At 60.0% G+C, this 461373-nt stretch carries 414 protein-coding genes, 3 tRNA genes, 8 pseudogenes and 1 riboswitch (2 of these 426 running past the window's edge); of the genes and pseudogenes, 275 read left to right on the plus strand and 150 right to left on the minus strand.

What is annotated here, in order from left to right:
- Positions 1-268: the 5' end (the start) of a type I glyceraldehyde-3-phosphate dehydrogenase gene (gene gap / locus PCOSP_RS06455; protein ID WP_041022917.1), read on the minus strand. The gene continues 734 nt to the left of window position 1, outside the view; 268 of the gene's 1002 nt are visible here — the first part of the coding sequence; its start codon is at positions 266-268; its stop codon lies beyond the left edge, outside the window.
- A 229-nt stretch (positions 269-497) separates the two neighbouring features.
- Between gap and edd the strand changes: the two genes are divergently transcribed.
- From edd to PCOSP_RS06510, 11 genes are all read left to right on the plus strand, one after another.
- A complete protein-coding gene (edd, locus tag PCOSP_RS06460) occupies positions 498-2324 on the plus strand; it encodes a phosphogluconate dehydratase (RefSeq protein ID WP_139647576.1) in 1827 nt (608 codons plus the stop codon).
- Positions 2321-3277, plus strand: a complete 957-nt coding sequence (locus tag PCOSP_RS06465; protein WP_464710588.1) for a glucokinase — start codon at positions 2321-2323, stop codon at positions 3275-3277. Before edd ends, PCOSP_RS06465 begins: the two co-directional genes overlap by 4 nt.
- Positions 3278-3455: 178 nt before the next feature.
- Entirely contained in the window at positions 3456-4187 is a 732-nt protein-coding gene (locus PCOSP_RS06470) for a response regulator (protein WP_139647580.1), read from the plus strand.
- Positions 4177-5646, plus strand: a complete 1470-nt coding sequence (locus PCOSP_RS06475; RefSeq protein WP_139647582.1) for an ATP-binding protein — start codon at positions 4177-4179, stop codon at positions 5644-5646. The genes PCOSP_RS06470 and PCOSP_RS06475 overlap by 11 nt, the downstream gene beginning before the upstream one ends.
- Before the next feature lie 233 nt (positions 5647-5879).
- Positions 5880-7139 (plus strand): D-mannose isomerase, encoded by a 1260-nt coding sequence (locus PCOSP_RS06480; RefSeq protein WP_464710589.1) that lies wholly within the window; start codon positions 5880-5882, stop codon positions 7137-7139.
- A 115-nt stretch (positions 7140-7254) separates the two neighbouring features.
- A complete protein-coding gene (locus PCOSP_RS06485; RefSeq protein ID WP_175386005.1) occupies positions 7255-8541 on the plus strand; it encodes an ABC transporter substrate-binding protein in 1287 nt (428 codons plus the stop codon).
- A 173-nt stretch (positions 8542-8714) separates the two neighbouring features.
- A complete protein-coding gene (locus PCOSP_RS06490; RefSeq protein ID WP_139647588.1) occupies positions 8715-9623 on the plus strand; it encodes a carbohydrate ABC transporter permease in 909 nt (302 codons plus the stop codon).
- Positions 9616-10461, plus strand: coding sequence for a carbohydrate ABC transporter permease (locus tag PCOSP_RS06495; RefSeq protein WP_041023872.1), 846 nt, complete (start codon positions 9616-9618; stop codon positions 10459-10461). Before PCOSP_RS06490 ends, PCOSP_RS06495 begins: the two co-directional genes overlap by 8 nt.
- A gap of 2 nt (positions 10462-10463) precedes the next feature.
- Positions 10464-11624 carry an ABC transporter ATP-binding protein gene (locus PCOSP_RS06500; protein ID WP_139647590.1) on the plus strand — a complete coding sequence of 387 codons (1161 nt, stop codon included), beginning with the start codon at positions 10464-10466 and terminating at the stop codon, positions 11622-11624.
- Between the two features lie 228 nt (positions 11625-11852).
- Positions 11853-13199: a carbohydrate porin gene (locus PCOSP_RS06505; protein WP_464710592.1), complete on the plus strand. Its 1347-nt coding sequence runs from the start codon at positions 11853-11855 to the stop codon at positions 13197-13199.
- A 252-nt stretch (positions 13200-13451) separates the two neighbouring features.
- The gene (locus PCOSP_RS06510; protein ID WP_175363764.1) at positions 13452-14306 is read left to right on the plus strand and encodes a D-hexose-6-phosphate mutarotase; all 855 of its coding nucleotides are present in this window, start codon (positions 13452-13454) and stop codon (positions 14304-14306) included.
- A 131-nt stretch (positions 14307-14437) separates the two neighbouring features.
- On the opposite strand, the gene PCOSP_RS06515 is transcribed toward PCOSP_RS06510, so the two are convergent.
- Positions 14438-15298 carry a MurR/RpiR family transcriptional regulator gene (locus tag PCOSP_RS06515; protein ID WP_171057240.1) on the minus strand — a complete coding sequence of 287 codons (861 nt, stop codon included), beginning with the start codon at positions 15296-15298 and terminating at the stop codon, positions 14438-14440.
- A 196-nt stretch (positions 15299-15494) separates the two neighbouring features.
- Between PCOSP_RS06515 and zwf the strand changes: the two genes are divergently transcribed.
- From zwf to PCOSP_RS06530, 3 genes are read left to right on the plus strand one after another with little or no spacing between them, the layout of a single operon-like run.
- Positions 15495-16964 (plus strand): glucose-6-phosphate dehydrogenase, encoded by a 1470-nt coding sequence (gene zwf, locus PCOSP_RS06520; protein WP_139647597.1) that lies wholly within the window; start codon positions 15495-15497, stop codon positions 16962-16964.
- Positions 16951-17664, plus strand: a complete 714-nt coding sequence (gene pgl / locus PCOSP_RS06525) for a 6-phosphogluconolactonase (RefSeq protein WP_139647599.1) — start codon at positions 16951-16953, stop codon at positions 17662-17664. Before zwf ends, pgl begins: the two co-directional genes overlap by 14 nt.
- Positions 17665-17681: 17 nt before the next feature.
- Positions 17682-18347, plus strand: coding sequence for a bifunctional 4-hydroxy-2-oxoglutarate aldolase/2-dehydro-3-deoxy-phosphogluconate aldolase (locus tag PCOSP_RS06530; protein ID WP_024781181.1), 666 nt, complete (start codon positions 17682-17684; stop codon positions 18345-18347).
- Positions 18348-18604: 257 nt separating this feature from the next.
- Here PCOSP_RS06530 and PCOSP_RS06535 read toward each other — a convergent pair whose 3' ends face one another.
- Entirely contained in the window at positions 18605-19792 is a 1188-nt protein-coding gene (locus PCOSP_RS06535; RefSeq protein ID WP_139647601.1) for an aminotransferase class V-fold PLP-dependent enzyme, read from the minus strand.
- A 12-nt stretch (positions 19793-19804) separates the two neighbouring features.
- The gene (locus PCOSP_RS06540; protein WP_024781183.1) at positions 19805-20041 is read right to left on the minus strand and encodes a DUF3820 family protein; all 237 of its coding nucleotides are present in this window, start codon (positions 20039-20041) and stop codon (positions 19805-19807) included.
- A 205-nt stretch (positions 20042-20246) separates the two neighbouring features.
- Here PCOSP_RS06540 and PCOSP_RS06545 point away from each other — a divergent pair, with 205 nt between their 5' ends.
- The 4 genes from PCOSP_RS06545 to PCOSP_RS06560 all read left to right on the plus strand — a co-directional run bounded on the left by PCOSP_RS06545 (position 20247) and on the right by PCOSP_RS06560 (position 24011).
- Complete coding sequence (locus tag PCOSP_RS06545; RefSeq protein WP_139647602.1) at positions 20247-20711, plus strand: ferritin-like domain-containing protein; 465 nt, start codon at positions 20247-20249, stop codon at positions 20709-20711.
- Between the two features lie 232 nt (positions 20712-20943).
- Positions 20944-22944, plus strand: coding sequence for an FUSC family protein (locus tag PCOSP_RS06550; RefSeq protein ID WP_175363761.1), 2001 nt, complete (start codon positions 20944-20946; stop codon positions 22942-22944).
- On the plus strand, positions 22931-23137 hold the full coding sequence (locus PCOSP_RS06555) for a DUF1656 domain-containing protein (protein ID WP_024781186.1): 207 nt from the start codon (positions 22931-22933) through the stop codon (positions 23135-23137). The genes PCOSP_RS06550 and PCOSP_RS06555 overlap by 14 nt, the downstream gene beginning before the upstream one ends.
- Before the next feature lie 10 nt (positions 23138-23147).
- The gene (locus PCOSP_RS06560) at positions 23148-24011 is read left to right on the plus strand and encodes an efflux RND transporter periplasmic adaptor subunit (protein ID WP_041023861.1); all 864 of its coding nucleotides are present in this window, start codon (positions 23148-23150) and stop codon (positions 24009-24011) included.
- A 127-nt stretch (positions 24012-24138) separates the two neighbouring features.
- On the opposite strand, the gene PCOSP_RS06565 is transcribed toward PCOSP_RS06560, so the two are convergent.
- Both PCOSP_RS06565 and PCOSP_RS06570 read right to left on the minus strand, forming a co-directional pair.
- Complete coding sequence (locus tag PCOSP_RS06565) at positions 24139-24609, minus strand: MaoC family dehydratase (RefSeq protein ID WP_041023860.1); 471 nt, start codon at positions 24607-24609, stop codon at positions 24139-24141.
- Positions 24610-24653: 44 nt separating this feature from the next.
- Positions 24654-25598, minus strand: coding sequence for an alpha/beta hydrolase (locus PCOSP_RS06570; protein ID WP_464710594.1), 945 nt, complete (start codon positions 25596-25598; stop codon positions 24654-24656).
- A 224-nt stretch (positions 25599-25822) separates the two neighbouring features.
- Here PCOSP_RS06570 and fadD2 point away from each other — a divergent pair, with 224 nt between their 5' ends.
- A complete protein-coding gene (gene fadD2, locus PCOSP_RS06575; protein WP_175363759.1) occupies positions 25823-27511 on the plus strand; it encodes a long-chain-fatty-acid--CoA ligase FadD2 in 1689 nt (562 codons plus the stop codon).
- Positions 27512-27897: 386 nt separating this feature from the next.
- The gene (gene fadD1, locus PCOSP_RS06580; protein WP_139647612.1) at positions 27898-29589 is read left to right on the plus strand and encodes a long-chain-fatty-acid--CoA ligase FadD1; all 1692 of its coding nucleotides are present in this window, start codon (positions 27898-27900) and stop codon (positions 29587-29589) included.
- A 201-nt stretch (positions 29590-29790) separates the two neighbouring features.
- Here the strand turns inward: fadD1 and PCOSP_RS06585 are convergent, their stop codons facing one another.
- Positions 29791-30168, minus strand: a complete 378-nt coding sequence (locus tag PCOSP_RS06585; protein ID WP_139647614.1) for a hypothetical protein — start codon at positions 30166-30168, stop codon at positions 29791-29793.
- Between the two features lie 236 nt (positions 30169-30404).
- Between PCOSP_RS06585 and PCOSP_RS06590 the strand changes: the two genes are divergently transcribed.
- Together PCOSP_RS06590 and def are read left to right on the plus strand one after the other, a co-directional pair.
- Entirely contained in the window at positions 30405-31364 is a 960-nt protein-coding gene (locus PCOSP_RS06590; protein WP_139647616.1) for a YihY/virulence factor BrkB family protein, read from the plus strand.
- Positions 31361-31900: a peptide deformylase gene (gene def / locus PCOSP_RS06595; protein ID WP_139647618.1), complete on the plus strand. Its 540-nt coding sequence runs from the start codon at positions 31361-31363 to the stop codon at positions 31898-31900. The genes PCOSP_RS06590 and def overlap by 4 nt, the downstream gene beginning before the upstream one ends.
- Positions 31901-32012: 112 nt before the next feature.
- On the opposite strand, the gene PCOSP_RS06600 is transcribed toward def, so the two are convergent.
- The 3 genes from PCOSP_RS06600 to gntR form a co-directional block, all read right to left on the minus strand.
- On the minus strand, positions 32013-32435 hold the full coding sequence (locus PCOSP_RS06600; protein WP_175386824.1) for a GNAT family N-acetyltransferase: 423 nt from the start codon (positions 32433-32435) through the stop codon (positions 32013-32015).
- Between the two features lie 123 nt (positions 32436-32558).
- The gene (locus tag PCOSP_RS06605; RefSeq protein ID WP_464710595.1) at positions 32559-33113 is read right to left on the minus strand and encodes a hypothetical protein; all 555 of its coding nucleotides are present in this window, start codon (positions 33111-33113) and stop codon (positions 32559-32561) included.
- A gap of 166 nt (positions 33114-33279) precedes the next feature.
- Positions 33280-34311, minus strand: coding sequence for an HTH-type transcriptional regulator GntR (gntR, locus tag PCOSP_RS06610; protein WP_175363756.1), 1032 nt, complete (start codon positions 34309-34311; stop codon positions 33280-33282).
- A gap of 215 nt (positions 34312-34526) precedes the next feature.
- Between gntR and PCOSP_RS06615 the strand changes: the two genes are divergently transcribed.
- Both PCOSP_RS06615 and PCOSP_RS06620 read left to right on the plus strand, forming a co-directional pair.
- The gene (locus PCOSP_RS06615) at positions 34527-35060 is read left to right on the plus strand and encodes a gluconokinase (RefSeq protein ID WP_175363755.1); all 534 of its coding nucleotides are present in this window, start codon (positions 34527-34529) and stop codon (positions 35058-35060) included.
- 92 nt (positions 35061-35152) lie between these two features.
- On the plus strand, positions 35153-36505 hold the full coding sequence (locus PCOSP_RS06620; RefSeq protein WP_041023850.1) for a GntP family permease: 1353 nt from the start codon (positions 35153-35155) through the stop codon (positions 36503-36505).
- Between the two features lie 117 nt (positions 36506-36622).
- Here the strand turns inward: PCOSP_RS06620 and alaC are convergent, their stop codons facing one another.
- The gene (gene alaC, locus PCOSP_RS06625) at positions 36623-37840 is read right to left on the minus strand and encodes an alanine transaminase (protein WP_024781200.1); all 1218 of its coding nucleotides are present in this window, start codon (positions 37838-37840) and stop codon (positions 36623-36625) included.
- 197 nt (positions 37841-38037) lie between these two features.
- On the opposite strand from alaC, the gene PCOSP_RS06630 reads away from it, so the two are divergent.
- Both PCOSP_RS06630 and PCOSP_RS06635 read left to right on the plus strand, forming a co-directional pair.
- Positions 38038-38700 carry a LysE family translocator gene (locus PCOSP_RS06630; RefSeq protein ID WP_139647629.1) on the plus strand — a complete coding sequence of 221 codons (663 nt, stop codon included), beginning with the start codon at positions 38038-38040 and terminating at the stop codon, positions 38698-38700.
- 79 nt (positions 38701-38779) lie between these two features.
- Positions 38780-39265, plus strand: coding sequence for a GyrI-like domain-containing protein (locus tag PCOSP_RS06635; RefSeq protein ID WP_139647631.1), 486 nt, complete (start codon positions 38780-38782; stop codon positions 39263-39265).
- A gap of 30 nt (positions 39266-39295) precedes the next feature.
- On the opposite strand, the gene PCOSP_RS06640 is transcribed toward PCOSP_RS06635, so the two are convergent.
- Positions 39296-39805: a GNAT family N-acetyltransferase gene (locus PCOSP_RS06640; protein WP_139647632.1), complete on the minus strand. Its 510-nt coding sequence runs from the start codon at positions 39803-39805 to the stop codon at positions 39296-39298.
- 140 nt (positions 39806-39945) lie between these two features.
- Between PCOSP_RS06640 and PCOSP_RS06645 the strand changes: the two genes are divergently transcribed.
- The 4 genes from PCOSP_RS06645 (at position 39946) to PCOSP_RS06660 (ending at position 42537) form a co-directional block, all read left to right on the plus strand.
- The gene (locus PCOSP_RS06645) at positions 39946-40380 is read left to right on the plus strand and encodes a YybH family protein (RefSeq protein WP_464710597.1); all 435 of its coding nucleotides are present in this window, start codon (positions 39946-39948) and stop codon (positions 40378-40380) included.
- Between the two features lie 67 nt (positions 40381-40447).
- Positions 40448-40792: a YciI family protein gene (locus PCOSP_RS06650; RefSeq protein ID WP_041023844.1), complete on the plus strand. Its 345-nt coding sequence runs from the start codon at positions 40448-40450 to the stop codon at positions 40790-40792.
- Positions 40793-40819: 27 nt separating this feature from the next.
- Entirely contained in the window at positions 40820-41296 is a 477-nt protein-coding gene (locus tag PCOSP_RS06655; RefSeq protein WP_041023843.1) for an SRPBCC family protein, read from the plus strand.
- Positions 41296-42537 carry an RNA polymerase sigma factor gene (locus PCOSP_RS06660; RefSeq protein ID WP_139647634.1) on the plus strand — a complete coding sequence of 414 codons (1242 nt, stop codon included), beginning with the start codon at positions 41296-41298 and terminating at the stop codon, positions 42535-42537. Before PCOSP_RS06655 ends, PCOSP_RS06660 begins: the two co-directional genes overlap by 1 nt.
- A 181-nt stretch (positions 42538-42718) precedes the next feature.
- Here the strand turns inward: PCOSP_RS06660 and PCOSP_RS06665 are convergent, their stop codons facing one another.
- The 5 genes and pseudogenes from PCOSP_RS06665 to PCOSP_RS06685 all read right to left on the minus strand — a co-directional run bounded on the left by PCOSP_RS06665 (position 42719) and on the right by PCOSP_RS06685 (position 48408).
- The gene (locus PCOSP_RS06665) at positions 42719-44062 is read right to left on the minus strand and encodes an imelysin family protein (protein WP_139647636.1); all 1344 of its coding nucleotides are present in this window, start codon (positions 44060-44062) and stop codon (positions 42719-42721) included.
- Between the two features lie 205 nt (positions 44063-44267).
- Positions 44268-46319 carry a putative bifunctional diguanylate cyclase/phosphodiesterase gene (locus PCOSP_RS06670; RefSeq protein WP_175363749.1) on the minus strand — a complete coding sequence of 684 codons (2052 nt, stop codon included), beginning with the start codon at positions 46317-46319 and terminating at the stop codon, positions 44268-44270.
- Positions 46320-46628: 309 nt separating this feature from the next.
- The gene (locus tag PCOSP_RS06675) at positions 46629-47225 is read right to left on the minus strand and encodes a superoxide dismutase (protein ID WP_024781210.1); all 597 of its coding nucleotides are present in this window, start codon (positions 47223-47225) and stop codon (positions 46629-46631) included.
- Positions 47226-47399: 174 nt separating this feature from the next.
- Positions 47400-48001: pseudogene (locus tag PCOSP_RS06680) on the minus strand (LysE/ArgO family amino acid transporter).
- Between the two features lie 5 nt (positions 48002-48006).
- Positions 48007-48408 (minus strand): ACT domain-containing protein, encoded by a 402-nt coding sequence (locus PCOSP_RS06685; RefSeq protein ID WP_139647640.1) that lies wholly within the window; start codon positions 48406-48408, stop codon positions 48007-48009.
- Between the two features lie 84 nt (positions 48409-48492).
- Between PCOSP_RS06685 and PCOSP_RS06690 the strand changes: the two genes are divergently transcribed.
- The 3 genes from PCOSP_RS06690 to PCOSP_RS06700 all read left to right on the plus strand — a co-directional run bounded on the left by PCOSP_RS06690 (position 48493) and on the right by PCOSP_RS06700 (position 51449).
- Complete coding sequence (locus PCOSP_RS06690; protein ID WP_175386826.1) at positions 48493-49398, plus strand: LysR family transcriptional regulator ArgP; 906 nt, start codon at positions 48493-48495, stop codon at positions 49396-49398.
- A 78-nt stretch (positions 49399-49476) separates the two neighbouring features.
- Entirely contained in the window at positions 49477-50460 is a 984-nt protein-coding gene (locus PCOSP_RS06695; protein WP_464710600.1) for an NAD-dependent epimerase/dehydratase family protein, read from the plus strand.
- 107 nt (positions 50461-50567) lie between these two features.
- Entirely contained in the window at positions 50568-51449 is an 882-nt protein-coding gene (locus PCOSP_RS06700; RefSeq protein ID WP_139647646.1) for an ATPase, read from the plus strand.
- A 248-nt stretch (positions 51450-51697) separates the two neighbouring features.
- Here the strand turns inward: PCOSP_RS06700 and rapA are convergent, their stop codons facing one another.
- Positions 51698-54544 (minus strand): RNA polymerase-associated protein RapA, encoded by a 2847-nt coding sequence (rapA, locus tag PCOSP_RS06705; protein ID WP_464710602.1) that lies wholly within the window; start codon positions 54542-54544, stop codon positions 51698-51700.
- A 247-nt stretch (positions 54545-54791) separates the two neighbouring features.
- Between rapA and PCOSP_RS06710 the strand changes: the two genes are divergently transcribed.
- From PCOSP_RS06710 to ccoM, 3 genes are all read left to right on the plus strand, one after another.
- A complete protein-coding gene (locus PCOSP_RS06710) occupies positions 54792-55133 on the plus strand; it encodes an aspartate-semialdehyde dehydrogenase (protein WP_464710603.1) in 342 nt (113 codons plus the stop codon).
- A 95-nt stretch (positions 55134-55228) separates the two neighbouring features.
- Positions 55229-55390, plus strand: coding sequence for a hypothetical protein (locus tag PCOSP_RS06715; RefSeq protein WP_175363744.1), 162 nt, complete (start codon positions 55229-55231; stop codon positions 55388-55390).
- 144 nt (positions 55391-55534) lie between these two features.
- On the plus strand, positions 55535-55651 hold the full coding sequence (gene ccoM, locus PCOSP_RS06720; RefSeq protein ID WP_047701837.1) for a cytochrome c oxidase subunit CcoM: 117 nt from the start codon (positions 55535-55537) through the stop codon (positions 55649-55651).
- A 272-nt stretch (positions 55652-55923) separates the two neighbouring features.
- Here ccoM and PCOSP_RS06725 read toward each other — a convergent pair whose 3' ends face one another.
- The gene (locus PCOSP_RS06725) at positions 55924-57399 is read right to left on the minus strand and encodes an inorganic phosphate transporter (RefSeq protein WP_139647652.1); all 1476 of its coding nucleotides are present in this window, start codon (positions 57397-57399) and stop codon (positions 55924-55926) included.
- A gap of 355 nt (positions 57400-57754) precedes the next feature.
- On the minus strand, positions 57755-57955 hold the full coding sequence (locus PCOSP_RS06730; RefSeq protein WP_080686273.1) for a hypothetical protein: 201 nt from the start codon (positions 57953-57955) through the stop codon (positions 57755-57757).
- 560 nt (positions 57956-58515) lie between these two features.
- Here PCOSP_RS06730 and pcaR point away from each other — a divergent pair.
- The 11 genes from pcaR (at position 58516) to pcaC (ending at position 69402) form a co-directional block, all read left to right on the plus strand.
- Positions 58516-59358, plus strand: a complete 843-nt coding sequence (gene pcaR, locus PCOSP_RS06735; RefSeq protein ID WP_024780244.1) for a pca regulon transcriptional regulator PcaR — start codon at positions 58516-58518, stop codon at positions 59356-59358.
- A gap of 136 nt (positions 59359-59494) precedes the next feature.
- Entirely contained in the window at positions 59495-60841 is a 1347-nt protein-coding gene (gene pcaK / locus PCOSP_RS06740; RefSeq protein ID WP_139647655.1) for a 4-hydroxybenzoate transporter PcaK, read from the plus strand.
- 289 nt (positions 60842-61130) lie between these two features.
- Entirely contained in the window at positions 61131-61991 is an 861-nt protein-coding gene (locus PCOSP_RS06745; RefSeq protein ID WP_139647657.1) for a CoA transferase subunit A, read from the plus strand.
- On the plus strand, positions 61988-62767 hold the full coding sequence (locus PCOSP_RS06750; RefSeq protein ID WP_175386820.1) for a CoA-transferase subunit beta: 780 nt from the start codon (positions 61988-61990) through the stop codon (positions 62765-62767). The genes PCOSP_RS06745 and PCOSP_RS06750 overlap by 4 nt, the downstream gene beginning before the upstream one ends.
- Positions 62764-63969 (plus strand): 3-oxoadipyl-CoA thiolase, encoded by a 1206-nt coding sequence (gene pcaF, locus PCOSP_RS06755; RefSeq protein ID WP_175363769.1) that lies wholly within the window; start codon positions 62764-62766, stop codon positions 63967-63969. Before PCOSP_RS06750 ends, pcaF begins: the two co-directional genes overlap by 4 nt.
- Positions 63970-64007: 38 nt before the next feature.
- Positions 64008-64712, plus strand: coding sequence for a protocatechuate 3,4-dioxygenase subunit beta (gene pcaH / locus PCOSP_RS06760; protein WP_175363742.1), 705 nt, complete (start codon positions 64008-64010; stop codon positions 64710-64712).
- Position 64713: 1 nt separating this feature from the next.
- The gene (gene pcaG, locus PCOSP_RS06765) at positions 64714-65280 is read left to right on the plus strand and encodes a protocatechuate 3,4-dioxygenase subunit alpha (protein WP_175363741.1); all 567 of its coding nucleotides are present in this window, start codon (positions 64714-64716) and stop codon (positions 65278-65280) included.
- Positions 65281-65467: 187 nt separating this feature from the next.
- Positions 65468-66763, plus strand: a complete 1296-nt coding sequence (locus PCOSP_RS06770) for an MFS family transporter (RefSeq protein WP_464710605.1) — start codon at positions 65468-65470, stop codon at positions 66761-66763.
- Between the two features lie 58 nt (positions 66764-66821).
- Complete coding sequence (locus PCOSP_RS06775; protein WP_139647666.1) at positions 66822-68186, plus strand: 3-carboxy-cis,cis-muconate cycloisomerase; 1365 nt, start codon at positions 66822-66824, stop codon at positions 68184-68186.
- A 12-nt stretch (positions 68187-68198) separates the two neighbouring features.
- The gene (pcaD, locus tag PCOSP_RS06780; RefSeq protein ID WP_139647668.1) at positions 68199-68999 is read left to right on the plus strand and encodes a 3-oxoadipate enol-lactonase; all 801 of its coding nucleotides are present in this window, start codon (positions 68199-68201) and stop codon (positions 68997-68999) included.
- A 10-nt stretch (positions 69000-69009) separates the two neighbouring features.
- Positions 69010-69402, plus strand: coding sequence for a 4-carboxymuconolactone decarboxylase (gene pcaC, locus PCOSP_RS06785; RefSeq protein ID WP_464710606.1), 393 nt, complete (start codon positions 69010-69012; stop codon positions 69400-69402).
- 330 nt (positions 69403-69732) lie between these two features.
- On the opposite strand, the gene PCOSP_RS06790 is transcribed toward pcaC, so the two are convergent.
- A complete protein-coding gene (locus tag PCOSP_RS06790; protein ID WP_464710608.1) occupies positions 69733-70986 on the minus strand; it encodes an OprD family porin in 1254 nt (417 codons plus the stop codon).
- Positions 70987-71651: 665 nt separating this feature from the next.
- On the opposite strand from PCOSP_RS06790, the gene PCOSP_RS06795 reads away from it, so the two are divergent.
- Positions 71652-72005 carry a DUF6124 family protein gene (locus PCOSP_RS06795; RefSeq protein WP_139650379.1) on the plus strand — a complete coding sequence of 118 codons (354 nt, stop codon included), beginning with the start codon at positions 71652-71654 and terminating at the stop codon, positions 72003-72005.
- Between the two features lie 541 nt (positions 72006-72546).
- Here PCOSP_RS06795 and adeC read toward each other — a convergent pair.
- The 3 genes from adeC to PCOSP_RS06810 are packed head-to-tail and all read right to left on the minus strand — an operon-like array spanning position 72547 to position 78329.
- Positions 72547-74004: an AdeC/AdeK/OprM family multidrug efflux complex outer membrane factor gene (gene adeC / locus PCOSP_RS06800; RefSeq protein WP_139650378.1), complete on the minus strand. Its 1458-nt coding sequence runs from the start codon at positions 74002-74004 to the stop codon at positions 72547-72549.
- Positions 74001-77156 (minus strand): efflux RND transporter permease subunit EmhB, encoded by a 3156-nt coding sequence (emhB, locus tag PCOSP_RS06805; protein ID WP_139650377.1) that lies wholly within the window; start codon positions 77154-77156, stop codon positions 74001-74003. The genes adeC and emhB overlap by 4 nt, the downstream gene beginning before the upstream one ends.
- A gap of 3 nt (positions 77157-77159) precedes the next feature.
- Positions 77160-78329: an efflux RND transporter periplasmic adaptor subunit gene (locus PCOSP_RS06810; protein WP_139650376.1), complete on the minus strand. Its 1170-nt coding sequence runs from the start codon at positions 78327-78329 to the stop codon at positions 77160-77162.
- 261 nt (positions 78330-78590) lie between these two features.
- On the opposite strand from PCOSP_RS06810, the gene PCOSP_RS06815 reads away from it, so the two are divergent.
- Entirely contained in the window at positions 78591-79223 is a 633-nt protein-coding gene (locus PCOSP_RS06815; protein WP_175364247.1) for a TetR family transcriptional regulator, read from the plus strand.
- A gap of 143 nt (positions 79224-79366) precedes the next feature.
- Here the strand turns inward: PCOSP_RS06815 and PCOSP_RS06820 are convergent, their stop codons facing one another.
- The 4 genes from PCOSP_RS06820 to PCOSP_RS06835 form a co-directional block, all read right to left on the minus strand.
- The gene (locus tag PCOSP_RS06820) at positions 79367-79873 is read right to left on the minus strand and encodes a hypothetical protein (protein WP_139650374.1); all 507 of its coding nucleotides are present in this window, start codon (positions 79871-79873) and stop codon (positions 79367-79369) included.
- 344 nt (positions 79874-80217) lie between these two features.
- Entirely contained in the window at positions 80218-81267 is a 1050-nt protein-coding gene (locus PCOSP_RS06825) for an alkene reductase (RefSeq protein WP_464710611.1), read from the minus strand.
- A gap of 32 nt (positions 81268-81299) precedes the next feature.
- Positions 81300-82466 carry an MFS transporter gene (locus PCOSP_RS06830; protein WP_464710612.1) on the minus strand — a complete coding sequence of 389 codons (1167 nt, stop codon included), beginning with the start codon at positions 82464-82466 and terminating at the stop codon, positions 81300-81302.
- 12 nt (positions 82467-82478) lie between these two features.
- The gene (locus tag PCOSP_RS06835; RefSeq protein WP_003198672.1) at positions 82479-82781 is read right to left on the minus strand and encodes an ArsR/SmtB family transcription factor; all 303 of its coding nucleotides are present in this window, start codon (positions 82779-82781) and stop codon (positions 82479-82481) included.
- Between the two features lie 165 nt (positions 82782-82946).
- Between PCOSP_RS06835 and PCOSP_RS06840 the strand changes: the two genes are divergently transcribed.
- Complete coding sequence (locus PCOSP_RS06840; RefSeq protein ID WP_139650371.1) at positions 82947-83531, plus strand: acyl carrier protein phosphodiesterase; 585 nt, start codon at positions 82947-82949, stop codon at positions 83529-83531.
- A gap of 115 nt (positions 83532-83646) precedes the next feature.
- Here the strand turns inward: PCOSP_RS06840 and PCOSP_RS06845 are convergent, their stop codons facing one another.
- Both PCOSP_RS06845 and olsB read right to left on the minus strand, forming a co-directional pair.
- Positions 83647-84438, minus strand: coding sequence for a lysophospholipid acyltransferase family protein (locus PCOSP_RS06845; RefSeq protein ID WP_139650370.1), 792 nt, complete (start codon positions 84436-84438; stop codon positions 83647-83649).
- Positions 84438-85193 carry an L-ornithine N(alpha)-acyltransferase gene (gene olsB / locus PCOSP_RS06850; protein ID WP_139650369.1) on the minus strand — a complete coding sequence of 252 codons (756 nt, stop codon included), beginning with the start codon at positions 85191-85193 and terminating at the stop codon, positions 84438-84440. The genes PCOSP_RS06845 and olsB overlap by 1 nt, the downstream gene beginning before the upstream one ends.
- 325 nt (positions 85194-85518) lie before the next feature.
- Here olsB and PCOSP_RS06855 point away from each other — a divergent pair, with 325 nt between their 5' ends.
- From PCOSP_RS06855 to PCOSP_RS06870, 4 genes are all read left to right on the plus strand, one after another.
- A complete protein-coding gene (locus tag PCOSP_RS06855) occupies positions 85519-86613 on the plus strand; it encodes a serine hydrolase domain-containing protein (protein WP_464710613.1) in 1095 nt (364 codons plus the stop codon).
- The gene (locus tag PCOSP_RS06860; protein ID WP_464710615.1) at positions 86610-86921 is read left to right on the plus strand and encodes an amidase; all 312 of its coding nucleotides are present in this window, start codon (positions 86610-86612) and stop codon (positions 86919-86921) included. Before PCOSP_RS06855 ends, PCOSP_RS06860 begins: the two co-directional genes overlap by 4 nt.
- A 246-nt stretch (positions 86922-87167) precedes the next feature.
- Complete coding sequence (locus PCOSP_RS06865) at positions 87168-87758, plus strand: YceI family protein (protein WP_464710616.1); 591 nt, start codon at positions 87168-87170, stop codon at positions 87756-87758.
- Between the two features lies 1 nt (position 87759).
- Positions 87760-88917, plus strand: coding sequence for a phospholipase D-like domain-containing protein (locus tag PCOSP_RS06870; RefSeq protein ID WP_139650365.1), 1158 nt, complete (start codon positions 87760-87762; stop codon positions 88915-88917).
- Positions 88918-89049: 132 nt separating this feature from the next.
- Here PCOSP_RS06870 and bglX read toward each other — a convergent pair whose 3' ends face one another.
- Complete coding sequence (bglX, locus tag PCOSP_RS06875) at positions 89050-91341, minus strand: beta-glucosidase BglX (protein ID WP_464710617.1); 2292 nt, start codon at positions 91339-91341, stop codon at positions 89050-89052.
- Between the two features lie 250 nt (positions 91342-91591).
- Between bglX and PCOSP_RS06880 the strand changes: the two genes are divergently transcribed.
- The 6 genes from PCOSP_RS06880 to PCOSP_RS06905 all read left to right on the plus strand — a co-directional run bounded on the left by PCOSP_RS06880 (position 91592) and on the right by PCOSP_RS06905 (position 96200).
- Positions 91592-92200: a LemA family protein gene (locus PCOSP_RS06880; protein ID WP_175364067.1), complete on the plus strand. Its 609-nt coding sequence runs from the start codon at positions 91592-91594 to the stop codon at positions 92198-92200.
- A 28-nt stretch (positions 92201-92228) separates the two neighbouring features.
- Positions 92229-92984: a TPM domain-containing protein gene (locus tag PCOSP_RS06885; protein WP_139650362.1), complete on the plus strand. Its 756-nt coding sequence runs from the start codon at positions 92229-92231 to the stop codon at positions 92982-92984.
- Between the two features lie 28 nt (positions 92985-93012).
- Positions 93013-93630, plus strand: coding sequence for a TPM domain-containing protein (locus tag PCOSP_RS06890; protein ID WP_139650361.1), 618 nt, complete (start codon positions 93013-93015; stop codon positions 93628-93630).
- Between the two features lie 132 nt (positions 93631-93762).
- Complete coding sequence (locus PCOSP_RS06895) at positions 93763-94980, plus strand: class I SAM-dependent methyltransferase (protein ID WP_139650360.1); 1218 nt, start codon at positions 93763-93765, stop codon at positions 94978-94980.
- Between the two features lie 222 nt (positions 94981-95202).
- Positions 95203-95784, plus strand: a complete 582-nt coding sequence (locus PCOSP_RS06900; RefSeq protein WP_139650359.1) for a DJ-1/PfpI family protein — start codon at positions 95203-95205, stop codon at positions 95782-95784.
- 71 nt (positions 95785-95855) lie between these two features.
- Entirely contained in the window at positions 95856-96200 is a 345-nt protein-coding gene (locus PCOSP_RS06905; protein WP_175364065.1) for a YegP family protein, read from the plus strand.
- Positions 96201-96381: 181 nt separating this feature from the next.
- On the opposite strand, the gene PCOSP_RS06910 is transcribed toward PCOSP_RS06905, so the two are convergent.
- Positions 96382-97401: a DUF4917 family protein gene (locus PCOSP_RS06910; protein WP_464710619.1), complete on the minus strand. Its 1020-nt coding sequence runs from the start codon at positions 97399-97401 to the stop codon at positions 96382-96384.
- Between the two features lie 139 nt (positions 97402-97540).
- On the opposite strand from PCOSP_RS06910, the gene yiaY reads away from it, so the two are divergent.
- Positions 97541-98689 carry an L-threonine dehydrogenase gene (yiaY, locus tag PCOSP_RS06915; protein ID WP_175364064.1) on the plus strand — a complete coding sequence of 383 codons (1149 nt, stop codon included), beginning with the start codon at positions 97541-97543 and terminating at the stop codon, positions 98687-98689.
- Here the strand turns inward: yiaY and PCOSP_RS06920 are convergent.
- Both PCOSP_RS06920 and PCOSP_RS06925 read right to left on the minus strand, forming a co-directional pair.
- Positions 98686-99849 (minus strand): MFS transporter, encoded by a 1164-nt coding sequence (locus PCOSP_RS06920; RefSeq protein ID WP_464710620.1) that lies wholly within the window; start codon positions 99847-99849, stop codon positions 98686-98688. The two genes, yiaY and PCOSP_RS06920, sit on opposite strands and share 4 nt — an antisense overlap.
- A 12-nt stretch (positions 99850-99861) precedes the next feature.
- Positions 99862-101097: an aminotransferase class I/II-fold pyridoxal phosphate-dependent enzyme gene (locus tag PCOSP_RS06925; protein ID WP_175364062.1), complete on the minus strand. Its 1236-nt coding sequence runs from the start codon at positions 101095-101097 to the stop codon at positions 99862-99864.
- Positions 101098-101554: 457 nt separating this feature from the next.
- On the opposite strand from PCOSP_RS06925, the gene PCOSP_RS06930 reads away from it, so the two are divergent.
- The 3 genes from PCOSP_RS06930 to PCOSP_RS06940 all read left to right on the plus strand — a co-directional run bounded on the left by PCOSP_RS06930 (position 101555) and on the right by PCOSP_RS06940 (position 104722).
- Complete coding sequence (locus PCOSP_RS06930) at positions 101555-102904, plus strand: sensor domain-containing protein (RefSeq protein WP_464710622.1); 1350 nt, start codon at positions 101555-101557, stop codon at positions 102902-102904.
- A gap of 331 nt (positions 102905-103235) precedes the next feature.
- Positions 103236-103739 (plus strand): DUF4142 domain-containing protein, encoded by a 504-nt coding sequence (locus PCOSP_RS06935; protein WP_139650351.1) that lies wholly within the window; start codon positions 103236-103238, stop codon positions 103737-103739.
- 74 nt (positions 103740-103813) lie between these two features.
- Positions 103814-104722 carry an SDR family oxidoreductase gene (locus PCOSP_RS06940; protein WP_139650350.1) on the plus strand — a complete coding sequence of 303 codons (909 nt, stop codon included), beginning with the start codon at positions 103814-103816 and terminating at the stop codon, positions 104720-104722.
- Positions 104723-104770: 48 nt separating this feature from the next.
- Here the strand turns inward: PCOSP_RS06940 and PCOSP_RS06945 are convergent, their stop codons facing one another.
- Positions 104771-105175 (minus strand): low affinity iron permease family protein, encoded by a 405-nt coding sequence (locus PCOSP_RS06945; protein WP_139650349.1) that lies wholly within the window; start codon positions 105173-105175, stop codon positions 104771-104773.
- 174 nt (positions 105176-105349) lie between these two features.
- Here PCOSP_RS06945 and PCOSP_RS06950 point away from each other — a divergent pair, with 174 nt between their 5' ends.
- The 3 genes from PCOSP_RS06950 to PCOSP_RS06960 all read left to right on the plus strand — a co-directional run bounded on the left by PCOSP_RS06950 (position 105350) and on the right by PCOSP_RS06960 (position 110186).
- Positions 105350-105496, plus strand: coding sequence for a hypothetical protein (locus PCOSP_RS06950; RefSeq protein WP_175364060.1), 147 nt, complete (start codon positions 105350-105352; stop codon positions 105494-105496).
- Positions 105497-105810: 314 nt separating this feature from the next.
- Positions 105811-106236, plus strand: a complete 426-nt coding sequence (locus PCOSP_RS06955) for a calcium-binding protein (RefSeq protein WP_464710624.1) — start codon at positions 105811-105813, stop codon at positions 106234-106236.
- Positions 106170-110186: a beta strand repeat-containing protein gene (locus PCOSP_RS06960; RefSeq protein WP_464710625.1), complete on the plus strand. Its 4017-nt coding sequence runs from the start codon at positions 106170-106172 to the stop codon at positions 110184-110186. The genes PCOSP_RS06955 and PCOSP_RS06960 overlap by 67 nt, the downstream gene beginning before the upstream one ends.
- Before the next feature lie 134 nt (positions 110187-110320).
- Here the strand turns inward: PCOSP_RS06960 and PCOSP_RS06965 are convergent, their stop codons facing one another.
- Positions 110321-110950 (minus strand): LysE family translocator, encoded by a 630-nt coding sequence (locus tag PCOSP_RS06965; RefSeq protein ID WP_464710626.1) that lies wholly within the window; start codon positions 110948-110950, stop codon positions 110321-110323.
- Positions 110951-111091: 141 nt separating this feature from the next.
- On the opposite strand from PCOSP_RS06965, the gene PCOSP_RS06970 reads away from it, so the two are divergent.
- Entirely contained in the window at positions 111092-111568 is a 477-nt protein-coding gene (locus PCOSP_RS06970; protein WP_464710628.1) for an Lrp/AsnC family transcriptional regulator, read from the plus strand.
- Between the two features lie 254 nt (positions 111569-111822).
- Positions 111823-112602, plus strand: a complete 780-nt coding sequence (locus PCOSP_RS06975; RefSeq protein WP_464710629.1) for an SDR family NAD(P)-dependent oxidoreductase — start codon at positions 111823-111825, stop codon at positions 112600-112602.
- Positions 112603-113620: 1018 nt separating this feature from the next.
- On the opposite strand, the gene PCOSP_RS06980 is transcribed toward PCOSP_RS06975, so the two are convergent.
- The 14 genes from PCOSP_RS06980 to PCOSP_RS07045 form a co-directional block, all read right to left on the minus strand.
- A complete protein-coding gene (locus tag PCOSP_RS06980; protein ID WP_464710630.1) occupies positions 113621-114466 on the minus strand; it encodes a hypothetical protein in 846 nt (281 codons plus the stop codon).
- 1 nt (position 114467) lies between these two features.
- Entirely contained in the window at positions 114468-114893 is a 426-nt protein-coding gene (locus tag PCOSP_RS06985) for a hypothetical protein (protein WP_464710631.1), read from the minus strand.
- Positions 114894-115040: 147 nt separating this feature from the next.
- The gene (locus tag PCOSP_RS06990; RefSeq protein ID WP_464710633.1) at positions 115041-115505 is read right to left on the minus strand and encodes a hypothetical protein; all 465 of its coding nucleotides are present in this window, start codon (positions 115503-115505) and stop codon (positions 115041-115043) included.
- A 21-nt stretch (positions 115506-115526) separates the two neighbouring features.
- Positions 115527-116624, minus strand: a complete 1098-nt coding sequence (locus PCOSP_RS06995; protein ID WP_464710634.1) for a helix-turn-helix domain-containing protein — start codon at positions 116622-116624, stop codon at positions 115527-115529.
- The gene (locus PCOSP_RS07000) at positions 116614-117234 is read right to left on the minus strand and encodes a hypothetical protein (RefSeq protein WP_019096084.1); all 621 of its coding nucleotides are present in this window, start codon (positions 117232-117234) and stop codon (positions 116614-116616) included. The genes PCOSP_RS06995 and PCOSP_RS07000 overlap by 11 nt, the downstream gene beginning before the upstream one ends.
- 685 nt (positions 117235-117919) lie before the next feature.
- On the minus strand, positions 117920-118984 hold the full coding sequence (locus PCOSP_RS07005) for a toll/interleukin-1 receptor domain-containing protein (RefSeq protein ID WP_464710635.1): 1065 nt from the start codon (positions 118982-118984) through the stop codon (positions 117920-117922).
- Positions 118985-119521: 537 nt separating this feature from the next.
- On the minus strand, positions 119522-119893 hold the full coding sequence (locus tag PCOSP_RS07010; protein WP_464710636.1) for a 4-fold beta flower protein: 372 nt from the start codon (positions 119891-119893) through the stop codon (positions 119522-119524).
- Positions 119894-119950: 57 nt separating this feature from the next.
- Positions 119951-121171: a UvrD-helicase domain-containing protein gene (locus PCOSP_RS07015; RefSeq protein WP_464711886.1), complete on the minus strand. Its 1221-nt coding sequence runs from the start codon at positions 121169-121171 to the stop codon at positions 119951-119953.
- Between the two features lie 154 nt (positions 121172-121325).
- Positions 121326-123044 (minus strand): ATP-dependent nuclease, encoded by a 1719-nt coding sequence (locus PCOSP_RS07020; RefSeq protein ID WP_464710637.1) that lies wholly within the window; start codon positions 123042-123044, stop codon positions 121326-121328.
- A 188-nt stretch (positions 123045-123232) separates the two neighbouring features.
- On the minus strand, positions 123233-125188 hold the full coding sequence (locus PCOSP_RS07025) for a hypothetical protein (protein ID WP_464710638.1): 1956 nt from the start codon (positions 125186-125188) through the stop codon (positions 123233-123235).
- 92 nt (positions 125189-125280) lie between these two features.
- A complete protein-coding gene (locus PCOSP_RS07030; RefSeq protein WP_464710639.1) occupies positions 125281-125652 on the minus strand; it encodes a hypothetical protein in 372 nt (123 codons plus the stop codon).
- A gap of 124 nt (positions 125653-125776) precedes the next feature.
- On the minus strand, positions 125777-126394 hold the full coding sequence (locus PCOSP_RS07035; protein ID WP_464710640.1) for a hypothetical protein: 618 nt from the start codon (positions 126392-126394) through the stop codon (positions 125777-125779).
- 75 nt (positions 126395-126469) lie between these two features.
- On the minus strand, positions 126470-129847 hold the full coding sequence (locus PCOSP_RS07040; RefSeq protein WP_464710641.1) for a site-specific integrase: 3378 nt from the start codon (positions 129845-129847) through the stop codon (positions 126470-126472).
- On the minus strand, positions 129844-131298 hold the full coding sequence (locus PCOSP_RS07045) for a tyrosine-type recombinase/integrase (protein WP_464710642.1): 1455 nt from the start codon (positions 131296-131298) through the stop codon (positions 129844-129846). Before PCOSP_RS07045 ends, PCOSP_RS07040 begins: the two co-directional genes overlap by 4 nt.
- Positions 131299-131787: 489 nt before the next feature.
- Here PCOSP_RS07045 and PCOSP_RS07050 point away from each other — a divergent pair, with 489 nt between their 5' ends.
- The 3 genes from PCOSP_RS07050 to PCOSP_RS07060 are packed head-to-tail and all read left to right on the plus strand — an operon-like array spanning position 131788 to position 134694.
- The gene (locus PCOSP_RS07050; RefSeq protein WP_464710643.1) at positions 131788-132831 is read left to right on the plus strand and encodes a hypothetical protein; all 1044 of its coding nucleotides are present in this window, start codon (positions 131788-131790) and stop codon (positions 132829-132831) included.
- Between the two features lie 7 nt (positions 132832-132838).
- Positions 132839-134011, plus strand: coding sequence for a hypothetical protein (locus tag PCOSP_RS07055; RefSeq protein WP_464710644.1), 1173 nt, complete (start codon positions 132839-132841; stop codon positions 134009-134011).
- Complete coding sequence (locus PCOSP_RS07060; RefSeq protein WP_464710645.1) at positions 134008-134694, plus strand: hypothetical protein; 687 nt, start codon at positions 134008-134010, stop codon at positions 134692-134694. The genes PCOSP_RS07055 and PCOSP_RS07060 overlap by 4 nt, the downstream gene beginning before the upstream one ends.
- A gap of 94 nt (positions 134695-134788) precedes the next feature.
- On the opposite strand, the gene PCOSP_RS07065 is transcribed toward PCOSP_RS07060, so the two are convergent.
- The 4 genes from PCOSP_RS07065 to PCOSP_RS07080 form a co-directional block, all read right to left on the minus strand.
- Positions 134789-134956, minus strand: a complete 168-nt coding sequence (locus tag PCOSP_RS07065; RefSeq protein ID WP_464710647.1) for a helix-turn-helix domain-containing protein — start codon at positions 134954-134956, stop codon at positions 134789-134791.
- A 425-nt stretch (positions 134957-135381) separates the two neighbouring features.
- Positions 135382-137178, minus strand: a complete 1797-nt coding sequence (locus PCOSP_RS07070) for a reverse transcriptase domain-containing protein (protein ID WP_464710649.1) — start codon at positions 137176-137178, stop codon at positions 135382-135384.
- A gap of 421 nt (positions 137179-137599) precedes the next feature.
- Positions 137600-138934 (minus strand): hypothetical protein, encoded by a 1335-nt coding sequence (locus PCOSP_RS07075; RefSeq protein ID WP_464710650.1) that lies wholly within the window; start codon positions 138932-138934, stop codon positions 137600-137602.
- A gap of 684 nt (positions 138935-139618) precedes the next feature.
- Positions 139619-140089, minus strand: coding sequence for a helix-turn-helix domain-containing protein (locus PCOSP_RS07080; protein WP_464710652.1), 471 nt, complete (start codon positions 140087-140089; stop codon positions 139619-139621).
- Positions 140090-140281: 192 nt separating this feature from the next.
- Between PCOSP_RS07080 and PCOSP_RS07085 the strand changes: the two genes are divergently transcribed.
- The 5 genes from PCOSP_RS07085 (at position 140282) to serS (ending at position 144028) form a co-directional block, all read left to right on the plus strand.
- Complete coding sequence (locus PCOSP_RS07085) at positions 140282-141010, plus strand: metallophosphoesterase family protein (protein WP_464710654.1); 729 nt, start codon at positions 140282-140284, stop codon at positions 141008-141010.
- A gap of 24 nt (positions 141011-141034) precedes the next feature.
- Positions 141035-141370, plus strand: coding sequence for a hypothetical protein (locus tag PCOSP_RS07090; protein ID WP_464710655.1), 336 nt, complete (start codon positions 141035-141037; stop codon positions 141368-141370).
- A gap of 447 nt (positions 141371-141817) precedes the next feature.
- Positions 141818-142228 carry a DUF6957 family protein gene (locus tag PCOSP_RS07095; protein ID WP_464710656.1) on the plus strand — a complete coding sequence of 137 codons (411 nt, stop codon included), beginning with the start codon at positions 141818-141820 and terminating at the stop codon, positions 142226-142228.
- Between the two features lie 77 nt (positions 142229-142305).
- Complete coding sequence (locus PCOSP_RS07100; RefSeq protein ID WP_464710657.1) at positions 142306-142662, plus strand: hypothetical protein; 357 nt, start codon at positions 142306-142308, stop codon at positions 142660-142662.
- Between the two features lie 82 nt (positions 142663-142744).
- Positions 142745-144028, plus strand: a complete 1284-nt coding sequence (gene serS, locus PCOSP_RS07105) for a serine--tRNA ligase (RefSeq protein ID WP_464710658.1) — start codon at positions 142745-142747, stop codon at positions 144026-144028.
- Between the two features lie 193 nt (positions 144029-144221).
- Here the strand turns inward: serS and PCOSP_RS07110 are convergent, their stop codons facing one another.
- The gene (locus tag PCOSP_RS07110) at positions 144222-145172 is read right to left on the minus strand and encodes a hypothetical protein (protein WP_464710660.1); all 951 of its coding nucleotides are present in this window, start codon (positions 145170-145172) and stop codon (positions 144222-144224) included.
- A 14-nt stretch (positions 145173-145186) separates the two neighbouring features.
- Positions 145187-146137, minus strand: a complete 951-nt coding sequence (locus PCOSP_RS07115) for a hypothetical protein (protein ID WP_464710662.1) — start codon at positions 146135-146137, stop codon at positions 145187-145189.
- A 263-nt stretch (positions 146138-146400) separates the two neighbouring features.
- Here PCOSP_RS07115 and PCOSP_RS07120 point away from each other — a divergent pair, with 263 nt between their 5' ends.
- The gene (locus tag PCOSP_RS07120) at positions 146401-146877 is read left to right on the plus strand and encodes a hypothetical protein (protein ID WP_464710664.1); all 477 of its coding nucleotides are present in this window, start codon (positions 146401-146403) and stop codon (positions 146875-146877) included.
- An 85-nt stretch (positions 146878-146962) separates the two neighbouring features.
- On the opposite strand, the gene PCOSP_RS07125 is transcribed toward PCOSP_RS07120, so the two are convergent.
- A complete protein-coding gene (locus PCOSP_RS07125; RefSeq protein WP_464710665.1) occupies positions 146963-147154 on the minus strand; it encodes an antitoxin Xre/MbcA/ParS toxin-binding domain-containing protein in 192 nt (63 codons plus the stop codon).
- Between the two features lie 38 nt (positions 147155-147192).
- Entirely contained in the window at positions 147193-147711 is a 519-nt protein-coding gene (locus PCOSP_RS07130) for a hypothetical protein (protein ID WP_464710666.1), read from the minus strand.
- A 142-nt stretch (positions 147712-147853) separates the two neighbouring features.
- Between PCOSP_RS07130 and PCOSP_RS07135 the strand changes: the two genes are divergently transcribed.
- Positions 147854-148141 (plus strand): helix-turn-helix domain-containing protein, encoded by a 288-nt coding sequence (locus PCOSP_RS07135; RefSeq protein ID WP_464710667.1) that lies wholly within the window; start codon positions 147854-147856, stop codon positions 148139-148141.
- A 70-nt stretch (positions 148142-148211) separates the two neighbouring features.
- Here PCOSP_RS07135 and PCOSP_RS07140 read toward each other — a convergent pair whose 3' ends face one another.
- Both PCOSP_RS07140 and PCOSP_RS07145 read right to left on the minus strand, forming a co-directional pair.
- Positions 148212-148403: an antitoxin Xre/MbcA/ParS toxin-binding domain-containing protein gene (locus PCOSP_RS07140; RefSeq protein WP_464710668.1), complete on the minus strand. Its 192-nt coding sequence runs from the start codon at positions 148401-148403 to the stop codon at positions 148212-148214.
- Between the two features lie 142 nt (positions 148404-148545).
- The gene (locus PCOSP_RS07145; RefSeq protein ID WP_464710670.1) at positions 148546-149691 is read right to left on the minus strand and encodes a hypothetical protein; all 1146 of its coding nucleotides are present in this window, start codon (positions 149689-149691) and stop codon (positions 148546-148548) included.
- Positions 149692-149962: 271 nt separating this feature from the next.
- On the opposite strand from PCOSP_RS07145, the gene PCOSP_RS07150 reads away from it, so the two are divergent.
- Positions 149963-150415, plus strand: coding sequence for a hypothetical protein (locus PCOSP_RS07150; protein ID WP_464710671.1), 453 nt, complete (start codon positions 149963-149965; stop codon positions 150413-150415).
- Between the two features lie 551 nt (positions 150416-150966).
- Positions 150967-152352 carry an AbiJ-related protein gene (locus PCOSP_RS07155; RefSeq protein ID WP_464710673.1) on the plus strand — a complete coding sequence of 462 codons (1386 nt, stop codon included), beginning with the start codon at positions 150967-150969 and terminating at the stop codon, positions 152350-152352.
- A gap of 184 nt (positions 152353-152536) precedes the next feature.
- Here the strand turns inward: PCOSP_RS07155 and PCOSP_RS07160 are convergent, their stop codons facing one another.
- Positions 152537-153601 carry a tyrosine-type recombinase/integrase gene (locus PCOSP_RS07160; RefSeq protein WP_464710675.1) on the minus strand — a complete coding sequence of 355 codons (1065 nt, stop codon included), beginning with the start codon at positions 153599-153601 and terminating at the stop codon, positions 152537-152539.
- Positions 153602-153970: 369 nt separating this feature from the next.
- Between PCOSP_RS07160 and PCOSP_RS07165 the strand changes: the two genes are divergently transcribed.
- Positions 153971-154759: a hypothetical protein gene (locus tag PCOSP_RS07165; protein ID WP_464710677.1), complete on the plus strand. Its 789-nt coding sequence runs from the start codon at positions 153971-153973 to the stop codon at positions 154757-154759.
- 274 nt (positions 154760-155033) lie between these two features.
- On the opposite strand, the gene PCOSP_RS07170 is transcribed toward PCOSP_RS07165, so the two are convergent.
- Both PCOSP_RS07170 and PCOSP_RS07175 read right to left on the minus strand, forming a co-directional pair.
- Positions 155034-155120, minus strand: coding sequence for a hypothetical protein (locus PCOSP_RS07170; RefSeq protein ID WP_464711888.1), 87 nt, complete (start codon positions 155118-155120; stop codon positions 155034-155036).
- Between the two features lie 133 nt (positions 155121-155253).
- Positions 155254-155901, minus strand: coding sequence for a TetR/AcrR family transcriptional regulator (locus PCOSP_RS07175; protein WP_464710679.1), 648 nt, complete (start codon positions 155899-155901; stop codon positions 155254-155256).
- A 598-nt stretch (positions 155902-156499) separates the two neighbouring features.
- Between PCOSP_RS07175 and PCOSP_RS07180 the strand changes: the two genes are divergently transcribed.
- The gene (locus PCOSP_RS07180; protein WP_464710681.1) at positions 156500-157039 is read left to right on the plus strand and encodes a hypothetical protein; all 540 of its coding nucleotides are present in this window, start codon (positions 156500-156502) and stop codon (positions 157037-157039) included.
- A gap of 344 nt (positions 157040-157383) precedes the next feature.
- On the opposite strand, the gene PCOSP_RS07185 is transcribed toward PCOSP_RS07180, so the two are convergent.
- Positions 157384-157457 (minus strand) — tRNA-Gly (locus PCOSP_RS07185).
- Between the two features lie 227 nt (positions 157458-157684).
- On the opposite strand from PCOSP_RS07185, the gene PCOSP_RS07190 reads away from it, so the two are divergent.
- Positions 157685-158893, plus strand: a complete 1209-nt coding sequence (locus PCOSP_RS07190) for a tyrosine-type recombinase/integrase (protein WP_464710683.1) — start codon at positions 157685-157687, stop codon at positions 158891-158893.
- Positions 158894-158905: 12 nt separating this feature from the next.
- Here the strand turns inward: PCOSP_RS07190 and PCOSP_RS07195 are convergent, their stop codons facing one another.
- The 11 genes from PCOSP_RS07195 to PCOSP_RS07245 all read right to left on the minus strand — a co-directional run bounded on the left by PCOSP_RS07195 (position 158906) and on the right by PCOSP_RS07245 (position 166060).
- The gene (locus tag PCOSP_RS07195; RefSeq protein WP_464710685.1) at positions 158906-159802 is read right to left on the minus strand and encodes a hypothetical protein; all 897 of its coding nucleotides are present in this window, start codon (positions 159800-159802) and stop codon (positions 158906-158908) included.
- Positions 159803-159845: 43 nt separating this feature from the next.
- Positions 159846-160049 (minus strand): helix-turn-helix transcriptional regulator, encoded by a 204-nt coding sequence (locus tag PCOSP_RS07200; RefSeq protein WP_464710687.1) that lies wholly within the window; start codon positions 160047-160049, stop codon positions 159846-159848.
- Positions 160046-161791: a DNA cytosine methyltransferase gene (locus PCOSP_RS07205; RefSeq protein ID WP_464710689.1), complete on the minus strand. Its 1746-nt coding sequence runs from the start codon at positions 161789-161791 to the stop codon at positions 160046-160048. The genes PCOSP_RS07200 and PCOSP_RS07205 overlap by 4 nt, the downstream gene beginning before the upstream one ends.
- Positions 161788-162090 carry a hypothetical protein gene (locus PCOSP_RS07210; RefSeq protein ID WP_464710690.1) on the minus strand — a complete coding sequence of 101 codons (303 nt, stop codon included), beginning with the start codon at positions 162088-162090 and terminating at the stop codon, positions 161788-161790. Before PCOSP_RS07210 ends, PCOSP_RS07205 begins: the two co-directional genes overlap by 4 nt.
- A 247-nt stretch (positions 162091-162337) precedes the next feature.
- Positions 162338-162880, minus strand: coding sequence for a phosphohydrolase (locus tag PCOSP_RS07215; RefSeq protein ID WP_464710692.1), 543 nt, complete (start codon positions 162878-162880; stop codon positions 162338-162340).
- The gene (locus tag PCOSP_RS07220) at positions 162877-163098 is read right to left on the minus strand and encodes a hypothetical protein (RefSeq protein WP_305468020.1); all 222 of its coding nucleotides are present in this window, start codon (positions 163096-163098) and stop codon (positions 162877-162879) included. The genes PCOSP_RS07215 and PCOSP_RS07220 overlap by 4 nt, the downstream gene beginning before the upstream one ends.
- Positions 163095-163688: a FliH/SctL family protein gene (locus tag PCOSP_RS07225; RefSeq protein ID WP_464710694.1), complete on the minus strand. Its 594-nt coding sequence runs from the start codon at positions 163686-163688 to the stop codon at positions 163095-163097. The genes PCOSP_RS07220 and PCOSP_RS07225 overlap by 4 nt, the downstream gene beginning before the upstream one ends.
- Positions 163689-163732: 44 nt before the next feature.
- Positions 163733-164062: a pyocin activator PrtN family protein gene (locus PCOSP_RS07230; protein ID WP_337349359.1), complete on the minus strand. Its 330-nt coding sequence runs from the start codon at positions 164060-164062 to the stop codon at positions 163733-163735.
- A 158-nt stretch (positions 164063-164220) separates the two neighbouring features.
- Positions 164221-164505: a phage antirepressor KilAC domain-containing protein gene (locus tag PCOSP_RS07235; RefSeq protein ID WP_072348346.1), complete on the minus strand. Its 285-nt coding sequence runs from the start codon at positions 164503-164505 to the stop codon at positions 164221-164223.
- 10 nt (positions 164506-164515) lie between these two features.
- Positions 164516-165100, minus strand: a complete 585-nt coding sequence (locus tag PCOSP_RS07240) for a hypothetical protein (protein WP_464710696.1) — start codon at positions 165098-165100, stop codon at positions 164516-164518.
- A gap of 249 nt (positions 165101-165349) precedes the next feature.
- Entirely contained in the window at positions 165350-166060 is a 711-nt protein-coding gene (locus PCOSP_RS07245) for an XRE family transcriptional regulator (RefSeq protein WP_305442994.1), read from the minus strand.
- 101 nt (positions 166061-166161) lie between these two features.
- Here PCOSP_RS07245 and PCOSP_RS07250 point away from each other — a divergent pair, with 101 nt between their 5' ends.
- From PCOSP_RS07250 to PCOSP_RS07415, 34 genes are all read left to right on the plus strand, one after another.
- Positions 166162-166386: a helix-turn-helix transcriptional regulator gene (locus PCOSP_RS07250; protein WP_135846614.1), complete on the plus strand. Its 225-nt coding sequence runs from the start codon at positions 166162-166164 to the stop codon at positions 166384-166386.
- Positions 166387-166713: 327 nt separating this feature from the next.
- Positions 166714-167232 carry a phage regulatory CII family protein gene (locus tag PCOSP_RS07255; RefSeq protein WP_043042002.1) on the plus strand — a complete coding sequence of 173 codons (519 nt, stop codon included), beginning with the start codon at positions 166714-166716 and terminating at the stop codon, positions 167230-167232.
- The gene (locus PCOSP_RS07260) at positions 167225-167452 is read left to right on the plus strand and encodes a TraR/DksA family transcriptional regulator (protein ID WP_014339657.1); all 228 of its coding nucleotides are present in this window, start codon (positions 167225-167227) and stop codon (positions 167450-167452) included. The genes PCOSP_RS07255 and PCOSP_RS07260 overlap by 8 nt, the downstream gene beginning before the upstream one ends.
- Positions 167442-169661 carry a VapE domain-containing protein gene (locus PCOSP_RS07265; RefSeq protein ID WP_464710699.1) on the plus strand — a complete coding sequence of 740 codons (2220 nt, stop codon included), beginning with the start codon at positions 167442-167444 and terminating at the stop codon, positions 169659-169661. Before PCOSP_RS07260 ends, PCOSP_RS07265 begins: the two co-directional genes overlap by 11 nt.
- A complete protein-coding gene (locus tag PCOSP_RS07270) occupies positions 169654-170013 on the plus strand; it encodes a PA0613 family protein (RefSeq protein WP_464710700.1) in 360 nt (119 codons plus the stop codon). Before PCOSP_RS07265 ends, PCOSP_RS07270 begins: the two co-directional genes overlap by 8 nt.
- A 512-nt stretch (positions 170014-170525) precedes the next feature.
- A complete protein-coding gene (locus PCOSP_RS07275; protein ID WP_134923547.1) occupies positions 170526-170870 on the plus strand; it encodes a phage holin family protein in 345 nt (114 codons plus the stop codon).
- Positions 170871-171017: 147 nt separating this feature from the next.
- The gene (locus PCOSP_RS07280; protein ID WP_460159748.1) at positions 171018-171620 is read left to right on the plus strand and encodes a terminase small subunit; all 603 of its coding nucleotides are present in this window, start codon (positions 171018-171020) and stop codon (positions 171618-171620) included.
- Positions 171621-171624: 4 nt separating this feature from the next.
- Positions 171625-173637, plus strand: a complete 2013-nt coding sequence (locus tag PCOSP_RS07285) for a phage terminase large subunit family protein (RefSeq protein ID WP_464710702.1) — start codon at positions 171625-171627, stop codon at positions 173635-173637.
- A 1-nt stretch (position 173638) separates the two neighbouring features.
- Entirely contained in the window at positions 173639-173845 is a 207-nt protein-coding gene (locus tag PCOSP_RS07290; RefSeq protein WP_014339651.1) for a phage head-tail joining protein, read from the plus strand.
- Positions 173845-175326, plus strand: coding sequence for a phage portal protein (locus PCOSP_RS07295; protein ID WP_464710704.1), 1482 nt, complete (start codon positions 173845-173847; stop codon positions 175324-175326). The genes PCOSP_RS07290 and PCOSP_RS07295 overlap by 1 nt, the downstream gene beginning before the upstream one ends.
- Complete coding sequence (locus PCOSP_RS07300; protein ID WP_464710706.1) at positions 175323-176459, plus strand: head maturation protease, ClpP-related; 1137 nt, start codon at positions 175323-175325, stop codon at positions 176457-176459. Before PCOSP_RS07295 ends, PCOSP_RS07300 begins: the two co-directional genes overlap by 4 nt.
- Before the next feature lie 2 nt (positions 176460-176461).
- Entirely contained in the window at positions 176462-176809 is a 348-nt protein-coding gene (locus PCOSP_RS07305) for a head decoration protein (protein ID WP_464710708.1), read from the plus strand.
- A gap of 63 nt (positions 176810-176872) precedes the next feature.
- Positions 176873-177868, plus strand: coding sequence for a major capsid protein (locus tag PCOSP_RS07310; protein ID WP_464710710.1), 996 nt, complete (start codon positions 176873-176875; stop codon positions 177866-177868).
- 2 nt (positions 177869-177870) lie between these two features.
- Positions 177871-178185: a head-tail joining protein gene (locus PCOSP_RS07315; protein ID WP_464710712.1), complete on the plus strand. Its 315-nt coding sequence runs from the start codon at positions 177871-177873 to the stop codon at positions 178183-178185.
- A complete protein-coding gene (locus PCOSP_RS07320; protein WP_464710713.1) occupies positions 178182-178844 on the plus strand; it encodes a hypothetical protein in 663 nt (220 codons plus the stop codon). Before PCOSP_RS07315 ends, PCOSP_RS07320 begins: the two co-directional genes overlap by 4 nt.
- On the plus strand, positions 178831-179361 hold the full coding sequence (locus PCOSP_RS07325; protein WP_464711890.1) for a hypothetical protein: 531 nt from the start codon (positions 178831-178833) through the stop codon (positions 179359-179361). Before PCOSP_RS07320 ends, PCOSP_RS07325 begins: the two co-directional genes overlap by 14 nt.
- Complete coding sequence (locus PCOSP_RS07330; protein WP_464710715.1) at positions 179358-179921, plus strand: phage baseplate assembly protein V; 564 nt, start codon at positions 179358-179360, stop codon at positions 179919-179921. The genes PCOSP_RS07325 and PCOSP_RS07330 overlap by 4 nt, the downstream gene beginning before the upstream one ends.
- Positions 179922-179980: 59 nt before the next feature.
- Positions 179981-180229 carry a hypothetical protein gene (locus tag PCOSP_RS07335; RefSeq protein WP_464710717.1) on the plus strand — a complete coding sequence of 83 codons (249 nt, stop codon included), beginning with the start codon at positions 179981-179983 and terminating at the stop codon, positions 180227-180229.
- Between the two features lie 4 nt (positions 180230-180233).
- Positions 180234-180560, plus strand: a complete 327-nt coding sequence (locus PCOSP_RS07340) for a GPW/gp25 family protein (RefSeq protein ID WP_069971005.1) — start codon at positions 180234-180236, stop codon at positions 180558-180560.
- The gene (locus tag PCOSP_RS07345) at positions 180557-181441 is read left to right on the plus strand and encodes a baseplate assembly protein (RefSeq protein ID WP_176688283.1); all 885 of its coding nucleotides are present in this window, start codon (positions 180557-180559) and stop codon (positions 181439-181441) included. The genes PCOSP_RS07340 and PCOSP_RS07345 overlap by 4 nt, the downstream gene beginning before the upstream one ends.
- A complete protein-coding gene (locus tag PCOSP_RS07350) occupies positions 181438-182040 on the plus strand; it encodes a phage tail protein I (RefSeq protein WP_123351335.1) in 603 nt (200 codons plus the stop codon). Before PCOSP_RS07345 ends, PCOSP_RS07350 begins: the two co-directional genes overlap by 4 nt.
- Positions 182040-183995, plus strand: coding sequence for a phage tail protein (locus tag PCOSP_RS07355; protein ID WP_464710719.1), 1956 nt, complete (start codon positions 182040-182042; stop codon positions 183993-183995). Before PCOSP_RS07350 ends, PCOSP_RS07355 begins: the two co-directional genes overlap by 1 nt.
- 9 nt (positions 183996-184004) lie before the next feature.
- Positions 184005-184424 (plus strand): tail fiber assembly protein, encoded by a 420-nt coding sequence (locus PCOSP_RS07360; protein WP_464710721.1) that lies wholly within the window; start codon positions 184005-184007, stop codon positions 184422-184424.
- 87 nt (positions 184425-184511) lie between these two features.
- Positions 184512-185675, plus strand: a complete 1164-nt coding sequence (locus PCOSP_RS07365; RefSeq protein WP_464710723.1) for a phage tail sheath subtilisin-like domain-containing protein — start codon at positions 184512-184514, stop codon at positions 185673-185675.
- 12 nt (positions 185676-185687) lie between these two features.
- Positions 185688-186197 carry a phage major tail tube protein gene (locus PCOSP_RS07370; protein ID WP_464710725.1) on the plus strand — a complete coding sequence of 170 codons (510 nt, stop codon included), beginning with the start codon at positions 185688-185690 and terminating at the stop codon, positions 186195-186197.
- A gap of 66 nt (positions 186198-186263) precedes the next feature.
- Positions 186264-186590, plus strand: coding sequence for a phage tail assembly protein (locus tag PCOSP_RS07375; protein ID WP_464710727.1), 327 nt, complete (start codon positions 186264-186266; stop codon positions 186588-186590).
- 99 nt (positions 186591-186689) lie between these two features.
- A complete protein-coding gene (locus PCOSP_RS07380; protein WP_464710729.1) occupies positions 186690-189269 on the plus strand; it encodes a phage tail tape measure protein in 2580 nt (859 codons plus the stop codon).
- A gap of 9 nt (positions 189270-189278) precedes the next feature.
- On the plus strand, positions 189279-190124 hold the full coding sequence (locus PCOSP_RS07385) for a phage tail protein (protein WP_464710731.1): 846 nt from the start codon (positions 189279-189281) through the stop codon (positions 190122-190124).
- Positions 190099-190305 carry a tail protein X gene (locus PCOSP_RS07390; protein ID WP_135846590.1) on the plus strand — a complete coding sequence of 69 codons (207 nt, stop codon included), beginning with the start codon at positions 190099-190101 and terminating at the stop codon, positions 190303-190305. The genes PCOSP_RS07385 and PCOSP_RS07390 overlap by 26 nt, the downstream gene beginning before the upstream one ends.
- Positions 190306-190368: 63 nt before the next feature.
- Positions 190369-191415: a phage late control D family protein gene (locus tag PCOSP_RS07395; RefSeq protein WP_464710733.1), complete on the plus strand. Its 1047-nt coding sequence runs from the start codon at positions 190369-190371 to the stop codon at positions 191413-191415.
- A 68-nt stretch (positions 191416-191483) separates the two neighbouring features.
- Entirely contained in the window at positions 191484-192047 is a 564-nt protein-coding gene (locus tag PCOSP_RS07400; protein ID WP_464710735.1) for a glycoside hydrolase family 19 protein, read from the plus strand.
- Positions 192029-192571 carry a lysis system i-spanin subunit Rz gene (locus PCOSP_RS07405; RefSeq protein ID WP_464710737.1) on the plus strand — a complete coding sequence of 181 codons (543 nt, stop codon included), beginning with the start codon at positions 192029-192031 and terminating at the stop codon, positions 192569-192571. Before PCOSP_RS07400 ends, PCOSP_RS07405 begins: the two co-directional genes overlap by 19 nt.
- Before the next feature lie 149 nt (positions 192572-192720).
- A complete protein-coding gene (locus tag PCOSP_RS07410) occupies positions 192721-193515 on the plus strand; it encodes a DNA adenine methylase (RefSeq protein ID WP_334597290.1) in 795 nt (264 codons plus the stop codon).
- An 83-nt stretch (positions 193516-193598) separates the two neighbouring features.
- On the plus strand, positions 193599-193790 hold the full coding sequence (locus tag PCOSP_RS07415) for a hypothetical protein (RefSeq protein ID WP_155772342.1): 192 nt from the start codon (positions 193599-193601) through the stop codon (positions 193788-193790).
- On the opposite strand, the gene PCOSP_RS07420 is transcribed toward PCOSP_RS07415, so the two are convergent.
- Positions 193787-194488 (minus strand): SOS response-associated peptidase family protein, encoded by a 702-nt coding sequence (locus PCOSP_RS07420; RefSeq protein ID WP_464710738.1) that lies wholly within the window; start codon positions 194486-194488, stop codon positions 193787-193789. The genes PCOSP_RS07415 and PCOSP_RS07420 overlap by 4 nt on opposite strands.
- 99 nt (positions 194489-194587) lie before the next feature.
- Between PCOSP_RS07420 and PCOSP_RS07425 the strand changes: the two genes are divergently transcribed.
- The 3 genes and pseudogenes from PCOSP_RS07425 to PCOSP_RS07435 all read left to right on the plus strand — a co-directional run bounded on the left by PCOSP_RS07425 (position 194588) and on the right by PCOSP_RS07435 (position 197106).
- The gene (locus tag PCOSP_RS07425; RefSeq protein ID WP_043041970.1) at positions 194588-195013 is read left to right on the plus strand and encodes a LexA family protein; all 426 of its coding nucleotides are present in this window, start codon (positions 194588-194590) and stop codon (positions 195011-195013) included.
- Positions 195006-196282, plus strand: a pseudogene (gene umuC / locus PCOSP_RS07430) (translesion error-prone DNA polymerase V subunit UmuC). The gene PCOSP_RS07425 and the pseudogene umuC overlap by 8 nt, the downstream one beginning before the upstream one ends.
- Before the next feature lie 182 nt (positions 196283-196464).
- Positions 196465-197106, plus strand: coding sequence for an NYN domain-containing protein (locus PCOSP_RS07435; RefSeq protein ID WP_464710740.1), 642 nt, complete (start codon positions 196465-196467; stop codon positions 197104-197106).
- Positions 197107-197128: 22 nt separating this feature from the next.
- Here the strand turns inward: PCOSP_RS07435 and PCOSP_RS07440 are convergent, their stop codons facing one another.
- The 14 genes and pseudogenes from PCOSP_RS07440 to PCOSP_RS07505 all read right to left on the minus strand — a co-directional run bounded on the left by PCOSP_RS07440 (position 197129) and on the right by PCOSP_RS07505 (position 212718).
- Positions 197129-198151, minus strand: coding sequence for a DUF4238 domain-containing protein (locus PCOSP_RS07440; RefSeq protein ID WP_464710741.1), 1023 nt, complete (start codon positions 198149-198151; stop codon positions 197129-197131).
- Between the two features lie 213 nt (positions 198152-198364).
- Positions 198365-199057 (minus strand): AbiU2 domain-containing protein, encoded by a 693-nt coding sequence (locus PCOSP_RS07445; protein WP_464710743.1) that lies wholly within the window; start codon positions 199055-199057, stop codon positions 198365-198367.
- Between the two features lie 612 nt (positions 199058-199669).
- Positions 199670-199743, minus strand: a tRNA-Gly gene (locus tag PCOSP_RS07450).
- A 152-nt stretch (positions 199744-199895) separates the two neighbouring features.
- Positions 199896-200780, minus strand: a complete 885-nt coding sequence (locus tag PCOSP_RS07455) for an alpha/beta fold hydrolase (protein ID WP_139649721.1) — start codon at positions 200778-200780, stop codon at positions 199896-199898.
- A gap of 310 nt (positions 200781-201090) precedes the next feature.
- Complete coding sequence (locus tag PCOSP_RS07460) at positions 201091-201783, minus strand: pseudouridine synthase (protein ID WP_464710744.1); 693 nt, start codon at positions 201781-201783, stop codon at positions 201091-201093.
- Positions 201784-201818: 35 nt separating this feature from the next.
- The gene (locus PCOSP_RS07465; RefSeq protein WP_139649717.1) at positions 201819-202037 is read right to left on the minus strand and encodes a cysteine-rich CWC family protein; all 219 of its coding nucleotides are present in this window, start codon (positions 202035-202037) and stop codon (positions 201819-201821) included.
- Positions 202030-202641: pseudogene (locus PCOSP_RS07470) on the minus strand (GGDEF domain-containing protein); the annotation flags it as partial. The pseudogene PCOSP_RS07470 and the gene PCOSP_RS07465, both read right to left, overlap by 8 nt.
- Before the next feature lie 257 nt (positions 202642-202898).
- Positions 202899-204676, minus strand: a pseudogene (gene atzF / locus PCOSP_RS07475) (allophanate hydrolase).
- Positions 204677-204698: 22 nt separating this feature from the next.
- Positions 204699-208340: an urea carboxylase gene (gene uca, locus PCOSP_RS07480; RefSeq protein WP_464710746.1), complete on the minus strand. Its 3642-nt coding sequence runs from the start codon at positions 208338-208340 to the stop codon at positions 204699-204701.
- A gap of 301 nt (positions 208341-208641) precedes the next feature.
- Positions 208642-209283, minus strand: coding sequence for an urea amidolyase associated protein UAAP2 (locus tag PCOSP_RS07485; RefSeq protein ID WP_175386944.1), 642 nt, complete (start codon positions 209281-209283; stop codon positions 208642-208644).
- Between the two features lie 11 nt (positions 209284-209294).
- A complete protein-coding gene (locus tag PCOSP_RS07490; RefSeq protein ID WP_139649705.1) occupies positions 209295-210020 on the minus strand; it encodes an urea amidolyase associated protein UAAP1 in 726 nt (241 codons plus the stop codon).
- Positions 210021-210034: 14 nt separating this feature from the next.
- The gene (locus PCOSP_RS07495; RefSeq protein WP_041021089.1) at positions 210035-210823 is read right to left on the minus strand and encodes an ABC transporter ATP-binding protein; all 789 of its coding nucleotides are present in this window, start codon (positions 210821-210823) and stop codon (positions 210035-210037) included.
- The gene (locus tag PCOSP_RS07500) at positions 210820-211635 is read right to left on the minus strand and encodes an ABC transporter permease (protein WP_041021088.1); all 816 of its coding nucleotides are present in this window, start codon (positions 211633-211635) and stop codon (positions 210820-210822) included. The genes PCOSP_RS07495 and PCOSP_RS07500 overlap by 4 nt, the downstream gene beginning before the upstream one ends.
- Positions 211636-211650: 15 nt before the next feature.
- Positions 211651-212718, minus strand: coding sequence for a putative urea ABC transporter substrate-binding protein (locus tag PCOSP_RS07505; RefSeq protein WP_175364049.1), 1068 nt, complete (start codon positions 212716-212718; stop codon positions 211651-211653).
- Positions 212719-212778: 60 nt separating this feature from the next.
- Positions 212779-212880: riboswitch (guanidine-I (ykkC/yxkD leader) on the minus strand.
- 303 nt (positions 212881-213183) lie between these two features.
- Between PCOSP_RS07505 and PCOSP_RS07510 the strand changes: the two genes are divergently transcribed.
- Positions 213184-213567, plus strand: coding sequence for a hypothetical protein (locus PCOSP_RS07510; RefSeq protein WP_139649699.1), 384 nt, complete (start codon positions 213184-213186; stop codon positions 213565-213567).
- Positions 213568-213733: 166 nt separating this feature from the next.
- Here the strand turns inward: PCOSP_RS07510 and PCOSP_RS07515 are convergent, their stop codons facing one another.
- Positions 213734-214846, minus strand: coding sequence for an enoyl-CoA hydratase/isomerase family protein (locus PCOSP_RS07515; protein ID WP_139649698.1), 1113 nt, complete (start codon positions 214844-214846; stop codon positions 213734-213736).
- A gap of 127 nt (positions 214847-214973) precedes the next feature.
- Here PCOSP_RS07515 and ung point away from each other — a divergent pair, with 127 nt between their 5' ends.
- A complete protein-coding gene (gene ung / locus PCOSP_RS07520; protein WP_175386948.1) occupies positions 214974-215669 on the plus strand; it encodes a uracil-DNA glycosylase in 696 nt (231 codons plus the stop codon).
- Positions 215670-215781: 112 nt separating this feature from the next.
- Here ung and PCOSP_RS07525 read toward each other — a convergent pair whose 3' ends face one another.
- The 4 genes from PCOSP_RS07525 to PCOSP_RS07540 are packed head-to-tail and all read right to left on the minus strand — an operon-like array spanning position 215782 to position 219822.
- Positions 215782-216819: an AbrB family transcriptional regulator gene (locus PCOSP_RS07525; RefSeq protein WP_175364047.1), complete on the minus strand. Its 1038-nt coding sequence runs from the start codon at positions 216817-216819 to the stop codon at positions 215782-215784.
- Complete coding sequence (locus tag PCOSP_RS07530; RefSeq protein ID WP_139649692.1) at positions 216812-218326, minus strand: tripartite tricarboxylate transporter permease; 1515 nt, start codon at positions 218324-218326, stop codon at positions 216812-216814. Before PCOSP_RS07530 ends, PCOSP_RS07525 begins: the two co-directional genes overlap by 8 nt.
- A 1-nt stretch (position 218327) precedes the next feature.
- Positions 218328-218789: a tripartite tricarboxylate transporter TctB family protein gene (locus PCOSP_RS07535; protein ID WP_024781296.1), complete on the minus strand. Its 462-nt coding sequence runs from the start codon at positions 218787-218789 to the stop codon at positions 218328-218330.
- A gap of 55 nt (positions 218790-218844) precedes the next feature.
- Positions 218845-219822: a Bug family tripartite tricarboxylate transporter substrate binding protein gene (locus tag PCOSP_RS07540; RefSeq protein ID WP_041020824.1), complete on the minus strand. Its 978-nt coding sequence runs from the start codon at positions 219820-219822 to the stop codon at positions 218845-218847.
- Between the two features lie 441 nt (positions 219823-220263).
- On the opposite strand from PCOSP_RS07540, the gene PCOSP_RS07545 reads away from it, so the two are divergent.
- Together PCOSP_RS07545 and PCOSP_RS07550 are read left to right on the plus strand one after the other, a co-directional pair.
- On the plus strand, positions 220264-220935 hold the full coding sequence (locus tag PCOSP_RS07545; RefSeq protein ID WP_175364266.1) for a response regulator: 672 nt from the start codon (positions 220264-220266) through the stop codon (positions 220933-220935).
- Positions 220928-222319: a sensor histidine kinase gene (locus PCOSP_RS07550; RefSeq protein ID WP_139649688.1), complete on the plus strand. Its 1392-nt coding sequence runs from the start codon at positions 220928-220930 to the stop codon at positions 222317-222319. Before PCOSP_RS07545 ends, PCOSP_RS07550 begins: the two co-directional genes overlap by 8 nt.
- A gap of 174 nt (positions 222320-222493) precedes the next feature.
- Here PCOSP_RS07550 and PCOSP_RS07555 read toward each other — a convergent pair whose 3' ends face one another.
- Together PCOSP_RS07555 and ygfZ are read right to left on the minus strand one after the other, a co-directional pair.
- Positions 222494-223315 carry an HDOD domain-containing protein gene (locus tag PCOSP_RS07555; RefSeq protein ID WP_139649686.1) on the minus strand — a complete coding sequence of 274 codons (822 nt, stop codon included), beginning with the start codon at positions 223313-223315 and terminating at the stop codon, positions 222494-222496.
- 34 nt (positions 223316-223349) lie between these two features.
- Positions 223350-224291: a CAF17-like 4Fe-4S cluster assembly/insertion protein YgfZ gene (gene ygfZ, locus PCOSP_RS07560; protein ID WP_139649684.1), complete on the minus strand. Its 942-nt coding sequence runs from the start codon at positions 224289-224291 to the stop codon at positions 223350-223352.
- A 149-nt stretch (positions 224292-224440) separates the two neighbouring features.
- On the opposite strand from ygfZ, the gene PCOSP_RS07565 reads away from it, so the two are divergent.
- Positions 224441-224695, plus strand: a complete 255-nt coding sequence (locus tag PCOSP_RS07565) for an FAD assembly factor SdhE (RefSeq protein ID WP_003184348.1) — start codon at positions 224441-224443, stop codon at positions 224693-224695.
- On the plus strand, positions 224679-225131 hold the full coding sequence (locus PCOSP_RS07570) for a protein YgfX (protein WP_175386900.1): 453 nt from the start codon (positions 224679-224681) through the stop codon (positions 225129-225131). The genes PCOSP_RS07565 and PCOSP_RS07570 overlap by 17 nt, the downstream gene beginning before the upstream one ends.
- Here PCOSP_RS07570 and nadB read toward each other — a convergent pair.
- Positions 225100-226716, minus strand: a complete 1617-nt coding sequence (gene nadB / locus PCOSP_RS07575) for an L-aspartate oxidase (RefSeq protein ID WP_139649680.1) — start codon at positions 226714-226716, stop codon at positions 225100-225102. The two genes, PCOSP_RS07570 and nadB, sit on opposite strands and share 32 nt — an antisense overlap.
- 560 nt (positions 226717-227276) lie before the next feature.
- On the opposite strand from nadB, the gene rpoE reads away from it, so the two are divergent.
- The 4 genes from rpoE (at position 227277) to PCOSP_RS07595 (ending at position 231070) form a co-directional block, all read left to right on the plus strand.
- Complete coding sequence (rpoE, locus tag PCOSP_RS07580) at positions 227277-227858, plus strand: RNA polymerase sigma factor RpoE/AlgU (protein ID WP_003172477.1); 582 nt, start codon at positions 227277-227279, stop codon at positions 227856-227858.
- Positions 227859-227889: 31 nt separating this feature from the next.
- Positions 227890-228477, plus strand: coding sequence for a sigma-E factor negative regulatory protein (locus PCOSP_RS07585; protein ID WP_139649678.1), 588 nt, complete (start codon positions 227890-227892; stop codon positions 228475-228477).
- Between the two features lie 9 nt (positions 228478-228486).
- On the plus strand, positions 228487-229431 hold the full coding sequence (locus tag PCOSP_RS07590) for a MucB/RseB C-terminal domain-containing protein (RefSeq protein ID WP_139649676.1): 945 nt from the start codon (positions 228487-228489) through the stop codon (positions 229429-229431).
- Positions 229432-229639: 208 nt separating this feature from the next.
- Positions 229640-231070: a DegQ family serine endoprotease gene (locus PCOSP_RS07595; RefSeq protein WP_139649674.1), complete on the plus strand. Its 1431-nt coding sequence runs from the start codon at positions 229640-229642 to the stop codon at positions 231068-231070.
- A 214-nt stretch (positions 231071-231284) separates the two neighbouring features.
- On the opposite strand, the gene PCOSP_RS07600 is transcribed toward PCOSP_RS07595, so the two are convergent.
- Positions 231285-232718, minus strand: coding sequence for a M48 family metalloprotease (locus tag PCOSP_RS07600; RefSeq protein WP_464710751.1), 1434 nt, complete (start codon positions 232716-232718; stop codon positions 231285-231287).
- A 98-nt stretch (positions 232719-232816) separates the two neighbouring features.
- Here PCOSP_RS07600 and PCOSP_RS07605 point away from each other — a divergent pair, with 98 nt between their 5' ends.
- Positions 232817-233056, plus strand: coding sequence for a sulfurtransferase TusA family protein (locus tag PCOSP_RS07605; protein ID WP_139649671.1), 240 nt, complete (start codon positions 232817-232819; stop codon positions 233054-233056).
- A 30-nt stretch (positions 233057-233086) separates the two neighbouring features.
- A complete protein-coding gene (locus PCOSP_RS07610) occupies positions 233087-234157 on the plus strand; it encodes an AI-2E family transporter (RefSeq protein ID WP_041020814.1) in 1071 nt (356 codons plus the stop codon).
- 119 nt (positions 234158-234276) lie between these two features.
- Here the strand turns inward: PCOSP_RS07610 and PCOSP_RS07615 are convergent, their stop codons facing one another.
- Together PCOSP_RS07615 and PCOSP_RS07620 are read right to left on the minus strand one after the other, a co-directional pair.
- Complete coding sequence (locus PCOSP_RS07615) at positions 234277-234750, minus strand: peroxiredoxin (protein WP_175386890.1); 474 nt, start codon at positions 234748-234750, stop codon at positions 234277-234279.
- Between the two features lie 10 nt (positions 234751-234760).
- Complete coding sequence (locus PCOSP_RS07620; RefSeq protein ID WP_041020812.1) at positions 234761-235321, minus strand: glycine cleavage system transcriptional repressor; 561 nt, start codon at positions 235319-235321, stop codon at positions 234761-234763.
- 315 nt (positions 235322-235636) lie between these two features.
- Between PCOSP_RS07620 and dapA the strand changes: the two genes are divergently transcribed.
- The 7 genes from dapA to PCOSP_RS07655 all read left to right on the plus strand — a co-directional run bounded on the left by dapA (position 235637) and on the right by PCOSP_RS07655 (position 240472).
- Positions 235637-236515, plus strand: coding sequence for a 4-hydroxy-tetrahydrodipicolinate synthase (dapA, locus tag PCOSP_RS07625; protein ID WP_464710753.1), 879 nt, complete (start codon positions 235637-235639; stop codon positions 236513-236515).
- Positions 236516-236532: 17 nt separating this feature from the next.
- A complete protein-coding gene (gene bamC, locus PCOSP_RS07630) occupies positions 236533-237648 on the plus strand; it encodes an outer membrane protein assembly factor BamC (RefSeq protein ID WP_139649663.1) in 1116 nt (371 codons plus the stop codon).
- Between the two features lie 4 nt (positions 237649-237652).
- On the plus strand, positions 237653-238411 hold the full coding sequence (locus PCOSP_RS07635) for an MBL fold metallo-hydrolase (protein ID WP_139649661.1): 759 nt from the start codon (positions 237653-237655) through the stop codon (positions 238409-238411).
- Between the two features lie 28 nt (positions 238412-238439).
- Positions 238440-239153 (plus strand): phosphoribosylaminoimidazolesuccinocarboxamide synthase, encoded by a 714-nt coding sequence (gene purC / locus PCOSP_RS07640; protein WP_016963914.1) that lies wholly within the window; start codon positions 238440-238442, stop codon positions 239151-239153.
- 83 nt (positions 239154-239236) lie between these two features.
- A tRNA-Ser gene (locus PCOSP_RS07645) sits at positions 239237-239326 on the plus strand.
- Between the two features lie 433 nt (positions 239327-239759).
- A complete protein-coding gene (locus PCOSP_RS07650; protein ID WP_139649659.1) occupies positions 239760-239960 on the plus strand; it encodes an AbrB/MazE/SpoVT family DNA-binding domain-containing protein in 201 nt (66 codons plus the stop codon).
- Between the two features lie 2 nt (positions 239961-239962).
- Entirely contained in the window at positions 239963-240472 is a 510-nt protein-coding gene (locus PCOSP_RS07655; RefSeq protein WP_175386888.1) for a type II toxin-antitoxin system YhaV family toxin, read from the plus strand.
- A 118-nt stretch (positions 240473-240590) separates the two neighbouring features.
- On the opposite strand, the gene PCOSP_RS07660 is transcribed toward PCOSP_RS07655, so the two are convergent.
- Positions 240591-243521: a DUF4132 domain-containing protein gene (locus PCOSP_RS07660; RefSeq protein WP_464710755.1), complete on the minus strand. Its 2931-nt coding sequence runs from the start codon at positions 243519-243521 to the stop codon at positions 240591-240593.
- A 30-nt stretch (positions 243522-243551) separates the two neighbouring features.
- The gene (locus PCOSP_RS07665; protein ID WP_464710757.1) at positions 243552-243992 is read right to left on the minus strand and encodes a hypothetical protein; all 441 of its coding nucleotides are present in this window, start codon (positions 243990-243992) and stop codon (positions 243552-243554) included.
- 294 nt (positions 243993-244286) lie between these two features.
- Here PCOSP_RS07665 and PCOSP_RS07670 point away from each other — a divergent pair, with 294 nt between their 5' ends.
- From PCOSP_RS07670 to PCOSP_RS07715, 10 genes and pseudogenes are all read left to right on the plus strand, one after another.
- Positions 244287-246446: an RCC1 domain-containing protein gene (locus PCOSP_RS07670; RefSeq protein WP_464710758.1), complete on the plus strand. Its 2160-nt coding sequence runs from the start codon at positions 244287-244289 to the stop codon at positions 246444-246446.
- Entirely contained in the window at positions 246404-246778 is a 375-nt protein-coding gene (locus tag PCOSP_RS07675) for a hypothetical protein (RefSeq protein WP_464710760.1), read from the plus strand. The genes PCOSP_RS07670 and PCOSP_RS07675 overlap by 43 nt, the downstream gene beginning before the upstream one ends.
- A gap of 71 nt (positions 246779-246849) precedes the next feature.
- Positions 246850-247770, plus strand: a complete 921-nt coding sequence (locus PCOSP_RS07680) for an Ig-like domain-containing protein (RefSeq protein WP_464710761.1) — start codon at positions 246850-246852, stop codon at positions 247768-247770.
- A gap of 27 nt (positions 247771-247797) precedes the next feature.
- A complete protein-coding gene (locus PCOSP_RS07685) occupies positions 247798-249891 on the plus strand; it encodes an RCC1 domain-containing protein (RefSeq protein WP_464710763.1) in 2094 nt (697 codons plus the stop codon).
- Positions 249892-249905: 14 nt separating this feature from the next.
- Complete coding sequence (locus tag PCOSP_RS07690) at positions 249906-251549, plus strand: hypothetical protein (RefSeq protein WP_464710764.1); 1644 nt, start codon at positions 249906-249908, stop codon at positions 251547-251549.
- A 17-nt stretch (positions 251550-251566) separates the two neighbouring features.
- Positions 251567-253192: a hypothetical protein gene (locus tag PCOSP_RS07695; protein WP_464710765.1), complete on the plus strand. Its 1626-nt coding sequence runs from the start codon at positions 251567-251569 to the stop codon at positions 253190-253192.
- Between the two features lie 85 nt (positions 253193-253277).
- Positions 253278-254900, plus strand: coding sequence for a hypothetical protein (locus PCOSP_RS07700; protein WP_464710767.1), 1623 nt, complete (start codon positions 253278-253280; stop codon positions 254898-254900).
- A gap of 119 nt (positions 254901-255019) precedes the next feature.
- Positions 255020-255796, plus strand: a pseudogene (locus PCOSP_RS07705) (HAMP domain-containing protein); the annotation flags it as partial.
- Positions 255797-255874: 78 nt separating this feature from the next.
- Complete coding sequence (locus PCOSP_RS07710) at positions 255875-256654, plus strand: methyl-accepting chemotaxis protein (RefSeq protein ID WP_464711893.1); 780 nt, start codon at positions 255875-255877, stop codon at positions 256652-256654.
- 13 nt (positions 256655-256667) lie between these two features.
- Complete coding sequence (locus PCOSP_RS07715; RefSeq protein ID WP_139649639.1) at positions 256668-257438, plus strand: phytanoyl-CoA dioxygenase family protein; 771 nt, start codon at positions 256668-256670, stop codon at positions 257436-257438.
- Here the strand turns inward: PCOSP_RS07715 and PCOSP_RS07720 are convergent.
- Positions 257417-258022, minus strand: coding sequence for a TetR/AcrR family transcriptional regulator (locus PCOSP_RS07720; protein WP_175362519.1), 606 nt, complete (start codon positions 258020-258022; stop codon positions 257417-257419). The genes PCOSP_RS07715 and PCOSP_RS07720 overlap by 22 nt on opposite strands.
- A 120-nt stretch (positions 258023-258142) precedes the next feature.
- On the opposite strand from PCOSP_RS07720, the gene PCOSP_RS07725 reads away from it, so the two are divergent.
- Positions 258143-259621, plus strand: coding sequence for an amidase (locus tag PCOSP_RS07725; RefSeq protein ID WP_464710771.1), 1479 nt, complete (start codon positions 258143-258145; stop codon positions 259619-259621).
- A 32-nt stretch (positions 259622-259653) separates the two neighbouring features.
- Here the strand turns inward: PCOSP_RS07725 and PCOSP_RS07730 are convergent, their stop codons facing one another.
- Both PCOSP_RS07730 and PCOSP_RS07735 read right to left on the minus strand, forming a co-directional pair.
- Entirely contained in the window at positions 259654-260022 is a 369-nt protein-coding gene (locus tag PCOSP_RS07730) for a cupin domain-containing protein (protein WP_041023897.1), read from the minus strand.
- Between the two features lie 99 nt (positions 260023-260121).
- A complete protein-coding gene (locus PCOSP_RS07735; RefSeq protein WP_041023896.1) occupies positions 260122-260313 on the minus strand; it encodes a YegP family protein in 192 nt (63 codons plus the stop codon).
- A gap of 166 nt (positions 260314-260479) precedes the next feature.
- Between PCOSP_RS07735 and PCOSP_RS07740 the strand changes: the two genes are divergently transcribed.
- Complete coding sequence (locus PCOSP_RS07740; protein WP_139649633.1) at positions 260480-261406, plus strand: LysR family transcriptional regulator; 927 nt, start codon at positions 260480-260482, stop codon at positions 261404-261406.
- 304 nt (positions 261407-261710) lie between these two features.
- Positions 261711-262073, plus strand: a complete 363-nt coding sequence (locus PCOSP_RS07745) for a 5-carboxymethyl-2-hydroxymuconate Delta-isomerase (protein WP_139649631.1) — start codon at positions 261711-261713, stop codon at positions 262071-262073.
- Between the two features lie 57 nt (positions 262074-262130).
- Here the strand turns inward: PCOSP_RS07745 and PCOSP_RS07750 are convergent.
- Positions 262131-262403 (minus strand): annotated as a pseudogene (locus tag PCOSP_RS07750) (LysR family transcriptional regulator); the annotation flags it as partial.
- Between the two features lie 518 nt (positions 262404-262921).
- Between PCOSP_RS07750 and PCOSP_RS07755 the strand changes: the two are divergent.
- The 8 genes from PCOSP_RS07755 to PCOSP_RS07790 all read left to right on the plus strand — a co-directional run bounded on the left by PCOSP_RS07755 (position 262922) and on the right by PCOSP_RS07790 (position 271357).
- Positions 262922-264304, plus strand: coding sequence for a glutamine synthetase family protein (locus PCOSP_RS07755; RefSeq protein ID WP_464710773.1), 1383 nt, complete (start codon positions 262922-262924; stop codon positions 264302-264304).
- 166 nt (positions 264305-264470) lie between these two features.
- On the plus strand, positions 264471-266120 hold the full coding sequence (locus PCOSP_RS07760) for a phosphoethanolamine transferase (protein ID WP_464710774.1): 1650 nt from the start codon (positions 264471-264473) through the stop codon (positions 266118-266120).
- 69 nt (positions 266121-266189) lie between these two features.
- Positions 266190-266831 (plus strand): class I SAM-dependent methyltransferase, encoded by a 642-nt coding sequence (locus tag PCOSP_RS07765; RefSeq protein ID WP_464710775.1) that lies wholly within the window; start codon positions 266190-266192, stop codon positions 266829-266831.
- A gap of 121 nt (positions 266832-266952) precedes the next feature.
- Positions 266953-268086, plus strand: a complete 1134-nt coding sequence (rnd, locus tag PCOSP_RS07770; protein ID WP_139649622.1) for a ribonuclease D — start codon at positions 266953-266955, stop codon at positions 268084-268086.
- Positions 268083-268376, plus strand: coding sequence for a YcgL domain-containing protein (locus PCOSP_RS07775; RefSeq protein ID WP_024780406.1), 294 nt, complete (start codon positions 268083-268085; stop codon positions 268374-268376). Before rnd ends, PCOSP_RS07775 begins: the two co-directional genes overlap by 4 nt.
- Positions 268377-268500: 124 nt before the next feature.
- A complete protein-coding gene (locus PCOSP_RS07780; RefSeq protein WP_139649620.1) occupies positions 268501-269433 on the plus strand; it encodes a D-2-hydroxyacid dehydrogenase in 933 nt (310 codons plus the stop codon).
- 209 nt (positions 269434-269642) lie between these two features.
- On the plus strand, positions 269643-270092 hold the full coding sequence (locus PCOSP_RS07785) for a YcgN family cysteine cluster protein (RefSeq protein WP_464710777.1): 450 nt from the start codon (positions 269643-269645) through the stop codon (positions 270090-270092).
- 32 nt (positions 270093-270124) lie between these two features.
- The gene (locus tag PCOSP_RS07790; RefSeq protein WP_175362505.1) at positions 270125-271357 is read left to right on the plus strand and encodes a hypothetical protein; all 1233 of its coding nucleotides are present in this window, start codon (positions 270125-270127) and stop codon (positions 271355-271357) included.
- 378 nt (positions 271358-271735) lie between these two features.
- On the opposite strand, the gene PCOSP_RS07795 is transcribed toward PCOSP_RS07790, so the two are convergent.
- From PCOSP_RS07795 to PCOSP_RS07810, 4 genes are all read right to left on the minus strand, one after another.
- The gene (locus tag PCOSP_RS07795; RefSeq protein ID WP_139649617.1) at positions 271736-272113 is read right to left on the minus strand and encodes a YgaP family membrane protein; all 378 of its coding nucleotides are present in this window, start codon (positions 272111-272113) and stop codon (positions 271736-271738) included.
- 77 nt (positions 272114-272190) lie between these two features.
- The gene (locus tag PCOSP_RS07800; RefSeq protein ID WP_003198862.1) at positions 272191-272661 is read right to left on the minus strand and encodes an RNA methyltransferase; all 471 of its coding nucleotides are present in this window, start codon (positions 272659-272661) and stop codon (positions 272191-272193) included.
- 185 nt (positions 272662-272846) lie between these two features.
- The gene (locus PCOSP_RS07805) at positions 272847-273221 is read right to left on the minus strand and encodes a YajD family HNH nuclease (protein ID WP_003184246.1); all 375 of its coding nucleotides are present in this window, start codon (positions 273219-273221) and stop codon (positions 272847-272849) included.
- Between the two features lie 48 nt (positions 273222-273269).
- A complete protein-coding gene (locus tag PCOSP_RS07810) occupies positions 273270-273956 on the minus strand; it encodes a spermidine synthase (protein ID WP_464710779.1) in 687 nt (228 codons plus the stop codon).
- Positions 273957-274031: 75 nt separating this feature from the next.
- On the opposite strand from PCOSP_RS07810, the gene PCOSP_RS07815 reads away from it, so the two are divergent.
- The gene (locus PCOSP_RS07815; RefSeq protein ID WP_464710780.1) at positions 274032-274319 is read left to right on the plus strand and encodes a hypothetical protein; all 288 of its coding nucleotides are present in this window, start codon (positions 274032-274034) and stop codon (positions 274317-274319) included.
- A 124-nt stretch (positions 274320-274443) separates the two neighbouring features.
- Here PCOSP_RS07815 and PCOSP_RS07820 read toward each other — a convergent pair whose 3' ends face one another.
- Together PCOSP_RS07820 and PCOSP_RS07825 are read right to left on the minus strand one after the other, a co-directional pair.
- Positions 274444-274917 (minus strand): cyclic nucleotide-binding domain-containing protein, encoded by a 474-nt coding sequence (locus PCOSP_RS07820; protein WP_041020195.1) that lies wholly within the window; start codon positions 274915-274917, stop codon positions 274444-274446.
- A 202-nt stretch (positions 274918-275119) separates the two neighbouring features.
- On the minus strand, positions 275120-277174 hold the full coding sequence (locus PCOSP_RS07825) for a S9 family peptidase (RefSeq protein WP_139649611.1): 2055 nt from the start codon (positions 277172-277174) through the stop codon (positions 275120-275122).
- A gap of 90 nt (positions 277175-277264) precedes the next feature.
- Here PCOSP_RS07825 and PCOSP_RS07830 point away from each other — a divergent pair, with 90 nt between their 5' ends.
- The 7 genes from PCOSP_RS07830 (at position 277265) to PCOSP_RS07860 (ending at position 283170) form a co-directional block, all read left to right on the plus strand.
- A complete protein-coding gene (locus tag PCOSP_RS07830) occupies positions 277265-277765 on the plus strand; it encodes a hypothetical protein (protein WP_041020193.1) in 501 nt (166 codons plus the stop codon).
- Between the two features lie 32 nt (positions 277766-277797).
- Positions 277798-278574 (plus strand): class II glutamine amidotransferase, encoded by a 777-nt coding sequence (locus tag PCOSP_RS07835; protein ID WP_139649608.1) that lies wholly within the window; start codon positions 277798-277800, stop codon positions 278572-278574.
- Positions 278575-278586: 12 nt separating this feature from the next.
- Positions 278587-279129, plus strand: a complete 543-nt coding sequence (locus PCOSP_RS07840) for a DUF2937 family protein (RefSeq protein WP_041020191.1) — start codon at positions 278587-278589, stop codon at positions 279127-279129.
- Positions 279130-279449: 320 nt separating this feature from the next.
- Positions 279450-280736: an MFS transporter gene (locus tag PCOSP_RS07845; protein WP_139649606.1), complete on the plus strand. Its 1287-nt coding sequence runs from the start codon at positions 279450-279452 to the stop codon at positions 280734-280736.
- Positions 280737-280799: 63 nt separating this feature from the next.
- Positions 280800-281552 (plus strand): 5-oxoprolinase subunit PxpA, encoded by a 753-nt coding sequence (locus PCOSP_RS07850; RefSeq protein ID WP_139649604.1) that lies wholly within the window; start codon positions 280800-280802, stop codon positions 281550-281552.
- Positions 281549-282253, plus strand: a complete 705-nt coding sequence (gene pxpB / locus PCOSP_RS07855) for a 5-oxoprolinase subunit PxpB (protein WP_464710781.1) — start codon at positions 281549-281551, stop codon at positions 282251-282253. Before PCOSP_RS07850 ends, pxpB begins: the two co-directional genes overlap by 4 nt.
- A complete protein-coding gene (locus PCOSP_RS07860) occupies positions 282250-283170 on the plus strand; it encodes a 5-oxoprolinase subunit C family protein (RefSeq protein WP_139649601.1) in 921 nt (306 codons plus the stop codon). Before pxpB ends, PCOSP_RS07860 begins: the two co-directional genes overlap by 4 nt.
- Before the next feature lie 105 nt (positions 283171-283275).
- Here PCOSP_RS07860 and PCOSP_RS07865 read toward each other — a convergent pair whose 3' ends face one another.
- The 3 genes from PCOSP_RS07865 to PCOSP_RS07875 form a co-directional block, all read right to left on the minus strand.
- Complete coding sequence (locus PCOSP_RS07865; protein ID WP_003198888.1) at positions 283276-284454, minus strand: vWA domain-containing protein; 1179 nt, start codon at positions 284452-284454, stop codon at positions 283276-283278.
- 34 nt (positions 284455-284488) lie between these two features.
- Entirely contained in the window at positions 284489-285334 is an 846-nt protein-coding gene (locus PCOSP_RS07870) for an AAA family ATPase (RefSeq protein WP_003184225.1), read from the minus strand.
- 275 nt (positions 285335-285609) lie between these two features.
- Positions 285610-286686, minus strand: coding sequence for a DUF748 domain-containing protein (locus tag PCOSP_RS07875; protein WP_464710782.1), 1077 nt, complete (start codon positions 286684-286686; stop codon positions 285610-285612).
- A 131-nt stretch (positions 286687-286817) separates the two neighbouring features.
- Here PCOSP_RS07875 and cysK point away from each other — a divergent pair, with 131 nt between their 5' ends.
- From cysK to PCOSP_RS07890, 3 genes are all read left to right on the plus strand, one after another.
- Positions 286818-287792: a cysteine synthase A gene (gene cysK / locus PCOSP_RS07880; RefSeq protein WP_139649597.1), complete on the plus strand. Its 975-nt coding sequence runs from the start codon at positions 286818-286820 to the stop codon at positions 287790-287792.
- Between the two features lie 249 nt (positions 287793-288041).
- Complete coding sequence (locus PCOSP_RS07885; protein ID WP_139649595.1) at positions 288042-288980, plus strand: aspartyl/asparaginyl beta-hydroxylase domain-containing protein; 939 nt, start codon at positions 288042-288044, stop codon at positions 288978-288980.
- 340 nt (positions 288981-289320) lie between these two features.
- Positions 289321-290184 carry a DMT family transporter gene (locus PCOSP_RS07890; protein ID WP_175362497.1) on the plus strand — a complete coding sequence of 288 codons (864 nt, stop codon included), beginning with the start codon at positions 289321-289323 and terminating at the stop codon, positions 290182-290184.
- A gap of 118 nt (positions 290185-290302) precedes the next feature.
- Here PCOSP_RS07890 and PCOSP_RS07895 read toward each other — a convergent pair whose 3' ends face one another.
- Positions 290303-291211 carry a DMT family transporter gene (locus tag PCOSP_RS07895; protein WP_139649591.1) on the minus strand — a complete coding sequence of 303 codons (909 nt, stop codon included), beginning with the start codon at positions 291209-291211 and terminating at the stop codon, positions 290303-290305.
- Between the two features lie 129 nt (positions 291212-291340).
- On the opposite strand from PCOSP_RS07895, the gene aceK reads away from it, so the two are divergent.
- The 5 genes from aceK (at position 291341) to PCOSP_RS07920 (ending at position 299590) form a co-directional block, all read left to right on the plus strand.
- Positions 291341-293062: a bifunctional isocitrate dehydrogenase kinase/phosphatase gene (gene aceK, locus PCOSP_RS07900; protein WP_175386731.1), complete on the plus strand. Its 1722-nt coding sequence runs from the start codon at positions 291341-291343 to the stop codon at positions 293060-293062.
- 211 nt (positions 293063-293273) lie between these two features.
- On the plus strand, positions 293274-297185 hold the full coding sequence (gene hrpA, locus PCOSP_RS07905) for an ATP-dependent RNA helicase HrpA (RefSeq protein ID WP_464710784.1): 3912 nt from the start codon (positions 293274-293276) through the stop codon (positions 297183-297185).
- A 364-nt stretch (positions 297186-297549) separates the two neighbouring features.
- Positions 297550-298671 (plus strand): beta-ketoacyl-ACP synthase III, encoded by a 1122-nt coding sequence (locus tag PCOSP_RS07910; protein WP_024780430.1) that lies wholly within the window; start codon positions 297550-297552, stop codon positions 298669-298671.
- A gap of 77 nt (positions 298672-298748) precedes the next feature.
- Positions 298749-299360, plus strand: a complete 612-nt coding sequence (locus tag PCOSP_RS07915; RefSeq protein ID WP_464710786.1) for an RNA polymerase sigma factor — start codon at positions 298749-298751, stop codon at positions 299358-299360.
- Entirely contained in the window at positions 299354-299590 is a 237-nt protein-coding gene (locus tag PCOSP_RS07920) for an anti-sigma factor family protein (protein ID WP_024780432.1), read from the plus strand. The genes PCOSP_RS07915 and PCOSP_RS07920 overlap by 7 nt, the downstream gene beginning before the upstream one ends.
- A gap of 234 nt (positions 299591-299824) precedes the next feature.
- Here the strand turns inward: PCOSP_RS07920 and PCOSP_RS07925 are convergent, their stop codons facing one another.
- On the minus strand, positions 299825-301141 hold the full coding sequence (locus tag PCOSP_RS07925) for a putative porin (RefSeq protein WP_464710787.1): 1317 nt from the start codon (positions 301139-301141) through the stop codon (positions 299825-299827).
- Positions 301142-301423: 282 nt separating this feature from the next.
- On the opposite strand from PCOSP_RS07925, the gene PCOSP_RS07930 reads away from it, so the two are divergent.
- Positions 301424-302548 carry a GNAT family N-acetyltransferase gene (locus tag PCOSP_RS07930; RefSeq protein WP_464710788.1) on the plus strand — a complete coding sequence of 375 codons (1125 nt, stop codon included), beginning with the start codon at positions 301424-301426 and terminating at the stop codon, positions 302546-302548.
- Positions 302549-302808: 260 nt separating this feature from the next.
- On the opposite strand, the gene PCOSP_RS07935 is transcribed toward PCOSP_RS07930, so the two are convergent.
- The 4 genes from PCOSP_RS07935 to PCOSP_RS07950 all read right to left on the minus strand — a co-directional run bounded on the left by PCOSP_RS07935 (position 302809) and on the right by PCOSP_RS07950 (position 307027).
- Positions 302809-304641 carry an ABC transporter ATP-binding protein gene (locus PCOSP_RS07935; protein WP_464710789.1) on the minus strand — a complete coding sequence of 611 codons (1833 nt, stop codon included), beginning with the start codon at positions 304639-304641 and terminating at the stop codon, positions 302809-302811.
- 86 nt (positions 304642-304727) lie between these two features.
- Positions 304728-305282: a peptidylprolyl isomerase gene (locus tag PCOSP_RS07940; RefSeq protein ID WP_041020173.1), complete on the minus strand. Its 555-nt coding sequence runs from the start codon at positions 305280-305282 to the stop codon at positions 304728-304730.
- Positions 305283-305286: 4 nt separating this feature from the next.
- A complete protein-coding gene (locus tag PCOSP_RS07945) occupies positions 305287-306090 on the minus strand; it encodes an alpha/beta fold hydrolase (protein WP_139649576.1) in 804 nt (267 codons plus the stop codon).
- Between the two features lie 13 nt (positions 306091-306103).
- Positions 306104-307027, minus strand: a complete 924-nt coding sequence (locus PCOSP_RS07950; RefSeq protein WP_464710791.1) for a LysR family transcriptional regulator — start codon at positions 307025-307027, stop codon at positions 306104-306106.
- Between the two features lie 50 nt (positions 307028-307077).
- On the opposite strand from PCOSP_RS07950, the gene PCOSP_RS07955 reads away from it, so the two are divergent.
- From PCOSP_RS07955 to PCOSP_RS07970, 4 genes are all read left to right on the plus strand, one after another.
- The gene (locus PCOSP_RS07955; protein WP_139649574.1) at positions 307078-307392 is read left to right on the plus strand and encodes a 3-phosphoglycerate kinase; all 315 of its coding nucleotides are present in this window, start codon (positions 307078-307080) and stop codon (positions 307390-307392) included.
- Positions 307393-307532: 140 nt separating this feature from the next.
- Positions 307533-308132, plus strand: coding sequence for an FMN-dependent NADH-azoreductase (locus PCOSP_RS07960; protein WP_139649572.1), 600 nt, complete (start codon positions 307533-307535; stop codon positions 308130-308132).
- 207 nt (positions 308133-308339) lie between these two features.
- Positions 308340-310208 carry an ATP-binding protein gene (locus PCOSP_RS07965; RefSeq protein WP_139649570.1) on the plus strand — a complete coding sequence of 623 codons (1869 nt, stop codon included), beginning with the start codon at positions 308340-308342 and terminating at the stop codon, positions 310206-310208.
- Between the two features lie 76 nt (positions 310209-310284).
- Positions 310285-311148, plus strand: a complete 864-nt coding sequence (locus PCOSP_RS07970; protein WP_139649568.1) for a carboxylate/amino acid/amine transporter — start codon at positions 310285-310287, stop codon at positions 311146-311148.
- On the opposite strand, the gene PCOSP_RS07975 is transcribed toward PCOSP_RS07970, so the two are convergent.
- Positions 311111-312028 carry a LysR family transcriptional regulator gene (locus PCOSP_RS07975; RefSeq protein WP_139649567.1) on the minus strand — a complete coding sequence of 306 codons (918 nt, stop codon included), beginning with the start codon at positions 312026-312028 and terminating at the stop codon, positions 311111-311113. The genes PCOSP_RS07970 and PCOSP_RS07975 overlap by 38 nt on opposite strands.
- Positions 312029-312185: 157 nt before the next feature.
- Between PCOSP_RS07975 and PCOSP_RS07980 the strand changes: the two genes are divergently transcribed.
- Entirely contained in the window at positions 312186-312830 is a 645-nt protein-coding gene (locus PCOSP_RS07980) for a hydrolase (RefSeq protein WP_464710792.1), read from the plus strand.
- Between the two features lie 393 nt (positions 312831-313223).
- On the opposite strand, the gene PCOSP_RS07985 is transcribed toward PCOSP_RS07980, so the two are convergent.
- A complete protein-coding gene (locus PCOSP_RS07985; RefSeq protein ID WP_139649563.1) occupies positions 313224-314522 on the minus strand; it encodes a mechanosensitive ion channel family protein in 1299 nt (432 codons plus the stop codon).
- A gap of 192 nt (positions 314523-314714) precedes the next feature.
- Between PCOSP_RS07985 and PCOSP_RS07990 the strand changes: the two genes are divergently transcribed.
- The gene (locus tag PCOSP_RS07990; RefSeq protein WP_139649561.1) at positions 314715-316061 is read left to right on the plus strand and encodes a DEAD/DEAH box helicase; all 1347 of its coding nucleotides are present in this window, start codon (positions 314715-314717) and stop codon (positions 316059-316061) included.
- 235 nt (positions 316062-316296) lie between these two features.
- Here the strand turns inward: PCOSP_RS07990 and PCOSP_RS07995 are convergent, their stop codons facing one another.
- Positions 316297-316572, minus strand: coding sequence for a hypothetical protein (locus tag PCOSP_RS07995; RefSeq protein ID WP_464710793.1), 276 nt, complete (start codon positions 316570-316572; stop codon positions 316297-316299).
- Positions 316573-316763: 191 nt separating this feature from the next.
- On the opposite strand from PCOSP_RS07995, the gene PCOSP_RS08000 reads away from it, so the two are divergent.
- The 5 genes from PCOSP_RS08000 (at position 316764) to PCOSP_RS08020 (ending at position 334210) form a co-directional block, all read left to right on the plus strand.
- Positions 316764-317660: a hypothetical protein gene (locus PCOSP_RS08000; protein ID WP_464710794.1), complete on the plus strand. Its 897-nt coding sequence runs from the start codon at positions 316764-316766 to the stop codon at positions 317658-317660.
- Positions 317657-319276 carry an exo-alpha-sialidase gene (locus PCOSP_RS08005; protein ID WP_464710795.1) on the plus strand — a complete coding sequence of 540 codons (1620 nt, stop codon included), beginning with the start codon at positions 317657-317659 and terminating at the stop codon, positions 319274-319276. The genes PCOSP_RS08000 and PCOSP_RS08005 overlap by 4 nt, the downstream gene beginning before the upstream one ends.
- A gap of 440 nt (positions 319277-319716) precedes the next feature.
- On the plus strand, positions 319717-321423 hold the full coding sequence (locus PCOSP_RS08010) for a ShlB/FhaC/HecB family hemolysin secretion/activation protein (protein WP_464710797.1): 1707 nt from the start codon (positions 319717-319719) through the stop codon (positions 321421-321423).
- A 23-nt stretch (positions 321424-321446) separates the two neighbouring features.
- Positions 321447-329027, plus strand: a complete 7581-nt coding sequence (locus PCOSP_RS08015) for a two-partner secretion domain-containing protein (protein ID WP_464710798.1) — start codon at positions 321447-321449, stop codon at positions 329025-329027.
- Positions 328979-334210: a hemagglutinin repeat-containing protein gene (locus PCOSP_RS08020; RefSeq protein ID WP_464710799.1), complete on the plus strand. Its 5232-nt coding sequence runs from the start codon at positions 328979-328981 to the stop codon at positions 334208-334210. Before PCOSP_RS08015 ends, PCOSP_RS08020 begins: the two co-directional genes overlap by 49 nt.
- 599 nt (positions 334211-334809) lie before the next feature.
- Here PCOSP_RS08020 and PCOSP_RS08025 read toward each other — a convergent pair.
- Together PCOSP_RS08025 and PCOSP_RS08030 are read right to left on the minus strand one after the other, a co-directional pair.
- A complete protein-coding gene (locus tag PCOSP_RS08025; protein WP_464710801.1) occupies positions 334810-335124 on the minus strand; it encodes a hypothetical protein in 315 nt (104 codons plus the stop codon).
- A gap of 314 nt (positions 335125-335438) precedes the next feature.
- A complete protein-coding gene (locus PCOSP_RS08030) occupies positions 335439-336170 on the minus strand; it encodes a DUF899 domain-containing protein (RefSeq protein WP_464710802.1) in 732 nt (243 codons plus the stop codon).
- Between the two features lie 174 nt (positions 336171-336344).
- Between PCOSP_RS08030 and PCOSP_RS08035 the strand changes: the two genes are divergently transcribed.
- Positions 336345-336737, plus strand: coding sequence for a hypothetical protein (locus tag PCOSP_RS08035; protein ID WP_047701703.1), 393 nt, complete (start codon positions 336345-336347; stop codon positions 336735-336737).
- Between the two features lie 139 nt (positions 336738-336876).
- Here the strand turns inward: PCOSP_RS08035 and PCOSP_RS08040 are convergent, their stop codons facing one another.
- The 3 genes from PCOSP_RS08040 to PCOSP_RS08050 all read right to left on the minus strand — a co-directional run bounded on the left by PCOSP_RS08040 (position 336877) and on the right by PCOSP_RS08050 (position 338933).
- Positions 336877-337743, minus strand: a complete 867-nt coding sequence (locus PCOSP_RS08040) for a DUF6279 family lipoprotein (RefSeq protein WP_464710804.1) — start codon at positions 337741-337743, stop codon at positions 336877-336879.
- An 81-nt stretch (positions 337744-337824) separates the two neighbouring features.
- The gene (locus tag PCOSP_RS08045; RefSeq protein WP_464710805.1) at positions 337825-338541 is read right to left on the minus strand and encodes a TorF family putative porin; all 717 of its coding nucleotides are present in this window, start codon (positions 338539-338541) and stop codon (positions 337825-337827) included.
- 203 nt (positions 338542-338744) lie between these two features.
- Positions 338745-338933, minus strand: a complete 189-nt coding sequence (locus PCOSP_RS08050; protein ID WP_016702300.1) for a hypothetical protein — start codon at positions 338931-338933, stop codon at positions 338745-338747.
- 338 nt (positions 338934-339271) lie between these two features.
- Here PCOSP_RS08050 and PCOSP_RS08055 point away from each other — a divergent pair, with 338 nt between their 5' ends.
- Both PCOSP_RS08055 and PCOSP_RS08060 read left to right on the plus strand, forming a co-directional pair.
- A complete protein-coding gene (locus PCOSP_RS08055) occupies positions 339272-340108 on the plus strand; it encodes a CvfB family protein (protein ID WP_139650393.1) in 837 nt (278 codons plus the stop codon).
- Between the two features lie 461 nt (positions 340109-340569).
- Positions 340570-342024 carry an NCS1 family nucleobase:cation symporter-1 gene (locus tag PCOSP_RS08060; protein WP_139650392.1) on the plus strand — a complete coding sequence of 485 codons (1455 nt, stop codon included), beginning with the start codon at positions 340570-340572 and terminating at the stop codon, positions 342022-342024.
- Here the strand turns inward: PCOSP_RS08060 and PCOSP_RS08065 are convergent, their stop codons facing one another.
- Positions 342025-343191, minus strand: coding sequence for an MFS transporter (locus PCOSP_RS08065; RefSeq protein WP_175362482.1), 1167 nt, complete (start codon positions 343189-343191; stop codon positions 342025-342027).
- Between the two features lie 102 nt (positions 343192-343293).
- Here PCOSP_RS08065 and ptrR point away from each other — a divergent pair, with 102 nt between their 5' ends.
- Together ptrR and PCOSP_RS08075 are read left to right on the plus strand one after the other, a co-directional pair.
- Entirely contained in the window at positions 343294-344187 is an 894-nt protein-coding gene (ptrR, locus tag PCOSP_RS08070) for a putrescine utilization regulator PtrR (RefSeq protein WP_175362481.1), read from the plus strand.
- A gap of 139 nt (positions 344188-344326) precedes the next feature.
- Entirely contained in the window at positions 344327-344455 is a 129-nt protein-coding gene (locus PCOSP_RS08075) for a PA1414 family protein (protein ID WP_256222727.1), read from the plus strand.
- A 124-nt stretch (positions 344456-344579) separates the two neighbouring features.
- Here the strand turns inward: PCOSP_RS08075 and PCOSP_RS08080 are convergent, their stop codons facing one another.
- The 4 genes from PCOSP_RS08080 to speB form a co-directional block, all read right to left on the minus strand.
- Positions 344580-345968, minus strand: coding sequence for a sodium:solute symporter family protein (locus tag PCOSP_RS08080; protein WP_175362480.1), 1389 nt, complete (start codon positions 345966-345968; stop codon positions 344580-344582).
- A gap of 139 nt (positions 345969-346107) precedes the next feature.
- On the minus strand, positions 346108-347658 hold the full coding sequence (locus PCOSP_RS08085) for a purine-cytosine permease family protein (protein WP_464711895.1): 1551 nt from the start codon (positions 347656-347658) through the stop codon (positions 346108-346110).
- Positions 347659-347707: 49 nt separating this feature from the next.
- The gene (locus PCOSP_RS08090; RefSeq protein ID WP_464710807.1) at positions 347708-348115 is read right to left on the minus strand and encodes a YybH family protein; all 408 of its coding nucleotides are present in this window, start codon (positions 348113-348115) and stop codon (positions 347708-347710) included.
- Between the two features lie 9 nt (positions 348116-348124).
- On the minus strand, positions 348125-349075 hold the full coding sequence (gene speB, locus PCOSP_RS08095) for an agmatinase (protein WP_024779101.1): 951 nt from the start codon (positions 349073-349075) through the stop codon (positions 348125-348127).
- A gap of 334 nt (positions 349076-349409) precedes the next feature.
- Here speB and PCOSP_RS08100 point away from each other — a divergent pair, with 334 nt between their 5' ends.
- A complete protein-coding gene (locus PCOSP_RS08100) occupies positions 349410-350303 on the plus strand; it encodes a LysR family transcriptional regulator (RefSeq protein ID WP_139650386.1) in 894 nt (297 codons plus the stop codon).
- 7 nt (positions 350304-350310) lie between these two features.
- Entirely contained in the window at positions 350311-350904 is a 594-nt protein-coding gene (locus PCOSP_RS08105) for a tRNA-uridine aminocarboxypropyltransferase (protein WP_175386975.1), read from the plus strand.
- 116 nt (positions 350905-351020) lie between these two features.
- On the opposite strand, the gene PCOSP_RS08110 is transcribed toward PCOSP_RS08105, so the two are convergent.
- From PCOSP_RS08110 to PCOSP_RS08120, 3 genes are all read right to left on the minus strand, one after another.
- Positions 351021-352385, minus strand: a complete 1365-nt coding sequence (locus PCOSP_RS08110) for an HlyD family type I secretion periplasmic adaptor subunit (protein WP_139650384.1) — start codon at positions 352383-352385, stop codon at positions 351021-351023.
- A gap of 208 nt (positions 352386-352593) precedes the next feature.
- Positions 352594-354753 (minus strand): type I secretion system permease/ATPase, encoded by a 2160-nt coding sequence (locus PCOSP_RS08115; protein ID WP_241802092.1) that lies wholly within the window; start codon positions 354751-354753, stop codon positions 352594-352596.
- Between the two features lie 19 nt (positions 354754-354772).
- A complete protein-coding gene (locus PCOSP_RS08120) occupies positions 354773-356131 on the minus strand; it encodes a TolC family outer membrane protein (RefSeq protein ID WP_139650382.1) in 1359 nt (452 codons plus the stop codon).
- Positions 356132-356584: 453 nt separating this feature from the next.
- Here PCOSP_RS08120 and PCOSP_RS08125 point away from each other — a divergent pair, with 453 nt between their 5' ends.
- Together PCOSP_RS08125 and PCOSP_RS08130 are read left to right on the plus strand one after the other, a co-directional pair.
- Positions 356585-361024 carry a retention module-containing protein gene (locus tag PCOSP_RS08125; RefSeq protein ID WP_464710809.1) on the plus strand — a complete coding sequence of 1480 codons (4440 nt, stop codon included), beginning with the start codon at positions 356585-356587 and terminating at the stop codon, positions 361022-361024.
- Positions 361021-364365 (plus strand): Ig-like domain-containing protein, encoded by a 3345-nt coding sequence (locus tag PCOSP_RS08130; RefSeq protein ID WP_464710810.1) that lies wholly within the window; start codon positions 361021-361023, stop codon positions 364363-364365. The genes PCOSP_RS08125 and PCOSP_RS08130 overlap by 4 nt, the downstream gene beginning before the upstream one ends.
- A 238-nt stretch (positions 364366-364603) precedes the next feature.
- On the opposite strand, the gene PCOSP_RS08135 is transcribed toward PCOSP_RS08130, so the two are convergent.
- The 3 genes from PCOSP_RS08135 to PCOSP_RS08145 form a co-directional block, all read right to left on the minus strand.
- Complete coding sequence (locus tag PCOSP_RS08135; protein WP_464710811.1) at positions 364604-364927, minus strand: DUF6124 family protein; 324 nt, start codon at positions 364925-364927, stop codon at positions 364604-364606.
- A 407-nt stretch (positions 364928-365334) separates the two neighbouring features.
- Positions 365335-365730 carry a YbaN family protein gene (locus tag PCOSP_RS08140; RefSeq protein ID WP_464710812.1) on the minus strand — a complete coding sequence of 132 codons (396 nt, stop codon included), beginning with the start codon at positions 365728-365730 and terminating at the stop codon, positions 365335-365337.
- A 10-nt stretch (positions 365731-365740) separates the two neighbouring features.
- Positions 365741-366328 carry a UPF0149 family protein gene (locus PCOSP_RS08145; protein WP_139647302.1) on the minus strand — a complete coding sequence of 196 codons (588 nt, stop codon included), beginning with the start codon at positions 366326-366328 and terminating at the stop codon, positions 365741-365743.
- A 431-nt stretch (positions 366329-366759) separates the two neighbouring features.
- Between PCOSP_RS08145 and recQ the strand changes: the two genes are divergently transcribed.
- From recQ to PCOSP_RS08165, 4 genes are all read left to right on the plus strand, one after another.
- Positions 366760-368886 (plus strand): DNA helicase RecQ, encoded by a 2127-nt coding sequence (recQ, locus tag PCOSP_RS08150; protein ID WP_139647300.1) that lies wholly within the window; start codon positions 366760-366762, stop codon positions 368884-368886.
- Between the two features lie 118 nt (positions 368887-369004).
- Positions 369005-369439 carry a MarR family transcriptional regulator gene (locus PCOSP_RS08155; protein ID WP_041023344.1) on the plus strand — a complete coding sequence of 145 codons (435 nt, stop codon included), beginning with the start codon at positions 369005-369007 and terminating at the stop codon, positions 369437-369439.
- Between the two features lie 101 nt (positions 369440-369540).
- Complete coding sequence (locus tag PCOSP_RS08160) at positions 369541-371547, plus strand: motility hub landmark protein FimV (protein ID WP_464710813.1); 2007 nt, start codon at positions 369541-369543, stop codon at positions 371545-371547.
- 189 nt (positions 371548-371736) lie between these two features.
- Positions 371737-372024 carry an Rdx family protein gene (locus PCOSP_RS08165; protein WP_024778616.1) on the plus strand — a complete coding sequence of 96 codons (288 nt, stop codon included), beginning with the start codon at positions 371737-371739 and terminating at the stop codon, positions 372022-372024.
- On the opposite strand, the gene PCOSP_RS08170 is transcribed toward PCOSP_RS08165, so the two are convergent.
- Positions 372018-372908 (minus strand): DMT family transporter, encoded by an 891-nt coding sequence (locus tag PCOSP_RS08170; protein WP_024778617.1) that lies wholly within the window; start codon positions 372906-372908, stop codon positions 372018-372020. The two genes, PCOSP_RS08165 and PCOSP_RS08170, sit on opposite strands and share 7 nt — an antisense overlap.
- A 189-nt stretch (positions 372909-373097) precedes the next feature.
- Positions 373098-373847, minus strand: a complete 750-nt coding sequence (locus PCOSP_RS08175) for a helix-turn-helix transcriptional regulator (RefSeq protein ID WP_464710814.1) — start codon at positions 373845-373847, stop codon at positions 373098-373100.
- 134 nt (positions 373848-373981) lie between these two features.
- Here PCOSP_RS08175 and PCOSP_RS08180 point away from each other — a divergent pair, with 134 nt between their 5' ends.
- Positions 373982-374797 carry a UDP-2,3-diacylglucosamine diphosphatase gene (locus PCOSP_RS08180; protein ID WP_139647295.1) on the plus strand — a complete coding sequence of 272 codons (816 nt, stop codon included), beginning with the start codon at positions 373982-373984 and terminating at the stop codon, positions 374795-374797.
- A 26-nt stretch (positions 374798-374823) separates the two neighbouring features.
- Here the strand turns inward: PCOSP_RS08180 and PCOSP_RS08185 are convergent, their stop codons facing one another.
- Positions 374824-375135 carry an Mpo1-like protein gene (locus PCOSP_RS08185; RefSeq protein ID WP_175362461.1) on the minus strand — a complete coding sequence of 104 codons (312 nt, stop codon included), beginning with the start codon at positions 375133-375135 and terminating at the stop codon, positions 374824-374826.
- A 137-nt stretch (positions 375136-375272) separates the two neighbouring features.
- On the opposite strand from PCOSP_RS08185, the gene PCOSP_RS08190 reads away from it, so the two are divergent.
- Positions 375273-376328 carry an AraC family transcriptional regulator gene (locus PCOSP_RS08190; protein WP_464710815.1) on the plus strand — a complete coding sequence of 352 codons (1056 nt, stop codon included), beginning with the start codon at positions 375273-375275 and terminating at the stop codon, positions 376326-376328.
- Here PCOSP_RS08190 and PCOSP_RS08195 read toward each other — a convergent pair.
- A complete protein-coding gene (locus tag PCOSP_RS08195; RefSeq protein ID WP_139647289.1) occupies positions 376285-377739 on the minus strand; it encodes a TrkH family potassium uptake protein in 1455 nt (484 codons plus the stop codon). The two genes, PCOSP_RS08190 and PCOSP_RS08195, sit on opposite strands and share 44 nt — an antisense overlap.
- Positions 377740-377904: 165 nt before the next feature.
- Here PCOSP_RS08195 and PCOSP_RS08200 point away from each other — a divergent pair, with 165 nt between their 5' ends.
- Positions 377905-378471 (plus strand): NAD(P)H nitroreductase, encoded by a 567-nt coding sequence (locus tag PCOSP_RS08200; protein ID WP_139647287.1) that lies wholly within the window; start codon positions 377905-377907, stop codon positions 378469-378471.
- A 189-nt stretch (positions 378472-378660) separates the two neighbouring features.
- On the opposite strand, the gene PCOSP_RS08205 is transcribed toward PCOSP_RS08200, so the two are convergent.
- The 3 genes from PCOSP_RS08205 to phhA all read right to left on the minus strand — a co-directional run bounded on the left by PCOSP_RS08205 (position 378661) and on the right by phhA (position 381094).
- Positions 378661-379854 (minus strand): amino acid aminotransferase, encoded by a 1194-nt coding sequence (locus PCOSP_RS08205; RefSeq protein WP_464710817.1) that lies wholly within the window; start codon positions 379852-379854, stop codon positions 378661-378663.
- A complete protein-coding gene (locus PCOSP_RS08210) occupies positions 379854-380210 on the minus strand; it encodes a 4a-hydroxytetrahydrobiopterin dehydratase (RefSeq protein ID WP_003184087.1) in 357 nt (118 codons plus the stop codon). The genes PCOSP_RS08205 and PCOSP_RS08210 overlap by 1 nt, the downstream gene beginning before the upstream one ends.
- Positions 380211-380308: 98 nt before the next feature.
- Complete coding sequence (gene phhA, locus PCOSP_RS08215; RefSeq protein ID WP_139647283.1) at positions 380309-381094, minus strand: phenylalanine 4-monooxygenase; 786 nt, start codon at positions 381092-381094, stop codon at positions 380309-380311.
- 280 nt (positions 381095-381374) lie between these two features.
- On the opposite strand from phhA, the gene PCOSP_RS08220 reads away from it, so the two are divergent.
- The 64 genes and pseudogenes from PCOSP_RS08220 (at position 381375) to PCOSP_RS08535 (ending at position 455693) form a co-directional block, all read left to right on the plus strand.
- A complete protein-coding gene (locus tag PCOSP_RS08220) occupies positions 381375-382937 on the plus strand; it encodes a sigma-54-dependent transcriptional regulator (RefSeq protein ID WP_139647281.1) in 1563 nt (520 codons plus the stop codon).
- 361 nt (positions 382938-383298) lie between these two features.
- A complete protein-coding gene (locus tag PCOSP_RS08225) occupies positions 383299-384036 on the plus strand; it encodes a flagellar basal body rod protein FlgF (RefSeq protein WP_041023356.1) in 738 nt (245 codons plus the stop codon).
- Positions 384037-384085: 49 nt separating this feature from the next.
- A complete protein-coding gene (flgG, locus tag PCOSP_RS08230) occupies positions 384086-384871 on the plus strand; it encodes a flagellar basal-body rod protein FlgG (protein ID WP_041023357.1) in 786 nt (261 codons plus the stop codon).
- Between the two features lie 52 nt (positions 384872-384923).
- The gene (gene flgH / locus PCOSP_RS08235) at positions 384924-385619 is read left to right on the plus strand and encodes a flagellar basal body L-ring protein FlgH (RefSeq protein WP_047701662.1); all 696 of its coding nucleotides are present in this window, start codon (positions 384924-384926) and stop codon (positions 385617-385619) included.
- Positions 385620-385664: 45 nt separating this feature from the next.
- On the plus strand, positions 385665-386750 hold the full coding sequence (locus PCOSP_RS08240) for a flagellar basal body P-ring protein FlgI (protein WP_175362517.1): 1086 nt from the start codon (positions 385665-385667) through the stop codon (positions 386748-386750).
- 10 nt (positions 386751-386760) lie between these two features.
- Positions 386761-388068 (plus strand): flagellar assembly peptidoglycan hydrolase FlgJ, encoded by a 1308-nt coding sequence (flgJ, locus tag PCOSP_RS08245; protein ID WP_464710819.1) that lies wholly within the window; start codon positions 386761-386763, stop codon positions 388066-388068.
- Positions 388069-388078: 10 nt separating this feature from the next.
- The gene (flgK, locus tag PCOSP_RS08250; protein WP_175362458.1) at positions 388079-390145 is read left to right on the plus strand and encodes a flagellar hook-associated protein FlgK; all 2067 of its coding nucleotides are present in this window, start codon (positions 388079-388081) and stop codon (positions 390143-390145) included.
- A 13-nt stretch (positions 390146-390158) separates the two neighbouring features.
- Entirely contained in the window at positions 390159-391724 is a 1566-nt protein-coding gene (locus tag PCOSP_RS08255; protein ID WP_139647273.1) for a flagellar hook-associated protein 3, read from the plus strand.
- Positions 391725-391906: 182 nt separating this feature from the next.
- Positions 391907-395484, plus strand: a pseudogene (locus PCOSP_RS08260) (glycosyltransferase).
- A 74-nt stretch (positions 395485-395558) separates the two neighbouring features.
- Complete coding sequence (locus tag PCOSP_RS08265; RefSeq protein ID WP_464710820.1) at positions 395559-398480, plus strand: glycosyltransferase family 2 protein; 2922 nt, start codon at positions 395559-395561, stop codon at positions 398478-398480.
- A 294-nt stretch (positions 398481-398774) separates the two neighbouring features.
- Positions 398775-399545 (plus strand): glucose-1-phosphate cytidylyltransferase, encoded by a 771-nt coding sequence (gene rfbF / locus PCOSP_RS08270; RefSeq protein ID WP_139647267.1) that lies wholly within the window; start codon positions 398775-398777, stop codon positions 399543-399545.
- The gene (gene rfbG, locus PCOSP_RS08275) at positions 399527-400600 is read left to right on the plus strand and encodes a CDP-glucose 4,6-dehydratase (protein ID WP_139647265.1); all 1074 of its coding nucleotides are present in this window, start codon (positions 399527-399529) and stop codon (positions 400598-400600) included. Before rfbF ends, rfbG begins: the two co-directional genes overlap by 19 nt.
- Positions 400593-401912, plus strand: a complete 1320-nt coding sequence (rfbH, locus tag PCOSP_RS08280) for a lipopolysaccharide biosynthesis protein RfbH (protein ID WP_464710821.1) — start codon at positions 400593-400595, stop codon at positions 401910-401912. Before rfbG ends, rfbH begins: the two co-directional genes overlap by 8 nt.
- Positions 401912-402607, plus strand: coding sequence for a sugar phosphate nucleotidyltransferase (locus PCOSP_RS08285; RefSeq protein WP_175362454.1), 696 nt, complete (start codon positions 401912-401914; stop codon positions 402605-402607). The genes rfbH and PCOSP_RS08285 overlap by 1 nt, the downstream gene beginning before the upstream one ends.
- A complete protein-coding gene (locus PCOSP_RS08290; RefSeq protein ID WP_139647261.1) occupies positions 402604-403971 on the plus strand; it encodes a GHMP family kinase ATP-binding protein in 1368 nt (455 codons plus the stop codon). Before PCOSP_RS08285 ends, PCOSP_RS08290 begins: the two co-directional genes overlap by 4 nt.
- Positions 403968-405869, plus strand: coding sequence for an N-acetylneuraminate synthase family protein (locus tag PCOSP_RS08295; protein ID WP_139647259.1), 1902 nt, complete (start codon positions 403968-403970; stop codon positions 405867-405869). Before PCOSP_RS08290 ends, PCOSP_RS08295 begins: the two co-directional genes overlap by 4 nt.
- 44 nt (positions 405870-405913) lie before the next feature.
- Positions 405914-407701, plus strand: a complete 1788-nt coding sequence (locus PCOSP_RS08300; protein WP_139647257.1) for a thiamine pyrophosphate-binding protein — start codon at positions 405914-405916, stop codon at positions 407699-407701.
- A gap of 1 nt (position 407702) precedes the next feature.
- Positions 407703-408464: a TylF/MycF/NovP-related O-methyltransferase gene (locus PCOSP_RS08305; RefSeq protein WP_139647255.1), complete on the plus strand. Its 762-nt coding sequence runs from the start codon at positions 407703-407705 to the stop codon at positions 408462-408464.
- Positions 408457-409521, plus strand: a complete 1065-nt coding sequence (locus PCOSP_RS08310; RefSeq protein WP_139647253.1) for an FkbM family methyltransferase — start codon at positions 408457-408459, stop codon at positions 409519-409521. Before PCOSP_RS08305 ends, PCOSP_RS08310 begins: the two co-directional genes overlap by 8 nt.
- Positions 409518-410150 (plus strand): class I SAM-dependent methyltransferase, encoded by a 633-nt coding sequence (locus PCOSP_RS08315; protein ID WP_139647251.1) that lies wholly within the window; start codon positions 409518-409520, stop codon positions 410148-410150. Before PCOSP_RS08310 ends, PCOSP_RS08315 begins: the two co-directional genes overlap by 4 nt.
- A gap of 38 nt (positions 410151-410188) precedes the next feature.
- Positions 410189-411106: a nucleoside-diphosphate sugar epimerase/dehydratase gene (locus tag PCOSP_RS08320; protein WP_175362452.1), complete on the plus strand. Its 918-nt coding sequence runs from the start codon at positions 410189-410191 to the stop codon at positions 411104-411106.
- Between the two features lie 114 nt (positions 411107-411220).
- Positions 411221-414730, plus strand: coding sequence for a glycosyltransferase (locus tag PCOSP_RS08325; RefSeq protein WP_464710824.1), 3510 nt, complete (start codon positions 411221-411223; stop codon positions 414728-414730).
- Between the two features lie 8 nt (positions 414731-414738).
- Entirely contained in the window at positions 414739-415779 is a 1041-nt protein-coding gene (locus PCOSP_RS08330; protein WP_241801615.1) for an NAD-dependent epimerase/dehydratase family protein, read from the plus strand.
- Positions 415780-416020: 241 nt separating this feature from the next.
- A complete protein-coding gene (locus tag PCOSP_RS08335; protein ID WP_464711897.1) occupies positions 416021-416947 on the plus strand; it encodes a ketoacyl-ACP synthase III in 927 nt (308 codons plus the stop codon).
- A 332-nt stretch (positions 416948-417279) separates the two neighbouring features.
- Positions 417280-418128 (plus strand): flagellin domain-containing protein, encoded by an 849-nt coding sequence (locus PCOSP_RS08340; RefSeq protein ID WP_139647239.1) that lies wholly within the window; start codon positions 417280-417282, stop codon positions 418126-418128.
- A 72-nt stretch (positions 418129-418200) separates the two neighbouring features.
- Positions 418201-418566 (plus strand): flagellar protein FlaG, encoded by a 366-nt coding sequence (locus PCOSP_RS08345; RefSeq protein WP_139647237.1) that lies wholly within the window; start codon positions 418201-418203, stop codon positions 418564-418566.
- 82 nt (positions 418567-418648) lie between these two features.
- Positions 418649-420079, plus strand: coding sequence for a flagellar filament capping protein FliD (gene fliD, locus PCOSP_RS08350; RefSeq protein ID WP_139647235.1), 1431 nt, complete (start codon positions 418649-418651; stop codon positions 420077-420079).
- Between the two features lie 132 nt (positions 420080-420211).
- Positions 420212-420607, plus strand: a complete 396-nt coding sequence (gene fliS, locus PCOSP_RS08355) for a flagellar export chaperone FliS (protein WP_041020338.1) — start codon at positions 420212-420214, stop codon at positions 420605-420607.
- A 12-nt stretch (positions 420608-420619) separates the two neighbouring features.
- On the plus strand, positions 420620-420916 hold the full coding sequence (gene fliT, locus PCOSP_RS08360; RefSeq protein ID WP_041020339.1) for a flagellar protein FliT: 297 nt from the start codon (positions 420620-420622) through the stop codon (positions 420914-420916).
- A gap of 169 nt (positions 420917-421085) precedes the next feature.
- Complete coding sequence (locus tag PCOSP_RS08365; protein WP_047701651.1) at positions 421086-422561, plus strand: sigma-54 dependent transcriptional regulator; 1476 nt, start codon at positions 421086-421088, stop codon at positions 422559-422561.
- A 245-nt stretch (positions 422562-422806) separates the two neighbouring features.
- Entirely contained in the window at positions 422807-423997 is a 1191-nt protein-coding gene (locus tag PCOSP_RS08370) for a sensor histidine kinase (RefSeq protein ID WP_175362516.1), read from the plus strand.
- Between the two features lie 5 nt (positions 423998-424002).
- Positions 424003-425382: a sigma-54-dependent transcriptional regulator gene (locus tag PCOSP_RS08375; RefSeq protein ID WP_464710826.1), complete on the plus strand. Its 1380-nt coding sequence runs from the start codon at positions 424003-424005 to the stop codon at positions 425380-425382.
- A 229-nt stretch (positions 425383-425611) separates the two neighbouring features.
- Complete coding sequence (fliE, locus tag PCOSP_RS08380; protein WP_041020343.1) at positions 425612-425938, plus strand: flagellar hook-basal body complex protein FliE; 327 nt, start codon at positions 425612-425614, stop codon at positions 425936-425938.
- A 15-nt stretch (positions 425939-425953) separates the two neighbouring features.
- On the plus strand, positions 425954-427738 hold the full coding sequence (gene fliF, locus PCOSP_RS08385) for a flagellar basal-body MS-ring/collar protein FliF (protein WP_175362445.1): 1785 nt from the start codon (positions 425954-425956) through the stop codon (positions 427736-427738).
- On the plus strand, positions 427731-428750 hold the full coding sequence (gene fliG, locus PCOSP_RS08390) for a flagellar motor switch protein FliG (RefSeq protein WP_139647228.1): 1020 nt from the start codon (positions 427731-427733) through the stop codon (positions 428748-428750). The genes fliF and fliG overlap by 8 nt, the downstream gene beginning before the upstream one ends.
- A 7-nt stretch (positions 428751-428757) precedes the next feature.
- Entirely contained in the window at positions 428758-429588 is an 831-nt protein-coding gene (fliH, locus tag PCOSP_RS08395) for a flagellar assembly protein FliH (RefSeq protein ID WP_139647226.1), read from the plus strand.
- A complete protein-coding gene (gene fliI, locus PCOSP_RS08400; protein WP_041020346.1) occupies positions 429578-430936 on the plus strand; it encodes a flagellar protein export ATPase FliI in 1359 nt (452 codons plus the stop codon). Before fliH ends, fliI begins: the two co-directional genes overlap by 11 nt.
- Positions 430937-430942: 6 nt before the next feature.
- The gene (gene fliJ / locus PCOSP_RS08405; protein WP_041020347.1) at positions 430943-431392 is read left to right on the plus strand and encodes a flagellar export protein FliJ; all 450 of its coding nucleotides are present in this window, start codon (positions 430943-430945) and stop codon (positions 431390-431392) included.
- Between the two features lie 102 nt (positions 431393-431494).
- Positions 431495-431794, plus strand: a pseudogene (locus PCOSP_RS08410) (STAS domain-containing protein); the annotation flags it as partial.
- A gap of 96 nt (positions 431795-431890) precedes the next feature.
- A complete protein-coding gene (locus PCOSP_RS08415) occupies positions 431891-433597 on the plus strand; it encodes an ATP-binding SpoIIE family protein phosphatase (protein ID WP_139647222.1) in 1707 nt (568 codons plus the stop codon).
- A 31-nt stretch (positions 433598-433628) separates the two neighbouring features.
- On the plus strand, positions 433629-433973 hold the full coding sequence (locus PCOSP_RS08420) for an Hpt domain-containing protein (protein ID WP_139647220.1): 345 nt from the start codon (positions 433629-433631) through the stop codon (positions 433971-433973).
- Positions 433974-434075: 102 nt separating this feature from the next.
- The gene (locus tag PCOSP_RS08425; RefSeq protein WP_464710828.1) at positions 434076-435446 is read left to right on the plus strand and encodes a flagellar hook-length control protein FliK; all 1371 of its coding nucleotides are present in this window, start codon (positions 434076-434078) and stop codon (positions 435444-435446) included.
- A 201-nt stretch (positions 435447-435647) separates the two neighbouring features.
- Complete coding sequence (fliL, locus tag PCOSP_RS08430; RefSeq protein ID WP_175362441.1) at positions 435648-436151, plus strand: flagellar basal body-associated protein FliL; 504 nt, start codon at positions 435648-435650, stop codon at positions 436149-436151.
- A gap of 9 nt (positions 436152-436160) precedes the next feature.
- Positions 436161-437129 carry a flagellar motor switch protein FliM gene (gene fliM, locus PCOSP_RS08435; protein WP_003184019.1) on the plus strand — a complete coding sequence of 323 codons (969 nt, stop codon included), beginning with the start codon at positions 436161-436163 and terminating at the stop codon, positions 437127-437129.
- Positions 437130-437200: 71 nt separating this feature from the next.
- Positions 437201-437659 (plus strand): flagellar motor switch protein FliN, encoded by a 459-nt coding sequence (gene fliN / locus PCOSP_RS08440; protein ID WP_041020352.1) that lies wholly within the window; start codon positions 437201-437203, stop codon positions 437657-437659.
- A gap of 27 nt (positions 437660-437686) precedes the next feature.
- Positions 437687-438097, plus strand: a complete 411-nt coding sequence (gene fliO, locus PCOSP_RS08445) for a flagellar biosynthetic protein FliO (protein ID WP_139647316.1) — start codon at positions 437687-437689, stop codon at positions 438095-438097.
- Entirely contained in the window at positions 438097-438846 is a 750-nt protein-coding gene (gene fliP, locus PCOSP_RS08450; protein ID WP_139647214.1) for a flagellar type III secretion system pore protein FliP, read from the plus strand. Before fliO ends, fliP begins: the two co-directional genes overlap by 1 nt.
- 21 nt (positions 438847-438867) lie before the next feature.
- Positions 438868-439137 (plus strand): flagellar biosynthesis protein FliQ, encoded by a 270-nt coding sequence (gene fliQ, locus PCOSP_RS08455; protein WP_139647212.1) that lies wholly within the window; start codon positions 438868-438870, stop codon positions 439135-439137.
- Positions 439138-439141: 4 nt separating this feature from the next.
- Positions 439142-439924: a flagellar biosynthetic protein FliR gene (gene fliR, locus PCOSP_RS08460; protein ID WP_139647210.1), complete on the plus strand. Its 783-nt coding sequence runs from the start codon at positions 439142-439144 to the stop codon at positions 439922-439924.
- 3 nt (positions 439925-439927) lie between these two features.
- Entirely contained in the window at positions 439928-441067 is a 1140-nt protein-coding gene (flhB, locus tag PCOSP_RS08465) for a flagellar biosynthesis protein FlhB (protein ID WP_139647208.1), read from the plus strand.
- Between the two features lie 247 nt (positions 441068-441314).
- Positions 441315-443444 (plus strand): flagellar biosynthesis protein FlhA, encoded by a 2130-nt coding sequence (gene flhA, locus PCOSP_RS08470; protein WP_139647206.1) that lies wholly within the window; start codon positions 441315-441317, stop codon positions 443442-443444.
- A gap of 11 nt (positions 443445-443455) precedes the next feature.
- Positions 443456-444805 (plus strand): flagellar biosynthesis protein FlhF, encoded by a 1350-nt coding sequence (gene flhF / locus PCOSP_RS08475; protein ID WP_139647204.1) that lies wholly within the window; start codon positions 443456-443458, stop codon positions 444803-444805.
- Positions 444806-444920: 115 nt separating this feature from the next.
- Complete coding sequence (fleN, locus tag PCOSP_RS08480) at positions 444921-445751, plus strand: flagellar synthesis regulator FleN (protein ID WP_003184001.1); 831 nt, start codon at positions 444921-444923, stop codon at positions 445749-445751.
- Positions 445748-446491, plus strand: coding sequence for an RNA polymerase sigma factor FliA (gene fliA, locus PCOSP_RS08485; protein WP_024778673.1), 744 nt, complete (start codon positions 445748-445750; stop codon positions 446489-446491). Before fleN ends, fliA begins: the two co-directional genes overlap by 4 nt.
- A gap of 166 nt (positions 446492-446657) precedes the next feature.
- Positions 446658-447029: a chemotaxis response regulator CheY gene (locus PCOSP_RS08490; protein ID WP_003183998.1), complete on the plus strand. Its 372-nt coding sequence runs from the start codon at positions 446658-446660 to the stop codon at positions 447027-447029.
- Positions 447030-447047: 18 nt separating this feature from the next.
- Entirely contained in the window at positions 447048-447836 is a 789-nt protein-coding gene (locus PCOSP_RS08495) for a protein phosphatase CheZ (RefSeq protein ID WP_139647203.1), read from the plus strand.
- A 24-nt stretch (positions 447837-447860) separates the two neighbouring features.
- Positions 447861-450134: a chemotaxis protein CheA gene (locus tag PCOSP_RS08500; RefSeq protein WP_175362439.1), complete on the plus strand. Its 2274-nt coding sequence runs from the start codon at positions 447861-447863 to the stop codon at positions 450132-450134.
- A gap of 48 nt (positions 450135-450182) precedes the next feature.
- A complete protein-coding gene (locus tag PCOSP_RS08505) occupies positions 450183-451307 on the plus strand; it encodes a protein-glutamate methylesterase/protein-glutamine glutaminase (RefSeq protein WP_139647199.1) in 1125 nt (374 codons plus the stop codon).
- On the plus strand, positions 451307-452047 hold the full coding sequence (locus tag PCOSP_RS08510) for a flagellar motor protein (protein WP_024778677.1): 741 nt from the start codon (positions 451307-451309) through the stop codon (positions 452045-452047). Before PCOSP_RS08505 ends, PCOSP_RS08510 begins: the two co-directional genes overlap by 1 nt.
- A gap of 15 nt (positions 452048-452062) precedes the next feature.
- A complete protein-coding gene (gene motD, locus PCOSP_RS08515) occupies positions 452063-452947 on the plus strand; it encodes a flagellar motor protein MotD (protein ID WP_139647197.1) in 885 nt (294 codons plus the stop codon).
- Positions 452948-452996: 49 nt separating this feature from the next.
- Entirely contained in the window at positions 452997-453788 is a 792-nt protein-coding gene (locus PCOSP_RS08520) for a ParA family protein (RefSeq protein ID WP_041022220.1), read from the plus strand.
- Between the two features lie 80 nt (positions 453789-453868).
- Positions 453869-454744, plus strand: coding sequence for a CheW domain-containing protein (locus PCOSP_RS08525; protein WP_464710834.1), 876 nt, complete (start codon positions 453869-453871; stop codon positions 454742-454744).
- A gap of 70 nt (positions 454745-454814) precedes the next feature.
- Positions 454815-455300 (plus strand): chemotaxis protein CheW, encoded by a 486-nt coding sequence (locus PCOSP_RS08530; protein WP_024778681.1) that lies wholly within the window; start codon positions 454815-454817, stop codon positions 455298-455300.
- Complete coding sequence (locus tag PCOSP_RS08535; RefSeq protein WP_464710835.1) at positions 455301-455693, plus strand: DUF2802 domain-containing protein; 393 nt, start codon at positions 455301-455303, stop codon at positions 455691-455693. It abuts the gene before it with no gap.
- Positions 455694-455854: 161 nt separating this feature from the next.
- Here the strand turns inward: PCOSP_RS08535 and PCOSP_RS08540 are convergent, their stop codons facing one another.
- Together PCOSP_RS08540 and fliK are read right to left on the minus strand one after the other, a co-directional pair.
- Positions 455855-456184 (minus strand): EscU/YscU/HrcU family type III secretion system export apparatus switch protein, encoded by a 330-nt coding sequence (locus PCOSP_RS08540; protein ID WP_139647179.1) that lies wholly within the window; start codon positions 456182-456184, stop codon positions 455855-455857.
- Positions 456181-457752, minus strand: coding sequence for a flagellar hook-length control protein FliK (fliK, locus tag PCOSP_RS08545; protein WP_464710837.1), 1572 nt, complete (start codon positions 457750-457752; stop codon positions 456181-456183). Before fliK ends, PCOSP_RS08540 begins: the two co-directional genes overlap by 4 nt.
- Before the next feature lie 199 nt (positions 457753-457951).
- Here fliK and ccmA point away from each other — a divergent pair, with 199 nt between their 5' ends.
- From ccmA to PCOSP_RS08575, 6 genes are all read left to right on the plus strand, one after another.
- Entirely contained in the window at positions 457952-458587 is a 636-nt protein-coding gene (gene ccmA, locus PCOSP_RS08550; protein ID WP_139647175.1) for a cytochrome c biogenesis heme-transporting ATPase CcmA, read from the plus strand.
- Entirely contained in the window at positions 458584-459252 is a 669-nt protein-coding gene (gene ccmB / locus PCOSP_RS08555; protein ID WP_003183957.1) for a heme exporter protein CcmB, read from the plus strand. The genes ccmA and ccmB overlap by 4 nt, the downstream gene beginning before the upstream one ends.
- 94 nt (positions 459253-459346) lie before the next feature.
- Positions 459347-460102 carry a heme ABC transporter permease gene (locus PCOSP_RS08560; protein ID WP_139647172.1) on the plus strand — a complete coding sequence of 252 codons (756 nt, stop codon included), beginning with the start codon at positions 459347-459349 and terminating at the stop codon, positions 460100-460102.
- Complete coding sequence (gene ccmD, locus PCOSP_RS08565) at positions 460099-460275, plus strand: heme exporter protein CcmD (RefSeq protein ID WP_041022228.1); 177 nt, start codon at positions 460099-460101, stop codon at positions 460273-460275. The genes PCOSP_RS08560 and ccmD overlap by 4 nt, the downstream gene beginning before the upstream one ends.
- Positions 460272-460727 (plus strand): cytochrome c maturation protein CcmE, encoded by a 456-nt coding sequence (ccmE, locus tag PCOSP_RS08570; RefSeq protein ID WP_139647168.1) that lies wholly within the window; start codon positions 460272-460274, stop codon positions 460725-460727. The genes ccmD and ccmE overlap by 4 nt, the downstream gene beginning before the upstream one ends.
- 3 nt (positions 460728-460730) lie before the next feature.
- Positions 460731-461373, plus strand: partial view of a heme lyase CcmF/NrfE family subunit gene (locus PCOSP_RS08575; RefSeq protein ID WP_175362435.1) — the 5' portion only. It continues 1346 nt past the right edge of the window; 643 of the gene's 1989 nt are visible here — the first part of the coding sequence; its start codon is at positions 460731-460733; its stop codon lies off the right edge, out of view.

Here is a 461373-nt window from a genome sequence, read left to right on the forward strand (position 1 = left end):
CGGCCCAGGGCAGTTCGGCCGGGTTGCGGATGGCGCTGACCGCGATGCGGTCGCCATTGACCGTCAGGCTTTCGTTATCGTGCTGCACCTCGGCATCGAACGTGCCATGGACGGTGTCGTACTTGAGCAGATGAGCATTGATCGCGCTGTCACCCAGGTCGTTGATGGCGACGATCTGCAAGTCGCGACGATAGCCTTGGGTATACAGTGCACGGAGGACGTTGCGGCCGATGCGGCCAAAACCATTGATTGCGATTCGAAGAGTCATTAACTGCGCCGCCGTCGTTTTGTTGTTGGAATTACAAGATTATTCGCATAAAAATAGAAAACAAGCCTTTTTGATGGCAATATTTTGTTTTATCTACAACGAGTGACCTGAATCAACTGGTCCGATTGGTCAAAAACCGTTTGTCGCCTTCTCTGTCACGGGGGGCGCAGCCGGTTCTGACCAGCATAGACAATCAGGTCGCCACACCCGTTAGCCTGGAGTTCTACACATGCATCCCCGCGTTCTTGAGGTCACCGAACGGCTTATCGCCCGCAGCCGCGCCACGCGTCAGGCTTACCTTGCATTGATCCGCGGTGCTGCCAGCGACGGTCCGATGCGCGGCAAGTTGCAATGCGCCAACTTCGCCCATGGCGTGGCCGGTTGCGGCAGCGAAGACAAGCATCACCTGCGGATGATGAACGCCGCCAACATCGCCATCGTGTCGTCCTATAACGACATGCTCTCGGCCCACCAGCCCTACGAAACCTTCCCGGAACAGATCAAGAAAGCCTTACGCGAGATCGGCTCGGTCGGCCAGTTCGCGGGCGGCACGCCGGCCATGTGCGACGGCGTCACCCAGGGCGAGGCGGGGATGGAACTGAGCCTGCCGAGTCGCGAAGTGATCGCGATGTCCACGGCGGTGGCGTTGTCCCACAACATGTTCGACGGCGCGTTGATGCTCGGCATCTGCGACAAGATCGTCCCGGGCCTGATGATGGGCGCGCTGCGCTTCGGTCACCTGCCGACGATTTTCGTGCCCGGCGGGCCGATGGTTTCCGGCATCTCCAACAAGGAAAAGGCTGATGTGCGCCAGCGTTACGCCGAGGGCAAGGCCACTCGCGAAGAGCTGTTGGAATCGGAGATGAAGTCCTACCACAGCCCTGGCACATGCACCTTCTACGGCACCGCGAACACCAACCAGCTGTTGATGGAAGTGATGGGCCTGCACTTGCCGGGCGCCTCGTTCGTCAACCCGAACACCCCGCTGCGCGATGCCCTGACTCGCGAAGCGGCGTTCCAGGTGACGCGCATGACCAAGCAGAGCGGCAACTTCATGCCCATCGGCGAAATCGTCGACGAACGCTCGCTGGTCAACTCCATCGTCGCGCTGCACGCCACCGGCGGCTCGACCAACCACACCTTGCACATGCCGGCCATCGCCATGGCGGCGGGCATCCAGCTGACCTGGCAGGACATGGCCGACCTCTCCGAGGTGGTGCCGACCCTGAGTCACGTCTACCCGAACGGCAAGGCCGACATCAACCACTTCCAGGCGGCGGGCGGCATGTCGTTCCTGATCCGCGAACTGCTGGAAGCCGGCCTGCTCCACGAAAACGTCAACACCGTGCTCGGTCACGGCCTGAGCCGCTATACCCAGGAACCGTTCCTGGAGAATGGCGAGCTGGTGTGGCGCGACGGCCCGATCGAAAGTCTCGACGAAAACATCCTGCGCCCGGTGGCCCGTGCATTTTCGCCGGAAGGCGGCTTGCGGGTGATGGAAGGCAACCTGGGCCGTGGCGTGATGAAAGTCTCCGCTGTTGCCCTGGAGAACCAGATCGTCGAAGCACCGGCCATGGTCTTCCAGGACCAGCAAGACCTGGCGGATGCGTTCAAGGCCGGGCTGCTGGAGAAGGATTTTGTCGCGGTGATGCGCTTCCAGGGCCCGCGCTCCAACGGCATGCCGGAGCTGCACAAGATGACCCCGTTCCTCGGTTCGCTACAGGATCGCGGTTTCAAAGTGGCGTTGGTGACCGACGGGCGCATGTCCGGCGCCTCGGGGAAAATCCCGGCGGCGATCCACGTCAGCCCCGAAGCTTATGTCGGCGGCGCGTTGGCCCGAGTGCAGGAGGGCGATATCATCCGCGTCGACGGCGTCAAAGGCACCTTGGAATTGAAGGTGGACGCCGAGGAATTCGCCGCACGCGAACCGGCCAAGGGCCTGTTGGGCAACAACATCGGTACCGGTCGCGAACTGTTCGGTTTCATGCGCATGGCCTTCAGCTCGGCAGAGCAGGGCGCCAGCGCCTTCACGGCTGCACTGGAGACGATTAATTGAAACTGGCCCTGGTCGGTGACATCGGTGGGACCAATGCGCGCTTCGCGTTGTGGAAGAACCACAACCTGGAGAACGTCCAGGTGCTGGCGACGGCGGATTACGCCTGCCCTGAAGATGCCATCAAGGTGTACCTGAGTGGCATGGGCCTGGAGCGCGGTGCCATCGGTTCGGTGTGCCTGTCGGTGGCCGGCCCGGTGTCGGGTGATCTGTTTCGTTTCACCAACAACCACTGGCGCCTGAGCAACCTGGCGTTCTGCAAGACCCTGCAGGTAGAGAAGCTGTTGCTGGTCAACGACTTCTCGGCCATGGCCCTGGGCATGACCCGTTTGCGTCCCGATGAGTACCGGGTCGTGTGCGAAGGCACCCCGGAGCCGATGCGTCCGGCGGTGGTGATCGGGCCGGGCACGGGGCTGGGCGTCGGTACATTGCTGGATCTGGGTGAAGGCCGCTTTGCGGCGTTGCCGGGGGAGGGTGGCCATGTCGACCTGCCGATGAGCAGCCCGCGGGAAACCCAGCTCTGGCAGCACATCTACAACGAGATCGGTCACGTCAGTGCCGAAACCGCCTTGAGCGGCAGCGGCTTGCCCCGGGTGTACCGGGCGATCTGCGCGGTGGACGGGCATGAACCCGTGCTCGATACCCCCGAATCCATTACCGCCGCAGGCCTGGCCGGTGACCCTATCGCCCTGGAAGTGCTGGAGCAATTCTGCCGCTGGTTGGGGCGCGTGGCCGGCAACAACGTACTGACGGTGGGCGGTCGAGGTGGTGTATACATCGTCGGCGGGGTGATTCCCCGGTTTGCCGATTTCTTCCTCGAAAGTGGCTTCGCCCGCTGCTTCGCTGACAAAGGTTGCATGAGCGATTACTTCAAGGGCATTCCGGTCTGGCTGGTCACCGCACCGTACTCTGGCCTGATGGGCGCGGGCGTGGCGTTGGAGCAATCGGCCAGCTGAAATGCAGTCCCCCCTGTGGGAGCGAGCCTGCTCGCGATAGCGGAGTCTCAGCCACCTGTTCGGCGCCTGACACTCCGCTATCGCGAGCAGGCTCGCTCCCACAAAGGACCTGTGGTGTTTATAGGCTTTCTCCATCAGGCATAATCCGCACTAATCCAAACAACAAGGACGCGGCCCCGTGAGTTCAGTAAACAAATCGATTTTGTTGGTCGACGACGACCAGGAGATTCGCGAGCTGCTGGACACTTACCTCAGTCGTGCGGGGTTCCAGGTGCGGACCACGCCCGACGGAGCCGGGTTTCGCCAGGCATTGAACGAGGCGCCGAGCGATCTGGTGATCCTCGACGTGATGCTACCCGACGAAGACGGCTTCAGCCTGTGCCGCTGGGTTCGCCAACACCCGCGCCAGGCCCATGTGCCGATCATTATGCTCACCGCCAGTTCCGACGAGGCCGACCGGGTCATCGGCCTGGAGCTGGGAGCCGATGACTACCTCGGCAAGCCGTTCAGCCCCCGTGAATTGCAGGCGCGCATCAAGGCCCTGTTGCGCCGGGCACAGTTCGGCCAGGAACGCTCCGGCGGCGAGGTGCTGGCCTTCGACGAGTGGCGGCTGGACATGGTCAGTCATCGGCTGTTCCACACCGACGGTGAGGAAGTGATCCTCTCCGGCGCCGATTTCGCCCTGCTCAAACTGTTTCTCGATCATCCCCAGGAAATCCTCGACCGCGACACCATCGGCAACGCCACCCGGGGTCGGGAACTGATGCCCCTGGACCGGATTGTCGACATGGCGGTCAGTCGCCTGCGCCAGCGCCTGCGTGACACCGACAAGCCACCACGGCTGATCCGTACGGTGCGCGGCAGTGGTTATCAATTGGCGGCCAATGTGGTTGCCAGCAATGGGCATTGACTGGGCCAGGAAAATCGCCCGACGGGTGCCGGTGCCGCGCTCGCTGCTCGGAAGGATGTTGTTGCTGACCTTGCTGGTGGTGTTGTTCGCCCAGACATTGTCCAGCGTCATTTGGGTGTCGCAACTGCGCGCCACGCAGCTCGAAGGTTTGGTCACCAGCGCCCGCAGCCTCGCCCATTCGATGACGGCCAGCGTCAGCTACCTGCGTTCGCTGCCGGTGGCGTACCGGCCGCTGGTGCTGGACCAACTGCGCAGCATGGGGGGGACGCGGTTTGTCGTCACGCTCAACGACAAGCCCCTGGGCATGGATGTGCTGCCGGTCACGCCGCGCAAGCTGGCAGTGCTCAAGGCAGTGGACGAAGTGCTGCGCAAGTCCCTGGGCAATAACACGGATATTTCCGTCACCTTCGTCAGCCCCGATGATCTGCGGATTTTCAACGGCGGGCTGAAGCTTGACGAGTTGCCACGCTCGTGGGCGCACTATGCCTTGACACTTGAACCTGTGAACCCGCCGGTGCTGGTCACGCAGATCCAGATGGCGCCAGGTGAATGGTTGTACATCGCCTCGCTATTGCCTGAACCCTACACCAGCCTCGAAGAACAGGACCTGCCGAAGCAACAGGTCGGCTTCATCGTGCTCACCAGCAGCCTGTTACTGCTGTTCATCGGTTTACTCGTGCACTGGCAGAGCCGGCCGCTCAAGCGCCTGGCCCGGGCGGCCCGGGACATGTCCCTGGGCGCCGAAGTGGAGCCGGTGGCCGAGGGAGGCGGCAGCGAAGTGGTGGAGGTGGGCCGGGCATTCAATGCCATGCGTGAGCGCATCAGCCGCTACCTGACCGAGCGTAGCCAGTTGTTCAGCGCGATTTCCCATGACCTGCGCACGCCGATCACCCGCCTGCGGCTGCGGGTCGAGCTGCTGGAGGATGAGAACCTGCAAGCCAAGTTCGGCCGCGATCTGGACGAGTTGGAGTTGCTGGTCAAAGGGGCGCTGCAATGCGTCAAGGACACCGACATCCACGAAAACATCGAGCCGGTGGACCTCAACCATGTGCTCGATTGCCTGGTGGAGCCTTACCTTGCCCCCAACGGCAATGGCCGTGTCACCCAGGATGGCCGGGCGCTGGCGCCGTATCCCGGCAAGCCGCTGGCCCTCAAGCGCTGCATCGGCAACCTGATCGACAATGCCTTGAAGTACGGGCAGAACGCCCACCTGCACATCGACGACGATGAAACCGCGTTTGTCCTGCATGTCGATGATGAGGGGCCGGGGGTGCCGGAGCAGCGTCTCGAGCAGGTTTTCGAGCCACACTTCCGTCTGGCCGGACAGCAGCAGGGATATGGCCTGGGGCTGGGTATCGCCCGCAACATCGCCCACAGTCATGGGGGGGAAGTGAGCTTGCAGAATCTGCGCGAGGGCGGGTTGCGGGTGACGTTGCAACTGCCTCGCAGTGTTGATTAGCGAGACCGCGTTATCGTTCATCGCGAGCAGGCTCGCTCCCACAAGAGCACTGCGGCGTTCACAATTTCTGTGTCCACCATCGAACCCTGTGGGAGCGAGCCTGCTCGCGATGGCGCCAGTCGTCTCACCTGTTTTGTAACAGGCTGGTGACATAACTCGTCCCTTTCGTTACCTGCCCGCCGTCATCCCTTGTTTAGACTCCCTGCGTCAAAACAACAAAAAAGGTACGCCTGATGGACTCCTTCCAACCGGCCTTCAGCAGTTGGCTGAACGCCCCTGCCCACCAGCAATGGCTCGCCGCCGAAGGCCTGCGGTTGCTGGCGTTCGCCAAGGCGTCGAAGGTGCCGGACGGTTTCGGCAACCTGGACGAGCGCGGTTGCCTGCCGACCGGGGCCCGGGCTGAAACCATGAACACCGCCCGCATGACCCACAGCTTCGCCATGGCTCACGCCCAGGGCCTGCCGGGTTTCGCCGAACTGGTGGACCACGGCATCCAGGCCCTCAGCGGCCCCTTGCGCGACGCCGAATACGGTGGCTGGTTTGCCACGACGCAACCCCATGAAGACGACACCGGCAAGGCCGCCTACCTGCATGCCTTCGTGGCCCTGGCCGCCAGTTCCGCCGTGGTGGCCCAGCGCCCCGGCGCCCAGGCGCTGCTGGACGAGGCGGTGCGGGTCATCGACGGGCATTTCTGGAGCGAGGAAGAAGGCGCCCTGCGCGAGTCCTTCAACCGTGACTGGAGCGTCGAGGAAGCCTATCGCGGCGCCAACAGCAACATGCACGCCACCGAGGCCTTCCTGGCCCTGGCCGATGTCACCGACGATCCGCGCTGGCTCGCTCGCGCGTTGCGCATCGTCGAACGTGTGATCCACGGCCACGCGGCGGCCAACGATTATCTGGTGGTGGAGCATTTCGACCGCCAATGGCAGCCGCTGCGCGAATACAACCACGACAATCCCGCCGATGGCTTTCGTCCGTATGGCACCACGCCGGGCCACGGTTTCGAGTGGGCCCGCCTGCTCTTGCACCTCGAAGCGGCGCGCGTGCGGATCGGCATGCTGACCCCGGGCTGGCTGGTCCAGGATGCGCAGAAACTGTTCGAACAGAACTGCCGTCACGGCTGGGACGTCGATGGCGCGCCTGGCATTGTCTATACGCTGGATTGGGACAATCGCGCGGTGGTCCGCCATCGCCTGCACTGGGTCCATGCCGAAGCGGCCGCCGCTGCCAGTGCCTTGCTCAAGCGCACCGACGAGGCGCAGTACGAAACCTGGTACCGGTGCTTCTGGGAGTTTTGCGAGAAGCACTTCATCGACCGGTGCAACGGCAGTTGGCACCACGAACTCGATCCGCAGAATCGCCCCAGTGCCGATATCTGGCCCGGCAAGCCGGACCTGTATCACGCCTGGCAGGCGGTGCTGATTCCACGCCTGCCCCTGGCGCCGAGCATGGCCTCGGCCCTGGCGCAATTTCCCGTTCCGGCGGCCATGTAACCAAGTTGTGACACTTACGCATCCCTTCGTTACCTGCGAAGGGAATACCCCTGATTAGAATCCATGCAGCGCAAGCCACAGACTTGCATGCATAACAACAAAAAAAGGTACTCAGATGAACGCGATTAATCGCCTCGCAGTTGCTGTTTCCATTGCCTCGTTGTTTCCCCTCAGTGCTTTTGCCGCCGACTCGAAAGGGACGGTCGAAGTGGTGCATTGGTGGACCTCGGGTGGTGAGAAGGCGGCTGTTGATGTCCTGAAGGCCCAAGTCGAGAAGGACGGTTTTACCTGGAAAGACGGTGCCGTTGCCGGCGGTGGTGGTGCCACGGCCATGACCGTGCTGAAAAGCCGCGCGGTTGCCGGCAACCCGCCAGGCGTTGCCCAGATCAAGGGCCCGGACATCCAGGAATGGGCTTCCACCGGACTGCTCGACAGCGACGTTCTCAAGGACGTTGCCAAAGAAGAGAAGTGGGACTCCCTTCTCGACAAGAAAGTCTCCGATACCGTGAAGTACGACGGCGATTACGTGGCCGTGCCGGTGAACATCCACCGCGTCAACTGGCTGTGGATCAACCCGGAAGTCTTCAAGAAAGCCGGCATCACGAAAAACCCGACCACCCTCGAAGAGTTCTATGCCGCTGGCGACAAGCTGAAGGCCGCGGGCTTCATTCCGCTCGCCCACGGTGGCCAGCCTTGGCAGGACAGCACCGTGTTCGAAGCCGTGGTGCTGTCGGTCATGGGGGCTGATGGCTACAAGAAAGCTCTGGTCGACCTGGACAACGCTGCGCTGACCGGTCCTGAAATGGTCAAGGCGCTGACCGAACTGAAGAAAGTCGCCACCTACATGGATGCGGACGGCAAGGGCCAGGACTGGAACCTCGAAGCGGCCAAGGTCATCAACGGCAAGGCCGGCATGCAGATCATGGGTGACTGGGCCAAGAGCGAGTGGACCGCGGCCAAGAAAGTCGCCGGCAAGGATTACGAATGCGTAGCCTTCCCGGGTACCGACAAGGCCTTCACCTACAACATCGACTCCCTGGCGGTGTTCAAGCAGAAAGACAAGGGCACTTCTGCTGGTCAGCAGGACATTGCCAAGGTCGTGCTGGGTGAGAACTTCCAGAAGGTCTTCAGCATCAACAAAGGTTCGATCCCGGTTCGTAATGACATGTTGAAGGACATGGGCAAGTACGGTTTCGACTCCTGTGCCCAGACCGCTGCCAAGGACTTCCTGGCCGATGCCACGACCGGCGGCTTGCAGCCGAGCATGGCGCACAACATGGCGACCACATTGGCGGTACAAGGCGCGTTCTTTGACGTGGTGACCAACTACATCAACGACCCGAGTGCCAACCCTGCCGACACTGCCAAGAAACTCGGCGCTGCGGTCAAGTCCGCCAAGTAACGGTTAATACCTGGATCCCTGGGAGCGAGCCTGTAGGAGCGAAGCTTGCTCGCGATGAACGATAACGCGGTCCGTCGAAAGACCGAGGCGTTTTCATCGCGAGCAAGCTCGGCTCCCACACAGGCGGCTCCCGCAAGGGATGTCACTGTAGTTTTCAAGTAGTGGATTTCCCCATGAGCTCTGTTGCTGTGTTCAGCAAAGCCTCGCCGTTCGATGCACTGCAGCGCTGGCTTCCCAAACTGGTGCTGGCGCCCAGCATGTTCATCGTCCTGGTGGGCTTTTATGGCTACATCCTGTGGACGTTTGTTCTCTCGTTCACCAACTCGACGTTTCTGCCCTCCTACAAATGGGCCGGCCTGGCGCAATACGCTCGGTTGTTCGACAACGACCGCTGGTGGGTCGCGAGCAAGAACCTCGCGGTGTTCGGTGGCATGTTCATTGGCATCACCCTGGTGATCGGCGTGCTGCTGGCGGTATTTCTCGACCAGCGTATCCGTCGTGAAGGCTTCATCCGCACCATTTATCTGTACCCGATGGCGCTCTCCATGATCGTGACCGGTACCGCCTGGAAATGGCTGCTCAACCCGGGCATGGGCCTGGACAAACTGCTGCGTGACTGGGGTTGGGAAGGCTTTCGCCTGGACTGGCTGATCGATCCGGATCGCGTGGTGTATTGCCTGGTGATTGCCGCCGTGTGGCAAGCCTCGGGCTTCATCATGGCGATGTTCCTGGCCGGCCTGCGGGGTGTCGATCAATCGATCATCCGCGCTGCGCAGATCGATGGCGCGAGCATGCCCAGAATCTACTGGAAAGTGGTCCTGCCGAGTCTGCGTCCGGTGTTCTTCAGCGCCGTCATGATCCTGGCGCACATCGCGATCAAGAGTTTCGACCTGGTGGCGGCCATGACGGCCGGTGGGCCTGGCTATTCGTCCGACCTGCCCGCCATGTTCATGTATTCCTTCACCTTCAGCCGCGGCCAGATGGGCATGGGCTCGGCCAGTGCGATCCTGATGCTCGGTGCGATCCTCGCGATCATCGTGCCTTACCTGTATTCCGAGCTGAGGACCAAGCGTCATGACTAGTCTCGCCACCAAACCTGGCATCAGCCTGAGTCGCATCGCGATCTACACGGTGCTGATCCTCGCCGTACTGCTTTACCTGGTTCCGCTTGTGGTCATGCTGTTGACCAGCTTCAAGACCCCGGAAGATATCAGCACCGGTAACCTGTTGAGCTGGCCGACCGTGGTCAGCGGCATCGGCTGGGTCAAGGCCTGGGCAACGGTCAACGGTTACTTCTGGAACTCGATCAAGATCACCGTTCCGGCAGTGCTGATTTCCACCGCTATCGGTGCACTGAACGGCTACGTCCTGTCGATGTGGCGCTTCCGCGGTTCGCAGCTGTTCTTCGGGCTGTTGCTGTTCGGCTGCTTCCTGCCGTTCCAGACCGTACTGCTGCCGGCCTCGTTCACCCTCGGCAAGATGGGCCTGGCCAGCACCACCACTGGCCTGGTGTTCGTGCACGTGGTGTACGGCCTGGCGTTTACCACGCTGTTCTTCCGCAACTACTACGTCAGCATCCCTGACGCGTTGGTGAAGGCGGCGCGCCTGGACGGTGCGGGTTTCTTCACCATCTTCCGCATGATCATCCTGCCGATGTCGACGCCGATCATCATGGTCTGCCTGATCTGGCAGTTCACGCAGATCTGGAACGACTTCCTGTTCGGCGTGGTGTTTTCCAGCGGCGATTCGCAGCCCATTACGGTGGCGCTGAACAACCTGGTCAACACCAGCACCGGGGCCAAGGAATATAACGTTGATATGGCGGCGGCGATGATCGCTGGGCTGCCGACCCTGCTGGTCTATGTGGTCGCAGGCAAGTATTTCGTGCGCGGGCTGACGGCCGGCGCAGTCAAGGGGTAATCATGGCAACGCTCGAACTTCGCAATGTAAACAAGACCTACGGCGCCGGCTTGCCCGACACCCTGAAGAACATCGAACTGTCGATCAAGGACGGTGAGTTCCTGATCCTGGTCGGGCCTTCGGGCTGCGGCAAGTCGACCCTCATGAATTGCATCGCCGGCCTGGAAAACATCACTGGCGGCGCGATCATGATCGGCGACCAGGACGTCAGCGGAATGAGCCCCAAGGATCGCGACATCGCCATGGTGTTCCAGTCCTATGCGCTCTACCCGACCATGAGCGTGCGCGAGAATATCGAATTCGGCCTGAAGATCCGCAAGATGCCGCAATCGGCCATCGACGAGGAAGTGGCCCGGGTCGCCAAGCTGTTGCAGATCGAACACCTGCTCAATCGCAAGCCCGGCCAGCTCTCCGGTGGCCAGCAGCAACGCGTGGCCATGGGCCGTGCCTTGGCGCGGCGGCCGAAGATCTACCTGTTTGACGAACCACTGTCCAACCTCGACGCCAAGCTGCGGGTCGAGATGCGCACCGAAATGAAACTGATGCACCAGCGCCTGAAGACCACCACGGTCTATGTGACCCACGACCAGATCGAGGCCATGACCCTGGGCGACAAAGTGGCGGTGATGAAGGACGGGATCATCCAGCAGTTCGGCACGCCGAAAGACATCTACACCAACCCGGCCAACCTGTTCGTGGCGAGCTTCATCGGTTCGCCGCCGATGAACTTCATTCCCCTGCGCCTGCAACGCAAGGAAGGTCGCCTGGTGGCGCTGCTCGACAGTGGCCAGGCCCGTTGCGAGTTGCCGTTGGGCATGCAGGACGCCGGTCTGGAAGATCGCGAAGTGATTCTTGGCATGCGTCCGGAACAGATCGTACTGGCCGGCAGCGAGCCGAACGGTTTGCCGACCATCCGTGCCGAAGTCCAGGTCACCGAGCCCACCGGCCCGGACACCCTGGTATTTGTCAGTCTAAATGACACCAAGGTTTGCTGCCGCCTGGCTCCGGACGCGGCTCCGCAGGCCGGTGAGACGATGACGCTTCAGTTTGATCCGCAAAAAGTATTACTATTTGATGCGCAGACGGGTGAGCGCCTGGGTGTGGCTGGTCAGACGCAAGCCGAAGGGCGCGCGCCGAACGTGGCGCAGTTCAAAGGCCGGTGAAGAGCAAATGTGAGAGTGAGCCTGTGGGAGCAAAGCTTGCTCGCGAAGAACGATAACGCGGTCATTCAAAAGACCGAGGCGTTTTCATCGCGAGCAAGCTCATCTCCCACCCAGGCTCGCTCCCACAAAAAGAAGTATGCGGTGGGTGGGGGACTGCCCACCGCAATCGTTGTAAGCGCGTTAGAAAAAATAAAAACAGTCAATAACAATAAGACGAGGAATGTAGGGATGAAGAAGAAAAACAATGCCCAGCTTATCTGCCAGTTATCAGCCGTTGCGGCGATGATGCTGGCCGGTAGCGCACATGCTGCCGACGCATTCAGCGCCGACTCGCAGTGGATGACGGGTGACTGGGGTGGTGAACGGACCAAGCTGATCGAGCAGGGTATCGACATCAAGGCCGACTATGTCGGTGAAGTGGGTGGCAACCTGCATGGTGGCTACAACAACGACAAGACCGCGCGTTACTCCGACCAGTTCGGTCTGGGCGTGGCACTGGACCTGCAAAAGCTGTGGGGCTGGGATAACACCCAGGCCAAGATCCAGTTGACCAACCGTAACGGCGAAAACATTTCCAACGACCGTGTCGGCGACCCGCGTGCCGGCACCTTGAGCTCCTCCCAGGAAGTCTACGGCCGTGGCCACATGGTCCGTCTGACCCAACTGTGGATCAAGCACCAGTTCCTCGACGGCAAGCTGGACGTCAAGGCTGGTTACTTCGGCGAAGGCGAAGACTTCAATACCTTCCCTTGCGAATTCCAGAACCTGGCGTTCTGCGGCTCCCAAGTGGGTAACTGGGCCACCGGTATCTGGTACAACTGGCCAGTCATGCAGGCTGCGCTGCGCGTGAAGTACAACATCACGCCTGAGTTCTACGCGCAGATCGGTGCCTACAACCAGAACCCTTCGCAGCTGGAACACGGCAACGGCTTCAAGCTCAGCGGCAGTGGTACCAAGGGCACCGTGATCCCGGTCGAGCTGGTCTGGTCGCCGAAGGTCAACAGCCTGCCGGGTGAATACCGTGTCGGTTACTACAAGAGCACGGCCGATGCCAACGACGTCCGTGAAGACGACAATGGCGATGACGCTGCAACCACCGGCAATGCCTACCGCAGTCACAACAGCAAGCACGGCTACTGGTTCGTGGCGCAGCAACAACTCACCACCCACAACGGTGACGCGTCCCGCGGCCTGAACATCGCAGCCAACGCGACTTTCCATGACAAGGACACCAACGTCGTCGACAACTACCAGTCGTTGATGTTCGTGTACAAGGGGCCGTTCGATGCCCGTCCTAAAGATGACATCGGCATCGGTTTCTCCCGTATCCATGTCAACGAGGACGTGAAGAAAAACGCCGAACTGACCAACGCTGCCAATGGTGTGACCGATTACAACGACCCACTGTTCGCGCCGCTGCGTAGCACCGAGTACAACTACGAGCTCAACTACGGTGTTCACGTCACCAACTGGCTGACCGTACGTCCCAACCTGCAATACATCACCCACCCAGGTGGTGTGGATGAAGTGGACAACGCGCTGGTGGCCGGCCTGAAAATTCAGTCGGTGTTCTAACGTTGTTGCGATAAGCTCCTCTCTATGTGCGCATATTTGCGGACGGCCAAGGCTGTCCGCTTTTTTTTGGGATGTTCCCGCGTTGAGAGGTCATTTGTGGGAGCAAGGCTTGCCCGCGATGAAGCTGAATGCGCTTTGCCCAAGAACCGAGGCGCCTGTGTCGCGAGCAAGCTTTGCTCCCACAGCAGGCTCCCTCGCCATAGAAACGCGCTGTACCCGTTGAGTATTGAATGATTTCCAGGACCGCGGCCCATGCATGAGCATCCGCTACAACGCTTTTTCAGATCCTTGCGCGAGCGCCCGGTGTTTGCGTGGGAGCGCTATCGGCAGCGCGATGTGCTGGTGATCGACCATCCGCTGTGCCAGGCGGTGTTCAGTCGCCAGGGCGCGCAGTTGCTGCACTTCCAACCCCGTGGGCAGAAGCCCTGGTTGTGGTGTGCGGCGAAATGGCCCCAGGTCGGGGCGATACGGGGTGGGGTGCCGGTGTGCTGGCCGTGGTATGGCCGTCATCCGAGCGAAAACGCCTGGCCGTCCCATGGTTGGGCGCGGCTGATCGACTGGAAGTTGCTGGACAGCCGCAGCGACGACGATGGCGTGCATTTGCATTGGCAATTGCAGTTGTGCGACTGGCAGGTGGACTTGCACGCGGACCTTGGCGAACGCATGGAGCTACGCTTGAGCACCGAGCATCAAGACAGCCTGCCGTGCCAGTTGAGCCAGGCTTTGCATGCCTATTGGCGTATTGGTGACGTCGGTGAGATAGCGCTGTCTGGGCTTGAAGGCGCGCAAGGTTACGACCATCTGAACCGTGCGGTGTGCCAGCAGGAAGGCGAGTTGCGGGTCGAAGGCGGCTGCCAGCGGGTGTTCCAGCACGAAGGCGAATTGCAGCTCAAGGACCACGCCTGGCAGCGAGCGCTGTGCATCGATACCGGCGACAGCGCCGACACAGTGGTGTGGCATCCCGGTACCCGGCCGTTGCTGGGGGTGAGCTGGGATGAAGTCAGTGAGTTTGTCTGCGTCGAAGCGGCCAGCGGCGGCACCGACAGCCTGTGCCTGGCGCCAGGGGAGCGGGCGCACCTGAGTCTGCAGGCGCGGGTGGGGGCATAGTCCAGGTACTCGGCGTTGCTGTTGGCCTCTTCGCGAGCAAGCCCGCTTCCACACGGTGAAATGCATTTCAAATGTGGGAGCGGGCTTGCTCGCGAAGACTGACTAACGGACGCCAAAGCTCCTGAGCCGAATCAGTTGAACTCATCCCCCACCGGATACCGGCTGGCATTCAGGCTTTCCTTGATCTTGCGCAAGTGCGGCTGGAAATCCACGCCCCGACGCAGGGTCATGCCGGTGGCGAGCACGTCCAGCACAGTGAGCTGGATGATCCGCGAGGTCATCGGCATGTAGATGTCGGTGTCTTCGGGGAGCGGAATATTCAGGCTCAGGGTACTGGCCTTGGCCAGGGGAGAGTTTTCAGCGGTGAGGCCCAATACCGAGGCGCCGTTTTCCCGGGCGATGCGGGCCACCTCCACCAATTCGCGGGTGCGGCCGGTGTAGGAAATGATCACGAACAGCTCACCGGTGTGGGCCACCGACGCGATCATGCGCTGCATCAGCACGTCGGCATGGGCGGTCACTGCCAGGTTGAAGCGGAAAAACTTGTGCTGGGCGTCCAGCGCCACCGGGGCCGAGGCACCGAGGCCGAAGAAGTGGATCTGTCGGGCCTGGATCAGCAGGTCCACGGCACGGCTGATCAAATTTGGATCAAGTGCCTGGCAGGCACTGTCCAACGAAGCAATGGCACTGCCAAAGATTTTCTGGGTGTAGGCTTCGGGGTTGTCGTCGGCCTCTACCGCACGGCTGACATAAGCGGCGCCGCTGGCCAGGCTCTGGGCCAGTTGCAGCTTGAGCTCCGGGTAGCCGCTGACGCCGAACGAACGGCAGAAACGGTTGACCGTAGGCTCGCTGACCGACGCAGCCTGGGCGAGGGCGGCGATGCTGAAACGGGTGGCCTGCTGTGGGTTGAGCAGGATCACCTCGGCCACCTTGCGTTCTGCCTTGTTCAGGTCTTCAAGGCGACTCTGGATCTGCTCCAGTAAATTTCGCACGCGGTCCATAGAGGATTCCTAGAAAGACGGGTCTTTGATACGACCCTTTGCGGTGGCCTATCCTACTGATGGCTCCGACGGACCACCACTCGGAATCGGTATTTTCGGAAAATGTTGTGGTTATTACTACATTTTTCCTTGAGTGATGCCTTGAAAAAAGGTATTTGTAGCCTAACTTGATAAAAGAACAAACATCATGCCTTCGATAACGGTTGAACCGTGCACCTTTGCCTTGTTCGGCGCGCTGGGCGATCTGGCCTTGCGCAAGCTGTTTCCCGCCCTGTATCAACTCGATGGTGCCGGCCTGTTGCACGAGGACACGCGAATCATTGCGCTGGCCCGTGAACCCGGCAGCGAGCAGCAGCACCTGGCGTTCATCGCCACGGAACTGCGCCGCTACGTGGGTGACAAGGACCTGAACGAAACCGTGTTCGAGCGCTTCATGGCGCGGCTGACTTACCTGCATGTGGATTTCCTCAAGGCCGACGATTATGTCGCCCTGGCCGAACAGATTGGTGCGGCCCAGCAGGTCATTGCCTATTTCGCCACACCAGCGGCGGTATACGGATCGATCTGCGAGAACCTGGCGAAGGTCGGCTTGAGCGAAAACACCCGCGTCGTGTTGGAGAAACCCATCGGCTCGGACCTGGAATCCTCGCGCAAGGTCAACGACGCCGTGGCCCAGTTCTTCCCGGAGAACCGCACCTATCGTATCGACCACTACCTGGGCAAAGAGACGGTTCAGAACCTGATCGCGCTGCGGTTCGCCAACAGCCTGTTCGAAACCCAGTGGAACCAGCATTACATTTCCCATGTGGAAATCACCGTGGCCGAAAAGGTCGGCATCGAAGGCCGCTGGGGCTATTTCGACAAGGCCGGACAGCTGCGGGACATGATCCAGAATCACCTGTTGCAGCTGCTCTGCCTGATTGCCATGGACCCGCCGGCCGAACTGTCCGCCGACAGCATCCGTGACGAGAAGGTCAAGGTGCTCAAGGCATTGGCGCCGATCAGCCCCGAAGGCCTGACCACCCAAGTGGTGCGCGGCCAGTACATCGCCGGCCACAGCGAGGGCAAGGCGGTACCGGGCTACCTGGAAGAGCCCAATTCCAACACCCAGAGCGATACCGAAACCTTCGTCGCCCTGCGCGCCGACATTCGCAACTGGCGCTGGGCCGGGGTTCCGTTCTACCTGCGCACCGGCAAGCGCATGCCGCAGAAGCTGTCGCAGATCGTCATTCACTTCAAGGAACCGTCCCACTACATCTTCGCTCCCGAGCAGCGCTTGCAGATCAGCAACAAACTGATCATCCGCCTGCAACCGGACGAGGGGATTTCCCTGCGGGTGATGACCAAGGAGCAAGGCCTGGACAAGGGCATGCAATTGCGCAGTGGTCCTTTGCAACTCAACTTTTCCGACACCTGGCGTAGCGCGCGGATTCCCGATGCCTACGAGCGGTTGTTGCTGGAAGTCATGAACGGCAATCAGAACCTGTTTGTCCGTAAAGATGAAATCGAAGCCGCGTGGACGTGGTGTGACCAGTTGATTGCCGGATGGAAGAAGTCCGGTGATGCGCCCAAGCCGTACGCGGCCGGGTCCTGGGGGCCGATGAGCTCCATCGCACTGATCACGCGGGATGGGAGGTCGTGGTATGGCGATATCTGAAGTGAAACTGCCCCAGGGCGTCAGCGCCCAGGCATTCAAGAGCCCGGTGCTGTTGGCTGAAGGCCTGGCATTGAAAGTGGCCGAGCAACTGCGCGCGGCGATCGACGCGCGCGGTACGGCGGTCCTGGTGGTGTCCGGCGGTCGCAGCCCGGTGGCGTTTTTCCAGAGCCTGGCCAAGCAGGCACTGGATTGGTCGAAGGTGGTGGTGAGCCTGGCGGACGAGCGCTGGGTACCGGTTGAACATGCCGACAGCAATGCCGGCCTGCTCAAGCGTTACCTGTTGCAAGGCGCGGCGGCCAAGGCCCAGTTCCTGAGCCTCTACAGCGCCAGTGCCAATCTGGAGGCCGCCGCCGAGCAGGCGGATCGCCTGCTGGCCGAGCTGCCGCCCATCGATGTGCTGGTATTGGGCATGGGTGATGACGGACACACCGCTTCGTTGTTCCCCGACAGCCCGAACCTGGCCGCAGCCTTGGACACCCAGGGCGCTCGTCGTTGCTGGCCAATGCTGGCGCCGACCGTGCCGCACCAGCGCCTGACCATGAGCCGCGCCTTGCTGGCCTCGGCGAAGCACAAAGTGCTGTCGATTTCCGGTCAATCGAAATTGACCACCCTGAACGCTGCGGTGGCCGGTGACAACGTCGCCGAAATGCCGATCCGTGCGTTTTTGCAACCTACGTTAGAGATTTACTGGTGCCCATGAACCAAGGATCAGCCGCTATGACAACTCTACCCCCGACCGTTTCCATGGCGGACAAAGTTACCCTGATCGATGACCTGTGCGCCAAGGCGCGGATCCTGCCGGTCATCACCATCGCTCGCGAACAGGACATCCTGCCGCTGGCTGATGCCCTGGCGGCCGGTGGCCTGACGGCGCTGGAAGTGACCTTGCGTTCCCAGTTCGGCCTCAAGGCCATTCAGGTGTTGCGCGAGCAACGTCCAGAGCTGGTGACCGGTGCCGGTACGGTGCTCGACCGCCAGATGCTGGCGGCTGCCGAGGCGGCCGGTTCGCAATTCATCGTGACCCCGGGCATCACTCGTGACCTGCTCGAAGCCAGTGTCGACAGCCCGATCCCGTTGCTACCGGGCATCAGCAACGCGTCCGGCATCATGGAAGGCTACGGCCTGGGCTATCGCCGCTTCAAATTGTTCCCGGCGGAAGTCAGTGGCGGTGTCGCCGCCATCAAGGCCCTGGGCGGCCCGTTCGGCGAAGTGAAATTCTGCCCGACCGGCGGCGTCGGGCCGGCCAATATCAAGAGCTACATGGCGTTGAAAAACGTGATGTGCGTGGGCGGTAGCTGGATGCTCGATCCGGAGTGGATCAAGAACGGCGACTGGGCCCGCATCCAGGAATGCACCGCCGAGGCACTGGCGCTGCTGGACTGATTGTTTTTCCGAACTTCGTTGGGTGTTCTACGGCTTTACGGTGCGCTTGGTCGGCGCGCCGTTTTTTTTGCCTGGTTTTTGGCCGAACACTGATTGGTGTTGAGAGCACCTATTCTGTGGCGAGGGGATTTATCCCCGCTGGGTCGCGCAGCGGCCCCATTTTTTGGGGGCTGTTGCACAGCCCAGCGGGGCGGTGCGACGTTTCGCTAAATCCCCTCGCCACAGATAATCCCCCTCGCCACAGGGGGCTGTGCAGGCTATGTGCGGCTCAGCTCGATCAAGGCCCGGGTAAGCCGCTCGATATCACTCGCCAGAGTGATCAGTCCCGGCGTGATACGGATACAAGGCCCGACGCTGGTCTGGCGTACCACGGTGAAGATCCCATAGTCGTGGAGCAATCGATCGGCCATCGCCTGCTGATCCGCCTGGGCGGTAAAGCGCATCGAGGTGATGCCGCAGTAGAGTCGCCGATCATCCGGGGTCATGACTTCGATACCCGGCAGATCGCGCACCGCGCTGACCCACAGGTCGCGCAAGTAGCAGAGACGCGCACCTTTGGCCAGGGCGCCGCCCAGGGCGCGGTGTTCTTCGAACACCAGGGGCAGGGTCAGTTGGGCCGGAATATTCGGGGTACTGTGGGGCGTGCGTGAGCGGATGTCGTTGGCCGGGTAATGACTGTCGTCCATGTCCGGATCGATGTCGGCCAGGCGTTTCGGGGCGATGTACAGGAAGCCCAGGGCCAGGGGCCCGCCGATCCATTTCTGCAGATTGAATCCGGCGAACGGGATACCCATTTTGGCCAGGTCAAAATCGATCTGGCCCAGGGCGTGGGCGCCGTCGAGGATGATGTCGACATCGAACTCCCGAGCCGCTTCGGCAATGGCCTTTACCGGCATCACCAGCCCGGTGAGGTGGTTGACGTAGGTCAGCGTCATCAGTTTCAAGCGCGGGTAGCGAATGAACGCTTCCCGGTAAGTCCCCACCAGGCTCTCGAAACTGGCCGGATGCTGGTGGACCAGTTCGATCAGCTCCACGCCACGCTGGCGGGCCAGCCAGCGCATCGCGTTCTTGACCGACTGATATTCCAGGTCACAGATCAGCACCTGGTCGCCAGGTTTCAGGCCGTTGTAGTTGCGAATCAACGATTGCAGGGCGTCCACGGCACTGCGGGTCAGCGCCACGGTTTGCGCAGGCGCCTTGATCAACTCCGCGACTTGGCGGCGAATGGCCTCGCCCTGGTCATGGTCGAAATGCTGGCGCACGTACACCGAGTTGCTGCGGTTGATGAAATCGATGTTGCGCTGGTACTCCTCGACCACCGTCCGCGACATGCGTCCGAAGTAGCCGTTCTCCAGGTTCAGCGGTTCATCGGGGGCGACGTCGTAGCGGTCGACAAAGGTCTGCCAGAAAGCTTCATCGTGGGCACGCAGGGTATTCTCGGGCATGTGAGGACTCAATCAGGGGCGGGGCTTGGGTTTGCCGTGCTTGACGCGCAGGGGATCGAGCAGGTCGGACAGACCGTTGTGGTCGATTTCCTGCATCAACGCCAGCAAACCGCCCAACTCACCGTGGGGAAAACCTTCGCGGGCGAACCAGTTCAGGTATTGACCGGGCAGGTCGGCCAGGATTCGGCCTTTGTATTTACCAAAAGGCATCTGGCGCGTGACCAGCAGTTCGAGGGTTTCCGGGTTCATGGCAAATGTCTTGAATCAAACAGGTTTGAAAATACAGGCATTCTGCATGCAGGCCAAATGACAGATCATGCAAATAACGCGGATACAGATTTTGTCTGTTTAATTAACTTATTGATTTCTAAGGTTTATTTTTGTAGGTCGGAGCTGGCATGCCCGATGCAATATTCCCTGCAGGTTTTGTATTCACCAGCAAAGGAATTGAAAAATGACTGATATGAACAAAGAAGCCATCGCCGTCCTGAACGACCTGATCCAGACCAGCAAGGATGGTCAGGAAGGGTTCAAGACCTGCGCTGAAGACATCAAGCATCCACAGCTCAAGGCTCTGTTCGTGCAACGGTCCGTCGATTGTGCCACGGCTGCATCCGAACTGCAGGCGGCCGTTCGCTCGTTGGGTGGTGATCCGGAAACCTCCACCAGTGTCTCCGGTGACCTGCACCGCCGCTGGGTGGATGTGAAGTCGATGTTCACCGGCAAGGATGAGGAAGCGGTGCTCAACGAAGCCGAGCGCGGCGAAGACCATGCGCTGAAGGCCTATAGGGAAGCCATGGAGAAGATCACCAAGCACAATCTGGTCGGCATCCGCGATCTGGTTGAACGCCAGTACCATGGCGTGCAACGCAACCATGATCAGGTCAAGGCGCTGCGTAACCAGGCACGCGCCAGCTGATACACGCGCTTGATCGAAAAAACGCCAGCCTTGTCTGGCGTTTTTTTTGTGCGACTTATCGGCAAGCTCATTTGTGGCAAGGGATTGATCGCCACAGATTCGGAAAAAGTGTCTTGTCAAATCCACAGGTAATCAACTCTGGACTCAAATAGGTAGCTAGCTAATAATTGCGCTTGCCCCATCACCCATCTTTGCAACTATCGTTACTGCAACCCCTGAAAGAGTTTCCTGAGTGCCCATTACCTTCCAGGCCTTGTTCGCCCCCGACCGCCTCGCTGTGCAGTTCGCCATCAAGACCGTACTCGGTGGTGGGCTGGCGTTGTGGCTGGCATTGCGGTGGGGGTTGGAGCAGCCGTCGTGGGCGTTGATGACCGCGTTCATCGTGGCGCAGCCGCTGTCGGGGATGGTGGTGCAAAAGGGATTGGCGCGGCTGCTCGGTACCCTGGTGGGGACCGTCATGTCGGTGGTCTTCATGGGGTTGTTCGCACAGACCCCCTGGTTGTTCCTGTTGGCGCTGGCCTTGTGGCTGGGGCTGTGCACGGCCTGTTCGACATTGCTGCGAAGTGCCTGGTCCTATTCGTTCGTGTTGGCCGGGTACACGGTGGCGATCATCGCCTTGCCGGCCATTTCCCACCCGCTGGGGGTGTTCGATCAGGCGGTGGCGCGCTGCACCGAAATCAGTCTGGGGATTGTCTGTGCCACGGCCGCCAGTGCCTTGCTCTGGCCGTTACGGGTCGAGCGACAGCTGGCGGGCCAGGCCCATGCCGCTTGGCAGAGCGGCATGCAGGCGGCCCGTGCCACCCTGGCCGGCGACGCCCAGGCACGCAAGGGCTTGCTGGAAATTCTCGGCAGGATCGTTGCGGTGGATGCCCAGCGCGAACATGCCTGGTTCGAAGGCAGCCTGGGTCGTCAGCGCGCCCGGGCCATCAGCGGCTTGAGCCAGAAATTGCTGATGCTGCTGCGCATTGCCCGTTCGGTGCGTCGGCAATGGAAGCAACTCGAACCCGCAGAAGCCGAGGCCCTCCAACCCTGGATGAACGAGGTTCAGCAAGCCCTCGATGCCGACACGGCGACGCTGCAAGCCTTGCGACCACGGGTGCTGGACGCCTCTCACGATCCCTCGATCAGCTCGGCGCAAAGTTACTGCCTGGCACGTTTCGCCTTGTTGCTCGACACCGCGCTGGCCGCTTGCGCGGCGCTGGCGGCGGTGCGAGAGGGCAGGGAGGCATCGGATCCGCCGCGCACCTTGACGCCCCATCGCGACGTGTCCCTGGCCATGGTATTCGGTGCCCGTAGCGCCTTGGCATTTCTGGCGGTTTCCTGCTTCTGGCTGGCAACGGCCTGGCCCGCCGCCAGCGGCGCGTTGGTGTTGACGTGTGTCGTGTGCAGCCTGTTTGCCAGCCGCGAAAACGGTGCGCAGATCGGCATGAGTTTCCTGCGGGGCATCCTCTTGGCCGTGCCGACGGCGTTCGTGGTCGGCGAGATCCTGCTGCCGCAGTGGAGCAGCTTCGCCATGCTTTGCATGGCCATGGGCGTGCCGTTGTTCTTCGGTGCGCTGGGCATGGCCAAGCCGCCGATCTTTGCCACGGCCACGTCGTTCTGCTTGCATTTTGTGGTGCTGATATCACCGCTCAACGCCATGAAGTACGACGTGGCGACATTCTTCAATAGCGCTCAGGCGATGATGATCGGCGTGGGGGCGGCGGTATTGGCATTCAATCTGCTGATTTTGCGCGATCCGGCCTGGCACGGCCGTCGCCTGCTGGCGGCGACCCTGGATGACCTGGTGCGCCTGACCCGGCGCAACTTGAGTGGCGCCGAGAGCTGGTTCGGCGGACGCATGGCCGATCGGCTGTTGCAGCTGGCGCGGCATTACCCCGAGCTGCCGGTCCCGTCGCGCAGCCGTTGGGATGATGGATTGCTCGGCCTGGATATCGGCGATGAGCTGTTGCACCTGCGTCTGAGCCTGGCCGTCGCCCAGGTGTCCGACAGCCGGGCGCAACGGCGCTATTTCGAAGCGCTGGAGCAGGTGCTCGAACGCGGCCCGTCCGGTGAGCAGGCCGATGCGTTGGCCCCGGCCAGCGCCGAGTTCCTGAAGGTGTTATCGACAGAGCCCCCCGGCGATGCGCTGAAGTTGGCGCAGGGCGCGGTGGTGCAATTGCAGAGCAGCTGGCGCGCCTGGTGTCGCCAGCACGAACCGGAACGACGGGAGCACAGCCATGGGCTTGCGTGAATGGTCGATTGGCGGGGTGTTGCTCAGCCCGTTCCTGATTTATGTGGTGCTGGCCTTGCTGGTGACCGGTGCATTGCGCCTGTTGCTCAGCCTGGTGCCGGCCGGGCGTTGGATCTGGCACGAAGCCTTGTTCGACTGCGCCCTGTATGTCTGTGTCCTGACAGTGATTACCCTGGTCCTCGGGCCGTTATAAGGAGTTGAACATGCGTACCTCCGTACGTGTCGCCATTACGCTGGGCGTGGTGGCATTGGCGATTTTCGCCGGGTTTCACCTGTGGCAGTACTACATGCTCACGCCCTGGACCCGGGATGCGCGGATTCGCGCCGACGTGGTGGTGATCGCCCCCGACGTGTCGGGCTGGGTGCGTGAACTCAAGGCGGTGGATAACCAGCAGGTCAAGGCCGGCGATCTGTTACTGAGCATCGACCGCGAACGCTTCGAAGCCGCCGTGGAGAAGGCCAGGGCAGTGGTTCAGACCCGCCAGCAGCAACTGAGCCTGCGCGAGCATGAAGCCAGTCGCCGTGCCGCCCTGGGGCCCCAGGCCATCAGTGCCGAGCTGCGGGAAAATGCCCAGATCAACGCCGGCATCGCCCGGGGCGAGCTGCGCGAAGCCCAGGCCGAGGCCAAGGTCGCCGAGCTCAACCTGGCTCGCAGCCAGGTCTTGGCGCCTCGTAGCGGTCACATCACCAACCTGCGGCTGGCCGAAGGCAATTACGTTAACGCCGGGCAGCCGGTCATGGCATTGATCGACGATTCGACGTTTTATGTGCAGGCCTATTTCGAAGAAACCAAACTGCCGAGGATCCGCGTGGGCGATCCGGTCAAGGTCTGGCTGATGAGCGCCGGTCATGCCCTGGAAGGTCACGTCGAAAGCGTCAGCCGTGGCATTACCGATCGCAATACCAACCCGGACGCGCAGTTGCTGGCGGAAGTTGAACCGACCTTCAACTGGGTGCGCCTGGCCCAGCGGATACCGGTGCGGATCAAGCTGGACAAGGTGCCGGAAGGGGTGAACCTGAGTGCGGGGATGACGGCGAGTGTGCAGGTGCAGGAGCACGATCAATAACTTGTCGCAGGACCTGTGGGAGCAAGGCTTGCCCGCGATGAAGTGAATGCGGTCTACCTTGAAATCGAGGTGCCCTGATCGCGGGCAAGCCTTGCTCCCACAGAAGGGATGAATTCCCTTGCGATAATCAGCCGATGCTGATCGCCGGCAGCGTCGGCAAGGTCACGGTCTGCTGTTTGCGCGGCGCGAGGATCTCGGCTTCGCCATCCACCACCAGCTCATCGCGCTGGTTGAACACGCGGGTGGCGATGCGTACGCGAAACTTCGGCAGCTTTTCCAGGATCTCCAGGCGTACGGTCAGGGTATCGCCGATCTTTACCGGTTTCTGGAAGCTCATCTGCTGGCCGATATAGATGGTGCCGGGCCCAGGCAGCTCGCACGCCACCGCGGCGCTGATCAGCGCACCGCTGAACATGCCATGGGCGATGCGCTCCTTGAACATGCTCGCCGCGGCGAATTCGGCGTCCAGGTGCACGGGGTTGTGATCGCCCGACATGGCGGCGAACAGCTGGATATCACGCTCTTCGACGGATTTGCTATAGCTGGCGGTCTGGCCGACTTCGAGGGCTTCGTAAGGGGTGTTGGTAACCTGGGTCATCTGTTTCTGATCCTGTGGCGGGTAAGGGAAAAAGCGCTGGCAAGCTACTCGCTTCGTGGCGGGCGCTTGTGGTTCAGGGCCTGGGCAATCCAGGCCAGCACATCGGCCGTCACTTCATCGCGGTTGGTTTCGTTGAACAATTCGTGCCGGGCCTGTGGGTAAATCGTCAATTGCAGGTGCTGGCTGCCGGCGGCGCGCAGGGCGTCGGCCAGATCCTTGAGACGCTTGCCGTCGCTTACCGGATCACATTCGCCGCCAATGACCAGCAACGGCAGGTCCGGATCGATCTGGGCGAGATTGGACGCTTTGCTGATTTGCTGCAAGCCACCGAGCAGGTCGACCCACAGCTGATTGCTGCAGCGAAAGCCGCACAGTGGGTCGTGGACGTACTTGTCCACTTCGGCCGGGTCGCGGCTGAGCCAGTCGAAGGGCGTGCGGGTTGGTTTGAATTTCTGATTGAAACTGCCGAACGACAGCCATTCGATCAAGGCGCTACGCCCGGTGGCACCCTGGCGCCAGCGTTCGAAGCGGGCAATCAGGCGGGCGGTGCGATACAGCGCCACCGGTTGGAAATTGGAACCGCTGAGAATCGCCCCATGCAGGCTTGCGCTGTGATGCAGCAGGTACGCCTGGGCGATGTAGCTGCCCATGCTGTGGCCCAGCAGCACGATTGGCGTGTCGGGATGTTGCTGGCCGATGTGATGGTTGAGGCTGGCCAGGTCGCCGACCACCTTCGCCCAGCCATCCTCGTCGGCATAATGGCCGAGGAGCGCCCCCTCGCCGGTCTTGCCATGGCCGCGCAGATCCGCAGCGTAAACACCGTAGCCTTCGTCGCACAGGGCCTGGGCCAGGCGCTCATAGCGGCCGCTGTGTTCGGCCATGCCGTGGGCCAGCATGATCACCGCCCGAGGCGTGGTTTGCGGCAACCACTGATTGACGAACAGGCGGCTGTGATCGGTTGCGGTCAGCCAGAACGTTTGATGAGTCATGACGATCCTTTACAGGGGAGCATGCGCAATGTTGCTCCATTGTATAGCGCATCCGTTGCGTCTCGCCTGATCAGGCCACACGTAGGCGGCAAGATTCACACAATCTATGACACAAATTGCCGTATTTGCCTGATTGGCCAGAGCTGCTAGTGTCCCAAGAGCTCCGCTTCTGCGAGTCGTAAAGAAGCGGCCCGGGATAGGTTCAGGTAAAGAGGATAAAAACAATGCAGCCTGATTTCTGGAATGACAAACGCCCGGCCGGCGTGCCCCTGGATGTCGACCTCGGGGCCTATAAGTCGGTCATCGAGGTGTTCGAGCGTTCCTGCAAGAAATTCGCCGACCGCCCGGCGTTCAGCAACATGGGCGTGACCCTCACGTATGCCGAGCTCGAGCGCCATAGCGCAGCCTTTGCCGGTTACCTGCAAAGCCATACCGATCTGGTTCCCGGTGACCGTATCGCGGTGCAGATGCCCAATGTCCTGCAATATCCGATTGCCGTCTTCGGTGCCTTGCGCGCCGGGTTGATCGTGGTCAACACCAACCCGCTGTACACACCGCGGGAAATGCGCCACCAGTTCAAGGATTCCGGTGCCCGGGCGCTGGTGTACATGAACCTGTTCGGAAGCAAGGTCCAGGAAGTGATGCCCGACACGGACCTGCAGTACCTGATCGAAGCGAAAATGGGTGACCTGATGCCCACCGCCAAGGGCTGGCTGGTCAACACCGTGGTGAACAAGGTCAAGAAGATGGTCCCGGCGTATTCGCTGCCCCAGGCCATTTCCTTCAAGAGCGCCTTGCGCCTGGGGCGTGGCCAGGCCATCAAGCCATTGAAGGTCAGCCTCGACGACATCGCGGTGCTGCAATACACCGGCGGCACCACCGGGTTGGCAAAGGGTGCGATGCTGACCCACGGCAACCTGGTGGCCAACATGCAGCAGGCCCGGGCCTGCCTGGGACAGCTCGGCGATGACGGCCAGCCGCTGCTGCGCGAAGGCCAGGAGGTCATGATCGCGCCGCTGCCGCTCTACCATATCTACGCCTTCACGGCGAACTGCATGTGCATGATGGTGACCGGCAACCACAACGTGCTGATCACCAATCCGCGGGATATCGCTGGCTTCATCAAGGAGCTGAAGAACTGGCGTTTCTCGTTATTGCTGGGGCTCAACACGCTGTTCGTGGCGTTGATGGACCATCCGGATTTCAAGACCCTGGACTTTTCCCACCTCAAGGTCACCAATTCCGGCGGCACCGCGTTGATCAAGGCCACCGCCGAGCGCTGGCAGCAGATCACCGGTTGCGGCATTACCGAAGGGTATGGGCTGACCGAAACCTCGCCGGTGGCGAGCGCCAATCCTTATGGCGGTAAATCCCGGCTGGGCACGGTGGGGATGCCAGTGCCGGGCACGCTGATGAAAGTGATCAACGATGATGGCGTCGAGCAGCCTCTGGGCGAGCGTGGCGAGCTGTGCATCAAGGGCCCACAGATCATGAAAGGCTACTGGAACAAGCCTGAAGCCACCGCCGAAGTGCTGGACAGCGAAGGCTGGTTCAAGTCCGGTGACATCGCGGTGATCGACCCGGACGGTTTCGTGCGGATCGTCGATCGCAAGAAGGACATGATCATCGTCTCGGGTTTCAACGTGTACCCCAACGAAATCGAAGACGTGGTGATGGCCCACCCGAAGGTCGCCAATTGCGCGGTGATCGGTGTGCCGGACGACCGCTCCGGGGAGGCGGTGAAACTGTTCGTGGTTGCGCGGGAGGCGGGCGTCAGCCTCGAAGAACTCAAGGCCTACTGCAAGGAGAACTTCACCGGCTACAAGATTCCCAAGCACATCGTGTTGCGAGAGTCGCTGCCGATGACGCCGGTGGGCAAGATCCTGCGCCGGGAGCTGCGCGATATCGCGTGATGTAGACCAAGCACATACCCTTGTGGGAGCGAGCCTGCTCGCGATAGCGGTGGATCAGTCATGGGAATATTGGCTGACACACCGCTATCGCGAGCAGGCTCGCTCCCACATGGGCTTCTGGGGTTTAAACAAAAAAGAAGGCCGGATTCAGAACGTTCCTACAGTTCGTAGAATTTTTACTCTAAAAATGACCATTGCATATTCTTGAGTCGGATTAGTGACCGTGCCGGCCACTTTTGGCTCTAGTCGACCCTTGGCAAAGCTGCTACTCTCGGCGCGCTTTTGTGACTTCTCGGCCTTCATCCAAGCCAGATTCACCAACAAACACACCAATAATAATCGCATCAAATGCGGTGAGAATTCGCGTTGCTGAGGAGTGGGCTTCCATGATCGAAGACTTTTGGAAGGATAAGTACCCAGCTGGGATTGCTGCCGACATCAATCCAGACGAGTATCCGAATATTCAGGCGGTGTTGAAGCAGTCCTGCCAACGCTTCGCCGACAAGCCGGCATTCAGCAACCTCGGCAAGACAATCACCTACGGTGAACTGTACGAATTGTCCGGTGCCTTTGCCGCGTATCTGCAACAGCATACCGATTTGCAGCCGGGCGATCGAATCGCCGTGCAATTGCCTAACGTTCTGCAATACCCGGTGGCAGTGTTCGGGGCCATTCGCGCCGGCCTCATCGTGGTCAATACCAACCCGCTGTACACCGCGCGGGAGATGGAGCACCAGTTCAACGATTCCGGCGCCAAGGCACTGGTGTGCCTGGCGAACATGGCGCACCTGGCCGAGACCGTGGTGCCGAAGACAGGCGTCAAGCACGTCATCGTCACCGAGGTGGCCGACCTGTTGCCGCCGCTCAAGCGGCTGCTGATCAACAGCGTGATCAAGTACGTCAAGAAGATGGTCCCGGCGTATCACCTGCCCAAGGCCGTCAAGTTCAACGACGTGCTGAGCAAGGGCCATGGCCGGCCAGTGACCGAAGCCAACCCGGGCAGCGATGATGTGGCCGTGTTGCAGTACACCGGTGGCACCACCGGCGTGGCCAAGGGGGCGATGCTGAGCCACCGCAACCTGGTGGCGAACATGCTGCAGTGCAAGGCGCTGATGGGTTCCAACCTCAATGAAGGTTGCGAAGTGCTGATCACGCCGCTGCCGCTGTACCACATCTATGCCTTCACCTTCCATTGCATGGCAATGATGCTGATCGGCAACCACAACATCCTGATCAGCAACCCGCGCGACCTTCCGGCGATGGTCAAGGAACTGTCGAAGTGGAAGTTCAGCGGTTTCGTCGGCCTCAATACCCTGTTCGTGGCACTGTGCAACAACGAAGGTTTCCGCAAGCTGGATTTCTCCGCGTTGAAAGTCACCTTGTCTGGCGGCATGGCCCTGCAACTGGCCGCTGCCGAGCGCTGGAAAGCGGTCACCGGTTGCCCGATCTGCGAAGGCTATGGCATGACTGAAACCAGTCCGGTGGCCACGGTCAACCCGATCCAGAACATCCAGGTCGGCACCATCGGCATTCCGGTGCCATCGACGCTGTGCAAGGTCATCAACGATGCAGGCGTCGAACTGCCTCTGGGCGAAGTCGGCGAGCTGTGTGTGAAAGGTCCGCAGGTGATGAAGGGCTATTGGCAGCGCCAGGAGGCCACCGACGAAATCCTCGACAGCGAAGGCTGGCTCAAGACCGGTGACATCGCGCTGATCCAGCCGGACGGCTACATGCGCATTGTCGACCGCAAGAAGGACATGATCCTGATCTCCGGCTTCAACGTGTACCCCAACGAGCTGGAAGACGTGCTGGCGACCCTGCCGGGCGTGCTGCAATGCGCCGCCATCGGTGTACCGGACGAGAAGTCCGGCGAGGCGATCAAGATCTTCATCGTCGTTCGACCCGGTGCCACGCTGACCAAGGAGCAAGTGATGGAGCACATGCGCGCCAACGTCACCGGCTACAAGGTTCCCAAGGCGGTCGAGTTCCGCGATGCGTTGCCGACCACCAATGTGGGCAAGATCCTGCGACGTGAGTTGCGGGATGAAGAGCTCAGGAAGTTGGGTGTGAAAAAGTGAATTGCGTGTAAACAAAAAGCCCCGCCGAAGCGGGGCTTTTTGTTGGGTGGCTACTTGAAGCGACGCCGTGTGGGAGTGAACTGTGGGAGCAAGGCTTGCCCGCGATGAAGTTGATTTGGTCTGCTTAGCGTCGTGGTGCCTTCATCGCGGGCAAGCCTTGCTCCCACATAATCCCCAAGCTACATACGTCGGCGGTCGGGGTTACAGCCTGAACTGCGCAAAATCCAGGTTGGTGCCTCCCGGTCGCAGGTCTTGCAAGTAAGAATCCCTGTCGGCGCTCAGCTCCAGGCTCAAGGCCGCCTTGCGCTTGCCTTGGTTGCGCACTTCCAGGCCTTCCATTTTTTCCCGCAGGAACACGGTCGGCACTTTCAGGTGCAGCAATTCGTCGGTGGCCGGAGTGTGCAGGAGCAGATGAATCCATTCGTACTGGCCGACAGCCAGGCGGGTCACCGGGATGTTGAACCAGAAGATGTTGCGGTTGCGGTTCAATTCGCTGAAATGGCAGTTGTTGACGCCCAGGACGGCGCCGCCCAGTTCCTGGTTTCTGCGGGCGATGGCCTGCTTCTTATCGAGTTTCATAACGTTCCTACGGGATTAAAGCTTCGGGCCGGGCCTGAATACATGCGGCATTCTCGACGGTTGCCGGGCAAACATAAAGCCCTGCCGGTGCGAAGAATGAAACTTGCGCTGTGGGGCATTGGTCAATTCTGCGTCGGGATGAGATTGTCCCAAAGTCGCCAAACAGGCTACTTTGAGGTAAAAAACGCCCCTTGAGTCGCCACGCGACCCCTTTTTTGCGGCGAAAGGAGACGCTCATGATATTTCCGGACATGAAAGGCTTGCCTTTGCATCGCGTGATGATGCGTACGGTGACCGAGTTTCTCGACGACGAGATGTCGACCTACGCCTCGGCACTGGCCTACCAGATGCTGTTTTCCCTGTTTCCTTTCATCCTCTTTCTGATCGCGCTGATCGGCTTCCTGCATCTGCCGGATTTCTTCTCGTGGCTGCGCCTGCAGTCGGAACTGGTGCTGCCGCCCCAGGCGCTGGAGCAGGTCAACCCGGTGATCGACCAACTCCAGCAATCCAAGGGCGGGCTGTTGTCGGTGGGTATCGTGGTTGCGTTGTGGACCGCCTCGGCCGGGGTGCGGCTGATGATGAGCGCCATGAACGCCGCCTACGATGTGGTCGAGGGACGTCCGGCCTGGAAGCGCTTTCCGCTGTCGATTTTCTATACGGTCGGCATCGCCGGCATGCTGCTCATCGCAGCGGCTCTGATGGTCCTCGGTCCGCAGGTGATGGAGTGGATTGCGGCCCAGGTCGGGTTGGAGGAATTCATCGTCACGCTCTGGACGATCGTGCGTTGGCCGGTGATCGTGATCCTGTTGATGGTGGCAGTGGCATTGATCTACTACGTGATGCCGGACGTGAAGCAAGAGTTTCGCTTCATCACGCCGGGCTCGGTGCTGGCCGTGGTGGTCTGGATCATCGCCTCCCTGGGCTTCGCTTTTTACGTCAAGACCTTTGCCAACTACAACGCCATGTATGGCAGTATCGGCGCGATCATCGTGTTGCTGCTGTACTTTTATATCTCGGCGGCGGTGCTGTTGCTGGGCGCGGAAATGAACGCGGTGATCGAACACATGTCCGCCGAAGGCAAGGAGCCTGGTGAGAAGGTGCCCGGCGAGCACTGGAAGCACCATGTCTCGGGACTGGCGCGCGACCACTCCATCAAACCGGACGCCGATCCGAACGCAGAAGAAGCCCGACCATGATTCGAGAAATCCTCAAGATGGGCGATGCGCGCCTGCTGCGAATCGCTCCACCGGTCCCGCCGCAGATGTTCGACACCCCAGAGCTGTGGCAATTGATCGACGACATGTTCCAGACCATGGAAAGCGTCGGCGGCGTCGGCCTGGCGGCGCCGCAGATCGGGGTGGACCTGCAACTGGTGATTTTCGGCTTCGACCACAGCGAGCGTTACCCCGATGCGGAGGCTGTGCCCCAGACCATCCTGATCAACCCGCTGATCACGCCGCTGAGCCCGTTGCTGGAAGAAGGTTTCGAAGGTTGCCTGTCGGTGCCCGGCCTGCGGGGGGCGGTCGATCGCTTTCAGCACATCCGTTACGAAGGCTTCGATCCCAAGGGCGAGCCGATCGTGCGGACAGCTTCGGGCTTCCATGCACGGGTGGTGCAGCATGAATGCGACCACCTGATCGGGCGCCTGTACCCGTCGCGGATCACTGACTTCAGCAAGTTCGGGTTTACCGAAGTGATGTTCCCGGATCTGGATCCGACGGCCGACGACTGAACCTTCACCTCAATCACCTGTGGGAGCGAGCCTGCTCGCGATAGCGGTGGGTCAGCTTGCATCGCTGTGAATGTCCCGCCGCCTTCGCGAGCAGGCTCGCTCCCACAGGGCATCAGGACCGGCTTCCCGGCTCCAACCCCATCGCAATCATCGGCTTGCTGCGGGCATACCGGCTCAGGCGCTCGGCCATCGCATAGGGCAGGGCGGGCTCGAACGTGAAGCCGTGCCGTTCATAGAACCCGCGCAATTCCGGGTGGCAGAACAGCCAAACCGGTGCGTCCACGGCTTTCACCGCTTCGCTGATCAAGCGTGCCGCGACACCTTGCCCGCGGTGTGCCGGGTCGACAAATAACCCCGTCAACCAGTGCCCGCCCGCCACTGATCGCAAGCAGAGGGCGGCGACGATGTCATCCTGCCTCGCCACCCACAGCTGCGCGTCACGCACGGCTTTCATCGAGGATTGATGGGCGCGGTAGAACTTGTTCATCAGCGGCCACAGCGGTTCATCGAGCAGCGCATAGCGGATTTCGGACATGGCAACGTCGTGGAGGGGGAGGAGGGCAGATTATAAGGGAACACGTTTCGATAAACCTGTGGGAGCAAGCTTTGCTCCCACAGGTTTGCACTCCGGCGGCTCATCTGCTGGCCGCCGGCGGGCTCAGAGGGACGTGAGGAGCATCGCCGCGGCCGGATCCTTATCGCCCGTGTCGCGCTGTTTCTGGGCCTTTTCCACCTGCGCCATTGCGGACTTGTCCTGCATGCGCTGGGCAATTTCCTGGCCGACCGCCAGTTGCTTCTCGGGTGGCATCGCCTCGTATTCTTCTTCGCTGATGCCCATCTCGGCGAGAATGGCGTCACGCAGACGCTCTTCAGGCGTCTTGCTCATGTAGTCCTTGAAGTCCTTCAGTGCCGAACTGTCGGTCTGGCTCGCCGGGGCATCCTGGGCAGCGGTGGTCTGCAACTGCACGCGGGTCTTGGCGAACGCCTCATCGACGTTGTCGCTGATGGCCGTGGCCGCGTTGACCTGTTGCGTAGCCTGTTGGGTGACGGACTCCCGCACCTGGGCATTGCCCTGGCTCGTCTGGGCCTGGACGTTATCGCGCAACGCCTGTAGCGCGGCGCTTTGCAGGCCGCTGGCGGCGTCGGCGGTCGGGTCCTCGCCCGGACGCTTGAGCGGCAGAATCATCGCTTGTTGTTTGGCACTGACCAACATGATGGGCACCTGTAGGTAATGGCGGAGCGATGGGCAGGAGCAATTCCCATGCCGACGCCGGGTGCCCCGTGTTTCGAGGGATGCAGGGCGGTGGGCGAGGCGAAGCGGCCAGCCCTTGCCGTTGACCGGCAGGGATCGACCGCCTCGGCGCGGCGAGGGGGAGTGGTCAGGTACTTTCGCGAATCTTGAGCTCGAACCCCATGTCCACCACGGGTTGGGCGATGCGGTTGCCTGCCATCAACGTCAGCATCTGTTCGGCGGCACGACGGCCGATGGCTTCCCGTGGCGTGCTGATGCTGCTCAGGCGCGGCACCATGTGCGCCGAGGCGGGCAGGTCGTTGAAGCCGAGGACCGAGATCTGTTCGGGAATCCTGATGCCACAGCGCAAGGCTTCGAACAGGGCGCCATGGGCAAGGTCGTCGTTGCCAAAGAAGATCCCATCGACATCCGGGTGGCTGGCCAGCAGTTGCAGAAACAACTCGCCGCCCAGGCCCACCGATGACGGGCGCGGTGTCAGCAGCTCCAAGTCCGGGTCGTACAGCCCGGCCTTCTGCAGGGCCCGGCGAAAACCTTCGCCGCGCAACAAGGTGCGCTGGTCCAGTTGTGCGCCGATGTAGGCCAGGCGTTTGCGACTGCGGGAGATCAGGTGTTCGGCCGCCGTCTCGCCGGCCTTGAGCTGGGAAAAGCCGACACAGTTGAGCCCCGCCCCGGGGTCCAGTTCCATCATGTAGACACACGGAATGTTGCTGGCCTCGATCATGCGGCGGGCGCTTTCGGTGCGGTCGAAACCTGTCAGCAGCAAGCCACGGGGCTGATAGGCCATGTAGTTGCGCAGCAGGTCTTCTTCTTCATCCCGGGAGTAGTGATAGTTGCCGATCACCACTTCGAAGCCCTTGGGCCTCAAGACACGGTGAATGGCTTCCAGGGTGTCGATGAACAGCAGGTTGGACAGCGACGGCACCAACACCACCACCGAATGGCTCTGGGCCGAAGCCAGGGCGCGGGCGGCGGGATTGACGACATAATTGAGTTCCTGAGCCGCCTGTCGGACCTTTTCCACCAGGTCGGTGGCCACGGTGCTGACGCCGCGCAAGGCACGGGAGGCGGTGATGGGGCTGACACCGGCCAGGCGTGCGACTTCGTTGAGCGTAGGGCGACCGGTGGTGCGGGTATTCTTATCGTTCTTGGGGACGGTCATCAGGTGGCTTGCCAAACAAAAATCAAGGCACTAAGGTAGCGCTGTCTCGACGCGGCTGCAAATGCGCGAGTGGGGTTTGCCTGAATCCCATCCGTTGGTGTCGTGAACGAAAAATGCTGCAACCACAAAAATGACAAGAAGGCGTCGGCAACTTCTGCTTTTGCTGCGGTGTCATAACTGGCAAAGGTAGCGCTGTCTGCGCGCTGAGGTGTTACATGAACAATCCCATCACCGCCCTGGTCATCATGGGCGTTGCCGGTTGCGGCAAGACTTGCGTCAGCCAGGCCCTGTGCCAACTGAGCGGCGCCACCGCCATCGAAGGCGACACATTCCACCCCGCGGCCAACATCCAGAAGATGAGCGCCGGTATTCCCCTGAACGACGACGACCGTGCCGGCTGGCTAGACAGCCTGTGCGATGAGTTGCGCCGCATCGACGCCAGGGGCGAGCGCCCGGTGTTGACCTGCTCGGCCCTCAAGCACAGTTATCGCGAGCGTCTGCGCAGCGCCTTGCCTGGCCTGGGTTTCGTGTTCCTGGAACTGACGCCCGAAGTGGCGGCCGACCGTGTGTCCCATCGCCCCGGCCATTTCATGCCGTCGACGTTGATCGACAGTCAGTTCGCCACCCTTGAATCCCCCGTTGGCGAACCTCTGGTCCTGGCCCTGGATGCGTCCAGCCACGGCGTCGATGAGCTGGCTCGCCAGGCTTACACCTGGTGGTTGGAACACGGTTTGAAGCTGGCCAGTTGAACTCGATCATTTTTGCGTCAGAAAGATAGCGCTGTCCCGACGGCTTACAAATAACTGCTTCAATAACAACAACAAATCAGGAGACACCCCTCATGTTTGGCATGTCCCACGAGACGTTCCTACTGCTCGATGCAGTGGTCACGGTGATCGGACTCATCCTCCTCATCACCCAGTTCAAATTCCACCCGTTCATTGCCCTGACCATCGCGGCCGCGTTTCTCGGCCTGACGTCGGGCATGCCGATCGGCACCATCATCAAGGCCTTCCAGGATGGTTTCGGCGGCGTGCTGGGCTTTGTCGGGATTATCCTGGCCCTGGGCACCATGCTCGGTAAGATGATGGCCGAGTCGGGCGGGGCGGATCAGATCGCCCAGACCTTGATCCGCGCCTTCGGCAAGGACAAAGTGCAGTGGGCCATGATGTTCGCCGCGTTCCTGGTGGGGATCCCGCTGTTCTTCGAAATCGGTTTCGTGCTGCTGATCCCGCTGGTGTTCATCGTGGCGCGCCGCACCGGCGTGTCGATCATCAAGATCGGTATCCCGCTGCTCGCCGGCCTGTCCGCGGTGCACGGCCTGGTGCCGCCACACCCGGGCCCGCTGCTGGCCATCGGCGTGTTCGGTGCCGACATCGGCAAGACCATTCTCTATGGCCTGATCGTAGCCTTGCCGACCGCCATCATTGCCGGTCCGATTTTCGGTACGTTCATCGCCAAGCACATCCCTGGCCACGCCAATCAGGAGCTGGTCGATCAATTGGCCCGTGAGCCCGAGGCCAAGGAACTGCCGAGCTTCGGCATCACCCTGGTCACCGTGCTGCTGCCAGTGTTCCTGATGCTGCTCAAGACCTTTGCCGACGTGGTGCTGCCGGACGGCAACATCTTCCGCACCTTCATGGACCTGATCGGTCACCCGATCTCGGCACTGCTGCTGGCCTTGCTGCTGTCGCTGTACACCTTCGGCCATCGCCAGGGCATCGGTTCCAACCAGATCCTGAAGTTGCTCGACGCGAGCCTGGCACCGACTGCCGCGATCATCCTGATCATCGGTGCCGGTGGTGGCTTCAAGCAGATGCTGGTGACCAGCGGCGTGGGTGACGTGATCGGCCATATGGCCGTGAGTGCGCAGATTTCGCCGATCCTGCTGGCCTGGCTGGTCGCAGCGGTGATTCGTATCGCCACCGGCTCGGCCACCGTCGCCACCATCACTGGCGCAGGCATCGTGGTTCCGGTGGTAGGGATGATTCCAGGTGTGAACCGTGAGCTACTGGTGCTAGCCACCGGCGCCGGTTCGTTGATTCTGTCTCACGTCAATGATGCGGGCTTCTGGCTGGTCAAGCAGTACTTCAACATGACCGTGGCCGAAACCTTCAAGACCTGGACGGCGATGGAAACCATCCTGTCGGTGGTGGGGTTGGGCTTCATCCTGTTGCTGTCGCTGGTGGTCTAAAGGCCCAGCACAAACAACTGTGGGAGCGAGCCTGCTCGCGATGGCGGTATGTCAGAAGCATCCATGCAACTGACCCACCGCTATCGCAAGCAGGCTCGCTCCCACATTGGGCTTGTATCAGGCGTTGGTCTTGCCGACCAACCCATCCGCCCGGAACATCGCCCGGATCCCACGCACAGCCTGGCGGATCCGGTCCTGGTTCTCGATCAGCGCAAAGCGCACATGATCATCCCCATATTCGCCGAAGCCCACGCCCGGTGAGACGCAGACCTTGGCTTCGGCCAGCAGCTTCTTGGCAAACTCCAGCGAGCCCAGGTGGGCATAGGCCTCGGGAATCTTGGCCCAGACGTACATCGACGCCTTGGGGTTCTCCACCATCCAACCCAGTTCATGCAGGCCCTTGACCAGCACATTGCGGCGCTGGCGGTACTGCTCGGCGATGTCGCGCACGCATTGTTGGTCGCCTTCCAGCGCGGCGATGGCGGCCACCTGCAAGGGCGTGAAGGTGCCGTAGTCGTGGTAGCTCTTGATCCGTGCCAGGGCGCTGACCAGTTCCGGGTTGCCGACCATGAAGCCAATGCGCCAGCCGGCCATGTTGTAACTCTTGGACAGAGTGAAGAACTCCACCGCAATGTCTTTTGCGCCGGGCACCTGCATGATCGATGGCGCTTTCCAGCCGTCGTAGACGATGTCGGCGTAGGCCAGGTCGTGGATCACCAGCACATCGTACTGCTTGGCCAGGGCGATGACCCGTTCGAAGAAATCCAGTTCCACGCACTGGGCGGTGGGGTTGGACGGGAAGCCCAGGATCATCATCTTCGGCTTGGGAATCGAACCGCGAATGGCCCGCTCCAGTTCGTCGAAGAAATCCACGCCCGGTATCAGCGGCACCGAGCGCACCTGGGCGCCGGCGATCACTGCGCCGTAAATATGGATCGGGTAGCTGGGGTTGGGCACCAGTACCGTGTCGCCCTGGTCCAGGGTCGCCAGCATCAGGTGGGCCAGGCCTTCCTTGGAGCCGATGGTGACGATGGCTTCGCTTTCAGGGTCGATGTCCACCTCGTAGCGGTCCTTGTACCAGCGCGAAATGGCGCGGCGCAGGCGCGGGATGCCTTTGGAGGTGGAGTATCCATGGGTGTCTTCACGCTGGGCGACGGTGACCAGTTTTTCCACGATGTGTGGGGGCGTGGCGCCGTCGGGGTTACCCATGCTCAAGTCGATGATGTCTTCGCCGCGCCGACGCGCAGCCATCTTCAGCTCGGCAGTGATATTGAATACGTAAGGGGGGAGTCGATCGATGCGCGCAAAGCGGCGCGGCGAACCTTGTTCGGCCATTGTTGCCTCGAGATACGTGAGCGCCCGGAACCGTCCGAGCGACGTTGGCCACTGCGGTGGCCTGCGGCGCAAGATAATGGCCGCCATGGCCGCTTGTCCAGTGGCGGCCCACAACTATTTTCGACGACACTGTCGACCCGTCCGTGGAATGCGTGCGGACTGCTCAATTCGCCATACCCAACCCGAACGGAATGATGATGGAATTTTCCAGCGGTTTTTTGCTGAGTCTCTCCCTGTGCCTGGACATTGGCGTCGCCAATATCGCGATGATCACGCTTGCCATGCAACGTGGTTATTTCCAGGGTTTTGCCCTGGGCCTGGGCACCTGCGTGGGCGACTTGGTCTATGCGGTGCTGGCCCTGGCCGGCATGACGGTGTTGCTGCAATACGAAGCGGTGCGCTGGGTGCTGTGGATCGGCGGTTCGGTGCTGTTGCTGTATTTCGCGGCGAAAATGGTCCATTCGGCGATTTATCACGGCGCAGTGCTGGAACAGGCGGGTGAGGCGCGGGGCAACTCCTCTGGCCAGGAATTTCTGCGCGGGATCTTCCTGGCCATGTCGTCGCCCAGTGCCATTCTCTGGTTCGCGGCCGTGGGCGGTACGCTCATCGCCCGCTCAGGAGGTGGCACTGTGCTCAGCTCGATACTTTTCCTCGGTGGTTTCCTCTGCGCCGGGCTGCTGTGGAGTGCCGGCCTGTGCCTGGCGGCGACCCAGGGCGGAAAATTATTGGGGGATAAATTGCTGCGTTATTCCTATTGGGCATCCGCTGCGATCTTCTGTTATTTCGCTGTTTACGTGATCGTTTCTGGCTACAACGAGTTTGTAGGGGCCTCTGTAGCGACGCTGGTTCCCGCGGCCTGATAAGCGAAACGGCCCTGGCATTCATGGTTTGGCTTCTATACTGCCAAACCCGACCTCATGTTTTGCGGAGTGTTGACGCATGGAAAAGCCCCAACGCGATTACACAGCCGAGCCACGCTTCGAACACGGAAACTTTCATCTTATCGCCGGTTTTGGCGGCCGTTTTACCCAGGAAACCGCCCAGGGTATCCCCCTGCTCTGGGAAAAGTTTCTGCCCTGGCTCGGTAACGTGCCAGGGCAGAAAAGCGAAGTTACCTACGGTGTGTGTTGCAACCCGGACGGGAACGGCGGATTCGAATACATCGCCGGGGTGGAGATCAGTCGACTCGACGATCTGCCGGAACAGTACCGCTGGATCGAAATCCAGCCCGCTCACTATGCGGTGTTCGAACACCATGGGCCATTGAAGAGCCTGCAGGACACCTTTCACTACATCTGGAATGTCTGGTTGCCCCAATCGGGTCACGAAGCGGCGGACGCTCCGGAGTTCGAGCGCTACAGCGAAGACTTCAACCCCAAGACCAACGAAGGAACTCTGGAGATCTGGATACCGCTCAAAAGCTAGTGGCCTGTACGGTTAATTCGGGTACTCAAATTAGCCACACAGGCCACTAGGGCCCTGGAACATCAAGCCCATCCGCCGCTCATAACCGATGCGGCCCTTGTAGGCTTCGCCACAGTCGATCCAGCCCATTTGGGTGTACAGGCCAATAGCCGATTCGTTATCGGCATCGACCGCGAGCTCCAACCCCCTGATTTCCGGCCAGGCCGCACGCGCCACTGCGGGCAGTGCTTGCAGGCAGGCCCTGCCGTGACCCTTGCCCTGGGCCCGACGATCGACCTGCAGGGCATGCAGGGTTGCGCTGTGCTCATCGGCCCAGGCGGGCAACATGGGCGGACGCTTGAGCAGCAGGAACGCCACCGGTGCGCCGTCGACCAGCAACGCGAAACCCTTGACCCCCGGGCAGGGCCGGGACAGCAACATGTGCAGTGCACCGTGGATATCGCCGGAGAACCGGATCTGTTCGGGAAGGAGCTCGATGGCTTCCACCTGTTGGCGCTGGGCAGCGCTCAGATTTTCATAGTCGACAAGTTGAGCAGTCACAGTCACGTCCGTTGTTCGCCTGCAGGATGGAGCGCAATTCTAGCGAATTTTCTTCCTTGAATTATTTTCATCCGAGATGTCGATTCGCCGTCTCCCCAAACGACAAAGGGTGTCTTCAACAAAAACTGTGGAGAATCACCATGAACACCCAACCCACCGAAACCGAAATCCAGGCCCTGATCGATACCTATCGCCAGGCCGTCATGGCCAAGGACGTTGAGAAAGTCATGGCGCTCTATGCCGACGACATCGTCTCGTTCGACGCCATCCAGGCCCTGCAATTCAAGGGCAAGGTCGCCTATCGCGCCCATTGGCAGGCCTGCATGGAAATGTGCCCCGGCCCGCACAAGTTCGACTTCCACCAGGTCAAGATCAACGTGGCGGACAGCATCGCTTTCGCCCATTGGCTGGCCTATTGCGGTGGCACCAACGACAAGGGCGAAGAACAGGCGTGCTGGATGCGAGTGACGGCCTGCTACCAACGTGTGGCGGGACAGTGGAAGATCGTCCATGAACATTGGTCGGCGCCGTTCGATCCGATGGCGGGCACGGCGATCTTCGATCTTCAGCCCTGATCGTCGGTTTTTTCGCCGCCGCGTCCTTCTACCGTCATAGTTGATCCGTTCGATCCCGGAGTTTTCCATGAAGTACTTATGCCTGGTGTATAGCAACGAACAAACGCTGCACAGCTCGCCCGACAGCCCGGAGGACGCCGAGTGCATGGCCTACGCCGAGTCGATCCAGGGCAGCGGGCGGATGATCGCCGCCGAGGCCCTGGAGTCGGTGCAGACCGCGACCACCGTGCGCATGCGCGGCGGCAAGCTGTCGATCACCGACGGACCGTTCGCCGAGACCAAGGAACAACTGGCGGGTTTCTACCTGATCGACGCCAAGGACTTGAACGAGGCCATCCAGGTCGCCGGCAACATCCCGGCGGCCCGGGTCGGTTGTGTCGAAGTCCGACCGGTGCGCCAATTGAACCCCTGAACAACAATCACAAACAGGATTCGATTCATGAACCTCACACCTGCTGCTTTCGAGTTGTCCATCAGTCGGCTGATCGATGCCCCGCGCCAGAAGATCTTCCGAGCCTGGACCGAGCCTGCCCTGCTGGTCCAGTGGTGGGGGCCCCACGGCATGACCACGCCGGAATGCGAAATGGACCTGTGGGTAGGCGGTCAGTTTCGCACCCTGATGCGTGCGCCTGACGGCAGCGAATACCCGACCATGGGGGTGTTCCTGGAAATCGTCGCCCCCCGGCGGCTGGTGTTCACCGATGCGTTCGTGCCTGGCTGGGTGCCCTCTGGCAAGGCCTTCATGACCGCCGAGGTGGTGCTTGAAGAGGAGGGCGGCAAAACCCGCTACACCGCCCGCGCCCTGCACTGGAGCGAAGAGGACCGGCAGGCCCACGAGGCCATGGGGTTCCATGACGGCTGGGGCCAGAGCCTGGACCGTCTCGAAGCGTTGGTCACCCAAGGCATGCCCGACTGATGTCGGCCGATGTGGTCAAGGCGCGGGTCGAGCAGGTCTATCGGCAAGACTCGCGGCGGATCCTGGCGACGCTGATTCGCTTGCTGGGGGATTTCGACCTGGCGGAGGAAGCCCTGCACGAAGCCTTCTTCATTGCGGTCGAGCGTTGGCAACGTGACGGTGTGCCGGACAACCCTAGGGCCTGGCTGGTGTCCGCCGGGCGCTTCAAGGCCATCGACAGTTTGCGCAGGCGAGCGCGCTTCGCGGCGTCCCAGCCAATGCTGATCGCCCAGCTCGAGGCGCTTGAACAGTCTGACTGGAGCGACGAAGACGTGGAAGACGATCGTCTGCGGCTGATTTTCACCTGTTGCCATCCGGCCCTGGCGGCGGATGCCCAGGTGCCGTTGACGCTGCGGGAAGTCTGCGACCTGACCACCGAGGAAATCGCCCGTGCCTTCCTCGCCGCACCGGCCGCCATCGCCCAACGTATCGTGCGGGCCAAGGCGAAGATTCGCGACGCGAAAATTCCCTACCAGGTCCCGTCCCGTCCGGAACTGCCCGAGCGCTTGGACAGTGTGCTGCGGGTGATCTACCTGGTGTTCAACGAAGGTTACTCGGCTTCGATGGGCGCCGAATTGACCCGAGAAGACCTGACCCGCGAGGCCATTCGCCTTGCACGGCTGCTGATGGAGTTGTTGCCTGAAGCCGAGGTCATGGGATTGTTGGCGCTGATGCTGTTGCACGAATCCCGGCGGACGGCGCGCACCTCGGACACTGGTGAGTTGGTGCTGCTGGATGAACAGGACCGCTCCTTGTGGAATGCACAACTGATTGCCGAAGGCTGCGGTTTGGTGGAAGCCGCGTTGAATACCCGCCGGTTTGGGCCTTATTGCCTGCAAGCGGCGATTGCCGCTGTTCACGCCGAAGCGCCTACCGCGCAGGAGACCGACTGGCCGCAAATCGTCGGGCTTTATGACGTGCTGCTGCGGGTCATGCCGTCACCGGTGATCGAACTCAATCGTGCCGTCGCTCTGGCCAAACGTGACGGGCCGGAGGCGGGATTGCGCCTGATCGAGGCGATCCTGGGGCGTGGCGACTTGCTTGACTATCATCTGGCTCACTCGGCACGGGCGGAATTCTGCCGGCAGTTGGGGCGAGTGGAAGAGGCGAGGGCGGCTTATCGGCGTGCGCTTGAATTGACACAGCAACTGCCGGAGCGACGGTTTCTTGAGGGGCGATTGGCGGAGTTGGCCAAGCAATAAACCTGTGGGAGCGAGCCTGCTCGCGAAGGCGTCATGACATCCAGCATCTGCGTCGACTGACCCACCGCTTCGCGAGCAGGCTCGCTCCCACAGGGGATCGCATTTCAAATGTGGGAGCGGGTTCTTCTGCCCATGAAAAAGGCGACCCGGAGGTCGCCTTTTTCAGTCAGCCCAGCGTTGATCAGAACTCGTGATCAGCGTTGTCCGGGTTCAGGTCGCTGATGCCCAGTTTGCCGGCAGCCTGTTCGATCGAACCGGTCTGCTTGACCAGGGCGGCGATGGCGTCGCGGACGATCTGGTTGCCGGCGGTGTTGCCGGCAGCGATCAACTGGTCGTAGTGCTCACCCTTGTTGGCGTGATCGACCATGACCTGGATCTTGGCTTCGGTATCGGCCAGGTCGGCCTTGAGCGCGGTATCCGCGGCCGGGTCGGCCTTGGCCACCAGGGACGACAGGCTGGCGCCGGTCATCTTGGTACCGTCGACGCGGGTGTATTCGCCCAGGTACACGTTACGCACGCCCTTGGCGTCGTAGAAGTGCGAGTTGTGGGTGTTGTCGCTGAAGCAGTCCTGCTCGTCTTCTGGCGAGTTGGCTTCCAGGGATACCTTCATGCGCTCGCCCGCCAGTTCACCGAGGGACAGGCTGCCCATGCCGAACAGCATCTTGCGCAGGCCGCTTTCGGCCGGTTCCGCTTCCAGGGTGGCGCGGTAGTTGTCGGCCACGTTCGGCTTCCAGTTACCGACCATTTCTTCCAGGTCGCTGACCAGCAACTGGGTCACGGACTTGAGGTAGGCACGACGACGGTCGTTGTGGCCGCCAGTGGCGCCGGCGCCTTCCAGGTAATCGGAAGCCGGGCGGTTGCCGGCGCCCGGGCCGGTGCCGTTGAGGTCCTGGCCCCACAGCAGGAATTCGATGGCGTGGTAGCCGGTGGCGACGTTGGCCTCGGAACCGCCCAGCTCATTCAGGCTGGCGAGTTTTTCCGGGGTGATGTCCTTCACGTCGACCTTGTCTTCACCCACCTGGACTTCGGTGTTGGCGATGATGTTGGCGGTGGCGCCTGGGTTTCCCAGCGCATGCTCGTAGGATTTGTCGACGTAGTCGATCAGGCCTTCGTCCAGGGGCCAGGCGTTCACCTGACCTTCCCAGTCGTCGATGATGGTGTTGCCGAAACGGAACACTTCGCTCTGCAGGTAAGGCACGCGTGCGGCGACCCAGGCAGCCCGGGCGGCTTTCAGGGTGTCGGCGTTCGGCTTGGCCAGGAACGCGTCGACGGCGGTTTGCAGGGTTTTTGCGGTAGATTCGGCATCGCTGTAGACGGCATAGACCATATCGGCATAGTGCGCGACGACAGCCTTGGCGGCGGCTTCGTCGAGCTTGCCGGCGGCAGCAGGGGCGGTCGGTGCCGCGGTGCTGGCGGCAGGCGTCGGCGCTTGCGGCGCGGCAGCCTTGTCCTTGCCTTCGCCGCAGCCGGCGAGGGAAATGGCGATGGCCAGCAGACTGGCGGTAGCCAGGGGCATACGAATCATGGCAAACATCCTGCTTCGAAAATGGATGGGACTGGCGCAAGGGCGCGCAAAGCTGCGACATAATGCGAAAGATTTGCATTATGTGTAAAGAGCTGCGGCTGTAAATATTTCTTATTTAATGTACGCGGATCGCAGGCTTGGCCAGTTCCTACAGAAAGATGCAATTTCTCTGTAGGAACTGGCCAAGCCCGCGATCTTTAGAGCGTCAGAGAATGGAGGCCTTGCTGCGCTGCGCCTGCTTCAGATAAACACCCAGCTCCCGTGCTGGCAGGGGTTTGCTGTAGTAGTAGCCCTGACCTTCATGGCAGCCCTCGGCGATGATGTAGGCTTCCTGTTCGACTGTCTCGACGCCTTCGGCGATCACCTGCATGCCGAGGCTTTTACCCAGTTGGATGATGGCGCGGACAATGGTCGCGTCGTCTTCGTCGTCGAGCAGGTCCTGGACGAAGCTCTTGTCGATCTTGATCTTGTCCAGCGGCAGGCTCTTGAGGTAACTCAGGGACGAATAGCCGGTCCCGAAGTCGTCGATGGCAATCAGCGCGCCGGAACGGCGCAGGCTCAGCAAGTGCTGGGCAGCGGTGGTGATGTCTTCCATCAGGCCGGTTTCGGTGACTTCGAGTTCCAGGCTGCGAGGCGGCAACCGGTACATCTGCAGGAGGTTGTTCACCACCCGGGGCAGTTCGGCATGGTGCAGTTGCACCGTGGACAGGTTGACCGCCATGCGCATTTCGACGAAACCCTGGTCGTGCCAGTCGCGCAATTGCTTGCAGGCCTGGTCCAGCACCCATTCGCCGATGGCAATGATGGTGCCGTTCTGCTCGGCCAGTGGAATGAACAGATCCGGCGGCACGAAGCCGTGTTCGGGATGGTGCCAGCGAATCAGCGCCTCGGTGCCCACCACCCGCAAGTCGCGATAGCTGATCTGGGGTTGGTAGACCAGGGTGAATTGGTTGCGGACCAAGGCCTCGCGTAAATCTTTCTCCAGCTCCCGACGGCGGCGCATTTCGCTGTCGACGCTGGCGATGTAGAACTGGTAGCGGTTGCGCGAGCGGGACTTGGCCAGGGTCATGGTCTGCTCGGCTTTCTGCAACAGCTTCTCGGTGCTGTCGCCGTCTTCGGGGAACAGCGTGATGCCAATGGTGGCGCGCAGGCGGATTTCCTGGTCGTCGAGGGCGAAGGGCGCCTCCAGGTCGTCGAGGATGCTTTGCGACAGCTCGGCGGCTTCGTAAGGCTGCTCGATGTCGGCCTGCACCAGGGCGAACTGGTCGCCTCCCAGCCGTGCCAGCGCACCCAGGCGTCCGCTGTGGGCCCGCAACCGATCGGCCAGGGCCAGCAACAGCTGGTCGCCGGTCTGGTAACTGAACTGTTCGTTGATGCTCTTGAAGTCATCCAGACCCACGCACAGCACCGCTACCCGGCGTTGCAGGCGGCCGGCATCCACCAGGATCTTGTCCAGTTGCTGCTGGAGCTGCTGGCGGTTGGGCAGGCCGGTGAGGAAGTCGTACTGGGCCATCCGTAGCAGACTGTTTTCCGCTTCGTGGCGCAGGTGTGTATTGCGTTCGATGGAGGCGAGCAATTGGTTGGCCGTGTTGATCCACAGGCCCAGTTCGTTCTGCTCGTGGCCGCGCAGCTGCGGAATCTTGTGGGCACTGGGGCGATCGGGATTGATTTCCGTCAGGTGCTCGATGATCCGCGACAGCGGCTTGGTCAGCAGCCAGTGGTAGACCAGGTACAACACCAGGCCCATGGCCAGGGCCCGCAACATGCCGGAGATGAAAATGATCACGGAACTGATGATGAACCCCTGGCCGTAGGTGGCGGTGTCCAGGGTGATGCTCAGGTCGCCGTAATATTCGCTGTAGGGGCCACGGCCGACCAATTGTGTGGTGAAGGTGCGTTCCTTGCCCAGGATCAGGTCGGTCAACCAGCGGCTTTCGGAATGCTGCAAGGGCCGGCTTTTTTCGGCGAGCATGGTTTCGTGAGGGTGACCAATGGAGGCCATGCGCACGGCCTCGTCCTGGAACAGCCCTTCGATCACTTGCATGCCCATTTCCCGGTCGAGGCTGTAGACGGCCTGGGTCGAGGGGTCGCGAAACATATCGAGAATGCGCTGGGCATCGCTGGCGACGGCCCGGTTGGTTTTGTAGGCATCGAACACGATCTGAGCGCAGCTCAAAATCATGCCAACGATCAATGCCGAAAGGAGCACGACCCGGAGCAACTTCACAGACAAGCTGTTCTTGAGTTCCAGCTTCAAAGAGGGATTCCTTGTACCGTGCGGGTAGCGTCAAGTTGCCATGAGTATTGGCAATCCTGTGATGTCAGTCAAAGGGACAATCAAACACAAGGGATTTTGCCTGGAACATGGCCGATATGCGGTTTTTCCAGAGTGATTGCTCTACGGTCATTGTGTCGGTTGCAGAGGCCCGTAACTTGAGGCCTTCAGGGATTTTTTGTTGGGATTCGGACGTGAGGTCATCCGCGCGAAAACGAGGGCGAGCATTTATACCGGGCAAAAAAAACCCGGCAAGGTGCCGGGTTCTTTTGTCGGGCGTCGGATCGAAGCTTAGGCGGTGAACGCCTTGCCTTCGAACTGCTCGGCCACGAATTTCCAGTTGACCAGGTTCCAGAACGCTTCGACGTATTTCGGACGAAGGTTGCGGTAGTCGATGTAGTAGGCGTGTTCCCAGACGTCGCAGGTCAGCAGCGGGGTGTCGCCACTGGTCAGCGGGTTGCCGGCGCCGATGGTGCTGGCCAGGGCCAGGGAGCCGTCAGCCTTTTTCACCAGCCAGCCCCAGCCGGAACCGAAGGTGCCGATGGAAGTCTTGCTGAATTCTTCCTTGAACTTGTCGAACGAACCGAAGGCCTTGTTGATGGCTTCAGCCAGTGCGCCGGTAGGTTGACCGCCGGCGTTAGGCGCCAGGCAGTTCCAGTAGAAAGTGTGGTTCCAGACCTGAGCGGCGTTGTTGAAGATGCCGCCCGAGGAAGTCTTGACGATTTCTTCCAGGGTCTTGCCTTCGAACTCGGTGCCAGGCACCAGGTTGTTCAGGTTCACGACGTAGGTGTTGTGGTGCTTGTCGTGGTGAAATTCCAGAGTCTCTTTGGAGATGTGCGGCTGCAGTGCATCGTGTGCGTAGGGCAGCGGCGGCAATTCGAAAGCCATGGTGATTCTCCTAATCAGGTCAGTTGCGGTGAGCGCAAGGCCGATCACGGGCGGCCGGACTAGCGCCGGGGAGTTTGTACTCTTTGCGGCGCAGGGTCGGATCATAGCACCGGGGGTGCGGCATAACCACGCAACAACTGTGTGGGATAGAGGTTCCAGAGCGGTTTCGAATAATCAGCCCATGACGATCAGCTGCACCGCCACGGTGAACATCATCACCGCCACCAGCAGGTCGAGGATCCGCCAGGTGCTCGGGCGAGCCAGCCAGGGGGCCAGCCATGCGGCGCCGATGGCCAGGGTGAAGAACCACAACAGCGAGGCGCTGGCGGCGCCCACGACATAGGCGCCGGGCACACTCTGCTGGGCACCGAGGGAGCCGATCAGCAGCACGGTGTCGAGGTAGACGTGGGGATTGAGCAGGGTCACGGCCAGCGCACTGAGCAACACCGCCCGCAGTGAGCGCACGGCCTGGCGTTCGCCTTGCTGCAGGCTTTGCGTCGAGCAGGCCCGACGCAAGGCGACGCTGGCGTACCAGAACAGGAACGCCGCGCCCCCCAGCGGGCAATCGCCAGCAACAACGGGCTCTGGGCCAGCAGTGTAGCCAGCCCGAATACGCCGGCCATGACCAGCAGCGCGTCGCAGGTGACGCACAGCGCAGCCACGGGCAAATGATGTTCGCGACGCAGGCTCTGGGCCAGCACAAACGCGTTCTGGGCGCCGATGGCCATGATCAGCCCGAGGGCCACCAACAGCCCGTTCACATAGCTTTGCCACATAAACATTACTCTCCGTTCGCGGCCAATTGCTGGAGTACCGTCATGGCCTGTCCGGCGTCGTCGTGACCAACGAACAGATGGTCGTGGTAGTAACCGGCGATCACGTTGCAACTGATGCCGGCATTGCCCAGCGCCGTGGCGAAGGCTGCGGTCAGGCCTACGGCCTGCAGGGCCGAGTGCACATTGAGGGTGATCCACGCGGCGACGTAATCGAAGCTCAGCCCGGCTTTCTGTGCCTGGGATTTTTCCAGGATCACCGTCAGTCCCTCTCGCTCGAGAAAGCTGCCAATGATCATGATGTCCGCCGGTACCCGGCCGTCGGGCAGGCTACAGAACACGTATTCGCCCTGATTGAGCTGCGGGCTCATGCTGCGCAGCAGGGTTTTCAATGATGTTTCGCCAGACATGGCTCGCTCCTTCCAGTGAATGCTGGTCATTTTCCGGTCGAAAGCTGTATAAGAAAAACCAATATTGCTGATTGCTCATTAGGAATACTGATGTTCGATTACAAGTTGCTGGCGGCCTTGGCTGCCGTGGTGGAGCAGGCCGGTTTCGAGCGTGCGGCCCAGGTGCTGGGTTTGTCGCAATCGGCTGTTTCCCAGCGGATCAAGCTGTTGGAGGCGCGAGTCGGCCAGCCCGTGTTGGTACGCGCCACGCCGCCGGCGCCTACCGAGATCGGTCGCCGTTTGCTCAACCATGTGCAGCAGGTGCGCTTGCTGGAGCGCGATCTGCAAAGCCTGGTGCCGGCACTGGATGAAGATGGGCTGCCCGAACGTCTGCGCATCGCGTTGAATGCCGACAGCCTGGCGACCTGGTGGGCGGCGGCCGTGGGCGATTTCTGCGCCGAACATCACCTGTTGATGGATCTGGTGGTCGAGGATCAGACCGTCGGTCTCAAACGTATGCGCGCCGGCGAAGTGGCGGCGTGTCTCTGCGCCAGCGAGCGCCCGGTGGCCGGGGCCCGCAGCGTATTGCTGGGCGCCATGCGCTATCGTGCGCTGGCGAGCCCTGCCTTCATTGCCCGGCACTTCCCCAATGGCGTGCGCGCCGATCAATTGGCTCGCACGCCGGCCCTGGTGTTCGGTCCGGATGACTTCCTGCAGCACCGCTACCTCGCTTCCCTCGGCGTCGACGGCGGCTTCGAGCACCATTTGTGTCCGTCTTCCGAAGGTTTCATCCGCCTCGCCGAAGCCGGGCTTGGCTGGGGCCTGGTGCCGGAACTGCAGATGCGTGAACAGCTGGCGCGTGGGGTGTTGGTGGAGTTGCTGGCAGATAAACCGATCGATGTGCCGTTGTACTGGCATCATTGGCGTAATGGTGGGCAGTTGCTCGGGTTGTTGACCGATCAATTGATTCACTGCTCGAAGCGCTGGCTGGTGCCTTGGGGACCGCAATGAGCGTCAAGCCGCAAGCGGCGTACAGATTAATTGGCCGTGGCGGCTCGATGCCCGCCACTGCACGGGTTGGGAGCATTCATGAAAATTCTGGTTACCGGCGCAAGCGGCTTCATCGGCGGGCGCTTTGCGCGTTTCGCCCTGGAGCAGGGCCTGGATGTACGGGTCAACGGACGCCGGGCCGAGAGCGTGGAGCACCTGGTGCGTCGCGGTGCGCAATTCGTCCCGGGGGATCTGAGTGATCCGCTGTTGGCCCGTGATCTGTGCCTGGACGTCGACGCCGTGGTGCACTGCGCCGGTTCCGTGGGGTTGTGGGGCCGCTATCAGGATTTTCATCAGGGTAACGTCCAGCTCACGGAAAACGTTGTCGAGGCCTGCCTCAAGCAAAAGGTCCGGCGCCTGGTGCACTTGTCGTCACCCTCGATCTATTTCGACGGTCGTGACCACTTCGGGCTGACCGAAGAGCAGGTGCCCAAGCGCTTCGGGCATCCCTATGCCGCCACCAAATACCTGGCCGAGCAGAAAGTCTTCGGCGCCCAGGAGTTCGGTCTTGAAGTGCTGGCGCTGCGACCGCGTTTCGTGACCGGTGCTGGCGACATGAGCATCTTCCCGCGCCTGTTGAACATGCAGCGCAAGGGGCGGTTGGCGATTGTCGGCAATGGTTTGAACAAGGTCGACTTCACCAGCGTGCACAACCTCAACGAGGCGCTGCTCAGCAGTCTGCTGGCCACCGGTTCAGCCTTGGGAAAGGCCTACAACATCAGCAATGGGGCGCCGATTCCGCTGTGGGACGTGGTCAACTATGTGATGCGGCAGATGGACGTCCCGCAGGTCAGGCGTTACCGTTCCTACGGGCTGGCCTACAGCATGGCCGCGTTGAACGAAGGGGCCTGCAAGGTGTGGCCGGGCCGGCCCGAACCGAAGCTGTCGCGCCTGGGGATGCAGGTCATGAACAAAAATTTCACCCTCGACATCAGCCGGGCCCGGCATTATCTCGATTACGATCCGAAGGTCAGCCTGTGGACCGCTCTCGATGAGTTCTGCACCTGGTGGAAAGCCCGCTGATCGGCCCGTCATGAACCGAGTGCCGGGTTCGGGGTCAATCGGTGCGGCGGGCGAGGGGGTTATACTCGGCGCATCAAGCCATTACTGGTTTTTCAAAGGTTGAATCCATGCCCACGCGTAATGATGAACACGACGACTTCGACGATGTACCGAGCCTGCGGATGCGTGCCGACATCCCCGATGACGATGACTTCCTGCCCAACCGTCAGCCTCATGTGCAAGCGCGTCCGACGCCCGTGGCGGCAGCCAGGGTCAAGGGGGCCAGCACTGGGCCGCTGTGGGCGCTGGTTGGCGCGTTGCTGTGTGCGTTCGGTTTCCTGGCCTGGTGGAGCTTCCAGCAGATTTCCCTGATGGAGCAGCAGTTGGTGGCGACCCAGGAGAGTTTCGCGCGGATCAGTGAGGACGCGGCGGGACGCTTGCAGGACATTTCCGGCAAGGTAGTGGCCGGTCAGTCCAATGTCATGAGCGACAGTGAAGCCTTGAAGCTGCAGGTCAAGCAGTTGGACAACAAGCTGCAAGACCAGGCCCGGCTCTTCGAAAGCAAGTTGCAAGAGCAGTACAAACAACAGCAAGCCACGTTCGGTCCATCCGCCGACCTGGACAAGGAGCTGGCCCAGCTTATTGCCCAGGCCACTGAACAGCAGAACGCCACGACTCAGCTGCAAGCTTCCAATAAGGAGCTCCAAGCCCAGCTCAAGACGCTGGCGGCTGAAGTGACCACGCTGAAGAACCAGGGTGAAGGCGGCGTGCTCGATGCCCAGCTCAAGAGCATCGGTGCCGACATCACCGCCCTGAAAAGGAATAACCAGAACCCCGCCATCGAACGCTTGGAGCAGGAGATGATGGTGCTCAAGAGCCAGCAGGATAACCGCTCGGGCGGCGGCACGGCCGAGTTCGATGCCTTCCGCGGCCAGGTCACCCGCAACATCAATACGCTGCAAGCGCAGATCCAGAACCTGCAACAGCAACTCAGCGCTCGGGGGCAGTGACGGGTTTTTTTGGTGCTTGCTGTTCGGCGCTGTTCCCTGCGGGATAAGCAGCATTTGTATACGCCGCAATCCCTGTGGGAGCGAGCCTGCTCGCGATGGCGTCAGTCCAGCCAATATTCCATGACTGACCCACCGCTATCGCGAGCAAGCCCGCTCCCACAGCGTTTCGGGGATGTTTGTGAAAGGTGGGCTCGGCGCACAAAAAAGGCCCGCAGCGCTGCGGGCCTTTTTTGTGTTGCCAGGGCTGATCAGCCCGCCACCAACACCCGGATCGCTTCCAGGCGCAGCGCAGCTTTTTCCAGCATCGCCAGGCCTTGTTCGCGCTGTTGGCGCAGGGCCACCAGTTCGCTGTCGCGCACGGTCGGGTTGACGGCTTGCAGCGCGGTCAGGCGGGCCAGTTCCTCGTCAGTATCGGCCGCCAGGCGGCGCTGGGCTTCGGCCACGCGCTCGGCGTGCCGTGGGGCGATCTTCTCTTCACCGGCATTGATGCGCGGGGTGAGCTGGTCACGCTGGGCCTGGATGAACTTGTTGGCACTGGCGCGCGGTACGCTCTCGAGCTGGTCGTTCAAGGTCTCGAACGAAACCCGGGCCGCCAGATCGTTACCGTTGGTGTCCAGCAGGCAGCGCAGGGCGGCCGGTGGCAGGTAACGGCCGAGTTGCAGCGCACGCGGGGCAACCACTTCACTGACGTAAAGCAGTTCCAGCAGCACGGTGCCGGGCTTGAGGGCCTTGTTCTTGATCAGCGCCACGGCCGTGTTGCCCATGGAGCCGGACAGCACCAGGTCCATGCCGCCTTGCACCATCGGGTGTTCCCAGGTGATGAACTGCATGTCCTCGCGGGACAGCGCCTGGTTGCGGTCATAGGTGATGGTCACGCCTTCGTCGTCGCCCAGCGGGAAGCTGGCATCAAGCATTTTTTCGCTTGGCTTGAGAATCAGCGCGTTGTCCGAATGGTCCTCGCTGTCGATGCCGAAGGCGTCGAACAGGGTTTCCATGTAGATCGGCAGGGCGAACTGGTCGTCTTGCTCAAGAATGGCTTCCACCAGTGCGTCGCCTTCACCGGCGCCGCCAGAGTTGAGCTCCAGCAAACGGTCGCGACCGGTGTGCAGCTCGCTCTCCAGGCGCTCGCGTTCGGTGCGGGCCTCGTCAATCAGCGCTTGCCATTGGCCATCGTCGGCCTCCTCCAGCAAGGGCAGCAGGCGTGGGCCGAACTGATGCTGCAAGGCGTTGCCGGTCGGGCAGGTGTTGAGGAAGGCGTTCAACGCCTCGTGGTACCACTGGTACAGCCGCTCCTGTGGACTGGTTTCCAGGTACGGCACGTGCAACTCGATGGTGTGCTTTTGCCCGATTCGGTCCAGACGGCCGATCCGCTGTTCCAGCAGGTCCGGGTGAGAGGGCAGGTCGAACAGCACCAGGTGATGAGCGAACTGGAAGTTGCGCCCCTCGCTGCCGATTTCCGAGCAGATCAGCACTTGTGCGCCAAACTCTTCGTCGGCGAAATACGCAGCGGCACGGTCTCGCTCGAGGATGTTCATGCCTTCGTGGAACACGGTGGCCGGGATGCCGGAGCGCACGCGCAAGGCATCTTCCAGGTCCATGGCGGTTTCGGCATGGGCACAGATCACCAGTACCTTGGTGCGCTTGAGCATTTTCAGTTGGTCGATCAGCCATTCGACACGTGGGTCGAATTTCCACCAGCGTTCTTCTTCGCTGGCGTCCGGCTGGGCCTGGAAGCTGACTTCCGGATACAGCTCGGCATGATCGCCCAGGGGCAGCTCGAGGTATTCGTCCGGGCACGGCAGTGGATAGGCGTGCAGTTTGCGTTCCGGGAAGCCCTGTACGGCGGCACGGGTATTGCGAAACAGCACGCGGCCAGTGCCGTGGCGGTCCAGCAGCTCGCGAACCAGACGGGCGCTGGCTTCGCTGTCGCCATCGTTGACGGCGGTCAGCAGCGCTTCGCCTTCATTGCCCAGGAAACCGTGGATAGTCTTGTGGGCTTCGGGCGAGAGGCGGCCCTTGTCCAGCAGCTCCTGCACGGCCTCGGCCACCGGGCGGTAGTTTTCGCTCTCGGCGCGGAAGGCCTTGAGGTCGTGGAAGCGGTTCGGGTCCAGCAGGCGCAGGCGGGCGAAGTGGCTGTCCTGGCCCAGCTGTTCCGGGGTTGCGGTGAGCAGCAGTACGCCCGGGATCGTCTCGGCAAGCTGTTCGACCAGCGCGTACTGTGGGCTGACCTGATCTTCGTGCCACACCAGGTGATGGGCTTCGTCGACCACCATCAAGTCCCAGCCGGCGGCGAACAGCGCGTCCTGGGCCTTCTCGTCGTCCACCAGCCATTCCAGTGCCACCAGCGCCAGTTGCGTGTCTTCGAACGGGTTGCTCGCATCGCTTTCGATGAAGCGTTCTTCATCGAACAGGGCGACTTGCAGGTTAAAGCGCCGGCGCATTTCCACCAGCCATTGGTGCTGAAGGTTTTCCGGGACCAGGATCAATATGCGGCTGGCGCGTCCAGACAACAGCTGGCGGTGGATGACCAGGCCGGCTTCGATGGTCTTGCCCAACCCCACTTCGTCCGCCAGCAGTACCCGCGGTGCAATGCGGTCGGCCACTTCCCGGGCAATGTGCAACTGGTGGGCGATGGGCTGGGCCCGAACACCACCCAGGCCCCAGAGCGGGGACTGCAACTGGCGGCTGGTGTGTTCCAGGGTGTGGTAACGCAGGGAGAACCAGGCCAGCGGGTCGATCTGGCCGGCGAACAGACGGTCGCTGGCCAGGCGGAACTGGATGAAGTTCGACAGCTGGGTTTCCGGCAGGGTGACGACTTCGTTCTGCCCGTTGAGGCCGTGATAGACCAGCAGCCCGTCGACATCATCGACTTCGCGCACGGTCATTTTCCAACCTTCGAAGTGAGTAATCACGTCGCCCGGTGAAAACCGTACACGTGTAAGAGGCGCATTCCGTAGCGCGTACTGGCGGGTGTCGCCAGTGGCCGGGTAGAGCACGGTCAACAAGCGGCCGTCCTGTGCCAGAACGGTGCCTAAACCCAGCTCGGCTTCGCTGTCACTGATCCAGCGTTGCCCCGGTTGATACTGCTGCGCCATGCTGCCTGACTCCCGCCTTGAAAAAGCCGATTATCTTAACGGAATGATCCCGTAGACCAAAGGAATTACGCACGTAACGGGCTGTTATGAGCGCCATTCCTTCGACCGGCGCGATGGAACTTCAGCGGGTTTGGCGATCAAACAGGCTTGTGCCTGCCTTGCATTAATGCCAACCGGGTCACAAGTTTCGGACCAGTGGTTCAAGCAGCCTGCGCCGCGGCCGATAACCTGATGACAGGAGATTTCTATGTTGCTACCCACGCTCCCTTTGAGCGCCGTACCCATCACCGCACAACAGGATCCAGTCCGCCAGCGACCGGACATCCCGCCCGTGGCCCCGGTACAGCAAACCTCCAGCGAAAGCACCATCGACCTGCAAAAGCGCGATCCGGAAGAGGCTGCGCTGTTGCTGCGCGAGGAACAGCGTCGCCAGCGGGAGCGCGACAGACGTCGTCGCGAAGCCGATGAAGACCCCGAGGAACACCTGGCCATACCGGGGACCGAACTCAACGCCGACAACACCGTGCCGGTGAAACCCCTGATTGACGATGAGGCGCGCCAGGGCCTGTGGGTCGATATCCAGATCTGATTTTCGATGTTTGCCCATGCACGCAGGCTGGTCAACGCAGCCAACAGCCCCCATCATGAGCACATTCGCACTTCACTGCATGATGCCGACACGCCATGAGCCAAGACGACAAACTGATTGACCTGAGCGCTGAGCGCGCCAAGCGCGTTCATGACCTCAACGAAAAACGCCTCAATGAAGTCCGCCAGGCATTCGAGCAGGCCATGCCCCTGGGCAAGGCCAAGAAAAAGCCGAAGAACAAACCGAAGAAGCGTTGACCCCCTCTCGATCCCTTCAGCGGATCAGTTATTTCCCTCCTTTTCGCTCGGTCGCGAGCGTTATTGACCCCGGTCAATGTTCATCCCGGTTCGATTGGTTAATGTGGCTCCAACACAACAGGAGCAGGACCAAGGAGGCCAATCATGTTTTTCGATAATGTGGTGTTTGCCGGAATGTTAACGGTCGGCTTCATGTTCGTATTCTTCGCTGTTTTTGGATTATTCATCTGGAAAGACGCCCATAAGCGCAAAAAACCGTAGGTCTTTCCAGTTGTAACGAGCACGCAAGGCATTTTGGGCGACTTCGGTCGCCCTTTTTTTTGTGCCAGATTCTTGCCCATACACCGAAGCCTTGTTCGAGCCTGTGGGAGCAAAGCTTGCTCGCGATGAATTGAAACACGGTCTGTAAATCGAGGTGCCTTCGTCGCGAGCAAGCTTTGCTCCCACAGGCTTTGCTCCCACAGGGCCAGTTTTCCGGGCATAAAAAAAGGTGCGATCCGCAAGGATTGCACCTTTTTTGTGAGCTGCTGGAATCAGCTGCCCAGGGCCTTGGAAGCCAACCAGAACAACCCGGCCGAGAGCGCCACCGTCGCCGGCAGGGTCAGCACCCAGGCCAGCAGGATGTTGCGTACCGTGCCGCCTTGCAGGCCGCTCTTGTTGGCGATCATGGTGCCGGCCACGCCGGAAGACAGCACGTGGGTGGTGGATACCGGCAGGCTGAAGACGTTGGCCAGGCCGATCATGCACGCGGTGGTGATCTGCGCCGACATGCCCTGGGCGTAGGTCATGCCCTGCTTGCCGATTTTCTCGCCGATGGTCAGCACCACACGCTTCCAGCCAACCATGGTGCCCAGGCCCAGCGCCAGGGCGACGGCCAGGATCACCCAGAACGGGGCGTATTCGGTGGTGGCGGTCAGGTCCTTGCGCAGCTTGTTCAGGTCGTCTTTTTCACGGGCTGCCAGGTTTGGCAGCTTGCCGACCTTCTTGGCCGTGTCGTCCAGGCAGAGCAGGTAGCGACGAATCTCGATGCGGCTTTCCGACGGCAGCGAATGGTAGTCGGCCACGCCTTTGAGGGTGTCGAGCAGCGCATTGATGGTGGGTTCGGTCTGCTGCGGGTTGCAACGGAATTTCTCCGGCAGATCGCCCGGCACGCTTTTGCCCAGCGCCAGGTATTCACCCAGGGATTCGCTGTTGCGCTGGTAGAACTGGCTCAGGTGCAGGGTCGCGTCACGGGTGCGCTCGATCTGGTAGGTGGTACTGCTCAGGTCGAGTACGAACTGCGCGGGCACGATACCGATCAGTACCAGCATGATGAGGCCGATGCCTTTCTGGCCGTCGTTGGAGCCGTGGACGAAGCTGACGGCCATGGCCGAAATCACCAGCACCAGGCGATTCCAGAACGGAGGGTGCTTTTTGTCGTCGATCTTGCGGCGCTGTTCCGGTGTCTTGTGCATCTTCGACAGCGGACGCCACCATTTCAGGCCGATCAGCACCAGGGCCGCAACCAGAAAGCCGGCCATGGGGGAGAACACCAGGGAGGCGCCGATATCGATCGCCTTCTGCCAGTTCACCCCGTCGCCCAACGGGATATCGTTGATCAGCGCGTTGGCCAGGCCCACGCCGAGGATCGAACCGATCAACGTATGGGAACTGGACGCCGGGATACCGAAGTACCAAGTACCCAGGTTCCAGGTGATGGCCGCAGCGAGCAGCGAAAATACCATCGCCAGCCCGTGTCCTGTGTTCACGTTGATCAGCAGCTCCACGGGCAACAGGTGGACGATGGCATACGCCACGCCAACGCCGCCCAGCAGCACGCCGAGGAAGTTGAACACCCCGGAAAAGAACACCGCCAGGTGCGGCGGCATCGCCTTGGTGTAGATAACAGTGGCAACCGCGTTAGCGGTGTCATGAAAGCCGTTGATGAACTCGAAGGCGAGGACAAAAGCCAGGGCGAGCAAGAGGCTCACAAGCACCCAAGCATCCAGTCCGCTGAATAAATCGATCATGAAGGTTTTCTGACCCGGTCATAAGGGGGCGCGATTATGCCAGAAAACCTCATTGGTCGATGCATTGCCTGCTCATCGGTAACATTCTTCAACGAAATAATTTGTAGGAAATCCTCCGGGAGCAGGTTTTCCAAGGGCTGCGCAACCCATTGATTCCGGGGGTTAAAAGCCAGGCGAGCAAGAGACGCCAAGGCTGGGCAGGGGGCCAGGAATTTGTATGAAATATCTGAAAAGAAGGTCAGTCACGGCTTCCTCCAGCCCATGGCGGAAGGAGAGGGCGGCCCGCTCATGACGGGCGTCCAGCCGCGGTGTCCGGTCTGGGTGGCGACCGGATACCGTTTTCAAGGAAAGCGTGTCATCGCTCTTCGGGCCTGAGTTCCTTTTCCATTTTCTGAAGTTCCTGGGAAAAGGCCTGGTCCTGAACAGTGGCGCGTTTACGCCAGGGTTTGCGTTCCGGTTCAGGTTGTGCGGCGTAGGTGGTGACTTCCCCACCGTAAACTTCCTTGTAACGTTGTTCCTGGCGCTCAAGTTCCGCGCGCAGTTCGTCTTTCGTCACAGTATTACCTAGCAAAGTGAAATTGAATCTGGTGATACGCACTGCATGTATCCACGCAGACGGCCACGGCACCAGAGCTGACAGCTGACGTAGCATCAGGGCTTCGTGTTGTTGCCGATACAGGGGAAGCGGCCATGGGGCTTCAGGCACCTGAGGACGGAGCAGGCCAATGGGCCTTACCGTCGCTGAGTTGCATTATAGCGGTCCACCCGAAGAACACTATCGGGAAATATTTAAAGGGCGGATTGTTGTGTGTACCCATATTTGCGTGTGCAACTTATGGCAATTACGTTTCAAGCAATACCACCCGTGCCGATACCCTCGCGCCGTTCAAGGCGACAAGTTCAATATTGCAACCTCGTTGTTCAAAGTCAAATGTGCCTGACGCCGCTCTTCAAACTAATTGTCGGATTCGTTGAGCGCTCGGACGATTCCGAAGGCGTCTCGTTGATTGCGATTATCGGTCGAGGGTTCGATAATCGAACGGTGTTGATGGCCAGCCCTTGTTGTTCCGCTGGCCGCCGTTTGTAATAACCCTCACTGCCGGGGAAGTACCAGACATGAACGACCAACTGCGCAACGCCTTCTCTTCAGTCGCGCCACCGATTGTCGCCTCGCCGGCCAAACGGATCCAGGCCCTGACCGGCGACCCGGACTTCATGACGTCCCTGGCCCGCGGACTGGCCGTGGTCCAGGCGTTCCAGGAGCGCAAGCGGCACCTGACCATTGCGCAGATCAGCCATCGCACCGAAATCCCCCGTGCTGCGGTCAGACGCTGCCTGCACACGTTGATCAAGCTCGGCTACGCCACCACCGACGGGCGCACCTATTCGCTGTTGCCCAAGGTGTTGACCCTCGGCCACGCCTACCTGTCGTCGACGCCGCTGGCGGTTTCTGCCCAGCCGTACCTGGATCGCATGAGCGAACAGCTGCACGAGGCCTGTAACATGGCGACGCTCGAAGGTGACGACATTCTCTATATCGCCCGGTCAGCCACCACCCAGCGGCTGATTTCCGTGGACCTGTCCGTCGGTGGACGCCTGCCGGCCTATTGCACCTCCATGGGCAGGATTCTCCTGGCGGCCCTGGATGATGCTTCGCTGCGTGACTACCTCGACCACGCCGACCTGCAGGCCAAGACCAGCCGGACATTGCACACCCCCGAGGCGCTGCTCGAATGCCTGCAGCAGGTGCGACTGCAGGGCTGGTGCATCGTCGATCAGGAATTGGAGCAGGGGCTGCGGGCCATTGCCGTTCCGGTCTATGACGCTTCCGGCCAGGTCGTGGCGGCGCTGAATGTCAGTACCCATGCCGGACGTGTCAGCCGCAGTGAACTGGAGCAGCGGTTCCTGCCCAGTCTGTTGGGGGCCAGCCGGGACCTGAGCGCGCAACTGTTCGCTTAAGCTGTTCGATAAACGCACAGAGACGTCTCGGGTGAATTGACGGTGTTTATCTGGCCTCATTAATGTCGCGGCAGCGTCATCCGGCGCGATCGGGCCCACCCATGTAGGGCCCGGCACAATAATAATGAGACAGACGATGAACCAGCCCCAGACCTCCGTAGGCCATTGCCTCGACGTGCAGTCCTTCATCAACGGACAACCCATTTCGCGCTATCAGTGGCGGGTGGTGATCCTTTGTTTCCTGATTGTCTTCCTCGATGGCCTCGACACCGCGGCCATGGGCTTCATCGCCCCGGCCCTGTCCCAGGATTGGGGTATCGATCGCGCCAGCCTCGGCCCGGTCATGAGCGCGGCGCTGATCGGCATGGTCTTCGGCGCGCTGGGCTCCGGTCCGCTGGCTGACCGCTTCGGGCGAAAGGTCGTCCTGGTCGGTGCGGTCGTGCTGTTCGGTGCGTTCAGCCTGGCGTCGGCCTATAGCGCCAATGTCGAGCAATTGCTGGTGCTGCGCTTCCTGACGGGCCTGGGGTTGGGCGCAGGGATGCCGAATGCCACCACCTTGCTGTCGGAATACACCCCGGAGCGCAAGAAATCCCTGCTGGTGACCAGCATGTTCTGCGGATTCAACCTGGGGATGGCCGGCGGCGGCTTTATCTCGGCCAAACTGATCCCGACGTTCGGCTGGCACAGCTTGCTGTTGATCGGCGGGATCCTGCCATTGATCCTGGCGGTGGTGCTGCTGTTCTGGCTACCGGAGTCGGCGCGCTACCTGCTCGTGCGCAATCGTGGCACCGACAAGGTACGCAAGGCCCTGGCACCGATCGACCCAGCCACCATTGCCCAGGCGGCCAGCTTCAGTGTCCCCGAGCAGAAAACCGTGAAGGCCCGAAACGTCCTCGCGGTGATTTTCTCCGGTACCTACAGCGCCGGTACATTGTTGCTGTGGCTGACCTATTTCATGGGGCTGGTGATCGTTTATCTGTTGACCAGTTGGCTGCCGACGCTGATGCGCGACAGCGGCGCAAGCATGGAACAGGCCGCTTTCATCGGCGCGCTGTTCCAGTTGGGTGGCGTCCTGAGTGCAGTGGGCGTGGGCTGGGCGATGGATCGGTTCAATCCCCACAAGGTCATCGGCTTTTTCTACCTGATGGCCGGAATATTTGCCTACGCAGTAGGGCAGAGCCTGGGCCATATCACGTTGCTCGCGACGTTGGTGCTGGTGGCCGGCATGTGCGTCAACGGCGCGCAATCGGCGATGCCTTCCCTGGCGGCGCGTTTCTACCCGACCCAGGGCCGGGCCACGGGGGTGTCGTGGATGCTCGGCATCGGTCGTTTCGGCGCGATCCTCGGGGCCTGGATGGGGGCGACTTTGCTGGGTCTGGGCTGGAACTTCGAGCAGGTGCTGACCGCCCTGGTCATTCCTGCCGCGTTGGCGACTGCGGCCGTGGTGATCAAAGGCGTGGTCAGTCATGCGGATGCGACCTGACTCGCTGGCCTGAGCGCCTTACCCCTGTGGGAGCGAGCCTGCTCGCGATAGCCATCTATCAGTAGCGATTCTATTGCCTGATACACCGCCATCGCGAGCAGGCTCGCTCCCACCCGGAATTCATTGACCAAGTAAATCGATAGCCAAGCAACAATGCGTTCGATAAACGAACACTCAGTCGATTATCGGATTGTTTGGCTTTTTCCCGCAGCTTAATCTTCAGTCACTCCGGCGCTGAACCTCGCGCCTTTTTCTTCATGTCGGTCCACTGGAAAACGGGAGCCTGCCCATGGCTGAAATCCTTTCGCTGCACGACGCGGTGAAGCAATTCGTCAACGACGGCGATACCGTCGCCCTCGAAGGCTTCACTCACTTGATCCCGACGGCGGCGGGTCATGAAATCATTCGCCAGGGCAAGAAAGACCTGACCCTGGTGCGGATGACCCCGGACCTGATCTATGACCAACTGATCGGCGCAGGCTGTGCTCGCAAATTGATTTTCTCCTGGGGTGGCAACCCGGGCGTGGGCTCGCTGCACCGCCTGCGCGATGCCGTGGAAAAACAGTGGCCGCAGCCCCTGGAGATCGAGGAGCACAGCCACGCCGACCTGGCCAACGCCTACGTCGCCGGCGCTTCCGGCTTGCCATTTGCCGTGTTGCGGGCCTATGCCGGTTCCGACCTGCCGAAGGTCAACCCGCTGATCAAAAGCGTGACCTGCCCCTTTACCGGTGAAGTCCTGGCCGCAGTGCCTTCGGTGCGCCCCGACGTCACCGTGATCCACGCCCAGAAAGCCGACCGCAAGGGCAACGTGTTGTTGTGGGGCATCCTCGGTGTGCAGAAAGAGGCCGCCCTGGCCGCCAAGCGCTGCATCGTCACCGTGGAAGAGATCGTCGACGACCTGAACGCGCCGATGAATGCCTGCGTCCTGCCGACCTGGGCCCTGAGCGCGGTCTGCCATGTGCCCGGTGGTGCTCATCCGTCCTACGCTCATGGCTACACCGAGCGTGACAATCGTTTCTACCAGGCGTGGGACGCCATCGCCCGGGACCGTGGGGCCTTTACCGCGTGGATCGACGAATACATCCATGGCACTCGGGATTTCAGTGAATTGCAGGCCAAACTGGCAGCCGCTTCGGAGGCGAAACAATGACGTACTCCACCAACGAAATGATGACCGTTGCCGCGGCCCGTCGGTTGAAGAACAACGCCGTGTGCTTCGTCGGCATCGGCCTGCCATCGAAAGCGGCCAACCTGGCGCGGTTGACCTCGTCGCCGGACGTCGTGCTGATCTACGAGTCCGGCCCGATCGGTGCCAAGCCCAGCGTGTTGCCACTGTCCATTGGCGACGGTGAGTTGGCTGAGACGGCGGATACCGTCGTACCGACCGGTGAGATTTTTCGCTACTGGCTGCAGGGCGGACGTATCGACGTCGGTTTCCTCGGCGCGGCCCAGGTCGATCGTTTCGGCAACATCAACACCACGGTGGTGGGCAACTACCATCAGCCAAAAGTCCGTCTGCCGGGCGCCGGCGGTGCACCGGAAATCGCCGGTTCCGCCAAGAGCGTGCTGATCATCCTCAAGCAGTCGGCGCGCTCCTTCGTCGATAAGCTGGACTTCATCACCTCGGTCGGTCACGGCGAAGGCGGCGATTCGCGCAAGCGCCTGGGCCTGCCAGGTGCGGGGCCGGTGGGTATCATCACCGACCTGTGCATCATGGAGCCGGAAGCCGGTACCCATGAATTCGTGGTCACTTCACTGCACCCCGGCGTGACCCGCGAGCAAGTCATTGCGGCCACCGGGTGGGCGATCCGTTTCGCCGACCAGGTGCACACCACCGCCGAACCGACTGACGTGGAGCTGCGCGCACTGCGCGACCTGGAAGCTCGCACGGCTGCGGCCCACGGCCAGGCACCGGGAGAAGCCTGATGCGCGACGTCTATATCTGTGATGCGATTCGAACCCCCATCGGCCGCTTTGGCGGCGCACTGTCTGCCGTGCGTGCCGATGACCTGGCGGCCGTGCCGATCAAGGCACTGATGGAGCGTAACCCGTCGGTGGACTGGAGCGCGGTGGACGAGGTGTTCCTCGGCTGCGCCAACCAGGCCGGCGAAGACAACCGCAACGTGGCGCGCATGGCGCTGTTGCTGGCAGGGTTGCCGGAGAGCATTCCCGGCGTGACCCTCAACCGTCTCTGCGCTTCGGGCATGGACGCCATCGGCACGGCGTTCCGCGCCATTGCCAGTGGCGAAATGGAACTGGCCATTGCCGGCGGCGTGGAATCGATGTCCCGCGCGCCGTTCGTGATGGGCAAGGCTGATGCGGCGTTTTCCCGCAACATGAAACTGGAAGACACCACCATTGGCTGGCGCTTCATCAACCCATTGATGAAAGCCCAGTACGGCGTGGACGCAATGCCGCAGACCGCCGATAACGTGGCGGACGATTACGCGGTGTCCCGCGCCGATCAGGATGCGTTTGCCCTGCGCAGCCAGCAACGCACGGCGGCGGCCCAGGCCGCAGGATTTTTCGCCGAAGAAATCGTACCGGTGCGCATTGCCCACAAGAAAGGCGAAACCGTGGTCGAGCAGGACGAGCATCCCCGTGCCGACACCACACTGGAGGCCTTGAACAAACTCAAGCCGGTCAACGGCCCGGACAAGACCGTCACCGCCGGCAACGCCTCGGGTGTGAACGACGGTGCGGCGGCACTGATCCTGGCCTCGGCCGCAGCGGTGAAAAAACACGGCCTGACCCCCCGCGGCAAAGTGCTGGGCATGGCCAGTGCCGGCGTGGCGCCACGGGTGATGGGTATCGGCCCGGTGCCGGCGGTGCGCAAGTTGATCGAGCGCCTGGGCCTGGCGGTCGCCGATTTCGATGTGATCGAACTCAATGAAGCGTTTGCCAGCCAGGGCCTGGCGGTGCTGCGCGAACTGGGGGTGGCCGATGACGCGCCGCAGGTCAACCCGAACGGCGGCGCCATCGCACTCGGGCATCCATTGGGGATGAGCGGGGCACGACTGGTGTTGACGGCGCTGCATCATCTGGAAAAAACCGGCGGCAAGAAAGGCTTGGCGACCATGTGTGTCGGCGTCGGCCAGGGCCTGGCATTGGCGATCGAACGCGTCTGACGCGTCGTACTACTCATAAGAAAACCGAGGAATGCTTCATGACTGACAAGCCTGGTTACCGTCGCCCCCAAGCGGGCACCCAGCCGGAGTACCTGCACCCGCCGTATCAGTCCACCAACCTGCGCTCGCCGTCCAAGCCGTTGGTGCACCTGCCTCATTCGCTGTCGGAAATTACCGGCCCGACCATCGGCGCTGAGCGTGTCCAGGAGAAGGACAATGACCTGACCGCCCAGCATGCCGGCGAGCCACTGGGGGAACGGATCATCATTCACGGACGTGTGCTGGATGAGAACGGCCATCCCGTGCCGGGCATTCTGGTGGAGATCTGGCAGGCCAACGCCGCCGGTCGCTATCACCACGACCGCGACAAACACGATGCGCCGCTGGATCCGAACTTCACCGGCACCGGTCGCGCCATCACCGACGCCGACGGCTGGTATCAGTTCCAGACCATCAAGCCCGGTGCCTACCCCTGGGGCAACCATCACAACGCCTGGCGCCCGGCGCATATCCATTTCTCGTTGTTCGGGCCAAGCATCCTGACGCGCCTGGTGACGCAGATGTATTTCCCCGGCGACCCGCTGCTGGAATACGACCCGATCTACAACTGCGTGCCGGACACCCGTGCCAAGGAACGCCTGATCGCCAGCTTCGACCTGGAAAAAACCATCCCTCACTACGCCCTCGGTTATCGCTGGGACATCGTCTTGCGCGGCCGCGATGCCACGCCGATGGAGAAATAAGATGACGCTTACCGCCACCACGTCCCATACCGTTGGCCCTTACTACCACATCGGCCTGACCTGGCTGAACCGCGAAGACTTGACCGTCGCCGAAACCCTCGGCCAACGCGTGGCGATCACCGGGCAGGTGATCGACGGTAACGGCGAGTTCGTCAACGACGCGATGCTGGAAGTCTGGCAGGCCAACGCCGCTGGCAAATACGCTCACCCTGAAGATGATCAGGACAAACCCCTGGACCCGAATTTCGAAGGTTTCGGTCGTGTGCCGGTGGACGCCGAGGGGCGTTTTCGCTTCACCACCATCAAGCCGGGCACCGTGCCGGGCCTGGGCGGCACGACCCAGGCACCGCACCTGGTGGTACTGGTATTCGCTCGTGGGTTGGTCAAACACCTGTTGACGCGTATCTACTTCGATGGCGAACAGGCCAACGAAGCCGACCCGTTGCTGGCCTGCGTCCCTGAAGAGCGTCGAGCCACTATCGTGAGCAAACCCGATGGATCGGGCGTGTACCAGTGGAATGTGATTCTTCAGGGCACGGATGCCGAGACGGTGTTCTTCGACTACTGATGGCTGTACCTGTGCTGATCGTTCCCACGCTCTGCGTGGAAATGCCTCAACGGACGCTCCGCGTTCGGCTTTTGGGACGCAGAGCGTCCCCGGCTACATTCCCACGCAGAGCGTAGGAACGATCTGTGGAACGGGACTGTTACGAAGTGTGTCTAGACTTTGTTGAGTCCCCAAGAGTGAATAACCCATGACCACCCAAACCAGCCACTACACCGGTGAAGAACGCAACAAGCGCATTTTCGCCATCGTCGGTGCCTCCTCCGGCAACCTGGTCGAATGGTTCGACTTCTACGTCTATGCGTTCTGCGCGATCTATTTCGCGCCGGCCTTCTTCCCTTCCGACAACCCCACGGTGCAACTGGTCAATACCGCCGGTGTCTTCGCCGCCGGGTTCCTGATGCGGCCGATTGGCGGTTGGATTTTCGGCCGGGTGGCGGACCGTCATGGGCGCAAGAACTCGATGATGATTTCGGTGTTGATGATGTGCTTCGGCTCGTTGCTCATCGCCTGCCTGCCCACCTACAAGGACATTGGCGTCTGGGCGCCGCTGTTGCTGTTGTTCGCCCGCTTGCTGCAAGGTTTGTCGGTTGGGGGCGAATACGGCACCACCGCCACTTACATGAGCGAAGTCGCCCTCAAGGGCCAGCGTGGCTTTTTCGCTTCATTCCAGTACGTGACGTTGATCGGCGGGCAACTGCTGGCCGTATCGTTGGTGGTGATCCTGCAACAGTTCCTCAACGAAGACGAACTGCGTGCCTATGGCTGGCGGATCCCCTTCGTGGTCGGTGCCGTGGCGGCATTGATTTCCCTGTTCCTGCGCCGCTCCCTGAAGGAAACCAGCAGCAAGGAAATGCGCGAGAACAAGGACGCCGGCAGCATCGCCGCGCTGTTTCGCGACCACAAGGCCGCGTTCATCACCGTGCTGGGTTACACCGCCGGCGGTTCGCTGATTTTCTACACCTTCACCACCTACATGCAGAAATACCTGGTGAACACCGCGGGCCTGCAGGCCAAGACCGCCAGTTACATCATGACCGGCGCACTGTTTCTCTACATGTGCATGCAACCGCTGTTCGGCATGCTGGCGGACAAGATCGGTCGCCGCAATTCCATGCTCTGGTTCGGCGCGTTGGGGGCTGTGTGTACGGTGCCGATCCTGCTGACCCTCAAAAGCATCAGCAGCCCATTTCTGGCGTTCGTCCTGATTACCCTGGCACTGGCAATCGTCAGCTTCTACACCTCCATCAGCGGCCTGGTAAAAGCTGAAATGTTTCCACCCGAAGTGCGGGCGCTGGGGGTAGGGTTGGCCTACGCGGTGGCGAATGCGATTTTTGGCGGCTCGGCGGAGTACGTTGCCTTGAGTCTGAAAGCCCAGGGCATGGAAAACGCCTTTTACTGGTACGTCACGGTCATGATGGTGGTGGCGTTTCTGTTCAGCCTGCGCCTGCCGAAGCAGCCGACGTATTTGCACCACGATCTTTGAACCACTCCTTTGATCCCACCGCGACCGGCCGTGAGGCCGGCGCACCCAAGGACTGTTTATGAGCGAACGACCGGGCAATCAGCTGTTTGATGCCTACTTCACCGCCCGCGACATGCGCGAGGTGTTCTGCGATGCGGGCCGGGTGCAGGCCATGCTCGACGTCGAGGCGGCACTGGCCAGGGCCGAGGCGCGGGTAGGGCTGATCCCCCAGGACGCGGTGGCTCCCATCGAGGCTGCCTGTCACGCCCAGTTGTACGACTTTTCGGCTTTGGGCGAAGCGATTGCCAGTGCCGGCAATTCGGCGATCCCGCTGGTCAAGGCCTTGGGCAAACGCATTGCCAGCGAGCACGCCGAGGCTGAGCGGTACGTGCACCTGGGGGCCACCAGCCAGGACGTGATGGACAGTGGCCTGGTCTTGCAACTGCGCCAGGCACTGGAACTGATCGAAGGCGAGCTGGCGCAACTGGCCGCCATCCTGGCCCGACAAGCCGAGCGCTACGCCGCCACGCCGTTGGCCGGGCGCACCTGGCTGCAGCATGCGACACCGGTGACCCTGGGCATGAAAATCGCCGGATGGCTGGGCGCGATCAGCCGCAGCCGCCAACGTCTGTCGGAGCTCAAGCCGCGCTTGCTGGTGCTGCAATTCGGCGGTGCTTCCGGAACGCTCGCCGCATTGGGTGAACAGGCGCTGCCGGTCGCCGAAGCCCTGGCCGCCGAGCTGCGACTGGGTCTGCCGGAACAGCCCTGGCACACTCAGCGCGACCGGTTGGTGGAGTTCGGCTCGGTGCTGGGCCTGATCGCCGGCAGCCTGGGCAAGCTCGGCCGCGACGTCAGCCTGTTGATGCAGACCGAGGCCGGCGAAGCGTTCGAGCCGTCGGCACCGGGCAAGGGCGGTTCGTCGACCATGCCCCACAAGCGCAACCCGGTGGGCGCGGCGGTACTGATCGGCGCGGCGACACGGGTGCCTGGCTTGTTGTCGACGTTGTTCAGTGCGATGCCCCAGGAGCATGAGCGCAGCCTGGGCCTCTGGCATGCCGAATGGGAAACCCTGCCGGAAATCTGCTGCCTGGTGTCCGGCGCCCTGCAACAGGCGCGGCTGCTGGCCGAAGGGCTGGAGGTGGATGCGGCGCGCATGGCCCGCAACCTCGAACTGACCCAGGGCCTGGTGCTGGCCGAAGCGGTGAGCATCGTCTTGGCCCAGCGTGTCGGACGGGACACCGCGCACCATCTGCTGGAGCAGTGCTGCAAGCGTGCCGTGGCCGAACAACGTCACCTGCGCGACGTGCTGGGAGACGAATCCCAGGTTTGCGCGCACCTGTCCGCTGCCGAACTCGATCATTTGCTCAACCCCGCCCATTACCTCGGCCAGGCCCAGACCTGGGTCGCCCGGGCAGTGGCCGAACACCTGGCTTTGAAGGCCTGAAAGGAGATTGTTGTGGGATTCGTCAAACTCGCCGACGGCGAACTGAACTATTGCTTTGACGGCCGGCCAGACGCGCCGGTGCTGGTGTTGTCCAACTCCCTGGGCACCGACCTGCACATGTGGGACGAGCAGATCGCGGCGTTCAGCGAGCACTTTCGCGTGCTGCGTTTCGACACCCGTGGTCACGGCCAGTCGCTGGTCACCGAAGGCCCCTACAGCATCGAGCAATTGGGCCGCGATGTGCTGGCGATGCTCGACGCGCTGGACATCGACAAGGTGCACTTCTGCGGGTTGTCCATGGGTGGTCTGATCGGCCAATGGCTGGGCATCAATGCCGGCGAGCGACTGCACAAGTTGGTGGTGTGCAACACTGCGGCCAAGATCGGTGATCCGTCGATGTGGAACCCGCGCATCGAAACCGTGCTGCGTGACGGCAAGGCGGCCATGGTGGCGCTGCGCGATGCCTCGATTGCCCGCTGGTTCACCCCTGAATTCGCCCAGGCCAACCCGGACACGGCGAGGAAAATCACCGACATGCTCGCCGCCACCTCGCCCCAGGGGTATGCCGCCAACTGCGCTGCGGTGCGCGATGCCGATTTTCGCGATCAATTGTCCTCGATCCGTGTGCCGCTGTTGGTGGTGGCCGGTATCGAAGATGCGGTGACGCCGCCGTCGGGCGGGCATTTTATCCAGGAGCGGGTCAGCGGGGCGCAGTATGCCGAGTTCCATGCCGCGCACCTGTCAAACGTCCAGGCCGGCGCTGCGTTCAGCGAGCGGGTGTTGGATTTCCTGCTTGATTCCAGTCGCGCCTGAGGAGTTTTTTGTGGACGAGAAACAACGCTACGACGAAGGCATGCAAGTCCGCCGCGCGGTGCTGGGCGATGCCCATGTGGATCGCTGCCTCAATGCTTTGACCGAATTCAACAGCGAATTCCAGGAGATGATCACCCGTCACGCCTGGGGCGACATCTGGACCCGTCCGGGCCTGCCGCGCCACACCCGCAGCCTGATCACCATCGCCATGCTGATCGGCATGAACCGCAACGAAGAGCTCAAGCTGCACCTGCGCGCCGCGGCCAACAATGGCGTGAGCCGTGGCGAGATCAAGGAAGTGATCATGCAGAGCGCCATCTACTGCGGCATTCCTGCCGCCAACGCCACGTTCCACCTGGCCGAGTCGGTGTGGGACGAGTTGGGTGTCGAGTCCCGAGAGTAGGCTCATCGTAATCCCGGTGGGGCAGTCGATGAAGATGTTGAATGTGCCACCGCCATCGCGAGCAGGCTCGCTCCCACAGTGGTTCAGTGCAGTATGCAGATTCTGCGTACACCGCAAATCCCCTGTGGGAGCGAGCCTGCTCGCGATAGCGGTGGGTCAGCTTGCATAGAGGTTGGATGTACCGCCGCCATCGCGAGCAAGCTCGGCTCCCACAGTGGTTTGGCGTCGCGTTCAGATTCTGCGTACACCGCACATCCTCTGTGGGAGCGAGCCTGCTCGCGAAAGCGGTGGGTCAGCCGCCACCTGAACGACAGACCCACCCCAGCCGCCTTACAACAAACTCATCGGATAGCTGACAATCAACCGGTTCTCATCGAACTCGTTGGTGCTGAAGTCCCGCCGCAGCGTCGAGTTGCGCCATTTCACATTGAGGTTCTTCAACGCACCGCTCTGCACGGTGTACGCCAGTTCGCTTTCACGACCCCATTCCTTGCCGTCGTCCACCGTGGCGGTGTGCACGTTGTCGCCGCTGATGTAGCGGTTCATCAGGGTCAGGCCCGGCACGCCGACGGCGGCGAAGTTGAAGTCGTGGCGCACTTGCCAGGATTTTTCCTTGGCGTTGTCGTAGCTGGAGTTGTAGCTGTCGTTGGCCAGGGTGCCGCCGCTGGTGCCGTTGACGCGCATCCAGGCATCGTCGCCGCTGAGTTTCTGCAGGCCGACGTAGAAGGTGTTGCCACCGTACTTGGCCGAGAGCATGGCGAAGGCGGTCTTGTTGTCCAGGTCGCCGGCCAGGGCGCTGCCGTTTTCCTTGCCGATGAAGTAGCCGAGGTTGGCGCCCAGGGTCCAGTCGCCGATGGGTTGGCTGTGGGTCAGGTTGAAATACTGCTGCTGGTAGATGTCGCTCAGTTCCGAGTACCAGACACCGACCTGGGTGCGTTTGTCGTTGAAGGCATACTCGCCGCCGCCGAAGTTGAAGCGGTCGGAGGTGAAGGCCGGGCGGCCGTTCATGAACATGTCTTCCATGCTCGCATCGTTGCGCGGGCTGTTGCCGCGGAACTGGCCGCCGTAGAGGCTCAGGCCGCTGATTTCGGTGGAAGTGACCTGGCCACCGCGGAAGGTTTGCGGCAGGGAACGACCGTCGTCGGAACGCAGGATCGGCAACACCGGCATCCATTCGCCGACCTTCAGTTCGGTCTTCGACACCTTGGCCTTGAGGGCTACCCCCAGGCGACCGAAGTCATCGGCCGGGCGGCCGTCATCGTGGACCGGCAGCAACTGGGTGCCGGCGGTGCCTTTGCCGCCATCGAGCTTGATCGAGTACAGGCCCAGCACGTCCATGCCGAACCCCACCGGGCCCTGGGTGAAACCGGACTTGGCGTCGAGGATGAAACTCTGGGTCCATTCCTCGGCCTTGCCCTGGGCCGCGCTCGGGTTGGTGAAGTTGCGGTTGAAGTAGAAGTTGCGCAGGTTGAGATTGACCTTCGCATCTTCGACAAACCCCGACTCTGCGGCCAGGACAGGCAGGGCGGAACCGGCCAGGGCAACGGCGATGAGGCTGGGGAACAAATGCTGTGTGGACTTCATGGGCGTGTCTCTATTTTTTATGGACGAAAAGAACCGCTGCCGCAAACCTGGGTTGCAGACGAAACGGTGGAACCAACGGGTAGATGGCTGTGGATCAGCCGGGCGAGGCGGGGCGTGAGGTCATGGCGAGGCACCTGTCGTTCTTGTTGTGTGCGAGGGATGGTGAAGGGCAGGCCGGGATCGCTTCAATTGGCGATTATCGGTTTTGGGCGATTATCGAACGGCAAAAACACCTGAGCCGAACCACAAAACCCTGTGGGAGCGAGCCTGCTCGCGAAAGCGGCGTGTCAGACAACACAGCTGTGCCTGGTCCTCCGCTATCGCGAGCAGGCTCGCTCCCACAGGGTTCGTGGACGGTCTGACAGACGCGTCGATTTTTCCGACAAGCTTTTAAGGTTGTCGCTCGGAAGCCGTGCCTCTAGCCTTTTTGTGTCGCTGCCCATTCAGCGACCGGGACTGCAAGCCCGCCGAATTTGTTAGGCGCCTAGCCGCGCCCCTATAATCCATGGCGTTTTCTGATGCCATCGTTTTATGGTGGCTGTGTGCGGGAGACCTTCGGGTCTGCCGAGGTTGCCTAACGACTCGGTCTTGCAGACCCGTACACAGCTGCCACCTATCATCTGCAAGTGATGCTGGCGGCTCCCATTTTCGTTAGGAGCACCATCATGATCAAAGAAACACCCAATCCCCCTGCGCCCGGCTCCACCTTCCCCTACAACGACCCCGATCCAGACAAACTCCAAGAGGCAGCAGACCGAGCACTCGATTTCCATCTTGGCACCCACCCTGATCCCAAGCCCAAAACCTCAACTCAAGTTTTCACCGTCATCGATACCCTCGACACCGAGTCTCTGCTGGCGAATCTCAGCGAAACCCTGGCCTCGGCCAATGCCATGGTCAATGATCTGGCGTTCGATCTGGAAGGCTCGCGGCGGCATGTCGCATTGGGCGTGGCGCAGATGGTTGAATTGAGTGAGCTATTGGCTAATCGTGCGTTGGATATCGTCGACCCGCGTTAGCCAAGTGGGGCTATCCCCCAGCTGGGCTGTGGGAGCAAAGCTTGCTCGCGATGACAGTACTTCAGTTGATCACGCGCTTTTGCTTTTGCTTTTGATCTTGAATGCCCCATTAACCACGCTGGCCGAACGCAGGCATTGCGCAGTGGGCATCCCGGCATGGATGCCGGGATAGCCGCGCTGGGCCATGGATGGCCCTTCGCGGCGGGCCCACGGAGCAATGCCGGAGTGAGGGCACACCGAGCGTAGGCGAGGTGCCGAGTGGTGGGGCCAGCGTTCTTTGCTTACTTTCTTTGGCGTTTGAAAGAAAGTAAGTCGCCGTCAGGGCGAAACCCTAAGTGGCCGTTACCGCAGCAATGGATATGTACTCAGTAAACAACCCCCGGCCGCCTGTCAGGCCACCATCGCGAGCAAGCTCGCTCCCACAGGAGAATGACCATGTCGCCTTCTTCGCGGGCAAGCCTTGCTCCCACACAACTCTGTAGAACCCAAACAAAAAGCCCACCTCTCGGTGGGCTTCGTGTTTCAGCGTTCAAGCATCAAGTCAGAACAATTTCATCTTCGGCGCTTCTTCCTTCACCGGCTCGTTCTTGCCGGTCTCGGCATTCCAGCCGCCACCCAGTGCCTTGTACAGATTGACCTCGCTGGTCAATTGCGCCAGGCGGTCGGTGATCAACGATTGTTGGGCGCTGAACAACTGGCGTTGGGCGTCGAGGAAGGTCAGGTTGCTGTCGACACCAATGCGATAGCGACGCTCGGCCAGGCGGTAGTAGTCCTGGTTGGCGGCCACGAAGTCGGTCTGGGCCTGCAACTGTTCGTTGTAGGTCTGGCGTGCGGCCAGGCCGTCGGAGACTTCCTGGAATGCCGTCTGAATCGACTTCTCGTACTGCGCGACGTTGATGTCTTTCTGGATCTTGGCGTAATCCAGGCTCGCCCGCAGGCTGCCGGCGTTGAAGATCGGCAGGTTGATCTGCGGGGCGAAGGTCCAGGTCCCCGAGCCGCCCTTGAACAGGCCGGACAGGTCCGGGCTCAGCGTGCCGGCGTTGGCCGTCAGGCTGATGCTCGGGAAGAACGCGGCCCGTGCGGCGCCGATGTTGGCGTTGGCGGCAAGCAGGTTGTGTTCGGCCTGGAGAATGTCTGGACGACGTTGCAGCAGGTCCGACGGCAACCCGGCCGGCACTTCGCTGAGCAGGTCAGCGCTCAACGGTTGCGAGTTCAGGTTGGCCGGCAGGCCGGTGCCCAGCAGCAGGGTCAGGCTGTTTTCGTCCTGGGCCACCTGGCGAGTGTAGCGGGCCAGTTGCACGCGGGCGTTTTCCACCGCCGTGCGCGCCTGGCTCAGGTCAAGCGCCGAGGCGACGCCGACATCGGCGCTGCGGGTGGTCAGCTTGAGGCTTTGCTCGTAGGTTACCAGGGTTTCCTGGGTCAGCTTGAGCAGTTCCTTGTCGGCCTGCCAGGTCAGGTAAGCGTTGGCGACGCTGGCCACCAGGCTGATCTGGGTGCTGCGGCGGGCTTCTTCGGTGGCGAAGTAGCTTTGCAGCGCTTGCTCGCTCAGGCTGCGAACCCGACCGAACAGGTCCAGTTCGTAGGCGCTGATGCCCAGGGTGGCCGAGTAGGAGCTGCTGATGGCCGCTTCACCGGTTTGCGAGGCCCGTGCCGGTACCCGCTGGCGGCTGCCGGAACCCGTGGCCGAGACCGCCGGGAACAGGTCCGCCCGCTGGATGTTGTACTGCGCGGCGTAGGCATCGATGTTCAGCGCCGCGACACGCAGGTCGCGGTTGTTTTCCAGGGCGACCTGGATCAGCTGCTGCAGGGCCGGGTCATGGAAAAACTGCTTCCAGCCCTGTTCCGCGGCTGCCTGACCGGCCGCCTTGGCCGGCTCGTAGGCCGGGCCTTGCGGGTATTGTGTCGCGACCGGTGCTTCGGGCCGCTGATAGTCGGGGATCAGCGAGCAGCCGCTGAGCACGACGGCGGCGATGGTCAGAGAGAGTAGCGACTTGCTCATTGCCCAGCCTCATTAAAAGTTTCAGGGGTGTCGTCCTGCTTGCGACGACCTATCGACGACACGGCCACGAAGAACAGCGGCACCCAGAAGATCGCCAGGACGGTGGCGGTGATCATCCCGCCGATGACCACGGTACCGATGGCATGTTGACTGCCTGAACCAGCACCTGTGGAGATCGCCAGAGGCACGACGCCCAGGATAAACGCAAGCGAGGTCATGATGATCGGCCGCAATCGCATCCGGCAAGCCTCGATGGCTGCCTCTTGCAAGCTCTTGCCCTGCTCGTGCAGTTCCTTGGCGAACTCGACGATCAGAATGGCGTTTTTCGCGACCAGGCCGATGGTGGTCAAGAGGCCCACCAGAAAGTACACGTCATTGGAAAGACCGCGCAAGCTGGTGGCCAGCAATGCTCCGATGATCCCCAACGGCACCACGAGTACGATCGCAATCGGGATCGACCAGCTTTCATACAACGCCGCCAGGCACAGGAACACCATCAGGATCGACAGGGCGAACAGCGCTGGCGCCTGGGAGCCTGCCAGTCGTTCTTCGTACGACAGGCCGGTCCAGGAAATACCGACACCGGCCGGCAGCTTCTTGGCAATGGCTTCGACTTCAGCCATGGCTTCACCGGTGGAGTAACCCGGCGCCGGAACGCCCAGGACTTCCATCGCTTCCACACCGTTGTAGCGGGCCAGTTTCGGCGAACCGTAGATCCACTCACCCTTGGCGAACGCGGTGAACGGCACCATGGTTCCGGAGCTGTTGCGCACGTACCACTTCTTCAGGTCTTCGGGGCTCATGCGGGCACCCGGCTGGCCTTGCACGTACACCTTCTTCACCCGACCGCGGTCGATGAAGTCGTTGACATAGCTACTGCCCAGGGCAATCGACAGGGTGCTGTTGATGTCCGAAATGGTCACGCCCAGGGCGCTGGCCTTCTCATCGTCGATTTCCAGCTGGTATTGCGGTTCGTCGTTCAGGCCGTTGGGACGTACCTGTGCCAACACCTTGCTTTGAGCCGCCATGCCCAGGAACTGGTTACGCGCCTCCATCAACTTGGTGTGGCCGATCCCGGCGCGGTCCTGCAGGAACACGTCGAAACCGGTGGCGTTACCCAGCTCCATCACGGCCGGTGGGGCGAAGGCGAACACCATCGCATCGCGGAACGTGAAGAAGTGTTGCTGGGCGCGGGCCGAGATCTTGAACACCGTGTTATCGGCGTTACGCTCTTCCCACGGCTTGAGCATGATGAACGCCATGCCCGAACTCTGGCCACGACCGGCGAAGTTGAAACCGGTCACGGTGAACACCGACGCCACACCGTCGCCTTCGCCGCCGTCCTTGCCCGGACGCAGCAGGAACTCGCGCATCTTGTCTACCACCACCTGGGTGCGCTCGGCACTGGAGCCGGCGGGCGTCTGTACCTGGGCAAACAACACGCCCTGGTCTTCTTCCGGGAGGAACGAGGACGGGATACGCATGAACAGCCAGACCATGCCGACGACGATGATCAGGTAGACCAGCAGGTACGGTGCTTTATGGCGCAGGATATTGCCGACACCCCGTTCGTAGCTTTGCACGCTGCGGTCGAAGTTGCGGTTGAACCAGCCGAAGAAGCCACGTTTCGCTACGCCATGGTCACCCTTGGGAATGGGTTTGAGCATGGTCGCGCAGAGTGCCGGGGTGAAGATCAGCGCCACCATTACCGACAAGGCCATGGCCGAGACGATGGTGATGGAGAACTGTTTATAGATCACACCGGTGGAGCCGCCGAAAAACGCCATCGGCAACAGTACCGCCGAAAGTACCAAGGCAATACCCACCAGGGCGCCCTGGATCTGGCCCATGGATTTTTTCGTCGCTTCCTTGGGGGACAGGCCTTCTTCGCTCATCACCCGTTCGACGTTTTCCACCACGACGATGGCGTCGTCCACCAGCAAGCCGATGGCCAGCACCATGCCGAACATGGTCAAGGTGTTGATGCTGAAGCCGAACGCCGCGAGGATCCCGAACGTACCCAGCAGCACCACAGGCACGGTCATCGTGGTGATGATGGTGGCGCGGAAGTTCTGCAGGAACAGGAACATCACCAGGAACACCAGGGCGACGGCTTCGACCAGGGTTTCGACTACACCCTTGATCGATTCGCTCACCACCGGTGTGGTGTCGTAGGGGAATACCACTTCCATGCCAGGTGGGAAGAAAGGCTTGAGGTTATTGACGGTCTGGCGCAGGGCCTTGGCCGTGTCGAGGGCGTTGGCACCGGTGGCCAGTCGTACTGCCAGACCCGAGGCCGGGGCACCGTTGAACTGGGCATTGATGGCATAGTTCTCACCGCCCAGGCCGACTTCCGCCACGTCACCGACGCGTACTTGCGAGCCGTCCGGGTTGACCTTGAGCAGGATCTTCTTGAACTGCTCGGCGGTCTGCAAGCGGGTCTTGCCGATGATGGTGGCGTTCAGTTGCTGGCCGGGCAGGGCGGGCAGGCCGCCGAGCTGGCCCGAGGAGACCTGGACGTTCTGCGCGGCAATGGCGGTGCTCACGTCCGACGGGGTCAGGCTGTAATTGTTCAGCTTGGCCGGGTCGAGCCAGATCCGCATGGCGTACTGGGCACCGAAGACCTGGAAGTCACCGACACCGGCCGTGCGCGAGATCGGGTCCTGCATGTTGGACACGATGTAGTTGGACAGGTCCTCACGGGTCATGGTGCCGTCGCGCGACACCACGCCGATCACCATCAGGAAGTTCCTCACCGATTTGGTCACGCGGATACCCTGTTGCTGCACTTCTTGCGGCAGCAGCGGGGTGGCCAGGTTCAGCTTGTTCTGGACCTGGACCTGCGCGGTATCGGAGTTGGTGCCCTGCTCGAAGGTCGCGGTGATGGTCATGCTGCCGTCGGAGTTACTCTCCGAGGACACATAACGCAGGTTGTCGATACCGTTGAGCTGCTGCTCGATGACCTGGACCACGGTGTCCTGCACGGTTTGCGCGGACGCACCCGGGTAGGTGACCTGGATCGCGATGGCTGGCGGCGCGATGCTCGGGTACTGGTTGATCGGCAACTTGAGGATCGATAGAGCCCCGACCAGCATGATCACCAGAGCGATCACCCAGGCGAAGATCGGACGGTCGATAAAGAATTTCGACATGGTTTACTCCCCTTTGCCGCCGGCTGCTTTATCAGCTGCCTGAGCGGGGGCCGGGTTCTTGGTGGCTGCGTCGGTGCCCACGTTGGTGGCTTCGGTGGCCTTGACTTCAACCCCTGGCCGTACGTACTGCAGGCCTTCGGTGATCAGGCGGTCGCCAGCCTTGAGCCCGTCTTCGATCAGCCACTGGCTGCCCACGGTGCGACTGGCCTTGAGTTGACGCAGTTCGACCTTGTTGTCCGGGCCTACCACCAAGGCGGTCGGCGTGCCCTTGAGGTCGCGGGTCACGCCTTGCTGTGGCGCGAGAATCGCCGCGCTGTTCACACCGGCTTGCAACTGCGCGTGGACGAACATGCCCGGCAGCAGAGTGTGGTCAGGGTTGGGGAACACGGCCCGCAAGGTGACGGAGCCGGTGGTCTGGTCGACCGACACTTCGGAGAACTCCAGCTTGCCTTCATGAGGGTACGGGCTGCCGTCTTCCAGGGTCAGCTTGACCATGGCGGCGTTATCGCCAGCCTTCTGCAACCGGCCACTTTCCAGTTCACGGCGCAATTGCAGCAGCTCGACCGAGCTCTGGGTCACGTCGACATAGATCGGGTCCAACTGCTGGATAGTCGCCAGTGCGTCGGCCTGACCGTTGCTGACCAGCGCGCCCTCGGTCACCGAAGAGCGACCGATGCGACCGGAAATCGGTGCATAGACCTTGGTGTAGCGCACGTTGATCTGAGCGGTTTGCAGGTTGGCTTCCGACTCGAGGCGATTGGCCACGGCGGTGTCGTATTCCTGGCGGCTGACGGCTTGTTCATCCACCAATTGCTTGTAGCGATCGGCGATGGATTTGGTCGACCGCAGGTTGGCCTCGGCGCTCTTGAGGGTCGCTTCGTACACGGCCGGGTCGATCTGATACAGCTGCTGACCGGCCTTGACGTCGGCGCCTTCCTTGAACAGACGCTTGAGGATGATGCCGTTGACCTGAGGGCGAACCTCTGCGACGCGGAACGCGCTGGTACGGCCGGGCAACTCGGACGTCAAGGTGAAAGGCTGGGTTTTGAGGGTTACGACGCCGACCTGAGGGGGTGGTGCGGCGGGGGCCGCCTCTTCCTTTTTGCATCCGCTGAGCAGTGATGCCAGGGCGATGGCGGTAACCAGAGCGGTAACAGCTGGCTTGAATTGCATGGAAATCCTCGGGTCAGGCGCGCAACAGGCGCACTCGAAAGGTGGAAAGTTAGAAAGGCGTCATTTTTCAATTAGTAGGTTGCTAAGAAATATACTTACGTACATGGTTGTTTGTAAACAGCCAAATTGCGTACCATCCAGCTTTACAAAAGCCTGACAAAGGCCCTGTTGACCGGAGACGCGCTCTATGCGCAAGCGTTCTCTATTCGCTCAGCTGACTTTACGCATTGCTCATGCATCCTGATTGAGGTGTTTACTGCCATGGTTCGTCGTACCAAAGAGGAAGCCCTGGAGACTCGCAGCCAGATACTCGAAGCGGCCGAAAAGGCCTTTTTCGAGCGTGGCGTGGCGCGCACGACGCTGGCCGACATTGCGACCCTCGCCGGTGTGACGCGCGGGGCTATCTACTGGCATTTCAGCAACAAGGCGGATCTGCTTCAGGCCATGCTCGACACCTTGCATGAGCCTCTCGATGAACTGGCGCGCGCCAGTGAAAATGAAGAAGAGCTGGACCCGTTGGGCTGCGTCCAGAAGTTGCTGGTGCGGTTGTTCCAGCAGGTGGCCCTGGACCCGAAAACCCGACGCATCAATGAGATTCTTTTCCATAAGTGCGAGTTCACCGATGAGATGTGCGATTTGCGCCAGCAGCGGCGCGAAGTCAGCCTCGACTGCAATGTGCGTATTGCGCTGTCGCTGCGCAATGCAATGAAGCGTGGACAGCTGCCGGGTGATCTGGACCCGGAAAGGGCGGCGGTGGCCCTTCATGCCTACATCGACGGCATCCTCTACCAGTGGCTGTTGGTCCCCGACAGCTTCGCCCTGGCTGGTGAGGCCGAGCGCTGGGTGGACATCGGGCTGGATATGCTGCGCCTGAGCCCCAACCTGCGCAAATGAAACAAAATGCGTAATTGCGTCGATATGTGTCAATAGCGGATAGCACATACCCCGTCGGACTTCGAGCCCGACGGGATACTTTATAGATGAACCGCAGGCAGATTGGCAGCGCTTCGGTCGCTACCGCCTACCGACCCTCTGGTCTATTCGACGATCAGGCGGACGGTGTAGTTGAAGGGCGGCTCGAGCATTTTTCGGGTGATTTCTGTTCTGCAAGTGAACTGGCCATTGCCGGTGTAGTTCGATCGACTTTTCCAGTCCGGCTTGTAACTGGGTTCCAGGGCGCCAATAACGATGGGCGCCTGGAAGCGGGTTTGCATCTGGCACTCGAAATTGAAGTTGCTCATTTTGTAGTTGAGAACGAGTTCAATAGGTTTGACTTTTTTCAGCGTGGGCTGCCAGCCGGATGTTGGGTAAGTGTAATTTCTTTCGTGGGCCACACGGAGGATGTAAGTTGATTTTGGCAGGACGTCATGAGCACTTAAGGGGAAGTCCGCGTCTTGCGCTGGATCAGTCAATAAGTTGGTCATGTTCAATGTGCCGCGAGTATTGTTTGTGATTTCCACGGTGACTTCGGTGGCGGCCATGGTATGGGCAACCATGGTGGTGCCCATTATCAGGGCAAGGATAAGACTTTTCAGGGGGTTCATAGTTATGGGGCTCTCATGAAAGCAGGGCTCGCTGAAGCCTGCATGCGTTGGGCGTGTATGCTGTTGTGTTTGATTGAGTAAATGTTGTTGCTGATTTTCATTGATCAGTGCTTTGAATGTTTTTTAGAAATAAATATATATAAGCGTCAGTCCTTTGAGTGGGGCAGGTGTTGTTCGGGTTTTATTATTAGCGTTGTCCGGGGCGGGAATCCATAGTGAACAGGTTTTGTCTTGTTATTTGATATTTCGGCTTTGAATGAATGATGCGGGCTTAAAGTTGCCAGGCATAAAAAAAGCCCCGGCTCTTTCGAGTCGGGGCTTTTCAGTAGGGGCCGTTCTGGAACTTACATTATCGGATAATCGATATAACCCACCGGACCTTTCCCATAGAAGGTTTCCGGGCGTGGCTCGTTCAGCGGTGCATCGGCTTTCAAGCGTGCCGGCAAGTCCGGGTTGGCAATGAAAGGCACACCGAATGCCACGGCATCGGCCTTGCCTTCGGCCAGCCAGGCGTTGGCGCTGTCCTTGGTGAAGCGCTCGTTGGCAATGTACGGACCGCCGAAGGCTTGCTTGAGTTGCGGGCCGATGCTGTCGTCGCCTTCCTTCTCGCGGGAGCAAATGAACGCGATGCCACGCTTGCCCAGCTCGCGGGCTACATAGCTGAACGTTTCCAGGCGGTTCTCATCGCCCATGTCATGGGAGTCGGCACGTGGCGCCAAGTGCACGCCAACCCGGCCAGCGCCCCAGACTTCGATGGCGGCGTCGGTCACTTCCAGCAACAGGCGAGCGCGGTTTTCCAGGGAGCCGCCGTAGTTGTCGGTGCGCTGGTTGGTGCTGCTTTGCAGGAACTGGTCGAGCAGGTAGCCGTTGGCGCCATGGATTTCCACGCCGTCGAAACCGGCGGCCTTGGCGTTCTCGGCGCCCACGCGGTAGGCGTCGACGATGTCGGCGATTTCAGCGGTTTCCAGGGCCCGTGGCGTCGGGTAGTCGGCCAATGGACGCACCAGGCTCACGTGGCCTTTAGGTTGTATGGCGCTGGGTGCCACCGGGGTTTCGCCATCCAGGTACGACGGATGGGAGATCCGGCCGACGTGCCACAGTTGCAGGAAGATCTTGCCGCCGGCGCCGTGGATCGCCTTGGTGACGTTGGCCCAGCCGCGCACCTGGTCGTTGGACCAGATTCCCGGGGTGTCCGGGTAACCCACGCCCATTGGCGTGACAGAGGTGGCCTCGCTGAGGATCAGGCCGGCGGAGGCACGTTGCACGTAGTACTCGGCCATCAACGCGTTGGGCACGCGGCCTGCGTCGGCGCGGCAGCGGGTCAGTGGCGCCATGATGATGCGGTTGTTCAGCTCGATGTCGCCGAGTTTGATGGGGTCGAAAATAGTCGTCATGAATTACAAGCCTCGAAAGTGGAAGGTAAAAGTCAACGAGTTGCCGGAGCCAGGTCGGGGTTGGCGCCCTGGCGGAAAGTAATCAGGGTGATCAGCAGCGCCAGTACCGCCAGCGCACCGGCGGCCAGGGGGACGCTGGTCAGGCCCAGGCCCTGGTCGATGACACTGCCGCCGACCCAGGCGCCCAAGGCGTTGCCGATGTTGAAGGCGCCGATGTTCAGGGTGGACACCAGGTTCGGTGCCTCTTTGCCGAAGGTCACCACGTTGACCTGCAGGGCCGGCACGGCCGCGAAGCAGGCAGTGGCCCAGAGGAACAGGGTAATTTCGGTCGGGATCAGCGCCACGCTGGTCCAGCTCAATACGGTGGAGACCACTGCCATGGTGATGAACACACCGATCAGCGTGTTCGCCAGGCTCTTGTCCGCCAGCTTGCCGCCAATGATGTTGCCCAGGGTCAGGCCCAGGCCGATCAGCACCAGAGTCCAGGTCACGCCACGGGGCGACACGCCGGTGACTTCACCCAGCAACGGGGCGACGTAGGTGAACAGGGTGAACACCGAGGCGGAAAACAGCGCCGTCATGCCCAGGGACAGCCACAGCCCTGCGCCCTTGAGTGCTACCAGTTCCGAGCGCATGTCGAGCTTTTCTTCATCGCGCTTGGCCGGCAGGAAGCGGATCAGACCGATCAGCGCCACCACACCGATGAGGGTCACGGCCCAGAAGGTCGAACGCCAGCCGGCTTCCTGGCCCAGTGCCGTACCCAGCGGGACGCCGAGCACGTTGGCCAGGGTCAGGCCGGTGAACATCAGGGCCACGGCCGAGGCACGCTTGTTGGGCGCCACCAGACCGGCGGCCACCACCGAACCGATCCCGAAGAAGGCGCCGTGGCACAAGGCGGTCACGACCCGGGCAAACATCAGCACGTTGTAGTCGCTGGCAATGGCGCACAGCAGGTTGCCGATGATGAAAATCCCCATCAGCGCCACCAGGGCAACCTTGCGCGGCAGCCGGGCGGTGGCCAGGGCCATGAAGGGAGCACCGATGGCCACCCCCAGGGCGTAGCCGGTCACCAACCAGCCCGCGCCAGGGATCGATACACCCAGATCAGCCGCCACATCGGGCAACAGGCCCATGATGACGAACTCGGTAGTGCCGATGGCGAAGGCGCTCAGGGCCAGGATAAGGAGTGAGAGGGGCATGGCGAATCCTTGTCAGAGCTCTTGGCTCATTTGCTTGAGGAACTGCTGGATCACTTCCTCGTTGCGTTTGAAGAAGTGCCATTGACCGACCTTCTGGCTGGTGATCAGCCCCGCCCGTTGCAACACCGCCAGATGGGCCGACACCGTGGACTGCGACAGGCCGCAACGCTGGTCGATCTGTCCGGCACAGATGCCGAACTCGTGGTTGTGCAATTGTTCGGGGAACTGGACCTTGGGGTCTTTGAGCCAGTTGAGGATGTCTCGCCGTACCGGGTGTGCCAGTGCTTTTATTATTTCGTCGAGGTCAAGGGTCATGAGGGCAGTTCGTAATGGATGTAGGTGAGTAAAACGCTATATCGCGATGAAGCGAACCTTAAATCGTTATTTCGCGATATACCAATATGGATTTGATCTGAATACCGAACAAATCGCTATATCGGGTTATAACGATATGGGCGCGACGATGCTAAGCTGCCGGTCATGAACTATCTCGCGCACCTGCACCTCGGCGGCACCGGCCGGGAACAACTGCTCGGCAGTCTCTATGGCGATTTCGTCAAGGGACCGCTGCAAGGCACCTACGACCCACGGATCGAAGCGGGCATTGCCCTGCATCGGCGCATCGACCAGTACACCGACCGACACCCGCTGGTGGATACTGCGTTGTCGCGTTTTTCCACGGTGCGGCGGCGCTACGCCGGTATCGTACTGGACGTGTTTTTCGACCATTGCCTGGCCCGGGATTGGGCATTTTATGGCGACGGGGCTCTGGCGGACTTCACCTCCCGGGTGTACCGGGTGTTGGCCGACGAACCGCAGTTACCGGGACGCCTTGCGCACATCGCGCCCTACATGGCCGCGGATGACTGGCTGGGGTCCTACCAGGAATTCGAGGTGCTCGGGCAGGTACTGCGGGGCATTTCCCGACGCCTGTCCCGACCGGAGGAACTGGCGGGCGCGATGGAGGAGCTGATCCGGCTTTATGAGCCGTTGAGCGAGGATTTCCGCTTGTTCTATCCGCAGCTTCAAGCGTTTGCGACGAACCCCGCCACGCCGCAGATCTAAAAGTATGGGAGCGAGCCTGCTCGCGATAGCGGTGTAACAGTCAATATCGCTATTGGATGTCAGACCGCTATCGCGAGCAGGCTCGCTCCCACAAGGGATTGCGCAAAAGTTTGGATCAAGCCGCAATGGCCGGGCGCATCGGCGCCTGTTGCTTCTCGGGAACCACACCGAACAAGGCCTTGTGCACTGCCTGCTGCGCCTGGAAGGCCAGGGCTGCACGTTCCTGGCCGTGACAGGCGATGGGCTGCAACAGGTGGATGTGCACATCACCCAAGTCGTTGCTGAACAAGCGCATCAGGTGCGACAACAAGTCGTCATCGCCAATGAACGGCGCCAGCGAATCAGGCTCGCCGTTGCGCAGGTAACGGATCGCCACGGGCTGCAACGCTACGTCGGCATCGATGGCCGCCGACAGCAGGCGACCGTGGAAAGTGCGCAACGAACGGCCGTCGGTGGTGGTGCCTTCCGGGAACATCAGCAGCGGATGAGCCTGTTCCAGATGACGACTCATCTGCTTGCGGATCAACTGACTGTCACCCGAGCCGCGCCGGATAAACAGGCTGCCGGCCTTGGCCGCCAGCCAACCGGCCACCGGCCAGGTGCGCACTTCGGCCTTGGACAGGAACGACAGTGGGGTGAGCATGCCCAGCAGCGGAATATCGGTCCAGGACACGTGATTACTGACCCACAACATCGGCCGTTGTGGCAATTGACCGTGGACAGTCACGGAAAAGGGCAGCGCGTTACTCAGGCGCGCCATGAAAAATCGCGACCAGCGCTGACGACGCATCATGGAGTTGGCAAGCCCCAGGCGCTCGAACAGGCCGAACACGGTGGCCATCGTCAGGCCCAGCGCCACCACCAGCAGCACTCGCGCGATACGCGCGTACACCCGTAACCGGCTCATCAGACCGCTGCCTTGAAGTGGCGGGCGTAGCGTGGGCAGAGGTCGTCGCGCTTGAGCAGGATAAACACGTCGGCCACCTGGAAGTCTTCGTCCCAGCACGGCTCGCCGCAGATTTTTGCGCCCAGGCGCATGTAGGCCTTGAGCAGCGGCGGCATTTCGGCGATCACGTTGGACGGTACGTCGAGGGCCGGCAACGGTTTTTTGGGTACGGCTTGAAGGTGGTCGGTGCACAGGTAGCGCTCACGCAGGCGTTGCATGATCGCCTGGGCCTGGATGCCACCGTCCTGCATCGGAATGCTCGCGCACCCCATCAGGTAGCTGTAGCCGCCTTCGTTCAGGACTTCGGCCAGTTCACCCCAGAGCACCGCAATGGTGCCGCCGTTGCGGTAGGCCGGGTCGACGCAGGTACGGCCGATTTCCAGGATCGGGCCCTTGAGCTGGATCAGGCCGTGGAGGTTGAATTCTTCTTCACTATAAAAACGGCCCAGGCTGCTGGCGGCCTGGTGGTCGAGCAGGCGGGTGGTCGCCACGAGGCGCCCGGTGTTCAGGTCGCGTACGCCGATGTGGGCGCAGTGAACATCGTAGTCATCCATGTCCAGACCCATTTCCGCGCCCTTGAGCTTGGCGTTGAACTCGCCGCTGAAGACGTTGAAGCGCAGGGCTTGGGCTTCTTGCAAGGCCTGGGCGCCGATCAGGCGTTCGGCTTGCAGGCGGCGTTCATTGCCAGTGTCGCTGATGCGGGCGATCTGAGTCATAGCGAATCTCCGTGCGGGCTGTGTACCCGTCTTGGGGTTGAGCCAATCGACTTTCTTTATGCAGCCATGTTGTGCAAAGTCAGGCTATGTAGCCCCGGTGTCATCGCCATGAAGCTTTGGTGATGCTTATATGACAGCCCTCAAGGATCCCCCTGTTGATCGTTCCCACGCTCCGCGTGGGAATGCAGCCCGGGACGCTCCGCGTCCCGAGAGCCGAACGCGGAGCGTCCGTTGCGTCATTCCCACGCAGGAGCGTGGGAACGATCCTGAAACCGTCATCAATCTCGACTAAGCTCGACAGGTTCAATCCTCCGAGCCCCATCGCATGTGCAAAGGCTGGTTCCTGATTCCGATTCTGCTGTTCAACCTGAACGTCCACGCCGAAGACTGGCCCGGCGAGCAATGGTCGACCGGTCCGACGCCCGTCGGCTCGGCCCTCGAAGCCCTTGAGCAGTATGCTTTTCCGCTGCGCGACGACGCCACCCGCCAAGGCATTCGCACTGACGCGCTGCTGGTGATCCAGGACGGTCGCCTGGTCTATGAACGCTACGCCGGCCCCACCCGCGCAGACACCCCGCACCTGACCTGGTCCATCAGCAAAAGCCTGATGGCGACGGTATTCGGCGTGGCCTACGGTGAACAGCGGTTTGCCCTGACGGATTCGGTGGCTCGGTATTACCCCGCGTTGGGCCACTCGCCGGACCTGACCCTGGCCGATCTTTTCCACTGGGCCTCGGGCCTGGACTGGCAGGAAGATTACGAATACGCACCGTTGCATTCCTCGGTGGTGGCGATGCTCTATACCCGGGGACGCCGCGACATGGCGGCGTTCACCGCGCAACATGAACGCTACAGTCCACCGGGGGAGTCGTTCCGTTATTCCAGCGGCGACAGCAACCTGTTGGCGGCGGCCCTGAAAAATATCGTCGGCCCGGCGCGATATCCCGATTATCCCTGGACGGCGTTGTTCGATCCGCTGGGCATCCGCCATGCTGTGTGGGAAACCGATGCCAGCGGCACCTTTGTCGGTTCGTCCTACGCCTACCTCACCGCCCGCGACCTGGCCCGTGTCGGCTTGCTGATGCAGCGCGATGGCCGTTGGGGGGAGCGGCAACTGATTCCCAAGGATTGGGTGGCGTTCAATCGCGAGCCCTTCGCTCGCTTCCAGGCCGGCCAGGACGAGGCCGTGCCCGGCGGACATTGGTGGCTCAACCGCGCCGCCGATCCCACCCTCCATCCCTGGCCCGACGCGCCACCGGATACCTACGCCGCGCTTGGGCATTGGGGGCAGGCGCTGTATGTCATCCCCAGCGCCCGGCTGGTCATCGTGCGATACGGTGACGACCGCGATGGCAGCTATCGCCATAACGAATTGCTCAAGCGCGTCATGGCGGCGTTCGCCGGGGCGGTGCAACCATGAGGCGTAGACCATGGCTGACTTTGATGGCGGCGCTGCTCATCGTGCTGTTCAGTTGGATCTGGATCGATCGGGTGGCGCTGCGGGCGTTCCCCGACATCATCAGCGCCTACACCGCCAAGGAATATTGCTCGTGTCGCTACGTGATGCGGCAACCGGCCGACTATTGCCGCGGCTACGTGAAACAGTCGGTGCCCATCAGCGGTTTTCTCGAAACCCCTGAAGCGAAACGCGTGACGGTCTCCGGGCTGGGGCGCAGCAACAGCGCGCGGTGGTTGGGGGAGCGGCAGGGGTGTCGATTGGAGCCGTGAGCCTGGATCGACGCGAACCTTGTGGCGAGGGGATTTATCCCCGCTGGGTTGCGAGGCAACCCCCCTTGCGTCCTGCCTGATTCATCGCAGTGGCTGATGGATCCTGGGGTCGCTTCGCAACCCGGCGGGGATAAATCCCCTCGCCACAAGGAGTCTGCTGGCCGGGCGATTGGTTAAAGAGACAGTTTGCAAGCGCCCTCGGCCCGGTTAAGGTTCGCCACAGGTTTATCTGCCCTCCGAGTGTGTATGTTCAAGCGGTTTCTTTGCGTCGCTGTGGCGACCTTGCTGCTGGCCGGTGCTGTGCTGCCCGCCCGGGCCGACTGGTACCTGGACGGCGAGTCGTCACGGTTGTCGTTTATCAGCAGCAAGAACGGCAATGTTTCCGAGGTCCAGCGCTTCCTGGTGCTGCATGGCCAGGTCCAGCCCAAGGGGCTGGCGCGACTGGAAGTGGAGCTGGAGTCGATCAACAGTGGCATTCCCTTGCGGGACGAGCGCATGCGCGCCGAGCTGTTCGACATCAAGCAGTTCGGCGAAGCCATCGTCACTGCGCAGATCGACCTGTCGCCGATCCAGGACCTGGCCAATGGTGCACAGCTGGAACTGCGCCTGCCGCTGACCGTGGATTTGCACGGCAAGCAACACGAATACAACGTCGAACTCCTGGCGACGCGGTTGGATGAACACCGCTTCCAGGTGGTGACCCTGGAGCCGGTGGTGCTCAACGCGGCGGACTTCGACCTGGCGCTGGGGCTGGAGACGTTGCGGAAAATGGCCGGGTTGTCGGCCATCAGCCTTTCGGTGCCGGTGAATGCGGTACTGATCTTCACGGCGCGCTGACATGAGCGGCCCGGTCTTTCCATGGCGTGAAGGCAATCGGTTCGAGTTGTTGATCGACGGCCCGCAGTTCTTCCCACGCATGCTCGTGGAGATCGCTCGTGCCCAGGAGCAAGTCGAACTGGAGCTGTATCTGGTGGAGGCTGGCGCCTGCGCCGAAGCGATGGTCCAGGCCCTGGTCCAGGCTGCCGAGCGCGGTGTGCGGGTGCGTTGCCTGTTCGATGATTACGGCAGCCTGGCGTTTACCCTGAGCTTGCGTAACCGCCTGATCGAGGCCGGTGTGGAACTGCGTTTCTACAACCGCCTGAGCTGGCGTCGCTGGGTGCGTAATTTCTATCGCGACCACCGCAAGCTGTTGTTGGTGGACCAGCGTCTGGCCGTGGTCGGCGGTACCGGGGTGACCGATGAGTTCTGGAACCCCCTCGACGATCGCAGCGAATGGCACGAAGTAATGGTGGAAATCGTCGGCCCGCTGGTGCTGGACTGGCAACTGCTGTTCGATCGCCAGTGGCTCGCCAACCGCCATCGCCGGGCCTGGAAGCCCGCTTCCAACTTCGGCCTGCCGCGTCTGCCCCGGGTGCCACCGGCGGGCGAAGGCATGGGCCGGGTCGCGTATGCCGACGCCCGCCAGCACCGCGATATCCTGCAATCGCTGTCCCGGGCCTTGAACAGCGGCCAGAAACGGATCTGGATGGCGACGCCATACTTCCTGCCGACCTGGAACGTGCGCCGCTCCTTGCGCAAGGCCGCCGCCCGGGGCATCGACGTGCGCCTGTTGCTCACCGGCCCGCGCACCGATCACCCGTCCGTGCGTTACGCCGGGCACCGCTACTACCCGCGCCTGCTCAAGGCCGGTGTGAAAATCTTCGAGTACCAGCCGTGTTTCCTGCATCTGAAGATGGTGCTGGTGGACGACTGGGTCAGCATCGGTTCCTGCAACTTCGACCACTGGAACCTGCGCTTCAACCTGGAAGCGAACCTCGAAGCCCTGGATTCCGGGCTCAGCCGTGCAGTGGCGGCGAGCTTCGAGCAGGACTTCAGCCAAAGCCTGCAAGTCAGCCTCGACGCCTGGCAGCGCCGGCCATTGTGGAAGCGCTTCAAGCAGCGGTTGTGGGGGCTGGTGGATCGGTTGGTGGTGAATCTGCTGGATCGGCGGGGCTGATCCAGACACCCATAAACAACTGTGGGAGCGAGCCTGCTCGCGATAGCGGTGAATCAGTCAACCACTCAGTTGGCTGACATACCGCTATCGCGAGCAGGCTCGCTCCCACAGGGGAGTCATGTCGCTCTGGAGTCAGAGCAACTCAAAACTCTGCTGTTTCACATCCTGGGAGTCCAGGCCGATCTGCACGTTGAATTTGCCTGGCTCGGCAGCGTACTTGAGCTGGGCGTTGTAGAACTTCAGGTCGTCTTCGCTGATGGTGAAGTGAATGACCTTCTTCTCGCCGGCCTTGAGCATCACCTTCTGGAAGTTCTTCAGTTCCTTCACCGGGCGGATGATCGAGCCGGTCACGTCCTGGATGTACAGCTGCACCACGGTTTCGCCGTCACGCTTGCCGGTGTTCTCCACGGTCACGCTGGCGTCGAGCTTGCCGGTCTTGTTCAGCGTGGTGGAGGACAGGGCCATGTCCGACAGACTGAACTCGGTGTAGCTCAGGCCGTAGCCGAACGGGTACAGCGGGCCGGTGGTGTCATCGAAGTACTGTGAGGTGTAGTTGCCTGGCTTGCCCGGGGTGAACGGACGGCCAATGCTCAGGTGGTTGTAGTAGGTCGGAATCTGACCCACCGAGCGTGGGAAGCTGATCGGCAGTTTGCCCGACGGGTTGTAGTCGCCGAACAGCACGTCGGCGATGGCGTTGCCGCCTTCGGTGCCGGTGAACCAGGTTTCCAGGATCGCATCGGCCTGCTGCTTTTCTTCCAGCAACGACAGCGGACGGCCGTTCATCAGTACCAGCACCAGCGGCTTGCCGGTGGCCTTCAGGGCCTTGATCAGCTCGCGCTGGCTGGCGGGGATGTTCAGATCGGTGCGGCTCGAAGACTCGTGGGACATGCCGCGGGATTCCCCCACGGCGGCCACCACCACATCGGCGTCCTTGGCGGCTTTTACCGCTTCGTCGATCAGCACCTGGGCCGGGCGTGGATCGTCCACCACTTCCGGGGCGTCGAAGTTGAGGAAGTTCAGGTAGTCGAGCACCTTCTTGTCGCTGGTGATGTTGGCGCCACGGGCATAGATGAACTTGGCGTCACCACCAAGGGCACGGCTCATGCCATCGAACAGGGTGACCGACTGCGCAGGACGACCGGCGGCGGCCCAACTGCCCATCATGTCGATCGGTGCCTTGGCCAGCGGGCCGACCAGGGCGATTTTCGCGTCCTTCTTCAGGGGCAGGGTCTGGTTGCGGTTTTCCAGCAGGACCATGCTGCGGCGTGCCACGTCGCGGGCATCGCTGCGGTGCAGTCGGCTTTCGGCGTAGGTGTCGGCCGGGTCATCCTCGGCCTTGCCGATACGCAGGTACGGGTCCTTGAACAGGCCCATGTCGTATTTGGCGACAAGCACTTCACGCACGGCGTTGTCGATGTCGCTCTGCTCGATCTCGCCGGACTTGAGCAGCCCCGGCAATTCCTTGCCATACAGCGAGTCGTTCATGCTCATGTCGATGCCGGCCTTGATCGCCAGCTTCGCCGCTTCTCGACCATCCCGGGCGACGCCGTGCTTGATCAGTTCGAAGATGGCGCCATGATCGCTGACGGCCAGGCCCTTGAAGCCCCATTCCTTGCGCAGCAGATCGTTCATCAGCCAGGTGTTGGCCGTGGCCGGTACGCCGTTGATGGAGTTCAACGCCACCATCACCCCGCCGGCACCGGCATCGATGGCGGCGCGATAGGGTGGCAGGTAGTCCTGGTACATTTTCACCGGGCTCATGTCCACGGTGTTGTAGTCCCGGCCGCCTTCAACGGCGCCGTACAGGGCAAAGTGCTTGACGCTGGCCATGATGCTGTCGGCCGCGTTGGCGCCGCTGCCCTGGAACGCCTTGACCATCACCCCGGCAATGCGCGACACCAGGTAGGTGTCTTCGCCAAAGCCTTCGGAGGTCCGGCCCCAGCGCGGGTCACGGGAAATGTCGACCATCGGCGCGAAGGTGATGTCCAGGCTGTCGGCCGCAGCTTCCTGGGCGGCGATGCGGCCGGAGTGGTAGATGGCGTCCATGTCCCAGCTCGAAGCCAGTGCCAGGGGAATCGGGAAAATGGTGCGGTGGCCGTGGATCACGTCATAGGCGAAGAACATCGGGATCTTCAGCCGGCTGCGCATGGCCGCGTCCTGCATCGGACGGTTTTCGGCGCGGGTAATGGAGTTGAACGTGCCGCCGATGTTGCCGGCGGCGATTTCCTTGCGGATCATCTCCCGGGGCATTTCCGGGCCGATGCTGATCAGGCGCAACTGGCCGATCTTTTCCTCGAGGGTCATTTGTTTCATCAGGTTACTGATGAAAGCGTCCTTGTTCTCTATGGGGGCTGGCAGGTTGTCGGCTAATACGGATTGACTGGCCAGACTGACAAACAGGCCCAGCAAACACAGCTTCTTCATGAATAGTTTTCTCGCAGGCCCAAAGGCGGTAATCAGGACACGCCGTCAGCCAAAATGTGAGGAGTGGCTATTGTTGTTTGGTCAAATGCAGCACACTTTCGAACCCAGGGTGCTGAACTTAGTTTCGCACCGCGCATCTTTTAGCCCATCGATCCGTTTCAATCCAGTGCGGCGGCAGATTATGCCCCAGACACCGGTGGGATAGGTGGCCGTGTTTTTCCAATGTAAAGGCAAGGGAGAGCTTCACCCGATGAATCTACGACTGAACCACCGAAGCGGCTTGCAACTGCTGGCCCTGATGCTGTTCACCTCGCTACTGGCCGGTTGCGGCATCAACACGATTCCGACCCTCGACGAACAGGCCAAGGCTGCCTGGGGCCAGGTGCAAAACCAGTACCAGCGCCGTGCCGACCTGATCCCGAACCTGGTGGAAACCGTCAAGGGCTATGCCCAGCACGAGCAGGAAACCCTGACTGCCGTGATCGAGGCGCGGGCCAAGGCCACCTCGATCCAGGTCGATGCCAGCACCCTGGACAACCCGGAGAAGCTCAAGCAGTTCCAACAGGCCCAGGATCAATTGACCGGTGCGCTGAGTCGCTTGATGGTGGTGTCCGAGCGCTATCCGGACCTCAAGGCCAACCAGAACTTCCTGGCGCTGCAGTCGCAGCTCGAAGGCACCGAGAACCGTATCGCCGTGGCCCGCCGCGACTTCATCCTGGCGGTGCAGAAGTACAACACCGAGATCCGGACCTTTCCGGGGCGGTTGTGGCACAGCGTGATGTACAGCGACCTGCCAATCCGCGAAACCTTCGAGGCCACCAGTCCCGACGCCGAAAAAGCGCCGCAGGTGAAATTCTGATCGATACCCGGCTCCCACAGGAGTTCCAATGCGCGTGTTGAAATTTGGCCTGGTGCTGTTGCTCTGGGTGTTTGCAGTCACGGCCCAGGCCGAGTTGAAGTTTCCGGCGCTGACCGGGCGGGTGGTGGACGCCGCCCAGATGCTTGAGCCAGCGGTGCGGGCGCAACTGGAGGCACAGCTCACGGCCCACGAGCAGGCGACCGGCGAACAGGTGGTGGTTGTCACACTGCCTGACCTGCAGGGGGCCAGGATCGAAGACTTCGGCTATCTGCTCGGACGCCACTGGGGTATCGGGCAGAAGGACAAGAACAACGGCGCACTGCTGATCGTTGCCCGGGATGAGCGAAAGCTGCGGATCGAAGTGGGTTACGGCCTGGAAGATCGACTGACCGATGCCCAGAGTTCGGTGATCATCAACCAGGTCATCACCCCGGCCTTCAAGACCGGCAATTTCAATAAAGGCATCAGTGACGGCGTGGCGGCGATGCTGGTGGTGTTGGGGGGCAGCCCTCTGGACGAGCCGGCCACTGCGTACAATGCAGGCGAGCAGGAGGAGGGCGACTTCGTCTCGCGTCATCCGTGGACATTCGCGATGCTGGTGATGTTGTTCATCGTCACGATCATGGTCTGCCAGGTGCTGGGGATCCTGCCGGCCGGGCGGGGCGGCTCAAGCGGCTCAAGCGGGGGAGGCTTTGGCGGTGGCGGTTTCGGCGGTGGCGGGGGTGGTGGTTTCAGCGGCGGCGGTGGCAGTTTCGGGGGCGGCGGTTCGTCGGGCGGCTGGTGACAATAATAATGAGCAGGCACTTTTAACCATGGCATTACTGACTGAACACGAACAACGCAAAGTGGCCGAAGCCATCGCCCGGGTCGAGCGGGACACCGACGCTGAACTGGTCACGGTGCTCGCTGCGCGCGCCGACGACTATGCCTACATCCCACTGCTGTGGGCCAGTTTGCTGGCCCTGGTGGTGCCAGGTGTGCTGCATTACCTGACGGGCTGGTTGACCATGCACAGCCTGTTGCTGGTGCAATGGGTCAGCTTCATCGTGCTGTGCCTGGTGTTTCGCATTCCGAAGGTCACCACCCACTTGATCCCCCGGTCGGTGCGCCACTGGCGGGCGTCCAACCTGGCTCGCCGGCAGTTTCTCGAACAGAACCTGCACCACACCGTGGGCAGCACCGGAATGCTGATCTTTGTCTGCGAGGCCGAGCGCTATGTGGAGATCCTGGTGGACGAAGGCATCTCCAAACGCCTCGACAACCGGAGCTGGGATGCCATCGTCGCGGCCTTCACCGAGCAGGTCCGCCAGGGCCAGACCTTGCAGGGCTTCGTGACCTGCATCGAAGCCTGCGGCCAATTGCTCAAGGAGCACGTCCCCGTGACCCACGAACGCAATGAACTGCCGAACCGGTTGGTGGTGCTGGGCTGACAAGTCGGCTGTCGAACACCGTTGTGGCGAGGGGATAAATCCCCTCGCCACAACAATTCCTTGTGCCCAGACACTTCATTCCTCCTAAAATACCCGCCATTCCCGATCCGCCCGCCCCGAGGCCGCTTTTCCATGTCCGTTACTGCAACTCCTGCCCGTCCCGCGCCGGATCCTCACGCCGAGTTCATCGAGCTGCTGCAGGCCAGCCTCGACCAGAATGCTTTCATCAAGCTGGTGCTGGCCAGGCATGTCGGCGACGAAGCGGACCTCCAACGGCTGATCATCAAGCAACTGACGGTCAAGGAGCAGCCTTGCCTGTCCTTCGTCTACCGCTACAAAACCCGCGACATCACCAAGAATTTCCCCCTGGCCGAAGGCGTGGCGACCATCGCTGGGTTGTTGCCGGCATCGTTCAAGAACGCCCATTTGCTGGCGGTCACCGACGAGGCACAGCTGGAGTACAGCAAGAAGGGCAAGCCTTCACTGTTCAAAAGCAAGCCCCAGCAGCTGCGCGAAGTACCCTCGGTGGAACACAACCGTGAGAAAAACCGCTTCCTCGACCTGAGTCGACCGTTCCTGGCCGATCTGGGCGTGACCAACCACAAGCACGAGCTGATCCCGGCCATGTCGCGCAAGTGGAAGCAGATCAACAAGTTCATCGAGGTCTTCAGCCATGCGTTGACCTCCTCGCCGCTGGCCCTGGACAAACCGGTGCGGGTGTCGGACTTCGGTTCGGGCAAGGGCTACCTGACCTTCGCCATTCACGACTACCTGCGCAACACCCTGCAGGCCGAAGGCGTGGTGACCGGCGTCGAGTTGCGCGAGGACATGGTTCGGCTGTGCAACGAGGCCGCCGCGCGCCTGGAACACCCGGGCCTGAGCTTCCAGCACGGTGACGTGCGCAGCGTGGCGCCGAGCGCGGTGGACGTGATGATCGCCTTGCATGCCTGCGACATCGCCACCGACTACGCGATTCACATGGGCATTCGCTCGGGTGCTTCGATCATCATGTGCTCGCCGTGCTGCCACAAGCAGATCCGCTTGCAGATCCAGAGCCCGGCGCTGCTCAAGCCGATGTTGCAATATGGCCTGCACCTGGGCCAACAGGCGGAAATGGTCACCGACAGCCTGCGGGCGCTGTTCCTGGAGGCTTGTGGCTACGAAACCAAGGTGTTCGAGTTCATATCCCTGGAACACACCAACAAGAACAAGATGATCCTGGCGGTCAAACGCGCCACGCCGATCGATCCGGCCGAGTTGCTGGCGAAGATCCAGGAACTGAAGGCGTTCTACCACATCACCGAACACTGTCTCGAAACGCTGCTGCGGGCGGACGGTTATCTCGCCTGAAGCGGGACAGATGCAACGCTGTGGGAGCATAGCTTGCTCGCGATGAACGATGACTCAATTGTGCTGCTGAACCTCGGCGCTGAATCGCGGGCAAGCTTTGCTCTCACAGAGCAACATTCGACCTAACTCGTCGTGCAGCCCGTCAGATGACGGGTGAAGACTTCCCCGCCGGACTACCTTTAATGCATTCACCCTTCACGCATTCTCAAAGGAGTCCAAGCCATGGCCGCAAAGAAAATCCTGATGCTGGTCGGCGATTACGTCGAAGACTATGAAGTGATGGTGCCGTTCCAGGCTTTGCAGATGGTCGGCCATACCGTGCATGCGGTGTGCCCCGACAAGACCGCCGGGCAGACCGTGCGCACGGCGATCCACGATTTCGAAGGCGACCAGACCTACAGCGAGAAACCGGGCCATCTGTTCACCCTGAACCATGATTTTTTCGGTGTCGGCGTGGCTGACTACGACGCGCTGCTGATTCCCGGCGGGCGGGCGCCGGAGTACCTGCGTCTGAATGAGAAAGTCCTGCAACTGGTGCGCGATTTCGATGTGGCGGGCAAGCCGATCGCCGCGGTGTGCCATGGCGCGCAATTGCTGGCGGCGGCGGGCATTCTGGAAGGGCGTGAATGCAGCGCTTATCCGGCCTGTGCCCCGGAAGTGCGCCTGGCGGGTGGGACGTTCATCGACATTCCGGTGACCGAAGGCCATGTCCAGGGCAACCTGGCGACCGCACCGGCCTGGCCCGCTCATCCGAACTGGCTGGCGGGGTTCCTGACGCTGTTGGGCACGGCCATCACGCTGTAGCGGAGTCGACTGGCAGAGCCGGCGGGGCAGGTCTTTACTCTTGAGGCTGTTGACCTCTCGAGGAAATGATCATGTCCGGATGGTACGAAATCAGCAAGAACAGCAGTGGCCAGTTTCGGTTCGTGCTCAAGGCCGCCAACGCCGAAACGATCCTGACCAGCGAGTTGTACACCACCCGCAGCGGTGCCGACGGTGGCATCGCTGCGGTGCAGAAAAACAGCCCGTTGACCGAGCGCTATGAGCTCAAGAACACCAGGGACGGTCATCCCTACTTCAATCTCAAGGCTGCCAACCATGAAGTGATCGGCAGCAGCGAAGCCTTTTCATCGGACGCCGCCCGGGACAAGGGCATTGCCAGCGTCAAGGCGAACGGGCCGAGCATGGTGATCAAGGACAAGACCCTGTTGGCGCTTTAACCTACCAGTAATGAAGACGCTTCTCCTGTGGCGAGGGGATTTATCCCCGCAGGGGTGCGTAGCAGCCCTCATCCTGGCAACTCGGAGTGTCAGATGGATCTGAGACATCCACTGTCGGGGGCGCTACGCACCCCAGCGGGGATAAGTCCCCTCGCCACAGGTCTCTGCGCGGATTCCATTCCTACACCTCCACCGGTACCGACAGCTTCGGATCGCCCAACGGATGGCTCTTGGCATCGAAGAACCGCAGCTCGATGTCCAATCCTTGGAACAGCTTGGCGTAATGGCGCTTCTGGTGCTGGATGAACGCCTGGCTGCGAGGGTAGATCGAGATCGCCACGGTGCGGGGTTTCGCCTGGCGCAAGGCGCGGACGATGTGTTGGTCCTGCTCGCCCAGGGCATGGCCAAACAGGCACAGGTTGTCGCCGTGGTGCAGCAGTTGGTCGTAGCAGAATGACAGATAGTCGGAACTGCGGATGGTCTTGAGTTTGTCCCCGCTGGGGCCTTCATTGACGAACAACGGTACGTCGTCCAGGGTCTTGAGGGTGTTGTTGATGGCGAAGCTGCCCAGCAGCGTGCCTTCGGTGGACGTGAGCTTGCGCGCCGTGCCGTCCTGGTTGCGCACCAGGTGCAGGCCGCCGTGCAGGTATAGCAGGCGCGGTTTGTCCGTGGTCACTTGGCTCAGATCGAAACCGTGGTCGGTGTCGGTGAACAGATCGGTAATGGTCTGCGGCGCATGCTGGATCGCCCAGTAGTTGAGCAGGTCGTAGTTGGTGGTGAACACCGTGGCATAACGGCTCAGTTCCTGGTTGAGCGTCGCCAGGGTCGACGGTTGTACCAGCCGCCATGGGATATGCACCGCATGCACGGTGTTGATCAGCGCTTCTTTGATCGCGTAGTAGCGATTGCGCGGGGCGGCGGAGCTGACGGCGAGGGCCTTGTTGACCCGGCTGGTGGTTTTCAGCGCACCGAGCACCTGTTCGAAGCTGCGGGTCTGCAGCGCGTCGAACACGCTCAGTTCCGACGGGCTCAAGGGCTTTTCCTCGACGGTGCGGGCGTTTTCGAACAGCGAGTCGTAGCCGAAATCATCCCATACGGCGCGGCTGGCACCATTGCCCACCAGCAGCCCGCTGAAAGCGGTATGGGCGCGCAAGGTTTCCCAGTCTTCAAGCCGGGCGTCGTATTCCTGGAAGTCGGTCATTTGGAAAGTCATCTCAAAACGTGGCAAGGGCAGGGCGCGACTTTATCACGACCGACTCTTGAGCCAGATCAAGGTGCCGCGTGACTGACTGGTCAATGCTGTGGACCCGCCGATCCGGCCCCTTTCAGGAACGCGTCCCATGAGTAGCACTTTTTTCATTCCCGCCGTGAACGTCATGGGGCTGGGTTGCCTCGACGAAGCCATGATTGCCATTCGCAATTACGGTTTTCGCAAGGCCCTGATCGTAACCGATGCGGGACTGGCCAAGGCCGGCGTTGCGGGCAAGGTGGCCGATCTGCTGGCCCAGCAGGACATCGAATCGGTGATTTTCGACGGTGCCAAGCCCAATCCGAGCATCGCGAATGTCGAGCGTGGCCTGGGATTGCTGAAGGAGAGCCGATGCGATTTCGTGGTGTCGCTGGGGGGCGGTTCGCCCCATGACTGCGCCAAGGGCATTGCCCTGTGCGCTACCAATGGCGGGCAGATCCGCGACTATGAGGGCGTCGACCGGTCGGGCAAGCCGCAGTTGCCGCTGATCGCCATCAACACCACCGCCGGCACCGCCAGTGAGATGACTCGTTTCTGCATCATCACTGACGAATCGCGCCACGTGAAAATGGCCATTGTCGACCGCAACGTGACGCCGCTCATGTCGGTCAACGACCCGGCGCTGATGGTGGCAATGCCCAAGGGACTCACGGCTGCGACGGGCATGGATGCGCTGACCCATGCGATCGAAGCCTACGTGTCCACCGCCGCCAGCCCGATCACCGATGCTTGTGCCCTGAAAGCCATCACCCTGATCAGCAACAATCTTCGCCTGGCGGTGCGTGACGGCAACGATCTGGCGGCACGGGAAAACATGGCCTACGCGCAGTTTCTCGCCGGGATGGCATTCAACAATGCTTCGCTGGGCTTCGTGCATGCCATGGCTCACCAGTTAGGCGGGTTCTACGACTTGCCCCACGGCGTGTGCAATGCGGTGCTGTTGCCCCATGTGCAGAGTTTCAATGCCTCGGTGTGCGCCTCGCGCCTGACCGATGTGGGCCGTGCCATGGGGGTCGATACCCACCTGTCTGGCCCGGAAAAAGGCGCCCAGGCCGCCATCGCCGCGATCGTCAGTCTGGCCCGGGACGTGGAGATCCCGGCCGGCCTGCGTGAGTTGGGCGTGCGCCTCGGTGACGTGCCGGTGCTGGCCGCCAACGCCCTGAAAGATGCCTGCGGCCTGACCAACCCGCGGGCAGCGGATCAACGGCAGATAGAGGAGATTTTCCGCAGCGCGTTTTAAGGGCTCCGGGGCGGCATGACTCGCACGCAGACCATGGCCGCCACTGCCAGCAGCGCGCACAACGTCGCCAACGGCCAGGCCTGTTGACTCGATAACAGACTGGCCATGGCCCCGATCAGCGCGGCCATCAATTGGTGCAGGAAACCGCTCAATGCCATGGCGTAGGCGCCGGGTACGGGTGAGCCTTCGTTGGCCAGGGACAGGCTGATGGGGTAGTTCAACGACTGGCCGAACACGGCCAGGCAGTACGGTAACCAGAACAGCAACGCGATGCTGCCCAGGGTAAGGCTGCTCACCAGCATGGTCGCGCTTCCTCCCAGCACCAGCGCGATGCCCCAGTCCATCAGCCGTCGCTGGCCGGTGCGCAGCACAAAGGCATTCACCGCCAGTGCGCCGAGCAGGTACGCGGCACTGATCGGCCAGCCCAGCAGGCCGTACTCGATCGCCGACCAATGAAAGCCTTCTTGCAGAATGAGCGGCGCTGTTGTGTTGAAGGCGATGATTACGCCGTACCCCAGCCCTCCCGCAAGGGCCGGCAGCAGGAAACTGCGTTGCAGCAGTATCTGTCCGTATGCACTCGATGCCGACTGTCCACTGCTGCTCTTCGTCAGTATCGGGAACCTGGCCCGGGAAACCGCCGCAGCCATGATCAGGCAGGCGGTGCCCATTCCATAAAAGATCGCTTCCCAACCCAGAGCAGCCTGGATCAACGCGCCCAGGTATTGGCCGATGCCGAGGGCGATCACGAAGGCTATCGATATCCATGACAAGGCTTTTGCCAGCTGATCGCCGCTGAAGCTGTCACGGATCAGGACCCGTGCCATCACCGATATACCGCTGGCCCCGATGCCCTGGATCAATCTGAACGCCAGGAACCCCTCCACCGAGGTGCCAAGGGGCAGGGCCAGGTTGCCCAGCCCATACAGCCCCAATGCCGCCAGCAAAACCGCTTTACGCCCCAGGCGTTCGCTCAGGCTGCCCCACGCCAGCATGGGCAGTGCCATGCCGATCAGGTACACCGACAGGCCCCAGGACACCCGGGATGCATCGGCTCCAAGATCCCGGGCAATATCAGGTAGCGCGGGCAGGTAGATGCTCATGCCCAGTTGTGCCAGGAAAACGGTGGTGCAAGTGACGATCAGGGTTGTACGGTTTTTCATCGAGGACTCATGTCAGGTGCGGATATCACGCCCGTGGGCTTGCAGCAGGTTGATGATCTGTTCGCAGAAGGACCGGATCACGCTCGGCTCCATGTCGGCGCGTAGGGTAATGCGGATGGCCGCCTTGTCTTGTGGCACCACGGGGAAAAACACCGCCGAAGTGAAGTACCCCAACTCGGCCAACTCACCCGCCACGCGGTTGGCCAGGGTTGCCTCACCGCAGGGCACCAGACGTATCGCCATCGGGTTGCCGTACTGCTCGGTACGGACAAGGTTATCGAAGACGCGGATATTAGTCTGCAAACGCTCCTGCAACGAGACCAGTTCCCGGCTGCGATGCAGCCGGATCGAAGCCATGCCGGCACCAATGGCCGCTGCGTTCATGCTCTGGGACCAGGTGCTCGGCCCACCGTAACGCTGCACCAGCGCTTTATGCCGTTCACTGCCGAACATGGCCAACCCGCCACTGGCGCCGAACGATTTGGCCAGCGAGGCGACGATCAGCGTGCGCTCGTCCACGGCGGGTAGACGCGAACGGACCAGCCCCGCACCGTATTTGCCGACGGTGGACAATGCGTGGGAGTCGTCCAGGTACAGGAACAGGCCATATCGCTGCTTGAGAAAAAGCAGGCTGTCCAGGTCCGCCGTGCCGCCCATGCTGTAGGCGCCGTCAGTTACATAGGCGACGTTGCGCTCTCGTTTGCACAGGTCTTCGATGAAGTCCATGTCGTTGTGCGGGCAGGTGATGACCTGGGTTTCATCGGCGCAGGCGGTCTTGAAGTGGTTCATCGAATAATGGGCATGTTTGTCGAACACCATGACGGGTGGCCGATTGCCCGTAAGTGCACCGCTGGCCAGCAGCGGCAGGATCCCGGCGCTGGCCGCGCTGCAGGACAAGGCACTCAGGCAGCTGGCACCGAACAGTTCCGACAGTTGCGTTTCGTACTGCGCCAGGATCGCCAGCTTGCAGCGACTCTTCGAGTTGGCGACATGCAGGGTTCCGGTTTCCCATAGCGCGGTCATGGCGCCATCCAGCAAGGCAGGGTGATAATCCAGGCCTAGATAGGACGTCGTCCCGAAGTGGTGAAAGGTGCGGCCGTACTGGTCGACCAGGACGTTGGGCGTCTTGACCTCGACATTGAGCCCCGAGATTTTTCCGGCCTCGGCGCACTGCCAGTCCTGATCCGACAGGGAGATGACCTTGCGGTAGTTGGTGAAACGATGGGTGGGTTGCGCGATCTGGTTCATGGTGCGATTACATTCCTTGGTTGAGAAGTGCTGTCCGTGGGTGTTTCAATATCTGTGTGTTTCCGGACTTTACAGACCATCGCCCAGGGCTTTGAATCGGCTGTTTCCGGCGTGTTTGAGGGCTGCCGGAGTCTTCCGTGTAGGAGCTTGCCTATGAACGTGGACGGAGAATCCCTGCGGGGAGTCGGAGCTAGGTGGGTTTATCCGGATGTCCCCGGATCCGCTGCGTTTTACCTGGCCTGAAGCGCTGTCAAGGCATCGGTAAACAGGCGTAACAGTCATTTTTTTTGCGAAAGTCCCTTGAGGGGCCGCTCTGTCATACCGATTAGCCAATAGGTGGCATATTGCAATCAATTTCTCGGATGGTTTGATTGCCTGCGCTATCCTCTTTGTATCGTGGGTGTAGTCCGATCACCCAATTCGCCCACCGCTGCATTCTCCGGATGGCTTCCAGCCAATGGGTATTCGAGATTCCGCACCGCTGGCCAGTTACATCGACCTTCTGCTGGACGCCGTGTGTGCCGTCGACGGCCAGGGACGTTTCGTGTTTGTCAGTGCCGCCTGCGAACGCATTCTCGGTTACACCCCCCAGGAGCTGATCGGTCGGCCGATGATCGAACTGGTTCACCCCGGCGACCGCCAGCGTACCCTTGACGCTGCGCGGGAGATCATGGACGGCGAGCCCAAGCTCAACTTCGAGAACCGCTACCTGCGCAAGGACGGTCGGGTGGTGCATATCCTGTGGTCGGCGCGCTGGTCAGAAATGGATCAATTGCGCATCGCCGTGGCCCGCGACATTACCGAACGTAAACTGGCCGAGTCCCGACAGGCAGCGCTGTACGCCATTTCCGAAGCGGCCCATGCCGCGGCAGACCTGCTTGCGCTATTCAAGCGTATCCACCTGATCATCGGCGAGTGGCTGCCGGCCCTGAACTTCTCGGTGGCGCTGTACGATGAACAATGCGCCCAACTGAATTTTGCCTATCACGTCGACGACGAGGAACGGCAACCCGAACTGCCGGGGACGATCACCGGGCGTTTGTGCGCCGAGGTGATCCGAAGCGGTCAGCCGATCCTGTTGACACCTGATTGCAACCCATTGCCACCGGCTTTTTTCGACCTCCTGGAGCAGCCGGGCGCGCCATGCTGGCTGGGTGTGCCGCTGAACTCGCAAAACGGCACGATTGGCGCAATGATCCTCAAGAGTGCCCAGGACAAGGAGCGCTACACCGAGCAGGACATGGAATTGCTGCAGTATGTCTGTGCGCAGATCACCCTCGCCGTCGAACGCCAGCAATTGCATGCCCGGTTGCAGCGCATGGCGCAATACGACCAGTTGACCCAGGTGCCGAATCGCGAACTGCTGCGTGAACGGTTCAAGGCCGCGCTGGCGAGTGCCCGAGTAGCGTCAGGGCGCATGGCATTGCTGTACATCGACCTGGATCGCTTCAAGCAGGTCAACGACACCTATGGTCATGGCGTCGGTGACATGCTGTTGCAAGCGGTGGCCAGTCGGCTCCAGGGCTGCGTACGTGATTCCGACACGGTTGCGCGTATTGGTGGCGATGAGTTCGTGGTGCTGCTCCATAGCATCCAGGCGCTGGAAGATGCCCACGTTGTGCAAGAAAAGATCCGTCAGGCGCTGACCCAGCCGCTGCGACTAGATGGGCACTGCCTGAGAATCGAGCCGAGTATCGGCGTGGCCTGTTTCCCAGACCATGGCATCGAAGACGTCGCACTGTTCCGCCATGCTGACCAAGCGATGTACGCCGCCAAGCGCCAGAATCACAGAGCCTTCGACATCTGAAAGCACGTCACCGTTCGTCGTGGCGCCGCGTATTTATTCAAACCTTTGCGCCCCTGGTCCTTTCGAATATCAGGCAGGCCCGGCTCGCCAACATTCAAGCATCTTGAGGGCCAGACCATGCCGGGCTCACGAAGCATTCATCCTGGAAATATCGCCCATGATCGAACCAAGGTGCTTGGAGCGGGTCGCAAAAGTGGGAGGACCACCCTCATGACCGCCGACAAGCCCCTGCGGAAAAGCGGGTCGGACATGTCGCTGAACGGTCATCGGTGGTTCTGATACAGAGGCAGGGAGACCTGCCCGAACTTTTAACTACGAGGAGGGCGCGACCATGAGCCGGATGGCTACCTTTTTTCGCACCACCAGTCTCGTCGTGCTGATGGGCCTGGGTGCCAACAGTGCCTGGGCCCAATCGCCAGCCGAATTCATCAACGATGCCTCCGCCAAAGGCATGGCCGACATCGAGGCCAGTCGCATGGCCCACGGCAAAGCCGAGTCCAGGGAGGTAAAGGATTACACCATCATGGTGATCAACGACCGCACCACCGCCAATCAGCATCTGGCCAAGATTGCGAAAAAACTCGACCTGCCTGTCGCACCGCGGGAGGAAGTCGCTGACAAGGCCAAGACCATGATCCCGCAGATGCAGGAAGGCGAGTCGTTCGAAGCCGCTTATGCCGCCAGCCAGGTCAAGGCCACCGAGGACGCCATCGCACAGATCGAGCAGGAGGCCAAAACCACCGAAGTGCCGGAAATCAAAGCGTTTGCCGATGAAACCCTGCCTAAATTGCAGACCCACCTGGAGATGGCAAGGGCGCTGCAGGCCAGCCGCTGATCGCGGCACGTCTTACATTCAGGGCCGGGGCGTCAGCTCCCGGCTTGTCTTGCCCGCCGAAAAGGAGAGCCTCGATGTCCACACGCCGAGAACCCAACCAATACGCGATGCAGAACCCGCTGACCCAATATCCCCGTCCACCGTTTCCCGACCAGCCGCAATCGCCGCCCGGTATCGACCAGGACATGGTGCCCAAGCCCGATCATGGTGAAAAAAGCTACCAAGGCTTCGGCCGTCTGGAAGGTCGCAAGGCGCTGGTGACCGGTGCTGACTCGGGGATCGGCCGCGCGGCAGCCATTGCCTACGCCCGGGAGGGGGCTGACGTCGCGATCAATTACCTGCCCAGCGAAGAGCGCGACGCTCGGCAAGTCATCGAACTGATCGAAGCCGAAGGCCGCAAGGCCATTGCGATTCCCGGTGATCTCAAGGACGAATCCTTCTGCGTCCAACTGGTGAGGAGCGCCCACGAGCAATTGGGGGGCTTGGATATCCTGGTAAACGTTGCCGGTAAGCAGGAGGCGCAAAAGGACATCGCCGACATCACCACCGCGCAATTCGATGACACCATGAAAACCAACATCTACGCGATGTTCTGGATCTGCAAGGCCGCGGTGCCGCTGATGCCGGCAGGGGCAACGGTCATCAATACCGCCTCGATCCAGTCTTACGATCCGTCCGCGACGCTGCTGGACTACGCCACCACCAAGGCGGCCATCGTGGCGTTCACCAAGGCATTGGCGGGGCAAGTGATCGGCAAGGGCATCCGCGTCAACGCCGTGGCACCCGGGCCGATCTGGACGGTGCTGCAACCCAGCGGCGGACAACCCCAGGAGAAAATTCCTACCTTCGGCTCCCAGGTGCCGATGAAGCGTCCCGGGCAGCCGGCCGAATGTGCGCCGTTATATGTACTGTTGGCGTCTCAGGAATCGAGCTACATCACCGGCGAAGTTTTCGGCGTGACCGGTGGTAATCCGCTGCCTTGAGGCGTGCTAAGGATGCGCGAGTGGCGCCGTACCACTCGCGCATCGCGATCAACATTGATTCAGATCGATCTTGTTCTTCTGCTCCAACCCTTCAAGACTTTTGGCTTCGCCTTGTCCCATGGCTTGGTAATGTTTCCTCAGCGCCTCCAATTGCTTGAGGTCCAGCGACTCGAGTCCGAGCATTGCGTTTTGCGCTTCATTGGTTGCGCGCAACAATTCGTCGATCTTCAGGTGCAGGATATCGGTGTCGCGGTTTTGTGTGTTCTGGATCAGGAATACCATCAGGAAGGTAATGATCGTCGTGGAGGTGTTGATGATCAGCTGCCACGTATCGTTGAACTTGAACAGTGGCCCGCTCAAGGCCCACAGCACGAGGAGCACGATAGCCCCCAGAAATGTCTTGGGGCTCCCCGCCCACAGGGCCAGTTTTTGCGCGATTTTAGCGAAGGTCATTGCTGTGTTCCTTATGGGATTGCACCTGTCTGGTGTGACAGCAACGCCTCGGTGAAAATTCTACTTACATTTAGGTGCAGCGCCTGGGCGAACGTCTGTCGTCCTGGCGGAAGACTGTCGCAACCATTGCTGCCTTCATCGGTCACTCCTTAAAGCCCTCAGCCGGAGTACATCATGAACCTCACGCGCACGTTCTGCCTCGCCTGTAGCCTGTTCCTCCTGCAAGGCTGCTTCGACAATTCGGACAATGAAACCAAGGACAACACCGACGGCACCAAGTCTTCGGTGCAGATGAAAGAGTCCGACGCCCAGAAAAAATAGACATGGACCCGCCATCCCTATGGGAGCGAGCCTGCTCGCCATGGCGATGGTTCAGCAACATTGGCGTTGCCTGGCACTCCGCCGTCGAGAGCAAGCTCTGCCAGGTTTCGTATCCTGGCGCTAGCTGTTTACCACCCTGTGCATCAACGCATGACAAAACTAACACCCGCTTATTTTTCCTATTCTGGACGAAACTTCCGTTCAAGTTTCACTGGGAATAGCCGAAGTGTTGCAGAGCTCTTGTTCAATTTTGTAAGAAAACAGTGATTGTATAAGACCCTCTCCACCCTCCTTAAAATCAAGGAAGAAGAAAAATGGCAGTTATTAATGGAACAGCCGGCGCAGATGCACTAATTGGCACCGCAGGGGATGATGAGATCAACGCTCTGGGTGGCAATGACGTCATCAAGAGTACTGCCGGCGCAGACAAAATTGATGGCGGTGCTGGTTCAGATACTGTTGACTATTCGGCATCTACTGAAGGTATCAGTATAGATTTGCGCCAGGGAACTGGACTTGTTGGACGGGGTGGCGACGCAGAGGGGGATATTCTCACTGGTATCGAAACGGTCATAGGCTCCGCCTTCAACGACGTTCTCTCCGCCGGCCCGTACACCACAGCCACAGGGGTACGGCTGGAAGGGGGGGCGGCGATGACATCTACAACATCGGCATGGGGTTCACACCCACCATCATCGAGCAGGCCGGTGGTGGCAACGATGAAGTCCGTGTGTCGGTGATCAATCCGAGCGGCACCATCCTGGCTGCAAACGTCGAGCGCCTGACCTACGTCGGCACCGGCGCCTTCACCGGTTATGGCAATGACAGCGACAACGTCATTACCGGCGGTTCGGGTAACGACACGCTGTACGGTGGCGCGGGCGCGGATCAGTTCATCGGCGGTGTTGGCTATGACGGTGCGGGTTATCTCGACAGTAAAGAAGCCGTGACCATCAACCTCAAGACGGGTGTGCATACTGGGATCGCGGCAGGTGATACCTATACCGATATCGAGGTGATCAGAGGATCGAATTTCAACGATACGTTCGTTGGCGATGGTAGTGGTATGGATTTCGACGGTGGCGCCGGTGTCGACACAGTCGACTATTCGGGCTCGACTGCCGGGGTAAACGTTAATATCCGTCTCGGCGCGGGAACCGCAGGAACGGGCGGAGAAGCCGAAGGCAGTATTTTAACGGGCATCGAAACCGTCATAGGCTCCGCCTTCAACGACGTCCTCTCCGCCGGCCCGTACACCACAGCCACAGGGGTACGGTTGGAAGGGGGAAGCGGCGACGACATCTACAACATCGGCATGGGATACACACCCACTATCATCGAACAGGCCGGTGGCGGCAACGATGAAGTCCGTGTGTCTGTGATCAATCCGAGCGGCACCATCCTGGCTGCAAACGTCGAGCGCCTGACCTACGTCGGCACCGGCGCCTTCATCGGTTATGGCAATGACAGCGACAACGTCATTACCGGCGGTTCGGGTAACGACACGCTGTACGGTGGCGCGGGCGCGGATCAGTTCATCGGCGGTGTTGGCTATGACGGTGCGGGTTATCTCGACAGTAAAGAAGCCGTGACCATCAACCTCAAGACGGGTGTGCATACTGGGATCGCGGCAGGTGATACCTATACCGATATCGAGGTGATCAGAGGATCGAATTTCAACGATACGTTCGTTGGCGATGGTAGTGGTATGGATTTCGACGGTGGCGCCGGTGTCGACACAGTTGACTATTCGGGCTCGACTGCCGGGGTAAACGTTAATATCCGTCTCGGCGCGGGAACCGCAGGAACGGGCGGAGAAGCCGAAGGCAGTATTTTAACGGGCATCGAAACCGTCATAGGCTCCGCCTTCAACGACGTCCTCTCCGCCGGCCCGTACACCACAGCCACAGGGGTACGGTTGGAAGGGGGAAGCGGCGACGACATCTACAGCATCGGCATGGGATACACACCCACTATCATCGAACAGGCCGGTGGCGGCAACGATGAAGTCCGTGTGTCGGTGATCAATCCGAGCGGCACCATCCTGGCTGCAAACGTCGAGCGCCTGACCTACGTCGGCACCGGCGCCTTCACCGGTTATGGCAATGACAGCGACAACGTCATTACCGGCGGTTCGGGTAACGACACGCTGTACGGTGGCGCGGGCGCGGATCAGTTCATCGGCGGTGTTGGCTATGACGGTGCGGGTTATCTCGACAGTAAAGAAGCCGTGACCATCAACCTCAAGACGGGTGTGCATACTGGGATCGCGGCAGGTGATACCTATACCGATATCGAGGTGATCAGAGGATCGAATTTCAACGATACGTTCGTTGGCGATGGTAGTGGTATGGATTTCGACGGTGGCGCCGGTGTCGACACAGTCGACTATTCGGGCTCGACTGCCGGGGTAAACGTTAATGTCCGTCTCGGGACGGGAACCGCAGGAACGGGTGGAGATGCAGAAGGCAGCATTTTAACGGGTATCGAAGCTGTCATAGGCTCGGCCTTCAACGACGTCCTTTCCGCCGGCCCGTACACCATAGTCACAGGGGTACGGTTGGAAGGGGGAGGCGGCGACGACATCTACAACATCGGCATGGGGTACACACCCACCATCATCGAGCAGGCCGGTGGTGGCAACGATGAAGTCCGTGTGTCGGTGATCAATCCGAGCGGCACCATCCTGGCTGCAAACGTCGAGCGCCTGACCTACGTCGGCACCGGCGCCTTCACCGGTTATGGCAATGACAGCGACAACGTCATTACCGGCGGTTCGGGTAACGACACGCTGTACGGTGGCGCGGGCGCGGATCAGTTCATCGGCGGTGTTGGCTATGACGGTGCGGGTTATCTCGACAGTAAAGAAGCCGTGACCATCAACCTCAAGACGGGTGTGCATACTGGGATCGCGGCAGGTGATACCTATACCGATATCGAGGTGATCAGAGGATCGAATTTCAACGATACGTTCGTTGGCGATGGTAGTGGTATGGATTTCGACGGTGGCGCCGGTGTCGACACAGTCGACTATTCGGGCTCGACTGCCGGGGTAAACGTTAATGTCCGTCTCGGGACGGGAACCGCAGGAACGGGTGGAGATGCAGAAGGCAGCATTTTAACGGGTATCGAAGCTGTCATAGGCTCGGCCTTCAACGACGTCCTTTCCGCCGGCCCGTACACCATAGTCACAGGGGTACGGTTGGAAGGGGGAGGCGGCGACGACATCTACAACATCGGCATGGGGTACACACCCACCATCATCGAGCAGGCCGGTGGTGGCAACGATGAAGTCCGTGTGTCGGTGATCAATCCGAGCGGCACCATCCTGGCTGCAAACGTCGAGCGCCTGACCTACGTTGGCACCGGCGCCTTCACCGGTTATGGCAACGATAGCGACAACGTCATTACCGGCGGTTCGGGTAACGACACGCTGTACGGTGGCGCGGGCGCGGATCAGTTCATCGGCGGTGTTGGCTATGACATAGCGGGCTATCTCGACAGCAAAGAAGCTGTGACCATCAACCTCAAGACGGGTGTGCATTCGGGAATCGCGGCAGGTGATACCTATACCGGTATCGAGGTCATCAGAGGATCGAGTTTCAACGACATCTTCTATGGCGGTAGTTCGTCCATGATGGTGGATGGCACGGGCGGCCTGGATTTGGTCACTTATGAACAGTCTGATAGCGCGGTGACAATCGACCTGACCAACGGCGGCGCTAACACAGGAGAGGCTGCTGGCCATACCTACACCAATATTGAGATGTTTCAAGGCAGCAGTTTTAACGACACGCTATCGGGCTCCGGTTTGAAGGACATCTTCGTTGGTGGAGCCGGGGCAGATGTCATCGATGGGCGTGCAGGTCTGGACAGTGCTTGGTATATCACAAGCACAACAGGCGTCTCGATCAACTTGCAGACTCAAATCAATCAAGGTGGTGATGCCGAAGGCGATGTATTGCTCAACATCGAACACGTGTTGGGTAGTCACTTCAACGATGTCTTGGTTGGAGACGCGGGTGTCAATTATCTGGAGGGCGGATTGGGCAACGATGTTATTGATGGCGGGGATGGTAATGATTACCTCTATGGCGGGCTGACTTCGTCGATAGGACCTTTCAAAGTCGATAGTTCAGCCAATGGGCCGCAAGCAGACATTTTGTACGGTGGCGGTGGTAACGACACCATCGTCACGGCCGCCAGCGACGAGGGTACCCAAGCCTATGGCGAGGCTGGAAGCGACACTATCACTGTGGCGCATGGCATGGCTGATGGTGGGGAAGGCAACGACCTGTTGACCGGTACAGGCGTGGGCTTTTCACTGTCAGGAGGTCAGGGGGATGACAGACTGATATTGCAGGCCGGCGGTTTTGCTAACGGTGGTGAGGGTGACGATATCTACACCATCAATACTCCAACGTTGGTGACAATTCAGGACGACGGTGTCAGCACTGGCGACAAATTGGTTTTGTCCTATATCAGCAGCTCTGAACTGTTGGTTGATCGCATCGGCGATGACCTCTATCTGCACCGATCAAGCTTCGCCCCAGGGCAGACACCACAAGAAGGTGTGCGGCTCAAGGATTGGTACGCAGGTTACGACACCATCGAACAGATCCAGACAGCTGACATGCAGCTCATCGGCCTGACAGGCATCAAGGAGTTTCCCGATGCCTTGTTTTCCTGAACAGTTGAGTGTCCCTTGTAAGTGAAGAGGAAGGTGACGGTCCAGTGTATTGCACACAGGACCGCCACCTGGCACAACCGCTCGTTCCCCCCGATTCAGGCCCCTATAGGGTCGAGCCCTGACCCCCCACAGCGCTATGACTGCTGTACGAATGTCAGCCGCACTGCAAAACCAATCAACAGGCTCCCAAACAGCCACTGCTGCAGACGCTGAGCGGAAGGGGAACGCTGCAACCAGCGCCCAAGCGCCACACCCATCAGTGCGTAGGCGCAGTCGAACAGCAAGCCAATGCCCACCAGGGCCACGCCGAGGGTTGCAAATTGCCCAAGTACCGGGCCGCCCTGTGGGTCGATGAACTGCGGCAGCAAGATCGAACAGAACAGCAATGCCTTGGGATTGAGCAGGTTGGTCAGCAACCCGCGCCGAATCGCCTGGCCCCAGCGCTGCTTTGCGGGTTCGATACCGGCCGCTTCAAGGCTTGGCAACAAACGAGTCCGCAGGCACTGAAAGCCGATCCATAACAGGTAGGCAGCGCCGACCAGGCGCACCGCGTCGAACGTCCAGGGGGCGGTCTTGAACAATGCCGAAAGCCCCAACGCGGCCAATACGACATGACATCCCCGTGCGATTGCCAAACCCGCCGCCGTCGCCAATGCCGGGCCCTTGCCCTGACGTGCGCCGGTTTGCAGCAACAGGATCATGTCGGGGCCCGGCAACAGGTACACCACCGTCAAGGCCATCAAGAACAACCAGAACTCTGCCATGCCACGCCCCCTTCATACGTTTGAGAGTGCCAGTCTAAGGTGAGAGGGCAGGGCAGGTGCTTGCGAAGTCAGCTTCTAAGCCATGAAAAATTGGCATAACCTGCCAATTATCAAATAAAAGAAAATGGATGCTGCTAAATCATGAAACTCGATGCTTTCGATCGCAAGATCCTCGCCGCATTGCAACGCGATGGCCGCCTGAGCAATGTGCAATTGGCCGAGGAAATCGGCCTGTCACCCTCGCCGTGCCTGCGTCGCGTGCGGATGCTCGAAGAGGCCGGCGTGATTCGTGGCTACCAGGCCATCCTTGACCGAGACGAAGTGGGCCTTGGGCTGACGATATTCGTCGGTATCAAGGTTGAACGGCATAACGACGAACAAGCCGAAGCGTTTTACCAGGCTGTCACGGCATTGCCGGAGGTGATTTCAACGTTCCTGGTATCGGGAGAGTCAGACTTTCTGCTCCAGGTGGTGGTGCCGGACTTGCGGGCGTACGACCGCTTTCTGACGGGGCGGCTGCTCAAACTGCCAGGGGTCAGTGATATTCGCAGTAACTTTGCGATTCATACCGTGAAGACGCCGGGGGCGTTGCCGTTGGGGCATTTGCCTGTGGGCTGAGTTTTCTCCGGCGATGGAGCCCATTGCAATTCCGGCGCCTGGAGAACGGAGTCTTTGATGACGCCCATGCTGCTCCAGACGATCGCAAACTCGTGATACGGCCCTTCGGCATAGGTGCCTTCGGGGAGACAGACCGTCCGCTTCTGGTCATTCCCCGCCGCTCACTGATCTTTAGTGCATCAGTGCGGGCGCTAGCGTCTACTCTGGACTGTCAGACAGTATTTATTTCCTGTGTCGTTCTGTGGAGCCGTGCAATGGTCAAAAGCTGGAGTGGTCAGGTCGCATTGGTCAGTGGCGCTGGCAGTGAACACGGGATTGGTCTGGCTATCGCGCGGCGGCTCGGAGAAGCGGGTGCAAAGCTGATCATCACCGGCAGCAGTAGCCGTATCCATGATCGCGTCGCGCAACTGAATGCGGAAGGTCATGAGGTGCAAGGACGCGCTGCGGATCTTACCCAGCCGGTTCAGGTCGACGAACTGGTGACTTGGGCTGAATCGCTCTGGGGGCGAATCGATATACTCGTGAACAATGCCGGCATGGCGATACAGGGTGAACCTGAAACTTTCTCTGAAGTGGCCAATATGAGCGTCGAGCTGTGGAACACTTCGATTGCCCGTAATCTGACCACTGCCTTTCTGTTGACCCGCGCGGTGTTGCCGGGGATGCAGAATCGTCGTTACGGACGCATCGTCCATGTCAGCTCTACGACCGGCACCCGCGTCAGCAACCCTGGCGAGGCCGCGTATGCGGCGGCGAAAGCGGGGATGGTGGGCATGAATATGAGCTTGGCGCTGGAAGTCGCGCCCTACGGTATCACCGTGAACGCTGTTGCCCCCGGGTGGATCGCGACGCAGTCCAGCACAGCGGAGGAGATGAACGCAGCGCAGTATGTTCCTGTCGGGCGTGCCGGTAGGCCGGACGAGGTCGCCGCAGCGGTGGCTTTTCTGGCTTCCCCGGAGTCCAGCTACATTACGGGCGAGGTGCTCGTGGTGGATGGGGGCAACTGCCTCTCCGAGAACAAAAGCCCCAGATGAGCGCCGGGAACTTCGGCGGTGAGCAGGGGTTAACCGTTCAGCCAGCCCAAGGCGGGCCATTCAAACAACACCAGACCAAAAAAAACCGGCCATTCAGTGCCGGTTTTTTATATCCCCCGTCAAAACCACCACGACGCGAGACCAGAATTCGATTGGAGCGGGTGAAGGGAATCGAACACTTATTGGACAGAAACACCTACAACAGTGTATCCGTGTAGTCCTCAATCCATCTCCAACCCCGTAATCATTGGAAATCCCGCTAGATTCTGACGGTGCACCTTGGTGCACGAAGTATTTAGCTCCTTTTGAGCCACCGCCCGGTGCTGATTCCTTAGGAGGCACTGACGGGTGATGAAGGGTAACCGGAGGCTGATAGACATGAGACTTCTAGTTGGCAAACCAGCATCCGCTTCCCGAAACCTACAGTCGTCAACAACTCGCTCGTCTGTATTGTCTGGTTGCGGTCATTTTTGGATGGGAGGAGATAGTCACCAGCAGTCAATTTCTCCGAGGTGATCTCCCAACGACTGCTGCATTTGGAGAAGGCAACGGTAGCTTCGCTTTTTTGATCTCAAGACTAAACGGTGCGCTGGTATTGAGATCGTGGCTTTGGAGAACCTTCACTCCAACGATCACCGGGCCAGTGAGATCGGGCAATTGATACCACATCAGTGGGTACCGAGCTGAGTCACGCAATGAGTTAGCCGGACGCTTACCGTTTTTACACCCATTTCGGAAGCGGTTGTGCTCTGGCATGAAAATCTCCGATGGGGGTGCATGATGCGTTAGAAACGTGTAACCTGTGCCTAGGTTATCTACTAACCTCTTCGTCCAGACTGGGATCCATGAAAAACTGGAGGCTGGTCAGGCACCGTGGGTGTCCGTAGCCGGGAACGTCACCAGAACCTAGGTTTAGCGTGGCTATGACTTGTTACTGCGTTCAGCGAAGGGTATGCGTAGCTAGATATCACGAGAAAAGCGGGCCCCCATTTGCATATGCAGGGCCCGCTTTTTCGTTTCAGCTTGGAGCAGTCCAGTAGTCGTTCGAGAACACGTTGACGTGCGACTTATCTCTTAACTCCAGAATCCGGTCATGGCAGTCCTTGAAAACGCCGGATATTGTCCCGTTCCTTCCTTTGTCCTTCGACACGTTATAGTGTTCGTTGGTGGCAATTCTTTGGCCAAACCTGAAGTTTCCGTTCAGCTTGCACAGTGGCAGGTGAGTCGCGCCCGTCTCCAGTTCTGAATGATGTTCTTTTCCATAGGAGAAGAAGGTCTCGTTGTCATCCACATAGTATTTTTCAGGATAGTCCTCTTTGCGCTTCGGCATTCTGCGCTTGTTCAGGTCACTAATTGCCTGGTCGAGTGTCGGGACGAACTCTGATGCAAGTGTGCTCTGAGCGAACAGCTGCTCCAGTGCCATAAGCTCTGCTGCGATGAAGTTCCGGAAGGGAAGCTGCAACGCATTGCGGCTGCCAGCATCACGCATGTGCGTGTATACATGGGCCAGATTTTTGACCATCCTTGTGATGGTGGCTTGGAGGATGTTTTTGTAGCTGCTTGCCTCTGGGTTGAGCTCCACTCTGGCTACGAAGCAGGCGTTTGAAACCTTTGCTGTCAGCCTTTGATATCGGCTGTCACACAGGATGGCAACGCCATCAGCGCTTCTGGCTATATGAAGCACATGCTGTTCAAGCTGAAATTTTGCAGTAGAGGGGTTGAAGATGCTTGTGACGAAGTCGAAGCCTATCGCTTTGACTCTCTCGACTTCGCGTAATGAGCGTGGGATAAGAGCTTCTTTCTCCCTATCGAACAGGCTGCACGCACCCGGGTCATCCGAGACCAAAATGATTGCGCAGCGCATGTTATTTCATCATTTTCACGAGTACAGAGACGGGAATAGTAACCCGATCAAGCTCTTCGTCAGATAGGGATCCGAGCGAGTGCAATAACGCAAGGACGGCCTTTTCGCCTTTGTGTGTTGTGCGAGGCGTCTTCTGGGCTTTGCTCTCGACCGCGCTGTCGGTGGGGAATTCGAATGTCTCCGCCGCAGGTGCGACGGCTACCTTAGCCTTTTGGGTCGCATGCTCGATCAGCCTGACGTCCATTTCAGTCGCATAATCCTTAATGAAGGATTTGATGTTCTGCGGGCCTAGGATAGATTTGAAGTTCGGCGCCTTGGCTTCCAGCACTGCCGGTAGATTGCTCAGCAAGAGCGGTTTCTTGTGGGTTTCCCAGTAGTCTTTGGCCACGGTTTTAAGCGAATCTTTGACTTGCTGCAGATCGGTCACGTTGTATCCCTATCAGTGGTTCGAGCGAGCGCGGATTATGGCACATTGCCGTTGGCTGGAATCTCACCATGAAAGCTGATCTGGTGAGTGCCTGGGTACGTGCACCTCTATGGATGGTCGACCAGCTTAAGTGCTGCTCTACAACCTCTACATCTTCGTCCGTCGTTGAACAACGGTACTATTTGTGATCCGCCTGTTGATTTTTTCCTTCCAAGCGATTTGTTTGGCACTCAGATTACGTTTGAGCCGAGTACTCATCAAAAATGTGTACTCGCTTTCGTAGATATACCCAAACTTATAGGCGTGAATGATGAGGTCTAGGTTCGCATTGGCCTGGCTGTTTTTGGCGATGCGCTTCAACCCATCAAACAGTGTTCCGGTATCGATGCCGAGGAAGCGATTGATGCACACGTTGCCTACATAGGTCTTGTGGCCTGTCAGCTTGTTCTCAATCCAGCAGTGTTCCTTGATGTCCTGCCCGCAGGGGCAGTTGTCAAACTCCTCGCTGATCTCAATCCCGACCAGTACCCATTCCTGCCGCGCCACCGAGAAAGTCTTCGCCATTGAAAGTGGGAGGATATGTGCCTGTAGTCGCTCGAAATTGTGCTCCATATCCGCCTCGTAATTGATTATTTAAACCAGTCTCAAAGGTGACTCAGGTGGTATGAGCATGAAGCGGCTTTCAACCATCTCGCGGGTAAGCCCACAAGCTTTGAGAGCCTTTCTCCAGCTAGCGTGATCCAGCAAATCCAGTGCGCGCTGCACCAGTCGAGGTGATTCCATCTCGATCTGATCATCGAGATCTTCTCGCCGTGTGAAGCCCTTGCGATTCAGATAGGTGAAGCCTGATTTGGCCTGTTCTTGGCTGATGAGATCCAGAGCCTGAGCCCGATAGATCAGAGCCTTGAAACTAACCTTCCACCTCAGCTTGAGCTCACCCAAGGCTTGCCAGTTGAGATATCGGCCTCGCATTGCAGGGAATTCTCCTGCAAAGCTTGCCCTGGGCATCAAAAGGGCACTTGCGAATTGGTTGGCCTGATCTTCCGTGTGCCGGCAGCCCGTTTCCACACCTTGGTGCATCACCAGGTGACCGAGCTCATGGGCGATGTCGAAACGTTGTCTGCATGGGTTCTGCTTGGCGGTATTGCGAACAATCAGTGGGCGCTTGTTGTGTAGGGAGAACGCGTCGATGCGGTCATCCGCTTCAGCGATATTGACGACCAGCACTCCAATCTTCTCGACCAGTCTGGTGACGTTCGAGAGAGGCCCAAGCCCCAACGATTGCTCTCTGCGAAAACGCTCTGCAATATGTTCGATAGTATCGACGCTTGTCACTGGTTCATCATGTGTCCGAAAGCTGATATCCGGGAACGCGACTTCTTTGTCGAGCTCATCGATCAGCAGTTCGAAAAGCTCAACCTGAGCTGCAATTGATTTCTTCACCGTCACCGTTGAGGCGCGCACGCTTCGGAAATGGCATTGCTCAAGTTCAACGGAGCTGCGTCTAGGCGCAAAGAAAAACTCCTGAGTGACGCCCAGAGCCGTGCTCAGCATTTCCAGCTGTGCGGCGGAGGGAAATCCATTCACCTCCAGTTTGTGAGCATACTGCCGGGTAACTCCAAGCAGGTCACCGATGTCTGCAAGCGACCAACCGGACGCGCAGCGCGCAAGGCGCAGCTTGTCCGGAGAGAATTCGTCGCCTAATGCCAGTTGCTGTGTTCTATCGTCCATCTACGCTGCCAGGTTCGTCGGGTTTTTTCGTGTCGGCGTCTTTGTTTCTGCGAACCACCAAAGGTTCCTCGATCTCGACTTGAGCAGGGAGATCGCTGGTTCTGACCGGCACGCTGGCCTTGTATTCATGTGCCCAGTGGCAAAGGATATTTTGGTTGATATCGAAGCCCACGATCGTGGCTTTGAACTCAGGGAATTCGAGGTCGTTGTTCCCATCAACAAACAGTCTCCAAGTGGAAACCTCGGGGCTGGCCTCGAAGAGACTCAGTTGGTGCAGCTCGACCAGATTGGCCTTGAGCCGATGCAGCTTCTTAGGAGCATCAGGATCGTCGGTGACGATCTGTAGCAAAACACCGTTGATGCTGATCGTGAAGTCCATGGTGCCGTTTCGCAGCTCAAGCCATGGCAGGGTCACATCGGCACCCAACGCCTTACAGAGCCCTTGAAGACGCCCGTAGAGCAGGGTTGCGCGGGTGTATGCGGTATCGTTTGGTGTAGATGCATCAGCCAGCGCCTGATACGCAACTGAGATCACTTCCTGGCAGACCAGATCCAGGTATTCGGGGAGCAACTCGGGTGCGAAATGACTTGGGTGCTGGGTTTCGTGCATCGATACGACCTCGAAAACTGTGCAAATAAGGGATACTGTCAACCGGCATTTTTGTGCAGAAATCTTGGTTTGTCAACTGGATGATCTGCAGGCGCTTCGCACCCAAAAGCGTCTCAGCCAGCGGATACCGAGCCAAAACGTTTATTGATCGGTCGGGTCTATGCGAGCTCTGTGAGCAGCCGACACAACGCATGGTTTGGAGTAATGCTAAGCAATTCCTGGCATCACTCAACCAGTGGCACAATCCGCTGCAAAGTCCCCGCGCCCGTAACCCTCGAAAACCGTTCAATCTCGCACATGCACCGTTCCATCACGCTAACCCATGCGACTGCAGGTTCCTGACTAAGGCCACCGCGTTCATTTCCCCACCAGAACCATCTTCATTAGATGTGAGCACTAGCACTGGAGGGATGGCCAAACCGCATGCCGGGCTAAGAGCGAACCCCGGAGCCCATAAGGAACCCGCGAACTCGTCGGCTTTGATCGTCCGATACATCTGCGAATGCAGCACAAAAAGCTCACCTGGCGTTACGTTCACAACCCGAATCAGGGTGTCATCCTGGCGCGGCAGGCCACGAGGTGAACGCCGGATCGGATTACCCATTTTGGGCATTTCCGTATCTGTTGGAACCGAGCAATAACGCCGATGCCGTAGCGATACGATCATCGGCGCTGGCGTTATGATTTAGAAAGACATTCTGTGAAGTCGGTTGTCGAGGCGGATTGCCCAGTAGTCGCTGTTGCCCAGTGACAACGTCGTCTCGTGCTCTGTTTCGAAATCCTCGTGGGTCTCGCTCGACGCGCCGTCGATAAACTTTTTCAGCACACGAAGAGGCTTAAACATCTTTTTGATTAATGGATGCGAGGAGTTCAGCGTGCAGAATCCGCTGTCATCAATCTCGATTAATTGCTGGCCTGCTGCTCTCTCAAGGCCCTCAGCTAAATCCGCGTCTTTGAAGTTATCTATTTTTACGCGCTGTTGGAGACCGATTTCCTTGCAAGCCACGTAAGACACGTGCTTGGGCAGATTCTCCAGTTGAAGGCCAAGGTCAGTTTCGAGTTGATCAAGCTGATCCGCCTCACCCGTATACGCACGCTTGATCGCGGCCACTTCGTTTTTGTCTTTGGCTTTCTCAAGTTTTGCAATCAGATCCTTCTTCTCCTCCAGATCCGCTTCCTGGTCGGCTATGTACTGCCTGGCGTCATCCAGGTCGCTCACAACTTTCGCATGAGCGGCGGCGGACACCTGTTGATGGCTGGGCAGCTTTTTGAGAATTTTCGGGAGGCCTTTGAGGAATACATCGCGTTTGGACTCCCAGCGGGCAGTGTTCTTTCCAGTGAGCCCAAGCGTCGAGTTGAGCTGGTCTCGAAGTTCGGAAAGTCGTGTAGCGCTATTGATCTCAGTGAGTTGCGCGCCGGTGAGCACACCTTTGACATCTTCGAAGGTCAGAGGCTTCACCAGCAAAGGGAATAGGTTGTGGGACATCGCCCAGGTCGCGCCCAGCTCACAGAGACAAAACTGGGAAGCAAGATAGTTGGGTGTGATAAGGGCCACAACAGCTTTGGGGGATTGGATCGCCGCTTTGATGTGTTCTACGAAATTGGCACCAATAGGGATGCCCATACCTTCCAGCGAGGAGCAAAAGATATCGTCCGCGCTGATTCCCATAGCCGTAACCATTAAATCCACGAAAGCATCCGCGAGGGCTTTATCCTTTACGGCGTGACTGATGAAAATTTCCTTCGACAATTGCTTCTCCTTGAACACCCATGGTGATGGTTTCGGCTCGATGTGAGCGTCGGTATGGCGAATCTAGCAAAATCAAATCTACCGATGTAGCCGTCTTCGCAGGAAGTCGGCTCCATACGCCGAACAGGATCGGCGTGTGGAGAAGCTAGATTCGATGCGATTGCTATTTTGATGCCTTCGGCTTGAAGGGTTTCTACCGCACGCAGTCCATCGGCATAGGCTCCGATGCCGCCCAAATCTGCTTCAAGATCGCCCTGGATTTGAGCCATGCGCTCGGGCTGGATTTTGCTTCCAAATAGCTCTGCTGCCTCGGCCAGGTAGAGGTTGCGAGTGAGGATTTGACGCACGTCATCTGGCTGAGGTTTGCGGCCTTGCCGGATGTCTCCCTTGAGGATTTCGCGATAAGCTTCTCACCATTCCCGATCTCGCGAGCGCCAAGAAAACGTCTTCGTCCTGAAACGGATGGAATGTCCACACCCGTTCGTGGCTGTGCTTCATAGCTCAAAGCACAGGCATGAGGTGCAATTTTTGATCGCCCTACACCCGCCCAACAGCCCCACTTTTTAGAAAATCCTCCAAGGGTTCCTGGCTATAGCTGCTGCTGAGGCCTGGCCGAGCGTAGGCAGCATAGCGAGCGTATTTGGCATATTTTGCGTACTTGGCATACTTTGCAGGAGCAGCGTACAGCGCGTATGGGCATTGGCTGCCGATTGATCCCGCCCGCTGCCCTCGTCGGTTATAAAGCACTCCATTAACGAACCAGCCGATGTGCTGTCCGTTCCAGCCATATAGGTTTTCTTCAACAACATATGCCACAGCATGGCCTGACCAAAGATAAATGGACACCTCATTGTCGTCGGCAATGTACGCTACTGGTCGACCCCGACCGTCATAGAGTGTTTCTTCCATATTAATCCCCTAGATATCATGAGCAGCGCTAATGCTTAGCGCTAAAGTTTGTATCCGCTAAAGGTTCGGCAGAGGGAACTCCAGAATTGGAGTTTTACTAGAGATCGTGAGTGTGTGCCTGGCTCTGGAAATGGCGACGTAGAAGGATTTGGCGGCTGCAGATTTTTGCCTTGTGTAGTGGATCGCGTCGGGAATCAATACGTGGTCGAATTCCAGCCCTTTGAGGAGCAGCGGAGTTGAAATTGTCCTGGCCACCGGTGCTCTTCCTGTCCTGCTTAGGCGCTGCCTTACTGCTTCCGAAGCAGCGACAAGGCTTTGATGCCTGCCATCCATGATTTCACTTAATGCCCGCCTGGTGTCACCGATAAGCTCCCCTCGGAATGTCCTCGACAGGGGGTGACTCCTTTCCAGTTTCAATACCTCCAGAGCACCTTCAGCAGAACCACTAATCGACAGTAGCGCCCAGGCGGCGGATATTTCTATGTCGAGAATGGCATCGGATGGATGGCCTGGCGCAGCCGGAGCACGAGTGATCGCATCATCAATAAGTGATCTCAACCCATCGGCGCGTGCTTGTGGGGCGGACACTGACATATCCCAGATTTCTGCAAAATCCATCAAACGCTTCGCCGCTATTTCTTCAATCGATTGAAAAGCCCCCCTAGTGCTCTTGGCTAAGTCATTGCAGGTGTTTCTCCAGCAGTTTATCGCTGCCGTCGAACCGGTTCTGGAGTTGAACTCATCAAAGAACAACGACATATCAAATGCGTTATTGCTCTGGATGTAGTTTATGGGGCCCTCTCGCAGATCGATTGGTTCCCCTGCCATCAGCTTTTGCCGAGTTTCCGCAATCCATTTACCCAGCGCGGTATTTGCTGTGGCCCAGCGGTGGGGTATTTGAAGTTCATAAGCGTGGGTGAAATAACTGGCGACAGAGTCGCTCCAGCCGATTTTTGTTTCGACGAATTCAAAGATTCCCTGCATGGGATCCCCGAAAATAACGGTCGGAACGATGCAGGAGAGCCAGCCAGCAATCCAATGCTGGTACTGCTCGCAGTCTTGATATTCGTCTATCAGTACGCGGTCGTAGGAGGCCTTGATGACCTCCTGGACGACAGGGCTCTGCAGGATTGAAGCCGCACCAAGGTATACGTCATCCCAATTGGGCTTGTTGGGATGAAGTGCTGACCTTCCTGAGCGACCGGGGAACGCTTGGACGTACTGGCGAGCCCACGATGCAATGGTATCTACGACGACCTTGTCGTTGGGCACGTGCATTCGCTGGAGGCGAGCCCGGATTGCGTGAACCCCTGCATGTGTGTGAGTCAGTACCAAGGTTCGGCGCCCTAGTGCGGCCACCTTGGCGATCAGCTCCGTTTTCCCATGGCCTGCTGGAGCCACGACGGCCCGACGGCTGAGCGTGAGAATGGACTCAGGCGTTACCATAAAGCCAGCTCTCTAAGGTGCGGAGGCATATGCCTATGGGCGACACATGTGGGTTGTCGATAATTTGCATCACGAGAGCGGATATAGCGCGACCGCGCTCAGCATTTTTGAACCAGCTTTTTTCGGCGGCTAGATCGCTCAGGCGTAGCCGAGGGTTTGGGCAGACACCGACCAGATCCCAATCACAAAAACAGGCGTCGACATCAAGGCCTTCGAAGGTCTTTTCTAGGTGATCCAGTAATGTGGGCTCGCTGATGAACCCCGCTACCAGGTCGAGCAGGCCGTCAATTTGGGTATCAGTGGCTGATTGGAACACCGCTCGCTCCGTGTTCAGACCGCCCCCATACTCGATGACGCGCACGCCTTGAGCTTGTAGTTTGGTAGCAAAATGAGCGTCCAGTTTTCGATCTGAATCTCTGAATAGACCCACTTCGTATCCAAGTGCCCGGAGCGCGAGCGCCAAGGGTGGGCCTGCTGATCCCCCTCCATCAATAATGGCCGCGCCGAGTTGCTCGATCGGGACTCCATCGTGTCTGTCGGGGTAGCGCTCCCTCAATCCAAGCATCATTCCGAGTTCTGTTGCGCCTTCGCAGAGTAAAATTTTCCGGGCGAATAGGGCCCGTGGGGCCCCCTTCAAAACCCGGGAAATATCTCCGCTTGCCAGGGCATGTTTGATGTCTGCAACCGCCTCGGGCGAGCGGGAAACAATGAACAGAGAAGGTGGAGGCAACTCCGCCAAGACGACATCGGAGTGGGTGGTCATCAGAATTTGGCCTTTAGCCAGATGCGCCTTCTCCGCTTCCTTTTGCCATTTTTTGAGCTGAGCCATTGCGCCAAGGACGCGATGCGGCTCAAGGCCTTGCTCCAGTTCATCAACAAGGACAATTGCGCCTTCGCTGATAGCTGAACGTTGAACAGCCAACGTCGCCAAACGCCTGGTTCCAAGGCCTGCCAACCGCAATGGTACGGAACCGTCATGCAACGCGATTGAGCTGGAGTTGAATCCACCTCGCCCGAGCTCAAGGTCGGGGCCGTAGGCTTGGTTGATGTACGCGCCGAGTGAGCGGGCAGCTGTTTCGGCAGAGGCCGCAGCTTGGGCTAACTCTGGGATGGAGCCCAGGTTGGCACTTTGACGAGCAGAACGATAAGCATGAGCCAGCATCTGCGCGGTCTCATCGTTGGCCTCAGTCATCTTGGAGAGCACTGACCCTTGGGCCCAGGTCAGATGGCGTGCCTCGTCACCGGCCAGCCGGACAAGGCAGAACATGGCTCTGTCCCTGTTCGAAAGGATTCTTGGAACTGGATAGCGATCGCAGACCAGAGACCAAACGGGTTCCATGGTCGCATCGACCGAAAGTCTTACTGTCAGGACTGGGGTGTCGGCGTCCTCGGGTTCATCGTTTAGCTCGCCGGTTGGGGAGAGACCACGAAGATACAGGCCGAAGCGACCATCAGAGAGCAGGGCGCGAGACAATTCGCCGATCGTGACTTCCACTTCGATGTCTTCAGCGGTGTTCGCGTGGTGGAAGTCGGCTTCGTTGAAGGTCATCCACCGTGGGGATAAGGCCGCCTCCACGGCGTCCAGCACGGTTGTTTTCGCGCTGTCGCCCACGCCGATCAGGCAACAAATGGACTGTCCCATCAGCTTCCATTCAAGATGCTTGATGCCCCTGAAATTCTTTACAGTCAACTGCTCAACGCGCATCCATCACCCGAGAAGTGGCCTAATGCAATCAAGGGTAGCTGAGCTCAAACATAACTCAATGTTTGGCCTATCGTTTTTCGGAATCGTACGCCGCCAGAGTCGGATGCCGTTCCGTGGCCAAAGCGATTGGGTGAATCGTGTCTTCGGGAGGGCTGCGACGACAGTCTCGGGACAAACTCAATCAAGCATCACTCAACCAGCGGCACAATCCGCTGCAAAGTCCCAGGACTCGCTAGCCTCGGAAAGCCCTCAATCTCATACACGCAGTGCTCAATCACGCGAACCCCTTGCGCCTGGAGGTTCCTGACGAAGGCAGCCCCCGACCTTTCCCCACCAGCACCGCCTTGAGCGGAGGTGAACACCAGTACCGGAGGGAGCTCGACCCCCAGTGCTTCGTTCGGGCTCAGTGCAAATCCTGCATCCCATGAGTACCCCGCGAACTCGTCCGCTTTGATCATCCGATACGTCTGTGACTGGGACACGAAAAGCTCATTCGACCTGACGTTCACAATGCGAATCAGGGCGTCATCCTTACGTCGAAGACTACGTGGAGAGAGCCGAATCAGATCGCCCTTTTTAGGCACTTTCGTATCTGCTGGAACTGAGCTGTATCGCCGATTCAGCAACTGGGTAATATCAGGGCAATCACAGATCACCGCGATGCGCTGAACATCCTCTACATCGATCCGTGCCTCGATCTCAGAGAGCTTCCGGAGGCATTGCTGGATCGGCAAAGCACTTTGCTGGCGAATGCGGACATCCACGCTAGGGAAGTAGCGAGACATCTGGTCAACAGCCGCATTGGCGGGCAGGGTGACATCGATCAGCGCAACCAAATTCACCACATTCTCCAGCTCTGTCAGCAGCTGAAAAATCTCGAATAAGGGCAGCTGATTGAACTGATGTACGACGATCGCCTGCGCATGAGCGCCATCTGTAATTTCGTAAAACGGGACAGGGGCATCACCCAACTCGTTTTCATAGGCCGCGCACCTAGCCTTGGCGATCGTCACCGAAGTCGGGAGGCTGTTCGTTAAGAGCTCCGATACCGCACAGTACTGCTGGGTGAATTCAACGGCTGCTTTGACATCGTCATATCGAACGAGCAGCACGCGTGAATTCAGTGCCAAGGTCACTTCGTCGAGCATGTCGAAAGCGAACATGTCCGGGGTGAACGCGCTCAAGCGGCTGAAGGCGTGTTTAATCTCACGCTCGCTATAGACTGGGTGAAAGGGCGTGCAGATCCTAGTCAGATGATTGCGTACCAAGCTCTGCAGGAGATGGTTCGACTGGAGCTGAACATGGCCCTCCGTCGCCACAACCCAGCCGTGGCCCTCACACTCGCGAATCGCGTCAAGCACATAGTCCGAGCCCTCGATGACGCTGGCGATAACATCACCACCGCCATCTGCGTCAACCACATCTGCCACACGCCCATAAACAGAAGCGACCTCAACAAGGGTGTTGCCCGCAGTTGACTGGGCCTCCAAATGCCTAAGAAGTGCCCAAGCCTTCCTCAATCTAGGCGTCCGATTGAAGCCTGGATGATCCATAACTGAGTTGTCATCGGCCCGAAGAAACGACAGTGCCATTGGGGGGAACGCAAGGAGTAAGCAGGCGTTTACCGGCAGACAAATCACCATCTGCTCAGCACTGGCTTGGTTGAACCCTTGAGTCATGATTCCAACCACCGATTCCTGGAAGGCCATGTACTCCTGCCATGCGAACTGCAACTGGGCCGTCTGAGCATCGCCCAGGTGCTTCCCAAGAATGAACCGACTTTCATGGTCAAGCAGCTGCCGCACACTGCGCCGTTCCATCAAAGCAGCTTGTTCCAAAATGCTCGCGAGCCCGGACGGCGGTGCGTACTGTGGGAGCGCTTTCTGTGTACTAACGAAGCCCGCCAGTGCCTTGCATTCGTCATATGCCACGCAACCAGCGGAGTCCAGGTAGGTAATGGCCAGCCCCCTCCCGCGCTTAGCGATAGACGCGCGATACGTCATGCCGGGGAATAGGGAGTTCGACATTAGCTCTGGATCGAGCCGAGCCTTGAAGAATGTCCCGGTCGCCAGCGATAGGAGATGGAATTGCCGTTCGCCACCCAGCGTGAGAGTGAATTTCCGGACGAAGTAGTACTTTGCCATTGGCCTTATGCACCGTCGGGTAGAAAGACAGGGAAATGAAACTGGAAGGAACTTGCTGTAGAGCTGCGAAGCGCGCCCCACCCACGGCCCAGTTAGAACGTGAGGATCTTTCCTGACCGAATGATCTCTTCCCGAAAAGCCGCACGCTGCAAGCCACGCTCGGCATCTCTCAGCTGGGTTCGGAGCAGTTGGATCTCGGTTCGCAAGCTGGCCAGCGATTTGTCGTACTGCGAATGGGCTTTCGTTGAGGGTTGAGATCGCAAATGCTCCAGTAGCAGGTCAGCAATCTGGGGCAGCTCGTGCCCGCCGCGCCCTTCATAGAAGACCTGCCTGGTAAGCCCCACCGTCCCGGCAAGCCATGCAAGGTTTATCTTGCCGGCCCGCATGGGCACGCCCTTGCCTGATTCGATGATCTCCAGGGCTACCTGGCGCAGCCTCTTCGCCGACTCCAGTTCCGGAGCCATGGCGAGTAGCACCTCATGCGGCGAACCGCCCATAAAAGCACCTGTACCAGAAGCACTCCTGGATGACCCAGCCCCAACTCCTAACCCAACCTCAGCCTCTGTACTAGAGGTACGATCATTCAGTTCACACACGGGCATTCTTCCATTTGGCATAGGGGGCAATGAGTGTTGAGTCGGCTATCGGTTTCGGAATACCGCTGACATCCGAGAGGTCAGTCAGGGTGTCGTTGATGATCCGAATGGCCCGCTTGTGATCGAGGATCCTGTCCACCAACTGGCAGGTCACTTCATACTCGCGCTGGTACTCAAGCACTCCGCAGGCCTTGGTAGCAGCGTCCTGAGACCGGGCAGCCTGCACGGGGCGTTTCGACAAATCGTCCACGATGTTGCGAAGCTTGGCGTTCTCCTCCTCCAGCTGCGAATTTCGGATCATGATCGGATGCAGTGAATCTATGTCCGTGTTGTATGGGGTGGAAGGGGGACTTCCATTGCCGAGCAGCCCTGGATACGCGTCGAGACACTTCCTGTATGACTTTCCACGCTTCAAAAGCAGGCTGCGGTCGAGGTTACAAATACGAGCGACCTCATCTGCTAGCTGACTGACGTTTTTGAAGGGCTCAGCCTGTTGCTGAAGCACCTGCAAGGCGGCATGGATTCGAGCAATAGTTGCCTTGAGTTGCGCGGCACCTCTTCGCTCTTTATGTGTTGGCGTGGGCAGGGTTTTGGTGATTTTTCTTTTCATGATCAGTTCGGCCCAGTCTCGCGAGCTCGTCTAGCCATTTCAACGAACATGGACTCACGAACTTGCTGGGTCATCTCAGTTCGCTCCTACCATGGAGGCTTGATGGTTGAGGAGGAGGGCAGAGGGCTTACTCAGCGCATATTTAGAGATGTCCTCGAATGAAAGGCCTGTACCGCCCATGATCGACAAGATCTGCCCGATGTAGATTTCCCGCTCTTCGATTGGTTGAGTGGCGACCTGCATGAACTCGGGGTTGCGTGTCAGCTCATCAAGGATCAGAGGGTAGTGGTCTGACGCGAAGGCAGGGAATTGAGAGGCGTCTATCAGCATTGAGAGGACACGTTGTTTGGGATCATTCATATCCACGCTTTGCCGCACAGTGCCCGAAAGATCCCTGTGGCGTGCGATGTATCCTGGTGAGAATTTTTCTTCCCGCCAGTTTTGCTCCAGGATCTGACAAGCTTGTCGGCACCCAGCGAGCTCCAGCATGCACAGCGAAAGCTCCTCATGGATGACCTCTATGTCCGGGGATGCGGGGTGAAGCTTGTGGGCTCTCTGGAGCTTATTCTTCAGCTGCTCACTGCGGTTTGCGAGGTCTCTGATCTTGGCGTTCAGTCCAGGGAGATGGTCGATCCCAAACACGGCATAAGGGCAGATTCCACATGTCCTCGTCATCTTGGTGAAGTCCAAAAGCTTTTTGGGGCAGTTGCCATTCAATGCGCATATACAGCAGTCCATAAATTTAATGTGTTGGTCTTTGGTACTCGCAATCAAGTCAAGGCCCGTCTCTTCTGTGTCCAAGATTTCTGGTATCACTGAGATCAGATGTTGGTCGCGTATGACCGCTTCTCTGTTCTGCCCCCAGCCTCTGACCATCGCAGAGTCAGGAGACGATGGAGTGATAGTCCTACCCATCAAGGCTGCAAACGCATGCTGCCCCACATTTCTGTTGGCGGCATCGATAATTGCCACTGTTTCTTGTGTGGTTGGAACGACATAGTGCGCACTTGTGAACTCTTGGGCATGGCCGACTTGTGCGCCAATGATGGAATAATCAAGGTACGCATAGATCCGGCGATGCGTGATCCATGTGGCGCGCAGGGCATGTGGTGTATGGACTGCTGACCATTCCCCCATTTCGTTGCATTCGACGAACTCATGCCGACGCTCAGCGGGTACAAAGCTGTTGTACAGTTCCTGGAATCCTCTCAGGATCAATGTCCACTTTTTGTTGTACGAAGTGTCGGAGAAGGGTGTTCCGGCTTTACACCATGGGCTACGGAACAGGGGGCAGATCGGGCTGTAGTTTCCTTGATTGGCGGGGTCATTTTGATAGTTTATGCTCTTGTATTTATTTCGATACTCCTTAGTTTGAAAATGCCGCTCTAGAAGAAGAACGTCCATCACCTTGTATGGAAGGGTTACAGGGCGGCTATTTCCGTTTTTGTCGGTATTTACGAACAGGATGCAGCTGCCAATGCTCCCTCTCATCGTCTGATCGTAGTACTTGTCAAAGTTGCGGACATCAAGCCACTGGCTATTCTGAAGCCGCAGTCCTGAAAAAAGGGCTACGGTTAGCATCCTGAGTTGAGAAAGCCATGGTACATAGACATATTCGTCGGTTGATAGGTATTTACCGTTCCACCATGAGTAGATGTTTGTGATTTTTTGGATGGGTACTTCGACTGATTCAGAAGAGTCGTTTGGATTCCAAAGTTTAAGAGTGTACGAAATGCCGAACTTCTTCAGATCGATCCAAGTTGAGTTTCTCAGGTCTATGATTTGTTGGCGGCTGTAAACGCCCCTAAGACATTTGTTCTGAAGCTCTACCCCGATAGCATCCAGGGCCAACATGTATGCCTCGACCATCAGCATGGAGTCGATTGGTAGCGCAATCTTGTCACTCTTTCCCGCCGACCCGCTGCCTGTTGAGTCTAGCTTGGGATGCACAGGGTTCTTGTAGAGGCTGCTAATCAGCACGCCGCCGTCGACCATAATCTCACCTGCATTGAGGATGCCGACCTCAAAGAAGCGGTACATGACGTTGATGAAGGTCGACCTGGTTTTACGAGTCCGCTTCAGGTCGTAAAACTGGAGAAGGGTCAGAGGAAGTGGTACTTCTGAGTGGTCTACAGGGTGTGTAAATGTGGTTTTTTTGGTGGTGCGGATCCAGAATACGGAGCGATGAAACTCTTCTATCAATACTGGAAATTCAATAGCACTTTCGGGGTTTTTTTTGAGCCACGCTGGAAGATAAATGCAGATATAGTCGAGCAGGATGTGCACGTATCCTATTTCCTGACGGCGGGCAGCGATGTTCAACCTATCATCGATATAATGTAAATGATGTTCGCAGATCCTCGCCCAACGGCTTAGGTTTTCAGGGCTGAGATTGTTGTCGTAGTAAGTATTGAGCCAGTCGTAGTTGTCCCTGGAGCGGCGCGCCCGCCCGGGTAAGATCGAGTACTCTTCAGGAGGCAGAACGTCAAGAGCTTCCTTGATGTTGCTTTCGGCATGGCGCAGTTTCTTTTCGGCCTTTTTTTGAGCCTTGGTTTTTCGGCCATCCGCGCCTGAGTGATATCGAATTCGATTTCGCTCTAGGACTTCGTCCCTTGATGGTTTTCCTGAAAAACTTCCCCAGTATTCGATGAAGCCCTTGTAGGTTTTTCTGTGCTCTTCACTCGAATCCTTGACTGAGGTCATGCTTAAGTGTGCGTGATAGGCTTCAAGCGCCCGAGCTTGCTCAGGGCTTATGATCTGGGGATGTGACTTTGCAAAACAGTGAACCCATGCCAGGTACGAAAAGTCGTTGTTTTTTCCCTTGTTTTTGCTGGTGCGGATATAGCGCTGCTTGTCCACCACGCTGGGGGCCAAATCCCAAAGCTCACTGAAATTAATATCATCTGGTTTGTGCCAGTTGACACGGTACTGGAATGCGCGGGTGCTGCGATGAATATTAGACGTTTTGATCTTGGAGATTTCGTGAATGAATGTCTCAGATTCTGCTTTAAAGTCGGGGTACTTAGCCCACACCCCAGTTACCGTGAAGGTGTGCGGAAGGGTGACTTTACCCTTAGCCCACAAGCGTACGAACATTGCACGCAGGGGTACGCGGAGCCCTCTGACATCCATGAAGTCGGCTGGTTTTTCACCCGTAAGCTCTAAATAAATAGTCTTAGAGAGCTTTGTATCCTCTTTGCTATCGGAGGTGATACAAAGATCATGCAGTTTTATGAGTTCTTCAGTCGTTAGAAGACGGCCTTTCCGAAGTCTCAGAAAGATAGATGTTGCCAAGCGATGCCTTGCCTGCCGATCCCGCATAAGCTCGGGATTAGCCTTGCCAGGTCTGGTTTCGATAGCTAGCGCCCTATCCGCCAGTTCATGCAGCATAGCTATAGCGCTCTCAAGGACGTCATCGGCGTGCGCAATAGGGCTGTTGGTGGTGTTAATCACGCTTTCATGTCCCGCAGCAGCAACTCCTCGCCCAGGCGGGCATAGGCATGGCCCCGGTAGTAATCGATGTCGTCACCATCGCCACGGCGGTAGATGAGTTCGTTGGCAGCATCCACGTCTACAAGCGTGTTAACGCCCAGATCTGCGGCGTAGATCTCAGTGCTTTTGCGGTCGGCGTGTCCCATCAACAACTGAATTTCAGGTAGGTCGAGGCCCGGCTTAGGTCGGCCCGGCACCATTACGTAGTTGCGGGCCCACACGCCGAAGAGGTGTCGGAAGTCGTGGGACGAGTAGTTTCCTTGGGGGGCGACGAACTTCAGTTTCTTTTGGGTGGCTTGAATGCGGCGGTTGATCGCCTTGTTGACGCTGTTTGAATTGAGTTCGCAGAGAGGTACACCGTAGGTGTCTTCATCAAGCGACAGCAGCAGCCAGCGACTGTCGGAGCAGGGGCGCACAGCCACGTAATCAGCCAGCTTCTGCCAGAAAATGGATTTGAATGGCTCAAACATCGTCACGACAGCAGTCTTTCGACCTTTGAACCCAAAGCGTTCCTTGTTCGTCGTGTCGCGAAGGCCATCAGGGTCTTCTACGCGAATGATCCTCTTGTGAGCGTCAACGTCCTCCAGGCGCACCCCAACCGCTTCCGAGAGTCTCAGGCTGCCAAGTCCCAAGCTCCAAATCAAACCGTCCAATGGGGTTGGGGCGTTCTCAAGCATGGGTAGGATATGTGGGAGGCCAATGTGTTTGGCCGTACGGTCTTTCTTGATCTTAGGGGCGCGCAGGCCGCCTCGGGCTATCTTTGCGCCGGCACCAAGGGTGGGTTTGACCTGCAGCGTGTTGGCATGGATTCGAGCTAATTCCTGAGGGCTGCGCACCCTGGGATTGAGTTCCGGCAACGCATTGGCTTGAGTCTGGGGAGACAGACCGGTCAGTACGGAGGTCAGTTCTGCCTGTTCAAACGTGATTGCGCTGCAGACGTTCAGCATGCGATTGGCGCCTGCGATGTACTGCCCGGCAGACTTGGGGGAGATCGTTTTGCGGCCCGTTCGGATGAATGCCTGGCGGACGATCGGGTCTTTGGCCTGCGCACCGTCGATGAGATATGACGGGAAAAGGTGCATGGTTTTCGATGCAGTCGCGGGGTCGAGTCGGCCAGAGAGGGCGCCGGTTTCGTAGAGGAACTCGGTGAACACCCGCCCACCTCTCTCCATCGCGATAGCCGAGTTGCGCGAGCAACTGATGCCGATCTCGCCCCAGAGGTGCTCGGTGAATTCGTTGAAGAAATCCAATGGTGCACCTGTGGCTGTCTCGTAGAGCCTGGGTGGCTCGCACTTAACTCGCGTGAGGCTGTTCATCGCCTCAATGCTATTGCCGGCGGTTGGCTGTTTTTGCGAGGCCGCAGGGGCTGGATTTGGGCCTTTTCCAATCAAGGCAATCTTCGGTTTACGCATATATTGACAAGAGCCTGAGATAGTGGTGTAATATGGGAAGCAAGATGACTGTAAAGTATAGTTTGAAATGACAAAAAGTTCTTATTTTTAGGATTTTTATGTCTTTATATGCATTTTGTCACCGTATTGTGCTACTCAGCACGACCTTGAACCCCTCTCGTATCCTCGCAAAGCCGCGTCGTTCAAGCCTTGACGTCTCCCTACGCCCCGGTAGCACGCTAAACCTAGGTCGTTAAGCAACCAGTGCGCTCTCAGCATCAATTTCATGACTTTTTGTGCACTTTCGCGATGCGCCAGTGATGAATCGACTGCTTCTATCCCGACGAACAACCGTATCGGAGGGTGATGTCACGATGGTCGGCTTCAGCGTTTTGCGTTATTTTGTGCTGGCATGAAGCCATACCCACAGCAGGACGCACCTTCTCGGCAAGGGCTTTTGATCCCTGGCCGCTATCGTTCCTGCGCACTTATTTCGTGACAGGAACGACCATGTCAGGCGGCGAAACCGAAAAAATTGCGAGGCTCGCGGAGCTCGTTTCCAACGAGATCTTCAGCTTCTTCCGCTGGAAGAAAGAGGGGCCGGCGAACCTCAACTTCGCCTGTGTGAAGAAGGAGACACACGCGCCCTCGAAGAAGTCTGAGCACACGCATCCGACTGACGTGGTGTTCAAGTACGCAGACCCTTATCTGAACAAAGCCGTCTACCTTCATACCGATTTGAAGAGCTACGCGGTGGGCTCGATCACGCTGGACTCGATCAAGAAGGCTTTGAAATCCCTAGGCAAGACCATCGACTGTGCGCGTGCCTCGATGGAGTGGCAGACGCGCTACCACTTGGCTAAGCGTGAGAGGTATGAGGTTCGTGGGATGCTGTTCGTGTACAACCACGACGACGAGTACGACAAGAATTTCTACGATCACTTCAAGGACTACAAGGGCGAGAACCTGCACATCAGGGATTCTCAGCAGATTCATATCGTCGAACCTTCACTGATCAATTACCTGAAGACGCTGCAGATCGATGTGAATGCCCTCAGGGCGGCAGGGACATTTCCGAAGGACAACTACACCTTCTATTACCCTGACCTCGTTTTGCACAAGGCTAGTGGCGAGTACTGGGAGCGTGCGGCCACCGCTGAGCTCATCGCTTCGCCGTACATGATCATCCACCACAAGGAGGTGATCTCGTACTGCGAAAAGGCCATGAAGCCGACAGAAACGTATAGTGAAGGCTACCTGATCTACTATCGCCGCGATGGCAGCAGTGAGATCGAATTCCGGTACCTCTTTGACGCCCTGTCCAGGTTCCAGATCCTCAACGCCAACAAAGACTTGAAGATCCGGATCAGGGTCGCCAATCGCTACCATCACAGCAGCATCCTCAGCAACTTCAACGCTGCCATCAACAGCTACGTCACTGAGTGGGGGGAAGACGAGAATCGCAAGCGGAAACTGCAAGCGATCGAACTGGATATCGTGAATCACGCGATTCCGAACTATAAGCCCGAAGCGATCGGCTGGGAGCGAGACTGACATGAGAATGGGTAGCCTGTACTTCGCGTCCGACAAAGCGATCTTTGACGCGCTCACGCAGCGAAGCCTGACGAGCGCTGAGCTCCGGAAGGTCTTTCTCTCCAGGGGGATCGTGATCTCCAACGAGTCAGACAAAAAATTCCTGGCCAATCGGTTCAGCGCCCTGTTCCATGACTACTACGACTATCGGAACCTCTCGCTCCTGGTAGGTGGCCGTGACAGTCGTGAGAAAACCACGAATGTGGTCGTCACCACGGCGGTTACAAAAGATCAGTTGACCGACGCTCTGACCTCCGTCAAGGAGTGGCTTGTGGATGATCAGCACGAGCAGGCTGAAGTAGCCATCCATGGGGATCAGCTCAAGCTCACCGTCAAATACCAGAAGCTTGATCTGAGCCAGGCGGAGTTCCGCCAGGTCGTCGAGAAGACGGCGGAGGTAATCCTTGAAAAGCAGGGCAGCGGCTGGAAAATTACTGGCCCCATGAACGACAAATTCAAGGACATCACCGATCAGTTGTATTCCCAGATCGAGATTGTCACTGACAAAGACGTGGCGACTCGCACCATCTCCCTGGAGGCAATCCCGGATGCCGGCATCAGGACGAACTTCCTTCGCAGCTTGATCCGAAACCTCAAGGGTATGGAAGTGGTCGATGTCGTCGACGTCTCCACATTCAACCCTAAAGATCGAGATGATGATGACCTGGATCTCAGTGATGAGGCGTTGGTGATCGAGGATGCGGTTGAGTTTGACTCAGAAGATGAGGGTGATGAGGAGGAAGGTAGCGACTCTGAAACCGAGCTGGCGAGTCCCCAGCCGGAAGCCAGGGTTCACAAGATCATCCGCATCGACAAGGCATCTCTGAAAGGCAAGGGGGTGTTGGAGTCCAAGCAGCTGATGGAGCTTGAGGGGCACGGTTTCTACCTGTGGAAGATTCGGTGGACTGCTCGCGAGAAGCTTGTAGGGGCAGAGATCGTCCAATTCGAGGCTCAGTTTGGTAACCAAGCCAAGTACTGCGATTTCTCCTACATCGTGAAAGGGGTCTACAACTACAACAACGGGAAATACGCCAAGAACTTGGTGCGTGCCGAGCCGGTGTTTGAGCACAAGCTTAAGATCCGCTTGGAGGAAGCGGCGCAAAAGACACTGGATGACATCGAAAGGAGCTTGATGGCATGAAGTCAAAGCGGCTGAAACTCTGGGTTCTGACCGCGCGCATTGATTTTCAGACCCTTGTGCTTGGGCTTCGACAGCAATCGTTCAATGACCAGAACCGTGTCGGTGTCGAGGCTATTGAGGTTCTGGATGACAAGGCCATCTTTCGGTATCACGAGCAGCGGGATATTACCCAGTCGTTCACGAACCCCCTAGGCGAGACCGTCGAGTCGAGTTACTCGACGTTCATCAGCTTCGACATGGTGTTCGAAACAATTGGGCCGGATCGCTATTCGATCTGCATGAGTTCGCCTCCCAAGGATGTGAAGCCGTTCGTGGAGCTCATCCGAGCCGCAACTGCGACGAACTTCGCGCTTGAGATCGTGAAACCAGACATCTCGTCGGTCTACCAGCAGCTTAAGGCAGACAAACGCTTCACGAGGGTGATGGCCAAGCGCATCGTGTCCGGAGCTGTGACGTTTGATATCGAGAGCAGTTACCGAGTGGATATCGCCTCGACCGGTAACGCGATGACGAAATTGCTGGAGATCACGGGTGGGCGCTCAACGCCGATCGACAAGATCAAAATCGTCTACACGTACGACTCGACGCCCGTGCAGATTGAGCTGTCGCGTTCAGGCTCGGTTGCAGTGTCGTGGGATGACGAGGATCACCTGCATCTGCTGACGGGTTTCTTGATCCGTTAGGTCGCAGAAGCCGCACGAGGTCGAGCGGGATGAGACAAGTCCGGCTCGGCTGACTCGGCGGTTGGGGCGTTTAGCGCATTTGGTGCTGTCCCAGTCAGGCTTCTAACTGCCAGTAACGACTTACTGTAGTGCGGGGAAGCCCGAGAATCTCAGTGGCCTCAGCAGGCGTTTTGCCTTTTGCTTTCAATGCCAATACAGCGGCTCGGTTGAATGGCTGCGCTCTACACCCTTGGTGCAATTCACGGATGGAGTGTTCTGCCAAGCTGAGGTCACCATTTATGTGCTTATGTGCTTATGTGCCATGGCCGGCGAAACACGATTCCGCTCTCCAAGATGTTGCGGATGTTCTGAGCATCTGACGAAGACGCCTTTCGGACGAAAAAACACCTGATGAGCTGAGGTACCCCGTCGGCTTGTAAACCAAATTTTTCATTTGTTAGCTACTGAGGTTTACTGTTTAAAAAATTGGTTTACAGCAAGTGTCTGGTCACTACGTCATGCATGTCGATGGCTCTCAGGATCTCAAATCCGCGCAGACGCATTCCAGCTCGGCTCACCAGGCGTTGGTTCCTTCGGAGTACCTAGGGGACTCTTGACGAAGAAGTTTGATGACATCATGAACAAACTGAGGAATGGGTGTTCATCGCTTAGGGCGCGGCAAAGCGGCCATTGAGCCTTGGTCATCCGTCAGGCTGATTTAGCCTTCTGAAAGCGTTCCCTGTGGAGCCTTGTTTGATAGGTGCTGCTAAAAATCCCCTTGCCGAGATTTTCGGGCAAGAGGTTTAGCGATCTATCCCCCAGATAGTCGTACAACCTTTTCATAAGCAGAAAGTCGGCTCTCTTTGTAAAGTTGTTCAAGCTCTCCAGTGGTATGAAACCGTAAAGCGCTGCGTCGATATTGTTTTTAGCGCCTCTGGCTGTGACGCCGATCACTTCCATTGAGTCGTTAAACATAGGGCCCCCACTGTTTCCCTCCATTAGCGTGAAATCTACCAGCCAGAGATCAAGGTCAACCTGTCGACGCCGTTGAGTAGTATGGCCTTTCGCGATGTAGTGTGCTGTTCCATCTCGATGTTTAGGAAAACCGATAGATAGAACCGGATCCGTGGGGCGAACAATAGTCTTGTCACATTTTCGCAGGGCAGGGATGTTTCGAAACCCCTCATTGGGATGAAAAATAGCCAAGTCTGCTTTCTTGTCCGAAAGGATAAGCTCTGCGGAGTATTCTTTCGGGTCACCGGCACGGTGGAATGAAATGGAGTGACGAGCGATGGTTTTGGATACCCCGGTCACGACGTGTTCGTTGGTCACGATGCCGACACCCTCCAGAAGGAAGGCTGTTCCTTGGCTTTCGTCAATGATGTTGTTCACGACAAAAATCGAGTTGCCTAAAATTTCTTCTGGCGATTTTTTGAACTCAGGATTTTCTTTGCCTATTGCCACTGTGAACTCGTACGCCAATCGACGGTATATTTTGTCACCTCGTCCTCGAACCATCTGGATGTAATTTAGTCGTCCTTTGACCACCTTGATATAAAAGTCGCCAGCATTGTCCTTTGTCCGCAAAATTTGTCGAGGCTGCAGCGGCTGATTCTCTCCCTTGAGGATCTCCAGATATCTGGCTTCTGCCAGCTCAGGCCCGTAGCGCTTGAGCGCGTTGATCATTGAGCTCGTTAAACGGATGAACTCTCTCGTAACATTCGGCATATCGTTAACGACAAGGCCCGTTACCATCTGTCGCTGCGTTCGATGCTGAAGACGCGTCTTTTCAGGATTTATGATGAATCCATTGGATTTGATGATTTCTTCCAGCTCGCGCCCAGGTATCGCTCTGCCGTCCTCGGATATTTCTACAATATCCTTCGGTAGATGTTTTGCGGTGCTGGTGAACGAAAATGTTATATCGTCAGCATACCTGGTGAAATGACATTTGCCTGACTTTGCTAACGCCTGAAGTTGTGAATCAAGCTTGCGGCATATCATGTTAGATATCAGCGGTGACGTAGGAGCGCCTTGAGCTAATTTTCCTTCGCTGCAACAGATTTGTGCCATCACCGTCGCAACATTATGGGGTGCATTGAATGGGTGAGCCATGAATAAGTTTCTGACTCGCCCGAAGTGAATGCTTTCGAAAAAATTTTTCAGATCAATGTTGAATACATATCTTTTTCTGGAGTGGGCCTGAGCATTTGTCTTAACGTTCCTGCCCTTGACGAAGCCATGGCTGGAAGATTTTGGATGATAAAAATTTTCTAGATGCGGCAAAAGTGCATGCTGAATTTTTTTCATCACCCGTTTGGGGGCTTTGATGGAACGATGGGTTTTGTTTTTCTTTAAAATGGAAAAGCTTACGTAATGGCTGCCTTTCCTTTTGTAAAGAAAGTTCAGTAATTTGTTTTGATCAACCTTTAGTAGCTGGCAGAACCCATCCAGGCTGCTAAAACCTTGGCCAAACAAATTCTTGAGAATTTCGTCGATATCCATTCGTAGTACCGGGTCTCGGGGCTATTTTCTCTTCTACCGTCGCCATCGATAACGTCAACGTATAGCGCGATCAGGCAAAGCTACCCTTGCAGTGGCCACCGCATATAGTCAGTGGAAAGTTAAATCGTGCCCCGAGCCCGATGGTGAACTGATATCACGGCGCTCATTGCTGGTCAACGTGTACTAGGAGGATCTCTAGGTCAGCATCAGACAAAAAAGCTCAAATGCGACATTTTTTCTTCGTTTGCGACACTCGATGCCGCCGCCCTCTTAAAAATTTAAATGAGACGGAGCTCTTATATTTGAGAGCAAAAAGCAGTGTGCTTCAGATCGCTCTGCGCGAATGCTTGCAGCTGTGGTCGTCTGTTACGCCCGCCGACTTGAATGGCAGGATCAGCGTCTACTGTGCTGAACTTGCGCTCTAGATAATCAGTGTTTCTTCCACCGCAGCGCTCGGCGAAAAGAACACAACCTCCTCGGCTCCTGTGTCATACACGAGATGATGACGAATGCCTGACGCGGGGGAAGAGCAGGTTCCGACCATCTCTTCGCCTTCACGCTCCATCAAAAAGTACAGGTCAGCCTTCTGATAGAAATAGCTGTCGCGCGGAAGGGGAGTGCTGGTGGAGCCGTCCGTGATATGCAGCTCTGAAGGCTTCGTCGACAGCTCTCCGACCGGGAATGTTGCCGTCAGGACGCTGATTCTGCCTTCCACGATGGCTCGGGCAAAACCCTGGTGCAACTGACTGTGGGCGAAGCCCATATAGGAGTTTATGGAGCTGCTTTCCTCATTTCGGACAACCGAAGGCTGGATAAAAAAGGCTCCGTCAAACCCGTAGTCTCGTTTATGGTCGTCGAGCATCGACTGGGCGGCTTGTTGCAGAGCCTCCGCATCAATGGAGTTGTGAACTCGAATCCAGAGATGGCGGAAATAGTTATCGGACATTGGGAGGTGATCCCGAAGATTTTCGGCGGCAGCCTCCAGTTTCGCCTTGGCGTTGAGCATCGTATTCCTGTGCTGCGGGCTAACGATGGTCACTTGGTGAGATCGTTTAGTTGATGCGTACCGCTTGCCTTCCGGTTGGAGGTGGCGGAAGACGAGCTCACACTGTTTATTTTGATAACTGTAGGTCTGTGGTTTTCTAAGCGTCTGACCGACGAACTTGACCAAGCGCTCGAACATCTCTGGTTTAAGGTAGACCGAGGATTTGATCGTCAACTCCCCGTCCACTCCCAGGGTTTCTAGGCGGCTGGCAAAGGCCGCCTTCAGGCGATCACCAAACTCATGAAACATTGTCTCGTACAGCGGCATGCCTTGGCTTTTGATTGAGATGTAGTACTTGAAATCGCTCGGAAAGCTGACAACGAAATCGAATCCCTTTTGGTTGCCAGGCGCTGGGTAGACCTTGCCGTCTCGTGCATAGAGGGATCCACAGACTAAAATTTCGGTGATAGACCCGTGAGCGTTTTGGACGCCGGACTTGATTTTCTGGGCGGTTTTTCTGAGCCATGAATCGTGCTCAGGCGTCAGCTGAGTGATGCATTTTCCCAAGCCAAACAGCTCACATGTCGCGAGCCAGTCCTTCCTCTCCCACAGTTTCTGTAGAGGATGCTCGGTCTGCCCTTGCTTTCCCTCCAGCCAGTCTTGGCCAAAAAGATGTTCCACTGCTGCGATGCACTGCGTGGCGAAATCAGCAGGGTACTCTCCGCTTTCATCTTGCAGGTGTGAGGTAATTCGACCAAACCGATCCATCATGTGATCTTCCGTTTTTTTCGGCCATGTAAGTACTTCCAGCAGAGCCGATGCTAGGCCTTCCTCGTCATGAATTCGAGGGCCTGACCGGTAAGTTGGTCGTTCTGACCATCTGGCGCAAGTGCTTCAGTACCTCGCTCAGGCTGAGCTGCGTATTGCGTTGGCCCTGCGACCAGGCGTAGTCGGCACTGATGGTCGCACCGCCTTGAACCCCAGATGCTCAAGGGGGCTTCGCGTTCCCGTGTCCCATGGATTGGGTATCGCGAAGCACCCTTGCTGGTGCAGATCGCGAAACCTGCCTCTCAAGTATTCAGTATTTGATGTCATGCTGTCCCCAATGTGAATGAGCAGACGCTGGTCAGTGATCCTTCAGGAATCATAAAGAAACGATTGAGTACCGAGCGGCGCTGTGGTGGAGATGAAACGTTCCCGGTGGAGCTGCCCTTGAGGGTGGAGCGGGGGAGGGCTGAGGGGGCCATGATGAGTCAGCGCTTAAGCTCGGCAGCGGGTGGATCTCTGCAGCATCGCCCTCTTGCATGCAGTCGCTTTCTTGAGGCGCTCATATCCGTCAATCAAACTCTTGTGCTCATGCACACGGAGCTTCGTCGTGGCGTAGTAAATAGCCGCTAGAGTCGCATGCCAGCGGAAAAAGTGAGTAAGGCGAATGAAGCCAGATAATGCGGCCGCTCAATCCTTTTGCCAGTAACGATGTACTGTGGATTTTGACAATCCAAGAACCTTGCATGTTTCTGCTTGGCTTAAACCTTCAGACTTCAGTCTTTTAACCGTCTCAGCATTTTCGTTGTTGGTCGGTTTCCCAGAGCGGCGCTTGACCAATTCGCTTCCGGCATATTCGCTCTCCAGCTGCTTGATACCTCCCAAGTGTTTGAAGTCACCCAGTTGGGCATGGGCGCGTTCGAGTGCTTGATCGGGAGTATTGCCATCTCGCAGGGCAACGCATATCGCCAATAGAGCCACGGGATCAAAGTCTAATGCGGCGGCAAGACTCATCAGCTTGCCAAGGCTAGGGTTGGCATTGCCCTGCTCCAACGCACTGATATGGCGCTGCACGCTGACGTCGGCCAGATCCTCATACCCGAGTCCACGTTGCCTGCGAATCACTCTGATTGCTGCGGCAAGCTGTTTAGTGAGCGACATGTTCGTCCCAAAAGACAAGGATGGGGCCACATCGCAGCGGTTCCGATAAATGCAATTTAGTGCTATTATCGGAACTTCTGGCTTTTCGACCCTGCGCATCTGCTCCGTTAGGAAGGCTGGTCGCATTCAGCACGCATGAAGCTGTGCCTAGGGTCTAAGCAATATAGGTTTAAATCGAGATCGAGCGAGCCCATGAGGATTCGAATTTACTCAGACCTGCACAACGAGTTCGCCCCATTTGAATCGCCCTCGACTGACGCCGACCTGGTCATTTTGGCCGGCGACATCGACACCCAGACGAGAGGCGTTAGCTGGGCAAACGAGGTGTTCAGCCAGCCAGTTATTTATTGCGCCGGCAACCACGAGTTTTACAAAGGCCACATCGACCATACGCTACGCAAAATGCGAGAGACCGCTTCACCGCACGTGCACGTCCTGGAAAACCAGGTCTGGATTTGCAACCAAAAACGTTTTCTGGCCACCACCGGCTGGACTGATTTCTCCGCCACGGGTGACCCAGTAGGAGCGATGATCACCTGTGGAATGTGGATGAATGACTTTCAGATGATCAGAGCTGAAGAGAGCTTTCGACGACTACGTCCAGCAGACGTAATTGAGAAAAATCGCGAGGCTTTTGATTTTTTAGTGAGCGAGCTCAACAAGCCTTTCGACGGGAAAACCATCGTTGTCACTCATCATTGCCCAGTGCTGGAGGTTGTAGGTGATAAACAAGACGGGCACTTGAGCGCGGCCTATTCCAACCAATGGCACGCGTTATTGCCGATGGTGGACGTTTGGATTTTTGGACATACACATCGCGCTGTTGATATGGAGATTGGAGGGTGCCGGCTCGTCTCAAATCCACGCGGTTATCCCCGAGAACACACAGGATTTATTCCGGATTTCACGATTGAAATCTGACCCATTTAAGGAATGGTAGCCGGGATGTACTGGATAAAAACTTATAGAACCAAGCTCTGCGATCTTCGCTTTCACAGGTACCCAACGGTCATTGAGAAAGCGCGTGAAGCCATTACTGATCCGGATGTTGTCGGGTATCTGCTCTGCGCCTTGGAGCGACCTCCAAAAATCACAGGTCTGTTGTTTTGCGACCCGGCGAAAAAGTACCCGGAAGGTCTGCCCATCCATGCTCTGCCGATCATCAACCGGTGTCGGCGTGCAGGCTACGACCTTTTCACGATAATCGATGGCGGGATCTTCGTCGTTGCTCATTGGTTGCATGAAAATGGCGCTTTAGACTGTTTTGACCGGGTTCACTGATGTCGCCTTCGGTGGCGTTTGCAGGCAAAAAAGGTAGGGAAATGGGGCTTCCACAATGCGTGCGGGACGCAAAGAAAATAGATTTCGGTGTGCCGATTAGTGGGTATCTATGCTGCGCCGAGTTTCAACCTCCCTGCGTGATTGGAGTGGTTTTTTCAGAAGCGCGAGGGCGGTTTGCGGATGGTAAAACGATCCGTAGTTCCAAGCTCGAAAGAGTGTTCCAGCTTAAGGGGTATCAGCTCTGTGAGACGCTCAGCGGGAGCCGATACTTGATCTGTCACTGGTGGTATGAAAATGGTGCCTTGCTCGCGTTCAACATAATTCATTGACGAAGCTTAGGTTTTCCAATCTGCAGGCGAAGCTAAAACAATACTCACGACGCAAGACCAGCAGATGTCTGGAAGGCTTTCGTGCAGCTTTAAAATCTCCAAAGAACTAGGTAGCAGTGTGCAAACCGAATTGATTGAAGATGTGTTGTATGGCCCGGCAAGGATGATAGGGGGGGCGCGATTAGAGGATGACGAGCTGATCAAACTGGCACGCGAGGAGTTCGAGGGCCAACGATTTTGCATCGTTCGAAACTGGATGCTCCTGGACATCTTGCTCCCTGAAACTGAAGAGAGGGACGTCAGAAAACGAGGCCTGCAACCTTCAGTGCTGCTCGTCCACGAAGCAATATTCGACAGCGAAGGGCGAGTTGCAGCACGCGACAGTTTCATCACTGGATTTCAAAAAGACCTCCACGGATGTTTTTTTGAAAGCGAAGACGCCCTTTACATCTTGTCCGGCAGAGGCTTTCGCAAGCATGTGAGCTTGCCGGCTTTTCAAGCGCTGAATGCATACAGTAAGGCACGCTGATCGCAACTGCCTTCCTGTGTCCTGGTTCGCGAACACTCTCCAGAGTCTTCCCCCATTTCTCACTTCGGATATCGTGAATGTTTGATCCACGCAACGAGCTCCCCGTGTGTGCCAGCCACTACATACAAGCGGTTGAGGCTGTGCGAGGGCAGGGGGCAGCTCTACAGCTGCTACGAGTGTTTTTATGCCTGAGCGCTCGCGCCGAAATGATTTATGCGCCAGGCATCAACGCCTACTTTCTTCGCTTGGACGACGTCGATCGGTGGAGCAACAAACGCGTCGGAATGCTCGATGCCGTGACCACCATGCCGTTTAAATCTTCGGAGGTCTTATGGGCGGAAATTGCGACGTGGACGCCACAGGATTACGCCCACGTCCATGACAGCATGGGGATGGATGCCTTGATCAAACTTGGATTGCTTGTGGGCAACTGATCTCGGTTTCACATCAGATTCGAATCATCGATCAATCCAGCCCTATGCGAAGAGACGCGTTCCAATACTGCGAGATGCCCCTATGCTTGATCCCAAACTGTTAGTATGCGGTGACACTCAGGAAGTGGCGGATCGCTTGGCCTCCCGTCATTTTGTCCTGGATGTTGCGCGCATCGAAGCGCTGGAAGAGCAGCGCAAGACCGTCCAGACCCGCACCGAAGCACTGCAGGCTAAGCGTAATGCGATTTCCAAGAGCATTAGTCAGGCCAAGCAACGCGGCGAAGACATCGCGCCGCTGATGACGGACGTCGAGGGCATGGCGGGCGAATTGATCGCCAGTAGAGTTGAACTCGACGCGATTCAGAGTGAGCTGGATTCGATCCTGCTCGGCATTCCCAACCTGCCGCACGAGTCGGTACCGGTTGGTGAAGACGAAGACGGCAACGTCGAAGTGCGTCGCTGGGGCACTCCGCGAGTTTTCGATTTCGAGATCAAAGATCATTTCGCCCTGTGCGAGAAGTTCGCTTGGGTAGACTTCAAAACCGCCGCCAAGCTATCCGGCGCACGCTTCACTCTACTGCGCGGCCCGATTGCCCGCCTGCACCGCGCCTTGGCGCAGCTCATGATCAACCTGCACGTCACCGAGCACGGCTACGAAGAAGCCTACATTCCGTATCTGGTTCAGGCCCCGGCACTGCAAGGCACCGGCCAGTTGCCGAAGTTCGAAGAAGACCTGTTCAAGATCGCTCGCGACGGCGAAGCTGATCTGTACCTGATCCCGACTGCTGAAGTGTCGTTGACCAACATCGTCGCTGGCGAAATCGTCGACTCGAAACTGCTGCCGATCAAGGTTGTCGCCCACACGCCGTGCTTCCGCAGTGAAGCCCGCGCGTCGGGCCGCGACACCCGTGGCATGCTCCGCCTGCACCAGTTCGACAAGGTCGAAATGGTGCAAATCGTCGAACCGTCGAAGTCGATGGAAGCCCTGGAAAGCCTGACCGCCAACGCCGAGAAGGTGCTGCAGCTGCTGGGCCTGCCTTACCGCACCCTAACACTATGCACCGGCGACATGGGCTTCAGCGCGATCAAGACCTATGACTTGGAAGTATGGGTGCCGAGCCAGGACAGATATCGCAAGATCAGCTCTTGCTCAAACTGCGGTGACTTTCAGGCCCGTCGCATGCAAACGCGTTGGCGCAACCCAGAAACCGGCAAGCCGGAACTGGTGCACACCTTGAACGGTTCCGGCTTGGCGGTCGGTCGTACGATGGTGGCGGTACTGGAGAACTATCAGCAGGCTGACGGTTCGATCCGCGTGCCGGCTGTTCTTAAGCAGTTCATGGGCGGCGTCGACATCATACGTTGAAGACCTTAAATCTACCTTTGGCAGATTCAGTGGATAACGACTTCGTTGACTACTGCCTACCGGCGTACTCGAAATCAGAAAAAGCTCATCTGACTTATGGGGCGGAGGACTTGCTGAGGGTGGTTGAACGGAGGGCAATTTCATCACTGGTCAGACGGCCTGTGCTGAGTTGATCGGAGATCCTGAGGGGCTGCTACCCCGAAATCGGCGTGATCTGTAGAAGCTCGAAGACTCTTTCGATGGGGTGTGCAAGGGCATACTCAGCTGTAGCGCCAAGGCCGTCTTCTCCGGCAAAGAGCATGGCAACGGCATTTCCCTTTTCATCGATCCAGACAGAGCCTGAGTCGCCTTCAAGGCTAATTTCGTTCGTTGGATATTTCGGATCGTTCCGTAGCATCACACCATCCATGTATCGAGCAACATCGCCATAGCCGCTGTAATCGATCAGGTACATTCCATCCACTCCGTCCACCACTGATCGTGTCAGACCTGTCATGGCGCCGACCTTGGTCAGTTTCATGCCTTTTTTGGGCTTGGTTATGCCCGTCACTTCTACAAGTTGGTCGAACAGGGTTTGCTGCCATGGAACCGCGGGGTCAAGAATTCCGATGGCGGCGTCGAAGCCTGTTCCGAGCGGCAGCCACCGTTCCAAGCGAGCGATAGGATTGGGAGGATTGGTACCCATATGCAGCACTCCGGGTTGAATCAACACGTCACCCGGTCGGGCTTGCGTAGCACCGCAGAGTACATGCCAGTTGCTCAGTATCGCCGGTCTACCGGTAATCTTGTCTTTCACGATCAAGCCAAGAGTGCCTGTGGAGTACCGGTCAAGATTACCAACGCTTATGCCTAGTTGAACGGGGCTGCAGGGGGCTTGGGCAGAGGAGCACGGCGAGTAACTGGCTTGCAGAACGTCGCATCGCAATCCATTCAACGCAGTCGGCAGTATCTGATTTAAAGAAATGTCCGATATTGGAAGTTTCGATCTGACATGGAATCGAACACCCAATTCGCTGGTACGTTGTCCGTGCTTATAGATATAGCCGTAGTCGACGCCCATCACATCCTGATAGCGTTGGGCTTCGCGCAGGATCGATGATCTGTGAGCTTTCCATATCGTGCAGCGGTCGTTTGAACGGGCCATCGACAGTTACCTGCTTATTTGACTTTTTCTTTGAGCAGGTCGCTGACCACTGGCCCAAGGGCTGCCTTAATAGCGCTCAGTTCGTTCTCGGTTGAGTCGAAATCTACTCCAATGTCCCCTTGTTCCGTTACGCCGACACCTACGACGACAGGCTTTGTTCCAGGCACCAATGGAAGAGGATCGGATGCAGCGCATTCCTTTTTGGAACAACTGATCGTGTTCGGGGAGAGAGGCTTGCCGATGGTGATTTCGGGCACCGTGACCGCAGAGTCCCCTACTTGGGCGAATGACGGAAGTCCGTTGTTCTGATTGCCGATACCCTGAACGGACAACGCGAGAGAGACGGTGATTTTTTCATCTTCCGATTTTTGCGTTACGGCAGCAGCAGAACGCGCCGCGACGTAAACGGGACGGAAAGCGAATGCCTCTGTTGCCAGACCTGCAACCACGCTTGTCGGGGAACGCTCCAGTTTGAGCACACTCACGAAGGCGGGGGCTTTCGGGTCTTTTGCGGCAGTACGAAGCAGCACCACGCAACGGCCCTGGCTGACCGCAGTGGTCAGGGCATCAGCTCGCAGCACGAGTCGTGCGGCATAGGACTTCTCAGCAGAGGCTTTCAACGCTTTCAGGTCGCTGGCTCGTTTATCCATATAAAGGTCGAACAGCAACTTTCCTACAACAGGGGCGATGATGGCTGCTGCCCCCATCGGGCTGGCTCCCTCCCTACACCCATCAAGCGCCGCCTGTAGGCCGGGGAAGGCCTCAAGCGTGTTCTCTGTTGGCTTGTAGGTTTCTTGTTGCTGCCCACCGGCCTTATGCAAGTAAAGGTCGATGCTTCCTCTGCTGAGTCCGCTGGCTTCTGCCGGTTTGAAATTTCTTAATGCCAGGTTGGAACAGCCTTGCAGCGTGGTTGCGAGCACCAGCATGGATATAGTGGCAAAGCGAGGCGTGAAGATGTTTTGCATGTGCCCTCCGATGGACGCTTGCACTCATGGTCACTCTGCCCGAACGCCAAACTATTGATTCATTTCGGACTCATGCCTAGGAAGCAATGCACGTCTATGTGTCGAATGTTGGGTGGGTGATGGCTATTTGGTGTCATTTGAAGATGAGCGTAGATCTCGCTAGGAGCAGGCGCAAGTCGCTTGTCTGAAGGACGGAGAATTTCCTCTTTGACGTTCTTGAGGTGGTCGCCGCGCAATACAGCGACACGACGGGGATACTTACCTTGGGGTTCTCGCTTACCTACCAAGGGCTGCAAGACGAAGAGCGTGTGTATCACGGTACGGCGTTTTTCCTTACAGCCACGGTCGAGTTACTGCGACGTGATGGTAAGTGGGTGCTTGCAGAGGAAGGCGTATCCATCTCCAGCGGTGAGTCTGATGCTGATCGCGACCGTAGGTCTGAATGGGATCATTGGGCTCAAATGGCCGAGGTAGGAGGTGACGATCATGATGACCGCCCTAACATATCCATGGCGCAAGCCCTAACGGATGAGTTGCGGATATCAGTCGACGACGCAGAGCTTCTGTCCTATGTGGAGGTCACGACTAATGAATCGGATGAGGGGCTCGTGTACGGCTACTGGATTAATCTTGAACCGACAGCTGAGGGGGAACTGAGAGCAGATCTGCTCTCGCGATTTGGCTCTCTGGAATACGAGCTACACGCAAACTTCTTCGACGATATCCAACCAGAGTTCTAACGCTGATTAGTAGATGGCCAGCTTTAAAAACTGACCATTCAAAAGGCGGTATGTTAAGTCCGGGGCTTGGAGGAGAGGGGGCGCATTAGCAGGCAAACCCGTGACTGAGTCTTTCGAGTTCTGCCTTTACGAGTTTGTATCCCGACTCACCTTGAGCCGTTTGCAACCGAGAACTGTCACCGCGCCCAGCTATCGGTTGGTTGAGCCAGAGGTCGGCTTTCGTTTTGTTGCCAAACACCAGTTCGGCTTGCTGTTGGAGTAGCTCGACATACTTCATTTTCTGGCTCTCGGGACGCCGTCGGTATCAGCTCCGTTTTAGCGAGCTGTCGAGGTCGATATCGGTGTCTTTGCGCAATATTCGCGGAACGTCTTGATGCCACGCTTGATGATCAGCATAGGTTTGATCATGAATTTATAGCTGAAGAACAGATTCAATGCGATCCACGACAGCTGGTAAATCGAGCCTTGGAAATGCCGGTGGTTTGCACTGTTTTCCCAGAGAAAATGCGCTACGAAGAGAGTAAAAATGCCGACCATCAGGGGGGCGAGGCTTAACCGCCCCAAAGACAATGCAATAAAGGGAATATTTACAACCGAACGAACAGGCTCTCCCTCAACCTGGATGGCCCAGATTCTGCTGACCTTGTCTTTGCCATACTGGGACGTCACTCGAACCCGATCCCCCGCCTTTACATGCGCATCCAGCACATCCGGGATTTCGAGCGGCTCGAGTTTCTTGCCGTCAATTTTCCAGAAGTGATAGCTCACCATATCCCCGCCAAAGCCGCGCGATTTCTCGTCGAGTCGCCCGTCTACGATCTGCATTTCCTTCATTTTGATCCCTGTCCTTGCGTTTGGAGTGATGGCAAAAGGATATTTTTGCCCAATACTAAGTAATACTTAGTATCTGCTCAAGACGAATCTAAGAATCTCTTAGCCTTTCGGCGATGAGAAAATGGGTACGTTTGGGAGGCGTTTGAAAGAGGCGCGCAAGATAAGAGGTTTTTCACAGGAGCGGTTGGGGATAGAGGCGGGCATTGAGCCGGCCACTGCGTCGGCGCGGATGTCTCAATACGAAAAGGGCGTTCACCAGCCGGGTGAAAGCATCGTGAAGCAGATCGCTGCTGTCCTGAATCTGCCGGTGCCATATTTCTATTGTGAGGATGACGAGACGGCGCATCTGCTGCAGTGCTTTCACAGCTCGAACAAAGACGCTCGAAAACAGGTTATTGATTTGGCGGAAAAGCTCGCTTTCGGCGACTGACGCATGTCTGTGGAGTGCCATCAGGTCACGCGCTGTTGAGATCTGATGTTCTTCCCATCACTTGACCCTGTTAGCCGGCGTATCCATGGTCGATTTGCTCAAGCGCATCCTTGGCCGATAGATACCCAGCTTCATTGCGGGCGAGCTCAATCGGTGATTGACCACCCAGAGCGACCTTGGGCTGAGTCAGCCAAGCATCTGCTTTCGTTTTGTTGCCAAAGACCTGCTTGGCTTTTTGTTGGATTAGCTCAACGTAATTCATTTTGGCCCTGACGCGCGTTCGGTTAAACCTATTGCTCGGTGCTCGTAAGCAAGAATGGTAGTGGGTTCATCCTTTTTCTTTCCATGCAGGAGTTCCAGCTTGTGCTATTAGTGCTCCGAGCGCTTATCTACTGGAAGTGCTTTTACACCTCATACCTCTGAACCTTTGCCCATCGCTTCTTTGCTTGTTTTTCTGGAACACGCTTCGCCGTTTTGGTGTCTGTCACCAGGCATGCAGGAGCACGCGCTGGCCACTCTGCCAATTCTGTGGTGACCAGGTTAGCTGGACACAGGATCAATAGGTCGCCCAGGCTGAGCAACGGAAACCCTCTAACCACAGGGCGGTCTTTGTCGATGCTTACTTTGCCCCAATCCGAATCGAAATAATCGACCGAGTAGGTATCCGTTATCAGATACGAAGTAATGGTCGTGTCCCTGAGGCCCATCAAGTAGGCCGTTCGGTAAACCATAGCTGGGAAAGTCCGAGGCGCCATGGTCAGCATTGCTACCGTCATGATCATCAGGACGGCCAGCGTATTTCTGATTTTGGCGAGTAGATTTTCTCCAAATGCAAAGAAGATAACCGCTGGTACGAGCGCCAAGGATGAAACGAAGATCGCCATCCCGGCAAGCTTGAGCGAGCTTTCAATGTCAGTCGGCGTGGGGTAAGTCGACAACACTAGCTGTACTGGAAATACAGCCGACACTACTGTTGAAAACACAACGATGAACAGCGGGACTAATGCTCCAAAGCGCGCCTGCCATTTCATGCCCTCCTCGGGCCGCGCCATAAAGCCTATTACGTGAATCGCAACTCTGAATCGTTCTGACTTCATCAGGGCAAAGAAGACAACGATTTCTGCCAGCGCTGACGTCAAAATGGTGAGCAGAGGATGAACGTCCCCCACTATGGTACTCATCTGCACTGAGATTCCGACTAACACAGGTATCGCGAGCAGCCTGACCATTTTGGTTTGCGCATAGGGTTGCTTGTTAAACAGGGTTGCCCCTGATGCGAAAATCATCGAGTTCATGGTGAGTACGAAGATGTAGGCGATGAGTAACAATGCAACCAGGAGCATCCAGGGCACGAGAGCAGCCTTGGTGTCCAGGGCGGAGGGAAACAATCCTGGGAGACCGATCGCATTCAGGTAAGTGGACAAGATAGCGAAGCCGAAAAGTGTGCCTGCACCGCTAAGCATCAGACTTACAACAACCCAGTGGTCGACAATGCGTTTTAGGTTCTTCTTGATGGTGCCGTTAGGGATGGAAAAAGGTGATGTCGTCATGAAGAACGAGGGCCTTGGGCATCAACGGATGAAGTGCAATCCACTTCATCCCGTTTTTCGGAATGGGCATAGGGTAGAGAGGTCAGTCGCAAACTCTTTCCGCCAAACCTGGATGTTACATCGTACGACTCGGTTCGGGGGGCGGGACACTTCAAATCTGATGAAGCATCGACTGCTCTATCGTCGATGTCTTGGACAGATTCGGGATCGCCATTGCGGACTCGACCGCCAGCCGTTATCGTTGGTGCCGGGACACCTCAAGAGAATCCCTATGGTTGATCACGATCCACAGGAAGAGCTAAGGCCACATTCAGCGCAAGCAGACGATGTGCTCGATGCTCTCACCCAAGAGTTGAAGATTGAACTTGCCCGTGTTGAGCGGGAGAGGGTGGACGCGGCTGAAGTTCGAAAGGAGCTTCTGAATGACTCTCTAGCCATTCAACGTGCCAAAATTGCACTAGATATGCTCGACCGATATGTACATGGGCAAAGACACAGCCTGGCTGTTGGAATGCTTGGAGCCTTGGACATTGTCCTCGCAACGATCGGCTCGAATGAAGTTTTCGCCCGGCACCGTAAACTCCTCACAGAATTGATTGCCGATCTGCGCGAGCAGCGTCGTAAAGCCAGAGCGTTGATGGTTCGCGCAATGCGTGCTGTGTTCAACATCCCCCTCTTCCTGGACGGCCCTGAACTCAGCGGCTTCCGCCACCGCCTGCGCTAATTCCCCTTCGAAAGCTTTTTTCTACTCCGAAAAACTCGAAAGGGGTCATTTATGACGCTTGCAAAACGCTGCACCTGTTCCGCATGTTCTAAAAAGCCTGGGGGCGCTGAACGCTGCCTGTCTATTCACCCTCCAGAGTCTTTAAGTATCTGTAAGTGTCGATGCGGTGGGCACCCACGCTCCAAGCGCAGTGAAATTGTGGGATGGATGGTGGATGCTTTGAAGATAGCGGCGGCAGTCATCAGCATTGCCGTCGCCTTCTGGAAGACTTGATAAGAGGTGATGCTGACTTGCCCCGCTTGTATAGCGGGGTAAGAGCATTCAGCTTCAAGTCGGAGCGCGATTCTAGTGACGCCTTGCTGGAGGCTCGGGAACTTCCAGTATCTTGGCGACCTCGGCCACGACTGTGGCTGGCATTTTTCAACGCTTGAATAAGTGCGGTGACCTTTGCGCCTCGGCACCCACAAACGACTTCATTCGAATCATTCCTAAAGGCGTGCGCGCCGTTATTGACGCACTATAGGGCCTCTTTCTTGGCGGTGCTTGCAACCATGTCACTCAGTCAAAAGCAGCACGATGAACTCAGAGCCCTTCTTAGGGAAATACTGGGCAGCCAGAAACTCCGGTACACCGGGCCCCTGATCACTGGTCTACTGAGAGACCTCGGGCTTGATGACTGTCCAACAGCAACATCCAAAGCTGAGCGTCTGCGCGGTGCAGTCGATGCCTCCTCTGACGAGCAGGTTTTCACGGCGGCGCATCGCGCGCTCGGCATTTTGATGCTCATGGTTGGTGAGCGTGATGCCCTCCAAGAGGCACTTTGGCAGGGAGAGGGTTGCCCGGCAGTTCCTACTCGCTACCGGCGTGATTTGGCCAAGGGGCTTGATGCGCTACCGCTCTATACAGATCTAAATGGTTTTTACGATCTGCTCAGAGACCTATGGCAGGTGGAGGGTCGGGATATATTTGGCGTTTTTGAGCTAGGCTCCTCTCTCTTGGAAAAGATCGAGCAACATTACGTGAATAATCCCGATTGGGATGTGTTAACGGTGTTTGATAACTTAGGGGCATTCAAAGCGTCGGATGCGCGAATCTGTCGTTTCCTGGAAGGTCTGGCATCGTCATCTGTCCGGCCCGATGATGAGGCGCAGCGCGCGTTCATTGCTCAAGTCGATCAAGCACTTGCTCCCTGCGGCGTGCGTTTCGTAACCGCTCCTGGTGCTGATGGCTACCTAGTCGCAAAGCTGGTCTCTGCCAATGGGGGAGGCCTGCAATCCCCTAAAAACCTCATATTTGCATCGACACGCAAGCCTGATTTGAGGCTTGGAAACGCATTGGACAATGACGTTGAGGTCGTTACAGGTGCGGAAGACGTTCTGATCTACGACAGGCCTATCAGCCCAGCTGGGCTACTCTGGCGGGATCTCCAGTCCTGGTTTGAAAACAGTCGGGGGCTCTCTGCCGGTGAAGGCAAGGACGTTCTGTATCGACGCCTGCTTGGCTGTCTTCCCTCGGAGGTGTCGCCGGCTCAACGACTAGCCTTCACGACGTTCTATAGCACTTTTGGATCTGAGGTTCCGAAGCTTCCGGTATTGCTCCCTGAGATCTGGTTTCACTGGGACGCCAAAACCGTCGAACAGCGTGGCAAGCAGGCGCTACTGCGCTCCCGGATGGACTTCCTGCTGCTGCTGCCTGGTGGCGTGCGAGTTGTGATTGAAGTGGACGGCAAGCACCACTACGCCGAGCAAAATGGCCGTGCTAGTCCACAGCGCTACTCGGCCATGATGGAGGCTGACAGGGAGCTCAGGCTTGCCGGCTACGAGGTTTACCGTTTCGGCGGGTATGAGTTATCGCAGCCTGGCGCTGATCAGCTGTTGATGCAGTTCTGGCGATCACTCTTCAAGCGATACTCGGTTGCTGCATCGACACATGCTTGAGGGTTGATCAGCGACCCGATCAGAGCGTTGACCGGGTAGGTAGTAGGATGACTAAGTAGCCCGAGATATACGTCCGCAACGAGCGTATATGACCGGATGGCCGAGGGCAGCGCGCAGGGCGTTGCCTAGGCGATTACTACAGGCCGACCCAAGCTAACTGCCGTTGCCCAGAGGCAGTCCCTGTTTAGCTGCGACGCTCACTGGCTTTTAACATTTCATGAACGGCTTTTGGATAGGGCTTTAAGTAATGTTCGGTCATGTAGGCAAATGAGTGACCGAGCTGATGGGTGAACGGCTCGATCTCATGAGTAGCCGTGGAGACGAAAAGCCCTCGCCGTGCAATAAATGCCAGGCGCATGGAGTGTGGGGTGCGGTTTGAAGGTGGCAGTTGAGCTTGTCTTTCCCAAGACCTAAAAGTCTGCAACAGCTGCTTTGACGACATTGGTCGCTTCCGGTCATTACTCGGGAAGAGGTAGTCATCGGCATACAGATTTTCCGAGCTGATATACCTCGTGATCACCGCTGTATCTCCAAAGGGCAATGGTAGTTTCGCTTTGGTAATCTCAACGCTCGAAGGCATGTGGGTATCCACACTGGAGATTTGGGAAACCTTGGTGCCAAGGATTACGTGCCCACGAAGCCCCATCTCCAGCAACGCAAAGAGACTTTGATCGCGAAGGCTTCCTGAGCTCATGACAGCCTTCTTGATAGCATCAATGTCAGGGTGGACTCCCGAGTTCAACGGACTTGTGTGAAGTCCCGATCTCCTCTCCCGCGTGGTTGGGGACATGTACGACGGAATTTGAGATTCAGGGCTGATGGGAATCACACTGCAGGTGTCAGCCTGATTGAAATCAAGCCTTGGGTGCTTGAAAGTTCCGACTTGCAACCCTTGTGAGGCAGCCACTTTGAAAGTAGTGAGCGCTTTCAAAGGTAGCGTTTCGACCAGAGGCTCCAACGCGCTACGCGGTACGGAGCTGTCATTGGCTAATGCCAAAACCGAGGAAATCGCAGCCGCAATTCCCGCGCGCACGGCGCTCTCAGCAGGTGTTCGCGCTTCCAGAGGGCAGATGACGGACGCATTCCTGAGCTCGTGGTAATCGGCATACCCCAGCCCCTTGGACAAAGTCTCGTAGGCAAGGGAGAGCTGGATGGATGACTCACCTGGCCATCTATTCTGGATGCTTTTAGCAAGTTTCCTGAAGGCAGCTTGGGGCAGCAGATCTTTGGGATAGATCGGAACGCGCATGGCAATTCTCCAACGTCACGGTGTCGGCTGCCCGCTGACTATTGTCGAAGTGCGTGCGAAAGAAGGGGGAGCACCTGATGCGCAAAGGCTTTGCTTGCCGACCGCTCGATCCAGGAAAACCGAAGCGCGCAAGGTATCATCGTCCCGAGTGCTGATCAACCGTATGGGCTGGTGGTCACCGTCTAGGGGGGCGGTCGATCGCGGAGGTCGTCCTGAGTGACAGGCTATGTTTTACGCTAACGCTAGTGGGATTACAGGTTTATAGGGTTTTGTACATTGCCACCTAAACCCGTTCTCTGTGATGGATGGGGTGGGTGAAAGCGTACTAATATCGATGCTGGAAATTTCTTACCGTAAAAGGATTGGCATATGTGGGAAAAGCATCCAGACACTTGCGCAGCGGTTATTGATCCCGTAAATAAGCGAATATACGAATTTCGCAGGTCAATGCTTATCAATCAGATAAGCCGTGATACCGATAAAATCGCTAAAAGTTTTGATGCGCTACACAGTGCAGATCTTGAGAAAATGAGCGCGCTATTTGCCCACTGCTCTGCTATTTGGGCATCGGGGCTGATCAGGGCAGAGCGCGATGAAGATGATCTTCGAATGGCGTGTGCAGAGCTCCTCTCCAACTCACTGAACTCCATGGTTGGCGCAGCATACATGCTTCGCGGCGGGTTCGTTCTGCAGCCTGGGCCGGTCGTCCGTTCGGCCATTGAGTCCATGGCAGTGGCCCTTCACCTCATGCAGTTTTCGGAGGATTTCCAGAAATATCGAGAGCACAAGTTTGACTCTACGCGCGCAATTGCCAGCGCGAAGCGCGTATTCCCTCCGTTCGGCCAAATCTACGGGTTATTAAGTCGAGAATTTACTCATGTCGGCTCTTTGCATAAACAGCTTACCCCGATTCGTGAGTACACCGGCTCTGAGGAGTCGCTGCAATTGAATATCCAATTCCTGACCTCGGGGATATGGATGTGCTATGTGTCCTGTGAGCTGGTGTTTCTGGATGTAGTGAGCGAACCAAGATATTGGCGTGAACTGCCTGAGCAAGTAGAGGGGAAAACAGCTTACTCATACGAGCCGAGCGCAGAGGAAAAAGCTTGGATGGCCGACTTCTTGGGTTTGGATACCCCGTTCTTTTCTGAGAAATAACTTAGGCCAATCAGGTGCGCGCTTTGACGGTGAACTCGGGCTCTTGACGCTTCAGTGCTAGACGGGTAGTTGGACGCTGCCGCCGAAGCGGGACTACCCTCAGGTTGTGCAGCAGTTCGAATCAATTGCTGAAGGCTTGGGCAACTCACTAAGTGGGAAGGGGACGCTGGACAAGCTCAACGACTTCTAGCGTCTTGATCGCCCCTAATTTCCCTATGCCCTTGGTGACTAGGTCTGCATCCACTTCAGCTATGCACCTAGTTGAAATGAGGTGCTAGAAGCTCCGTTGGTCGTCGCCAGACGCGCCATGAGCTTCGACGTGCTCGTTGTAATTGTTCATAGCTACGCGTTTTTTCTGCAGCCATGCCCACTCTACTCCCTGGCTTCAGGACTGTCTGGCCCTTGGGCTGGGCTGATCGGGACATCTGGGCTTTGATCAGGGGGCATGGGTTCGGCCTGTGGTGCTTTGGGCTGCTTTGATGATATGCAGCATCTCAGTGTCGAAGCGACCGTAGGAAGGCGTCTACTGTGCGTTCGACAATCTGCTCGATTTCCTCGCGGGCAAGCGGTTCGCTGTTGCCTCTGACCTGTTTCCAAAGAACCCGACCATCAAGCGTTTCCATGAAATCGCGGGCGGCAGTCTCAGGCTCTTGAACTGCCAAGACACCTCGGCGTGCCAGTTCAGCGAGATAGTCGCTGATGACGGTCATTGCCGGCGCCTGGATAACCTCGTCAAAGCGGTCAGCGAGCACGGGGAATCGTCGACCTTCCATGATGACCATACGCAGGAAGTCGGCTGCTGACGGGCCTGACCAGAAGCACGCGAACTCAGTGGCGATCTGTCTGAGGCCATTCCTAGGGTCGGCCAGCGCGCGCTCATCGGTTGCAACGTTCATGACCGGGAAGGCCTTCCACATCCGCTCTGCTACGGCGACGAAGAGCGACTCCTTGCCTTCGGGATATCGGTTGTACAGGGTCTGGCGAGTCACCGCTGCAGCCTTGGCGATCTCCTCCATACTGGCTCCCTCGTACCCGTGCTCAATGAACATCCTGCCCGCAGCGGCGAGAATCCTGACGGGGCGTGACGCGCTGTCGCCAGGGTTGAGCAAGTCGTCGACGGGAGAAGAGGTGGCCACGTTCATTTCGTTTACCTGTGCAGAATAGGTTAAGTGTTACTGAAAGAGATGCGATCCGCCACCCATGTTTCGCCTAATAACTTTACTGGGGTGTAAAGAAAAGCTGCTTGGGCTACGGAGTTTGGCGGAACAGCTTAGTTGCTGTCGGATTGTTTGGACATGGGCGTTTGTGCTGCTGATGCTCTTCCGTTTTGGTGGCGGTTGATGGCAGATGCTCGAGGTTAGTACCTATAACGAGCGGAATTATTTTCGGATAGGTAGCGACTCAGGGCGGTTCAGACTCTATCATCTGCTCATCTATGCATAGGAATTAAAAATGGATATTAAAGCTCGTTTCGATGCAATCGATATGTGTGAAAACGTACTGCGTGAAGATTATAAATATAACTTGTAAAGTGAGACTTGGCCCAGTGATAATCGGCTCATCGAGGGTCTGCTGGGTCGCACCAGTGAGCTTACTGATGTTTACGTCGAACTGCATGGCGAGCTGGCTGAATAGTCGAGGGCTCTGAAGTCGTTCTTCGATGTTTTCACCACGGCGGCTTACTCTTGGAGTCCTGAGAAGATCAAATAAACTCGTAAGGATAGGGAGGAACTCACGGACTTGAATGTGCGGATTGCAAACGTTTCAGAGTTGCTCTCGGATTTGCTTTCGCGTCGCACTGAAGTTAAAGAGATGTCAGGTTTTACCAATGATGCTTACTATCACATCATGGATGTCGTTGAAGATGCTTCTGAGAGTAACGGGCTGTTCAGGTCTCTCTTGAAGGGGATGGTGGATAAGTTGACCTATCAGTATGACCTCAAGTACTGGCCCTCTATGAGTAAAGTGGTGGAGCTCATTGGGGTTAATGCGGCCAATGCAGTAATAGTGGCAGATGACTCCGCTACGAGTGCAGCAACTGTAGTTCTTCGTCCTGGGCTGGCAGACTTCTTGAAAACATTTGAAGCGGAACTTGATATGAACAGGGTAAAAAACATCGGTTTCATTCCCGATGACTTCTCACTGACCGATCGTTCGATGGCGTCCTTGGTCAATTGTGGGCTTGAGTTGGAAGCTGACGATTTGACCGATGCCAGCTTTGTGAAGCGCTACCGCCAGCGTGAGCGTGAGAGTAAGGTCGGGCAGGCGAAGGACGACTGAGCTTCGAATTGGGTGTTGGGTGGTCGTTTTAAGTTCGGTCGATGTCTAGGAGGATTTTTGGGAGGGTGAGCTGGCCAGTCCGCTCACTCCCCGTTCAAGATTCTGGGTCGGTGGTGAGATCTGAGGCGATCCCGGTTTGACACCGAAATGAGCTTTTAGGGGTGTATTGGGTGGCAGCAGGAAGGCGACAGTCAGTCAATGCGCCTTTTTGGACGGAGTCGACGGTGCACCAAATTTTGGTGGCTTTTTAGAGGGGTTTGAGGGAGCAGAGCTGGAGGGCTGCGATGAGGCTTTGATGGGCTTGGGGAAAGCCCCTGAAAGGCCCGTAAACGCTGGCTGGAAGGTGGAGCGGGTAGAGGGAATCGAACCCTCACCGATAGCTTGGGAAGCTATAGTTGTACCATTCAACTATACCCGCTTTTTCTTGCCTTCAAGGTGCACTAAAACGACGTGTCCAATAAGAACCCTCGTTATCAGCTTGGGAAGCTGAATCGCGTGGAGTATCAGAAAATACTAAGGTGTCTCGGTTTGTGCTGAAAATCCTTATAAAACAATCACATAAATATGGGATTCTAGTATCGGTTCGTATCAGGTAATCTGCTGTTGATTCCGGCCAACAGACACCTCGAACAGACACCTTAGCATATGCTTACAGACAAACAGATACGATCGCTAAAACCCGGCGAGGCAGACTACACCCGATCCGATAAGCGCGGCTCACGCGGCAGCGGTGTTCTTGTCGTCAAGGTCAAAACCACTGGAGTCAAAGAGCTTTATTACGTTCGCTATGTCCAGCAGAAAATCCGCCGAAAGAAACTGGGCAATTGGCCGGATTTGTCCTTATCTGATGCGAGGCTGTTGTGCAGTGAGGCTGCAGAGACAGATGCTTCTGGTGGTTCGCTCTCGTTGCTCCTCGATTCCTATGTGGCAAAGCTTAAGGCCGAGGGTGCAGCCTCGCACGATGATGTGAAATGGTCGTTCAAGAAGTACGTCACTGAGCCGCATGCTGAGATTGCGAAGCTGCCGGCAGCGCTGGTGGAGCCTGGCCACATTAAAGACATCCTTTCGAAGATGATTCAGGATGGTGTGACTACGTTTACGAACCGAGTCAGAGCCAGGCTACATGCGGCGTTTCAGCACGGGCTCAATCAGGAGAACAATCCTCGGGAATATCTGAAAGAAGGGATTCAGTTCGGGCTCAAGCACAACCCTGTCGCTGGTGTGCCGGTGCAGAAGGATTGGGAGAAGCCGGGAGAGCGAGCGCTATCGGCTAAGGAGCTGGGCACGCTTTGGAACCTGCTGCCGGAAGAACTTAGTATCGTGACATCTGAGTTAATCAAGTTTCTAATCGCAACGGGGGGCCAGAGGCCCACCCAGTTGCTGGCCTCGGACCGGAGTATGTACCACAAGGATCACATGTTGATTAGGGATGCAAAAGGCAAAGCGGGGGAGCGCACCGCGCATGTTGTGCCGCTTAATAATTTGGCGTTGGCCTGCTTGAAACGATTATCCATGATCACTGCCAACGATCCGTATCCATTCGCTGGCAAGGACCTAAACGATTCTATACATACTAATTCGCTATCGAGAGCAGTCACTAAGCTTTATTCAAGGAATAAAGATAGTTTCACAGGGCCGTTCACTCTTAGGGATATCCGCAGGACTTGTAAAACCTTGATGGGCGTAGCGGGCATTAGCAAGGAAATTCGGGACCGCATCCAAGGGCATGCGTTTTCAGATGTCTCATCAAAGCATTATGACCGCTACGACTATTTTAAAGAAAAACTGACCGCCCTTGATCTTTGGGCCTCATGGTTGGAAACAGAGGCCAAAATCAACAAGGGTGGAGGTTAGGCACTGTAATTTCTACTTCGGCGTCAATAATCGATTGAGGGCGTTGGTGATTTCTACTTCGTCCTTAAGAGCCTGTGACAAGCGGTCTGATAGTTCGCCGAGCACCACGCGAACGCTGGCCGCGTAGCCTAGACAGTCTTCATCAGAAAGATTATGGATTCCGTCACTCAATGCTCTGTATAAAAGTTTCAGTGGGCTGTGGCCGTTAATAAGTAAGCTTTCGGGCATCGCATCTTTTGCCATGTCTAGTGCTTTTGTAAACTGGGTTTCCAGTAGAGCGGCGTTCAGGATGTCTACCTTTTCTTTCGGAGCGCCAATTTTTTCAGATACTTTTACGATTTCTTTAAATATTCTATTTTTTTGGTGTTCCACTACACGCCGATAATAAACAAATGCTCCGACCCCCAAACCCTGATTTTCACACCTTCTGCCCTTTAAAAAATTATCTCTGTCAGGGCCGATTAGTTTTAGTAGTCTTGCTGCAACGGGAGGGCCGAATACCGGATTTTCACCATACTTTATCAAGGTTCCGCTATATTCTTGGTCTTCTCTGTAAGCCGTAATGGCATATATTTTTTTATGTTTTTGGCAGTTTGAGCAGCGATAGATTATGAAGCAATTAGTTGTGGTTTCCGCTCTTATTGAAGTTCTATCTCCATCGATGCAGCGATGAAAACGAACGCCATTACAAGACTCTTCTGAACAATGAATCTGTATTTCAGGTGTTTTTAAGTAATAGTGCTGGCTGCCACCATTCCACTTCAAATCCATTAAGTCATGGATGTGCGCTATCTGATTTGGTGGGGAGGCTTCTAGGAACTCAGCGAAAGATTGCGATAAAACCTCGGTAGTTTCGACTATGGTTTCACTTGTCATAAGGCTATCCGAACATAAAAATGCGAAGGCCATATGTAGCGCCTCCGCACTGTTTTGTCCAACACTGCAATTGAATTCAAGCTGCTGTCTTCACTTGCCAATCTGTTGGATCCGCTTGCCAGGATGCAATTTCTGATGCTCTCCAGCCGACTCGCCCTGGTGAAATACGGACTTGAGCCGGGAACCGTTTTGCTTTCACTTCTCGCCAGAGTGTGGCGTGTGAGAGCGACGTTACCGCAAGTACCTCTACCTCCTTCAAATAACGATCAAGGGTGGTCATGCCGCCACCTCTATCAACTCATAATCGGCCCGATCTGTATTGGCGCCGATCAGAGCCATCATCGGCCATGGTGATACAGAGTTACCCACCATCAGTACCTGGTCTTTCTTGCTGAACTTCCGCCCGTCGTGCCCATGGTCAATCACATAGTTGTCCGGGAAGCCCTGGGCACGGTAAAGCTCCCGAGGCGTCAACATGCGCATGCCAATGTCGACGATGACGTATGGCGTGTCCTTGATCACCACGGTAACCAGGGCCAGTCGATCCCGTGTGGTGATCGTGGCGGCCGGGTCGCGCAGGTCGTAGATGTTGTCGGTGCCGTAATACCCCATCAGGAAAGCGGCAACGCGCAGAGCGCCTTCCTCCACGTCTGGTGCGAGTGTGTACTCGAGCAGCGCGTGATGTTCTGCGCCGGCACAGATCGTTGAGATCGGCTCATCCATTGCGCTGCCCACACAGTTCTTGCGCAGGGTGAGCAGATTAGCGGTCACCAACTGTTGTTGGCTGCCCGTGGTGGTTATCGCTGTCAGAGGCTGGTCTGGGTGCCGTCCCAACGTTTCGTTGAAACCACCGTTGTGCTGTGCGATGTAGGCGACGGCGAGCGCGAAGTGCCCGCCCTTTACCTGCGCACAGATTGTCCCCAGCGGTGCATCAGCTGGCATGGTCCGCTGGGATGTTGCGTTGGCGTGCTCTGTGAGGAAGGGCGCGACATGTGGCGTCACCAGGGCGAAGCCATGCGCGCCAGTGATGGTTTTGGTCGGATCTTGCACCGACTGGCATCGAGCTATGTCGTTGCCTGAATGGTTGACGCTTACGATAAACGGGTCAGCATGATCGACCACATAGCGAAGGGCACCTTTACGCACACGCTCCATGGTCTTGCCTGCCAATGGCCGGCGTACACCAGCAGCACGGCCTTCTTCTTTCGTCAGGAAGATGCTCGGGCAGGGGATTGACCAGTCGATGCAACTGGCTGCGTTACGCCAAGCTTTTTGGCCTTTTGCGGGGGCCTTGAAGTGGGTCGGCTCCGGCCAATACAGTGGCTTGCCATCGCATCGAGCGACCATGTACAGGCGTTCACGTGTGGTAGCGGCGCCAAAATCACAGGCTTTTAGCTTTCCATGAAGAATGTCATAACCCATGTTCTTGAGGATCTGCAGGAAGCGGCGCCAGGTCTTGCCCTTACGTTTCGGATCAGGCACCAGGTATTGATCCTGAACCGGAACGCGTTCGCCTGGTGCGGCCACGCTGCCATCGCGTCGAACCACCCTGCCGGTGGTTTTGCATCGCTTAGCGATCAGGGGGCCCCATTGCAGGATCTGCCAGACGTTTTCCATAGTGATGAGGTCGGGTTTGACCTGTCCGGCCCACTTGACTGTGACCCACGACAGGGAGCGGCTGGCACTGCTGCGTGGTTGACCTCCGGCGGCAAGGCTGTGATGGGTACATTCGGGGCTTGCGTGTAGGTGTGCGACGGGGCGGCCTCGTGTCGCCTTTCGGGGGCACACCTCATAGACGTCCGAGATGTAATGCTCTGCGCCTGGGTGGTTTCGCTTGTGCATGCTGATGGCTTTGGGGTTGTGGTTGATCGCGATATCGACGGCTTTGCCCGTGGCCATTTCTTGGCCCATGGTTGCGCCTCCACCACCTGCAAACAAGTCGACGCGGATCTTGCCCATGAGGTCGATGCCGAATTGCGTGATGACGGCAGTGGTGATTGGAGTTTGGGAAAAGGCTGTCATTCTTCCGGTCCCTCCAAAAACTCAACACAAGACACCCATGGCTCGCCGCGATACGTGTTGGTCCGGCTGCTGCAGGGGTATGCATAGGTTGATTTCCCAGTCACGCAGTTCACGACGGTCAGTTGATGTCCATTTCTGTCGTGGTTTTTTACGCGTGCTTGAAAGGCCCCTCGAGAGTGGTGAACCCTCACCAAACAGCCATGGGGATAGACCTGTTGCATGAAGTTACGCTGTGCTGCGATTGCTGCGTCTGCAGCAAAGTCGAGCTTGAGCATCTGTTGGCGTTGTTCGTTGTTCATGCGACGTTGCCTCCGTGCGTATACCCCACGGCAGGCTGCGCGAGCGGGCGATCCTGAGCGACTAGCGTTGCTTCCGTGTGCGCTGCCCCGCGCAGCTTTTCGTGGGGTATAAGCGCCTCGGTGGTGCTGCTGGGAAGAGCAGTAATGCCTGCTGCTTCGCAGCAGAGACTGTTTTTTACAGGCGCGTCGACCCTGCTAGCGCTGCGGAGCAAAGCGGCCTGGGATTGGGTGTGGTTCTGTGCTTGCTTCATGCCGCTTTCCTCCGGTGTTCGATAGCGAGTTGGTCCATCAGGCGCTGGTGGTAGGTGAGCCGGGCTTCGGTGGGTGACCACGGCCGGATGCGTTCGGGCGTGGGTTCGATGCCGATAAGGCAATCCCAGATAGCAGGGTCGGGTGGCATCAAGTCGCGGCGTTCGGTGGCCAGGGCGATCAGGTCGGCTTGGGTGACGGATACCGGCAGGTCCTGATCGAGGCTGAAGCGGGTGCAAATGCGGTCCCAGATCCAAGTCTCGACGTCCTGGTAGGCGTGCATCCACTGTTTGAGCGGCCGCACCATGTCGCCGATGTAGGCTTCGGTGGCGTCGTGGAGGAGGGCGGCGAGCTTGTGCTCAGCCGGCACCAGATCCGCAACCAGACAGCTATGCTGGGCCACGCTGTAGAACTCGCGGGTGTGGCCGTTGAAGCGGCACAGGTGAGCCAGCGAGTGGGCAATGTCCCGAGGGTCGATCATGTCGGCGTCCGGCTCGAACAGGTCAAAGCGTTTGCCGGTTTGGGTGAGGATCCAGTTCATGCTGCCTCCTTGACCAGGTCGGCGAGCAGCAGGGCGTTCTGCGTGTCCTTGTGCAACTTGCGCAGGGCGTCGTAGCCTATCAACAGCGACAGTTGCCGGTCGAACTCTTTGCGGAATCGAGTCACTTCGCGAAGTTCGGCGGTGGCTTTGGCGTGTTGCTGGTGCAGCTCACCTGCAGCCTGTGGAGTCAGGCGTAACATTGGGGTGTGGCGGCTCACGCAGCACCCCCTACAGTTTTCTGCTTGGTGGTGGCGTTTGCTTGGTGTTCTTGCTGGAAATACAGGGAAGCTTTTTTTGCGTCGTCAGTTCTGAGAAAACTACTGCCAGGCGCTATTTCAACCTTTGCATCGACTTTTATCTCGACGGATTTAAGTAAATCAGCCATGGCGAGGGCCTGGTCGCGAAGAGTGGTTGTTTCGCGAGTGATGGCCTTGCCGGTACGCAGTGCGTTGAATGTGGCGGCAGCTATCCGCAGCTTTTCCGCAATATCAAGTAGTGTCTGGCGAGCAGGTTCCCCGAGTTTCGAGGCCGCCAAAGCGCGTTCGTAATGGGCGTAAAGTTTTTTGTGTTGGTCTCTGGCCTGATTGAGGGTGTGCTCAAGGTTGCGGATCTCTTCCCAGTTGTCAGAGCGCTGAATGGCTTTGCCTTCATCCATTCCGTCTTGAAATCCAGCGCAGCCGCCGACGTCATAGCCTTCGCTGTAGCCCTCGGTGCGGCCATTGCTGAAGCCGTTCCGGTAGGCGATCCAATAGACGGCACTTGTCGATAGGGCGATTGCTATCAGTGCATAGATTTGAATTGCAGTCATGTGGTGTGCTCCTGGTGGTTTTGGGTGGCTGGTGGTGGCAGCCTTTACTGTTGGGTTTCTTCAGTTGCGTCGGCCTGGGCCTTCGCGTGGACTTCGTCGGCCTTGTAAGCCTGGATGTCGATCAGTGCCGCGACGTGGCGGATGTGCGCGTACTTCGGTGCTTTGCGGCTGCTGTCCAGCGTGGTCACGGGCAGTTGAATGCGGCCGCTGGTGATTTCGGCTGCAAATGACTGCTCGTTGAGGTTGCGGAAGTACTGCACGCGCAGCTTTTCGAGGGGGATAAGCACGTCGCCGAAGGTGCGATACAGCAGCTCGACGGTGGCCGTCTCCGGTGCTGGCATCAGGCGCAGCGGGTTTTGAGGCTGGCTAGTCATGAGGCTTTGGGCTCTCCATGCGTTTGTTTCGGGCCGGGTGATTCCAGGCATTCAGGCAATGGCGTTTGGTCAGCTCGCGCAGATGCTCCGGCACCTCAAGGAGCGCAGCATTGCGCTCCTCTCGGGTGCGTAGGGCGATGATCTGGCGGGCGTATTCCCTAGGCCACGTCACGGTTGTCTGCCGGGATGGCAGGAAGGTCGAGGCCCAGTTGCTCTGCTAGCCAGGGGATGCCGGCCTGCCGAACGCGTGTCGATTGGCTGTACTGCATGCCCAGCGTGTCGTGGTACCAGTTGCTGTCCTTCACCCGCAGGTACTCACGGTCACGAACGGGAAACGCCGGCAGGTTGCGGTCGGTGAGCAGGCCTTTCTCACGCATGAGCTTGATCAGGGCGGGTCGGGTCAGGCCGAAGTGTTTGGCGGTCTTTTCGAGGTTGCGCTCCATGGCATACCTCCTAAGCTGCGTGCGCGGCGGGTGTCGCCAGCGCAGCCAGGTGGTTGATGGATTCGCAAACCTGCTCGTACATCTCGGCGTCGGTGCCGTACACGGTGAAGCACTTGGTCCGCGGGCTTTTGACGCCGATGCTCATGACAACGGTGATGCCCGAGCGTGTACGTGTCCGGTGCACGGCGAGCCGGATCGGCAATTCAAAGCCCAGGTCCAGGTCGATAAACCCACCTGTGGAAACCAGTCTGTAAACCTGTTCCCGCTGCTGGCTACTGAAAGCGCCGTACTCGCGTTCAGCATGTCGTTTCATCTGGGGTTCGCCTGTCAGGTCAGAAGGGCCGTTGATGACCTCCTCAATGAAGTCGGCGAGCTTCAGGTGAGTCTTTTTGGTGTTGTGCACGGTCAGCGTGTGGCGCTCTGAGCCCAGCTCAACGGTGAAGGTGCTGTCGGTCTTGTTGCGTTCAACTTTCAGCCGAAACGCCAACACATCGCGTCGGTACAGTCGCCGAAGGGTGTGATTGAAAGTCCCGCTCAGGTTCACCTGGGCGCTGAGCAATGTCAGTGTGCGGTTGTCGATCAGGAATTTGCTCATGCTGCCCGGCCTCCGTCGTTTGGATCGAAGGAAGTCGGTGCTGTACGGGCATGTTGCTTAGGTTTGGATGGGATGAAGGTGCAGCCGTAGATACGGGCCAGGCGCCTTACTTCGAAGATGCGGGATAGGTCGGCAACGGCCGGATGGATGTGCAGGGATGCTGTGGTGTGCATGGTTTTGCCTCGCTCTGTGGTGGAAGAGTGAGGCAAATATCACGTGTTGTGTTTGTTAAGTCAACACGTACTGTGATTATTTTTGGGGTTCATGCGTGAACCGTGATGATTTAAGGATGCCGCCGACCAGATGGACCTTCATCACTTCGTGCTGGTCCAGGTGCAATGGGCTGTGGTCCTGATTGACGCTATCGAACCGATACACGCCTTCTCGTAGATAGATGAATTCCTTGATCATCGAGCGGCCATCATAAGTCTGAACCATGACTTCATCGCCGGTAACATAGGCTTTATTCGGTTCTATCAGGACGTATTCTCCGCTTTTGATTCGCGGATGCATGCTGTCGCCGATTACCCTCAAGCCATAAGCATTTGGGTCATCGCTGAAAATATGCAGGTAGCCATCACCGTGGCCTACCGGGAAATCTAAGGCTTCAAAATAGCCGTCCATCCCTAGTTTCGCTGTGCCTACCACTGGCACCACTCCTGTCTTCGCGGGGCCTATCAGCCTTGCCGCCCCATCGGAAGAGTTCGACACAGCTATCGACGCATCTTCATGTCCTGCTAAAGCCAACTGTGTTGAGTTCGTGCCGCTAATGAGTTCTGCCACCGTAACCCCTAATGCAGGGGCTAAAAGGGCCAGGTCCATCAGGTTTGGCTCCCTGAGATCGCTCTCATAGTTACCTATTCGAGATTGAGACGACCAGCCGCAGACCTCCGCTAAAGCCTTCTGGCTGATGCGTTTCTGTTTCCTAAGTCGCTTGATGCGTGAGCCTAAAGTATCCATGGGGATTTTTTATCACGTAATGAAATATATTTTTCTCACTTATCGTGTTGAGTAAATCACGTAATGTGTTTATTCTCTGCGCTGACTAGAGGAGTCATTCCATGAATAACATCGCTCGCCTCAGGAAAGAGGCACAAATAAAGCAAAGAGACCTGGGGCAGGTGCTGGGTTGGACGCAGGCTCGTTTGAGTAACTACGAGTCAGGCAATCGGATGCCTGGGTTGAGTGATTGTCGCGCCATAACGGCTGCACTGAATCGACTCGGGGCTACCTGCACGCTCGATGATGTGTTTCCTCCGGAGCCTGTGCTGGCACGCGCAGCTTAGAAAAAAGGCGACCCAAGGTCGCCCAGTTCCTCCCGGCACGCACCACCACAGCGCTGCCGGGTCGCGATAAAGGTAGGCGGGCACACCACATGCAAACCACCTCTCTTTATCGCGCTTTCCCAAGGCTCGGAAGCCTTGGTGTTGCTGCCTTTTCCACCACAGATTGGGCAGCTGTTGCGCCAGGGGTGAGCAACGGATTGCTCGCCCCGGCACGGTGCCGGTGTCGATCCCTAAGATCTAGCCGGCGTTTGGGCCCTTTCAAGCCACGCGGCAAATGTATCACCACTGCATGTCGCGCGGCACTGGCAACTTATAAGGATTAATGCCATGAGCCGAATCGCTCTAAGTTGCGTCGAACGAGCACAGCGGGAAGTCCTGCCGCTCGATCTGGCGCTTTACCACGCCGCACGGGATTACCCAGGTGGTGCCGCTGCAATCGCCGCCACCACCGGCCGAAACCCCACCACCCTGCAGCACAAGCTGTCCCCCACGCACCCCAGTCACTCGGTGAACATCCAAGAGTTTGGCGAGATCCTCGAACTGACGAAGGACAGACGCATCCTGGATGCGGTGCATGCCTTGGTCGGCGATACGATCTGGCATGAGCTGTCTGAGGTGTACACCACTGACATGCCGGAAACCCTGACCATCGGTCTTGCAGAGTATTTTCGGCAGGTGGCTGACCTGGCCGATACCTGGGCCAAAAGTATTGGCGATGGTGTGGTCAGCGATCATGAGTTGGCCGCGATCCGCCTGCAGGTGTTTCGAGGTATCCAGGGGCTGCTGGGATTGTTCAACCGCGCCACGTACGTCAACCACACAACGCGGGGTGACGGCCGTGGCTGACATTGCTGATTTCGCCAATGACCTGGTGCAGGAGCGCATCGATCAGGCGCTTGCTGCTCGCAGTGCGTTCAAGCCGGCATTGCCTGGGCATTCGTTGTTGTTCTGTGAAAGCTGCGATGATCCGATCCCCGAGGCACGGCGACTGGCCCAGCAGGGCTGCACGCAGTGTGTGAACTGTCAGTCCATCGACGAGATGCGGGAGGCTCGTCATGCTCGATGACGTGCTGAATCAATTTGCGGACTTTGGTCTGGATCCCGCGCAGCCGCTGATTTACGGCAAGCTGACTCGATGCAAGACCGCCCTGGATAAGGGCAAAGAGAAAAACGGCTGGTACGTTCTACACGAGCACCACACCGAGAAGGGCGAAACCCTGATCTTCGGTGCGTTCGGCGACTGGCGTACAGGTGAAACGCAGAAGATCAAGGTAAAGCCCGGCCGGATGACTCCTGAAGAGCGTGAAGTCATGCGCGCTCGTCAGGAGGAAGCCAAGCGCAAGGCCGCCGAGAAGGCTGCCAACGCTGCCCGTCGAGCGGCTAACCGTGCCGCTGGTTTGTTCAAGCGGATGCCCGAGAAAGGCCGTAGCGTCTATCTGGATCGAAAGCAGATCGTGGGCCTGGGTGTTCGTTATGCTCCGCGCTCCGGCGCGGTTTTGGTGCCCATGCAAAACGCTCGGGACCAGATCGTCGGATTACAAGTGATATTCCCCGAGAAGCAAGAGGACACCGGCCGCGACAAGTCTTACTGGCCCTATGGGATGGCGAAGGAAGGCGCCTTCCACCTCATTGGTCCGCACCCTGAGCCGGGCGAGCCGGTGTTGGTGTGTGAGGGCTATGCCACCGGTGCAAGCCTGCACATGGCGACCTCGTTGACGGTCGCCATTGCCTTTGATGCGGGCAACCTCATGATGGTGTCCAAGGCAATGCGCGAGCGGTTCCCGGGGCGTCCACTAATCATCTGCCGGGATGATGACTGGAAAACCAAGCGCCCGAATGGCGATCCCTGGAATCCAGGTGCAGAGAAGGCCAACAACGCGGCTACGGTTGTAGGTGGTCAGGTAGTCGGCCCTATCTTTTCGGTTGAGCGAGAGGACAAGTGGACCGACTTCAACGACCTGCACTGTGCTGAAGGATTGGAGGCGGTGCGCCGCCAGGTACTGGCGGTGGTCAAGCCACCTGCAGCGGGCGGTTGGAAAGACCAGTTGGCCCGCACGGAAAACGGCATGTTGATCGCGCACATGCAAAACGTAGAGCTGATCCTGGGCAACGACGAACGTTGGGCCGGTGTGATTGGCTTCAGTGCGTTCAGCTCCAAGATCGTCAAGCTGCGTGCTGCCCCATATGGCGGCGGTGTCGGCGATTGGGCTGATATTGATGACATGCTGGTCATGAAGTGGCTCGCGCAACAGTACAACCTGCGGGTCAAGGCGAGCAGCGTTATCGAGGCTGTCAGTGTTGTCGCGCATGACCATGCCTTTCACCCTGTACGCGATTACCTGAATGGCTTGGAGTGGGATCGGGTACCCCGGCTCGACACCTGGTTGACAGACATCATGGGCGTAGCCCCGACGGATTACAGTTCCAAGGTAGGTAAGCGCTGGATGGTCTCGGCGGTCGGCCGGGTGATGCAGCCGGGCTGCAAGGCTGACTCAGTGATGATCCTCGAAGGCGCACAGGGCGCCGGTAAATCCACGGCCATGTCGGTGCTGGGAGGTGCCTGGTTTATGGATACCCCCTTCGCCTTGGGCGACAAGGACGGGTTCCAGGCGATTCGCGGCAAGTGGATCGTTGAGCTGGGTGAACTGGACAGTTTCAACAAGGCCGAGTCCACCAAGGCGAAGCAGTTCTTTTCGGCCTCGACTGACACCTACCGCGAGAGCTACGGCCGCAGAACGATGGACGTGCCACGCCAGTGTGTTTTCGTGGGTACGACGAACCAGGACGAATACCTGAAGGATGCCACGGGCAACCGGCGTTATTGGCCGGTGGCTTGTACCAAGGTCGACCTGGAGAAACTGCGCGAGATCCGCGACCAGCTGTGGGCCGAGGCGATGTTTTGCTATCAGTCCGGCGATATCTGGTGGGTCAACCGGGAGGAGGCGCCATTGTTCGCCGAGGCCCAGGAAGAGCGCTTTGTGGTGGATGAGTGGGAAGGCCCCATCCTGGCTTGGCTCGAAGAGTCTCAGATTGGCGAGACCGCAACCGGCACCGACATTCTCCTGGGTGCTTTGAAGCTGGACTTCGGCCACTGGGGCAAACCAGAACAGATGCGAGTCGGGGCGATCATGCACCGGTTGGGTTGGCGCAAAGTTCGGCTGCCTGCTTTGCCTAAGAGTGGTGTCCGGCCCTGGGGCTACAAGAAGCCACAAGATTGGGGCAGGGCATCGAATCTGAAAGTGCAGCCGGTCGAGGAGCCATGTTTCGATGATTAAGGAGATCGATGCGCGGCTGCGCAAATGGGCCGAAGAGCTGCACAGCGACCTCAGTGCCGGCGGTCTTGCCGGTGGGAACATGGTCGCCATGATGATGGAGAGCAATGGGCAGTTGATTCGAGGCCGGCGGGCGTTCCGTGCGCCGTTGGAAGGATCGTTGGATATCGAACTGATTGTGACCAAGCACCTCGATACGGCGCATGAACAGATCGTTCGAGAGCACTACTGCAACCAGGACACCGACATGCGCCTGAAATATGCCCACTGCGGCTGCGGGCGTGACACGTACTACCAGCGTCTGCACGACGCGCACCTTTGCATCTATGGGCTGTTGATGGGGATCGCTGCTTGATCCTTTCTGCGTCCGTGGCTGTCCTACCGGCTCGCCTTGTCCCACTGCTGTTTGTTGCAGTTGGACAAGCGCGGGCCGCGCTGTTGTTGGTCTGTCCTACTGTCCAACCTTCCCGCACGTCCCGCCCATGTGTGAGCGTAGCGGGAGCGCATACGCGCCCATGGCGCGCAGGCGTGTTCTTAGTTTTTTCTCTTTACGTGAGAGAAGAGGAAATAAGGTAGGACAGTGGGGCAGGCCCCGATTCTAGGCGCCTGTAGCTGTCCTACTTCGACGCGAGATAGTGGGACAGGAAGGACCGCGCCCCAGGCGCTGGAAGCCGCAATAAAGATATTCGCCGACATTGCCTAGGCGTTCACCAGACATTCACCGGGTGGCATTAAAACAGGCTTGCTGCCACCGGAATCGACCTGTAAAAAGTACTCATCTTCGATAGGTGCGACCGCATAAAGCGGCAGTCACCACACACCAAACCCGGCCCTTGCGCCGGGTTTTTGCATTTAAGGGGCGGGGCAATGACGAACGAGCAGCAAGCGCTGGCAGAAATGCCGATCTGGTTAGTAATTCTCCTGGCCTTGGTCGGTGGCGTATCGGGGGAGATGTGGCGGGCCGACAAGGACGGGGCGCGGGGCTGGGTGTTGTTGAGGCGCCTGGCACTGCGGTCCGGTGGCTGCGTTGTCTGCGGGGTGTCGGCGATGATGTTGATGATCGCCGCCGGCATGTCGCTCTGGACAGCAGGCGCCTTGGGAAGCCTGACGGCGATGGCCGGTGCTGATGTTGCCATCGGTCTTTACGAACGCTGGGCCGCCAAGCGGCTGGGTGTAGCAGAGGCACCACCTACCGCTGGCGGGCAGGGGTGATTATGGCGCCGGGGACCCTGCCGTTTTTCCTGGGGTACGGGGTCGCAAACCCGCGGGAAAGCGTTAGCGGCAGGGTTGCCAGCTTACTGAAATTCAACCCGTTGAAATTGAAAGGTCTGCATTGAAAAGCCGTTGAAAGGAGGGCTCATGACAGAACCACAGTACCTGTCGAAGAGCGCCTTCGCGGCCCGGATCGGCAGGGCACCGAGTTACATCACCTGGTTGAAAAACAACAACCGGCTGGTGCTCAGTGCCGACGGCAAACAAGTCGATGTTCAGGCCAGCGAAGCGTTGATTCGCGACACCGCCGACCCGAGCAAAGCCGCCGTCGCCGAGCGTCACCAGCAGGACCGGATTCAGCGTGACGTGTACGGCCAGCTTTCAACCTCGGTTGAGCCGACTTACACGGCTGCGCCGCCGCCCGCGAACACCCCTGCGGGGCAGCTCCCGGACTTCCAGAAAGCCCGCGCACTGCGCGAGCACAACCTGGCCCAGCTCGCGGAAATCGAGCTGCACAAAGCCAAGGGGTCACTGGTTGCATTACCCGCTGTGAAACTGGGTGCCTACAACGCGGGTCGCCTTCTACGCGATCAGCTGTTTGGCATGCCGCCACAACTGGCGCCGGAGCTGGCGGTCATGACTGACCCCTGGGAAATCGAAAAACACCTGACGGCGGCCTTACGCCGCACGCTGGAGGACGCGGAGCGCCTGTCCTCGGCGGACTTTGAGCACGCCCTGAACACGAGTTGAGCCTATGCCCACGGAAATCCCTGACGGTGCAGAGGTGTACCGCGAGGCGTATTTCCGTGGGCTGCGTCCCGACCCGGATGTCTGGATCGATGTATGGGCCGACGAATACATGCGCATCCCGCGTGACACCGGCGCCGCCGAGCCCGGCCAGTACCGCACGTCGCGTACACCGTATGCACGCGAACCCATGCGTTGCTTGTCACCGGCTCACCCCAGTAAACGCGTGGTGACCATGGTCGCCTCGCAGTTGATGAAAACCCAGATCGCCTTGAACTGGATCGGCGGCCTGATCCACATGGCACCGTCGAACATCCTGACTCTGCTGCCGAGCTTGGGCTTGGCGAAGCGAGTCTCCTCGCGGATCGGCAAGACCATCAAGGCCACGCCGGTCCTGCGCGAACGGGTGGCCTCCAGCCGCTCGCGAGATTCACGCAACACCATGGACACCAAGGAGTTCGAAGGCGGTTCGCTGTACGTCACCACAGCCGGCTCTGCGGCCAACCTTTCGGAGCTGTCGGCGCGCTACATCTACGGCGACGAGATCGACCGCTGGGAAGTGGACATCGGGGAGGAGGGCGACCCCGTCGAGCTGGCGGAAACGCGGGGCAGTACGTTCGGTCGCAATGCCAAGTTCTACTTCTCCAGTTCGCCAACCATCAAAGGTGCCTCGCGGATCTCCGACCTGTTCGAGGGCAGCGACCAGCGTCACTACTACGTCCCGTGCCCCACCTGCGGCCACATGCAAACCTTGGAATGGGAACGCCTGCACTACTCGCGGGACTTCAGCGTGGTGCACTACCAGTGCGCAGGCCCTGATTGTGACGTGTTGATTGAGGAGTACCACAAGGCCGAGATGCTCGCCAAAGGCGAATGGCGCGCCCATGCCGAGGGTGACGGCGAGACGGTGGGGTTTACCCTCAACGCCTTGTATTCACCGCTCGGCTGGATGGACTGGAAGTCCCTCGCCAAGCAGTTCGAAAAGGCCAAAAAAGCCCAGGCCAAGGGCGACCTTGAACCGATGCAGGTGTTCTACAACACCCGTTTGGCGAAGGTATGGGACAGCGCCCAGGAGCAAACCAAGGCCGATACCCTGAAGCACCGGGCACGCCTGGAAAACTTCACCCTCGGCTCGATGCCGGCCGGCGTGCTGATGATCACCGGCGCCGTTGACGTCCAGGCCAACCGCCTGGAGTTCATGGCGATGGGGTGGGGCGTCGGCATGGAGCGCTGGGTCATTGACTACCAGATCGTCGCAGGCGACCCGGCAGATGATCGCACCTGGGCGGCGCTGGATGAATTGCTCAAGGCCAAATACCGGCATCCGTGCGGCGTTGGCCTGGGCATTCTGGCAACGGCTGTCGACTCCGGTGGCCATCACACCGACGAGGTCTATCAGTTCTGCCGTGTGCGCCGCTGGCGAAACGTGTTCGCCATCAAGGGCGCGAGCAAGCCCGGCAAGCCGGTGATTGCCCAGCGGCCATCCATGGTGGATGTGACCTGGAAAGGCCAGACCGAACGCAACGGTGCGGAGCTGTGGTTTGTCGGTACCGACACGGCGAAAGACTGGATCTACAACCGCTACCCGTTCGAGTCCGGTCCGGGCGCGTTGCACTTTGCCAGCGACCTGCCGGACGACTTCTTCGCGCAGTGCGTAGCCGAGCGCAAGGTCGCCCGGTATGTGCGGGGTCACAAACGCATCGAATGGGTCAAGGGCAAGGCCGAGCGCAACGAAGCCCTCGACTTGATGGTGTACTGCCTTGCCATGGCGCATTACCTGGGTATCAACCGCTACAAGGAACACGACTGGGAGCGGGTCCGTCAGGCCCTGGCGCAGTCTGGATTATTCGATGATGCGCTGGGAATCAAGCCTGTGCAGGGCGAGCGAGTCACTCAGCCGGTTCCGGCGGCCATGCCACAACCAACACCGCAACCTGTCGCTCAAGCGGCTCAACCACGACCCGCTGCATCACCCCCTCAACGCCGCAGCTCCACTAGCGGCTATCTGAAGAGACGCTGATATGTCCTTTACACAGAAGCACCTCGACGCGGTTGAGGCGGCCATCGCTCGCGGTGAGAAAGTCGTGCGCTACACCGACCGCACCGTGGAGTACCGCACCGTCGACGAGCTGATCAAGGCTCGCGACGAGATCCGCACCTCTCTGGTCAACTCGGCCGGGCCGCGCTCCCGCGTAGTCCGGCTTTATCACGGAGGCAAAGGAGTCTGATGGCCCGACACTTTCCGACGCTCAGCCGTAGCGGATTCTTGTTGCCGTCGAACATCAAGGCCAGTTACGAAGGCGCCGGAGAGGGTCGCCGATCCACTGGCTGGGATGCACCCGACAACGGAATCAACAGCATCAACACACCGGCACTGCGCAACCTGCGCGGCCGGTCGAGGGCAGCGGTACGCAACGATCCGTATGCCTTCAACGTCATCGACAAACGCGTCAGCAACTTGATCGGCACGGGCATCACGCCCAGGCCGAACACCGAAGACAACGCGCTTCGCAAGTTGCTGCAGTTGTTATGGGATGACTGGGTGGACGAGTCGGACGCCGATGAGCACACCGACTTCTACGGGCAGCAGGCGCTGGTCGCTCGTACCGTCGAGACTTCCGGCGAATGCTTTGTCCGCTTACGACCACGGCGCCTGGACGAGGGGCTGGCGGTGCCACTCCAGGTGCAGATCCTCGCGCCGGAGTTCGTGCCCCACGACAAATTCGAGACCACGCGCACCGGCAACGCCATTCGTGCTGGCATCGAGTTCAATCCGGATGGCAAGCGGGTGGCCTACTGGATGTACCTGTCGCACCCCCGCGACGGCGTATCGCTGAACGCGGGTTACAACCAGTTGGTACGGGTGCCGGCATCGCAGGTGCTGCACATCTTCGAACCGGTGGAGCCGGGGCAATTGCGGGGCGTACCGCGCCTGTCTCCCGTACTCAAACGCCTGCGTAGCCTGGATAACTATGACGACGCGGTACTGTTCCGGCAGGAGGTTGCAAACCTCTTTGCCGGTTTCATCAGCCGCCCGGCGCCGGACTCTGGCCCCGTGCCAAGGGATCCCGTTACCGGCGAGCCGCTGAGCTTTGACCGTGACGGATTCACGCCCATGGTCGCGCTGGAGCCCGGCACCATGCAGGAGCTGGGGCCCGGTGAAGAGGTTGAATTCTCCAAGCCACCGGACGCCGGTAACAACTACCCGGACTTCATGCGTCAGCAACTGATGGCTGCAGCGGCGGGCACCGGTACGCCATACGAGATCCTCACTGGTGATATGCGCGAAGTGAATGACCGGGCGTTGCGCGTCGTGTTGAACGAGTTCCGGCGCCGCTTGGAACAACTGCAATTCGGCGTGTATGTGCATCAGCTCTGCCGCCCGATCCGCGCTGCCTGGATGGACATGGCGGTCTTGTCCGGTGCCTTGGTGTTGGACGACTACGCCAAACGGCGCCGCGAATACCTACGCACACGCTGGGTGCCGCAAGGCTGGGCCTACATTCAGCCCGTCCAGGACGTGCAGGCCCGCCGTATGGAAGTACAAGCCGGCTTCGCCTCACGCAGCGAAATGGTCACCCGTACCGGTTATGACGCCGAAACCGTCGACGCGGAAAACGCTGCCGACAACGCCAGGGCCCAAGCGCTGGGCCTCAACTACAACACGCACGAAGCCGTCGAGGTTACGGACGACAAGGAGCAATCATGAGCAAACCAGCGCTTCCGCGCATTTACAACAGAGCCGGCCAGCGGGTGAACATCCAGGACAAGACCTGGTACGCCATGCAGGAGAGCGGCGAAGTCGATGAGCGGGTTATTGAAGTGTTCGTCTACGGCGAGATCGGCACCTGGGGCATCACCGCCAATCAGTTCGTGCAGGATCTGCGCGCCATGGATGACGGCGTTTCGCCGGTTATTGCGGCGTTCAACAGCATCGGCGGCGATTTGTTCGATGGTCTGGCGATGCACAACGCATTGTCCCGTCTGGGTGAGCGTTGCACTGGCCGTGTCGATGCCCTGGCGGCCAGCGCAGCCAGTGTCGCGGTCTGCGGGGCGCACCGTGTGGTCATCGCCTCCAACGCCATGCTGATGATCCACAACCCATGGACCTACGCGGTAGGGGGCGCCGAAGACTTCCGCAAGGTGGCCGACGTCCTGGATCAAACCATGGAGGCCATCATCGCGGCCTACAAGGCCAAGGCGCCGGACATCGACGAAGCCGAGCTTCGGCGTCTGGTGGCGGCTGAAACCTGGCTGACCGCCAACGAAGCGGTGGCCCTGGGGCTGGCCGACGAGGTGGGCGACGGGGTGAAGGTCAAGGCGTGTCTGGGGCAGGGCGCCGTGCTGCAGCGTTACCAGCATGCCCCGGCTGAATTGCTCGCTCAACTGGACGAGCCGCCTGAGCCGGATATCGAGCTGGAGCTTGAACCTACTGATCCGCCCCAGGAATTCCCTGTAGCGGTGTCGGCCAAGTTGGCCCTGATGATCACCCAGCGTTGTGCGGAGGGTGGTATCAGCAACCTGATCGAGCCGCTGCTCAACTCGACCAAGCTGGAAAGCGAGGCCATCGTCCTGGCGGGTTTGGCTCGCGCCAAAGCCGTAAACGATTTGTGCGTTGCCGCACGACTGCCTGAGTTCAGCGCCGAGTACGTCGCGGCCGGTTTGGATGTCGCCTCGGTTCGAGCGCGGCTGTTCGACAAGCTGGTGGGCAGTGGCAAAGGCTTCGAGATCGATAACAGTCTCCCTCTCGCTGAGGACGAGCCACAAAAAGTCAAAGCACAGCTGCCTAACCCCACCAACATCTGGTCTGCCCGCCGGCAGGCCGCCCGCAAAGGAGCATGATCATGAGCAACATCCATCGTGAACCGGTTCACGCCGGTGAGTTTCTACTGTCTGAAGGTGCGGGAAAGATCTCCCGCGAAGCAATCAACGTCGTGGCGGGGCCCGCTCTGATTGCCGGCCAGGTTCTAGGTATGGTGACCGCTACGGGCGAGTTCGCACCTTACAACCCCGTTGCTGAAGACGGCAGCGAGAACGCGGTATGCATCCTCTACGCCTCGCTTGGCGAGTCCGAAGTCAGTCGTCGCGGCCGTGCTGTAGTGCGTCTGGCCGAGGTCAGCGAAAACCTGCTGACGGGGTTTGACCTGGCTGCTGAAAAGGACCTGGCGGCGCACTTCATCATCGTTCGCTAGCGCTCACAGCTCTTTCTTTCTGATCCCGCCATGAGCGGGTTTTTTACTTTCTGGAGTACGCACATGGCTGACATCGCCATTTTTGAAGATGATGCTTTCGGAGTGGCCGCTTTGACTGCTGCCATCAACGAGCAAGAGTTTGTCCCGGGTCGTCTTGCCAGTCTCGGTCTGTTCGAAGAGGAGGGTGTGACAACTCTGACCGTTCAAATCGAGAAGGACGGCGACAAGTTGGCCCTGGTGCCAGCGGGTGAGCGTGGTACCTCTGGCCTGGTTGTCAACGGCAGCAAGCGCGTGCTGTTGCCTTTCAACACCGTCCACTTGCCTGAGCGCTTCACCATCAAGGCTGACGAAATTCAGGGCATTCGGGCCTTCGGTACGCAGACCGAACTGCAGGCGGTGCAGGACGTCGTCAACAAGCGTCTGGACAAGGCACGGCGGCAGTTGGACGCCACTCACGAGTTCCATCGGATGGGGGCCTTGAACGGCAAGGTGCTCGATGCCGACGGAACTACCGTTTTGCTGGATATCTATGATCGATTCGGTGTCCAGCGTCAGACCCTGCCGATGGGGCTTAACGATCCTGAAACCAATGTGCAGGTGCAGTGTGTGGAAGCACTGGACATGCAAGAGGACGCGCTGGGTAACGTAACCACTACATCCTCGCGAGCGTTTTGTGGCAAGACCTTCTGGAAGAAGCTGATCTCTCACCCATCGGTCGTTGACACCTACAAGGGTAGCCAGCAGGCAGCAGCGCTGCGTGGTGATGGTCGTGAAGGTTTTGAGTTTGGCGGTATCTCCTGGGAGCGCTATCGCGGAAAGGTCGCAGGTGTTGCCTTCATCCCCGATGACGAGGCTCGTCTTGTACCGGAAGGTGTCCCAGAAATGTTCCTGTCGGCTTATGCACCCGCTGACTACATGGAGACTGTAAACACTCAGGGGCTGCCGTATTACAGCAAACTGGAGCCGCTGCCGTTCGGCAAGGGTATCGCGGGCGAGGCGCAATCGAACCCGTTGCATATCTGCACGCGACCACGCGCTGTCATTCGGCTGACGCTCTGATCATGAGCTTTCGTGAGCTGATCAGTGATCTGGACAATACGGTGTTCGATGTCCTCGGCGACCCGGTGCTGATCGAAGGCCGCCCAGTCCTGGGCATGTTCTCCGCTCCCTGGCTGCAACCCAAGCTCGGCCGGATTAACACCGGCCTGCGCGAGCCGCACTTGGTGATTCGGGTGTCGGACGCCGAGGGCGTCAGTGAGCGGCAGCAGGTCGTAGTCGATCTCCCGGTGCATGACGGTGGCGGCAATTACATCATTGTGAGGCCGGAGCCCGGCGGCGATGGTTTGGTGACGCTGGTGCTGAGGAAATCCCCATGAGTGTCGGTAGCTACGTCAAGCAGTCAGCCAGCAGCGGCATGATCACGCTGCAGGCTGATCGGTCGGATCTGAAAGCCTTTGCCGACTTCGCGATGCTGGTGCCCAAGGCCTCCTTGGCTGCACAGCGTCGAGCCATCAACAAGACACTGCGTTGGCTGCGAACACACATTGCTCGCACTGTCAGCCGTCAGGAGCGCATCGCAGTGTCTGCTGTACGGCAGCGACTGCGGGCGTATCCGCTCTCCGGTAACGGGCAGGGCAAGCTGTGGTTTGGCATCAATGCGATTGAGGCCAGCCGTGCGGGTCGCCCACGTCAGTCACGGTCGGGTGTTTCGGTAGCAGGCCGTCGATATGCGGGAGCATTTTTCAAGAAGGTCTACGGCAGCCGGCCCGACATCTGGATTCGAACCGCGAGCAAGCACTTCAAGGTCAGCGACTACCCCGACAGTGAGGTGACTGGCGGTGGTGGGGCAAGCTCAGGCTGGATCTCGGAGAACGACAGCCGCTTTCCACTTGCCAAGGCCAAGATATCCCTGGAGGACGTCCGGCCGCACTTCGAGTCATGGACCAATCGGGCTCACCAGCGCCTGCTTGAGATCCTGGAGCAGGAGCTGAACTTTGAACTGCAGAAGTATCTGCGAGGATCTGACCGTGTCTGACTTCAGTCTTGAGCTTTTGTATCAGGCCGTTGAGGCTCATATCGACCAAGCGATCCCAGGATTGGCCTGCGTGCGCACCATGCCCTACATGGCCGATCAAATTGACTTGCCCGCTGCGGTGATTGAGTTGGTCGAGCTGGAACCCGGCCGGGATCCCGGAACAGGGGAGACGGCGTTGGTTGCGCGTTTGGAGGTGCGCTTCATCGTTGGCGGTGAGGATGCCGAATGCCAGCAGAAAGCGGCATTCGCCGCCGCACAAATGGCCGTGCTGTTGCGTATCCAGACATGGGGCCTGGAGGTCGATCCCGCCGAGTTTGTTCGGGCAGCCCAAGACTGGACTCGCCCCGAGTTGGACGGCTATGCGGTCTGGGTCGTTGAATGGACACAGACTGTTTATCTGGGGGAAGAAGAGTGGCCGTGGCCGAACCAGCCACCGGGTACCTTACTCTGGGGCTTCAGCCCTGATACGGGGCCTGGTAGCGAAGGTAGCTACCTGCCTCCGGAGGAGATGGCATGAGCTACCCCAGTGCGCAGCATGACCGCATGCTGGCCGGCTTGGTCAAGGATTGTTATGTGGTGGCGTTGGATCTGACCGCTTCGCCGCCCGTATGTCGGGTGTCGGATGGGGACTGGGTCAGTGCCTGGATACGATGGCACAGTATCGCGGCCGGCAAGGCACGTCATTGGCGAGCGCCTAGCCTCGGCGAGCAAGGAACCCTGGTCAGTGCCAGCGGGGAAGTGGCGCAAGGCACGTTCATCCCCGGTCTGTATGGCAATGCCGGGGCGCCGCCAGACAACCGCGACCACGTCGAGGTGTGGCGTTTCGATGATGGTGGCTCGCTGGTCTACGACTGGCAGGCCAGCACCTACACCATCACCGTGCCAAGCGGTACCGTGACTATCAAAGTCGGCGGAACCGAAGTGGTTGTTACCGACAGTGCGATCAACGCCACGGCAGGCGATATCACCCTGACCGGCAATGTGCAGATCAACGGCCCGTTAAAGGTAACGGGCGATATCCACGGCGGCGGCCGCATCATCGACACAACCGGCAACACGCCGAACCATAAACACTGACTCCAACATTTATTCACAGCCCGCCGCGTGCGGGCTTTTGCATTTCTGGAGCAACCCAAATGAGCAAAACGCGAACAGACACCGAGCGGCCAACGGCCGTCGCGGCGTTGCCTGAGCCAGTCCAAACCGAGTCGCCGGCACCCATCGGACCGACGCGAATGTTCCGCGACACCCGGTACACCTCACGCACGCTGATCATGCCAGACGGCAGCACCTTGCCGGTCATCGCCGGCCAGGTCACAGCATGCGGCGATGATCAGTACGCCTTCCTCAAGGCGCACCCGGATATGCAACTGCTGACGGAGTAATTCCATGATCGGAGTGGACCGTCGCACGGGGCAGCCGCTGTCCGGCCAGGCGCATTTGCGGCAGTCCATTGAGGACATTCTGAGCACGCCTGTCGGCAGCCGCCGCATGCGGCCGGAGTACGGCAGCCAAATGCGTCGCTATGTCGACCTGCCAGTTAACGAAGGTTGGAAAAGCGCGGTGCAGGCTGAAGTCGCTCGTGCCCTCGGTCGTTGGGAACCCCGTTTGAAGCTGGAGCGTGTTCGGGTCATTGCGGTGGTGGATGGACAAATCACCTTGCAACTGACGGGCTCCTACATTGGCGATGGCGTGGTGCTGGAGGTGAACGCATGAGCACTATCGACCTTTCGGCGTTGCCGGCGCCACAGGTGCTGGAGAGTCTGGATTTTGAAGAGTTGTATCAGGGCGAGCTGGCAACGTTCCGCGAGTACATGGGCGATAACTGGACCGCTTTCCTTGAAAGCGACCCGGTGACCAAGCTGCTGGAGTTGGGTGCTTATCGACGCATGCAGAATCGGGCGAGGGTCAACGACGCGGCCAAGGCACTATTTCTGGCTCATGCCACGGGTGCCGACCTGGAGCAGTTGGCCGCCAACGTGAACCTGCAACGCTTGGTCATCCAGGCTGAAGACTCAACCGCCGTGCCCCCAGTACCGGCGGTGCTGGAGAGTTACGACGCGCTGCGCGAGCGGGTGCAACTTAGGTATGAGGGGCTGACCACAGCCGGGCCGCGAAACAGCTACATCCTGCATGCCCGTAACGCCTCGGGCCTGGTGGCAGACGCCACGGCCGAAAGCCCGGCGCCGGCCGAGGTGGTCGTGACGGTGCTGTCCCTGGAGGGCGATGGTACGGCCAGCCCCGAGTTGTTGGCCGAAGTGGACACTCACCTCAATGACGAAGATCGACGGCCTGTTGCTGATCGGCTGACAGTGCAGGGCGCCGAGATCCTGCCTTATCGAATCGATGCCGTGGTGTACATGGCCGGTACTGGACCAGAAAACGAGGCAGCACTTGCAGAGTGCAATGCGCGCTTGCAGGCCTGGATTAACCCCCGGCGCCGCTTGGGCGTTGAGGTGGCCCGTTCGGCGATTGATGCACAGATCCACGTCAGCGGTGTGGCCCGAGTGGAGATCCCTGGATGGGTTGACATCCGTCCAACCAAGGCCCAGGCAGCGTGGTGCACGGGGTTCACCATAAAGCGGGGTGGTAAATGAAAAGTTTGCTTCCCCTCAACAGCACTCAGCTTGAGCGGGCCATTGAGGCGGCTATCGACGAAACAACGGAGATACCGCTCAGAACCCTATACAACCCGGACACCTGCCCGGCGCACCTGCTTTACCAATTGGCTTGGGCTTGGTCCGTGGACCGCTGGGACGAGGCCTGGCCCGAAGAGGTCAAGCGCTCGGTGATTCGCTCTTCGTTCTACGTCCATGCCCACAAGGGCACCATAGGCGCTTTGCGCCGCGTGGTGGAGCCGTTCGGCTATCTCATCGAGGTAGTGGAGTGGTTCAAGACTCAACCTATGGGGGTGCCGGGAACGTTCGCCTTGAAGATCGGTGTTTCCGATGAAGGCATCAGCGAAGAAACCTATCAGGAACTGACGTGGCTGATCGATGACGCCCGGCCGGTCAGTCGCCACATGACCGGATTGGCGATCAGCCTCGAAACCCGAGGGAAATTGAACATCGGTGTTGCCCTGTATGAGGGCGACGAAATCGACGTGTACCCGCCGATCATGCGTGACATTGAAGTCACCGGATCCATCGGCGTGGTAGGGCGCGAACACACCATAGACACCTTGGACGTTTACTAATGATTGATCAGACCTCGCAATTTTTCGCGATTCTCACGAACGTGGGAGCGGCGAAACAGGCGAACGCCGATGCCCTTGGCGTTCCGTGGAAACTTACCGAAATGGGCGTGGGTGACGCCAACGGCACCGACCCGGTTCCAAGCGCTGCGCAAACGTCTCTCATCAACGAATGGCGCCGCCGACCGCTGAATCAACTCTTCATTGATCCGGTAAACCCGGCGGTGATTGTTGCCGAACAAGTGATTCCGGCCGATGAGGGTGGATACTGGATTCGTGAAATCGGTCTGTATGACGCTGACGGGGACCTGGTGGCGGTCGCGAACTGCCCGCCGAGTTTTAAGCCGATCATGTCGCAGGGCTCGGGCAGGACCCAAGTCGTTCGGATGAACTTCATTGTCAGCAGCACGAGCAATATCACGTTGAAGATTGACCCTTCTGTGGTGTTGGCGACACGGGAGTTTGTCGAAAGACGAATCCAGGAAGAACTGTACAAACTCGATAACAAGCAGTCGGTGCGCGTAGCGACCACGGCCAATATCGCGTTGACTGGGCTTCAGACCATCGACGGCGTGAGCCTGCTCGCAGGCGACCGGGTGTTGGTGAAGAATCAAACGGCCTCCAAGGACAACGGCATCTATGTTGTTGGCACAGCGGCATGGCAGCGTGCGCCGGATGCTGACAGCAGTGCTGAAGTCACCTCGGCGATGATTCTGTCGGTCGAGCAAGGCGCTACGCTGGCCGACACTCGCTGGCAGTTGGTAACGGATGGGACGATTGTCCTGGGAACCACGGCGTTAGCATTTCAAAACATCACCCAAGGGTTTGCGCCCCTCAACTCGCCTGCGCTGATTAACCCTACGGCCAATACGCCGCCGCTGTTCGACAACACGAAGTCGGTCGCGACGACTGAATATGTCATGCGCTCCAGTGGCAACTATCGCGGATTCACCAGCTTGACGTCGGCTACTACGTTAACGGCGTCGGCAGTCGGTACCGTAGTGACGACCATTGGAGCATTCGCTATTACGATGCCGGCGGCCAGCGCCTTGCCTGCTGGCGGCGCGATTCACTTTCGGAACATTGGTAGCGGTGTTGTCACAGTCAATTGTACAGGCACTGACAGCATAAACTCTGGGGCCGGTCAGATTGCGAGCATTGAGCTGCAAGTCGGTGCGACTTTGACAATGATTGCGAATGGTGCAAATGCCTGGTGGGCAGAGGGATCTGCGCAATTGCAGTACTCCAAAGTGTTTGGGGCTACCCCGACTCTATTTGATAACAGCAAGTTGCTAGCCACCGCTGAGTTTGTGCAACGTGAAAAGGGCAGTTATGCCAGCAGCGCGGGGATTGCGGGAGGCAATGTCACTTTAACGGCGGCGCACGTCGGCACACGCATTGAGATGTCCGCAAACGGTACGCTGACATTGCCCAAGTCAAGTACGCTGCCCAAGGGGTCGTCGATTCTGATTACGACTTCAAGCGCAGTCGATGCGGCCAAGTTGGCGCTGTTAGCAGGTGACACACTGGCTATCAATAACGTTACCGTCTCATCGCCTTACACCATGTCCATGGGATCGGACATCTTGCTTGTGTCGGACGGTGAAAAGTGGCGGGCCCACGCCAGCCTTGAGTGTTTGCGCTCGTCTCCATTGTTTGCGGCCATTTTTGGCGCTAACGGCCACCAAGTTTTACCCAGTGGCTGGATATTTAAGTTAGGGCATGCATCAACGGATACCGCGTCAGGAACAGTGCCAGTAACGTTCCCCGTCGCATTCCCTAATGCCTGTATGTTTGTGGGAGCCATGTATGCTGGGGCTGGTGCGGCGCCTAATCCAAGTCTTTGTCAGTGCTCACAGCCGACCCGTACAGGTTTTACGGGCTTCATGACAAACGTGGTTGGCAACAATTCCGCTGTGACTGTTGGTGGTTACAACTGGCTAGCCATCGGCTATTGAGGGGTATATATGTTCGCTAAATGGATCGAGGAAGATGGTCGATTTGCCTTCGAATTGACTGATAACGGAGGCATTGAAATATCTGATGAGGATCACGCCGCACTTTTTGAGCCGCGCCAGGCGGTCAAGATCATTGGACGGGGGCGCGATGGCCGACCGGAGCTGCAGGATCCACCGCCGCCGACCGTAGAGGAACTCGCTGGCATCGAGCGGGCCTGGCGCGATAACCAGCTTTCACTTACTGATGGGGTTGTGACACGCCATCGCGACGAACTGGAGGAGGGCGTCGTAACAACATTGACTGCTGAGCAATACGCGGAACTTCAAACCTACCGACGGGCCCTGCGCAACTGGCCGGAGGCCGGCGAATTTCCATTGGCTGAACATCGGCCTCCAATCCCCGCCTGGCTGCCTCATCAATCCGAATAAACGCCCCGCATCGACGGGGCGTTTTCTTTTCCGCCTCATCACAAACAAGGCCCTGCATTGCGGGGCCTTTTCGTATCTGGAGAATCTATGAGCTTCTTTCACGGCGTTACCACCACGAACGTCGATACCGGCGCTCGTGTCATTGCGTTGCCTTCGTCCTCGATCATTGGACTCGTTGACACCTTTGTACCGGCGCCGGCCTACAGCGCGCAGCCCAATGACCTGGTGGTGATCACCAATGAGCGTGAGGCGGTGGCTGCCTTCGGCGCCGACTCGGCGATTACCAAAGCCTGCAAGGCCATTTACACCCGGGCCAAGGCTGTAATCGTCGCCTGTGGTGTGGCCCAGTTGGCCGATCCGGCCGCACAGACCTCGGCAATCATTGGCGGCGTTCTGGCTGACGGCAAGCGTACCGGCCTGCAGGCGCTGCTGGACGGCAAGAGCCGGTTCAACGCGCAGCCGCGGCTGTTGGTGACTCCCAAGCACAGCGCGACACAGGCTGTCGGTACCGCCCTGGTGGCAGTGGCCGACAAGTTGCGAGGGCTCGCCATCCTCGACGGTCCAAACACCACCGATGAGGCAGTGATGGCCTACGCCGAGAACTTCGGCGCCAAGCGGGCGTACCTGGTTGATCCAGGCGTGCAGTATTGGGACACCACGGCGGACGCCACGGTCGACGCGCCGGGGTCGGCCTGGGTGGCGGGCTTGTTCGCCTGGACCGATAGCGAATACGGTTTCTGGGCTTCGCCTTCGAACAAGGAGTTTGTCGGCATCACCGGTACCACGCGGCCCATCGAGTTTCTGGACGGTGACGAAACCTGCCGGGCCAACCTGCTCAACAACGCCAACATCACCACGATCATCCGTGATGACGGCTTCCGCCTGTGGGGTAACCGCACGTTGTCGAGCGATCCGAAGTGGGCGTTTGTCACTCGCGTACGGACGATGGACATCGTCATGGATGCGATCCTCTACGGCCACAAATGGGCAGTCGACCGTTCCATCACCGCTACCTACGTGGCGGACGTTACGAACGGGCTGAAGGCATTCATGCGCGACCTGAAAGCCCAAGGCGCAATCATCAACTTCGAGGTGTTTGCCGACCCGGAGCTGAACACAGCCAGCCAGCTGGAGCAGGGCAAGGTGTATTGGAACATCCGCTTCACCGACGTTCCGCCGGCAGAAAACCCCAATTTCCGCGTAGAGGTCACCAATCAATGGCTGACCGAAGTCCTCGACACCGCCGCGTAAGGAGCGACCCCAATGGCAATGATTCCTCAAACACTCTCCAACTTGAACCTGTTTGTCGACGGTGTCAGCTTCCAGGGTGATGTACCCAGCCTGACCCTGCCCAAGCTCACGCTCAAGATGGAAGAGCATCGTACTGGTGGTATGGATGTGCCGGTTGAGCTGGACATGGGCATGGAAAAGCAAGAGGCAAGCTTCACTACAACTGGCGTTCGCCGGGAGTCGCTGAATTTCTTTGGGCTGGCCGACGGCACTGCCTTCAATGGCACGTTCCGGGGAGCCTTCAAAGGCCTCAAAAATAAGGTCACCCCTGTGATTGTCACCCTGCGCGGCACGCTGAAAGAAGTCGACATGGGCGACTGGAAGCCCGGCGACAAGGCCGAGATTAAGCACGCCGTTGCTCTCACCTATTACCAGCTTGAAGTAGACGGTCGCACGGTCTACGAAATCGACGCGTTAGGCATGCGCCGAGTAATCAATGGCGTTGATCAACTGGCCGCTCAGCGTTCCGCATTGGGCCTCTAACCCCTCTTGATACCCCGCCTGGCGAGTCGCCCGGGCGGCGGATCCTCTATTTAAGGACACATCGTTATGAGCAACATTGCAATTCCAAGCTGGATGACCCTGGCCGCTGACCGCGTCACCGTGAAACTGAGTGTGCCGTTTGAAGCCAACAGCGTGCGCGTCGACACTCTGAGCTTGCGAGCGCCGACAGTACGTGACCTTCGGGTCGCCCGGCAAACTGCGCCCAATGACGCAGAACAACAGGATTTGAATCTGTTCGCTTCATTGGCCGAGGTCGGGGCCAAGGATCTGGACGGAATGACACTGAAAGACTACGCCCGACTGGAAGCCGGTTATTTTCGCCTGGTGCGCGATGATGAACTTCAGCCCGACAGTGCAGAAACAACTCGCTAAGCGCTTAGCCGCTGAGCTGAACTTTTCCGCCGCTGAAATCCTGTCCATGCCGTTCTCCGACATGATCTGGTGGCTCTCAGACTGAACAAGGGGTAGACGATGGCTAGCAAACTGGCGTTATCGCTGGTGATTGGCGGCGCCGTCAGTTCGACGATGGCGTCTGCCTTCCGCACGGTCGAAGGCCACATCAAAAAGCTGGAGGACAAGGGCAACAAGGCCAAGGTGCTCAAGAGCACCATTGGCGAAACCATCCGCCTGCGCGATGAGTGGAAGCGGGCGCACGACAGCGGCGCAGCTTCGGCGGATGGCCTGTTGCGTAAGCTCAACGGCAACCTTGATGCCCTGCGCAAGCAGGGCGTGGAGGTGGGCAGGCTGGGGCAGGAGTACCAGCGCCTCGGCCGCGCAGCCAAAGCCGCCGATCTGCAGCTCAAAGGTCACCAGCAGCTCGATGCCGGCAAGAAAGGACTCACGTCGAGCATTGGTCAAGGTGTTGTCGCAACCGGCCTTGCAGCGATTCCGACCAAGGTCAGCGCGGATTATCAGGCGATCATCCGCGACATCGCGATCAAGGCGGATGTGGTCAACAAGCCACAAGAAACACAGCTTAGCCAGACGGTGATCCAGACCTCTCGCGATACGGGCATGGCCCGTAACGACGTGGCGGACCTGGTAAACCAATTGGTCGGTGCCGGTATGGACCTCAAGCAGGCCACGGCCTACGCGCCGACGGCTGCGAAGTTTGCCATCGGCCAGGGCGCCTCCGGCGTCGACACGGCCAGCATGATCATGGCGCTGCAGCAGAACGCCAAGATCACTGACCCTAAGGTGATGCAGCAGGCCCTGGAGGCCATCGCCTATCAAGGACAGGCAGGGAGCTTTGAGGCCAGCGACATGGCCCGGTGGTTTCCTCAACTGTTGGCGAGCATGGAGAAGAACGGCAGCACCGGCATGGAGGCGGTCAGCTCCTTGGGTGCAATGCTCCAGGTCCAGATGAAGACTGCCGGCGGGTCGGACGAGGCGGCCAACAACCTCAAGAACTGGATGGAGAAAATTGGTTCGGGGGATGTGGTCAAGGCTTACAAGGATGCCGGCATTGACTATCAGGGGTCGCTGAATACCGGGATTCAAAAGGGCATGTCGACGCTGGAATCCAGCTTCGCCCTGGCGATGAAATACATCCAGGCTACCGACCCGGCGAAAGCCGCGAAGATGGCCGAAGCCCAGGCCAAGATCAGCAAGGAGACGGATCCGGAGAAGGCCAAGGCGGCGCTCGAGGCGTTGGAGAAATCCCTGCGTACCGGTGACCTGTTCGCCGACATGCAGGTCAAGGCAGCGCTGACGGCCTACTCGCAAAACAAGTCGCTGTATGAGCAGTTGAAAAAGGATTCGCAGTCTTCTGGTGGGATCCTCGATAAGAACCTGGCCGAGCGGCGCGAAACGTCGAAACAGATGTGGGACGAGCTGGGCCAGGCGGTTAGCGATGGCATGCGCAGCGTGGGGGACGCCATCCGCCCGGCGACCGATGCGGTCGCCCAGGGCCTGACCTCAATTGTGCGTGGGCTGACCAAGCTTTCGGATGGCTCGCAACCGGTGGTGCTTGGCATTGCTGGCATCACCGCCGGCCTGTTGGCCCTCAAGACAGCTGCCAGCGCGGTGAAGATTGGCAAGGGGCTGTACAACATATCGCGTGGCCGGGCGATGGAACGAGGCGTGGGTGCCCTGGGTGATGCCGCTGCCAAGGCTCCGAAAACCGGTATCAAAACGGTGGACAAGGGGCTGGGAGTCCTCGGTAAGTTGATGGGGGCCGGCAACGATCCGGCAGCAGGGAGCAGCAATGAGCCGCAACGTGTGTTTGTCGTCAATGCTGATGCAATAGGCCGGGCTGGTTCTGGTCCAGGTGCAGATCCTGGCGGCGGTTCCGGCAGGCGTCAGCGTGGCCGACGAGGTCGCCGTACCGGTATTGGGACCACCCCGCGTCGGCGATTACCCGTCCGGGTGCCCAGCCCTCCGGCCGTGTCACCCCCTGCCGCTGTGTCTGTCATGCCAAAGGTGGGGCTGTTGGCTGCTGCGCCTATGGCTGCTGCGGCGGAGGCAGCGTCCGGTGGCTCGCTCGGCCGTGCGGTTCAGTCGATCAGGGGCGTCACTCGAGCCACCAAACGTATCCCCGGCGGTAACGTACTTGATGCAGGGGTGGGGGTCTTGGATACCGCGCTCAACGCCACGACCCAAGACGAAAAAGCCGAGGGCTATGGCGGCGCCGCCGGTGGTTTGGCAGGCGCCCTGGCTGGCGGTGCGGCCGGTGCGGCTATTGGTTCGGTGGTGCCGATCATTGGGACCGCCATCGGGGGAGCAATTGGTGCCGCTTTGGGCGGCCTGGGTGGCGAGAGTATCGGCGGCTTCTTGGGTAAGTCCTGGTTTGGCAGTGATGGTAAGGCCGAAGAGGCCAAGCCTCCCGAAGTTACCAAGCCAGCAGAACCAACGCCGCCAGTGCCACCCAAGGTTGAGCAGGCTTTCAGTTTCGCGCCAAGTGTCTCGATTACCGTTCAAGGCGATGTGAAGGATCCTGCGCAGTTGGCACGGGAGCTGGAGCCGCACCTACGTCAGCAAATGGAAGCCTTTTCCCGCGAGGTGGCTGCCCGCCAGGCGTCGAGTCAGTTGTTCGATTCCCCTCACGTTTAAGGAGGTGCCATGGCCTACATGGAGCAACTGCAATCGGTGTTCAAATCACTGCTTGCAGCGGGGGAGGCTGGCCGTACCAGCCTCGACGGCATGCTGGGCCCGCTCAACGGCGCGATCAGCGACATGACGGGTGCAGCGTCAGAATTGGAGGGAGTGCCCTTCATTGGGCCTGCCATCGGCGCCAAGGTGCAACGAACTATGCGGGCAATCAACGCCGCGCAGTCTACCGTGGGCCAGGTCGCGGCCAGGTACAACCAGGCTGTTACTGCAGCTGGTCAAATTCAAGAGCGGCTGGGTTCGCTCAAGGAACAGGCAGGCAAGGCGGGTGCGGCGATTAATCGCATCGCCGGCCAGGTGAGCCCATCGCTGAGCAACATCATGCCCACGGGTTCATTTTCGCCCCAGCTGACACCAGTGGCCGAGGCGGTGAAGCCGTTCCCGCACCTGCTGATCATGCAGCCCCTGGAGCCGAACGCACAGCCGTACTACTTCAACCTGGATACGGCGGCTTTCGAGGAGCTGCGTCGGCAGACGTCGTTTCGCTGGGCAGGCCAGGAACGTCTGACACGCAGCATCGCCCAGCAGGCGGTCGGCCAGGGAGAGGACAAGTTCAGCCTCAAGGGCGTGATTTTCCCGGGCTTCAAAGGCGGGCTCAAACAGCTGGACATCTTGCGCTCTATCGGGCGACGTCTGCGGCCGGTGAACCTGACCACCGGCTACGGCGAAGTGCTCGGCACTTGGTGCCTGCTCAACATTGAGGAAGAGCAAAGCAACCTGCTCGCGGGTGGCATTCCGCGTAAGCAATCCTTTTCGCTGGAGTTTGTGAGCTATGGCGACGACCTGCAGAACGTCTGACGGGGATCTGTTGGACACCGTCTGTCATCACTATTACGGCCACCTGAATGGCACGGTGGAAGCCGTGCTTGCCGCCAATCAAGGCCTGGCCGATGAGCCTCAGCCATTTCGCGCTGGGGTGATCATCGTGCTGCCGGATCTGCCGGCGCAGACGCTGGAGGATATCCAGCTGTGGGATTAAACAGCGTCGTCGCACCTCACAAACCCCGCCCTGCGCGGGGTTTCTCTTTTCTGGAGTGTCACCATGAAGCCGACCTTTCGCATCGTTGCGGACGGCAAGGACATCACCGCGTTGATCAATGATCGGTTGTTGAGTCTGCGCACCTCGGATAAGCCGGGCATGGATTCGGACGACTTCGAGTTGCGGATCGATGATCGTGATCAAGCGGTTGCGCTGCCCACGCGGGGGGCGGGTATCGAGGTTTACCTGGGATATACCGGCCAGGCCCTGACCCGTTTGGGGCGCTACACCGTCGACGAGATCGAGTTGTCGGGCCCGCCTGATACGATGGTGATTCGGGGTAAAGCCAGTGACATGCGCGGCAGCGGTAAGACCGTGCGCAGCGGATCCTGGGAAAATGTGCCGTTGCAGCAGATCGTTCGCGACGTGGCTGCCCGCAATGGCTGGCAGCCGGTATGCCCGGTGCAAACAAAAGTGCCTCGAGTCGACCAGCTCAATGAGTCGGATTACAACTTCATCACACGTCTTGCCAAACAATATGACTGCACGGCCAAGCTGGCCGACGGTAAGCTGTTGGTCATGCCTCGGCAGGGCGGCCAGACCGCCAGCGGCAAGAATCTCAGCCCTGTGGTTCTGAGGCGCACTGATCTGAGCCGTTATCAATTCCGCCTCGGCGACCGCAACACGCAAAAGGCGGTACGCACCAAGCACCAGGACAAAAAGTCCGGAGCCTTGAAGGTGGTCGAGCTGGATAACGACGACCTGCCGAACGGCCTGCCAGCGGTCCATACCGACCGGCATATCTACCCCAACAAGTCAGCCGCTGAGCAGGCCGCCAAAGCGCGCCTGGCCGCGTTCAATCGCAGCAGCGCCGGGGTTCGCCTGGAAATGGCCGGCCGCACGGATGTATTTGCCGAGCGGTCGATCATTGTCCAGGGGGTCAAGCCCGGGCTTGATGGTGAATACCTCGCTGAGGCGGTGGAGCAACTGTTCACCTCCAGTGGCTGGACCACCACCGTCGAGTGCAACGGCGGCAAGAAAGGCAAGGCCAATGCCAAGGGGAAGAAAAAGAAGAAGGAAGCCAAGCCGGTCAAGGTCGTCCAGCTTTAAGCGCACTCAGCACCACCCTCAAACACAACCGCAACCCGCCATCGAGCGGGCTTTTTTTTGGAGCCACCATGCCACTCACTGAGCAGCAACTACAACGGATCATGCCCAACGCCCGCCGCCAAGCGGGCGTTTTTGTATCGGCCCTGAACGCGGCCATGGTCCACCGACAAATCGACACGCCCAAACGGCAGGCGGCATTCCTGGCTCAGGTTGGGCATGAGTCCGGCCAACTGCAGTACGTGCGGGAGCTGGGCGGCGATCAGTACCTCAGCAAATACGACACCGGTTCGCTGGCTTTGAAACTCGGCAACACCCCCGAGCCCGACGGAGACGGCCAGCGCTATCGCGGTCGCGGCTTGATCCAGGTGACCGGCCGCAACAACTACCTTCGCTGCAGCTTGGCGTTGTTCGGTGACGAGCGACTGTTGCGCACGCCCGAACTGCTGGAGCTGCCCCAATGGGCGGCCGAGTCGGCTGCATGGTTCTGGTGGGTCAGGGAGCTGAACGTGCTGGCTGATCGGGGTGAGTTCGAAACGATCACCCGGAAAATCAACGGCGGACTCAATGGCCTGCAGGATCGGCTGCAGCTGTGGGAGCGGGCGAGGGCGGTGTTATGCGTCTCGTCGACCTGATCCCGCTGCAATACCGCGTGCTGGTCGCCGGGTTTCTACTGTGCGCTTTGGTCGCCGCTTCGGCGGCCATCGCCTGGACGGTCCAGGACTGGCGATACGGTGAGCAGTTGGAAAAACAAGCACGACTCCACACCGAAACCCTCAACCAAATCACCCTGGCCTCGGCCGCGCTGCAGCGTACCGAGCAGGACAAGCGCCTGGCCCTGGAGCAGCAGCTGGCCGCCAATGACCATACCCACTATCGAGCCCTTACCGATGCCCAACGTGATCAGGATCGCCTGCGTGATCGCCTCGCTACTGCTGATGTCCGGCTGTCAGTCCTACTCGACGCCACCGATACCGCCAACGGCTGTGCAGTGCCAGCCTCCACCAGTACCGGCGGCGTGGTTCATGGAGCCACACGCGCCCGACTTGACCCGGCGCATGCTCAACGAATTATCGGCATCACCGATGCCGGCGACCGGGGGCTGATAGCCCTGGCAGCCTGTCAGGCCTACGCCAAAGAGGTTTCAACACGGAAGTGAAAAGGAGCGACCGGGCCGGATGCGCCAACATCCGATCCGGTCGCCGTCCCTGCAGATGTCCCTGCAAGTCCAGCCAAGGCTCCTGCTCCGTGCACAAAGCGCGGCGAGCCTAGCACCTGTTCATCCATACAGTAAAGGTCTTGCTTTCAATGAGTTCACCCATCATCCCTTGGATGGGCGGCAAGCGCCGCCTAGCCGACCGCCTCATTCCCCTTTTTCCGCCTCACGAATGCTATGTCGAAGTCTTTGCCGGCGGTGCCGCGCTGTACTTCATGCGACCCCAGGCTGCACCAGTTGAAGTCCTGAACGATATCAACGGCGACCTGGTGACGCTCTATCGCGTCGTGCAGAACCACCTGGAAGAATTCGTGCGCCAGTTCAAATGGGCGCTCAGCTCCCGCCAGGTGTTCGAATGGCAGAAAATGACCCGTCCTGAAACCCTCACCGACATCCAGCGCGCCGCCCGGTTCTTCTACCTGCAGCACCATGCCTTCGCCGGCAAGGTCACCGGGCAGACGTTCGGCACCGCGACCACTGGCCCGGCCATCAACCTGCTGCGGATCGAGGAGAACCTCTCGGCCGCGTGGCAGCGACTGTCTGGCACCTACGTCGAAAACCTCCCCTGGCTTGATTGTGCTGAACGCTACGACCGCGCTCATACCTTCCACTACATGGACCCGCCGTACTGGCAGACCGCTGGATATGGCGTGGATTTCCCGTTCGAGAACTACGAGCGGATGGCTGACTTCATGCGCCGTTGCAAGGGCAAAGTAATGGTCAGCATCAACGATCACCCGGATATCCGTCGTGCGTTCGAAGGCTTTCACTTCGAGACGTTGGACATTCGGTATAGCAACACGAACCAACGTCAGGGCAAGGCCGAGGTCAGCGGCGAGCTGGTGATCATGAACTGGGAGCCGGCGGCGCTGGGAGGGTTGTTTTAATGGTTGTCACGCTCGATCTGATCCGCTTGCTATGTGATTACGCTGGAGCGTTACTGTGGTCACACCAACGAAGGACTAAGACCATGGAAACCGAAACCGCTGACAAATACTTGAACATCTTTCCCTCCGCTCTGCTGGCAGCGGTGGCACGCGGAGAGGTAGATCTCAACCACTGGGCCGGCGTGGTACTGGCCGGGCGGGGTTTGGACCAGAATGCACGGTGGGTGGGATTCCCAGAGGCGGCCCGCCTCCAGGATCAACGTAGTCAGGCTTAATTTTCTTCCGGATTCCAGGGGAGCAACAACTGTGCTCCCTGGTTTCTGACATTCCCCACCTCTTTGCCCACGGCATACCATTCGAAATCGGCCTCAGGCCTGGAATGGTCTCTTGCAATTTCCTCTGCTTGCCCCGGGCTGAGATCCGGGTCCAGCCACTCCCGCGCTTGCTCAGGTGATAACACCAACGGCCGGCGATCATGGATATCTACCATGCCCTGGTCGCATGACGCGGTAATGATTACGAAACCGTCACCGTCTTGCTCGCCCAGACCTGGACGGGCCTGTGCGAGCGCCCCGAAGAACATCGGCTTCTGATCCTTCAGCCGGATGAAATAGGGTTGTTTTTTCTTCGGATCATTTGGATCTTTAACCCACTCATACCAGCCTTCGCTGGGCACCAGTGCACGTCCGGCTGGCCATAGCTGTTTGAAAAACTTTCCCGTCGTAACGGTCTCGATCCTGGCATTGATTGGATCCGGACGTTTCCCCTTCGCCCAAAAGGGCGCCCATCCCCACCTCACTGGCGTGATATGAACGCCGGCCTCTGTACTGTGCAGGATCTGCACGCGGGTCGTCGGCGCCACGTTGTACCGGCTGATCGGCTCCGCGTCGTACCCGCCGAACAATGGAAGCTGAGGACCAAGCTCCTCCATAAACACCGCCATCCCCTCGTACTGCACGAATCTCCCGCACATGAGCTGTCCCGCCTGTCAGATTTTTCCTATACAAAATTGACCGCGAACCTTGTACAAAGTTAACTGTATGTTCGTACAGTATTTTTGGATCGGTGCGTCATGAGCTTTTCAATTCTAGGCCCTATTGCTGAGGGTGGCTTGAAGCTGCCCCTGTGTTCGTTTCGTGTACCCGCCGGGTTTCCATCCCCGGCGGCGGACCACATCGAAGCGCACATCTCATTGGATGAGGTTCTGAACATTCGCGCCCCGCATGTCTACCTGGTTTCCATCGCAGGGGAGAGCATGCAAGGCGCTGGGATCTTTGAAGGGGACCTAGCCGTTGTTGATCGTGCGATGGAACCTGCGCATGGCCACATCGTCGTGGCGCTGCTGAACAACGAACCCGTATGCAAACGCCTGTGCATTCGTGGGAAGGAGGTGATTCTCCTGTCGGAGAACCCAAAGTATCCACCGAGGTACGTGCTCGAGGGCGACGAGCTGGTCATCTGGGGCGTTATCACCTGCAGCGTGCGCAGCCATGTCTAAAGCCCAGCCCGTTTTCGCCCTGATCGACTGCAACAGCTTCTACGCCAGTTGCGAAAGAGTGTTCCGTCCGGACCTGGCCCGGGTGCCCATCGTGGTGCTGAGTAACAACGACGGGTGCGTGATCGCCCGCAGCTACGACGCCAAGCCCTACGTAAAAATGGGCGAGCCGTATTTCCAGATCAAGCACAAGCTGCAGAAGCACGGCATCGTTCCGTTCTCGTCCAATTACGCGCTCTATGGGGATATGAGCGAGCGCGTGATGACGCTCATTGAATCGATGGTACCGGCTGTCGAGGTCTACAGCATTGACGAAGCCTTCGCGGATCTGACCGGCATCGACGGCCGGGATGCCCTCGGGCGAAAGATCCGCAGCCAGGTACTGCGCTGCACAGGTATCCCAGTCGGGGTAGGGATCGCTCATACCAAAACCCTGGCAAAGCTGGCGAACCACACCGCCAAGCGGCTCCAGGTGCAAACGGGCGGTGTGGTCGACATCTGCGACCCGTTCAAGCGGGACTGGGTGCTGCGCAACACCGACGTGTCTGAGGTCTGGGGGTTGGTCGAAAGATGAAACTGCACCTGGACGCCATGGAGATCAAGACCGCCATGGACCTAGCCAACGCCGACCCCTGGACGCTACGCAAGAAGTTCAGCGTGGTGATCGAGAAGACTGCCCGCGAGCTGGCTGGCACGCCGTGCCTGGAGCTGGACGAGCCGGATCCGCCGAAGCAGGAGATTTGCTGTAGCCGGATGTTCGGTAAGCGGCTCACGGAGCTGGCGCCGATCAAGGAAGCGGTTGCCACCTACATTATGCGCGCCTCGGAAAAGCTCAGGGCGCAGAAATCGTTGTGCAAGAAGATCCGCGTCAGTATCCGCACCGGCATGTTCAATCCGGAGGAGGCGAAGTATGCCAACGGCGTGTTGATTGACATGCCGTATCCCACCGACGATGTGCGGCTCCTGACCAAGGCTGCGGTGGATGCGCTTAACCGGGTCTTCCGGCCAGGATTCAAGTACAGCAAGGCTGAGGTATTGTTGATGAACCTTTGTCAGCAAGGCGAGTACACCGACGACCTGTTTGCTACATCCCAGCCTGCCGACGCTACGAAACTGATGGCCGTGCTGGATCAGATTAACGAAAGGTGGGGAAGGGGAACGCTGCGTTCTGCATGCGTGCCGATCAGTCCGGGCTGGGGGATGCGCCGAGAAATGCTGAGTCAGAGCTATACGACGAAGCTTGATGAGCTTTGGAAAGTGAGATGCGAGTGATGCTACGTTTATGGCTATTTCATGTCATTATGATGGCGCGCATCAGCTAGGGCCTAAGCTTCCACTTAAGAATTACGGCCTTCTGAAACGATAAAGGGACCCCGAAGGATCCCTAGACATCAATAAACCCAAAGACATTTCTATGGGTAGGCAGTAATAGGACCAGTATAGGGATTTTTTGCATGAAGACAATGGTTTTTGTGGATTATTGGAACCTGCAGGCGACGCTTCAAAAGGAGAACGGAAAGCATCTAGGCTTATCGGGCCAAGCGTTGCGAGATCACCGTTTCAATGTGGATTGGTTCAACCTGGGGCCCATCCTCACAAATCTGGCTTCTATCCATGCCTCACCTACTCCCGGCACGCCGTTGCCATTGACGTATCAAGAGACCCGAATCTACACGTCCAACGACCCAAATGGTGATGGCTCTTACAAGCATTTTGCGCTCAATACGTTAGGTCGTAGAGCGGGTATCCGGGTGTCATGTCAGGACAGGCGACCTAAACGAAACCCAGACTGCGCCCATTGCTTTGCAGAGATGGATGTCTGTCCACATTGCACGAACGCGATTAAGGCAACGCAGGAAAAAGGTGTCGACACTTTGCTTGTTACGGACATGCTCTGTTTAGGTTTAGACGGGACTTATGAAGTCGCATTGTTGGTGACCCAAGATTCTGATATGGCACCAGCTGCTGCTCATCTAGGATCTAAAGGCATCAAGGTGATTCAGGTAGGAATGAGACATTTTGGGGCGGGCTTAGCTCAAGATTGCTGGGCAAGCTTTGATCTGTTCCCTCTCCGCAGCCAGATCCAAAGGGCTTGACTCTGAGCTACAGCTCATCCTATTACTTTCTGAGATCCGCCTCAGCCTGGCACTGATTATTGTGCCAGTTTTGCCAAGCTTCTTCTTCGTCTTTGTAGGTTTCCGAACATACGAGCCGAGGTTGAATCAAGTGGACGTCGCTCGGGTCTAGCGAAAAAATGTAACGATCCGCATGTTGAATTATGATTTTTCGCAAAAAACGCGCCATACCCTCCTCTAAAACTGTGCCTCGCGTCCATGAACGTTTACCAATGCTTGTGTGAAGAAGGTGTTTTGGGCTCAGTGGGAGGAGTATGTCGGTGTTGTTCACTCCCCATCCACCGTTAAAGTTATAATTATTAAAATCCTGAAAATTCAATCTGATAAGAGGGTTGTCGGAAGTCGGCCAAGATATGCCTGCCGGTGCATGAAGGACAGTCCACCGTTGTTGGGGAATGCGTTTAAGGGTGTTTGTCAAAAGATGCTTTATATTCCAAAGCCATAACCCTCGTCCGACCGTAGTCTCGGCATGCACTTGCCATTTTCCGACGTGAGGCTTCTCAATACTGATTTTAAGAGGGAATTCACCAGCCCCGATAATTTCGTTAACTTGAAGCGGCTTATTTTCACGGGCGCTTCGCTCAAGGTTATCAATAGCTCGCGCCAATGTTTCATCCATCAACGGCTTCAATGTCTTATTTTGACGGCTAAGAAACTCCTTTAGCCGTGCTGGAGTTCGTACGTCTTGGGCTACAGCAAAGCGCACCAAATGCCGCCAGTGATCGGGTGTGAGGCGCTGCTCATTGACGACGCGGTGTATCGCCTCCCGCGCTGGACTTTCAAATTCACGATCGAGCCAGCGCTCAATCTCATCCGTCTCCTCTTGCCCGATCAGGGAGGTGTAGAGATGTCGTCGAAAAGCGATACTTTTCAAGGGTAGCTCTTCCCAGAGGGGGAAGCTTTCATGGGGGACTAGCAATCGAAAAGTAGAAATCCTGCCCTCACACTCCCACTGCTTTAAATACAGCTCCGGAACGTAATGGTTTCTAACGCGTAGCTGCTGCATTCGCATCTCCTGGCTCCACGGTTCGTTGATAATGGGGAGAGAGGTTTGGGGCAAAAATGGGGCAAACCGTACGCCAAACCATGCCATTCAATGCCCAATATGCATTAACGCAAGCCGGTGGCTGCGGGTGCTACAGCCAGTAATTACGGGCCTTTGGTCCCAAAGCCGTCGCATACCCAAGCACAATCGGCGTGTGCTGGAGGCGCATCACGGCTAGATTCTTCCGGGGTGAACGTCATCTTGCGTATACGTTCCGCTCTTTAGCCGCACGCGGCGTTCTTCCTCATAGCGAAGGCCATTTCGAAGGGTATACAGCAATGATGCTGCATCAGCATCCGCACCATTGAGGTCAAACATCGTTGACGAGACGCGATAGTGACCCGCAACCATATTGAGTACATCCGCTACTGCAGACAGTGCTTCTTTGACTGCAATCCGTGAAGCGGGCGCAAGAGGCACAACGTGTTGCCCAAGTGCCAGATCCAGATCCCGGTGTGCGAGCTTCCGGTTTCGCCAGTCACGGGCGAATGCAGTCGCGGTAACCGCCTTGCTGGTCGATTCTATCAGGCTAGTCTCAGCTGGTGACCCGATGAGAGTCTCCTGTAGCCGTTGAAGGCTGAGATTGCTCTTGCCGACGGACCGTGGCGGATCTGTCAGGCGAGCAAGATGAAGAAGCAAATCTCCCCACAGGCTGTCTTGGACTGTTCGAAACATTGCCGGCGCCGCTTTATTCAGAAGATCAACCCGCTGTGGGCTTGTACCGAACAGTTCCACGAACTGTGACCATTTCTGGTAAATCAAGGCAACCTCCTGCCAAAGGGCACTGTAGATCGCGCCGATCTCCTGCCCCATGACCGCAATGTTTTCGTCACTGGCTTGCTTTGCTGTACGTTCAATTGATGACATTGCTGTGCCTCCTAACGAGAGCCTGGCCATGTTTGATATGACCGGTGTTTTCACCCATGGTCCACAGTGCTCCACGGACATTTCCGCTCACTTCCTGCGTCTCTTGCTTCTCAACCAGCAGGGGCAACTCCATAAGGGTCGCCTCCAGGGCTAGTTGGTTCTCCTACAGCCTTTCCTATACATCCGATAATGAATAATCACCAAGCATCACGTCGACTCCTTTCAAGAAGCACACAAGCATAGTACCGGCAGTGCCCATGTCAGGCAGTAATTGCAGCTTGCTTAGAAATTGCTGTAATGCGAAGAAGTCGCAGTGGATTAACCCGTCTGGTCTGGCTAGGGCGTTGGAGGACTGCTAGACCAATCCGGATTGGGGATGCGCCGCGAGCTGATGAGTCAGAGCTATAAAACCAGGCTTGATCAGCTGTGGACGGTGGCTTGTAAATAGTGGTGTGGTGATCGGCTAGGAGGACGCGGGGATGGTTCTGGGCAGGCTGAGTACCATTGAAGCGCTGGTGTCTGTTTCAATTCCGTCGGAGTCTTCAAAACTAGAAACAGACACCTTAACAGACACCTAGTTGACGCAGGGTAGGCTGGAAGCCTCTAAAATGGTGGAGCGGGTGAAGGGAATCGAACCCTCGTTATCAGCTTGGGAAGCTGGAGTAATGCCATTATACGACACCCGCTCAGAGCGGCTGACTTTGTACCAGATGTGGGCGCGGATTTGAAGTTTTTCTTTGCCTGGGGTGAGGTTCCGGGTCGACCCAAGCCTCAAACCAGAGCGGTCATTCGCGGGCAAGCCCCGTTGTCGAGGGGGCTTGCCCGCGAGGACGCGGTCTCAGATTGCCAGTGCATGGTAGCCCTGCACCTGGCTGTAGCGTGGTCGGCTTTCGTGGTGGCCCGGCTTGAGGAAGCCCAGCAAGGCGTTGCGGCTATCCCGGAAGGCGGCCTTGTGTTCCATGTCCAGGAAGTGCCCGGTGGCTTGCAGTGTGCTGAACGTACTGTGTTGCACATAGTCGGCGAACAGCCTCGCGTCGGCGGCCGAGGTGTACTCGTCCCATTCACCGTTCAGGAACAGTACCGGCACGTTGATGTTTTTCGCCGCCCTTGCGTAGCAGCACAGGTCGCTCTGGAGCACTTCGCTGATGTGGAAATGCATCTGCCCGTATTCATGCTCGGCCAGGTTGCTGACATGGCGATGGTTGAAGCGCTTGAACAGCGGCGGCAGATGTTTGCCGATGGTGCTGTTGACCAGATGCCCCACCCGGTCGCCGTCCAGGTTGCCCAGGTAATCGACGCCACGCTCGAGGTAGTCACGCATCGGCGCATTAAGGATAGGTGAGAATGAACTGATCACCGCTTTCTCGATGCGCCGTGGGCGATGGGACAATGCGGTCAATGTGGCGGCACCACCCCATGAGAATGACAGCACGTGTTCGGCGGCGAAATGGTCGATCAGCTCCAGCAGGATCTGGCCCTCGACCTCCTTCGTCAGCATCTTCTCGTGCCGGTTGTGGGGCTTGGATTTGCCTGCGTACGGTTGGTCATACAGCACGACGTTGAATTGCGGATGAAGATTCTTGACGGTCTGTGCAAACGACGCGGTAGTGGCCAGCGAGCCGTTGACCAGAATGATGGTCTTTTGTGCGGCGTCTGCGCGATAGAACTCCGTGTAAACCCGATACTGACCCTGTATATCCAGCACAGCGATTTCTGGCCTCATGTCATAGACTCCTGGCAAGCGGGTATGCGCGCAATGAGATTGCACGGGCAATGTGACAGGTAGGCATTCGCCTGGAAGATAAGGCCCAAGTCGATCCATACAGACCGGTCGACGGGTGTTGTTATTAGGCGGGCAGTCTGTCGGCGGGCAAGGCGGAACCAGAGGGTTCTGGCCGACAAAAAGTTTCTTAGAGGTATGGGGTGACTCATCGGTCACATTTCGGCCGACGGTTTGATTCAAGCAGGGGGACGGCCGTTGCGCAAGTGTCCTTTTGAAAATTGTTCGACACTTCTGCCCGGCGGTCATCGGCTCAGATCAGGCAGACCTCTTCCGGGGTCAAGGCGCGGTATTGGCCCGGCTCGAGATCTGCATCCAGCGAAAGCGGCCCCATGCGTTCGCGGTGCAGGCGCAACACTTTGTTGTCGAAGTGGCCGAACATGCGCTTGACCTGGTGATAGCGCCCTTCAACGATACTCAGTCGCGCCGACTTCGGCCCCAGCAGCGCCAACTCCGCAGGCTGGGTGGTGAGGTCTTCGAAGGCAAAGTACAGGCCACGGGCGAAGGTGACGGCATACTCGGCAGTGATGGTCTGCTCGGTCTCGACGTAGTAGACCTTTGGCAGCTTCGTTTGCGGCTGGGTCAGGCGTCGCGACCAACTGCCGTCATTGGTGATCAGCATCAGCCCGGTGGTGTTGAAATCCAGGCGCCCGGCGATGTGCAGGTCGTCCTTGTCCGGTTCGTCCAGCCAATCGAGCACGGTGGGATGCTGCGGATCGCGCGTGGCACTGACGCAGCCGGCAGGTTTATGCAACATGAAATACCGCGCCGATCGGCCTGCCTGCAGCAGTTCGTCGTCGACTTCGACGCGGCTGAACTCGCGGACCTGGGCGTGCGGGTCGCTGATCACCTGTCCGTCGATGCGCACCCGGCGCGCCACCAACAACAACCGGACCTGTTGGCGATTGAAGCGCGGCAGATTGCTGAGGAAACGGTCGACGCGCATGGGGCATTCAGGCCTGGGAGCGGAGGGCGGGAATCTTACTGGATCGGCTGCTGCTTGGCGCGCAGTTGGTTCTCGACCTGGGCACAGCGCGGGCACAGGCAGGATTGATCGCGCAGCTCGACCGGCAATGCCTCGAGCACGGCCGGGTCGATACTCACGCCGTAACACCAGCAGGTTCGGTCGGCTGTTTTCGGGTTTGCCAGGGTGCAGTCATTGGCGCTGCCGCAGGCAGGGCACAGGTCGGGTTTATTCATAACTGGAGTGAGGCATCTCAACGCAGGTTCGGTTGCTTCCGGTCTGTCGGGCACGTTGCAGTGCATGATCGGTCCGCGACAGCAGGCTGTGCAAGGTGTCGTTATCCTGCAAGGTGGTGAGGCCGATGCTGATGGTCGCCAACAGTTGCTTGCCACTGCAGAAATAGCGCTGCCTCTCGATGTGCTGACGAATCTTTTCGGCGATTTTCAGACCTGTCTGTCCGTCGGTGTCCTTGAGCAGGACGACAAAGGTGTCGGTACTCCAGCGACACACGATGTCCGAATGCCGCAGGCTATCGCTCAGGTCGCGGGCAAATCCGCTCAGCAGCTGGTCGCTGACGATGTGACCATGGGTGGTGTCCAGTCGCTTGAAATCGTCCAGCTCCACCAGCAGCGCCGTCAAGGGTTTGGGCTCGCGCTGGGCTTCGTGCAGGGCTTGCACGGCCAGCAGGTCGAAGCCACGACGGTTCGGCAATTCGGTCAGGCTGTCGAGGGTGGATTGGGCGTCGATGCGCTGCTGGTAGTGATTGATCAGCCGATAAAGGATGGCCAGGACCGCCAGCGTCACGAGCACGCCGATCAGCAGGTTCAAGTACAGCGTCTTGAGCATGTGGTCACGCACAGAGGCATGGGCTGCGTAATAACCCAGCAACGCAATGATCAGGAAACCTGTACCGAGCAGCGCCACCACCGCCAGGAGCGGCTTGCGCTGGGAATACAACGGCGAACGGAGCGACATGGCGATTCCCTTGGCACAGACCCAATGAAGTCAGTTTAGTGGCCTTGTGGGAAAAGACATTCAGATTTGCCGGTTTGCAAGATTGTGGCGAGGGGATAAATCCCCTCGCCACAGGGCAGTGTTTACTCAAGGGTCGTCAGATAAGCTCGCCACCCCCCAGATGGCTGATGTCCTGAGCGCCCTCCAGGCCATACGACTCGCAGATGAATCCACTTTCCCAGCGCCCATCGGCCAGTTGCACCTTGCCCAGCCCCAACGGTGCGGGAATGCCAGTCAGGAACGAGCCCAGTTCACTGCTCGGCAGCTCCCAGACTTCGACCTCGATCGCCACGCCGCCTTCACGAACCCGAACCATGCCGGGACGCAAGAGTGGGCCACCGGCCAAGGCATGGAGGCGGTAGTCCGGCGAGCTTTGGGTGGCCTCGATCAGCCGGGCACCGCGTTGCTTGAGCTGCCAGTTCAGTGCCAACCCGTCCAGGTGTGCGCCACACACCACCAGTCGCGCCCGGTCATGGCGGGCCGGATGGCCGGGAACGGGCAAGGCCTTGCCCTGTTGACGCTGCAAGGCGTCGGCCACGCTCAAGAGGTATTGATCGGTGAACGCTCGACCGAACAACGTCACGCCCCAGGGCAAACCGTTGGCCATGAACGCGCTGGGCACGGCGACGGCGGCGTAGTCCAGCAGGTTCATGAAATTGGTGTAGTACCCCAGCTCCGAGTTGCGCAACACGGGTTCGGCGGCCAGTTCTGCGAGGGTCACCGGCCGGCCGATGGTCGGGGTAAGTACGCAATCGAGCGCGTCCATGGCCCGGTCGCATTGGGCTTTGAGCGCTTGCAAGCGATAGCGGGCGCGGAAGGTTTGTACGCCATCCACCGTGGGTGCTTTCGCCAATACGGCACGGATGACGGGCAGTACGGCGTCGGGCTCGCGCTCCATCAATGGGCCGGCAACGCTGTAGCGTTCGGCCACCCACGGGCCTTCATAAAGCAGCCGCGCCGCTTCCAGGAACGGCGACAGGTCCAGTTCCACGGCTTCGCCGCCCAGACGTTCGAGGCGCTCAATGGCATCCAGGAACAGTTGCGGACCTTCAGGACAGCCGAAAAACGCCAGGTCCTGTTGGCGCGGCACACCGAAGCGAAAGCGCCGGGGCGTGCCGAACGCGGTGCCATCGTTCCACTGCGGGTTGTGACGACTGTAGTCATCACGAGGGTCTGGACGGGCCGTCAGCGCCAAGAGCTGGCTGGCTTCTTTCGCCGTCCCTGTGAAGGTGGTGACGCAGTCCAGCGTGCGACAGGCCGGAACCACGCCCGCCGTGGAGATCAACCCCAGGGTGGCCTTCAACCCCACCAGATTGTTCAGCGCCGCTGGCACCCGACCAGAGCCGGCGGTGTCGGTGCCCAAGGCAAAACTTGCCACGCCCAAGGCCACGGCCAGCGACGAACCGGCGCTCGAACCGCCTGCCGGATAGTCGGGCAACACACTGTTGCGGCAGGCACCGTAGGGCGAGCGAGTGCCATTGAGTCCGGTGGCGAATTGGTCGAGGTTGGTCTTGCCCAGGGGGATCGCGCCCAGTGCCAGCAACTGCTCGACAATGGTGGCCGAACGGTCCGGTACGTAGGCAAATGCCGGACAGGCTGCGGTGGTTGGAATGCCGGCCAGGTCGATGTTGTCCTTGATGGCAAACGGTACGCCGTACAGCGGCAGGCTCTCCAGGTCGCGGCCTTCCAGCGCGGCCAGGTAGGGTTCCAGTTCCGCGGCCGTCAGCAGGTGGATAAACAGGTGATAGTCCGGGTTCAGCGCCGCGGCTTTTTCCCGCAGGTCCAACAGCAATTTCCGAGGCGTCAGTTCGCCGCTGCGGTAGGCATTACGCAGGTCGTCCAAGCGAAGCGAAAGGTTCATGGTGTTAATCCTTTGATTGAGTTCAGTCATGTTCCAGCACCACGACGCGCTGTCCGGCGCGCACCGCCGAACCGGGCTGGACGCGCACCTCGTGTACCACCCCGGCCACGGGTGCCAGCACCGGTATTTCCATCTTCATCGACTCCAGGATGACCAACACATCGCCGGCGGCGACCCGAGCGCCAACCTTCACCTGAACCTGCCAGAGGTTGCCGGCGATGTGGCTGTCGACGCTCAGTTGACCGTCAGTCAGCTGCGCATCTTCACTCGGCGCGATAGCCGGTTCTTCACTGTCGAAGTGCGCCTGGCCACTGGCGATCCAACGCTCGCGCTCAGCGTCGAAGGCGCCTTGTTGCTGGCGTCGGAACGCGGCGATGCTGTCAGCCTCCTGGGTCAGGAAATGCTGGTAGTCAGCGAGATTGAGCTGGCTCTGCTCGATCTCCAGGTTGAAGCGGCCCAGGGGGAAGTCCCGGCGGATGCGCAGCAGTTCATCGGCGCTGACCGGATAGAAGCGGATCTGGTCGAAGAACCTCAGCAGCCAGGGTTTGCCGTCGAAGGCGGCGACGTCCCGATAACGATTCCACATCTGCAACGTGCGCCCGACGAACTGATAGCCGCCAGGCCCTTCCATGCCGTATACGCACATGTAGGCGCCGCCGATGCCCACCGAGTTTTCCGCGGTCCAGGTTCGGGCCGGGTTGTATTTGGTAGTCACCAGTCGATGTCGTGGGTCCAGTGGCGTGGCGACCGGTGCGCCGAGGTAGACGTCCCCCAGGCCCATCACCAGGTAGCTGGCGTCGAACACTGTACGCTGCACTTCATCGAGATTGGGCAGGTCGTTGATGCGCCGGATGAACTCCAGATTGCTCGGGCACCAGGGCGCGTCCTTGCGCACCGTAGTCATGTATTTCTCGATGGCCAGCTGACAGGCCGGATCATCCCAGGACAGCGGCAGGTGGACGATGCGCGACGGCACTTGCAGGTCCTGGGCGGCGCACACTGCGTCCCATTCACCGACGATGAGGGGCAGCAGATCGGCCAGGGGCATTTGCTCGGGTTGGTAATGCACTTGCAGCGAGCGAATGCCTGGCGTCAGGTCGATCACGCCGGCCAGTTGCTTGTGTTCCAACGCTTGCATCAAGGCATGGGCGCGAAAGCGCAGCACCAGGTCCAGTTCGGGGGCGCCGATTTCCAGCAGCAGGTGGGTGTCGCCGGCTAATCTCGCCACCATCCGGGTGTCGCCTTGACCGATATCCAATACCACAGGCGACACGATCCCCTGTGGGAGCGAGCCTGCTCGCGATAGCGGCCTGACAGTCAATGATCCAATGACTGAAAGATCGCCTTCGCGAGCAGGCTCGCTCCCACACTGATCCCATTTCAGGGCCAGTGAGCGGGCGGTGGAGATATCCACCGGCACAAACCGCACCTTGTCTCCCGCCTTGAGTTGCCCCAACTGCCAGAGGTCCGCTTCGATCACCGTCACCGGGCAGACGAAGCCGCCCAGGCTCGGGCCGTCGGGACCAAGGATGACGGGCATGTCGCCGGTGAAGTCCACGGCGCCGATGGCGTAGGGGTTGTCATGGATATTGGAAGGGTGCAGCCCGGCCTCGCCACCGTCGGCACGGACCCATTCGGGTTTTGGCCCGATCAGGCGCACGCCGGTGCGGCTGGAGTTGAAGTGCACTTCCCAGGCCGTGTCGAAGAACGTCTGGATGTAGCGCTCGGTGAAATATTCGGGTGCGCCGTGGGGACCGTAGATCACGCGGATCTGCCGCACGCTTGGCAGTTCCAGGATCGGCGCGCGCGTTGGCGGCAGTGTCGCGTGCTCGTCCAGCGATGCCAGGTGCAACACGTCGCCAGTACACAACGCTCGTCCGCCGTGGCCGCCAAACTGGCCGAGGGTGAAGGTGCTTTTACTGCCCAGGTAATCCGGCACTTGTACGCCGCCTTGCAGGCACAGGTAACTGCGCGCCCCGGCGCCAGAGATGTTGCCGATCGCGAGGGTGGCGCCGGCAGCAATCGACAACGGTGTATTCATCGGCACCGCTTCGCCGTCGAGCGTGAGGGCAATCACCGCACCGGTCACCGCCACCCGGGCAGTGCAGTTGAAACGCAGCAGCGGCCCGTTCATGGTGATTTCCAATGCCGCCGCACCTTCTTCGTTGCCCAAGAGGCGATTGCCCAGGCGCAGGGAACGGCTGTCCATCGGCCCCGACGGCGGCACACCCACGGCCCAATAGCCGAGGCGGCCGGGATAGTCCTGGACGCTGGTCTGGGTGCCGGGGCTGAGCACTTCGACGGTGTTGGCGCGATAGATCAGCGCTTCCAGGCAGCGGGTCCAGGGCTGGCCGCTGGCAAACGGTGTGTCGAGGAGAATCTGTTGCAGGTATTGGCGGTTGGTCTCGACGCCGTACAGCAGGCTTTCGTCCAGTGCTTGATGCAAGCCCAGGCGTGCCTGCTCGCGGGTGGGCGCCCAACGAATAACCTTGGCGATCATCGGGTCGAAGTAGGGCGGGATCTGGCAACCGGCCTCGACCCAGGTGTCGATGCGCAGTGCTTTGCCGTCGGCCCGGGGAAATTCCACGGCGGTCAGCAGCCCCGGGCTTGGCTGGAAATCCCGACCGGGGTCCTCGGCATACAGGCGCGCCTGGATCGCGTGGCCCTCGGCTTTCAAACCTCGGCCCAGCTCGCTCAGTGGCGGCAAGTCACCGGCCGCCAGTTGCACCATCCAGCGCACCAGGTCCACGCCCCACACCTGCTCGGTGACGCCGTGCTCCACTTGCAGGCGGGTGTTCACTTCCAGGAAATAGAAGCGCCCTGCGTCGCTGTCGAACACGAACTCCACGGTGCCGGCACTGCGGTAGTTCACGGCCTGGGCCAGTTGGATCGCCGCTGCACAGAGTTCGTCGGCCATGCCCTCGGGCAGGTTCGGCGCCGGGGTTTCCTCGAGGACTTTCTGGTTGCGCCGTTGCACCGAGCAGTCGCGCACGCCCAGGGCGATCACCTGGCCCAGACCATCGCCGAATACCTGCACTTCAAGATGCCGCGCGCGTTCGATGTACTTTTCGATGAACACCCCGGCGTCGCTGAAGTTGTTCTGGCCCAGGCGCTTGACCGCTTCGAAGGATTCGCTCAGGTCGGCGGCGCTGCGACACACGCGCATGCCGATGCCGCCGCCGCCCGCGGTACTTTTGAGCATCACCGGATAGCCGAGCTTTGTACCCGCCAAGAGCGCGGCGTCGAGGCTGTCGAGCAGTTCGGTGCCTTCGAGCAGTGGCACACCGTGCCGGCGCGCCAGGTCGCGGGCGGTGTGCTTGAGACCGAACACACGCAGTTGCTCTGGCGTCGGACCGATGAAGGCAATTCCGGCAGCCTCGCAAGCTTCAGCGAAGGCGGCGTTTTCCGAGAGAAAGCCGTAGCCGGGGTGGATCGCGGTCGCGCCGCTGCTTCTAGCAACCGCCAGGAGCTTATCCACCGCCAGGTAAGTACCGGCCGCCGCGCCTTCGCCCAGGCAGTGGGCTTCATCGGCCTGGAGGATATGCAAGCTGGCGGCGTCGGCCTGGGAATACACCGCCACGCCCTTGACCTTCAGCTCACGCAAGGTCCGCAGGATGCGGCAGGCGATAGCGCCACGGTTGGCGATCAGGATTTTTTCGAACATGGCATTACCCCTCAGGCATGCGTGCTGCCTGAACTGGGATGCGGGCCGTCCCGCAGTTTTCGATGGCCGCCGGGGTCGTCCCAGGTGGCAAACCTCCAAGCATCACTGCGGCCCTTGTGGGAGCGAGCCTGCTCGCGAAAGCGGTGGTACATCCAACATCGTTGTGACTGACAGACCGCTATCGCGAGCAGGCTCGCTCCCACAGGGGGGAGGTGGTGTGCATGAATCTGTGTTTACTTGATGCACTGCCCCGACCGGCTCTGGCACAACGCGAACAGCCAGCGGCGAAGGCGGGTGAGTTTCAGTTCCATATCAAAAGCTCCGCTGGCGTGGGGTTGTAGGCGTTGCACGGGTTGTTCAGTTGCGGGCAGTTGGAGATCAGGACGATCACGTCCATCTCGGCCCGCAAGTCGACATATTTGCCCGGCGCCGAGATCCCGTCTTCGAAGGTCAGGCCGCCATCGGCGGTGACCGGCACGTTCATGAAGAAGTTGATGTTCGGCCCGATGTCGCCCTTGCCCAGCCGACCGTCGTGGGCGCAGGCCCGCAGGTAGTTGTCGCGGCAGCTGTGCATGTAGCGTTTTTCCAGGGCATAGCGCACGGTGTTGCTTTCCTGGGCGCAGGCGCCGCCGAGGGTGTCGTGGCGCCCGCACGTGTCTTCGACGATGGTCAGCATCGGGTGGCCGAGGTTGGAATACAGCACGCTGCCGGTGCTCAGGTAAACGCAGTTCTGCCGGCGCAGGGTGCGCTGCACGTCGTAGCGTTCCTTGGGGTTGGCCAGGCTGTAGAACAGCGTATCGACCGCCTGGTTGCCTTCCAGGTCGAGGATGCGCAGGGTCTGGCCCTTCTTGACCTCCACCAGCCAGGGTTCCCCGGCGGGGATGGTGGCGCGATAGATGGCGGCGTCAGGCTGCTTTTGTACGGTGGCGATGGCGAGTGACATGGCGGCGATCCTCAGGCGAACAGGCGGTCGGTGTTGATGAAGCCGCGCTGGTTTTCCGGGCGCGAATGACGGCAGTGCTCGGCGACGCTGGCGTCGGCGTTCATCCAGCTGAGCTTGAGCGGTTGTGGCGCGTATTGCGGGTTCGGGTCCATTGGGTGTTGCAACGCGGTCAGTACCACCAGGGTGTCCATCGGGGCGTACAGCTCGATGTAATCACCGGCCTTGGAATGGCCTTCGACGAAGTGAAAGCGGCCGGCCTCATCGACGTTGACCCGGCTGAACAGGTTGAGGGTCATCAGCAGGTCGGACAGGCCCAACCCCCATTTGCCCAGCTCCACCAGCAGGTTGTCGGTGCCGTTGCGAAAGAACCCGTTGCGCAGTTCCTGATAGCGACCCTGACCGTATTTTTCAGCGACTTCCTCGGCGCAGAGCACGCCGCCCAGGCTATCGCTCCAGCCGCAGGTGTCGGCGGTGATGGCCGCCAGCACCCGGCCCATGTCGGAGTAGAGGCAATGGCCGGCGGTGAGCTTGGCGGTGTGTTGGCATTTGAGGCTGTCGGGCAGGTTCAGGCGTTCGGTTTTTTCGTTGGCATTGAGCAGTGTCAGGCTCACGTTGGCCCCGCCGCGCAGATCGGTCAGGCGCAGCAGTTGGCCGCGCTTGAGCACGAAGGAACGGTGGCCGCCGCCGGGCAGCAGTTCTTCGGCGAAAGGTGTAAACAATTGGGTCGAATCGGTCATGGCAAAAACTCCTTTCAAGCGATACGCAACGTGCCGGCCAGTTCGGCGGGCAGGGCGTCGACGGCGGCACGGGCGGTGCGGCGGTCGCTGTTCAATGGAATGTCGTAGGTAATACGTGCGCCATAGGCGCCGGGGGCGTGCGGGTCGACACGGACCTTGTCGAACACCAGCAGGCGCGTGCCGAGGCTGAAACCTTCGCTCAGGTCGTGGGTGACCATGAACACCGTCAGCCGGGTTTCGCGCCACAGCTCCAGCAACAGGCTGTGCATGTCTTTGCGAATGCCCGGGTCGAGGGCGCCGAAGGGCTCGTCCAGCAGCAGGACACGCGGCTTCATGATCAGTGCCTGGGCGATCGCCAGTCGCTGTTGCATGCCCCCGGACAGTTGCGCCGGGTATTTATCCAGCGCATGGCCCAGGCCGACCTTGTCCAGCAGTTGCGCGGCGTCTTCGCGGGCCTGGCGCTTGGCGCTGCCGAACAGGCGGCCCAGCAGCGGCGAGCGCGGCAACTCCAGGCCCAGGGTCACGTTGTCCAGCACGCTCAGGTGCGGGAACACCGAATAACGCTGGAACACCACGCCCCGGCTGGCATCCGGTTCGCCGGCCAAGGGCTCGCCGTCCAGTAGAATCTGTCCGCGGCTGGCGCGTTCCTGGCCCAGCAGCAGACGCAGGAAGGTCGACTTGCCGCAACCCGAAGCGCCCACCAGGGTGCAGAACTCACCCTCGGCGACCTTCAGGTTCAAACGCTCCAGTACCACCTGATCGGCGTACTGTTGCCAGACATTGTTCACCGTAATGAAGCTCATGCCTTCGCCCCCTCGTACCAGGGGAACGCTTGCCGGGTCAGGCGCTTGAGGCCCCAGTCCATCAGCCAGGCGAGCAGGGTGATCCACACCACGTACGGCAGGATCACGTCCATCGCCAGGTAACGACGCACCAGGAAAATCCGATAGCCCAGTCCATCCGTGGAGGCAATGGCTTCGGCGGCGATCAGAAACAGCCAGGCCGAACCCAGCATCAGCCGCAGGGAAATCAACAGGCGCGGCAGCAGTTGCGGCAGCACCACCCGCAGCATCAGCGTCCAGGTCGACGCGCCGAGGGTCTGGGCCTTGATCAGCAGCTCGGATGGAATTTCCCGGGCGCGTTGTTCCAGGTCGCGGGCCAGGCACGGTGTGATACCAATCACGATCAGCATCACTTTCGACAGTTCCCCCAGGCCGAAGACGATGAACAGGATCGGCAGGATGGCCAGCGGCGGCACCATCGACAGCACCGTGAGCAACGGCGATAACGGTGCGCCAAACAGTGGCAGCGTCCCGGCAGCCATGCCCAGGCATAACCCGGCCAGGGCGCTGATGCCCAGGCCGATGGCCAACCGGCGCAGGCTCGACGCGGTGTCTTGCCAGAGCAGGTATTCGCCACTGCGGGCATCTGGTGTGAAGGCCAGGCGTTCGACCGCATCGGCCATTTGCACGGCACTGGGCAGCAGCTTGTCGTTGGGGTTGTCCGTCAACCGTTCGGCCGAGCCCATGAAGTAGGCGAACAACACCAGCGCGAATGGCAGGATCACCAGCAACAAGCGGCTGGGACGATCCGGGTAGCGGTTGATCAGGCGCATGCCAGGTCCTCCGGTTTACAGCTTGGCGTCGGCGGCCAGTTGTACGTAGGTCGGGTCGAAGCGCAGCTTGAGGTTGGCCTTGTCGCCGCGGGTCACGCCATTGGCGAACGTCATGCCAACCGCGTCGGTGCTCTTGGCGCCTTCGCCCAACAAGCCGTGCTGGAACGAGAACTTGGCCACTTTGCCCATGGTGGCGGGCAGTTGCTCGCTGGTGGCGAAGCTCAGGGCTTCCTTGGGCGTGGCGAACAGCTTGGTGGTGTCCAGTTGCGCCTGGAAGCCGGCCAGGTCAGTGCCCGAGGCTTTGGCCATGTGCTCCAGCGCTGCCTTGCTGCCGGCGTTTTTCGCGTTCATCAGGGCGACCACTTCAAACCAGGCGCCGGTCAACGCTTTGCCCAGGGCTGGGTTGTCCTGGAGGGTCTGGGTGTTGACCACCATCATGTCCATGATTTCGCCGGGAACCTGACTGGAATTGAACACTTCGCTCACGCCTGGCTGGGCTTTGATGTCCGAGAGCATCGGGTTCCAGGTGGTGACGGCCTTGACCTGGTCGGTGTTGAAGGCGGCGGAGATATCGGCGTCGGAGGTGTTGACGACTTTCAGGTCTTTCTCGGCGAGGCCAACGGAATCCAGGGCGCGGGCCAGTAGGTAATGGGACACCGACAGTTCCACCAGATTGACGTCCATGCCCTTGAGGTCGGCGACTTTCTTGCCTTCGCCCTTGAGGACGATGCCGTCGTTGCCGTTGGAGAAATCACTGACGATCAGCGCCGTGCTGTCCACGCCACCGGCTGCGGGAATGGTCAGGGCGTCCATATTGGTCATGGTGCAGCCGTCGAACTGACCGGCGGTGTACTGGTTGATGGATTCGACGTAATCGTTGAGCTGCACGACATCGATCTTGATGCCGTATTTTTTTGCCCATTTATCGACGATGCCTTGGCTACCGGCGTATTCCCAGGGCATCCAGCCGGCGTAAATAGTCCAGCAGACGCTGAAGTGGTCTTTCTGGGCGGCGATGGACGAGAAGCTCGCGAGGGCCGAAAGGGCGGCGAGGAGCAGGGCGGACAGACGAAGCTTGAGCATGGTGGTTCTCCAGTTGATCAAGGGCGGACAGGAGCAACGCGGCACCGCGAACGGTGGCTTGTCTCCCGGGCTTTTGTCCCGCCGTGTAACCTCAACTGGAGGTCGCCAACTCTCGGACCAGCCACTCGCCAGAAGCGAGCCGGAACCCTAGTCAGCCATTGCAAATTGTGGTGCCGCGAACCTGTGATGACTCCTGCACGGAATTATTAAAGCGAGAGCCGTGCCAATTCGGGCAAAGGCCCGGACTAGAGAGAGCGGGTGTTGATAAGGGATGCTTGAGGGCGGATTTGTGCGTGCTTGTGGTGCCGTCGCGCACCGGAAGAGGGCGACGAGCGACATGTTTCCAGTTGTTGCCACATCGCACCAGATTCCGATTTTGCTGTCTGAATATGCGTCAGTCACACAACGTTGACTGCCGCCCATCAGCGTCGCTGATGTGGCCCATCCGCGGTCCAGGAGGCCGCCATGTATCGACGACTGCTGCTCATTGCGTTTCTCGGTTTGACTCTTTCGGCCTGCGTGCCTTACTACGACGGAGACTCGAGCTATTACCGTTCCGAGGTCTATACCTCACCAGCGCCGGTCTATTACGGCGGTGGGAGCTACTACTCGGCGCCGCGCTACTATTCGGCACCAAGGTATTACCAACCGGCGCCACGCTACTATTCGGCACCGCGCTACTATCAACCCGGCCCTCGCTACTATTCACCGCCGCGGGCGGCCTATCGGTCTTATCCGAGTCGGGGCGGCTGGGACGGCCGTGACCGGGGTGGTTGGGATGATAATCGGCGTGGCGGGCGTGATCATCGAGGACGGGGCGACCACGATGGACGGGGCAGCCATCGCTGATCTCCAGATAATTGAAAGCGGCGCATCGAGCGCCGCTTTTTTTTGCCTGCAACAAAACCTGTGGGAGCGAGTCTGCTCGCGAAAGCGTCGGGTCAGTGACATTAAAGTTGGCTGATACGCCGCTATCGCGAGCAGGCTCGCTCCCACCCGGTTTCGCTCGGGACTTCTACTCATTGGCCAGATCCGCCAGCGGATGCCGCCCCTCCCAGGCTTTGTGGAAATGCGCCTCCACCGCCGCTTCAGGCACATGGTTGATGTCCGGCCAGTGCCAGTGGGGTTTCTGGTCCTTGTCGATCAACCGGGCCCGCACGCCTTCGCTGAATTCAGGATGTCGGCAGCAATTGAGACTCAGTGTGTATTCCATGCGAAACACGCTGGCCAAGGACAAGTGCCGGGCTCGGGCGATCTGCTCCCAGACCAGATGAGCGGTCAGCGGTGAGCCTTCGGTCATGGTCCTGGCGGCCCGGGCGATCAGCGGATCCGGATGATCCACCAGCAGGCTGAGGGCCTTCCAGGCGCAGCGCACGTCGCTGACATCCAGCCATTCGTCGATTTGCTGTCGACGTGGCAACCATTGGGCTTCGGGTAACCGATCGAGGGCTTCGCGCTGCAAGGCCTTGAGCAGGCTGTTGAGTTGCATATCGGTCTGTTCCTGCCAGTTGAGTTGCAGCAGGCCTTCGATCAGGTCGTCCTGTTGTTCATCCAGCAAAAAACGGTCGGCCAGGTCCAGGTCGATGGCATCCCGGGCGTTCATGTGGGCGCCGGTCAGGCCGAGAAACAGCCCGAGCTTGCCTGGCAGGCGCGACAGGAACCAACTGGCGCCGACATCCGGGTACAGGCCGATGCTGATCTCCGGCATCGCCAGGCGACTGCTCGGTGTGACGATCCGGGTGCTTGCGCCCTGCAACAGGCCCATGCCGCCGCCGAGCACATAGCCGTGGCCCCAGCACACCAAGGGCTTGGGGTAGGTGTGCAAGTTGAAGTCCAGGCGATATTCCGCCGCGAAGAATTGCGCCGCCAACGGCGGCACTTCACCGGGATGGGCGCGGCAAGCCTCCACCAGGCTGCGTACTTCGCCACCGGCGCAGAAGGCCTTGGCGCCGTTGCCACGCAGTAATACACAAACGATTTGCGGTTCCCGGGCCCAGGCATCGAGACGATCGCGCAGCGCGTTGATCATCGGCAAGGACAGGGCGTTCAAGGATTTTTCGGCATCCAGGGTCGCGATGCCAATACGGGCCCCCGTGATGCCCGTGAGTTCTTCGAAGTGCAGATTCATCGTGACCTCGATCAGAAATTGAATGTTCAGTATGAACGCTGTGTGGGAAAGTGCCGGTTCTGCGTCAGATCAATTGACAAGCCATGTAGGCTTTCCTAGGGTGCGCCCATTGTTTTTACTGGGTGCAATCATGACTGCTGACGACCGTATCAAACTCGAACCGAGCTGGAAGCAGGCGCTGCGTGCCGAGTTCGACCAGCCCTACATGGCAGAGTTGCGCGAATTCCTGCGCCAGGAGTACGCCGCCGGCAAAGAGATCTACCCACCGGCCTCGTTGATTTTCAATGCCCTCAATTCCACGCCACTGGACAAGGTCAAGGTTGTGATCCTCGGGCAAGACCCGTACCACGGCCCGGGCCAGGCCCATGGCCTGTGCTTTTCGGTGCAGCCGGGCGTCCCTGCGCCGCCGTCGCTGGTGAATATCTTCAAGGAATTGAAGCGCGACTTGAACATCGACATCCCCAGCCACGGCTACCTGCAAAGCTGGGCCGACCAGGGCGTGTTGCTGCTCAATACCACCATGACCGTGGAACGCGCCAATGCCAACGCCCATGCGGGCAAGGGCTGGCAGCATTTTACCGACCGGGTCATCGAAGTGGTCAGCGCGCATCAGCCGCATCTGGTGTTCCTGCTATGGGGCGCTCATGCCCAGAGCAAGCAGAAACTGATCGACGCCACCAAGCACCTGGTGCTGACCTCGGTCCATCCGTCGCCGCTGTCGGCTTATCGTGGCTTCCTGGGATGCGGGCATTTCAGCCGGACCAACAAGTTTCTCGAACAACACGGCGAGGCGCCGATCGATTGGCGATTGCCGCCGGTTTAAGTGTTCGACAGTGCGGGCCTCATCGCGAGCAGGCTCGCTCCCACAGAGTGTGCGGCGCTGGCACAGATCAATGTGGGAGCGAGCCTGCTCGCGAAAAGGGCGACACGAATGATCAGTCGGGACCCGATCGTCGCATCCAATACCTGAACAACGGCTCCGCCAGAAACAATACGAACAGCAGCCGCATCACCTGCAATGCCGTCACCAACGGCACCGACAATTGCAGCGTCTCTGCCGTCAGGCTCATTTCCGCGATGCCGCCGGGCATCATGCCGAGGGTCAGTGAGCGCAGGTCCAGGCGGGTCAGGGTGCTCAGGCCCAGTGCCGCGAGGGTGGCGATCAGCATCGTCAACACGGTGCCGATCAGGGTACGCCCCATGAACGACGGAGCTCGTCGAAAGAACTGCCGGTTGAAATGACAACCCAGACCGCTGCCGATCAGCCACTGGCCAATCTGGCTGCCGCCATGGGGCAAGCCGATGTGCAGGTCCCAACCGATACTGACCGCCGCACTTACCAACAGCGGTCCGAACAGCCACGGGTTGGGTTGACGCAGGCGTTCCCAGATCCAGGCGAGCAGGGCGCCCGCCGGGAACAACAGCACCAGCCACAGCCAATCCACGGTGGTGGCGTGCTGCACCGGTGCGCCTTCACCCAACAGGTATTTGAAGGCAGCAGGCACGCACAGCACCACCACCAGGACTCGCAAACTCTGGCCCGCGGCGACGCGGCTCAGGTCTGCGCCATTGCGCGAGCCAAGGTTGACCATTTCGCCGGAGCCGCCTGGCATGCTGGAGAAAAAAGCAGTGGCGCGGTCCTCGCCGGTGCGGCGCATCAGCCACACACTCACCACGCTGGACACGCTGGTGATCAGCGCGCCGAAAAAGATCAGGCCGAAGTGGCCCAGGACCTGCTCCATCACCAGCGGGGTGAAGTGCAGGCCAATACCGATGCCCACGACCCATTGGCCGCATTTACGGCCGCCGGGGATTTCCTTCAATTGCCACGGCGTCAGGCAACGCACCAGGATGATCGCCAGCAACGAGCCGACCATCCAGGGCAAAGGCCAGCCGATCAGGCTGGCCAGATAACCGCCGGCCAGACCGACCAGCGGTGTTCCCCACCATTGTCTGAAGGTTGTTTCAGACATTGGCCACTGCACGTCGTTGGGCGGCGCGGCGACGCCAGATCCGCAGCAGTGGCATGAACAGCATGATCGCCGTCAGGATCCAGCAGCCGAAGGTGATCGGACTCGACCAGAGGATTTCCAATGCACCGTTGGAAATCGACAGCGCGCGCCGCAGGTTCTGTTCCATCAGACCGCCAAGGATGAACCCCAGCAGGACCGGCGACAGTGGGAAGTCCAGCTTGCGCAGGATGTAGCCGAAGATGCCGATACCAGTCATCAGGAACAGGTCGAACGTGGTGGCGTGCACCGCGTAGACACCGATGCCGGTGATGATGGCGATGACCGGCACCAGTGCCCAGTTCGGCACCGCCAGGATACGGGTGAACACGCGGATCATCGGGATGTTGAGGATCACCAGCATGATGTTGGCCACGAACAACGATGCGATCAGGCCCCAGACGATGTCCGGTTGTTGTTGGAACAGCAGTGGGCCGGGGGTGATGTTGTACAGCGACAGCGCGCCGATCATGACCGCCGTGGTGCCCGAACCGGGAACGCCTAGGGTCAGCATCGGTACCAGCGCGCCGCAGGCCGCGCCACCGATGGCGGTTTCCGGCGCGGCGAGGCCACGCTTGTCGCCCTGGCCGAAGGTACCGCTGGCACCGGCGATGCGCTTCTCGGTCATGTAGGCCACGGCACTGGCCAGAGTCGCGCCTGCACCCGGCAGCACACCCATGATGAAACCAAGCACGCCGCATCGCAGGTTCACGACGAACACCGAGGCGGCCTCCTTGAAGTTGAACATCATCCGTCCGGTGGCTTGCACCGCTTCCTGGCCGCGATGGGTTTTTTCCAGCATCAACAGGATTTCGCTGACGGAGAACAGACCCAGTACCAGCACGACGAACTGGATGCCGTCGGCCAGGTGGACGCTGTCACCGGTGAAGCGGTACACGCCGCTGTTGGCATCGATCCCGACAGAAGACAGGAACAGACCGATCAACGCCGCGATAAACGTCTTGAGCGGGCGGTCGCCGGCCATGCCGCCGAGGCAGACGATGGCGAACACCATCAGGACGAAATATTCCGCCGGTCCGAAGGCAATCGCCCATTTGGCCAGCAGCGGAGCGAACAGCACCATGCCACAGGTGGCGATGAACGCACCGATGAACGAACTCCACGCCGACAGCGACAACGCCACGCCAGCCAGGCCCTGGCGGGCCATCGGGTAGCCGTCGAGGGTGGTCATCACAGTGGAAGCTTCCCCCGGGATGTTGAGCAGGATCGAGCTGATGCGCCCGCCGTATTCGCAACCCAGGTATACCGCTGCCAGCAGGATCAACGCCGATTCCGGCGGCAAGCCCAGGGCAAACGCAATCGGGATCAGCAGGGCTACGCCGTTGATCGGCCCCAGGCCGGGCAGCAGGCCGACCACGGTGCCGATCAGGGTGCCGGTCAGCGCTGTGACGAGGTTATAAGGCGTCAGTGCGACACCGAAACCCTGGCCGAGATAATTCAGGGTATCCATATCAATTCTCCAGGACGTCGAGCAGGCCCAGGGGCAGCGGCACGTCCATCAGCTTGTCGAACAACAGATAAAGACCGATGGCCATCAGGCTGATGATCACCACGCTCGGCACCCAGCGGCCGCCATACAGGCGAGCCATCGGCACCCCGATCAGGATGCTGGAGAGGATGAAGCCCAAGGGCTCGAAGGTTCCGGCGAATACCAGTAGCAGCACCACGCAGATGCCGATCTTTTGCAGGGTTTCACGGTCCAGTTGCGGTTCGTCTTCGCTGTGCACGATGGGAACAGGGCGGAACACCATGTACAGCAGTGCCAGGCCCATCAATCCCAGCATCAGCAAGGGAAAGGCACGGGGGCCCACTGGTTCGTAGGAAAAAGCGGCCTGGTACGGCCAAGCCATCAGCGCGAGGCCAATACAGACCAGCAACAGCACCGCGGCAAAAATACGTTGGAGGGTGAGCATGACTAACTCCTGGGCAGCGCCGGGGGAACCGACGCCACCGCGAGAACAGAGACGGTTACTGGATCAGGCCGAACTCTTTGGCCAGCACCTTGTAATCGGCCACTTGCTTCTTCACGTAGGTGTCCAGTTCCGGGCCAGTCATGGCGAACGGGAACAGTTCGCGCTGGTCACGCAGCTTGGCAAACTCTTCGGAAGCCAGCAGCTTGTCGAACGCGTCTTTCCACCAGGCGTAGTCTTCATCACTCACCTTCGGCCCGAGGTAGAAGCCGCGCACCACCGGCCACAGGATGTCGTAGCCTTGCTCGCGAGCGGTGGGGATGTCCTTCATTTCCGGCTCGTCCAGGCGCTTCTCAGCGAACACGGCCAGCAGGCGCATGTCACCGCTCAGGATGTGGGGCATGGAGTCGGAAATGTCGGTGCTGCCCACCTGGATGTGACCGCCCAGCAGGGCAGTGGCGATCTCACCGCCGCCTTCGAGTGCCACGTAGCGCAATTTGCGTGGATCGATACCCGCAGCCTTGGCGATCAGTGCGGTTTGCATCCAGTCCTGGCTGCCGACGGTACCGCCGGAACCGATGACGACGGATCCAGGATCCTTCTTCAGGGCCTGCACCAGATCATCGAGGTTCTTGTAGGGCGAATCGCTCTTCACCGCGATGGCGCCGTAGCTGGTGCCCACGGCTGCCAGCCAGCGCACATTGGTTTCGTCGAAACGACCGAACTTGCCTTGTGCCAGATTCAGCAATGAACCACTGGACCAGGCCACCAATGTGCCGGCGTCCGCCGGACGTTGCGCGACCACTGCGTTGTAGGCCACCGCACCGACACCGCCGGGCATGTAGGTGACACGCATCGGTTTGGTCAACAGCTTCTGGTTTACCAGCGCGCTTTGCGCCAGTTTGCAGGTCAGGTCAAAACCACCGCCGGGCGCTGCGGGGGCGATGCACTCCGGGCGTTTCGGCTCGGCGAGCAATTGTCCGGTGAACATCAGGCATCCGACGGCCAGGGCTACTTTACGCATTGATAGGTTCATTCTCGTCTCCACAGGAGTTGTTGTTGTGTATTGCAGTCGTTGCGCTGCCGAACCCTTTGGATCGGGCAACAGGTCCAACGCAGGAACTTGAATCTATAGCTGACCCACCGGCACATGTCCGGGTATTCGCTGGCGGCACTGGCCACGGGGGGGCGGGTTGGGGCGGGAAAAGCGAGCAGGCATGGGCGCCTGGGGCTGCATGGACAGCATGGGGATACTCCGCTTTATTGTTCTTATGTGAAAACGCATCGGGGCGTTTCTCGTTCGCGATTGTGTTTGGCGATCGGCAGTCGAAACTGTCCGTGAGAGGACTCTAATAGCCCAACCTTTCGCTAACCTTTCAAAAGCTTTCAGGATGTTTTTAGGCTTCACAGCAGCGGATGCGGCTGTAAACTCCGCGCCAGTGAATGGTGCCGACTGTTCCTGAATTGAGGAAAAAACATGCGTGTTCTGCTCGTCGAAGACCATTTGCAGCTCGCCGAAAGCGTCGCCCAAGCGCTCAAGAGCACCGGTTTGACTGTGGATGTGTTGCACGACGGGGTGGCGGCCGACCTGGCGCTGAGCAGCGAGGAATACGCCGTGGCAGTGCTCGATGTCGGGCTGCCGCGCATGGACGGCTTTGAAGTGCTCGCCCGTCTGCGAGCCCGAGGCAAGACCTTGCCGGTGTTGATGCTGACGGCTCGCAGCGACGTCAAGGACCGGGTGCATGGCCTCAACCTCGGTGCCGACGATTACCTGGCCAAGCCCTTCGAACTCACCGAGCTTGAGGCGCGGGTCAAGGCACTGTTGCGGCGCAGCGTACTGGGCGGCGAGCGCCAGCAGCGCTGTGGCGGGCTGGTCTATGACCTGGACACCCGCCGCTTTACCCTCGACGACGAATTGTTGAGCCTGACGTCCCGCGAGCAAGCCGTACTGGAGGCCTTGATCGCGCGGCCGGGGCGGGTGATGAGCAAGGAGCAACTGGCTGCCCAGGTGTTCGGGCTGGACGAAGAAGCCAGTCCCGATGCGATTGAAATCTACGTTCACCGGCTGCGCAAGAAACTCGACGGGCATGCCGTGGCGATCGTGACGTTCAGGGGCTTGGGTTATCTGCTGGAAACCCGCGATGCATAAACCTGACAGCCTGCGCTGGCGACTGCTGCGCAACCTGGCGCTGTTGCTGGTGGTGTTGATGCTGGCCAGCGGCCTGAGCGCCTACTGGAACGGTCGTGAGGCCGCGGACACGGCCTATGACCGGACCTTGCTGGCCTCGGCCCGGACCATCGCCGCCGGTCTGTCGCAACGCGACGGCAGCCTCAGCGCGGATGTGCCCTACGTGGCCCTGGACACCTTCGCCTACGACAGCGCCGGGCGCATTTACTACCAGGTCAACGACATCAACAAGAAACTGATCTCCGGTTACGAGAACCTCCCCGGCCCGCCACCCGGCACGCCGCGCACGGACGATTATCCGGCCCTGGCGCGCTTCTACAACGCCCGCTATCAGGGCCAGGACGTGCGCGTGGTGAGCCTGCTCAAGGCCGTGAGCGAGCCGAACATGAACGGCATGGCGGAAATCCGTGTGGCGGAAACCGAAGAGGCACGTGTCAGCATGGCCCGCGGCCTGATGGCCGACACGCTGTTGCGCCTTGGCATGCTGGCCGTGGGCGCCCTGTTGTTGGTGTGGTTCGCGGTCAGCGCGGCGTTGCGTCCATTGGAGCGCTTGCGTACGGCGGTGGAGGAACGCCAGTCGGACGATCTGCGGCCGTTGCCACTGGTGGAGGTGCAGCACGAGTTATGGCCTCTGGTGCGGGCCCTCAACCACTTTACCGAGCGTTTGCGCGGGCAGTTCGAACGCCAGGCGCAATTCATCGCTGACGCCGCCCATGAACTGCGCACGCCCCTGGCTGCGCTCAAGGCGCGGCTTGAACTGGGATTGCGCGCCAGTGAACCGGCAACCTGGCGGGAAACCCTGGAAACCGCGGCCCAGGGCACTGATCGGCTGACGCATCTGGCCAACCAGCTGCTGTCCATGGCGCGGGTGGAAAACGGTGCGCGGGCCATCGCCGAAGGGGGCGCGCAGTTGCTGGATCTCAGCCAGTTGGCCCGTGAGCTGGGCATGGCCATGGCGCCGCTGGCTCATGCGCGGGGTGTGGCATTGGCCCTGGAAGCCGACGAGCCGGTGTGGCTGCGCGGTGAACCGACCTTGTTGAACGAGCTGTTGAGCAATCTGGTGGACAATGCCCTGGCCCATACACCTTCGGGCGGTAACGTGATTCTGCGGGTCGCCGCGCCGGCGGTGCTGGAGGTCGAGGACGATGGTCCCGGCATTCCATTGCACGAGCGCGACCGTGTCTTCGAGCGCTTCTACCGACGCAACCAGCAGGTCGCCGGCTCTGGCCTTGGGCTGGCCATCGTCGGAGAAATCTGCCGCGCCCACCTGGCCCAGATCAGCCTGCATGACGGGCAAGAGGGTGGGTTGAAGGTGCGGGTGAGTTTTATCCCAGGCTCAGACTGATCCTGAAGCTAACCCGGTTGTGGCGAGGGGATTTATCTGTGGCGAGGGGATTCATCCCCGCTGGGCTGCGAAGCGGCCCCCTACGTTGTATCAGACAGAACGCGGAGGGCCGCTTCGCCAACGGGGCGGTGCGAAGTTTCGCTACATCCCCTCGCCACAGGTGAGCAGCCTGGTCTAGTAAAACATCGATCGCGCTTCTTCGAGATGAGCGCATCGTTCCTTGTCGTCCGGGTCGATACCCAGCTTCTGGAATGATGGCACCTTGAAGGCGTCAATCCTGCCGAGGGGATGATTAGTGTCCTTGTAGCAGTACAGCGCAGCGACCTGCACCAGGTCGACGTAGTCGAGTTGCCGGGATTCCCGGGCGAAATCCAGGTACAGGCCTGGCAGTTTCACCAGCCTCTCCGGAAACTCCCAGACGCTGAGCAGCTTGTCTCCCAGCACGGGGTGAATCGTTTCGATGACATGGTTGAGGCTGACCGGGTCTGACAGCAGTTCGTTATGGTCTTCGGCGTAGGTCAGGATCGGCAGTACGCCGATCTGGTGCACCAACCCTCCCAGCGCGGCCTGATCGGGCTTGAGCTGTGTATAAGTGCGGCACAACGCATAGCTGACTCCGGCGATCTCCAGGCTTCTACGCCAGACATCGCGCATCTTCTGCTCCACCACCTCGGAGCGGGCATGGAAGATCTGCTCCATGACCAGACCGATGGCCAGGTTGCTGCTGTAATTGACGCCCAGCCGGGTAATGGCCGTGTGCAGGTCGGTAACTTCCTGGGTGGCGCGCAGCAATGGGCTGTTGACCACTTTTATCAGGCGCGCCGAAAGTGCCGTGTCGCGACCGATCACCTTGCTCAGGTCACTGACGCTGATTTCCGGGTCCTCGGCGGCCCGGCGAATCTGCAGGGCCACTTCCGGCAATGTCGGCAGAACCAGGTCATCGTTATCGATGGCCTCTACCAAGTCCCGTTGGACCTTATCCGCCAAATCGCTCATTTCGATTCTCTAGGTATTGCGACAAATGCTGCGATCAGCGCTGGATTTCGCGGTCGCGATCCAGTTCGTAAGGCAGGTCCAGCAATTTCAGTATCGGGCCTTCCAGGCTACCGAGATGTACATTGCCCTCTTCTGCTGCTTCGGCCTGCAACACCGCCAGCAGTTCAATGTTTCGCTCGGCTTGCGCTGCGATCACCACCTCACCGATGGCGCTGCCGTGAGCGGGAGAGAACAATGCCGTGCCGGGTTCCGGCAGTTCGCTGGCATCCAGCTGCAGCCGATACAAGCGTCGCTTGAGCTTGCCCAGGTACTGCATGCGGGCAACGATTTCCTGGCCGGTGTAGCAGCCTTTCTTGAAACTCACGCCGCCGACGGCTTGCAGGTTGAGCATCTGCGGAATGAACAGCTCGCGGGTGGCAGGCATGACCTGGCCGATGCCTGCGCGGATCTGGCCCAGCAGCCACGGGTTCAGGTCCGTCTCGGCCAAGGTTGCGCGCAGACGGGTTTTGAGCATGTCGGCCTGTTCGGCAGGCGCCCACAGCTCGACTCGACCGGGGGACACGCGCAGGGCGATCAAGGACTCGTGACGCGCCACGCTGTCGATGTCGGCCGGCAGCGCCAGGCCCAGTTGAGTCAGCGCCGTGTCGGCATTCTCCAGACCGAAGCGAACCCAGGCTGCACTTTCGTCGGTGAGCTTGGATTTGGAAAATACCGCGTATTTCTTCAGGTCCGCCAATTGCGGCTCGAGCAATTCGGTGGCCATTGCCATCAGCACACCGTCGCCTTCGAGCAGGATCCGAAAACTCGATTGCATCCGGCCCTTCTGGGTGCATCGGGCACCGAGGCTGGCCCGGCTGTCGCTCAGGTAGTTGAGGTTGCAGGTCAATTGGCCCTGCAGGAATTTGCCGGCGTCCACGCCGCGGACCGCAAGAACGCCTTCGTGGGACAGGGTGCAGAAAAAAGCGGAATCAGCCATGAGTCATCGCAGGATAAAAAGTCTGGTGGACATCATAAGGGCGCGCCCTTGAAATGGGTAGTTCACAAAGGATCGGTGGCGACCGACCAAAGCTGTCTGTTTCACCGCGGCGGTGCCTGTATACTTGCGCTCTATTTGAGGAGCGCTCCATGGTCGAAGATGTAGAACTGAATCGCCTCTACTGGCACAGCCGCCGCGGCATGCTTGAGCTTGATGTCTTGCTGGTGCCATTCGTGAAAGAGGTCTACCCCCATCTTAATGAAGTGGACCGTGCCTGCTATGTCCGCCTGCTCGAATGTGAAGACCAGGACATGTTCGGCTGGTTCATGGAGCGCAGCGAATCCGAAGATCCGGAACTGCAACGCATGGTCCGGATGATCCTGGACCGTGTCCAGCCGAAGTAATCGCTTCGAATGCCGCTGGCAGGCCTCCGGGCAACTGCTGGCGGCCTATCTCCTGGCCCAGCTCTTCGCGCTGGGCTCGTTGTTCCTGATGGCTGTCCCTCCAGGGTTTGCAGGGCTTGGTGTTGTGCTGTGCCTGGTCCATGCTGCCTGGACGATACCGCGACACGTGTTGCTGACTCATCGCCAGGCATTCCGCGGCTTGCGTCGGGACGTTGATGGCTGGCAGCTCTGGAACAAGGCCGATGGCTGGCAGGCGGTGCAGTTGCGCCCCGACAGCCTGGCACTGCCATTGATCGTGATACTGCGCTTTCGCTTGAAGGGTGAGCGGCGGATCCGCTCGCTGTGCGTGCCCCGCGACGCGCTGGCAGCCGATCTTCATCGGCGCCTGCGGGTGCGGCTCAGGTTCAGTCGGCGTAGGTGGGCGGCACCAGGATAGTGTCCAATGCCTCGGGCAGCAGGTTCGGATAGTCGAGGGTGTAATGCAGCCCTCGGCTTTCCTTGCGTTCCATGGCCGAGCGAATCATCAGCTCGGCAACCTGGGCCAGGTTACGCAGTTCGATCAGGTCACGGCTGACCTTGTAGTTACTGTAGAACTCGTCGATCTCGTCCAGCAGCAGGCGCACCCGATGCTGGGCCCGCTGCAGGCGCTTGTTGGTGCGCACGATACCCACGTAGTCCCACATGAACCGTCGCAGTTCATCCCAGTTGTGGGCAATGATCACGTCTTCGTCCGAGTCGGTAACCTGGCTGGCGTCCCAGGAGGGCAGGGCGGCGGGAATGGCAATCTGCGGCAACTGTTCGAGGATGTCCGCCGCGGCTGAACGGGCATAGACGAAACACTCCAGCAGCGAGTTGCTGGCCATGCGGTTGGCGCCATGAAGGCCTGTGAAGCTGGTTTCGCCAATGGCGTACAGGCCCGGTACGTCGGTGCGGCCCTGCTGGTCGACCATCACGCCGCCGCACGTGTAATGCGCCGCCGGCACCACCGGGATCGGCTGTTTGGTGATGTCGATGGAAAATTCCAGGCAGCGCTCGTACACCGTCGGGAAATGGCTTTTGATGAACGCCTCGGGTTTATGGCTGATATCCAGGTAAACGCAGTCGATACCCAGGCGTTTCATTTCATGGTCGATGGCCCGGGCGACGATGTCTCGCGGTGCCAGCTCGGCGCGCGAGTCGAAGCGCTGCATGAAGCGCTCGCCATTGGGCAGCTTCAAGTGCGCGCCTTCGCCACGCAGGGCCTCGGTGACCAGGAAGCTCTTCGCCAGTGGGTGATAGAGGCAGGTGGGATGGAACTGATTGAATTCCAGGTTCGCGACCCGGCAACCCGAGCGCCATGCCATGGCGATACCGTCGCCGCAGGCGCCGTCGGGATTGCTGGTATATAGATAGACCTTGGCTGCGCCACCGGACGCCAGGATCACGAAGCGTGCGCCATAGGTGTCGACTTCGCCGGTGCCCCGGTTGAGCACGTAGGCGCCGAGGCAGCGGTCGCCGGCCAGGCCCAGGCGCTTTTCGGTGATCAGGTCGACAGCGACTCGCTGTTCCAGCAGCTCGATATTCGGTCGCCGCTGTGCCTGGGCCAGCAGCGTCTTGAAAATCGCCGCACCGGTGGCATCGGCGGCATGGATGATGCGTCGATGGCTGTGGCCGCCCTCACGGGTCAGGTGGAATTCGAATCCGCCGTCTTCCGTGCCGGATTGCTCGTCGCGGGTAAAGGGCACGCCCTGGTCGATCAGCCACTGGATGGCCTCGCGGCTGTGCTCGACAGTGAAGCGCACCGCTTCAGGGTTGCACAGGCCGCCGCCGGCGTTAAGGGTGTCGTCGACATGGGACTCGATGGTGTCGGTGTCATCGAGCACGGCTGCAACGCCGCCCTGTGCCCAGAATGTCGAGCCATTGGCCAGGTCGCCTTTGCTCAGCACTGCGATGCGCAAGTGCTCCGGCAACGTCAGTGCAAGGCTCAATCCGGCGGCACCGCTGCCGATTACCAGTACATCGTGTTGAAACTGTTGGCTCATTCGATAGGTTTCCGCTCAAGGCGACCCGGGTCGGGGTTGGCGCGAGAGATCCGCTTCAGCGGAGTCAGGCAGCCACGCAGCCCACTAGTATATAGAGGGGTGGAACGGCACAATAGTCGGGCATTCATGGCAATGTGAAACCAACGTGACAGAAAAGCACCGCGTTTCGTCGGATCGGTTTTTTCGCCGATGGATGACAAAAGCGCCTTTTCGAGGACAAACGCGGTTGATCTCGTCACGGTTGACCAATGTCTGCCTTGAATGGCTATAAATGGCGGGAACTTTTGCCAAGCGCCTACGTTCAATAGACGGTTGTCTGCAAAAGGGAACAGCGTCGGGTTGGTGCAAGACTTCGATTGAGAGTCCTTGCCAGCAGGCCCGGTGACAGATTATTCGCGCAGCCGGGGAATCTCGTGCTGCGTTTTTCGTGCGTGCCGGGATCAGAGCACGCCGGAAACTTGCTTGAAAGGGGGAGAACTTTTGCGAAAAGCCCGAGTCTATGTTTGCAAGTCCGGTCAATTAGTCATGCAAGCCTCCTTCGAGCTTATCGAGGAGTGTTCATGCTAACCCAGGAAGAGGATCAGCAGCTGGTCGAACGTGTTCAGCGCGGCGACAAGCGAGCTTTCGATCTGCTAGTGCTGAAATACCAGCACAAAATTCTCGGGTTGATCGTGCGGTTTGTGCACGACACCCATGAAGCCCAGGATGTCGCTCAAGAAGCCTTCATCAAGGCCTATCGCGCACTTGGTAATTTTCGCGGGGACAGCGCGTTTTATACGTGGCTTTACCGCATCGCCATTAACACGGCGAAAAACTATCTGGTTTCACGCGGCCGCCGGCCGCCGGATAGCGATGTGAGTTCCGAAGATGCAGAGTTCTACGACGGCGATCATGGCCTCAAGGATCTCGAATCCCCGGAACGAGCATTGCTGCGGGATGAGATCGAGGGCACCGTCCATCGGACCATCCAGCAACTGCCTGAAGATTTGCGTACGGCGTTAACTTTACGTGAATTCGACGGTCTGAGTTACGAGGACATTGCGAGCGTGATGCAGTGTCCGGTAGGCACCGTGCGCTCCCGGATCTTCCGCGCCCGGGAGGCCATCGATAAAGCCCTGCAGCCGTTGTTGCAGGAAAACTAGAGACAGCGGCGACAGCCAAGAGAGGAACGCCATGAGTCGTGAAGCCCTGCAGGAATCGCTGTCCGCAGTGATGGATAACGAAGCGGACGAACTGGAATTGCGTCGGGTATTGAATGCCTTTGACGATGTTGAAACCCGTGAGACCTGGGCGCGTTACCAGATCGCCCGGGCTGTCATGCACAAGGACCTGCTGCTTCCGCGCCTGGACATCGCTGCGGCCGTTTCTGCTGCATTGGCTGACGAAGCCGTACCGGCAAAAGTATCCCGCAGCCCATGGCGCAACCTGGGTCGTCTGGCAGTGGCCGCTTCGGTGACCGTCGCCGTTCTGGCCGGTGTACGTCTGTATAACCAGGATGAGATTGCCGGTGTACAGATGGCGCAGCAGTCCAGCCAGCCAGGCCTGGTCGCTCCACAGGTCAAGGGCCCGGCGGTACTGGCCGGTTACAGCGAAAGCTCGGAAGCTGCTGGCCCCATGGTCAATGGTGTTCTGCAAGGTCAGCCAGGTTGGCATGATCAGCGTCTGCCCAACTACCTGCGTCAGCATGCCCAACAGGCTGCCCTGAAGGGAACTGAAAGCGCATTGCCTTACGCCCGTGCCGCCAGTCTGGAAAACCGTTAAGGATAACCCTTGCGCGCCATACCTCTATTCACGCTGCTGCTGGGTGGCTGGTGTGCTGGCCCAGCGTACGCCGATGAGGCTCAGGACTGGCTGAATCGTATGGGCCAGGCCGAGCAACAGCAAAGCTTTCAAGGCACCTTCGTCTACGAGCGCAACGGTAGTTTTTCTACCCATAACATCTGGCATCGCGCCCAGGATGGCAAAGTACGCGAGCGGTTGCTCCAGCAGGACGGCTCGGCACAGGAAGTCCTGCGCATTGATGGACATACTCAATGCGTCAGCGGTGCCCTGATCCCAGGGATTGGGAATACCGAGGGCACTGCCCGTGCGCTCGATCCGCAAAAACTCAAGAATTGGTACGACCTTGCCGTTATCGGCAAGTCGCGCGTGGCCGGGCGACCGACTGTTATCGTTTCCCTGACGCCCAAGGACCAGCATCGCTACGGCTTCGAGTTGCACCTGGACAAAGAGACCGGCTTGCCGCTCAAGTCCTTGCTGCTTAACGACAAGGGTCAGTTGCTCGAGCGCTTCCAGTTTACGCGACTGAATACTGCGGAGCCTGCGGACAGCGACCTGCAAGCCAGCGCCGAGTGCAAGGCAGTCGTCCAGGAAGTCGGTAAGGCTGCTGTGGCGAAGGCTACATGGCATTCTGATTGGCTTCCCCCCGGCTTCGAGTTGACCAACAGCGCTGTGCGCAAAGACCCGGAGACCAACGTTCAGGTCAGCAGCCTGATGTACGACGATGGTCTGGCCCGTTTCTCGGTATTCCTGGAACCGCTGAATGGCGCAAACGTCACCGACACGCGTACCCAGCTTGGCCCGACGGCGGCCGTCTCTCGTCGCCTCACGACGCCGCAGGGCGAAATGATGGTGACCGTGGTCGGCGAGATCCCTATCGGTACGGCGGAACGGATCGCGCTTTCGATGCGTTCCGATGCCACGGCGACTCAGTAACGTGCTGGCGCGGTGGTTCGGTCTTGATCGAAATGCCGAAACTTCCTGTCAGCATTTTCATTTGCAAAACTTCTGTTTTTTTTCTATTAGGTCAGAGCCGCTCGGCTCTGGCCTTGCCTGTTTTTCCGGGACGTTGATACCGGCGTGTCATTCCACCGGTATTTCTTGTTCCATATCGCTTAACCCTGCTCGTCGTAACGGGAGCCGTATGTCGATACCAAGCTTGAAAACCTATTTCTCCATCCTTGCCACCGTGCTGGTGCTCGGCCAGGCCGTTCCGGCCGTGGCGGACAGCTTGCCTGACTTTACTCAGCTGGTCGAAAACGCCTCGCCTGCGGTGGTGAACATCAGTACCACCCAGAAGCTGCCGGATCGCCGTGTCTCGGACCAGCAGATGCCCGATCTCGAAGGGTTACCCCCGATGTTGCGCGAGTTCCTGGAGCGCGGAATGCCGCAGCAGCCGCGTTCGCCAGGCGGTGGCCGTCAGCGTGAAGCGCAGTCTCTGGGCTCGGGTTTCATTATCTCGCCCGATGGCTACATCCTGACCAATAACCATGTGATCGCCGATGCCGACGAAATCCTGGTGCGCCTGGCCGATCGCAGTGAGCTCAAGGCCAAGCTGATCGGTACCGACCCGCGTTCCGACGTGGCGCTGCTGAAAATCGACGGCAAGGACCTGCCGGTCCTCAAGCTCGGCAAGTCCCAGGACCTCAAGGCCGGTCAGTGGGTCGTGGCCATTGGCTCGCCGTTCGGCTTCGACCACACCGTGACCCAGGGCATCGTCAGTGCGATCGGTCGCAGCCTGCCGAACGAAAACTACGTTCCGTTCATCCAGACCGACGTGCCGATCAACCCGGGCAACTCCGGTGGTCCGTTGTTCAATCTGTCCGGCGAAGTGGTGGGCATCAACTCCCAGATCTACACCCGTTCGGGCGGTTTCATGGGCGTGTCCTTCGCGATTCCAATCGATGTGGCCATGGACGTATCGAACCAGTTGAAAAGCGAAGGCAAGGTCAGTCGCGGCTGGTTGGGCGTGGTCATCCAAGAGGTGAACAAGGATCTGGCCGAGTCGTTCGGGCTGGAAAAACCAGCCGGTGCGCTGGTGGCGCAGATCCAGGAAGGTGGTCCGGCTGCCAAGGGTGGCCTGCAGGTTGGTGATGTGATCCTGAAGCTCAATGACCAGCCGATCATCATGTCCGCGGACCTGCCGCACCTGGTGGGTGCGCTCAAGGCCGGTGCCAAGGCCAACCTGGAAGTGATTCGCGAGGGCAAGCGCAAGAACGTCGAGCTGACGGTCGGTGCCATTCCTGAAGAGGGCGCGGAGCTGGAATCGCAACCCAAGTCCGGCGTCGAGCGCAGCAGCAATCGCCTGGGTGTGGCGGTGGTCGAGCTGACGGCCGAGCAGAAGAAAGCCCTGGAATTGCAGGGTGGGGTGGTGATCAAGGAAGTGCAGGACGGTCCTGCCGCCCTCATCGGCCTGCAACCCGGTGACATCATCACGCACCTGAACAACCAGGCGATTGGTTCCACCAAGGAGTTCACCGAGATCGCCAAGGCCTTGCCGAAGAATCGCTCGGTCTCTATGCGGGTTCTGCGCCAGGGGCGTGCGAGCTTCATCACCTTCAAGCTGGCCGAATGATCGGTTAGCGGCTCAATGAAAAACCGCCTCGAGAGAGGCGGTTTTTTTTGTGCCCGGTGAATGGGCACCCATTGGCGAATATGTGGCCCCTGTGGGAGCGAGCCTACTCGCGAAGGGGCTGGCACATCCAACAACATTGCAAGCTGACCCACCGCTTTCGCGAGCAGGCTCGCTCCCACAGGAGGACAGTGCCTGGCCGTGGATACCGGTCTTCTTAACCCATCATGTCCTTGACCATGCGCTCCTGTTCCATGAGCTCCCGTTGGCGCGCATCGATGCGTGACGACAGCGGGAAGTTGGTGCCGGCGCGCCGCTTGGCGAAGTCCAGTTGCTGGATGGCCTGGCGGTAGTCGCCCACCAGGGCGAAGTACTCGGCGCGGGCCTGGTGCAAACCGATGATGTTCCCCGACAGGCCGCGGGTCTCGGCCACCATGTACCAGACATCCGGATCGTCCGGACGGGTCTTGAGCAGGTTTTCCAAAGCCTTCTCGGCGTCGGCGGGGCGGTTCTGCTTGAGTAGCAGGTCGACCCGCACCTGATTGAGTGGGTAGTTGCCCGGGTATTGGGTCAGCATCCGGTCAACGCGAGATTGAGCGTCGGCCAGCTTGTTGCTGGTGATGTCCAGATCGACCTGGGCCAGGTTGTAGATGATTTCGTTGGGTGACTTGGCCAGCAGTGGCGCGAGGTTCTCCCGGGCTTCGTTCAGCTGGCCGCCCTTGATCTGCGCAATCGCCAGGCCATAGCGGGCCACGTCATTCTTGGGGTTTTCATCCAGTTGCGCTCGGAAACGCTTGGCGCCCAAGCCAGGGGTTTCCTCATAGATCAACTGGACGCGTGCGCGGATCAGTTGATAGCGCATGCTGTCTTCCGTGCCGCCCGGCTTGGCCTGTTCGGCACGGTTGCGGGTGTCGGCGATCCGCGACTCGGTGACCGGGTGAGTCAGCAAGAATTCAGGAGGTTTCGCGTCGAAGCGGTACTGGCGCATCAGGCGTTCGAACATGGTCGGCATGGAGCGTGGATCGTAGCCGGCCTTTTCCAGGTTCTGGATACCGATGCGGTCGGCTTCCTGCTCATTCTGGCGCGAGAAACGCCGTTGTTCCTGGATGGCGGCCGCCTGGGTCCCGGCAATGGCTGCGATCCCCGCATCGCCACCGCCGGCAGCGGCGATCACGATACCAGTCAGCAGCGCGGCCATCATCGGAACCTGCATACGCTGTTGGGCTTCGACGCCACGGGCGAAGTGGCGTTGCGACAGGTGAGCCAGTTCGTGGGCCATCACCGAGGCGTATTCGCCTTCGGTCTGGGCGTTGAGAAACAGGCCGCCGTTGACCCCGACGATCCCGCCGGGTGCGGCGAAGGCGTTGAGCTGCGGGCTGTTGATCAAAATGAATTCCAGGCGGCGGTCGTTGACCTGGCTGGTTTCCACCAGCTTGTACACGCTGGTCTCGACGTAATCCTTGAGCTGTGGATCGTTGAGTTGTGCGACTTGGCTGCGCAGCAGGGCGAGCCAGGCGCGACCCAACTGGTGTTCCTGCTCCGGCGAGACAACGGCAGAACTGGCATCGCCAAGTGACGGCAGGTCGTCGGCGAAGCCTGGTGAGGCGAGCAGGCAAGCGAGCGTCAGCAGGGTGGGGCGCAGAAATGTCATGCACGGGGCCTTAGTCGACAAAGACCCTACTGTAGCCGGACACCGGGCCCGGGACCAGATATTCTAGACGGCTCTACGACCTGCTGCGGAGTGAACCCATGACCGATGCTGTAGCCCACGATGCCGAACTGGATGCCAGCGGCCTGAATTGTCCGTTGCCATTGCTCAAGGCCAAGCTGGAGCTCAACCGCCTGGCCAGTGGCGCCGTGCTCAAGGTCATCGCCACGGACGCGGGCTCCCAGCGTGATTTCCGCACCTTCGCCCGGCTGGCCGGTCATACGCTGCTGCATGAAGAAGACGATGACGGTGTCTACCGTTACTGGCTGAAGAAAGCCTGAATAATCGATGGCGTTGCTTAAGGAATTTTAATGTTCAAAGTGTTACGCGACTGGATTCAGCGTTACTTCTCCGACGAAGAGGCGGTGGTGCTGGCAGTGCTGCTATTCCTGGGGTTCACCGCGGTCCTCACCTTGGGTGGCATGCTGGCGCCAGTGCTGGCGGGGATGGTGCTGGCGTACCTGATGCAAGGACTGGTGACGACGCTGGAACGCCTGCGGCTGCCCGGCACCGTGGCGGTGGGCCTGGTATTTGCGCTGTTCATGGGGCTGTTGGTGGTGTTCATCGTGATGATCGTGCCACTGCTCTGGCACCAGTTGGTGACGCTGTTCAACGAGTTGCCGGGCATGCTCGCCAAATGGCAGTCCCTGTTATTGCTGCTGCCCGAGCGCTATCCGCATCTGGTATCGGACGAGCAGGTACTCCAGACCATCGAAGTGGTGCGCGGCCAGATCGGCAAGTTCGGCCAGTGGGCACTGACGTTTTCGTTGTCCAGCCTGCCGCTGCTGGTGAACATCATGATTTACCTGGTGCTGGTGCCGATCCTGGTGTTTTTCTTTCTCAAGGACCGGGAAATGATCGGGCGCTGGGTTCGTGGCTACCTGCCGCGTGAGCGGGCGCTGATTACCCGGGTGGCCCAGGAGATGAATCGCCAGATCGCCAACTACATTCGCGGAAAGGTCATCGAGGTGTTCATCTGCGGTGGCGTGACCTACATCGGCTTCGTGGCCCTCGGGCTCAATTACGCCGCATTGCTGGCGCTGCTGGTGGGGATTTCGGTGGTGGTGCCTTATGTCGGCACGGTGGTGGTGACCGTACCGGTGGCCTTGATTGCGCTGTTCCAGTGGGGCTGGAGCGATCAGTTCATTTACCTGATGGCGGTCTACGGCATCATCCAGACGCTGGACGGCAACGTGCTGGTGCCGTTGCTGTTCTCCGAAGCGGTGAATCTGCATCCGGTGGCGATCATTTGCGCGGTGCTGCTGTTTGGTGGGCTGTGGGGTTTCTGGGGGGTATTCTTTGCGATTCCCCTGGCGACGCTGTTCAAGGCTGTGCTGGATGCGTGGCCGAGCAAGGAACCGATTGTGGCGCCGTTGCTCTAGCTGACTGATCAGGTGAGGCTGATGGCCTCATCGCGAGCAGGCTCGCTCCCACATGGATTGTGTAGAACCCTGTGGGAGCGAGCCTGCTCGCGATGGGGCCCGACAGGCAATAAAAAGCCTCAGGCCTTATCGAGCGCCTGAGCCGCCGCCAGCACGGCATCCACATGCCCAGGCACTTTCACACCGCGCCATTCCTGGCGCAGCACGCCGTTCTTGTCGATCAGGAATGTGCTGCGATCCACGCCCAGGTATTCCTTGCCATAGAGCTTTTTCAGCTTGATCACATCGAACAATTGGCAGATGGCTTCGTCCTTGTCGCTGATCAGCTCGAACGGAAACTCCTGCTTGCACTTGAAGTTCTCGTGGGACTTGAGGCTGTCCCGGGAGACGCCGAACACTTCGGTGTTGGCCGCCTTGAACTGTGGGTACTGGTCACGAAAGCCCTGGCCTTCGGTGGTGCAGCCTGGGGTGCTGTCCTTCGGGTAGAAGTAGATCACCACCTGTTTGCCTTTCAGGGCAGCGAGGCTGACGGTCTGCCCGCTGGTGGCGGGCGCCTGGAAATCGGTAACCGGCTGGTCGATGGCAACGGCCATGAGCGCTTCCTTACATTGGGTTTTGTGGGCGCCACGGTTCGATCAGGGCGTCCAGGTTCATCGCATCGGCGAAGTCCAGGAACTGATCGCGCAGCCAACTGATCTGGGTGCCGGCCGGCAGGGTCACGGTGAACGTGGCGTTGAGCATGGTGCCGCCGGTCTGTGGAGCCTGGTAGGTGTCGCAGGTGAGGTTCTCCAGCTCGACATGGTGGTCCATGAAGAACTGGCACAGCTCGTTGATGATGTCCGGCCGGTAGGCCGAGCTCACATAGGCCACGTAGGGCAGGGCCTGTGGACGGTTTTCCAGCGCTGCGCTGCGCACCACGTTGACGGTGAAGGTGTGCTTCTTGGCCAATACCGGCAGGCTGCCTTCCAGGCGGGCCAGGGCGTCCCAACTGCCGGAAACCTCAAGCACGAGTGCACTGCATTCGCCGTGGCGAGTCAGGCGTGAGGTCACGACGGCGCAGCGGTTTTCATGGCTGGCGCGGCACAGGACGTTGGTCAGCTCCATGGGGTTGGCGCCAAGGGCACTGATGACAAGGAATTGTTCGCGGACTGTGGGGGTGGACATGCAGCATTCCTAAAGCGATGAGCGGTCGATACCTACACCACCCTGCACGGCGCCGGCCTGCGAAAGCGAACGACTCAAGCCCGGTGCCTGGGGTTGCGCGGCATTCCGCAACAGAGGGGAATACGCCAGGGCAAACGCAGGATCGGGGCTTGTGGCGACGAAAACGGAGGCTGGGAACCGGCCTGTGAGCGTGTTGGTACCGATCAAAGTCTGAAGGGTAGCGAAAACCATCGCCAAGGGGAATGGGAGTTCGCTTGTACAAGCATCTTGGCGCCAGTACCATTACGGCTCTCTTTTTCCGGCAGGAGCGGTTTCATGATTGCGGGCAGTATGGTGGCACTGGTCACACCCATGGATGCACAAGGGCGTCTTGACTGGGCCAGCCTCAGCAAACTCGTGGACTTCCACCTTGAAAACGGCACCCATGCCATTGTCGCCGTCGGTACCACCGGCGAGTCTGCGACCCTCGATGTCAACGAGCACATCGAAGTCATCCGTGCCGTGGTCAAGCAGGTCAACGGTCGCATTCCGGTCATCGCCGGTACTGGCGCCAACTCGACCCGCGAAGCTGTCGAGCTGACCCGCAACGCCAAGGAAGCCGGTGCCGACGCCTGCCTGCTCGTCGTTCCGTACTACAACCGGCCTACCCAGGAAGGCCTGTACCAGCACTTCAAGCATATCGCCGAAGCGGTCGACATCCCGCAGATCCTCTATAACGTTCCCGGCCGCACCTCCTGCGACATGCAGGCCGAGACCGTGATCCGCCTGTCGACCGTCCCGAATATCATCGGCATCAAGGAAGCCACCGGCGACCTGAAGCGCGCCAAGGCCATCCTCGATGGCGTGGGCAAGGACTTCATCGTGCTGTCCGGTGACGATCCGACGGCGGTCGAGCTGATCCTGATGGGCGGCAAGGGCAACATTTCCGTCACCGCCAACGTCGCGCCGCGTGAAATGGCCGACCTGTGTGAAACCGCGCTCAAGGGCGACGCAGAGACCGCACGGGCCATCAACGAAAAACTGATGCCGCTGCACAAGGACCTGTTCATCGAAGCCAACCCGATCCCGGTGAAGTGGGCGCTGGTGGAAATGGGCCTGATGCACGAAGGCATCCGCCTGCCGCTTACCTGGCTGAGCAACGCCTGTCACGAACCGCTGCGGCAGGCCATGCGCCAGTCCGGCGTCCTGGTTTAATTGAGGAAGTACACCGCATGAAGCGAATTGCCGGACTTTCCGCACTTGCCTTGATTATCTCCAGCACCAGTGGCTGTGGATGGATCTGGGGCCCGGAAGGTTACTTCCGCGATCGTGGTAGCGATTACCTGAACGCGCAACAGACTGCACCGATGCAACTGCCGCCGGATGTCCATGTCGCCAAGCGTCTGGATCCGCTGCTGCCGATCCCACGTAACGTGGCCGACGACACCACCAAGGGCGAATACGAGGTTCCTCGTCCGCAGCCGCTGTCGGCCATCGCCGATGCCAGCGACTACACCCTGCAGAAGAGTGGCGATTCACGTTGGGTCATGGCCCAGCACCCTCCGGCCGAAGTCTGGCCAGTGGCGATCCAGTTCTTCCAGGACAACGGTTTCCGCATCGATGAACAGCGTCCGCAGACCGGCGAATTCACCACCACCTGGCAACACGCCGATGAACTGTCCGCCGCCATGGGCAAGCGTCTGAGTGCCGCCGGTGTCGCCAGCGACAGTGAATCCCGCGTGCGGGTGCGTATCGAGCCGGGCGTGCAGCGCAATACCAGTGAAATCTATGTGGTCAGTGCCGAGCGTCCTGCCGGCAGCACCGCCGACGTGGCGTTCACCAACCGTTCGGTCAATACCGGCCTCGACGCTGCGCTGGTGGACGACATGCTTGCCAGCATGAGCCGTTCCGCAGAGCAGGGCGGTTCGGTTTCGATGCTGGCTTCCCGGGATTTCGACACGCCGAGCCGTGTCAGCCTGACCGAAGACGGCAGCGGCAACCCGGTGCTCAACGTCGGCTCCGACCTGGACCGTGCGTGGTCGAGCGTTGGCCGTGCGCTGGAGCAGGGCGAATGGCGGGTTGAAGATATCAACCGCAGCCTGGGCCTGTACTACATCAACCTCGCCGAAAAAGCCGAGAAGAAAGACGAGAAGCCCGGCTTCTTCAGTGGTCTGTTCGGCGGCAAGCCGAACAAGGAAGAAATCGAGGCCCGTGCCGAGCGCTATCAGGTTCGTCTGAGCAAAGTGGGCGACAACGTCCAGGTGACCGTCGAGAAAAATATCAACACCGTGGCGCCGGCCGAAGTGGCCCGCAAGGTGCTGGGTGTGATTCAGGACAACCTGGGCTGATCCGATGCGTTTTGCCGTTCTCGGCAGCGGTAGCCAAGGAAACGGCACGCTGGTAGCCAGCGCCGGTACGTATGTGCTGGTCGACTGTGGTTTCTCCTTGCGGGAAACCGAGAAACGCCTGTTGCGCCTGGGTGTGCATCCGGCGCAACTGAGCGCGATACTAGTGACCCACGAACATGCCGACCACGTGCATGGCGTGGGTTTGCTGTCCCGGCGCTACAATCTGCCGGTCTACCTCAGTCGTGGAACGTCGGAGGGCCTGCGCAAGCCCATCGAGCCAGCCGGTTTCGTGGCCGGTGGCGAGCAACTGCGCATCGGCGCCCTGGACATCGACGTGGTCAGCGTGGCCCACGATGCCCGGGAGCCGACGCAGTATGTGTTCAGCGACGGCGAGCGGCGTTTCGGCTTGTTGACTGACCTGGGGTCGTATTGCGACAGGGTCATGGACAGTTATCGGGATCTCGATGCCTTGATGATCGAATCCAACCACTGTCGCGACATGTTGGCTCGTGGTTATTACCCGTACTTTCTCAAGCAACGGGTAGGCGGGGAACGCGGACATTTGAACAACCACCAGGCGGCGTACCTGGTGGCCGAGTTGGGCTGGCAGGGCTTGCAACACCTGGTCCTGGCCCATCTGAGCAGCAAGAACAACCTGCCGCAGCTGGCCCGGCAATGTTTTGTCGACACCCTTGGGTGCGACCCGGACTGGCTGCAACTGGCCGATCAAGATTCAGGGCTCGACTGGCGACATATCGCCTAGCCCATCTACTTAGCAAGCGGAGCCCATCATGGAAAAACGTGAAGAACTCTACCGCGGCAAAGCCAAATCGGTTTACAAGACCGACGACGCTGACCGCTTGATCCTGCTGTTTCGCAACGACACCTCGGCGTTCGACGGCAAGCGCATCGAACAGCTGGACCGCAAGGGCATGGTGAACAACAAGTTCAACGCCTTCATCATGCAGAAACTCGAAGCCGCCGGCGTGCCGACCCAGTTCGACAAGCTGCTGGGCGACAACGAATGCCTGGTCAAGAAACTGGACATGATCCCGGTGGAATGCGTCGTGCGTAACTACGCCGCCGGCAGCCTGGTCAAGCGCCTGGGTGTGGAGGAGGGCATGAAGCTCAATCCTTACACCTTCGAGCTGTTCCTGAAGGACGACGCCAAGGGCGACCCGTTCATCAACGAATCCCACGTCGTGGCATTCGGCTGGGGCACCGCCGAGCAACTGGCGCGCATGAAGGAGCTGTCCCTCAAGGTCAACGAAGTGCTGAGCAAGCTGTTCGACGACGCCGGCCTGCTGCTGGTGGACTTCAAGCTTGAGTTCGGCGTGTTCAGCGATGGCTCCATTGTCCTGGGCGACGAATTCAGCCCGGACGGCTGCCGTCTCTGGGACAAGGCCACCAAGAAGAAGATGGACAAGGACCGCTTCCGCCAGGGCCTCGGTGACGTCATCGAAGCCTACGAAGAAGTCGCCCAACGCCTGGGTGTGCCGCTGTAATCGACGCAAGCATCTGATAGCACGGAAAAAAATTCGCTCGGGGGTTCGCTTCCGGCGAATGTGCTGGTATGATGCGCGCCACTGGAGAGATGCCGGAGTGGCCGAACGGGACGGATTCGAAATCCGTTGTACTGGCGACAGTACCTAGGGTTCAAATCCCTATCTCTCCGCCATATATAGAAAAGCCCCGAGTGCTTAGCCGCCTCGGGGTTTTTTGTTTGGGGGGATTTTTGGGGAATGGATGCTGATGTCATTCCCCCATGCTCACGTCATTATCGACGCATCGGCTACTACGAATAGCGCGACGAGGTCTGGAGAGCCCAGATCCATCGTAGGGGATCTCATGACGACACAGGGCGCGGGCTGGCTTAAGTCTGATATGAGTTTTCCTTTTGTCTGGTCATCCATCAGTCTCGCCTTTTTGTTACATCATCATGCTTCCTTTATTCGGCTTTGATAGTGTTAAATGCATTCCTCCTGAACCATAGTGATCTACAGTGATCCTACAGAGGGCACGGAGAAGCCCTATAGGGCTGTGCTCACTATGATGGGTACAGGCTACGTCCTGCTAACACTGCAGGAAAAATTTTGCGATGGAGAGAAGTCATGTCTAAAGGCAATGTCGTCTCGTTTACCGAAAGAAAGGCGGAGATCCAAGCAGGTATCGAATTTCTTGATCTGCTTGATAGGGATATCAAGGAAAATCCTGAGGATATCCAGCCTATCCCTCGCGGTCTGTTGCAGCGAATCCAAGCTATTCGCAATCAGGCAGATGATAATCGTCGTCGCGAGCTGCAAGAAGGCTAAGCGTGACCGAAAGCACGATTCATATCGAAAATGGGTGGGCACTCTATGCTCACCCATTATTCATTGCGCGTCTCGAGGAGATCACCGTCTCCGTCGAGCGGGTTATAGCTAATGACCCGGAAGGCTTTCACCATCATCCGGTTTATAAGTTGTTCGATGCAGTGAGCGCGAATATCCTCATAAATGTTCCGTCTGATCCAACCCATACCTGCTATCGCCAAGGTAAAACGCTGGGGCGGGATTTCAAGCACTGGTTTCGAGTAAAGAAGCAAGGGATGCCTCCACGGTATCGCTTGTTTTTTCAGTTCAGATCCGAGGCCCCGAAGACTATTATTTACGCGTGGCTCAATGATGAGAAAACGCTGAGGAAGGATGGCGACAAAAATGATGTGTATGCAGTTTTTACCGCAATGCTCCTAAACGGGAAAATGCCGAACTCCTACACAGACCTGATAGCTGCTTGCGAAGTCTTGGAATACGGAAGTTCTACGACGGGGACAGAAGAAGAATAAAGCCGTTCGCTGCTTATAAGGCCCAGCTACGCCGCTGGGCTTTTTCGTTTCAGGCGTTTGGTTCAGAGCTGCTCAGTCGGCAACCGATGCCGGGGCATTTACCGAACAAAGCCCGCCATCAGCTCCCCCGCTGTATCTGCTCCAATATCTGGCTGTCAGTGATGTTCATGTCGTCTTGCAGCAAAAACATCTTGCTCAGCACTTCGGTCATTTTCCGGTCGGTATCGGCGAACGGCAGGTAGAGCTTGGGAGCGCTGGCGCCGGCAGGGACGATGCACAGGTAGTTACCGGGTTCGATATGGATGGCTGCGCTGCCCAGATGAATGCGGTAGTTCGCGCGCTGGCCGGTAATGTGCAGGAAATGACCCTCACATTTGACGTTTTGCAGTCCCAGCCCCTGAATCAGTTCGTCGATCAGTTCGGCGCGTCGCTGCAGGGTTTCGTGACTGGTGCTGTAGCCGTCCGCGGCGTGGGCCACGGAAACCAGCAGGTCGGCATCACGCATGACTTCCGAAAACAGCAGGGGCGGTACCTGTTCAAGCGGCAGCGCTTTCTGGTCGCGATAGAACGCAATCGTGTCGAAAGTGAAGTGTTCCGTTTCTGACAGGTAGTGACCGGTATCCAGAAAGTTGAACGTGGCGTGGATGCCGTGTTCCTTGCTCTCGTAATAGATATCGTCGACGCTTGAGGTCGACCAGTTGCGGACCTGCAGCAATCGCGCGGCTACTTTGCCTCTCAGGCGGTGGCCGACAAATCGATTGGACCACAAGCGCGTACTGCGCTCGGCGGGGGTCAGCAGATACAGCTCGCGAAAGGCCTGCTTGAACGGCTGTACGCGGCGACGGCTGACGACTTCTTTCTGCCAGGCCGACAGTTGTCCTGCGGTGAACAGATGAAAAGGGTGAGCAATGCGCAGGTTCTGTTCAATGGCGTATTGACGGCCCTCAAGGTCGGTCACCGTCAGTGTTGCGCTGTCGAGCCAGCCCAGCACCGCGTCATCGGCTTGCACGATCAGCTGTTCCAGCAGCAGGCGAACGGCGGGCATCCTCAGCAGGGTTTTCAGGACATCCAGGGTCAGGGTTTCGCCGCTGCTCATCATCGTTTCCAGGGTGCGGCAGAAGCGTGCGATCTGTTCCTGGAGTTGGGTCTGCTGGGCTTTGAGGGCGACGAAGTCAGCGTTTTTGCGAATCGCCGGCGGTGCGCTCTTGAGCGTCTTTCCGGCTTTGCAGATGCGCAACGTGGGCGACAAGCCGTCGATCACCAGCGTGACGTCATAGCCCTCGACGGTGGCGGCTGTCAGGGCGGATTCGGCGATCTCCGATTCCATGGCCCATTCCAGGCGAATCGCCGAGGGATAACCGGCCACACGCGCCAGGTTTTCCAGCCCCGCCTGAATCGCCGCGTGGGAGTTTGCCTGTCGTTGGGGGCCGTATTTACGCACCTCCTTGTGCAATTTCTTGAGCGTCAGGTAGCGCTGGCGTACGTCGTCCGAATGCGTGACAGGGAATAACCCATAGATGCGCATTGCCGGCTGAGCGTGGCGGGTCAACTTCTTTTCCAGTGCGGGTCGTCCGATACCTTGATAGGCGTCGAGCAGCACGCGGGTTTCGGGAAACGCCCAGTGCGAGGGGGCGAGTACGGCGAGGTATTCGCGCAAGTGCTCCGGGTCGGCTTCCGTCAGCGCCTTGTCCAGCAGGTAGCGGTCCACCACACCCACGGTTGCATCCAACGTATTGGGCAGGTCGCTGCCCCAACCGGACTGAGGTGCGAGGGCGATGTTCAGGTATTCACGCTGGAAGGCTTGCAGATCACCCCAGCCGAGCGCGTCGAGTACCACTCGGCTGGCGTGCCCGGCGTAGGGCAGGGCGGTCAGCAGGGTATTTCTTGAAAAACCGGCCAGCGACGCGAGCAGCTCTGCCGATTGCTCTCTGGGCAATGCCTGGAGCGACAGGAAACGTTCGAGCACCGCGGCCGTATTGCCGAAGCTGTCATGAAAGGTGTCAGGTGTCATGCCCAGCCGTTCGATGACCGCCAGGGCCAGCAGCACCCAGCGGGTCTGATAGACCTCCACCGAACGGAAGGTGTCGGCCAGCTTCTCGGCATTATCGGGTAATCCGGCCAGGGCGTCCTCGACATAACGAACGGTGAAATTCGCCAGTTCGGGTGGCACGTCGGCCGACCCTTCAATCAGGGGATGTTCACTTTGAGGTTGTTCCGCCTTGAATCCCTCGTCCTCAGGGGCCCCGTCATCTGGGGCGTCCTCGTCGAACGTTTCACCAGCGTACCGATTCAGTTCCAGGTCATCGCTGTCGAGCCCCGTGTCGTCTGTATAGAACATCATGGCGCGCCCCCAGGTGTTGGCTGCCCGGACGAAGCGAGGGTAATCGAACTGGCCAGCTTCCATCAGGCCCAAAGCAATGCGCTCGATGTCCTTGTGCACGTAGGTATACGCGTCGGCGACTCTCCTTTGCTCTTCATCAGGCGGGGAAGGTGGCTGCACACGGTTCCAGCTGCCGTCCAGCAACCATTCGGCGAACGTCTGCCAGGCCGGAGTGGGCGGGTAGTTGCTCAGGCGGTTGATGCAGTCCGACACATCGGGAAAGGCCCAGGCGTGTTCCGGACGTCTTTGGTAATAGGCAGGATCGTCGTCACCGGTGGGCAGTGGATAGTCGCTGTCCTCGAAAGCAAATTGCAGCATGTGTTGCAGCCGTGCACCGATCTGCTCCAGTGCGTAAGCATCGGGGTAAGCAGTGATCCACGCATCGCAGATGCGATATTGCAGGCCGTAGCGCTGTTGGTCGCGGCGGTCTTTCAAGTCATCCCAGACGGTCGGGAACACAAAACCGTCGGCCAGTGCCCTGGCGCCTTCCTCTGGCTGCTGCCTGACCCAGTCGTTGGCAATGCGCAGGAAGTCGATGCCATCCCAGAAATCGAGCTCGCATTCGTCATGGCGACTGAGTTCGGGATAGGTATCCAATGCGCTGTCACAGAAGGCTCCCAGTGCAGCGAGGCGTATGGCTTGGTCGGGCACAGGACGACGTGATTGCATGAGGGGTTCCGAAGAAATGAACGACAGGAATCAACCGCCAACCAGCGGCATCAGACGGATAAACGCAATCGTGGAAGGGGGACTCAAATCGATGAGGTCATCCAGGTTCTGCAGCATGAGGCCATTGTGCAGGATGCGGAATGCGAGGGTTTCAAAGCCCTTCAAGGCGCGCTCGATCTCGACGTCGAGGTCCAGTTGGGGGAATGCCTTGGCTTGCGGCATGAGGATTGCGCCTTCACTCGCTTGCTGGCGGATGTCCCGCTCGCTCAGGTACTGGCGATCAAGCACCTCGCGTACGGACGCCTGTTCCAGCCAGTGCTGGACCGACAGCGTGGCAATCTGTTCGGCAACGGTGAGGCGAATGAGCTCGGCGACCGTCAGGGGCGACGAGGTCGGTGTCAGGGTGACGGGGGGAAGCAGAGGCTCCTGACGTGCGCCTTTCAGGCAATAGCTATGAACCACCAATTCCATGAGGTACCTCTCGCAAGCCAGGCCAGCCGGGCAGCAGCTTAGCATCTTGCGGTCAGTGTGCCTAAAGTTGGAGTGGGTCCGTGGTGAGGGAGCGAACCCTAGCGCGGATCAACGTTATCCAGCGCCCGATTCGCCAACGATTTGCTCAACTCGATGACAGCCATGAGCCATTCAACCGACCATTTGTCCTGAATATCCCCACACCTGTTAGTTCTGACAGTAGCCAGTCTCCCCGGTCTGGAGTGTGATAACGGCGTCCCGAGAGGATAACGGCCTGCCACTCACCAGGAGATCATGATGGATATCCAATCCAGCACATTGAACGATTTGTTCGAACTATACCCTGTGATCGTTCCGGGTTGGGTGTCTCCAATCAAACCGCCCGATCTCGCTCATGGCGGCATTCCGAAAAGTCTCTACGACGACCAACCCCGGGGCCTTGAGTGCCTGATCGATCCGTGGAACGAGCTTCAGCGTCGTGGCTGGACAATGGCGGAAGGCGATCGTGTCGACTTGTATGTCAATGCCGATCCCACTCCGGTGGCAGGCGGCACCGTCAATCCGGGAGAGGAACAACTGCGCATGCGTTTGTATGTGCCCCAGGGACGGTTGCTCAATGGCGTCAACCGGCTGTACTACATAGCGACCCGCCCGAGTGGGGACTTCGATAACTCCAGGGATTTGAACGTGCTTTATCACCTGCGGGCTCCCGGTGAGCCGGCGCCCGATGGACTGGACCTGGTGATTCCTCCCGACGTCGTCAGCAATGGCGTCAACGCCGAGCGAGCGGCCCAAGGGGTGGCATTCGGTTTCAACTACAGCAACCGCCGTGACTACGACCGTATTCGTTTCCTGCTGGGCAATGCCACCGTTGAGTGGGAGATTGCCGACGCCTCGATACCGGAAGTGAACACCCTGTTCACCGACACATTCCAACAGGCGGGCGACAATCCCAACACGCTGGTGGAGTTTCTGGTGTTCGATCAATTGGGTAACTTCAGCCGGTCGTCGGTCAAGCGCCTGGACATTCATCTCGGCCTACCCGATCAGGACCTGCCCGCTCCCCTCGTGGAGGGTGTGGCTGAAGGCGGTACGCTGGATCCCTCGCTGATCGTGCAGGTCTGGACCCGGGTCCCGGGGGACGCATTGCTGGTCGGCGATGGGATCGTGGTGACCTGGACGGATAAAAACGGTGTGGTCGCCCGATATGATTCTGTAGAAAAACCCTACACAGGGAATGACCTGCCTAATAATTACCTGCGCTTCTTGATTCCATCGACGGACGTCCAGCGATTTATCAACACGGACGTGACCGTCACCTATACCCGCAATCGCAATGGAACCCTCACCGGGCCATCCCTGCCGTTCAATATGCATGTTGGCGTACCGGTGGTCCTGGAGCCCTTCAAGATCATGGGTGCCCGTTTCAACCGCACAACCTACCGGGCTTCAGGATGCTCCAGGTTGTTAAGTGCTTTGCATGCCAACACGCAGCAGCCGCTGGCGGTTGAATGGAAGTATGCGGATGAGCCCACCTGGAGCGCGCCGGCTACCACTTGGCGCGACATCCAGCCGTCCAAGGTGTTGCAGGTCCGTTCGAGCAGTCAGGAAGCGATGCTGAACCCGGCGAATATCTTCGGCAATGGGGTCGATACCTTGACCGAGGGCGGCGCGGCTTTTGCTGCCCTGCTCGATCGGGGCGATGTGGTGAGTTGGGGAAACCCGGCGTTTGGTGGCGCGGCTCCGCTTTTGAACAATATCGTCGATGTGAGCTGTACCCAGAGCGCCTATGCGGCCGTTGACCGCTCGGGCACGGTGCGGGTCTGGGGCGATCCGACCGCAGGTGGTCGGATGGGAAGCGTATCGGCTGCAGGCTTTGCCGAGATCGTCGGCAATGGCAACGCCTTCGGCGGTCGCAAGACCAACGGCAGCGTCGTGGCCTGGGGGGCGAACCGGGACAACGATCTGGTGCCGGCACCGATCAATAGCTACCTCGATATCTCTAATGTCTATGCCACTTCCCAGGCTTTCGCGGTCCGTCGTCTGAACAATCCGGTCGCGGCCTGGGGGATTGCCGGTTACGGTGAAACGGCTCCTCCAGGGCTTAATGACGTGGTGGACATCATAGGCTCTTTCGCGGCCTTCGCAGCCCTGCGTACCGGCGGCAGAGTGGAGGCCTGGGGCAATCCCGCCTACGGCGGTAGCTTACCTGGCGGGCTGTCCGGAGTCGCCCAGCTTGCTTGCGCCAATGCCCAGGCGTTCTGTGTTCTGAATACCAACCAGCAGGTGGTGAGCTGGGGCTCGGTGGAATATGGCGGAGGCGGCGCGCCGCAGCCCAATAGCGGTGTTGTCGAAGTGGTCAGCACATGGCGGGCGTTTGCCGCGCGTCGTGGTGATGGTTCCGTAGACGCATGGGGACGACCCAACGAGGGGGCGTCGCTCCGGCGGGGTTGACGGGGGTCGTACAGATCGCCGGCAGTTCCGAGGCGTTTGCGGCGTTGCGCAGTGACGGCACCGTCGTTGCCTGGGGTAATCCGGTGGTGGGTGGAACGATTCCCGGCGCCACGTCCCAACGACTGGTCAATGTTCAGGCCCTTTATGCCAATTCCCATGGCTTTGTCGCGTTGACGGCCAGTGGCGATGTGGTTGCCTGGGGACATGCGACTGGCGGTGGCAACAACGATTCGGTGTACGGACAGTTGCGGGGCAACGTGTCCTACTATCGCTCGCCACCGGCACCGAGGGTGCTGGCGGCGCAGGCCGAGCATGCGTCTGTAGGTTCGTAAACCGAATATTCCGTGCTTATCCGAGCAGGCGTCTCTGGGCGCCTGGCTTCCTGTCTTTGCGAGGTGTCACCATGTCCGATACCCCTGGCCAGCGTGTGGTAAACCTACCGCCTCCCTCCGTGGATGAAGCGCCCGACGGCGTCCTGGATCCTGTCGATATCCCACCGGACGGGGCTCGTGTCCGGATCAGGCGTGATGCCGCCGACGTCAACTGGCAGAGAGTGTTCGTGTTTGTCGGGCCCGACTATGAGAACGAGCTGCCGGTCGGAACGAACATCAAGGACGTGGTGTTCTACGTCGACGCTGAATATTTCGTTGCCGACGCCGAGGGGGGCGTGCCCATCCGTTATGAGGTGTTGATGCTCGATGGCAGCACGCAGCCCTCGGATGAGTTGCCGCTGCAAATCGCGGTGGGGTTCGGGGACGCGGCGGAACTCGATCTCAGCGAGCATCACTATGTCGCCGTCGCCGACAAAGCCCCATTGACGGTACCGGCCTATGCCCGGATGACACGGGAAGCAACCTGGGGCAGCCCGCCTTATCGCTATGCCAGCAGCGACGACTATGTGGCCGATGTCGATCCCCAGACAGGTGAAGTGACCGCCAGGGGCAATGGCCAATGCACGATCACGGCCACCGACAGCCTGAATCAACCGCGTGCCTATTCGCTGACGATCTCGGGTATCCGGCAACTGTATTACTTGAGTTCTGGTGCTGACTGGCAGGGGATGGTCCGGGTCTGCGCCAGCGCCAGCCTGGACCCGGTCACCCTGGTGGACATCAAGCGACTTTGGTCCTTGTATTCCGCCGGTAACGGCCCCGTGGCGCAGTACCTGGGCTGGCTGAATTATCCATTCTGGACCGGCGACACATTGGGCGCCGGTACTGCCTGGGCCTATGACCTGAATGGCGGGGATGTCAACGCCAATGCCACGGCATTGACCACCGATACCTTCCTGCCCGTTCTGGGCGCTTCGCGCGGTACGTCTTGAAGACTCGCCTCAGAGGAGTTTTTTGCCATGAACGATATCCATGCCGACGCCAGGCAAGGCGCTTTGCTGCCGCCCCCTTCTGTGATGGGGATGGAGCAGAACGCTGTGCTCGATCCCGAGTCGGTTCCGCAGGGCGCCCAGGTGACTGTACCCCGGGATGGCCTGATCGAAGGCGACACTGTGTGGTTTACCTGGGCAGATACGGCGGGGGGTGTGACGGCATACACCGATGAGAAGCCTTATTCGCGTAACGATATAGGCAAACCTTTGTTTTTCATCGTGCCCCAGGCGCAGGTCCGGCGGTTTCTGGAACTGGCCGTGACCCTGACTTACGAAGTGGAACACCTCGCCGGAGGCGATAATGAGCAGTCCGAGGACTTCGGCTTGCGAATCGCCAAACTGCCGTTGCCGATGCCCATCATCGTTCAGGCCAAGGGCGATCAGTTGAATCCGGAGGATCTGTCCAGCGGTGCGACGCTGCGGATCGCTCCCGAAGCCTGGTTGAAATCCGCTGATGTGGTTCAGGTAACCCTGGCGGGAGCGGCGGGCACGGGCAGCACTGTATTAACGCATTCAGTGTTGCCGAGCGAGGCGGGAGGCGCACTGTACATCGATATTCCCTACACGGTGATCAGTGCCAACGAAGGCCGCTCCATCGTGCTGACCTATACCGTCAACGGAGGCGAGCCGGGCCCCGAGGCCCGGTACGAGGTCAAGCGCGATATCGGCTCCGGTGAGATACGGGTCATGGGGGCACGTTATAACCGTGGCCTGTATCGATGTTCGGGATGTTCGCGGCGGTTGAGTGCGTTCCAGACGTCGACCGGACGGCCCGTCCTGGTGCAGTGGCAATACGAGGGCGACGATGGTTGGGTGGCCGGCACGACTTTTCAGGACCGCGACTCTTCCAGGCCCTTGCATGTACGTTCCACCGATTATCAGGTCACTTTGAACCCGGGAAATATCTTCGGTAGTGGCCTCGATGGCGTGCTCACCGGCGATGCGGCCTTTATTGCCCGTCGGGACATCGGCGATCTGGTGGGCTGGGGCAATGACGCCGAGGGTGCGAAGATCCCGGCGACCATTATCAGCATGGATGATATCGCCGAGGTGAGTGCCACGATGGGCGCTTACGCCGCGCGCCGTGTCAATGGCAATGTAGTGACCTGGGGGATGACGACCCATGGGGCGACTATGGGCGGTGTGCCGAGAACCGGATTCACCCAGGTAGTGGGTAATGGCGCAGCCTTTGCCGGCATAAGGGACGGCGGGCAGTTGGCGGCCTGGGGCGATGCGGCCAGCGGTGGTCTGCTGCCAGAGCCTGTCGAGGAATGCAGCGATATCGTCAAGGTGTGTGGCGGCTCGTTGGCTTTTGCGGCCCTGCGCAGCACGAGGCAAGTGCTGGCCTGGGGAGCCGTGGCCAATGGCGGCGAGCTGGGCGAAGACATCGGGCAACTGGACGACGTCGAAGAGGTGATCGGAAATTATGCGGCGTTCGCTGCCTTGCGTGGCAATCATCGGCTGGTTGCCTGGGGTGGCGCTGAGCAAGGCGGAACGCTACCGCAAGAAATTGCCTATCGCGATGATGTCATTGAACTCAGTTGCGCCACTGCACAAGCCTTCGTCGCTCGGTGTGCCAGCGGACATGTCATCGCCTGGGGGGCCGCGACACACGGTGGCGTGCTGCCGGAGCTGATTCAGGATCTGGACGATATCGTCGAAGTGACCTCCAATTGGCAGTCTTTTGTCGCACGTCGGAAAAATGGTCATGTGGTGGCCTGGGGAACCGTGGAGACCGGAGGAGAGGTCAGCGATGAGATTGCCCGGATGAATGACATCGTCCAGGTCACAGGATCCTCCAAAGCTTTCGCCGCTCTGCGTAACGATGGCAGCGTCGTGGCTTGGGGGGACGTCACCGTCGGTGGGAATGTGGGACCGGTGGCCGGAGTGCTGGTCAATGTCCGGGCAATCTATGGCAACTCCCATGGGTTTACTGCCTTGACCGCCGATGGCCGAATGGTGACGTGGGGGCATGCCGCGGGTGGCGGTGACAGTGAAGCCGTTCAGTCATTGCTCCAGGGTCGGGTTTCCTACTATCGGTCCAGGTCGGAATCCGTGTGACAGGAGGCCCGATCATGAACGCTTGCTTGCGCTTTGGAATAGTCCGTCGGGTGGTCAAGCCCCTGCTGTTGTTATTGCTACTGCAGTGCTCGATGGTCCAGGCCGTAACCGGGCCGGAAGTCGCTCAGTTGCTCAATACCCGCTATAGCAGCACCCCGCAGGCGTGCCCCGGCAACCATGCGGCCTATTTCTGCAGCGGAGTGCTGGTCAGTGGCCTGATGGGTGGATTGCCGATCAGGTTCTGGGAGCATACCGACAACGCCATTGCCCTGGGTGCCCGCAGTTTTTCCTACCTGCGCCGCGACCAGGGCATCCGCAGCCTGACGCAGGACGGCGGCATGGTGTTCAGCGATCCGTTCACGGCCATCAGCCAGGGAAAATCGCTGGATGTGTTGTGTGCCTATCCGCTGGTGACTTCGATTCACGGCAATTATGGATGTGGAACTGGAGGCTCTCTGGACGACCCCGGTTCTTGCGCGGCGTTGGGCGTGAGCGATGCGGCGGGCTGGTTGACGCACTTCCAGCAGCAAGGCCAGCAACCGGCTTTGCAATGCTCGCTGAGCAGCCGGATCGCGACGCAGTTTCGTGCCAGCCTGTTGGCCCATGAGCAATTGGGCGGCAGTTGGGTGACCCAGCCCAATCAGGTGCAGATCCGCAACTGGGATGCCCAGGCTCCGGCACAGGTACCTGTGCAGGCGTTGTTCTACGACACGACCCGGCCTGGTGGATTGCGCGTGGCCCAGCATAACCAGCGCGACTATCACGCGGCTACAGGCCAATGGCTGCCGATTCTGCGACTGGACCTGGCGGGCGTCGATGGCGCCGTGTTCGGCTTCAATTTGCAGGATCAGTTGTATCTCGGTTATGAAGTCGCCCGGCGACTCAGCGCCCGTTACTTCGATACGGCGATCACGTGTGCGGATGGCCGGCCCTCATTCTATTGCAATGGCGTCCTATTGAGAGGAACCGATGCCACCGCGCTTTATCACTCATGGAACCCCAGCCATTACTCCATCGCCAACGGTGGTGTTTCCACCACGTTCTTACGCGCGGATTCCCGGGTGCCACGGCCTGTCTGGCCCCAAGGTTTTCTCTTCAAGGAAGTCGCCGCTCCGGCGATCCATCCTACGACCTTGCGTTGTGGTTATCCGTACGATGGCCACACAGGGCTGATGCCTGATCCCTGCGCGGGTTATGGCCGCTGTGCCGACTTGGGGGTCAACAGCCTAGAAACCTGGATGCAGCTATATCAAGCGCGACCCTACGAATCCTGCAGTTTTGCCCCCACGGCCGATGGCCTTCAATTGCTGATGGAGGTGCGCAAGACAGCTACGATGCCACCTTACGATTGGAACGAATTCATCTTGTTGACCTGGCCGCAGGATATTCCCGAGCAGTTACCGATCGATGCGGTTTTTTACAGCCACGAGGCCTATTACCCCAATAATAGTTTGGCCGGTGCGCGGTATCTCCAGGATGACTATTTCAAGATGACGGGGCGCTTCTGGCCCATTGTGCAATTGGACCTGAGGGCAACGGATGACCTGGTATTCAGCTTTACACCGGATGACCAGTGCCTGGCTGACAGTTGTCCACCTCCCCCACAAGCTGCGGGAGTCCAGAGTATGGAGTCCTGGTTTCGCGAGCACGGACAATGACTACACGGACGGCCGCGATGCAAACGCCTTCATTCTGGCCTGGCAAGATCCTGACTCTGATAGCGTTCCTGTTTGTATTGACGGCCCAGGCCGTCACGGGACCGGAAGTCGCTCAGTTGCTCAATACCCGCTATAGCAGCACCCCGCAGGTGTGCCCCGGCAACCAGGCCGCGTATTTCTGTAGCGGCGTGCTGGTCAGTGGCCTGATGAGTGGATTGCCGATCCGGTTCTGGGAACATACGGACAGCGCCATCGCCCTGGGCGCCCGCAGTTTCTCCTATCTTCGCAGCGATCAGGGCATCCGTAGCCTGACCCAGGACAGCGGCATGGTCTTCAGTGATCCGTTCACGGCCATCAGCCAGGGCAAATCGGTGGACGTGCTCTGCGCCTATCCGCTGGTGGCGTCGATTCAAGGCAATTATGGATGCGGAACCGGAGGTACGGCGGATGATCCGGGGTCCTGCGCGGCATTGGGCGTGATTGATGCGGCGGGCTGGTTGACGCACTTCCAGCAGCAAGGCCAGCAACCGGCTTTGCAATGCTCGCTGAGCAGCCGGATCGCGGCGCAGTTTCGTGCCAGCCTGTTGGCCCATGAGCAATTGGGCGGCAGTTGGGTGACCCAGCCCAACCAGTTGCAGATCCGTAACTGGAACGCCGAGGTGCCGGGGCAGGTGCCCGTGCAAGCATTGTTCTACGACACATCCCGGTCCGGCGGACTGCGGGTGGCCCAACGCAACCAGCGCGACTATCACGCGGCTACGGGGCAATGGCTGCCGATTCTGCGATTGGATCTGGCGGGCGCCGAGGGGGGCGTGTTCGGTTTCAATTTGCAGGATCAGTTGTATGTCGGTTACGAAGTGGCCCAGCGGTTGAATGCCCGTTATTTCGATACGGCAACTGTCTGTCCGGGGAATAGAGCTTCGTTTTATTGCAATGGAGTGGTATTGAGAGGGACTGATGCAACCGAGGCCTACCGATCCTGGAATCCCAGTCCCATCTCCCAGGGCAACAATGGGGTATCCACCACCTTTATCAGGGTCGATTCACAAGTCCTGAAACCGGTCTGGCGTCAGGGATTTATCTTCAAGGAATGGTCGGCCCCCGCCGCTTATCCATTGACCATGGGCTGCGCTTACCCTGTCGATGCCGGAACCTCCAACCTGGCGGAGGCGTGTTCATCCCATGGCGTCTGTCTGCAAATGGGTATCGACAATGTAGATATCTGGATGGCCCGTTATGCCGGCAATCCCTACGTATCCTGCAGTTTTTCAACGACCCCGGAGCAGATCCAGCTGACGCTCGACATTCGTGTACGTCTGGGAGACTGGGATTGGAACGAATTCATGGTCAGGACCTGGCCGCAAGACATTCCCGAGCAATTACCGATCGATGCCGTGTTCTATGGCGAGGCGCTTTTTCCTGGCGACGGTCCCGTGGGTTCTCGTTACCTGCAGGATGATTATTTCAAGGCAACGGGGCGATTCTTACCCATCGTCGAATTGCGCCTGGACGCACCGGATGGCCAGGTATTCAGGTTCACTCCCGAAGATCAATGCCTGGAGAGCAGTTGCCCGGCACCTCGGGTAGCGGTCATGGGTAGACAGCGCTTTGGTCCGAAACTGGAACGGTATCTAGACCCATAGCAACGTCGCTTCATTCAGTCGCGATCCCACCTGTCCCTGTTCAGGGCTTTGCATGACTTTATGAATCCTGTGCCAAGGAGGTTTCATGAAACGGCGTCTTCTGTTTGGCAAGTTCCTGTATCTGGTCTTGATCCTGTTGGGAGTAACGGCCCACGCAGCAACCGGACCGGAAGTCGCTCAGTTGCTCAATACCCGCTATAGCAACACCCCTCAGGCGTGCCCCGGCAACCAGGCCGCGTATTTCTGTAGCGGCGTGCTGGTCAGTGGCCTGATGAGTGGATTGCCGATCCGGTTCTGGGAACATACGGACAGCGCCATCGCCCTGGGCGCCCGCAGTTTCTCCTATCTTCGCAGCGACCAGGGCATCCGTAGCCTGACCCAGGACAGCGGCATGGTCTTCAGTGATCCGTTCACGGCCATCAGCCAGGGCAAATCGGTGGACGTGCTCTGCGCCTATCCGCTGGTGGCGTCGATTCAAGGCAATTATGGATGCGGAACCGGAGGTACGGCGGATGATCCGGGGTCCTGCGCGGCATTGGGCGTGAGTGATGCGGCGGGCTGGTTGACGCACTTCCAGCAGCAAGGCCAGCAACCGGCTTTGCAATGCTCGCTGAGCAGCCGGATCGCGGCGCAGTTTCGTGCCAGCCTGTTGGCCCATGAGCAATTGGGCGGCAGTTGGGTGACCCAGCCCAACCAATTGCAGATCCGTAACTGGAACGCCGAGGTGCCGGGGCAGGTGCCCGTGCAAGCATTGTTCTACGACACATCCCGGTCCGGCGGACTGCGGGTGGCCCAACGCAACCAGCGCGACTATCACGCGGCTACGGGTCAATGGCTGCCGATTCTGCGATTGGATCTGGCGGGCGCCGAGGGGATCGTGTTCGGTTTCAATCTGCAGGATCAGTTGTATGTCGGTTATGAAGTGGCCCAGCGGTTGAATGCGCGTTATTTCGATACGGCCACCACCTGTCCGGATGGGCGCGCGCCGTTCTATTGCAATGGGGTGGTATTGAGAGGGACTGAGTCGACCTCCGCGTTTCAATCATGGAACCCCAGTCCCCGATCGGAAAGCATCAATGGTGTCTCCGCCAGTTATGTTCGGGCCGACGCCGCGATGTCGTTGCCGGCTTGGCCTCAAGGTTTATTGTTCAAGGCGCTGGACGCGCCGACGTCTAATCCACTGACGGTGCGCTGCCTCTATCCATTCGATGGTTACACGGGCGCGCTGAACGAGGCCTGTACCGGGCGCATGGAATGCACGACCCTGGGAGTCGACAGCGTGGAAAGCTGGCTGTACTGGTATTCCACGACGCCCTATAACTCCTGCAGTTTCCTCCCTTCGGTGCATATGGTTCAGGTGCTGCTCGACCTTCGCAATACATATGCCCATCCGCCTTACCATTGGAACGAGTTCGTTCTGGTCCCATGGGAGCAGCGCATTCCCGAGCGCCTGCCGATCGATGCCTTGTTCTATGGGGTGGCATACAACCCGGGGGATGGGCGCGCGGGAGCCCGTTATATCCAGGATGACTATTTCAAGACAACGGGGCGTTTCTGGCCGATCGTGCACCTGCGATTGGACGCCACCGACGGTCAGATATTTACCTTCATACCCGATGACCAGTGCCTGGATGACAGTTGTCCCCCACCGGTGTCGCTCATGAGCGCCGAATCCACGAAGGCCTGGTTCGAGGAACATGGGCAGTAGACGCTTGCGTTTAATCCGCAACGGGCATGTCACTTCTTTGTGACAATTAGACCAATGGTCTATATCTCAAGGTATGCCTGCCGATAGGCAAATCAAACCCCGTAAAAGGAGTAGTTCCCATGCTGCGGTTCTTTGCCGACCTGGGCTTTCGCTGGAAAATCACCTTGCCAATCGCTTTCCTGGCGTTGCTGTTGGTGTTGATGGGCTGGTCGGGCGTGCGTGGCATCGATCAGGTGACTGACTCCAGTACGGAATTGACCAAGCGTTATCTGCCGGCCATCAGCCTGCTGCTCAATGCCGACCGGGATCTCTACCAGGCGTTTGTGGCCGAGCGCAGCCTGCTTGTCGGCAATGCGGGCGATCATGTGCAAGCACTGCGAACCAGCCATGCCGAGAATCTGAAGCAGGCCTATGATCGCGTGCACAAGTACGCGGCGATGCAGCCGGGGGCCGATGCACTGGCGCTGGTGAAACAGTTCGATGACAGTTTTGCCCAGTGGGCACAGCTGTCGCGGCAAGTGGTCGAGCAGGCCGCGACCAATCCGCAGGCGGCCAGCGCCCTGAGTTTCGGCGACGGCGAAAAGCGGTTCGACACCATGCGCGATGCCATCGACAAGCTGGGCGAGCTGGAAGATCAGGCGTCGCTTAACGAGGGGCAGGCGGCGATCGACCATGGCGAAGCGGTGGGGCGGCAGCAGGGCGGCATTTTGCTGATCGGCCTGCTCGGGTGCATCCTGCTGGTTTTTGCCCTGCCGCTGGTGGTGTTGCGCCCGATGCGTCGATTGCTTCACCGCGTCGAGCAGATTGCCGAGGGCGGCGGTGATTTGAAGGGGCGCCTTGAAGTGCGGTCGGCTGACGAGTTGGGGCAGCTTGGCAGTGCTTTCAACCGTTTCCTCGACAAGCTCCAGCCGCTGATTGCCGAGGTGGGCCGGGTGACCGGGGAGGTCGATGCCGCGGCCCGCACCATGGCCAGTATGGCCGCGACCAATGATCAACTGATCAGCAGCGAACATGCGGCGCTCGATCAGGTCAGTACCGCCGCCACCCAGATGAGCGCGGCCGTGCATGAGGTGGCGCACAGCGCCGTGAATGCCTCGGACGCCGCCAAACAAGCCAGCAGCCAGTCCCGCGATGGCGCCGAGGTGGTCAGCAGCACCGTGGATTCGATCCGCCAACTGGCCCAGGAAGTGGAGAGCGCCTCGGGCACCATCGGCGCATTGGCCCAGGAAACGTCCAGCATCGGTGCCGTCCTCGAGGTGATTCGAGGCATCGCCGAACAGACCAACCTGCTGGCACTGAACGCTGCCATCGAGGCCGCGCGGGCTGGCGAGCAGGGCCGCGGTTTTGCCGTCGTAGCCGACGAAGTCAGGGCCCTGGCGGCACGTACCCAGGATTCGACCAAGGACATCCAGGTGCGTATCGAGCGGTTGCAGAGCGGCGTGGCGAAGGCCGTGCAAGCCATGCAGGCCGGCAGCGACAAGGCTCGCGACAGCGTCGAGCGCGCCGCGGGCGTCGATCAGGTGCTCAGCGGCACCAGTGGCTCGATACAGCGGATCAACGACATGGCCGCGCAGATTGCCAACGCCTGTGAAGAGCAGAGCAGCGTCACCGAGGAGATTGCCCGCAACATCTCCGACATCCGCGACCTGTCCAACGAAGCGGCAGAGAACTCCGCCCAGAGCATGCAGGCCAGCCGGCAGCTGTCCAATCTGTCGAAGAGCCTGGCGGAACTCACCGGCCGCTTCCGCACCTGAGTCGGGCACGGCCGTGTCTACCCGCAAGTCCCAGGCGGCGCTCACCCGCGACCGCCTGCGGGCACTGCATCAGGACGGTTTCGTGCTGCTGCCGGCAGTATTGAATGCTGCGCAAGTCGGGGCACTGCGCCAGGCAATCGACCAGCTCAGACCCCAGCACTGGGATTACAGCGGTGTCATCGATCATTACAAATGCGTTTTCAACCGCGACCCGTTCTGGCTGCCATTTCTGGAGGTGGACGGGGTGATCGAACTGGCCGAGGCGGCCTTGGGGGATGATTGTCATGTCATCGGCCAGACGGCCTGGCGGTGTCATCCCGGTTTTATCGGGGCGCCGCTGCACCTGGATTACCTGCCGATGGCCCTGCCAGCGAGCCTCTTGGCCGACCCCGCCTTCGAGTTGCCCATGCAGATCTGTACCGCGCAGTTCTATCTCGATGACATCGATGCCGACTTGAGCCCAACCCGGGTGATTCCCGGCAGCCACCGGGCGGGGCGGGCGCCCGTGGCGGGTGAAAGCCAGTGGTTGGGGCACGCCGCGCAGCCGATGTTGTGTCGGGCTGGCGATGTGCTGGTGCTGCGCAGCGAGTTATGGCATGCCGGCAGCGACAACCGGACTGCCGACCGCACGCGTTACCTGCTGCAAGTGCACTATGGCCGACGCATGGTGGCGCAGAAGTTTTCGCCTTACCTGCACTGGCAATTCAACCCGGCCGTGCTGGCGGCCGCGTCACCTCGTCAGCGGCGCCTGTTGGGCGAACATCAGGAAGCCGAGTACGACTGACTGTCCGGCGCCCCAATCCCAAGGCGTTTTTCGACCATCTGCAACAGGTGTTCCGCCACGTTGCTCACCCCCTTGTTCTGGGCGACAACCTGGGCCCCTTCAAGCAGGAATGTCAGCTCGCAGGCGATGGCTTGGGCGTCGGGCAACTTCGCCTCTTGGCACAGAGCGACCAGCCGCTGGAACTGACGTTGCTTGTGCGCCTCGATCAGTTGCCGCGCCGGATGCTGGGGGTCGGCCAGTTCGGCCAGGCAATTGGTGAAGGAGCAGCCGCGGTAGCCGGCGCGAGCCAGATCCTGCGCGATAAATTGGCTGAAACCCAGCAGTTGCTGGATCGGCTGGCCTGGCCATTGCGTCGCGAGGTCATCGAGCACTCGGCTGTACTGGGCGGTGAGCAGACGCAGCCATTCCAGCACCAGCACATCCTTGGTTTCGAAATGCCGGTACAGGGTCATTTTGGTCGAGCCGGCGAGGGCGGCGATGGCATCCACGGTCACCCGGGTAATGCCTTGTTCGACAAACAGCGCATGCGCGGCATCAATGATGCGTTCACGCGGCGGCAATTGCGCGATGCGTTCGGGGTGAATGAGCTTCAACGTGTTCTCCGAGGATTGAGATTTCCGCTTGACATGAATACTACACGGTATTGCATGATACTAAACAGTATCGTTCGATACTGATTGGTATATGTCTGGGTAGGAGGTCATATGAATCGCTTTGAATACGTCGAACAGGACGCTGTAGGTCTGGCGCAGTTGATCAGGGATCGCCAGGTCAGCCAGGAGCAGGTGCGCAGCGCCGCGTTAGCGGCCATCGATGCCGTCAATCCCCGTATCAACGCGGTCATCGAGGTTTGGGAGGATGAGCCAGAACCTCAGTCGGGGCCTTTTCTTGGCGTGCCCTTGCTGGTCAAGGACCTGGGGTTGACCGTGCGCAATCGTCGTAATGAATTGGGCAGCCGTCTGGCTGCGGGGTGCGTTGCCCCTGAGGATTCCGAATTGATGCTACGGTTGCGTCGGGCAGGCCTGTTGCCCCTGGGGCGCACCACCACGCCGGAACTCGCTGCCAGTACCACCACCGAGAATCGTGTGGATGGACCGACTCGTAATCCCTGGGATCTGGCGCGCAGCGCGGGTGGTTCAAGTGGCGGCTCGGCCGCTGCGGTGGCGGCTGGAGCGGTTCCCGTCGCCCATGCCACCGATGGCGGCGGCTCCATTCGCGTGCCCGCCGCGTCCACTGGCCTGTTCGGTCTCAAGCCTGGTCGTGGCCGTCTGCCCATGGGCCCCTATGTTGACGAAGTGTGGTCCGGGTTGGCGGTGCACGGTGTGTTGAGCCGGACGGTGCGGGACACCGCGGCCTTGCTGGACTGTCTGCACGGTCCCGCCGTGGGCGACCCGTTCCACGTAGCGCCCCCTGCCGGACCCTATGCCGCCTTGTTGAATCGCGACCCCGGCCCCCTGCGCATTGCCGTGCAGCATCGGGCCTTGAACGGCCAGTTGAACGCACCCGCAGTGGATGAAGCCCTCGACCGGGTGTGCAAGTTGCTTGAAACCCTCGGACATCGGGTCATTCCCGTACCTGCGGACATCGGACTGAGCTGGGAAGCATTCGTCGACCTCAATGCCTGCTTCTGGTCCAGCAATACCGCAGCCTGGATCGACGCCCTCGCAAGCGCGACCGGACGCCCGATCGATGCCAGCACCCTGGAGCCGGCCACCCTGGCCTTGTACCGCATGGGCCAAGACTTGAGCGCCATGCAGTTGCTGGGTGCGATGCACAATAGGAATCTGGTGACCCGGCACATGGGGCAGGTGCTCACCGAGTACGACGTGTTGCTGACGCCCACGCTGCCAGACGTCGCCCCGTTGATCGGGGAGTACAACGCCGGACAAGAGTTACTCAGCGGGCGCGAGTGGATGGCCCGGGTATTCAACTACTCGCCGTTCACCGCGGTATTCAACGTCAGCGGTTGTCCGGCCATGTCCGTGCCCCTGGTCCATGACACGCGGAGCGGCCTGCCTATCGGGCTGCAATTCGGAACGGGTTACGGTCGTGAAGACCTGCTGCTGCAACTGGCCGCACAGCTGGAACGTGCGATGCCCTGGCGCGGCCGACGACCGACCGTGTGGGCGGGAGATCGGGATACCCAAGCAACGTCCCCTACGGAGCACGCACCGAGAGGTTGATTCGCCCTCCGATGAGCGTGCGGAGATCGATCTCAGATCCAGACATCGTTGTCCGCCGTTCGCTCATGGGTTTCCCCCGTGTTGATGACCCCACGCGGTTCAATCAACAGCACTTTCACTTCCTGTGCGGCCCAGGGCTTGTGTTCGATGCCTTTCTTGACGACGTACATCTCGCCAGGGCCGATGGTCACCGCACCGTCGCGAAAATCGATACGAAGCTCGCCTTCCAGCACGATGAAGGTTTCATCGGTGTCGGCGTGGGAATGCCAGACGAAATCGCCTTCGAGCCGGGCGACCTTGAACTGGTAGTCGTTCATTTCAGCCACGACCTTAGGGGCCCACTGATCCTGGAACAGGGCGTATTTCTGGGCAAAGTTGACAGGGGAATCATGGGTAGCCATCGCGCAATGCTCGCTGTTGTACTTGGATGAGGCCGCAACAAGCTGCTCGACAGGCAGGCCTGGGGGAGCAGCTGATGGGCGTTATGGTGTGACGCTGTGTCAGATTTCCTTCACGGGCGTCTCGCCCTGGACGTTCTTGATCAACCCGATGACGTGCAGGCAGTCCGCCTTGTTCACATAGGATTCGCCGCTGGCGATCGTTTCGTGGTTACCCGCGCGCAAGCGCCAGCGCCATTGGCCTTTTCCGCTGCTCTGGGTGCCTCGGGTCTGTCTGTAGATTTCAAAGTACATCGGTTCGCTCCCTGCGATTGACTCATTCAAGACATGTTTTTGAACATGTCGTCGAAAGCCTAGCCAAGCTGAAAGTTTTCGCTATCGGAAATACGTTTCCAATGGTTATGAGATATTGCCGATAATGACAGCGTTCGCTCGAACTGACTCGAACCGGGAGCAAAGGATGAACCGCAACGAATTGCGCAAGGCTGACATCAACCTGATGGTGGTTTTCGAAACGCTGATGCTTGAGCGCAATGTGACACGGGCGGCGGAAAAACTGTTCCTGGGCCAACCCGCTATCAGTTCGGCCCTCAACCGATTGCGCGCGCGGTTCAACGATCCGCTGTTCATCCGCGTCGGCCATCGCATGGAACCCACGGCGCGGGCGGAGGAGATCATCCAGCACTTGTCGCCGGCATTGGACTCGCTGTCGGCGGCCTTGAGTCTGACCCATGACTTTGACCCGGCCAGCAGCACCATGACGTTTCGTATCGGCCTGTCGGACGATGTCGAGTTCGGCCTGTTGCCACCGCTGTTGCGCAGCCTGCGCCAGGAAGCGCCACAAGTGGTGTTCGTGGTGCAGCACGTCGATTACTGGCGGATTCCCGATTTGCTGGCGTCCGGCGACATCACCGTGGGGATCAGTCAGACCCGCGGGTTGCCGGCCAATGCCAAGCGTAAACTGTTGCGACACATCCAGCCTTGCGTGTTGCGGGCTGATGCCTCGCAGACACCGCTGACGCTGGACGACTATTGTTCGCGGCCCCACGTGTTGGTGTCCCATACCGCGAACGTGGCCGGATTCGCTGACGAGTGGCTGGCCGAGATCGGTCGCAAGCGTCAGGTGGTGTTGTCCGTGCCGCAGTACAGCGCGTTGCCGGCGTTGCTGGCCGGCACCGATATGATCGCCAGCCTGCCGGACTATACCGCCGTCGCCATGGCTGCTTCGGGCCAGTTGTTCAGCGAACCCTTTCCGTTCAAGACTCCGACCCTGGACCTGTCCATGGTCTGGCTGAGCCATGTCGACACTGACCCGGCGGAACGCTGGTTGCGGTCCAGGCTGGAGGCGTTCATGAGTGAACGCGGGGCCCCTATACCAGTTGGCTAACAGCACTTTCCTGTGGCGAGGGGATTTAGCGAAACGTCGCACCGCCCCGCTGGGGCGCGAAGCGGCCCTCTGCGTCGGACCTGACACACCGCAGCGACAGTTGGATTTTTGGGTCTGCTTCGCAGCCCAGCGGGGCGGTGCGACGTTTCGCTAAATCCCCTCGCCACAAAGTTCTGTGTTTATCCCTGGAATCTGGTTTAACCAAAAAGCTCTGCTCCACAGGATTCTGTGCTTGGAAGCCAAGTAGGCGTATGGTTGCGTCGGCTGAATTCACGTCGTCACATTTCGAATCGGAGTCGAACACATGCCCCACCTGCATCTCGAGTACACCGCCAACCTGCCCGAGCTGAACGCTGACGTCGCCTTGCTGCGCTTGAATAACGCGCTGGTGGCGTCCGGTCAGTTCGCGGAGACGGACATCAAGAGCCGGGCCGTGAAGGTCGAACACTTCCGGGTGGGCACCGGTTTGGGCGAGCGTGGTTTCGTGCACGTGCAGTTGGCGTTGTTGAGCGGTCGTTCGCCGGAAATCAAGAAGCAACTGGGGGAAAGCCTGTTGACCGTGATCCAGGAGTTGGGCCCTTGGCCGGCTGGTCTCAGCGTGCAGTTCAGCGTGGAGACCGTCGATATGGATCGCGGCTGCTACGCGAAGGCTATCCTCGACAACTGAGGCTCAGGCGTCAGCCGGGTGCAGGCTTCGATCGCCCGTTCGTGGCATGGGTGAGCCGGCACCGGCGTGACACTGGTTGATGCTCTGCAAGATGGTGCGCACATGATCGTACATGCCCTCGGCTTTGAACGTGGGGCGCATGCCGGTGCGGGTATTGATGAACAGCTCGTCCTTGAAGCAGGTCCGCAGTTTCTTCAGGCAGTAACTCACCGTTGACTGGCTGACACACAATGCCTCGGACACGCCGCTGACGCTGCTTTTTTCGTACACGGCGCTGAACACCATGAGGTCCTGCATATCGAGCTTTCTGAGGGAGTTACTGTTTAGCATCCGTTGCTTCTCGCTGTGCTCCTTGCGCGGATCTTGCGCAAACAAGATCCGTGATCCTAACGGAACGATGGTCCCAAGTGAATGCCGTGGGGGCTGTTTCGCTGTCGGGAACGGGACAGATAATGTAGGGAATACGACGAACAGATCGTCTTTCGCTACCAGGAAGATTGTTTAGCGCGTTCGCACCCACGCTCCAGCAAATCCAGGTTTAACGACGCGGGTCGGCGTGGGACGCTCGCGGGGTGTGTTTACTGTGATGCGCTTATGGACGGTCGGCCCGCAGCACTCCTTTACCCAGCATCTGCCGCGGTCGGTCCGGTCGGTCGACTCACGCTTGTCCTTGCCCCATCACTGTCTGCGCTGCCCTCCGAGCTGGCTTTTTGGGCCCTCTGGCATTGTCGCCATGCCCGTCCTCCGGATGTCCGTATTTCCTGTTGATAACTCACGGTGACCGTCACTGACGGGCACAGACCGACGGCGCCTTGACGCCCGTCCGACAAGAAAATACGAGCATTCTCATGAGCATTGCCAATCCTGCTTTCGCGCCCGTTGAACAAGCCCGGGCATTCCTGGCCCAGCACCCGGACATCGAACTGTTCGAACTGTTTATCCTCGACAACAACGGCGTGCCCAGGGGCAAGTTGTTGCATCGTGATGAGCTGCTGGCGGTTTATGAAAGCGGCCGTCCGCTGCCGAGCACGATCCTTGGACTGACCCTCAATGGCGACGACGTGGAAAACTCGGGGCTGGTATGGGAGGTCGGTGACATCGACTGCCGGGCCTACCCCATCAGCGGCAGTTTGCAGCGCATGCCGTGGCGGTTGATTCCCACCGCGGCCGTGCAGGTCGCTATGCATCCCCGGGAGGGCCTGCCGGCGGCCATCGCCGATCCGCGTTATCTGCTCAGCCGGGTGATCGAGGGTTTACAGGCCGACGGCTATTACCCGGTGATGGCGGCGGAACTGGAGTTCTATCTGCTGGACGCGCAACGCGACAGCCAGGGCCGGCCGCAACCGGCGCGGGATGTCGACGGTGGTCGGCCGCATGCCACCCAGGTCTACGGTTTGCGCGAGCTGGAGCAGATCGAGCCGTTCCTGGCGGACCTTTATGCCGCCTGCAGACTCCAGGGCATACCGGCTCGCACGGCGATTTCCGAATACGCCCCGGGCCAAGTGGAAATCACCCTCGAACACCGCACCGATGCATTGCAAGCCATGGACGAAGCGGTGCGCTACAAGCGACTGGTCAAAGGCGTGGCGCATAAACATGGCATGGTGGCGTGTTTCATGGCCAAGCCATTCGACCATCTGGCGGGTTCCGGCATGCACATGCACGTCAGCCTGGCGGATAGTAAAGGCAATAATCTGTTTGCCAGCGAGGCCGCCGATGGCACACCGCTGTTGCGCTGGGCCATCGGTGGAATGCTCGACACGTTGCTCGATTCATTGCTGATGTTCTGCCCGAACGCCAACTCCTACCGGCGATTCCAGAGCAATAGTTACGCGCCCCTGACGGCGACCTGGGGGGTGGACAACCGCACCGTGAGCCTGAGGGTGCCAGGCGGTCCGGCCTTTTCCCGGCACATCGAGCATCGCATTTGTGGCGCCGACGCCAACCCGTACCTCGCGGCCGCGGCGATACTGGCCGGCATTCATCGTGGCATACGGGAACAATGCGATCCCGCCGCGCCCGTTGAAGGCAATGGTTACGCACAAGCGAACCGTTTATTGCCCACCGACTGGCTTACCGCCCTGCGTGCGCTCGAGGCTTCGACCTGGGCGCAAGAAGCTTTCGGTGGCGAGTTCCTTGGTGTCTACCTGGCGGTCAAACGCGCCGAATACCGTCAGTTCATGGGCGAGGTGGGGGAGCAGGACTGGCGTTGGTACCTGAATCAAGCCTGACGGCTGCGTCAGGTTTGTCGCTTAAATAATAATTTAATAGCAACTTTTTCACGAAAAATTGATGGTGGGCTACCTAAAGTTTGTGCTGCCGTAGGAAACGAATTTTTCACACTTTTCTTCGGCCCTTCTTCTCCAAAGAGCAACTTTCAGGAAAACGCCCACCATCATGCTGACCATTAAAGCCGTGCGCCCCGAGTGGGTGACGCTGATTGCCAGTGCCTTTTTATTAGTCGGCTTCAACGTCATTCTCTGGCAGCACTTGCTGACGATCACGACGGCTGACGGTCGCGGCCTGCTGATGTGCGCGGCCTTTGGCGTGATGATTTTCTGCGCATTCAACCTGGTGTTGACGCTCGTGGCATTTCGCCCGGTGCTCAAACCCGTGCTGATGTTGATCTTCCTGATCAGCGCCGGCGTGGCGTATTTCATGGCCCAATACGGTGTCTTGATCGACGTCGGCATGTTGCGCAACTTTGCCGAAACCAATGCCACCGAAGTCCGTGACCTATTGTCGCTGAAGTTATTTGCCTATCTTGGATTACTTGGCGTCTTACCTTCCTGGTTACTATTCAAAACACCGATCAAGTACCGTAGCTGGCCTAAAGAGTTGTTAAGCAAGTTGATGGTCGGTGTGGCGTCGGCGGCGATGATTGGCGTGGTCGCCCTGGCGAATTACCAGGGGCTGTCTTCCCTGTTTCGCAACCACCATGAATTGCGCCTGATGATCGTGCCAAGCAACTACATTGGGGCTTCGGTCGGCTACCTGCGTGAGCAAGTCGTGTCGGCCAAGCAACCGTTCGTCAAGCTGGGCGAGGATGCCAGTCGCAATCTGGCCTGGCAGACCCACGCCCGCAAATCCCTGACCGTATTGGTGGTCGGGGAAAGTGCTCGTGCCGAGAACTTCGGCATCCTCGGCTATAACCGCGACACCACGCCGACGTTGGATCACGAGGCCGGTCTGATCGCTTTCACCGACGTGCATTCCTGCGGTACCGAAACCGCCGTGTCGGTGCCCTGCATGTTTTCCAACATGGGCCGCAAGAACTACGATGCCAGCAAGGCCAAGCATGAAGAGGGCCTACTGGATGTACTCCAACGCGCCGGCCTGGAGGTGATCTGGCGGGACAACCAGTCCGGCTGCAAGGGGACGTGCGACCGGGTTACCCTGCAGGATGTGAGCAATCTCAAGGACCCGGCCCTGTGCGCCAACAGCGAGTGCCGGGATGAGATCCTGCTCCAGGGGCTGCAGCATTTCATCGACACCCTGGACAAGGACACGGTGCTGGTGCTGCACCAGATGGGCAGTCACGGGCCTGAGTACTTCAAGCGTTATCCCAAGGAGTACGAACACTTCACGCCGGTGTGCGAAAGCAACGCGCTGAACAATTGCAGCCGCGAAAGCATCGTCAACGGCTACGACAATACGCTGGTGTACACCGACCATGTGCTTTCGACCCTGATCGACTTACTGCGGGCCAACCAGGACAAGGTCGATACGGCCATGCTGTACCTGTCGGACCACGGTGAGTCCCTGGGCGAATACAACCTGTTTCTCCACGGCACGCCCTACATGCTTGCTCCGGAACAGCAGAAGCATGTGGCGATGCTCGCCTGGTTTTCCGACAGCTATCAAAAATCCTTCGCTGTGGACGCCCATTGCCTGCAGATGAGTCGGGAAAAGCCTTTGAGCCAGGACAACCTGTTTCACTCGATGCTCGGCTTGCTGGAAGTCAACAGCAAAGTTTATAACCGGGACCTGGATCTGTTCGCCGGTTGTCGCGGTGCGGTGATTGACGGTGTGTTGGCGCGGGAGTGATCGCCTACACCTTTTTTTCACGCCGCTCCGTTTAATCTGTCATCTGTCCATTTACCAAGAGCCGTTCGTATGTCCGGGCTATCCCCATCCAACGTCGAACTCGAGTTCGCCAGGCATCACGACCAGGAGCATGCGCAATTCTGCAGCCAGCCGGCGCCGCGACGGCTGCGCCTGGCGTTCTGGCGTGATGAGCATATGGTGCGCAACGCCCTGAAAGTGGCCGGTGAGCCCGGGCTGGTATTGGACGTGGCGTGTGGGGCAGGGCGGTTTTGGCCGGTGCTGGCCGAACATGCCAACCGGGTGATCCTGGCAGCCGACCCATCGCCGGATATGCTCGAACACGCGCTCACCCATCATGGCGGCGCGTTGCTCAAGCGGGTCAGGACCTTTCCGAGTTCGGCGTTTACCATCGGGCTGTCGGAAAACGCGGTGGATTGCATTTGTTGCCTGCAATTGTTTCGCCACGTGAGTGCCAGCGAGCATCGCCTGGCGCTGCTGAGCGAATTTCATCGGGTCAGTCGCGACACGGTCATCGTGTCGGTTCAAGTCGATGGGCGTTTCAAACTTGGCCATCCACCGCAACGAAACCTGGCAGACAAGGCCGATGTCGAGGCCGAGTTCCTCCAGGCTGGTTTCAACGTGCTGTGGCACCAAGACTTCCTGCCCGGTTTTGCGCTGACGCGGGTTTATGTGTTGCGTAAGACCAGTTAGCTTCTAATGTAGGACTATTCTTGCCGATGCGCAGGCGATTTCTCTCAGGCTCTTGCTCTATGGATGCTCGCAATCGCTGACGGCGATATATACTGCGCGCCATTCTTCAAGGGAGAGCCGTGTGGCCATCGATATACACTGGATTCGCGACAACGATAGCCTCGGTCGGTTTTGCACCGAATGGCAGCAGTTGCCCTTCGTCGCCCTCGACACCGAATTCATGCGGGTCGACACCTTTTACCCCATCGCCGGTTTGCTGCAGATCGGCGACGGCAAGCGTGCCTACCTGATCGACCCCTTGACCATCGATAACTGGCAGCCCCTGGCGGCATTGCTGGAAAACCCGGCCGTGCTCAAGGTGCTGCACGCCTGCAGCGAAGACCTTGAAGTCCTGCTGCGCCTGACCCGCAGCCTGCCCGCGCCGCTGTTCGATACCCAATTGGCTGCCGCGTACCTGAACCTGGGTTTCTCCATGGGCTACTCGCGGCTGGTGCAGGAGGTTCTGGGCATCGAGTTGCCCAAGGGCGAGACCCGCTCCGACTGGTTGCAGCGGCCGTTGTCCGAAACGCAGATCAGCTATGCCGCAGAGGATGCGGTGCACCTGGCTGAAGTTTTCGTGCAACTGCGTCCCAAGCTTTCCGATGAGAAGTACGCCTGGGTCCTGGAAGATGGCGCTGAGCTGGTCGCCAACCTGCGCCGCGAAGTCGATCCCGATGAGGTGTACCGCGAAGCCAAGCTGGCCTGGAAGCTGTCCCGGGCGCAACTGGCCGTGCTGCGTGAGCTCTGCGCCTGGCGCGAGCGGGAGGCTCGGGCCCGTGACTTGCCGCGTAATCGCATCATTCGCGAGCATTCGCTGTGGCCTCTGGCCCGGACCCAGCCGGATAACCTCGGTGCGCTGGCGAAAATCGAAGACATGCACCCGCGTACCGTGCGTCAGGACGGCGAGTTTCTGCTGGATCTGATCAAGCGCGCTGCCAGCGTGCCGCCCGAGCAATGGCCGCCAGCCGTAGCCGAGCCGTTGCCCATCGAGGCCTCGGCACTGGTCAAGCGTCTGCGGGCCCTGGGGCAGGCTGAGGCCGAACGCCTGGGCATTGCCCCGGAACTGATGCTACGCAAGAAAACCCTCGAAGCGCTGATCAAGAGCGGCTTCCCCGAGGGCCCTTATCAATTGCCTGATTCGCTGCGTGGCTGGCGTCGCGAACTGATGGGCCAGGCGCTGCTCGACAGCCTGGCCACTGCCGGAGAACAGCCTTGAAACGTATTTGCTCCATTTACCGCAGCTCGAAGAAAAACGAGATGTACCTGTATGTGCTCAAGAGCGACGCATTGGCGCGTGTGCCTGAGCCATTGATGGCGGCCTTTGGCAAGGCGACCCATGCCTTCGACCTGGTCCTGAGCCCTGAGCGGCAGTTGTCCCGCGAGGACATCAACAAGGTGCTGGAAAACCTCGACACCCAGGGTTATCACCTGCAGATGCCGCCGGCCGAAGAAGAGTACATCGAGCATTTGCCTGAAGAGTTGCTGCGACGCAACGACCCGGTCTGACGCGGTACTGAGGTACCCGTCCTGGGACTTCTTGAGACACATTGGAATTTTTTTGACGATCGCCGCATGGATGGAGCGACACTCTGTCGGCGTTCGTCTGCACTGTTTTTGAAAGGTTTGATTCATGCGCGTTCTGATTGCCGAACACGACCATGCGGTATATGCCCAACTGTTGCGCCAGGCTGCGCCCGATATCGAAGTGCTGACCAGCGGTGATTCCGCCGAATTATCCCGACTGGCCGCTGAGTGCAAGGTCTGGCTTGGCCAGCCCGATCTGCTGGCTACCCTGTTGCGCCAGGGTCATCGCCCCCAGTGGTTGCAATCGACCTGGGCGGGCATCACGCCGCTGTTGGCCGAGGGGTTGACACGCGACTACCGGCTGACCCGTGCGGTAGGTATTTTCGGCCAGTTGATGGCTGAGTACGTGCTCACCTACATGCTTGGTCATGAACGCGAGGTGCTGGCACGCCTGGTCAGCCAGGTCGAGCGCAAGTGGGACAACCGCCAGGGGCAGGGCCTGGCGGGGCGCAAGGCGCTGATCGTCGGGACGGGTGATATCGGTCAACGGGTGGCGCAGTTCCTCGTGCCGTTTGGTGTGCAGCTCTATGGCATTGCCAGCGAAGCGCGGGACCTGGCTCCTTTTGTCGAGGTTGGGGCGATGAAGGATCTGCCGCGTCTGGTCGGCGAAGTGGATTATGTCATCAATCTGCTCCCCAACACCCCCCACACCCATGACGTGTACGACGCGGCGCTGTTCAAGCAATTCAAACCCACCGGACTGTTCATCAATGCCGGACGCGGCGTGGCCGTGGTGGATGCGGACCTGGTGCAAGCCTTGAAAGACGGGCACCTGGCCGGCGCAGTGATCGACGTCTGCCGCCAGGAGCCGCTGCCACAGCGTCATCCATTCTGGACGGCCTGGGGCTTGCTGTTGACCGGCCACAGCTCGGCACCGACATCGCCGCCGCTGATGACCCAGCTGTTCCTGGAGAACCTGCGTGCCTACCAGGCCGGCGAAGCCTTGCGCGGCGAAGTGGATTTCACCCGGGGCTACTGACCCCCAATCAGCCTTGTGGGAGCGAGCCTGCTCGCGATAGCGGTGTGTCAGTCAACATTGACACTGGATGAACCACCGTCATCGCGAGCAGGCTCGCTCCCACCGGGCGGTGGCATTGCTGTCTTACCGACAGTCGCCGACGCTTGGCCTGAAGAGGCCCCGGCACTAGACTGTCGGCCTTTTCACCACCTGATGTTGATGCTCGAGCTATGGCCGCCAAAGTCGAACCTTTCTGGATACGCAAGACCCTCGATCAGCTCGATGCGCAGGAGTGGGAATCGTTGTGCGACGGCTGTGGCTTGTGCTGCCTGCAAAAGCTCGAAGACGAAGACGACAACAGCGTTTACTACACCCGCATCGCCTGCAAGCTGCTGGACCTGAAAACCTGCCAGTGCACCGATTATCCGCGACGCCGCGAGTCCGTTCCCGATTGCATCCAGCTCACGCCGGGCAAGGCCGATGAGTTCAAATGGTTGCCGCCGACCTGCGCTTACCGGCTGGTCAGCGAGGGCAAGGACCTGCCACTGTGGCACCATCTGGTCTGTGGCGACCGCGATGCCGTGCACCACGAACGCATTTCCCAATCCGGGCGCATGCTGGCCGAAGGCAGCGTGCCCGAGGACGATTGGGAAGAGCATCTGATTTTTCGCGCCGGCTGAATCGTCGGGCGTTGCATCACCGGGGAGAGCCCATGGGCGCAGGACTGAAACGGATGCTGGCGGCCGGCGGACTGTTGGCGATGTGCGGCCCGCTATGGGCGGCGCAGAAAGTCGATCTGGATTACCACGTGCACCTGCTACCCCAGAGCGATCAGGCCGAAGTGCGCTTGACCCTGGCCCGTGGCTCGGCGGTGCGCAGCCTGGATTTCGATCTTGGCGACGGCAGCCGCTACAGCGATTTCAAGGCGGACGGTCAATGGCAACTGACGCCGGGTAAAGCCGCGCGAGGCCTCTGGCGCCCGAGCGCCGACAAGGCCAGCCTGACCTACCGGGTGCGCATCAGCCATGGGCGCAAGAATGGCACCTTCGAAACCCGCATGACGCCCGCCTGGGCCTTGCTGCGTGGCGACGACCTGGTGCCGTCGGCCCGGCTCGACCAGCAGGACGGCGTCGAACTGGTGGCGCGCCTGGACGTTGAATTGCCCGCCGGTTGGAAAAGCATCGAAACGCCCTGGCCACGCATCGGCAAGCAGCGCTTTCGCATCGATAACCCCGCGCGCCTGTTCGACCGTCCCACGGGCTGGATGCTCGCCGGCAAACTGGGCAGCCGCCGAACGCGCCTGGGTGAAACCGAAGTCACCGTGGCCTCGCCTCAGGGCCAGGGCATGCGCCGGATGGACGTGCTGACACTGCTGACTTTCGTCTGGCCGCAGGTGCAGGCGCTGATACCGCGCCACCCCACGAAACTGCTGATTATCGGAGCCCAGGACCCGTTGTGGCGTGGTGCCCAGGCCGGCCGTGAGTCGATTTACCTGCACAGCCGTTCGCCGCTGGTCAGCGAGCGGGGCACCAGCCCGTTGCTACGGGAACTGGTGCAGACCCTCGCCCGTGTCCATGACCGTGAACGCAGTGACTGGATCGGCGAAGGCCTGGCCGAGTACTACGCCATCGAGCTGCTGCGCCGCGCCGGCGGCATGAGCGACGAGCGTTACCAGACCTTGAACGAGCGCCTTGTACGCGACAGCCAGGGCGTGACGACCCTGCGCGGCGAGCAGGTCAGTCCCGCGATGATTGCCAAGGCGGTGCTGTTGCTGCAGGAGCTGGATCGGGAGATTCGTTTGAAAACCCGTAACAAACGTTCGCTCGATGATGTGCTGCAGGCCGCGATGCGCCTGGAAACGGTCGACACCCGGGAATTCGTGCAGCTCAGCGAGAGCATTCTGGGTGGTGCGTCTACGGTGCTGGATAACCGGTTACTCCAGTAATACCGCCATCGCGAGCAAGCCTTGCTCCCACAGGTTTTGCACCGTCTGATCCTTACCTGACTGGCATCAGGGCAAGCTTTGCTCCCACAGGTTTTGCACCGTCTGATCCTATCTGACTGGCATCAGGGCAAGCTTTGCCCCCACAGGTTTTGCACCGTCTGATCCTTATCTGACTGGCATCAGGGCAAGCTTTGCTCCCACAGGTTTTGCACCGTCTGATCCTTATCTGACTGGCATCAGGGCAAGCTTTGCTCCCACAGGTTTTGCACCGTCTGGTCCTTATCTGACTGTCATCAGGGCAAGTCTTGCTCCCACAGGCACCGGGGTTCCTGTGGGAGCAAGGCTTGCCCGCGATTGGCCTTTAGCTGCGCTACAAGCTCAAAGCCCGGCCTTCGGTGAATCCAACGAATCATTCCCGGTCACCGTAGCTGTGCCGGTTGCCGCCTCGGCGTTCGCCTTCATGCGGCTCAGCTCATCGCCGGCCTGCTCGATCCGGGCGCGGGCGTTGCTCAGGTTCTGACGGCTCTTTTCCAGCAGGGACTTGGCCGAGCAATGCCCGGTGATGCCCCGCGCCAGCGCCATGCCGCCGATGGCCAGTTGAGCCAGACCGATGATGCCGCCACGACGCAAGCCCTTGCCCATCATCAGTACGCCGCCAGCCAGGGAACCCGCGCGTTCCCAGCCATGTACGTTTTGTGCTGGGCGGGATTGGAACGGCGTGCTCTCGATCGGCTCGAACGGATTGTTATCGCTCATGGTCTGTCTCCAGTGTGGGAATGGGTATAAAACTGACTGCCGGAGCGAATCCGTCGTTCCATGGAATTTCCCACCGGTCAGCGGAATTGCGGTCCCGAGCGGGTGTTGTTGCCTTTGGCCATGCGGTCGTACAGGACGACGTTGACCGTGGCTGCCAGGTTCATGCAGCCGGTGGTGGGGATGTACACCACATCTTCGCACCAGTCGCGGATGTCCTTGTCCAGCGAGCCGTCTTCGGGGCCGAAGATATACAGAGCCCGGTCCGGGTGGGTGTATTCGGGGAGCGGGCGGGCACCCTCCACCAGCTCCACGGCCACCGGCACACAGCCCAGGGGCAGGATCTTCTTCAAGTCGTCGATGCCGATCAACGGAATGTCGTAGTGGACTTTCTTGGTGTCGGTGACGAAATCGGCGGCCCGTTCATAGCGCTTGCCGGTATAGAACACCGACGCCACGCCGTAGCAACCGGCGGCGCGCATGACCGAACCGACGTTTTCCGGTGATTTTGGGTTGAACAGACCGATGCAGCTGTAGCGTTTGTTGGCCACGGGCGGGGTGCCTTTGGGAAAAGGCGCGATTATACGGGGAATGGGGGAGGGTGGTCAGTTTCAAGATTGGCGGTGAAGGTTGCATCGCCATCGCGAGCAGGCTCGCTCCCACAGGAAACCGCATTCCAATGTGGGAGCGAGCCTGCTCGCGATGAGGGCCTGACAGGCGCTCGGTACCTTGTCGGTTACTCGTCTTTCTTCATCAACCCAGCCAGCGCGGCAAACGGGTTGTGCGTCGCCTTGGCGATTTTCGGAGTGCTCAGGGAGCCATCGCCAAAGTACTGCTGATCGGTGTAGCGCGAGTGCTCGTTGTCATGGCAGTACAGGCACAGCAGCTCCCAGTTGGAACCGTCCTGGGGGTTGTTGTCGTGGTTGTGATCGCGGTGGTGAACGGTCAGTTCGCTCAGGCGCTTGCCGGAGAACTCACGGGCGCAGCGGCCACAGACGTGAGGGTACATTTTCAGGGCTTTGTCGCGGTAACCCATTTCCCGGTCGCGCTGGGCGTCAGCGAGGATGCGGTCCAGCTTCGCGGTATTGGAAGGAGGCGTTGACGAACTCATGGGTTCACCTTTGTAGATAAGACTGATGACGGTTGAACGAAGTTTAGCTCAGGCCTTGAGCTTCTCGGCAATCCAGATGGTGTGGCGGGTGCCTTTGTTGCCATGGGCGAACACCTGCACCTCTTCCGCCTTGAAGCCAGCCTTTTTCAGTTTGTCGGAAAACTGCCGGTCAGCGCTGGCCGACCAGACCGCCAGCACCCCCTTGGGCCGCAGAGCCTTAGCGCAGGCGGCGAGGCCGCCGGCCGAATAAAGCCAACTGTTGGCTTTCTGGGTCAGGCCTTCGGGGCCGTTGTCGACATCCAGCATGATCGCGTCGAAACCCTGGGGCTCGGCTTGCAGCACCTTGGCTACGTCTTCCAGGCGGATCACCGTGCGCGGGTCCTCCAGCGGTCGCCCGGCCTTTTCGCCCAAGGGGCCACGATTCCACTCCACCACGCCGGGCACCAACTCGGCCACCACCACTTCGGCGTTCTTGCCCAGCTGCTTGAGGGCCGAGGCGAGGGTGAATCCCATGCCGAGGCCGCCGATCAGCACCCGCGAACCCGGCCGGCCGGCGACCTTGCGGCAGGGAATCTCCGCCAGGGCATCTTCGGAGCCGTGCATGCGGGTGTTCATCAACTGCCCGCCGTCACCGCCCTGGATCTTGATGACGAAGTCTTCGCCGTACTCGAACAGGCACAGGGCTCCGCCATTGTCGGGGATGGGGGTGGTGTCGAGCAGAACGAAACGTTTCATGGAAATCTCATGAGGGAGGGGCGGACCGGTGCGGTAGGGTCTAGCCTGAAGGTGACAGTAGCCACGGAGCCAGTGATGAAGTGCATCATTCTAACGGCCATTGCCCTGGCGGCGCTCTCAATAAGTTGTGCACAGGCCCAGCAGGCGACGATTCCGGTAAGCCCACCCAGCGTCCCTGGTGCGCCTGGTACCGCCACACCGATGCCCTACCCACCGGTCGCACCCAGCAGCGTGCCCAAGGCTGGTTCCGGCAATGACGGGCCACCCTTGCTGCCACCGATCGAGATACCCAGGCCGCCGCCGGACCAACCGCTACCGGGGATGGAGGTGAAGCCGCCCAAGGCCAAGTCGCCAGGGGGCTGACCCCCGTTCTGTGTGAATGACGGGGTCCCCTGTGGGAGCGAGCCTGCTCGCGATAGCGGTGTGTCAGTCACCTGCATGTTGATTGACCAGACGCTATCGCGAGCAGGCTCGCTCCCACAGAGTGCTAGACCTGCTGCGACAACAACTGCCCATCAGCCATGCGCAGGCGCTTGGACAGAGATACGGCGAGGGCGCGGATGATTTTTGCGGCGACCTTGGGGGCGTCGTTGAGCATTTTTTCCAGGGAGTCCTTGCCCAGGTTCAGCAGCTGGCAATCACTGGCGGCGATGCAACTGGCCGAACGCCGTTCGCCATCCAGTACCGCCATTTCACCAAATGCCCGGCCACTGCGCAGGGTGGCGATAGTCACCGCTTGCCCGTCGGGACCGGTCTTCTGCACGGCCACCTGGCCGGTGTGGATGATGCACATGAAGCTGCCGGCATCGCCCTCACGAAAAATCGCTTCGCCCTGGGCGATGGCGCTGATGCTGAAATAGCCCGACGCGGCGGCGAAGTCCACAGGTAGAAACTGATCGAACAGGCCGCAGTCCATCAGCCAGTCGCGGATTTCGTTGTTCAGTAAGGTCGGTTCTGGCATGGCTTACGGTCTTTTGTTGTGTTCTTTGCAAGAGTGGGATGATCCCCGTGGGAGCGAGCCTGCTCGCGATAGCGCAGTGTCAGTCGACTTCAACGTTGAAAAGTAGACCGCTATCGCGAGCAGGCTCGCTCCCACAGTTCTGAATGGTGCCAAGGCTGGGCCCTGCTCATGGAGCTAAGACCCGGCCCTCAACCAGAGTTCCTCAAGCCTTGCCCAAAATCTTCAACACAAATGCATATTCGAGCGCTACGTCACGCAACCCCTGGTAGCGTCCGCTCATTCCACCGTGGCCGGCGCCCAATTCGGTCTTGAGCAGCAACGGGTTGTCATCGGTCTTGGTGGCGCGCAATTTAGCCACCCACTTGGCCGCTTCCCAATACTGCACGCGGCTGTCGTTGTACCCGGCGATGACCAGCAGCGCCGGGTACGCCTGGGCGCGGACGTTTTCATATGGCGCGTAGGCCCTGATCCGATCATAAACATCTGGCTCCTGCGGATTGCCCCATTCGTCGTATTCGGTGACGGTCAATGGCAGGTCCGGGTCGAGCATGGTGTTGAGTACATCGACGAACGGTACTTCGGCAATCGCGACCTTGAACAGCTCCGGGCGTTGATTGAGCACCGCGCCGATCAGCAGGCCGCCTGCGCTGCCGCCGCTGATCGCCAGTTGATCGGCGGTGGTGAACCCGTTGCCGATCAGATGCTCGGCGCACGCGATGAAGTCGCTGAAAGTGTTGTGCTTGTGCTCCTGCTTGCCGGCGCGATACCAGGCTTCTCCGAGTTCGCCGCCGCCGCGCACATGGGCAATGGCGAAGGCGACGCCGCGGTCGAGCAGACTCAGTCGGGCGTGGGAAAACCAGGGGTCGAGGCTTTCGCCATAGGCGCCGTAGCCGTACAGATACAGCGGCACCGGTTGACCGAGGGCCTCGCGTTTGACCACCAGGCTGATGGGCACCTGGGTGCCGTCCGGTGCGGTAGCCCAAAGCCGTTGGCTGACGTAGGCATCAGCGTCGAACGGACCCAGCACCGGGGTTTGCTTGAGAACCACCTGTTCGCCACTGGCAAGGTCCAACTGGCGGATCTGCGCCGGGCGGTTCAGGGCTTCATAGCGCAGGCGGATGCGTTCGCTGGCGAACTCCAGGCTGTTCTGCACATGCAGGCTGTAGGCAGCGTCCGGCAGTTGTACGCGATAAGCCGGCAAATCCTGTGGATGCACCTCGATGATCGGCAGGCCACCCTCCCGCAGGCTCAACGTCATGGCGCCTGCGTTCAGGCTCAGGCCATCGATCATCACCGTGTCGCTGTGGGGGATCAGGTTCCGCCAGTCGGCCTCGGTCGGCGCCACGCCCGTGTCGGGGGCCTGGTACAGCGCGAAATTGATCCCGTCGCGATTGGTACGGATCAGCCAGGTCCATTGGCCGTCGAGCAGGCCGTGGTCGACGTCGTATTCATGATGTTCCACCCGGGGTGCCAGGCAAGTGAAGGGCAGCTGGGGTTGGGCGGCATCCAGTACCCAGACTTCGCTGGTGGTCTTGCTGCCCAGGGACAGGATCAACTGCCGTTCGGAGCTCGAACGGTAGCAATGCAGGAAGAAACGTCCGTCCGGTTCATGGAACACTTCTTCGGCGGCGGTGCCATCAAGGCGATAGCGCCAGAGCTTGTGGGGACGGTGGGTGTCGTCCAGTTCGCCAAAAAACAACGTCAGGCTGTCGTTGGCCCACGTCATGCTGCCGTCGCAGTTTTCGAAGGACAGTTCGCTGACCTTGTCGTTGGACAGTTCTTTCACGAACAGCGTGTAGATCTCTTCGCCCGTGGTGTCCAGGCTGTAGGCCAGACGCTGGTGGTCGGGGCTGATGCTGAAGGCACCCAGGGAAAAGAAACCGCCATTGGCCAGCGCGTTCGGGTCCAGCAGCAACTGCTCGTGGTGTTCGTCCACGGTCAGGCTGTCGTCCGCCGGGCGCGGGCAGCGGTAGTGGCGCGGGTATTCGTCACCGGCGGTGGTGCGGGTGTAGTACAGGTAAGGACCCCAGGGCGAGGGCAGGGACAGATCGGTCTCGAGGATCCGGCCCTTGATTTCCTGGAACAGGGTTTCGCGCAGTTCGGCCTGGTCGGCGAGTTGGTCTTCCTGGAAGCGATTTTCAGCCTTGAGGTAGTCGAGTACGGCGTCGGTGTCGCGTTCCTGCAGCCAGGCATACGGGTCGACACCGGGGTCCTTGCGGGCTACCGGGGCGTTGGAAACATGGGCGGATAAGGACATGAAAGGCTCTCGAACATATTCATGGTGCACGTCTGGGCAGCCTGACGGGCGAAAAGCCGTTACTATAAGCGCCTCTTTGCCTGCCTTGCCATGGACACCATGACCGAGAACGACTATCTGATCGCCTGGGGCCTTTACGCCTTCGCCGCACTGGGCTGCCTGCTCGTATGGATGCGCCTCACTCGCTGGATGTGGCGCTGGTTGCGCGAGCCGCTGCGGTTGCTGGTGGCGGTGTTGCTGTTCTGCCCCACCATTGTCGACCCGGTGAAGGACAAGTTTGCCCCGGCCCTGGCCATTGTTGCCCTGGACATTCTGTTCAAGGTGGGCAACAACGTCTGGCGCGCAGCGTCCGACCTGCTCATGTACGGCATGATCGCCTTCGGCGTCTACCTGATCTTCGCGTTGATCCGCTTCCCCATCGAGCGTGCTTCCAACGCCCGCAAGGAAAGGGCCGCCGCCGCGAAAGCCGCTGCCGCCGCAGCTGATGCGGAGGATGACGAGCCGCCGTTCGGCGTGGCCGGCGATGACCGTTACGGTCGCCCGCCGGTGCCGAGCAATCCCCAGCGTTCGCGCATCGAGCCGCGTCTGTAACCCGGCCTGCCCCTTCAAGCGAGAGTCCGAGCATGTGTGAGTTACTGGGCATGAGTGCCAATGTGCCGACCGACATCGTGTTCAGCTTCACCGGGCTGATGCAGCGCGGCGGCAAGACCGGGCCGCACCGGGACGGTTGGGGCATCGCGTTTTATGAAGGCCGCGGCCTGCGCCTGTTCCAGGACCCGGCCGCCAGCAGTGAATCGGAAGTGGCGAACCTGGTGCAGCGCTATCCGATCAAGAGCGAAGTGGTGATCGGGCATATCCGCCAGGCCAATGTCGGCAAGGTCTGCCTGTCCAACACCCACCCGTTCGTGCGCGAGTTGTGGGGGCGCAACTGGTGTTTTGCCCATAACGGCCAGCTCGCCGGTTTCCAGCCGGAGGTGAGTTTCTACCGTCCGGTGGGCGATACCGACAGCGAAGCGGCGTTCTGCGACCTGCTCAACCGTGTGCGCCAGGCTTTCCCGGAACCGGTGGAGGTGGAGCAATTGCTGCCCTCGCTGATCCAGGCCTGTTCCGAGTACCGCAGCAAGGGTGTGTTCAACTGCCTGCTCAGCGATGGCGACTGGCTGTTCTGCTATTGCTCGACCAAACTGGCCCAGATCACCCGTCGCGCGCCGTTTGGCCCGGCGCGGCTCAAGGACGTGGATGTGATTGTGGATTTCCAGGCCGAAACCACGCCCAACGACGTGGTCACGGTGATTGCCACCGAACCCTTGACCGAAAACGAAACCTGGACCCGCTACGAACCGGGCCAATGGAGCCTGTGGCGACGCGGCGAATGCGTCAGCCATGGCCGCACCGAATAAGGACGTCACGTTATGTTGCTCAGTTATCTACGGCTGGTGTTGTTTGCAGTGGGCCTGCTGGTGGGGGTCCAGGTGCCGGGTTTCATCAGCGATTATGCCAAGCGGGTCGAGGCGCATCTGATCGAAGCCCAGAACGGCCTGCAAGGCTTCCAGGGCACCGCCAACCAGTTCTTCAAAGGTGACATGCAGGCCCTGGTGGCTCATTACCGCGCCAGCGAGGACCCGATCTTTCGCAGCGATGCCGACAGCCTGAACACCCTGCTGGTGCGTCAGCAGGCATTGGACAAGCAATACCAGGCAATGCAAGGCCCGTGGTATATCCGGTTGCTGCAAGTGGCGCTGGCCGCCGATCCGGACATCCGCAAGGAAACCTGGAATGGCTACAGCTACCAGATCCTGCTGACCCCCGAAGCGATGATCTGGGGCATCAGCGGTGCCATGCTGCTGTCGTTCGGCCTGGAGTGCCTGTTCCGCCTGATCGACTGGGTAGTGCTGGGCGGCAAGCGCCTGCGCCAGAGCCGACCGATTGAAGAGCGGGATTTGCGCGGGCTTTGACCCCACCCAGATAGAGCTTTTCTGTGGCGAGGGGATTTATCCCCGCTGGGCTGCGAAGCAGCCCCAAAAAAACATCAGCCCCAGTGGTGTGTCAGACAGATCCAAGGGGGCTGCTGCGCAGCCCAGCGGGGATAAATCCCCTCGCCACAACAGCATTCCAACCAGACACTCCACCGTTTCCCACCCAATCAACTTTTTCTTATGACCCGTCCGCAATTTTATTCGTTGGACGCGCCGCGCCGTGGGCCCAAGAATCGGGGCAACCGGTCTCTACGCTCCCGTCGTCGAGGCTTATAACAATAAAACCGTGGAGAACCACCATGAGTGCCCCTGACACACTCGGCGTCCCCCAAACCCAGGCCCGTTCCGGCCCGTTCGACTGGTATCGCAACATCAATCAGCAGGAGCGCCGCACCTTCTGGAGCTGCAAGATCGGTTATGCCCTGGACGGCATGGACACGCAGATGCTCAGTTTCGTGGTACCGACCCTGATCGCGATGTGGGGCATCACCACCGGGCAGGCGGGGCTGATTCACACCAGCACCCTGATTGCCTCGGCCCTTGGCGGCTGGATAGCCGGTATCCTCTCGGACCGTATCGGTCGGGTCCGTACCTTGCAACTGACAGTGCTGTGGTTCGCCTTCTTCACCTTCCTGTGTGGCCTGGCCCAGAGTTATGAACAACTGCTGATCGCCCGTACCCTGATGGGCTTTGGCTTCGGTGGCGAATGGACCGCCGGCGCGGTGCTGATGGGCGAAGTGATCCGCGCCAAGGATCGCGGCAAGGCGGTTGGCATGGTGCAGGCGGGTTGGGCGCTGGGGTGGGGCATGACGGCGATTCTGTATGCGCTGCTGTTCTCGGTGCTGGCACCGGAAGACGCCTGGCGCGCCCTGTTCATGCTCGGCCTGGTCCCGGCGGTGTTCGTGATTTTCGTCCGGCGACTGGTCAAGGACCCGGAGATCTATAACCAGACCAAGGCCCGTCAGGAACCGAGCAATCCGGCGAAGTTCTATGAGATTTTTGCCCCCGGCATCCTCTTCACCACGATTCGCGCCTCGTTGCTGACCACCGGTGCGCTGGGTGGCTACTACGCCATCACCTCGTGGTTGCCGACCTTCCTGAAGAATGAACGTGGCTTGAGTGTGCTGAGTACCGGTGGCTACCTGGCGATGGTGATCGTCGGTTCCTATGTGGGTTACGTCATCAGCGCCTATCTGACCGACATCCTGGGCCGCAAGAAGAACTTTATCCTGTTCGCCGTCGGTTCGTTCGTTATCGTGCTGCTGTACACCCAGATGCCGGTGAGCAATAACGTGATGCTCTGGCTGGGCTTCCCCTTGGGCTTCTTCGCGTCGGGGATGTTCAGCGGCATGGGCTCGTTCCTTACCGAACTGTTTCCGACCCGTATCCGCGGTTCGGGCCAGGGTTTCTGCTACAACATCGGTCGGGCGCTGGCGGCGCTGTTCCCGCTGCTGATCGGTCTGCTGAGCCAGAAGGTACCCCTGAGTGTCGGCATCGGCGCGTTCGCAGCCGTGTCCTACGGCGTGGTGATCCTGGCAGCCCTCAGCCTGCCGGAAACCCAAGGCAAGCAGTTGGATGCCGAGTAACTGATAACCTGTGGGGTGCATGCCCCACGGCCAGAAAAGAAACAACCTACAGGAGCGTTCACTGTGAACCGCCTGCTTTTGAACTGCGATATCGGCGAAAGCTTCGGCAACTGGACCATGGGTCTGGACGCAGAGGTGATGCCCTTCATCGATTGCGCCAACATCGCCTGCGGTTTTCACGCCGGTGACCCGAGCATCATGCGCAAGACCGTCAGCCTGGCCCTGAGCCATGGCGTACAAATCGGCGCACACCCGGCCTATCAGGACCTGGTGGGTTTCGGCCGCCGCTCCATGGCTTACACCGCCCAGGAGCTGCAAGACCTGCTGCATTACCAGATCGGCGCCCTCGACGGCATCTGCCGGGCCCAGGGCGGGCGGGTCAGCTACGTCAAACCCCATGGTGCGATGTACAACGACATGATGGCCAACCCGGCGCAACTGCGTGCCGTGATCCAGGCCGTCGCGGCCTACGACCCGCAGTTGCCGCTGATGCTGATGGCGACTCGGGACAACAGCGCCGCCCAGGCCCTGGGTGATGAATATGGTCTGACGTTGTGGTTCGAAGCCTTCGCCGACCGTGCTTACGACAGCGCCGGTCACCTGGTTTCGCGCCAGTTGCCGGGCTCGGTGCATCACGATGCCGAGGTCATCATCGGGCAGGCCCTGACCATCGCCCGTGGCGACTCGCTGACCGCAAGCGATGGCAGCGCGTTGGTCCTGCATGCCAATACCTTGTGCGTACACGGTGACAACGCCAGCTCCGTGGCGGCGGTGCAACGCATCTGCGAAGCACTGGACCGGCAGTGTGCATCATGAGACCACGGGTGGAAGTGGTCGCGGTGGACTGCCTGATGGTGCGCCTGTTCGATGAGATCGCCGAGACCCACATGCCGTGGATGCTCGCTGCCAGTGAGCGTCTGCGCGAGGTGTTCGCCGGGGACCTGATCGACCTGGTGCCGTCCTACACCACGCTGATGGTGCATTACGACATGCTGGCGTTGAACCCGGCTCAGGCGCGGGATCTGGTCAACGAGGCGTTGAACAATCTTTCCCCTGACGCCCGCTCGGTCGGCCAGAACCATGTGCTGCCGGTGTGGTACGACCTCAGCGTCGGGCCTGAACTGAGCCTGTTGTCGAGTCGCAGCGGGTTGACGGTGGAGCAGGTGATCCGTCGTCACAGCGAGCACGTATACCAGGTGTTTGCCCTGGGGTTTGCGCCCGGTTTTGCCTTCATGGGACTGGTGGACGAAATGCTGGCCGCGCCGCGCCTCGACACGCCTCGCAAGCGGGTGGCAGCGGGCAGCGTCGGCATTGCCGAGCGCCAGACCGCGGCGTATCCGCTGGTATCACCCGGCGGCTGGAACCTGATCGGTCGTACCCCGGCCAAACTGTTCGATCGCGAGCGTGACGGCTACAGCCTGATGCAGCCCGGCGACACGGTACGCTTTGTCGCCGTGGACCACGCCGAATTCATCGCCTTGGACGGTGACGACACACCGCAGGAGGCCCTGGCATGAGCCGTTTGTCGATCAAGGCCAGCACACCGCTGTGCCTGCTGCAGGACGGTGGCCGTTTCGGCGTCAGGCATCTGGGCGTGACCCAGGGCGGCGCGGCGGACTGGCTGTCGATGGCCTGGGCCAACTGGATGCTGGGCAATGCCCTGGACGCGACGGCGGTGGAAATCACCCTCGGCGGTTTCACGGTGGAGGCCGAAGAGGATTGCGTACTGGCGTTGGCCGGGGCGGACCTCGGGGCGCGGGTAGACGGTCAGGCCGTGGCATCGTGGCGTTATTTCAGTTTGCGCAAGGGTCAGACCCTGGCCTTGACCCAACCGGTGCTCGGTGCTCGGGCGTACCTCGCGGCCCCCGGTGGGTTCGATGCGCCGGCGGTACTGGGCAGCCGGGCGACGGTCGTGCGTGAAGAGCTCGGCGGCCTGGATGGACTGGGGCGCGCGCTGGGCCGTGGCGAGCATTTGAGCTATTCAGGCCCGGTCACACCTCGGCCGATGCCGGGCAGGCTGATCCCGGACTTCCAGCAGACCCAGCCGCTGGACCTGATCCTGGGGGCGCAGAATGGCGCGTTCGGCGGACAGAGCCTGTTCGATGCGTTCAACAGTCCTTGGACGCTGGACAGCCGCGCCGACCGCATGGGCATCCGCTTGCTGGGGGCTGAGCTGAAATACCAGGGGCCTGCGATGATTTCCGAGGGCATTCCCCTGGGAGCCGTGCAGGTACCGCCGGACGGCCAGCCGATCGTGCTGCTCAACGACCGGCAGACCATTGGCGGTTACCCACGCCTGGGCGCCTTGACGCCATTGGCCCTGGCGCGGCTGGCGCAATGCCTGCCAGGCACGCAGGTGCGGTTGCGTCCGGTGGTGCAGGAGGTTGCGCATCGGCAGCAGGTGGAGTGCTTGCGGGGTTTTTTAGACCGCTAGAAGCATCGCGAGCAGGCTCGCTCCCACAGGGATCTCATGTGTGACGCAGATCCAGTGTGGGAGCGAGCCTGCTCGCGATGAGGCCCGAATGCTCGACAACAATCCTTACTTGGAAAGAAACCGCATCCCTTCCTCCAACCCCCGCAGGGTCAGCGGATACATTCGGTCCTCCACCAATTCTCGCACGATGTTGGTCGAGGCGGTGTAGCCCCAGGTGTCCTTCGGATAGGGGTTGATCCAGATGAGTTTCTTGTACTTCTCCATGAAGCGCTGCATCCACACATAGCCCGCTTCCTCGTTCCAATGTTCGACGCTGCCGCCGGCCTGGGTGATTTCATAGGGCGCCATGGCGGCGTCGCCGATGAAGATCACTTTGTAGTCGGCGCCGTACTTGTGCAGCAGGTCCTGGGTCGAGGTGCGTTCCGAGGTGCGCCGCAGGTTGTTCTTCCACACCGACTCGTACACGAAATTGTGGAAGTAGAAGTACTCCAGGTGCTTGAACTCGGTCTTGCAGGCCGAGAACAGTTCTTCGCATATTTTCACGTGGGCATCCATCGAGCCGCCGATGTCGAACAGCAGCAACAGCTTGACGGTGTTGCGCCGCTCGGGGCGCATCTGGATGTTCAGCAGGCCGGCGTCCCGGGCGGTGTGGTCGATGGTGCCATCGATGTCCAGCTCTTCGGCCGCCCCCTGGCGGGCGAACTTGCGCAGGCGGCGCAGGGCGATCTTGATGTTGCGGGTACCCAGCTCCACCTGATCGTCGAGGTTCTTGTATTCGCGCTGGTCCCAGACCTTCACGGCCTTGCCCTGGCGCTTGCCGGCGTCGCCGACGCGGATGCCTTCGGGGTTGAAACCGCCGGAGCCGAACGGGCTGGTACCGCCGGTGCCGATCCACTTGTTGCCGCCGGCATGGCGTTCCTTCTGTTCTTCCAGACGCTTCTTGAATTCCTCGATCAGCTTGTCCAGGCCGCCCAGGGACTGGATCTGCGCCCGCTCCTCATCGGTCAGCGAACGCTCGAATTCCTTGCGCAACCAGTCTTCGGGAATCAGTGCCTGGAGATGGTCGTCGAGTTTTTCCAGGCCGTTGAAGTAAGCGGCGAACGCCCGGTCGAACTTGTCGAAATGGCGCTCGTCCTTCACCAGGATCGCCCGGGACAAGTAATAGAATTCGTCCATGTCGGCAAAGATCACCCGCTGTTTCAGCGCGTTGATCAGGTCCAGCAACTCGCGCACCGACACGGGCACCTTGGCGGCGCGCATTTCATTGAACAGGTTCAGCAGCATGGCAGTGGCCCTCGCGCTTGTTGACGAAGAGGGCTTAACGCGTGCCGCGACGGCTCATGAACGCCAGGCGCTCAAGCAATTGCACGTCCTGTTCGTTCTTGACCAGGGCACCGGCCAGCGGTGGGATGGCCTTGGTCGGATCGCGTTCACGCAGCACCGCTTCGCCAATGTTGTCGGCCATCAGTAGCTTGAGCCAGTCCACCAGCTCGGAGGTGGAGGGCTTCTTTTTCAGGCCCGGCACTTTGCGCACGTCGAAGAACACGTCCAGCGCTTCGCTGACCAGGTCTTTCTTGATGTCCGGGTAGTGCACATCGACGATTTTCTGCAGGGTGACGCGGTCCGGGAAGGCGATGTAGTGGAAAAAGCAGCGACGCAGGAACGCATCCGGCAGCTCTTTTTCGTTGTTGGAGGTAATGATGATGATCGGGCGCTGCTTGGCCTTGATGGTTTCGTCGGTCTCGTAGACGTAGAACTCCATCTTGTCGAGTTCCTGCAGCAGGTCGTTGGGGAACTCGATGTCGGCCTTGTCGATCTCGTCGATCAGCAGGATGACCCGTTCTTCGGACTCGAAAGCCTCCCAGAGCTTGCCCTTCTTCAGGTAGTTGCGCACGTCATGGACCTTGTCCACCCCCAGCTGCGAGTCGCGCAGGCGGCTGACCGCGTCGTACTCGTACAAGCCCTGATGAGCCTTGGTGGTGGATTTGATGTGCCAGGTGATCAGGCGCGCGCCGAAGGACTCCGCCAACTGCTCGGCGAGCATGGTCTTGCCGGTGCCCGGTTCGCCCTTGACCAGCAACGGCCGCTCCAGGGTGATGGCGGCGTTCACGGCCAGCTTCAGGTCATCGGTGGCCACGTAGGCGCTGGTGCCTTCGAACTTCATCTGCAATTTCCTCGAACGTGTCGCTGGCCCGGCGAGGCGGGGCGCGCGAAATAAAATGTCGTGCTCGACTATAACGCGACGTCCCGCCGACTGTGAACGCAGACGCTGTATTCAGTCTCTGAATGGGGCGTCACATGTTGACCCGGTCTTGGCGGATGGCCGGACAAAGGAGGGCGATTGTGGCGAGGGAGCTTGCTCCCGCTCGAGTGCGCAGCGCTCGCCGGCTTTTTAGGGCCGCTACGCAGCCCAGCGGGAGCAAGCTCCCTCGCCACAGGCTAGTCCTTAGAGGGCGGCGGCTGCTCGTAGCGCGCGTTGAAGGCCTCGACGAAACCGTTGCGCAGGATCTGCAGGAAGGCTTCGAAGGCGCTGATGTCCTGTTGATGGACATTGCCGTTGAGTTCGACCCGGGTGGCGAACTGGTTCTTGCGCTGATTCTTCAGGGCCGTTTCGCCGGCGCCGACTAGCGCCTCCCAGACCGAACGGAAAATGTTCTTTTTCTCGTTTTCCACGTCTTGTTGCCAATCGAATACGTCCACATCCCGCAGCAGCGGTTTGATGTAGCCGCTGAGTTTTGCGTTGTTCGCCTCAGCCTCGATCACCAGGTCGCCATGGCCGGCATTGAAGTCGAATTTGCCGTAGGCCGCGGCAAAATCGTTCAGGCGCTTGAGTTCGATGTTCCTGGCCCGCAGGCGGAAGTCGAAATCCTCGAACTTGCTCAGCGGGTCGAAGGTGGCTTGCACCTCCAGCGGCGCATGTTCGGCCACCAGGGCTTTGCCCTCGAAACGGGCGTCACGCTTGCCTTCGGTATCGACCACGTTGGTCAGGTTATAGAAGCTGGCGTTGACGTCGGTGGCCCGCAGGTTGACCGGGGGCTTGGAGTTGAAATTGCGAAAGGCCACTTTGCCGTCCCTGATCCGCACCTCGTTGAAGGTGATGGGCAGCAGTTTGCTTAGCTGCTCGCGCCAGTTGGTGCCCTGGCCGGTCTGGGAGTTCTGCCGGTTGCCGCCGCCATCGACGAAGTTCACTTCGGGCCGGGCGAACTCCGCCTCGGCCACCACTGCGTGGTCGTACCACAGCGAGTGCCAGCTGACAGACAGGTCGACCAGCGGTGCATCGACGAACGGTACCGGGACCTTGCCGTCGACCTTGACGATTTTCAGGCCGTTGATCCGGTAGGCTCCGCGCCAGAGCGCCAGGTCCACATCAGTGACCTGGCCGCGGTAGTCGCCCATGTCGGCCAGTTTGTCGTTCAGGTAGTTGCGCACGAGGTAAGGCAACGTGAAATGCAGGGCCACCAGCACCGCAACGATGGCTGCGAGAGTCCACAGTGGCCAGCTGTATCGACGCTTCATGTCGTTCGGTCTCAGGCAATATTAAAACCATTGACCGTTGCAGCCCTGCGAACGTTCGCTGCAACTGGACGCCCTCGGGCAACAGGCATACCTTTAGGCGCTTGAATTCACGCATCACTAAGGACCTAGTCATGAGCCGTATCTACGCTGACAACGCCCATTCCATCGGCAATACGCCACTGGTGCAGATCAATCGCATTGCCCCGCGGGGTGTCACCATCCTGGCCAAGATCGAAGGGCGTAACCCGGGGTATTCGGTCAAGTGCCGGATTGGCGCGAACATGATCTGGGACGCTGAAAGCACCGGCAAGCTCAAGCCAGGCATGACCATCGTCGAGCCGACCTCGGGCAACACCGGGATCGGCCTGGCGTTCGTCGCCGCTGCTCGTGGCTACAAGCTGATGCTGACCATGCCGGCCTCCATGAGCATCGAACGGCGCAAGGTGCTCAAGGCCCTTGGCGCCGAGCTGGTGCTGACCGAACCGGCCAAGGGCATGAAGGGCGCCATCGAGAAGGCCGCCGAGATCGTCGCCAGCGATCCGTCCAGTTATTTCATGCCGCAGCAGTTCGATAACCCGGCGAACCCGGCGATCCACGAAAAAACCACCGGCCCGGAAATCTGGAACGACACCGACGGCGCGGTGGACGTGCTGGTGGCGGGCGTGGGCACCGGCGGAACCATTAGCGGGGTCTCCCGCTATATCAAGAACACCTGCGGCAAGCCGATCCTGTCGGTGGCGGTGGAGCCCGAGAGCTCGCCGGTGATCACCCAGGCGCTGGCGGGCCAGGAAATCAAGCCCAGCCCCCACAAGATCCAGGGGATTGGTGCCGGATTCGTGCCGAAGAACCTGGATCTGTCGATGGTCGATCAGGTTGAGCGGGTGACGGACGACGAATCCAAGGCCATGGCCCTGCGCTTGATGCAGGAAGAAGGCATTCTGTGTGGCATTTCCTGTGGCGCGGCGATGGCCGTGGCCGCACGCCTGGCGGAAAAACCCGAGATGCAGGGCAAGACGATCGTGGTGATCCTGCCGGATTCGGGCGAGCGGTACTTGTCGAGCATGCTGTTCAGTGATCTGTTTACCGAACAGGAAAACCAGCAGTAATACGGTGGCAGGACAGCTTCTGTGGCGAGGGGATAAATCCCCTCGCCACAGAAGCCTTCAGCAGGATTGAAGGTGTTTTGACTGGCGTCAGCCAGGGTTCAGGTGACGCCTGTTAGGTTTATTGCGTCCTGCACAATAGTGAATATTGCGTTAGACGGTTTCTACCCGGGCCATGAGCATTTAGCATGGCCCCCGGCCACGTCGGGCAGTTGACGTCGCATCAGTTGCTTTTTTGACAAGGAGTTATGAATGACCGTTTCGTTTGTCGCCAAGGCGTCGGTACTGCTGCTGTTTCTGGGCAGTACGCTTTATGTGCACCTGCGCGGCAAGGCGCGTTTGCCGGTGTTGCGCCAGTTCGTCAACCACTCGGCGCTGTTCGCACCCTATAACACCCTGATGTACCTGTTCTCCGGCGTACCGTCCAGGCCTTACCTGGACCGCAGCAAGTTCCCCGAACTGGATGTGCTCAAGGACAACTGGCAGGTCATCCGTGATGAGGCGATGCACCTGTTCGACGAGGGTTACATCCGGGCCGCGGAAAAGAACAACGACGCCGGCTTCGGCTCGTTCTTCAAGAAAGGCTGGAAGCGCTTCTACCTCAAGTGGTACGACAAACCGCTGCCGTCGGCCGAAGTGCTGTGCCCCAGGACCGTCGAGCTGGTCAACCGGATTCCCAACGTCCGCGGCGCGATGTTCGCGCTGCTGCCGGGTGACAGCCATTTGAACCCCCATCGCGATCCGTTCGCCGGCTCGTTGCGCTATCACCTGGGGCTTTCCACGCCCAACTCCGACGATTGCCGGATCTTCGTCGACGGCCAGATCTATGCGTGGCGCGACGGCGAAGATGTGATGTTCGATGAAACCTACGTGCACTGGGTCAAGAATGAAACACCCCAGACCCGCGTGATCCTGTTCTGCGATGTCGAGCGCCCCTTGAGCAGCCGGTTGATGACCCGTCTCAATCGCGCTGTCAGCGGCTTCCTCGGCCGCGCCACCGCGCCGCAGAATCTGGACGACGAACGCGTCGGCGGTATCAACCAGGTCTACGCCTGGAGCAAGTCGTTCAGCGATGGTATCAGCGGCCGGGTCAAGCAGTGGAAACGCAAGTACCCCAAGGTGTATCGGGTGATGCGGCCGGTGCTGGCGGTGGTGGTACTCACGGCACTCGGCTATTGGTTGTTCGGTTAACCATTGCGCAATACTTCGAGCGCTGGTTATAGTCAGCGCTCGTCGGGTTTTCGAACCCACTTCCCCAAAGAGATCGGCTCATGCCTGTATCCCCTGTCATCGCGGTTGTGGTTCCAGCGTTCAACGCTGGCGTCGTGCCGTGCGGGAATCAGCAGCCTGTGCAGATCGGTCAATACCCTCCACCTGTCAGTAGCTCATCGGTGTACGCCGTCGTATCACCGCCGGGTGTTGGCGTTCAGGGCTGATCGGCAACGGTTGCCGTCCCCTGTGCCTGCCTGAAAAAAACTACTGGACTTCAGCCTTGGCTGAGTTGGCTTTTGCCTGACTACAGGTGGTATCCATGTTTTCCCTATCCAAGAACGCGTTATTGGCGGCGGCTTCCACGAGCCTGTTCGTCCTGCTGTGGAGCAGCGGCGCAATCTTTTCCAAACTGGGCCTGGCCCACGCTTCACCTTTCGCTTTTCTGCTGATCCGTTTTGCCATTGCGCTGTGTGCGTTGGTGTTGTTGATCCCGGTGTTCAGGTTCAAGCTGCCCACGGTCGGCAAGCCGTTGATCTATGCCGCGACCACAGGATTGGTGCTGCTGGGGGCCTATCAGATTTTCTATCTGCTGGCCCTGCAAATGAACGTGACACCCGGCGTGATGGCCACCCTGATGGGCGTACAACCCATCCTCACGGTGGTGCTCGTGGAACGTCAGCGTTCCTGGTCGCGTCTGTTCGGCCTGGCGCTCGGGTTGGTCGGGTTGGTCATGGTGGTGTACCAGGGCATCGGATTGGCGGGGATGTCCTTGACCGGAATGCTGTGCGGGTTGCTGGCGCTGGTGTCCATGACCGCCGGGTCGATCATGCAGAAACGCATTACCGATAATCCCCTCGGCACGCTGCCGGTGCAGTACCTGGCCGGACTTTTATTGTGTGCGGTGTTCGTGCCGTTCCAGCCATTCCATTTCGAGACCCGTGCGGGCTTCATCGTGCCGGTGTTGTGGATGGGTTTGGTGGTCTCGGTGCTGGCGACCTTGCTGCTGTATCGGCTGATTGCACGGGGTAATCTGGTGAATGTCACCAGCCTGTTCTACCTGGTGCCGGCGGTGACGGCGGTCATGGACTACCTGGTGTTCGGCAACCGGCTGGCGCTGTTGAGCTTGCTGGGGATGGCGCTGATCATCGTCGGGTTGGTGTTTGTGTTTCGTAAACGCGGCTGATCGTTAGATCGCTGTTGGCATAGAACCGCTATCGCGAGCAGGCTCGCTCCCACAGGTTATGGACGACCCTTGTGGGAGCGAGCCTGCTCGCGATGGCATTTTCAAACGCGCCGATGCGCTAGCGGGCAGACACCTCGACCGGCTTCTGCGCCGCCGGCTTCAACACCAGCCACAATGCTGCCGCAATCAGCACCCCGCCATACAGATGCGCCATCCCCAACGGCTCATCCAGCAACAACGCCCCCCACAGCACGCCGAATGGCGGGATCAGGAAGGTAACGGTCATGGATTTGACCGGCCCGATGGCGCTGAGCAACCGGAAATAAAGGATGTACGCCAGCGCGGTGCACACCAGCCCCAACCCCAGCAGTGACAGCCAGACGCTCCAGCCACCCCAGCTGGCCGGGGGTTGGCTGATGACGCTGTAACCGAACAGCGGCAGCAGGAACACCGTGGCGCCGAACATGCTCCCCAGGGCTGAGAGACGGCTGTCCAACCCGCCTTGATGATCGAGCCAGCGCCGGGTGAGGAATCCGGCGAAGCCATAACAGGTGGTGGCCATCAGGCAGGCGAGGGCGCCCATCAGCAGTTGCAGGTCGAAGGCCACCGGGCCGGCGCGGGTCAGGATGCCGACGCCGAGTAGCCCGAGGAACACGCCGCTGACCTTGGCGACCGTGAGTTGCTCACTGAAGAACAGCCCACCGATCAACACCCCCATCAGGGGCGTCGTGGCGTTGAAGATCGCCGAGTAACCGGCTGGAAGGGTCTGGGCCGCCAAGGAATAGAAGGTTGCGGGAATGCCCGAGTTGATCAGGCCCAGCCCCATCGCGACTTTCAGCTTGCCGCGGAAATTCCAGTCGACTCGCATCAGTGCCAGGATCACCACCAACCCGACGAAGGCGATGGAGACACGAAAAAAGGCCGTGGGGATCGTGCCGATGACGGGCGCGATAATGCGCATGAACAGGAAGCTCGCCCCCCAGATGGCGGCCAAGGACAGCAGACGCAGGAGATCGACGAGGTTCACGAGGGAGTCCTTCCATGGTTGGCCGGCAAGTGTCGCCCTCCCTGGGACCAATGGCAATGGTTGCGTTGCCGCGTGATTGGCCTCTAAGCTCAGCCGCTCATGACAAGACCCCCCGTCGAGGTTTTCCCTATGCCGCAGCCATGGCCCGCCAGCGATATCGCCCGCTCGATTCTCGACGGCTTCGACGATTATCGCGAGCATTTCCGGCAGATTACCGACGGTGCCCGTGCCCGGTTCGAGCAGGCCCGATGGCAGGAAGCGCAAGCGGCGTCGGCGGCGCGGATCAATCTGTACGAAGAAAAAGTCTTCGAAACCGTGACCCGGCTGCGCAAGGCCTTCGATGCCGAGGCGCTGATGGATGTGAGCTGCTGGCCGCTGGTGAAAAGTGCCTACATCAGCCTGATCGACCTGCGTTTCGACGATGAGCTGTCCGAGACCTGGTACAACTCGATTTTCTGCGGCCTGTTCAGCCATGACCTGATCAGCGACGGCACCATGTTTATCCACACCACCCGGCCGAGCCTGCGTCGGGCCCGCTCCGCGCAGACCCGTACCTACAAGCCCCAGGGCCAACTGGACCGGATGCTTGCGGACATTTTCGCCGATTACCGGTTCAGTGAAGACTACGCCGACCTGGCGAGCGACCTGCAGCGCCTCGAAGCCCAGCTGCGAGAAAACCTGCCGGATTGGGTCTGCAAGGACCCGGAATTGACCGTGGAGCTGTTTTCATCAGTGCTTTATCGCAACAAGGGCGCCTACCTGGTGGGGCGGATCTACACCCGCGATGACCAGTGGCCGCTGGTGATTCCGCTGTTGCACCGCGAGGGCCGGGGCATCCAGATCGACGCGCTGATCACCGACGAGGCCCAGGTCTCGATCATCTTCTCGTTCACCCGTTCGTATTTCATGGTGGACGTGCCGGTGCCGGCGGAATTCATCGGCTTCCTCAAGCGGATCCTGCCAGGCAAACACGTCGCCGAGCTGTACACCTCCATCGGTTTCTACAAGCACGGCAAGTCCGAATTCTACCGGGCCCTGATCAATCACCTGGCGAACACCGACGACCAGTTCATCATGGCGCCGGGTGTGCGCGGCATGGTCATGAGCGTGTTCACGCTGCCGGGCTTCAACACGGTGTTCAAGATCATCAAGGACCGCTTCTCGCCGTCGAAAAACGTCGACCGCGCCACGGTGATCGAGAAGTACCGGCTAGTGAAAAGTGTCGACCGGGTCGGACGCATGGCCGATACCCAGGAGTTCGCCGATTTCCGCTTTCCCCTGGGCAAGTTCGAACCGGCGTGCCTGGAAGAGTTGCTGGAAGTGGCGCCCTCCACGGTGTCGGTGGAAGGCGATACGGTGCTGATTCGTCACTGCTGGACCGAGCGGCGCATGACACCGCTGAACCTCTACCTGGAAAACGCCAGCGAGGCCCAGGTGCGCGAGGCGCTGGAGGACTATGGCCTGGCCATCAAGCAATTGGCGGCGGCGAATATCTTCCCCGGCGACATGTTGCTCAAGAACTTCGGCGTGACCCGCCATGGCCGGGTGGTGTTCTACGACTACGACGAGATCTGCTTCCTCACCGAAGCCAACTTCCGACACATCCCCCAGCCGCGCACCCCGGAAGACGAAATGGCCTCCGAACCGTGGTACTCCATCGGTCCGCTGGACGTCTTTCCCGAAGAGTTCCCGCCCTTCCTGTTCGCCGACGCCGGGCAGCGCAAGTTGTTCGACCAGATGCACGGCGAGCTGTACAACGCCGACTACTGGAAAGGCCTGCAAGAGGCCATTCGAGCGGGGAAGGTGATTGATGTGTTCCCGTATCGGCGCAAGGACCTGGATAACGAATAACGTTCGAATTCACGCAGATCCCTTGTGGGAGCGAGCCTGCTCGCGATGGCGATTGTCCGATCAATATCCATGTCGACTGCCCCACCGCCATCGCGAGCAGGCTCGCTCCCACAGGGGAGGGTGGCAGGCAAAGAGGGCATGTGTTCGGCGCAGCGGGCGCAAATCTGCGACAATCGCCCCCTGCATAAAACCGACGACCCTTGCGTACCCGATGACTGACCAAGCCCCCGCTATCGACAAGCTGCTGAAGAACCTCGACCACGCCATGCTCGCCGACCGTCACCGGTTGCGGCGGCAGTTGCTCGAGCTGCGCAAGAAACCCGATGAGGCCAAGCTGGCCCAGTGGGTGGCGCGCATGCAGGCGTCGTGCGACCAGGTGCTGGCGCGCAAGGCCAGCCTGCCGCTGATTCGCTACGACGACAATCTGCCGATTGCCGCCAAGCGTGACGAAATCAAGGACGCGCTGCTCAAGCACCAGGTGTTGATCATCGCCGGCGAAACCGGCTCGGGCAAAACCACGCAATTGCCGAAGATCTGCCTGGAAATCGGGCGCGGCCAGTATGGCTTGATCGGCCACACCCAACCGCGCCGGATCGCCGCCCGCAGCGTGGCGAGCCGGGTCGCCGAAGAACTGGCCACGCCATTGGGCGCGCTGGTGGGCTACCAGGTGCGGTTCGAGGACCAGAGCGACGCCAACACCCTGATCAAGTTGATGACCGACGGCATCCTGCTGGCCGAGACGCAGAACGACCGCTACCTCGAGCGCTACGACACGATCATCGTCGACGAAGCCCACGAGCGCAGCCTGAACATCGACTTCCTGCTGGGGTATCTCAAGACCCTGCTGCCGCGCCGCCCGGACCTTAAGGTCATCATCACCTCGGCGACCATCGACCTGGAGCGCTTCTCCAAGCACTTCGACGACGCGCCGATCGTGGAAGTCTCGGGTCGCACCTTCCCGGTGGAAACCTGGTACCGTCCGCTGACCCTGGAGCAGGACGAAGAGGGCAACCGCGTCGAGGACGACCTGACCGTCGACCAGGCGATTCTCGCCACTCTCGATGAAATCGCTGCCCATGAGCGCAGCGAGCGCCGCAGCCCTGGCGATGTGCTGGTGTTCCTGCCGGGGGAGCGGGAGATTCGTGACGCGGCGGAAATGCTGCGCAAGGCCCAGCTCAAACACACCGAGATCTTGCCGTTGTATGCGCGCTTGTCCCCGGCCGAACAACAGCGGATCTTCCAGTCCCACCCGGGCCGTCGTGTGGTGCTGGCGACCAACGTCGCTGAAACCTCGCTCACCGTGCCGGGCATCCGCTACGTGATCGACAGCGGCACCGCGCGGATCAGCCGCTACAGCTATCGCGCCAAGGTCCAGCGCCTGCCCATCGAAGCCATTTCCCAGGCCAGCGCCAACCAGCGCAAGGGGCGTTGCGGGCGGGTCGAGCCGGGGATTTGCGTACGGCTGTACAGCGAAGAAGATTTCCTCGGCCGGCCGGAATTTACCGACCCCGAGATCCTGCGCACCAACCTGGCGGCGGTGATCCTGCAGATGCTCCATCTGCGCCTGGGCGAGATCACTGATTTCCCGTTCATCGAGCCGCCGGATGGCAAGGCCATCAGCGACGGTTTCAACCTGCTGCAAGAGTTGTCGGCAGTGGACCGCAACAGCCAACTGACCCCTTTGGGCCGTCAGTTGGCGCGCTTGCCGGTGGACCCGCGCATGGGCCGCATGTTGCTGGAAGCGGCGAAGCTGGGCAGCCTGCAGGAAGTGCTGATTGTCGCCAGCGCCATGTCGATCCAGGATCCGCGAGAGCGTCCGCCCGAACGTCAGCAGGCCGCCGACCAGGCCCACGCCCAGTGGAAGGACTCTGACTCGGACTTCGCCGGGCTGGTCAACCTGTGGCGCGGTTTTGAAGAACAACGCCAGGCCCTGACGGCCAGCCCGTTGCGCAACTGGTGTCGCAAGAACTTCCTCAACTACCTGCGCCTGCGCGAATGGCGCGACGCTCATCGCCAGTTGAGCCTGATCTGCCGCGACATGCAGTTGAGCCTCAACAAGGACCCGGCCGACTACCCGAAACTGCACAAAGCGGTGCTCTCGGGCCTGTTGAGCCAGATCGGCCAGAAAACCGAAGACGGCGACTACCTGGGCGCCCGCCAACGGCGCTTCTGGGTCCACCCTTCGTCGGGGCTGGGCAAGAAGCGTCCGCAGTGGCTGATGACCGCCGAACTGGTGGAAACCACCAAGCTGTATGCGCGCATGGTCGCCAAGATCGAACCGGACTGGATCGAACCGCTGGCCGGGCACCTGATCAAGAAAAACCACTTCGAACCCCATTGGGAGAAGAAGCGCGGACAGGTGGTGGCGTATGAACAGATCACCCTGTTCGGGCTGATCGTGGTCGGCCGTCGGCCGGTGCATTACGGGCCGGTGGACCCGGTGGTGTCGCGGGAGCTGTTCATCCGCGAAGCCCTGGTGCGTGGCGAGATCCAGTCCAAGGCCAAGTGCCTGGCGGCCAATACCCGATTGCTGGAGCAACTCGACGAGCTGGAAGCCAAGGCCCGGCGCCGTGACATCCTGGCGGACGAGGAAACCCTGTTCGCGTTCTATGACGCACGGTTGCCGGCCGAGATCCACCAGACCGCGACGTTCGACAGTTGGTACCGGATCAACAGCCAGAAAGACCCGCAGTTGTTGATCATGCGCGAAGAGGACGTGTTGGCTCGCGAGGCCAGCGAAGTGACCGCCGCGCATTTCCCCGACACCTTGCGCGTCGGCGACCTGACGTTGCCCCTCAGCTACCACTTCGAACCCAACCATCCCCGCGACGGGGTGACATTGCGGGTGCCGGCGCCGCTGTTGCCGATGCTGCCGCCGGAGCGCCTGGAGTGGCTGGTGCCCGGCATGATCGAGGCCAAGTGCATTGCCCTGGTGCGCAACCTGCCCAAGGCCCTGCGCAAGAACTTCGTGCCGGTGCCAGACTTCGTCAAGGCGGCGCTGCAACGCATTACCTTCGCCGAAGGTTCGTTGCCGCAATCCCTGGGCCGCGAGCTGCTGCGCATGACCGGCGCGAGGGTCAGCGACGAAGCCTGGGCCGAAGCGGCGCAGCAAGTGGAAGGCCACCTGCGCATGAACCTGGAAATCGTCGACGGCCAGGGTAAGTTCCTCGGCGAGGGTCGCGACCTGGCCGAGCTGACAGCGCGTTTTGCCGAAGCCAGCCAGGCTGCCTTGGCCGTGCCGCAAACCGCGAAAAGCCAGGCGCCGGTGGAAGCCAAAGTCTTCGCTCCGGTGGCGGAAAAGACCCAGCAGAAGATCGCCGGGTTGTCGATGACGGTGTATCCGGCGTTGGTGGAGGAGGGCGGTGTGGTCAAGGAAGGGCGTTTCCCGACCCCGGCCGAAGCCGAGTACCAGCATCGCCGGGCCTTGCAACGGTTGTTGATGCAGCAGTTGGCGGAGTCGGCCAAGTTCCTGCGGAGCAAATTGCCGGGGCTGACGGAACTGGGCTTGCTCTACCGCGAACTGGGACGCATCGACAACCTGGTGGAAGACATCCTGCTAGCCAGTCTCGACAGCTGTGTGCTGGAAGGCGAAGCGAACCTGCCCCGTGACGGCGCCGCGCTGGCGTCCCTGGCCGAGCGCAAGCGCGGCGGCTGGATCGAATACGCCGAACGCCTGGCGAAGCTGACCCTGGATATCCTCAAGCTCTGGCATGGTCTGCAAAAGCGCTTCAAAGGCAAGATCGACCTGGCCCAGGCCGTGGCGCTGAACGACATCAAGCAACAGCTCAGTCATCTGGTGTACCCGGGCTTCGTGCGCGAAACCCCGCATCAATGGCTCAAGGAGCTGCCGCGCTACCTCAAGGCGATCGAGCAGCGTTTCGAGAAGCTGGGCAGCCAGGTGCAGAAAGACCGGGTCTGGAGCGGCGAACTGTCGAACCTCTGGGCCCAGTACCAGACCCGCGCCGGCAAACACGCCCAGGAAGGCAAGCGCGATCCGCAACTGGAGCTTTACCGCTGGTGGCTGGAGGAATACCGAGTGTCGCTGTTCGCCCAGCAGTTGGGGACCAAGGTGCCTATTTCGGATAAGCGCCTGGGCAAGCAATGGGGGCAGGTGGAGCCCTGAGGCAACACCATTGATGCCTGTGGGAGCGGGCTTGCTCGCGATGAGGCAGTGTCAGTCGACATCCCTATCAACTGACAGACCGCTATCGCGAGCAGGCTCGCTCCCACAGGGTCTTGTGTCTTGCCCTGGCTTTTGCCGCTCCCACAAGGGTTTTGTGTCTTGATTGAGGGAGAATGGGCCAAACGCCAGCGTTTATGGCAAACTTCGCGGCTATAAATGCCGGTCCCGTGGTTTTGAGCTTCAATTCCCCGGGCGGATCGGAATAAAGCGATGCCAGGTCTGCTTCCCAGGATGGGAAAAGACCCTTTGCGTATTGGTACGTTGGTGCCAATGCTTTCTGCCTGAACAGATCAGAGACACGACCATGCATAACGTCGTCATCAGTGGCACCGGCCTGTATACCCCGGCCAACAGCATTTCCAATGAAGAGCTGGTGCAATCCTTCAACGCCTACGTCGCGCAGTTCAATGCCGACAACGCCGAAGCCATCGAGCGCGGTGAAATCGAGGCGTTGACCGAATCCAGCGCGGCGTTTATCGAGAAAGCTTCCGGTATCAAGAGCCGCTTTGTCATGGACAAGGACGGTATCCTCGACCCGCAACGCATGACCCCACGCCTGCCCGAGCGCTCCAATGAGCAATGGTCGGTGCTCTGCGAAATGGCCATCGGCGCCGCGAAACAGGCGCTGGAGCGCGCCGGCCGTACCGTCGCCGACATCGATGGGGTGATCGTCGCCTGTTCCAACTTGCAACGCGCGTACCCGGCCATCGCCATCGAAGTCCAGGAAGCCCTGGGCATCGAAGGTTTCGGTTTCGACATGAACGTGGCTTGCTCCTCGGCGACGTTCGGCATCCAGGCCGCGGCCAACAGCGTGCAACTGGGCCAGGCTCGGGCGATCCTGATGGTCAACCCCGAAGTGTGCACCGGCCACCTGAACTTCCGTGACCGCGACAGCCACTTCATCTTCGGCGACGCGGCCACCGCCGTGATCATCGAGCGGGCGGACCTGGCGACCTCGCCGCATCAGTTCGATGTGGTCAGCACCAAGCTGCTCACCAAGTTCTCCAACAACATCCGCAACAACTTCGGCTTCCTCAACCGCGCCGCGGAAGAGGGCATCGGCACCCGTGACAAGCTGTTCGTCCAGGAAGGCCGCAAGGTGTTCCGCGATGTCTGCCCGATGGTGGCCGAGCTGATTGGCGCTCATCTGGAAGAAAACCAGTTGAACGTCGAGCAAGTGAAGCGCTTCTGGCTGCACCAGGCCAACCTGAGCATGAACCACCTGATCGTGCGCAAGCTGCTGGGACGCGAAGCCACTGAAGAGGAAGCCCCGGTGATCCTCGACCGCTATGCCAACACCAGCTCGGCGGGTTCGGTGATTGCGTTCCACCTGAACCAGGATGACTTGCCCAGCGGCTCGGTGGCGGTACTCAGTTCGTTTGGGGCGGGGTATTCGATTGGTAGCGTGATCCTGCGCAAACATTGATCCAGTTGTTAGCGGATTTATTGTGGCGAGGGGATAATTCCCCTCGCCACAATAGTGTCAGGCATATGAGAGCTTGAATGACTACCACCAACGACACCCAACTGCTCCAACGCTTGCTGGCGGGGGAGCAGCGCGCCTACAAGGAACTGGTCAGCACCTACCAGAGCCCGATGCGCGCGGTCGCCTATGCCATCGTTGGCAGTCGCCATGCCGACGAAGTGGTGCAGGACGCCTGGCTGTCCGTGGTGCGCAACCTCAGTGGTTTCCAGGGCCGCTCCAGCCTCAAGACCTGGTTGCTGACCATCGCAGCCAACGCTGCCAAGGGGCGCTACAAGCAGAACCGTCGCGAGGTGCTGCTCGACGACCTGCCATCGCCCCATGGCACGCTCGGCGATGATCGCTTCGCCGCCGATGGCCACTGGTTGCTGGCGCCGTTCGCCTGGCACCAGGACACGCCGGAAGCGCTGCTGACGGAGAGCGAATTGCGCGATTGCCTCGAGCACACGCTGCTCAGCCTGTCGGAACTGCAAGGCAGCGTGCTGACCTTGCGCGAGCGCCAGGGGCTGGAGCTGGAAGAAATTTGTAATCTTCTGGGGATCTCGCTCTCTAACGTACGCGTGCTGTTGCATCGCGCCCGGCTGAAGGTCTTCGCGACCGTGGAACATTTCGAGGAGACCGGCGAATGCTGACCTGCAAGGAACAAGTGGCTCGCTCCAGCGATTATCTCGACGGTCAATTGAGCTTTCGCGAACGCCTGATGGTGCGTCATCACCTGATGTTCTGTCCCAACTGCCGACGTTTCATTCGCCAGATGAAGCTGATGCAGGCCACCCTCAGAAAGCTCCCAGAGCCGCCCGTTCCCGACCTGGATCACCTCGCCGAAAAACTCGCCGCCGAGCGCCGCCGGCATTCGCGCTGAACCTTGAATCACCACGAGACACCCTGTGGGAGCGAGCCTGCTCGCGATGAGGCCGTGCCAGCCGACATCCCTGTCAACTGACAGACCGCTATCGCGAGCAGGCTCGCTCCCACAGGGGGCGGCTGAACGAAAAAAGCCTGGCGTTGCTGAATCGGACGGATGATGGGACCGATGCAGCAACGTCAGGCTGTAAGATGCGCGTCGGGCTTCCTTGCCCGAGCTGTAGAGCAGTGATCAGAACTTCGCTTCAGCATCCAGTTGCAGGGTGTTGATCTTCGAGTCCTTCAGCGTGGCGTTGGTGTAGTCGGAATCGGCCATGAAGTACGTCGCGCCGAGCGAGAAGTTCTTGTCCAGTTCGTAGCTCGCTTTCAGCTTGCTGCCACGCGAACCGGTGAAGCCGTTGGCGAAGTCGGAGTCGGTGAAGGCACCGACCACGGCGTTACGCTGTACGTCGCGATAGTTGTAGTCCAGGCCGAAGCCGAAGACTTTGGTCTTGGCACCCACCAGCCAGCCCATGTCCTGATCGTTGCTGGCGTCCTTGTTGTTGACCACTTGGCCGTACAGCGACAGTGGCATTGGCAGGCCGCCGATGTCGAGCTGGCCAAAACCTTCGTACAGCTTGAATTGCTCGTTCGCGCTGTTGCCGTTGATGGCCAGGCGGCAGTTGTTGGCCGAGCAGGTGTTGTTGATGTCGTTGTCGTTATCGTAGGCGTAGATACTGCCACCCAGGGTCATTTTCAGGTTGTCAGTGATCGCGAAGCGAGCGCCCAACTGGCCTGCGTACAGGCGCAGGTCGTGACGGAATTGTTTGCCTTCGCCGTCCACGTTGTCTTTGAGGGTGTAGTGGCCGGCGCTGCCGAACAACTCGGTGCTGGTGCCCAACGGGTATTTATAGGAGGCCGACAGACCTTCCGGGCTGATGTCGCTATCCCAGATGATGTCGCCCATGCTCACCCACTGTTGTGGCATCTTGCCGCCAACGAGGTGCAGGTTCTTGATGGCGTCCGGGTGGTAGTCGACGTAGCCCTGGTCCAGCCACAGGTCTTTCTTGGTGAAGTTGTTGTCCAGGCTCTGGTTGGTGGAGCGCGAATCGTTGTCGCTGCCGGTGGCGATGCGAATGCCGGTGTCCACTTGCGGGTTGATTTCGCTGTAGGCACCCAGGCGAACACGGATACGTTGGCGATCCTGGTCACCGGTGTTCGAGACGCCGTCGTTCTTCACGGTTTCCTGACGGAAGCGCACGTCACCTTTGAACTGGGTCTTGGCGGCCCAAGCCAGTTTCTGGTCGAAGGAGCTCAGCTCGTTGGTCTTCTTCGCGGTCGCGGCGATCTGTTCGTTGGTCTCCTGCTGAGCCTGGCGAGCGATTTGTTGCTCCTTTTGATCCCGGGCCAGTTCGGCTTGCAGTTCGGTGTACTGCGCGGTGGTAATCGAACCGTTGGCCTTGAGCATGTCGAGCAGTTTGGCGTCGACTGCGGCGCTGGCCGGTACACTCATGGCCAGCAACAGACCGCCACACAGGGCCGCCGCAGTTTTTGTGGAAGCAAGACGCATATCAATCTCCGAAGGATGAGAGAGGATGACGGATCATCCAAGACACAACCGACCGTTGAAGGACGGAAACGGTGACCGGGCTGTTAGAACCCGGCGCTCTAAAAACAGGCGCCAGTATCGCGATGGTTTATGACAGGGCGGTGGCAATGTGATGGCGCATCGGTGACGTTTCGGTGTCGTTCTGAACTTTTCTGAGCGAGCCTTGTCGACGTCGCGGGGTGTGGAACTCACGGCGATAAGCGATACTTGCCAGGCTCTGAATCGCGAAGTGGAGAAGAATCGATGTCGTTGCAGCGCCTGCACAGACTGTCTGAAATAGCACCACGCACCTGGGATGCCCTGGTACCGCAGAGCCAGCCGTTTCTGTGCCACGCCTTCCTCAGCGCGTTGGAGGACAGCGGCAGTGTCGGTGCGCATTCCGGATGGCAGCCCGAGCATCTGTTGCACACGGGCGGTGACCGGCTGATCGCCGTATTGCCCAGTTATCGCAAGTGGCATTCCTACGGCGAATACGTGTTCGATCATGGCTGGGCGGACGCTTGCGAGCGTGCCGGCATCGACTATTACCCGAAGCTGCTGACCGCTGTGCCGTTCAGTCCTGTCAGCGGGCCGCGTCTACTGGCGGCTACGGTCGAGGACGGTTTTGAGTTGCTCAAGAGTTTGCCGGGCTACCTGGAAATCGAGGGGCTTTCCAGTGCCCACATCAACTTCACGGATTCCTTCACCGACACGGCGCTGGCCGGGCAAGAGGGCTGGATGCAGCGGATCGGTTGCCAATACCACTGGCACAATCGCGACTATCGGGACTTCCAGGATTTTCTCGACGTGCTCAGTTCCCGCAAGCGCAAGCAGATGCGCAAGGAGCGCGAACAGGTGGCGGGGCAGGGCATCGACTTCGAATGGTTCGAGGGGCATCAACTGGATGAGGCCCAGTGGGATTTTGTCTACGCCTGCTACGCCAACACCTACGCCGTGCGTCGACAGGCACCGTACCTGACCCGGACATTTTTCAGCCTGCTGGCCGAGCGCATGCCCGAGGCCATTCGCGTGGTGCTGGCCAAGCAAGGATCGCGGCCGGTGGCGATGGCGTTCAGTCTGGTAGGGGGCGACAGTTTCTACGGGCGTTACTGGGGCTGCCTGGCGGAATTCGACCGCCTGCACTTTGAAACCTGTTTCTACCAAGGCATGGATTACGCGATTGCCCAAGGCTTGCAGCGATTCGATGCCGGCGCCCAGGGCGAGCACAAATTGATTCGCGGTTTCGAACCGGTGATTACCCGGTCATGGCATTACTTGCGCCATCCCGGGTTGAAAGCGGCGGTGGCGGATTTCCTTGTTCGGGAGCAGGCGGGGGTGTTGGCGTATGCCGAGGAGGCGAGGGGGGCGTTGCCGTATCGGCAGTGTTGAGTTCACTGGCTGACACGGAAATTCTGTGAAGAAGGCCCTTGGTATGGCGAGGGGATTTACCTGTGGCGAGGGGATTTAGCGAAACGTCGCCCCGCCCCGTTGGGCTGCGAAGCAGCCCTAAAGCCTGACAGCTCGGTGTGTCAGGTAGATTGAGTTGGATTCTCTTGGGGCTGCTTCGCAGCCAGCGGGGCGGTGCGACGTTTCGCTAAATCCCCTCGCCACAGATAAATCCCCATTGCCACAGGTGGTTGAGTCAGGTTTCAGTCAATCCCCACAAACCCACCCGTCTGATGCTGCCACAACCGCGCATACAATCCGCCATGGGCCAGCAGTTCGGCGTGGCTGCCGGTTTCGGCGATGCGGCCGTTGTCCAGCACCACCAGCCGGTCCATCCGGGCGATGGTCGAGAGGCGGTGGGCGATGGCGATCACGGTCTTGCCTTGCATCAGCGTCTCGAGGCTTTCCTGGATCGCCGCTTCCACTTCCGAGTCGAGTGCTGATGTCGCTTCGTCCATGATCAGGATCGGTGCATCCTTGAGCAGCACCCGGGCAATGGCGATGCGCTGGCGCTGGCCGCCGGAGAGTTTCACGCCGCGTTCCCCCACATGGGCGTCGAAGCCGGTGCGGCCCTGGGCGTCCGACAGCAGCGGGATGAACTCATCGGCACGAGCCTTGCGCACGGCTTCCCAGAGCTGTGCGTCGGTGGCGTCGGGCTTGCCGTAAAGCAGGTTGTCGCGAATCGAGCGATGCAGCAGCGAGGTGTCCTGGGTGATCATGCCGATCCGTTCGCGCAGGCTCTCCTGGCTCACCTCGGCGATGTCCTGGCCGTCGATGAGGATCCGCCCGCCCTCGACGTCATAAAGACGCAGCAGCAGGTTGACCAGGGTGGATTTTCCCGCGCCGGACGGGCCGATAAGACCGATCTTTTCCCCGGGCTTGATCACCAGGTTCAGGTCGCCGATCACACCGCTCTTCTTGCCATAGTGGAAATCCACATGCTCGAAGCGCACTTCACCCCGGCCCACGGCCAATGGCCTGGCGTGCTCGCGGTCGGTGACGCTGACCGGTTGGGCGATGGTCTGCAGGCCGTCCTGGACCATGCCGATGTTTTCGAAGATGCCGTTGACCACCCACATGATCCAGCCGGACATGTTGACGATACGGATCACCAGTCCGGTCGCCAGGGCAATGGCACCGACGCTGATCAGCGACTGGGTCCACAACCATAGCGCCAGGCCGGTGGTGCCGACGATCAACAGCCCGTTCATGCTGGTGATGACCACATCCATGCTGGTCACCACGCGGCCGGCCAGCTGGGCTTTTTCGGTCTGCTCCTGGATGGCTTCGCGAGCGTATTGCTGTTCGAAATTGGTGTGGGCGAACAGCTTCAGCGTGGTGATGTTGGTGTAGCCGTCGACGATCCGGCCCATGAGCTTGGAGCGGGCATCGGACGACACCACCGAGCGCTCTTTGACTCGTGGCACGAAGTAATAGAGCGAGCCGATGTAGGCGGCGATCCACAGCAGCAGGGGAATCATCAGGCGCCAGTCGGCTTCGGCGAACAGCACCAGCGAGCTGATGGCATAGATCAGCACGTGCCACAATGCGTCCACGGCCTGCACCGCCGAATCCCGCAGGGAGTTGCCGGTCTGCATGATGCGCTGGGCAATGCGCCCGGCGAAGTCGTTCTGGAAAAAATTCAGGCTCTGCTTGAGCACATAGCTGTGGTTCTGCCAGCGGATCAGGCTGGTCATGCCGGGGCTCAGGGTCTGGTGCACCAGCAGGTCATGCAGGGCCACGAAAATGGGCCGCAGGATCAGTGCCACCACGGCCATCCACGCCAGTTCCAGGCCATGGACCTTGAAGAAGTCGACGTTGGGCGTGCCTTGGGCCAGGTCGATGATGCGACTCAGGTAGCTGAATAGCGCCACCTCGATCAGTGCGCCGATCAGGCCCACCACCAATAGCGCAGCGAAGCTCGGCCAGACTTGTCTCAGGTAATACGTGTAGAAGGGCAGGACGCGGTTCGGTGGGGCCGAGCTCGGTGCGTCGCGGAAGATGTCGATCAGCTTTTCGAAACGGCGATAAACCATGGTAAACAGCCCGGGCGGGGCTCTCCTTTTTTGCTGTGAGCGGCGCGGGATCGCCGTCGCCGCTCAGGCTTGCCCTGTACCGTCAGTTAGTCGATGCGCTTGGCCGACTTGATGATCACAGGGTCGATCGGCACATTTTGCATGCCTTGTTTGGTGGTGGTCTGGGAGTTGACGATGATGTCCACCACGTCCATGCCCTTGACCACTTTGGCGAACACGGCGTAACCGGCGTCACGGCCCGGGTCGAGAAACGCGTTGTCCGCCACGTTGATGAAGAACTGGCTGGTGGCCGAGTTCGGATCGGAAGTGCGGGCCATCGACAAGGTGCCGCGAACGTTGTGCAGGCCGTTGCTGGCTTCGTTCTTGATCGGCGCCTTGGTGTCTTTTTGTTGCATCTGCTGGGTGAAGCCGCCGCCCTGGGCCATGAAGCCCGGGATCACGCGGTGGAAAATCGTGTTGTTGTAGAAACCGCTGTCCACGTACTCGAGGAAGTTCTTGGTACTGATGGGGGCCTTGACCGGGTCCAGTTCGATTTCGATCTGGCCGTTGGTGGTGTCCAGCAGCACGTGGGGCGCTGGCGCGGCCATCAGGTTGGCGGCGAACAGAACGGAGCCGGCGGCGAGGGCGATTTTTTTCAGCATGGGGTCATTGATCCTGGGTGGTGGAATCGACTGCAGTCAAAAAGTCGAGCAGGGTTTGATTGAAGCGTTCAGGTTGGTCCAGCGGGGTAGCGTGCCTTGAATCGGTGAAGACCACCAGCCGTGCATCGGGCAGCAGTTTTACATAGGCTTCTTTCACTGCCACCGGCGTGTAGTCGTGGTCGGCGCAGATGACGAGGGTTGGACAGGCCACCTGCGAAAGTCGTTCCTGGACACCCCAGCCCACGACGGCATCGAAGCTGGCGAGATAAGCATGTTTGTCGTTTTTTGCCCAGCGCCGGGCCATTTCAAAGCGTAAATCCGCCTGTTCAGGTTTGGGAAACAGCTTGGCCCCCAGAGCCTTGCCGATGGTCTCCAGGCTAAGGATACGCATCAGGCTCCAGCGCTTGAACCACTGCCAGCAGTCGTCCAGGGTGCGGATCTTTACTTGCGGCGCGCTGTTGACGATGCACAGGCTCTTGACCCGCCCGGGCTCATCCACCGCCAACTGAAAGGCGATCATGCCGCCCATGGACCAGCCCACCAGGTGCACCGGGCCCAGGCGCAGGTGTTCGATCAGGGCAATCAGGTCGGCGCTGAAACCTTCAATGCTGTAGGGACCGCGGGGTTTATCGGAGCGTCCGTGGCCGCGCACATCCACCACGATCAGGCGGTAATGGGCGGACAACACCGGGATCTGTTTTTCCCAATCCAGGGTGCTGGAGCCCAGCCCATGGACCAGCAGCAGGGGGGCGCCGTGGCCGTATTCCTCGTAGTGCAGATTGCAGTCTTCGTGTGCGAAATAGGCCATGGCGAACTCCTTGTCAGGCTTGTTCAGTGGCGGCGAACGGCGCATCCAGCGGCGCGGTATCGAAGGTGCGCAGCAGTTCGATGAGGATCTGCGTGGCCGGGCCCAGGGGTTTTTCCTTGTTCGAATACAGGTAGAAACTCGGGTTGCGGCTGCCGCCCTGATCCAAGGGTAGCCGCTTGAGCGTGCCTTCCCGCAGTTCCCGCTCGATCATGTGCCGGGGCAGCCAGGCGAAGCCCAGGCCGCTGCCGACGAAGGTCGCGGCGGTAGCGAGGCTGCCGACCGTCCAGCGTTGCTCGGCACCGAGCCAGCCCACGTCCCGGGGTTGCTGGCGACCGGAATCACGGATCACCACTTGCAACTGGCTTTCCAGGTCCTGGAACGTCAGCTCGCGATTGAGTCGATGCAACGCGTGTTCGGGATGGGCCACCGCGACGAACTCCACGTCGCTCAGCTCCGCCCCGAGGTAGCCGGGGATGCTGAAGCCAACGATGGCCAGGTCAGCGACGCCTTCGAGCAACACCTCTTCCACGCCTGACAGCACTTCCTCACGCAGACGTACCCGGCAGCCGCGGCTTTGCGGCATGAACGCCGTCAGGGCCCGGACGAGGCGGGCACTGGGGTAGGCGGCGTCGACCACCAGGCGTACTTCCGCTTCCCAGCCTTGTTCCATGTGATGAGCCAGGTCTTCCAATTGGCTGGCCTGTTTCACCAGTTGCCGGGAGCGCCGCAACAGCACGCCGCCGGCCTCGGTCAGCACCGCTTTGCGTCCATCGATGCGCAGCAAGGGTACGCCGAGCTGATCCTGCATGCGGGCCACGGTATAGCTCACCGACGATTGGGAGCGGTGCAACACGTCGGCGGCCTGGGCGAAACCACCGTGGTCCACCACGGCCTGCAACGTTCGCCATTGATCAAGGGTCACGCGGGGCGCTTTCATATTGAGCTCCTCTTGTCCTAAGCTGGCGGTCCCTTGGTGGAGACAGCCGAATGAAGAAAATCTGTTGTGCAGTGCTGGCCCTGTTGCCGCTGACTGCGTTCGCGTACCCGATCGATGTGGAAAAACACCTCGACGGCCTGAGCATCGACTACACCGCCTACGACACTGACGCCGACATCGGCTCCATCCAGGTCAACAACTACGGCAGCACCGACGCGGCCTGCACCGTGGTGTTTCGCAACGGTCCGGAAGCCCCTCGTACCCGCAAGATCGAGGTGGCCGCCGGCAAGTTCAAGAACGCCACCGCCAAGTTCAACCGCAACATCATCAAGCTGCGCATCGAGCTGACCTGTAAGCCAAAGTAAGCTGAACCTGGGACGTCTGTTCAGCTTATAAACGAATTTATCGATGCTTTGCAGCAAATATTTGCGCTTTTTCATCGATATAGTCCCTATTAATCTCTGCTCCATCGACTGACAACTCATTCAGATGGAGCCTACATCCCATGTCCCGCGTTCTGATCATTGAAAGCAGTGCCCGCCAGCAAGACTCGGTTTCCCGTCAACTGACCCAGACTTTCATCAAGCAGTGGAAAGCCGCTCACCCGGCCGATGAAATCAACGTCCGCGACCTCGCCGTCAATGCCGTGCCTCATCTGGACGCCAACCTGTTGGGTGGCTGGATGAAGCCCGCCGAGCAGCGCAACGACATCGAGAACGCTTCGCTGGAGCGCTCCAACCAACTGACCGATGAGCTGTTGGCCGCCGATGTACTGGTGATGGCCGCGCCGATGTACAACTTTGCCATCCCCAGTACTTTGAAAGCCTGGCTCGACCACGTGCTGCGTGCCGGGGTGACTTTCAAGTACACCCCCACCGGTCCCCAGGGGCTGCTGACCGGCAAGCGGGCTTTCGTCCTGACCGCTCGCGGCGGCATCCACGCCGGTGGCAGCTCCGATCACCAGGAACCCTACCTGCGCCAGGTCATGGCCTTCATCGGTATCCACGACGTGACCTTCATCCATGCCGAAGGCATGAACCTGGGCGGTGACTTCCAGGAGAAGGGCTTGAATCAGGCCAACGCCAAACTGTCCCAAGTCGCCTGACTTGTTAATCCTCGGGTAATCGTCGGGTGGTCTAGTGGCCTGGCGATTCCCTTCAAACCGTTTCGCGCATCGAACCTCCCTTTGCACTTATTGCTCCTGAGTGCAGTAGCCCGATTGAACGCATTGGCGAGATCGGGCTTTTTTTTGAGAATGGTTTTTAACCAGTCTTCACTCTATGCTGGGCGGACAGAATGGAGGCTGTGGACGATGTTCAGACTCAGGCGCAAAACATGGGCGTTACTTCTGGCCTACATCTTAGGGGTCAGTGGCTATATCTATTACCTCTATGTCGAGACCCAGGGGATCCTGACCGACAACATCAATAGCAAACTGCTGCATGCTGCGCTGGGCGCTTCGGCCATCCTCGGTGACGGCTATCATGACAACCTGATCGACAAACAATCCAAATCGCCGGCGCAAGACTGGGACGCCATTCAGCGGCTTTCCAGTTTCAATGAGTCAATGGGCACCGCCTTTGTCTACAGCGTGATCAAGCGCGATGGAAAGGCGTATCTGATCAGTTCCAGCGCATCGAAGAAAGAAATCGAGGAAAAGAACTTCGTGCGTTTCTTCGACCCTTATCCCGATGCCAGCCAGGCGTTACTCGACAGCTTCGAGCGCAGCGAGCCCACCTGGATCGACTACTCGGATCATTGGGGGGACTTTCGTGCGGTCTTCGTTCCGATGAAGTCGAAGGACGGTACGGTTTATGTGGCGGGGGCGGAGATGACGTTGGCGGATTACTACCACCAACTCAATCAGGATTCGCTGCACCATATCATTCTTGCCATCCTGGTTTTTCTCGCCTTCAGCCTTTTCCGCACCCGTGCTCATCTCCAGCAGTTGCAAACGAACGAGCGGATATTGAATGAGGCAAAGAATGCCGCCGAGGAAGCGGACCGTTCAAAAACCAGATTTCTCGCCACCATGAGCCATGAGATCCGTACCCCCATGTACGGGGTTATCGGTGCAACCGAGTTGCTGGCACGTTCATCCCTGACTGTCGAGCAGAACAGCCTCCTGAAAACGATTCAAACCAGCGGACGAAGCTTGCTTTCGCTGATCGACAACGTGCTCGATCTGGCAAAAATCGAGGCGGGTAAACTTGAGTTGAAACCTCGTGTATTTGAATTGCGGAGCCTGGTTTCATCCAGCGTTGAAATCATCCAGCAGAGCATCAAGGACAAGCCGATCGTCATCGAGACGCAGGTTTCTGCGAGCGTACCTCATTGGGTTAAAACCGATCTCGATTGTCTGCGTCAGGTATTGATCAATTTGCTGGGCAACGCGATCAAGTTCACCGAAAGCGGAAAAGTATCGCTCACGGTCACGACGAGTGGACACGACGCTGGAGTCTGGCTCGACTTTTCCATACACGATACCGGCATAGGCATCCCCGAAGAGCGGCAAGGCAGTCTGTTCGAGCCCTTCGTTCAGCTTAAAGGCACCGTCAGTCAACGTTTTACCGGGAGTGGCCTCGGTCTTTCAATCTGCAAGAAACTGGTCGAAGCCCAGCAGGGGACTTTATCTTTTACCAGCCAATCGGGTGTCGGTTCGACGTTCTCTTTCTCGCTCCCTATGGAGCCTTTTCGAGGCTCGGAAATCCCCTTGGATGACGAGCATGCTGCAGTGGATTTCGACTCATATTTCGCCACGCGTTACCCGCTCGATATCCTGCTGGTAGAGAACCATCCAGTGAATCAGAAAGTGGCCATGGCGATGCTGGAAGCGCTGGGGTATGTCTCTGATCTTGCCTCCGATGGCCTGGAGGCGGTCAGTCGCTGTGCGACGTCGATGCCAGAGGTCATTCTCATGGACATCAACATGCCTGTGATGGATGGGGTGGAAGCGATCCGCAAGATCCGTGCGCTGCCCCAGGGCGATGCTTGTTACATCGTTGCTTTTACCGCGAGTGTTTTTTCCTATGAGGTCGAACGTTTCAGGGCCGCCGGTGCCGATGACATTCTAACCAAGCCGGCAAATTTCCAGGCCGTGACCCGCGTGTTTCAGCGTGCAGCCAATGATCGGCAGCAACGCCAGGTTCGCACGCCGGCGGTGGATGAAGTGTCCTGTTGAAGTGGGTTTGGGGTGAACGCCTTTCACTGATCCGGCAAAAACCGCTATCTTCGCCGCCTTCCGAAACGAGGGGCGTATGGGCTATCTACTTTTTGTGACATTGATCCAGGCATTTTCCTTCAGCCTGATCGGCGAATACCTGGCCGGGCATGTGGACAGTTATTTCGCGGTACTGGTCCGGGTGCTGCTGGCCGGGCTGGTATTCATTCCATTGACCCGCTGGCGCCAGGTTGAAGCGTCGTTCATGCGCGGCATGCTGTTGATTGGCGCCTTGCAGTTCGGCGTGACTTACGTCTGCCTGTACCTGAGTTTCCGGGTGTTGACGGTGCCCGAGGTGCTGCTTTTCACCATCCTCACGCCGCTGCACGTCACCTTGATCGAAGACGCGTTGAACCGTCGTTTCAATCCTTGGGCACTGGTCGCTGCACTGGTGGCCGTGGCCGGAGCGGCGGTGATTCGCTATGACCGGATCAATCCGGATTTCTTCATGGGCTTCTTGCTGCTGCAACTGGCCAACTTCACCTACGCGGCCGGGCAGGTGCTGTACAAGCATCTGGTGGCCCGCCACCCGAGCGACCTGCCGCACTACCGGCGTTTCGGCTACTTCTACCTCGGTGCGCTGGCGGTGGCGTTGCCGGCGTTCCTGCTGTTCGGCAAGGCCAATTTCTGGCCTGAAGCGCCGTTGCAATGGGGCGTGTTGGTGTTTCTCGGCCTCGTCTCCACTGCACTGGGGCTGTACTGGTGGAACAAGGGCGCCTGCCTGGTCCAGGGCGGAACCTTGGCGGTGATGAACAATCTGCACGTGCCTGTAGGGCTGTTGTTGAACCTGCTGATCTGGAACCAGCACGAGGCATTGGGCCGGTTGTTCCTGGGCGGCGGTGTTATTCTGCTTGCGGTGTGGATCAGTCGGTTGAGCCTGCGCAAGCCGCAGCCTGTCTAGTCGCCAGTTGTTCGACCAGGAAGTCGATGAAGGCCCGGGTTTTCTGTGGCAGGCGCCGGGCTGACGAATACACCGCGTTGATGCTGATCGCCGGCGCTTGCCATTCGCACAGCACCGGCACCAGCCGCCCGGCCGCCAGAGCGTCTTCCACAATGAAATCGGGCAACAGCGCAATGCCCATGCCGGCCTCGGCGGCCTGCGCCAGCAAGTCGCCGTTGTTGACGTGCAAGGGGCCGGTGACATTGACCCGTTGCGTCTCCTTGCCATTGCTCAATTGCAGGCTCACGCCACTTTGCAGGTAGCCGTAGTTGAGGCACTGGTGGGTGCGCAGGTCCTGGGGCGTCTGCGGGACGCCCGCACGGCTGAGATAAGCCGGGGCGGCAACCATGATGCGCGGCGCCGGCGCCAGTTGCCGGGCGATCATGGTCGAGTCGGGCATGCTGGCGATGCGGATGGTCACGTCGAAACCGCCGCGCACCGGATCGACCTGCTGGTCGCTGAGTACCACTTGCAGCTCGATGTTCGGATGCCGCTCATGGAACAGCGGTATCAGCTTGCCCAGCCGTCGCAAGCCGAACGACATCGGCGCGTTGACCCGCAACACCCCGCGTAACTCACCGATCCCATCCCGTGCCCGCTGCTCGGCCTCATCCAGGGCCGCCAGGACCTCCCGAGCCGCTTCGAAATACTCGGCGCCCGCTTCGGTGAGATGCAGGCTGCGCGTGGTGCGTTGCAGCAGTTGCACACCGATGGCTTCTTCCAGCGCTTGAATCTGCTTGCTGACCTTCGACCTCGGCACGTCCATGGCCCGGGCGGCTGCCGCGAAGCCGTTCTCGCCCACGGTGACGACGAACGCGCGCATGCATTCGATGCGATCCATGATTGTTCCTTTTTTAGAATCAATGATTCTCGATTTTAGGTAATTGTCCCTTTTGTGGCTAGCCCCTAAAGTACACCCATGCCGACGACATCACCGCTGAAGCGAACGTCGACAAACCCTAACCGATTGAAATTTCGACATTAAAAAGGAACACACCATGTCTATCCGCGAACTGCTGAACCCAACCAACTCCGCCCTGATCCTGATCGACCACCAGCCACAAATGGCCTTCGGCGTACAGTCGATCGACCGTCAAACCTTGAAGAACAACACCGTCGGCCTGGCCAAGGCAGCGAAGATCTTCAACGTACCGACGATCTACACCTCGGTCGAAACCGAAAGCTTCAGCGGCTACATCTGGCCTGAGTTGTTGGCAGTCCACCCGGATCAGAAGCCTATCGAGCGTACTTCGATGAACTCCTGGGAAGACAAGGCGCTGGTTGACGCGGTGAAAGCCACCGCCCGCAAGAAACTGATCATCGCGGCGCTGTGGACCGAGGTCTGCCTGACCTTCCCGGCACTTGAAGCACTGGCTGAAGGCTACGAGGTCTACATCGTCACCGACGCCTCGGGCGGCACCAGCAAAGAAGCGCACGACATGTCGGTGCAGCGGATGATTCAAGCCGGTGCGGTGCCGGTGACCTGGCAACAAGTGCTGCTGGAATTCCAACGTGACTGGGCACACAAAGAGACTTACGAAGCGGTGATGGGGCTGGTACTGGAACACAGCGGCGCTTATGGCATGGGCGTGGACTACGCCTACACCATGGTGCACAAGGCTCCGCAGCGTCAGGTCAAGTAACCAGCAGATAGCTACAACCCCTGTGGGAGCGAGCCTGCTCGCGATAGCAATCAATCAGACGACATCGATGTCGACTGGTATTGCCAATCGCGAGCAGGCTCGCTCCCACATGGGTTTGTGGTGTTCATGACTTTTGGCTATGACACGTGACCTGTGGAAGCCGAGCTTGCTCGCGATGACGGCGGCACATTCAAAATGGATGTTGACTGACCCACTGCATTCGCGAGCAGGCGCGCTCCCACATGGGTTTGTGGTGTTCATGACTTTTGGATATGACACGTGACCTGTGGGAGCCGAGCTTGCTCGCGATGACGGCGTCATATTCAAAGTGGATGTTGACTGACCCACCGCCATCGCGAGCAAGCTAGGCTCCCACAAGGATCGGTGGTGAATTCAGATCACCTGCTTCTGCTCCTCCGGAATATGACTTGCGCCCAACACCGCCGGCAGCAACCCTGAACGCAAATCCATGCCACTCGGCTGCTGATACAGGTTCAAGCCGAACTCCGGCATCACCGCCAGCAAATAGTCGAAAATATCCCCTTGGATGCGTTCGTAGTCGGCCCATGCGGTGGTGCGGGTAAAGCAGTAGATTTCCAGCGGGATGCCCTGGGCCGTGGTTTGCATCTGGCGGACCATGCAGGTCATGTTCGGCTGGATTTCGGGGTGGCTCTTCAAGTAAGCGAGGGCATAGGCCCGGAAGGTGCCCAGGTTGGTCATCCGGCGACGGTTGGCCGACATCGCCGCAACGTTGCCCTGGGCTTCGTTCCAGGCCTTGAGCTCGGCTTGCTTGCGGCTGATGTAGTCGGTCAGCAGACGAACATGGGTCAGGCGCTGTTCCTCCTCATCATGCAGGAAGCGTACGCCGCTGGCGTCGATGAACAGGCTGCGCTTGATCCGTCGTCCGCCGGATTGCTGCATGCCGCGCCAGTTCTTGAACGACTCGGACATCAGCCGCCAGGTCGGGATCGAGACGATGGTCTTGTCGAAGTTCTGCACCTTGACCGTGTGCAGCGTGATGTCCACCACATCACCGTCGGCGCCGACCTGGGGCATTTCGATCCAGTCGCCGACTCGCAGCATATCGTTGCTGGTCAATTGCACGCTGGCGACGAACGACAACAGGGTGTCCTTGTACACCAACAGGATCACCGCCGACATCGCACCCAGGCCTGACAGCAGCAATAACGGCGAACGGTCGATCAGAGTCGCGACGATGATGATTGCGCTGAATACGTACAGCACCATTTTTGTCAGTTGCACGTACCCCTTGATCGAGCGGGTCCGGGCGTGTTCGGTGCGGGCGTAGACATCCAGCAGGGCGTTGAGCAGGGCGCTGAGGGTCAGCATCAGGAACAGAACGGTGAAGGCCGTGGCGACATTGCCGAGGAACACCAGGCTGGTCTTGCTGAGCCCGGGTACCAGCGGCAGGCCGAACTGGATGAGCAGCGAGGGCGTCATCTGCGCCAGGCGATGGAAGACCTTGTTGTGGCGCAGGTCGCTGACCCAATGCAGGGCCGGCTGGCGACCGAGCAGCTTGGCGCCGTGCAGGATCAGGTAACGTGCCACGCGTCCGAGCACCAGGGCAATGGTCAGCAGCAACATCAGGGCGAGGCCGGTATGCAGGAGCGGGTGCTGGTCGAGGGCTCCCCAGAGGTCTTGGATGTTGAACCAGAGCTGTTTGATGTCCATGGGCGAAACGGGTCTTCTATTGGAATTCGACGAGGGATTAGAGCATTTAAGCCTGCCGAAGTGACTGTTGATGGCGAGTCGGCCGTGAAAAAAGCCACTGATTGTCGCCGTTTGCATAAAGAAACTCGGCCTTCGCGCTCGAAACCGTTACCCTATGCAGCTGTTTTTTTGCATTTCTTCGAGGTAGCACCCGTGTTTTCCGAATTCGCCCTGCACGAACGCCTGCTCAAAGCCGTGGCCGAGCTTAAATTTGTCGAGCCAACGCCGGTGCAGGCAGCGGCCATTCCGCTCGCGCTCCAGGGGCGTGACCTGCGGGTGACGGCGCAGACCGGCAGCGGCAAGACCGCCGCATTCGTGTTGCCGATCCTCAACCGCCTGATCGGCCCGGCCAAGGTCCGTGTCAGCATCAAGACCCTGATCCTGCTGCCAACCCGTGAACTGGCCCAGCAGACCTTGAAGGAAGTGGAGCGTTTCTCGCAATTTACCTTCATCAAGTCCGGCCTGATCACCGGCGGCGAAGATTTCAAGGTCCAGGCCGCCATGCTGCGCAAGGTGCCGGACATCCTGATCGGTACGCCGGGGCGGATGATCGAACAACTGAACGCCGGCAACCTCGATCTGAAGGAAGTCGAAGTGCTGGTGCTGGACGAAGCCGACCGCATGCTCGACATGGGCTTTGCCGAAGACGTGCAGCGCCTGGTGGACGAATGCGCCAACCGCCAGCAGACCATGCTGTTCTCCGCCACCACCGGCGGTTCGGGCCTGCGGGAAATGGTCGCCAAGGTGCTGAACAACCCAGAGCACTTGCAGCTCAACGCGGTCAGCCAACTGAACTCCACCACCCGCCAGCAGATCATCACCGCGGATCACAACCAGCACAAAGAACAGATCGTGAACTGGTTGCTGGCCAACGAAACCTACGAAAAAGCCATCGTGTTCACCAACACCCGCGCCATGGCTGACCGCATCTATGGTCGCCTGGTGGCGCAGGAATACAAGGCGTTCGTGCTGCACGGCGAGAAGGACCAGAAGGACCGCAAGCTGGCGATCGATCGCCTCAAGCAGGGCGGTGTGAAGATCCTCGTGGCCACCGACGTCGCCGCGCGCGGCCTGGACGTGGATGGCCTGGACATGGTCATCAACTTCGACATGCCTCGCAGCGGCGACGAATACGTGCACCGCATCGGCCGTACCGGTCGCGCCGGCAACGATGGCCTGGCGATCTCGCTGATCTGCCACGGCGACTGGAACCTGATGTCGAGCATCGAGCGCTACCTCAAGCAGAGCTTCGAGCGCCGCACCATCAAGGAAGTCAAAGGCACCTACGGCGGACCGAAAAAGGTCAAGGCCTCGGGCAAGGCCGTGGGCGTGAAGAAGAAAAAGGTCGACGCCAAGGGCGACAAGAAGAAAACCGCCGCCAAGGCCCCGACCAAGCGCAAGACCGCCAACCGCCCGAAGACCGACGCTCCGGCGCTGGTCAGCAAGGACGGCATGGCCCCGCTCAAGCGTCGCAAGCCGCAAGCGCCAGCGGCTGAGTGAATCGGCCGTAAGGCTGCATAAAAGAACCGGACCTTGGGTTAATGCCAGTCAGTTAAGGATCAAATGGCACAACCCCTGTGGGAGCAAAGCTTGCTCGCGATAGCGACAGATCAGTCAACGTTGTTGCTGACTGACTTACCGCAAGCGCGAGCAAGCTTTGCTCCCACAGGTTTGTGGCGTAACTGATCGGCATTAGAACCTTGGGTCCGGTTTTTTATGCGTATTCGCCAAGCAATCAACCTGCCCTCTTCCCCGCATCCTTCAATTCCTCCAGGCGCTTATCAATCAACTGGCACTTGTCCGGCACGTCCTTGCTGGCGGTTTCCAGATCCATGGCCTGCAGCTCATCATTCATTTCCTTGGCCTTGGCCGGGTTCTGTTGGGTGAGCTTGCTCACTTCCTGAGCGAGCTGTTCACGCTTGGCGGTGGCTTCTTCGGGCGTACAGGTGGCCCAGACGGGCAAGGCGCAGATGAGCGTGGTAGCAAGGGTGAATTTCAGGAGGTTTTTCATGGTGTGGGCCTCGTATTCCTTGTTGGGCAGGTAAGGGGTTGAGGCCGATGTCGGGTGGAAAGTTCACTGACCGCACTTCTTTTCAGAATGAGCCTGGCCGTTATTAAACACTCGTCTACCATGGAAAAAACGACCGTTAGCGTTGCGCCTGCAACGCTGGGCCGCTCCTTGGAAAAGGATTATTCAAAGGAATGAAAGCTATGGCGCTTAGAGCGGTATTCAGTCGGCTGTTGTTGTGCCTGTGCAGCGTGTTCGTGGTCTCATCGACTTATGCGGAAAGCGTAATCATTGCCACGCCGCAACGAGGTGTGGGGATAGAAGTGGATGTATTCGACAGTCCTGATGCTATCAATGGAAAGCCGTCTGCGACCAGCAGTGTGCCAGCCACTTCGGTTGGGTTGTTTACACCCGCAGTGCAGTCGTTCAAAGGCAAGCTGTATATGTTCTGGGTCAGTGACAGTGATACCGCTCATATCTATTTTTCCACTTCGGTGGAAGGAAATAATTGGTCTTCTCCACAGACCATCCCCGTACCCAACCTCTTGGGTAATGTTTCAGTAACGGTGTTCAAGCAAAAGCTGATACTGACCTTTACCGGCCAAGCTCAAGTAAATAGCATCAGCTCGGAAGATGGCATGAACTGGTCCAACGTCAGTCCTATCACAGCCTCCAGTGATGCCGCTTATAACAGTCCTGTGGTGTACAACGGGCAATTGTTTGTCTTCTACTGCGAGGAGGACGACAGCACTGTTTATTACGTGACTTCGGACGACGGTCTTCAGTGGAGCCAGCCAAGTCTCGGATTCAAGGAAAACGCTTACAGGATCCTGAGCATAGTGCCGGTGGTTTATAACGGTGAGCTGTTGCTCTACTACTCTTATGATATTGGCCATTTGGCCGTACGTGCCTACGACCGCAGTGCTCATTGGGGCGATGAGCAAACGCTGTCGGGTATAGCCAATGAGCTTCTGTTGAGCCGCGCAACAATGATCGGCAACCGCATTTTTATCAGCAGTGGCACTAATACGTTCGCTTCAACCGACGGGGTCAACTGGAGTCCCTATTTTTCCAAGACGCTCGGGATTTGACGGGCGCGCCGGGACTGGGTGTTTCCTATGCCATTACCACGGGCGATCTGACGACGGACAACCCGCAGCTGCCTGCGGACCTGGCGACGGGGCTCAGCCATACCGACTATGCAACCTTCGCCTGGCGGAGCTTTTTCGCCCTGAACAATACGGCCAAGACTCCGTTGCCGGCTAACCGTGGCGTCGGCAATCCCGACAGCAGCTTTGCCGATTCGGGCAAGGCCTCACAATCCCCCAACCCCTTGTTGTGGCAAACCTTCGCTCACCGTACCGAGCTGTTTCCGGCGGCAAAGGAGCAAAAGAATTCTGCAGGCGGTCCTATACGTCCATTTGGTTCCGCTCCGCAATACAGCTACATCCAGTTCCCCAACGGAGCACCCTTGGCGGCAGGCGCCACTTATGCCCATTACAACAATCTGGACGAGGCGACCCAGATAGGGCAGAACGCGATATTTTTCCCGGTCAACCCGCCGAATGCGGCGAAGACAGGAAGCGACTATGCCCCTTCGAACGACAGCCAGATCCTGTTCGAGGCCAAGGCCAACCCCGTCGTTTACGAGTATGCGCGAACCTTGAGCGATTTTCCGGGCCATATTGTGCTGCCCGACGGCGCGCTGGAGGTCAAGGCGGCATGGCGCAAACTGGCAGACATTCCGGTGCAGAATCGCGCTCGCTACCACACGGCGACGGTGGTGACCTATCAGGGCAAGGACGATGCGCCGGTGGCGCACAATGAAGACTATGCGCTGGTCGCCCTGCATATCATCCACAAGACGCCCAACTACCCGACTTTCATATTCGCCACGTTCGAGCACGAGGATGCCCTGACCTTGTCCGATGGCAAGTCGCCGAGCGGACTCTATTACATCGCCAACTACAACGAGATTGCCTATCCCGGTCTCGATACTACAAAGAATCCGCCGACCGCCACTTTCTCTGACGGCAACAAAACCTATACGGTTTCTTTGCCGAACGCGGGTCTCGTCGCCACTTCGAAGAATCCTGGCGTCTACTCCAACAGCAACGGGATTCCCGAAGGACAGGCCGGCCCGATCCGTGTGGTGCAACCGCTGACCATTTATTCCGAAGTTGAAGCGGTGAACAACCGGGTCAGACAGCTCATGGACGGCAGCAGTGAGTTCAACAATTCGGTCTGGAAGCACTATCGGCTTAAAGGCGTGCAAGCCATCCCGTCGAGCACTCAAACCGACCCGGATTACTACCTGGCCAATATCATGGTCGAAAGCAGCCAGCCGGGGATCCAGCTGTTTCGTGGCAGCAACGTATTCCCGATTCGGAATGACAACACCCTGACCAATGCCCGCAACCAACCGAACATCAATGTGCCGGATTATGACCACAGTACCCAAAGCCTGACCATGGGCGGCTGCATGGGGTGCCACGGCATTGCCCAGAGTTCGCTGAAACAAGGTTTCAGTTTTCTGTTCGATGCCATCAATCCTATGCTCGGTAATAAACAAACCGGCTTTGCGAACCCGGAGACCGTAGGCTTGCCGGACCCGCGGACGATGAAGGAACGGGCCTTGAAATACTCTTTCGGTCCCCGGAATAGGGAGGCTATTGAGAAGGAGGCAAGTAGCAGACAAACACCTTGAGCGGTGAAGCGCGCAAGCACGGATAACCCCGCCTGCTGAAGCGGGCACCGCGCGCTTCGAAAAAAACCGGACGCTGGGTCTAATGCCACTCAGTTAAGCCACAAACCTGTGGGAGCAAAGCTTGCTCGCGATTGCGGTAAGTCAGTCAGCAGCAATGTTGACGGGGCTGTCGTTATCGCGAGCAAGCTTTGCTCCCACAGGTTTTGCGCCGTTTGATCCTTAACTGACTGGTATTAGACACTGGGTCCGGTTTTTTTATGGGGACAGTGGCCACGTTGTCTGTCCGGTCGGGACTATTGGCCACTGAATAGGAGGTATCTGATTTCAGATCAATGGTTCCAGCCAGTAGCCTAAAAACTCGAATATTTAATTGACGTCAATATGATGGCTAACTAGTATCGCGCCACTATTTTGATGTCGCTTATATCGAGGGATCGAACATGTTCTCACCCGCCCTTTGGGCGAGGTTGTGCCTGGCTTTGCTGTGCCTGTCTCCGCTCACTCTGGCTCACGCCGCCCCCACCCCCGGTGAAACCGACCTGATCCGCGAGCGCCAGAACCGTTTGCTCGAAGAGCAGCGCCGCCGTCTGGAAGAACTCAAGGACTTGCCCGGCCAGGAGGCGAAACCGACCCAGCCGACCGCGCCGGCCGATACCCGTTGCTTCCCCATCAAGACCATTGAGCTCAAGGGCGCCGACAGCCTTTCGGCCAATGAACGCGAGCGGCTGCTCAAGCCCTACATCGGCCAATGCCTGGGCGTGCCCCAGCTCAATGAACTGCTCAAGGTCATCACCGACCACTACATCGAAAAGGGCCTGGTCACCAGCCGTGCCTACTTGCCGCAGCAGGATCTGTCCAGCGGGCACCTGCAAGTGCTGGTGGTCGAGGGCCGGCTCGAAGGCTTGAAAGGCGCCGAGAACAGCCAGCTGTCGGAGCGCGAATTGGCCATGGCGTTTCCCGGCAAGACCGGCGAGCTGGTCAACTTGCGGGAAATCGAGCAGATGGTGGACCAGCTCAATCGCCTGCCGTCGAACCAGGCGCAGATGGAACTGACCCCCGGCCAGAACGTCGGCGGCAGTGAAGTGCTGGTCAAGAATACTCCGCAGAGGCCCTGGCGCGCCGGGCTGTCCCGCAGCAACGACGGCCAGCGCAGCACCGGCGAGCAGCAGTGGGGCACCCGCTTCGAGTGGGACAGTCCACTGGGCCTGGCCGATCAATTGATGCTGCGCGGCGGTCATGACGCGATGAGCGATCACCAGCACACCTCGCGAAACGCCATGCTCTCTTACAGTCTGCCGTTTGGCTGGTGGAACGTCAGCTACACCTACAGCCAGAGCGAGTATCGCTCACAGATCGCGGCCAATGGTTTCAACTTCAAGCAGACCGGCGACAGCCAGAACCATCAGTTGCGGATCGAGCGGGTGATCTATCGCGACGCCCTGAGCAAGACTTCCCTCAACACTGGGTTGGCCTACCTGCGCAGCAACAACTTCATCGAAGACAGCAAACTGGCCCTGAGCAGCAATCGCCTGAGCGAAGCGCAGTTCGGTATCAACCACGGCCGCCGGGTGGGCAGTGCCTTCGTCAACCTGGACCTGGGCATGCAACAAGGGATCGGCGCCTTCGATGCCCAGGCCAACCACGACCCGGCACCCGGCCAGGCTGACGCCCGCTATCGCAAATACACCGCCACGGTCAGCTATTTGCAACCGTTCAAATTGTGGGACGAGTCTTTCAGCTTCAGCAGCTTGATGACCGGCCAGCGCAGCGAAGACGTGCTGTTCAGCCCGCAGCGCATGAGCCTGGGCGGAGAGTCTTCGATTCGTGGCTACAAGGACCAGTCGTTGGCTGGTGACAACGGTGGCTACTGGCGCAACGACTTGCGCTGGAGCCGCCCGGTGACCCTGGAATGGCTGCGTCCGGTATTTGCCGAATACGGCACCAGCCTGGGGTATGACCAGGGCGTGATCAGCGGGACCCGCTACAACGGCGATCAGCACGGGCGCATGTCGAGCAACTCGCTGGAACTGTTCGCCCGTGGGCAGCACCTCACCACCAGCGTCACCTTCGCCCACTCCCTGGAACGCCCGGATGCGCTGACCGAGCGTGAAGCGCCGATCTATTTCCGCGTTGATCTATCCATTTAATTCTGTTGCAACGAGACCTGATCATGGACGACCGCCAATACGCCTTGCTGGCCCGCCAACCTTCTGCTGCCCTGCAAAACCGCGAACGGTTCTGCGGCATGCCCAAGCGCGGCCTGGCGTTCCTGCTGGCCAACGTCATGTTCTGGCAACCGATGTGGGCCCAGGCCGACGGTATCGTCGTCAGTGCGCCGGGCACCAGCCTCGGCCAGGCGGGCAATGGCGTGCCCATCGTCAACATCGCGCGCCCCAACGGTAATGGTCTGTCCCACAACCAGTTCACGGACTACAACGTCGGCAGCAACGGCGTCATCCTCAACAACGCCACGTCCCGCACCCAGTCCACGCAACTGGGCGGGATCATCCTCGGCAACCCGAACCTCAACGGCGCGGCCGCCACCACCATCCTCAACGAAGTCAACGGCGGCAGCCCGAGCCAGTTACGTGGCTACACCGAGGTGGCGGGGCAGTCGGCCCACGTCATCGTCGCCAACCCCTACGGCATCACCTGTAACGGCTGCGGCTTCATCAACACCCCCCAGGCAACTTTGACCACCGGCAAACCGGTGGTGGAAAACGGTCAGTTGACGCGCTACCAGGTCGACCAGGGTAGCGTCACCGTCGAAGGCGCGGGCCTCAACGCGACCAACGTCGACCGCTTCGAAATCATCACCCGCAGCGCCAAAATCAACGCCGAGATCCAGGCCAAGAACCTGACCATCGTCGCCGGTCGCAACGACGTCGATGCCGCCAGCCTCAATTCCACCGCCCGCGCCGACGACGGCAGCGCCAAACCGCAACTGGCCATCGACTCCTCGGCCCTGGGCGGCATGTACGCGGGCGCCATCAAGCTGGTGGGTACCGAGGCCGGTGTCGGTGTGAAGCTGGACGGTAAATTGATCGCCAGCGGTGGCGATATCCAGCTCGACGCCAACGGGCATCTGAGCCTGGCCGACACCTCAGCCACCGGCGCGGTCACCGCCAAGGCCGCCAGCGCCAACGTGCAAGGGGCGGTCTACGGTGCCAGCGTCAACATGCAAACCAGCGGCGCACTGGACGTGCAGCAGAACATCGCCGCCCGTGACCGGATCAGCTTGAGCAGCGGCGGGCAGTTGACCAACAACGGCGTCATCGAAGCTGGGGTCAATGCGGACAACACTCGCAATGCAGGGGGCGATGTCAGCCTCACCGCGCAGAATCTCAACAACAGCGGCAAGAGCGTGATCGCCAGCCGCAACCTGACGGCCAATGTGGCGCAAACCCTGAACAACCAGGGCGGGACTTTGAGTGCTGGGCAGGCCAGCACGGTCAAAACCGGAACCCTGGATAACCGGAACAGCGGTCGGGTACTGAGCAACAAAACGCTGACCGTGACCGCCGACACACTCTTGAACACCCAAGGCGTCGTCAGCAGCAATGGCAACCTCACGGCCACTGTCGGGCAGTTGAATAACCACGCCGGCGAAGTCTCCAGCGCCGCGACCACCCAGCTCACCGGTAGCACCCTGGATAACAGCGACGGCCAGCTCACTGGCGACGTGGCACTGAACATCGGTTTGATCGGTGCCCTGAACAACCAGAACGGCGTGCTGGGTTCCGGTGCGATGCTGACGGTCACTGCTGCCAGTCTGGACAATACCCTAGGGGGAAGTCTGGTCAGCGACGGTAGTCTGACGGCGCGTATCGGTGGTCTGTTCGATAACCGGCAAGGTAGCGTCGGGGCGAAAGGCGTCGTTGATGTGCAGTCCGCTCGCCTGGACAACCGGGGCGGCAGCCTGACCGGCAACGACCGCTTGACCCTGCGCAGCGATACCCTGGACAACCGCGCCGGCAAAGTCCGTTCCGCCAAGGACATGCAACTGACAGTCGTCGAGCTCGACAACCGTCAACAAGGCCTGCTCAGCAGTCAGGCGGCGCTGCGCGTGGATGGCACGCAACTGAATAACGCCGGCGGCCTGCTCAGCGCCGGCGGCCCGGTGCGCCTGGAAACCACTGGCGTTGATAACACCGGCGGGCGTATTTCCAGCAAGACCGACCTCACCGCAAACGTCGCCCAACTGACCAACCAAGGTGGTGAACTGGTTGCCCAGGGTTTGCTGACCGTCAGCGGCCAGAGCCTGGATAACCGCAACGGCGGTCTGGTAGGCGCGACAAAAGCGCTGAAACTCGACGTCGATGCCGTGGACAACCGTGGCGGGGAGATTTCCAGTTCGCTCGGCATCGACATCGACGGCCAGCGCCTGGACAACAGCGACAACGGCAAGGTCCTGGCTGGCACCGACCTGGGCCTGAAAGTAGCGGCGATCATCAACCAGACCAAGGGCCTTCTGTTCAGCACCGGCACCAGCACCGTCACCGGACAAAGCCTGGACAACAGCGGCGGCAGCCTCGTCGCCCGCCAAGGCCTGGACATTCGTCTCGACAACGCCTTGACCAACATTGCCGGCCTGATCAGCAGCGAAGGCACACTGACGGCCAATACCGGCAGCCTCGACAACACCGACGGCAGTCTCACCGGTGTCGGCGCGTTGGCACTCACCACCGTCGGCGCCCTGGTCAACCAGGGTGGTTCCATCACCACCGATGCCGGCCTTACCGTCACCAGCCAGAGCCTGAACAACCAGCAAAACGGCTTGCTCAGCGCCAAAGGCGCGACCCGCGTCACCACCGGCACTTTCGACAACACCCAGGGTGGGTATCTGGTCAGCGGCGACACCCTCGACCTGACCGCCAGCCAAGTCAGCAACGGCGCTGCCAGTCGTATTGCCAGTGACAAGGCACTGACCGCCAGCGTCAGCGGTTTCGATCAGCAGGGCGGTGAGCTGTTCAGCAAGACCTCCTTGAACCTGGACCTGAACCACGGCCAATTGAACAACCTCAAGGGCGTAATCACCGCGCCGGTTCTGGTGCTGAAGAACCTCAAGAACGTCGACAACCGGGGCGGCGAAATCTCCAGTGCCCAGGCATTCACCCTGGCCGCGCAAAACCTGGACAACGGTGACGGCAAACTCATCAGCAACCAGGCCCTGACCCTGCGCATCGATCAAGTGCTCAACAGCGTCAAGGGGCTGATTTCCGCGCAATCCGTCGACAGCCACAGCGCCAGTTTGGACAGCACCGGTGGCCTGATCAGCAGTCGTGGCGCGCTGGTCCTGAGTGTGGACGGGCAACTGCTCAATCGCGACGCTGCCGTGATCGCCGATGGTGATCTGCACATCGAGGCCGCGAGCCTGGACAACACGGCCGGTCAGATTGCCGGCAAAGCCGCCGTTACGGCCGATGTCGCCAGCGTCAACAACCAGGGCGGCCAGATGATCGCCCTCGGCAGCCTGACCCTTACCGGCACGTCGCTGGACAACCGCCACGCTGGGTTGGTCGGCGCCACCGACGCGCTGACCCTGAAGGTCGATTCGATCGATAACCGTGGTGGTGAACTCTCGGGTCAGTCAAACATTTCCCTGATCGGCAATGCTCTGGACAACAGTGATGGCGGCCAGGTGCTCGCCAGCGGCGCATTGGCCTTGACGGTGAAGGACGTCCTCAACCGCGCCAAGGGTCAGTTGTCGGGCAAGACTGGCCTGAGCCTGACGGGCAAGACGCTGGATAACAGCGGCGGTTTGGTGTTGAGCCAGAAAGACCTTACCGTCGACCTGTCTGGCGACATGAATAGCACCCAGGGTGTACTGAGTGCCGAAGGCGCGTTGACGCTGACGGCGGCCAGCCTCACCAATACCCTGGGCAGCGTCTCCAGTGCTGGCGCACTGGGGCTCCAGCTCGACAATGCCTTGCTCAACCAGGGCGGCGAGATCGTCACCGACGCCGGCCTCACCGTCAAAAGCGCCAGCCTCGACAACCGCAATAGTGGCACCATCAGCGGCAAGCAAGGCGTGCTGGTCGAGACCGGTGCATTCGACAACAGCCAGTCCGGCCGCCTGACCAGCGCTGCCAGCCTCGACCTGACCACGCAAAAACTGACCAACCAGAACGGCGGCCGCATCGCCAGCAACGGCGCACTCACCGCCAGCGTCACCGATCTGGACCAGCAGGGCGGTCAACTCTTCAGCAATACGGCCCTGACCCTGGACCTCAACCAGGGCCAACTCAACAACCAGGGCGGCCTGATCAACGCACCGCTGTTGATGCTCAAGAACCTCAAGGCCGTCAACAACGACGGCGGCGAAATCTCCAGCGCCCAGGCGTTCACCCTGGCTGCGCAAAGCCTGAACAATGACAACGGCAAACTGCTGAGCAACCAGGCCCTGACCCTGCGCGTCGATAACGCCCTGACCAACCTCAAGGGTCTGATCGCCGCCGCCGCGCTGGACGTCGAAGCCGCAAACCTGAACAACAACGGCGGCACCCTGACCAGCCGCGCCAACCTCGACCTGGCCCTCAGCGGCCAGTTGAACAACCAGGGCAACGGGCTGATCAGCGCCACCGATGCCTTGACCGTCAACACCAGCGGCCTGAACAACCAGCAAGGCTCGTTGCTCGGTAGTGCCATCGCCATCGACTTCGGCGCCGCCACCGGCGACCTCAACAACAGCGCCGGCCTCATCACCACCGCCGGTGTTCTCAGCCTCAAACACCTGCGAGACCTGAACAACCAACACGGCGAAATCTCCAGCAGCCAGAGCCTGGACCTGAGCGCCCGCGACCTGGACAACAGCGCCGGCCAACTGATCAGCAACGGCGTACTGACCCTGGGCGCCCGCGACGTCATCAACCAGGGTGGTCTGCTGTCCGGCTTCAAGGGCCTGGGCCTGACCGCTGCAAGTCTGGACAACCGCAACAGCGGCACCCTGTCGAGCCGCGACGAGGACGTCAGCGCCACCCTCAGCGGGGCGCTGCTCAACGGCAATGCCGGCGCACTGGTCGGCAAGAAACAACTGACCGTCAGCGCTGCCAGCCTGGACAACGGCGGTGGCATCCTCTCCAGCGGCGGCGACCAGACCCTGACCGTCAGCGGCGGTCTGCTCAACAACGCCCAGGGCGGCTTGATCGACAGCGGCAATGCCCTGGTCATCAACGCCATGATCCTCGGCAACGCCGGCGGCACCGTCAACGCCCAGAATGCCCTGAGCTTCACCGGCACCACTCTGGACAACACCGGCGGCCAGCTGATCGGCAACGCCGCCGTGACCCTCGACCTGCTCGGGGCCCTGACCAACACCAACGGCAAACTCGCCAGCGCCGGCCCGCTGCGGGTCGAGCGCGCCACGCAGATCACCAACCAGGGCGGCCAGATTGTCAGCCAAGGTCTGCTGACCTTGCTCACCGCTGGCCTGGACAACCGCAACCGGGGCACCGTCGCCGCCAATGATCAACTCGTCCTGACCAGCACCGGCATGGTACAGAACGACGCCGATGGCCTGATCTACAGCCAGAACGGCGGCGTGCAGATCGACGCCGCCAGCCTCACCAATGGCAAAGGCACCGTGCAGAGCCAGGGCGCCATGACCCTGACCGTCACCAACGACCTCGACAACCAGAGCGGTCGCCTCCAGGCCAAGGCCGGCGACCTGATGGTCGTCGCCCGCAACCTGGACAACCGTGGCGGCGTGCTCGCCAGCCTGCAGGGTTTGCTCACCACCCAACTCAGCGGCGTTCTGAAAAACGGCTACGACCTGAACAACAACCGCCAGGGCGGCATCACCCAGGCCCAGCGCCTGAACCTGATCGCCCTGGGTGGCCTCGACAACTACGGCGGCCGTATCTCGGCGCAAACCGGCGATGCCAGCGTCACCACCCGCAACTTCGACAACCGCAACGGCGGCCTGTATGCCAAGGGCAAGGTCAGCGTTACCGCCAACGATTTCGACAACAGCGGCGACAACGACGGGCAGATTGCCGGTAGTCAGATCGATCTGAACCTCACCGGTGCGTTGAACAACCGCCTGGGCATCATCGAGAGTGACAGCACCCTGGCGATCAAGGCGGCGAGCCTGGATAACCAGACGGGGCAGTTGCGGGCGTTGGGTGCGGGCGGCAAGACCGATTTCCAGATTGGTGGGCTGTTCGATAACCGCAACGGTACCTTGGAAACCGCCAACACCGACCTCACGCTGGGCGCCGCCAGCTTCCTCAACACTGCTGGCAGCCTGCTGCACGTGGGCACCGGCACGTTCGACATCTCCACAGCAAATCTCATCGCCGCCGGCGGCACGCTCGTCACCCGTGGCGGCCTGACCATCAGCACCGACACGTGGAGCAACAGCGGCGTCATCCAGGCCGGGCGCCTGAACGTCAACGTCAACAACTTCACCCAGACCGCAAGTGGTCAACTGCTGGCCTCCGACAGCTTCACCGGTAGCGGGGTCAACTGGTTCAACGAAGGCCTGCTTGCCAGTAATGGCAGCGTGAACATCGACCTGAGCGGCGCTTACTGGGGCGCTGGTCGCCTGAGCAGCCAGGGCACTCTGGGGCTTAGCGCTGCGCAAGTAAGCCTGAACAGCGCCAACTCCAGCATCGCCGGCGGTGGCTCCACTACCGTCAACGTCAGGGGACAACTGGATAGCGTCGGTCGGCTGACCTCCGCTGGCAACCTGGTGGTCAACGCCGTTGGGCTGAACAATTTCGGGACGTTGGGCAGCGGTCAGGGGCTGACCGTCACGACCGGTTTGCTGACGAACAATCAAGGGTTGATCTTCAGCGGCGCCGACATGGGCCTGCGGGTCGACACGCTGAACAACCTCGACGCCAATATTTACAGCCTGGGCAACCTCACCGTTGACCGCAACGGCCAGGGCGCGCTGGCGAGCAGCATCCTCAACCGGTCCGGCTCGATCCAAAGCGACGCCAGCATGAGCCTGGCGGCCAGCACGATCCAAAACATCCGGACCTTGCTGACCGTAGGCAACGGCGGTATCTACACCGCCAAAATCTACGAAATAGCTTGTATCGAGGGCTATAACGCCGGGGATTGCAGCGGCAAGCAGAACCATGTCTGGGAGTTGCTGCAACGCGAAAAAACCGAAGTCACCGCAGCCAGCGCGGCTTCTAGTATTACAGCGGGTGGCAACCTGACCCTGCGTGGCGGCGATCTGCTGAACCAGAGCAGCACCATTGCCAGTGGCGGCAACCTGACCGCGTCACTGGCCAACCTGACCAACAGTGGCGTCGAAACCGGCGAGACACAAACCACCCGAGTATTCCGTTCCGAACGAGTGAGCGGTGCCGGTGCCTGGTACACCGCGGCCAGCAATTTCACCAATAAGTACTGGTATGAAAGCGCTGGCTATAACGTCAATAACCTCAGTGGCCTTGAAGCGGGTATCGCCAGTTTCATCGGCATGACGGAAGCCGAGCTGAACCTGGGCAAGACCACCCAACTCGCCGGCGGCGACCAAAGCTACGCAGCCGTAATCCAGGCCGGTGGCGCGGTCAACATCTCGACCCAGAACAACATCGACAACAGCGTCGTACGCCCGGGCTACAGCTACATTGGTAGCGGCCCACGCACCAGCACGGCGGCGGCAGGCAGCCAATACTCGACCCGCATCACCCTCAATCAACAACTGCCCCCAACCTGGCGCAACAGCAGGTCAACCCGGTCGCCTTGCCCGGTTTCAGCCTGCCCACCGGCCAGAACGGCCTGTTCCGCCTGAGCGGGCAGGGTAGTAGCACGCCGGCCGCCAGCGGCCCGCAGAGCTGGACCCTGAGTAGCGCGAGCCTGACGACGGCCCAGCGCCAACAGGTACTGCCCACCGGCCAGGCGCGGAATCCAGGTGTAGGGAACATCACCCAACCCACCGCCAGCAGTCTCGACCTGAGCGTCGCTGACAGCCAAACCGCCAACATCGCCAACCAGGCCAGCAGCCTCGACACCAGCACCTCGGGCGCTACCGTGACAGGCACCTTGCCCGGCCGTAGCGCCGACTTCACGCTCAACCGTGTCCAGGGCCTGCCCACCAGCACTGTGGCGGCCAACCCGCACAAATACCTGATCGAAACCAACCCGGTGCTTACCGACCTCAAGAGTTTCATGAGCTCGGACTACCTGCTGCAGAACCTCGGCTACGACCCGGACCAGAGCGCCAAGCGCCTGGGCGACGGCCTCTATGAGCAGACCCTGATCCAGCAAGCCGTGGTTGCCCGCACGGGCCAACGCTTCATCGACGGCCAGACCTCCAACGAGGACATGTTCAAGTACCTGATGAACAACGCCATCGCCAGCAAACAGGAACTCAACCTGTCCCTGGGCGTGAGCCTCACCTCCGAACAAGTCGCGGCCCTGACCCACGACATCGTCTGGATGGAAAACGCCGAGATCAACGGTGAGCAAGTCCTGGTACCGGTGCTGTACCTGGCCAACGCCAACAATCGCCTCGCGGCCAACGGCGCGTTGATCCAGGGCAGCGACGTAACCCTGATCGCCGGCAAGGACCTGAACAACGCCGGCACCCTGCGCGCCAGCAACAACCTGTCGGCCAAAGCCACCAATGACCTGGTCAACAGCGGCCTGGTGGAAGCTGGTAACCGCCTCGACCTGCTGGCGGGCAACAACCTCGTCAACAAGGCCGGCGGCATCATCGCCGGACGCGACGTCACGCTTACCGCCACCAACGGCGATGTGATCAACGAACGCACCGTCACCACCCACGAAAGCGACAGCGGTTACCGCAGTGAACGCACCGACTTCATCGACAGCGCCGCCCGCATCGAAGCCGCCAACAACCTGACCATCAACGCCGGGCGTGACATCAACAACGTCGGTGGGGTGCTGAAGAGCGGTGCCGACACAACCCTGAGCGCCACCCGCGATGTCAACCTCACCTCGGCCGAACGCGTCGCCAGTGGGACCCGCGGTCTGCATCGTGATGAAGACATCAAGCAATACGGCTCCAGCCTGGACATCGGTCGCGACCTGACGGCGAAGGCAGGGCGTGATCTGACGGCGGTTGCGAGCCAGATCGATGCCAAGCGCGATATCAGCATGAGCGCGGTGGGTGATCTGACGTTGGCGTCGGCGGCGGATGAGCAGCATTCGTATGGGAAGACCAAGAAGGTTACGGCTCAGGAAGACCATGTGAGTCAGGTGTCCACCAGCGTGACCGCGGGTGGGAATGTGGCGCTCAGTGCCGGGAAGGATCTGGAGTTGATTGCCAGCAAGGTCAATGCTGGGGATGAAGCCTATCTGGTGGCGGGCGCGAACCTGGTGCTGCAATCGGCCGAGGATTCGGACTACAGCTTCTATAGCAAAACCAAGAAGTCGTCTTCCGGGAAGAAATTCCGGCTTGATGAGACCAGTTCCGTAACCAACGTGGCCAGTTCGGTGACGTCCGGTGGCAACAATGTGTTGAGCGCCGGCAATGACCTGACGATCAAGGGCAGTAACGTCACGTCGGAAAAAGGCAGTGTTGGCCTGAGTGCTGGTAACGACGTAGAAATTCTCGCGGTCACCGATTCCAACAGCGCACGGCACGAGCGCAAACAAAGCAAAAGCAGCTGGGGTGGCTTGAAGTCGAGCAAGGTCCAGGACCAGTTGGCCGAAACCCAGACCACCGCCGTCGGCAGCATGATCTCGGGCGACACCATCGCCGTCGTTGCCAAACGCGATGCCACTGTCACCGGCTCGGCATTGGTCAGCACCGACGACCTCACGATACGTGCGGGACGTGACCTGACCATCGACGCGGCAGAAAACACCTTTTCCCGCACCCAAATGCACAAGGAGAAAAATCGCGACCTGACGGGTGTATTGACGGGTAACAACCTGGGCCTCGATGACATCACCGGCAACCAGCACCTGTCGATCAGTAACCAGAAACACAACGGCACGGCGTCACAAACCACGTTAACCGGCAGCACCATAGGTTCCAGCAAAGGCAACGTCAGCCTCGTGGCGGGCGGCGACCTCAACGTCATCGCCAGTGACTTGGTCAGCACCAAGGACATGAGCCTGCGTGGCTCGAATGTCACCATCGCAGCGGGCATGGAAACGGCGACGCAAAGCACCGTCGACAAGGCCAACAGCCTGGCGGTTGGTCGTGTCGTCGGTGGTGCGATCATCGATACGGTCAACACCATTCGCTCCTCCGTCGAGGCCGCGAAGGATACGGATGACCCTCGCCTCAAAGCGGTGAAACTCGCCCAGGCAGCCTTGGCGGCCTACAACCTCGGGGGTATGACGGAAGACGCGAATGCCCAGAAAACCGGCTTCGCCGATAAACAGGGCGGAACCGCGAGCAACGGTTCGCTGATCAAAATCGGCACCGAACTCGCCAGCACCCACAGCAAAAGCACCAGCGACTACGCCAGCCAAACCGCCAAGCAAAGCACCCTCAATGCGGGCAGTACCTTATCCATCATTGCCAATGGCAATGCGGCGGCAAACGATGGTGATCTCCACGTTATCGGCAGCAGCATCAAGGCGGGCAACACGTCGTTGCTTGCCAGTAACAACATCATCTTGGAGAGCGCGCAAAACACCGCCGATTGGTCCAACCACAACAGCAACAACAAAACCGCCATTGGTGCCAGCTTCAACATCGGCCAGCAAAACGGCTTCACCCTGGACCTGGGCGCCCAGCTCGCAAAAGGCATGGGCAACGGCAGCTCCGTCACCCAGGTCAACAGCACGGTGAATACCGGTTCGCTGTTGCTGCGCAGTGGCGGCGACACGACGTTGGCAGGGGCTCAGGTCCATGCCGACGAAATCAATGCGCTGATCGACGGCAACCTCAACATCGTTTCCCGTCAGGACACCCAGGACCAGAAGAGCAAACAAAGCAGCGGCGGTTTCGGTGCCAGCATCTGCATTCCACCGTTCTGCTACGGCACACCTGTCGCGGCCTCGGCAAACGTGGCTGCGGGCAACATGAACAGTGAATACAAAGCGGTTACGGACCAGACCGGTCTCTTCGCCGGCAAGGGCGGCTACACGGTCGATGTCGGCAAGACCACCACCCTCGAAGGCGGTGTGATCGCCAGCGATGCTTCGGCCGACAAGAACACGCTGATCACCGACCGGCTCATCGCCACCGATATCAAGAACATCAGCGAAATCCACGCCCAATCCGCAGGTGCCAGCATCTCGGGCAGCTATAGCGGCGCCGGCGCTTCAGCCTCGATGGGTGGGTTGTACGGGATCTCCCTCAGTGAATCGGATAAGAGCCACACGCGTAGTGCGGTGAGTGAAGGCACGATCATCGTTCGCAATCCGGAAGGTGCGAAGGATGTGGTCGGGTTGAACCGCGACACGGCGAATGCCAACGAGAAGCTTGATAAGCCTGATGAAGATGCGATGAATGACCGCATCGAGCTGGTGAAGAGTTCGGTGGAGTTGGTGAAAGGTGTAGGGGACGCAATTGCTGCGGCGAAGATTGACGAGGCTAAGAAGAAGGATAGTGAAGCGTCGAAAGTCGCTATTCAGAAGCTTCAAGATCAGGGGATCATTAATCCGACAGACGAGCAAATCAGCCAGCAGGTCCAACGCGACTATGGGATGGGGAGCAGCTTCCAGAAGGCATCTCAGGCGATTACTTCTATCGTACAAGGCGTGCTGAGTGGCAATATTATTGGTGCTTTAAGTGGCGCTGCAGCGCCTTATATCGCTCAAGAGATCAGAGATGCTACTGACGGCGATCCGACAGCTAACCTGATGGCGCACGCGGTACTTGGTGCATTGGTTGCCAAGGCCAGCGGTAACTCTGCGTTAGCTGGAGCGGTAGGGGCGGTTGCGGCTGAAGAAACGGCTCGGATTATTAAAGAAGAGCTGTACGGCGACGTCAGTAATGAACAACTTACTCCTGAACAGAAGCAAACCATTTCCAGCTTAGCTACGCTGGTTGCCGGCATCGGTGGAGCATCGGCCGGGAACGGTTCTCTGGACGCGGTAGCGGCGGCATTGGCCGGAAAAAATGCGGTAGAAAATAACTATCTCAGTCTTCATGAAGCTACAAGAAAAGCCGTTCTTGAGCATAAAAACTTTCTGACTGATGAGGAAAAGGCCGAGCTGGCCTCGATCAAACAGATTGATAAAGACCGAGATGCTGCCATCGCATCGATATGTACAACGGGGAATAAAGCCTCGGGAGCTTGTGCAGTTTTGGTTGCGGAAGCTCAAGACGCTCTTTCACAATATGGAAAAAGTGTTTCCTACCGCCTGATTTATAAGGACTTGTATCCCGCAGATGCGGAGAACCTTGAAAAGGTGCTGCAAGGTTTAGGACAAGAAGACATTACAAGGGATGCGGTAATTACGGCCTTGACAAAAGAGTCTGGGTTGAGCCGCGAGGAAGTAGAGCGTCGTTACGATACTGCAATGACGCTTAGCACACTTACTGCGACGTTGGCTAGTTTCTATGGTATTAAAGGTGGGGCTGCTAAAACTAATGAGGCGGCTCCTGGTCCGGCAAACTTTATGGGTGATACGGACCTATTCTTTAGAAATGCTTCAAAAAGAGCAGATGTTGATCCAGACGGCTTTTTTGACGTGATAGCCCATGGAAGTCAACAGAAAATCGAAATCGTTACCCCTAATGGAACGATCATGGCCGACCAGCGGGTTGTATCCAGGCTTATAGAGAATAATCCTGGATACAATGGGCAACCTATCCGATTGTTGTCGTGTGATACTGGGGCATGTGATACTGGATTTGCTCAGAATCTAGCAAATAAGATGGGGGTTCCGGTGAAGGCACCAACTAATTTGGTTTGGGCTTATAGTAATGGTCAGATGGTAGTCGCTCCGCGTTATTCGTCTAATCCTAATTCCCCGCTGTTCAATACTCCCGATCTATCAAATCAAGGGACGTTTAAAATATTCAATCCCGGTGGGCCGAAATGAAAGAAATAAACTCTATGGTGTGTGAACAGTGTGGGGGAAGGTTGGAGGTCTTCAGGCAGGCAAGTACGCAAGGATTGAAGTGTTCTAGCTGCGGTTGGTCAGTAGTGACAACGAAAATTTCGGATGTTAAGGTTGACGAGACAGTTTACGAGGTTAGGTGTAGTGGGGACTATAAAAATCGGGCTCATATCAGGGCCGTGTCTGAGGTGATGGGCTCAAATTTTTTAATATCTAGAAAGGCTCTTCAGGAAGGTGAGTTCCTTGTTTTTTCTGGGCGGGCTGAGGAAGTTTTGCGGGTTAGAAATATTCTCGATTCTGTCGGGGTTGTTTATAGTGTTTCACCTGATTTTTGTTGGGGTTAGATGTTGGAAGTGTTGACTGAAAAAACGGCTCGACTTTCAAGTGTGGCCTGTTTCTGACTCTGAGGTGTTCTCAACTATCCCTGCATCATAGCGTGGATTCATTAGGTTTAATCTATACATTATCGAGAGGATGCGATTGAGTGTGGCTCTCTCTGCTTTTATTTAACTATTAATAACGTGTTAGGAGCATTAATGAAAAAAACCACACTGCTTATGTTGAGCCTGATCTTGTCGCTACTAGGCTGCAAATCCAACGTCCGAGATTCTTCCCCAACCCTGCTCAACAACGGCATCCAACTCCAGCAAAACAAAGTGACCGCCGACGCCCAACACGCCAAGGTCATCATGAAAGCGACCGGCAACGTCGTCCCAGTGGAGTTTTCGATCAGACGCGCAACGGATCCCGACCAGCGCCTGGATGTGCAGGGAATCGTAGTGGATTCCGGTCGCGGCAAAGTGTTTGGCTGGATAGCCAAGCTTAACGAAGCGACTCACAGCGCGACCTTGAAGCACTTCCCTCAGTTGGAAGTACAAGCTGACCCGATCAGCCATTCGAGGTATCGGGTTACGCCAGCGGTGAGAGTATCAACCATGGCTACCGCTGTGGTCCGATCAACACCAAGTTCACGCCGGAGAAAGGTAAGGTTTATCTGGCGGAGTTTCAGTTTGTGGGTCAGGGCTGTGAACTGCAGGTCTATGACACCACACAGCCTCAGCAGCGCATTCTTGTTACGAGCGCACCCAGCCTCTGATCTGGTTAGCCAATGCGAAACGGGTGACCGCGCGTCTGCTGTTCGGTCGAGCAGGAGCAAGCCCCCTCGTCACAGGGAGCTTTGCTCGACTGGGCGGTAGGTGAATGCTCTGCATCAACCGTGGCAGCACCCGTTGGGCTTGGCGTCCTCGTACTTATCATGATGTCGCACCCAATCCATGATCTCGTCCTCATTACGCCCCTTGGGCGCCAGGTCGAGGTATTGGTAAGTGCCGACCAGCATGTCCAGACCTCGCGCGTAGGTTGAGTAGGTGTGGAAGATCTCGCCAGCTTCGTTGCGATAGAAGACGCTCAGGCCTGGGAGTTCGCCTTCGGCGGTGTCGGTTTTTTCGTAGTTGTAGGTGGCTTTACCGGCGGCGGTGTCTTCGGCTTTGAAGCTGACGCCGAAGTCGTAGTTGAAGTCGCAACCGTTTGAGGAGACCCAGTCGAAGGCCCAGCCCATGCGGCGTTTGAATGGCTGGAATTCGGCGAACGGCGCGCGGGAGACGGCTACTACGGCGACGTCGTGGTGGGCCAGGTGTTGGTTGGCGCCGTCGATGTGGTCGGAGAGGAAGGAACAGCCTTGGCAGCCTTCTGTCCAACCGGGGCCGAACATGAAGTGGTAGACGATCAGTTGGCTGCGGCCGCCGAACAGGTCGGCCAGGCTGAGTTCGCCGTCAGGCCCCTGGAAGCGGTAGGGCTTGTCGATCTTGACCCAGGGCAGGGCGCGGCGTTCGGCGCTGAGTTTGTCCCGTTCGCGGGTGAAGGCTTTTTCGTGGGCCAGGTGTTGTTGGCGGGCCTTGAGCCATTCTTCCCGCGAGACGACTGGATGATTCTCTACGTTCATGGTGATTTCTCCTGGAGGCAGGGCGTTTCAACCAGTGGTCGTCTGGCCCTGGATGAATTCGACAGACCGTTGGTCGGTTGGCGCGACGGTCCGCCTGGAAGCCTGGCTGAACGGTGGCGTGGCGCCTCGGTCACAACTTGAGTAGACATCTCACTCTTTGGAGGATGGACCAGGATGACGACTTATAACTGGGACTTGATCGAACGGTTGTTGCACGAAGTGCAGAACGGCGCCGGCCACAGTTTTACCCCTCGGCCTTATGCGGAGCAGTACGCGGCGGCGAAGGCGGCCGCAGGCGAGGAGATAGAGAATCTCGATCATCTGAAGGCGGTCGCCGGGGAGTATGAGAAGTTGCTGCTGGAGCGTGGCTTCATTGAGCCTCGGCCGGAGGAAGAGGGCGGCAATGGCGAGAATTTCGTGCTGACGGTACGGGGTTCGCGCTTGTTGAGCCTGATCGACAGCAGCATTCCTGGTAATGATCATCCGCGCCAGGTGTTGGATGAGCAGGAGGATGCGCTGGATGAGTTTACCTTTGATGATCTGGCTTCGAAGGCGCAGATTGCCTGAGGGTTGTACACAACATTTGTGGGAGCGAGCCTGCTCGCGATAGCGGTGTGTCAGTCGCCATGTATGCAGGATGACACTCCGCTATCGCGAGCAGGCTCGCTCCCACATGGGGTCTCAGTGTTTTTGAGAGCTTGTTCGTTCAGCTTTTTGCGCCTTTCAGGCACTTCAAATCACTGAAATCTTTCTTCACCCCGTCGATCTTCTTCAGCAGCCGTTCGCGCTGGGGCGGGGTGCTGTCGGCCATCAGGTCTACCAGCAGGCTGCGGGCCTGGGCTTCGGTGTTGTTGTAGGCCTCGCGGTAGGCCGGGGTCCAGAGGCTTTCGCGGTTGACCAGCAGTTGCTCGATGCGTTTCGGAAAGTCGGGGGCGTGGCGCTGGGCCACGGCGGCGCTGAACTGGTTTTGCCAGTGGGCGCGGTTGGCGATCCATTGCTGGTTCTGGTCGCCCAGGGCGGTGGACCAGGCCACCACGCGCTGGCGTTGGGCGATGTTGAGGGGGCCGAGCCAGTCGTTCAGGCGTTTTTCCATGCGCTCGCTGCGTTCCTGGATCTGCTGTTGCAGCGACGGCTTGAGGTATTCCTGCTGGCGCTTGCGCTGGTCCTTGGTGAATGCGGCGTCCATGTCGTCGACTTGTTCGTCGTTCAGACCTTGCAGCAACTCGATGGCTGATGGCGTGATTTCCCGAGCGGTTTCGGCAATGGCGGCCTTGGCTTCCTCGGTACGCTGTTGCAGGGCTTCATCGGTCACCTGGTCGGTCTGGACCATGGTCTTCAAGCGGTCCAGCCAATCGAGGTAACCGGGCAGTTGCGTGGTGCAGTGCCAGCTCAGGTGCTCCTTGAGGCGTTCGTTGAACCAGTCTTTTTGCTCGCCGTTGATCTCCAGGTAGTCGTTGAGGGTCCAGGGGATGATCAGGTCGAGGTTGCGGTAGGCCAGGCCGATGCGGGTACAGGCTGTGAGCAACAGCAGGAAGGCGATAAACGTGACGGTGCGTGTAAGCCGGCGCGACATGAGCGAGTCCTTGCGAAGCCATCGGTGTTTTGTTTGAGCATGGCAGGCGCGCGGCAGTTCAGCCGATTGAATACGTAACCCTTAGTAAAACGGATGGGCCATCTTCAGGGTCAGCAGGCCGTCGCATTCGCTGTTATGGCCGGAGTAGGCCGAACAGCTGCTGCCGCTGAGGCTGGAGTCGCTGTAGATCAGGTCCAGATCGATGCCGCGCCACGGACGGGAAATTTTCAACGACCAGTCGCTGAAACTGCCTACATAGCCGTTCTCGACCGAAACCGGTGTGTTGAGCTGATGGGTGGTGTATTTGGCGCTGACGCCGATGCCGAACGGCACGTTACCGCCCAGGTCGGCGAACAGCGTGCTGTTCTGTTTGTCTGGATCGTTGCTCAGGGCGGCGCCGAAACGGCTGCCGAGCACGGTCAGGCCACCATAGAGCTCCTGGCTGTCGAGGGTGTCGACGGTGGGGTAGCTGTAGTGGATCATGCCGACTTCGTAGCCAAGGGTCTGGTCGAAGGGATGCTTGAACCCCATGTAGGAATCCACCTCGAGATCGGCGGAGGAGGTCAGGCCGGCGCTGGGTGACCATTGTCCAAAGTACCAGCCGCTGTCGTGACTCAGGTCCAGGCCACCGTGAAACGAGCCGGTGCTCGAAGGCGTGACGAGGCCTTGGGCCATGCTGCGGCTGGGGCTGGTGCCGAGCTTGAGGTCGAAGTCGCCGAGTTCGCGCTGGAAGATCTGTCCGTGGACAGGCGGACAGGCCAGCAGGCTGATGCTCAGCAGGGCAATGGGGATACGCATGCTTCACTCCGTGAATTAGCGAGGAGCAGGACAAGCTCGGACACTTGAGCTAGAACACTTGAGCTAGAGAGGTGCAAGCATACCGGCGAATACCCGGCGGTGAAGGCCGTTCGTCGATTTTTACGAGTGGGATGTGTGGCGGGGGAGGTTCCAGTCCAAGCGCTTCGAAGCTCAAAGCGCTTTGGGACCAGGTGATGCGGGGATTACTTTTTGCCCAGGCTGATTTGCTTGGACGGGCCGAATGTCTGGCCGCTGACGCCTTTGGCGATTTGCTGGATTTCACCGCCGGACTTGAGGAACGCAGCGATCTGGTCGTTGATCGATTCGCTGGTTTCAACGGCTGGAGCTGGCTTTGCTTTGCTGTTGGATGCTTTTACACGCATGGCGGCCATTAACCTGTCGATAATTAATTGGGCCAGGCATCGTACAGGAAATACATGACCCTTGCTTGGCTCATATCCCGCTGATTGATCTGGATGAGACTGGACGATTGGCGGATTTAAGCCCCAATCAATGCCCTAAGCCACTGTTTTAAATAACAACCGAGCGGGAAATATAACGCCGGGCGGTCTGTGCGGATCGGCCGCACCGAGCGGCGTCTGCCTGACGAATGGCCGCTTCACAGGTAAAACGCTGGAAAATCGAGGCCGGGACGGGCGCTTTCCCGTCGGTCACGAATCGCGCCGTAAAACCGGGTAGAATGCCGCCCACGCAATGAGGGTATTCGGAAATGGCTTTAGTCGGGCGCTACAACAGTTTGCAAGTGGTTAAACACACGAACTTCGGTTTATATCTGGACGGTGGTGCGGACGGCGAAATCCTCTTGCCCAATCGTTATATCCCCAAGGATATTCCCAGCGAAGATGAAGATTGGCTCAATGTTTTTATTTACCTGGACAGCGACGACAAACTGATCGCGACCACGGAAAAGCCCAAAGTCCAGGTCGGTGAATTCGCCAGCCTGAAAGTGGTTGAAGTCAACAGCATCGGTGTGTTCCTCGACTGGGGCCTGCCCAAGGATCTGCTGCTGCCGTTCTCGGAAGAGAAACGCCAGATGACTGCCGGGGATTATTGTGTGGTGCACGTCTACCTCGACAAGCACACCCGCCGCATCACCGCCACGGCGCGCCTGGACCGTTACCTGGACAAGACGCCGGCCAACTACACGCCGGGGCAGGAAGTGGATCTGCTGGTTGCCGAGGCCACCGACATGGGCTTCAAGGCGATCATCAATAACCGCCACTGGGGACTTATCCACAAGAACGAAGTCTTCAAGTTCCTGCGCCCAGGCAAGCAGGAAAAAGGTTACATCAAGGAAGTCCGCGCAGACGGCAAGATCAGCCTGAGCCTGCAACCGGTGGGCCAGGAAGCCGCCACCAGCCTGAATGCCAAGATCCTCGCCAAGTTGCGTGACAATAACGGCACCCTACCGGTCAGCGACAAGAGCGATCCGGCGCTGATCAGCAGCCTGTTTGGCGTGAGCAAGGGCAACTTCAAGAAAGCCATTGGTGCGCTGTACAAGAATGGGCAGATTGTCATTCATGCGGATCGCATTGAGTTGAGCTGATCTTTCAGCCGACAACAGAATTTGTGTGGAAAAAAGATGCTTTTGTGGCGAGGGGATTTAGCGACCCGTCGCACCGCCCCGCTGGGCTACGAAGCGGCCCTAAAACCTGACACCTCAGTGTGCCAGGCAGAAGAACTTGGCTGTGTTGGGGCTGCTTTGCAGCCCAGCGGGGCGGTGCGACGGGTCGCTAAATCCCCTCGCCACAAGAGCTGAGTCGGACTCTTTGATCTGGCTGTATACAAAATTCTGCACCTTTAGCATGCATCCGCGCCCTGTTCGTGGGCATATGTCCCTTCCTGTCCGCCCATCAAACCCTGCCAAACACCGCTGTTTGTCTCATATTCCACGCCTATGGCACGCATTCTGCGTAGCGCTTCGTATACAAACCATGCCGGCTCCCGTGCGCAGTATGGTGAGCAAGTCATCCCGGGGGCACGGCGGTACTCATAAGGAGCCCCGCGATGTCCGAGCAATTGCCCAACGGCTACAGCCCCCGCCTCTATAACGAAGACTTGGGCCCGCTGCCGCAGAAATGGAATTGGTACAACATTTTCGCGTTCTGGATGAGTGATGTGCACAGCGTCGGTGGCTATGTGTTCGCCGCCAGTCTGTTCGCATTGGGGTTGGCGAGTTGGCAGGTGTTGATCGCGTTATTGGGCGGGATTTGCATCGTGCAGGTGATCGCCAACCTGGTGGCCAAGCCTAGCCAGCAGGCGGCGGTGCCGTATCCGGTGATCTGTCGGCTGGCGTTCGGCGTGTTTGGGGCGAACATCCCGGCGGTGATTCGCGGCTTGATTGCCGTCGCGTGGTACGGCATTCAGACGTACCTGGCGTCCAGTGCGCTGATCATCGTGGTGCTGCGGTTCTTTCCCACAATGGAAGTGTATGCGACGCCGCATTTTGCCGGTTTGTCCTACCTGGGTTGGTTTGGTTTCCTCAGCCTGTGGTTCGTCCAGGCGCTGGTGTTCTGGACGGGCATGGAGTCGATCCGCCGTTTCATCGATTGGGCGGGGCCAGTGGTCTATGCCGTGATGTTTCTGCTGGCCGGTTGGATAGTGTGGAAGGCCGGTTGGAGCAACATCAGCTTTACGCTGGCGGAAAAATCCCTGTCCGGCTGGCAGGCGTTCGGTCAGGTGATCGTGGCGACGGCGCTGGTGGTGTCATATTTTTCCGGGCCGACCCTTAATTTCGGCGATTTCAGTCGCTACTGCCGAAGCATGTCTGACGTGCGCCGGGGTAATTTCTGGGGGCTACCGGTGAATTTCCTGGCGTTCTCATTGGTCACCGTGGTGATTGTTTCCGGGACCTTGCCGGTGTTCGGCGAAATGCTCCATGACCCGATCGCCACCGTGGCGCGCATCGACAACGATGTGGCGGTGTTGCTCGGGGCCTTTGCCTTCGTGACGGCCACCGTCGGCATCAATATTGTCGCCAACTTCGTCTCGCCGGCCTTCGACTTTGCCAACGTCGCACCCAGCAAGATCAGCTGGCGTGCCGGTGGCATGATCGCTGCGCTGGCGTCGATTTTCATCACGCCCTGGAACCTGTTCAACAATCCTGAAGTGATCCATTACACCCTGGATGTGCTGGCAGCCTTCATCGGTCCGTTGTTCGGGATTCTGCTGGTGGACTTCTACCTGATCAAAAAGCAGTCGATTGACGTCGATGCGCTGTTCAATGACGGCCCGAGTGGGCGCTATTACTACAGCGGCGGTATCAACTGGACGGCGGTCAAGGCGTTGGTGCCGGCGACGCTGATGGGCGTGGCGATCACCTTCACGCCGCTGTTGCAACCGATGGCCAACTTTGCCTGGTTCACCGGCTGCTTCCTCGGCGGGGTGTTGTATTTTGCCCTGGCGCGGCGTGAGCCGGCCGCGCAACCGAGCCCATCGTTCAGTTCGGTTGGCCAGTCCTGATCAACGCAGGACGGTTTGGGCACAAGGGTTTACCGCGCTCCGGCGCGGTAGCAACAACCCACCGGCCAGCACCAGGCCGCAGCCGGCAACGATCAGTGCCGGTTGCAGGCCTCCGCTGAAGTGGCTGCTCAGCGCCGCCAGCAACGGTCCGCTGAGTTGGCCCACGGCAAAGCAGGCGGTCAACAGCCCGGCGTTGCGCTGGGTGGCATGGGGGGCCAGTTCCCGGGAGCGCAGCATCACCAGTTGCATGCACGCCAGGAACGGCGTGCCACACAGGATGACCCCCAGCGCCAGCCCCGGCCCGCTGCCCAGCAAACAGGCGAACACTCCGGCGGCCTGCAGCCATAACGTGCCGATCAACCAGCGGCCGGTGCTGTTTGGAGCCGGTCGGCGCAGGCTCACCAGTAGCACACCGAGGGCGGCGGCCAGACCGAAGCAGGGCCAGAACAGGTCGGCCTGCCATTGGCCATGGAATTGCGCCGAGGCCATTTGCGACAGGAACGTGGCGGGGATGATGTAGCCCACGCCGTACAAGGCGTACACCACGCCGAGCCGGGCAATGCCACGGTTCGACGATGAGCCGGCCGGCGGCGCAACGGTCACGGCTGCGGCGGGTTGCGGCAGGATCGGCAGCACCACCAGCAGCATCGCCAGGGCCACACCGGCATACACCAGCCACAGCGTGGCGGACGTCTGGCCCAACAGGTTCGAACCCAAGGCCAGCAGGCCTGTGAGAAAAATCCCCAACCCCGGTCCGGCAAATACCAGCGCGCCCAGTCGTGGCCGTCCCGCCGCGGCTGCCAAGGGTTGGCTCAAGGCCGTGATCATCACCAACACCCACGCACTCGCTACGCCCGTGCCGAAGCGCAGTGCAAGGTGCGGCCAGAAGCCCCAGGCCCAGAACGACGCCAAGGTCAGCAGCACGCACAGCCACAGGCCGCCGAGCAAGCGGCGGCGTACCTGTTCCGGGCGACGGGCGAACATGGCGTCCAATGCACCGAGGAAATAACCCAGGTAGTTGGCGGCGGCAATCAGACCGGCGGCGGTCAAGTCGATCTGACCTTCGCCGATGAGATGAGGTAACTGAGGCGTAAGGGCGAAGCGGCCGATGCCCATGGCCATCATCAAGGCGATGAAGCTGGCGAGCAGGCGAACAAGGGGCGACATGGTCGTTCTCCACATTGAGGCGAATGACCGTCAGGCTAGAACCGATTGACTTTCATTAAAAATGAATAATAGTGAGTAACTTGTTCCTTTTTGGAGAATGTCGTGGAGTTCAGCCAGTTGCGGATTTTCCAGGCCGTGGCCGAGGAAGGGTCCATCACCCGCGCCGCCGAGCGTCTGCACCGGGTACCGTCGAATCTTTCGACCCGGCTCAAGCAGCTCGAAGAGCAATTGGGCGTGGATCTTTTCCTGCGGGAGCGTCAGCGCTTGCAGCTATCGCCTGCGGGAAAAGTCCTGTTGGACTATGCGGCCAAGCTCTTTGCCTTGCACGACGAGGCCCATGCGGCCGTGCAGGGTGGGCAACCGGCCGGGGAGTTTGTGCTGGGCACCATGTACAGCACGGCGGCGATTCATCTGCCGGACCTGCTGGCCAGTTATCACCGGGCGTATCCGGCGGTGAACCTGCAAGTGCAATCCGGGCCCAGCGGCGAATTGCTCGAGGGCTTGCTCACCGGGCGGCTCGATGCGGCGCTGGTGGATGGCCCGCTGGAACTGGCCGGGCTTGACGGCGTGCCGTTGTGCGACGAGCGATTGGTGGTGATTACCGAGGCCGATCATCCGCCGGTGCGCAGTGCGCTGGACGTCCAGGGCCGTTCGGTGTTCACCTTTCGCCGGGGTTGTTCGTACCGCATGCGCTTGGAAGCCTGGTTTGCCCATGATCATGCAACCATGGGCCGGGCGATGGAGATCGAGTCTTACCAGGGGATGCTGGCGTGCGTGATCGCCGGGTCCGGGGTGGCGTTGTTGTCCGAGTCAATGCTGGCCAGCATGCCGGGTCGCGAGCGGGTGGCTGTGCACCCACTGGCCGAGCCGTTCGCCAGCGCCACGACCTGGCTGATGTGGCGCAAAGGCATGGTCGGGGCCAACCTGAATGCCTGGATCGAGTTGCAGCAACAGGCCTGGCCGCGGATGCCCGAGGCGACGGCCCAATCGGCTTGAACTACGGGTGTGGGATTTGGATCAATTCAGTAACAGATCATTGCAAACAGAGACGAGCATTGCGCAGCACATCGGACTATTATCAACGCGAAGGGGCCACAGAAATCTGCCGCTCGCATGACCCTGAGGGGGCACCACGATGAAAGAGAAAATCCAGAACTGGCTTCACGACTTGGGTGTCGCGCTCGGCCTGATCGAACCGCCCATGCAGCCGATACCGATCCGCACCGATGACGAGCAACGCCGCCGCCAGCCGCGTCGTCGCTGATTACCCGTCAGGTCGTTTCTTGTGGGAGCGAGCCTGCTCGCGAAGGCGTTGTATCAGCAGCATGAATATTCGCTGATACGCTGCCATCGCGAGCAGGCTCGCTCCCACAGTCGTTTACCGACTATCAAACCATCTTCGCCACCACGTTCGGGCGTGGCGACAAGAGACTGACCACCACAAAGCTCACCAGCGCCACGCCCAGGCTGTAATAGATCGGCGTGTTGGCGTCCAGGCCATCCTTGAGCATGAAGAACAGAGCCGTCAGGAAGCCCAGGGACATGCTGGTGATCGCCCCCGCCGTGGTGGCGCGTTTCCAGTAGATGGCGCCGATCAGCGGAATCAGCATGCCGCCCACCAACAGGTTGTAGGCCAGGGTCAGGGCGCTGATCACGTCGCTGACCACCAGAGCGATGCCCAACACCACCACGCCCATCAACAGGGTCGCGATGCGGTTTTCATGGGCGTCGCCGCTGGTGTTTTCCCGACCTTGGCGCAGACGGGGCAGCAGATCCTGGACCACGGTGGTCGAGGCCGCGAGCAGGCCCGCCGCGGCGGTGGACATCAGCGCCGCCAGGGCGGCGGCGACCACCAGCCCGCGAATGCCGCTGGGCAGGCTGGTCTGGACCACGCTGGCGAAGGCGTTGTTGACGTTGGCAAGGTCCGGCAGCAACACCTTGGCCGCCATGCCGATCAGCGCGCCGGCCAGGCCGTACAGCACGCAATACAAACCGGCAGCAGTGCCGGCCACTTTGGCCACGCCTTCGCTGCGGGCAGTGAACACCCGCTGCCAGATATCCTGGCCGATGAAGATGCCGAAGAAGTAGATCAGGAAGTAAGTGATGATGGTGTCCCAGCCGATCGCGGTGAAATCGAAGTAGCTGGCCGGCAGTTTTGCCACCATCGCATCCCAGCCGCCGGCGTCCATGATGGACATCGGCATCAGCAGGAACACCAGGCCGACGGTCATGATCAGGAACTGCACGATGTCGGTGAGGGTCAGCGACCACATGCCGCCGATGGTGGAATACAGCACCACCACGCCGCCGCCCACCAGGATGGAAGCCCAGAAGGGCAGGCCGAATAGCACCTGCATGACGGTGCCAATGGCGATGGTCGAGGTGGCACCGATCATCAGTGCGTAAACCAGCATGATCAACGCACTGGCGTGGCGTGCGGCCGGGTTGTAGCGGCGCTCCAATACCTGGGTAACGGTGTAGATCTTCAGCTTGAGCAACGGCTTGGCCAGGAACAGGCTCAGGCCGACGATTCCCAGGCCGATGGCGCCGCACAGCCAGAACCCGGAAATTCCGTGGACATAGCCCAGGCGCACGGTGCCAATGGTGGACGCACCGCCCAGTACGGTGGCGGCCATGGTGCCCAGGTAGAAGCCCGGGCCGAGGTTGCGCCCGGCGACCAGGTAGTCGTCACGGGTTTTGGCGCGGCGCATGCCGTACCAGCCGAGGGCGATCATGCCGGCGGCGTAGATGAGAACGACGATTAAATCCAAAGCCATGATGGCGTGTCTCCGATTGTCTTTTTTTATAGTGAAGTCGGGGCGTGTACTGCCTTTGTGGCGAGGGGATTCAGCGACCCGTCGCACCGCCCCGCTGGGCTGCGGAGCGGCCCCAAAGGCAGTCAACTTGATCTGTCTGTTACACCGAGGGGTCAGGGTTGGGACCGCTGCGAGCTCCAGCGGGGATAAATCCCCTCGCCACAGGGTCAGCGCTCGGCTGGCTCTTGTTACGCGGATCATCCGGCCCATACACCGCCTTCGGTTCCGGGAACATCCCGAGCAACACCAGGTACACCACCGAAGCCAGGCCCAGGGTCACCGGCAGGCTGATGTCGATGCCGCCGGCCAGTTCGCCCAGCGGGCCGACGAACTGCCCCGGCAGGTTGACGAAGCACAGCCCGACCAGCGCGCTGGGGATCCAGGCCCCCAGGCCACGCCAGTTCCAGCCGTGGCTGAACCAGTAGCGACCGCCGGTTTCGCCCCGGGTGAACACTTGCAGGTCATCCGGGCAGTAGAAGCCGCGTCGCACCAGCAGGCCGATGATCATGATCACCATCCACGGGGTGGTGCAGGTGATGATCAGCACGGCGAAGGTCGACACGCTCTGCACCAGGTTCGCCGCGAAGCGCCCGATGAAGATGAAGGCAATCGACAGCACGCCAATCAACAGCGTCGCCTTGACTCGCGACAGCACCCGGGGAAATACGCTGGACATGTCCAACCCGGTGCCATACAGCGACGTGGTGCCGGTGGACATGCCACCGATCACTGCAATCAGGCACACCGGCAGGAAGAACCACGTCGGCGACACAGCCAGTAGCCCGCCCACGTAGTTATTCGCCGCGATGTAGTCCGGTGCCTTGATCGCCACGATGGTGGCGGTGGCGAGGCCGAACAGGAACGGAATCAGCGTCGCCAGTTGCGCGGCGATCACCGCCGCCATGATGCGACGCTTGGGGGTATGGCGCGGGATGTAGCGCGACCAGTCGCCAAGGAACGCGCCGAAGGAGATCGGGTTGCTCATGGCCACCAGCGCCGCGCCGATGAAGGCTGCCCAGAAACCCGGCTGGCCGAGACCGACGGTGCCGGCGAACTGGCTGTCGAAGGCCGGCGCGAAGGCGGCGATGCCCAGCAGGAACAGCAGGCTGGCGGCCCACACGGCGATGCGGTTGACCCACAGCATGAAGCGGAAGCCATAGATGCACACCGTCAGCACCAGCAGGGCGAACAGGCCGTAGGCGAGGCCCAGGCTCAAGTCGGTTTCTGGCACGCCGATCAACCGCTTGGCGCCACCGATCAGCGCGTCCCCCGAACTCCAGACGGACAGCGAGAAGAACGCGATGGCCGTCAGCAGCGACAGGAACGAACCGACGATCCGCCCATGTACGCCGAAGTGCGCGCCGGAAGACACGGCGTTGTTGGTCCCGTTGAGCGGACCGAACAGGCCCATGGGGGCGAGGATGATCGAACCCACCAGCACGCCCAGCACGATCGCCCAGGCCCCTGCCTGGAACGAGAGGCCGAACAGCACCGGGAAACTGCCGAGCACGGCGGTGGCGAAGGTATTGGCGCCGCCGAAGATCAGGCGAAACAGATCCCCCGGGCCGGCGGTTCGTTCGTGGTCCGGAATCTGTTCGACTCCGTTGGTTTCGATTTGCGTAAGGCTGTTGTCGTTATTGTTATGCATGATCTGCTCCGATCATAAAGGCGCGCCCGTCGTGTGCGGGTGTCACCTGTTGCTAAGGGATTGGCAGCCCTTCCGGCATTGCGGACAAATGTTCGTGACAGGCCAGCCATAGGCCTTGTTGTTCTTGGCGAAACACAATGGTCTCGCGCTCCTGGCTAAAGTGTCGCTCCCCTAGCATGCGCAGCTCGGTGGCCACGTCATGGATAAAAACCGCCACGTCTCCTTGCAGGCTGACGAAGGCGTTGCTCGAGGTGCACGAGAGCACCTCGAAACCGTCCTCGGACCGCCAGCGGTCCCACAACACCTGGTAGGCGTCGCGAGACAGCAGGGGCTGTTCGAGGGTGTGGAACACGAAGCTTGCATCAACGGTGAACGCGCCGAAGTAGGCGTCACGATCGTTGCGAGCGAAGGCCGACACCAGCTCCGCGGCGGCCCTGAGTACTTGATCTCGTTCGTTCATGACGACACCTCAGCGATGGGCCACGCCGGGCAGTACGCAGAGCATCTCGTACAGCAGGTTGGCGCCCAGCAGCGAGGTGTTGCCGGTGGTGTCGTACGGTGGCGAGACTTCCACCAAATCGCAACCGACCAGGTCAAGGCCCTGGCAGCCGCGCACGATTTCGATGGCCTGGATGGTGGTCAGGCCGCCGATTTCCGGGGTGCCGGTGCCGGGGGCCCAGGCCGGGTCGATGCCGTCGATGTCGAAGCTCAGGTACACCGGGCCGCCGCCGACTTTCTCGCGCACTTCGGCCATCAGCGGTGCCAGGGAATGGTGCCAGCACTCTTCGGCCTGAACCACACGAAAGCCCTGACGGCGGCTCCAGTTGAAGTCATCGGCGGTGTAGCCCTGGGCCCGCAGGCCGATCTGCACCACGCGGTCGCAATCGAGCAAGCCTTCTTCGACGGCGCGGCGGAAGGTGGTGCCATGGGCGATTTTCTCGCCGAACATGTGGTCGTTCACATCGGCATGGGCGTCGATGTGCACCAGGCCGACCTTGCCGTGCTTCTTGTGGATGGCCCGCAGGATCGGCAGGGTGATGGTGTGGTCGCCGCCCAGGGTCAGCGGGATGACATTGTGTTCGAGGATCTTGTGGTACGACTCCTCGATGATCCGCACGGCGTCCAGCAGGTTGAAGGTGTTGATCGCCACATCGCCGATGTCGGCGACCGACAGCGAGTCGAACGGTGCGGCACCGGTGGCCATGTTGTAGGGGCGGATCATCACGGATTCGGCGCGGATCTCCCGGGGCCCGAAACGGGTGCCGGCGCGCAGGGAGGTGCCGATGTCCAGCGGTACGCCGACGAACGCAGCGTCCAGCCCGGCGGCAGTAGGTACATGGGGAAGTCGCATCATGGTGGCGATGCCGCCGAAGCGCGGCATTTCGTTGCCGCCCAGTGGTTGGTGAAGAATCTTGTCCACGGGTAGGGCCTCATCGTTTGTTTTAGTTATCAGGGGCCGATTCTGCGAAAAGCCGTGGCCGCGAAGAATCGCTGGGGGCAAATACTTAGTTCAGATTTTTCTAAACTAATGCGGCGCGGGGCGATAGACTCCAGTCCAGAAAAGGCTGGCCCTGATGGATACCCTGTGGCGAGGGGATTTATCCCCGCTGGGGCGCGAAGCGGCCCTAAAAAGAGTCAACTCAATTTGCCCGTTACACCGAGGCGTCAGGATTTAGGGCCGCTTCGCAGCCCCAGCGGGGATAAATCCCCTCGCCACAAGGTTTTGCAGTGAACGCCGGTATGGAGAACCCCCAATGACCAACGCTCTACCCGACCTGAAACTGCTGCGCATTTTCGTCAGCGTGGTCCGGCACCAGGGATTTGCCAATGCCCAGCACGAACTCAATCTCTCTACATCGGCCATCAGCACTTACATGAGCCAGCTTGAGTCGGCTTTGGGCCTGGTGCTGTGTCATCGCGGTCGGGGCGGGTTCAGCCTGACCAGCAAGGGTGAGTTGTTCCATCAGGAAACCCTGCGCCTGTTGGGCGAGCTCGAAGGTTTCGAGCAGTACGCCGCAGCCCTGAAGGGTGAATTGCGCGGCACGTTGAACCTGGGGGTGATCGATTCCACCGTCAGCGACAAGGCCCTGCCGTTCGCCGAAGTCATTGGCGCCTACAGCCTTGAGCACCCGGCGGTGCACCTGCACTTGTCGGTCATGAGCCCTTACGAACTGCAACTCGGCGTGCAGGACAACCGCCTGGACCTGGCCATCGGTGCGTTTTCCACGCGCATGAGCGGGTTGGTCTATATGCCGCTGTACCGCGAGCAACATTGGTTGTACTGCAGTAATCGCCACCCGCTGTTCAATGAACGGCGTATCCCTGAACAGCTCATCACCCAGCAGCGCATGGTCGGGCGCGGTTATTGGAGCCAGGCCGAGCTGGCCCGCCACGGCTTCAAGCACAGCGCCGCGACGGTGGAGAGTATGGAGGCGCAACTGATCCTGGTCTTGTCTGGCGCCTACGTCGGTTATTTACCCGAGCATTACGCCCAGGCCTGGGTCGACAAGGGCGACTTGCGGGTGCTGCTGCCGGCCACGTTCGGTTATCAGGCGCCGTTTTCGATGATCATGCGCCGGGGCCGCAGCCGCGAGCCGCTGATCCAGACTTTCCGCGATCTGCTTAAAGCGCAGCTCCACCAGGCCTGAGGTGACAATGTCCAGAATCCACTGCCCGCGCTGCCACAGGCCGCAAAGCCATTGCCTGTGTCCGCTGATCCCCAGTCTCGACAGCCGCACCCGGGTCCTGTTGCTGCAACATCCCAGCGAAGTGAACCACGCCTTGAACACCGCCCGGCTGGCGGCCCTGGGGCTCAACAATGCCGAGTTGATCGTGGGCGAAGTGTTCGAGCATCTGCCTGCGTTGCTCAATCGACCGGGTTATCGGGCCTGCCTGCTGTTTCCCGGCGAGGAGGCGCAGCCGATGCAGGCCTATGGGCCGTCCGATGATCCGCTGCTATTGGTCGTGCCGGACGGCACCTGGCGCAAGGCGCGCAAGTTGCTGCACCTCAATCCTTTGCTGGCGGCGTTGCCGCGGGTGACGCTGGCCAACGGTGGGGTGTCCCGTTACCGCTTGCGCAAGGCTCCAGGGCCTGGGGCGTTGTCGACGGTGGAGGCGATTGTCCAGGCGTTGCAGGTACTGGAAGCGCCGATGAGTTTCGAGCCGTTGCTCAGACCGTTCGAGGCGTTGATCGAGGGACAGATCGCGGCGATGGGGGAGGAGACTTACCAGCGTAATCACACCCACTGATGATCGTTCCCACGCTCCGCGTGGGAATGCCGCCAGGGACGCTCAGCGTCCTCCCAAGCGTGACGCAGAGCGTCACAGGATGCGTGCCGACGCAGAGCGTGGGAACGATCAGGCCATTACCGCTCGCGCATCGCCTCGGTCCGCGCCTTCAACACTGGCTTGAGCAGGTAATCCAGCACACTTTTCTCCCCGGTAATAATGTCCACCGTCGCCACCATCCCCGGAATGATCAGCAGCGGTTTGGTGTCGCCACCTAAATGGTTCTTATCGGTGCGCACCTGGATCAGGTAGAAGCTGTTGCCCTTGTCGTCGGTGATGGTGTCGGCGCCGATCAGTTCGAGCCGGGCGCTGAGTCCGCCGTAGATCGTGTAGTCGTAGGCGCTGAACTTGACCATGGCTTTCTGGCCCGGATTGAGGAAGGCAACGTCCTGTGGACGGACCTTGGCTTCGATCAGCAGGTTGTCCTCCATGGGCACGATTTCCACCATGTCGCTGCCTGGCTGCACCACGCCGCCGATGGTGTTGACCTTGAGCTGCTTGATCACCCCATGCACCGGCGAAACCACGGTGGTGCGGGTCACGCGGTCGTCGATGGCGATGCTCGACGCGGTGATCTTCGACAGGTCCGTGCGTTTCTCGTTGAGCTCCTTGGCCGCGTCGGAGCGGAACGTCTGTTCCGATTCGTCGATCTTGCTCTTGATTTCGTTGATTGCCGATTCCGCCCGCGGAATCGCCAGGGTGGTGGCGTTGAGCGAGCCGCGGATCTCCACCGCGCTGCGCTTGAGCCGCAGGATTTCCACCGGTGATACCGCCCCGGTGCTCACCAGCGGCGCGGACATGTTCATTTCCTCTTGCAGCAGGGCCAGGCTGGAACTGAACTGGCCTTGCTTGGAACGAAACTCCGCCAGCTCCTGGGTCTTCTGCCGCAGTTGTTCGGTCAGGGTCCGCTGTTCGCTGGCCAGGCGCCGTTGTCGTTGCTCATACAGCGAGCGCTCGTCCTCGGCCACTTGCGGAGCGTTGGCGGTCACCTCGGCCGATACCTGGAACGGCCGCCCCTCGGCTTCCGCCGACAGGCGCTGGACCTGGGCCATCAAGGCATAGCGGTCGGCCTCGCTCTCGCCCTTGTTCGACCGATACCGCGTATCGTCCAGGCGCAGCAGGGTGTCGCCCTTGTTCACCATCTGGCCTTCGCGGACAAAAATCTCGGTGACGATGCCGCCCTCCAGGTTCTGGATCACCTGGACCTTGCTCGAGGGGATCGCCTTGCCCTCGCCGGTGGTCACTTCCTGCAGAATCGCCAGTTTCGCCCAGACCAGTGCGGTGACGATCAGCCCGGCGGCCAGCCATACGGTGACGCGGGATCGGCGGGGTGAATCCTGCAGCGCCGCACCGGCGGTTTCCGGCATGAACTCGCTTTCGGCACTTTTGCTGAAACTGCCGAAGTAGCTTCGGGCGGCTTGATCGGATGTTTGGGCAGACATGGGGATACCCGTCGGTTAAGTGAAGTAATGCTGGGCACGGCTTTTGTGGCGAGGGGATTTATCCCCGCTGGGCTGCGCAGCGGCCCTAAACCTGACACCTCGGTGTGCCAGACAGATTGAGTTGACTGGTTTGGGGCTGCTTTGCAGCCCAGCGGGGCGGTGCGACGTTTCGCTAAATCCCCTCGCCACAAAGATTCGGTGGTGCTTGCTAGGCCGTTCCGGAACCCACCCGCCCCTTGCGCAGCGCATCGATCACCACTTCTTTAGGCCCGTCCGCGACGATCCGGCCGTTGTCCAGCACCACCAGGCGATCCACCAGGCTCAGCATCGAGGTGCGATGGGTGACCAGCAGCAAGGTCTTGCCTTGTATGTGGGTGTGGAGTTTTTGTCGCAAGGCGTCTTCGCTGCTGTTGTCCATGGCGCTGGTGGGTTCGTCCAACAGCAGGATCGGTGGATCGAGCAGCAGGGCTCGGGCCAGCAGCACAGCCTGGCGCTGGCCGCCGGAGAGCAGTTGGCCGCGTTCTCCCACCGGGCGGTCGAAGCCCTGGGGATGTTGGCGGGCCAGTTCGCTGACGCCGGTCAGTTCCGCCACCTCGAGCATGCGGGCATCGCTGATGTAGCGGGCGCCGAGGGTCAGGTTATCGCGCAGGCTGCCAGCCAGCAGCGGCAGGTCATGGGCAACATAGCCGATCTGTTGGCGCAGGTCGGCAATGTCCAGTTGCCGCAGGTCCAGACCGTCGAGCAGCAACTGGCCCTCCTGCGGTTCATAGAATCCCATCACCAGACGCGCCAGGGTGCTCTTGCCCGAGCCGCTGCGACCGATGATCCCGACCCGTTCGCCGGCCTTGAGATGGAAACTCGCGCTCGACAGCGCCGGTGTGCTCTGGTCGTTGTAGTGGAACGTCACGCCTTGGACGTCCAGCGCACCTTGCAATTGGGTGCGGTCCAGGGGCCGCTGCTTGGCATCGCGTTCCTGGGGCAATGCCATCAGGGCGTCGGTGCTGCGCATGGTGAGTTGGGCCTGCTGGTAACGGGTGATCAACCCGGCGATCTGCCCCAGTGGCGCCAGGACCCGGCTGCCCAGCATATAGGACGCCACCAGCGCACCGACACTGAGGTTGCCGGCGATGATGCTGTAGACCCCGGCGACGATGGTGGTCATGCCGGCCAGTTGTTGCAGGAACAGGGTGCCGTTGGTCGCCAGCGCTGAGAGGCTGCGTGCGTGGCTGTCCAGGCGGGTGAGGGCGCCATGGGTGCTTTCCCATTGGTGCTGGCGCTCGCTTTCCGCGCTGCAGGCCTTGAGGGTTTCCAGGCCGCCGAGGGTTTCGATCAGCAAGGCCTGGCGCTGGGCTCCCAGAGCCAGGCTTTTTTGTACGGTGTCGCGCAGGCGCACCTGGATGATCATCGCGAAGATCACCGTGATCGGGAACGCCACCACCGGAATGACCACCAGCCAGCCCCCCAGCAAGCCGATCACCAGCAGCATCAGCATGGCAAAGGGCAGGTCGATCAGGCTGGTGAGGGTCACGGCGGTGAGGAATTCCCGCAGGCCCTGGAAGTCATGGATGCTCTGGGCGAACCCGCCGATGGTCACCGGCCGGGCCTTCATCGCCATGCCGGTGATGCGTTCGAACAGGGTGGCGGAGAGAATCACGTCGGTTTTCTTGCCGGCGCTGTCCAGCAGGTGGGCGCGCACCACCCGCAGCACCAGTTCGAAGCCGGTGCCGATCAACAGTCCCACGGCCAACACCCACAGGGTCGATGTGGCCTGGTTCGGCACCACGCGATCGTAGGTCTGCATGACGAACAACGGCACCATCAGCCCCAGCAGGTTGATGAGCAGACTCGCCAGGATCGCATCGCTGTACAGCCAGCGGGACAGTTTCAAGGTGTCGCGAAACCACGCTTCGACCCGTGGTACCAGGGGCGAACGCAGGTCTTCAAGTTCATGGCGTGGCCGGGCGAATAGCGCCTGGCCACTGTAGTCGGTGATCAGTTCATCGCGGCCGACCCATTGCTCGCCGCCGTCGGCTTCGCAGGGCAGGATCAGTGCCCGGCCGTCCTCGTGCCAGCGTCGCAAGACCGCGCAACGACCGCCCGCCAGGATCAGCATCACCGGCAGATTGAGCGGTGAAATCTCGGTCAGGCCACGGCGTAGCAGCCGCGCCTGCAAACCGGCCCGGGCCGCTGCACGAGGCAGCAGGTCCAGGCTCAGCCGTTGGTGCGCCATTGGGAGCCCGGCGCTCAGGCTGGCGCGGCTGACCGTCGCGCCATGGAGTTTGCAGAGGATCAACAGACCATCCAGCAGAGGGTCATCGAAGCTCAGGCGCGGGTCGGCGCCGGGGATAGCGGGTTCCATGCTGGTCACATCGATCGCTCCCAGTGGGCTACTTCAATTCGGGCAGCCGTGCTTCGCTTTTGACTTCGGTCTGGGCGATGGCGTCGGCCGGCAGCACGATCCGTTGTTTGCTCAACAACAGGCCCATGTTCGCCAGCACCCGGTACATCGAGTATTCCTCGGTGTAGCGCACTTCGGTGTAGCGACGGTTGGCGTTGTACAGCTCGTTTTCGCTGTCGAGCAAGTCGAGCAGGGTCCGCTGGCCGAGGCCGAACTGATCCTGGTAGGCGGCGCGCACCCGGGCGGTGGTGTCGGCGTATTCCCGGGCGGTGGGGGTCTGTTTGCGAGCGTTGAGCATCGCGTTCCAGGCCAGACGCGTATCTTCGTTGAGCTGGCGCAGGGCGTTGTTGCGAATGTCCATGGCCTGGTCGATCTGGTGCGCGTTGGACGCCAGCCGTGCCTTGTCGCTACCGCCGCGGAACAGGTTGTAGTTCATCACCACACCGACCCGCCAATTGTTGTCATGACCTTCTTCGCCACCGATGTTGTTATTGGCGCCCACCGCGGCCTCGGCGTCGAAGCGCGGGTAGAACGGCGACTTGGCCACTTCATACTGGCTCTCGGCGGACTGCACGTCGGCCTGGGCCGATTTCAGGTACGGGTGGTTGTCCACCATGCTCTGCTGGGCTTCGCGCAGGTCGGCGGGCATTTCCCCTTTGGTCGACGGCGGTGTTTCCAGCTCATCGGGCATGCGTCCGACCACGCTGTAGAAGTTCGCCTCGGCGTCGGCCAGGTCGACCTGGGCGGTGTCGTAGTTGTTTTCCGCCAGTGCCCGACGGGCATTGGACTGGTCTGAGTCGGCCGTGCTGCCCACCCCGCGCTGGGTGCGCAGGCCGATCTGGTCGTTGACACGCAGGTGCGCCTGCAGGTTGTTCTTGGCCAGGGTCACCAGTTCCCGCCGCTTGAGCACTTCGAGGTAGACCTCGATGGTGCGCAGGGCCAGGTCCTGGGCGGTGCCTTGTGCGTAATAGGCCCGGGAATTGACCACGCCCTTGGTGCGCTCCACCTCATTGCTGGTATTGAATCCGTCAAAGAGCATCTGCCGCAGGCGCAGCTCCGACTGGGTGTAGTTCAGGGTGTTGGTGTTGTGATTGCCCTGTGCACGGGTGTTGGGGTTGTCGCTATAGCCACGGCCGTAGCCGGCATTCAAATCCACCGATGGAAAGAAGCCCCCTCTAGCGACCTTGACGTCTTCATTGGCCGACAGACGGCTGTCTACCCGTTGCGCTAATTCCGGGTGAGTCGCGATGGTGCTCTGGATCGCTTCGGTCAGCGACATGGCCTGCGCAGCAGAAGAGCAGGCCATGGCCAGCAAAACGGCGCTGCAAAGAGGGGATAAAACGCGCATGGGGTACATCTCCTGGGGGTTGTTGTGCTTCTGTGTCGCCAGAATATTGACGTATTTAAGATCAAAACCGTTTCAACCTTGTAACAACACAGCTAAGAACATCCTGAGAGAAACCTAAGAAGAATTTTTCATAATGCTTATGCCGAAAAAAACTTATGTGCCCGAAAAAAAGCGGCACATTGTTCAGGGAGAAACGCTTTGAAAATGCGGGCTCTGACGGCTTTTAGACGTCAAATAAAAGTTCCATCGCAATTGTGAAACAACATGAAGAGGTGCCGACCGGGCTGACTGCGAAGGTGTTTTAAGCGACGTTTTTTTGTCACTATGGCAAATAGCTAGCGCTTCTGGAGCCAGCCAAAGCTGGCAGATTTTCCAGATTTCTTGGCCGCCCCCGAGCACGAATTTCTTCACCTAAAACAGGTGCCGACTGCGGTTGGCAACGGAGGAATGCACATGGCAGCGCTCATCGGTACCGTCAGCAAGATTGTGGGGCAGGTTTTCGCAGAAACGATCGCAGGCCAGCGGCGACCGCTGGTCGAAGGGGATCGACTGTATGCCGGTGAGCACCTGATCACCGGTGCCGAAGGGGCGGTGGCCGTACACCTTGCCAACGGCCAGGACCTGACCTTGGGCCGTGAAAGCAACCTGACACTCTCCACGCAGTTGCTCGCCCACCAGGTTCCCCATGTCGATGCACCTGAAGAGTTAACCCCGACCACCGGGCAACTGACCGATGTGCAGAAACTGCAGCAAGCCATCGCCGCCGGTGCCGACCCGACCCAGACCGGTGAAGCCACGGCTGCTGGCTCCGGTGCCGGTAATGCACCCGGCGCCTTGGGTGGAGGGCACAGCTTCGTCCTGCTGGAGGAGGTGGGCGGCACCGTTGCACCGCAGATCGGCTTCCCTACGGCCGGGTTCAATGGGATTCCCGAGTTTCCGCTGGTACGTCTGGCTGGCGATGGGAATGACAATGGCGACAATCAAACCGTGCCCCCCGTGACCCCTGAACCACCGGACAATCCCGTGACCCTCGACGGCCTGAACGTGGAAGGTGGCGAGCTGACCGCCAACGAGGCCAACCTGCCCGACGGCTCGGCCAGCAATCCGGGTGCATTGGTACAAAGCGGCACTTTTACCGTCAACGCACCGGACGGGCTGAGCAGCCTGAGCATCGGCGGCATCAGCGTGATCAACGGCGGCGTTCCCGCAGGGTTTCCTCAGGCTATCACCACGGCACTGGGCAATACCTTGACCATCACCGGGTACAACCCCACCACCGGAGTGGTCAGCTACACCTACACCCTGCTCGACAATGAAATCCATCCTGCCGGCGACGGTGCCAATACCCTCACCGAACAGTTCCCGGTCGTGGCCGTGGACACCGACGGCGACAGCGTCACCGGCACCCTGGACGTCAACATCACCGACGACGTGCCCCAGGCGATCGACGACAACAACGCCAACACCGCATCGGAAACCTTGGTCACCCTCACCGGCAGCGTATTGCCCAACGACCACCAGGGCGCCGACCGCATTCCCACCGGTCCCGACAGCGGGCCGATCATCGGCGGGACGTTCACTGGCACTTACGGCACCCTGGTGCTCAACCCCAACGGTACATACACCTACACCCTGGACACCAGCGACCCGCAATTCGTGGCGCTGCACGGCGGGGGAAGCGGTACCGAAACCTTTACCTACACCCTGACCGATGCGGACGGTGACACCAGCACTGCAAACCTGGTGCTGCAAATACACAACAACGACGATCCGGTGATCATCAGCGGCCTGGACACCGACGGCGGCGAGTTGACGGTGCAGGAGAAAAACCTCAGCGACGGCAGCAGTCCAGATGCGCCGGCCTTGACCCAAAGCAGCACCTTCACCGTGACTGCGCTGGATGGCGTGCAGACCTTGAGCGTCGGCGGCATCACTGTCGTCAGCGGCGGGGTGGCGGCAGGTTTTCCACAGTCCATCACCACGGCGCTGGGCAACACCCTGACCATCACCGGCTTCAACGCGGCCACCGGGGTGGTCAGCTACAGCTACACCTTGCTGGACAACGAAGCCCACCCGAACGCCAACGGCGCCAACAGCCTCAGCGAGCAATTCACCGTCGTCGCCACGGATGACAACGGCACCACGGCAACTGGCAATCTGGACGTGAACATCGTCGATGACTTGCCCCATGCGGTGGACGACAGCAACGCTGGCACTGCCTCGGAAACCAACCTGACCCTGATCGGCAGTGTGCTGACCAACGACACCGAAGGTGCAGACCACGTCGCTTCCGGCCCCATCACGCCGGGCACGTTCACCGGCACCTACGGCACCCTGGTGCTCAACGCCGATGGTTCCTACACCTACACCCTCAACCCCGCCGACACGGATTTCAAAGGTCTGCACGGTGGCGGCAACGGCACTGAAACCTTCACCTACACCCTGACCGATGCGGATGGCGATACCAGCACTGCGAACCTGGTGCTGCAAATACACAACAACGACGATCCGGTGATCATCAGCGGCCTGGACACCGACGGCGGCGAGTTGACGGTGCAGGAGAAAAACCTCAGCGACGGCAGCAGTCCAGATGCGCCGGCCCTGACCCAAAGCGGTACCTTCACCGTGACCGCGCTGGACGGCGTGCAGACCTTGAGCGTCGGCGGCATCACTGTCATCAGCGGCGGGGTGGCGGCAGGTTTTCCACAGTCCATCACCACGGCGCTGGGCAACACCCTGACCATCACCGGCTTCAACGCGGCCACCGGAGTGGTCAGCTACAGCTACACCTTGCTGGACAACGAAGCCCACACGAACGCCAACGGCGCCAACAGCCTCAGCGAGCAATTCAACGTCGTGGTCACCGATGACAACGGCACTACGGCAACCGGCAACCTCGATGTGAACATCGTCGACGACCTGCCGCACGCCGTGGACGACAGCAATGCCAGCACCGCGTCGGAAACCAACCTGACCCTGACCGGCAGTGTGCTGACCAACGACACCGAAGGTGCAGACCACGTCGCTTCCGGCCCCATCACGCCGGGCACATTCACCGGCACCTACGGCACCCTGGTGCTCAACGCCGACGGTTCCTACACCTACACCCTCAACCCCGCCGACACGGATTTCAAAGGTCTGCACGGTGGCGGCAACGGCACTGAAACCTTCACCTACACCCTGACCGATGCGGATGGCGATACCAGCACTGCGAACCTGGTGCTGCAAATACACAACAACGACGATCCGGTGATCATCAGCGGCCTGGACACCGACGGCGGCGAGTTGACGGTGCAGGAGAAAAACCTCAGCGACGGCAGCAGTCCAGATGCGCCGGCCCTGACCCAAAGCGGCACCTTCACTGTGACCGCGCTGGACGGTGTACAAACCTTGAGCGTCGGCGGCATCACGGTCGTCAGCGGCGGGGTGTCGGCAGGTTTTCCACAGTCCATCACCACGGCATTGGGCAACACCCTGACGATCACCGGCTTCAACGCGGCCACCGGGGTGGTCAGCTACAGCTACACCTTGCTGGACAACGAAGCCCATCCAAACGCCAACGGTGCCAACAGCCTCAGCGAGCAATTCAACGTCGTGGTCACCGATGACAACGGCACCATGGCAACCGGCAACCTCGATGTGAACATCGTCGACGACCTGCCGCACGCCGTGGACGACAGCAATGCCAGCACCGCGTCGGAAACCAACTTGACCCTGACCGGCAGTGTGCTGACCAACGACACCGAAGGTGCAGACCACGTCGCTTCCGGCCCCATCACGCCGGGCACATTCACCGGCACCTACGGCACCCTGGTGCTCAACGCCGATGGTTCCTACACCTACACCCTCAACCCCGCCGACACGGATTTCAAAGGTCTGCACGGTGGCGGCGACGGCACTGAGACCTTCACCTACACCCTGACCGATGCGGATGGCGATACCAGCACTGCGAACCTGGTGCTGCAAGTGCACAACAACGACGATCCGGTGATCATCAGCGGCCTGGACACCGACGGCGGCGAGTTGACGATGCAGGAGAAAAACCTCAGCGATGGCAGCAGTCCAGATGCACCGGCCCTGACCCAAAGCGGCACCTTCACCGTGACCGCGCTGGATGGCGTGCAGACCTTGAGCGTCGGCGGCATCACTGTCGTCAGCGGCGGCGTGGCGGCAGGTTTTCCACAGTCCATCACCACGGCGCTGGGCAACACCCTGACGATCACCGGCTTCAACGCGGCCACCGGAGTGGTCAGCTACAGCTACACCCTGCTGGACAACGAAGCCCATCCAAACGCCAACGGCGCCAACAGCCTCAGCGAGCAATTCACCGTCGTCGCCACGGATGACAACGGCACTACGGCAACCGGTAATCTCGATGTGAACATCGTCGACGACCTGCCCACCGCCCACGCCGATTCCGCCTCGGTGAATGAAGGCGGGACGGTCAGCGGCAATGTCCTGGACAACGACGTGGGCGGTGCCGATGGGCCTGCTGCCAGTGGCGCGGTGATCGGCGTACGCGCCGGTGATGACACCTCGACCCCGGCGATTGGCGGCCTCAACACTCAGATCAACGGTACCTACGGTTACCTGACCCTGGATGCCAATGGCAATGCGGTCTACCACAGCAATCCGGACACCGTCAGCGCACCCGGCGCCACGGATGTGTTCACCTACACCGTGCGCGATTCCGACGGTGACGAAAGCACCACCACCATCACCATCGACGTACACGACGTCTGCCTTGTCGCCACACCGGATCAGGACATCAGCGTCCACGAAAAAGCCCTCGACCTGAACCAGGACGGCCAGGACCTGGCCCCTGGCACCGTCACTGGCAGCGACCCAAGCGCCACCGGCGAAACCGCCACTGGCAGTCTCGTGGGGGGGTGACCGGTGCCGTAGGCGCAGTGACCTTCACCCTGGTGAGCGACGCCACCGGCACCCACGGGCAGTTGTTGCTAAACCCGGACGGTTCCTACACCTACACGCTGACTTCGCCCGCCACGACAGCGCCCAATGCCAACGACGGTCCGAACGTGACGAGTGAAAGTTTCACCTATCAGGCCACGGACTCCCTGGGCAACACTGTCACCAGCACCATCGTCATCAACATCGTCGACGATGTGCCCAAGGCTTATTGCGACACCGCCGCAGTAGTGGAGGGCGGGACGGTCAGCGGCAACGTGCTGGACAATGACGTGCTCGGCGCCGACGGCGGTACTGTCATCGGTGTACGGGGTGGCAGCGACACATCCACGCCGGCGGTTAGCGGTCTCAATACCCAGATCAACGGCACCTACGGCTACCTGACTCTGGATACCAATGGCAACGCGGTCTACCACAGCAACCCGGACAGCGTCGGCGCAGCGGGCGCCACGGACGTGTTCACCTACACCGTGCGCGATGGTGATGGTGATGAGAGCACCACCACCATCACCATCGATGTGCACAACAGCTGCCTTGTCGCCGAAACCGACCACGACGTGACCGTCTACGAAAAAGCCCTCGACCTGAACCAGGATGGCCAGGACCTGGCCCCCGGCGCTGTCACCGGCAGCGACCCGAGCGGCACCGGCGAAACGGCCAGCGGCAGCCTTGTCGGTTCGGTGTCGGGTGCCACTGGCGCGGTGACCTTCACCTTGGTGGGCAACGCCACGGGGGCTTATGGTCAACTGCTGCTCCATCCTGACGGCTCCTACACCTACACGCTGACCTCGCCCGCCACGACGACACCCCACGCCAATGACGGCCCGAACATCTTGAGCGAAAGCTTCACCTACCAGGCCACGGACTCTTTGGGCAACACCGTTGCCGGTAGCCTGGTGGTGAGCATCGTCGACGATGTGCCCACCGCTGTTGCATCCGAACGTTCGGTGACGGCGGTGGAGATCGATTCGAACCTGCTGATCGTGCTCGATGTGTCCGGCAGCATGGCCGATGACTCCGGCGTACCGGGGCTGTCGCGGCTGGACCTGGCGAAGCAGGCCATCAGCGCCTTGCTCGATAAATACGATGACCTGGGAGACGTGAAGGTCCAGCTGGTGACCTTCAGTAGCAGTGCCACTGACCAGACTTCAGTGTGGGTCGATGTGGCCACCGCCAAGACACTGCTCACCAGCCTGACGGCTGGCGGAGGGACCAACTACGATGCGGCAGTGGCGGCGGCCAAGACCGCGTTCGTCACCTCCGGACAACTGACCGGGGCGCAGAACATCGGTTATTTCTTTTCCGACGGCAAGCCGACGTCGGGGCAGGAAACCGGTGCGGCCGATGAAGCCGCCTGGAAGGCCTTCCTCGACGCCAACGGCATCAAGAACTACGCCATCGGTCTGGGCAGCGGCGTCAGCAATGCCAACCTCGACCCGCTGGCCTACGACGGCAGCACCCATACCAACACCGACGCCGTGGTGGTGACCGATCTCAACCAACTCAATTCGGTCCTGTCCGGCACTGTGCAAGGTGTGCCGGTCACCGGCAGCCTGTTGGGCGAGGGCGGTACATTCGGTGCCGACGGCGGGTATGTCAAAAGCCTGGTGGTCGACGGCACCACGTACAGCTATGACCCGGCCGCCAACGGTGGCCAGGGTGCATTGATGGCCAGTGGCGGGGCCGACCATGGCACGTTCAACAGCCTGAACAACACCGTGAGCATCGCCACTGCCCACAACGGTACGCTGGTGATCAACCTCGACAGCGGCGAGTACAGCTACACCTCCCAGACCACCACCAGCACGGTGATCAGCGAAAACATCGCCTACACCGTCAGCGACAATGATGGTGACCTGGCAAGCTCCAGCCTGGTGATCAACGTCGTGCCCAACAGTCCACCCGTGGCGATGGACGACAACGTCATCACCAACGTGCTGTCGGGCAATATCGTGGTACCGGGGGGACTGTTGCTGGGCAATGACAGCGACGCCAATGGCGATCCGCTGACCGCGTCACCCACCAGCTTCAACACCGGTTGGGTCGGCAAAGGCGCGGACTTCACCGGCAGCACCGGCACGGTCAGCTTCACCGGCAACAACGTGCAGTCGATCAACCTCGACCGCAGTACCTTTGTCGCCAACGCTGCCGCCATGACCGCGGTGCTGGTGGTCAGCGGTGCACTGGGGATGGTGTCCAACAACAATACCAACGATGAGGACCGCCTCAACATCAGTCTCAAACAGGGCGAAACCCTGACGCTGGACCATAATCTGTCGGCCGGCCATATCGCCATGGAATACTCCCTCAATGGCGGACCGTTCATCGCGATCAACGATGGGGCTTCGTTCACCGCAGCGGCGGACGGCAACTACCAGATCCACGTCACCAACATCCCCAACCCTGGTGGCGGCAACGCCAACGCCGCGGAAAACTACCAACTGACCCTGACCGTCAACTATGCCGGCGCCCAGGACAGCACGCCGGATTACCACGGCAGCTACACCGCCAGCGATAACCACGGTGGCAGCGACAGTGCGGCGGTGAGCATCAGCTACCAGTCCGGCCATACCCTGACCGGCACTACGGGAGACGACGTGTTGTTGGCCGGCAATGGCGACAACCTCCTCAACGGCGGAGACGGCAACGACATCCTCAGTGCCGGCTCGGGTAACAATACCTTGCACGGCGGAGCGGGCAATGACTTGCTCTACAGCGGCGCCGGCAATGACCTGCTCGATGGCGGCACCGGCAACGACACCGCCAGCTACGCCCATGCCGCCGCCGGTGTCACGGTGAACCTGGGCCTGCTCGCCGCGCAAAACACGCTAGGCGCCGGTACCGACACCCTGGGCGGTATCGAAAACCTCGTCGGTTCGAACTTCAACGACACCCTCACCGGCGACGGGGCCAACAACCGCATCGACGGCGGACTGGGTCATGACGTGCTCAATGGCGGTGGCGGCGATGACATCCTGATCGGCGGCTTGGGCAACAACACCCTCACTGGCGGCAGCGGCGCCGATACCTTCCAGTGGATGGCAGGTAATAGCGGCCATGACGTGATCACCGACTTCACCCCCGGCCTCGACAAACTTGACCTGTCACAACTGCTGCTGGGAGAGAACGGCACCAGCGCCTCCCTGGACGACTATCTGCACTTCACCGTCACCGGCAGCGGCGCATCGGTCATCACCAGCATCGACGTCAGCGCCACCGCCGGCGCGACGCCGAACCAGACCATCGACCTGGCCGGCGTCGATCTCGCCAACCACTACGGCGTGACACCGGGCGCAGGGGGATGATTGCGGGAGGGGCGGACACGGCGACCATCATCAACGGGATGTTGAATGATCATTCGTTGAAGGTGGATACGGTGTGAGCTGAGTTGAAACGGCAAACCCCGTCGTTTCCGGGTTTCGATCGTTCCCACGCTCCGCGTGGGAATGCAGCCTGGGACGCTCTGCGTCTCCAAGAGCCGAACGCAGAGCGTCCGTTGAGGCATTCCCACGCAGAGCGTGGGAATGATCAAGGGCGGAGTGGCTAGCGATGTTCGACGTTGTCCAGTGCCCGGTTCGCGAGCAATGCGCCCAGTTCAATCAATTGCTGGATACCCAACGCTACATGCCGCCGGGAACCGTTCAGCTCGAAGGCCAGATCACTGACCATGGCATTGGCCGAGGCCAGCGTTTCGCTGAGGTTGGCGAGCAGGACTTCAGTCTCGATACCATTGACGATGGTAAAAAGCTGATCGGGAGGCGGATCGATCTCGGACCCGCTCGGTTTTGGTTTCAGGTAAAAGTCGAGGGCGCGGTCAGCGGCTTTGTCGTAAGAGGATGTGGGGTCGGTATCCGGGGTGTTGGGCATAAGGTGGAGCTCCATGCATGACCACCATTGAACAGATGCAAGAAAGCCATCGTCAAGGTGATGCTATATGTCATGTGGCATACGGGCTACCAAACCCGATCACTGATTTGTCAGCGATGGACAAACGATAGAGCCTGTCCTCCTGGCACACAAGCCGGCGGATTCTGGCGTAGTTGTGGGCAATGGCGCAAGGCGGTGTAGCCCGCTCCAGCAGCGTCCCACAGCTCAATAAACACAGTTGATTGATCGTTCCCACGCTCTGCGTGGGAATGCAGCCTGGGACGCTCTGCGTCTCCAAGAGCCGAACGCAGAGCGTCCGTTGAGGCATTCCCACGCAGAGCGTGTGAACGATCAAGGGCGGAGTGGCTAGCGATGTTCGACGTCATCCAGTGCCCGACCCGCTGCCTTCAGGGCTTGCGCAGTGTTTTCTGCCTGAGGATATAAACCGTCACCAACACCGCACTCGTCAACATGAACCCCCGTGCCCACGGCAAGGGCACCAGGTAGCACGACAGCAGAATGCTCGCCCACATCAACCCGATGGCGTAGACCTTGCCCTTGAGCGGGATGCCGTTGCCGCTGAGGTAATCCTTGATCCACGGCCCGAGTCGCGGGTGCTCCACCAGCCATTGGTAGAAACGCGGCGAGCTGCGGGCGAAGCAGGCCGCCGCCAGCAGCAGGAAGGGCGTGGTGGGCAGTACCGGCAGGAAAATTCCGACCACCCCCAATGCAACGCTCAGCCAACCGATGGCCAGCAGCACGTAGCGCAACATCAGGGGGCGGTTGCCTATGGGGTTGTCCATAGGCCGCGTCTTAGTGGTGACGAGGCTTGAGGATCGCCGGCTTCTCGTCCGGAGCGTTGCACAGCAGGTACAACGCGGTGAGGGCTTCCGGGATCTGTACGATCATGTCGTCCATCAGGTTCGCATCGGCGGCGATGTCGGAGAACTCCGGTTGTTCGTCGAACAGGCCGGAACCGACCATGATCGGCAGCAGCATTTCGCTGACTTCCTCTTCGGCGGTTTCGAACCAGGCCGCTTCGCGCAGGAACACCCCTTCCATGAAACCGATGCACCAGCCGCGCAGTTCCGAGTCGTCCGGGTCATCGCCCAGGTCCAGCTCGCAGGGCAGCTCGAATTCTTCGTCGGAGGCCAACTGACGGGCAATGTGCGCCTTGAGCCCGACCAGCGTGGCTTCGATTTCGATGCGTTGGGCTTCGTCGGTGTAATGCGGCTCTTCGGCGAAGAGGGCGTCGATCCACTCGCGGTCCGGCACCTGCTCGGAGCAGATCGACAGGGCGGTCAGGTAGCCGTGAGCGGCCACGTAGTCCAGTGCTTCGTCGTGCAGCTCATCGGCGTCGAGGAAGACTTGCAGGCGGGTCAGTTGCTCAGCGAAGGACATTACGGGCTACCTTGGGGGAATAAACAATGCGGGAATTCTAGGCCTTCTTGAGCGCCCAGGCCAGCCGCTTGGCAGATTTGCCTGTGGCGAGGGGATTTAGCGAAACGTCGCACCGCCCCGCTGGGCTGCGAAGCGGCCCTGAAGCCATACGCTCCGGTGTGTCAGGTAGATTGAGTTGCATGTTCTGGGGCCGCTTCGCAGCCCAGCGGGGATAAATCCCCTCGCCACAGAGTGCAATGTCAGGCCTTACAGATCTTGAACACCTCCTGTCAGCAACACCCTCTGCACAGAAGGCCTCGGGTATACTGCGGCGCTTTGTGATGCCCTGCGGTGTCCCACCGGTTCGAAACGCGCACTTACGATTTGCCGGTGCAGCATGTTCGGTTCTGAACCAGCCTTGCAGGGATGTTTCGGTGATTTTTGGAGTTTCTATGCTCGAACAGGCTCAACGCGTCCTCAAGGACATCTTCGGCTACGACAGTTTTCGTGGCCGTCAGGGTGCCATTATTGAGCGCGTGGCCAGCGGTGGCGATGCCCTGGTATTGATGCCCACCGGCGGCGGCAAGTCCTTGTGCTTCCAGGTCCCGGCGTTGTTGCGCAACGGTCTGGCGGTGGTGGTTTCGCCGCTGATCGCCTTGATGGACGATCAGGTCGCGACGCTCGAGGAACTGGGCGTCGCCGCGGCTTCGCTGAACTCCACCCTGAGTGCCGAGCAGCAGCGGGACCTGGCGGCGCGGATCCGGCGCGGTGAGCTGAAAATGCTCTACCTCGCCCCGGAGCGCCTGGTACAGCCGCGCATGCTGGCTTTCCTGCAGAGCCTGGAAATCGCCCTGTTTGCCATTGACGAAGCTCACTGTGTGTCCCAGTGGGGTCACGATTTCCGTCGCGAATACCTGCAACTGGGGCAACTGGCGGAGCTGTTCCCCGATGTACCGCGCATCGCCCTGACCGCCACCGCCGACAAACGGACCCGGGAAGAAATCGTCGAGCGCCTGCATTTGCAAGACGCCGAGCGGTTCCTTTCCAGCTTTGACCGGCCCAACATCTTCTACCGCATCGTGCCCAAGGAGCAGCCACGCAAGCAGTTGCTGGCGTTCCTCGCCGAACGGCGCAGCGATGCGGGCATCGTCTATTGCCTGTCACGGAAAAAAGTCGACGAAGTCTCGGCGTTTCTCTGTGAACAGGGGTTTCCGGCGTTGCCCTATCACGCAGGGCTGCCCAACGAACTGCGGGCCTATCACCAGAAGCGCTTTCTCAATGAGGAAGGCTTGATCATGGTGGCCACCGTGGCGTTCGGCATGGGCATCGACAAGCCCAACGTGCGTTTCGTGGCGCACCTGGACCTGCCCAAGTCCCTTGAGGCCTATTACCAGGAAACCGGTCGTGCCGGCCGGGATGGCTTGCCGGCCGACGCCTGGATGGCCTACGGCCTGCAAGACGTGGTGATGCTCAAGCAGATGTTGCAGAACTCCGAAGGTGACGAACGCCACAAGCGCCTGGAGCAGCACAAGCTCGATGCCATGCTCTCGCTGTGCGAAGAAACCCGCTGCCGCCGGCAGACCTTGCTGGCCTATTTCGACGAAGACATGCCCCAGCCGTGCGGGCACTGCGACAACTGTGTCGACGGCGTCGAGACTTGGGACGCCACCGAACCGGCGCGCCAGGCGTTGTCGACCATTTTTCGCACCGGCCAGCGCTATGGCGTGGGGCATCTGGTGGATGTCTTGCTGGGCAAGGACAACGAGAAGGTCCGCAGTTTCGGCCATCAGCACCTATCGGTTTACGGTGTCGGCAAGGCCCGCTCCGAAAGTGAATGGCGTTCCCTGTTCCGGCAGCTCGTGGCCCGTGGCCTGGTGGACATCGACCTGGAGGGCTACGGCGGCCTGCGGCTGAGCGAAACCTGCCGGCCGTTGCTCAAAGGCGAGGTGAGTCTCGAACTGCGCCGTGATCTCAAGCCGGCGACTGCGGTCAAGAGCAGCAAGAGCCAGGCCAGCCAACTGGTCCGTGGCGAAGAGCGCGATCAGTGGGAAGCCTTGCGTGCCTTGCGGCGCAAGCTGGCCGAGGAACATGCCGTACCGCCGTACGTTATCTTTCCCGACTCGACGCTACTGGAAATGCTGCGCAGCCAACCCACCTCCCTGGCGGAGATGGCCCGGGTCAGCGGCGTCGGCGCGCGTAAGCTGGAGCGCTATGGCGAGGCCTTCCTCCAGGTGCTGGGTGGCGAGGCCGAGGCGCCGAAGGCGGTGGCCGATGTACGCCATGAGCTCATCACCCTGGCCCGGGCCGGCATGACACCGTTGCAGATTGCCGCACAGCTCCAGTGCTCGGAAAAAAACGTCTACACGATGCTTGCCGAAGCCATTGGCCAGCAGCAATTGTCGCTGGAACAGGCCTTGGATCTGCCCGAGGACCTGATGGGCGAGGTCCAGGATGCGTTTCTGGATGGCGAAGGCGAGTTGCCAGCGGTGGCGGAAGTGGCAGCGCTGTTCGCCGGTCGGGTGCCGGAAGGTGTCTTGTATTGCGTCAGGGCTGCGTTGCAGTCGGAATTTGAAGTCTGATCAGTAAGTTGCATGCCTTTAACGATTCAGTACGGGGCGGACCTTGCTTGAATCCAAAGTGCATGCTTAGCTGACTAATAATTAGTATTTCTCCTATTTCAGATCTGATGAGTTTTTTATGTCGTTAACCGATCAACACCGTTTTGGCATGCAACTGGCGCAGATGTCCCGGGGCTGGCGTGCCGAACTGGACCGGCGCCTGGCCGGGCTGGGCCTGTCCCAGGCGCGCTGGCTGGTGCTGTTGCACCTGGCCCGCTTCGAACACGCACCGACCCAGCGTGAACTGGCCCAGAGCGTTGCCGTCGAAGGGCCGACCCTGGCCCGTTTACTCGACAGCCTGGAAACCCAGGGGCTGGTGCAGCGCCAAGCCGTGGCCGAGGACCGCAGGGCCAAGAAAATCGTGCTTTGCGCACCGGCCCGGCCGTTGATCGAACAAATTGAAACCATTGCCACGCAGCTGCGCCGGGAGCTGTTCGAAGGCATCGACGAAGAGGACATGCGGGTGTGCATGCGGGTCCACGGCAGGATCCTGGCCAATCTGGAAAAATCCTGAGGTATATGGGCGATACCCCGACTTTTGAGATTCGGCGATTAGCGAACTATAACCAGTACTAGGTGATCGTATTGGAAGCGCTCGAATCGAAAGGGATACCCATGCTTGAAAGTTTGCAGTCCACGTTGCGCAGTTGGGTCAACGTGTCAGTTGTCTTGGGTGCATTGGGGTATCCGGTTTTGGCGTCTGCGCTGGGATTGGGAGAGATCACGCTTCATTCCGCCCTGAACCAGCCGTTGCGCGCCGATATCGCCCTGGTCGATGCGGCCGGGCTCAGCGAGGGTGACCTGTCGGCCAGCCTGGCAAGCCCGGACGACTTCAATCGTGCCGGCGTGGAGCGGGTGTTCTTCCTCACTAACCTGCGCTTTACTCCGGTGATGCGCGGCGAGCGCAGTTTCATTCGGGTCACGTCCAGCAAACCGGTGGAAGAACCCTTTCTCAATTTCCTGGTGCAACTCAATCAGCCCAACGGGCGTCTCTTGCACGAATACACCGTGCTGATCGATCCGCCGGGTACACCGGGTGTCGTGCCCGCTTCCGACGAGCCTGCCGCCGTTTCCCGGCCTTCGATGGCGCCCCCCTCTGCGCCGGCCATCAAGCCACCCCCGGCGACCCAGGGCAAGCGCTACACCGTTGTGCAGGGAGACAACCCCTGGGTTATCGCCAAACGCCTGCACGATACCGGCAGTGGCGCGTCGATCCATGAGCTCATGCAAGGGATCCAGGCGCTGAACCCAGGCAGTGACCGACTCTCTATCGGCCAGCGCCTGCTGCTGCCCGATTCGGCCGTGTTGCCATCCCCGGCGGAAACCGCCGCCACACCAGCCGCCGTTGCCGGCGACGAGCAACTGGCCGCCAGCGTGCTGCAAAACCAGCAGCAACAGAAAACCATCGACGAGTTGCAGGCCCGGCTTCAGGCCCAGGACGAAGAAATCGCCGGTCAGCGTAAGCAGATCAGTGAATTGCAGGCGCAACTGGCTGAGGTCGCGCCAGCCCCGGTTACGTCGGCGGCGCCGCCATCGCCGCCATCGCCGCCACCGATGGCTGAGCCACAGCCAGTGACGCCGCCACAACCGGCGGCAGATCAGCCGGAGCCCGAAGGCATCAATTGGCTGTGGGTGGCGGGGCTGGTGGGGCTGTTGGGATTGCTTGCGTTGCTGCTGTTCATCCGTCGTCGGCAGGAGCAGGCCGGCGCACAGCCGATTCCGGAACGCCCTGAACCGATGCTCGAAGACAGCGCTGAAACCTATGTATCGACCACCAATACGGAGCAGCCCGAGGTCGCTTCGTCGTTCAATAACGGTGATGCGCCGTTGGGAGACGTGCTGGAAGGGGTTGGGATCTACCTGACCTATGGCCGCTTCACCGAAGCGGCGGGGTTGTTGCGCGCGGCGTTGCTGGCGGAGCCGGAGCGCACCGACCTGGGCCTCAAGTTGCTGGAGGTGCTGGGCAAGCAGGGCGACACCATCGGTTTTCAGGCTCAGGAACATCATTTAGCGGCGCAGGGTATCGACGCCGGGACGCTGGAGGACATCCGCGGGCGCTATCCGAAGGTCGCGATGGTGACCGCGCCCGCAGTGGCGCCGCCAGAGCCTCAAGCCCTCGAGGTGCCTGTTCCGGTGCCTGCGCCTGTACAGGTGCCCGGCGACGAATTCGAGCTGGATCTGGATGCCCTGTCCATGGAGAGCAACTGGGACCTGGCCGATGTACAGGACAGTGCCGAGGGGAAAGCCGCCGTTGCGACGCCTGTCGTTGAAGTCTCCGAGGCGTTATCTCTCTCGGGCTTCGACGAGCCGGAGTTGCAGTGGAGCGCGCCACAGGAAACCGAATCGTTGGACGATGCCTTTCTTGACGGTTTCGCCGATGAAGAGCAGTCGCTGGAACTGGAGGCGCTGCCGCCCCTCGAGCCTGAATCTGGTTCACTGTCCCTGGACGCCATATCCTTTGAGCCCGAAACACCGGAGCACGCCGAAAAACTGGAACAGGCGCAGAACTGCATCGATGATGGCGACTTGAAGACGGCGATCACCCTGCTTGAAGAATTGCTCCAGGAAGGCGACGAACCCCTCAAACAGACCGCCCGAGTGCTACTGGCCGGGATTCGCTGAAGGCACGGCTTCCCGTGTGGGAGCGAGCCTGCTCGCGATAGCGGTGGGTCTGCTGGCATTGGTGTCGAATGTGCTGCCGCCATCGCGAGCAGGCTCGCTCCCACAGGTATTGAGCATCGTCTATCTCGGAGGCGAAGGGTCAAAGGCGAGTATCATGGCGGCGCCTTCGAAGCCACGAGTCGACCTGCTATGACCGAGCAAAAACCGGAAGTCATCATTACCTATTGCACCCAGTGCCAATGGTTGCTGCGTGCTGCCTGGCTGGCCCAGGAACTGCTCAGTACCTTTGGTGACGATTTGGGCAAGGTGTCCCTGGTGCCGGGCACCGGCGGGGTGTTCCACATCAGTTGCGACGGTGAGCAAATCTGGGAGCGCAAGGCTGACGGCGGTTTCCCCGAGGCCAAGGTGCTCAAGCAACGGGTCCGCGACCGGATCGACCCGGAGCGGGACCTGGGCCACAACGACCGGGTTCAGTGAGAGGGGGCTTCGCTGCCTGTCACCGGTTTCTTCGCGCCGCTTAGCTGGCTCGACACGACGATGGCGGCGATGATCAGCACGCCTCCCAGCAGCATGCGCAGGGTCGGGGTCTCGCCGAACAGCAGCCAGGCCACGCTGATGCCGTAGACCGGCTCCATGGCGAACACCACCGCCGCTGTGCGGGCCTTGATCACGCTCAGGCTGGCGACGAACAGGCTATGGGCCAGGCCGGTGCAGAACACCCCGAGCAGGCCGATCCACAGCCAGTCGAGCGGGCGTACCGCGCTCAGTTGTGGCGCGGCGATCGGCAACAGGCATGCCCCGACGACCAGGTTCTGACACAGCGCCGCCTGCACGGGGGGTACAGCGCCTGCGCCGGCGCGGTTGGTCAGCGACAGCAGGGAAAACAGCAACCCCGACGCCACAGCCCACAGCAGGCCGGTGGTGGCGCCGCTGGCCAGGTCGAAGTCAGGGGTGACCAGCACCAGGCCAATGCTTACCAACACCACCAGCAGGATTTCATTGGCCCGAATCCGTTCGCGAAACACCAGCCCTTCGAGTAGCACCGTGAAGGCCGGAAAACTGGCAAACCCCAGTGTGGCGATCGCCACTCCGGCGATTTTTACCGCGATGAAAAAGCTCACCCAGTGGCCAGCCAGTAGCAGCCCGCTGAGCAGCAGTCGCCAGCCGTCCCGTATCTGGAGTTTCTGCCATGGGGTGCTGCTGGCGAAGCGGGCGAAGGCCGCCAGGGCGAGCACGGCAAACAGGGCGCGGCCAAATACGATGATCGCCGGCGAGGCGGCGGCGAGTTTGCCGAACACACCGGTCAGGCCAAACATCAGTGCGCCAATGTGCAGGGCGCCCAGGGCGGTACGGGGAGTCATTGCAGTCCTTAGATCAGCCATCACTATTCCCTGTGGGAGCGAGCCTGCTCGCGAAAGCGGCCGATCAGTCAGCATTTCTATCAACTGACACACCGCATTCGCCAGCAGGCTCGCTCCCACAGGGATCAATATTTAAACCCTTTGGATGAGTGGGTGTCTGTCGCGATCCTGGCGTTTTTTAGCGTCAGGCTAGCGCTGGCGTCGCAGTTTGCCTGGCGACGTGCCGAATTCGCGCAGTATCGCCGCGGCGAAGGCGCTCTGGGAGCTGTAGCCGACCCGGTGGGCGATTTCACCGATGGGCAGGTCCGAGTCGCGCAGCAGCGCTACGGCCTTGTGCAAGCGGCGGCTGCGGATGTAATCCATCGGGGTTTGCCCGCATTCGGCGACGAAACGTGCATGCAGGCGAGCACCGGAAAGTCCCGCGATCCGAGCCAGGTCCGCCACTTGCAGCGGGTAGGCGGCGTATTGGTCGATGTGTGCGTCAAGGGCGGCGTAAGGCAAGCGCCGGCGGCCGGTGGTTTCCTGGCGGGCGCCGTTGAGGCTGGCCAGGAGCAGTACCGCACCTTGCTGGGCGATCAGCGGGTCATTCACCGGACTGCCTGCGAGCCAGTTGACCAATTGGCTTTGTCCCGCATCCAGGGGCAGGCGGGCGGTGTTGTCCAGCAAGCGACGGCTGGCGTCGGTGTGATCCCCGAGGCATTGGCCGACCCACTCATCGCCCGGGACGTCCAGCACCAGGCAATGGCTGCCGAGAGGGCTGCCGCAAGCATGATGGGCACCGGCCGGCACCACCACGAAACTCTGTTGCACCACCTGACTGCCACGTCCCTCCACCTCGAAGTCCAGCGTGCCGGACAGTCCGAAGACCAACTGGGCGTGGTTATGGCTGTGGACGATCAGGTCGTGGCTGTAGTGGCGCAGCGTGAGGATCGGTCTCATCGCGGTCTCCCGGGGCAGGCCATCAGCATACACCGAAGGCGTGTCGCGTTGCCTTGTCACGTAATGGACATATGTCTGTCACGGGCCATTAACCGCCGGTGTGCACAGTGGTGAAAACGATCAGAGGGTTGCTTATGACCAGCGCCGAGCTCGCCAGACCCAGCCGCAAGCAGCGTGTCCGCACCCTGTGGATATCCGATGTGCACCTCGGTACCCGGGATTGCCAGGCCGAGCATTTGTCGCAGTTCCTCAAGGGCTATCACGCCGACAAGATTTATCTGGTCGGCGACATCATCGATGGCTGGAAACTGCGCGGTGGCATGTATTGGCCCCAAGCCCACACCAACGTCATCCGCCGTTTGTTGACCATGAGCAAGCGCGGCACCGAGGTGATCTACGTCACCGGCAATCACGACGAATTCCTGCGCCGCTATTCGAAGCTGATCCTGGGCAATATCCAACTGGTGGACGAGGCGGTGCACGTCACTGCCGACGGCCGGCACCTGCTGGTGATTCACGGCGACCAGTTCGATGTCATCACCCGTTACCACCGTTGGCTGGCGTTTCTCGGGGATTCAGCCTACGAGTTCACCCTCACGCTGAACCGCTGGCTCAACCATTGGCGGGCCCGCTATGGCTACGGCTACTGGTCGTTGTCGGCGTACCTCAAGCACAAGGTCAAGACCGCCGTCAGCTTCATCAGCGACTTCGAAGAAGCCATCGCCCATGAATGCGTGAAGCGCGAATTGCATGGTGTGGTGTGTGGCCACATCCACCACGCCGAGATGCGCAAGGTGGGTGAGGTCGAATACCTCAATTGCGGCGACTGGGTCGAATCCTGTACGGCGCTGATCGAACACTGGGACGGCTCGATCGAGTTGTACCGGTTGGCGGATGCCCAGGCGCGCGAAGCCCAGTTGAAGGCCCTCAAACTCGCCGAACCGGCCTGAGCCTGTGGCGAGGGGATGGCTCTTTCCTAAAACGGAACCTTTCCCCGCAGCATGTCGCGGTACATGACGAAATCGCCAAGCAGGCTGTAGAGCGGGTGTTTGAAGGTGGCCGGTCGGTTCTTTTCGAAGAAGAAGTGCCCGACCCAGGCAAAGCCGTAGCCGGCCACCGGCAAGGCAATCAACCACCACCAGGCGGTTGCGACAAGCGCCAGGATGAGAATCAGAATGACCAGCGAGGTGCCGATGAAGTGCAGTCGTCGGCAGGTGCTATTGCTGTGTTCTCCCAGGTAGTACGGGTAGAAGTCAGCAAAGCTCTTGAATTGTCGGGTGTTTTCCAAGACTGCAGGCTCTTTGGTGATTGTCCTGTCTTCAAGTCTAGAGCGATCATCCGCAACGGCCAGTGACAATGAGCGCCACTTTAGTATCCTTCGCAAATCCGGCCGTACTCTGCGGCTTGTCATGCAAGTGATACCTCATGGGTGAACGAACGACTTCTTCAAGCTGGGCGATGGGGATTGTCAAGGCGCTGGAAATGGACGGCCTGGATTGTCGTGCGCTGTTCCAGCAATTGGGATTGGATTTTTCGGCACTGGACGATCCGGACGCCCGCTTCCCCCAGGATTCGATGACGCGCCTTTGGCAACTGGCGGTGGAGCTGTCCGGGAACCCGGCCATTGGTCTGAACATGGGCAAGGTGGTGCGCCCGGCGTCGTTCCATGTAGTCGGCTACGCCCTGATGTCCAGCCGGACGTTGATCGAAGGTTTCCAGCGGCTGGTGCGTTACCAGCGGATCATTGCCGAAAGTGCCGATGTGAGCATCCGCCAGCTGGAAGGCAACTACGCCCTGGTTCTGACGGTGCATGGCGATCATCTCCCAACCACCCGGCAAAGTACCGAGGCGTCCCTGGCCTGTGCGCTGAGCCTGTGCAACTGGCTGACCGGACGCACCCTGCATCCGGTCAAAGTGCTATTCCAGGGGGCCGAACCGGTGGATCGTGGACCTTACCAACAGGCATTCTGCGCGCCGCTGGTGTTCGGTGCACCCTATGACGCGCTGGTCTTCAAGCGGGCCGACATGGAGGCTCCGCTGCCCACGGCCAACGAGGCCATGGCACAGCTCCACGACCGGTTTGCCGGTGAGTACCTGGCGCGTTTTTCGGAAAGCCGGGTGACCCACAAGGCGCGCCAGGTGCTGTGTCGGTTGTTGCCTCAGGGCGAACCCAAGCGTGATGTGGTGGCGCAGGCGCTGCATCTGTCCCAGCGCACCTTGCAACGGCGCCTTCAGCAAGAGGGCACCAGTTTTCAGGCATTGCTCGACGATACCCGTCGCGAGCTGGCCGAGCAGTACCTGGCGCAGCCGGCCACGACCTTGCTGCAGATCGCCTATCTGCTGGGGTTTGCCGACCCGAGCAATTTTTTTCGCGCCTTTCGCCGCTGGTTCGATGTCACGCCCGGCGAATACCGGGCAGCGAGGCTGGCCAAACCGGTCAGTGACGCCAGAACGCCGGGATGCACAACACGAACACCGTGATGATCTCCAGTCGGCCCAACAGCATGCCGCCGGACAGAATCCACTTGGCTGCATCCGGCAGCGGCGCGAAGTTGCCGGCCGGGCCAATGGTCTCCCCCAGCCCCGGGCCGACGCCGGACACCGTGCTGGCCGCGCCGGTCAGCGCCGTCATCCATTCCACTCCCAGCAGCGACAGCAACAGGGCGATCACGCAGATGGTGATGGCGAAAAAGAACGAGAACGTCAGGATCGAACGCACGATTTCTTCATCGAGGCGGTGACCGTTGTATTTCTGCTTGATCACCGCCCGTGGGTGAATCAGTTGCATGAGGTTGGCCCGGAGCAGGATGTAGGCGACCTGGAAGCGAAAGATCTTGATCCCGCCGGCCGTCGACCCCGAGCAGCCGCCGACGAACCCCAGGTAGAAGAACAGCATCAGCGAGAAGTTGCCCCACAGGCTGTAGTCCCCCAAGGCAAAACCGGTGGTGGTGACGATCGAGGTCACGTTCAGGGCCACGTGCCGCAGCGCGTCCAGCCAATGCAGGTCGGTGGTCGCCCAGTACCAGGTACCGAGCACCAGCCAGGTCACCAGCAGCACGCCGATCAGGCCCTGGACCTGCTGGTCCTTGATCAGCGCCCGGCGATTGCCGCGCAGCATCGAGACGTACAAGGCGAACGGCAGGCTGCCGAGAATCATGATGACGATGGCGACCCAGTGCACCGCCGGCTCGGTCCATTTGGCCAGGGACAGGTCCGAGGTGGAGAAGCCGCCGGTGGAGATCGCCGACATCGAATGGTTGACGGCATCGAACGGGCTCATCCCGGCCCACCAGAGCGCCAGGGTGCCGAGAATGGTGATGCCGACGTAGGACGCCACGATCAGTCGCGCAACCATGTGGGAGCGGGGCATGACCTTTTCCGAGCGGTCCGAGGATTCGGTCTGGAACAGGCGCATGCCACCAATGCGCAATAACGGCAGGATCGCCACCGCCATGCCGATGAAGCCAATCCCGCCGAGCCAGTGCAGCAGCGAGCGCCACATCAGGATACCCGGGGACATGGTGTCGAGGCCGCTCAGGACCGTGGCGCCGGTGGCCGTGATTCCCGACATGCTTTCAAAGAACGAGTCGGTGTAGCTGATGTGCTGGGTCAGCAGGAACGGCAACGCGGCAAAGACGCACACCACCAGCCAACTGCTGACCGTCAGCAGGTACATGTCTCGCGGGCGCAGGTGTACGTGCTCGGGGCGCCCGGGAAGCACCAGGGCCAGGCCGGCGACGAAGGTGATCATGCTCGACCAGAGGAACGAAGGCATGTCCCCGGTGCGCTCGAAGATCAGCAGGGTGGCCATGGGCACGACCATGAAGATCGCCAGGGTGATCAGGAAGATGCCGATGATGAAGCCAATGATCCGCAGGGTCGGCAACGCCATGAAGTCCGCTCGGGCTGGAAGGGAAGGGCGCCATTCTACCGACGGCTCGCGGCATGTAAACCGCGCCCGGTGCGACTGGCGTGTGCATCGGCGGCCAATTTGCGCTAACTAACTCGCCGTACAGGACACTAGAATAGCCAGACATTTTTTCAGGGAGGTGGCCCGATGCAGGCTCTCGATGCTTTGCTCAACCGTGTTTCCGTTCCACGCCTGGTGGAACCGGCGCCCACGCCTGAACAACGGGAGGTCATGTTCGCCGCGGCGATGCGCGCTCCTGACCACGGCCAATTGCGGCCATGGCGTTTTCTGACGGTCGAAGGGCAGGCGCGTTATCGCATGGGCGAACTGCTGGCGGACGCGGCGCGATTCAATGATCCACTGGTGTCCGAGGCGGTTGTGGAAAAGGCCCTCAATGGCCCGCTGCGTGCGCCATTGGTCGTGGTGGTGATCGCTCGTTTACAGGACCATTTCAAAGTCCCGAAAGCCGAGCAATTGCTGGCCGCCGGCTGCGCCGCCCACGGGATCCTGCTCGCGGCGTATGCCCAGGGCGTTGGTGGCGTGTGGCGCACGGGTGAACTGGCGTACTCGCCGCACGTGGCCAAGGGGCTGGGTCTTGACGTGGGGGAGGAGGTGATCGGGTTCCTGTACCTGGGCACACCGCAGAAAGAAGCGCGGACGGCACCGAAGGAAGACATTGCTGAATTCGTTCGCGAGTGGACTGGGTTGCAGTGATGGAATGACGAGCTTTTGTGGCGAGGGGATTTATCCCCGCTGGGCTGCACAGCAGCCCCCAAACTGCCTACATCAGAAGTAATCTGACACACCGCAGTGACTGATTTTGAGGCTGCTTCGCAGCCCAACGGGGATAAATCCCCTCGCCACAGATAAAGCCTTCCCCACAGGGTTATGCAGGTACAGCAGTTATTTGCAAACGTCCGCAATCGCCTCGGCCAGCCGGTCCAGGCGTGTCGCATCGATGCCGGCCACGTTGGCCCGCCCCGTGCCGACCATGTACACGCTGTGCCGCTCACGCAATTGCTTGACCTGCTCGGGCGCCAGGCCGGTGTAGGAGAACATGCCGCGTTGCACCCCGATATGGGCGAAGCGCTCCCGCAGGCCGTGGGGTTCGAGGGCGTCCAGCAGGCCACTGCGTAGCTGGGCGATGCGCAGGCGCATGGCTTCCACTTCGTCGGCCCACAGACGCTTGAGTTCCGGAGTGCCCAGGATCGTCGCCACCACCGCTGCGCCATGATCCGGCGGTGTCGACCACAGGTTGCGGGCGATGTTGGCCAGTTGGCTGCGGATGTCCACCAGCTTTTCGGCGTCGCGGGCGCAGACGATCAACGCACCGGTGCGATCGCAGTACAAGCCGAAGTTCTTCGAGCAGGAACTGGTGATCAACACCTCGGGCAATGCCTGGGCGAACAACCGGACTGCCCAGGCATCCTGTTCCAGGCCGTCGCCGAAGCCCTGGTAGGCGAAGTCGATCAGCGGCAACAGCTCACGACTGCGCACCACCTCCAGTACCTGGCGCCATTGATCCTGGGACAGATCGAAACCGGTAGGGTTGTGACAGCACGCGTGCAGCAGGACCACATCACCCTTCGGTGCCTGGTTGAGGGTTGCCAGCATCGCCTCGAAATCCAGGCGATTGTCGCTGCCCACGTAGGGGTAGTGGCTGGCCTTGACGCCCGCGGTGGCGAAAATGGTTTCGTGGATCGGCCAGGTCGGGTTGCTCAGCCATACGCCACGGCCTGGCAGACACTGTGCAATGAAGTCGGCACTCAGGCGCAGGGCGCCGGTGCCGCCCGGGGTCTGGGTGGCACCGGCGCGTTGTTCGGCGATCTGCCGGGCGTCGGCACCCAAGACGAGCGCAGTGATCAACCGCCCGAAAGCGGCGTCGCCATGACCGCCGATGTAGGTCTTGGTGGTCTGATGATCCACCAGCCGTCGCTCGGCCTGTTTCACCGATTCGAGAATCGGCGTCAGGCCCTGGGCGTCTTTATAGACGCCCACGCCCAGGTCGAACTTGTTCGGATTGCTGTCCGCGCCGTAGGCCTCCATCAGGCCGAGGATCGGGTCGCCGGGCACCCGGCCGATGGCGTCGAAATGCATTACTTGCGGCCCTCGGCGGTCTTGGCCACGTCATCGGTGCGGGCGGCCATGATGAAGTCGTTGCGGTGCAGGCCCTTGATGGAGTGGCTCCACCAGGTCACGGTGACTTTGCCCCACTCAGTGAGCAGGCCTGGGTGATGGCCTTCGGCCTCGGAGATTTCACCGACGGCGTTGGTGAATGCCAGGGCGTGCTTGAAATTCTTGAACAGGAAAACCTTTTCCAACTGCATCACGCCGTCGCGCACTTCGATGTTCCAGTCCGGGATCTGCTTGATCAGTACCGGAAGTTCTTCGTCGCTGACCTGTGGGGCGTCGGCACGGCAGGCTTCGCAATGGGCTTGGTTCAGAGTGTTCATGGTGTGTTCCTGGATCGAATTGGGTAGAACGTCGATGCACTCACGCTAAAGCAAAGTCGCGCGGTGCAACAGACTCACTTGGGATCAAAAAACGCCATTCAGGCGGCTTTTGGCGGAAATTTCGGTGCGTGCAGGCCCAGTTCCCGACCGCGCTTGACCATGCCCATGATGTCCTCATGGGCCAGGTCGAACAGACGCTTGAGCTCGGGCAGTACGAAATACACCGGTTGCAGGATGTCGATGCGATAAGGCGTGCGCATGGCTTCCAGCGGATCGAAGGCCTGGTGCTCCGGCTCGTCCGACAGGCAGTACACGGTTTCCTTGGGCGAAGACAGGATGCCGCCACCATAGATGCGTCGGCCCTGCGGTGTTTCCACCAGTCCGAACTCGATGGTCATCCAGTACAGGCGCGCCAGGTAGACACGCTCTTCCTTGGACGCCTGCAGGCCGAGCTTGCCATAGGTGTGGGTGAATTCGGCGAACCAGGGGTTGGTCAGCAGCGGGCAATGGCCGAAGATCTCGTGGAAAATGTCCGGCTCTTGCAAATAGTCCAGTTCTTCCCGGGTGCGAATGAAGGTCGCCACCGGAAACTGTTTGCTGGCGAGCAATTCGAAGAAGGTCTGGAAGGGGATCAGCGCCGGTACCCGGGCCACTTGCCAGCCCGTGGTCGCGCCCAGCACTTTGTTGATTTCGCCCAACTGCGGGATGCGGTCGTGGGGCAGGCCAAGCTTGTCGATACCGTCCAGGTATTCCTGGCACGCACGGCCTTCAATGACTTTCAGCTGGCGGGTGATCAGCGTGTTCCACACCGCATGTTCTTCGGCGGGGTAGTGGATAAAACCTTGCGCATCGGGCTCGCGAGCCACGTACTGCGTCTGCTTCATGCTGCTCTCCTGCTGATTCCTTCGAGGGGAAGACTGTTTGTTGTTATGTCCAGCGATGCGTTAGAGATAGCGCGAAGCAGGTGAATGTGCAGCGGGGGCAGCGGCGAGATGTTCGAGTTGCATGGGCAGATTTCGTAAAGTTTTCGTTACGTATGGAGCGGCGATCCGGCGCTGGTTGGATTCTCAGCTAGGAAATGGCCTACAACTGTCACATAATCTTGACGGTTATTTGCACTCAGCCTCAGAAAAAACTCCTTACAACGAGCTCCCAGGTCTCCATATGCGCATCAAAGTCCATTGCCAGAACCGCATCGGCATCCTGCGGGACATTCTCAATCTGCTGGTGGAGTACGGCATCAACGTCGCCCGGGGCGAAGTCGGCGGTGAGCATGGCAATGCGATCTACCTGCACTGCCCGAACCTGATCAACATTCAATTCCAGGCGTTGCGTCCGAAATTCGAAGGCATTGCCGGTGTGTTCGGCGTCAAGCGGGTAGGGCTGATGCCCAGCGAGCGTCGGCACATGGAGCTCAATGCGTTGCTCGGTGCCCTGGAATTTCCGGTGTTGTCCATCGACATGGGCGGTTCCATCGTCGCGGCGAACCGGGCGGCGGCGCAGTTGCTCGGGGTGCGGGTGGACGAAGTGCCGGGGATTCCGCTGTCCCGCTACGCCGAGGATTTCGACCTGCCGGAACTGGTGCGTGCCAACCAGTCGCGCATCAATGGGTTGCGGGTCAAGGTCAAGGGCGATGTGTTCCTGGCGGACATCGCCCCGCTGCAATCGGAGCATGACGACAGTGAGGCCATGGCCGGTGCGGTATTGACGCTGCATCGGGCCGACCGGGTCGGTGAGCGTATCTATAACGTGCGCAAGCAGGAACTGCGTGGCTTCGACAGCATCTTCCAGAGCTCGAAAGTGATGGCCGCGGTGGTCCGCGAAGCCCGGCGCATGGCCCCGCTGGACGCGCCGCTCTTGATCGAAGGCGAAACCGGCACCGGCAAGGAATTGCTGGCCCGCGCCTGTCACCTGGCGAGCCCGCGCGGGCAGTCGCCGCTGATGGCGCTCAACTGTGCCGGGCTGCCGGAGTCCATGGCCGAGACGGAACTGTTCGGCTACGGTCCTGGCGCCTTCGAAGGCGCCCGTGCCGAAGGCAAGCTGGGTCTGCTGGAGTTGACGGCTGGCGGCACCTTGTTTCTCGACGGGGTGGGGGAAATGAGCCCGCGCCTGCAGGTGAAACTGCTGCGTTTTTTGCAGGACGGTTGCTTCCGTCGGGTGGGCAGCGATGAAGAGGTGTACCTGGATGTCCGGGTGATCTGCGCGACCCAGGTGGATTTGTCTGAGCTCTGTGCTCGAGGGGAATTTCGCCAGGACCTGTATCACCGCTTGAATGTCCTGTCCCTGCACATCCCGCCGTTGCGTGAATGCCTCGATGGCCTGGCGCCGCTGGTGGAGCACTTTCTCGACCAGGCCAGTCGCCAGATCGGCTGTGCGCTGCCGAAGCTGGCCCCGGCGGCGATGGATCGCCTCAGTCATTACCATTGGCCCGGCAATGTCCGGCAACTGGAAAACGTGCTGTTCCAGGCCGTCTCCCTGTGCGATGGAGGGACGGTGAAGGCTGAGCATATTCGCCTGCCGGACTACGGCGTGCGCCAGCCCCTGGGCGACTTCTCCCTGGATGGCGGGTTGGACGAGATTGTCGGGCGATTCGAGAAGGCGGTACTGGAACGGCTCTACTCCGAACATCCCAGCAGCCGGCAGTTGGGCAAGCGACTGGGGGTTTCCCATACCACCATTGCCAATAAGTTGCGCGAGTATGAGGTGGGTAAAGAGCCTGGAATGTAATCCGTTACTTGTGGCGAGGGGGTTTATCCCCGCTGGGCTGCGCAGCAGCCCTAAATCAGGCGACTCGGTTTACTAGTCTTATCGAGTCGACAGGTCTGGTCTGGGGGCGCTTCGCACCCCAGTGGGGATAAATCCCCTCGCCACAAGGGTCAGTGAGTCTGTCCATCCGGTAATCCTTTGCCTTTCAGCGGCATGATACCGCCGGTTTTTCGTCTCCGGGACATTCCCTTTTCCCCACAAACCCCCGCAAGTCCTTTGTTTGCCGGGCCGCGAGCCGCCAGAAAAAAGTTGGTCTGCAAATTGCTTATGGCTGAGCAGTACAGCAGTGGGCGGCAAACGTCCGGCACGCAGAGGAACGAGAGTGGACAAGTACCTTTATGTGGCAATGACCGGCGCCAGCCAGAACGCGCTGGCCCAACGGGCCCATGCCAACAACCTGGCGAACATCTCCACCAATGGTTTTCAGAAAGACCTGGAGCAGGCGCGTTCGATGCCGGTATTCGGCGACAGCTTTCCGGCGCGGGCGTTTGCCATGTCCGAGCGGCCAGCCACTGACTTCACCCCGGGTGCGTTGGTTGAAACCGGCCGCGACCTCGACGTGGCGGTGAGCGGGCCGGGCTGGATGGCCGTGCAGAACCCCGATGGCGGTGAAAGCTACGTGCGCACCGGCAGCCTCAACGTCGACGCCTTGGGCGTGCTGCGGGCCGGCAACGGCATGCCGGTGATGGGCAACGGCGGTCCTATCGCCGTGCCACCGGAGCAGAAAATCGAAATCGGCCAGGACGGCACCATCAGTATCCGCGCCATGGGCGAAGGCCCGCGCGTGATGGCGGAAGTGGACCGCATCAAGCTGGTCAACCCGGACCTCAAGAACATGACCAAGGGCCTGGACGGTTCCATCCGTACCAAGGACGGCCAGCCGGCACCGGTCGACGCCAACGTGCAACTGGTGTCGGGGTTCCAGGAAGCGAGCAACGTCAATGCTGTGGACGAGATGACTTCGGTGCTGGCCCTGGCCAAGCAATTCGAGCTTCACGTGAAGATGATGAACACCGCCAAAGAAGGCGACGAGGCCATGGCTCGGGTCTTGCAGATCTAACCATTAATTAAAGCGTCGCGCCGAAAATCAGGCGTACGAGGAGAATCGAATGCTTCCGGCTCTATGGGTTGCCAAAACAGGTCTGTCCGCCCAGGACACCAACCTGACCACCATTTCCAACAACCTGGCGAACGTCTCGACCACGGGCTTCAAACGTGACCGTGCCGAATTCCAGGACCTGCTGTACCAGGTCAAGCGTCAGCCAGGTGCCCAGTCGACCCAGGACAGCGAACTGCCGTCGGGTCTGCAAGTCGGTACCGGTGTGCGCATTGTCGGCACGCAGAAAAACTTCACCGCCGGCAGCCTGCAAACCACCGAGCAGCCGCTGGACATGGCCATCGACGGTCGCGGTTTCTTCCAGATTCTGCAGCCGGACGGCACCACGTCCTACACCCGCGACGGTACGTTCCACCTCGACTCCAATGGCCAGATCGTCAATGCCAGCGGTTTTGCCCTGGAGCCCGCCATTGTCGTGCCGAACAATGCCCAGACCTTCACCGTGGGTCGTGACGGCACAGTGTCCATCACCGTGGCGGGCAACCCGGCCGCGCAAGTGATCGGCAACCTGCAGACCGCCGACTTCATCAACCCGGCCGGCCTGCAAGCGGTGGGCAACAACCTGTTCCTGGAAACCGCTGCCAGTGGAGCGCCGCAAATCGGCACCCCGGGTTTGAATGGTTTCGGTACCACGCTGCAGAACACCCTGGAAACGTCCAACGTGAGCACCGTTGAGGAGATGGTCAACATGATCACCACCCAGCGTGCCTACGAAATGAACTCCAAGGTGATCTCCACCGCCGACCAGATGCTTTCGTTCGTCACGCAGAATCTGTAATCACTTCTATAGGGCGGCCTCAAGGTCGCCTGTAACACCGAGAGGTAGGGTCATGAAACGCTTTGTATCTGTACTGGCACTGAGTGGGATCACCGCGCTCGCGGGGTGTGTCGCGCCAACGCCCAGGCCCAATGACCCGTACTACGCTCCGGTGTTGCCGCGCACGCCGTTGCCGGCTGCCGCCAACAATGGCTCGATCTACCAGGCCGGTTTCGAACAGAACCTGTACAGCGACCGCAAGGCATTCCGGGTGGGTGACATCATCACCATCACCCTGAACGAGCGGACCCAGGCGAGCAAGAACGCCAACTCCCAGGTGGACAAGACCAGCAACACCAGTGTCGGCCTTACATCGTTGTTCGGTTCCAGCCTGACCACCAACAACCCGATCGGCAGTAACGACCTGAGCCTCAACGCCGGTTACGGCTCCGACCGGGCCACCAAGGGCGACAGCAAGTCCGGCCAGAGCAACAGCCTCACCGGTTCCATCACCGTGACCGTCGCCGATGTGTTGCCCAACGGCATCATCGTCGTGCGCGGCGAGAAGTGGCTGACGCTCAATACGGGTGACGAACTGGTGCGCATCGCCGGCATGGTTCGCGCCGACGACATCGCCACCGATAACACCGTTTCTTCCACTCGCGTGGCGGATGCGCGCATCACGTATTCGGGTACCGGTGCCTTTGCCGATGCGAGTCAGCCGGGCTGGTTCGACCGTTTCTTCCTCAGCCCGAAGTTCCCTTTCTAGGTGGCCCAGTTGAATCTTAAGCGGTTGAACCTCAAACAGCTGTTGATGGGTGCGTTGGTGATGTCGGCAGCTTTCACTGCTCATGCCGAGCGCCTGAAGGACATCGCCAGCATTTCCGGCGTGCGTTCGAACCAGTTGATCGGTTACGGCCTGGTTGTAGGTCTCAATGGTACCGGTGACCAGACCACCCAGACCCCGTTCACCCTGCAGACCTTCAACAACATGTTGTCTCAGTTCGGCATCAAGGTGCCGCCAGGCTCGGGCAACGTCCAGTTGAAAAACGTCGCGGCGGTATCGATCAGTGCCGATCTTCCGGCGTTCGCCAAGCCCGGTCAGCAGGTGGATATCACCGTGTCGTCCATCGGTAACTCCAAGAGCCTGCGAGGCGGCACCTTGCTGCTGACGCCGCTCAAGGGTATCGACGGCAACGTCTACGCCGTCGCTCAGGGCAACCTGGTGGTGGGCGGTTTCGACGCCGAAGGGCGCGATGGCTCGAAGATCACCGTCAACGTTCCGTCGGCCGGTCGCATCCCTGGCGGTGCTTCGGTGGAGCGTGCGGTGCCGAGCGGTTTCAACCAGGGCAACAGCCTGACGCTGAACCTCAATCGGTCCGACTTCACCACCGCCAAACGCATCGTCGACAAGATCAACGACATGCTCGGCCCAGGCGTGGCCCAGGCCATCGACGGCGGCTCGATCCGTGTCACCGCGCCCCTGGATCCGAGCCAGCGGGTCGACTATCTGTCGATCCTGGAAAACCTCGAGGTCGATCCGGGCCAGGCCGTGGCGAAAGTCATCATCAACTCGCGCACCGGCACCATCGTGATTGGCCAGAACGTCAAGGTTTCGCCGGCGGCCGTGACCCATGGCAGCCTGACCGTGACCATCACCGAAGATCCGATCGTGAGCCAGCCGGGCCCATTGTCCAATGGGCAGACTGCCGTCGTGCCCCGTTCGCGGGTCAATGCCGAACAGGAAGCCAAGCCGATGTTCAAGTTCGGCCCGGGCACTACCCTGGATGAAATCGTCCGGGCGGTGAACCAGGTCGGCGCGGCGCCGGGCGACCTGATGGCAATTCTCGAAGCCTTGAAGCAGGCCGGCGCGTTGCAAGCCGACCTGATCGTGATTTGAGGAACGGGCCATGGATATGCGCAAGGGCGCTTTGATCAGTGGAGATTCGGGTTCCTACTCGGACCTGAATCGCTTGAACCAGCTCAAGGTTGGCGACAAGAACAGCGACGGCAACCTGCGCAAAGTGGCCCAGGAATTCGAGTCTCTGTTCCTTGGCGAAATGCTCAAGTCCATGCGCTCTGCCACCGAGGCATTGGGCAAGGACAACCCCATGAATACGCCTGAGGCCAAGCAGTATCAGGAAATGTACGACCAGCAGTTGGCCGTTTCCATGTCTCGCGAGGGTGGCGGTATCGGCCTGGCCGATGTCCTGCTGCGCCAGATGTCCAAGAACAAACCGTTGGCGCCGGGCGAAGCGGCCGCTGCGTCGGCTGCCAAGCAGCAAGAGGCGCTGGACAAGGTCAAGGCAGTGCCCACCCCGGTGGCTGCCGGAACATTGCCCACCGATGGACCTTTGTCGCGCCAGAGCGGCCAGCGTCCGCTCTGGGCTTCGCGGGCCGTCAACGCACCGCAAGGGGCGGGCGAGGGTGGTCATCGTAACGACATGGAACTGCTCAACCAGCGTCGCCTGGCCTTGCCGCCGAAACTGGCCGACCGTCTGCTGGCCGGACTGGTGCCTTCGGCATCGACCAATGCCAATACCGATGCACCGGCGCAGAATATCCGCTCGGATCGCGCCGTCACCGCCACCAGGTCCGCCTCCGGCGAAATGGCCAATGGCGACTGGCTGGCCGCGCTCAAGGCCTCCGAGTCGAGCGGGGACATGCAGGTCTATGGTCGCGCCGTGGCACAGCCACCGCTGGCGCCGGCCCGCAAAGCGTTCCGCGACGCCGACGAATTCGTCAACGCTATGCTGCCCATGGCCAAGGAAGCGGCGGCCCGCATCGGTGTCGACCCGCGTTACCTGGTGGCCCAGGCCGCCCTGGAAACCGGCTGGGGCAAATCGGTCATGCGCCAACCCGATGGCAGCAGCAGCCACAACCTGTTCGGTATCAAGGCCAGCCAGAACTGGAAGGGCGATTCGGCGCGGGCAATCACCAGTGAGTTCCGCAATGGCGAGATGGTCAAGGAGACGGCCGAGTTCCGCTCCTACGCCTCGTACCGCGACAGTTTCCATGACCTGGTCAATCTGCTGCAAAGCAACAGTCGCTATCAAGCTGTGCTGAAGTCGGCCGATAACCCGGAACAGTTTGTACGCGAGTTGCAAAAGGCCGGTTACGCCACCGACCCGCACTACGCCAGCAAGATTTCGCATATAGCCCGGCAGATGACCAGTTCCCAGAACTACGCATCCGCAGGCGCCACCACGACTTTATAAGGTCTGAACCATGAGTTTGCTCAATATAGGGATGTCGGGTCTGTCAGCCAGCCAGACCGCGTTGGTGACCACGGGTAACAACATTGCCAACGTCGATACCGCCGGATATTCGCGTCAGCAGACCGTGCAGACCACCAAGGCCTCCAATCAATACGGCAACGTGTTCATCGGCTCCGGCACGACCCTGGCCGATGTTCGTCGGGTCTACAACTCCTACCTTGAAGCACAGCTGAAGACCACCACCTCGCTCAACAGCGATGCGGCGGCTTACCAGGGGCAGATCACGCCTCTGGATTCACTGCTCTCGGACAGCGGCACCGGCCTCAACGGCGCGCTGACCAAGTTTTTCGCGTCGGTGCAGAACGTCAACGCCAAGCCCGGTGACGATGCGTCCCGCCAGTTGCTGCTCAGCGATGCCCAGGCCCTGAGCAATCGGTTCAACTCTATTTCCAGTCAGTTGACGGAGCAGAGTTCGAACATCAATAACAACTTGTCGAACATGGTCAGCCAGGTAAACGACCTGGCTACCACCATTGCCCAACTGAACAAGAAAATCGCCGAAGTCTCCAATACCGGCGGCGCGCCCAATGATCTGCTGGATTCCCGTGGCGAAGCCATTCGCCAGCTGTCGACGTTCACCGGCACCCAAGTCGTGGAGAACGGCAGCAGCCTGGACATCTATCTGGGTTCCGGCCAGCCGCTGGTGATGGGCACTATCGTCAATACCCTGCAAGCCGTGCCGGACAAGAACGATCCGGGGCGCATGGGTATCCAGCTCAACAGCGGTTCCAGCTCCATGGACCTCACCTCGGTGCTCACCGGTGGCGAGATCGGTGGCCTGATGCGCTACCGCAGCACCGTGCTCGACCCGGCCATGAACGAACTGGGCCGCGTCGCCCTGGTGGTCGCCGACCAGATGAACACCGTTCAGGCGTCGGGCATCGACATGAACGGTGCCTTTGGTTCCAACCTGTTCAACGACATCAACAGTGCCGCGCAGATCAGTCAGCGCAGCGTTGCCGCGCTGGGCAACAGTGCAGGTTCCGGCAATTTCAACGTGGCCATCACAGACGCCGGCCAGTTGACCACCAACGACTACAAGGTGACCTTCACCAGCGGTACCAACTACACCGTTCAGCGCTTGCCCGATGGCTCGTCGATGGGTGCGTTCAGCACCGCGACCACGCCGCCACCGGTGATCGACGGCTTCTCGATGACCTTCGCCAACGGCACCGCGGCAGCCGGCGACTCGTTCAAGATCACCCCGACCCGCAATGCGGCAGGCAACATCAAGACCGAGATGACCGACTCCAAGCGGCTGGCGATTGCCGCGCCACTGGGCGCAGCCATCGCGGCGGGCGGCAGTGGCACGTTGACCATTCCGGCCAGTGGCCAGCCGACACTGACGACCAGTCTGGACATCTACGACGCGGCCACGACGACCGTCATCCAGAACGGCATCAAGACCTCCATGCCGGTCAAGGTGTTGTTCGGGGCGACTTCCGCCGACGGCACCAGCCAGGCGTACCAACTGCTCGATGCCCAGGGTAACGAACTCAGTAATGGCACGATCACTCCTGGTCAAAGCAACACGTTGAACCTGAGCGTTCCGCTGAAGGACGCCAGTGGCAACCCGATCATGGATTCGTCGGCGCCACCGGTGCAGCGCACTGTCAGCTTCGCCATGTCCATCGCTGGAGCACCGTCCAACGGTGCCGCCATCAACGTCAGCGTCAGCAAGGCGGGTAGCCTGGACAACCGTAACGGCACCATCCTGGCCGGTCTGCAGACCGCCAAGAGCGTCGACACCGGTTCCTCCAGCGGCGGTATTTCCCTGAGTGATGCCTACGGCAAACTGGTGGAAGGCGTGGGCTCCAAGGCGGCCCAGGGCAAGCTCGACAGCGCTGCCACCGGCGCGATCCTGAACAACGCCAAGAACGCCCGTGACTCGCTGTCAGGCGTGGACCTGGACGAAGAAACCGGCAACCTGGTCAAGTTCCAGCAGTACTACACCGCGTCTTCGCAGATCATCAAGGCGGCGCAGCAAATCTTCAGCACATTGATCAACAGTCTTTAAGGAGCCGTAGCCCATGCGTATCTCTACTTCCCAGTTCTACGAAAGCACGGCTGCGAACTACCAGAAGAACTTCGCCAATGTGGTCAAGACCAGCGAAGAAGCCAGTAGTCTGGTACGTATCAACACCGCCGCCGACGATCCGGTCGGTGCGTCGCGTCTGCTGCAACTGGGCAACCAGGCTTCCATGCTGTCCCAGTACGAAACCAACGTCAGCACGATCAAGGCGACCCTGGGCACGACTGAAGCGGTGATGACCAGCATCAATAACGTGCTGCAGCGCGCCAAGGAACTGGCTGTAAGCGCCGGTAACGCCGGTTATACCGACTCAGACCGTAAATCCGTCGCTTCGGAGCTGGGGTCGATCGAAGACCAGTTGCTGAGCCTGATGAACACCAAGGATGAAAACGGCAAGTACATTTTTGCCGGCTCCAAGGGCGATGTCGTGCCGTTCACCCGCAACGGCGATGGTAGCTACAGCTACAACGGCGATCAGATGACCCTGGACCTTCCAGTGGGCGACACCATGTCGATGGCCACCAACAGCACCGGCTGGGAAGTGTTCCAGCAGGCCATCAACACCAGCCGCACCCAGGTCACCATGACCGCTCCGGCGGTGGACGATGGCCGGGTGGTACTGACCAACGGCCAGGTATCTTCCGCCGTTACCTACAACAGCCAGTTCCGCAGCGGTGAGCCGTATACCGTAGAGTTCGCCAGCGGCACCCAGTTGAAAATCACTGATTCAAGCGGTAACGACGTGACCGCCGAAGCCAGCCAGGGCGGCGTCATCACGCCCAATACCCAGGCCGGGCAGAACGTGAGCTTTCGCGGCGTCGATCTGACCCTGAACGTCAACCTGAAATCCGGCGACGTCGCCGGCACCGTATTGCCCGGTCACACATTCACCCTGGCCGCCAAACCCGACACATTCGCCGTGGCGCGTAGCCCGGGCAACTCCACTGCGACGCAGATCACCGGCAGTCAAATCACCGATCCGGTTGCCTACCACGCCAGTTTCCCGACGGGGTCGGCGGTGCTGAAGTTCACCAGTGCCACGGACTTCGAACTGTACGCCGCGCCGCTGACCAGCAGTAGCCAGGTGATTTCCAGCGGAACCCTGGCGGGCAACGTCGCCACCGCTTCAGGGGTGAGTTTTACGCTCAATGGCGCACCGGCCGCCAACGATCAATTCAGCATTGCGGTCAATACCCACGAAACCCAGAACATCCTGGATACCGTGAACCAGCTGAAGGCTGCGTTGAGCACACCGATCGAGGGCGACGCGATTGCCGGTCAGAAAATGCTCGCGGCACTGGCTTCCGGCATCGGCAACCTGGCCAGCGGTACAGATCAGTTGACCAGTGGGTTGAGTTCGGTCGGTGGTCGTGGCCAAGCGCTCGATAACCAGTCCGACACCAATCAGAGCTTTGTCCTGGCCAACTCCCAGACCCAGTCGGCGATCCGCGATTCCGACCCGGCCGAGGTGATGACGCGCCTGACGTTGCAACAGACCATGCTGCAGGCATCGCAACTGGCGTTCAGCAAGATCACGCAACTGGGGTTGTTCAACAAGATCTGATGAGCAGGTAACGCCGCTCGTTTGAAGTATTGGCTGTACCTGTGGCGAGGGGATTCATCCCCGTGGGGCTGCGTAGCAGCTCCACGACACGTGGTGCAGGATTGAGGGCCGCTTTGCAGCCCAACGGGGATGAATCCCCTCGCCACAAGGGTCGGAACACCGCCCGGCCGAGAGTCTTTCGCGTGAAACCAACACCTCTTGTCAGCATCGTCATCCCCGCATTCAACCCTCGCTTTTTTCGCGAGTCACTCAAGAGCGCTCTGGACCAGGACTACGAAAACCTCGAAATCATCGTGTGCGATGATTGCCCCGGTGACGACATCCGCCAGATCGTCGACGCTTTGCAGGACGCTTCCAGCGTCGCGGTGCGTTATCTGCGCAATCCCCAGCGGCTGGGCTTCCAGCAGAATCTGTTGCGGTGCCTGGAAGAGGCGAGCGGGGAGTACATCAAATTTCTCTGCGATGACGATCAGTTGCTCGGAGCCTGCGTGCGTCAACAGGCGCAGGCCCTGGACGAGCATGCCGATGCCCGGTTGGTCATCAGTAAGCGCCACTTCGTCGATGCGGACGGCTACGTCTTGCCGATTCGCCTGGAGAACGTCGGCATCGCCCTCTTCGAAGGGTTGTACAAGGGCGACGACCTGTTGGCCTACATCGAGTCCACGCCACGCAATATCTTCGGTGGCTTCTCCGGCGCCATGATGCGCCGGGTCGATATCGAGTCCTTATTGCCAGCATTGGCCCAGGCCGGTCAGGGTTTTGTCGCATTGCTCGACCTGGCGCTGTTCATCTGCCTGCTCCGACGCGGCAACCTGGTGGAGCGGTGCAGTCTCGACAGTCTCGAACGGTTGTATCCGCAACGGCTGTCCCGCCGTCCTGACATGGTTGATGCCGCACCCGTCGAATGGACGTGGCTGGCCCAGATGTTGGCTGAACGCAGTGGTGAGTCCGCGCCAGCGTCGGGCTGGATCCGCTATCAGACCCTCGATCAGGTCAAGCCAGGCCAGCCTCACGACTGGGAAGAGTTGAACCTGAATTCGTTGATGGCCAGTCGACAAGCCGTCGTCGGTTATCAGGTCGGCACCGACACTGAGAGTTACGATGAGCTTTATGCCCAGTGGCTGGACTGTCGGCGGTTTGACGCGGCGCGCCAACGGGTGGTTCTCCATCAGGTTGAACTCTGGCCCCGGCGCCCGGGTATCGTGCCGGTGGTGTTCGATTTCGAGGAAGACGCCGAGGCGGTGGCGCTGACCCTCGAGAGCATCGCCGGGCAACATTATGCCAGCGAGCCGGTGCTGCTGTTTTCCAACGGTCGCGGCGCGATCGAAGGCAATGTGCTGCGCATGGCGCTGCCCACCGACTGGGTGCGTGGCCTCAATGACATGCTGCCGCGACTGGACGGCGCCGACTGGTTCTATCTGCTGCACGCCGGTGACCGACTGCGGGAATCGGCCTTGCTGGTGCTGGCCGAGCGGATCAATGCCATGCCCGGTATCGCTTGTGTCTACAGCGACGAAGGCGCGCTGGAGGACGGCAAGTCTTCGGAGCCGGTCTTCAAGCCGGATTTCAATCTCGACCTGATGCGAGCCTACCCCTATGTGGGCAGGACCTTGGCCTTCGCTCGTGAGCGGGTACAGTTGCTGGGTGGCTTCGATGCGAATCTGGGTGAATTAGCGCCCCATGACCTGATCTGGCGCCTGGTGGAAACCCAGGGGCCGCAGACCATCGAACACCTGGCGGAAATCCAGGTGGAATCGAACCTGGCCTTCGCCCAATGGCTTTCGCAGCCGCAGGTGATCGAGCAGAGCCCCAGGCTGGTGGCGGCGCATCTGCAACGCCTGGGCGTCGAACATCGTTTGCATCCAGGGCCGATGCCGTTGATCCCGAGGATCGAATACCTGCACCCCGAACGCCCGCTGGTGTCGATCATTATCAGCGTCAAGGATCAACTGGCGGCGCTGGAAAATTGCATCAGTAATCTGCTGACCGCTACTGCCTACGAGCATTACGAAGTCATCGTCGTCGACAACGGCAGCGAAACCGCCGAGATGCGCAACTGGCTGACGGCCATGGCCGAGCTGGGCAGCGACAAGTTGCGGATTCTTACCCCGGACGAATTGGGCAACGAAGCGCAGGTGCGCAATTTTGCCGTCGCGCAAGCGCGCGGCGATTACCTGCTGTTGCTCAGTCCGTTCTGTGTGACCCATGACGCGGCCTGGCTGGACGAACTGCTGAACCATGCCCAGCGCCCGGAAGTCGGAATCGTCGGCCCACGGACCCTGAATCTACAGGGGCAGGTTATTGACTCGGGCCTGGTGTTGGGCCTCGATGGCTTGGCCGGCCGGCCGTTTGCGAACGAGCCGGTCACCGCCGGCGGTTACATGCAACGTTTGCAGGTGGTGCAGAACTGGAGTGCCGTGAGCGGTCATTGCCTGTTGGTGCGCAGGGCGGTATTCGATACCGTCGGGGGCTGTCGCCTGCCATTGAAACGCCAGGCATCAACTTCCTCGAGTTATGCCTGGAGGTCGGCAAGCAAGGTTACCTGGTGGTGACCACGCCTTATGCCAACGTGGTCCTGACACCCTCTGCCGGGAGCGCGCGTGAAGCGTCCTGGAAGCAACGCGTGGAACAAGAGCAGGAGTCGTTCTATCAGCGCTGGTTGCCCTGGATCGCCAACGATCCGGCCTACAACCGTAACCTGAGCCTGGCCGGCAACAGTTTTGGCCTGGCACCGGGCCAACGCACCGGCTGGAATCCTTTATACAGCCGTCCGCTGCCTTCGGTCCTGGGTCTGGCCCTCAACAGTTCCGCCATCGGCCATTACCGCGTGAGCCAGCCGCTGATCGAACTGCGAGCCACCGGGCGGATCGTCGGGCGTGTGTCCTATGAAATGCCTTCGATCATCGAGATCGAGCGCCAGTCACCGGATGTAATCGTGCTCCAGGGCCGCTACAACAGTGGCAAGTTCAACGACATCATCCAGGTGAAAACCTATTCCAACGCCATGCGCATCTACGAACTCGATGACTATGTGGCGAACATTCCTGAAAAGAACGATCACACCCGCAACATGCCCGACGACATCGTCAACCTGCTGGAGCGCGGCATTGCCCTGTGTGATCGGGTGGTGGTGTCGACGTTCGCCCTGGCGGATGCACTGTCCGGCCTTCATCACGATATCCGCGTGGTGCCGAACATGCTGGCGCCGCATTTGTGGCATGGGATTTCCAGCCGGCGTCGTACGTCGATCAAGCCCCGGGTGGGTTGGGGCGGCGGTACCAGCCACCGGGGTGACCTGGAGATCATTGCCGAGGTGGTACGCGAGCTGGCCGATGAAGTCGAATGGGTCTTTTTTGGCATGTGTCCGGATTCCCTCAGGCCTTATGTGCATGAATACCATGGCGGGGTCCCGCTGTTGGAGTATCCGGCCAAACTGGCGAGCCTGAACCTGGATCTGGCCCTGGCCCCGCTGGAACAGCACATTTTCAACGACTGCAAGAGCAATCTCAGGCTGCTGGAGTATGGGGTTTGTGGGTACCCGGTCATCTGTACCGACACCGAAGCCTATCGAGGTCATCTACCCTGTACCAGGGTAAAGACCAACAGCACGCAGGAATGGCTGGATGCGATCCGCATGCACCTGTCCGACCCGCAGGCCAGTTATCGGATGGGGGACCAGCTGCGCGAAGTGGTACTGCGTGATTTCATGTTGCGCGGCGACAACCTGCGCTATTGGGCCGATGGCTGGTTGCCGGATTGACGATCCGGCCAGTGCCGCAACGTGTCACGAACATAATGCCGCCGATTGGGCGACTCGCTCGTTAAGGAATTCATATGCAACGCAGTATTGCCAATGATTCATCCGCTCTGTTGAACGAGCGTTTTACCCTGGTCCTGTTATCACACGAGCAACCGCAGGCGTTGCGCCGGGCGTTGCGTTACTACGCTGATTGCCCCTGTTCCCAACTCGTCCTCGATTCGTCCGCCGAGCCGGATGCCGACAGCGTCGCGGCATTTTCCGGTGTGCGTTATATGCATCGAGCCGACGCCGGTCACTTCGCCAACAAGCTGCGCCAAGGGCTCGAACATGTGCAGACGCCCTACCTGGCGATGATTGACGTGGACGCTTTCCTGCTGCCGGAGGCCCTCGACCAGTCACTGGAATTCCTGGCCGGTCATGACGATTATTCGGCGTGCCAGGGTTATGCCCTGACATTCGAAGCCCATGCTTCCCATGTCGACTATTACCGCAGGGATCGCAAGGGCGTCGAGGACTTCGCTGACCCGTCCGCCCAGGAGCGCCTGGCCGCGTATGCCGGGCATTGCCCTTCATTGATCAATGCCGTCACCCGAACCGAGGTGATTCAACGCTGGTATGCCGCATTGCCGGCGGATTTCGATCCGGCCTGGCAGGAACTTGGTCATGGCTGTGCGCTGATGGCAGCGGCCAAGGTCCGTGTTCTGCCGATCCCTTATGGGGTGCACGCCCTGGAAATTCCTTCGACGCTGGAAGCCAGTCAGTTGGCCGCTGTGCTGAGCTATCGTGATGGGGCCACCGTAGCGTTACGTGAACGCTTGGTGACGGTCCTGGATTCGACGTTCGGGTTGGGTCAGGAGGCGCCGTCGCAAGCGGTGGAAAGCCTGGAGGAAATTGGCAACTACCTGAGTCAGCGTGCAGCTTTTGCCCTGGCCAAGCTCTTCGAGGCGGCTTGGCACTCGCAGTTGCAAGGGCCCATCTGCCGTTTCGAGCCGACGCAGTTCGTCGAGCTGCCGTTCTACAACCAGCCGTTTTTCGAATCCCTGTCCAAGCTTGAATTCCTGATGCACGCGATACCTGCCGGGCGCGTGCAGTTGAAGGAGCTGGAAGCGGTGCTGCTCAAGCAGAAAGGGCTGGCACGGCCGCAGCGCAACACCAGTGCCGAGCCACTCAACGAACGGCTGCTCAAAGCGTTCATGCTCAATGCCTTCAATTGCGATGTCGTGAACCAGTTGGCTGTCCTGCTCGAGGAAGGTGGTGCTCAGGTCGAGGCCGAGCGGTTGAGCGAGTGGGCGCAGCGCCTGGAGAACGTGATGCTGCAGGACCACTTCAGTCTTTTCGAAACCATGCGGTCCGGCCGTTTGTTGCGCTGGCTCGATGGGCGTGAGCCGAGCACCGGACAGGTCCAGCAGATCAGCCAGTACCTGGCGCGCCACAAGGGCGGGCCGACTTTCGGCATCCTGCTCCTGGACCTGGAGGCGGATTTCTCCCGGTTGCAGGCCACCTTCGACAGCGTGATCAACGGTGCCTGCCGGGCATTCAAAATCGTTGTGTTCACCACCGGCGACCTGCCGGCCGAAACCACCGTTCAGAACACCCTGCATTTCGTCAAAGTCACCGGAAGCAACTACGTCGACAAGATCAATCAGGTCGTTGGCCAGATCGATTGCGACTGGGTGGTCCTGGCCGAAGCGGGGGATGAGCTGACGTCGTCCGGTCTGCTGCATGCGAGTCTGGAGCTGCTCGACGCACCACAATGCCGGGCGGTGGCGATGGATGAATGCCAACGCCAACCCGACGAAACCCTGGTCGATGTGTTCCGCCCCGGCTTCAACCTCGATCTGTTGTTGAGCGTGCCGTCATTGATGGCGCGGCATTGGCTGGTTCGCCGTGAAGTGCTGGTGCAGGCCGGTGGCTACTCGCGCGATTTCAAGGAGGCGCTGGAGTTCGAACTGCTCCTGCGCTTGATCGAGCAGGGCGGCATGGGGGGACTGGCGCATCTGGACGAAGCGCTCTTGGTTTGCCAGGCAGTACCGGAGGGCGACAATGCCGACGAGCGCAAGGCCTTGCTGCGCCACCTTGCTGCGCGAGGCTATAAGGCTGATGTCGGTTCCGTGGTACCGGGTATCTACAAGATCGACTATCGCTTTATCGAGCGCCCGCTGGTATCGATCATTCTCCATGGCGAGGGCGAACTGGTGACGCTGCAACGTTGTATCGTCAATGTTCTTCAACGTACTCGCTACCAACGTTTCGAGTTGCTGGTGGCCGAGCATCCGGTCCATGGCGCGGCGCTGAAAGACTGGCTCCGCAGCCAGGGGCACCAGGCCAGTCGCGTACGCTTCATCGAGGTGGAGCCTGGGCTTGCCACGGCGACGCTGATCAACCAGGTCAGCCAGCAGGCCAAGGGCGATTACCTGCTCACCCTGGCGGTGGACAGCGAAGTCGTGAACGTCAACTGGATCGAGCTGTTGCTCAATCATGCCCAGCGTCCGGAGGTCGGTGTGGTCGGTGCCAGGCTGATCGACCGGCAGGGGCAAATTACGCAGGCAGGCCTGGTCCTGGGCCTCAACGGTGTGGTGGGTTCGGCTTTCGTCGGCGAACCTGCGGATGCCCGGGGCTATATGAACCGCCTGGTGGCGGAACAGAACTGCTCGGCAGTGTCCTTCACCTGCCTGATGATTTCCACGCAGCTGTTCCAGGCACTCGACGGTGTAGACGATACAGTGTTCGCCGAGGGGCTGGGGGATGTGGATCTTTGCCTGCGAGCCGCGCAAGCCGGTTACCTCACGGTGTGGACGCCTTACGTCCAGGTCGTCAACCCGGGCAGCTTGTCGTCCTCGCCCGAGGCTTGCCAGGCACTGCGCGGCAAGTGGCAGGAAGCCTTGGCGCATGACCCCAACTACAACGGCAACCTGGACTTGACCGGTTCCGGCTACACCCTCGGTCCGGTGACCCAGGTGCCGTGGTCGGCGCTCATCGGACAGGCCGGCGCGTAAGGCATCGGTTCTACGGCCGGCTGAATCACCGCCATCGCGAGCAGGCTCGCTCCCACAGGGTTCTACTGTGCCCCTGTGGGAGCGAGCCTGCTCGTGAAAGCAGTCAATCTTCTTTTTTTCTTCCCTCCCTGAATTCCCTTTCTTGCCTCAAGGCCCCGTAATATTGGGCCTCCAGCCAGTGGCACCATAATTGCTTTCTCAGTTATCAGCGCCTGTATTACCGGCAGGGACGCCGAATAATTGGCGTCTCTTGTGAGTAGTGGAGCGTCTTTGACGCTGATGAGAGAGAGACATATGAAGGCAGTAATTCTGGCTGGAGGACTGGGCACTCGCATCAGCGAGGAGTCGCATCTCAAGCCCAAGCCGATGATTGAGATTGGTGGCAAGCCAATCATCTGGCACATCATGAAAATCTACTCTCACTACGGCATCAACGACTTCGTGGTCTGCCTGGGCTACAAGGGTTACGTCATCAAGGAGTATTTCGCCAACTACTTCCTGCACATGTCGGACGTGACGTTCGACATGGCCAAGAACAGCATGCACATCCATCAGGGCAAGGCTGAACCCTGGCGTGTCACCCTGGTGGATACCGGCGAGGTTACGGGTACTGGCGGCCGTCTCAAGCGCGTGCGCGACTATCTGGGCGACGAGACGTTCTGCTTCACTTATGGCGACGGCGTTTCCGACGTCAACATCCGCGAGCTGATCGAGTTCCACCAACAGCACGGCAAACTGGCTACGGTCACCACCGTCCAGCCACCGGGCCGCTTTGGCGCGATGGAGCTCGAAGGTGCATGCGTCAGGGGATTCCAGGAAAAGCCACAGGGTGATGGTGGCTGGATCAATGGCGGCTTTTTCGTGCTGGAGCCTGCTGCGCTCGATGGCATTGAAGACGACACCACCACCTGGGAATACGAGCCGATGCGCAACCTCGCGCGACAGGGGCAGTTGATGAGTCATCTGCACCGTGGTTTCTGGCAGCCGATGGATACATTGCGCGACCGCGTCTTCCTTGAGGAACGCTGGAACAGCGGCCAGGCCGAATGGAAACTCTGGACTTGAACGCATTCTGGATGGGTAAAAAGGTCTTCCTGACCGGCCATACGGGCTTCAAGGGGGGCTGGCTGGCACTGTGGCTGCGTCAGTTGGGGGCTGAGGTCCGCGGCTATGCGTTGCCCGCTGAAACCACACCTGCCTTATGGTCCGTCGCAGGCGTGGATGCGGTGATCCCAGGTGATCTGGCCGACATCTGCGACGGCGCCGCGCTGTCCTCGGCACTTGGGGCATTCCAGCCGGACGTGGTCATGCATCTCGCTGCGCAACCCCTGGTTCGCGAGGCCTATCGCAATCCCGTCCAGACCTATGCCACCAACGTCATGGGCACAGTCAATCTGCTTGAAGCCGTTCGTCATTGCCCAAGTGTACGGGCAGTGGTCGTGGTCACCACTGATAAATGCTACGAAAACCGCGAGTGGGTCTTGCCCTATCGCGAATACGACGCCTTGGGCGGCTTCGACCCCTACAGCAACAGCAAGGCGTGCGTTGAATTGCTATGTGCCTCTTATCGCAATTCGTTCCTGCAGGATGCCGGCATCGCGCTGGCGACGGCTCGGGCCGGCAATGTCATCGGCGGTGGTGACTGGTCGCCGGAGCGGCTGGTGCCGGATATTTTTCGCGCCTGGCAGAACGATGAGGAAGTGGTGCTGCGTTATCCACAGGCAACTCGTCCCTGGCAACACGCCCTCGAGCCGCTGATGGGTTACCTGATGCTGGCCAGGGCGCTGGTGGAGGACGCTGAGCGTCACGTCGGCGCCTGGAACTTCGGTCCGCAGAGCGACAACGTCGCGACAGTCGAAACCATCGTCGGCCTGCTCGCCGGGCAATGGCCGACGCCGGTGCGCTGGACAGTCGATCCATTGGCTCAACCCCACGAGGCCGGCTTGCTGGCACTCGATTCCAGCAAGGCACGCGAAGAGCTCGGCTGGATGCCGCGCTGGTCCCTCGCGACCAGTCTCGAGCGCACGCTGGCCTGGCACTTGGCCTGGCAGAACGGCCAGGACATGCACTCCTTTACCCGCAAGCAGATCGCGGACTATCAAGGCGATACCCATGAGTGAAAGTACTACGCAGTTGCGCCAACAAATTGTCGAGCTGGTGGGGCGCTATGCGCAGTCGGCGCTCGCCCCGCAGGTGTTCGTGGCTGGGCAGAGCAGTGTGCCGCCGGCCGGCAAGGTCATTGGTGCCGCGGAATTGCAGTCGATGACCGAGGCGGTGCTGGATGGTTGGTTGACCACCGGCCGGTTCAACGAGGCCTTCGAAAAACGCCTGGCCCAATACCTGGGGCGTCGTTGCGTGCTGACCACCAATTCGGGCTCATCGGCCAATTTGCTGGCCTTCTCCGCCTTGACTTCCCCACGCCTGGGAGACCGCGCGATCAAGCCCGGCGATGAAGTGATTGGTGTTGCTGCCGGCTTCCCGACCACCGTCAACCCGATCCTGCAGTTTGGCGCGGTACCGGTGTTCGTCGACGTCGAACTGGGTACGTACAACATCGACCCGGCCAAGATCGAAGCGGCCATCGGACCTAAGACCAAGGCCATCATGCTGGCCCATACGTTGGGCAACCCCTATGACCTGGGTGTGGTGCGGGCGCTGTGCGACAAATACAAACTGTGGCTGATCGAAGATTGCTGCGATGCCCTGGGTTCGACCTACAAGGGGCGGATGGTCGGTACCTTCGGCGACATCGGTACCTTGAGCTTCTACCCGGCGCACCATATCACCATGGGCGAGGGCGGCGCGGTGTTCACCGACAGTCCGCTGCTCAAGCGCATCATGGAATCGTTTCGCGACTGGGGCCGCGACTGCTATTGCGAGCCCGGCCAGGACAACACCTGCAAGCAGCGCTTCTGCAAGCAGATGGGCGAGCTGCCGGAAGGCTATGACCACAAGTACACCTATTCGCACCTGGGCTATAACCTGAAGATCACCGATATGCAGGCCGCCTGTGCCCTGGCACAGATGGACCGTGTGGAGGATTTCACGGCCGCGCGCAAGCGTAATTTCCGCTGGCTCAGCGAGCGGCTGGCCAATTGCAGCGATTTCCTCATCCTGCCCGAGGCCACCCCGGACAGCGACCCTTCGTGGTTTGGCTTTCCCGTGACCCTGCGCGACGGCTGCGGCATCAAGCGCGTCGAGCTGTTGCGCTATCTGGACAGCCAGAACGTCGGCACGCGGTTGTTGTTCGCCGGCAACCTGGTGCGCCAGCCTTACATGCTGGGCCGTAACTTCCGCATCAGCGGCGAGTTGACGGTGACCGACAAAATCATGAACGACACCTTCTGGATCGGCGTCTGGCCGGGACTGGGCGAAGAGCACCTGGCTCATGCGGCCCGCTGCCTGGAACATTTCTTCGGGCTGGATCGCTGATGCGCGCCTACGTCCTGTGTGGTGGTTTCGGCACTCGCCTGAGTGCCGTGCTCCAGGGCTCGCAGAAAGCCGTGGTGGATATCCACGGCCGGCCGTTCCTGGCGTTGGTGCTGGCGGAGCTGAAGCAGGCCGGCATGACCCAGGCCGTATTGTGTGCGCACTACCGGGCTGATCAATTGGCCGAACTGCTGCCGTCCCTGATGGCCGAAACCGGCCTGGATCTGCAGATAGTGGTCGAGGAACAGCCCATGGGCACAGGCGGGGCCATCCTGCATGCCTTGCGGCAGATGCCTCCCGAAGGGCGCTTCATGGTGCTCAATGCCGACACCTGGCTCGACCGTGGAGCCTATCGACTGGCCATGACCGCCCCGGGCGATGTGCTGGTGGGGGTGGAGGTTGACGACCGCTCTCGCTACGGCAGCCTGGAATGTGCCGAAGACCTGCAACTGCTGGCGCTCAAGGAAAAGGGCTTATCCGGACCGGGTATGGTCAATGCCGGCGTCTATGCATTCACGGCCGACGCCTTGCAACACTGCGTCGTCCAGCCCTGCTCGATGGAACAGGACATCCTGCCGATGCTGATTCGGCGCCGCTCGCTCAAGGTCTGCGCCTATAGCGGACCCTTCATCGATATCGGAACACCCGACGCCTTGAGTGCCTTCAAGTCGGGGTTCGAGGAGGCCATCCAGCCATGAACCAACTGGCCAGAACACAAACCGTCTACATGAACCAGACCATTCTCGACGCCGTGGAGTGCATCGAGACAGGCGATTTGCAAATCGTCTTCGTGGTCAACGAGCATTGGCACCTGGAAGGCGTGTTGACCAACGGTGACCTGCGTCGTTATCTGCTCCAGGGCGGAGAAACGAGCGTGCCGGTCACCGAGTGCATGAACACCGCATACCGTTCGGTCAAGGTCGGTGCTTCGCGCGAAGAAATGCTCAAGATCTTCGACCTGAGCTACAACGCGATTCCGGTGGTGGACGAGGCCGGTTGCCTGGTGGACGTCGTCACCCCCGCACGGCTGGCCGCCAACCAGGAAGTGCCGGTGCTGGCCCGGGCAAGGGCGCCAGTGCGGATGAGTTTCAGCGGTGGTGGTTCGGACCTGACCTATTATTTCGTGGAAAACCCGGCGGCGGTGCTCAGTTGCACCGTCGGGCTGTACTCCCATGCCACGTTGATCCCGCGGACCGACAGCGTCATCCGGATCTTTTCCGAGGACCTGGGAACCCGCGAATCCTATGATTCCCTGGATGAGTTGCTGGAGCATGCCGACAAGGGGCTGCTGGCAACCATCGTGTCGGTGATCCAACCCAACTATGGGCTGGACCTGTACATGCGTTCCGATTTCCCGGTGGGCTCGGGCCTGGGCGGCTCATCGGCGGTCGCCACGGCGGTGATCGCAGCGTTCAACGAATTGCGTCGTGATCGTTGGACCACCTATGAAGTGGCAGAACTGGCCTTCCAGGCCGAGCGCCTGTGCTTCGGCATCGCCGGTGGCTGGCAGGACCAGTACGCTTCGGCGTTCGGTGGCTTCAACCTGATCGAGTTTCGCGAGGGGCGCAACCTGGTTCACCCGATCCGTCTCGAGGATTCGATCTGCAACGAGCTGGAAGAATGCCTGGTGCTTTGCGATACCCGCATTTCCCACGACTCCGGCAAGCTCCATGTGCAACAGCGCGCGGAAATGAGCAGCAAGGGTGAGCAAAGCCTTTTGCTGACCGAAAGCGTGTCGTTATGCCGACGCATGCACCATCACCTGATTCGTGGCGAGCTGCATGATTTCGGCCGTTGCCTGCATGAGGGCTGGATGCTCAAGAAACAGTTCTCCCAGGCGGTCAGCGACAGTGTGCTTGATCAGATCTACGAGTGCGCCGTGGAAGCGGGCGCCTTGGGGGGCAAGTTGCTGGGCGCCGGTGGCGGCGGTTTCTTCCTGTTCTTCGTCCAACCCCAGCACCGCCAGGCCGTGACCGAGAAGGTCAGAGCGCTTGGCTGCCGAACCACCGATTTCCGTTTCGAATCCAGCGGTGTCACCTCCTGGCGGACCAAAATTCAATGAGCAAGCCGATCTTCAGCATCGATGGCGTGACCATCGGTGAGCAACATACATTTGTCATCGCGGAAGTGGGCAACAACCACAACGGCTCGGTGGAGCTGGCCCGGCAACTGGTGGATGCGTCCATCGAGGCGGGTGCCGACTGCGTGAAGTTCCAGCTGCGCAATCGCGAGGCGCTGTACCGTACCAAGGCCGACGGCTCCCGGGCCGAAGACCTGGGCGTGGAATATATCCAGGACCTGCTGGATAAAGTCGAGCTGAGTGTGGATGAGCATCGGCTGATCCGCGAGTACTGCGCGCAGAAGGGCATCAGCTACATCTGCACGCCCTGGGACGAGCCGAGTGTCGATGTGCTGGCCGGCTTTGACGTTCCGGCGCTGAAAATCGCCTCCGCCGACCTGTGCAACCCGTACCTGATCGCCAAGGCCGCTTCGCTGGGCAAACCGTTGGTCCTGTCCACCGGCATGTCGCTGGAACACGAGATTGTCCGGGCCATCGAACAACTCAAGGGCCTGGGTGTTCCTTTCGCGCTGCTGCACTGCAACAGTACCTACCCGGCTCCGGAAACCGATATTCAGCTCGGTTACCTGGCGCGTTTGCGCCAGTTGCATGACCTGGTGGGATATTCGGGCCATGAGCGTGGCACGGCCATCAGCATCGCCGCCGTGGCATTGGGCGCCAAGCTGATCGAGCGTCACATCACCCTGGATCGTAGTATGGAAGGACCTGACCATCTGGCGAGCCTTGAGCCCGAAGAGTTTCGGCAACTGGTAGAGGGTATCCGCCAAGTCGAGAAAGCCCTGCCGTGGACCGGGCCGGGGCGCCATGCCAGCCAGGGGGAATTGCTCAATCGCGAGAACCTGGGCAAGAGCGTGATTGCGGCCCGGGCTATCGAACCTGGCGAAACGTTCTCCCAAGACATGCTGCGCGTTGCGAGTCCCGGCCAGGGCCTGCCGCCGTATCGGTTGGCTGACTTGTTGGGTAAGCCGGCCGGACGCGCCATTGCCCAGGGCGATTTCCTGTTCGACAGCGACCTGGTCGCACAGCAGGAGGTTCGCCGTGAATACGCCATGCCGATTCTCTGGGGCGTGCCGGTGCGTTACCACGACTTTCTGCAATACGACCAGTGGATCAAGCCCGACCTGTTCGAATTCCATCTGTCCTACCGCGACCTGAGCGTGGCGCCGCAGGCCTACCTGCGTACCGTCGAATGCTCGCGTCTGGTAGTCCACGCGCCCGAACTGTTCGAGAACAGTGAATTGCTGGACCTGGCGGCGGACGACCTGGACTACCGCCAGCGCTCCATCGTCAACCTGCAGCGGGTGGTGGATGCGACGTTGCAGATCGCCGAGTTCTTCCCCAAGGCCGATTCGTTGCTGATCGTGGCAAACGTCGGCGGCTTCTCGGCCGACGAACCTTTCCCCCTCAGCCACCGGGCCGAACTGTATCGGCGTTTCCGTGAGTCCTGCGCCCAGATCGACTTCGGTCGCACCGAGTTGATCCCGCAGAACATGGCACCGTTCCCTTGGCATTTCGGCGGGCAGCGTCACCAGAACATTTTCATGATGCCCCAGGAGCTGGCCGAACAGGCCAAGGCGATGAACATGCGCCTGTGCCTGGATCTCTCGCACCTGCAAATGGCCTGCTTCCATTTCGGCCTCGACTTCCAGGCTGCCCTGGCCCTGCTGCTGCCGCATTCGGCACACCTGCACGTGGCCGATGCCAAGGGCAGCAACGGCGAAGGCGTGCTGATGGGGACCGGGGACGTGGACTGGCCGGCGACCTGGGCGCAGCTCAAGCAGTATCCGCAGGTGAGTTTTATTCCCGAAGTGTGGCAGGGCCACAAGGATCATGGTGCCGGGTTCTGGTCGGCGCTTGAGTTTCTGAACGAATTGAATTGAGCCGAGCGCTCGGCGAACTGGGGTTTTGAGAGATGAGTACCAAAATGCGTGTAGCTGACTACATCATGAACCGACTGGCGGAACTGGGCATCAAGCAGGTGTACTTCCTGCCAGGTGGCGGCGCCATGCATTTGAACGACGCCTTGGGACGTCATCCCGACCTCGAGCCGATCCTGTGTCTGCATGAACAAGCGGCCGGCATTGCTGCCGAAGCGGCCGGTAAGCTCACCGGCGGACCAAGCGCCTGCATGACCACCTGCGGGCCGGGGGCTACCAACGCCGTGACGGCGACCTTGGGCGCCTGGCTTGATTCCACTCCGGTGTTCTTTATTTCCGGGCAGGTGAAAACGGCTGACCTCAAGGCCGGCACCGGCTTGCGGATGCTCGGCGTGCAAGAGGCCGACATCGTCTCCATCGTGTCGTCGATCACCAAGAAAGCGGTGACCCTGACCGATCCGCTGGCGGTCGCCGAGGTATTCGATGAGTTGGAACATGCCGCTCTGACCGGGCGTCGTGGCCCGGTGTGGCTGGATGTACCGCTGGATGTCCAAGCGGTACAGATCGATCCAACGCAGCTGCGCCGTGCCCAGTTGCCGCCGGTGGCCGCAGCCGTCGATGTCAGCGAGTCGGTAAACCGCACCCTGGAATTGCTCAAGGCCGCCAAGCGTCCGGGCATTATTGCCGGTAGCGGTATTCGCATGGCCGGTGCTGTCGAAGCTTTCAATGCACTGATGGAATCGGCGGGCGTCCCCGTCATGCCGACGTGGCTGTCCATGGACCTGATTGAAGACGAGCATCCGCTGTTTGGCGGTCGCCCAGGTTCGATCGCGCCGCGTTGGGCCAACTTCACCCTGCAGAATTGCGACCTGCTGATTGTGTTGGGCTCACGCCTGGACATGGCGCTCACGGCCTACAACCATGCGCATTTCGCACCGTATGCCAAGAAAGTCGTGGTCGACATCGATCCGGCGGAAATCGCCAAGCTGCAGATGCCGGTCGAGGTCAAGGTGGTGGCTGACGTCAAGCCGTTCATCGAAGGCCTCGCTACGGCGGTCAAGGCCGCCGGGCTGCCTGATTACTCCGCCTGGCGGGCGCAGATCGCTGCCTGGCGCGAGCGTTATCCACTGCTGCAACCCGAGCACGCCGATGACAGCGAAGGCGTGAGCATGTATCACTTTACCGATCGCCTGTCGGACCTGTTGAGCGAAGGCGATGTGATTGCCCCTGGCAGCTCCGGGTTCGCGTCCGAATTGTTCCTGCTCAACCTGCGCCTGAAGAAGGATCAGCGCTGCTTCCACAACCGCGGCACTGGCTCGATGGGCTTCGGCGTGCCGTCGGCCATCGGTGCCTGCCTGGCATCCGGACGTAAGCAGACGATCTGTGTCGAAGGTGACGGCGGTGTGCAACTGAACATCCAGGAGCTGGCCACCCTGGCCGCGCAGAACCTGCCGATCAAGTGCTTTGTGATCAACAACCAGGGCTACGCCTCGATCCGCACCTCGCAGAACATGCACTTCAAATTGCTGGTGGGGGCTGACGATACCAGCGGCCTGAAACTGCCTGATTTGCAGCAGTTGTCCGCAGCCTATGGTGTCGGCTATGCCCGCATCGAGTCCCACGAGGGACTGGATGCGGCGCTGACCGATGTACTCGAGCGCAGCGGCCCGGTGATCTGCGAAGTGCTGGTGCAAATCGAAGAAGCGCGGGTGCCGCGGGTCATGACCCGTATCAATGAACAGGGCAAACCGGAAACCGGCGCGTTGGAAGATCTCTATCCGTTCCTGCCGCGTGACGAATTCCACGCACAGATGGCAATCTCGGAGCGCAACTGACATGGCCTGGTTGAAGAGAAAACTGACCGGCCTGAGCTATCGCTATTTGCGCGGTACGGTTTCCTGGGCACATGCCAAGTCGCCGGAAATCCGCCATGAGCGGCTGTTGCCATATTCGAGCTATGCGCCGTGGTGCCAGGACCACGCGTTCGAGCAGGCTCTGGGTTTGGTCGAGCGCAACACCCTGGTGGACAAGTACCGATTGTTCGAACTCTGGTCCCTGGCCCGCCAACTCGATGACCTGGAAGGCGACTTCCTGGAAGTGGGGGTCTGGCGAGGCGGTTCGGGTTGTTTGTTGGCGTTGGCAAGCCAGCGGCCGGGTCGAAAGGTGTTTCTGGCCGATACGTTCACCGGTGTGGTGAAGGCCAGTCACCTGGATACCGGCTACAGCGGGGGTGAACACAGTGACACTGATATCCAGCGTGTCCAGGCACTGGCGGCACGCTGCGGTGTGACCGAGCGTGTGCAGATCCTCGAAGGCATGTTCCCGGAGCACAATGCCGAGCATGTCAGCCAGCGGCTGGCCTTCCTGCACATCGACGTTGATGTCTATGAGTCGGCTCGCAGTGTCTTGGAATGGGCATTGCCGCGCCTGGCTCCCGGTGCTGTGGTGGTGTTCGACGATTACGGTTTCTATGGCTGCGAAGGTGTGACCCGGCTGGTCAACGAGTTCATGCAGGGTAATCGCGACTTCCGCTTTATCCACAACCTCAACGGTCATGCCGTGCTTATCCGGGTGGCGTCGGGAGAGCACCATGTTTGAAAGCCAACGCTTCGAACATGTGCTGGTCTACGGTGCCCGTCTGGCTGGACAGCGGGTCCAGGCTTATCTGGCAGAGCAGGGCATCGGAATCAGCGCGTTTCTGGATCGTGATGCGTCCCTGGAACAAGTCGATGGCATCCCTGTTGCCAATGCCCGGGATTGGGCTCTCGGGCACGACCCAGCCAGTGCCTGTGTGATTATCGGTCTGTTCAATAATTACGTGGATGTCGGCGAAGTGGTCAGCCAGCTGCAAGCGCTGGGCTACGGCCGGGTGGTCAGTCTTGTGGAGTTCGTGCGGCACTTCCCTGAAAGACAGCCGTTTCGTTACTGGTTGGTAGACCCGCGTTATTACGAAGCTCACGCTGAACGGATCGCCAATCTGCGCGAGCATCTGGCTGACGAGACCAGCCGGCAATTGCTGGACCGAATCGTCGAGTTCCGCATCTCGGGTGACTATTCGCGGTTACCTTCGCCCTCGCCCCGGCAGTATTTTCCCGAGGATCTTCCGAACTGGCCACAGCCGCTGCGTTTTGTCGATTGCGGGGCTTATACCGGCGACACCGTTCAGGAAATGCGCAGTGCGGGGCTGGTCTTTGAAGCTGTTGCCAGTTTCGAGCCGAACCTTGAGAACTATGCAGTGCTGGTGCCGAACCTGAGTGACCTGCACGCGGTGAATTTTCCTTGTGGCGTTTCTGACGGCAACCGGCGTATCGGCTTCGACGGCGCCCTGGGAGCAGGTGGGCATCTGGTTGAGTCGGGTGGGGAAACGGTGACATGTGTGCGCCTGGACGATGCGTTGCCAGGCTTTGCTCCGAACCTGATCAAAATGGACATCGAAGGCGAAGAGCCCGCGGCGTTGGAAGGCGCCAGGAACATGCTGAACCAATACCGGCCGAACCTGGCCATCAGCATTTATCACCGGGCGGAGCATCTGTGGAGCATCTTCGAGCAATTGCAGGGCTATGGCTTGCCATACCGTTATTATCTGCGTTGCCATGCCCACAGCAGCTTTGACACCGTGTTGTACGCCGTAAACAGTCTTGAGGTTGCGCAATGAGCCAAGTAGAAAAATCGAGCTATTGGGATTCGTTCTACAGTAGTCGCAAAAGAGGTGCGCCGGCTTACCCGTCGCAATTCGCGGCGTTCGCCGTCAATGAATTGACCGATGTCGACGGTGTGATCGAGTTCGGTTGCGGCAATGGCCGCGACAGCGAGTTTTTCGCCGCCTGTGGCTTCGATCTGCTTGGGCTCGATGCGTCTGTGGAGGCCATTGAGCTATGTCGTTCGCGCAGCGCTCACGAACATACACGTTACGTGCAGTGCCTGGCCGGCGCCGCCAGGGACGAGATCAAAGGATTTCTGGAGAACAAGCGCAAGGTGGCGGTGTACGCGCGGTTTTTCCTTCATGCGATCGATGAGAACGAGGCCGGCGCATTCCTGGATCTGCTCAGCGTACTACTGCCTGCGCAAAGCCAGGTGTTTTTCGAATACCGCACGACCGACGATGCCGAACAGGAAAAGATCTTTGGCACCGACCACTACCGGCGTTACGTGGATCATCGGGTCATGGTGGCGGACATCGAGCGCGCCGGCTTTCATGTGACGTACCAGATCGAAGGCCGCGGCCTGGCGAAGTTTCGTGACGAAGATGCCAAGGTCGGCCGCTGCGTCGCACTGAAAAAATAGCATCGTTGAGGCGCATGGGCGCATCCGGGGAAGGCATCATGGATCTGCAAGGTAAGAAACTCATTCTGTTCGGTGCGGGCAAGAGTGGCGGGCTGTTCATCGAACAGAACCGCGATCTGGATATTCTGGCAATCGTCGACAATGATCCACAGAAGCAGGGGCAGGCATTTTTCGGTTATCCGGTGATTGCGGCCGATCAGATTGCCGCCAGTGGTTGCGATGCGATCGTCATCACCAGTGTCTGGTCGCAAAGCATCCTGGGCCAGCTCGAAACCCTGGGGCTGGGTGACATACCCACGGTCATTCCCGGCAAGCGCGAGATGAAGGGCATGCGCGATGTGCATCCGTTTTCCCATCCGCCGACCAAATCCATCGCCGAAGAATTGGTGGTGACCCTCGGCGCACTGACTGACGCCGCCGGCATCGATTTGTATCTGGATTTCGGCACGCTGTTGGGGGCGTTGCGCGAGGGTGATTTCATCGCCTGGGACGACGACATCGACTTTTCGGTCAACGATGTTCAGTTCGAGGCGCTGGTGACACTGGTGCGTGGCAATAAGCAGCGTCTGCCGCAGCGTGATGGCGTGGTATGGAACATCGAATTGATCGCCACCCACGGTTTTGATTTCGCCATCCGGATTACCTGTGACAATGCCGAAGGGGCCGACGAGATTATCCCGTTCGAAACCGACATTGCCCGGCGCGTGCGCCGCGACGGTTCGGCGGTAGTGATCGGTGCCATGCCCGAATGGTTCTGCCCGCAAGTGCATTTCGACGGCTTCGATGCCATCCAACTGTTCGGTGCTTCGTTGAAGGCCCCCAACGATGCCTTCGGTTACCTGGACTTTGTCTATGGTGACTGGCGCGTGCCGAAAAAGGACATGTCGTTTGCCGATTACAACCATTCCGGTGAAGTGGTGTTCGAGCATTACGATAATTCGATCAGACAACTCTGATCGGAACCGCTTTGCAACCCATTGGTAATAACTCCCCTCGCCACAAAGGGGAAATCACCTATCCAGATAATGACTTGTGGTTTCCATGTGGCTTCAGAACGTCAGGAGCGTTTGATGCATCGTTCGTTATTTGCCGAAAGGCCGAGCCCCTATTACATCCTGGCGCCCGATTACCGGCGCAACTCGGCTGGTATTCGTGTGCTGCACATGCTCTGCGATGCGTTGGTTCGTTCCGGCTATGAGGCCTACATTTCTGCGGCGGTCGGCAACCCCCGCCTGATGACGCCACGCCTGACCAATGATGTCACCGCTTTGCACAAAGCGCAGAAAATCGAGCCGATCATCATCTATCCTGAAGTCGTGGACGGCAATCCCATGGGCGGTAACGTAGTCGTACGCTACCTGCTCAACCAGCCCGGTTTTCTTCGGGCCGTCAGCCCCTACGACGACAACGACATCCTGTTTTCCTACACGCGTGAGTTGCTGCAACCGGGTATGGCACAGGATCGTGTGTTGTACATGCCGGCTGTCAACATCAGCATCTTCTGTCCACCGACGGACCCGGCCCAGCGTATTCCAGGCAAGATATGCTACTACCAGGGCCGGCAGGGCACGGCACTCATCGACCCAGCATTGCTGGGCCCGGATTCGATAGAAATCACTCCGGGAAGCCCGGCCTCCTGGGAGGCGTTGGCGGCGGTTTTCCAGCAATGCGAATTTTTCTATTGTTCGGAACCCTCGGGGTTGGCCGCTGAAGCGGCGTTGTGCGGCTGTGTGGCAGTGGTGATCCCTAGCCAATACGCCCCCCGGCCGCTGTCCAATCATGAAAACAACAGCTACGGCGTAGCCTGGGGCAATACACCGCAGGCCATCGAAACGGCGCGCCAGACCCTGCCGCTGTTGCGACAGAGTCTGTTGCGACACCAGGAAAACTTTTGGGCTTCGCTCGATCACTTCATCGAGGTCACCCAGGACGCCGTGGTGGCCTATGCGCAGCGTCCCGACAAGAACCAGGACGCTCATTGGCTGGCAGCCCGCCAGCCAAACGCCGTGCAGCGACTGTTGATCGATGAATACCTGAAACGTAGCCAGGTGCCTGTTCTCGGAGTGGTCATCCTGGATCCGGACGGTGAGCTCCAGCGTCTGAACGATACCCTCGAAAGCCTGGCGCAACATGAAGGCCTGCCCGCCATATTGCAGCCGGCAGTATTGACCGCTGCCGACATTCCCTGCGACGACAAGCGGGTTTTCCGGCTCGACTCGCTCGACACGGTCGCCACCTTGAACCGAGTGATCAACGAACAGGCCTTTGATGTGTTCATCATTGTCCGGGCCGGTGAAACCTTCACGGCCGGTGGCCTGCTCAGTGCGGTGCTGGAGTTGACCGCTACGCCCGATTGCCGGGCGATCTGCGCCGACGAGGTCATGCGCTTCGAGGATGGCAACCTGAAGCTGGCGCTGCGTCCGGATATCAACCTTGACCTGCTGCTCAGTTTCCCAGCCTGCATGGCGAGGCATTGGCTGTTGCGTCGCGATGTCTGGCAGGCAATGGGAGGCTTTGCGACCGAGTTTCCTGCGGCCTTCGAGCTCGAATACATTCTGCGCATGATCGAGACGGCCGGGTTTGAAGGCTTGGGGCACATGAGCGAGCCGCTGGTCGTCGGCGACGTGCTGTTGCTTGAGGACAATCCTCAGGAGCGGGCAGTCATCGAGCGCCATTTACGTACTCGTGGATTTACGGCGCCCCAGGTCAACTCCAGGCTACCAGGGCGCTATGAGGTGGATTACGGCCATGCGGTCGCACCTGCGGTCAGCATTCTGATCCTGGCGGACGGACAACTGACGTATGTGCAGCGTTGCGTGGATAGCCTGCTGGAGAACACCGGCTACGGCAATTATGAGTTGCTGTTGCTGGACCGTGGCAATGAAGACGCGGCGATGTGCAGCTGGTTGTCAGGCATCGAACAGTTGGGGGTCGGCCATCTGCGGGTGCTGCGATTCCCTGCCGGGCTTTCACCCGAAGTGATTCGGAACCAGGCCGTGGAGGAAGCGCGTGGTGAGTTCCTGCTGTTCCTGGATGCCGGCATCGGCGTGCTTACCGGTGGCTGGCTGGAGCAGTTGCTCAACCATGCCATGCGTCCTGAAGTGGGTAGCGTCGGCGCCAAGCTGATCGCTGGCGATGGCACCGTTCGCCATGCCGGGCTGGTGCTGGGCTCAGGCGGGACGGTGGCCAGTCCTTTTGCCCGGATGCCCGGTGACGGGGATGGCTACATGCAACGTTTGCAAGTCGACCAGAACTACTCGGCGCTAAGCGGACAATGCCTGATGGTGCGACAGGAATTGTTTGCCGCCGTGGGCGGTTTCGACGAGGAGCTGGCACCCTGGGCGGATGTGGACCTGTGTCTGAAGCTTCAGCAAGCGGGTTATCTGAACGTGTGGACGCCGCGGGTAAAACTGTTGATCGGCGAATCCCCGGCAGTGGAGGCGACCCCGGTGCAACTGGACCGTCTCTACCAGCGCTGGCTGCCGACGCTGGCCCTGGATCGTGCCTACAACCCGAATTTTTCATTGGCGCCCGAGCGAGCGTTCCATGTCGTCGAGTCGTCGTTGTCCTGGCGTCCGTTATCGAGCTTTGCCTCGCTGCCTACGGTTCTAGCCCATGCAGCAGGCGAACCGGACAGCGCCCGGCAGCGGATTGTCCAACCGTTCAATGCCTTGCGTGAGGCGGGGATGCTGGACGGGGCGCTGTCCAGCCAGGCGCTGTCGGTGGTGGATATCGCGCGGTACAACCCGGACGTGCTTCTGGTTCAACAGTATGTAAATACCGAGCAGTTGGAAACCCTGCGCCAGGTAAAGGCATTTGCTCGTTGCTTCAAAGTCTTTGACCTGGATCTGTACCTGCCCAACTTGTCGCCCAAGAGTCCGCATTATCGACTGCTGCCGACGGACGTACTCGGGGCTCTGCGCCAAGGCCTTTCCCACATGGATCGGTTAGTGGTTTCCACCGATTTCATGGCCCAGGTTTTTGACGGTTTCAATGCGGACATCAGGATTGTGCCGACCCGGCTCGATCCCCGCGACTGGGAAGGTCTGCAAGGAGGGCGTCGTTGCGCGGATAAGCCACGAGTCGGTTGGGTCGGCAGTCTGCACAATATCGGTGAGCTGGAAATGCTTGCCAATGTCATCAAGGAACTGGCCGACGAAGTCGACTGGGTGATACTGGGAACCTGTCCAGCCCATCTGCGTCCTTTCATTCGTGAGCACCACGATGCGGTCGCGGTGGATGCATACCCGTCCAAGCTGGCTTCGCTGAACCTCGATCTGGCCTTGGCGCCGCTTGAGGATACCTTGTTCAATCGTTGCAAGGGCAACGGTCGGTTGCTGGAGTTCGGGGCGTGTGGCGTGCCAGTCATCTGCTCCGATATCGAAGCCTATCGCGGTGACTTGCCCGCCAAACGCGTGGAGAACCGCTTCGATACATGGGTCGATGCTATCCGCGCCCACGTCCAGGACCTCGATGCCGCAGCGGCGCTCGGTGATGCGCTACAGACTCGTATACGCCAGGATTGGATGCTCAATGGCGTCGCACTGGCGGCGTGGCGCGACAGCTGGCTGGGTCATTGATCATGCGGGTGAGTCTCGAATCGTCCGTCGTCGCTGCGGATATCCAGCGAGTCGCCCGTTATCTTGAACCTCGGGAGCTGCTGGTTGGTCAGCGCATTTTACTTACCGGCTGCACGGGGTTCTTCGGTAAATGGTTGCTCGCCACGCTTGCCCATCTGAATCAGGGCGGCGCGAGCATTGAAGTAACAGCGGTGTCCCGCTCGCCGCAGGCGTTTCTGTCCGAATATCCCGAGTATGTCGGTTCGGGTTGGATCAAATGGTTGCAGCATGACGTCCAGGCACCCCTGGATATCGCGCCGGGGGCACGGTTCGATCTGGTGATACATGCCGCCACCGATACCTTGGCCGGTGCCCATGCCGACCCTCTACGCATTTACGACACCATCCTGGGCGGCGCCCGTCATATCCTCGATCTGGCGGTACGAACGGGGACCCGGCGCATTCTTTTTACCGGGACCGGGGCGCAATACGGGCCTCTTGAATTTGGTCATCCGGTGACAGAAAGCAGCCCGTCGTCCTGCCCCAGCCATCTGGCCGGCAGCGCCTATGCCGAGGCCAAGCGCGCCCAGGAGACTCTGGCCGCCATCTATGCCCAAAAGCACGGGCTGGAGATCGTCCTGGCCCGTTGTTTTGCTTTTTCCGGGCCGGGAATAGCGCTGGATGCGCATTTCGCCATCGGTAACTTCGTTAGAGATGCCCTGTGGAAGGACGAGCTGCTGCTTCACTCCAGTGGGCGCGCCGTGCGAAGTTACCTTCATGGTGCTGATCTGGCGGTCTGGTTGCTGACGTTGCTGGTCCGAGGCGCCGCCTCTAATGCTTATAACGTAGGCTCTGACAAAGGACTGACAATCGCCGAGTTGGCCTGCAAGGTCGTCGACCGTATCTCACCGGGCAAACAGGTGAAGGTTCTGGGTGTCGACGAGGCGACGCAGGCACGTTCCTACTACGTACCCGACATTGAAAAAGCCAGGGGACTGGGTCTTGATGACTGGACCTCGCTGGATCAGTCCATCGACAGCATGGCCAGATGGATTCGGGAAAATCACTGAAATTCGCAGGTTTGTCTCTCGTCGAAATCCGGGCTCATGAGGCCAGATAAATCATTTCATGAGTAAAACGGCGTGACGCATAGGTCACAAAGTGCATCTTCAATGTATTGTGTTCCTCGGACTGAAGGCGCGTTCAGCTCATCGAGTGTCGTGTTCAGCTCCGCGGTTCAATCGTTATGACGCACCCCCGCCGCGTTTTTGGGGTACATATTCAGTAGCTATTTATGATCGGGAAGCCATGATGATTGGCATAAAAAGCATAGCGAGTTACGTGCCGACCGCTGGTGTGGATAACTACGCTCAGGGTGCCAAGTTCGAGAAGGATGAAGAATTCATCCTCGGAAAGATCGGTTCGGCGTTCCTGCCGCGCAAAAGCGCCGACCAGGAAACCTCGGATCTGTGTGTTGAAGCGGTGAATGCGTTGTTCGCCAGCAATCCCGAGCTCAAGCGCGAATCGATCGATGCGCTGATCGTCGTCACTCAAAACGGTGACGAGGAAGGGCTGCCTCATACCGCCGCCATCGTGCAGGACAAGCTGGGCCTGCCGACCCATGTCGCGGCGTTCGACATCTCCCTGGGTTGCTCGGGCTATGTGTACGGCATTTATGCCTTGAAAGGCTTCATGGAGGCGGCAGGGCTGAAGAATGGCCTGCTGGTGACGGCCGATCCCTATTCGAAGATCGTCGACCCGGAAGATCGCAACACCACCATGTTGTTCGGTGACGCTGCCACTGCGACCTGGATGGGTGAGGAGGCACTCTGGCAACTGGGCAAGGCCAAGTTTGGCACCGACGGTTCCGGTGCGCCGCACCTGAAGGTCAGTGACGGTGTGTTTTTCATGAACGGACGCCAGGTGTTCAACTTTGCCTTGTTGAAAGTGCCGGCCCACTTGCATGAGTTGTTGAGCGAATCGTCACTGCAGCCCGATGACATCGACGCGTTCTGCATTCACCAGGGCAGCGCGGCGATTGTCGATGCCGTGGCGCGACGTTTTGAAGACAAGCCCGAGAAATTCATCAAGGACATGGTGGAGACCGGAAATACCGTGTCCTCGAGCATTCCACTGCTGTTGGAAAAGCACGCCCTGGATGCCAGCTGGAAACGTGTGGCAATCAGTGGTTTCGGTGTCGGCCTGTCATGGGGCTCTGCGATTCTCTATCGCGACTGAATCACCTGAGATGTGATGTGGGAGCGGGCTTGCCCGCGAAGGCGTTGGTACATTCAGCACAGATACAAGCTGATCCACCGCTTTCGTGAGCAAACCCGCTCCCACTTTTTTTGCCTGAAATTTGCCAATGCAGATTTCTGGCGCCATTTTTTGAGCCTTTTCCCTGCGTTAAGCCCTTGTTTTTCAAGGGGTGGCCACCTGCTAGTAAATTTTTTGAAAAAAGCCCTCAAGCAAGTTCCCAAGCCGACGATAACTATTACGAAGGTTCTCTAGGCCAACCCGGCGGTTGCCAAGGCCGGAAGCCGCAGTACCCAACCAACGAGGAATTCGTCATGGCTTTAACAGTAAACACCAACGTCACATCCTTGGGCGTACAGAAGAACCTGAACAAGGCTTCCGATGCTCTGTCCACCTCGATGACCCGTCTGTCTTCCGGCCTGAAAATCAACAGCGCCAAAGACGACGCCGCCGGCCTGCAGATCGCTACCCGCATCAACTCGCAGATCCGTGGTCAGACCATGGCGATCAAAAACGCCAACGACGGTATCTCCATCGCTCAGACCGCTGAAGGCGCGATGCAGGAACAAACCAACATTCTGCAACGTATGCGTGAACTGGCTGTTCAGTCCCGCAACGACAGCAACAGCTCGACTGACCGTGACGCTCTGAACAAAGAGTTCACCCAGATGAGCGCTGAGCTGACCCGTATCGCCAACAGCACCAACCTGAACGGCAAGAACCTGCTCGACGGCACCGCCAGCACCATGACCTTCCAGGTCGGCTCCAACACTGGCGCCTCGAACCAGATCACTCTGACCCTGAGCGCCAGCTTCGACGCCAACACCCTGGGTGTCGGTTCGGCAATCACCATCGCCGGTTCGACCAGCGCTGCTGCTGAAACCGCTTTCTCGGCTGCTGTTGTTGCAATCGACGCTGCACTGGCAACGATCAACTCCTCGCGTGCTGATCTCGGTGCTGCACAAAACCGTTTCACCAGCACCATCGCCAACTTGAACAACATCAACGAAAACGCCAGTGCTGCACTGGGTCGTGTACAAGACACCGACTTCGCTGCTGAAACTGCCCAGCTGACCAAGCAGCAGACTCTGCAACAGGCTTCCACTTCGGTTCTGGCCCAGGCCAACCAACTGCCATCCGCTGTACTGAAGCTGCTTCAGTAATAGCTGGATGAGTTTTAGCGGGGGAGTGCGCTTGCGTACTCTCTCGCTTTTTCCGTTCAAGAGGTGATGGACATGGATATGAGCGTGAAGCTGAACTTGTCTTATCCAGCGGCGAAGCCGGCACCCACTGTGGTCGACAAGCCAGTGGAGAAGCCTCGAGCCGACGCTTTGGTTGTGGCGCCGGTCAAGGAAACCCCTAAAGACGCTGCTGCCGAGCAGGAAAAGCTCAAGAAAGCTGTCCAGGAGATCGAGAAGTTCGTTCAATCGGTCAAGCGTAACCTGGAGTTTTCCATTGATGAGCCTTCAGGCAAAGTAGTGGTCAAAGTGATTGCCAGCGGTTCCGGTGAAGTGATTCGCCAGATCCCGAACGAAGAAGTTCTGAAACTGGCCAACAGTTTGAATGATGCAAACAGCCTGTTGTTCAGCGCAGAAGCCTGACAACTGGCACGAATTTTGTTGCGATGTTCTTTTGGGCGTTGTAGTGGTCAAAAGGCCGGCGACATACTGAAGGGAGTTTCACATGGCAAGTCCAATTCTACCTGGCTTGGGTCTCGGTTCCGGCCTGGATACAACAGCCATCGTCAAAGTCCTGGTGGACTCTGACAAGGCGGCCAAGCAAGGCCAGATTACTCGCGCGACGACGGCCAACACCAACAGCATTTCCGGGGTAGGCACCCTGAAGTCCCTGCTGGCATCCTTCAAGGCCGCCATGACGTCTCTGTCCAGCACAACCACTCCGCAATTTGCCGGTTTTGCTGCGACATCTTCCGCAACCAGTTATGTTACCGCCACGGCCAGCAATACGGCTGTCGCCGGCAACTACACCGTCAAAGTCGATAACATCGCCACGTCGTCCAAGGTCACCAGTGCGGCTTTCGCCGGCGGTACCACCAGTGCCATTCCCACCGGCACGTTGACCATCGCGCAGAACGGCGTTAACTACAATCTCGATGTGGCGAGCGGAGCGACCCTGCAATCGGTTCGCGACTCGATCAACGCCGATACATCACTGAAATCCGCCGGCATCAGCGCCAACATCGTCACTGACTCTTTCGGTTCGCGCCTGGTACTGGGTTCGAGCACGACCGGTGCAGGCTCCGATATCTCGGTCAGCGGCATTGCCGGGCTGGAGATTGATGGGACCAACGTCGTGGGGGCGGGCGGTGCTGCGTTGACGGCGACTTCGGCCGGTGCCATCGGTGCCATCGCGACCGATGCCAAGTTCTCCATTGATGGCATGGCGTTGACCAGCAAGAGCAATACGGTCGACAAGGCGATCTCGGGGTTGACGTTGAACCTGGTTGCCGGTGGAACGAATGCCATTTCAACCGTGACCGTTGCGCCCAACAACGATGGTCTGAAAGCTTCGATCCAGAAATTCGTGGACGCCTATAACGCAATCGCGACCAACATCACTGCGCTGACCAAGCCGTCGCTCGACGCGGATGGCAACCCTACCGTTGCGGCAAAAATGACCGGCGACGCATTGCCTCGTTCGATCCTGGCGACGATTCGGGGTCCGTTGTCGGAAACCGGGGCGGGGGACAAGCTTACGGTACTGGCCCAGTTGGGTATCACCACCAACCAGACGACCGGTGCCCTGGACTTCAACACCACCAAGTTCAACACGGCGATGAACGACAAAAAGCTCAGTGGTGAAGTCCAGACGATGTTTACCGGCACCAATGGTTTGCTGGAACGCATGACCAATGCCATCGACCCTTATACGAAGACGGGTGGAATCCTTGATCAGCGGACCACGGCGCTGAACAAGACCCAGACTCGACTGACGAACGATCAGGCCGCGCTTGACCGCCGGGTAGAGACCCTGACCGCCGTATTGACCAAGAAATATAACGACATGGATGCCTTGGTGGGCAAGCTGAAAGCTACCGCCAGCAACATTACCTCCATGTTCGAAGCCATCTCGGCGCAGCAGAAGAACAGCTGATTCCGAGTGATACAAGAAAGCCCGGTTGCGTCAATTGACGCTCCGGGCTTTCGGCTTTTTCGATCTAAAGTTTTTTGACGCGGCGTCGATAAACTGTTTATACGAACCGAAGATTTTTTGATGAGGTAGAACATGAATCCGATGTTAGCCCTTCGCCAATACCAGAAAATTGGCGCCCAGGCGCAAACCTCCGAAGCAAGTCCCCATCGTCTGGTGCAAATGCTGATGGAGGGCGGTCTTGATCGTATCGCTCAGGCAAAGGGGGCGATGGAGCGCAAGGACATCGCCAACAAGGGCATCCTGATCAGCAAGGCCATCGGCATCATTGGCGGCCTGCGCGAGGGGCTGGACATGGAGAACCAGGCCGAGTCGGTGACCGAGTTGGATAACCTCTATGCCTACATGATCAAGCGTCTGACCGACGCCAATATCCAGACCGACCCGAAGATCCTCGACGAAGTCGCCGGTCTGCTGCGCACGGTCAAAGAAGGCTGGGACGGTATCGCCGCGCCTGGTCCGCAATTCTAAGGAGTGCTCCCCATGAGTCTTGTCTTGCAGCGAATAGAGCAAACCCGTGACGCCCTGGTCGATGCACTGGCCGAGCGTAACTGGGAGGCGATCGGTCAGTTGGACATGACGTGCCGTTCCTGCATGGAAGACGTTCTGAGCGAGTCAGAGCTGGACGAGGCGGCGTTGCGCAATAATCTTGAGGAGTTGCTGGGGGTCTACAAGCAGCTTCTTGAGGCGGCGACTGGGGAGCGTCAGGCGATAGTCGACGAGATGTCGCAAGTCCATCAAGCACAAAACGCTGCAAAGGTTTACCATCTGTTCGGTTAATGCTCAGTTAATCCGAACAAAGTGCGCCATAAATTTGACTGTGCACCGTTTTTTGACTTAACTAGTAGCTGTTTACAGATTTCAGGCGTCTACAGGCATGACAAGTCTGCAAGCGTCTAGCTTGCCCCCTAATTTCGGGCACTGAGTTGACTAGGGAAGTTGCTATTGCATGTGGCGTGAAACCAAAATTCTCCTGATCGATGACGACAGCGTCCGCCGCCGTGACTTGGCGGTGATTTTAAATTTTCTTGGCGAAGAAAATTTACCTTGCGGAAGCCATGACTGGCAGCAGGCCGTCGGCTCGCTGGCGTCCAGTCGTGAAGTCATTTGCGTCCTCATCGGGACCGTAAATGCCCCCGCAACGCTTTTGGGCTTGCTAAAGACACTCTCAACCTGGGATGAGTTCCTTCCGGTTTTGTTAATGGGCGAAAATTCTTCCCTTGACTTGCCTGAAGACCAGCGTCGCCGAGTGCTTTCCACGCTCGAAATGCCGCCCAGCTACAGCAAATTGCTCGATTCGCTGCATCGCGCCCAGGTTTACCGGGAGATGTACGATCAGGCCCGTGAGCGTGGCAGGCATCGCGAACCCAACCTTTTCCGCAGCCTCGTCGGCACCAGCCGGGCGATCCAGCACGTGCGCCAGATGATGCAGCAGGTTGCCGATACGGATGCCAGCGTGCTGATCCTGGGCGAATCGGGCACCGGCAAGGAAGTGGTTGCGCGCAATCTGCACTACCACTCCAAGCGTCGCGAAGCGCCATTCGTGCCGGTGAACTGCGGTGCAATTCCGGCCGAGTTGCTGGAAAGCGAGCTGTTCGGGCACGAGAAGGGTGCCTTCACCGGCGCGATCACCAGCCGGGCTGGGCGTTTCGAACTGGCCAACGGCGGCACGTTGTTTCTCGACGAGATCGGCGACATGCCGTTGCCGATGCAGGTCAAGCTGCTGCGGGTTCTGCAGGAGCGCACCTTCGAGCGGGTGGGCAGCAACAAGACCCAGAGCGTCGACGTGCGGATCATCGCTGCGACCCACAAGAACCTCGAGAGCATGATCGAGGTCGGCAGTTTCCGCGAAGACCTCTACTACCGCCTCAATGTATTCCCGATCGAAATGGCCCCGCTGCGTGAGCGCGTCGAGGACATTCCGCTGCTGATGAACGAGCTGATTTCGCGCATGGAGCACGAAAAGCGCGGTTCGATCCGCTTCAATTCGGCGGCGATCATGTCCCTGTGCCGTCATGGCTGGCCGGGCAACGTTCGCGAATTGGCCAACCTGGTGGAGCGCATGGCGATCATGCACCCCTATGGCGTGATCGGTGTGGCTGAGCTGCCGAAGAAATTCCGCTACGTCGACGACGAAGATGAGCAAATGGTCGATACCCTGCGTAGCGACCTGGAAGAGCGCGTGGCGATCAACGGCCACACACCGGACTTCACCAGTAGTGCCTTGCTGCCGCCGGAAGGTCTGGACCTCAAGGATTACCTGGGTGGCCTGGAGCAGGGGCTTATCCAGCAGGCCCTGGACGACGCCAACGGTATCGTGGCCCGTGCAGCGGAGCGCCTGCGTATCCGTCGCACCACTCTGGTGGAGAAGATGCGCAAGTACGGCATGAGCCGTCGTGAGGGTGATGAGCAGGCGGATGATTGACGCCTGCATCATGACCGCCTGATTTTTTGTGGCGAGGGGATTTATCCCCGTCGGGGCGCAAAGCGGCCCTGTTTTTGGGGCCGCTACGACGTTTCGCTAAATCCCCTCACCACAAAATCCCCGCGACAGCTCGGCTCCTGTTTGCCACCTTCCGGCACGGCTATTGCTAAAGCTCTCTCAACAGGCCGTTTAACTGACGGTCAGCCAAGCGAGAGAGTTCGATGAGCCAAGCCGCCCACGTCCAGATGTCTCCTGTCCCTGAGTCGGGGCTCATGCCGTCCGCCGAGCAGGCAAGCCGCGCTGGACTTGAGCAGGCGTTTTCGCTGTTCAACCAGATGTCCAGCCAGTTGACCGATTCCTACAGCCTGCTCGAAGCTCGGGTCACCGAACTCAAGGGCGAATTGGCGGTGGTCAGCGCCCAGCGCATGCAGGAGCTGGCGGAAAAAGAGCGCCTGGCCAACCGGCTGCAGAACCTGCTCGACCTGTTGCCTGGCGGCGTCATCGTCATCGATGCCCATGGTTTCGTCCGCGAAGCCAACCCGGCGGCCTGCGAGCTGCTTGGGTTGCCGCTCGAAGGTGAGCTGTGGCGACACGTCATCGCGCGTTGTTTTGCTCCCCGCGAGGACGATGGTCACGAAGTATCCCTCAAGGACGGCAGGCGCCTGTCCATTTCGACGCGTTCTCTGGATGCCGAACCCGGTCAGTTGGTGCTGCTCAACGACCTGACTGAAACCCGTCACTTGCAGGACCAGTTGGCTCGCCACGAACGCCTGTCCTCCCTGGGGCGCATGGTGGCATCCCTGGCTCACCAGATTCGCACGCCGCTATCCGCCGCGCTGCTGTACGCCAGTCATCTGACCGAGCAGCAGTTGCCGATGGACACCCAGCAGCGCTTCGCCGGACGCCTGAAGGAGCGCCTGCACGAACTCGAGCATCAAGTGCGGGACATGCTGGTGTTCGCCCGTGGCGAGCTGCCATTGACTGACCGCGTCACCCCGAAAGCTCTTTTGCAGTCCCTGCAGGCCGCGGCATCGACCCATGTGCAGGGGCTGCCGATCCGCTGGCAGTGCGACAGCCATGCCGGGGAAATCCTCTGCAACCGCGACACCTTGGTGGGCGCGGTATTGAACCTCATCGAGAATGCCATCCAGGCCAGCGGCGAGGATGTGCGGTTGAAGGTCCATCTGTACAGCCGCGACAACAGCTTGCGCTTGTGTGTCAGCGACAATGGTGGCGGTATCGAGCCGGCAGTGCTGGTGCGTCTCGGCGAGCCGTTCTTCACGACCAAGACCACCGGGACCGGTCTCGGCCTGACCGTGGTCAAGGCTGTGGCCCGTGCCCATCAGGGAGAATTGCAACTACGTTCGCGGCTGGGGCGTGGCACTTGTGCGTTGGTGCTCTTGCCGCTGTTTTCCGGCGCGCCGGAGGTGGAGTGAAGTCGATGGCGATCAAGGTGTTGCTGGTTGAGGATGACCGCGCCCTGCGCGAAGCGTTGGCCGACACGCTGGTGCTGGCCGGGCACGATTACGCTGCGGTCGGCTCGGCGGAGGATGCGTTGCTGGCCGTGGGCCGGGAAACCTTCAGCCTGGTGGTCAGCGATGTGAATATGCCGGGCATGGACGGCCATCAACTGCTTGGACTGTTGCGTGCGCGTCAACCTCAGTTGCCGGTCTTGTTGATGACGGCCCACGGGGCGGTCGAGCGAGCGGTGGATGCCATGCGCCAGGGCGCTGCGGACTACCTGGTCAAACCGTTCGAGCCCAAGGCGTTGCTTGATCTGGTGGCCCGTCATGCGCTGGGCGTTCCTGCGGTCGAGGGGGAGGGGCCGGTGGCGCTCGAACCGGCTAGCGCACAGTTGCTCGAATTGGCCGCGCGGGTGGCACGCAGCGATTCCACGGTGTTGATTTCCGGTGAGTCAGGTACCGGCAAGGAAGTGCTGGCGCGCTACATCCACCAGCAATCCCGTCGCGCCAACCAACCGTTCATTGCAATCAACTGTGCGGCGATTCCCGACAACATGCTCGAGGCGACGCTGTTCGGTCACGAAAAAGGCTCGTTTACCGGCGCCATTGCGGCCCAAGCCGGCAAGTTCGAGCAGGCCGACGGCGGCACCATTCTGCTCGATGAGATTTCCGAAATGCCTCTGGGTCTGCAAGCCAAGCTGCTGAGGGTGTTGCAGGAGCGGGAAGTGGAACGGGTCGGGGGACGTAAGCCCATCAGCCTGGATATTCGCGTGGTGGCGACCACCAACCGGGATCTGGCCGGTGAGGTGGCGGCAGGACGTTTTCGGGAGGACCTTTACTACCGTCTGTCGGTATTCCCCCTCGCCTGGCGTCCATTACGCGAGCGCACTGCCGATATCCTGCCGCTGGCCGAGCGTCTGCTGGCCCGGCACGTCAATAAAATGAAGCATGCGGCGGCAAGACTTTCGCCCCAGGCACAAGCCTGTCTGATTGCCTATCCCTGGCCCGGAAACGTGCGGGAGTTGGACAACGCCATTCAGCGTGCGTTGATCCTGCAACAGGGTGGTTTGATTCAGCCGGAGGATTTCTGTCTCGCAGGGCCCGTGGCGTGCGCGCCATTGCCGGCGCTGGCACCAGTCCCGCTGAGGGTGGAGGTGGAAAGCGAGTCGGCTGGAGCGCTGGAAGACGACCTGCGTCGGCGCGAATTCCAGATGATCATCGATACCCTGCGCGCCGAACGCGGCCGTCGCAAGGAGGCGGCCGAGCGGCTGGGGATCAGTCCACGCACCCTGCGCTACAAACTGGCGCAGATGCGTGACGCGGGGATGGATGTCGAGGCGTATCTGTTCGCCAGTTGAGTTGTGTAAATCAGGAATGCTCCTGTGGGAGCGGGCTTGCTCGCGAAGGCGGTGGTTCAGTCGATGCATGTTTCGACTGACAGGCCGCTTTCGCGAGCAAGCCCGCTCCCACACAGATCTGTGTGAGCATTTGTTTCATGTCGCCATGGAGCTGGCACCCTTGTTGCTAACACCTATGTACCCATCGAGTCAGCGTCAAAAAAACGCGGGCCGCCAGAGAGAGTAGACCATGAGCCAAGGTATTGAATTTAATCGGTTGATGCTGGATATGCGGGCCATGCAGATGGACGCGATGTCGCAGCCTAAATCGGTCGCGGTCCCCCAGGTGGGCGGCAGCAGTTTTTCCGACATGCTTGGTCAGGCCGTCAATAAAGTGAACGATACCCAGCAGGCGTCGAACCAATTAGCCAGTGCTTTTGAAATTGGCAAAAGTGGCGTCGACCTGACCGACGTAATGATCTCTTCGCAGAAAGCCACTGTCTCGTTCCAGGCGCTGACCCAGGTTCGCAACAAACTGGTCCAGGCCTACCAAGACATCATGCAGATGCCGGTCTAAGGAAACTATTGAGTCATGGCAGAAGCAGCCGTAGATAACGTTCCAGCCAAGGCCACCCCACCAGACGGCAAACCGCCGCTGTTCGGGCTGTCTTTCCTGGAAAACCTCTCCGAGATGACCATGTTGCGTCAGGTGGGCCTGTTGGTCGGCCTGGCTGCCAGCGTGGCGATTGGTTTCGCCGTGGTGCTGTGGTCCCAGCAGCCAGACTACCGTCCCCTGTACGGCAGCCTGGCGGGCATGGACGCCAAGCAAGTCATGGAAACCCTGGCTTCCGCCGACATTCCCTATACCGTCGAGCCGAACTCCGGCGCGTTGCTGGTCAAGGCCGACGACGTGTCGCGTGCGCGCCTGAAGTTGGCCGCCGCCGGCGTGACGCCGACCGATGGCAACATCGGTTTCGAAATCCTCGACAAGGACCAGGGCCTGGGCACCAGCCAGTTCATGGAAGCGACCCGTTATCGTCGCGGCCTGGAAGGCGAGCTGGCACGTACGATCTCCAGCCTGAACAACGTCAAGGGCGCCCGTGTGCACCTGGCGATTCCGAAAAGCTCGGTGTTCGTGCGCGACGAGCGCAAGCCAAGCGCGTCGGTCCTGGTTGAACTGTACCCAGGCCGCTCCCTGGAGCCAGGCCAGGTCCTCGCCATCGTCAATCTGGTGGCGACCAGCGTTCCCGAGTTGAGCAAGTCCCAGATCACCGTGGTCGACCAGAAGGGCACCTTGCTGTCTGACCAGGCGGAAAACTCCGAACTGACGATGGCCGGCAAGCAGTTCGATTACAGCCGTCGCATGGAAGGCATGCTGACCCAACGGGTGCACAACATCCTGCAACCGATCCTGGGTAACGACCGCTACAAGGCTGAAGTTTCGGCAGACGTGGATTTCAGCGCGGTCGAGTCGACGTCCGAGCAGTTCAACCCCGATCAACCAGCGTTGCGCAGCGAGCAGTCGGTGAACGAGCAGCGCACCGCCAGCAACGGCCCGCAAGGCGTGCCTGGCGCCCTGAGCAACCAGCCGCCGTCGCCGGCCAGCGCGCCGCAAACCACCGGTGGTGCCACTGCCGCCGCCGGCATGATACAGCCAGGCCAGCCGCTGGTGGACGCCAACGGCCAGCAGATCATGGACCCGGCCACCGGCCAACCGATGCTGGCGCCGTACCCGGCCGACAAGCGTCAACAATCGACCAAGAACTTCGAGCTCGACCGCTCCATCAGCCACACCAAGCAACAGCAGGGCCGTTTGACACGCCTGTCGGTTGCGGTGGTGGTGGACGACCAGGTCAAGGTCAACCCGGCCAACGGCGAAACCAGTCGTGCGCCATGGAGCGCCGACGAATTGGCGCGCTTCACTCGCCTGGTCCAGGACGCCGTCGGTTTCGACGCCAGCCGTGGCGACAGCGTCAGTGTGATCAACGTGCCGTTCTCCTCGGAGCGTGGTGAAGTCATCGCCGATATTCCGTTTTACTCGCAACCCTGGTTCTGGGATGTGGTCAAGCAGGTATTGGGCGTAGTGTTCATCCTGGTGCTGGTATTCGGCGTGCTGCGTCCGGTGCTCAACAACATTACCAATGGCGGCAAGAACAGGCAGTTGGCCGGCTTGGGCGATGTTGAGTTGGGAGGCATGGGCGGCCTGGATGGCGAATTGGCTAACGATCGCGTCAGCCTCGGCGGGCCGCAGAGCATTCTGCTGCCAAGCCCGAGCGAAGGCTATGACGCTCAGTTGAACGCCATCAAGAGTCTGGTGGCAGAAGACCCGGGTCGTGTGGCCCAGGTCGTGAAAGAGTGGATCAACGCAGATGAGTGATAATCGAGCCGCTGTTGTCAAATTGTCCCGGGTCGACAAAGCCGCGATTCTGCTGCTGTCCCTGGGCTCGACCGACGCTGCCCAGGTGCTGCGCCACATGGGGCCCAAGGAGGTCCAGCGTGTGGGCGTGGCCATGGCCCAGATGGGGAACGTGCACCGCGAACAGGTCGAACAGGTGATGAGCGAGTTCGTCGACATCGTTGGCGATCAGACCAGCCTGGGCGTGGGTTCCGACGACTACGTGCGCAAGATGCTCACCCAGGCCCTGGGCGAGGACAAGGCCAACGGCCTGATCGACCGGATCCTGTTGGGTGGCAACACCAGCGGCCTGGACAGCCTCAAGTGGATGGAGCCGCGGGCGGTAGCCGACGTGATCCGTTACGAGCACCCGCAGATCCAGGCAATCGTGGTGGCTTACCTCGACCCGGACCAGGCCGGTGAAGTGCTGGGCAACTTCGACCACAAGGTGCGCTTGGACATCATCTTGCGGGTGTCTTCGCTCAACACCGTGCAGCCGGCGGCCCTGAAAGAATTGAACCAGATTCTCGAGAAGCAGTTCTCGGGCAACTCCAACGCCTCGCGTACCACCCTGGGTGGCATCAAGCGCGCGGCGGACATCATGAACTTCCTCGACAGTTCGATCGAAGGCCAATTGATGGACTCGATCCGCGAGTTCGACGAAGACCTGTCCGGTCAGATCGAAGACCTCATGTTCGTGTTCAACAACCTGGCCGATGTCGACGACCGTGGCATCCAGGCGCTGTTGCGCGAAGTGTCCTCCGACGTACTGGTCCTGGCACTCAAGGGATCGGACGAAGGCGTCAAGGAGAAGATCTTCAAGAACATGTCCAAACGGGCGGCCGAACTGTTGCGCGACGACCTCGAGGCCAAGGGCCCGGTGCGCGTCAGCGACGTGGAAACCGCGCAGAAGGAAATCCTCACCATCGCCCGCCGCATGGCCGAAGCCGGAGAGATCGTGCTCGGTGGCAAGGGCGGCGAAGAGATGATCTAAGGTCGTTATGTCTGCCAAGAGTGATGATTCACCCAGCGACCTGATCCGCGCCCGGGATGTCGGTGGCTTCGACGTCTGGTCGCTGCCCAGTTTCGATCCCCACGTGCCCGAGCCTGAGCCGGAGCCCGTGGAAGAACTGCCGGAGATGGAAGAGGTGCCGCTGGAGGAAGTCCAGCCACTGACCCTCGAGGAAGTCGAAGGTATTCGCCAGGAGGCCTACAACGAAGGCTTTGCCATCGGCGAAAAGGAAGGCTTCCATAGCACCATGCTCAAGGTCCGTCAGGAAGCTGACGTGGCCTTGACGGCCAAGTTGCGAGCATTGGAATCGCTGATGCTCAACCTGTTCGATCCCATCGCCGAACAGGACACCCAGATTGAAAAATCCCTGGTGGGGCTGGTGCAACACATCGCCAGGCAGGTCATCCAGCGTGAGCTGGCCATCGATTCGAGCCAGATCGAACACGTCATGCGTGAGGCCCTCAAGCTCTTGCCGTTGGGCGTGGGCAATGTGCGGCTGTACATCAATCCCCAGGATTTCGAGCTGGTCAAAGCCCTGCGCGAGCGCCATGAGGAAACCTGGCGCATCGTCGAAGACGAAGCCTTGTTGCCGGGCGGTTGCCGTGTGGAAACCGAGCACAGCCGCATCGATGCGACCGTCGAAACCCGCATCAGCCAGATCATGGCCAAGCTGTTCGACCAACTGCATGAGCAGGCCCTGCACCCGGCCGTTGCCGATATGAGCCTGGAGTTGCCGGACGAACCCCCAGCCGTTTCGCCCATCGACCCGGATGGTGCCGAGTTGATTGCTGCTGAGCCGGACGGCCGCGATGCGTCTTGAACGGACCAGCTTCGGCAAGCGCCTGGGCAGCTACGCCGAGGCCACCGAGCTGGCCGGCCAGCCGATTCTCGAAGGGCGCCTGTTGCGCATGGTCGGCCTGACCCTCGAAGCCGAGGGCCTGCGCGCCGCCATGGGCAGTCGCTGCCTGGTGATCAACGATGACAGTTACCACCCGGTGCAGGTCGAGGCCGAGGTCATGGGCTTCTCCGGTAGCAAGGTATTCCTGATGCCGGTGGGCAGTGTGGCTGGCATCGCCCCTGGCGCACGGGTGGTCCCACTGGCCGATACCGGTCGCTTGCCCATGGGCATGAGCATGCTCGGGCGGGTGCTGGACGGGGCCGGGCGGGCCCTGGATGGCAAGGGCGGGATGAAGGCCGAAGACTGGGTGCCGATGGATGGCCCGACCATCAACCCCCTCAAGCGCGACCCCATCAGCGTACCGCTGGATGTGGGCATTCGCTGCATCAACGGTTTGTTGACGGTCGGACGCGGCCAGCGCCTGGGCCTGTTCGCCGGTACTGGTGTGGGTAAGAGTGTGTTGTTGGGCATGATGACCCGCTTCACCGAAGCCGACATCATCGTGGTGGGGCTGATTGGCGAACGGGGTCGCGAGGTGAAGGAGTTCATCGAGCACATCCTCGGTGAAGAAGGCCTCAAGCGTTCTGTCGTGGTGGCATCGCCGGCGGATGATGCGCCATTGATGCGCTTGCGGGCCGCCATGTACTGCACCCGCATCGCTGAGTATTTCCGCGACAAGGGCAAGAATGTCCTGTTGTTGATGGACTCTCTGACCCGTTTTGCCCAGGCCCAGCGGGAGATCGCCCTGGCGATCGGTGAGCCGCCTGCGACCAAGGGCTATCCGCCTTCCGTGTTTGCCAAGCTGCCGAAGCTGGTGGAGCGCGCCGGCAACGCCGAGAAGGGCGGCGGATCGATCACGGCGTTCTACACCGTGCTGTCCGAAGGCGACGATCAGCAAGACCCCATCGCCGACTCGGCGCGGGGCGTGCTCGATGGTCATATCGTGCTATCGCGGCGGCTGGCCGAAGAAGGTCATTACCCGGCCATCGACATCGAAGCGTCCATCAGCCGGGTCATGCCATCGGTCATCAGTGCCGAGCACATGAAGCGTGCCCAGCAGTTCAAGCAATACTGGTCGCGCTACCAGCAAAGCCGCGATCTGATCAGCGTCGGCGCCTATGTTCCTGGCGGCGACCGTGAAACCGATACCGCGATCAATCTCTATCCGGCGATGGCCGTCTACCTGCGCCAGAGCCTGAACGACAATATCGGCATGGGCGCCAGCGAAGCGCACCTGCAAACCATCTTCGCCCCGGTCGCCGGCGGGTAATCGGCCGTGGCCACGAGTCGTGCGGCACGCCTGGCGCCGGTGGTGGACATGGCCGAAAAGGCCGAAAAAACCGCTGTCCAGCGCCTGGCCTATTTCCAGGGGCAGGTGGCCGTCGCTGAAAGCAAGCTGGCGGACCTCGAGAATTTCCGCCTCGAATACCAGGAACAATGGATCGCTCGCGGCAGCCATGGCGTTTCCGGCCAGTGGCTGTTGGGTTACCAGGGCTTCCTTGCGCAGTTGGGTACCGCCATCGACCAGCAGCGCCAGAGCCTGGTCTGGCACCAGAACAATCTGGAGAAGGCGCGTCAGAGCTGGCAAGAAGCCTTTGCCCGGGTAGAGGGACTGCGTAAACTGGTGCAGCGCTATATCGATGAGGCGAGGCAACTGGAGGATAAGCGCGAGCAAAAACTGCTGGATGAATTATCCCAGCGCCTGCCACGCCAGGATTCGTTCTGAGGTGAAGTCGGGATTTTGTCGGTTGGATGAGCCAAAACCTTGCTCAGTCCTTTACCAGATGCTAAACCTTGTACACGTATGTCCATGACAGGGAAGCCAACTATGTCAGTCGTTACCGAAGTATCCGATGATGGGAAGAAGCTGACGATTTCGATCAAGGGTCGATTCGATTTCGGACGGCATCAGGAATTTCGCGAGTCCTACGAAAAGCTCAACCGCAAGCCTGAAACCTACGTCGTGGACCTGAAGGACACCACCTACCTCGACAGCTCTGCGCTGGGCATGCTGCTCTTGCTCCGTGATCATGCCGGTGGCGAAGACGCCGACGTGAATGTCACCAACTGCGGCGCGGACGTGCGCAAGATTCTCGCGATATCCAATTTCGACAAGCTGTTCGATATCGACGGCCCGAAAGACGACAGGTCGGAGAAAGACAAGTCGCATGCAGGACACGCCCATCAAGACAAGTTCCATCCGGGCAAAGCCTGATCGACAGCCATGTTGTCCGATCTGGAATCGCTGACGATCCTGATTGCCGAAGACAGTGCCGCTGACCGACTGCTGTTGTCGACCATTGTCCGCCGTCAGGGCCATCACGTGCTCACCGCAGCCGATGGTGCCGAGGCGGTCGAAATCTATACGGAGCAACATCCGCACCTGGTGCTGATGGATGCAATGATGCCGATCATGGACGGATTCGAGGCAGCGCAAAAGATCAAGCAGTTGGCCGGCGACCAGCTGGTGCCGATCATTTTCCTCACGTCGTTGACTGAAAGCGAAGGCTTGGCCCGTTGCCTGGAGGCCGGCGGTGACGATTTCCTGGCCAAACCCTACAACCAGGTGATCCTGGCCGCCAAGATCAAGGCCATGGACCGCTTGCGTCGGTTGCAGGCCACGGTTGTGGAGCAACGCGACCAGATTTCCCGCCATCACGATTACCTGCTCAACGAGCAGCGGGTCGCCAAGGCCGTGTTCGACAAGATCGCCCATTCCGGCTGCCTGAGCGCGCCGAATATCCGTTACCTGCAATCGCCCTATGCCCTGTTCAACGGCGATCTGCTGCTCGCGGCGTTCAATCCGGCCGGTGACATGCACGTCCTGCTGGGGGATTTCACCGGACACGGTCTGCCGGCGGCGGTCGGTGCGATGCCGCTGGCGGAAGTGTTCTACGGGATGACCGCCAAAGGCTATGGCCTGGCGCAGATCCTGCGCGAAATGAACGCCAAGCTCAAACGTATCCTGCCGGTGGACATGTTCTGCTGCGCGACGCTGCTCTGCCTGGGCTTCCAGCGTTGCACGGTGGAAATCTGGAATGGCGGCATGCCCGACGGGTACTTGCATGACGGTCTCACGGGCGTGCGTACGCCGCTGCCAGCACGACACTTGCCCTTGGGTGTGCTCACGCCTCAACTATTCGATGATCGTACCGAAGTGCATCCCATGGCGGTGGGTGACCGGGTGTTCCTGTTGTCCGACGGTGTGATCGACACCAGCGATGACGATGACCAGTTGTTCGGTGTGGAGCGCTTGCAACAGGTGTTTGCCGCCAACCGCGAGCCCGATTGTCTTTTCGAAGATATCCAGCAGGCCCTGCGGGACTTTCGCGGGGAGGCCCGCGACGATTTCAGCATGGTCGAAGTGCGGATGGTCGCGCCGACGCAACTCAACCCGCCGCCACCTGTCTATTCCGATAGCGGCCAGTCCAGCCCGCTGGACTGGTCGGTGAGTTTCGAGTTTCGGGCCCAGACGCTCAAGCGCTTCAACCCGATGCCGTACCTGCTGCAATTGCTGCTTGAAGTGCATGGGCTCAGGGCTCAGAGTGGCGCGCTTTACAGCGTACTTTCGGAGCTCTATTCCAATGCCCTGGAGCATGGGGTACTGGGGCTCGATTCGAGCATCAAGCGCGACGCGTCGGGCTTTGCGCGCTATTACATGGAGCGCAGCACCCGGCTGGATGAACTGGATGCCGGTCACATTCGGGTACACTTGCATGTCACGCCTCACGGCGATGGTGGTCGCCTGGTGATCGAGGTCGAAGACAGCGGTGAGGGCTTCGATGTCGCCCGTGTCATGGCTCGGCCGCTGGACCGTGATCGGTTGTCGGGACGTGGTGTTAGCCTGGTGCGTCAGTTGAGTCACCAGGCCTGTTGGTCAGACGATGGTCGTAGTGTCCGCGTGGAGTTTTTCTGGGAGGCTCTGGCATAATCCGCGCCACTCTTGATCAGGGAGCGAACAAGTGAACGAGATTCATCTGGACCGCGACGTGCTCAGCACGTTGAAAGAAGTCATGGAGGAGGGGTATCTGGAGCTGCTGGATACGTTTCTCAACGACTCCGAAGCGCGCCTGCGTGTGCTGCATGAGGCCCGCGACGCCGAAAAACTGAGCGCCACCGCCCACAGCTTCAAAGGCAGCAGCAGCAACATGGGGGCCATCCGCCTGGCCGAACTGTGCGGTGAGCTGGAACAGCGTGCCAAACAGCCCTCCCTGGGTGGCATCGAGAAACTGGTCAGCGAAATCGACAGCGAATTTGCCCATGTCCGAAATCTTTGCAGGGAAGAGCGCGAAGGCTTTCACTGCTGAGTGTTGACCTGCCAGGCATCGCCTCTTTCCAGACGTTGGCCCGCCCCTTGCATTGTCCAGTCTCGACTGTACCTATGATTTCAGTGCAGCGGAGACCTTTTTATGCCCGTTACGCCCAATACACTGCTTCAGGCCACTACCCAGGCCAAGCCGCAGACCGCCGTCAATCCGCCGGCAGCGGCTCCGGACCTTGGTAATAGAGCCTCCAGCTTCGCGCAGGTCTTCGCCCAGCAAGCCCCTGTCAAATCCTCGTCGGCCCCTGAGCCTGCGATGAAGCCGGTGCGCGACAAGACGCCCGACAGCAGCGTCAAAAAGGACGCCAGCGATGAAACGGCTGCCGCCCCGGAGCCGACCGTTGCCGATAGCGGCAAACCCTTGCCCGCCGACAAGCCGGTCAAGGCCGATGACACGGCAGACAAGGACGCCGATGCCGACAGCGAAACCGAGACCCCGGTAGCGGACGCGACCCCTGCCGATCCTGTCGTCGACCCGATGGTGCCGCCGGACGCGGCTGTGCCTGCGGTTCAAGTCGATGTGGCGCCCACCCCTGTGGTGGACCCCGCGACTGTTCCGCAAGTAGTCGCTGCGGTGGCGACCCCGGTCGTGCCACTGGCACCGGTAGCCCAGGCCGCGCCGCCGGCGGATCCGAAGTTCGACCCCGAGGCCGATCCGCTCGACGCCATGCCGGCGTTGCGACTGGCGATGGAGCAGGGCGGCCACGTTTCCGCCACCAGCCAGGCCAAGACCACTGCCCCGGTTCCGCTCGACGGTGAGCCGACCTCGGCCCAGACGTTCGCCGCCGGCATGGCGAGCATGCTCACCGTGCAAGCCGACCAGAACAGTACCGGCCCTGGCAGCCAGGGTGGGGAAAAGGCATTCAGTGGTCTGATCGGCGAGGGGCTCAAGGATCTGGGCGCGGCTTCCAGTGACACCCGCGTGGATGATTTCGCCAACCGCCTGGCGGCCCTCACCCAGGCCGCTACGCCCAAGACCGCCAATGCGGTGCCGGTCAACCAACCCATCGCCATGAATCAGAGTGGCTGGACCGAAGAAGTGGTCAACCGGGTGATGTACCTGTCGAGCGCCAATCTCAAGGCGGCCGACATCCAGTTGCAGCCCGCCGAACTCGGGCGGCTGGACATCCGGGTAAACATGATGCCGGATCAACAGACCCAGGTGACCTTCATGAGTGCCCACTCCGGCGTTCGCGAAGCCCTCGAAGGCCAGTTGCATCGCCTGCGGGACAGTTTCGCCCAGCAGGGCATGGGGCAGGTCGATGTCAACGTGTCCGATCAGTCCCGTGGCTCACAGAACCAGAACCAGCAGGCGCAGCAGCAGGCCCAGACCGGACGGACGTCTTCTTCCGGCGGGCGAGTGGATTCGGCAGACGAGCATCTGCCGGCCAGTGTCGCTGAGGTGGCGGCCACCACCACCAGCGTCATCGGTACCAGCGCGGTCGATTACTACGCCTGACCGGGCGCATCACACACCTTGTGGAGCGAGCCTGCTCGCGAAGGCGGTGGATCAGTTGAACATGAGTCGACTGACACACCGCCATCGCGAGCAGGCTCGCTCCCACAGTTGTTTTCGGGTGTCGCAAATTATTTCTGGCATAACACTTGCTCCTGCCTTGCCATGCAACCGTAAACCCCCGATTAGTGACGGATTATTGGCATGGCGAAGAGCGAAGCAGCAGCTGTAAAAGACCCCGCAACCAAAGGCAAGCTCAAGATGATCATCCTGATCGTCGTGGGTTTGCTCCTGGCGATCGGTGTGTCCGTGGGGGCGACCTGGTATTTCATGCACAGCGCTCAAAGCAAGCCTGCGGCGGCGGTCGAAGCTGCGCCGGTGGGCAAGCAGCCGGCGATTTTCGAGCCCATGGCACCGGCCTTCGTCGCCAACTACACCCAGAATGGCCGTCAACGCTACATGCAGGTCAGCATCACCTTGCTGGGGCGCAACCAGGCTGATCTGGAAGCGCTGCGGGTGCACATGCCGCTGATCCGCAACAATCTGGTGATGCTGTTCTCCGGACAGAATTTCGACACCCTCGCCACTCCCGTCGGCCAGGAAATGCTCCGTCAGAAAGCCACGGCCAGCGTGCAGGAAGTGGCGCAGAAGGAGCTCGGCAAAGTGGTGATCGAACAGTTGCTCTTCACTAACTTCGTATTGCAGTAGGAACCCGCCATGGCCGTGCAGGACCTGTTGTCCCAGGACGAAATCGACGCGTTGTTGCATGGTGTCGACGACGGCCTGGTGCAGACCGAAAACGCTGCTGAACCGGGCAGCGTCAAAAGCTACGACCTGACCAGCCAGGATCGCATCGTTCGCGGACGCATGCCGACCCTGGAAATGATCAACGAACGTTTCGCCCGTTACACCCGCATCAGCATGTTCAACATGCTGCGTCGTTCGGCCGATGTGGCGGTCGGTGGTGTGCAGGTGATGAAGTTCGGGGAATACGTGCACTCGCTGTATGTGCCCACCAGCCTCAACCTGGTGAAGATCAAGCCGTTGCGCGGCACCGCGTTGTTCATCCTCGATGCCAAGCTGGTATTCAAGCTGGTGGACAACTTCTTCGGCGGTGACGGTCGTCACGCCAAGATCGAGGGTCGAGAGTTCACCCCGACCGAGCTGCGGGTCGTGCGCATGGTGCTGGAGCAGGCTTTCGTCGACCTGAAGGAAGCCTGGCAGGCGATCATGGAAGTGAACTTCGAGTACATCAACTCGGAAGTGAACCCGGCCATGGCCAACATCGTCGGTCCGAGCGAAGCCATCGTGGTATCGACCTTCCACATCGAGCTCGATGGCGGCGGCGGGGACCTGCACGTGACCATGCCGTACTCGATGATCGAGCCGGTGCGCGAAATGCTCGACGCCGGTTTCCAATCCGATCTCGACGATCAGGACGAGCGCTGGATCAACGCCTTGCGCCAGGACGTGCTGGATGTCGACGTGCCGATCGGTGCGACGGTTGCCCGGCGCCAATTGCGCCTGCGGGACATCCTGCACATGCAGCCGGGGGACATCATTCCGGTCGAAATGCCGGAAGACATGATCATGCGTGCCAATGGCGTACCGGCCTTCAAGGTCAAGATGGGCTCTCACAAAGGCAACCTGGCGTTGCAGGTGATCGAGCCGATCGAACGCCGTTGAGCAAGGTCGAACGCTGTAGTTTGTAGCTGAATTTACGTTTTCAACTGATTTTTGCCCGCCGAGGACAAATGATGGCTAATGATATGAACAACCAGGACGACCAGTCGCTGGCTGACGAATGGGCTGCCGCCCTGGAAGAAGCCGGTGAAACCGGACAGGACGACATCGACGCCTTGTTGGCTGCGGACACCGGTGCTCATGCGTCCAATCGCCTGCAAATGGAAGAGTTTGGCAGCGTGCCGAAAAGCAATGAGCAGGTAACGCTGGACGGGCCGAACCTGGACGTGATTCTCGACATCCCCGTGTCGATTTCCATGGAAGTGGGGAGCACCGACATTAACATCCGCAACCTGCTGCAACTCAACCAGGGTTCGGTGATCGAGCTGGATCGCCTGGCGGGTGAACCGCTGGACGTACTGGTCAACGGCACCCTGATCGCCCATGGCGAAGTGGTGGTGGTCAACGAGAAGTTCGGCATTCGCCTGACGGACGTGATCAGCCCGAGCGAACGCATCAAGAAGCTGCGCTGAGTGAAAGGTCTTTTCGCTACCGCCCTGATGTTGCCATTCAGTGTCATGGCGGCCGAGCCCGCGAGCACCGCGGCCGCTGTGTCGACGGCCGGCAGTGGCCTGGCCGGTCAATTGGCGCAGTTGGTGCTCGGCCTGTTGCTGGTGCTAGGGGTGATCTTCCTGCTGGCCTGGCTGCTGCGGCGCGTGCAGCAGGCGGGCCCTACTGGCAAGGGCCAGGTCATCGACATCGTTGGCTCCCGTGCGCTCGGCCCGCGGGATCGGTTGGTGCTGGTGCAGGTCGGTAACGAGCAGATCCTGCTGGGCCTGAGTCCGGGCACCATTACTGCCTTGCATGTCCTCAAGGAGCCGGTGCAGGTGCCTGCCACCGACCAGGCGACCCCCGAGTTTGCCCAGCGCCTCATGGAACTGCTGGGTAAAGACCAGAAGGATAAGAAGTAATGCCGTTGCGCATTCTGTTGGCGTTGGCCCTGATGGTGGCCGCGCCGTTGGCGTTCGCCGCCGATCCGCTGTCGATTCCGGCCATCACCCTCGGTACCAATGCCCAAGGGGCCCAGGAATATTCGGTCAGCCTGCAGATTCTGCTGATCATGACCGCGCTGAGTTTCATCCCGGCGTTCGTCATGTTGATGACCAGTTTCACCCGGATCATCATCGTCTTTTCGATCCTGCGCCAGGCCCTGGGCTTGCAGCAGACGCCGTCGAACCAGATCCTCACCGGCATGGCGCTGTTCCTGACCATGTTCATCATGGCGCCGGTGTTCGACCGGGTGAACCAGGATGCGCTGCAACCTTACCTGGCGGAAAAGATCACCGCCCAGGACGCCGTGGCCAAGGCTGAAGTGCCGATCAAGGACTTCATGCTGGCCCAGACCCGCAGCAGCGACCTGGAGCTGTTCATGCGCCTGTCCAAGCGCACCGACATCCCCAGTGCCGATCAGGCACCGCTGACCATCCTGGTGCCGGCGTTCGTGACCTCCGAACTGAAAACTGCATTCCAGATCGGTTTCATGATTTTCATCCCGTTCCTGATTATCGACCTGGTGGTCGCCAGCGTGCTCATGGCGATGGGGATGATGATGCTGTCGCCGCTGATCATTTCGCTGCCGTTCAAGATCATGCTGTTCGTCCTGGTGGATGGCTGGGCCTTGATCATCGGCACCCTGGCGGGCAGTTTTGGCGGTGTTTAGACCATTTGCAGGTAGGGCGATATGACTCCTGAAGTAGCGGTAGACCTGTTCCGCGAGGCGCTCTGGTTGACGACCGTGATGGTCGCCATCCTGGTGATTCCCAGCCTGCTGGTGGGCCTGCTGGTGGCGATGTTCCAGGCCGCGACCCAGATCAACGAACAGACCCTCAGTTTCCTGCCACGTCTGCTGGTCATGCTGGTGACGCTGATCGTCTCCGGGCCCTGGCTGGTGCAGACCTTCATGGAATACATCCTGCGGCTGTACGGCAGTATTCCGCAGTTGATCGGCTGACCCGATGTCGATGCTCGCGCTGACAGACACCCAGATCGGCTCCTGGGTAGCGGCTTTCGTCTTGCCGTTGTTTCGCGTCACTGCCGTGTTGATGAGCATGCCCGTCTTCGGTACGACCCTGGTGCCGAGGCGCGTGCGCCTGTATTTCGCACTGGCAATCACAGTGGTCATCGCGCCCGGGTTGCCGCCGATGCCGCCGGTTCATGCCCTGGACCTCAGTGCATTGATGCTGGTGGCCGAGCAGATCCTCATCGGCACCTTGATGGGATTTTCGCTGCAACTGTTCTTCCAGGCGTTCGTGGTGGCCGGGCAAATCATTTCGATCCAGATGGGCATGGCTTTCGCGTCCATGATCGACCCCACGAACGGCGTGAACACGGCGGTGATCGGTCAGTTCCTGACAATGCTGGTGACGCTGCTGTTTCTCGCCATGAACGGACACCTGGTGGTATTCGAGGTGCTGACCGAGAGTTTCACCACGATGCCGGTGGGCAGTGCGCTGCTGGTCAATCATTTCTGGGAGGTTGCCGGCAAGCTGGGCTGGGTCCTGGGGGCGGCGATGGTGTTGGTGCTGCCTGCGATCACGGCATTGCTGGTGGTCAACATTGCATTTGGCGTGATGACCCGGGCGGCGCCGCAGCTGAACATTTTTTCCATCGGCTTTCCGCTGACCCTTGTGCTGGGCATGGTGATTTTCTGGGTCAGCCTGGGGGATATCCTCAATCAGTACCAGCCGCTGGCTACCCAGGCCTTGCAGCTGCTACGCGACATGGCACAGGCGCGCTGAACCATGGCCGAGAGCGAGAGTGGCCAGGACAAGACAGAAGACCCCACGGACAAGCGCAGGCGCGAATCCCGGGAGAAGGGCGAGATCGCGCGCTCCAAGGAGCTCAATACCCTTGTGGTGATGCTGGCGGGCGCTGGCGGGCTGCTGATCTATGGCGGTGGATTGGCCCTGGACCTGCTGGAAATCATGCGCCTGAATTTCTCCCTGCCCCGTGAGGTGCTGCTCAGTCCGGGCGCCATGGCGCAGTACCTGTTGCACTCGGGCAAGATCGCGATCATGGCGGTACAGCCGGTCCTGATCTTTTTGCTGCTGGCGGCTTTCCTTGGCCCGATTTCCCTGGGGGGATGGTTGTTCGCAGCGGGCAGTCTGGCCCCCAAGTTCAGTCGGATGAATCCGTTAGCGGGCCTCAAGCGCATGTTTTCCCCTTCGGCCCTGATGGAGCTGCTCAAGGCCTTCGGGAAATTTTTGCTGGTCCTGTCCGTGGCTTTGGCGGTGTTGTATTCGGACATTGACGATGTGCTGCGCATCGCCCATGAACCGTTGGAGCAGGCCATCATGCACAGCGTGCAATTGGTGGGGTGGAGCACCTTGTGGATGGCTTGCGGGCTGATCCTGATCGCAGCCATCGATGTCCCGATCCAGCTCTATCAGAGCAAGCAGAAGCTGATGATGACCAAGCAGGAGGTTCGCGACGAGTACAAGGAGCAGGAGGGCAAGCCGGAGGTCAAGCAGCGGATTCGCCAGTTGCAACATGAGGTGTCCCAGCGGCGGATGATGGCGGCGATCCCGACGGCCGATGTGGTCATCACCAACCCGACCCACTACGCCGTGGCGCTCAAGTACGACCCGGACAAAGGCAACGCTCCGGTGTTGCTGGCCAAGGGCAGCGATTTCCTGGCGCTGAAGATCCGAGAGATTGCCGTGGCCAATGAAGTGATGCTGCTGGAGTCACCCGCCCTGGCGCGGTCGATCTATTACTCCACCGAACTCGACCAGGAGATTCCTGGGGGGCTGTATCTGGCGGTGGCCCAGGTGCTTGCCTATGTCTACCAGATCCGCCAGCACCGCGCCGGCAAGGGCAAGCGTCCCGATCCGCTCAAGGATCTGCCGATCCCGCCGGATCTGCGCCGCGATCCAGAATAAGGTGTGCGCCAGGTCCTGCTGGTGACAGAACCTGTGGGAGCGAGCCTGCTCGCGATAGCGGCCTTTCAGTCAATTCCGTCATCGCTGAACTCCCGCTATCGCGAGCAGGCTCGCTCCCACAGGGTCCTTATTTCTGCTCCCGGGCTTGTATTTCCAGGTCTGGCAAAAGTTGGAAGGCTTCTTGCAATACCCCGTCTGCGCCTGTTTCGGGCGTCAAAAGTTTGCTTCACAGGAACGGGGAATTTTGGTGGATCGCTCTCAGTTACTCAGCACCGCGCGCAGCAACGTCGTAGACCTCAGCCGGGGCAATCTGGGCGTGCCGCTGTTGCTGCTGGTCATGCTCGCCATGATGATGCTGCCGGTGCCCCCGTTCCTGCTGGACGTGTTCTTCACGTTCAACATCGCCTTGTCGATCGTGGTGCTGCTGGTGTGCGTGTATGCCCTGCGCCCGCTGGATTTCGCCGTGTTCCCGACCATTCTGCTGGTGGCTACGCTCCTGCGTCTGGCGCTGAACGTGGCGTCCACCCGCGTGGTCATGCTCCACGGCCAGGAAGGCCACGCCGCCGCCGGTAAGGTGATCCAGGCCTTCGGTGAGGTGGTGATCGGCGGCAACTACGTGGTCGGTATCGTGGTCTTCGCCATTTTGATGATCATCAACTTCGTGGTGGTCACCAAGGGTGCCGGGCGTATTTCCGAGGTGAGCGCGCGTTTCACCCTCGACGCCATGCCCGGTAAGCAAATGGCAATCGACGCCGACCTCAATGCCGGCCTGATCGATCAGAGCCAGGCCAAGCTCCGTCGTCTGGAAGTGGCCCAGGAGGCCGAGTTCTACGGCTCCATGGACGGTGCGAGCAAGTTCGTGCGAGGTGACGCCATCGCCGGCCTGCTGATCCTGTTCATCAACCTGATCGGCGGCATTGCCGTCGGTATCCTCCAGCATCAGATGAGTTTCGGTGACGCAGGCAAGGTTTACGCCTTGCTGACCATCGGTGACGGTTTGGTGGCGCAATTGCCATCACTGTTGTTATCCACAGCCGCGGCGATCATGGTGACCCGTGCTTCGGGCTCCGAAGACATGGGCAAGCAGATCGGCCGGCAGATGTTCGCATCGCCCAAGGCCCTCGCCGTGGCTGCTGGGCTGATGGCGGTGATGGGCCTGGTCCCGGGGATGCCGCACATTTCCTTCCTGAGCATGGCGGCGGTAGCGGCAGGCGGCGCCTATCTGTTCTGGAAGAAGCAGAACGCGCAGAAGGTCCAGGCATTGCAAGAGGTCAAGCGCCAGCAGGAACTGCTGCCATCGCCGGCCCGTGCCCTGGAGACCAAAGAGCTGGGCTGGGACGACGTGACTCCTATCGACATGATTGGCCTGGAAGTCGGCTATCGTCTGATTCCGTTGGTGGATCGTAACCAGGGCGGCCAACTGTTGGCGCGGATCAAGGGCGTGCGCAAGAAGCTGTCCCAGGACCTGGGCTTCCTGATGCCCACCGTGCATATCCGCGACAACCTCGACCTGGCGCCTAGCGCCTATCGCCTGACGCTGATGGGGGTGATCCTGGCCGAAGCCGAGATCTATCCGGATCGCGAACTGGCGATCAACCCGGGTCAGGTCTATGGTTCGCTCAACGGCATTACCGCCAAGGATCCAGCTTTTGGCCTGGAAGCGGTGTGGATTGAAATCAGTCAGCGGGCCCAGGCCCAGTCCCTCGGTTACACCGTGGTGGACGCCAGTACGGTAGTTGCGACCCATTTGAACCAGATTTTGTACAAGCACTCCAGCGAGCTGATCGGCCACGAAGAAGTCCAGCAACTGCTGCAGGTGCTGGCCAAAGGCTCGCCGAAACTGGCCGAAGAGCTGGTGCCGGGCGTGGTTTCGTTGTCGCAGTTGCTCAAGATTTTGCAAGCGCTACTGGCCGAACAGGTGCCGGTACGCGACATCCGCAGTATTGCCGAAGCCATCGCCAACAACGCTTCCAAGAGTCAAGATACCGCCGCCATGGTGGCCGCGGTGCGGGTCGGCGTATCCCGTGCAATCGTCCAAAGCATTGTAGGCACTGAGTCGGAGCTGCCTGTGATCACGCTGGAGCCAAGGTTGGAACAGATATTGCTCAATAGTCTTCAGAAGGCAGGACAAGGCTCGGAAGAGGGTGTTCTGCTGGAGCCGAGCATGGCCGAGAAGCTGCAACGTTCGTTGATCGAGGCAGCCCAGCGGCAAGAGATGCAAGGCCAACCGGTGATCTTGCTGGTGGCGGGTCCGATTCGTGCGATGCTTTCGCGATTCGGTCGCCTCGCGGTCCCGGGGCTGCATGTGCTGGCGTACCAGGAAATTCCGGACAACAAGCAAGTGACCATTGTTGCGACAGTAGGGCCCAACGGCTGAGGTAGTGGGTTATGCAAGTGAAGCGTTTTTTCGCCGCCGATATGCGTCAGGCCATGAAACTGGTCCGTGACGAGCTGGGCGCCGAAGCAGCCATCATCGGCAACCGCCGGATCGCCGGTGGTGTCGAGCTGACGGCGGCCCTGGACTACAAGCTGTCTGCACTGGCCCCGCGGGTTCCGAACATGGAACTTGAGGATGAGCTGCGCAAGACCCAATCGCGCATCGCCAGCGCCCAGGCCGAATTGAGCCTGCGCAGCAGCGAAGGCGAGGCTGTCGCGGGCACCAATCGTCAATTGTTTGCCGGTCAGCCATTGACCGCAGGCCTGCCGCTGACCGCTGCCGAACCGCTGATCGAGCCGACCCCGGCCGAGCCGCGTCGTCCGGCGCCGGCTCCTGCCGCACCGGCTGCCGGTATCGACCCGCGTGCGCTGGACTCGATGCGTTTCGAACTCAACAGCCTGCGCGAACTGATGGAAGTCCAGCTCGGCTCCCTGGCCTGGAACCAACTGCAAGGCAGCCGTCCGGCCCAGGCCAATCTGTGGCGCCGCCTGCAACGCATCGGCCTGTCCGGCCCGCTGGCCCGCGACCTGCTGGCGCTGATCAACGATATCCACGAGCCTCGCCAGGCTTGGCGCATGTTGCTGGCGCATCTGGCGCGGATGATCGCCACGCCGGAAGTCGAGCCGTTGGAAGAGGGCGGGGTGATTGCCATGGTCGGCCCGGCCGGCATGGGCAAGACCACCACCCTGGCCAAGCTCGCCGCCCGCTATGTACTCAAGTACGGCGCCCAGAGCATTGCCCTGGTCAGCATGGACAGCTTCCGTATCGGCGCCCAGGAGCAACTCAAGACCCTGGGCCGGATTCTCAACGTGTCGGTGACCCATGTGGATCCGGGTCAATCCCTGGCCCAGGCGCTGGAGCCTCTGTTGCGCAAACGCGTCGTGCTGATCGATACCGCAGGCCTGCAAGCCAGCGATCCAGCCCTGCGCATGCAGCTTGAAAGCCTGGCCGGGCGTGGCATCAAGTCAAAAAATTATCTCGTGTTGGCAACCACCAGCCAGAAACAGGTTCTAACCGCCGCCTACCACAGCTACAAACGCTGCGGATTGGCCGGTTGCATCCTGACCAAGCTGGACGAAACGGCAAGCCTGGGCGAGGTCTTGAGCCTGGCGATCGGTCACGATCTGCCGGTGGCGTACCTGACGGATGGACCGCGGATCCCGGATGATTTGCATCTGCCGCGTCGCCACCAACTGGTCAGCCGTGCCGTGAGTGTGCAAATGCAGGACGAACCCAGCGAAGAAGCCATGGCTGATATGTTCGCTGATATCTACCACAGCCCGACCAAGCAGGTTGGCTGAGGTAATCATGAATATTTTTTGTACCTACATCGATGGTCTGCCAGGCAATGTTCCGTATGTGAACGCGCAGCCAGTAATGTGGCCTCCGTCTAAGTAAGACAGGTAAAGAACGAACATGGGCAGCATGCATCCCGTACAGGTGATCGCGGTGACCGGCGGCAAAGGTGGCGTCGGCAAGACTAACGTGTCAGTGAACTTGTCCCTGGCTCTGGCAGAGCTTGGCCGACGGGTCATGCTGCTGGACGCCGACCTGGGCCTGGCGAACGTGGACGTGCTGCTGGGGCTCACACCCAAACGCACGCTGGCGGACGTGATCGAAGGCCGCTGCGAACTGCGTGATGTGTTGTTGCAGGGGCCGGGCGGGATTCGTATCGTGCCGGCCGCCTCCGGCACCCAGAGCATGGTTCATCTGACCCCGGCCCAGCACGCCGGTCTCATCCAGGCATTCAGCGACATTGGCGACAACCTCGATGTGCTGGTGATCGACACGGCGGCGGGTATCGGTGATTCGGTCGTCAGTTTCGTGCGTGCCGCCCAGGAAGTGCTGCTGGTGGTCTGCGACGAGCCCACCTCCATCACCGACGCCTATGCCCTGATCAAGCTCTTGAACCGTGACTACGGCATGAACCGCTTCCGCGTCCTGGCCAACATGGCCCAGAGCCCGCAGGAAGGGCGCAACCTGTTCGCCAAGTTGACCAAGGTCACCGATCGCTTCCTGGACGTTGCCCTGCAATACGTCGGCGCCGTGCCGTACGACGAGAGCGTGCGCAAGGCTGTCCAGAAGCAACGTGCCGTCTATGAAGCTTTTCCCCGTTCCAAATGCGCGCTGGCATTCAAGGCGATCGCCCAGAAGGTCGATACCTGGCCACTGCCGGCCAACCCTCGTGGGCATCTGGAGTTTTTCGTCGAGCGTCTCGTGCAACAAACAGCAGGGCCCGTGTTATGACAGCCAGCGGTTACAACCACCTCTACAAAAAATCGGCACGGGACGCCCAGTACGAGTTGATCGAGCGTTACGCGCCCCTGGTCAAGCGCATCGCCTATCACTTGCTGGCGCGGTTGCCGGCCAGTGTCCAGGTTGAAGACCTGATCCAGGCGGGCATGATCGGACTGCTCGAAGTGGCGAACAAATACGACGCGAGCAAGGGCGCCAGTTTCGAGACGTACGCCGGCATTCGCATTCGTGGCGCGATGCTCGACGAAGTCCGCAAGGGCGACTGGGCACCCCGTTCGGTGCACCGTAATACCCGCATGGTCAGTGACGCCATTCGCGCTATCGAAGCGAAAACCGGGCGAGACGCTAAAGATCATGAGGTTGCGGCCGAACTCCAGTTGAGTCTCGATGATTATTACGGGATTTTGAACGATACCTTGGGCAGCCGCCTGTTCAGTTTCGACGACCTGTTGCAGGACGGCGATCATGAAGGGCTGCACGAGGATGGCGCGAGTACTCACATGGAGCCTGCGCGTGATCTGGAAGACGAACGTTTCCAGAGCGCGCTGGCCGATGCGATTGCCAATTTGCCGGAGCGTGAGCGACTGGTCTTGGCGCTGTACTACGACGAAGAGCTGAACCTCAAGGAAATCGGTGAAGTCCTGGGGGTCAGCGAATCGCGGGTCAGTCAGTTACACAGCCAGTGCGCCGCCCGTTTGCGGGGGCGTTTGGGGGAGTGGCGAGCGCGCTGACAATCGGTGCGGGGAGGTTGCGAGCAGGGTTTGCGTGGCACGTGTTGCGCAGTCTCGATCCGTTGTGTCCCGGGCCGTTGTCGAATGCTGTACCGGATTGATTGAAATGGCGCGTTCAGGTGCTGCACGCGTTTAAGACTGCTTGGAGGTCGAATTGGACAAGAACATGAAAATCCTCATTGTTGATGACTTTTCAACGATGCGGCGGATCATAAAAAACCTGTTGCGTGACCTTGGGTTCACCAACACGGTCGAGGCCGACGATGGCACTACTGCCATCCCGGTTCTCAACAGCGGGAGCATCGACTTTCTGGTGACTGACTGGAACATGCCTGGCATGACCGGTATCGATTTGCTGCGCCATGTGCGCGCCGATGAAAAACTCAAGCACCTCCCGGTGCTGATGGTCACCGCCGAAGCCAAGCGCGAGCAGATCATCGAAGCGGCCCAAGCCGGCGTGAACGGCTATGTGGTCAAACCCTTCACGGCCCAGGCGTTGAAAGAAAAGATCGAAAAGATCTTCGAACGCATCGGTTAACGGCGCCACGGGGGAGCTATGGAGAATAACGAAGCTTCAATGGGCGATTTCGAATCGACCCTTAAAAAACATGCCCGCGAACTGGTCGAAAGCCTTGAAAAAGGTCGTTTCGGCGATGCAGTCCAGATGATCCACGAGCTCAATCAGACCCGGGATCGTGGTCTGTACCAGGAAGTCGGCAAGCTCACCCGTGAATTGCACAGCGCGATCGTCAATTTCCAGATCGATCCGAACATGCCTCAGGCCGAAGAGGTCTCGCAGATTACTGATGCGACCGAGCGGCTGTCTTACGTGGTCAAGCTGACCGAGGCCGCCGCCAACCGCACCATGGATCTGGTGGAAAGCGCGACGCCGCTGGTCAATGGCCTGGGCGACGAAGCCCAGGCCTTGAGCGCCGACTGGGGCCGTTTCATGCGTCGTGAGGTCGGGGCGGAAGAATTCCGGGACCTGGCTCGTCGGGTTGACGGTTTTCTGACACGCAGCAGCGCCGATAACCGCGCGGTCGCAAGCAACCTCAACGATATTCTGCTGGCTCAGGACTATCAGGACCTGACCGGGCAGGTGATCAAGCGCGTCACCCAATTGGTTACCGAAGTCGAAAGCAATCTGCTCAAACTGGTGTTGATGGCCAGCCAGGTCGACCGCTTTGCGGGCATCGAACACGACCGTGAGGCGATGCTTGCTGAAAAAGATCCACAAAAACATCTCTCTCAGGGTGAAGGTCCGCAAATTCATGCCGATAAAAGAGAAGACGTTATGTCCGGTCAGGACGATGTGGACGATTTGCTGTCCAGCCTTGGATTTTAGCCCTGTTTTAGGAGCACCCCATTAATGAGCTTCGGCGCCGATGAAGAGATCCTTCAGGATTTCCTGGTTGAGGCCGGCGAGATTCTAGAGCAACTCTCCGAGCAATTGGTCGAGCTGGAAAGCCGACCGGATGATGCGGATCTGCTCAATGCAATCTTTCGCGGTTTCCACACTGTAAAAGGAGGCGCCGGCTTCCTTCAGCTCAACGAGCTGGTGGAGTGCTGCCACATTGCCGAGAACGTGTTCGACATCCTGCGTAAGGGTGAGCGTCGCGTGGATTCGGAATTGATGGACGTGGTGCTTGAAGCGCTGGATGCGGTCAACAGCATGTTCAGCGAGGTGCGTGATCGTTCGCCGATTACCGCTGCTACTCCAGAGTTGCTCGCCGCGCTGTCGCGCCTGGCCGAGCCGCAATCGGCAGACGAAGCCGCTCCGGTCGAAACCGTGGTTGAAGAACCCGTTGTCGAGGAGCCAGTCGCCGAGGAATCGGGCGATATTACCGATAACGAATTCGAACAGTTGCTGGACTCCCTGAGTGCCGTCAAGGCCGAAGCTCAGGCCCAGGCTCCTGTAGCTGCCGCGCCCGCCGATGCGGGTGCGGCCAGCGATGAAATCACCGATGCGGAGTTCGAGTCGCTGCTCGATCAACTCCATGGCAAGGGCCAGTTCGCCGTCGATGCGGTCGTCCCGCCGACAGCTCCTGCCGCGCCGAAAGCCGCGGGCGACAGCTCAGACATTACCGACGATGAATTCGAAGCCTTGCTCGACCAGTTGCATGGCAAGGGTACTTTTGCCGTTGACGCCCTGGAGTCGGCCATTGCCTCTTCGCCGGCTCCGAGCAAGCCTGCTGCGGCCGCGGCCGGTAGCGACCTGATCACCGATCAGGAGTTCGAGTCCCTGCTCGACGATCTGCACGGCAAAGGCAAGTTCAGCGAAGTCGGCGCGGCCTCTGCTGCGCCAACTGCCGCGCCGGCCGCCAAGGCCGCGCCAAAACCCGCCGCCAAGGCGCCGGAGTCCAAGGCCGAGACACCTGCTCCCGCACCCAAGCCAGCAGCTGCCGCCGCGCCTGCACCTGCCCGTGCACCGGCCGCGTCGGCGTCTGCACCGGCGGAAAAACCGACCAGTGAAGCCGAGACCACCGTTCGGGTCGACACCGCGCGCCTGGACGAGATCATGAACATGGTCGGTGAACTGGTGCTGGTGCGTAACCGTCTGGTGCGCCTGGGCCTCAATAGCCAGGACGAAGCCATGTCCAAGGCCGTGTCGAACCTCGACGTGGTCACGGCCGATCTGCAGACCGCGGTCATGAAGACCCGGATGCAGCCGATCAAGAAAGTCTTCGGGCGCTTCCCGCGCCTGGTACGTGACCTGGCTCGCCAGCTCAAGAAAGAAATCAACCTGGAACTGGTGGGTGAAGAAACCGACCTCGACAAGAACCTTGTCGAGGCCCTGGCAGACCCGCTGGTCCACTTGGTGCGCAACGCGGTCGACCATGGTATCGAGTCGCCGGAAGAGCGCGAAGCCGCAGGCAAGGTTCGTAGCGGCAAGGTGATCCTGGCCGCCGAGCAGGAGGGCGACCACATCCTGCTGTCGATCTCCGACGACGGCAAAGGCATGGACCCCGAGGTGCTGCGCGCCATCGCCGTCAAACGCGGCGTGATGGACAAGGACGCCGCCGACCGCCTGAGCGACACCGAGTGCTACAACCTGATCTTCGCCCCCGGCTTCTCGACCAAGACCGAGATTTCCGACGTGTCGGGTCGTGGCGTGGGGATGGACGTGGTGAAAACCAAGATTTCCCAGCTCAACGGTTCCATCAACATCCACTCGGTCAAAGGCTCGGGCTCGAAGATCCTCATCAAGGTCCCGCTGACCCTGGCGATCATGCCGACCCTGATGGTGATGCTGGGCAACCAGGCGTTCGCTTTCCCGCTGGTCAACGTCAACGAGATCTTCCACCTCGACCTGTCGCGCACCAATGTGGTCGACGGCCAGGAAGTGGTGATCGTGCGGGACAAGGCACTGCCGTTGTTCTACCTCAAGCGCTGGCTGGTCAGCTCCGCGGCGCATGTGGAGCAGGGCGAGGGCCACGTGGTGATCCTTTCGGTGGGCACACAGCGGATCGGCTTCGTTGTCGACCAGCTCGTGGGCCAGGAAGAAGTGGTCATCAAGCCGTTGGGCAAGATGCTCCAGGGCACCCCGGGCATGTCCGGCGCCACCATCACCGGCGACGGCCGCATCGCGCTGATCCTCGATGTACCGAGCATGCTCAAGCGTTACGCCGCGCGGCGTATTTGATTCTGGAGGGGCGTGGCCCAGCGCCACGCCTCGTCTAACGGAGTGTTTATGGTAGTTAAAGTCCTGGTGGTGGACGATTCGGGGTTCTTCCGCCGCCGCGTCTCGGAAATTCTCTCGGCGGACACGACGATTCAGGTCGTCGGTACCGCGACCAATGGCAAAGAGGCAATCGATCAGGCCCTGGCACTCAAGCCGGATGTGATCACCATGGACTATGAGATGCCAATGATGGATGGCATCACGGCTGTGCGGCATATCATGCAGCGCTGCCCGACTCCGGTATTGATGTTCTCGTCCCTGACCCACGAAGGCGCCCGTGTCACCCTCGACGCGCTGGATGCCGGGGCGGTGGATTTCCTGCCGAAGAACTTCGAAGACATCTCGCGCAACCCCGACAAGGTCCGGCAGTTGCTGTGCGAGAAGGTCCACAGCATTTCCCGCAGCAACCGCCGCGTGAGTGCCTACACGCCACCGGCTCCTGCGCCTGTGGCTGCGCCGAGCCCTGCGCCATCTTCCGCCAGTTTCAATCCGCCCCCGGTACGCAGTGCCCCGGCCCCTGCGCCTGCACGTTCGGCCCCGGCCAGTGCGTCGTCGCCGGCCCCCAAACGCAAGGCCTACAAGCTGGTTGCCATCGGCACATCCACGGGTGGTCCGGTGGCGCTGCAACGGGTACTGACCCAGTTGCCGGCCAACTTCCCGGCTCCAATCGTGTTGATCCAGCACATGCCGGCAGCCTTTACCAAGGCCTTCGCCGAACGCCTGGACAAGCTGTGCCGCATCAGCGTCAAGGAAGCCGAGGATGGCGATATCCTGCGTCCGGGTCTGGCGCTGCTCGCTCCGGGTGGCAAGCAGATGATGGTCGACGGTCGTGGCGCGGTGAAAATCCTGCCGGGCGACGAGCGCCTGAACTACAAGCCCTGTGTGGACATTACCTTCGGTTCCGCAGCCAAGTCCTACGGTGACAAAGTTCTGGCGGTGGTGTTGACCGGCATGGGCGCCGATGGTCGCGAAGGCGCCCGCCTGCTCAAGCAGGGCGGCAGTGCGATCTGGGCCCAGGACGAAGCCAGTTGCGTGATCTATGGCATGCCGATGGCGATTGTCAAAGCGGACCTGGCCGACGCGGTGTACGGGCTGGACGACATTGGTAAGTACCTGGTCGAGGCGTGCCTGTAATGGATGTCCTCAGCCTGATCGGTATCATCATGGCGTTCGTCGCCATCATTGGTGGCAACTACCTGGAAGGCGGTCATCTCGGGGCCTTGGCCAATGGCCCTGCGGCGCTGATCGTGCTCGGTGGCACCATCGGCGCCGCGCTGTTGCAATCGCCCATGAGTGCGTTCAAACGCGCCATACAGGTACTGGTCTGGATTCTGTTTCCACCGCGGGTCGACCTGGCCGGCGGTATCGATCGCGTGGTGAACTGGAGCCTGACCGCCCGCAAGGAAGGCTTGCTCGGTCTGGAAGGGGTGGCCGATGCCGAACCTGACAACTACTCGCGAAAAGGCCTGCAATTGCTGGTGGACGGCGCCGAGCCGGAAGCCATCCGCAGCATCCTGGAAGTGGATTTCTACACTCAGGAAAGCCGCGACATCGAAGCGGCCAAGGTCTTCGAAAGCATGGGTGGTTATGCACCTACCATCGGCATCATCGGTGCGGTAATGGGCCTGATCCACGTGATGGGCAACCTGGCCGACCCTTCGCAACTGGGGAGCGGCATCGCCGTGGCGTTCGTCGCCACCATCTATGGCGTGGCCAGTGCCAACCTGGTGTTGTTGCCGATTGCCGCCAAACTCAAGTCCATCGCCTTGCGCCAGTCGCGTTATCGCGAAATGTTGCTGGAAGGAATCCTGTCGATCGCCGAAGGTGAAAACCCGCGCTCCATTGAATTGAAGCTCCAGGGCTTCATGGACTAATGGGAGTAATGGACCATGGCGCGTCGCAGGCATCATGAAGAGCATGTCAACCATGAACGTTGGCTGGTGTCCTACGCCGACTTCATCACATTGCTGTTCGCTTTTTTCGTGGTCATGTATTCGATCTCCTCGGTCAACGAGGGCAAATACAAGGTTATCTCCGAGGCGTTGATCGGGGTCTTTACCGACTCGGATCGCGCCCTCAAGCCGATTCCCATCGGCGACGAGCGGCCCAAGACGACCACGCCGGCCAAGCCGCTGGTCCGGGACGCCGAGCAGGTCGATGCCGGCATTGCTGGCGGTAGCGACCCGTTGAAAAGCATCGCCGACGACATCAGCGCGGCCTTCGGCGACCTGATCAGCTCCAACCAGATGACCGTGCGCGGCAACGAGTTGTGGGTGGAGATCGAACTCAACTCCAGCCTCTTGTTTGGCAGTGGCGACGCCATGCCCAGCGACATGGCGTTTCACATCATCGATAAGGTGGCGACGATCCTGAAACCGTTCGACAACCCGATCCATGTGGAAGGTTTCACGGATGACCAGCCGATCCGCACCGCGCAGTATCCGACCAACTGGGAGCTGTCTTCGGCGCGTTCGGCGAGCATCGTCCGCATGCTTGCCATGCAAGGTGTGAACCCCGGTCGCCTGGCATCGGTGGGGTATGGCGAGTTCCAGCCGGTGGCCAACAACGCTACTGTCGAAGGCCGGGCGAAGAATCGGCGCGTGGTGCTGGTGGTGTCGCGCAACCTTGATGTACGCCGCAGCCTGACCGGTACCGGCACGGCCAATGCAACGCCGGATGCAGCATTGAAGCGGGCTGGCACACAAACTGCACCGACCCCGGTCAAGACACCGGGAAGACAGAGCGCCGTCAATTCTCCGTCACCCGCTTTATAACCGAGCTATTTCTCGGCCGTGCCTGTTTCGGCCGGGAGGAACGATCCGAATGAGAGTCTGGGCAGTTGCCAATCAAAAAGGTGGGGTGGGTAAAACCACTTCTTCCATCGCTTTAGCCGGATTACTGGCCGAGGCGGGCAAGCGTGTGGTCATTGTCGACCTGGACCCCCATGGCTCGATGACCAGCTATTTTGGCTACGATCCCGATAGCCTGGAGCACAGCAACTACGACTTGTTCCTGCACCGGGGCAGTGTGCCTGAGGGCTTGCCGGGACAACTGTTGCTGTCCACCAGTGACGAGCGGATTTCCCTGTTGCCGTCGAGCACCGCGCTGGCCACCCTGGAACGGCAGTCGCCGGGACAGGGCGGGTTGGGCCTGGTGATCGCCAAGAGTCTGGCGCAGCTGTGGCAGGATTTCGATTACGCGATCATTGACAGCCCACCCCTGCTGGGTCTGTTGATGGTCAATGCCTTGGCGGCCAGCCAGCAACTGGTGATCCCGGTGCAGACCGAGCATCTGGCGGTCAAGGGGCTGGAGCGAATGGTCAATACCCTGGCGATGGTCAATCGCTCACGCAAACAGTCGCTGGCATTCAATATCGTGCCGACCTTGTTCGATCGCCGTACCCAGGCGTCTATGGGAACCCTTCGGGTGTTGCGGGACATGTACCCGGATGACATCTGGCAAGGCTACATCCCGGTCGACACGCGCCTGCGCGATGCCAGCCGCGCCGGTGTGACCCCTTCCCAGTTCGATGGCAAAAGCCGTGGCGTGCTGGCCTACCGGGCCTTGCTCAAGCACCTGCTGGCCCAGCAGCTCGTTCCTCAGCAGGTGGCCTGATTGAACGCGTCTAAAAGCTCTGCAGGCTCAAGTCTGATGGCACTCATGCCGATAACGTTCATATGCGGTGCACTGCTTTCATGAACCGCCCGATCAAGACGACCTCGCGTCCGCAAATGGCCTTGCAGTCCTACCTGGACGGGCTGTTGCAGGAAGCGACCGAAGAATTACCACCGGAGCCGAGCGTGCCCGAGGCTTTGCCCGCGCCCGTCGAAGCCGAAGGTGTGCTGGATGAGTTTCAGGCGGCCGTGCTCGAGGAGCAGGCCCGTGATGCACGTAAACCCGTGGTTGTCGCACCGGTCGAGGCACCGGTCGCCAAGCCATCGGTGAGAGTCATGGAGGCGCCTGCGCCGATGCTGGCGGCGGTTTCCACCGTTGCACCGTTGTTGCAGGGCCTGGAGACACCTGTGGTGGAAGTCCATCTGCCACCACCGAGCAACACGCCGCCGCCGGTTGAGACTGACGACCGTCCGGCCTGGGCCGCCGAGCCGTTTGAGTGCCTGTTGTTCGATGTGGCCGGGTTGACCCTGGCGGTGCCGCTGGTGTGCCTGGGATCGATTTATTCCCTGGCCGGGCACGAATTGACGCCGTTGTTTGGCCAGCCGGATTGGTTCCTTGGGATCCTGCCGAGCCAGGCCGGCAACCTGAAGGTACTGGATACCGCGCGTTGGGTGATGCCGGACCGTTATCGCGATGATTTTCGCCAGGGCCTGCAATACGTGATTTCGGTACAGGGTTACGAGTGGGGGTTGGCGGTGCACCAGGTCAGCCGTTCGCTGCGCCTGGACCCGAACGAGATCAAGTGGCGTAGCCATCGAGGGCAACGGCCATGGCTGGCGGGTACGGTGATCGAGCACATGTGCGCCTTGCTGGACGTTTCCGAGCTGGCCGAACTGATCGCCAGCGGCGGGGCAAAACACCTGGGCGGCTCCAAGCCGGTCCAGAAACCGAAATAACACAGTCGGTGGCGCGCAGCGTCACGGCGCAGAACACACCGCCACAGGCGGTTTTTCGAGGGGTCAGGGTATGAATGATAAGGCGTCGTCTCTCAAGGGTTCCGAAGATCCGATCCTGCAATGGGTCACCTTCAAACTCGATAACGAAACCTACGGCATCAACGTGATGCGCGTGCAGGAAGTGCTGCGCTATACCGAGATCGCTCCGGTACCGGGTGCGCCAAGCTATGTGCTGGGGATCATCAACCTGCGTGGCAACGTGGTCACGGTGATCGACACCCGCCAGCGTTTTGGCCTGAATTCCACCGAGGTCAACGACAACACCCGTATCGTGATCATCGAGGCCGACAAGCAAGTGGTCGGTATCCTGGTCGACAGCGTTGCCGAAGTGGTTTACTTGCGTCAGTCGGAAATCGAAACCGCGCCTAACGTCGGTAACGAAGAATCGGCCAAGTTCATCCAGGGTGTCTGCAACAAGAACAACGAGTTGCTGATCCTGGTCGAGCTGGAAAAAATGATGAGTGAAGAAGAGTGGTCGGAACTGGAGAGTATCTGATTGATTCTTGAGGTAGCAGTCATTGTCATGTTCCTTTTCTGGGCAGGCACGTTGGCAATGTTCTTGGCGTACATACGCGGCCAGCGGCAGATCGCCGCTCAACAGGCCCAGGGCGATGCGTTGCGCGATCAGCGCATCAAGGACCTGGCCAAGCGTGTCGACGATTACCAGAACGGTACCGTGCGCATGGGGGAAGCCATCCATGAGCTGCGCGCCGTAGTCGGCCCGTTACCGGACAAACTGGCCCAATTGGAACAGCGCGACCCCTCGAGCTTGTCCTTTGCCCAAGCCGCGCGGCTGGTGGGTATGGGCGCCAGTGTCGACGAACTGACCCAGGCCTGTGGCTTGACCCAGGCCGAGGCGGAGTTGATGAGTAAATTGCACAGGGGCTGAGGATCGCTTCCAGTCAAGGATCAAACGCCCTGGAACCTGTGGGAGCAAAGCTTGCTCGCGATAGCGATAGGACAGTCAATGGCATTCTCGACTGGCGGTGCCCCAATCGCGAGCAAGCTTTGCTCCTACAGGCTTCTTCGCTGCCGCCATGTGGCGTGGAATCAGTAATCATCCCCGCGCTCCGTCACATCCTTCTCCACATTCGGTGCATGCGGGTCGAAGCCCTTGGGAAACTTGCCCTTGAGGTTCCAGGCAAACGCGATGATCTCGGCGATGGTGAGATACAACTCCTGCGGAATACTCTCCCCCAGTTCCAGTCGGGCCAGGAGCTTCACCAGCTCGGCATTTTCATAGATCGGCACTTCACTGTCCCGTGCGATCCGCAGGATTTCCTCGGCCAGGGCTTCGTCGCCCTTGGCGGTGAGGGTCGGGGCGTGGTGGCCGTCGTATTTGAGGGCGATGGCCTGGCGCGGTTCGGTGTGGGTTGTCATGCGGTTTCGTCCACCCAGCGTTGTTCGAGTCGGGTCTTGGGGCCTTGGGGCGGGGTGCCGACGTGGCAGTCCAGGTCTGCGACGTTCAGGCCGCAGGTCACCAGGCGCTCACGCAGTGCCGCCAGGTTGCGTTCGATCAGGTCCGCCGTGTAGGGCCGTTCAGCCCACAATTGGCTGGACAGGCTGCCGCTGAGCAATTGCGCCTGGACCTGCAACGGCCCCAGCGGCTCTACGTCGAACGCCAGCTCGACCCGCCAGAGCTGCTGCTTGGCCTCACGTTCTTCCCGACGCTCGCTGGGTTGTTCCCGAGGCGGGGTTTCTTCCCGTTGGAATTTGACCTGCAAGGGCACGATGTCCTGCAGGTTGCGCATCGGGATTTCCAGTTGCCAGGTGCTCATCAACCGGCCATCGTCGGTCAGGCCGGTCTGCTCCAGGCTCGACAGTTGATGGCTTTGCAGACGTGACACGGCGGCAGCGGCGAGGCGCAGGAGGTGTTCGAGGTCGCCTTCGTCGTCCTGGCCCTTCAGCAACCGGGAGGGCAGGGGGAAACCGGTGGGTTGCGGCTTTGCGCTGACCTGGCCGAGCGTGCCCAAGGCGTTGCGTACAAAACTGGGCAACGCCTGGGCCAGGGTGTTGGCGGCAATGATCGCGCCGAGATTGGTGGAGGCGGGCAGCGTCGTGGTCAGTTGGGCGATCAGTTTCAGCAGATCGCCCTTGAAGTCCGTTGCCAGGCTCGGTGGTTGTCCGGCCAGCAGTTTGCTTTCCAGGAATACCCCGCTGGCGGCCAAGGCCTGGGCCAGTCCCTTGGGCGTGCTCAATTGCTGCACATCCGGCAGGCCGGCCAGCAGACGCGTCACCGCGGCACGCAGCTCGACGCCGGTCTCATCCGTGGCGGGCAGCTCCTGCAGGACGCTGATCAGACTGTCCAGCGAACCCTGACGACTCACCTGGGTCACCAGTTGCTGGCTCACCGCCAGTTGTTCCTGGCGGTTGCTCAGCGGAATGAATTTCAACGTCTGGGCATCCTGCACCTGGGCGCTCAACAGCGTGCCGATACGCAGCGGCTGGGGGCTGTCGATGTCCAGGGTGCTGCCGGCCTGGGCGGTATTGAGCAAGCTCACCAGTGACCGATACATCGCCGGTTGCCCTGGCACCTGAGGCAACGCCTGGCTGGTGACCACCTTACCCTGCAACAGGGTGCCGACCGGCAGCTGCGTGGTGTCGATACGGGTCAGGGTCGCAATGCTGGAGGCAACGACCTGTTGTACGGTGATCGCCAGGTTACTGGCGGACGGCTGGGTCACCGCCAGGCTGGTGCCCTGGGGCAACGGCTGGCTGCTGGTGGCCTGCACGGTAGTCTGGCGGCCGCTTTCCAGGGTGACCTTGAGCAATAGCTGGAAAGTCTGGTCCGCCTGCTTGAGCGACAACACCTCGGCACTGGCCGTCTGGCCGGCACCGATCAAGCCTTCGACCGGCGTCAGCAATTTGAGCAGCTCGCCGCTGACCGCCGGCATACGCGTCGTTGCCGTGGGCTGGGGCAGCGGCTGGATGTTCATGTCGCCTGTCATCTGCGGTCTTACCCTGGAAACTAATTGAGAACGCCCCCTGAGGGCATGGCATGTATAATGCCGCCCGTCTTTCAGGGAGTGGCGAAAACCTTGCAATAGTTTGACGCAGCTCTGTGGAACGGGCCGTCAATGCATCTATGCTGCATCTCTTTAACGGCCGCTGCACCGCCGACTTAAACCGTATAAGGCTCGCGATCCCTTGACCAGTCCTCTCTTGCAAACCGTCGGCCTCGCCTGTGAGCGAGACCTGCGGCTGCTTTTCGAACACCTCGAATTGAGACTCTCGCCTGGCGATATGGTGCAAGTCAGTGGTCCCAATGGCAGTGGCAAGACCAGCCTCTTGCGCCTGCTGGCCGGGTTGATGCAACCGACGGCCGGGCAGGTGCTGCTCAACGGCCAACCCCTGCAGAGCCAACGCAGCGAACTGGCCCGCAACCTGCTCTGGATCGGCCACGCCGCAGGGATCAAGGATTTGCTGACCCCCGAAGAAAACCTCAGCTGGCTCTGTGCGCTGCATCGGCCCGCCGGCCATGAAGCGATCTGGCAGGCGTTGGCCATGGTGGGATTGCGCGGCTTCGAAGACGTGCCATGCCATACCTTGTCCGCCGGTCAGCAGCGCCGCGTGGCCCTGGCCCGGTTGTACCTTGACACCCCGCCGCTGTGGATTCTCGACGAACCGTTCACTGCCCTGGACAAGCAGGGCGTGGCGCAGCTCGAGGAACATCTGGCCCGGCATTGCGAGGGTGGTGGCATGGTGCTGTTGACCACCCACCATACACTGGCCCGGATGCCGTCCGGTTATCGCAACATTGATCTGGGGAACTGGGCCGTATGAGTGTGTTTGGCCTGTTGCTTGCCCGCGAAGCGCGCCTGTTGTTCCGCCGCCCGGCCGAACTGGCCAACCCGCTGGTGTTTTTCGCGATTGTCATTGCGCTGTTCCCGTTGGCGGTCGGGCCGGAGACTCAATTGTTGCAAACCTTGTCGCCAGGACTGGTCTGGGTGGCAGCGCTTTTGTCGGTCCTGCTCTCGCTGGACGGGCTTTTCCGCAGTGATTTCGAAGACGGTTCCCTGGAACAGTGGGTCCTTTCGTCGCACCCCCTGGCCCTTCTGGTTTTGGCCAAGGTACTGGCACACTGGGTTTTTTCCGGCCTGGCGCTGGTATTGCTCTCGCCGCTGCTGGCGATGATGCTGGGGTTGCCCGCCGCGTGCATGCCGGTGCTGCTGGTTTCGTTGTTGCTGGGCACACCGGTGCTGAGCCTGCTCGGTGCGGTGGGGGCGGCATTGACGGTGGGCTTGAAGCGCGGCGGCCTATTGCTGGCATTGTTGATCCTGCCGCTGTATATCCCGGTGTTGATCCTTGGCAGTGGCGCCTTGCAAGCCGCCTTGCAAGGTATGCCGGCGACCGGTTATCTGCTCTGGCTTGGGAGCCTGACCGCCCTGGCGATAACCCTGACACCCTTTGCAATAGCCGCTGGCCTGAAGATCAGCGTCGGCGAATAATAATGAGGCCTGGTCAAAAAATGACCACTTCCTATGAAGTTAAGGCAGACCCGGCGGCGCGTGACAGCGCGCCGCAACCGTGATGGAAACAGCAATGAACTGGACCTGGTTTCATAAGCTCGGCTCACCCAAGTGGTTCTACGGCATCAGCGGCAAGTTGCTGCCCTGGCTGAGTATCGCCGCACTGCTGCTGATAGGGATCGGCGTGGTCTGGGGCCTGGCGTTCGCGCCGCCGGATTATCAACAGGGCAACAGCTTCCGCATCATCTACATCCATGTACCGACTGCGATGCTGGCCCAGTCGGTCTACGTCATGCTGGCGGTGTGCGGCGTGGTCGGGCTGGTCTGGAAGATGAAGCTGGCCGACGTTGCCTTGCAATGCGCCGCGCCTGTCGGGGCCTGGATGACCGCCGTGGCGCTGGTCACCGGAGCCATCTGGGGCAAACCGACCTGGGGGTCGTGGTGGGTCTGGGATGCCCGACTGACGTCGATGCTGATCCTGCTGTTCCTGTACTTCGGTCTTATTGCGCTGGGCAACGCCATCAGCAATCGTGAGAGTGCCGCCAAAGCCTGCGCGGTGCTGGCGATTGTCGGTGTGATCAATATCCCGATCATCAAGTATTCGGTGGAGTGGTGGAACACCTTGCATCAGGGCGCGACGTTCACCCTCACGGAAAAACCGGCGATGCCCGTGGAAATGTGGCTACCGTTGCTGCTGACCGTCCTGGGTTTCTACTGTTTCTTCGGCGCGGTGCTGTTGCTGCGCATGCGCCTGGAAGTGCTCAAGCGCGAAGCCCGGGCCAGTTGGGTGAAGGCCGAAGTACAGAACAGCCTGGAGGCCGCTCGATGAGTTTCGCTTCATTCGGCGATTTCCTCGCCATGGGCCATCATGGCCTGTATGTCTGGTCCGCCTATGGCATCTGCCTGGCGGTACTGGCCCTCAACGTGGCGGTGCCGCTCCTGGCCCGCAAGCGGTATCTGCAACAAGAGGCGCGTCGTCTGCGCCGGGAGAACGGTCAGTGAATCCGCTGCGCAAAAAACGTCTTGTCATCATCCTGGCGATCCTGGTGGGTGTCGGTGCCGCGGTTGGCCTGGCCTTGAGCGCCCTGCAGCAGAACATCAATCTGTTCTACACCCCGACCCAGATCGCCAATGGCGAAGCGCCCAAGGACACGCGTATCCGGGCTGGCGGCATGGTGGAGAAGGGCTCGCTCGTACGTTCCGGGGATTCGCTGGACGTGAAATTCAACGTCACCGACTTCAACAAGACCGTGACCATCACTTATCGCGGCATCCTCCCGGACCTGTTCCGTGAAGGGCAGGGCATCGTCGCCCTGGGCAAGCTCAACGCCGATGGCGTGGTGGTGGCCGACGAAGTGCTGGCCAAGCACGACGAAAAATACATGCCGCCGGAAGTGACCAAGGCTCTTAAAGACAGTGGTCAGTCGGCACCTGCTCCCATGAAGGAGGGCTGATCGATGAGCACTGGCATTTTTATTCCCGAGTTGGGCCACCTGGCGATGATCCTGGCCCTGTGCCTGGCCCTGGTGCAGGCCGTGGTGCCGCTGCTCGGTGCCTGGCGCGGCGACCGTCTGTGGATGAGCCTGGCCCAGCCGGCGGCTTGGGGCCAGTTCGCCTTCATGGTGTTCGCCTTCGGTTGCCTGACCTATGCCTTCATGACCGATGATTTTTCCGTGGCCTACGTCGCGAGCAACTCCAACAGTGCCTTGCCCTGGTATTACAAGTTCAGTGCGGTGTGGGGCGCCCATGAAGGGTCGCTGCTGCTCTGGGCCCTGATTCTCGCTGGCTGGACCTTCGCCGTCTCGGTGTTCTCCCGGCAATTGCCCCAGGTGATGCTGGCCCGGGTGCTGGCGGTGATGGGCATGATCAGTACCGGTTTCCTGCTGTTCCTGATCGTCACGTCCAATCCGTTCGCGCGGATCCTGCCGCAGATGCCGATGGATGGTCGCGACCTCAATCCGCTACTGCAGGACATCGGCCTGATCGTTCACCCGCCGATGCTCTACATGGGCTACGTCGGCTTTTCCGTGGCCTTCGCCTTCGCCATCGCCGCGTTGCTGGGCGGTCGCCTCGATGCCGCCTGGGCCCGCTGGTCGCGCC

It is taken from the genome of Pseudomonas sp. MAFF 730105 (genome assembly GCF_055380705.1).

Coding starts and splice junctions, on each gene's coding strand:
- edd (WP_139647576.1), top strand. CDS start 498: ATGCATCCCCGCGTTCTTGAGGTCACCGAACGGCTTATCGCCCGCAGC.
- PCOSP_RS06475 (WP_139647582.1), top strand. CDS start 4,177: ATGGGCATTGACTGGGCCAGGAAAATCGCCCGACGGGTGCCGGTGCCG.
- PCOSP_RS06480 (WP_464710589.1), top strand. CDS start 5,880: ATGGACTCCTTCCAACCGGCCTTCAGCAGTTGGCTGAACGCCCCTGCC.
- PCOSP_RS06485 (WP_175386005.1), top strand. CDS start 7,255: ATGAACGCGATTAATCGCCTCGCAGTTGCTGTTTCCATTGCCTCGTTG.
- PCOSP_RS06490 (WP_139647588.1), top strand. CDS start 8,715: ATGAGCTCTGTTGCTGTGTTCAGCAAAGCCTCGCCGTTCGATGCACTG.
- PCOSP_RS06495 (WP_041023872.1), top strand. CDS start 9,616: ATGACTAGTCTCGCCACCAAACCTGGCATCAGCCTGAGTCGCATCGCG.
- PCOSP_RS06500 (WP_139647590.1), top strand. CDS start 10,464: ATGGCAACGCTCGAACTTCGCAATGTAAACAAGACCTACGGCGCCGGC.
- PCOSP_RS06505 (WP_464710592.1), top strand. CDS start 11,853: ATGAAGAAGAAAAACAATGCCCAGCTTATCTGCCAGTTATCAGCCGTT.
- PCOSP_RS06510 (WP_175363764.1), top strand. CDS start 13,452: ATGCATGAGCATCCGCTACAACGCTTTTTCAGATCCTTGCGCGAGCGC.
- zwf (WP_139647597.1), top strand. CDS start 15,495: ATGCCTTCGATAACGGTTGAACCGTGCACCTTTGCCTTGTTCGGCGCG.
- pgl (WP_139647599.1), top strand. CDS start 16,951: ATGGCGATATCTGAAGTGAAACTGCCCCAGGGCGTCAGCGCCCAGGCA.
- PCOSP_RS06530 (WP_024781181.1), top strand. CDS start 17,682: ATGACAACTCTACCCCCGACCGTTTCCATGGCGGACAAAGTTACCCTG.
- PCOSP_RS06535 (WP_139647601.1), bottom strand. CDS start 19,792: ATGCCCGAGAATACCCTGCGTGCCCACGATGAAGCTTTCTGGCAGACC.
- PCOSP_RS06540 (WP_024781183.1), bottom strand. CDS start 20,041: ATGAACCCGGAAACCCTCGAACTGCTGGTCACGCGCCAGATGCCTTTT.
- PCOSP_RS06545 (WP_139647602.1), top strand. CDS start 20,247: ATGACTGATATGAACAAAGAAGCCATCGCCGTCCTGAACGACCTGATC.
- PCOSP_RS06555 (WP_024781186.1), top strand. CDS start 22,931: ATGGGCTTGCGTGAATGGTCGATTGGCGGGGTGTTGCTCAGCCCGTTC.
- PCOSP_RS06560 (WP_041023861.1), top strand. CDS start 23,148: ATGCGTACCTCCGTACGTGTCGCCATTACGCTGGGCGTGGTGGCATTG.
- PCOSP_RS06565 (WP_041023860.1), bottom strand. CDS start 24,609: ATGACCCAGGTTACCAACACCCCTTACGAAGCCCTCGAAGTCGGCCAG.
- PCOSP_RS06570 (WP_464710594.1), bottom strand. CDS start 25,598: ATGACTCATCAAACGTTCTGGCTGACCGCAACCGATCACAGCCGCCTG.
- fadD2 (WP_175363759.1), top strand. CDS start 25,823: ATGCAGCCTGATTTCTGGAATGACAAACGCCCGGCCGGCGTGCCCCTG.
- fadD1 (WP_139647612.1), top strand. CDS start 27,898: ATGATCGAAGACTTTTGGAAGGATAAGTACCCAGCTGGGATTGCTGCC.
- PCOSP_RS06585 (WP_139647614.1), bottom strand. CDS start 30,168: ATGAAACTCGATAAGAAGCAGGCCATCGCCCGCAGAAACCAGGAACTG.
- PCOSP_RS06590 (WP_139647616.1), top strand. CDS start 30,405: ATGATATTTCCGGACATGAAAGGCTTGCCTTTGCATCGCGTGATGATG.
- def (WP_139647618.1), top strand. CDS start 31,361: ATGATTCGAGAAATCCTCAAGATGGGCGATGCGCGCCTGCTGCGAATC.
- PCOSP_RS06600 (WP_175386824.1), bottom strand. CDS start 32,435: ATGTCCGAAATCCGCTATGCGCTGCTCGATGAACCGCTGTGGCCGCTG.
- PCOSP_RS06605 (WP_464710595.1), bottom strand. CDS start 33,113: ATGTTGGTCAGTGCCAAACAACAAGCGATGATTCTGCCGCTCAAGCGT.
- gntR (WP_175363756.1), bottom strand. CDS start 34,311: ATGACCGTCCCCAAGAACGATAAGAATACCCGCACCACCGGTCGCCCT.
- PCOSP_RS06615 (WP_175363755.1), top strand. CDS start 34,527: ATGAACAATCCCATCACCGCCCTGGTCATCATGGGCGTTGCCGGTTGC.
- PCOSP_RS06620 (WP_041023850.1), top strand. CDS start 35,153: ATGTTTGGCATGTCCCACGAGACGTTCCTACTGCTCGATGCAGTGGTC.
- alaC (WP_024781200.1), bottom strand. CDS start 37,840: ATGGCCGAACAAGGTTCGCCGCGCCGCTTTGCGCGCATCGATCGACTC.
- PCOSP_RS06630 (WP_139647629.1), top strand. CDS start 38,038: ATGGAATTTTCCAGCGGTTTTTTGCTGAGTCTCTCCCTGTGCCTGGAC.
- PCOSP_RS06635 (WP_139647631.1), top strand. CDS start 38,780: ATGGAAAAGCCCCAACGCGATTACACAGCCGAGCCACGCTTCGAACAC.
- PCOSP_RS06645 (WP_464710597.1), top strand. CDS start 39,946: ATGAACACCCAACCCACCGAAACCGAAATCCAGGCCCTGATCGATACC.
- PCOSP_RS06650 (WP_041023844.1), top strand. CDS start 40,448: ATGAAGTACTTATGCCTGGTGTATAGCAACGAACAAACGCTGCACAGC.
- PCOSP_RS06655 (WP_041023843.1), top strand. CDS start 40,820: ATGAACCTCACACCTGCTGCTTTCGAGTTGTCCATCAGTCGGCTGATC.
- PCOSP_RS06660 (WP_139647634.1), top strand. CDS start 41,296: ATGTCGGCCGATGTGGTCAAGGCGCGGGTCGAGCAGGTCTATCGGCAA.
- PCOSP_RS06665 (WP_139647636.1), bottom strand. CDS start 44,062: ATGATTCGTATGCCCCTGGCTACCGCCAGTCTGCTGGCCATCGCCATT.
- PCOSP_RS06675 (WP_024781210.1), bottom strand. CDS start 47,225: ATGGCTTTCGAATTGCCGCCGCTGCCCTACGCACACGATGCACTGCAG.
- PCOSP_RS06685 (WP_139647640.1), bottom strand. CDS start 48,408: ATGTCTGGCGAAACATCATTGAAAACCCTGCTGCGCAGCATGAGCCCG.
- PCOSP_RS06695 (WP_464710600.1), top strand. CDS start 49,477: ATGAAAATTCTGGTTACCGGCGCAAGCGGCTTCATCGGCGGGCGCTTT.
- PCOSP_RS06700 (WP_139647646.1), top strand. CDS start 50,568: ATGCCCACGCGTAATGATGAACACGACGACTTCGACGATGTACCGAGC.
- rapA (WP_464710602.1), bottom strand. CDS start 54,544: ATGGCGCAGCAGTATCAACCGGGGCAACGCTGGATCAGTGACAGCGAA.
- PCOSP_RS06710 (WP_464710603.1), top strand. CDS start 54,792: ATGTTGCTACCCACGCTCCCTTTGAGCGCCGTACCCATCACCGCACAA.
- PCOSP_RS06715 (WP_175363744.1), top strand. CDS start 55,229: ATGAGCCAAGACGACAAACTGATTGACCTGAGCGCTGAGCGCGCCAAG.
- ccoM (WP_047701837.1), top strand. CDS start 55,535: ATGTTTTTCGATAATGTGGTGTTTGCCGGAATGTTAACGGTCGGCTTC.
- PCOSP_RS06725 (WP_139647652.1), bottom strand. CDS start 57,399: ATGATCGATTTATTCAGCGGACTGGATGCTTGGGTGCTTGTGAGCCTC.
- pcaR (WP_024780244.1), top strand. CDS start 58,516: ATGAACGACCAACTGCGCAACGCCTTCTCTTCAGTCGCGCCACCGATT.
- pcaK (WP_139647655.1), top strand. CDS start 59,495: ATGAACCAGCCCCAGACCTCCGTAGGCCATTGCCTCGACGTGCAGTCC.
- PCOSP_RS06745 (WP_139647657.1), top strand. CDS start 61,131: ATGGCTGAAATCCTTTCGCTGCACGACGCGGTGAAGCAATTCGTCAAC.
- PCOSP_RS06750 (WP_175386820.1), top strand. CDS start 61,988: ATGACGTACTCCACCAACGAAATGATGACCGTTGCCGCGGCCCGTCGG.
- pcaH (WP_175363742.1), top strand. CDS start 64,008: ATGACTGACAAGCCTGGTTACCGTCGCCCCCAAGCGGGCACCCAGCCG.
- pcaG (WP_175363741.1), top strand. CDS start 64,714: ATGACGCTTACCGCCACCACGTCCCATACCGTTGGCCCTTACTACCAC.
- PCOSP_RS06770 (WP_464710605.1), top strand. CDS start 65,468: ATGACCACCCAAACCAGCCACTACACCGGTGAAGAACGCAACAAGCGC.
- PCOSP_RS06775 (WP_139647666.1), top strand. CDS start 66,822: ATGAGCGAACGACCGGGCAATCAGCTGTTTGATGCCTACTTCACCGCC.
- PCOSP_RS06790 (WP_464710608.1), bottom strand. CDS start 70,986: ATGAAGTCCACACAGCATTTGTTCCCCAGCCTCATCGCCGTTGCCCTG.
- PCOSP_RS06795 (WP_139650379.1), top strand. CDS start 71,652: ATGATCAAAGAAACACCCAATCCCCCTGCGCCCGGCTCCACCTTCCCC.
- adeC (WP_139650378.1), bottom strand. CDS start 74,004: ATGAGCAAGTCGCTACTCTCTCTGACCATCGCCGCCGTCGTGCTCAGC.
- emhB (WP_139650377.1), bottom strand. CDS start 77,156: ATGTCGAAATTCTTTATCGACCGTCCGATCTTCGCCTGGGTGATCGCT.
- PCOSP_RS06810 (WP_139650376.1), bottom strand. CDS start 78,329: ATGCAATTCAAGCCAGCTGTTACCGCTCTGGTTACCGCCATCGCCCTG.
- PCOSP_RS06815 (WP_175364247.1), top strand. CDS start 78,591: ATGGTTCGTCGTACCAAAGAGGAAGCCCTGGAGACTCGCAGCCAGATA.
- PCOSP_RS06820 (WP_139650374.1), bottom strand. CDS start 79,873: ATGAACCCCCTGAAAAGTCTTATCCTTGCCCTGATAATGGGCACCACC.
- PCOSP_RS06825 (WP_464710611.1), bottom strand. CDS start 81,267: ATGACGACTATTTTCGACCCCATCAAACTCGGCGACATCGAGCTGAAC.
- PCOSP_RS06830 (WP_464710612.1), bottom strand. CDS start 82,466: ATGCCCCTCTCACTCCTTATCCTGGCCCTGAGCGCCTTCGCCATCGGC.
- PCOSP_RS06835 (WP_003198672.1), bottom strand. CDS start 82,781: ATGACCCTTGACCTCGACGAAATAATAAAAGCACTGGCACACCCGGTA.
- PCOSP_RS06840 (WP_139650371.1), top strand. CDS start 82,947: ATGAACTATCTCGCGCACCTGCACCTCGGCGGCACCGGCCGGGAACAA.
- PCOSP_RS06845 (WP_139650370.1), bottom strand. CDS start 84,438: ATGAGCCGGTTACGGGTGTACGCGCGTATCGCGCGAGTGCTGCTGGTG.
- olsB (WP_139650369.1), bottom strand. CDS start 85,193: ATGACTCAGATCGCCCGCATCAGCGACACTGGCAATGAACGCCGCCTG.
- PCOSP_RS06855 (WP_464710613.1), top strand. CDS start 85,519: ATGTGCAAAGGCTGGTTCCTGATTCCGATTCTGCTGTTCAACCTGAAC.
- PCOSP_RS06860 (WP_464710615.1), top strand. CDS start 86,610: ATGAGGCGTAGACCATGGCTGACTTTGATGGCGGCGCTGCTCATCGTG.
- PCOSP_RS06865 (WP_464710616.1), top strand. CDS start 87,168: ATGTTCAAGCGGTTTCTTTGCGTCGCTGTGGCGACCTTGCTGCTGGCC.
- PCOSP_RS06870 (WP_139650365.1), top strand. CDS start 87,760: ATGAGCGGCCCGGTCTTTCCATGGCGTGAAGGCAATCGGTTCGAGTTG.
- bglX (WP_464710617.1), bottom strand. CDS start 91,341: ATGAAGAAGCTGTGTTTGCTGGGCCTGTTTGTCAGTCTGGCCAGTCAA.
- PCOSP_RS06880 (WP_175364067.1), top strand. CDS start 91,592: ATGAATCTACGACTGAACCACCGAAGCGGCTTGCAACTGCTGGCCCTG.
- PCOSP_RS06885 (WP_139650362.1), top strand. CDS start 92,229: ATGCGCGTGTTGAAATTTGGCCTGGTGCTGTTGCTCTGGGTGTTTGCA.
- PCOSP_RS06890 (WP_139650361.1), top strand. CDS start 93,013: ATGGCATTACTGACTGAACACGAACAACGCAAAGTGGCCGAAGCCATC.
- PCOSP_RS06895 (WP_139650360.1), top strand. CDS start 93,763: ATGTCCGTTACTGCAACTCCTGCCCGTCCCGCGCCGGATCCTCACGCC.
- PCOSP_RS06900 (WP_139650359.1), top strand. CDS start 95,203: ATGGCCGCAAAGAAAATCCTGATGCTGGTCGGCGATTACGTCGAAGAC.
- PCOSP_RS06905 (WP_175364065.1), top strand. CDS start 95,856: ATGTCCGGATGGTACGAAATCAGCAAGAACAGCAGTGGCCAGTTTCGG.
- PCOSP_RS06910 (WP_464710619.1), bottom strand. CDS start 97,401: ATGACCGACTTCCAGGAATACGACGCCCGGCTTGAAGACTGGGAAACC.
- yiaY (WP_175364064.1), top strand. CDS start 97,541: ATGAGTAGCACTTTTTTCATTCCCGCCGTGAACGTCATGGGGCTGGGT.
- PCOSP_RS06920 (WP_464710620.1), bottom strand. CDS start 99,849: ATGAAAAACCGTACAACCCTGATCGTCACTTGCACCACCGTTTTCCTG.
- PCOSP_RS06925 (WP_175364062.1), bottom strand. CDS start 101,097: ATGAACCAGATCGCGCAACCCACCCATCGTTTCACCAACTACCGCAAG.
- PCOSP_RS06930 (WP_464710622.1), top strand. CDS start 101,555: ATGGGTATTCGAGATTCCGCACCGCTGGCCAGTTACATCGACCTTCTG.
- PCOSP_RS06935 (WP_139650351.1), top strand. CDS start 103,236: ATGAGCCGGATGGCTACCTTTTTTCGCACCACCAGTCTCGTCGTGCTG.
- PCOSP_RS06940 (WP_139650350.1), top strand. CDS start 103,814: ATGTCCACACGCCGAGAACCCAACCAATACGCGATGCAGAACCCGCTG.
- PCOSP_RS06945 (WP_139650349.1), bottom strand. CDS start 105,175: ATGACCTTCGCTAAAATCGCGCAAAAACTGGCCCTGTGGGCGGGGAGC.
- PCOSP_RS06950 (WP_175364060.1), top strand. CDS start 105,350: ATGAACCTCACGCGCACGTTCTGCCTCGCCTGTAGCCTGTTCCTCCTG.
- PCOSP_RS06955 (WP_464710624.1), top strand. CDS start 105,811: ATGGCAGTTATTAATGGAACAGCCGGCGCAGATGCACTAATTGGCACC.
- PCOSP_RS06960 (WP_464710625.1), top strand. CDS start 106,170: ATGGGGTTCACACCCACCATCATCGAGCAGGCCGGTGGTGGCAACGAT.
- PCOSP_RS06965 (WP_464710626.1), bottom strand. CDS start 110,950: ATGGCAGAGTTCTGGTTGTTCTTGATGGCCTTGACGGTGGTGTACCTG.
- PCOSP_RS06970 (WP_464710628.1), top strand. CDS start 111,092: ATGAAACTCGATGCTTTCGATCGCAAGATCCTCGCCGCATTGCAACGC.
- PCOSP_RS06975 (WP_464710629.1), top strand. CDS start 111,823: ATGGTCAAAAGCTGGAGTGGTCAGGTCGCATTGGTCAGTGGCGCTGGC.
- PCOSP_RS06980 (WP_464710630.1), bottom strand. CDS start 114,466: ATGCGCTGCGCAATCATTTTGGTCTCGGATGACCCGGGTGCGTGCAGC.
- PCOSP_RS06990 (WP_464710633.1), bottom strand. CDS start 115,505: ATGGAGCACAATTTCGAGCGACTACAGGCACATATCCTCCCACTTTCA.
- PCOSP_RS06995 (WP_464710634.1), bottom strand. CDS start 116,624: ATGGACGATAGAACACAGCAACTGGCATTAGGCGACGAATTCTCTCCG.
- PCOSP_RS07000 (WP_019096084.1), bottom strand. CDS start 117,234: ATGCACGAAACCCAGCACCCAAGTCATTTCGCACCCGAGTTGCTCCCC.
- PCOSP_RS07010 (WP_464710636.1), bottom strand. CDS start 119,893: ATGGAAGAAACACTCTATGACGGTCGGGGTCGACCAGTAGCGTACATT.
- PCOSP_RS07015 (WP_464711886.1), bottom strand. CDS start 121,171: ATGCACGTGCCCAACGACAAGGTCGTCGTAGATACCATTGCATCGTGG.
- PCOSP_RS07020 (WP_464710637.1), bottom strand. CDS start 123,044: ATGCGCGTTGAGCAGTTGACTGTAAAGAATTTCAGGGGCATCAAGCAT.
- PCOSP_RS07025 (WP_464710638.1), bottom strand. CDS start 125,188: ATGGCAAAGTACTACTTCGTCCGGAAATTCACTCTCACGCTGGGTGGC.
- PCOSP_RS07030 (WP_464710639.1), bottom strand. CDS start 125,652: ATGGCTCCGGAACTGGAGTCGGCGAAGAGGCTGCGCCAGGTAGCCCTG.
- PCOSP_RS07035 (WP_464710640.1), bottom strand. CDS start 126,394: ATGAAAAGAAAAATCACCAAAACCCTGCCCACGCCAACACATAAAGAG.
- PCOSP_RS07045 (WP_464710642.1), bottom strand. CDS start 131,298: ATGCGTAAACCGAAGATTGCCTTGATTGGAAAAGGCCCAAATCCAGCC.
- PCOSP_RS07050 (WP_464710643.1), top strand. CDS start 131,788: ATGTCAGGCGGCGAAACCGAAAAAATTGCGAGGCTCGCGGAGCTCGTT.
- PCOSP_RS07055 (WP_464710644.1), top strand. CDS start 132,839: ATGGGTAGCCTGTACTTCGCGTCCGACAAAGCGATCTTTGACGCGCTC.
- PCOSP_RS07060 (WP_464710645.1), top strand. CDS start 134,008: ATGAAGTCAAAGCGGCTGAAACTCTGGGTTCTGACCGCGCGCATTGAT.
- PCOSP_RS07070 (WP_464710649.1), bottom strand. CDS start 137,178: ATGGATATCGACGAAATTCTCAAGAATTTGTTTGGCCAAGGTTTTAGC.
- PCOSP_RS07075 (WP_464710650.1), bottom strand. CDS start 138,934: ATGATGGATCGGTTTGGTCGAATTACCTCACACCTGCAAGATGAAAGC.
- PCOSP_RS07080 (WP_464710652.1), bottom strand. CDS start 140,089: ATGTCGCTCACTAAACAGCTTGCCGCAGCAATCAGAGTGATTCGCAGG.
- PCOSP_RS07085 (WP_464710654.1), top strand. CDS start 140,282: ATGAGGATTCGAATTTACTCAGACCTGCACAACGAGTTCGCCCCATTT.
- PCOSP_RS07090 (WP_464710655.1), top strand. CDS start 141,035: ATGTACTGGATAAAAACTTATAGAACCAAGCTCTGCGATCTTCGCTTT.
- PCOSP_RS07100 (WP_464710657.1), top strand. CDS start 142,306: ATGTTTGATCCACGCAACGAGCTCCCCGTGTGTGCCAGCCACTACATA.
- serS (WP_464710658.1), top strand. CDS start 142,745: ATGCTTGATCCCAAACTGTTAGTATGCGGTGACACTCAGGAAGTGGCG.
- PCOSP_RS07110 (WP_464710660.1), bottom strand. CDS start 145,172: ATGGCCCGTTCAAACGACCGCTGCACGATATGGAAAGCTCACAGATCA.
- PCOSP_RS07115 (WP_464710662.1), bottom strand. CDS start 146,137: ATGCAAAACATCTTCACGCCTCGCTTTGCCACTATATCCATGCTGGTG.
- PCOSP_RS07125 (WP_464710665.1), bottom strand. CDS start 147,154: ATGAAGTATGTCGAGCTACTCCAACAGCAAGCCGAACTGGTGTTTGGC.
- PCOSP_RS07130 (WP_464710666.1), bottom strand. CDS start 147,711: ATGAAGGAAATGCAGATCGTAGACGGGCGACTCGACGAGAAATCGCGC.
- PCOSP_RS07140 (WP_464710668.1), bottom strand. CDS start 148,403: ATGAATTACGTTGAGCTAATCCAACAAAAAGCCAAGCAGGTCTTTGGC.
- PCOSP_RS07145 (WP_464710670.1), bottom strand. CDS start 149,691: ATGACGACATCACCTTTTTCCATCCCTAACGGCACCATCAAGAAGAAC.
- PCOSP_RS07150 (WP_464710671.1), top strand. CDS start 149,963: ATGGTTGATCACGATCCACAGGAAGAGCTAAGGCCACATTCAGCGCAA.
- PCOSP_RS07155 (WP_464710673.1), top strand. CDS start 150,967: ATGTCACTCAGTCAAAAGCAGCACGATGAACTCAGAGCCCTTCTTAGG.
- PCOSP_RS07160 (WP_464710675.1), bottom strand. CDS start 153,601: ATGCGCGTTCCGATCTATCCCAAAGATCTGCTGCCCCAAGCTGCCTTC.
- PCOSP_RS07165 (WP_464710677.1), top strand. CDS start 153,971: ATGTGGGAAAAGCATCCAGACACTTGCGCAGCGGTTATTGATCCCGTA.
- PCOSP_RS07175 (WP_464710679.1), bottom strand. CDS start 155,901: ATGAACGTGGCCACCTCTTCTCCCGTCGACGACTTGCTCAACCCTGGC.
- PCOSP_RS07190 (WP_464710683.1), top strand. CDS start 157,685: ATGCTTACAGACAAACAGATACGATCGCTAAAACCCGGCGAGGCAGAC.
- PCOSP_RS07195 (WP_464710685.1), bottom strand. CDS start 159,802: ATGGCCTTCGCATTTTTATGTTCGGATAGCCTTATGACAAGTGAAACC.
- PCOSP_RS07200 (WP_464710687.1), bottom strand. CDS start 160,049: ATGACCACCCTTGATCGTTATTTGAAGGAGGTAGAGGTACTTGCGGTA.
- PCOSP_RS07205 (WP_464710689.1), bottom strand. CDS start 161,791: ATGACAGCCTTTTCCCAAACTCCAATCACCACTGCCGTCATCACGCAA.
- PCOSP_RS07210 (WP_464710690.1), bottom strand. CDS start 162,090: ATGAACAACGAACAACGCCAACAGATGCTCAAGCTCGACTTTGCTGCA.
- PCOSP_RS07215 (WP_464710692.1), bottom strand. CDS start 162,880: ATGAACTGGATCCTCACCCAAACCGGCAAACGCTTTGACCTGTTCGAG.
- PCOSP_RS07225 (WP_464710694.1), bottom strand. CDS start 163,688: ATGACTGCAATTCAAATCTATGCACTGATAGCAATCGCCCTATCGACA.
- PCOSP_RS07230 (WP_337349359.1), bottom strand. CDS start 164,062: ATGACTAGCCAGCCTCAAAACCCGCTGCGCCTGATGCCAGCACCGGAG.
- PCOSP_RS07235 (WP_072348346.1), bottom strand. CDS start 164,505: ATGGAGCGCAACCTCGAAAAGACCGCCAAACACTTCGGCCTGACCCGA.
- PCOSP_RS07240 (WP_464710696.1), bottom strand. CDS start 165,100: ATGAGCAAATTCCTGATCGACAACCGCACACTGACATTGCTCAGCGCC.
- PCOSP_RS07245 (WP_305442994.1), bottom strand. CDS start 166,060: ATGGATACTTTAGGCTCACGCATCAAGCGACTTAGGAAACAGAAACGC.
- PCOSP_RS07250 (WP_135846614.1), top strand. CDS start 166,162: ATGAATAACATCGCTCGCCTCAGGAAAGAGGCACAAATAAAGCAAAGA.
- PCOSP_RS07255 (WP_043042002.1), top strand. CDS start 166,714: ATGAGCCGAATCGCTCTAAGTTGCGTCGAACGAGCACAGCGGGAAGTC.
- PCOSP_RS07265 (WP_464710699.1), top strand. CDS start 167,442: ATGCTCGATGACGTGCTGAATCAATTTGCGGACTTTGGTCTGGATCCC.
- PCOSP_RS07270 (WP_464710700.1), top strand. CDS start 169,654: ATGATTAAGGAGATCGATGCGCGGCTGCGCAAATGGGCCGAAGAGCTG.
- PCOSP_RS07275 (WP_134923547.1), top strand. CDS start 170,526: ATGACGAACGAGCAGCAAGCGCTGGCAGAAATGCCGATCTGGTTAGTA.
- PCOSP_RS07280 (WP_460159748.1), top strand. CDS start 171,018: ATGACAGAACCACAGTACCTGTCGAAGAGCGCCTTCGCGGCCCGGATC.
- PCOSP_RS07285 (WP_464710702.1), top strand. CDS start 171,625: ATGCCCACGGAAATCCCTGACGGTGCAGAGGTGTACCGCGAGGCGTAT.
- PCOSP_RS07290 (WP_014339651.1), top strand. CDS start 173,639: ATGTCCTTTACACAGAAGCACCTCGACGCGGTTGAGGCGGCCATCGCT.
- PCOSP_RS07295 (WP_464710704.1), top strand. CDS start 173,845: ATGGCCCGACACTTTCCGACGCTCAGCCGTAGCGGATTCTTGTTGCCG.
- PCOSP_RS07300 (WP_464710706.1), top strand. CDS start 175,323: ATGAGCAAACCAGCGCTTCCGCGCATTTACAACAGAGCCGGCCAGCGG.
- PCOSP_RS07305 (WP_464710708.1), top strand. CDS start 176,462: ATGAGCAACATCCATCGTGAACCGGTTCACGCCGGTGAGTTTCTACTG.
- PCOSP_RS07310 (WP_464710710.1), top strand. CDS start 176,873: ATGGCTGACATCGCCATTTTTGAAGATGATGCTTTCGGAGTGGCCGCT.
- PCOSP_RS07315 (WP_464710712.1), top strand. CDS start 177,871: ATGAGCTTTCGTGAGCTGATCAGTGATCTGGACAATACGGTGTTCGAT.
- PCOSP_RS07320 (WP_464710713.1), top strand. CDS start 178,182: ATGAGTGTCGGTAGCTACGTCAAGCAGTCAGCCAGCAGCGGCATGATC.
- PCOSP_RS07330 (WP_464710715.1), top strand. CDS start 179,358: ATGAGCTACCCCAGTGCGCAGCATGACCGCATGCTGGCCGGCTTGGTC.
- PCOSP_RS07335 (WP_464710717.1), top strand. CDS start 179,981: ATGAGCAAAACGCGAACAGACACCGAGCGGCCAACGGCCGTCGCGGCG.
- PCOSP_RS07340 (WP_069971005.1), top strand. CDS start 180,234: ATGATCGGAGTGGACCGTCGCACGGGGCAGCCGCTGTCCGGCCAGGCG.
- PCOSP_RS07345 (WP_176688283.1), top strand. CDS start 180,557: ATGAGCACTATCGACCTTTCGGCGTTGCCGGCGCCACAGGTGCTGGAG.
- PCOSP_RS07350 (WP_123351335.1), top strand. CDS start 181,438: ATGAAAAGTTTGCTTCCCCTCAACAGCACTCAGCTTGAGCGGGCCATT.
- PCOSP_RS07355 (WP_464710719.1), top strand. CDS start 182,040: ATGATTGATCAGACCTCGCAATTTTTCGCGATTCTCACGAACGTGGGA.
- PCOSP_RS07360 (WP_464710721.1), top strand. CDS start 184,005: ATGTTCGCTAAATGGATCGAGGAAGATGGTCGATTTGCCTTCGAATTG.
- PCOSP_RS07365 (WP_464710723.1), top strand. CDS start 184,512: ATGAGCTTCTTTCACGGCGTTACCACCACGAACGTCGATACCGGCGCT.
- PCOSP_RS07370 (WP_464710725.1), top strand. CDS start 185,688: ATGGCAATGATTCCTCAAACACTCTCCAACTTGAACCTGTTTGTCGAC.
- PCOSP_RS07375 (WP_464710727.1), top strand. CDS start 186,264: ATGAGCAACATTGCAATTCCAAGCTGGATGACCCTGGCCGCTGACCGC.
- PCOSP_RS07380 (WP_464710729.1), top strand. CDS start 186,690: ATGGCTAGCAAACTGGCGTTATCGCTGGTGATTGGCGGCGCCGTCAGT.
- PCOSP_RS07385 (WP_464710731.1), top strand. CDS start 189,279: ATGGCCTACATGGAGCAACTGCAATCGGTGTTCAAATCACTGCTTGCA.
- PCOSP_RS07390 (WP_135846590.1), top strand. CDS start 190,099: ATGGCGACGACCTGCAGAACGTCTGACGGGGATCTGTTGGACACCGTC.
- PCOSP_RS07395 (WP_464710733.1), top strand. CDS start 190,369: ATGAAGCCGACCTTTCGCATCGTTGCGGACGGCAAGGACATCACCGCG.
- PCOSP_RS07400 (WP_464710735.1), top strand. CDS start 191,484: ATGCCACTCACTGAGCAGCAACTACAACGGATCATGCCCAACGCCCGC.
- PCOSP_RS07405 (WP_464710737.1), top strand. CDS start 192,029: ATGCGTCTCGTCGACCTGATCCCGCTGCAATACCGCGTGCTGGTCGCC.
- PCOSP_RS07410 (WP_334597290.1), top strand. CDS start 192,721: ATGAGTTCACCCATCATCCCTTGGATGGGCGGCAAGCGCCGCCTAGCC.
- PCOSP_RS07415 (WP_155772342.1), top strand. CDS start 193,599: ATGGAAACCGAAACCGCTGACAAATACTTGAACATCTTTCCCTCCGCT.
- PCOSP_RS07420 (WP_464710738.1), bottom strand. CDS start 194,488: ATGTGCGGGAGATTCGTGCAGTACGAGGGGATGGCGGTGTTTATGGAG.
- PCOSP_RS07425 (WP_043041970.1), top strand. CDS start 194,588: ATGAGCTTTTCAATTCTAGGCCCTATTGCTGAGGGTGGCTTGAAGCTG.
- PCOSP_RS07435 (WP_464710740.1), top strand. CDS start 196,465: ATGAAGACAATGGTTTTTGTGGATTATTGGAACCTGCAGGCGACGCTT.
- PCOSP_RS07440 (WP_464710741.1), bottom strand. CDS start 198,151: ATGCAGCAGCTACGCGTTAGAAACCATTACGTTCCGGAGCTGTATTTA.
- PCOSP_RS07445 (WP_464710743.1), bottom strand. CDS start 199,057: ATGTCATCAATTGAACGTACAGCAAAGCAAGCCAGTGACGAAAACATT.
- PCOSP_RS07455 (WP_139649721.1), bottom strand. CDS start 200,780: ATGAGGCCAGAAATCGCTGTGCTGGATATACAGGGTCAGTATCGGGTT.
- PCOSP_RS07460 (WP_464710744.1), bottom strand. CDS start 201,783: ATGCGCGTCGACCGTTTCCTCAGCAATCTGCCGCGCTTCAATCGCCAA.
- PCOSP_RS07465 (WP_139649717.1), bottom strand. CDS start 202,037: ATGAATAAACCCGACCTGTGCCCTGCCTGCGGCAGCGCCAATGACTGC.
- uca (WP_464710746.1), bottom strand. CDS start 208,340: ATGTTCGAAAAAATCCTGATCGCCAACCGTGGCGCTATCGCCTGCCGC.
- PCOSP_RS07485 (WP_175386944.1), bottom strand. CDS start 209,283: ATGTCACTCGCCATCGCCACCGTACAAAAGCAGCCTGACGCCGCCATC.
- PCOSP_RS07490 (WP_139649705.1), bottom strand. CDS start 210,020: ATGACCGATTCGACCCAATTGTTTACACCTTTCGCCGAAGAACTGCTG.
- PCOSP_RS07495 (WP_041021089.1), bottom strand. CDS start 210,823: ATGAGCTTCATTACGGTGAACAATGTCTGGCAACAGTACGCCGATCAG.
- PCOSP_RS07500 (WP_041021088.1), bottom strand. CDS start 211,635: ATGCGCCTGATCAACCGCTACCCGGATCGTCCCAGCCGCTTGTTGCTG.
- PCOSP_RS07505 (WP_175364049.1), bottom strand. CDS start 212,718: ATGCTCAAGCTTCGTCTGTCCGCCCTGCTCCTCGCCGCCCTTTCGGCC.
- PCOSP_RS07510 (WP_139649699.1), top strand. CDS start 213,184: ATGTATCGACGACTGCTGCTCATTGCGTTTCTCGGTTTGACTCTTTCG.
- PCOSP_RS07515 (WP_139649698.1), bottom strand. CDS start 214,846: ATGAATCTGCACTTCGAAGAACTCACGGGCATCACGGGGGCCCGTATT.
- PCOSP_RS07525 (WP_175364047.1), bottom strand. CDS start 216,819: ATGTCTGAAACAACCTTCAGACAATGGTGGGGAACACCGCTGGTCGGT.
- PCOSP_RS07530 (WP_139649692.1), bottom strand. CDS start 218,326: ATGGATACCCTGAATTATCTCGGCCAGGGTTTCGGTGTCGCACTGACG.
- PCOSP_RS07535 (WP_024781296.1), bottom strand. CDS start 218,789: ATGCTCACCCTCCAACGTATTTTTGCCGCGGTGCTGTTGCTGGTCTGT.
- PCOSP_RS07540 (WP_041020824.1), bottom strand. CDS start 219,822: ATGAACCTATCAATGCGTAAAGTAGCCCTGGCCGTCGGATGCCTGATG.
- PCOSP_RS07545 (WP_175364266.1), top strand. CDS start 220,264: ATGCGTGTTCTGCTCGTCGAAGACCATTTGCAGCTCGCCGAAAGCGTC.
- PCOSP_RS07550 (WP_139649688.1), top strand. CDS start 220,928: ATGCATAAACCTGACAGCCTGCGCTGGCGACTGCTGCGCAACCTGGCG.
- PCOSP_RS07555 (WP_139649686.1), bottom strand. CDS start 223,315: ATGAGCGATTTGGCGGATAAGGTCCAACGGGACTTGGTAGAGGCCATC.
- ygfZ (WP_139649684.1), bottom strand. CDS start 224,291: ATGGCTGATTCCGCTTTTTTCTGCACCCTGTCCCACGAAGGCGTTCTT.
- PCOSP_RS07565 (WP_003184348.1), top strand. CDS start 224,441: ATGGTCGAAGATGTAGAACTGAATCGCCTCTACTGGCACAGCCGCCGC.
- nadB (WP_139649680.1), bottom strand. CDS start 226,716: ATGAGCCAACAGTTTCAACACGATGTACTGGTAATCGGCAGCGGTGCC.
- rpoE (WP_003172477.1), top strand. CDS start 227,277: ATGCTAACCCAGGAAGAGGATCAGCAGCTGGTCGAACGTGTTCAGCGC.
- PCOSP_RS07585 (WP_139649678.1), top strand. CDS start 227,890: ATGAGTCGTGAAGCCCTGCAGGAATCGCTGTCCGCAGTGATGGATAAC.
- PCOSP_RS07595 (WP_139649674.1), top strand. CDS start 229,640: ATGTCGATACCAAGCTTGAAAACCTATTTCTCCATCCTTGCCACCGTG.
- PCOSP_RS07600 (WP_464710751.1), bottom strand. CDS start 232,718: ATGACATTTCTGCGCCCCACCCTGCTGACGCTCGCTTGCCTGCTCGCC.
- PCOSP_RS07605 (WP_139649671.1), top strand. CDS start 232,817: ATGACCGATGCTGTAGCCCACGATGCCGAACTGGATGCCAGCGGCCTG.
- PCOSP_RS07610 (WP_041020814.1), top strand. CDS start 233,087: ATGTTCAAAGTGTTACGCGACTGGATTCAGCGTTACTTCTCCGACGAA.
- PCOSP_RS07615 (WP_175386890.1), bottom strand. CDS start 234,750: ATGGCCGTTGCCATCGACCAGCCGGTTACCGATTTCCAGGCGCCCGCC.
- PCOSP_RS07620 (WP_041020812.1), bottom strand. CDS start 235,321: ATGTCCACCCCCACAGTCCGCGAACAATTCCTTGTCATCAGTGCCCTT.
- dapA (WP_464710753.1), top strand. CDS start 235,637: ATGATTGCGGGCAGTATGGTGGCACTGGTCACACCCATGGATGCACAA.
- bamC (WP_139649663.1), top strand. CDS start 236,533: ATGAAGCGAATTGCCGGACTTTCCGCACTTGCCTTGATTATCTCCAGC.
- PCOSP_RS07635 (WP_139649661.1), top strand. CDS start 237,653: ATGCGTTTTGCCGTTCTCGGCAGCGGTAGCCAAGGAAACGGCACGCTG.
- purC (WP_016963914.1), top strand. CDS start 238,440: ATGGAAAAACGTGAAGAACTCTACCGCGGCAAAGCCAAATCGGTTTAC.
- PCOSP_RS07650 (WP_139649659.1), top strand. CDS start 239,760: ATGTCTAAAGGCAATGTCGTCTCGTTTACCGAAAGAAAGGCGGAGATC.
- PCOSP_RS07660 (WP_464710755.1), bottom strand. CDS start 243,521: ATGCAATCACGTCGTCCTGTGCCCGACCAAGCCATACGCCTCGCTGCA.
- PCOSP_RS07665 (WP_464710757.1), bottom strand. CDS start 243,992: ATGGAATTGGTGGTTCATAGCTATTGCCTGAAAGGCGCACGTCAGGAG.
- PCOSP_RS07670 (WP_464710758.1), top strand. CDS start 244,287: ATGATGGATATCCAATCCAGCACATTGAACGATTTGTTCGAACTATAC.
- PCOSP_RS07675 (WP_464710760.1), top strand. CDS start 246,404: ATGGGGACGACCCAACGAGGGGGCGTCGCTCCGGCGGGGTTGACGGGG.
- PCOSP_RS07680 (WP_464710761.1), top strand. CDS start 246,850: ATGTCCGATACCCCTGGCCAGCGTGTGGTAAACCTACCGCCTCCCTCC.
- PCOSP_RS07685 (WP_464710763.1), top strand. CDS start 247,798: ATGAACGATATCCATGCCGACGCCAGGCAAGGCGCTTTGCTGCCGCCC.
- PCOSP_RS07690 (WP_464710764.1), top strand. CDS start 249,906: ATGAACGCTTGCTTGCGCTTTGGAATAGTCCGTCGGGTGGTCAAGCCC.
- PCOSP_RS07695 (WP_464710765.1), top strand. CDS start 251,567: ATGCAAACGCCTTCATTCTGGCCTGGCAAGATCCTGACTCTGATAGCG.
- PCOSP_RS07700 (WP_464710767.1), top strand. CDS start 253,278: ATGAAACGGCGTCTTCTGTTTGGCAAGTTCCTGTATCTGGTCTTGATC.
- PCOSP_RS07710 (WP_464711893.1), top strand. CDS start 255,875: ATGGCCGCGACCAATGATCAACTGATCAGCAGCGAACATGCGGCGCTC.
- PCOSP_RS07725 (WP_464710771.1), top strand. CDS start 258,143: ATGAATCGCTTTGAATACGTCGAACAGGACGCTGTAGGTCTGGCGCAG.
- PCOSP_RS07730 (WP_041023897.1), bottom strand. CDS start 260,022: ATGGCTACCCATGATTCCCCTGTCAACTTTGCCCAGAAATACGCCCTG.
- PCOSP_RS07735 (WP_041023896.1), bottom strand. CDS start 260,313: ATGTACTTTGAAATCTACAGACAGACCCGAGGCACCCAGAGCAGCGGA.
- PCOSP_RS07740 (WP_139649633.1), top strand. CDS start 260,480: ATGAACCGCAACGAATTGCGCAAGGCTGACATCAACCTGATGGTGGTT.
- PCOSP_RS07745 (WP_139649631.1), top strand. CDS start 261,711: ATGCCCCACCTGCATCTCGAGTACACCGCCAACCTGCCCGAGCTGAAC.
- PCOSP_RS07755 (WP_464710773.1), top strand. CDS start 262,922: ATGAGCATTGCCAATCCTGCTTTCGCGCCCGTTGAACAAGCCCGGGCA.
- PCOSP_RS07760 (WP_464710774.1), top strand. CDS start 264,471: ATGCTGACCATTAAAGCCGTGCGCCCCGAGTGGGTGACGCTGATTGCC.
- PCOSP_RS07765 (WP_464710775.1), top strand. CDS start 266,190: ATGTCCGGGCTATCCCCATCCAACGTCGAACTCGAGTTCGCCAGGCAT.
- PCOSP_RS07780 (WP_139649620.1), top strand. CDS start 268,501: ATGCGCGTTCTGATTGCCGAACACGACCATGCGGTATATGCCCAACTG.
- PCOSP_RS07785 (WP_464710777.1), top strand. CDS start 269,643: ATGGCCGCCAAAGTCGAACCTTTCTGGATACGCAAGACCCTCGATCAG.
- PCOSP_RS07790 (WP_175362505.1), top strand. CDS start 270,125: ATGGGCGCAGGACTGAAACGGATGCTGGCGGCCGGCGGACTGTTGGCG.
- PCOSP_RS07795 (WP_139649617.1), bottom strand. CDS start 272,113: ATGAGCGATAACAATCCGTTCGAGCCGATCGAGAGCACGCCGTTCCAA.
- PCOSP_RS07805 (WP_003184246.1), bottom strand. CDS start 273,221: ATGAGTTCGTCAACGCCTCCTTCCAATACCGCGAAGCTGGACCGCATC.
- PCOSP_RS07810 (WP_464710779.1), bottom strand. CDS start 273,956: ATGAAACGTTTCGTTCTGCTCGACACCACCCCCATCCCCGACAATGGC.
- PCOSP_RS07815 (WP_464710780.1), top strand. CDS start 274,032: ATGAAGTGCATCATTCTAACGGCCATTGCCCTGGCGGCGCTCTCAATA.
- PCOSP_RS07820 (WP_041020195.1), bottom strand. CDS start 274,917: ATGCCAGAACCGACCTTACTGAACAACGAAATCCGCGACTGGCTGATG.
- PCOSP_RS07825 (WP_139649611.1), bottom strand. CDS start 277,174: ATGTCCTTATCCGCCCATGTTTCCAACGCCCCGGTAGCCCGCAAGGAC.
- PCOSP_RS07830 (WP_041020193.1), top strand. CDS start 277,265: ATGGACACCATGACCGAGAACGACTATCTGATCGCCTGGGGCCTTTAC.
- PCOSP_RS07835 (WP_139649608.1), top strand. CDS start 277,798: ATGTGTGAGTTACTGGGCATGAGTGCCAATGTGCCGACCGACATCGTG.
- PCOSP_RS07840 (WP_041020191.1), top strand. CDS start 278,587: ATGTTGCTCAGTTATCTACGGCTGGTGTTGTTTGCAGTGGGCCTGCTG.
- PCOSP_RS07845 (WP_139649606.1), top strand. CDS start 279,450: ATGAGTGCCCCTGACACACTCGGCGTCCCCCAAACCCAGGCCCGTTCC.
- pxpB (WP_464710781.1), top strand. CDS start 281,549: ATGAGACCACGGGTGGAAGTGGTCGCGGTGGACTGCCTGATGGTGCGC.
- PCOSP_RS07860 (WP_139649601.1), top strand. CDS start 282,250: ATGAGCCGTTTGTCGATCAAGGCCAGCACACCGCTGTGCCTGCTGCAG.
- PCOSP_RS07865 (WP_003198888.1), bottom strand. CDS start 284,454: ATGCTGCTGAACCTGTTCAATGAAATGCGCGCCGCCAAGGTGCCCGTG.
- PCOSP_RS07870 (WP_003184225.1), bottom strand. CDS start 285,334: ATGAAGTTCGAAGGCACCAGCGCCTACGTGGCCACCGATGACCTGAAG.
- PCOSP_RS07875 (WP_464710782.1), bottom strand. CDS start 286,686: ATGAAGCGTCGATACAGCTGGCCACTGTGGACTCTCGCAGCCATCGTT.
- cysK (WP_139649597.1), top strand. CDS start 286,818: ATGAGCCGTATCTACGCTGACAACGCCCATTCCATCGGCAATACGCCA.
- PCOSP_RS07885 (WP_139649595.1), top strand. CDS start 288,042: ATGACCGTTTCGTTTGTCGCCAAGGCGTCGGTACTGCTGCTGTTTCTG.
- PCOSP_RS07890 (WP_175362497.1), top strand. CDS start 289,321: ATGTTTTCCCTATCCAAGAACGCGTTATTGGCGGCGGCTTCCACGAGC.
- aceK (WP_175386731.1), top strand. CDS start 291,341: ATGCCGCAGCCATGGCCCGCCAGCGATATCGCCCGCTCGATTCTCGAC.
- hrpA (WP_464710784.1), top strand. CDS start 293,274: ATGACTGACCAAGCCCCCGCTATCGACAAGCTGCTGAAGAACCTCGAC.
- PCOSP_RS07910 (WP_024780430.1), top strand. CDS start 297,550: ATGCATAACGTCGTCATCAGTGGCACCGGCCTGTATACCCCGGCCAAC.
- PCOSP_RS07915 (WP_464710786.1), top strand. CDS start 298,749: ATGACTACCACCAACGACACCCAACTGCTCCAACGCTTGCTGGCGGGG.
- PCOSP_RS07920 (WP_024780432.1), top strand. CDS start 299,354: ATGCTGACCTGCAAGGAACAAGTGGCTCGCTCCAGCGATTATCTCGAC.
- PCOSP_RS07925 (WP_464710787.1), bottom strand. CDS start 301,141: ATGCGTCTTGCTTCCACAAAAACTGCGGCGGCCCTGTGTGGCGGTCTG.
- PCOSP_RS07930 (WP_464710788.1), top strand. CDS start 301,424: ATGTCGTTGCAGCGCCTGCACAGACTGTCTGAAATAGCACCACGCACC.
- PCOSP_RS07935 (WP_464710789.1), bottom strand. CDS start 304,641: ATGGTTTATCGCCGTTTCGAAAAGCTGATCGACATCTTCCGCGACGCA.
- PCOSP_RS07940 (WP_041020173.1), bottom strand. CDS start 305,282: ATGCTGAAAAAAATCGCCCTCGCCGCCGGCTCCGTTCTGTTCGCCGCC.
- PCOSP_RS07945 (WP_139649576.1), bottom strand. CDS start 306,090: ATGGCCTATTTCGCACACGAAGACTGCAATCTGCACTACGAGGAATAC.
- PCOSP_RS07950 (WP_464710791.1), bottom strand. CDS start 307,027: ATGAAAGCGCCCCGCGTGACCCTTGATCAATGGCGAACGTTGCAGGCC.
- PCOSP_RS07955 (WP_139649574.1), top strand. CDS start 307,078: ATGAAGAAAATCTGTTGTGCAGTGCTGGCCCTGTTGCCGCTGACTGCG.
- PCOSP_RS07960 (WP_139649572.1), top strand. CDS start 307,533: ATGTCCCGCGTTCTGATCATTGAAAGCAGTGCCCGCCAGCAAGACTCG.
- PCOSP_RS07965 (WP_139649570.1), top strand. CDS start 308,340: ATGTTCAGACTCAGGCGCAAAACATGGGCGTTACTTCTGGCCTACATC.
- PCOSP_RS07970 (WP_139649568.1), top strand. CDS start 310,285: ATGGGCTATCTACTTTTTGTGACATTGATCCAGGCATTTTCCTTCAGC.
- PCOSP_RS07975 (WP_139649567.1), bottom strand. CDS start 312,028: ATGGATCGCATCGAATGCATGCGCGCGTTCGTCGTCACCGTGGGCGAG.
- PCOSP_RS07980 (WP_464710792.1), top strand. CDS start 312,186: ATGTCTATCCGCGAACTGCTGAACCCAACCAACTCCGCCCTGATCCTG.
- PCOSP_RS07985 (WP_139649563.1), bottom strand. CDS start 314,522: ATGGACATCAAACAGCTCTGGTTCAACATCCAAGACCTCTGGGGAGCC.
- PCOSP_RS07995 (WP_464710793.1), bottom strand. CDS start 316,572: ATGAAAAACCTCCTGAAATTCACCCTTGCTACCACGCTCATCTGCGCC.
- PCOSP_RS08000 (WP_464710794.1), top strand. CDS start 316,764: ATGAAAGCTATGGCGCTTAGAGCGGTATTCAGTCGGCTGTTGTTGTGC.
- PCOSP_RS08010 (WP_464710797.1), top strand. CDS start 319,717: ATGTTCTCACCCGCCCTTTGGGCGAGGTTGTGCCTGGCTTTGCTGTGC.
- PCOSP_RS08015 (WP_464710798.1), top strand. CDS start 321,447: ATGGACGACCGCCAATACGCCTTGCTGGCCCGCCAACCTTCTGCTGCC.
- PCOSP_RS08025 (WP_464710801.1), bottom strand. CDS start 335,124: ATGGCTGATCGGGTCAGCTTGTACTTCCAACTGAGGGAAGTGCTTCAA.
- PCOSP_RS08030 (WP_464710802.1), bottom strand. CDS start 336,170: ATGAACGTAGAGAATCATCCAGTCGTCTCGCGGGAAGAATGGCTCAAG.
- PCOSP_RS08035 (WP_047701703.1), top strand. CDS start 336,345: ATGACGACTTATAACTGGGACTTGATCGAACGGTTGTTGCACGAAGTG.
- PCOSP_RS08040 (WP_464710804.1), bottom strand. CDS start 337,743: ATGTCGCGCCGGCTTACACGCACCGTCACGTTTATCGCCTTCCTGCTG.
- PCOSP_RS08045 (WP_464710805.1), bottom strand. CDS start 338,541: ATGCGTATCCCCATTGCCCTGCTGAGCATCAGCCTGCTGGCCTGTCCG.
- PCOSP_RS08050 (WP_016702300.1), bottom strand. CDS start 338,933: ATGGCCGCCATGCGTGTAAAAGCATCCAACAGCAAAGCAAAGCCAGCT.
- PCOSP_RS08055 (WP_139650393.1), top strand. CDS start 339,272: ATGGCTTTAGTCGGGCGCTACAACAGTTTGCAAGTGGTTAAACACACG.
- PCOSP_RS08060 (WP_139650392.1), top strand. CDS start 340,570: ATGTCCGAGCAATTGCCCAACGGCTACAGCCCCCGCCTCTATAACGAA.
- PCOSP_RS08065 (WP_175362482.1), bottom strand. CDS start 343,191: ATGTCGCCCCTTGTTCGCCTGCTCGCCAGCTTCATCGCCTTGATGATG.
- PCOSP_RS08075 (WP_256222727.1), top strand. CDS start 344,327: ATGAAAGAGAAAATCCAGAACTGGCTTCACGACTTGGGTGTCGCGCTC.
- PCOSP_RS08080 (WP_175362480.1), bottom strand. CDS start 345,968: ATGGCTTTGGATTTAATCGTCGTTCTCATCTACGCCGCCGGCATGATC.
- PCOSP_RS08090 (WP_464710807.1), bottom strand. CDS start 348,115: ATGAACGAACGAGATCAAGTACTCAGGGCCGCCGCGGAGCTGGTGTCG.
- PCOSP_RS08100 (WP_139650386.1), top strand. CDS start 349,410: ATGACCAACGCTCTACCCGACCTGAAACTGCTGCGCATTTTCGTCAGC.
- PCOSP_RS08105 (WP_175386975.1), top strand. CDS start 350,311: ATGTCCAGAATCCACTGCCCGCGCTGCCACAGGCCGCAAAGCCATTGC.
- PCOSP_RS08110 (WP_139650384.1), bottom strand. CDS start 352,385: ATGTCTGCCCAAACATCCGATCAAGCCGCCCGAAGCTACTTCGGCAGT.
- PCOSP_RS08120 (WP_139650382.1), bottom strand. CDS start 356,131: ATGCGCGTTTTATCCCCTCTTTGCAGCGCCGTTTTGCTGGCCATGGCC.
- PCOSP_RS08125 (WP_464710809.1), top strand. CDS start 356,585: ATGGCAGCGCTCATCGGTACCGTCAGCAAGATTGTGGGGCAGGTTTTC.
- PCOSP_RS08135 (WP_464710811.1), bottom strand. CDS start 364,927: ATGCCCAACACCCCGGATACCGACCCCACATCCTCTTACGACAAAGCC.
- PCOSP_RS08140 (WP_464710812.1), bottom strand. CDS start 365,730: ATGGACAACCCCATAGGCAACCGCCCCCTGATGTTGCGCTACGTGCTG.
- PCOSP_RS08145 (WP_139647302.1), bottom strand. CDS start 366,328: ATGTCCTTCGCTGAGCAACTGACCCGCCTGCAAGTCTTCCTCGACGCC.
- recQ (WP_139647300.1), top strand. CDS start 366,760: ATGCTCGAACAGGCTCAACGCGTCCTCAAGGACATCTTCGGCTACGAC.
- PCOSP_RS08155 (WP_041023344.1), top strand. CDS start 369,005: ATGTCGTTAACCGATCAACACCGTTTTGGCATGCAACTGGCGCAGATG.
- PCOSP_RS08160 (WP_464710813.1), top strand. CDS start 369,541: ATGCTTGAAAGTTTGCAGTCCACGTTGCGCAGTTGGGTCAACGTGTCA.
- PCOSP_RS08165 (WP_024778616.1), top strand. CDS start 371,737: ATGACCGAGCAAAAACCGGAAGTCATCATTACCTATTGCACCCAGTGC.
- PCOSP_RS08170 (WP_024778617.1), bottom strand. CDS start 372,908: ATGACTCCCCGTACCGCCCTGGGCGCCCTGCACATTGGCGCACTGATG.
- PCOSP_RS08175 (WP_464710814.1), bottom strand. CDS start 373,847: ATGAGACCGATCCTCACGCTGCGCCACTACAGCCACGACCTGATCGTC.
- PCOSP_RS08180 (WP_139647295.1), top strand. CDS start 373,982: ATGACCAGCGCCGAGCTCGCCAGACCCAGCCGCAAGCAGCGTGTCCGC.
- PCOSP_RS08190 (WP_464710815.1), top strand. CDS start 375,273: ATGGGTGAACGAACGACTTCTTCAAGCTGGGCGATGGGGATTGTCAAG.
- PCOSP_RS08195 (WP_139647289.1), bottom strand. CDS start 377,739: ATGGCGTTGCCGACCCTGCGGATCATTGGCTTCATCATCGGCATCTTC.
- PCOSP_RS08200 (WP_139647287.1), top strand. CDS start 377,905: ATGCAGGCTCTCGATGCTTTGCTCAACCGTGTTTCCGTTCCACGCCTG.
- PCOSP_RS08205 (WP_464710817.1), bottom strand. CDS start 379,854: ATGCATTTCGACGCCATCGGCCGGGTGCCCGGCGACCCGATCCTCGGC.
- PCOSP_RS08210 (WP_003184087.1), bottom strand. CDS start 380,210: ATGAACACTCTGAACCAAGCCCATTGCGAAGCCTGCCGTGCCGACGCC.
- phhA (WP_139647283.1), bottom strand. CDS start 381,094: ATGAAGCAGACGCAGTACGTGGCTCGCGAGCCCGATGCGCAAGGTTTT.
- PCOSP_RS08220 (WP_139647281.1), top strand. CDS start 381,375: ATGCGCATCAAAGTCCATTGCCAGAACCGCATCGGCATCCTGCGGGAC.
- flgG (WP_041023357.1), top strand. CDS start 384,086: ATGCTTCCGGCTCTATGGGTTGCCAAAACAGGTCTGTCCGCCCAGGAC.
- flgH (WP_047701662.1), top strand. CDS start 384,924: ATGAAACGCTTTGTATCTGTACTGGCACTGAGTGGGATCACCGCGCTC.
- PCOSP_RS08240 (WP_175362517.1), top strand. CDS start 385,665: ATGGGTGCGTTGGTGATGTCGGCAGCTTTCACTGCTCATGCCGAGCGC.
- flgJ (WP_464710819.1), top strand. CDS start 386,761: ATGGATATGCGCAAGGGCGCTTTGATCAGTGGAGATTCGGGTTCCTAC.
- flgK (WP_175362458.1), top strand. CDS start 388,079: ATGAGTTTGCTCAATATAGGGATGTCGGGTCTGTCAGCCAGCCAGACC.
- PCOSP_RS08255 (WP_139647273.1), top strand. CDS start 390,159: ATGCGTATCTCTACTTCCCAGTTCTACGAAAGCACGGCTGCGAACTAC.
- PCOSP_RS08265 (WP_464710820.1), top strand. CDS start 395,559: ATGCAACGCAGTATTGCCAATGATTCATCCGCTCTGTTGAACGAGCGT.
- rfbF (WP_139647267.1), top strand. CDS start 398,775: ATGAAGGCAGTAATTCTGGCTGGAGGACTGGGCACTCGCATCAGCGAG.
- rfbG (WP_139647265.1), top strand. CDS start 399,527: ATGGAAACTCTGGACTTGAACGCATTCTGGATGGGTAAAAAGGTCTTC.
- rfbH (WP_464710821.1), top strand. CDS start 400,593: ATGAGTGAAAGTACTACGCAGTTGCGCCAACAAATTGTCGAGCTGGTG.
- PCOSP_RS08285 (WP_175362454.1), top strand. CDS start 401,912: ATGCGCGCCTACGTCCTGTGTGGTGGTTTCGGCACTCGCCTGAGTGCC.
- PCOSP_RS08290 (WP_139647261.1), top strand. CDS start 402,604: ATGAACCAACTGGCCAGAACACAAACCGTCTACATGAACCAGACCATT.
- PCOSP_RS08295 (WP_139647259.1), top strand. CDS start 403,968: ATGAGCAAGCCGATCTTCAGCATCGATGGCGTGACCATCGGTGAGCAA.
- PCOSP_RS08300 (WP_139647257.1), top strand. CDS start 405,914: ATGCGTGTAGCTGACTACATCATGAACCGACTGGCGGAACTGGGCATC.
- PCOSP_RS08305 (WP_139647255.1), top strand. CDS start 407,703: ATGGCCTGGTTGAAGAGAAAACTGACCGGCCTGAGCTATCGCTATTTG.
- PCOSP_RS08310 (WP_139647253.1), top strand. CDS start 408,457: ATGTTTGAAAGCCAACGCTTCGAACATGTGCTGGTCTACGGTGCCCGT.
- PCOSP_RS08315 (WP_139647251.1), top strand. CDS start 409,518: ATGAGCCAAGTAGAAAAATCGAGCTATTGGGATTCGTTCTACAGTAGT.
- PCOSP_RS08320 (WP_175362452.1), top strand. CDS start 410,189: ATGGATCTGCAAGGTAAGAAACTCATTCTGTTCGGTGCGGGCAAGAGT.
- PCOSP_RS08325 (WP_464710824.1), top strand. CDS start 411,221: ATGCATCGTTCGTTATTTGCCGAAAGGCCGAGCCCCTATTACATCCTG.
- PCOSP_RS08335 (WP_464711897.1), top strand. CDS start 416,021: ATGATTGGCATAAAAAGCATAGCGAGTTACGTGCCGACCGCTGGTGTG.
- PCOSP_RS08340 (WP_139647239.1), top strand. CDS start 417,280: ATGGCTTTAACAGTAAACACCAACGTCACATCCTTGGGCGTACAGAAG.
- PCOSP_RS08345 (WP_139647237.1), top strand. CDS start 418,201: ATGGATATGAGCGTGAAGCTGAACTTGTCTTATCCAGCGGCGAAGCCG.
- fliD (WP_139647235.1), top strand. CDS start 418,649: ATGGCAAGTCCAATTCTACCTGGCTTGGGTCTCGGTTCCGGCCTGGAT.
- fliS (WP_041020338.1), top strand. CDS start 420,212: ATGAATCCGATGTTAGCCCTTCGCCAATACCAGAAAATTGGCGCCCAG.
- fliT (WP_041020339.1), top strand. CDS start 420,620: ATGAGTCTTGTCTTGCAGCGAATAGAGCAAACCCGTGACGCCCTGGTC.
- PCOSP_RS08365 (WP_047701651.1), top strand. CDS start 421,086: ATGTGGCGTGAAACCAAAATTCTCCTGATCGATGACGACAGCGTCCGC.
- PCOSP_RS08370 (WP_175362516.1), top strand. CDS start 422,807: ATGTCTCCTGTCCCTGAGTCGGGGCTCATGCCGTCCGCCGAGCAGGCA.
- PCOSP_RS08375 (WP_464710826.1), top strand. CDS start 424,003: ATGGCGATCAAGGTGTTGCTGGTTGAGGATGACCGCGCCCTGCGCGAA.
- fliE (WP_041020343.1), top strand. CDS start 425,612: ATGAGCCAAGGTATTGAATTTAATCGGTTGATGCTGGATATGCGGGCC.
- fliF (WP_175362445.1), top strand. CDS start 425,954: ATGGCAGAAGCAGCCGTAGATAACGTTCCAGCCAAGGCCACCCCACCA.
- fliG (WP_139647228.1), top strand. CDS start 427,731: ATGAGTGATAATCGAGCCGCTGTTGTCAAATTGTCCCGGGTCGACAAA.
- fliH (WP_139647226.1), top strand. CDS start 428,758: ATGTCTGCCAAGAGTGATGATTCACCCAGCGACCTGATCCGCGCCCGG.
- fliI (WP_041020346.1), top strand. CDS start 429,578: ATGCGTCTTGAACGGACCAGCTTCGGCAAGCGCCTGGGCAGCTACGCC.
- PCOSP_RS08415 (WP_139647222.1), top strand. CDS start 431,891: ATGTTGTCCGATCTGGAATCGCTGACGATCCTGATTGCCGAAGACAGT.
- PCOSP_RS08425 (WP_464710828.1), top strand. CDS start 434,076: ATGCCCGTTACGCCCAATACACTGCTTCAGGCCACTACCCAGGCCAAG.
- fliL (WP_175362441.1), top strand. CDS start 435,648: ATGGCGAAGAGCGAAGCAGCAGCTGTAAAAGACCCCGCAACCAAAGGC.
- fliM (WP_003184019.1), top strand. CDS start 436,161: ATGGCCGTGCAGGACCTGTTGTCCCAGGACGAAATCGACGCGTTGTTG.
- fliN (WP_041020352.1), top strand. CDS start 437,201: ATGGCTAATGATATGAACAACCAGGACGACCAGTCGCTGGCTGACGAA.
- fliO (WP_139647316.1), top strand. CDS start 437,687: ATGTTGCCATTCAGTGTCATGGCGGCCGAGCCCGCGAGCACCGCGGCC.
- fliP (WP_139647214.1), top strand. CDS start 438,097: ATGCCGTTGCGCATTCTGTTGGCGTTGGCCCTGATGGTGGCCGCGCCG.
- fliQ (WP_139647212.1), top strand. CDS start 438,868: ATGACTCCTGAAGTAGCGGTAGACCTGTTCCGCGAGGCGCTCTGGTTG.
- fliR (WP_139647210.1), top strand. CDS start 439,142: ATGTCGATGCTCGCGCTGACAGACACCCAGATCGGCTCCTGGGTAGCG.
- flhB (WP_139647208.1), top strand. CDS start 439,928: ATGGCCGAGAGCGAGAGTGGCCAGGACAAGACAGAAGACCCCACGGAC.
- flhF (WP_139647204.1), top strand. CDS start 443,456: ATGCAAGTGAAGCGTTTTTTCGCCGCCGATATGCGTCAGGCCATGAAA.
- fleN (WP_003184001.1), top strand. CDS start 444,921: ATGGGCAGCATGCATCCCGTACAGGTGATCGCGGTGACCGGCGGCAAA.
- fliA (WP_024778673.1), top strand. CDS start 445,748: ATGACAGCCAGCGGTTACAACCACCTCTACAAAAAATCGGCACGGGAC.
- PCOSP_RS08490 (WP_003183998.1), top strand. CDS start 446,658: ATGAAAATCCTCATTGTTGATGACTTTTCAACGATGCGGCGGATCATA.
- PCOSP_RS08495 (WP_139647203.1), top strand. CDS start 447,048: ATGGAGAATAACGAAGCTTCAATGGGCGATTTCGAATCGACCCTTAAA.
- PCOSP_RS08500 (WP_175362439.1), top strand. CDS start 447,861: ATGAGCTTCGGCGCCGATGAAGAGATCCTTCAGGATTTCCTGGTTGAG.
- PCOSP_RS08505 (WP_139647199.1), top strand. CDS start 450,183: ATGGTAGTTAAAGTCCTGGTGGTGGACGATTCGGGGTTCTTCCGCCGC.
- PCOSP_RS08510 (WP_024778677.1), top strand. CDS start 451,307: ATGGATGTCCTCAGCCTGATCGGTATCATCATGGCGTTCGTCGCCATC.
- motD (WP_139647197.1), top strand. CDS start 452,063: ATGGCGCGTCGCAGGCATCATGAAGAGCATGTCAACCATGAACGTTGG.
- PCOSP_RS08520 (WP_041022220.1), top strand. CDS start 452,997: ATGAGAGTCTGGGCAGTTGCCAATCAAAAAGGTGGGGTGGGTAAAACC.
- PCOSP_RS08525 (WP_464710834.1), top strand. CDS start 453,869: ATGAACCGCCCGATCAAGACGACCTCGCGTCCGCAAATGGCCTTGCAG.
- PCOSP_RS08530 (WP_024778681.1), top strand. CDS start 454,815: ATGAATGATAAGGCGTCGTCTCTCAAGGGTTCCGAAGATCCGATCCTG.
- PCOSP_RS08540 (WP_139647179.1), bottom strand. CDS start 456,184: ATGACAACCCACACCGAACCGCGCCAGGCCATCGCCCTCAAATACGAC.
- fliK (WP_464710837.1), bottom strand. CDS start 457,752: ATGACAGGCGACATGAACATCCAGCCGCTGCCCCAGCCCACGGCAACG.
- ccmB (WP_003183957.1), top strand. CDS start 458,584: ATGAGTGTGTTTGGCCTGTTGCTTGCCCGCGAAGCGCGCCTGTTGTTC.
- PCOSP_RS08560 (WP_139647172.1), top strand. CDS start 459,347: ATGAACTGGACCTGGTTTCATAAGCTCGGCTCACCCAAGTGGTTCTAC.
- ccmD (WP_041022228.1), top strand. CDS start 460,099: ATGAGTTTCGCTTCATTCGGCGATTTCCTCGCCATGGGCCATCATGGC.